Consider the following 461,373-nt stretch of genomic DNA (forward strand, 5'->3'; position numbering starts at 1 on the left):
CCCGAGCGGGCGGCCTGTTTTTTGGCGGGCAGCTCGTGAGCTACGAGAACAACTTCGGCAGCGGCGTGGACAACCGCGGCCTGTCGCTGGATTATCGTCTGAGGTTCGAATGAGCGCGCAAGCGTCGATGAGGCTCCGTCTCGCGATCGTCGCCGCCGCGGCGTGGGCGCCGGCATGCTCCACGGTCGACCCCCCGACCGACTGTGGCGACCCCTCGATGTCGATCGTCACCTTCCAGGGGCGCACGTCGACGGAAGAGGACCAGATCCGGTCGTGCGTCGACATCCACGCGGCGTCACGCCGCGACGCGACGACCACCTCGGCGGGCCGCGACGAGTCGTTCGCCGCGAGCCGCCCGGAGGCCATCCCCTGGACGAACCTGACCTTCGAGGAGGCCATCGGGGCGTGCGGTCGCGCCGGGAAGTTCCTCTGCGACTCGGACGAGCTGCGCGCCCTGGCGCCCTTGAGCAGCACCTCCGCGACCGGGGTGGAGTTCGACGAGACGGCCATCACCGCGCTGTCGCCCACGAGTGACGTGACGTCGCTGCCGCACCGCTTCGATCCGCTGAACCCGTACGACATGGTCATCCGGGGCGACACGGGGAAGCCGCCGTACCCGGAGAGCACGGGGTCGGTGGCGTTCTGGACCGCGTCGCCGGTGCGCGAAGACAACGAGAAGGATCCCTCGATCCCCTTGATCCTGGGGCGCTTGAGCAAGGACACGGCGATCGGCGGGGTGCTCCGGATGTCGCCCGTCCTCGACCCAGCGTTCCGCCATCCGCTGCTCGGGTTCCGGTGCTGCATCAACGCGAAGATGCGCTCGGCCTTCGAGCCCTTGCCCGCCGATCCCAGCCGCATCCGACAGGAGGAAGACGATGTTCCGATCGCCGAGCCGTGATCGGGTCTTCCGCGGGGTGGCGCTCGGCGCACTCGCGCTCGTGGCAGGTGCCATCGCCTGCTCGTCGGTCGCCGAGTGGGAAGAGGTCCCTGGGACGCTGGAGCTGTACGCGGACCCGCTGCCGCCCACACCAGGGCAGCCGCTCACGATCGGCGTGCTCGCGAAGAACGTGGGCCCGGTCGACATCCTGCAAGGCAGCGAGCGGGTGGCGACGTTCGCGAACGTCGAGCTGGAGGAGCGGCGGAGCTTTCAGATCGTGGCGGTGTCCGCCGAGCTGCCGGTGGCCACGGCGGTCGCGTACGACTACCAGAAGCTCGTCGTGCAAGCGGCGCCGTTCACGGGCGACCTGCCCGACGCGGGGCCGCCGCCGGACTCGGGGCCGTCCTTCGAGGGCGAGAACTGCCCGGGCGTGGTCGATCTGATGGCGCACCAGTGCTCGGCCGACGGCGGAGCGCCCCTCACCGTGCGGCTGTACAACGCGCGGTCGACGCCGGTCTCGGTCTACAAGCGCCCGGTCGACATCGGGAACCCGAGCCAGTGCACGCTCGACCTCGCGGCGCTGACGTCCCCGGGCGCCATCTCGCAGTTCGAGGTCATGGCAGGCACGGTGCTCCGCGTCATCGATGACGTCTCGGTCCAGGTCGTGCGCGAGGTCGCCCTCCCGGACACGGTGCTCTGCTCGCTGGAGATCGCGCCGTGAGGTGATGGCGGAGAGGGTCGGCGCGACAGCCCGGCGCCAGGATCGGTGTTACCCTCTCCCATGACCTGGCGCTTCCTGCCCGCCGTCGATCTGGAGTCCGCTTCGCTGTCGTTCACCCTCCCGGCGCGCACGCGGTTGCAGCGCGGTGGACCCGGGGGCGTGGCGAGCGTGGTCACGTCGGACAAGAGCCAGGCGACGACGATCCGGCTCACGCTGGGGCCAACGCTGTTCCGGATGGTGTTCGAGCCGCACCTGGTCATCGACCTGCCGGCACCGCTCGGCGACATGGGCCTGCAGGGCATGGACCTCGACTTCCGCACGGGGGTGATCACGCCGAACGTGTGGCAGCTCCCGGGCTTCGGCATCCCGGTGGGGAAGGAGCAAGCGCTGGAGCAGGCGCGCGCGTGGATGCGCGACCTGCTCACGGCGACGCCGCTGCGCATCGCGCCGTACGATCCCAGCGCGGATCGGGACCTGGTGCTGTCGTTCCAGCAGGTGCTGGCGAACCTGGAGTCGGGCGGCGGGGAGAGCACGGCGCTCGCGCGGGACGTGTGCCTGTCGGCGAAGCTGACGGTGCGCGAGGAACTCGCCGCGGACGTGGGGCCTGGAGGGTTCCGCGTGCCCGCAGGGGCCGTGGTCCAGCTGAAGGTGGACTTCGCTGGCAAGCCGACCGAGGTGCAGCTCGCGCCGAAGGTGCTGCAGGCCGTGGTGGAGTGCTCGTCGGTGGTGCTGCGCAAGGACGGCGCCGATCAGGCCGAGGTGGGGCGCTTCCGGCTGCGGCCGGGGGGCGCGATCACGGTGGAGCAAGTGCGCCCGCTCGGGGAAGCGGGGCAGCTCGCCGGGCTGGAGAGCCTGGTCCGCTTGATCGGCGCGCTGTCGACGCGCGGGTCGCTGGGCCTCGATCCGGCGACGATCGGGCCGGAAGCGGTGGAGCGCCTGGTGAAGGAGGAGATCGAGGCTGCGCTCGGGCCAGCGCTGCACCTGTGGGTCGAGGAGAACGCGGCGAGCGTGGCCGGCCTCGACCTCAAGTCCGTGCTGGGGATGGCGTGACGGGGTGAGCCGCGCCATGTCCTCCGTGGAGCCCTGATCCACGGCTCGGGAGCGACGCGCCCCCCTGCGCCAGGGGCGGCGGGTTCTATGTGTTGCCACGATGGGGGAGCTCGCGCTGCGCTGGTGCAGGCGGGGCATCGTCCATCGGGTCGCTTGCCCGAGGGCTCGAAGATGAGAGCGCGATGGATCGTGATGGGAACGGTGCTGGCAGGCGCGGCGCTCGTCGGGTCTGCGTGTGATGGCGACGGGAACGATGGCTCGACCAGCGGTGGGCCGAGCCGGTCGACGACCGCAGGGCCCGCCGGAGCCGGAGGGATGACGGGTGCGGGCGGGGCGGGTGGGATGGAGCCAGGCAGCGGCGGCATGGGCGGCAGCGTGGGTCACGCCGAGACGCCGTGCGGCGGCTACTGCGCGCGCCTCTCGGCGCTCCACGTGTGCCCGAATGGCGTGCATGCGTGCCGTGACACGTGCGAAGCGGCGACCCGGCTCGCTCCCTGGTGCCAGTCCGCCGCCGACGCGCTCTACCGCTGTCTCGGCAGCGCCGCCGCGGGGAGCTTTCAGTGCAGCGAGGGGACGGTGTCCACCAACGAGGGGGTGTGCGCGGCAGAGCGGGCAGCACTCGTCGCTTGCCATTACGAGGGGCCGGCGACGGGGTTGCCGGACATGACCGAGGATTGCCAGCTCCACTGTGACGCCGCCGCGTCGCTGCCGTGCGCTGACGCTGATTGCATGCAGCATTGCCTGGAGAGCACGAGCCCGCCGGCGACCTGCAATGGCGCCAGGGCCATGCTCGTCCGCTGCTTCGCGAAGGAGCCCGCCTCGACCTATGAATGCATGGGAGGGCAGCCTCCGCAGCCGAACGGAATCGCCTGCCTGGTCCCCTCGGCGATCGCGACGGCATGCAGGGGCACGGCGCACCCGAGGGTAGAGAGCCGTTGAGCGCTCTCGGCGAGAGAGGCGTGACCGGAGCGGGTCTCCGGCGCGCGCTAGACTGGGACTGTCCATCGGGGCCGCGGCCTTCGTGCACAGGAGAGCACCATGAGCATCTATGACAGCTCGATTCCCCAGATGGCCCGCACGCTCCGGCAGGCGGGCGTGTGGCTGGACAAGGCGCAGGCCTACGCCGAGCAGAAGAGGTTCGATCCGGAGGTGCTCCTCTCGTCGCGCCTCGCGCCCGATCAGTGGTCTCTGCGGCAGCAGATCCAGGCCATCTGCCTGGGCTCGCAGCGGCTCGGCTCGCTCCTCGCGGACGCGGAGACGTCGAACCCCGACATCCTGGACGAGTCGCTGCCGGAGCTGCGCGTCCGCGTCGACCGGGCCGTCGAGCAGCTCCAGCAGCTCAGGCCGGAGCAGTTCCAGGGTGCCGAGGAGCGGGTCATTCCCCTGCCCTTCTTGCCGGGCAAGGGGCTCAAAGCGACGGACTTCGTGTTCGAATTCGCGCTGCCCAACTTCTATTTCCACGCGACGACGGCGTACGCGATCCTGCGCCACAATGGCGTCGATGTGGGCAAGACCGATTTCATCGGGGATCTGAGCCTCCGCGATCTGTGAGCCCAGGCCGCTGTGAGTCCATGGAGGCGTGGGTGCGCGAGGCGAGCGCATGACGCCACGTGCCCATTCTCGTCAGAAAGCCTCACCGGAGGACGGGCGAATTCGGTTATCCTGCAGGATGGCGCCCGAAGGCGCACGCGCGGCTCTGGGGCCGCGCTGGCATGGAGGCCTTGGAGCACATGAAGAACCTGTGGGTCGTGGGGAGTCTGGCCGTTGCGGCGCTGGCCATGGTGGGCGTCGGGTGCGGTGGTGACGAGGAGACCACCTTCGATCCCACCGGCGGCCCGGGGACGAGCACGAGTCAAGGAGGCGCAGGGGGATCCGGGGGGGATGGGACGGGGGGTGACGCGGGCGCTGGCGGCGGCACGGGAGGGGCAGGCGGAGAGGGTGGGGGGACGTCTGCCTGCGTGGGCTACTGCGAGTACCTCGATTCGCTCGAGATCTGCGACTCGGAGCCAGGCTCCTGCGTGGCGTCCTGCGAAGAGCAGGAGGGGGTCGCGCCGTGGTGCGATCCGCTCGCGGATGCGTACTACGCGTGCATGATCCAGGAGCCGGCGTCGAACTTCTCGTGCGTCGAGGGCTTCGTCGAGCATGTCGGCGACGCCTGCAATGCGGAGCGTTCGGCGTCCCAGAGCTGTATGTTCCAGGGCCCGCCGGAGGGGCTGCCCGACATGACCGCCGATTGCCAGGCGCTCTGCAACGGTGCGGCGGGGCTGCCCTGCGCGCCCGACGACTGCGTGCAGTCGTGCCTCGACGGGATCACGGCGTCCGCTGGATGTCGTGGGGCGATGGCCATCCACGTGCATTGCCTGGCCAGGGAGCCGGCAGAAGCCTTCGAATGCTCTGGTGGAGCGACCCCGCAGGTGACGTCGGCGGAGTGCGCCGCGGGCCTGTCGACCTATCAGTTCTGCATCAGCAACCTGCCCTGAAGCCTCACCGATGCCGCGTCAGCACCCTGCGCTGATGCGGCGCGATCTCGGTGAGACGCGCTGACTCGACCCACCAACGCGCGACCCCCGGCGTCACTCATCCCAGACAAGGCGAGAAGTCGGCCTGCATCGCCTCAGGTGCGCCGTCGTGTGCTGCGTGCGCTGCGTGCGCGACTCTCCCGGCGGCCGCCGTCTCCTGCTACATCGCTGTCGGTCAGGGCGTCGTCGGGCGCGCCTGACGAGGGTGCGCCGACCGCTCCACCGCAGCGGTGGATGGCCAGGAGACGCCCGGAAAGCAGCGATGAACGTCTACGAGTGTTCCGTTCCGCAGATGATCACCCTCAACCGTCAGGCGCGGGTCTGGCTGGACAAGGCGCAGGCGTACGCCGAGCAGAAGAAGTTCGACCCCGAGGTGCTGCTGAGCTCCCGGCTGGCGCCCGATCAGTGGCCGCTCCGGAAGCAGATCCAGTCCATCGCGCTCTCGCCGGCGTGGTTCTTCAGCATGGTGCTCGGGACGCCGGCGCCGTCGACGGACCTCGCCGACGAGAACCTGGAGCAGCTCCGCGCGCGCCTCGACGGCGCCTTCGAGGAGCTGAAGGCGGTGAAGCCGGAGCAGCTCGCAAACATCGAGGAGCGGCTGTGTCCGATGCCGTTCCTGCCCGGCAAGGGGATGATCGGGAGCCAGCTGGTGGCCAGCTTCGCCCTGCCCAACCTGTACTTCCACGCCACGCTTGCGTACGCGATCCTCCGGCACAACGGCGTGGAGCTGGGGAAGATGGACTTCCTCGGCGCGCTGGACCTGCGCGATGTCTGAGCGTCGCCTGGGGGTGCGAGAGCCGGAGACGGCGAGGCAGCACGCTGCTGGAAGTCTGCACTCCCGCACGATGCCGGCGTCGTGATCGTGCCAGATGCTCACGGGGGCGCACCGAAACCTCGGAGCATGGCATCCAACAGGGTCCCCACCGCTTCGCATCGCCGATGCGATCGCAGCGGTGGGACCGGACGCTTCGGCCCAGCGGGCCATGTCTTTCAGGAGGCTTGATCGATGACGATGCGATGGGTGGTGAGTGGGCTTCTGGTCGGACTGGTGACGGTCGTCGGCGTCGGCTGCGGAGACGACGATGGCGACGAGAACCCGACGGGGGGCGGCGGCGGCACGACGACGACGACCAGCACCAGCGACGGAGGATCCGGGGGCACCGGAGGCTCCGGAGGCGACGGCGGGTCGAGCAGCGGGATCGACTACCCCGACACGGTCTGTGGGCGCTTCTGTGCGCACGCGGCAGAGCTCGAGGTGTGTCCCACCGCGTCGGCGACCTGCGCGGACGAGTGCGAGGCGGGGAAGACCCTCGTCCCGTGGTGCGACGAGGTGATCGACGGGTTCTTCCAGTGTGGCACCGCGGAGCCGGCGGCGAGCTTCCAGTGTCAAGGCGGCAACCCGAGCCTCGTGGACGGGGCCTGTGAAGCCGAGCAGGAGGCGAACGCCGAGTGTCTGTTCGAGGGCCCTCCTGGAGGCTTGCCCGACATGACGGCCGACTGTGAGGCCCACTGTGCGGCGGCCGCGAATCTGCCGTGCGCCTCCGCAAGCTGCGTCCAGGAGTGTCTCGACAGCACCGCCGACGCAGAGGTCTGCAACGGAGCCCGTGCGGCCCTGATCCACTGCTTCGCGCAGCAGCCGGCGGACTCCTACCAGTGCAACGCGCAGCAGCAGCCGCAACCTTCCGGGCAGGGCTGCTTCATCAACGCGCTCCTGGTCCAGGCCTGCCTCGATCAGGCCATGAACATCGCGCCGCGCTGAGCGACGCGCCCGCGCCTCCCTCCGCGCACCCTCATCTCGGAAAGCTGAACTCGAGTCTGGCTGCCTCGTCGGACGATCGAAACCACGATCGGGGCGTGGTAGCCAGCGCGTCGGCCCCAGCGGGCCACGGCTTTCAGGGAGATGAATCGATGTCGATGCGGTGGATGGTGAGCGGGTCTCTGGTCGCGGTGGTGGCGGTCGTGAGCGTCGGGTGTGGTGACGAGGGCGGCCCGAAGAACCCGGCAATGACCGGTGGCGGAACGACGACGAGCACCGGCAGCGGCGGGATGGGTGGGGGTGGTGGCGAGGGCGGCGGTGGCGTCGTCGGCCCGGGTGCGGCCTGCGAGGACTTCTGCGATCACGCGGCAGAGCTCGGCGTTTGCCCGACGGAGTCCACGACCTGCCAGGCTCAGTGCGAGGCGTTCAGGGAGGTCGCTCCCTGGTGCAGCGCCGCAACGGACGCGGTCTACGCATGCGGCGCGTCCGCGCCCGCTTCGAGCTTCGAGTGCGAGAACGGCACGCCCTCGCTGCTCGACGAAGCATGCACGACCGAGCGAGACGCCAACCTGGAGTGCCTGTTCGAGGGTCCTTCCGAGGGGCTGCCCGACATGACGGCCGACTGTGAGACGCACTGCGCGGCTGCCGCAGACCTTCCCTGTGCTGCCCCCGACTGTGTCCAGAGCTGTCTCGCCAGCATGGCGGACGCGGCGCCGTGCAACGGGATCCAGGCGGCTCTCATTCGCTGCTACGCGCAGCAGCCAGCCGACAGCTACGAGTGCACCCAGCAGACGCCTCATCCCGGTGACGCCTGCGCGGCAGCAGCGGTCCTGGCCTTCGCCTGCCAGACGCAGAACATGAACGTCGCGCCGCGCTGAGCGACGCGCCTCGCTCACCACCACGTCTGCATGACACGGGAGTCGCTCCTTGCAGGGCGTCTCTCTCGTACGCCTTCGATCCAGCGCCTGACCACGCGACAAAACGTTGCTGCTCAAGCCAGATGGGTTCACGCCATCCGGTGATGAGGGTAACGAATCGGCAAAAGCTCGCGGCCAATACCGCGATCACCCCGTGAAAGGGCAGGAATGACGATGCGATGGACACTCGGTAGCGTGCTGACCCTCGGTGGAACTCTCGGAGCACTGACGGTGATGGGGGGGCTCGGATGCGAAGGTGACGATGGCTCCACGAACCCCACAGGGTCGGGAGCCGGCACCACGACGAGCACCACGAGCGAGGGAGGACATGGAGGGTCGGGGGGGACAGGTGGCGCGGGAGAGACTGGCGGCTCCGGTGGCGAGGGCGGCTCAGAACCTCAGTTCGTTTATCCCGACACGCTGTGTGGAGAGTTCTGCGCTTACGCCTCGACCCCCGACGCTTGCGATGAGCCCGTATCGACGCACATGTGCAACGCCATGTGCGGCTGGTACGAGCGGATCGTCCCCTGGTGTGTGCCGTTCATCGACGACTACTATCAGTGTGCCCTCAGCCAGCCAGCATCCAGTATCGAATGCGATAGCAGCCCCCGGCTGGTGTCGGGGACCGCATGCGAAGAGAAGAACCACGAGCGCTCCGCCTGTCTGGATGCCGGCCCGCCGGAAGGGCTGCCCGACATGACGGCCGATTGCCAGGCCTACTGTGCGATTGGCGACGCCCTGTCGTGCTCGCCACCCGACTGCGTTCAGGCGTGCCTCGACCGGATCGAGTTCGCCTCGCGCTGTAGAGGCGCCTGGGCAGCTCTCACCCATTGCCTCGCGCAGGAGCCGGCTTCCGACTTCTCGTGTGACGAGACGTGGCCCAGGCTCACCAACATGCGCTGCAGGGTGGCCGAGGTGCTGATCCAGTTCTGTCACTCTTCCCCCTGAGGACGCTGTCTCGAGCAGCATCCTGAACGCTCGGCACCGTGCGGGACACGCCGTACGGATACGCCGTCCTCACACGAGTCGTCACGCCGCGATCCTGCTCTGCGCCCGACGCGGCGCACCACCGAGCTGAAGCACTGCATCAGATCAAGCCCATGCCTCTGCTGCTCGGTCGAGTGGCAGAGAACAACCCGCGGTCGTTGCTGACCGCATGCTTCAGGGGGGCTTGATCTATGACGACGCGATCGTTGGTGAACGGACTTTGCGTGGTGACGGTGCTGGCGTTCGGCGTGGGGTGCGGTGAGCTCAGTGGCTCCGACAACCCGAAGGGCGGCCCAGATGGCGCGTCGAGAAACACTGGCGACGACGGCGCCATCGAAGGCGTCGGAGGGAGCGATGGGACTGGCGGCGCTGGCGTGGGCGGCTTCGAGCCGGGCAGCGGCGGCGCTGGCGTCGGAGGTTCGGCCGGCACGGGGGGCGGCATCGTCTACCCCGACACGGCGTGTGGCGCGTTCTGCGCGCAGGCGGCAGCGCTCGAGGTCTGTCCGTCGGAGTCCGAGGCGTGCGTGGACCAGTGTGAAGCCAGCAAGCTCGTCGCGCCCTGGTGCGGGGAGATGTTCGACATGCACGTCCAGTGCAGCGCTCAGCAAGCGGCGGACGGCTTCACGTGTCCGCAAGGCCATCCGCTGCCATCGACCACGGTCTGCGCCGACGAGCGCGCAGCGACCGTGAGCTGTCTGTTCGAGGGACCGGCCGGCGGGATGCCCGACCTTACAGCCGACTGCCAGGCGCAATGTGACGTCACGTCGACGCTGCCTTGCGCGTCGCCGACCTGTCTTCAGGACTGCATCGACAGCGTGGCCGAGGTGGAAGCCTGCAACGGGGCCCAGGCGACCATCGTCCACTGCTTCGCCCAGCAGCCCGCAGAGAGCTGGGCGTGCGACGAGGAGAACCAACCCGCGTTCCTTGGACAGGACTGCGCGTTCCCTGTGCTCCTGCATGGGCTCTGCGTCGAGCAGAACGCGCCGTCGCCCTTGCGCTGAACGCGCTCACCGCGGGCTCACCGCGGGCTCACCGCGGGCTCATGCGGTCGAGGCGACGACGCGCACCTCGCAGACCGGATCGCCCCGCAGCGGAGAGCGCGTCTCTTCGACGGTCAGGCGAGGGCCGCTCCGGAACAGGCCGGGATAGGTGTCGGGACGGAGCGGCTCGGCGGCCATGAAGTCGACGCGCGTGAGGAGCTGCATCAAGCCGAGCGCGGTGCCCTGGAGGAAGAGCAGGCGGCGGCGCAAGGTCGCGCCGTGGCGGATGCTGTAATAGGCGCCCTCGGCGGTGATGGGGCACTGGAGCACGAGGGAGCGCCCAGGGACGATCTCCGTCGCCGAGAGGGCCCCCCAGCCGAGGGCGCGACAGAGGCCGAGGAGCTGGTCGAGGCGCTCGTGCACGTCGGCCTTCGCCGGGCCCGCGCCGTGGGTGGGTGAGGCGAGGAGGCCGCCGAGCAGGTGGAACGCGCCGACCTGGGCGGCCTCTCTCACCAGCGCCTCCAGCACGGGGCCCAGCTCGGGGGAGCGTCGCTCCACGAGGTGGAGGGCGTCGTAGGTGATCTGCGCGGCGTAGCTGACGGGAACGAGCGCGATGTAGACGCCGCAGGTGTGGATGAGACCGCGCGCGTCGGGGGTGAGCTTGTCGAGCAAGGGGGCGGCGGGAGGGGCGCTGGGGGCGCTGGGCGGGACGCTCCAGCCGTCGGCGCCCGGGGGGGAGGTCTCGGCGGCTTCGACGAGGGCGCGGGTGATGATGGCGCCGAAGCGCGGTCGCTCGGCGCGGCGGGTGAGGGTGAAGGAGCAGATCTTGTCGCCGCGGGCGGCACAGCGGAGTTCCTCGGCCTCGAAGCGCCCCCAGTCCGAAGGGTACGCGAGGCTCGCCGCGGCCGAGCAGTAGCCGGCAGCGAAGGCGTCGACCGACACGCGCGTGGGAGCGCGACCGCCGTGGCGCTGGAGGGAGCCGGTCGCGTGGTGCAGCGCGTCCGCGTGGACGGCGCCGCCCTCGGGGCCCAGCTCGAAGCGCAGGTGGCCATGGCCCAGGGAGGCGAAGAGCGCCTCGGCGGTGGCGAGCTTGTCCTTGGGGGCGGTGACGCGGCGCTCGGTGAAGTGCGGCCCGAGCAAGGCGTGGGCAGCTTCGAAGGCGGCCTGTCGTCGCAGGGCGAGGCTCTCGCCGCCGAGGGCGTCGAGGAGGGTCTGTTCGAGGAACAGGGTGTGGTGGTGGCTCAGCGCGACGACGAGCTGGTCACCGAGGCAGAGCAGCCCGCGGGGTCGCAGCTCGAGCGCGAGATCGCCGAGCGTGTTCACAGAAGTCTCCGCAACGCGGCGCGGTCGAGGCCGAGGATTTCCTCGACGGCCGTCTCCAGGCGGGGTACTGCGTCAGGACCGAGCGACTCGGGGTGCTCCAGCGCAGCAGGCGGGACGCCGGCACGCAGGGACACGCGGAGCCGCACGACATGGGGCTCCGGGGCGAGGGCGGCCGCGAGTTCGAGCAAGCGCCGGGCGCGATCCCCTTCCCCCGGGGTGGAGCCAGGGGCGCTGCGGTCCACGAGCATGGCGGGTGCATCCACCTCGCCACGAGGGAGCTCGGGCGAGAGGGTGGTGGCCAGCCGGGCGGCGAGCAGGCGCGCCATCCCGAGGGGAAGCGCCGCGTCGAAGAGAGCGGCGACGAGGTAAGCTCGGACACGCCGAAGGAGGACGATGCAGCCCTCCGCTTCGAGGGTGACCATGGGCTCGGAGGGCTCTCGGGGGGGTCGCGACGAGAGGCCACCGAGGTGGGCCCGGGCATTGGGGAGGGGGGTTGGCTGAGTCCCGGACGACCCGGCGGTAGGGGGCGATTTCCTCGGGTAATCAGCTTCTGCTGGACTCGTGATCCGCGCCCAGGGATCAGCGGCGGCGGAAGCATGAGTCCCGGACGACCCGGCCACGGACCAGGGTTTGGAGGCGCCGGTACCCGCCTTTTCGAGCGCGGGCGCGGAGCTGCTGCGGCGCAGGCGGGCGGGCAGGGTCCGGGTCGTGTTCCGGCAGGCGTGGTAGGCGTCACGCAAGCTGACGGCGAGCTCTGCCATGGGGAGCACGGTGCCCTCCCGCACGAAGGCGGCGTGGACGTGGGCGTCACCGAGATGGATGGCGAGCAAGGCTTCGAGGCCCTGGGTGCCGTAGGCGATGCCGTCGAGGGGGATGGGCGCAGGCAGGGACAGCTCGGGCGCGGCGCTGGAGGTCATACGGACCCTCCGAGGACGTCGCCGAGTGCCTGGATGCAGGCGAGCCGGATCGCCCCCGCCTGCCGTGGGCTGAGCGGCGTGGGACAGATCATGCCGATCACGTAGCCGCTGCCACGCACCTGGAAGCCGATGAGCTGGAAGAAGGGGCCTTCGCCGAGGTGCAGCTCGAAGGCGCCCGAGGGGGCCCCCGGGAGTGACTTCGCGAGCGCCGTGGCGGCCGCAGCGATCCAGCCCGAGGCGGCCAGGCGTGTCTCGTCGTGCGCGGAGCCCGTCACGGGCAAGCCCGCGGCGTCGGCGAGGAATACGTCGGTCGCATGGGCCACCCTGGCGATCCACGCGATGACCTGCTCGCAGCGCAGGAGGGGACTCTGGATGGCAGAGAGGTCCGGCAGCGGCGCCATCTGGACGGCGGCCGTCGCGACGGGAGGGACCACGGCAGCGCGGGGATCGGGTTCTTCGCGGATCGCTCCAGGCGCAGGCGGGGGCATGGCCGCGCGCGAGGCGAGGCCGCGCGTGGAGGGGAGGCCGCGGGAAGAGGGGAGATCGGGGTCGTCCCCGCGCACCGAGGGCGGCAGGGCGCTCCTCAGGCTCGGGCCGCTGCTCATCGCGGCGGTGGAGGAGGGAGGGAGATCGCTCGGGGTGCCGAGGCGGCTCACGCCCTGGAGGGACGAGGGCGGGGTGGAGGGGGCGCGCGCGTTCGCCTCGTCGATCGAGAAGGAGACGAGCGGCACGGCGCCGAAGCGGTGAGGCTCGGGCTTCGCGGCCACGTCGGCGACCAGGGCCGTCGCGGCGATGACGGCCTGGTCGAGATCAAACGAGGAGCGGGATCGGGCCATCGTCCTCCTCCGCGGTCTTCGGCTCGATGCGGTCGAGCAAGTCGGTGGCGAGCTGATCGAACAACCGGGAGAGGGGCGGTGGGCGCTTCTGCATGAGCAGGAGCGGCGCGCCCCGCAGCGAGGCTTCGAGGAAGGTCTCGTCGCGGGGGATGATGGTGTCGAGGATGATCCCGCCCGGGAACTTGGTCCACAGCGTTTCGGCCACCTCGAGGGAGGCCGGCGTCTGCCGATCGAACATCGAGAGGATGACGCCGAGCAGGGTGAGGGAGGTGTTCTTCTCGGCGCGCACGCGGTCGACGAGGGCGAGGATCTGGCCGAGGGATCGCAGCGCCAGCGGCTCCGCCTGGAGGGGGGTGAGCACGTGCGTTCCTGCTTCGAGGGCCCTCGTCGTGACGCGGCCGAGGCCCGCGGGGCAGTCGAGCACGACGACGTCGAACTCGCCACGGAGCTGGCCGAGGATGCCGCTGAGCACCGGGCCGCGGGTGAGCGCCTCCTCGAAGCCGCCGACGGTGGCGGGATCGACGCGGCCGACGAGCAGCACCTGGAGCTGGGGATCTCGGGTCCGCTGGAGGACGTCGGGGAGCGCCTCGGCGCCCGTCATCACCTCGGCGAGGCCAGGTCGTGCGCGATCGGCGAGGCCCAGAGAGAGGCCCACGCTCCCCTGGGCGTCGAGCTCCATGATGAGCGTGCGCTGGCCGGCGCGCGCAAACGCGAGCCCCAGGTTGAGAGAGATCGTCGTCTTGCCCACCCCGCCCTTCTGGCTCGCGACCACCAGGATGTGCATGGAATCAGCGCTCAGAGCAGGGAGATCCGCTTCATGAACTCACCGCAGAGATCGCTGCTGGGATTGCGCTCGCGCTCGATCTTGAGCCCATCCCGGAAGATGCGATCCGCGCTCTCCAGGTTGCCCAGCACGACGTGGCAGATCCCGAGCATCTCGTAATCGGCCGGCTCGCTCTGGACGCTCACCAGCTCGGTGAGCGGTTGAACCGCGCTGCGGTACGCCTCCAGCATCACCTCGGAGTGCTTGGGAGGGAGGCCCTTGGCGAAGACCATGAGCCGGAGCGCCTGGCGCTGGTCCTCCAGTCGGCACTCGCTGAACCACGCGCTGGTGAACACGTCTCGATAACCGGCGAAGGCATCATCGAAGTTACCAGCACGTGCCTGCCCAACGATTGTCTTGATCGCGCTGACCAGCGTCTCTTTCGCCATGGTTGCGGCACCATACACGGGCGGGGAGCGGACGGGGAGAGGCGCCCGGATCGGTGGGGGCTCCCCTGGGCCGTGAGCGATGCCGGAAACCACGCCGCGCCCGGCTGGACGTACGCCAGCGTGGCTGCATGCAGGGCCCTCCAGGATCGGGTGGCGCAGGCCTCTTCAGGGGTCGAGGCGGGCGCACCTCGGGATCGAGGAATGGTGATCCGATCGGGGGGCAGGTCGGGTACGCTCCTTCCATGCGCTGGCGGTCTCATCTGGGCCTTCTCCCCTTCGCTCTGCTCACGGCGACACCCGGCTGCTCGGGTGACGACGACGAGAAGAAGACACCGCCTCCCTCCAATCCTTGCGAGGTCCCGGCCGTCTTCGAGGCGGGCAGCGCCGAGGGGCACGCCGATCCGCTCGGCGCAAAGGCCGCGGGGCAGGCGCGGGCGGGGCGCATCCGCGATGGCGCGAGCTTCCCGCAGCCCGCTCACGGCAGGCAGCAGATCCAGACGGGGGACATCGTCCTCATCAACGACAAGATCTCGGTGGTGATCGAGGACGCCGGGATCAGCGATGGCTACGGTCGCTACGGTGGCGAGATCATCGCCATCGACAAGGTGGGTGACGACGGCCGGCCGATGGGCGTGTCGCGCTACCTGGAGACGCTCGCGGGTCTCGGCACGGAGTCGATCCTGCCGGAAGAGGTGAGCGTGCTCAACGACGGCTCGAATGGCGAGGCCGCCGTGGTGCGCGTGAGCGGGGTGCTGTCCCCCATCCCGTTCATCAAGGACTCCCTCGGCGCGATCCTCGCGAGCTACGGGCTGCGCGCGGCGCACGATTTCATCCTCGAGCCCGGCGCCGAGCGTGTGCGCGTCGTGCTGCACGTCGTCAACGATCGCGAGCAAGAGCTGAATTTCGGCGTCGACCGCGAGGGCAGCGACGAGCTGGTGGGGTTCTTCCACGCGAGCCAGTCGCAGATGATGACCCCCGAGTTCGGCTTCCAGGATCCGGACGGGGTGGTCTCCTGGGTCGGATTCGACGGCGGCCCCTTCGGGTTCGCCTGGCGCTCGCCGCGCGGGCCGATGGACTTCGCGCTCTTCATCTCGGGCTTCGCCCTCTTCCTGGGCCCTGCGTTCGTCGCGGATGCGTGCTCGGTGACGACCGTCGAGCATGGCGAGTTCATCGCCGGGGGTCCGCACTACGACGGCCTGCGAGAAGCCATCCGTCGGGTCGACGAGGAAGCGCCCTGGCGCGAGGTGCGGGGTAAGGTGACCGATGCGGACGGCCTGCCCGTGGCTGGCGCGTGGGTCCACGCCGAGAGCGCGGGGGGCGAGTACCTGTCCCGGGTCGTCGCCGATGACGAGGGCAACTACCTGCTCCACGCGCCGCCCACGGACGATGTGGTCCTCATCCCTCAGCTCCGCGGCTACCCGCCGCACGACGGGACGGTGGTGCCGCCCGGCGAGAGCGAGGCCGTGCTCAGCTTCGAGCCGCACGGGATCATCCACGTGGTCGCCACCGACGCACCGAACGGCGAGCCGCTCCCGGTCCGGGTCCAGGTGATCCCCGCGTCGTCCCTCCCCGCGACCCCCCGCACCTACGGGGTGAAAGACGAGGTCGGGGGTCGCCTGCACCAGGACTTCGCCGTCACCGGCGAGGCGCACCTGATCGTCCCGCCCGGCCAGCACCAGGTGCTCGTCACGCGAGGCTACGAGTGGGAGCTGTTCGACATGCAGGTGACGGTCGATGCCGGTCAGACGGTCGACGTGCCCGTCGCGCTGGAGCACAGCGTCGACACGAGCGGCGTGTTCTGCGCGGACTTCCACATGCACGCCTGGTTCTCGGCCGACTCGAGCGATCCGGTCGACTACAAGGTGAAGGGGGCCATCGCCGACGGGCTCGACATCCCCGTGTCGAGCGAGCACGACTGGGTCGCCGACTTCCAGCCCGTCATCGAGCGCCTCGGGCTCACCTCATGGGCGTTCGGCGTCGCTTCCCAGGAGCTGACGACGTTCAAGTTCGGCCACTTCGGCATCCTGCCGCTGGAGCCGAAGCCGGGGCAGCTCAACAACGGCGCCGTCGACTGGATCGACCTGACGCCGCAGGAGGTGTTCGACTCGGCGCACAAGCAAGCGGAGGACCCGCTGGTGATCGTCAACCACCCGAGCGGGAGCTCCTTCAGCGGGTACTTCCGCGCGTCCTCGTACGATCGCAAGAAGGGCTCCGGGTCGCCCGACCTGTGGAGCGACCACTTCGAGGCCGTCGAGGTCTTCAACGAGTCCGACTTCGAGGACAACCGGAACGAGTCGGTCGCCGACTGGTTCTCGCTCCTCAACCACGGGCACAAGTTCTGGGCGACGGGCGCCTCGGACTCGCACGAGCAGCGCACCAACCCGAGCGGCTACCCGCGCACGTGCCTGCTCTTCGGGCACGACGACATCACCGCGCTCACGCCGAAGGCAGTCCGCGACGTGATGGCCGCGGGAGCCGCGACGGTGAGCGGTGGGCTGTTCATGACCGTCGCGGGGCCTGGCGGCGAGACGCCAGGCGAGATGGTGACCACGACGAACGGGAAGGCGACGTTCACGGTCACCGTGCAGGCCCCGAGCTGGGTCGGCGCAGACACGCTGGAGACCATCGTGAACGGCGAGACGATCTCCGTCGAGCCGCTGATGCCCATCGGCAACGGGCAGCCCGGGAAGCGGTTCATGACGCAGGTCGAGGTCAGCCGAGACGCGTCGCGCGACGTGAACTGGGTGGTGTTCCACGCGAAGGGTGACGCCGACCTCGCGCCGCTGCGCCCGGGGCGCCGGCCGTTCGCGGTCTCCAACCCCGTGTTCCTCCGGTGAGCGCGGTCCCGCAGTGACGAAGAAGAGCTGCCCCGCAGGGACGAACCATCCTGCGGGGGAGCGCTGCGCTGCAGGGATGCGTCACCCGGCAGCAGGAACGGTCAGGGCACTTTCCCGGGGAGGGGCTGCATCGCCAGGCGCGTGGTGCCCTGACAGGTGACGTTGACCGTCTGGCCCTTCGTCAACCACTCGGGGTACTTGTTCTTCCCAGGTTGCGCGAGGCGCACGAACCAGGTCCCACAGCGCACCTGGAGAGGGCCGTTCGCTTCGCCGAGGTAGCGGCCGCTGATGTAGACGCTCGCCTCCACGGGGAACGAGATGGTGAGGTAACCCGCGCCTGCGGGGAGCGTGGCGGCGTCGGGCTCCGGCGCCGCGGTGGGACGGGTCGAGACCTCCGGCACAGGCGGCGGAGGAAGGGGAACGGCCGTGGGCAAGGCCGACGTGGTGGCAGCGGCGCTGGTGCCCGGGGTGGCGCTGCCGTCCTGGGGTTGCGGTGCGCGGTAAGCGACGACGATCCACACCACGGCCACGAGGGTGGCGGTCGCGGCCGAGACGATGACCGTGCCGAAGAGCGACCGCGAGGAAGGAACGAGCGAGCGAGACTCCGTCACCTCGGTGGCCACGTTGGAAGGTGTGCCCGACGTGGGCACGCCAGAGGGGGCAGCCCCGAAGACGGGGGTTCCGCTCGGCAGCGTCGGTGGCGGACCGAAGTGGATCTGGCCTCCTGGCGCCGGGGTCATGCCGGACAGACCCGCGCTCACCTGGGATGGCGCGGGCGTCATCCCCGAGACCTGGGTGGCGATCACGACAGGAGGTGCGGGCAGCGGCGGCGGTGCGCCGAACTGGATGTGGGAGGGCGACTCGGCGGCGCCACCAGGCTTCGCCTGCGCTGGAGGTGACACCGCGGCCGACGCGGCGTCGCCGGCGGGCTCCTCGACGGCCTCGAGATCGTCGGGCGAGATCTCCGTCGCCCCGTCCTCGGTGCTCTCCGCTGGCAGCCGCGCAGCGCCCGGCACCTTGACGAAGAAGTTTTCCTTGGCCTTCACCGGGATGGTCGGCCGCCGCGCGTCCTCGCCCCCCGCGTCTTCGAGCTCGATCGTCGCATGCACCGACTGGATGCAGCGCACCAGCTCGCCCTTGCCCAGCTCGGGGCGGAGGACCCGGATCAGCGTCTTCTCGATGATCGAGCAGTCCGTCTTCCGGTCCTCCGGCTTGGGCGAGAGCGCAGCCTCGATCATCGCCATCACGGGCTGCGGCACGTCCGGTCGGAGCGTGGAGATCTGCGCTGGTCGCGAGCCGTCCACGGGCGGCCGACGCCCGGCGAGCATCGCCCAGAGCAAGAGGCCCACGGCGTAGATGTCGGCCTTGGTGGTGGCCCGCTCGCCGCGCGACTGCTCGGGCGCCATGTACCCAGGAGTCCCCTTCACCGTGCCGACCACGGTGTCGGGCGTGCGGCCGAGGATCTTGCCGAGCCCGAAGCCCGTCACCCTCACCTGCCCATCCCACCCGATGACGATGTTGCCCGGGTGGATGTTGCGGTGGATGACCGGCGCGGGCTCCCCCTCCTGATCGGTCTGCGTGTGCGCGTGCGCCAGCGCGCCCGAGACCTGCTGCATGATGTAGTAGATCGACGCGTCGCCGAGCTTCAGCCGGCGGCTCACGAGGTGCCTCAGGAACCTGTCGAGGTGCACCCCCTCCACGTGCTCGAGCACGAGGACCAGCTTCTCCTCGTGCTCGAAGAAGTCGTACATCCGCACGATGGCCGGATGGTTGAGCCGCGAGCAGATCCACGCCTCTCGGGCCAGCTCCTCGGCGAAGCGGGAGTCCCCTTCCGCCGTGTTCGGCACCAGCTTCAGCTCACAGTTGCGCTGAAAGCCCATGGGCCCGTCGAGGCGGGCGAGGTACACACTGGTCGATCCCGTTCCGCTCAAGCGCTTGAGGACCTTGTAGGTCCCAAGGGTCTCGGGAACGGGCTCCGCGGGGAACATCAGGCGTGATCCTACCGCACCGACGTTCCCTCACCCAAACTCGCGGCCTCTCTCCCTGGATCGCCCGTCATGAGATTGCCCCCCTCGCCGGGACTCGCGTAGGCTGAGGGGGCATGCGGCAGCGGGATTTCCGGCTTTCCCTGGCGGCGATCCTGGCAGGGACGACCGCCTGCTCGGCGTCGGCGCCACCCTCGGGACAACCGGCTCACACCGTCACGGTCGCGCTGCCAGAACCCGGAACCGACGAAGGAGCGGCCCCAGGGGAGGCTACGCCAACAGCGCACCAGACCATCCAGAGCCTCGGCCCCCTCTACATCGGGCAGGCCGTGGAGGAGGTCAGAAGCCTGCTCGGCCGCGAGGCCTCCCTCGTCCAGCACGACGAAGAGCGCGATCGGTGGCGTAGCAGTGGATACGACCCGGAGCGCGAGCTGGTCTTCGCCCTGGGGTTCGATGAGGTGCTCGTCTACGAGAACCCCGCCCCCGGGCTACCCCCCATCTGGAAGGTGTATGTGCACGAGGGGCAGGTCCGGATGCTCAAGGCCTCCGTCCTGCTGCACGCGATGACGGGCCTGGAGACGATCGGGTTTCCCCCGTCATGCTTTCTGACCCGCCCCGGTCACGGCGTCATCCAGACCTTCGGGCAACCCGATGTCCTCGTGCGCGACCACGGCGAACGACAGCAGACGTTCCATTATCTGGGACGTGGACTCAGCGTGATCGTGGACAAGGGGAGCATCCAGGTCTTCGACATCTTCGGCGCGCTGCCCGTCGCGAAGCGAGAGCAGGTGCGCCGGCAGATCACGCCGGCGCAGCCGTAGAAGAACCTGAGGGCGTGGGCCCGAGAGGGCCCTGCGTGGGGGTACGCAGGACTAGAGCTGGGGGGGCGGCTTGACCGCGCTCTGGACCGTCCCGCTGGAGAGCTGGTTCGTCCAGTAGATGTGGGTCTGGTCGATGGCGAGCCCCCACGGGGACTGGAGCCCTGCGGCGAAGGTGGAGACGATGCCGCTCGGTGACGCCCTCATCACGGAGCCGCTGGCCGCATTGGCCCAGTACACCCCCGTCGGGTCCGCCGCGATCATGCGAGGATTGCCCTGGCCCTGTGCCACCATCTCGACGGTCCCTCCCGTCTTGAGCACGCGCATGACGGTCCCTGTCGCGCTGGTGGTCCAGTAGGCGTAGAGCGCATCCACGGCGATCTCCCGGATCTCGCCCTGGCCGGTGGCGAGCGTCGTGGGCTGGCCTCCGGTGCCGTCTTTCAGGACGCGCTGCACCGTGCCTGAATTACGCAGCACCCAGTACGCATGGGTGTCGTCGACCGCGACCGCATTGGGCACGCCCCCGGTCGCGAGGGTCGTGAAGGGACCCGCACCCATGGAACCACGGGGCGCGCGCACCACGCCGCCGTTGCCCTCGTGGTAAGTCCAGTACACGTAGGCATCGTCGATCGTGAGCCCGAACGGGTAGCGGAGATTCTCGGCGATCGGCTCCGGGGGCGTGCTGCCGTCCACCGCGGCTTCCATGATGCTCCCGTTCTGAGCGCCCGAGATGCCGCGGTTGGCCCAGTAGACATGGGTCGCATCGGCGGCGATGCCCGACGGGTTCGACTGGCTCGTGGCCATGACCGTGATCGTGGTCCCGTCGAGCGACGATTTCACCACCGTGTTGTTGCCGAAGTTGGACCAGAAGAGCGCGTCACCCCCGACGGCGAGGTAGCTCGGCTGCGACTGACCCGTCGCGCCAGTCGCCACACCGACGCAGAGCCCGGCCTGACAGGTCCCTCCGCTGCAGTTGTTTCCGCACAGACCGCAGTGGCGCGCGTCGACCTCGGGCTGGATCTCACACCCGTTCGAGTCGTCGTTGTCGCAGTTCGCGAAGCCGGGCTCGCACGTGAGCGGCCCGCCCGCGCCAGCGCCTCCTTCGCCGCCGAGTCCCCCTTGACCGCCAGCGCCGCCGAGGCCGCCTTCTCCACCGGCGCCCCCAGCGCCACCAGCGCCTCCTCCGCCAGTCCCTGCGCCTCCCGTACCACCAGCGCCGCCCTGCGGTCCGCTCGTCGTGCCGGGGCCCGTCGAGCCATCACCGGAGCACGCAGGAACGGCCATCACCAACAGGACAGCGGCAAACAAGCAAGAGCTACGCGGGGTACCAAGCACGGAGACCTCCTATGGTGTGCAGCATACACGAACCCAGCAGCGCCTGGGTTCATCGCGCTTCGCTCACGCCCTCTCGTTTCTGGGCGTCACGTCCTCCTGCGCGACCGCCAGCGCCCCGGACGCCCGCAGCGCGGACAGAAGCATCTCCAGCAGGAAGTCGCAGATGGCGGCCAGCGGCAGCTCTCGGCGCTCGACCCAGTCGAGGCTGGTGACCTCCACGAGGCCGATCCACCCTCGCAGTGCCAGGCGCAGCGCAGGTGGATTCCCCTGCACGAAGGGAACGCCGTCCACCCCTTCGAGCAGCCGCTCCAGGTACGTCGCGCGGGTCTGCTCGATGATGGCCACCACGCCGGGATCAGAGCCGATGCCTCCCCGGAACAGCGTCGTGTAGGCCCGCGCGTGGCGGACCACGTAGTCCAGATACGCCTCGACCCCATGACGGACCCGCTCGAGCGGTGGCGCCTCCGCGCCTTCCAGGACAGTGGTCGCGAGGAGCTGCCGGGCCGCCTCGCTCAGGCAGGCGATGTAGAAGTCCCGTTTCGTCGGGAAGTAATGGTAGAGGAGCCCCTTCGACACCCCGGCCGAACGCGCGACGTCGTCGATCGACACCTCGTCGTAAGAGCGTTCGTAGAAGGCAGCCAGCCCGAGCTCGACGAGCTGCGCGCGGCGCTCGTCGAGATCCAGACGCAGCCGTGGGCCACGCGTCGAGGTGAGCTTCCCCTCGGAGGAACCGCTGCGTCGGACGGCACACATGGGAGCGCCACCCTAGTACAGCGACGGGCCGACCCGCGCCCGGACCGCTCCGAAGGCTCGAATCGTCGCCGGATCCAGAGGTCGCGCCAGCTTGTTGACCTTTGTTCAACAGCGCGCTACCCATGGGTCACGGTTATTGAACGGAGGTCAACAGTATGGCGAGCCCCCATCCCATCCGGCCACGCAAGCTCGATCTCGACTTCGGCGCGGTCCCGCGCGCCTGGTTTGCTGGCAATGCCGCGGCGACCGGCATCGCCAATGGCGTGAACCTGCTGTTCCCCATCGGCGAGCGCTTCTTCGTTCGCAGCGTGCTTCGCCACATGGACCGGCTGGATCCCGCCCTTCAGGAGCAAGTCCGCGGCTTCTTCGGGCAGGAAGGCCGTCACGCCGGCGCTCACGAACGGTTCTTCGCCGCCATGCGCAGCCATGACTACCGCTTCGATCGCTTCCTGGAGATCTTCGAGACCGTCATCCGGTACCAGGAGGAGCACCTGCCCGCCGTGCTCTCGCTGTCCGCGACGGCTGCCGCCGAGCACTACACGGCGCTGCTGGCCGAGGCCGTCCTCCGGCGCCGGGCGCTGGAGCACGCGCACCCCGCGCTGCGTGACCTCCTCCTCTGGCACGCCGCCGAGGAGATCGAGCACAAAGCCGTGGCGTTCGACGCGCTCCAGCAGGTGAACCCGAGCTACGCCGTGCGCATGGCCGGCCTCGCCCTGGCCTCCAGCATCCTCTTCAGCTTCTGGTTCGCTGCGACGGTGATGCTCTGGCACCAGGACGGCATGTCCCCCCTCGGCGCGCTCCGTGAACTCCGGAAGCTCCGGGAGCGGGCCCGCGCCGCGGGCGTGGAAGCCCACACGTCGCTGGTCCGCACGACGATGCTGCGCGGCCTGCTCCAGTACCTCAGCCCAGGCTTCCATCCCTCCGACAACGACAACGACGCGCTCGCGCAGGCGTACCTGGTGGAGGCCGGGCTCGAACCGGCGGCGTGAGCACGTCCGGGCGGCGATCTTGCGCGCCGCCCGGCGTGTTGACTTCACCAGGACCCTTCACTAGTCCGGTCGAGGTGAACCGCTCGACTGCTCCTGCTGTTGTGATGTCTGCGGGCCGTGGCCTCGTCTTCGCGGCCCTGATCGCGCTCTCGGCATGCGGCGCACCAGCCGCGGAGCCGAGCGTCCCCGAGGCGCCCACGGCGTCGACCGCGGAGGCCCCTGCGGCCGCCACGGATCCAGCCCCTGCGCCCACGCCTGCGCCCGCCGTGACCGACGACGCCCTCGGAGGCCGCCTCTACGATCGCTGGTACACGGGCAAGGACTTCGCCCCCGACAACGCGAAGACCGCCGACGCGATCGATGGGCGCGGTGGCCCCTTCGGCAACGGCTCGCTGGCGCGCGGTGATGGCGCGCCGTGGTCCAACGCCAGCGGGCACGACTACCGCCTCAAGAACCTGTTCGGCTGGGATCTCCGCGGCAGCGAAGGCATCGCCGGGCCGAAGTACCAGAACAAGAAGCAGGTGCTCGCGAAGAACCTGCTCTCCGGCAAGGAGTCGTTCGACGAGCTGCTCGCATGGCTCGACAAGGGGAGCCCCGAGACGCCGGCCTTCGGCCCGGTGCTCTCGCAGGACGAGCTGCGCTCGCTCACGGCGTTCATCGTCGGCGTCCGCGACGGCAAGCTCCCGCACCCGGACCAGATCTGGACCCTGTCGGCTTCGACGCCAGGAAACTACACGCTGAAGAGCGGCGGAGACGCCACGCGCGGCGCACAGATCATCAAGGAGCGCTGCGTGCGCTGCCACGGCGCCGACGGCACGGCGATGCTGTTCGACGACGACGAGTACTCGCTCGGGACCCACTCGCGCCAGAAGGCCTACGAGGACTGGGCCAAGATCCTGAACGGCCAGCCCGGCACCAAGATGGGCCGGCAGGTCAAGGGCGCCACGGCGCAGGAGATGGCGCAGGAGATCCTCGACATCTTCGCGGCCCTCTGCGACCGCAAGGCCTTCCCGAAGGGGAGCGCCAAGGGTGCCGACGTGGCCGACAAGGACCCGCGCTGCGGCGCCTACCTGCGCTGACCCCGAGGCGGTGAGGGGTGCTTCCTCACCGCCACGACCACATCACCGCAACAGCAGCTCCGGCCCTGGGGGACCGAGCGCCTCCACCTTCACATCCACCCACCCTGCGGCCACCCGCAGGCGCTCGGCCACCTTGGTCAACACCGACCAGGAGTTCATGCAGCGGAGCACGCACGCGGGCCCTGGCTTCGCGGCCGGCATCCCCGCATCGCCACGCTGGCAGGCGTCGATGGCGTCCCGGTAACGGACCGCAGCGCGGCTCACCGCTTCGGCTTCCTCGAACGTCTTTCCTTGCTCGTCGGGCGGCATCGTCACGCCGGCCAGCGCGCCGACCTCGACCGCCGCCTCACGGCACGCATCCCACCGCGCGTCGACCCACACGGCATCGGCGTCGCTCTCCGGCGCGATCCGCTCGTGGAACGGCCGCAGCTTCTCGAACGGCCCGTTGACGATCGCCGCCACGCTCGCATAAGCGCGCTTTCGCCGATCGATCCAGCCCTCCTTCTGGGCACAGGCCGCCACGAGACAGGCCAGGAGCCCCACGGCGAGCACTCGACCTGCACACCGTCGAAGGCGATCCCCACGGCTGCTTCCCTGCACCTTCATGGCCTCACGCTCACCCGACGGCATCTGCGCGCTCCTGTGCATCATCGTCCAGCGCGAGAAGCGCCCCGAGCGCTGCAGCGCAGACCGTCTCGGTCCTCAGCGTGAACCTCCCCAGCCTCACCCGAACGAACCCCGCGGACGAGCAGGCGTCCATCTCCTCCTCCGAAAGGCCCCCCTCTGGACCCACCAGCAAGGCGATCCCTCGACGGCCTCCCGCATCGCCCAGCATTCCGCCGAGCCATGTCCCCAGCGAGCGCTCCGCGCGAGGATCGAGACACACCGCAGCCTCCCCGTCGAGGGCCTCGAGCACCTCCGTGAGCGGCAGCGGCCCCTCGATGCGCGGCGCATCCCCCCGACCGCACTGTCTCGCCGCCTCGACCGCGACGCGACGCCACCGCCCTCCTCGGTCCCCCTGCGGTCGCGCCACGCAGCGCGCGCTCAGCGCGGCGACCACGCGCGTCGCCCCCAGCTCGGTCGCATCCCGGATCACCGCGTCCAGCTTGTCCCCCTTGCCCACGCACTGGATCAAGGTCACGGCACGCCGGGGCACGAGCGACGCGGCGCGCACGACGTCGATCCGCGCGGCGGAGGGCCCTTTTCCGGAACCGACCAGCAGCGCCTCCGCCTCCAGCGCGCGCTCCGGGTCGAAGGCCAGGAACCGCTCCCCCTCCCGCAGCCTGTGCACACGGCTCACGTACCGCGCCACCTCGGGCGACAGCGGCACGAGCCCCGGCGCAAGCGAGGTGAGCGGCACACGCAGCAAGCCCTGACGCATCCGTCGCGCCTGCTCAGCCTGCGAACGCGATGGCGACCCACGCCGTGTCGGCCGCGGCAGCGTCTCCCCGACGCCGTGTCTCCACGTGCCGGAGCCCGCGGGGCAGACCGAGGTAGCGCGCAACGATCTCGTCGTGCTCGCTCTCCAGGATCCCGGAGAGGATCAACCAGCCACCTTTCGCGACGAGCCGCACCAGATCCTCGGCCATCGGCCGCAGCACCCGCGCCTCGATGTTCGCGACGACCCACGGAAACTCACGGGTGATGTCCTCGGTCGTCGCCTCGCGCGCCTCCACCCGATCACGGAGCCCGTTCCGCTCGGCGTTCTCCTCGACCACCTCGATCACGTCGGCATCGTTGTCCACGGCGACCGCGCGGCTCGCCCCGAGCTTCAGCGCGACGAACGCGAGGATCCCGCTCCCGGTGCCGACATCGAGCAGCTCCTTGCCCGAAAGTTCGTCCGCGTGGGCGTCGAGCAGCTCGGCCACCAGCGACGTCGTCGCGTGCAGCCCCGTCCCGAAGGCGCGCCCAGGCTCCAGCCACAGGACGTGCCCATCCGCGGGAGGGGTCGGCGCCTCGACCCACGGCGGGGCCACGGTGATCCGCGGCGTCAACGCGAACGGCGCGAAGTGCTCCTTCCACGCATCACGCCACGCATCCCCCACCACCTCCTCGATCCGCGGGGTCAGCGTCGCGTCGATCTCGCGCAGCGCCTCGATCGCCGACTCCGCCTCCGCGCGCTCGGCGAAGCTCGCCACGAGCGTCACCCGTCCCGCCCCGACCCCACGGAGCAGCGTCTGATCGTCACGCTCCTCCACGCCCGACGCCCCCAGCTCGAACAAGGTCGCGGCCAGCTCGTCCGACACCTCGGCGGACACGTCCACCACCACGAACGGATAACGCGGCTCCGATTCTGCACTCATCCAGACTTCCTCATATTTTTCCGCAATACCGCCGGCGGGAGGGCACCGACACGAGCACGTCGAGCCGGGAAGCTGCAGGCGGCACCATCTCGCCTTCGCGCAGCACCATCGCCGTCAGCCTTCCCCCGTACACAGCCCCCGTATCGATGCCCGTCGCCCAGGAATGAAGCTGCGGCTCGGGCTTGGCGTTGTGCCCGAACACGAGATGCGGCGGGCCGACGTACGTCTCCCCCCACAACCGCTTCCCACCGCGTCGCTCCACCGGCTCCCCATAGCGGCCCAGGCAGCGCACGTACATCAGGGTGTGCGGATCCTGGCGCTCGATCGGGAGTCCGGGCACGACCCCCGCATGCACCACCCGGATCCCCTGCTCTGGCAGGTCGATCCAGTACGGCAGGGTCTCGAGCCAGGCCCAGTCCCGCTTGCGGAGCAGCCGCGCCGTCGCCTTCGACATCTCGCCGAGCGGCTCCCCGCTGCTGTCCCCCTTCCCTGCGTGCCACCGGAGCAGCCGATCCTCGTGGTTGCCACGCACGGAGATGGCCCCGACCTCCCGCAACAGATCGAGGGTGCCGCACGGATCCGGTCCGCGCACGATCAGATCCCCCACCATCACCAGCCGGTCCGTCGCAGCCAGACCGATGCGCTCCAGCAGCGCAGCCAGCTCGTCCCGGCAGCCGTGAACATCCCCGACGATGATGGTGCGCGGCATCTTGTGCGAAGTTGAGAGCTTACGCTCCCGGCTCTCCCGTGGATCGCTACCCCTTCCTCCGAGCGTCAGCCCGGAAAAGGGACGTCCCATCGTAGAACCATTTCGAGCAAGGCTCTACGGGGACTCGATCTTTGCCCGCTTCGGGATGACGACGATCCCGCCCTCGCTCACGTACCACTTCTTCTTGTCCTCCTCGAGGTTGAAGCCGATCTCCGTGCCCGGCGGGATTTCCACGTCCTTGTCGACGATGCAGCGCCTCAGCTTCACGTGTCGACCGATCTTCACGTCCTCGAAGAGCACGCACTCCTCGATGTGAGCGAACGAGTTCACACGAACCCTGTTCGACAGCACGCTCCGATGAATGCGCCCGCCTGAAATGATGCAACCGAGAGAGACGAGGCTCTCGGTGGCGATGCCCACGCGCGCGTTCGCCTCGTCACGGAAGACGAACTTGGCGGGTGGGTCGTGGCTGATGCCCGTCCGGATGGGCCAGTCCTTGTTGTAGAAATTGAACGCCGGCTGGATGCTCACCAGATCCATCTGGGCGGCCCAGTAGGCGTCGATGGTCCCGATGTCGCGCCAGTAACCGAGCCCCTCCTCACCAGGCACGCGGTTCTGGTGGAAGTCGTAGACGAAGACGCGGCTGCCCTTCACCAGCCGCGGGATGACATCCTTGCCGAAGTCGTGCGAGCTGGTCTCGCTGGCGGCGTCGGCTTCGAGCACGTCCAGCAGCGCGCGGGTCCGGAAGATGTAGTTGCCCATCGAGGCCAGGCACATCCCCGGGCGCCCTGGCATCTCGGGCGGGTCCTGCACCTTCTCGTGGAACGCGATGATGCGCCCCCCCTCGTCGACCTCGATCACGCCGAAGGAGCGCGCCTCCTCCTTCGAGACCGGGATGGCCGCGACCGTCACCTCTGCGTCGCGGACGAGGTGCGCCTGGAGCATCTGGCGCACATCCATCTTGTAGACATGGTCCCCGCCGAAGATGCACACGTTCTCGGGCGACTCGTCGGTGAGCACGTTCTGGGTCTGGTACACCGCGTCCGCCGAGCCCTTGAACCAGCTCTTCCCCGTGCGTTGCTGTGCCGGCACCGTCTCGATGAACGCGTCGAGGATGGATGAGAGACGCCACGAGCGCGCGATGTGCTCGTCGAGCGAGCCGCTCTTGTATTGCGTCAGCACCTTGATCCGGTGCAGCCCGGAGTTGACGAAATTCGAGAGGACGATGTCGATGATCCGGTAGCGCCCTCCGAAAGGAACGGCCGGTTTGGCGCGCTCATAGGTGAGAGGACCGAGTCGACGCCCTTCGCCACCGGCGAGGATCATCACCAGGATCTTCGTTTGGTCGTAATCCGCTCGCAGGAGGTTCTCCGGCATGGCGCCGAGAGGGTAACGCATCGAACGGCATCTCGGCGACCTGTCTGGTCGCGCTCACGCGCGATGCGTTCTGCGCTGGGGAGGCAACGGAGCTTCATGTCCGGCAATGCCCGAGTGACGCTGGTCACGGGCCAAGGCCCTCGCGTTTCGGTGCCCCAGCGCGCTCGCGATCCATGCGCATGCGCCCTCGCGTGCCCACGCACCTTCGGCGCCTTCTCCTGCCGCCGACCGCGCCTTCTCCTGCCGCCGACGCGCGGCGCTGGGACCTCGTACGCGGATGCCGCAGCGCTTCCCTCGTGGATGCCGCAGCGCTTCCGGAAGGCTGCCAGGCTCCGCCCACGATCCATCCCTCTTTACGCCCTGCACGACCCCGTGTTAGCCGTGGGCCGGGTCTCCAGCCCGTTCCTCTGCTGCTCAGGAGATGTGATGAAGCTCCGAATCGGTCGACTCCTCGCCGCCAGCGTTATCGTCGCAGGTCTGATTGGGTGCGGAGGGGATGACGAGCCGTACACCCCGAAGCCGGCCCACAGCGGCGCCAAGCCCACCCTCCCGGCGGTCCCCACGCTGCCGACCAAGAAGAAGAAGGAGGGCGACGCCTACACCGTCTGGGGTGCGACCCACGACCTTCGCAGCCGCGTCCATTTCGAGGACATCAACGGCAAGAAGATCTCCCTCGTGGGGTACATCGTGAAGACCAACTTCGACGAGGCGCCCGCCTGCTCCGTCCACAAGACGGGCAAAGCAGACCCCCCCGAGTGCAAGGCCCCCGTCCCCATGTTCGCCATCGCCGACGAGAAGGGCGAGACCAAGGACATGATCCAGGTCATGGGCTTCGCGTCGAATTTCGCCCAGCTCTACACCATCATCGAGGCGATCGATCGCTCCCCCCGTGGCAAGGAGAGCGAGGTCGCCCTCGACGACGAGTTCTGGGGCACCAAGGTCCCGAACCCCGTGCCGAACGTGGGCGCCAAGGTCAAGGTCACCGGCATCTACGGCACGACCTTCACCAAGTCGTCCAGCGGCGCCGCCGTGGACCCCAAGTACGGCATCATGACGGCCGAGTCGATCGAGTACCTCGAGCCGCCGCCCGAGAAGACCTACCTCCCCGGCATGAAGCGGAAGCCCTGATCCCGACCAGCGCGCGCGTCCCAGCGAGCGCGCGCTCCCGCACTCCCTCGCGAAAACGACCTCACGCATCCCGGGGAGTCACCCCGGAAAGCTGGCAGCGTTGCTCTCCGTGAGCTCCTGGGCGGCCTCCAGGACGGCCTCCGCGAGCAAGCGCTGCGCGCTCTCCTGAGCATCGGGAGCGCTTTCCGCGGGAGCGCTCTCCAGCCGCACGAGGGACGTCGGTCCATCCCCGGTCAGCGTGTCGAAGATGCCTGGCTCGGCGCGGTACTGGTCCTCCATCACCACGATGGCGAACGGAGGCCGCCGGAAGCCGCGCCGCAGCACGCTGGGCTCGCAGGCCTGCACGGTCACCGACAGCCGTTCGGCCACATCACGCCAGGTCGCGACGAGACCTTCCGGACAGCCCACCAGGAGCACGAGCGAATCCGCCCGGTCACTCACACCCGGGCCTGCGCTCCCCGCACCCATGGCCGACGAGGGTAGACCAGAAGGACGGAGCGCATCCAAGAGAATCGAAAGCTCGCCCATGCTCACGCGCCCGACCCCGCGCGTGTGATGCTCCAGCCGAAGCCTTCCTCCGACGAGATGAACCGGACATGACCGGCGACTTCCAGGGAGTCCACCAGCTCCTCTGCCTCGATCTCGGACAGCTCGAAGCGGTCGCAGAGGACGTCGCGAAAGCACGTCTTCCCCGGCACGTAGTCCGCATCCACGATCGGACCGAGCGCGCCGAGAAGGACCTCGGAGGCAAGCTCAGGCGTGACGACCTCCTGGACCACTTCGTCCGTGGACACGACGAACTCGTCCACGGTGTCCACCGTCTCGCTCGTCGTCTCGATCGTCTCGTCACCGAGCACGATGTTCTGGCCGCTGCTTTCGCGCATGCCTCCGCCCCTTCCTGATCCAGCGCTCCGTACCGCTCGAAACACGGAGGTGCTGAACACCTCGGTGCCCTCTGGAGCCGTCCCCGCACGAACGCAAGGGGGGGTCCTGAAGAGGAAACCTTTTTGAGGCCGTACTTCCGTCTGCCCCGGGTCCCTTTTCCGCGCTAGGACACGGAGGACCGCGTCAGCACGGCGCGGTCTCAGAAGCCTTCTCACGATGACGACGCCTCGCGAGGGCCCGCCGCCGCGCCGCGCGGCGCGGACGCCCGTCAGTGCCACACCGCTTCCTGGTCCTCGTGGGCTCCTGGAGTTCCAGCACCTCGGCCGCGTACTTCTGCACGCCGGCCTCGTCGGCGCAGCGGCCGGCCTCGCTGGTTCCTTGTTCTTCGCCGCCCTCGAACTCGGGGAGCGCTACATTCTCGAAGGCCTCACCGGCTACCGCCCCCTCCGCGCCCACGGGGAAGCCGTCCTCCCCGTCTTGCACCGGGCAGAGCTTCGCCCCTGGCTCATCTGCCTCGTCCCTGCCCTCGGCGCGCTCATCGGTGGCCTGCTCACTGCGAGGTTCGCTCCCGAGGCCCGCGGTGGAGGCGCCGACGCGCTCATCGACGCCTTCCATCAGCGCGGTGGCGTCGTCCGACGCCGGGTCCCCCTGGTCAAGGCGCTCGCCTCGTTCTTCACGCTCGCCTCGGGTGGCTCGGGCGGCCGCGAAGGCCCCACCATGCAGATCGGCGGCGGCATCGGCTCCTTGCTCGCGCGCGCCCTCCGCGTCGGCCCACGCGAGCGCCGCATCCTCCTCATCGCTGGCGCCGCCGCGGGCATGTCCGCCATGTTCCGCACGCCGCTCGGCGCCGCGCTCCTCGTCGTCGAGGTGCTCCACCGCGATGATTTCGAGTCCGACGCCCTCGTCCCGTCCATCCTCGCGAGCGTCGTCTCCTACTCCGTCTTCATCTACTTCTTCGGCGAGTCGACGCTCTTCACCCACGCCCCTCGCTACCCCTTCATTCCCTCGCACCTGCCGCTTTACGCCCTCTTCGCGGTGCTCCTCTCGGTGGTGGCGGTCGGTTATCTCACGGTGATCCACGGCACCGAGCGCGTCTTTCAGCGCATCAAGCTTCCCGTCTGGGCCAAGCCTGCGCTCGGTGGACTCGCGCTGGGGCTCCTGGTCGCCCCGATCCTCATCCTGCTCGGCGGGCGCGCGGGCCAGCCTGGTCAGGGCTTCGGCCTGCTCGGCGCTGGCTACGGCGCAGCCCAGGTCGCGATCACGGGCGCGGGCTGGCTGCCCTCCGGCTGGGATGGCGTCGAGCTGCTGCTCCTCTTGCTCGGCATGAAGATCATCGCCACCTCGCTCACCGTCGGCTCGGGTGGCAGCGCTGGAGATTTCGGCCCCTCGCTGGTGATCGGCGCCCTCGCCGGCGGCGCCTTCGGCCGCGCCGCGGAGATCCTGATCCAGGATCCCCGCATCGACCCCGGGGCCTTCGCGCTCGTGGGGATGGGCACGCTCTACGGCGGCGTCGCGCACGTCCCCATCGCGGCGCTGGTCATGGTCTGCGAGCTCGCTGGCAGCTACGACCTCCTCGTCCCCCTCATGCTCTGCGAGGGCATCGCCTTCGTCGCCCTCAGGCACCGCTCCCTCTACCGCGCTCAGGTCCCGACGCGACGCGACTCGCCAGCCCACCGCGACGACTTCATCTACGACGTGCTCCGGGGCATCCTGGTCCGGGACGTCGTCGTGACGAGCCGCCCCTTCGTCGCCTTCGACGCCCGCACCAAGGCTGCCAGCGTGATCACCCGGATCGCAGGTTGCGAGTGGCAGGACACATTTCCGGTCCTCGACGAGACAGGCAAGGTGATCGGTACCATCGACGCCGACATCCTGCGCACCGCCGCCATGAGTCCGGAGATCACCGAGGTCGCCATCGCGCACGACATGATGGAAACCCCAGCAGCGGTGGCGGACACGGAAGACCTGCATCGCGCCCTGCAAACGCTCCTCCAGCACGAGGTGCGCGAACTCGTCGTGCTCGATGCCGACGGGAAGATCGTCGGATTCCTCGACGAAGCCGACGTCGCTCGCGCCTACCACGACGCCACCGCCGGCATCCGCCGCGAGCCCTAGCTAGGCTATGGACCTGGAGCCGTTTTCGGCGCTAGCGTGACGTGCAGTGTCAACGGGGACATCGGAACCCGGCCTCTTCGCCGGATACACCGCGCTACCCGGCGCATACGACGAACTCTTCGGCCTCGACGGCGCGCCTCGCCCCGAGTTTCGCCGCGCCGTCGGCCTCCTCGCCGGGATGAGCCTCCGCGATTTCGCGCGAGCCCAGCAGCTCGCCGAGATCGCCCTCCTCAACCAGGGCGTGACGTTCTCGGTCTACGCGGACGGGCGTGGCAAGAGCCTCGGCCAGCTCGCCGACGGCAAGAGCCGCCAGCTCGAGAAGATCTTCCCCTTCTGCCTCGTCCCTCGCCTGATCTCGGCGGCGGACTGGCACCACCTCGAGCGCGGCCTCATCCAGCGCGTCCACGCGCTCAGCCTCTTCGTCGACGACGTCTACGGCGAGCAGCGCATCCTCGCAGAGGGCGTCATCCCCCGCGAGCTGGTCCTCGGTGCTGCCCACTACATCCCCTTCCTCAAGGGACTGAAGCCCCCGGGTGGCGTGCGCATCCACATCGCAGGGGTCGACCTCATCCGCGATCCCCAGGGCCGCTTCCGCGTGCTGGAGGACAACCTCCGCACCCCCTCGGGCGTCTCCTACGTCCTGGAGAACCGCCTCATCACCAAGCGCGTCGTCCCGCAGCTCCTCGACCAGTCCCGCGTCCGCCGGGTCGACGACTACCCCAACCGCCTCGCGGACACGCTGCGCTCCGTCTCTCCCTCGTTCCCGGGCACCACCTCGGCCGTGCTGCTCACCCCGGGCCCTTACAACTCCGCCTATTTCGAGCACAGCTTCCTCGCACGCTCGATGGGCGTCGAGCTCGTCCAGGCCGCGGATCTCTTCGTCGACCAGGACCAGGTCTTCGTCCAGACCACGCGCGGCCCTCGCCGCGTCCACGTCATCTACCGCCGCACCGACGAGGCCTTCCTCGATCCGGAGGTCTTCCGGCCCGACAGCATGCTCGGCGTCCCCGGCCTCATGCGCGCGTACGCCGCTGGCAACGTCGCGCTCGCCAACGCCCCGGGGAACGGCGTCGCCGACGACAAGGCCATCTACCCCTTCGTCCCGGAGATGATCCGCTACTACCTCGCCGAGGAGCCCATCCTGGAGCAGGTCCCCACCTACGTGTGCGCCCGCGACGAGGACCGACGCTACGTGCTCGACCACCTCCCCGAGCTGGTGGTGAAGGCCGTCGACGAGGCCGGAGGCTACGGCATGCTCATGGGCCCCGAGAGCACCGCCGCCGAGCGCGACGAGTTCCGCGCCCGCATCGAGCAGAGCCCGCGCCGGTACATCGCGCAGCCCCGCATCGAGCTGAGCGCCGCGCCCACCTGGGACCCGACGGGCACGGAGATCATGGCGCGGCGGGTCGACCTCCGCCCCTACGTGCTCACCGGCCGCGACGGCCCCTGGGTGCTCCCTGGCGGCCTCACCCGGGTGGCGCTCCGCCCGGGCTCATACGTCGTCAACTCCAGCCAAGGTGGCGGCTCGAAGGACACCTGGGTGCTGAAGGACGCCCCGGAACCACGCCCATGATCTCTCGCGTCGCCGATCACTGCTTCTGGTTCGGTCGCTACCTCGAACGCGCGGAGAGCACGGCCCGTGTCCTCGCCGTCACCCAGCACCACGTGCTCGACGCGGAGCTCACCCCGCCCGAGCACTGGCGCCCCTTGCTCACGGCCTCCGGCCAGGAGCCCCACTTCGTCGAGCAGTTCGGCGCGGAGGCGGTGGGGGACGGGGACGCCGTGCAGCGCTACCTGTGCTTCGACGAAGACAACACCGCCAGCATGCAGCGCGCCATCGCGGCCGCGCGCGACAATGCACGCTCCATCCGCGAGGTCATCAGCCTGGAGGTGTGGGAGACGGTCAACGAGCTGCACCTCTGGCTGGACAGGGGACAGGGCGCCACCGACTGGACGCTGAACCGGCATGGCTTCTACCGCCGCATCCGGCAAGCCGTGCAGCTCGCCCTGGGCCTCACCCAGAGCACCATGCTCCACGACACCCCCCTCGACTTCATCTGGCTCGGCGTCCTCCTCGAGCGCATGGGCCAGACGGCGCGCATCCTCGACGTGCACCACGTCGCCTTCACCCGGGCCGCCCAGGCCGCGAAGGCCGACCCGACCACGCTCGGCGCGACCCACCAGGTCATCGAGACCGCGCGCTGGCTCGCGCTCCTGCGCGCCTGCTCCGGTGGCGAGCCGTTCATGAAGGTGAACCAAGGCCGCGTCACCGGAGAGTCCGTCGCCCGCTTCCTCGCCTTCGAGCCGCGCTTCCCCCGCTCCATCCGGCACTGCGCCCACGCCGCGTACACCCGCCTCGCCGACATCCGCCCCCCCGAGAGCCAGGCCTTGCCGGGTGGCGACACCCTCGCGCAGCTCCACGGCCTCACGCTCTGGATCGCCGACAAGTCGCAGGAGCACCTCGACCTGTCTTCCCTCCACGGCATGCTGGTACGCGTCGTCGACGAGACCGCGGCCATCTGCGATGGCATCGGACGCGATCTCCTGGGCAACGTCACCCGCCCCACCCCGAGCGTCCCTCCGCCAGCCGCTGCACCACCACAGATCAGCGCCCCGGCGCGATCGACCCAGTCTCAGTCCTGACGTGACGGCGCGGGCCGGCTCCGCAGCACATCCAGGATCGCGTCGAGCCGGCTCAGCATCGCCCGGTTGATGTCCCGCTCCTCCTGCTCACGTCCCTCCGCGTTCGGCGGGGAGAGGGCCGCGGCCGAGAGCGCGGGTCCGAACGTCTGCACGAACGCGCCCACCGCTTTTCCCGCGTCCGTCACGGGGAGCCAGCCATTGAACCCCACCGCCTGGTTCGCCGTGACGAACAGCAAGGCATCCAGGAACGTCCTGCAGCGCGGGTTGTGATCCTTCTCTGCCGCGTGGAGCAGCAGCGCACCGACCAGCGACATCGCCAGCAGCGAGTCCATCGGATCATGCGTCAGGGCGCGCCGCGCGCGCAGCTTGAGATCCGCCAGCGTCGCGAGCGAGAGCTTGTCGCCGTACTCTGCGTAGAGGCCGAGCGCGAGCGGCAGGAGCGCCCGCACATCCAGCCGGCGGGATTGATCCGAGTTCATCGCCCCTCCAGATGTCTCACAAACCGTCCCGGGCCGGAACCGCGATCCCGTGGGTCACCAGGCGAGCCTCCCGCCCCGACCACACCGCAGGACGGGCTGGCCCGCTGGTCTCACGCCGCCATGCTGTGGTGCCGCGTCGAGACCAGGCCTGACGAGGAACGTCGGGCGAGGTCGCCGCCATGCTTCGCCCTGCTGGGCAAAAGCGCCCTCGTGGTAGGGTCCCCTGGTTTCAACGGAGGTTCCATGCGCCGCGTCCCGCTCCTCGCTTCCCTTGGTCTGATTGCCCTCGGCCTCCTCAGCGCACCAGGCTGCTCCGGGGACGACGATCCTGGCCCTGGGAACACGACCACCACGACCACCACGACCACCACCGAGACCCATGGAGAAGGCACGCTCCCTGGCCTCGAAGGGCAGGTCGACGTCATCGTCGACGACCGCGGCATGCCGCACATCTATGCCTCCTCGCTCCACGACGTGGCCCTCGTCGAGGGCTACCTCATGGCCCGGGATCGCTTCCCGATGATGGAGTTCATCCGCCGTAACGTCACCGGCCGGCTCGCCGAGATCGTCGGAACGCTCGCTCCCGAAGCGATCCAGGCCGACATCGCCGCGCGCGTCATGGGCTACCAGCGGGTCGCGAACCGCATCTACGACGGCCTGGAGCCCACGAGCCCCACGCGCGTCACCCTCGACGCCTTCGCCGCCGGCGTGAACATCTACATCCGGGAACTCCGCGAAGGGACCACCAAGCTCCCGGAGGGTGCAGGCCTCCTCGACCTCTTGCTCCTCCCGAACACCGAAGCGTTCACCGACTGGACCCCGCAGGACTCCGTGGCCATCGGGCGCTACCTCTCCTCGGCGCTCTCCTACGACGGCGACTACGAGATCGCGTACACCTCGGCCGCTGCCGCCGCCGCGAGCACCTTCCCCGCGGGCGATCCCCGCGCGGGCATCTTCCGCGACCTCTGGTCCATGGCCCCCGCGCGTGACGTCTTCAGCCGCGACGGCTTCCCGAACGGGAGCGGCGGCGGGAACATCCTCCCCCAGCCTGCGCCCGCGCCGCCGGCCGCGTCCCTTGGCGCCCTCCAGCGCGCCCAGGGCTTCTTCGACCTCGCCAAGCGCCACCTCGAACAGCTCGGCGACGAGAGCCGCGGCTCCAACAACTGGGTCGTCTCGGGCAGCAAGACGGCATCCGGCTACCCCCTCCTCGCCAGCGACCCGCACCTCACCCTGCCGAGCCCCCCGCTCTTCTGGTACGCGCACCTCAACACCGCGCGCGCCGGTGGCGACCTCAACGTGCAAGGCCTCTCCCTGGTCGGCGTCCCCGGCGTCATCCTCGGCTACAACGATCACATCGCCTGGGGCTCCACCACCGCGAGCCACGACGTCACCGACATCTACGAAGAGACGATCACCCCGGGCCAGAACGGCGCCCCCGACACCGTGCTGTTCAAGGGCAACCAGGTCCCCATCGAGATCGTCACCGAGACCATCAAGGTCAACGGCGCCGACGACATCGTCCTCCGCCTGGAGCACGTCCCCCACCACGGGATCATCGCCCCCCAGATCGTCAACGGCCAGGTCGTCCCCCGCACCGAGAACACCGCGCTCAGCGTCCGCTGGACCGGCGACGAGCCCTCTTACGAGATCACCGCCTTCCTCGACCTGAACTTCGCCAGGAACCTCGACGACGCCAAGGCCGCGCTCGAGCACTTCGAGGTCGGCGGCCAGAGCTTCGTCATCACCACCTCCGAGGGCGACATCTTCTGGTCCTCCCAGGCCCGTGTCCCCGTGCGCGACCCGGCGGCGATGACCTACGACCCCGTGACCCAGACCGGCCTGTCCCCGGCCATGGTCCTCCCGGGCGACGGCAGCGCCGAGTGGATTGGCACCCTCGACGGCCGCTACCTCCCGCAGGACCACAACCCGGCGCGCGGCTTCATCGCCACCGCCAACAACGACCTCGTGGGTGCCACCGCCGACGGCAACCCCTTCGACGAGCCCCACTACGTCGGCTGGGACTTCGACCTCGGCCACCGCATCGCGCGCATCACCGAGCGCCTCGAAGAGCTCACCACCGCGGGCGGCGTCACCCCCGAGGACATGATCACCCTGCAGGGTGACCACCAGTCACCCCTCGGCCGTCTCCTCGCGCCGAGCTTCGTCGACGCCATCGCGCGCGTCGCGGCCGAGCGCTCCTCGCCGGGCACCCACCCCGAGCTCTCCGCCCTCGTCGCCGAGCTCTCCAGCGCCGACCTCGACCGCCTCGACAACGCCGCAGCGCGCCTCGCCGCCTGGAGCTTCGCCGCCTCGGCGGGCGTCGACATCGGCGACGGCGCACCGCCTGCCGTCGAGGTGAACGACGCCATCGCCACCTCCCTCTTCAATGCCTCGGTCGCGCACCTCGCCCAGCTCGCCTTCGGCGACGAGGTCACCGCCATGAACGCGCGCCCTGGCAGCAACCTCATCGCCAAGACCCTCCAGTGGGCCATCCTCGACCCGCAGCGCCTCGCCACCTACGACGACGTCCTCGGCGACACCGTCCTCTGGGACGACCTCGCCACCCCCGCCGTCCAGGAGACCCGTGACGAGCGCATCGCCCGCGCCATGCTCCAGGGCATGGCCACCCTGCGCGACCTGCTCGGCGACGACATGACGGCGTGGACCTGGGGCCGACTGCACACCGTCCGCTTCACCTCGATGGTCCCCTCGATCGCCGGCTCGAGCCCCGTCGACCTCCCCCGCGCGAACGACCCCGCCTTCCCCAACGGCTACCCTCGCCACGGAGACAACTTCAACGTCGACGCCTCGAACCAGGGCATCTGGTCGACGACGAACTTCAGCTACGCCAACGGCCCCGTGCAGCGGCTCGTCGTGGAGATGACCCCGGAAGGCCCCCGCGCCTGGAACGCCATCCCAGGCGGCCAGGCCTTCGATCCGGCGAGCCCCCACCACGCCGACGAAGCCGAGCACTGGCGCCGCAACGACGCCCCCCCGCTCTACTTCAGCGACGCCGACATCGACGCGCACGTCGAGTCGCGCCTCACCTTCACCCCCTGACCCTCACGCCGCGCTCGATCCGGCGCGCGCCTTCCCGGGTGGCGCGGCGGAGGCCAACCCAGGCTTCCCGCCCGCGCCGCTCCCCTCTTGCCCCGACAGCCACCCCGCAGCCCCGCGCCCCAGACCGAGCGACGCGGGCCCGCCCAGAAGCCGCGCATGCGTCACCACCGCGCCATCGCCCACGCCAGGCGGCAAGAGCGCTGGCGTATCCGGCCCGATCGCCACCTCTCGCCACCCGGCTGCGCTCGCGGGCGACACCGCCTCCGTCACCAGCCACGGCACATCCTCCAGCCCCTCCACCCCCAGGAGCGCCGCACGCGACGCCAGGAGCGTCCCCACCCCACTCAGCACGATCGCCGGCTTGCAGGCCGCGATCATCGACACCAGCCACCGCGATGGCCCCGCCAGCGCCGAACGCCCCTCCACCTCGGACAGCGGCGCCGGCATGGCGACGACCCCTGCGTACAGACAGCCGTAGAGCGCCGGCACCAGCGCCACCCCCGTCGGGTACAGCAGCACCGCCCGTTCACCGGGCTTCACGCCCGCGCGCTGCAGCGCCGCCGCGATCGCGCGCGCCGCGCGATCCAGCTCCCCGAACGTCATCACGCCCGCTGGCATCGCCCCGGAAGGGAGCAACGCCACGTCACCCCCGAGCGCGCTGAACACCTTCTCCTCCGGCTGCTCCGTCGCCATCTTGCGAAGCAGCTCCACCAGCGTCACGGCCTCCGCGCTGTCGTGCTCGAGCGATGTCATCGTGTCCCTCCTGTCCTGCGCACACATGACGGCCCTCCCGCACGCGCTGCGCACAGGTGACCTCGATGGACGTCCGGATCGCCACCGAACATGGCCGGCTCCGAACCCGGACGAAGCGCCACGCTACCGCCGCGCATCGCGCCGGCACGCCGCCTCCTTGAAATGACCCTATGGCAAAGAGCTGGAGACGCGTCCAGCGCGCACGCTGCCCGCACGGACACCCAATGTCCCAGCCAACGAACCGCGCGGATCCGCGCGATGTCTCACCCCGTCATGCGTGCATCGACGCACGCCCCGCACCTACTCGGTCCAGAGCATCGACAGGTCCAGCTCCACGGCGTCGAACGGCGTTGCCCGCACCTGCGCCGCACCGCAGGACACCACCCGCAACCGCCACTCCCCGTCAGCGCCCATCACGAACACCTCGAGCAGGCACGCGCTCGGATCGACGAGCCAGAGGGTCTTCACGCGCTCTCGCGCATAGATCGGCATCTTCTCTGCGCGGTCACGCGCGGCAGTCCCGGGCGAGAGCACCTCGCACACCCAGTCGGGCGCCACCTGGATGAACGCCGCGCCTCCGAGCTGCGGCAACCGTTCCAGCGTCCATCCCGCCAGATCCGGCACCAGCACATCCATGTCCACCCCGTGCCCGAGCTGGAGCTGCGGCGCTTGCAGGATGCGCCACCCGCCAGGCCCCCCACGACCCCGACAGTACGCTTGCCCCAGCTCCGTCTGCAGCTCGCTCGACGCGTGGACGTGCCGCAGCCCGGGCTGCGCTCGCACATACGACGTACCGCGGATGATCTCGGCGACCTGGTGCGGCTGCATCGCCTCCAGCTCATCGCCATGTGCGTGACGCGAGAGTGTCCTGGAAGGCTCCTGCATGCGAGGGAGCGTGACACCCGCCCCCCTCGCGCTGCAAGCGCGGCCGCGCTCACCCGAACGCCAGACGAAGTCGCAGCACGGTCTCGTCTTCGCACCCTTCCGCTGCATCACCCCTTCTTCGCGACACGCGTCTTCTTCGCTCCGCGCGCCGCCGTGTCGGGCGCCGTCGACGCAGAGCGCTTCGCAGCAGACTTCTTCGTGCCGGCGGTACGCGTCGCGGCTGCCGTGCTCTTCGCAGCAGACTTCTTCACGATGGCAGGACGACCTGCTCCAGCGCGCTTCGCCCCACCTGCACTCGTCGCATCCGACGCCGCCGAACGCTTTGCAGCAGACTTCTTCACAGAGACGCCGCTCCTCGTACCCGCCCCTCTGGTCGTCGTCGCACGCTGTGCCGTCGCCGTCTTCGTCTCGGCGGAGCGCGGCGTGCTCGACGTCGTCGACTTCGCCTTCGTGGAGCGCTGCGGGCTCGCCGACTTCGCCTCGCCACGACGCCCCGTCGCCGCCTTCGCCGGTTCACGGTTCCGAGCCGTCGTGGCGCTCGGCGCCTCGTCGGTGCCGAGCTTGGCCAGCGACTTCTTCGGGGCGATCAACCGGTAGCTCTCGTGGATCAGCTCCCGCACCTCGTCCCATGACGTAATGCCGGCCGCGTCCATCGACACCCACCCCTTGTGCCCCACGTACGGCGCCTTCGTGAAGCGCGGGTCCTGGATGATGTCGAGCGCGTGCTCCATCTCCAGCTTGAACCCGATCGACACCACGCCTTTCCCTTCTCCGCAACCTGCGAAGATCTTCTCTCCGACACGAAAGTGAGGCTCTCCCCAGGTCAATGTCTCCTTCGTGTCCGGAAGCGACAGGCAGATCTCCCGCATCCTCGTCAGCACCACAGACGCTCGACCCATGATCGAAACCCTCCTCGAACGGCCGCGCAGAGCACCACGCCCCCCTCGACCCCTGCGCAGCCTGCCCGTAGCGCAGCGCAAAGACCAGCGCGCCTCCGCCGCGCTCTCTCCATGCAACCGGGAAAGCGTGGGCCGTCACCCCGAAGATGGCTCCCTCAGATCCAGAGCTGCACCTGGATCATGGCCCGATGGGTGGTCCCGGCAGGAACGCCGTCGACCGAGGCCGCGTCGAGATCCAGGAGCTGGTAGCGCCCGCCCACCTTCAGGTGGTTGCCCACCGCGTACGCGTTCACCTGCCCCTCGACGCTCTTCTCCTGCCCGTCGCTCCGCGACGCATCCGGTTCCATCCACCCGGCCCGCGCGGCCACCTCCAGCCGCTCGGGCACCACGAAGTACCCCGCCTGCCCGTACACCCCCACGCCGCGCACTGCGGCCCCCGCATCGGGCCTCGTCGTGCGCAGGTACCCTTCCCCGAAGAGCGTGAATCCTCCCCACGCCACCACCACATCCACCCCGCCCGTCAGCCGGGTCTCTGGGGACAGCGCCACCGTCGTCGTCTCTCCGGTCACCGGATCCACCTGCTGGCCCGTCGGATGCGCCCGGTCCACGATCCCGTTCAGTCCCACCGAGAACCCGAACGGCACCGGCCCCCGCAGGGACGGCGTCTCGTCGTAAGGCATCGCGCGCACCGGGCTCACCGCCACCCGCCCGATCCCCATCACCGAGGTGTCGTCGTTCCCGCCCTTGCCGATCCCGTTTCCGTTGAAGGCCCCCGCGTAATATTCGACCGCCCCCTTCCCGATCGAGCCGAGCACCATCACCCCCGTGTCACGACCCGCCCGGAAGCGCTCCTCGACGCGCGAGAAGTCCTGGAACTGGAGCAACGGCACCGGCGTGAGGAACGCGCGGCTGAAGGGCGTCAAGAACTGCCCCACCTTGATGCCGACCTCCGGCACCGGCTGCCACGTCGCCTCCAGGTCGAGCAAGCGCGCCGACGGACCCGCGAACTCGGGCTGCACCAGGAACTTCACCCGATCCTGAAAGGCGCGCGCCCGCAGGTACGGTCGGACGACCATCACGTTGAAGCCTCCCTGAGAGAGCGCTCCCCCGTTGAACGTCAGCTCTCCTCGAAACTGGGACAGCACGCCCACGTCGACGGCGAACAGGTCCTCGGCCGTCCTGAAGCCCAGCCCTTCGCTGAGCGACGCATGAAAGTTGAACTTCTCCGGCGGATGCTCGGACGCGGCTGGCGCAGGCGTGGCTGGCGCAGGCGTGGCTGGCGCAGGCGTGGCTGGCGCAGGCGTGGCTGACGCAGGCGTGGCTGACGCAGGCGTAACCGGCGCAGGCGAAGCTGGCGCAGAGACAACGTCGGGCGGGGCAGAGGCTGCTGCGGGGTCGTCCGACGAGGCCACGGCCGAGCTGGGTGACACCTCTCGAGCCTGTGCCGACGAGACGAGGGACAGCGAGAGCGCGAGCGAGATCAGGTCGCCCGCGAGCGCACGCAGAAAACGATGCATCGTGTTCTTCCGGGGGGTCGGTGGGGAGTTGACGGCCCGCACACGACGGCCGGCGAAGACCCCCGAGGGCCACCGCTCGCGCGCACGGATCGCTCCGGAACGGGGCACACCGGGCGCCCCTCACCGTTCAGTGCCCCGGAGATGGCACGACCTCCGCGCCGGTTCCCCGCTCAGGGAAAAGATCCCCGGCGACGCTCACCCAGCACTTGTGGCGCTGCCGACCCCCCAGCGCTCGCGGCGCTGCCGACTACTGCCCGTGCCGACGACGCCTTCGCCACATCAACCAGGCGGCGGCGAGCGGTGCCATCGCCCACGTCGTCGACGCCGCGCCGGCACCAGCTCGGCAGCCACATCCGCCCTCGTCGCCTGCTCCTTTCACGCCGGCCCCCTCCCCCTCTTCTTCCTCTTCCTCGCCCGGGCCTTCGCCCGGGAGGGGCGGCGGCGCGCTCCGCAGCCAGCCCACGGTGCGCTCCACCAGGGTCTCGTTGCCGGCGAGATCACGGACGCTCGCTCGGACGATCTGGGCGTCGTCGGTCAGCGGCGCGGCGAGGTCGAGATGCACCACGCCGTGCCGCTGCGCCTCCGTCGCGAGGTTGCGCTCGCATGCCCCCCCTTGGACGAGACAGACCTCGAGCGACGAGGGATCGATCCCGCTGCCGAGGTCCACCGTCCCGACGTGCAGCGCGGTCACCGTCTCCCCCGACACCGTGGCGGACAGGTGCAGCGTCGGGAACTGCGTGTCACGGGCCTCTTGCGGACCACCGGGGGAGCCGATGTCGATCCAGCGTGCGAGGAGGCCGAGCTCCTCGGGCGTGGTGTCCGTCGGGTGCGCCGCACCGAAGTCGATGTCGCGCAGATCCGCCGCATCGGAGGCGCCGTACGTGTCATCGGCTCGCTTGTCGGTGCGCCGGTTGGCCGCCTTCCAGTACAGGAGGCTCCCGAGCGCGTTGAACGCGCGCACGTAGCGGGTGAGCTGCGGGCGCCGGAACGTGATCCCGCCGCTGCCGGCGCCCGTCTCGTGCCGCAAGGCGTCCGGCACGCAGACCTGGCTCCTGTCGCCCACGAGGCAGTACCACGTCGCGCGGCTGTCCCGATCGACGCCCGGGCGATCGAGGGCGAGCCCGGCCGCCGGCGATCCACCGCCGTGACAGCTCACGCAGCGCCGCTCGAAGAGGGGCATGACGTCGCTCACGAAGTCGATGGCGAGCCCGTAGCCCTCCTCCGTGCGCGTCTGCACCTTGCCGTCGCCGTCGCGTCCAGCGAGCAGCGGCACCGTCCCCTCACCCAGCCGGTGGATCTCGTACTCGGGCGTGGCTGCGAAGCTGTTCGCGAACTCGACGCGCGCGGGCTTCGAGTGGACGTGACAGCCGCCGCAGGTCTTCTGCTCACCAGGGCGCAAGCTCTGCCACGTCTGGTCGGTGTTGAGCGTGCGCCCATCGCAGTCGATGCCTTGCATCAGGTACGGCACGTCGGCGGGGAACCGCACGAGGAAGCTCGTGTCGGGATGACCGCTCGGGTCCATGCGCGCCGTCCCGTCGGCGTTCGTGTTCCGGACCGGGAACTCCCCGAGGATTCGCACCCGCTCGCCAGCGACGTTCGAGAGTTCCCGGTAGGTGTCCTTGCTGCGGTTCGGCATCACCCCGAGGATCCGCACGCCGCACAGGTCGTCGTCGTCGTAGTCGATGGTGTCGGTCCCGTGGTTGTGGAACTGGTGCTCCCCCTGGAACCGGATCCCGCCCCGCGGATGCGTCTCGCGATCGAGGATCGACGCGGCGCCGAGCAACCCGAAGGGTGTGCCCACCTCCAGGGCGGCGTGCTGCGCTCGGACATCGGCGCGCGCGATCACCGTCGGGCGCTCGACGCCGTGGATCGCGGCGTACGGGACGAGCGCGCGCGGCTGGATCTCGTGCCACGCGCGCTCGTCGACCATCAATTCGAGATCGTTCGGGTGGGACGAGGGGATCGCCGTCGCGCGGTACAGCCCGGCGTCGCAGCCGGGCGTGTCGAGCGCGAGCGAGGTGAGCACGTTCATCGCCGTCCCGCTCCCCGAGCCGCTCGTGAGCGGCGGCCGCGGGCGACCCAGGCTGTCGAACACCGACGGGCTGGCCACCGTGCTGCACGCCCCTTTGCCCCACACGACCATCAGCCCGCCGTCGGGGAGCGCGCTCGGGTGACCGACCTTCCCCGCGAACGGCATCGGGTCCGCGTACGTCGGGACGCTGATCGCGGGCGCCGGCATCGGCTTCGCCATGCTGTCCCCGCTGGTCGTCCAGGGCGCGAAGCGCACCATGTCGCGTGGCGCGTAGACGTCACCGAAGGCCGGCGCCTCTTCTGCCGAGATCCCCTCCTGGTCCAGCGGCTCGGGCATCATGCCGAGCACCTCGCCCAGGCCGTTGTTGTTGCCGCGGTAGTAGTCCGCGAACCAGACCCGTGCGTCGCTCGTCTGCGTGACGAAGTGCGCCGCCTTATGGTCCACCCCGACGCTCGAGATGGGCTGGTGGTCACCCGCGTGCTGACCGAAGAAAGCGAACTGGTGCGACCCGTCGGGGTTCTGGGCGAACAGGTGGAAGAGGTTCCCGATCGTCGTGAACCCGCCCGGCGAACCGTTCGTGTGCCGGAAAGGCAGCCCGCCGAAGAGTTGCCAGCTCGAATGGAGCACGCGCCCGTCACGGAGCACGAACGGATGCTGCTCCTGCGCCAGCGAGTGGTGGCTCGCGATGTCGAGGTTGTTGCCGTCGAGGTCCATCGACCAGATGCGCGTCCCCGGGCTCGAGTTGGTCGTACCGAACACGAGCGTCGACGTGTGACCGTCGCGCGTCGACGTGAAGGCCAGGCGACCGTTCGGCAAGAAGGCAGGCCCGGTGTCGAAGGTGCCCGCCACGTGCGGCAGCTCCCTGACCGTACCGGACGCGACGTCGACCACGTAGAGCTGCGCCTCGGTGGTCGCGAGCAGCCGGTTGGGCAGCGAGAAGCGCGTGTTCGTGGTGTTCTCCGCGAGCGGATCCACCACCCGCGGGTGGACCAGCTCCGACCCTGGCCGCAGCTCGCCTCGGAACACCGTGAACGCCACGGTGCCCGCATCGAACGACACCGCCGGGTCCATCGCGGCACACGCCGCGGCATCCGTGGACGTCGACGAGCAGTCGTACAGGACGCGCTCGCTTCCGGCCGCGTCGTGCAGCATGAGATCACACGGCCCCGAGAACCCGCTGAGGAAGTTCGTGACGTCCGGTAGCACATCGTAGACGTCGAGCCCGGTCATCGTCCGCGTCGCCGTCCGCGTCTGCCCGTCGACCACCACGTCCATCTCGACCGTGAAGGTCTCCGTGGTGCGCGCACACCGCACGTACACGAAGGGCGTCTCGTCCGCCTGCGCGGCGGAGGTCCACAGCAAGGAGGTCCCGACGAAGGACGCGACCAGCGCGCGAGGATGGAGCGTTCGCATGGTCGGCCCATGCTACGTGTCGAGGTCACGCTTTCAAGGCTCGCTCCCGACACCGACACGCCAGAACACGACATCGAGGTCACCATTCACGACACGCCCGATGTCGCTTCGTGGAGGTACCTCGACGTCGCGACCGGGCGAGACGCCCCGCACGACCCTGGAGGCACCACGCGCACGAAAGGCGCCTGCGGTTGACAGCCCTTCACCTCGCTGCTGAGCTGCCGATGCGGACCCTGGCTCGCCCTGATTTCAGCGATGCAGAAAGAGTATCTGATCCCCACGGCCATCCTCGTGGGCTGCACCATCATCGGCGCTGGCGTCTTCTTCGGGCTGCGCAGCCAGCCTCCCTCGCCGGTCCCATCGGCCCTCCCGCAAGCTTCCGCGTCGGCACCGAGTCCGCAGACGGGGCCCGCAGCCCAGCCCCCTTCCGTGCCCGGCCTCGGCCTCGCCCCCGCGCCCGTCCCCCCCGCCGTGCGTCAGCAGGTCGTGGACGAGATGCGGAAGCAGCTCGAACGACAGCGGCCCGACCTCGTGAAGACCTGCTGGACGCCGTTCGCCCAGAAGCAGCCAGAGCCTCCGAAGGCGAAGTACCTCTTCAACAGCACCTTCGATTCGAGCGGCAAGGAGATCGCGCGGGGCATCAGCGAGGTGGAAGGCATGGAGCGACCCGAAGCCGGCCACTGCCTCCGCAGCCGACCCATGGACCTGCAGGTATCCCCCACCGGCCACTACGTCGGCGTCGAGGTGGAGTTCTTCCTGCCCTGAGCGGCGAGCGTCTCTCCGCGCGTCACCCCTCGATGACGTAGTCGAGCGTGAGCGGGACGCGGCTCCCGCTGGCCGCGAACCCTCCTTCACCCATCAGGCCTCGCAGCTCGCCCGTCGCCGAGCCCTGGACCACCAGCAGGGTGGCCTTCGCCACGCCGTCCTCGAACGTCCCGAGGTGGCGCAGCACGAAGCTGCCCGACTTGCCTCCCACGCGACCGACCACCCGCTCCAGACCGACGAACGTGGCCACGCCATCGTCGCGGTAGGTCATCAGGTACTCCAGCGTCCCCTCGCCCTCGATCTCTCCGCTGAACCTCGTCGTCGCGTTCACCCGGGCGATCTTCGGCAGGCCCTCCACGGGATGCAGCGGGGTCTCGTCCCACGACCGGATCTCGTACGTCGCGCTCGCGTGATCGCTCATCGCCATCGCCTCCTTCCACCAAGGTCAGGGTCCCCACCAGGTATGCCCCACCACGGGCTCGAAGGCGCGAGAGGGCGAGCTTCCCGACCTGCTCTTCGGGCGCAGCAGCCATGGCTCGGATGCAGCGGTCGCTGGGCTGGAATTTCACTGTGACTGGATGAGCAAGCTCGCCTTCTGGAACAGGCGTCAGCGCGCGCAGCCATCGGCAGGGTGACTTCGTCACCTGGCCGGCACGGCGAGCGCCGGGACCCGGGGCGGCCGCGGCCCGGGGCGCGGAGGCGAACGACGGGGGCAAGGCACGGGATTCCTGGGCGCGGGAGCGCGCGGACGAGGCGGGTGTCACCGATCACAGGCCTCGGTCGTCACCGACGCCCTCCGGTCGAGACACGGACCAGGTGGCGGCGGACGACGCTCCTCTACTGGGCCGGAGCGTGACCAGGTCGTGTCGACGAACGCCGGGGGGTCGTCCCGCGGGACATGGTCGCGTCGGTCACTCACGGGGCCCATGCAACGGCGAGACATGGTCGCGTCGGCCACTCACGGGGCCTGTGCAACGGCGAGACATGGTCGCGTCGGCCACTCACGGGGCCTGTGCAACGCGTCCCCGGCGGGGGATTCGGGCGAACGAGCCTCGCCAGCGTGTCCGAGAGGATGTTTGGACGGATCTGGACGACACGGAGGTGAGCAGCAAGCACTCTGGCAAACACAACGACGCCATACCGCAGGGACGAATCAGCCAGACGGGATGGCGCCAGGGGCGTTGATTACGAAGGGGACATCCAGGCGCAGGCGCTGCGCTTGCGTCAGCCTACTCGTCGAGTCCACCGCGCCCGCGTCGCTCACCGCGCTGGAGACATGGCGGGAGACGCTTCCTGCGCGTCACCGTGCGGAGCTGAAGTGGATCGTCCCCTCGGTGCGAAAGCTCGTGTTCCGACACAGGACACAGGGCGTTTTGGTGAGGAAAGCGCCGACGACCCACAACAACAGAGACTCGTCGAGCGCGTCGCCTGGCTTGCGATGGAGGACCAGCTCCGCCTCGTCGGGCTGAGCATCGACACCACGACGGACGATGCCGAGCAGCTCGTCCTCGACGTCATCGCCGGCAAGGTCGACGCCATGGGCGCGTTCGACTGGCTCGTCCCTCGGCTCGTCGCGACGCCCTGAAGGATCGCATCGCGACGCTCACTCCAGGTTGTAGTCGACGGGCAGCATCGGCGCGGGGAGCACTTCCTCGCCCAGGGCTTCGAGCAGGTTGATCTCGATGGTCCGCGCCATGGCGCTCAGCGGCAGATCGTTCGGGGCCAGGCCGAAGGGCTCCTCGATCTCGTCGCCCACGGCGTCGAGGCCGAAGAAGGTGTACGAGACCAGGCCCACGACGAGGGGGGTCATCCGGCCGATGGACTCCACCAGGCCGAACGGCAGCAGGAAGCAGTACAGGTACGCGGTCCGGTGCAGGAGGAGTGAGTAGACGAAGGGGATGGGGGTCGTCTTGATCCGCTCGCACGCCGCCTGCACGTGGGTGAAGCCGTTCAGGCGCGCGTCGAGGTGCAAAAGCAGGATCTCCGAGACCAGGCCCTCGCGCCGGCACGCGAGGAGATCGGCGCCCAGGGATGTGACCATCGCGTTGGGCACGTTCGAGGACCTCAGGAAGGCGTCGATCTCCTCGGAGGTGTGGGTCGAGGCGAGCGAGGGCTCCATGCCCTCGCGATCCTTGATTCCCCGGAGGTGGTCCTTCAAGGCGTGAACGAAGGCGATCGCCTTTCGCACGAGGCGCACCTGGCGGGCTCGCAGCACGTCGGCATCGGCGTCGAGGCTCATCAAGGTGAGCACCTCGCGCGCGAACGAGCGGCTGACGATGACCAGCTCGCCCCAGAGTTTCCGCGCCTCCCAGTAGCGGTCGTAGGCGGCGTTGTTGCGGAAACCGAGGAAGATGGCGAGGGCGAGGCCGATCAGGGTGAAGGGCGCCGGGGTGATGGAGATCGGCGTCCTCGCCGGGTCCATGGTCCAGTAGACCACGAGGCAGGAAAGCACCATCGTGGCGCCGATCTGCGGCAGGATCCTCGGGACGACCGAGCCGCGCAGGATCAAGAACAGGCGCCAGAACGAGGGCCGCTCGCGGACGATCATCGCGGCGCATGATAGTGCCACGCCGCCCTCACGAGGGGCGCCCTCACCGAACGAGAAAAATCGGGGAAGCTCACCGGCAGGTGGAAGAGCTCAGCCCTCGGCGAGGGGTGCCGAGTGGTGCTCGTGCGCGATGAGCCAGCGCCCGCGGGCTTTGACGAGGCCGAGCGTCAGCCGAACGGCGAAGTCGTTCTCGTCGCCCACCCGGACGAGCGCATGACAGAACGCCGCAGCGCCTCCGGCGGTGATGCTCAGCTCCCCGAGGGTGAAGCCACGATGAGGACCCCCGGACAGGAACGGCTCCCAGGCCGCACGGTACGCGGCGAGCCCCGTCCGCTGCAGCGGGAGTGGGACGTCGAACATCACGACGTCCATCGTGTGGTGCGCGAGCACCCCGTCCATGTCGCCGTCGCGAACGGCCTGCGCCCAGGCTTCGACGAGGTCTCGGATCGCCTTCTCGTCGGTCGATGGGGTCGTCGTGTCCTCGGCTCCGGCCTGGCTTGCAGAGGAGGCCACGGATAGCTCGCGGCCCGCCTCTCCGGAGGCGCGGGGGCCTTCCTCGGCGTGAGCGGGGTGCGGCGAGGTGGCGAGCAGCGCGTCCAGCGCGAGGTAGCTCGTCTCCAGCCCCTCCGTCATGCCCGACGAGAGCATGCCGTCGCGCTCCTCGGAGGTGTGGAACAGCGAGGTGGTCACGAGCCTCGTGCGGCCGTCACCGAGGTCCTCCAGGCGCGTGGTCTCGATGACCACATGGCCAGGCATCCCGTCCCACGAGAAGGTCTGCACGAGGGTCTCGGGAGGCGACACCTCACGGAAGCGTCCCTCGAAGCCGTGGACGCCATCGGGCGCGTGCTCGACGAAACGCCAGTGGCCTCCGCGCTCGACCTCGAAGCGCTCGACGACGAGCCGGTTCCCGCGCCCCCACCACTGCGCGACGAGCTTCGCATCGGTCAGCGCTCGCCAGACATGCTCTCTCGGCGCGTCGAAGACACGCTCGGTCCGGACCTCGCGATCGCTCGGGGTGGCGACGAGCAGGGAGGCGCCTCGATTCCTCACTCCGCTCATGACGAGGCCCCCTTGTTGCGCTCCAGGAACGCGCCGAGACGATCGAGCCGGGCTTCCAGCATCCCGCGGTAAGAGGCGATCCAGGCGGCCGCCTCGTCCAGACGGCGTGGACCGAGCTTGCATCTGCGGACGCGACCGACCTTCTCCGTCATGACCAGCTGGGCGTCCTCGAGGATGTGGACGTGTTTCTGCATGCCGGTCAGGGTCATGTCGAACGAACTGGCAAGCTCGCTGATGCTCGCCTCACCGTGGCAGAGGCGCTCGAGGATGCCTCGGCGGGTTGCGTCGGACAGGGCACCGAACGCGGTGTCGAGCGGTGAAAAACACTGAACCATATGGTTCAGCATAGGGTGATGGAGGCGGGAGCGCCATGTCGTCGCCCTCTCGTCGATGCGACGCTGAAGCGCCTTCTCACCGTTGCGCTTCCCGGTGATCTCCGCTGTTCTCGCGCCCCCATGACTGGCCCGAGCGACGACGATGCTGCACCTGTGAGCCCGGATCCTTCCGGCGCCTCGGATCACCCCCAGGAGCACGAGGGTCGGGTCGCTCGGGTCCACGTGCTCTCGCAGGAGCGCTTCGATGGCGCGTGGCTCATGGCGCCGGCCGCTGCGGCGAACTTCATGAGCATCGGCGCGGAAGAGGAGGTGAGGATGGACCAGGAGCTGTTCCTCCGCGCCTACCTGCACCGCGCGCGGCCAGAGCTGCTCTCTCGCCTGTCCTTGCCGGAGGCGACGCGGCTCGTCTCGGTGGAGGTGAGCCTCCCCATCGAGGCGCTGTCGCGCCGAGCGAAGCGTGATCCGCTGGTCGCGTTCGTGTGCGTGGTGATCCCGGCCAAGGACGGGGATGCGTGGGTGATGGTCCCCGCGGTGGGGCACACGTTCTACGTGCAGCGCGGCGAGGAGTTCGAGGAGGTGGTGCGCCACGAGGTGCGGCGACTTCTGGCGTCGCAAGAGCTGTCGGCCTGGGTGCTCCGGGGCCTCCTGCCGACCAGCGATGCAGCGCTGGACGTGATCCAGGTCCCGCTGGAGCACAAGGCGCAGACCGGCAGGGGGGCGTCACGGATGGAGGCCATCGCCCGCGAGGCGCGGCGCCGGAAGGCCATCGAGGTGCTCGAAGGGGCGTCGACGCGGTTCCAGGTGGAGGGGCGCTTCGGGCCGCCGCCGCTGGTGGGGCGGGACGCGGAGCAGTCGCGGCTCACGGCGCTGCTCTCGGGCAAGGAGCGTCTGGGGGTGCTGCTCGTGGGGCCGGAGGGGTCGGGCAAAGGGGCGCTCATGCGCGCGTACGCGCACGGCTCGGACCGGCCCGTGTTCGCGACGAGCGGCGCGCAGCTCGTGGCGGGAATGAGTGGGTTCGGAGAGTGGCAAGAGCGGGTGTTCGCGGTGATGGCGGCCGCGCAGGAGCTGGACGCGGTGCTCTACATCGATCAGCTCGAAGACCTGCTCTCGGCACACGACGAGGAGGGCGCCGTGGATCTCGGGGGAGCGCTCCGGCCGTTCGTCGACGGGAGCAAGGTGCGCCTCGTGTGCGAGGTCCGCGAGGATCGGGTCGACGCGCTGGAGTCGCGGCACTGGGCGTTCTTCGCGGCGCTCAGCCGGATCCCGGTTCCGGCGCTCTCGCCAGCGCTCACGCGAGAGGTGCTCTCGCGGCGCGTCCAGCACGACACGCGGGCCGAGCCGCTCCGGCCTCACCTCGCGACGGAGGCGATCCCGGCGCTCGTCGATCTGTGCGAGCGCTATCTCCCGTACGCCGCCTTCCCGGGCAAGGCCGTGCGGCTCTACGAGGACATGCGCGCGCTGCGCGAGAAGGAGCAAGGTCACGGAGGGACGGCGATCACGCTCGGGAAGGAGCAGCTCTACGAGACCTTCTCCATGCGCACGGGGGTGCCGGAGTTCCTGCTGCGCGAGGATCTGCCCCTGCGGGTCGAGGAGCTGGTCTCGCGCCTCGGCCGCACGGTGATCGGTCAGGAGCAGGCGGTGCGCGCGCTCGCGGAGACGATCGCGGTGGTGAAGGCGGGGCTACAGCCCGCCGGCAAGCCGCTGGCGACCTTTCTCTTCGTGGGGCCGACGGGCGTCGGGAAAACGGAGCTGGCTCGGGCGCTGGCCGAGCTGCTCTTCGGGTCGGCGGAGCGGATGGCGCGCTTCGACATGAGCGAGTTCATGACACCCGATGCCGCCGATCGGTTGATCCGGGGGACGGATCGCGACGCCGGGCTGCTCACGCGGCGGGTGCGGGAGCAGCCGTTCTGCGTGATCCTGCTCGACGAGATCGAGAAGGCCCACCCGGCGGTCTTCGATCTGTTGCTCCAGGTCTGCGGGGAGGGGCGCCTGTCGGACGCGCGCGGGCAGACGGCGTACTTCCACAACGCGATCCTGATCATGACGTCGAACCTGGGATCCGCGGAGCGGCGGACGCGGTCGGGGTTCCTCGGAGGCGAGGCGAGCTTCGGGGATCACTACACGCGGGCCGTGGAGGCGGCGTTCCGGCCGGAGATGGTGAACCGGATCGATCGGATCGTCGCGTTCCGGCCGCTGAGCCAGGCGGAGGTCGTGGAGGTGGCGCGGGTGCTCATCGAGCGCATCGCGTCGCGGCGGGGGCTGGTCGAGGCAGGGGTGGGGCTCACGTTGAGTGCACGCGCGCTGCGTCGGCTGGCGAGTGACGGGTTCTCCGAGACGTACGGCGCGCGCGCGCTGCGGCGGCACCTGGAGGAGCAGCTCGTGGCGCCCGTGGCGCGGGTGCTGTCGGGCCTCGGCGCCGGGGCGCGGGATCTGCTGGTGCAGGTGACGGAGGCCGGGGAAGAGGCGGAGAGCGAAGGAGCACTCCAGACGGAGGAAGTGGGCGTCCAGCACGGGTCGGCTGGAAGCGACGGGGAGACGGGGCATGTGGTGGCGCGCGCTGGCGCCGGGGGGCTGCTGGTGGTGGCGCGCAAGCGGAGCCGCGTGAGGCGCGCGCAGCAGGCGTTCGGCTACGACGCCGTGAGTCAGGCACGCCGCGAGGTGGAGGCGTGGATGGAGCTGGATCCCATCGTCGAGCTGAAGGATCAGATGGATTTCCTCCTGACCCAGCTCAACACGATGGGGCGCGACCAGGAGCGCGGACGCAAGCGTCGGAGTGCCGATCAAAGCAAGGCACGCGCCCGCAGCCGTCAGGAGGAGGTGGCCGAGCTGCAGGCGGAGCACCACCGGCTGCAGACGTTGTGGGAGGAACTCACGCTGCGACAGGAAGAGGTCTTTCGCGCGGAAGAGGCGGCGATGATCGCGCTCTTCGAGGGCACGCCCCTCGGCCCGATGGTCCACACCTCGCGGGAGGGACAGGCGGCCTTCCGGAAGGTGCTGCCGCACGCGCTGACCGCGCTGCTGCCCCAGCGGAACGCGATCACCCTGATCGTGGAGGAGCTGGACCCGGGGATGTTCGGGCTCTGGCTGGATCCGCTGCTGCGGGCGATGACCGCACGGGGCTGGGTCGCCGAGATTCACCTCGACGGCGACAAGGCAGGCCCTCGGGACGGTCCCTGGCCGGAAGGTCGCCGCTGGGGTCCGCCGCGTTCCATCCCCGACGCGCTGCGCGCGCTCGAGGCGCCGAAGCGGTCGTTCCGCAATGTTCTGCTCCGCTGCCGAGGAGCCTACGTGGGCGCGATGCTCGCGCTGGAGGCCGGGCTGCACCGGATCGTGCTCACCGGAGAAGCGAAGGACCGCGGCGTCGTGGGGGACGAGGAGGACCGGGCACACGTGTACGTGCACGTCGTGGCGTTCGAGACCGCCATCACCGAGGCGCAGTGGTCCCACCCGACCCTCGCGCCGCCCCCCGCGGGCACGGCGTCGGGGCGCCGGAAGGGCGGCGCCGTGCGCGAGCACGATCACGGCACCGTGGCGCTGCACATCGCGGGGCGACGAGCGCGCATCCCCGTCGAGCCCGGGCTGCGCTGGGATCAGCTCGAAGAGGTGGCGCTGGAGCACCTGCTCTTGCTGGAGCAGCCCGGGAGTGGGCTCGATCGCGACGACGTTTACTTGCTGCCAGAGCTCTCCGAGGCGTCCGACGCCGCAGAGGACGGCTAGCCATGCATTTCACGATCCCTTTGTTCGAGCGCCGCACGCCACGGACCTACCAGACGGTGACGCTGGGCCTCGGGCCGCTCACCCTCACGCGCGAGGGCGGCACCGCGCATCGCGTGCTTCGCAAGCTCGTCGAGTCGCTCCAGGAGACGTTCGAGAAGACGCCCGCCGTGGCGCTCGCCCGGATCGAGATGGCGCGTGGTCTCCGGATCGAGCGGGTGCGGCTGGAGATGGTGATCGGCGCCGAGCGGCACAAGGTGAGCGGGGTGTTCCCGGTGATCCTGGAACCCCGGTGGGCCACCGAGGAGGAGAAGATCACCCTGGCGTACCACCCGGAGCGCCAGAACGAGGCGATCCCCATCGACGAGGACGCGCCGCTCGCCGGGCAGGTGCGGGCGCTGTTCCAGCAGGCGTGGGCGGACCTCGACGCGGTCGCGCTGGAGCAGCTCCAGAGCCGCGGGACCGAGCGGATCAAGGTGATCGGCTTCTCGTGCTCGCCACGGTCCGTGCTCTCGGACCTTCCGCGCAAGCAAGGCGACGCCGTCGAGGAGCTGAGCAGGTCGAAACGCAAGCGGCGCGCGCTGAAGGTGCTCCCGAAGCTCGGCGTGAACCTGATGACCCGGGCGGCATCGGGTGATCTCGACGGGGGGGTGCCGCGCAACCCGCACCGGGATCAGCTCGCTCACCTCCTCGGCCCGGCGCGCTCGCAGTCCGTGCTCGTGGTCGGACCGCCCGGCTGTGGCAAGTCGACCTCGATCCACCGCGCCGTGCTCGATGTCCTGGAGGCAGATGGATTTTTCACCCACCGCAACCTCGATCGCGTGCGCAGCGTGTGGCAGCTCAGCGGGCGTCGGCTCATCTCCGGGATGAGTCGGCTGGGGGAGTGGGAGGAGCAGTGCATCGAGCTGCTCGAAGATGCAGAGGGGCGGGACCTCGTGCTGGTGGTCGACGACGTGCACCATTTCCCGCGGCTCGGTCAGTCGCGGCAAAGTGCGCGCTCGCTGGCCGAGTTCTTCCGCGGTCCGCTCGGGCGACGGCAGCTCACGCTGGTCGGGGAGTGCACACCGGAGGAGCTGCGCATGCTGGAGCAAGAGGCGCCTTCGTTCGCGGCGCTCTTCACCCAGATCCATCTCCCCGAGGCCACGCGCGCCGAGTCGCTCCGGCTCATGCTGCGGGAGGCACGGGCGCTGGAGCGGCGGCTTCCGGTCTCGTTCGGGCCCCACGCGCTGCGGACGATCCTCGACGTCGGTGGGTCTCTGCTCACGTCGCGGGCTCTTCCGGGCAAGGCGCTGGATCTGCTCCGCGATCTGGGCAAGGCGCCCGGGCGCGTCGACGAGAAGACCGACCTGCGACTGCTGGGAGCGCCGGAGGTGCTGAAGATGCTCTCCGCGAAGACGGGCGTCCCCGAGGTGCTCCTGCAAGAGGAGACGAGCCTCGATCCCGGCGCGGTGGAGGCACAGCTCACGGCGCAGGTGATCGGTCAGCCCGAGGCCGTGCGCGTCGCCGCCGATCTGGTGGCGCGGGTGAAGGCGGGGATGACCGACCCGCGTCGTCCGTACGGGGTGTTCCTCTTCACCGGACCGACGGGGACCGGGAAGACCGAGCTGGCGAAGTGTCTGGCCGAGCTGCTCTACGGGAGCCCGTCGCGCTTGCTCCGCTTCGACATGAGCGAGCTGAGCGGCCCGGACGCAGCAGCGCGCTTGATCGGGGATCGCTGGCAGCCGGACGGGCTTCTGACACGTCGGGTGCAAGAGCAGCCGTTCTCGTTGATCCTGCTCGACGAGATCGAAAAGGCACACCGGTCGGTGCATGCGCTGCTCCTCCAGCTCTTCGAGGACGGGCGGCTGACCGACGCCGCAGGGCGGACGGCGCGCTTCAACCACGCGGTCGTGGTGATGACGTCGAACCTGGGTGCGCGCAGCCGAGGCGCGCTCGGCTTCGGGGAGGTGGGCGCCGGGGTGCGCAGTCAGGTAGCCGGGGAGGAGCGCATGAAGGACATCGCCGCGGCCGTGCGGGCGTTCTTCGCGCCGGAGCTGTTCAACCGGATCGATCGGGTGGTGCCCTTCCATCCCCTCACCCCGGAGGTGGCGACGGCCGTGACGCGGAAGGAGCTGGGGAAGCTGCTCCGGCGGCGCGGGCTCGCCGAGCGCAACCTCTTCGTGAGCGTGGCGGCGGGCGTGGCGGAGAAGCTGTCCGAGGTGGCGTTCTCCGCGGAGGATGGGGCGCGCTCGGTGAAGCGGGCCATCGAGGACCAGATCGGGAGCTTGCTGTCCGATGCGATCAGCGGGGCGTCGCAAGCGGCGATGCAGCTCCTGCGGGTCCGGGTGCAAGGCGAGGAGTTCGCGCTGGATCGGGAGGTGCTGGAGGAGGCGCCTCCGGCGCGCGCCCGCTGGGCGATCGAGCCGCTGCTCCACGCGCCCCCGGCGACGCTCGCGCGCGAGCTGGGTGCGCTGTCGGTCCGGATGATGGAGCTTTCGGAGAGCGAGGCGCTGGCGCAGCTCTCGGCGCGCATCCAGCACCACCTGGAGGCACACCGGCAGGGGCTCGGGGCAGGTGACGTCGAGGACGAGCGCACGAGCGAGGTGGTGACGCACGCCGAGGCGGTGTTCAACTTCGACGCGATGCGCGCCGAGGTGGCGGCGTTCGGTGCCGAGGTGGAGCACTACCGCAAGCGCATCGAAGGGGATGCCGAGGCGGAGCACATGCTGCTGGAGGCACGACGCTTCGGTCAGCAGGTGCACTTCGACGACCATACGGGAACACGCATGCGCCAGATGCGTATCGTGCGTCGAAGTCTGCTCGGCCGGCTGGAGCGCGCGCCCACCCGCACGGAGATCCTGGAGCAGCTCGCCGAGGGGTTCGCGCTCCAGCAGGTGCTGCGCAAGGTGGACGCGCCAGGGCAGCACGCGGTGGTGATCGAGCTGCTGCGCGCAGGGACGATGGACGATCGACCGCGCTTCTCGGAGGGGCGGCGTGGGGGTCTGCTCGAAGCGCTGGCCCGGGCGTATGCCGATGCCCGAGGGGAGGTGGAGGGGTGGGCTGCGCTCCAGGAGGGGCAGCGGGTGAGCCGTGGCGGCGGGGTCGCGGGGCTCGCCGAGGTGCTGGGCGGGGACGCCGAGGTGCTGGTGCTGGGTGTGGTGGGTCTGTGCGTGCTCGACTTTTTCGAGCTGGAGAGCGGGACGCACGTGTGGACGTCGCTGGGGCGAGGGCCGGAGCTGGTGCGGGTGCGCGTCTTGCCCGCGTCCCCTGGCGTGACGCCGCGCTCGGTGCTGGCGGATCACCTCGCCCGGAAGGCGGCGTTCGACGAGGCGACGCGGCGCGGAGGGGAGCTGGTGGAGAGCCCCAGCGCCCTCGGGCCAGTGGTGCGCACCTTCCGCTTCGATCCGCCAGAGCGGCCCGGGAGGAACGCGACGTTCGAGGTGGAGGACTACGTCATGGGGCACGCGGACAGGATGGAGGTGCGCTCCATCGAGCAAGGGCTGGAGCCGCTGTGGCTCCTGCGTCGGACACGGGAGGAGGTGTCGTCGTGAACGCCAAGCGCTCGCTCCGGGTCTACTTCACGACGCACGCCGATGGCCGCTTCACGGGCATCCTGCTGCGCACCTGGGACTGGCTCTTCGATCGTCCTGCGCCCGCGGCCTACGGGATCTCCGAGGAGGATGTGCTCGCGCAGATCGAGGCGGAGCTGCTCACGCTGACGGTGACGGAGGAGGACGACCTGGAGCGCTACCTCTGGGACGATGCGTTCGAGACCCGGACGATCACCGTCGAGGTGCATCCGGAGACGACGGTCGACAAGCGCACGGTCATCGGCAAGCGCCGGATTCCGCTGCGGCTCACTTACCTGTGGAGCAAGCTGCGCGAGGGCGGCTTCCGGGTGATGCTGCCCCGGTTCAACTGGTGGTTCATCGTCGAGGATCTCGCGAGCGCGCCCGAGGTGCTGCGGCACCGCGTCACCAGCGCGCTGATCGGTGAGTCGCAGCAGTCGCTGTACGACTTCCGGATGGAAGGGGAGGAGTATGTCCGCGCCTGGTCGCCCCGGCTGGCCCAGGCGCAGAACCGGAGACGCGCGGCCGCGAAAGACGCTCCCGAGCACGGGCGGACGCTCCAGGCCATCAGCGAGGAGCTGGTGGAGCGCGCCACGCTGCGCAAGCTTCCCCCCGTGGTCGGGGAGTCGCCGGAGCTGGAGGCAGCGCTGCCGCTCATCGACCGCACGACGCCGACGTCCATCTTGCTCGTCGGCGGCGCCGGCGTGGGGAAGACGACGTGGGTGTACCGGCTGGCCCAGCGGCTCGCCGCGTGGCGTCGCGAGCCGGACCGCCCGCGGCCTCCGCGCATCTACAGCACGTCCGCCGATCGCATCCTCGCCGGGATGAAGTACATCGGGATGTGGCAGGAGCGGTGCCTCGCGCTGGTCGACGAGCTGTCGCACGAGGGCGACTACCTGCACGTGGGCAACCTCTTGCCCCTGCTCCGCCCGCAACCGGACGGCGCGTCCCTCGCCGACCTGTTCCTCCCCGCCCTGCGCTCCGAGGAGATCAGCCTCCTGGCGGAGTGCACCGAGGAGGAGCTGGAACTGTGCCAGCGACGCGCGGCGACGCTGGTGTCTTGCTTCCAGGTCGTGCGGCTGCGCGAACTCGCGCACGCGGCCGTGCCCGCGCTGCTCGAGGAGTACGAGGAGAAGCGTGACCTCCACGTGCGCCTGCACCCGGCCGGCAAGAAGCGGCTCGTGCAGCACCTCTCCATGTTCCGGCGCGATGTGCTCTTCCCGGGCAAGGCGCTCCGCTTTCTCGACTGGCTCTCGCAGGAGGGGGCGTCGGTGGCCGGCGGAGCGCCGCGCAAGCTCTACCCGCGGGAAGTGTCGACCGCATACGCCCGTTATTCCGGCTTGCCGCTGGAGCTGATCGCCGACGACATCCCCGCCAGCGCCACAGCGCTCTCGCAGCAGCTCCAGGAGCGGGTGATCGGACAAGACGCGGCCTGCGCGGTCGCGGCCCGGGTGCTGTCCCGCTTCAAGGCCGGGATGAACGACCCGGAACGCCCCGCCGGCACGCTGCTCTTCGTCGGTCCGACCGGGGTGGGCAAGACCGAGCTGGCCAAGCAGCTCGCCCGCACCCTCTTCGGCGACGAAGAGAGGATGATCCGGCTCGACATGAGCGAGTTCATGCTACCCGGCGCGTCGATGCGGCTCCTCGCGACCGGGCCGGGCGTGGTCAGCCTGGCGCAGCGGGTGCGACAGGAGCCCCTCAGCTTGGTCCTGTTCGACGAGCTGGAGAAGGCACACGCCGAGGTCTTCGACCTGCTGCTCGGCATCCTCGGCGAGGGGCGGCTGACCGACGACGAGGGCCGCCTCGTCGACTTCCGGATGACCGTGATCGTCATGACCTCGAACCTCGGGATCTCCGATCGCGCCGCGGTGGGCTTCGGCGAGGGGAACCCACGCGCTCCGGGAGGAGGCCGCCACGCCATCCCCGCCGCCGTACGGGAGCACTTCCGGCCCGAGTTCTTCAACCGGATCGATCACGTCGTCCCGTTCTCGGGGCTGACGCGGGAGAGCTTGTTGCGCATCGTCGACCTCGAACTCACCCGGGTGCGCGGTCGGACCGGTCTCCTGCGGCGAGGTCTCCGGCTGCAAGCGACCGCCGAGGCCCGCGCGCTCCTCGCCGACCTGGGGTTCGACGCCCGCCGAGGAGCACGGCCTCTCAAGCGGGTCCTCGAAGAGCAGGTGATCACCCCCATCGCCGCCACGATGGCCGCCGACCCCACGTACCGAGAGCGCGACGTCGTGATCCGGGTCGAGGAGGGTCGGCTCCGGGTCGGGTAGGATTGCTCACGCAGACCGCGGCCGGGAGCGCTCACGCCACATACCGCCCCGAAACCCCGTCTCGAAAGGCCATCTCGAAAGCCCTTGCCGCGCCGCGGCATTGTGTTGTCCTTCGTTCTCGAAGGGTTGAGAGCAAACTCAACCCGTGCGACCCTCGCCCCCAGCAGCCCGTCGCCAGTTCCGGCAAACCGGGCGCACTTCGTACGTTGATCAGGTCGATCGGCATGGCCAAAGAGCGTGTTTTTTCCCTCGATGCCGTCCGCACCGATGGTTGGTTCGAGCGTATCGGTGAGGGCATCGGAAGCTTCCATGCTCTCTGTGACATCGTGGGCGAGGCCTTCTTCGCGTTCTCGATGATCACCGGGGCTCGCATCACCGCGCTCACGGTGGATCGCAGAAACCCAGACAACACCCTCGTCGACTTCGTCATCGCGCCACCGGGCGAGGAGGAAGACGTGGGCGACGTCCAGCGGCTCACGCTGGTGGACTTCCGTCACCGCCTCGTCGCGGCGCTCCTCACCGAGGAAGCGATGCCCCCGGCGCCGGAGCGCGACACCGATCTGGAGGGACTCCAGCTCCACATCGGCGTCCGCTACCTGCTGCTCGCGCCGCTCTACGGCTACAGCCTGCGCAAGCTGATGGTCGAGGGTCGCACCTCGCGTCTCCTGCTCCTGCGTGACGGCATGGAGGAGACCTACGAGCTGAACGACTATCGGGCCCGCATCCGCGCGCACGTCCGCGAGGAGCTGGACCGAGCCTCCGACCGGCAGAAGTCCGCCATCGACCTCACCAAGGTGGCCGACGCCGAGGTCGCCGCCCAGCGCGGCGAGTGGGGAAAGGTCATCCAGATCCTCGGCTCCTGGCCTGCGCCGCTCGCCATCTTCCTGCGCACGCCCGAGGGGCAGATGCTCACGCCAGAGGCGCGAGGTCTCATCGCCAAGGGCCTGGGCATGCTCGGGACGTCCTGCGTCAAGCTGGGCGAGGAGCAGCAAGGGGAAGAGGTGATGCGCCTGGCCGTCCAGTACGCGCAGGATGGGGTGGCCGCCGCCGACATCTTCCGCCGGCTGGGGGAAGCGATGCTGGAGGATGGTCGACCGGGCGAGGCGCTGGGACCGCTCCGGCGCGCCGCCAACCTCGGCTCACCCCCCAAGACGATCTGGCCCCTCCTCGCCAAGGCCTTCGTCGCGCGCAAAAAATACCTGGCGGCGCTCGCGTGCATCCGGGAAGCCCGGACGGCCGGGGTCGGAGACGCGGAGCTGCGCACCGAGATCCAGGAGATCGAGGCCACCCTCGGGCCGGCACTCACAGCCTGGCGGGGGCTCATCCTGGCCTCCAGCCGTCCCTGAACGGTCGCGGCATCATTGACACCCCCCGGGGTGCCAGCTAGATCCCGGCCCCATTCACCGGAATACGCTGGATTTTTTGCCGCCCGAAGCCCAGCCGAACATCCGACCGAGATGAAGCCTTTGTCCGGGGGCGAAGCGACCTAGGTACCCGATGGCCACCTACATCCCGCTCCTGCTGCTCTTCCTCGTCGCCGCAATCATCGCCCTCGCGATGTTCGGGCTTTCTTCGTTCATCGGGCCGAAGAACCCGACGCCGGAGAAGATGATCCCCTACGAGTGCGGCAGCGAGTCGACCGGCGGGCGATTCGTCAAGCCGAGCGTCAAGTTCTACCTGACCGCGATCCTGTTCGTGGTGTTCGACCTGGAGGCCGTGCTCATCTATCCGTGGACGCTTCAGTTCCGGTCGCTCGGCTGGGTCGGGCTGGCGACCATGGGCTCGTTCATCGCGTTGCTCGTCGTCGGCCTGCTGTACGTGTGGAAGAAGGGAGCCCTCGAATGGGAGAAGTGAAAAACACCACGACCAGCGTCCGGGTCCTCGAAGGCTCCGAGACGGGGTTCGCCACGACCAGGCTCGACGCGCTGCTCGGCTGGGCGAAGAAGTACTCGCTGTTCCAGTACCCGTTCGTCACGGCCTGCTGCGGGATGGAGTTCATGGCCATGGCGAGCCCGCGCTTCGACATGGCGCGGTTCGGCGCCGAGGCGCCCCGCTTCTCGCCGCGACAGGCGGACCTGCTCTGGGTGGTGGGCACGATCAGCCAGCGCCAGGCGCCCGCGCTGCGCCGCATCTACGAGCAGATGACGGACCCGAAGTACGTGCTCGCCTTCGGCACGTGCGCGTCCTGCGGCGGCTTCTACGACAACTACACGACCGTCCCGGGGATCGACAAAGTCATCCCTTGCGATGTGTACGTGCCGGGCTGCCCGCCGCGTCCCGAGGCGGTCCTCGACGGGCTGATGCTCCTCCAGGACAAGATCGCGCGCGGTGACCGCACGCCCGCCGTGGTCAAGCCGCGCTTCGATCCCGCGAAGCATGGCGAGGAGCTGCTCCAGCTCCAGCGGAAGGGAGGAGGCTGAGCGCATGAGCAAGCAGATCCTCGACCTGCTCCAGGCCCGGTTCCCCGGCGCCATCCTGGAGACCCACTCGCAGTTCGGCGACGACACGGCGGTGGTCGATCCGGCCGCATGGCTCGATGTCGCGAAGTTCCTCCGGGAGGACCCGCGCATCGACATGGACATGTTCACCGACCTCACGGCGGTCGACTACCTGTGGCAGGGCATGGTCCCGCGCTTCGAGGTGGTCTGTCACCTCCGGTCGCTCCAGCACGGTCACCGCATCCGCATCAAGGCGCGCGTCGGTGAAGAAGACGGGTCCGGTGCCGACATCGCCTCGCTGGTGCCGGTGTGGAAGGGCGCGAACTGGTTCGAGCGCGAGACGTTCGACATGTTCGGCGTCAACTTCGTCAACCACCCGGATCTGCGCCGCATCCTGATGTACCCGGAGTTCGAGGGATACCCGCTCCGGAAGGACTACCCCGCCCAGAAGTACCAACCGCTCGTCCCGTTCCGCGACGTGCCTGGCAAGATGGCTCCCTTCGGTCCTGACGAAGGCATGAGCTTCGGTCGCCAGACGCACGATCAGCACGCCGGATACGCGAACGAAGAAGCGCCCCTGCCCCCGGAGGCCTAGCCCATGGAACCGCTGGATCTCGATATCAGTGAGGGCGAGCTCGAACTTCCGAGCGAGCCGATGCTGCTGAACATGGGGCCGTCGCATCCCGCGATGCACGGCACCGTCCGGATCGTCGTCGAGCTGTCGGGTGAGGTGATCAACAAGGCCGACGTGCAGATCGGCTACCTGCACCGTGGCTTCGAGAAGATGTGCGAGCGCGGCACCTGGACGCAGGTGTTCCCGTACGTCGACCGCTGCAACTACGTCTCGCCGATGCTGAACAACGTCGGCTTCGCGCTCGCCGTCGAGAAGATGATGGGCGTGACGGTGCCGGAGCGATGCCAGTACTACCGCGTCGCGCTCGGCGAGCTGGCGCGCATCTGCGATCACATGATCTGCAACGGCGCCATGTGCATGGAGCTCGGCGCGTTCACGCCGTTCCTCTACCTGGCCCGCGCACGCGAGGTCATCTGGGACATCTTCGAGGAAGAGACCGGGGCGCGCGTGACGCACAGCTTCGGCCGCGTCGGCGGGATGGCAGCGCCCCCCACGCCCGACTTCAAGGGGATGGTGCGCGCCGGCCTCGCCCGGGTGATGCAGTACATCAACGACTCCGAGAAGCTCGTGCTGAAGAACCGCATCTTCCTCGACCGGCTCGAGGGGGTCGGCATCATCAGCAAGGAAGACGCGCTCGCGCTCGGGTGGACGGGCCCCACGCTCCGCTCCACCGGCGCTGCTTACGACGTCCGCCGCTCGCACCCTTACCTGGTCTACGACCGCCTGGACTTCGACATCCCGGTGGGCACCACGGGCGACAACTACGATCGGTTCATGTGCCGCCTCGAGGAGATCCGGCAGTCGTACCGCATCATCGATCAGGTGCTGCAGCAGATGCCGGACGAGGGGCCGATCAACGTGGAGGATCCGCGGATCATCCTTCCACCGAAGGGTGAGGTCTACACGACCATCGAGGCGACCATCCAGCACTTCAAGATCGTGATGGAGGGCATCAAGGTGCCCGCGGGCGAGTGCTACTCGTACACCGAGGGTGGCAACGGCGAGCTCGGCTTCTACATGGTCTCCGACGGCAGCGGCACGCCGTACCGGATGCGCATCCGGCCGCCCTGCTTCGCGGTGACCCAGGGGCTGGAGCAACTGGTGACTGGGCTGATGATCCCCGACATCGTTCCGACGTTCGGCTCGTTGAACATGATCGGCGGGGAGTGCGACCACTAGGTCACGGAGTCGAAGGTTCCGATGGCGACCATCAAGATCGACGGTAGAGAGATTCCTTTCGAGCCCGGGGACACCGTGATCCGGGCAGCCCACCGGGCTGGCATCGACATTCCACACTACTGCTGGCACCCGGGACTTTCCGTCGCGGCGAACTGCCGCATGTGCCTCGTGGAGGTCCCGCCGCCGCCAGGGCGTCCGGCGATGCAGCTCGACATCCTGCGCTGGGACGCCGAGAAGCAGGACTACGTCCCCGACCGCAAGCCCAAGCTCCAGCCGGCGTGCCAGATGGCGTGCGCCCCCGGGATGGAGGTGCTCAGCGAGTCGAGCAACCACGTGACCGAGGCGCGGTCGGCGGTGCAGGAGCTGCTGCTCCTGAACCACCCCGTCGACTGTCCGATCTGCGATCAGGCAGGTGAGTGCCGGCTCCAGGATTACTGGCTGGAGCATCAGCGCACCGGCAAGCGGATGCGCCAGGAGGTGGTGCACAAGCCCAAGGCCGTCGTCTTCGGACCGACCATCGTCTACGACGCGGAGCGCTGCATCATCTGCACGCGCTGCGTGCGGTTCTCCGACGAGGTGGCGAAGGATCCGGTGCTCGACGTGCGCGAGCGCGGCAACCTGAACGAGATCATCGTCTCGCCAGGGCGGCAGCTCGACCACGACTACACGCTGATGACGGAGCACGTGTGCCCCGTCGGCGCGCTGACGTCGATCGACTTCCGGTTCAAGGCGCGCGTGTGGTTCCTCCGGAGCGCGCGCACGGTGTGCCAGGGGTGCTCGACGGGCTGCAACGCCTTCCTCGACTACGATCCGCGCAACAACACGCCGTACCGTCACCGGCCGCGCGAGAACATGGCCGTCAACACCTACTGGATGTGTGACAACGGCATGCTCTCGTACAAGCGGGCCCTCGAGGGGAGGATGCTCACCTCGCTGGTCGGCGGCGACGACGCTTCGCTGCCGGATGCCCTCGCTGCGGCGCAGGAGCAGCTCGCCGGCGTGAAGGAGAGCCCCGCCCGGGTGGCCATCGTGCTCTCGGCGCAGCACTCGACGGAAGACAACTACGCGCTCTTCCTGCTGGGTCGCACCTACATCGGCGCGGTCGACTTCTTCGTCTCGGGGCGTCCTCTCGGCAAGGAGGACCACCTCCTGATGAGCGCGGACAAGAACCCGAACACGCGCGGGGTGATGAAGATCTTCGAGGCCGCCGCCGAGACGAGCACGGGCCCGTCGAACCCGCCTCGGCCGATCGCGCAGCTCCTCGAGGGCATCGCGGCCGGCAAGTACTCGTACGTCATCGCGCTGGGCACCGATCTCGAGGTGGATGCCGCCAACGCGCAGAAGACCCTCTCTCGCCTCAAGGGGATGGTCACCATCGCCTCCCACGACGGGCCGCTCGCGAAAGCGGCACACGTCGCGCTGCCGGCGACGGTGTGGGCCGAGGCGGAAGGGTCGTACATCAACAAGAAGGGCCTCGTGCAGCGCAGCGAGCGCGCCCTCATGCCGCGCGGAGACGCTCGGCCGGCGTGGGCGCTCATCGCCGAGCTGGGTCGCAAGCTGGGCTATGCGACGGGATGGAAGACGCTCACCGAGGTGCGTCGCGCCATGCCCGCAGGGACCTGGGCCGGCTCGACGGCGCCGTCGCATGACGTCCCGGCGCCCGCCACCACCACCGAAGAGTCTGGGGCAGCGGTATGACCGGCGTAGAGATCGTCCTGGCGCTCATCAAGATCATCGTCATGATCGCGTTCTTGCTCGGGTTGGCACCCATCGCCATCTGGGCGGACCGCCGGCAGAGCGCGATGGTGCAGGGCCGCCCCGGCCCGAACCGCGCGGTATTCTTCATCCCCTCGATGGCCGCCCGCGGCATCGTCGTCGGGCCGCCGCTCCTCTTCGCCGCCATCGCTGGCTTCACGGCGACGATGACCCTCACGCCGCGCGCGGCGTACGAGGGGACGATCATCGCCATCCAGCTCGCCGTGCTGGCGGGCTGGTTCAGCCTGCTCATTCTGTGGAAGACCGTCCACGGGAGCGGCGCCATCAACCGCTTCGAGGAGCTGGTCGCGAGCGCGGAGCCGCGGAACATCTTCTACGGGGGCGTGGCCGCGCACCTCGCCGGCCTCTTCCTCGCCCGGCTCATTCCGCGTGAGTCGGCACCGCTCTCGGCGCGCGTCACGCTCGGCGTGCTGGCCGCGCTGCTCCTCGTCATCGGGTTCTACGGCGCGTCGCGCGTACCGGATGGGAAGGTGGGGGTTCGCCTCGCCGGCACCCTTCACCCGGCAGCCGACGCCCTGAAGCTGATCTTCAAGGAAGACTTCGTTCCCACCAACGCGGACAAGCTGCTGCACGCGCTGGCGCCGATCCTGGCGATCTTCCCCGCGTTCATCACGTTCGCCATCATCCCCTTCGGCGACAAGCTCTGCTTCGGGGACAACGGCGACGGCGAGTTCGGCTTCGCCGACCTGGGCCTTCTCCAGCGCAGCGTCGACCAGGGCTTCCAGTGCGCGGGCCACGTGGTGAACCTGCAGGTGGCCGACCTGAACGTCGGCATCCTCTACCTGTTCGCCATGGCGGGCACGAGCGTGGTCGGCGCGGCGATCGCAGGATGGGCGAGCGACAACAAGTTCTCGCTGCTCGGTGGCCTCCGCGCTTCGAGCCAGATGGTGAGCTACGAGGTCGCGATGGGGCTCAGCCTCGTCGGGCTGTTCATGATCTACGGCAGCCTCCAGCTCGGCCCGATGGTCGAGTGGCAGCGCGAGAACGCCTGGGGGATCTTCATCCAGCCGCTCGCATTCTTCCTGTTCCTCGCCGCGCTCAACGCGGAGCTGAAGCGCGTCCCGTTCGACGCGCCCGAGGGTGAGAGCGAGATCGTGGCCGGCTACTTCCTCGAGTACTCGGGGATGAAGTGGGGCATGTTCATGGCCGGCGAGTACGTCGAGCTGCTCGTGTCGAGCGCGCTGCTGACGACGCTGTTCCTCGGTGGCTACTCGCTCCCCTTCCTGTACCGCGACGGCATCACGGTGGCCTTCGGGGACACCACGCTGTTCCAGTACAAGATGACGCACCTGTCGGTCACGATCATCCAGGTGCTCACCTTCTTCGGGAAGACCATCGTCGTGAGCTGGGTGCAGATCTTCTTCCGGTGGACGCTGCCGCGCTTCCGGTACGACCAGATCATGCGCCTCGGCTGGACGAAGCTCCTGCCGCTCGCGATCGCCAACATGATGGTCACCGGCATCGTGGTGATCGCCATCGACTCGGCGCCGGTGGGCTTCCAGGGTGGGCTGAAGGTCGTGGGTCAGGTGACCCAGGCCCTCCTCGCCGTCGGCGGGCTCGCCGCAGTCGTCGCCCTCGTCGCAGGTCTCCTCGAGCCCGTGAAGAGAGAGCAGTTCCTCGCGTCTTCCGCAGCGCGCTTCGCGGCCGCAGCGGGAGGCTCCAAACCGTCGCCTCAGCAGACGTAAGAGAAGACCATGGCCAAGGCACCCGCCCCCAATCCCTGGACGAAGCCCCGCGGCGAGCCCATCAAGGGCAAGGCGATTCCGCGCCCGTCGCGCACTGCTGACGTGCAGTCGTACATCCCCGCGTTCCTGAAGGGGATGTCGCTCACGATGAAGCACTTCTTCAAGAACACGAAGGAGACGATGCTCGGACAGACGCCCGACCCGGTGCTGGAGAGCCTCTCCGAGGGCGTCACGACCATCAATTACCCCGAGGTGAAGCGCCCCTATCCGGATCGCTTCCGCGGGCTGCACCGGCTCACCTTGCGGCAGGACGACTCGCCCCGTTGCGTGGCGTGCCTGTGCTGCTCGACGGCGTGCCCGGCGCAGTGCATCCACATCGTGGCTGGCGAGTACCCCGAGGGAGATGCGCGCCGTGGCTACGAGCGTTACCCCACGTCGTTCGTCATCGACGAGCTCCGCTGCATCTTCTGCGGGTTCTGTGTGGAGGCGTGCCCCTGCGACGCCATCCGCATGGACACCGGGATGCACGCGACGGCGTACGACTCGCGGGAGCAGTTCATCTACAAGCGCGAGCTGTTGATGAGCTTCACCGGTCGTGATGGCTCGCGGGAGTCCGCGAACCCCCGTCACGAGCCCGGTGACCTGACCCACCCGGGCGTGACGCGCGAGCACATGTCTCACTGAGCGCAGATCACGTCCGAGCTACACGCCGGGGCATCACGGAAGCCCCGGGGGCGTCACCGAAAGTCGGTCGAGCCCCTGGATCCTCCGCGAGGTCCCGGCGCTCTTTTGTGCTCCTTCTGCTATGAAGGCCAGACCATGGCCACGAACTTCGGCGCGTATGAGGCCGTGATCGGCCTCGAGGTCCATGCCCAGCTCCTCACCCGCACGAAGGCGTTCTGCGGCTGCACGGCGAGCTTCGGCGATCCGCCGAACACGCACACGTGTCCTGTCTGCCTGGGCCTCCCCGGGGCGCTGCCCGTGCTCAATGGCGAGGCCGTGCGCATGGCAGTGGCGGCGTCGCTGGCCCTGGGCTGCACCATCCAGCAGCACAGCGTCTTCGCCCGGAAGAACTACTTCTATCCGGACCTGCCGAAGGGCTACCAGCTCAGCCAGTACGAGCTGCCGCTCGCGCTCTCCGGGTTCCTCGAGTTCGACGTGGAGGGGGAGCCCAAGCGCGGACGCATCCTCCGCGTCCACATGGAGGAGGACGCTGGCAAGAACATGCACGGACAGGGGAACGCGTCCATCGTCGACCTGAACCGCGCGGGCACGCCGCTCATCGAGATCGTGGGTGAGCCGGATCTCCGGTCGCCGGCAGAGGCGGCGGAGTACATGCGGCGGCTCCGTGACATCTTGATGTTCATCGGGGTCAACGACGGCAACCTGGAGCAAGGCAGCTTTCGCTGCGATGCAAACGTCTCGGTGCGCAAGATCGGCGAAGAGCGGCTGGGTACGCGGGTGGAGCTGAAGAACATCAACTCCTTCAAGTTCGTCGCCGATGCGATCGAGGTGGAGATCCGGAGGCAGATCACGCTGGTCGAAGGTGGAGGGCGGGTCCACCAGCAAACGCGCGGCTACAACCCGGAGCGACGCGAGACGTTCCTCTTGCGCGACAAGGAAGACGTCGCCGACTACCGCTACTTCCCCGACCCGGACTTGCCGCCTCTCGATCTCGATGAGGTGTTCATCGACGCCGTGCGCGCGGCTTTGCCCGAGCTGCCGAGCCCGAAGCGCCGCCGCTTCGTCGAGGGCATGGGTCTGTCGGCCTACGCGGCAGGCGTGATGACGGCACACCCACGCATCGCCGGCTTCTTCGAGGAGGCAGCCCTCCTTCACGGCGATCCGGTGAAGGTCGCCAATTTCGTGCAGAGCGAGGTCCTCCGCGATGCGCGCACCACCGGGCTCTCGGCGACCTTTCCGGTGACGCCGGCTCAAGTGGCGAGCCTCCTCCGGCTGGTGGACGAGGGGACCATCAGCGGCAAGCAAGCCAAGGAGGTGTTCACGGCGATGGCCGGGTCCGGGCAAGATCCCGCGGACATCGTGCGCGAGCGAGGCATGGCGGTGCTCGACGACGCGGTGGCCCTCGAAGGCATGGCGCGGGAACTCCTCGCTGCGAACCCCAAGCAGGTCGAGGCGTACAGGAGCGGGAAGACCGCGCTGCTCGGGTACTTCGTGGGCCAGATGATGAAGCGAACGGGCGGTAGTGCGAGTCCTGCCGTGGTCAACGAGGTGCTCCTGCGGCTCCTCGGGAGTCCGACGTGACACGCTGCATCGAGGGCTTTGCACCCCGCCTGCCCTGAAATACCTTACGGGAGCGCGCACCCCTGGTTCCGCACGCATGGGAACCAGGGCCGTGAAGCACGGATGACTCTTCAACTGAGGGAGCGAACATGAGCCAGGGTGGCTTCGGCGGTGGCGGAGGCTGGGGTCAGCCGCCGGGGGGTGGCTATGGGCAGCCGCCGGGGGGCACGCCTGGAGGAGGAGGCCAGCCACCGGATCAGGCAGGAGGTGGCGCCTACGGTTCGCCCCCGGGTCAACCGGCTCCGGGTGGTGCCTACGGCCCGCCCCAAGGCGGGAGCTACGGGCCGCCGCCTGGTGCTGGATACGGTCAGCCTCCCGGCGGCGCGCCCGGAGCAGGTTACGGACCTGGCGCCGAGCAGCCACCGCCAGGCGCCTGGGCTCCCGTACCAGGCCACGCGCCAGCCGGACACGGGCAGGCGCACGGTCAACCACCGGGCGGAGCGTGGGCCCCCGTCCCGGGACAACCTCCTCCTGGAGGTGGTTACGGACAGCCGCCACCCGGCGGCGCCTTCGGTCCTCCGGGCGGGGGTTTCAGTCCTCCGGGTGGAGGTTACGGTCCTCCGGGTGGAGGTTACGGGGCACCGCCGCCTCCTCCTTACGGCGGTACGCCGTCGGGATCGGGCGAGGGCGCTGGCCGTTTCATGAAGCCTGCGCTGATGGGTGGTGTGGCAGGTGGCGTGCTCTCGGCCACGCCATTCGTCGGCGGGTTTCTCGTCTGCTGCTTCTGTCTCCCCACGCTCGCGGCCGCAGCACTCGCTCTTTATCTGTACTTCAAGGAGCGCCCTCACGAGCGCATCACGCCAGCCGACGCCGCCCTCTGTGGTGGCATGACCGGCGCGGTCTCTGGAGCGGTGTCGTCGCTGCTGGGCTACCTGGTCTCGCTGGTCTTCGGCGCCACCAGCCTCGCCATGCTCGGCGGGCTGAGCAGGGACATACCGGACCTCGCCGGCGCCATGGCGAGTGGCGGCCTCATGATCTTCATCTCGCTCCCGATTTCCGCCATCGTCTACGGGCTCATGGGTGCCCTCGGTGGCTTCCTGTCCCTCCAGCTCTTCTACAAGGATCGGCTGGCCCAGTAGCCTGTCGCCCCTAGCGCGCCGCGATGCCCCTCTCTCGCCTCGTCGACGAACTCCGCTTTCCGCTCCGAACCGTGGGTTTCGCGGGCCTCACCTTCACCCATTATGGCCTGCTCGAGCTGGATTGCGCGCGCTCTCCCTCAGGCGAGCGCGAGCAGCTCCTCCACAAGTGGATGCACAGGTACGGGCAAGCCCTGGTCCAGCTCTTCGGCGTCGATGTACGGGCGGGCGGCGAGCACGTCGGCGCTGGCGCTCAATATCCCGGGACCGACGCGCGGGGACGCGGGCGGTTGTTCGTGATGAACCATCGCTCCGGGCTCGACGTTCTGGTCACCCTCGCCCACTTCGAGTGCACCATCCTCAGCCGGGCCGATCTGGCACGCTGGCCGGTGATCGGCGTCGCAGCCCGTCGGGCCGGGGTGCTCTTCGTCGATCGCGGCAGCAGGAGCAGCGGTGCCGCTTCGGTCAACGCGATGACCACCGCGCTGGAGGGTGGGCGCGCGGTGATGGTGTACCCTGAAGGGACGACGTTCGCCGGCGACGAGGTGCGGGCCTTCCGTCAGGGCGCCTTCAACGCTGCGCGGCGCGCGGAAGCCGAGGTGGTTCCGGTAGGGATCGCCTACGGCGGATCGGATGCCGCCTACATGGACGAAAGCTTCGTCGATCACATGAAGCGGGTCAGCCGGGCGCAAAAGACGCCCGTGGCCATCGAGGTCGGGGAGCCCATTCCCCCGAGCACCGACGCGGACGGGCTCCGCCTTGCGGCACACGAGCGCGTGCAGGCCCTGGTACACCGAGCTCGCGCCGCTTTGGAGGGCGTTTGACGCCTCCCGCGCTAGCATCCCTTCGGGTCCACCGTTAGCATCCGGAGTCTCGTCGAATTGCCATGGCCACCGAAGGGACGCCCTCAACACCCCCTGGGCCGCGGCAGGCTCAAGATCCCGCGCAAGCCGCGGAGATGCACAAGGACCTGATGTTCCTCGCCGACGCGAGCGAGCAGCTCACGGGTTCACTCAATCCGCAGACCCTCCTCGAGCGGCTTGCCCGCCTCTCGATCCCATACCTCGCCGACTGGTGCACCGTCGATCTCGCGAGGTCCGTCGAAGGGGGCAAAGGCGATCTCGATCGCCGTCCGGCCACGGCCGACGGTGACGACGAGAAGGGTCCTGCGGGCGCGTTCCGCCGTGTCACGGCGTCTCATGTCGATCCAGAGCAGGAGAGCCAGCTGCGCACGGCAGCGCCTCAGATCGACGGGCCTCTCGGCATCGCCAGGGTGCTTCAGCGTGGTCAGCCACAGATTCTGCACGCAGCGTCGGACACATCGACCGCAAACGTGGCCCCCTCCGAGGGCGGCTCCAGCGCCGCTTCCCAGGACGCCAGCCAGGCGGTGATGGCGGTGCCGATGGTGGCCCGAGGCAGGCGCCTCGGTGTTCTCACCTTCGGTCTCCTCGCATCGAGCCGAGCCTACACGGCCGACGATCTCGTGCTCGCTTCCGAGCTGGCGCATCGCGCGGCGCTCGCCCTCGACAACGCCTACCTCTACCGCAAGGCCGAGGAGGCCAGGAAAGCTGCCGAACGCAGCGCCGACCGGGCCGCGTGGCTCTTCGCCGTGACGGCCGCGCTCTCCGACGCGATCACACCCGCCGCGGTGCTGCGGGTGCTCGCCACCGAGATCGTCGCGGCCGCAGGGGGAGTGGCCGGGGCCGTCGCCATCCGTACGGGTTCGGGTGAGCTGGAGATCGTGCGCAACACCGGCTTCATCGAGACGGAATCCCCCTCGCTGCGCCAGTTCGAGATCGACACCCCGCTGCCGCTCGCCCGCGCCGTGCGCGACAAGCAGCCGCTGTTCCTCGAGTCGGAGTCGCAGCTCGCGGAGTTCAAGCCGCAGTTCGTGGAGGCCTGCCGCGCGGCGGGTGAACGCGCCTATGCGGCCATCCCTCTTTTCCTCGAAGGGCGCGTTCTGGGCGCCGTAGGGTTCGGCTTCACCGAGCCCCGCTCCTTCAGCGACGACGAGCGCGCGTTCATGCTCTCGCTCGTCCAGCAGGGCGCGCAGGCCCTCGAGCGGGCGCGCCTCTCTGCCTTGCAGACCGAGGAGGCGATGCACCTCTCCCACGAGGTGCTGCGCCAGATGCCCGAGGCCATCTTGATCACCGATCTCGATGGCAACATCCGTCAGTGGCTCGGTGAGGCCGAGTCGATCTTCGGCTACCTGGCGGAAGAGATCGTCGGCAAGAACATGGCCATCCTCCACCGGGAGGATGTTCGTGAGGAGGCCATTCCGCGCATCCTCCAGGCCATCGAGTCCCTGCGCACCTTCGTGGGAGAGGCCGTCTGCACGCGGCGGGATGGCTCCGAGATCCCCATCGAGATCACGGCCTACCCCGTCCACGACCAGGAGGGGCGTCCTCTCTTCCTGGTGGGCATCCACCGCGACATCACCGACCGGAAGCGCGCCGAAGAGGAGCGCGCACGGCTCATCCGGGCGCAAGCGGCGCGTGCTGAAGCGGAAGAGGCAGCGAGGCGGTTCTCGTTCCTCGCGGAGGTCTCCACGTCGCTCACGGCCTCCCTGGACTTCGCCACCACCCTGAAGACCCTGGCCCAGCTCTGCGTCCCGACCCTCGCCGACTTCTGCGTCGTCGAGGTCCCCGAAGGCGACGGAGCGCGGGTCATGGCGTCGGCGCACGTCGATCCCACGAAGGAGCCGCTGCTCGCGCATTTCTTTCCAGGTGGTCTCGATGGCGCCATCGACTCGGAGGTGCCTGGCGCGCTCGCTCCATCAGGGGGCCGCTCTTCTGGAGCGACATCCCACGGGACGGCGGGAGGGCATGGGAGCCCTGCGCTGGAGGTCAGCCCCCCTGTGCTGCGGGTCCTGAAGACCGGCCGCTCCGAGCTCTACACGAGCTTGACCGAGGCCGCGGTGATCACCTCGACGATGCGGCCCGAGCAGATCGCCGCCACCCGGCAGCTCGCTCCGTCGGCATACCTGGTCGTGGCCTTGCGGGCGCGTGGCCGCATCGTGGGCGCACTGGCCCTGGGCATGGGGGAGTCGGGGAGAGCGCTCGACGCGCCCGATGTGGCCCTCGCCGAGGAGGTCGCCTACCGCGCCGCCATCGCGCTCGACAACGCGCGGCTCTACCGTGAGCTGCAGGACGCCAACCGCCTGAAGGACGAGTTCCTCGCAACGGTCTCCTACGAGCTCCGGACACCGCTGAACGCCATCCTGGGCTGGGCGAGGATGATCCACTCCGGCTCGCTGGACGCCGCATCCGAGCAGCGCGCCGTGGCCTCCATCGAGCGCAACGCCGAGCTCCAGACGACCCTCATCGACGAGCTGCTGGACGCCTCGCGCATCGTCACCGGGACGATGAAGATCGACCGACTGGCCGTCGAGATGTCGCTTCCCATCCAGGCCGCAATCGACGCCGTGCTCCCCTCGGCTGCCGGCCGCGGCGTGGCCATCCAGATGTCGATCGATCCCACGGGCGTCTATGTGGAAGGCGATCCGGCGCGTCTTCAGCAGGTGGTGTGGCAGCTGCTGTCGAACGCGGTGAAGTTCACCCGAGCCGGCGGTGTGGTCTCGGTGCGCTTGTCCCAGGACGAGCGGCATGCCGAGATCACGGTGATCGACACCGGAGAAGGCATCGTCCCCGAGCTGTTGCCCTACGTGTTCGACCGTTTCCGACAAGGTGACAGTGCGACCGGGCGCCGCCACGGCGGGCTGGGCCTGGGGCTCTCGATCGTGAAGCACATCGTCGAGCTCCATGGCGGGACGGTGGAAGCGGCGAGCGCCGGTCATGAGCGCGGCTCCACCTTCGTGGTGAAGCTACCCCTGTCCCGCGGCGCTGCGGCCACGGCGCTGACGAGCGTGGGCGTGCCTCCCGAACCCCGGAACCTGTTCCCACGGCTGAGCGGGGTCCGGGTGCTGATCGTGGACGACGATGAGGACACCCAGGAGATGCTGGCCGCAGTTCTGCGTCGGTGTGGCGCGGATGTTCGAACGGCAGGCTCGGCCCAGGGGGCGCTCGACGTCATGCAAGTCTGGGAGCCTTCGTTGCTCGTCTCGGATATCGGGATGCCGGGCGAGGACGGCTACACGCTGATCCGACGCGTGAGAGAGATGTTGCCGCGCAAGGTGGGGCGCATCCCTGCGCTGGCACTGACGGCCTACGGCCGGGTGGAAGACCGGGTGAAGTCCCTGTCGCACGGCTTCCAGATGCACGTTCAGAAGCCGATCGAACCGATGGAGCTGGCCGCGGCGGTGAAATCGTTGACGACAGGCCCCTGGCCCTGGCCCGACGGAACCTGACGTCTCCCCGGTGGCCAGCGCCGATCCGCCTCGCCCACGCGACGGCGTGTGCCGCGCCGTCGCGCGAGTGAGATTGCGGCCGAGCGAGTGAGATTGCCGCCGAACGAGCGAGGTTTCCAGGGGACCCTATCAGGAGCGAGCAGGCGAGCGCGCAGCCGTGGTTCGGCGCCGCGGCTCGCCGCCGTCCGGCGCTGACGAACCACCTCGTCAGCGCCCGATGACCAGAACGGGCTGGCCGGTGAACAGCGCCTGCTCCGGGCCGTCGCGACGCATGGATGGAAGCTGGCGCGTGAACCCGTCGATCGCTTAGTCTTCTATGCGGAGTAGCCTGTGCCCGACGTTCCTCCCAGCCCTCCGCGCCGCCCCCCTCCGCCTCCTCGGCCCGATGGAGGGCCGCCCCCGCCGCCACGACCGGCCACCATCCCACCGCCGGCCCCGAGAACGGCTTCCACGCTTGGAATGCAGGCGGTGAAGCCGGGAGGTTCGCCTTCCACGGCCAGCATGCAGGCGCCCCAGATCACTCATCCTTCCACGACGGGGATGAGGGCGGTCCAGACGGCACCGATGCCGCCCGCGCCAGCTTTCGCCCCCTCGGCGACCGGAGCGCCGCCGCAGGTACCGACGGTGCCGCTCCCGGGCGGCGCTGCGCAGGGCGTGCGGCGACCGACGATGAGCGGATCCATCCCGCCTCCCCTGCCAACGGGGAACGGCGCCGCGCAGGGCGTGCGACGACCGACGATGAGCGGATCCATCCCGCCTCCCCTGCCAACGGGGAACGGCGCCGCGCAGGGCGTGCGACGACCGACGATGAGCGGATCCATCCCGCCTCCCCTGCCGACGAACCGCCCCGCTGCGGGCCAGCCAGCACAGATGGCGGCGCCAAAGCACATCGGCGGAATCCAGGAACTCACCACGGGGGTGCTGATCGCCGGCCGCTATCAGGTGCAGCGCCTGCTCGGGCAAGGCGGCATGGGCGCCGTGTACGGGGTCCGGCACATCAACACCAGCGAGATGCTGGCGCTCAAGCTCCTTCACCCGTCGATGTCGCAGAATGCGCAAGCGGTGGAGCGGTTCCGCACCGAGGCGCGCGCGCCGGTGCGCATCGGGAGTGAGCACGTCGTCCGGGTGGTGGACGCAGACATCAGCCAGGAGCTCGGCGTGCCGTTCCTGGTCATGGAGCATCTGAAGGGGCGAGATCTCGGGACGGAGCTGAAGCGCCGCGGCGCGCTGCCCGCAGGCGAGGTGGTTGTCTATCTTCAGCAGATCGCGCGCGCGCTCGACAAGGCCCACAATCTGGGCATCGTTCACCGCGATCTGAAGCCGGCGAACCTGTTCCTCACCTTCCGCGAGGATGGCTCCCCCTGCGTGAAGATACTGGACTTCGGCATCGCCAAGCTCGCCGATGGAGCATCCGCCGAGCTGACGCAGGACGGGACCATCTTCGGGACGCCCTGGTTCATGTCGCCAGAGCAGGCGCGCGGGCACGCGACGAAGGTAGGACCGCCCGCGGATCGCTGGGCACTGGGGCTCATCGCCTTCCGCCTGCTCACCGGCCGCAACTACTGGAAGAGCGACAGCATGGCGGCGCTGATCGGCGAGATTCTCTACGAGCCGATGCAGCCACCGAGCCAGCTCGCGCCCCACCTGGGTCCTCGGTTCGATGCATGGTTCGCGCGGGCCTGCCATCGAGAGCCGGAGCAGCGATACCAGAACGCCTCGGTGATGATGGCGGAGCTGGCCGACGCGCTCGGGGTGTCGGCCACTGGACACGCGACCCACTCCTCGTTCGGTGCCTCCTACCCCTCGATGGGAGCCTCTGCGCCCTCGCATCCAGGGCTCGTGTCGCAGCCATCTCACCCCGGGATGATGATGACGGGGCACCCGAGCCAGACGGGGATGCAGCAGGTCCTCGGGACATCACAGCCAGCTCACGGGATGGGCGGGCCGGCGCCGATGCAGCCAGGGGCCATGTCGGTCTCGCAGCCCCTGATGGGCGCCTCGCAGGCCATATCGATGGCGGGATCGCACCCGGGCATCACGGTGCAACCGGCCAGTGCTCCAGGCGCCGCCACCGCTGGACCAGGCGCGACCAACGCGCCTTTCTCCGCCACCCAGCCACCACACTCGGCGAAGTCCAAGCAGGGCGGGGTGGTGGGCCCGGTGCTCGCTGGCCTCGGCATCGCTCTGGCGCTCGCCGGCGGTGCAGCAGGGGCCTGGATGCTGTTCCGCGCCAAAACGGAAGCCCTGACCAGCACTGCAGCGGAGGCGCCCCCGGAGGGACAGTCCACCGCGGCGTCAGCATCACCCGAGAGCGCAGCCCCCGCAGGCACGGCCGCGCCAGCGCCCGAACAGGCCGCCACGGCCGAGGCAGCAGCCCCTGCCGACACCGCGACGCCGGACACGGCCCCCAGCGCCGAGCCCGAAGCGGGCCAGGTGGCAGAGGCCGAGCCTGCAGCCGAGGCGACCCACACCGCCGCGATCGCTGCCTCCCCGCCCAGCGGCGCCGCGACGAAGCCTGCATCGACCGCCGCGACGAAGAGCGGCGGCTGGCTCCCACCCGTGCCTGGAGTCCCCACGGCGCCCAAGGTAAAAGACATCGATTTCTGATGCGTACGTCCAGGATCACCTCTGCCCTCTGCGCAGCAGCGCTCACGCTCGGCGCCCTCGCCACAGCTCACGCGCAAGACGAGCTGCAAGCTCCTCAGGCATCACCCGAGGGGGGCGATTTTCCGAAGCGGGAGGCGACCCCCGAAGAGATCGACACCGCCAGGCAGACGGCTCGGGACGGCCTCGCTGCCTACAAGCTCGGCGACTACACGCGCGCCTTGAGCCTGTTCCAGAAGGCTCGTGACCTGTACCCGAGCGCTCAGATCCTCCGCATGACGGGCTACTCCCACCTCGCAGTCCAGCACTGGCCGGAAGCCGTGGAGGCGCTCGAGGGGTCACTCGCTTCGGAAGTCGGACCCTTGCCAGCGGAGGATCGGTCCGAGGTCGAAGATCAGCTCGCGAAGGCGCTCGCTCACTTCGGGGCGGTGACCATCCGCACGTCCGTCAGTGGAGCCCAGGTGATCGTGGACGACGACCCGCCGCGAACGTTGCCCCTGACCAAGCCGCTGCGGCTGCTCGAGGGCGGTCACACGGTGGTGGTGAGAGCCCCCGGCCACCTGGACGCGACCGACGACATCGTGGTGGAGGGAGGCAAAGAGCTGGAGGTGACGCTCCAGCCGAAGCGTGCAGCAGGCACGCTGGAGGCAGCCAAGCCGCCCCCTCCCGTGGAGCCACCTCCCCCCACCGGCTTTCAGGGCGTGCGCATCCTCCCCGCCCAGCGGGAGATCGGGATCGCAGCAGCCGGAACGGGGCTGGCACTCGGAGCCGCTGCGCTGGTGACGGCGCTCGCCGGCGCCGATCTGCGCCGTACCGTGGCGGCCGACGTGACGACCCACGAGCAGAATTTCGGTTCGAACTGCGCCCTGGGGGACTACCGGTTGTGCGTGTACGATCGGGCGGTGATCAACAGTGACGCCGATCGGGCCGACACGCTTCGAGACACGAGCGTCTGGCTCGGGATCTCCGGCGGTGCGCTCTTCGCCGTGGGAACGACGCTGTTCCTGCTCGCACCCGACGGACCGCTCGCGAAGAAGCCGGCGACCGTGGGCATGCGGTGCGGACCGCTGGTGGGTGGCGTGTCGTGCGCTGGCACCTTCTGAGTACGCCACGGCTCGTCCTGAGTAAGCCGCGGCTCGTCCGCGCGGCCGGGTTGCTGGTCCCTCTGGCGCTCGGATGTCTCGACATGCCGACACGCCGGCCGCAGGACGCACTGGACGTCCGCGACGTGACGGTATCCGAAGGCGTCGGCATGGAGACCGCCTGCACGCCGACCGGCGTCGAGATCTGCTTCGACGCACGGGACAACAACTGCAACGGGATCATTGACGAAGGCTGCGGCCTCCACACGGGGATCCTTCAGTTCACCATCGCCTGGGAGGCGCCGGAGGCCGACGTGGACCTGAATGTCTACGACCCCTCCGGGGAGCTCTCCCGGATCGGCGAGCCGACCTCCTCCGGTCTGGTGAAGGACCGAGACTGCCCCCGCGTGAGCGGCGAGTGTCAGGGGCAAAACGTGGAGAACGTGTTTCTGGCAGAAGGCGAGCCAGCGCGGGGTCGGTACCGGGTGGTGGTGCGGCTCGACAAGCTGAATGGCGCCACGGCCCCTGTGGCAGTTCGCCTCAGCGCGCGGGTCGGTCAGCGCGCGTTCGCCATGCTGGTCGAGCTGTCGCCAGGGGCCTCCACCGAAGAGAAAACCTTCGAATTCACGCTGTGAACCCGGGCTGCCTGCACAGCCCCCCCGGGTGAACACGGAAGGTTCAGTCGGGGGAGGCAGCGCGTTGTCCGGCACGTCGTGCGCGATCCGAGTCTCCTCCGCGCTTCCCCTGTAGGTTGACGGGCGAAGCGTTCCCGCCCTACTACACTCTGCCAGAGCCCATGAATCCCATCTGGATGGCCATTACCATCGTCGGTCTCCTCGCGTTTTTCGCGTGGAGCGCCAATCGCCGCATGAAGCTTCTCATGGTGGGCCGCCCCGAGTGGCGGTTCGACCAGATCGGAGAGCGGCTGAAGGGCGTGTGGGTCTACGCCTTCGCGCAGAAGAAGATGAGCTACTACCGGCTGGCCGGGCTCGCTCACAAGCTCATCTTCATCGGCTTCATCGTGCTGCTCCTCCGCTCCATCATCCTGTGGGGCCGCGGCTTCAGCCCATCGTTCAACATGTTCATTCTGGGGCCCGAGCCGTTGCACCTCGGCGGGCTCGAGCTGCCCCTCGGACACATCTACGAGTTCATCAAGGATGTCGTCGCCCTCCTGGTCATCACCGGAGCGCTGACCTTCATCTATCTCCGTGCCGTCAAGAAGCTGCCCCGCATGACGCTCTCGGGCGAGGGGCTGCTGATCCTCGGCATCATCATCACCATGATGCTGTCGGACATCCTCTACGACGGCGCCATGAACGTCCTGCACCACCGCTACTCCACGATGGCGTGTGCTCCAGGCGACACGGGCCTCTGCGAGAGCATCGCCACCATCGTCGCGCCTTTCTCCGGTATCCCCGCGACCCCGGAAGCGCTGCACTGGTCGCCGTTCCCGAGCCCGGCCGGGTCACTGGCCGCCGCCCTCCTCCAGGGGCTCGGGCCGCTGCCGCTGGTGATCCTGGCGCACGCGGGCTTCTGGACCCACGCGACGCTGGTGCTGGTGTTCCTGAACATCCTCCCGTACTCGAAGCACTTTCACATCATCACCTCCTTCCCGAACGTCTTCACCCGCGACCTCGCGCCGCGCGGCCGCCTGCCGAAGATGGCCGACAACGCCGACGCGCTGGGCGAGCTGGTGATGAAGGCCGCCGAGGAGCCGGAAAAGGCGGAGCCGGTGGGCATCGCGAAGATCGAGGACTTCTCCTGGAAGGCGATCCTCGACTTCTACACGTGTACCGAGTGCGGGCGTTGCTCGGACAACTGCCCGGCGCACAAGACGGGCAAGATCCTCAGCCCCAAGCAGCTCACGCTGAACCTGCGCGATCACCTCTACGGGAACGAGACCGACCTGGTCGCCGAGGCAGCGAAGAAGAGAGCCGCGAAGCAGAGCGCCACGGCCGAGGGAGAAAAGAAAGAGGGCGAGGCTTCCGAGGAGCAAAGCGAAGAGACGCAAGCCGAGGCCACCGAGACCGAGAGCAACGGGGCCGAGGGCAAGCGCTCCCTGGATCTGGTGAGCGACATCGTGCACCCCGACGTGCTCTGGGCCTGCACCACCTGCCGCGCTTGCGAGGAGCAATGCCCGGTGATGATCAGCTACGTCGACAAGATCGTGTCGATGCGGCGAAACCTGGTGCTGGTGAAGGGCGAGATCCCAAACGAACTCAACGGCCCGTTCCAGGCCATGGAAGTGAACGGCAACCCCTGGAACATGGCCAGGCTCGATCGTGCCAACTGGGCCGAGGGTCTCGACATCCCGATGATGGCCGACAAGCCCGACACCAAGGTGCTGTTCTGGGTCGGCTGTGCCGCCAGCTACGACGATCGCGCCAAGAAGATCGCGCGCGCCACGGCGCGGCTGCTCCAGATGGCAGGCATCGAGTTCGCCATCCTCGGCCAGGAAGAGACCTGCACGGGTGACCCGGCGAGACGCGCTGGCAACGAGTACCTCTTCGCCATGCTGGCCGAGCAAAACGCCACCACCTTGAACGGTTACAAGGAGCAGGGCGGCGTGAAGCAGATCATCACCACCTGCCCGCACTGCTTCAACGCGCTGGCGAGCGAGTACCCCGACTTCGGCGCGAAGTTCGAGGTCGTCCACCACACGGACTACCTGCTCAAGCTGGTGGCCGAGAAGAAGATCGCCCCGAAGAAGCGGATCGACCAGAAGGTCGTGTTCCACGACTCCTGCTACCTCGGCCGCTACAACGACATCTACGAGCAGCCGCGCGACGTGCTCCAGGCCATCCCAGGGATCGACCTGGTGGAGGTCGAGGGGTGGAGCCGCCAGAAGGGGCTGTGCTGCGGCGCAGGCGGTGCACAGTTCTGGATGGAGGAGCAGAACAAGGATCGCGTGAATGTGAAGCGCACCCTTCAGCTCCTGCAGACCGAGGCGAAGACGATCGCCACCGCCTGCCCGTTCTGCCAGACGATGATCTCCGATGGTCTCAAGGCGCACGGAAAAGAGGAGGAAGTGCGCCAGCTCGATGTCGCGGAGCTGCTCGAAGAGAGCGCCCTGGACCGACCGGTCCGCCCGACGGAGAGCGCCACGAGCGACGGCGACGCAGCAAGCGCCGCCTGACCGCTCACCTCGGTGGACCGCCCGAGGAGGTGGTCCACCGTACGGCCTGGTCGTCACGCCTCCACGAACCCTGGCAAATCGATTCCGTCGACGGAAATGTCGAGCCTGCCTCGACGCTGGGTTCTCTCGTCATACTCCAGGAAGGCCAGACCTGACGCGGTGGTACGCGCCATCCCATGCGTGCGTCCCGGCATCGCCTGAGGTAGATTCAGGAGTGTCGGTGGAGGTGAGCAGAGTGATCGAAAGCGCTGTCGGTACGACCGTGAGGAACACAGCAAAACCCGCTGTGACGAACACTCCGCGTCCCATTGCCATCGCGATCGACGCGGTGGCCGAAGCCGCTCTCCGGGCGCGCGAGACGGAGAAGGCGGCCGAGGAGCTTCGGTGTGACGCCTGCAACGAAGTGATCGAAGGCGAACCGTCGGGTCGTGGGCTCTATGTATGGGCCCGAGGCGACGAAGTGCGGCGGGAGGAACCTCCCCTCTGCGGATGCTGCGCCACCGCCATCGGCATCACCGCTCTCCAGGCGTGGAGCATCGAAGAAGAAGAAGGCTGAGCGTTCCGGCCAAATCGCGAAGTTCAGGTCTCAAGAACGTGGCCTCGCGCCCGAGCTGGTCTAACGTTCCAGCAGCGGATGCCGGGCAGCTCCTCTCCGAGTGAAGCGTCTGAAACTGGTGCGGTGCGTCAACCGGCGTACTGGCTCGTCTTCTTCGCGCTCCCCGCCGTGTTCGCGTTCGCCGGGATTCGCAGCATGGCTGCGGACGCGAGCGACGCAGGAGAGGATGGCTCCTCGCCCCTTCCATCTCCCGAGCTGCTGCCGCCCCTGGAGTCCCCTCGGTCCGAAGCGCTTCCGCATCGCAGCGCCGCGCGAGCGCCGTCGGAGCTGGTGCCTCACGCCGGCGCGAAGGAGGCGGCGCCGGCGCAGGACGAAGAGCTCCTGTGCGCATGGCCCGCTCGTGATGCAGCGGGCGAGGCGACGCCTGCTCCCTCGCTGGTGCCCTCCCCCATCGCCCCATTCCCTGCTGCTTCGGCCGCGCCTTCGAGTGCGCGCGTTGCTCCTCGCTCCAGCGGCACGATGGTCGCTCCACGGGCGCCCCTGCCAGAGCCTCTGCTGGCGCTCCAGTCCGACCCCGATCCTCCGGATTGCGAGCCGACGCCGCTCACCCCCTTCGAGCTGGCCGAGGTGTTGCGCGAGGGTCACATCCGGCACTTCGGGAAAGCCCCTCAAGCCGACCGATGGGCATGCGCCTGGGCGCACTGCGCCTTCGAGCAGAACCGCGGCGGCGCAATCTACGGCAACAACCTCGGACACCTCACGCTCCCCAGCCCGCCCCCTGGAGCACCAGCTCGCTCCCCGGGCAGGGTCTGCGTGCGACGCATGAGCGAGCGTCTGGTCAAGCGACCCGATCGATGGGCCCGCGTCGACATGCAATTCAGGGTCTTCGAGTCCCCGGCCGAAGGCGCCGAGGCGTACTGGCGCCTGCTGGCGAACAGTTACTACTCGGTGCTCGCTCGCTGTGACGTCGCCGATCCTCGCGGTGCGGCGCAGCGGCTGGCCGAGATTGGCTATTTCACCGGCCCGGAGCAGCCTTACATCGAGGGCATGGCCCGCCTGTTCTTGCGTGCCCGCGCGACGCTGATCCCGCAGGTCATGGCGAAGAGCCCGCTGCCAGCGACAGAGCCGACCAGCGGGCGTTGACGCTCACCGAATCGTCGACGCTCACCGATCAGCCGATACGCGCTGCGAACCCCGTCCTCAGAAAGCCTCTCCGATGCCGAGGTTGAACGCGAGGGGGAGGCCGACGAGCGTACCGGGGCGACCTTCGCCGGGTGGCAGATCAGAACCGCAGTACCCGATCACCTGCGCGCACGGCACGCGGAAACCGAGATCCACGCGCAAGGGGCCGATGGGAGTCGCGTACCGCAGGCCGATCCCCGTGCTCAGGTGCGGGTGGGTGAGCCGGTAGGACAGGACGGTGCTCGTGATGTCGCTCGCGTCGACGAACAAAGCCATCCCGAGATCCCCCACGATCGGCGTGCGCAGTTCCACGCTCGCTTCCCACATCGAGAGACCGCCGGTCGGCACGAGCCCGTCACTCAGCCCCGTGAGGCTCGGAACGAGCCCATGAGGCCCGACCTCGTTGTAGGTGTAGCCACGGTTGCTGTTGGGCCCGCCGCTGAAGAACGCGCGGAACTGGAGGAGCTGCAGGTCGCGCGCCTTCAGGTCTTCCGATACGTTCGGGTTGCTGATGTTCTGGCCGTAGTTGCTGGGGAACAGCATGCCGACCAGCAAGCGCAGGGCGATCGTCGTCTTCTTCGACAGCGGGATGTACGTGCGGATCTCCGGTTGGAGCCGCACGTCGTCCGCGTCCCCGTACAGGTAGCCGGCCACCTCGGCATCGAGCGTCGCCCAGAACCCCCGGTGAGGCGCGATGCGCGTCGGTTTGTTCGCCGAGTCGCGCCGTAGATCGAGGGTGACGGTCGTCTGGATCGAAGGAAGGAGCAGGCTCCTGAAGCCGGCAGGGGGAGCATCCTTGTTGTACGAGAACGGATCGTTGAACTGCAGGTTGTAGAACAGGCCGACGTTGAGGATGTCTCCGTGCAGGAAGGGACGCTCCAGACCGACCGCTCCAGCAAACTCGCGGTAGCCGACGATGTTCTCGTCCCCCTCGGTGATCACGTCCTCCTTGTTGAACTGCCCCGTGAGCAACCGATACCAGCGCGCAGAGCCACGCAGCACGGCCGTGGTCCGTGGATCGAACACGTCGGGCTGGCGGAACTCGGAGCGCAGCTGAATTTCGGGCAGCAGCCTCGTCGGCAGGCGATCGAAGAAGATCGTCGGATAGAAGACGACGCCCGGGCGCACCTCCACGTTGAGGCGCCGCAGTCCGCCAAGGAAGTTCCTGTCCTCCCACCCGGCCACGAGGTGGGCCTCCGTCCGACCACCCAGCTCTCCACCACCGCCGAGCTTCACGTTGCGCATCGTCGTGGGCTGTAGCTTGAAGGTCACCGGCACCACGGGATTCGGCGGCTCGCCCTCCGGTGATTTCTGCACCTGGATGTCGATGGCGCCGAAGACCCCGAACTCCGACAGGGACCGCTGCGCCGCGCTCAGCTTGTCACTGGAGAAGGTCTCCCCTTCCTCCATCTTCAGCGCCGCCCGGATGGGGCGCTCGGGAAGATCGCCGAGCCCTTCGATCTTGATCGGGCCGAACGTCGACCTGGGACCGAGACCGATGCGGTAGGTCACCTGCGCCTTGCGCGCGACGAGGTCCACGCAGACGAACCCATCGACCTTCCCGTACGGGAAGCCGCGCTCCGTGAGCACGTCGATGAGCATCTGCTTCGTCTCCTGGTAGTTGTCCTCCTCGAAGGGCTTGCCAGACTTGGTGTTGGCGCTGGCCTCCAGCACCTTCCCGAGCACCACGAACCCCTTCTGGATCGTCCAGTCTTCCCACTCCAGCCGCACCGGCTTGTCGCCGAGCTCCCGGTGGCATTCGGGCTTGTCCTTGTAGAGCCGAGGGCGCTGATCGAGCGGGGTCGCGATGGGACCGACGACGACGGGCTGCCCCTCCTCGACGACGATCTCCACGACGACCCGCCCGCCCTCACCGTCTTCGAGCCGGTGCACCCGGCCGGCGCGAGCACGGGCGTCGTAGTAGCCTCGGGCCTGGTAGTACCGCTCCACCCGGGCGAGGTCCCGCTCCAGCACGAAGCGGTCGAAGCGCTCGTACTTCACGCTCACCGCGTCGAGGATCCGGAGAAGAGGGACGTTCTCCAGCGCTCCGCCGAGGAGGCGCGAGGTCTCGGCCGTGGCGACAGCACCCTTGATGTCCCCTCCGCCGACCCTCCCGTTCCCTTCGACGTACACCGACTCGATGGGGCAGCCGCTGAGGTCCGGACGCGAGCACGGCGGCCGCTCCAGCGCCCGCGTACAGCCCACGCCGAAGAGAAGCAGCGCGAGCGCGCCGTACAGCGCCCCCATCAGGGGGTGGAGAGCGAGAGCAGGTCGTGTCGGCAGCGAGCGAGGATTCAACGGACCGTTTGGCTGTGGTTATCTGGCGTCGCCCCTATTTGGATGCCGGAGCATGGAAAAGAGAGCGTACGGAATGGTAGAGCCGACGCAAAAGGAAGCTGGTGACGGCATAACGTCAGCTGGCTCTCTCTACGAGAGAACCGTCCTCGCGTCTCCCAGCCTCGCTGCGACGGGCGCGTATGGGCTCGACGCCGCCGTGATCGTGCTCTCGCCGCACCTGGGATCCGTCTGGACCATCCTGGAGCCTCCCGCTGAGACCTCGTGAGATGTCCCCTTCCCGCCCCACGACGACCTGCTCACAGCGACAGAGACGCGGGGGCGCAGGCGCCGGCCGGCGTGCGCCCGATGTGCCTCACGAGGTCCACGCACAGAGGCCGACATTGCCCTGCGTGACCTTGAAGGCCCGGTGTCCTCGTAGAATCCTCGCCGCGTGGGCAGGCGGAGACCGTCAGACGCCATGAGGACGAGCGTGCTCTCGACCACCTGGCGACCCCTTCACGCGGCCCTCGCGTTGTCGCTCCTGGTCGTCCCGACCCCGGCCCGTGGGCAGACGGCGATGGAGCAGGCGGCCGCAGAGACCTTGTTTCGCGAGGCACGCGACCTCCTCCAGCAAGGAAACATCACCGAAGCCTGCCCAAAGTTCGCCGAGAGCAACCGCCTCGAACCGAAGCTCGGCACCTTGCTCAACCTCGCGAGCTGCCACGAGCAACAGGGGAAGGTCGCCTCCGCCTGGACCGAGTTCAACCAGGCGGCTGCGATCGCCGCCGCTGCGAATCAGGAAGGGCGCGCCGAGTTTGCCCGGACGCGCGCCTCCGATCTGGAAGGGAAGCTGACCCGCGTCGTGTTCCAGGCCGCGACAGGTCCCGCAGAGGGGTTGAGCATCCAGCTCGGCACGCAGCGGCTCGGCGCCGCGGCCCTCGGCTCCAAGATCCCGATCGATCCAGGCGTCTACCCCATCGAGGTCATGGCCACGGGCAAGCAGCGCTGGTCGACCCAGATCGACGTCCCCACCGAGCCCACGCTCATCGAGGTGTCCATTCCTCCGCTGGCAGACGAAGCGATGTCCGAGAAGGGCACCGAGACGAGCGGTGGCCTGTCCTCCCTCTTCACACCGGCGGGCCGCCGCACGCTCAGCCTCGTGGTGGCCGGCGTCGGGCTCGTCGGAGTGGGCGCCGGGGCTTACCTCGGCATCCGCACCTTCGTGCAGAAAGGCGTCATCGAGGATCACTGCCAGGGCCTCTTCTGCGACCAGGAAGGGCTCGAAGCCAGCCGCGATGCACGCACCTCCGCGACCCTGTCGACGATCACCTTCCTCGCGGGCGGAGCTCTCCTGGCCGGCGGCGCCGTGCTGTACCTGACCGCCCCACCCCCGAGCACGTCATCGCCACCGAAGGCCCGCACGTCGACCGCTCGCAAGCCCACGCTGTGGCTCTCCCCTGACGCCACCCCCTGGGGTGCGGCACTGAGACTGGGAGGTGCCTGGTGAGCCGCGCTCGCACGAGCAGGTGGTTCGCCCTCGCCGCCCTCGCCGTCGCGCCGCTCGGCTGTGCGCTCATCGCGGGGCTGGAGGACCACCAGCTCCGCCCAGCGGGCCCTGTGGTGATCGCCGATCAGCCAGGCGCGCTGCCGCACGCGCTCCTCGTCGACGACACGACCGCCTACTGGGTCACCGAAGCGAGTGGCCGTCGCGGCATCTGGAAGGTCGACAAGAGGGGAGGCACCACCGTGCAGCTGGCGGTGCTCCAGGATCCCGACGCCCCGACACCGGCCAGCGTCGAGATCGGCCTCGCCATGGATCTCGAGCACGTCTACTGGACCCAGTCCCAGGTGCAAGGAAACTGCGACCCGTCGTCACCCGACTACGCCCCCGACCGGATCATGGGCGTCCTCAAGGCTGGCGGCGCGCTGGGCCCCCTGGTGGAAACCTGCCCTCACTGGCAGCCCCATGGCGTCGCCGCCGACGGGCAACACGTCTTCGCCTCGTGGCGTGGCAACCATCGGATCGACCGGATCCGGAAAGGGACCCTCTCCACCAGCCCCCTCGCCGAGAATCAGTACGATCCCACCGAGATCGTCGTCGATCAGACCCACGTCTACTGGATCGTGCGCCGGGACGACAGCAGCGAGGCGTACATCCGCTCTGTGTCGAAGAACGCACCATCTACCCAGCCAGAGACCCTGTTCAGCGCCGACAGTGTCGCGGAACGCCGCCCCAACGCGATTGCCGTCGACGACACCACCCTCTTCTGGGTCGACGATGGCCGGGTCAGAGCGCTGCACAAGCCAGGGACAGCAGGTCAGGGAGGCGGGGATGGCGGGCAAGACGCCGTCGACGGCATCCGGGACATCGCCAGCGCCCGCGGCGTGTTCCCTGCCATCGCCATCGACCGCGACCACGTCTACTGGACCGAGGCGACCGAGGGGAGAATCCTTCGCGCCCCCAAGCGAGGGGTCCTGGTCGAGCCCGAGGTCCTCGCCGAAGGTCAGAGCGATCCAGAGGCCATCGCCGTGGACGACGAAGCCATCTACTGGACGAACTTCGTGGGTGGTCAGCTCGTCCGGATGAACAAACCACGCCCTTGAACCCAGCGCCCTCAGGGAGCGAGCCGACCCAGGCGTCTCTTGACGCGCTCACGGCGGTCACCCACCGTGCGCCCATGTCGCTTCAGCTTCCCCTCTTCCGCATCACGGCCATCGCCGCGATCACGTCGGGTCTCACGGGCTGCATCTTCCTCATGCCGCCGCCCTCCAGCGGCCCGATCGAGCAGGATCCCTCCGCCACTGAGCCCCATGGCAGCGACCCGGGCAGCGCACCGAGCCACGCCGCGTCGCCCTCCTTCGGCGACACGACCGCTGGAGCAGCAAAGCCGAGCGCACCTCCGCCCGAGCCCCCCAAGCGGATCCCCACCACCGTCCAGATCCGGAGTGAATGCTCCAAGACGGTCCCCGTCTTCTACGGTGAGAAGCCCAAATACGGCAGCGGAACCCGCTCCACTGTCAGCGGCAACTCGATCAGCTCCTGGTCGCGCAAGGCCGACGGCACCCTGGTGGTGTGGATCATCGACGACAAGGAGAATGGCCTCGCCAGCGCCCGCGTCACCCCCGACACGCAGCGCGTCGTCGTCGACCGGAGCTGCACCAGCCTCCGAGCCGAGTGATCCTCGCCGCGACGTTCGGACAGATCTCCTGGACGAGCTGACATGGAGCGCCACGAGCGCCGGATGCATCCTCCTCACCGAACGGAGAAAGGAGCGATGCACACCATGACGACCAGCCGATCGACGCGCGAGCGTGAGCCCCACGAGCGCCCCAGGGGGGCGACGACGCGATGACGTCCTCCTCTGGATCCCTCCCCCAACGTGACAGGGGCCGCGAGGACATCCGCGTCCTCGTGACCGGCGCCTCGGGAAATACTGGCCGGCAGATCGCGAGACGCCTGGTGGACCTCGGCCTGCGCGTACGCACGGCGACGCGTTCGCACGAGGCCCCAGGCGCCGCTCCGGAGCACGTACGCTTCGAGTGGACCGACCCTTCCAGCCACGACGAGGCGCTCCGCGGCGCCGACCGGATCTACCTCGTCGCCCCCGCCTACGTCGACGATCCCTCGACGATCATGCTCCCCTTCCTGGCGCGTGCGCTCGATCTCGGCGTCCAGCGCTTCGTCCTGCTCAGCGCTTCTGTGATCCCCGAAGGGGCTCCTGGCCTCGGCCTCGTCCATCGCTTCATGCGCGAACGCGCGCCGGAGTGGACCGTGCTCCAACCTTCCTGGTTCATGCAGAACTTCCTCACCGAGAAGCATCACCACGGCGCCGGCCTCCTGCGCGAGGGAAGGATCGCGACGGCCACAGGGGACGGTCGGGTCGGGTTCGTCGATACGGTGGACATCGCAGAGGTCGCAGTCCGGGCGCTCTGCGACGCGCAATCCCACGACACGGTCCACGTCATCACCGGACCCGAGGCGCTGAGCTACGGCGAGATCGCCAGCATCCTGTCTCGCGTGACGGGTCGTCCCATGCGTCACGAAGCGATCGACATCGCCGACTCCTGCCGCCGCATGGTCGCAAGTGGAATGCCGGAGCGCTACGCGCAGTTCCTCGCCCACCTGGAAGATCTCATCCGGCAAGGCGCCGAGGACCGCGTGACCTCCACGGTCCTGAACGTCACGGGTCGCCCGCCAAAGACCTTCGAGGAGGTTGCTCGAACGCACCTTCGAGCGGAAACGGCGAACTCTACGACCCCACCATGAGCCGACCAGCGCAACGGCTGGTGCGCGCCGGACCGGAGCCCGCAGAGGAGCCCTCCGGTCCGCGCGTTCACGCCGCAATCCCGCTCAGCGGAGACACAGGCACGTCGTGCAGCCACTCCACCTGCAATAGCCGGAACCGGGGCCGTCACACCGGGCATCGCAGTCGCTGTCCTTCACGCACTGCCAGCACGACTCCGGCTCCGCTTCGGGCGTCGTCAGCGGTCCCTCGGCCGCCACGGCGGGAGTGCCCGTCGTGCTCGCCCACAGGCCCATCCCGGCCATCAACAGCATCGAAGCCAGCACCCGGTGCGTCGTCTTCTTCTTCATTCCATGCTCCTTTCGTTCCGCATCCACGGAGAGGCTCCGAAGCCCCGTCCCCGAAGCGCGTGCGAGGACTATAGACGCTCATCACGATTCAACCACCCGCCTCTCGGTGCTCCGATGCGATCGAGAGACGATGAGTTTCAATGCTATTTTCCGCTCTGAATCCTGCACGGGAAGCCTCTTGGAATTCTCCCGTGCTGGTGACATGCATTCGTGACGCTCACACCGCATCCATTGCCATCACGATGCGGGGACGGTGCCTTTTTCGAGCCATGGCACCGGCGACACCTTGCACGGATTGCCGGAAATCGAGGCATCGGTGGAACTGCATGGAGAGCGCTTGCAGCGCCGGGCCAAAGCAGGTGATGACCCGATGACACGCGGGCCACGGTCGCCGCGCACAGAGGACACCATGTCGGCAAACGGGCTCTGGTCGAAGCGCAAGGCGCACAAAGCACGACGCATGGAGCGCGCTGCGACCTGGATCAGGGACCGTCGGATCGCCACCGGCGACATCGTCGCAGCACTCGAAGCCCTCCTGGAGCCAGGAGATCGGGTAGCGCTCGAAGGCAACAACCAGAAGCAGGCCGACTTCCTCTCGCGCGCCCTCGCGCGTGTCGATCCTGCACGCGTGCACGCTCTCCACCTGCTCATCTCCAGCATCAGCCGGCCGGAGCACCTCACGCTCTTCGAGGAGGGCATCGCCCGCAAGGTCGACTTCGCCTTCGCCGGACCGCAAAGCCTGCGCGTGGCGCAGCTCCTGGAAGACGGCAAGCTGGAGATTGGCGCGATCTACACCTACATCGAGCTCTATGCCCGGATGTTCGTGGACCTCACCCCGCACATCGCGCTGGTCTGCGCGGCACAGGCCGACGCCAGTGGCAATCTGTACACGGGCCCGAACACCGAGGATACGCCGACCATCGTCGAGGCGACGGCATTCCGCCAGGGCATCGTCATCGCCCAGGTGAACGAGATCGTGGACGCGCTGCCCCGCGTCGACATCCCCAGCTCCTGGGTCGATCTCGTCGTCGTCGCCGATCGCCCCTTCGCGGTCGAGCCCCTCTTCACCCGCGACCCACGGCACATCCACGAGCTGCAGGTGCTCACGGCCATGATGGTCATCCGGGGCATCTACGAGCGACACGGCGTGACCTCGCTCAACCACGGCATTGGCTTCGACACCGCGGCGATCGAGCTGCTCCTGCCCACCTACGGGGAACGTCTCGGCCTGCGCGGCAAGATCTGCCGCAACTGGGCGCTCAATCCCCATCCCACCCTCATCCCCGCCATCGAGAGCGGCTGGGTCGAGAGCGTTCACTGCTTCGGCTCCGAGGTCGGCATGGAGGACTATGTTCGCGCTCGCCCCGATGTCTTCTTCACCGGCGCGGACGGCAGCCTCCGCTCGAACCGCGTCCTCTGTCAGCTCGCCGGCCAGTACGGTGTCGACCTCTTCGTCGGTTCCACCCTCCAGCTCGACGCCGACGCCAACTCGTCCACCGTCACCCTCGGCCGACTCGCCGGCTTCGGCGGCGCCCCCAACATGGGCCACGACCCGCGCGGACGCCGACACAGCACACCAGCCTGGCTCGAACTCGCCACCGCCAGCGGCCCGCTCGTCCGCGGCCACAAGCTCGTCGTCCAGCTCGTCGAGACCTTCCACAAGGGCGGCGAGCCCGCGATCGTCGAGTCCCTCGATGCCATCGAGGTGGGCAAGAAGAGCGGCATGCCCATCGCCCCGGTCATGATCTACGGCGATGACGTCAGCCACGTGGTGACGGAAGAGGGCATCGCTTACCTCTTCAAGGCCGAGGGCGCCGAGGAACGACGCGCGGCCCTCGCCGCGATCGCCGGCGCCACCCCCATCGGCCTGCGCGCCGATCCCGCCAGGACGGCCACGCTCCGCGCCCGCGGGGTCGTCGCGTTTCCGGAAGATCTCGGCGTCGCCCGCCTGGAAGCCAGCCGCTCGCTGCTCGCGGCCCGGAACATCGAAGACCTGGTCGCCTGGTCGGGCGGGCTCTACAAACCACCTCCCCGCTTCAAGAGCTGGTAGCCGTCTCATGCTCGACACCTGCTCCTCCCCTTCCGTCGGACCAGCCGCCAGGCTCGACGCCCACCACCTCGGCGCCCTCGCCACGGCCACCCTGATCGCCGAAGCCGAGCTCACGCCCAAGCCGGCGCTGGTCGACCAGCGCGGCCGCGGAGCGCACACCGATCTCGATCTCGCGCTCATGGTGCGCTCGGCCTGCGCCCTCCAGCCCAGCTTCGTCGCCATGGCCAGGGCAGCCACGGGCGCGCGTCCCTCGCAGCACCTCCGCGAGCGCCTCGCGCTCCTCGGCCGGGAAGCCGAGACCACCATGCTCACCGTGACCGCTGGCGCCAACGCCCATCGCGGCGCCATCTGGGCCCTCGGCCTGCTCGTCGCCGCCGCCGCCATCACCGGCCCCGGAGCGCCCACCCACCTCGCTGGCACGGCAGGCGCCATTGCCCGCTTCCCGGATCGCGCCGCGCCCCCCTCCCCTTCACCCAGCCACGGCAGCGCCGCCCGCGCCCGCTACGGGGTCACCGGCGCCCGCGGGGAAGCCTGCGCCGGCTTCCCCCACGTCCTCGAGCACGGCCTGCCTGCACTTCGCGCCGCTCGCGCTCGTGGCCTCGACAGCACCCACGCCCGCCTCGACGCGCTGCTCACCCTCATGGCGCACCTCGACGACACCTGCCTCCTGCACCGCGGCGGCCTCCTCGCCCTCCATGCAGCCCAGCGTGGCGCGCGCGCCGTCCTCGACGCGGGCGGTACCTCCACCGACGCGGGCCTCGCCGCCCTGCACCAGCTGGATACTCACCTCCTCTCCCTCAACGCCTCCCCTGGCGGCGCTGCCGACGTCCTCGCCGCGACCCTCTTCCTCGACGCCCTCGACCCCCACGCGCACGACGAGCTCCCCCTCGACCCTCCCGCCGACGCGCGCCGACCCGCCCCTCAGGAGAGCCACCATGGAACAGCTCGCCTTTGACTACCCCGACCGCGAGCCCATCCAGCGACGTGCCCACGTCGGCGTGGTGGGCTCTGGCGACCTGGAGGTGCTCCTGGAGCCCTCGACCGACCGCGCCCTCCACGTCCGCATCCGCACCAGCGTCGACGGCTACGAAAAGGTCTGGAAGAACGTCGTCGATCGCTTCGCCAGCCGCTTCACGGGCGCTGCTCGCATCGAGATCAACGACTTCGGCGCCACCCCTGGCACGGTGATGCTCCGCCTCGAACAGGCTGCAGAGAAGATCCGCGCATGACCCCTCCCACGCCCTCGGATACTCGCCTCCCTGACGACGACGGCCCCGACATGTCCCGTCCCGACGAAGCTCGCCACGAGCCCCTCACCCCGCCACGCCCCCTCTTCCTCGCGCGCCAGAGCGTCGTCGAGATGACCGCGCGCCAGCGCGCCCACGCGCTCCTCGATCCGGGCAGCTTCCGCGAGCTACTCGACCCCTTCGAGCGCCTCGAATCCCCCTGGCTCGCCCGCCAGGGCATCGTCCCCCAGTCCGACGATGGCGTGGTCATCGCGCGCGGCACCTTCGGCGGAGAGCAGGCCGTGGTCGCCGCCATCGAGAGCGCCTTTCAAGGCGGCAGCATGGGGGAGGTCTCGGCCATGAAGATCGCTTGCGCCCTCGACCTCGCGCGTGCCGACCACGAAGCTGGCCGCCCCGTGCGCCCCATCCTCTTCCTGGAGACCGGCGGCGTCCGCCTCCAGGAGGCCAACCTCGGCCTCGGCATCATCGCCGAGATCCACGCCGCTCTCGTCGCTCTCCGCCGCCTCACCCCCGTCGTCGGCATCCTCGCCGGCCCCGTCGGCTGCTTCGGCGGCATGTCGCTCGCTGCCGCCCTGTGCAGCCACCTCATCGTCACCCGCGAGGCACGCCTCGGCATGAACGGCCCCGAGGTCATCGAGCAAGAGGCCGGCATCGACGAACTCGACGCCTCCGATCGCCGCCTCGTCTGGAGCCTTCTCGGCGGCGAGCAACGCTACGCGACCGGCCTCGCCGACGCACTCGTCGACGATGACCTCGATGCCGTGAAGCGCGCCGTTCACAAAGCCTTCGCCCATCCTCGCGGCCCCGGCCACCATCGCACCGAGCAGATCGACCTCTACCTGGAGCGCCTCGCCCCCCTCGATCCGTCCGCCGATCTCACCGGCCCTACCCTGCGCACCCTCTGGCCTCGCGAGGACGACCATGGCTGACGCACCGAGCCTCCGGGGGCGCACCTGGTTCGACGCCCTCACCCGCGAAGGCACCCCGGTCTCCACCGGCATCGCCTCGGTCCTCGTCGCCGACGCACCCCTCGGAGGAGCCACCGCGCGCGTCCTCTCCGTCGTCCCGGATCCCCAGGGCCGCTTCCCCCGCGCGCGCCACGGCGAGGTCGGCCTCGAAGAGGCCTGGACGCTCGCGCGCCACGTCCGCGCCCTCCTCGACCCCGATCGCGAAGCGGGCGCCGACCCGCGCCCCATCCTGGCCATCGTCGACGTCAGCAGCCAGGCCTACGGCCGCCGAGAAGAGCTGCTCGGCATCCACCTCGCCTGCGCCGCCGCAGCCGATGCCTACGCCTCTGCGCGCCTCGCGGGCCACCCCGTCATCGCCCTCCTCGTCGGCAAGGCCATGTCCGGGGCCTTCCTCGCCCACGGCTACCAGGCCAACCGCATCCTCGCCCTCGACGCTCCTGGCGTCCTCGTCCACGCCATGGGTCCGGAAGCTGCTGCGCGCGTCACCCGACGGTCGGTCGACGACCTGCGCCGCCTCGCAGAAGACAACCTCCCCATGGCCTACGACATCCGGAGCTACGCCCGCCTCGGCTTCCTGCACGCCCTCCTCGACGGCATCGATGCCGACGCCCCCACGCCCGACGACCTCACCCGCGTGCGCCAGGCCCTCCTCGCCGCCATCGACGACGCCCGGCAGGCCCCCCGGGATCTCTCCAGCCGCCTCGCCAGCCCCGAGGCTGCACAAGCCCGCGCCGCCTCGCTGGAGGTCCGCCGCCGCCTCACCGAGCAGTGGCATGCCCGCTGACGCGCCTCCGCGCCCGCACGACCTTCTCCACCTCACCGATCCGAGCCACCTCGTCGCACTCGGCGACATCCCCACCTGGGTCTCTCCTGCGCTCACCCGGGCCCCCTGGGTCGTCGTCCGCCGCGCGCAGCCCCTCGACGGCCTCCTCGCCGTGGGCGTACGCGGCGCCACCCGCAGCGAGCGCTTCGCTGCCTTCATCGCCCCCGATCACATCGATCGCGTCGTCTCCCCCGAAGATCTCGCCCACGCTCACCGCGCCGACTCCCCCCACGGCTCCCGCGATCTCCCCGCCTTTCGCGCCCTCGCCTGTGTCGCCCTCCTGCTCGCGCCCACTGGCATTCCCTGGGGCCCTGCGGGCAGCGTCGGCTTCGAGCTGGCGAGCGGATGGCCAGCCGTCACGCCCGGCAGCGACCTCGACCTCCTCTTGCGCCCGACGTCCATCCTCTCCCGCCACGACGCCTCCGCCCTCCTCGCTCACCTCACCGCGCACCTCACCCACATCCCGCAGCTCCCCTGCATCCAGGCGCGCCACGCCGACGCTCCAGCGCGGCCTCCCTCGCCTCCTTTGCTGCACGCCCCCCGCGCAGACGTCCCCGTCCGCATCGACGTGCAGCTGGAGACACCTCGCGGAGCCATCGCCCTCGCCGAGTACGCTTCTGCCACCGCCGAGGTCCTCGCGCGCACCCCGCTCGGCCCGCAGCTCGTCACCGACCCCTGGGCCTCGCCGCCCCTTCCCTCCTTCGGGGCCTCCCTGGGGCTCAGCGAGCCCCGGTGAACGTCGCCTTCCTCTGCCCTGGCCAGGGCGTCCAGACACCCGACATGCTCGACCGGCTCCCCGACCACCCAGCCGTCGACGACACCCTCGATCAGGCCAGCGCTCTCCTCGGACAGGACGTCCGCGCTCTCCCGCGGATCGACGCCCTCCACGCCACCACCATCCAGCTCACCACCCTCATCGCCGGCGTCGCCGCCGCACGCGCCCTCGCCGCCGAAGAGACTCATCCCGACGCCGCGGCCGGCCTCTCCATCGGCGCCTTCACCGCCGCCGTCCTCTGCGGCGCCCTCGACTTCGCCCATGCCCTCGCCGCCGTGAAGTACCGGGCCGAGCGCATGCACGCCGCCTACCCCCAAGGCTACGGCCTCGCTTCCCTCCTCGGCCTCAACGAGCCTCAGGTCGCCGCGCTCGTGCAGACCGTCTCCACCCCCGAAGTTCCCGTCTACCTGGCCATCATCAACGCCCCTCGCCAGATCGTCCTCGCCGGCGCCGTGCAAGCGCTCGACCGCGCCATCGAGCACGCCCTCGCCGCGGGGGCTCACCGCGCCGTGCGCCTCGCCGTCCCCGTCCCCTCGCACTGCCCGCTCCTCGACGACGTCGCCACCGACCTCGCGCGCTTCCTGGAGCCCCTCCCCATCACCCGCCCTCGCATCCCTTACCTCACCAACCGAGGCGGACGCGCCACACGCGACCCCGCGCTCATCCGCCACGACCTCGCCACCAACCTCGCCTTTCCCGTGCGCTGGCACGACGCCACCACCGTCCTCACCGAGCTGGGCACACGCCTCTTCGTCGAGATGCCCCCGGGCCACGTCCTGACCGACCTCGCCGCGAACGCCTTCCCCGAAGCGCGCGCCGTCGCCCTTGCCGACACCCGCCTCGCCACGGTCGTCAGACTCATCCAGCAGCGACACGCCCCTCACTGACACACCCGACCGTTGCGGTGCCCGCACCCCCGTCCCCGAACGCTGACTCTTCGCGCTCCGCTCCCTCGAAAGCAGACCGCGCGCACCGCGCCGCCCTCTGGTCAGCGACCGTAGCAGTTGCTGGCTGCGTTCACCTCTGCTCGGCAGGCCTCCCCGCAGTTCAGCTCTTGCGCCGCGTTACACGTACACTGCGCAAGCTGTTCGCGACCGCAAGCGGCCATGGCGGCGAACTCGTCTCCACATCCAGGAGCACAGGCGCAGAAACCGTCGTAAGGGCACGAAGCTGCAGCGAAGAGCTCTTCGAGCTGCTTGCACGCCTCCTCGCACGACACTTCCCCGCTGCCTCCAGCGCCGGCGTCCCCCCCTGCACCACCACCTCCGGTGACAGCCCCACCGTGTCCCCCCGCTCCCGGCGACGGCTCATTCGATTCACCGCCACACGCGACAGCAGCGACCAGCAACCCACACGACAGCATCCCTGCAAGGCGCTCAACGCTCATACCGCGCCTGCTATCAGAGTTTCCCGTACCCCGCAAAACGCCTCGCCGCACATCACGACATCACGTCCAGCACGGCCTCAGTGCATCACCACGCGCAGGTTCGACCGAGATTCGTCAGTCTCGGCGCGACACCATTGGACTCCGGACAATCTATTGGCAAAGACCACCTGACGACGGTCCTCATGGACTAGGTTGGGCACGCTGGCAGCAGCATCCGCTGAGCGCACTGCTCGCCTAGTTGATTATCACTTTCAAGGAGTCAGCCATGCCGTTCACCCTTCCCGAGCTCCCCTACGCAAAGGACGCGCTCGCGCCCCACATCTCGGCCGAGACCCTCGAGTACCACCACGGCAAGCACCATCAGGCGTACGTCACCAACCTGAACAAGTTGCTGGAAGGGAAACCCGACCACGGCTCGCTCGTGGACATCATCCTCAAGGCCGAGGGCGGCCTGTTCAACAACTCGGCCCAGGTCTGGAACCACACCTTCTACTGGCATTGCATGAAGCCCGGTGGCGGCGGTGAGCCCACGGGCGAGCTGGCCGACGCCATCAAGCGCGACTTCGGCAGCTTCGAGAAGTTCCGCGAGGAGTTCGCGAACGCGGCCACCACGCAGTTCGGCTCGGGCTGGGCCTGGCTCGTCCTCGACAAGGACAAGCTCGCCATCACCAAGACCGGCAACGCCGACCTGCCGCTGAAGCACGGCCAGAAGGCCCTGCTCACCATCGACGTGTGGGAGCACGCCTATTACATCGACTACCGGAACGCCCGCCCCAAGTACATCGACACCTTCCTCAATCACCTCGTGAACTGGGACTTCGTCACCGCGAACTTCAAGGGCGCCGACTTCAAGGGCACCTGAATCGCCGCGAGGGCGCGGGGAGCCTGACGCCCCGTCCTCCGCGCCCCCGCTTCGCCGAGAGCCACTCGCACCTTCTTCATCGCCACGCTCGCAGCCACGTTCACACACCGCCGCTGCACGCCTCCGCGCTCGCGGGAGCAGTTCAGGTGAGCTGCGTCTTCAGCAGCCACGCGGAGAGCTTCTCGTACATCGGCCGCTTCGCGTCGTCGTTGCGGAAGATCAGCCGGAACCAGTCGTCCAGCGGCTTCACGGAAGGGAAGATGCGGCGCACCGACCGCGCCGCCAGATCCTCCCGGACGAGATAGGCCGGCAAGACGGCGACCCCCGCGCCATCGAGCACCCGCTGCCGGATCGCCTCGATCCCCCCGAGGCGCACGATCTGCTTGAACCGCAGCCGATCCCCGCCTCCAGGTGCGTCACGCCAGTACCGGAAGAGCGGCAGCTCTCGACCCCCGTCGAGCAGCGTGTGCGCCTCCGCATGCGCCTCCCGGGACAGCGGCCGCTCCGCGAGCAGACGCACCGCACCGACGAACACGTACTCTTCCCGGTGCAGGCGCACCGCATCGAGCTTGGGGTCCGTGAAGCGTGACGACGTGATGGCGCAGTCGATCTCCATCGAGTGAACCCGCCGTAGAAGATCCCCTCCCGCGCCGAAGTACAGGTGCAAGTCCAGCGTCGGAAAGGCCTGCGCGATCGCGTCGAGCTGCGGGACCAGCCAGCTCATCCCCAGCTCGTGCCGCGTCCCCAGCGTGATCTCCATCGGTGGTGCCCCGATTTCACCGCGCGCCGCCCGCACACAGTCCCGGGCGGCGTCGAGGCAGCGCTCCGCAGCTGGCAGGAACGAGAGCCCCGCCTCCGTCAGCGAGACCGAGCGCGTGGAGCGCCGGAACAGGGGCGTACCGAGCCCCTCTTCCAGCTCACGGATGCGCTGACCGAGGGCCGCGGGGCTCAGCGCCACGACGCGCGCCGCGGCCCGGAAGTTGAGCAACCGGGCCGCGGCCACGAAGCAGCGCAGGCTATCGATCGAGGGCAGCATCCCACGACATTAGCCGACGCTCACGTGAGCCCGCGGCGGCGCCACGCGGTCTCGGCCGGAATCCCCAGCGCCTCCAGCCGCGGCACGATCACCTCGTTCACGGTGTCGTAGAACAGTTCCCGCGCCGCGCCGCCGTCGCACAGCCCCAGGGCAGCGGCGCCTGGAGGGAAGGGGCGCCCCTCGGGGACCAGCGACAGCTGGTGCCGCTCCTGGGCGGCGAAGGCCACCCGCAAGTACTCCCCGAGGCGCACGCGCGCCGCAGCATCCAGCCCCGGGCTCATCTCCGCGAGCCATCGCCAACCGAAGCGAGCGTGCCCCACCTCGTCGGCCAGGATCGTCGAGAGCAGACGCCGCAGATCCCCCTCGGGCATCTCCAGCCGCTCCGCGCTGATCAGCGCCACCGCCACCGTCTCCGAGAGGCAGCAGATGCTCAGCACGTTCCGCACGGCTCCCTCCAGCGGCGCGACGTCGTCGTGCTCCGGCAAAGGCGGCTCATCGACCACCTCGGCCCGCGCGTCTCCCCCGAACGCTTCCACCACGGCCCCGCAGAGGGCGCCGTGCCGTCGCTCCTCTGCCGCCATCTCCTGGCACGCCGCCCACGCCGCCTCGGCGGACTCCTGGCTCCCCAGGCGACGGAGCTGCTCCCCCAGCGCCTCGAACACGGGTGCCGACCCGTGCTCACGGATCATGCGGCCCCGCCACGTGCGCTGCACCGCGCTCCGCAGCGCCGGATCGACCTCCGCGACGGCTGGCCGGAGCGCTCGCGCTTCCTCGACCAGGTCGAGCACCCGGGTGGCCATCAGCTCACCCTCATCGCCGGCGGGACAGGCGGACCCCACGCCATGCACCCAGCGTCGAGATTCCAGTCGTGCTGCTCACAGCAGGCCCAGTAATCAGGCGACTCGGCATCGCACGTCGGAGAAGCATCCGGGGTGGACCCATCCGCCACCGAGGCGTCTTCCGGTGTGGCAGCGTCCTCGGGCGGCGTACCCGCATCGGCCACCGCCTCCTCATCCCCTTCTGCACCTTCCTCGGGCGCTTCATCCTCCAGGACCGTGACGGTCCCGCATCCCGTCACCCCGACGACGAGCGAGACCGCAGCTGCTGCTCGCAACGCACGACGACGAATTTCCAAGCGCATCGATGTACCTCCTCATGTAGCAGCGTACGTCCCGGCAGTGCGAAGAGAAGCGCGATGATCCGAACGGTATCGTAAAGCTCAGCCTTACAGTCAGCCCTGGCTCACGGCGCCATCGACATCTCGAGCACCGTGACGCGAACACGGTCGAAGGCCATCGTCCCGCGCAGAGTGAACGCCCCTCCCCAGCCTCGCATCGGTGCGCTACCACTGCACGGCCCCCCGAGATCCCCTCCCCGTGGAACGACGAATCGCCTTCCTCACCTCCGACCAGGATCCCGAGCTGACGCCAGACGATCAGCTCGCGGTCCACGCGCTCGAGCAGTTCGGCATCCGCGTCACGCCCCTGATCTGGGACACCCCCGAGGCCGCTCCCGAGCACGCTCGTCGCTTCGACGCCCTCATCCTCCGCTCTTGCTGGGACTACCACCGCAAGACACGCGCCTTCTGCGCCTGGCTCGACGAGGTCGAGCGCCATCACCTGCCGCTCCTCAACCTGCCCTCCGTCGCCCGCTGGAGCCTCGACAAGGTGTACCTCGACGCGCTCGCAACCCGAGGCGTCGCCATCCCCGCGACCCTCTGGCTCGACCCAGGGACCCCGACGCCCCTCGCCGACGTCTTGCAGCACGGCGCCTTCACCTCCGGCGAGGTGGTGATCAAGCCCTCCATCTCCATGCTCGGTGAGGACACCTTTCGCGCCTCCCGAGCCGACGCCGCACAGCACGAGCCCGCGTTCCAGGCGCTGCTCCGCGAGCGCAAGCTCATGGTCCAGGCCTTCGTCCCGGAGATCCTCGAAGGGGGCGAGCTGTCCTTCATCTTCATCGACAACCGCTTCAGCCACGCCGTGCGCAAGCGCCCCCGCACCGGAGAGTTCAGGATCCACGCCGAGTACGGTGGCAAGCGTGAGCTCACGTTCCCCTCCGACGCCCTCGTGGCGCAGGCCCAGGCCGTGATCGACGCCGCTCGCGCGCTCAGCGGAAGCGACCCCGAAGGACTGCTCTACGGCCGCGTGGACGGCATCGACGTCGCTGGCCGCCTCACCCTCGTCGAACTCGAGCTGATCGATCCCTTCCTGTTCCTCAACTACGCTCCCGGCGCTCCCGAACGCTTCGCCGCAGCGATCGCACGGCGCGTCCCTGCCCGCTCGAACGAACACGGACACGACAGGAGCGCCTGAAGCTCCGCGGCGCGACACGCCCCGGACCGCCGGTCCCCCGGCACCGCACCATCCGCCCCCCCGAAGTCGAGCCCCCCGTCGCTCAGGGGCCCCCGGGCACCGCGACCACCCGCACGTAGGCCCCGTCGGCGGGCGCATCCACGGCAGGCGCCTCCGTGCGCCCCAGCCAGACCACCGCGACCCGATCGCCGATCAGATCCACCTCGTACCGATCCTCCTCGACGAACACCCCGTCCACGGGCATCGCCGGCGCGACCACGGCCCCGGACTCCCCGTCCAGCCGCGCCATGAACAGCGGGTTCACCTCGCTGCTGCCGCTCGTGAAGAACACGAGCGGCGCGCCCTCCGCGGTGGTGATCGTCCGCGCGTGACCGGAGCGCAGACCATCGTCTCGCGACACCTGGGTCGGCTCACCGATCGCGTTCCCGTACACGTCGTACCGCGCGTGAAAGATCCTCGCCCCGCTCGCCTCGTACGCATAGCTCCAGCGCCCCTCGGACCGGAGCGAGGCCAGGTGCCCCCGCACGCAGCCCGGGACCCCGGAGACGGGTGATCGGACATCGACGCGCACCTCGCCATCACCCGGCAACAGGACCCACCAGCAGCTCGGCGTGTTGAACTCCACGCTGAACGCCGCACCAAAGGCCTGACCACTCCAGGCGACCGACATGAAGTTGCAGTCGTCCTGGCAGAACTGCCGGCTCTCCGGCGCCACACCCTCCACCGCGTCCCAGTCCTTCTCCACCACCTGCGGCGCAGGCACCCCTGGCTCGGCTTGCAGCAGCGTCCCGTAGACCCGCCCGCTCCAGGGCATCCCCCGCCCCACGAGCACGCGCATCCCCTCGACCTCCTGCGCGCTCCACGCAAACGGCGGCCCCTCTCCGGCGAGCGTCATGTACCGGAGCTCCTCCGTCATCACGAAGAGCCCCAGCCGTTCCCCTGTCGAGCCCAGCCGATGCGCCTTCAGGGCGCCCCCCTCTGCCGCGAGCGTCTCCTCCGGTCCCCGCAACCCGAACTGCGGATCGAGCCCTCGCAGCACGATCGCCTCGCCATTCTCCCCACGCGCAGCCCAGGCCACCACGAACCGCTCCCCGTGGGCCACCACCTGGGGCGTCGACAGCACATCGCTCGTCAACCGTACGGGCGGCTCCCCGCCCACGAGCACCCCCTCATCGCACGTCGTCGCGCACTGCTCCGGCGACACCTCCGCGCTCACGCAGTACCCCTTCACGCACGTCTGCTCCGCCGGGCAGTCCACACCCAAGCATGCGTCCCGCAGATCCACGCGCATCCGGAGCGCCTCTCCCGGCGAGAACCGGAGCTTTCGCCGCGCCAGGATGCAATCCGCGGGGATCGGCGTCTCCAGGCACCCCTCCACCGGCGCCGCCTCACGCCGCGTCGCCACCGCGTAGGCGAGCTGCTTGTCGTTCTGGTCCACCGGCGCGATCACCACATCGCCGACCCGACCGGCGGACAGGCATCCCCGGCTCGTCGCCGAAGGCGCTTGCTCCGCCAGGGTCGCGAGCTCGGGCGACACCGTGAGCGACACCTCCGCCTCCACCTCGCAGGCCACCTCCGTGTAGATGTCGACCGTGATCGCCGTCGGCGCCGCGCAGGCCCCCGCACCGATCAGTCCACCGAGCCCCAGCAACCCCCCCGTCGCACCCACCATCCGCACACGCCGCGCCCTCCCGACCCCCCTCCTCGGCCCCTCTTCAGCGCATCGCGCGCGCTCGTTTCTGAGCCTCCGCCTGGCCATCCGGTCAGGCTAGGGGATGCAGCATCGCCTCGACAACCCGCACGACCTAGGGCGCGCGACGGACCTGGAGCGACTCGAAGAACCGCGTCGCCCGCACGTCGCTCTGCACATCCGGCCGCTGCGACGCCACCCCGAGGGCGATCATCCGGTCCCCCTGCACCCGCACCCGGATGCAGAAATGATCGCCTTCATACCGATAGCGCCCGAGGATCTCCCAGCCGGGGATCCCCGCCACCTGCGTCGGCACGACCTGCTCGATGCCCATCGGCGTCTTGCTTCGAAACTCGCGCCCCAGAAGCTCCAGCAGCTCGCGCGGAGCCTCAGCGCCGGGCTTCGCCCAGCCCGAAGAGGGCAACTTCCCGTGGACCAGCGTGAACACCACCCCCTCCTCGCCACCGAGGATCAAGGTGTTCCCGCGGATCCACCGATCTTCGTCCTCCTCCTCGCCATGGGGCAGCAGCACCGCCGCATCGGGCACGGCCACGGTGAATCCCCCCTCCTCAAACGCTTGCACACGCCAGGGCAGCGTGAGCTGGAACGAGTCGAAGAAGCGCTCGGCCGTGTGCCGCTCGATGCGCCCGGGCGCCGCGTCGACGGTGAGCAAGTAAGCGTCACCCCCCACGGCGAACGCGCGCGCGAACACATGCTCGATCAGCCCTGACGCCCCTTGCACCCGCCCCTCGACGCCGCGCCCCGGGAAGCCCTGATGGGAGAGGTGGTCCTGCGTGGCCGTCACCTCGATGTCCGACAGCGCCATGCCCAGCAACGTGTCCGGATCGACGATCACCGCTGGCCACTCGCCCGTGAGCTTCAAGCGCCACACCGCGTAGTCGGCCGTGGTCTCGTCTCCGTCCATGAGCAGCAGCCCGTCCAGATCGATCTCGCCCCCGTGCCCAGCCACCCAGCGCTGATGCGCGACCATCGGCTCCCCTGGCATGGAGACACGGATCCCGGCACTCCCCAGCGACGCCCCTTGCCAGGCACGCGGCGCCGGCGCGCTCTGCGGCGAAGGCGCCTCGACCTGGGACGCTGCCGCAGAACACCCACCGAGGAGCACCAGCGCGACGAGCGCCCCCACCTTCCTCATCCCGTCCCTCCGATCGAGGATCCTCACGGCCGCACCGCCCCGGCGACCTTCTCCACGGTGCGCTTGCTCGTCGTGAGCGGCTTGATTCCGAGCGCCGCGAGCCCCTGCCGTCCTCCTCCGACGGCCCCCACCGCCACCACCCGGACCTCCTTCAGGCCCACCTGCGAGAGCAGCCGCTGCCGCAGCACCGGCAACGTCAAGAGCTGCGCTCCATCGTGCGTGGCGACCACCTGCTCCAGCGTCATCCCCGTGTCCCCCAGCAGCGTCAGCAAGCGCGCGAGGTCCTCGCTGGACCACAGAAAGACGGCAGCCAGCTTCATGACGTCGACACGGAGGCCCCGCAGCACATCTCCCTTCAGGATCTCGGGCTCCATCGCCTCCATCGCGGTCTGCACTGCCAGCACGAACTTCGCCGCGTTCTCGGGCTGCACACGTGCACCGATCTCGAAAAGCGGCTGCTCCGCGCGCCAGCGCACCGCCGCGAAGCGATCCGCGTACGCTCCAGGGAGCAGCCTCTCGACGAAGACCCAGGCCACCTGGGTGATCACCTCCCGCAACACCTCATCCACCGGCAGCGAGGACATGGCCGGCGTCTGGATCGGCCAGGTCAGCACCACGTCCACATCCGTGCGCCCGGGCTCTTCGATCAGGAACGTCCCCCGCGCGAGCCGCGTCGCCGCGGGCGTGGACGGCGCGGCGTGCGCCGCTCTCGACGGCGCGGCCCCTCCCGCCCCGGCGATCCTCCCCAGCAACGCCTGCACCACCGGCACCGACACGTCCCCCACGATGCCCACGCTCACCGCCTCCGGCCGGAGCTGCCCCTCGCGATGGCGCTGCACGTCCTCGAGCTTCAGCCCCCGCAGGAACGCCTCTTCCTTCTCCGCGTTCTCCCGGTAGGGATGACCCGGCGCGAACAGGCTCTCGTCGATCCGGCGCTCCATCCGACTCCGCAGGTCCGGCGCCCCCAGCGCCACGAGCCGCACGGCGCGCTTCAGCTCGAACCCCCTCGCGTCGACCTGCGCCTCCCTCGCGAGGACACCGAACAGCGCCCGCAGCACGGACTCCAGCGCGTCCGGGGCCAGCACGCACCCCAGAAACGCCCCCTCCGGGCTCGTCTCCAGCGTGGACTCGACCCCCAGGGAGCGGAGCACCGCGGCGAGCGGCAGCGTGCTCCCCGGCGCCCTCGTATCCAGGAGCAGATCCCCCGTGATCCACTCCGCGCGGTAGCTCGACGAAGGCCAGTTCACCCGGAGCGAGAGGTGCACCACCGGCACCTCGGGTCGCTCCACGACGAGCACCTCCTGCCCGCCTCCCAGGCGAAACGCGCCCACGCGAGGCGCGACGATCGGCGCGGATGCCGCGGGGAGCGGTGGCACATAGCGAAAATCCGCGTCCCCCTCGTCCCCCAGTCCTGTGGCGCTCCGGACGAGTGCAGGCGCCGCCGCAACGACCGGCGGCGCCGACACGGCACGCTCTGCACCCGCCTTCGCGCACGCACTCAGGAGCAACGCCGCGACCACCCCCCACCCAGCTCGCCTCATCGCTCAGTTCCTCCCCACGCGCGCCACGAACCCCTCGTCGAGATCCGGCCCCGACTCCAGGTCGGACGCGGACACCAGCAGCGCCACGAGGCAACGCTCGGCCGTCAGATAGCGCGCTGCGATCCGCCGCAGCGACGCCGCCGTCACCCCACGGTAGCTGTCCAGATACCCCCCCAGATGATCCGCCGGACGGCCCTGCGTCACGAACGAGACGATCTGCCAGGCGCGATGGGGCAGGACGTCTCCCTGCACCGCCGTGTAACGGAGCAGCTCGAGCCGCGTCGACTGGAGTTCCGCCTCGGCCACGTCGGTGTCCCTCAGCCGCGCCACCTCTTCTTCGAGCGCGCGCTGCACCGCCTCGACACCCAGCCCCTGCCGGGTCGTCGCGCTCACCGTGAACATGCTCCCGAGCTGCAACGACCGCTGCTGCACACCGGCCCGCCTCGACTCCAGCCCCTCGCCGAACCGCTGTCGAAGCCGCGTCTCCAGCACCCGTGCGACGGCGTCGAACACCACATCGTCCTCCGACAGAAAGGCCGCAGTCGGCCACGCCAGCACCACCGTCGGCGACTCGCCGCCTCCGAGGAGCCGTACCGGCGCCCGCGACTCTCGCGGCGCGGGTGGCACCGGCGCCCGCTGGGGTGGCCGAGGCGCCGAAGCCAGCGTGCCGAAATAGCGCTGCACCATCGCGCGGGCCTCGACCGTGGCGAAGTCCCCCGCGAGCACGAGGAAGGCATTCGCTGGGCTGAAGTAGCGCTGCAGGTGCGCGCGCACGCGCGGCTCCGGGGGTGGCACCTCCGGACGCGGCCGTGGCCCGTAGGGGTGTCCCGCGCCGAAGACCAGCGCCCGGAGTTCTCGCGAGACATCGCGATTCGCCGGATCCAGTGCCTCCTCCACGACGGCCGCGTACTCACTCTCCACGACCTTGGGCCTCACCCCGTCGAGGAAGAACCCCATGCGATCGCTCTCCAGCCAGAGCATCAGCTCGAGCTGCTCCCTGGGCACGACCTGGTGCGCATAGGAGTAGTCCGACGCGTGAACGAAGTTCACCTCCCACGGCGCCACGCCGAGCGCCTTGAGCACCGACTCGCGCTGCCCGAGCCCCACGTGCCGTGTCGACGCGTTCTCCAGCAGCCGCATCGCGAGCGCCCCCATCCCAGGCACGTCCGCCGGATCGTGCTGCTCTCCCGCCAGGTACACGACCGAGAGCACCACCACGGGCGCACGGTGGTCCTCGGCCAGGACCACGCGCAACCCGTTGGCCAGCTCGATCGTCTCCATCGGCCCCCGCCGCTGCGAGGCCCCTGCGACCTGCACGGGCGCCGCGCCCGCCTCGGCAAGCACGGTGCGATGAGCGACGAAGAGCGAGAGAAACCCCGCGAGCGCCGCAGCCTGACGAAGGTGGAAAGCCCCCATGGACCGCGATCATACGCGCCAACGCGAGATCCTGCGCCAGCAGAAGCCAGCTCCGGATCGCCCGTCGGTCGCGCGGCACCGGGATCGACCCCACCACGTCCGGAGACCTGCCCTTCCAGGCCCCTGAATGCCGCGAATTTCCGAGGGCAGCGACCACGTCCCGACCATCGATGGTGCCCCTCACCCGACCCCCCTCGCCTTCGGGCAGGGAAGCGCGGCCGGATTCCGCTATTCTGCAGACCCTGGAAGCGAGCGGCCGCCCAGCCCACCATCGAGCAGAAACATCCCCATGAGCCTCAGAGAAGCGCCTCGAACCACCCCAGCGCCCTGGAACTTCCAGCTCTCATGGCTCCACGCGGGTGTGCTCGAACTCTCCTTCCACGGGCGCCTCGGTGCCGAGGAGATCGAAGCCGCCGCGGACCAGATCGCCACCATGACCAGGAACACGCGCCTGGACAGCCTGCTCATCGACCTCGATCAGCTCGACGGGTACACCTCCCATGCAGGGTCTTCCGGCGGCCGTCTGGTCCTTCTGGCGCGGGAGCGCGGAGCCCGCGAGGTGGTGTTCGTCGCTCCCTCCGACAAGAGCCGCATGATCACGGCGAGCGTCGCCTTCGGCGTGCAGCAGTCCGTCAAGATCTTCGCGACACGCGCCGAAGCACGCCAGCACCTTCGCACCTAGACCGCTGCGCCGCGACGCCCCCCCTCACCTCGCCCGGCGCAGCCTCAAAAGCTTCCCGATCTCCAGCGCCACCCACACACCGCCATCCGGCGCGACCGTGAGGCCATGCGGCTCCGATCCCGGCGTCGGCAGCGCCACGCGCGTGATCTCGCCCTCCAGCGAGACATGCCCCACCCCGTTGGCTCCCCACTCCGTGAACCACAGCCCTCCCGCAGGATCGGCCGCGATCGCATGCGGCCTGGCCGCACGGTCCGGAAGCGGGAACTCGGTCGACTGACCGTCCACCGTGAGTCGCCCGATCTGCCCATCGCCGATCTGCACGAACCAGAGCGCCCCGTCCGACCCCACCGCCATGCCCACGGGTGCCGCCCCCTGAGCGAGCGGATGGAGCGTGGTCACCCCCTGCGCATCCATCCTCCCCACCGCATGCGCCTGGTTCAGCGTGAACCACATCGCCCCGTCGGGCCCCGCCACGATCGCGGAGGGGAAGCCCCCTTCGAGCGGCAGCGGGAACGCCGCGATCTCCCCGGCGACCGTGATGCGCCCGATCCTGTGCGTGCCCATCTCCGTGAACCACAGCGCGCCGTCGTGCCCCAGCGCGATCCCGAACGGCTGCGCCCCCGGCGTCGGCAAGGCGAACTCCGTCACCTCCCCCGCGACGCTGATCCGCCCGATGCTGTTCGCCGCCGTCTGCGTGAACCACAGCGCGCCATCTGGCCCGTTCACGAGGATCGACGGCCGCCCATCGGACCGCGGCAGCGCGAAGAGGCGGGGCTCCTCCTTTGCCGTGAAGCGCCCGATCTTGCCGTGATGGACCAGCGTGAACCACAGCGCGCCATCCGGCCCGGTGGTGATCGCGTACGGCCCTGCTTCCGGCCCGCAGACCGTGAACTCGTCCAGCTCGACCTGCACCCGCTCACCTTATCGAATCCGGAGGATCTCCCGAGCCCAAACTCACGTCCTCACCCCCGCCTCCGTCACGGGGAAGCGACAGGAGACCACCGGGCCATTTGCCATCAGCACGGGTGCGCAGATACGACTGCGCTACGACCCCGAGCACCTTGCTCCCATCGAGGAAAACGAACCCATGGTGAGATCTCCTCGCAGCCAGGGAAAAGGCAGCCGCCGGTTTCCCGGACGCCCAGGCGGCGCCCGACCCAATCCCCCTGAACAGGACTGGCGCCGGCACATGAGCCACGCCTCTGCCCATCTAGACGACCTGGGAGCCAATCGCTTCCGTCTATGGCTACGTTCCCCCTGGGGGGCCCCGGATGTCGAGTTCGCTTACAAGGTGGACCAGGCGTTCGCACAGGCGCACGTCCCGTACTTCCCCATCGCGGCTCACGCCTGGCACACCGGCCTGGAGGTCGCAGTCCCGGAGCCGTTTGCAGCTCAGGCCAGCGCCATCCAGCATCGCTTCGAAGAAGATCTGCCTCGCCCCCACACTTCCTCGCCCGGTCGAGGCTTTCGCCGTGACCTCCTCCCGCAGCGGTTGTCGAAGTCCCACGCCGACCATCCGTGGGTGTTCTGCCATTACCAGGAGAAACTCCCCGACGGTCGCCAGTACCAGGCCCTGCTCTTCCGAGACCAGAAGCGCACGACCTTCGGAAGACGAGAATGGGTCCTGCCAGCGACCGGAGGTCGCATCGGCGAGCCCGCGATGCGAAAGCTCGCATGGCGCATCGTCATGGACCCGGAGCTCCGGAACGAGCTGCTCTCCGACGACCCCTCCCTGCACGACTTCTGGCCCTGACGCCGTTCGACCTCAGTCCGAGCTCGCGTGCTCCCACCAGTGCAAGGCCACCGTCAGGAGGGTGAGCTTTCGCCGCAGCCCCTGGTCGACACGCGGCCCGCCCCGAGGATCGAACAGCTCGATCCATAGCGTCACGACGATGTCTGCCACGAGCAGCGGATCGCCCTTGGCCGAGACCCACGAGACGCGGCCGATGGGCGATCCCATCGACGGCATGATCCCATGCCGGAGCTGGAGGGTCCGATCAGGAAGGGTCAGCACGCCATGCCAGCATTCTGGCGTGGTCAACGTCTTCGTGACGGCCGCGTGCCGAGCTGGGCAGTCGACGCCCGGCGCCATCCAGAACGTCAGCGGCTCGGCCGCCCCTTCAGCCGACCAGCACCCGAAGCGGGTCCGCGGCACATCGGGCCCCGCAGGCTCGGTCGCACACGTGATGCTCGCCGAAGGCTCGCTCGCATACGCCACCTTGAAGCGGAGGTCGGCGTGGTACATGCCCATCCCGGAAATCACCGTGCCCTTCTGGACGTCGACCAGGATCTTGTCGCCACCACGAAGATCCCAGCTCACGGGCGCACTGCCGTACGGGACCCAGGGCGTCGCCTCGATCCGCTCCGGCGGCTCGGAGCGCATCTCCCAGCCGGGAGGATTGGTGATCGCACACCCGGTCAGGAATGCGAAGGCGAGGGTCCACGGACGCATGAACCCCAGCATACCCCTCGCGGCGGTGGACGTGCGAATGACGCGTGAATGACGCCGCCAGCGTCTCTGGCGTGTCCTGCCCGGAGCGTGGTGCGGTGTCTGGGAGGGACGCAGCGCGTCCGAGCGGGACGCGCCCCCCCTCTCGACGGCCTCGTTGGAGCAGCAGCAGATGACCTTCTCCTGTCGTTCTCGGCCGTGGCGATGGTCAGAAACGAACGATTCTTGCCGGCGCCCCGGTCGAGCAGCGCTCTGACCCGGACCCCGGGCATGGCTGCAACCCATTCATCAACCCTGGTCCGTGGTTTGCTCCGAGGTCGGGCATCCGGGCGACACGAGCGTCGCTTCCGCACCCTGGTGTTCGATACCCAGAGAGGAGAAGGATCATGAGCCGAGTCTCTTACAATGGGCGGTGGCAGGTGGATGCCCTGCTGTTCACCACCGTCAATCTGAACAATGGCCCTCTCAGCCAGCGTTACGGCGTATCCATGGGCGGCACCTGGGGCTATGCCCTCCTCGGGCCGGATCTGGCAATGCCGGGCGGCAGCTCCCCGGGCAATGGTCCGACGGCCGTCGGCCCTGGCTGGAACCAGCCCTGGCCACCGGACCCGAGGGGTCGGCCCAATGAAACCTTCGTCCAGGATCTCAACCAGAAGTGGATCCGAGGGCATCTGGTCAATGGTGAATGGAATGGCTCCGGCGCGAACTGGTCGAACCTGACGCCGCTCACCTCGACCGCGAACTCGAACCACAAGACCGTCGAGCAGTTCGTGAAGAACTACCTCACGGCGAGCCACCAGTACGAGAACGGCGGCTACCGAGACGACTGGTACGGTCTGGAGTACCTCGCGGAGTGCGCAGTGGCCCCCTGGTCCCATCCGACGTCGACCAACCAGACCAACCTCTACAGCTATGCCACCGAGTTCGTCCGGGTGACCGTCCGCGCCGTCTCCATCAAGAAGCCGACGAACCTCCAGAACCCCATGGTCCCTCCGTTCCTCGCGAGTCTCCCGAGAACGAGCCTGAACTCGGTCACGAGGCTGCCCTTCACCGTCGCCGTGCCACCCGTGATGGTGGGCGCGACGTGTCTACCGTCTGCCGGCAACACCCCGGGGGGCACCGTGAGCAACGCGGGGATCCCCTTGACCCTGACGCCAGCGAACGGGTTCGATCGACGGATCGAGATCCACCAGAGCTGACACAGCGCTTTCGCAGCCCTCGTGGTCTCCACGACGTGATGCACGTCGGGATGGCGTGTCCGGCGGGGCAGCGCGTGCTCTCGTGCCCTGCCTGGGCCCAGGTCATTTGAATCAACGACGCGCAGGCACGTCACGCAGGGTCATCGAGATGCGGATCCCTCGGCACCTTCCCCTCGCCCTGTCGACCCTGGCCTTCCTTGGAGCGGGGTGCGCCCAGCGGGGGGTGAAGACGGCGAACGTGATGGTCGTCCCGGTCGGCGAAACGGTGCGGATCGACCTCGGCGTCGACGACGAGCGTGACCCCCCCAGCTGCGAGATCTTCGGGCCGCAGGTGCTGGCCACCGTCGATGGCATACCGATGAAGGTGGTGGTACGCGGGGCACCAGCGAAGCCCAGGGTCATCTCTGGCATCCAGCTCGAAGCGACGGGCCAGCGTTGCAGCATCGCTTCCTTCAGGATCGAGGGACTGAAGCCGCTCGCCGACGCGGCGACCACCCAGATCGACGTGACGGACGGCGAGCGCGTCCTCGTGGTGAAGGCCATCAACGTGCGCGCCGCTCGCTGGCTGAAGGTGGAGCCCTCCTCGGTCGCGCCGGGTGAGTGGGTCACGCTCCACCTCGGTCCGGAGGGCGATCCACCGCTGACCTGGCACCCCGCGCTGGAGGTCTCCATCTACGGTCCTGAGCGACGGGTGGCGGTGGTCACGGGAAAGGACCTCCACCTTCGAGGGCGAGCGGTTTCCTTCCAGATGCCGAGCCTTCCCTCCGGCGCGTACCGGGTGGGGCCACAGTTCGGGGGTGGCAAGCGACCCGTCATCACCTGCGAGGGCGCGGCGAACTGCACGGTGGAGGTGGTCTCTGCCCCCGATCCCGTAGGCATCACCGTGCACACCAGCACGGAGATCGCCCCGAGCGCCGCCGGCCCGTGACGTGGCAGGACCCGGGCGGCAATGGGATGCGCGTGGAAGGGCTCGACGCGGCAGGCATCGCCGAGCTTTGCGAGGACCTGCCCCCCTCACTCCGACGCCGCGAAGCTCTCGCCAGCCGCCTTGCGCCTGGGGGTGAGGGTGCGCGTGCGCAGGGTCACCGGCTCGAACCCGAGATCGACGAGCGCCTTCTCGCTCCCGGCGACATTCCCCGCCGCCACCACCCGGACCTGATCCCAGCGCAACCACGCCAGCGCCCGCTCACGCAGCACCTCCGGCGTGAGTCCCTGCGCCGGATCGTGGTCGGCCAGCGTGCGTTCCAGGTTCGACGCGGGATCCTCCAGCAGGGCCAGCGTCGTTGCGAGCGCCGGGCCGTGCTTGAGAACTTCGGATGCATACTCCCCGACGTCGCGCTGCATCCGCTGCAGCACCTCCTCGGTCTGCACGGCCTTCGCCACCGACGCCATCACGCCCCGCACCGCTTTCACGAAGTCCACCACGGCGTCAGGCAGCACCCTGGCGCCCACGATGAGGAACGAATGCTCCTCACGATGAGCGTTCCCCACCATCAGCTGCGCCTTCTTCCCCTCGGACCACGGGAACACGGCATTCGAGAGAAGCTCCACGATCGCGTGTTGCCCCCCCCGCACGAGAGGCGCGGGGATCGCGGCGTACCCCTGGAGGGGCAAGACCACCGCCACGTCGGCATACGTCGCCCCGGGCTCCTCGATGAGCGCTGCACCCCGGACGAGCGGCGTGCGCGGAGCCGAGGCCTTCGGGGCCGCCGCTTTCGTTGCCGCCGTGGCGGACGCCGGCCTCCCCGCCTCGCCGAGCGACGCCAGCGTCGCTTGCACCTCCGCCGCCGAGACATCGCCCACGAGCACCAAGCGCAGCGCTTCCGGCTGGAGCTGGGCCTCGCGCACCCGCTGCACGTCGGCGAGCTTCAAGCTCCGCAGCACCGTCTCCTCCCGCGCGAGCTGCTGGTACGGATGCGTCGGCCCGAACAGGCCTTCGTCGATCAAGCGCATCATGTCGGTCGATAGCCTCTCCTGCGCCAGGTGGCCGAGCCGCTCCTTGCGCTTCTGCTCGAAGGCCTCGGGCGAGACCCGCGCCGCTGCCGAGAACGCGCCGAGGAGCGCTCGCAGCCCCTGCGCCAGCGAGTCCCTGCTCAACGTCGCGCTCACGAGCGCGACCTCGGCCTCCGCATTCACCGACGGCCTGGCTTCCAGCTCCAGCAGCTCGCTGAAGACCGTGCGCGCGCTGCCCGGACGGGTCGCCTCGAGCAGCAGGCCCCCGGTGATCAGCTCGGCCTTGTACGCGCTGGCAGGCCACTGCAGCCGGGCCATGACGTGCACGTGGGGCCCCTCGTCGCGCTCCACGACGAACACCCGATGCCCGCTGGCCGACCTGAACGCCTCCACACGCGGCGCCACCAGCGACTTCAGCGGCGGGACCGACGGCCGCGCGTCACGGGACGCACCGCCCCCCGCGACGGCCGCCTCTCCACGCACCACCCCCTGGGGCGCACTCGCGGGTGGGGAAGCCGGCAGCGCTTGCTCCGAACTCACCGAGCCGCACCCACTCAGCCCCAGTGCGACCACCATGCACAACCCCATGCGCGCCATCGCTCGATTCTCTCACGTCATCCCGCATCCCGCACCCGGCAGGGGCTTTCTCCGCGGTATCGGCGTTCCGCCGCATCCGCGCCGACACGAGGCGGGATTGGCCACGCCACCGCGAGCATGACCCTGCGAGGAGCGCATGAGGTCACCAACGCCCCGAGCCGACAGCCCCCAGGACTACTCGACGCGCAGCAGCGCCGCCCGCACCTCGGGGTGCTCGCGCAGCGCCAGCGAGCGCTTGAAGTACTCCGCGCTGCGCGCCTTCGCCCCTTCGCGCTCCTCGATCAGGCCGAGGTTGTAGAGCAGCGACGACATGGGCGCTGGCGAGTCTGCGGGCAGGTTCATCCCCATCATGCACTCATTACGTGCCCAGCGAAGGTTGCCCGCCTGGAGATTGCGCCAGCACCGGTCCGACCATTCCCAGCCACGGCGCGTATCCACGAGTCCGACGTCCTCGGGCGGCAGATCCGTGGTCTCTGCGGCGCGCCCTTGAGGAGCCGCGACGCTCGCGGGCTTGTTCGCTGGCTCCTGCTGGAACTGGAGTACGTCGCCATGCATCCACCCGGTCACCGACGCATCCGCCGCGAGCGCGACCTCGTACCAGCGGTCTGGCGTGTTCTTCCCGGGCGTCTCCTGAAAGCGCCGCGCCACGACCCGTGTCCCCGAGGGGAATTGTTTCAACACCTGGCTCCCGAACCCGGGACCATTGCGCAAGGGCGCCGACGTGTTGCCGGGGACGGGCACCACGAGCCCGGCCGACGAGACGGGTGTGGAGCCCGATGCTGCGATTCCCTTCCCGGACGCGACCTGCGGGCCGGATGTCGATGAATTCGACGCCGACCCGGAGTTCATGGATGTCGCAAACCCCCAGACGACCAGCCCCACCAGCCCCACCATCAGCGCCCCGACACCGACGACCATCCTCACTTCATAACGTGTCACCGGAGCCCCTCCTGTTCATGCCCGTCTCCGGGCGCCCCCGAGCCTGCTCTCGGACACGAAAGGCCAGCGGCAGGACACGCCCTGCCGACCCACCGTGCCTCGACGCTCGGAGCGGTGTCTGCGGGAGCTGCGTGCAACGCCTGGTCTGGACGCACGCGGCCAGCTCGCGAGCTGTCAGCGAGGCGCTCCCCTCCCACGCATCTGCCATCCCCCCCGGCATGGCTGGATGGTACGGGAGGACGGTGGCGCGCTGTCAAGCACGAGCTGGGCGGCGCTTTTCGTTCCACCGTCGGCCCCCGATGGCGCCACCCGTGATGGCCCCCCCTCGGGTCGCCACCGTGGTGTGCCGGCCGCTCAGAAGCGGGGCAGCGACAGGAGGTTGTTGGTCAATTTGCCATCGGCCTTCGTGCGAAGGTACGAGTCGTCCACGACCACGACAGGAACAATCTTCTCGCCATCCTTCACGTTGACGACGACCTTGTTCTTTTTGATCAAGTCGACCATTTCTTTCACGGTATTGCTGCCAATTTTTCCGTTCTCATCGCGCCATTTGACGTCACTGATGTGCTCGTGTTCGGTTCCCTTGGCCATGCGAACGTGGGTGATGAAAATCATGATGAGCCCATTTCCTCTGGAAAGTGAGGCCGCTGAATGCGACTTCGATACTCCGGATGGCTCCTACAACAGACATGCCAACCAGGCATGACCCTGAACACCGTAGAATCTCGACCTCTATGGTCACCCACTCGCGCCAACCATGACCGAACGACGGCCAATCGTGGCCCATGCCATGAGAGACCGAGCGCGAGGCCAGGCGTGCTGTTCAATGCGCGCTTCGGCTCCCCGGCCAAGCTGACGTGAGCACGATTCGCTGGACCCGGCACGCCGTCGCCGATCTCCTGGCCATTGGCGATGACATCGCCCGCGGCAACTCCGCAGCAGCTCGCGCCGGGGTCGAGCGTCTCGGAGCATGCGCCCAGGCCGCCGCAGAAGCACCGCGCGCAGGTCGGGTCGTGCCTGAGGTCGCGCAATGACGTCCGATCCCGAACGTCACCTCGGGCGTGACCTGGCTCTGGCTCCTCGAAAGGACCGCTGAGGGGTCCCGCCCTGCCGTCAGGTGCCCTTGCAACCCTTCCTGGCGACCAGCGCCACCGAAGCGAGTTCACCAGGGAATGCAACGACGATGGCGCGTGACGGCTGACGCCTACTCTTCCTCCTGCTCCGAGAGATCGTCGCCCTCCACGGCCTCCGTGCGTCTTTGCTCGATCCGATCGTAGACCGCGATGACGTGCTTTGCGCCGTAGTTTCCCTTCCCGAACAGGTCATCGCAGATGAAGGAAGCCAATCTCAGGACGTCGTTCACGTAGAGCGCGCCGTCCATCAGTTCCGGCTCGATGACGGTCTCGGAGGACTCCTCCATCTGTGCGACACGGGCGTGGAATCTCGAACTCTTCATACGAGGGGCGGAACTGCAGGAACCATGCTCATCGCGGCACGGCCTCTGTCGCGCTTCGCTCTTGCTCTGTGGCCATGCTTGGCCGAGCAGAGGACAGAAGTGGCCCGTATCGTGGCCACGACGTGCCGTATCGAGTGAGCGCGAGCCGGATGACGTCAATCCGTCAGTGGTCGACCTGCTCGCGCTCCCTGGCCGCGGCATTCAGGGCTCGCTGGCCGTTTGGTCCTATCCCAGGGGGATGAGACAACGAGAGCCAGAGCCCTGCTCTACGTCTCACTCCCTTCCTGCGAGGCGACACGTGATCTCTCCCAGGTTCAGCGCGACGTCCTCCAGGACGACACCGCTGTCCTCCAGGACGACATCCCACCTCCCCGAGGTCCACCTCGACGTCCTCCAGGACGACATCCTTCTCCTCCAGGTCGGCATCGCTGTCCTCCAGGACGACCCCCCATCTCTCCGAGGACTACCTCGACGTCCTGGAGGACAGCGCTTTTCTCCTCCAGGACGACATCGTTGTCCTCCAGGATGACGTGCCATCTCTCCGAGGTTCAGCACGACATCCTCCAGGACGACATCCTTCTCCTACAGGTCGGCATCGTCATCCTCCAGGAGAAGGGGTGACCTCCTCCAGGAGATGGGGGGCATCTCCTCCAGGAGATGGGGGGTATCTCCTGGAGGAGATGGGTTAACTCCTCGAAATCTCTTGGGCAGGGCACTTCAATGGCGTGGCATGACCATTGCGCTGTCATTCGGCAACCAGAGGCCGTGCCATCGCCCACGCTCCAGCACCTACCCGCTCGGTGGTGTGACTTCAGATTCTTTTGTGAGCCCAGCTCTCACCAAAATGACGGCACTACGCTGGAAAGTTGCGGCGTCTATTGACGGTTCTCACCGTCGTGGTCATCCTTTCCCGCGTACACTTCAACACTGTCGTTGAGTGTGCGCTTGAACCCACACGCGCCCTTCGGGGTGCACCTGGTCGCGTTCGATGGCGATCGCGACCGATCACAATGAGGAAACCGTCATGGCGAAGTTATCTCAGCCGTACGCCGGGCCGTTGTCGCACGACATCACTGCGCTCGCGCCCATTCTCGTCGATCTCGCTCCCGGTTCATTGCGCGGGCTGCGCGCAGAGCAGCCGGGTCTCCACGAGGTGCTCGCGGAGCTGACCAAGAGCCTCCCGATCTTCGGGGACGCAGCAGGGGTCGGTCCACAGCTTCACCAGGAGCTGACGACCTGCAACGACAATCTCGCCAGGATTCGCGCGGCGCAATCGGTGGTGGCCAAGTGGCGCGAGGTGCTCGACGAGAGCTACGCCTACTATGCCCACGAGCGTGAGGTCGTCATCGGTCAGGTCGCGGATGCCGTGAAGTCATCCGCGCGCCGGAAGGATACATCGCTGCTGGCGCCCTTCGAGAAGACGGTCGCCTACAACTCGCAGGTGGGCCTCCGGGCGGCGAAGACGCGCAAGAAGAACGCAGACGCCGCAATCGCGGACGGCGCGTCCGAGGAGTAGCGCGCACCGCGGCATTCGCGTGACGGCATGGCCGCCTGGTTGTGGCCATTCCTCACAATGAATCCGCTGTGATGGGGGCGTCGCTGGCAGCGCTGCGGCATTGAGGTGTCGTTGCCGGCGATGATTCTTCACTGCATTGGCGTCAGCCGGCGACGTTCCCCGTCCTGCCCACTTCCTGTTCCCTCCTCACCATCCCATCCCATCTCGACCGTCGCAGCACGGTTCGGTGATTCCTGTGGCCAATGGCGGCACCTCTCCCAGGGCCTGCCCTCATGGCTCCCCGGCGAATCACTCCCGCCTTCCGCGATGAGAACGCTGCCCTGAGGACGCGGCTCTCACCGCCTCCGGCGAATCACCTTCCCCGCCGGATCACCCGCCACAATTTCCGCCCCAGCACATCCGGCGTCACGGGCGCGCGCGCCACATCCGCGGCGCCAGCCGCCACCAGCGACGCCATCCGGTCCGCCCCCAGGCCCGACGCGCACACCACCGCGCGAATCCTCGGTGCGACGTTCGCCAGGTTCCGCAAGAAGGTGCAGGCCGCCTCGACGTCGGCGCCCGCATCGAGGAGCACCACGGTGCACAGGCTCTCGGCCAGCGCGATCAGGTTCGGCAGGGGGTGGGTCCGCAGGCCCTGGGCATCGAGGCCGGTGGTGCACCCCTCGTCGATCACGTGCGCGCTCGCCGGGCCCAGGCGCACCAGGGCGACGGCGCTGGTCTCGCCGGGCGCGAGCGAGCCGTCATCCGCGGCATGCACGGGTGCCGTGGAGACCCGCGGGCGCTGCCCTTCGGAGAGCGCTGCTGCACCCGACGACCCGGTGACCGGCGTCCCAGCACCTCCAGCAGGCGCGCCAGCAACCGGTGTCATCGGGCCGCCTTCCCACTTCGGCGCGCGGGCTTCGCGTGAGCCGGGGACGAGGGCCTCCTTGCGGTCGGGCAAGCGCGCGGTGGTCGCGGTGGTGGACATGGCCTCGGCGAGGCGGGCGCTGGCCTCGGCGGCGGTCTGCGGGCGGCGGTCGGGGTGCTTGGCGAGCAGGTCGAGGCGCAGTCGCTCGAGGAGCGCTGGCACCCGCTCGGCGCCGGCGGGGCGCTCCAGGGGCGGCGGGACGGTGAACAAGTGCTTGGTGAAGATCTCGACGGGGGCGCCGCTGCTGAACGGGGGCCGGCGCTGGAGGAGCACGGTCAGGATGCAGCCGATGGCGTAGAGATCCGTGCTCGGGCCGACCTGCAAGGAGCGGCACTGCTCGGGGCTCATGTACTCCGGGGTGCCGGCGATCATGTCGCGCTTGGTGAGGGTCGGGCCGTCGTCGTGCGGGTCGTCGAGGTGGGCGAGGCCGAAGTCGGTGACCTTGGCGATGCGCTGGTCGCCGATGCGGGTGAGCAGGATGTTGTCGGGCTTGAGGTCGCGGTGGACGATGCCGTGGTCGTGGGCGGCCTGGAGGGCGTCGAGGATCATCGCGAGGAGGGTCACGGCCTCGTCGAGGGGCGGTGGCTCGGGGAGCGCGCGGATCCAGGCGCCGAGGGTGCTGCCTTCGACGTACTCCATGACGAGGTAGGCGATGCCTTCGTCTTCGTCGGCGTCGAGGACCTGGACGACGTTGGGGTGGCGGAGCAAGGAGGCGGCGCGGGCTTCGCGGAGGAAGCGGCGGCGGTCCTCGGTGCTGGCCGCGAGGTGGGCGTGCATCATCTTGATGGCCACCGGGGTGCCCATGCGGAGGTGCTCGGCGCGGTAGACGCGGCCCATGCCGCCGACGCCGAGGATGTCGAGGAGGCGGTAGCGGCCGGAGAGGACACGGCCAGGGGCGGGGGGGATGGAGTCGCGCTGGTTGGAGCGGAGGGTGGCGCCGGTCGCAGGGAGTGCTTCGGGGGTGGTGGGCACCGCGGCCGGAAGCGGGAGGCGGCGCAGGACGGTCATGCCGCCGCCCGGTGCTGGGGTGGGGCCCGCAGGCGGTGGGGTCGAGGCGATGGTGGGGCCGAAGGCGTCGGTGGGGATGGCGGGGAGCGAGGGGTAGACGTCGTCGGCCTCTTGCTGCCACGCGCTGGGGAGGGCCGGGGGAGGGCCGGAGCGGCGTTGCTGGACGGGCGGTGGCAGGGGGGAGCGGAGCTGGGTGGCCTCGGGTTCGAGGGCGAGGTCGGCGTCGTGAGCGTGCTGGATCGTGGGCTCGCGCGGCGCGGGCGGCGCGGGCGGCGCGGGCGGCGCGGGCGGCGCGGGCGGCGCGGGCGGCGCGGGCGGCGGGTGGGGGCCGCGAAGGAAGGTGGCAGGCGCGGGCGGCGTGGGGCGCGGGTGAGGCGCCGGGCCGGGAGGCACCGCGAGAGGGCGCGCGGGGGCGCGCTGGAGGGTCGCAGGCGCGGGGCGGTCACCGCTGTCGGGGGGCGCGTCGTCGTCCGGCGGAGGGGTCATGGGGCGCGCTGGCGGAGGCCGAGGGTGAGCTGGCCGGTGAAGAGGCCCTGGCCTTCGTCGATTCCCTGGCCGAGGCGGACGGTGGCGCCGACGAAGGCGGGGCCGCCTGCTTCGAGGCCGAGGCCAAAGCCGACGCGCACGGCGTCGCCCTGGAGGAGGTGGGCGTCGACGGCGCTGTGGAGGCGGAGCCAGGAGATGGGCTCGTAGGTGGCGCCAGCGAGGAGGAAGCCGTGGATGGAGGGGATGGTGGCGGTGTCGTCGGTCTGGAGGCGGAGGCGGAGGCCAGCATTGGCGAGCCAGGAGAACTGGCCGAGGGCACCTGCGGCGGCGAGGGAGGGTTCGAGGCGGGTGGCCGGGCCGGCGTCGGTCAAGGGGAAGCCGACGCGCACGGCAGGGGCGAGCTCGAACGATGAGCCTTCGAGGCGGACGACGCGCATGCGGACGCCAGCCCAGCCGTTGCTGCCGAGGGTGCTGTCGCCGATGGCGGTGGAGCGGAGGGCAGCGTCGAAGCCGACGGGGCCGAAGGAGCCGGTGACGCGGGCCTGGCCCTGGCCGACCCATCCCGCGTCCGTGCGGCCGATGGCGGCGCCAGCCGCGGCGGCATTCGGAAGGGTCGGGGGGAGCCAGAGGGTGTCGAGCACGGGGGAGACGCCGAGCATGGGCATCCAGGCGCCGAGCACGGGCGGCGGGGGCTCGCGCTTCGGGACCGGGGGGGGCGGGGGCTCGGGTCGGGCCAGGGGTTCGACGTGGGTGGTGCCGAGGAGGGCACCGCGGTCGTCGATGACGTCGATGCGGACGGGCGCGGCGAGCGACGCCGGCAAGGGAAGGGTCGCCGTGAACGTGGCGACGTCGGCCGCGCGCGAGGTCGGGTCCAGCGGGAGGGTGCGCACGCCATCCGGCATGTGGACGCGAAGCTGCGGGGCGACGCGGGTGGGGACGTCGAGGCCGCTGGCGCCCGTGAGACGCACCAGGATCTGGAGGGGGACGCCTGGGGTCGCCTGGGGCGCGTCGATGGTGGCGGTGACCGGGCGATAGACGAGGCGAATGGTGGTGGGCTCGGCCGGGGAGGCGTCCGAGGCGCCGCCACGCGCGCGGAGGTGAATGACCTCAGGCTGTCGCTGTTTGAGATCGAGGCGCTCGACGAGGGGGCCATAGGGGCCATCGTCGAGCGCCATTTCGAGGGCATTCGAGGGGCCGAGGCGGAGCACGCCATACGGGCTGGCCTCGATCTGGCGGGGGCCGATCTGGCCGCCTTGCTGGGTGGCCTGGAGGAGGTGGCCGACGCGGGTGGCGGCAATGCCGAGGTATTCTTCCTGGTCAATGGCGCGGACGCGGAGGTGATAAGCGCCGAGCGGGAGGCGCTCGCCGCGGAAGGCGAGGACGTCGGCGGCGACCTCTTCGCGGGCCACGAGGTCATTGAAATCGGGGTCGCGGGCAATCTCGACGCGGTATGCGGTGGCGCGCGGGACGGGCTTCCAGGAGGCGGTGAAGACGCCGGCGTCGCCCTCGGTGAGGAAGATGTCCGGGCCCTGGCCGGTGGCCCAGGCGGGCGCAGGCGGGAGGGGGCGCGGAGGCGCGGGCGGGGTGGCGGGGGTGAAGCGGGTGCCGTGGTTGCGCGGGACCTCCACCGTGCGGCCGGAGGCGCTGACGCCGGCCTTGCCGTCGAAGACGGCGACGGTGGTGCGCTCGCCCTTGCGCTGCACGACGGTGTCGCGCGAGCTGGCGCTGATGCGTCCGCCGCCCTTGATGTCGACCTCGACCGTGGCGAGAGGGGTCCGGTCGGACGCGCGGCCCGAGGCGCCGGCGCCACCGCGGAGCGCGGAGAGGGCGGCCTTCACTTCGCCGTCTTCGAGCTCGACGGCGGCGGGCGGGGCGCGGGAGACGCGCGAGCGGCTGGCGGTGCCGTAGATGACCACCAGGGTGCGCGGGGAAAGGACGAGGCGGGTGCGATCGATGAACTCGATGTCGGCGCGGCCCGCGTCGAGGGTGTTCACGCTGGCGTTGGAGCCGAGGGGCATGCCGGGCGCCGCGGTGACCCAGGCGCCGCCTGGCGGCTTGGCCTTGACCTCGGGGTAGGCGCCCTTGATGCGGGCGTCCGGGATGCTGGTGACCGTGGCCGGCAGGACGAGCGTCAGGCCCTCGGGGAGCGGGGTCGCAGGTCCGCAGCCGATACGGTTATAACGGTGCAAGAGGGCGACGTGCTTGGCAGAGCCATAGACGACCTTGGCGATATCGTCACAGGTCTCGCCCTTCTGGACGCCCCATTGGATGACGGGTTCGGGATAACCGGCCGTGGGCTCCGCCGCAGACGCAGCGGTGGCGTGGCCCAGCAAGGCGGCAGCGGCGAGCGCAGTCGATACGCCTCTCGGTGAAGCCACGGAAGCGTGGAAACTATCGGATCGAGATGAGCATTGCAAGGCAGGGGCGGATGACCTACGAAAGAGCCATGGCGCATTGGCCGGCCCGCGTAAAATGCGTGGCAGCGTGCGCGGCAGCGATGCTCGGCGGCGCGACGGCGCACGGGCAAGAGTCCACGGCGCTCGATCGCTTCGACCCCGCTCCCGCAGGCGATGCATTCTTCACGGTGCCCTCCGCTGGGGTGCCAGGGCACCTCCAGGCCGCGGGCGCTGCAGCGATAAGCTATGCGCACCAACCGCTTTCGCTTCGACGTGAAAGCGATGAGGAAGCGCTTTCGTGGGTGAGCCGGCAGCTCGTGCTGCACGCGCTGGCGAGCGTGGAGCTGTTCGAGCGGGTGAAGGTGGATCTGGATCTGCCGTTGCTGCTCGAGCAGGGTGGGACGTCGGGTGAACTCGGCGGGCGCTCGGTGGTGGCGCCTTCAGGGGCGAGCGTGGGGGATCTGCGGGTGGGGGCGCGGGTCGCGCTGCTCGCTCAGGAGGGTGGCTATCCGGCGGCGGCGCTGCGTTTGTCGGTATGGCTCCCGACGGCCGGTGGTCGGGCATTCGCCGGCGCCGATTCTGCGCGCTTTGCTCCAGCGCTGGTGGTGGGGGGCGACCACACGCGCTGGCTGTGGTCGGTGACGGTCGGTGGGCGGCTCTCGCCGCGCTCCGAGAACAGTTTGACGGGGAGCGAGACGTTCGGGGGGGCAGCGGCCGCGCTCCGGTTCGGTGGGCTGCAGGTGGGGCCAGAGATCCTGGTGGCGGCCAGCACGGGGAGCCTGGCCGATGGGCAGGTGCGGCAAGGGTTCAGCGCAGAGGCGTTGCTGGGGGCACGCTACACGGTGGGTCCGGTGACGTTCGGCGCGGGGGGTGGACCAGGCCTGGGGCGCACACCAGGGACGCCCGCGTTCCGGGTGTTCGGCGCGATCAGCGTGGCGGGGGAGCTGCTGGGTGGCGGGAAGGCGGACGGCGCGCTGGCGCACGGGTCGGCGGGTCGACCGGAGGAGGGGAAGGGGCGCGCGGACGAGCAGCGGAAGGGGTCGACAGGCGGCGAGGGGGCCGCGAGCGCAGGGCAGGATCAGGACGGCGACGGGGTGATGGACGCGGACGACGTGTGCCCGACGCAGGTGGGCGTGGATCAGCCGCCGCGGCGGGGTTGTCCGCCCGATCAGGACGGCGATGGGATCGCGGATGCCGACGATCGCTGTCCGACGGAGGCCGGCGTGGCGAGCACGGAGGAGGCGCGCCACGGTTGTCCACCCGACAGCGATGGCGACGGGATCGTGGACGCGCTCGATGCCTGCCCCGCCGAGCGCGGCGAGGCGACGCAAGATCCGCAGACGAACGGGTGCCCGCGCGCGGTGCGGGTGGAGTCGTCGCAGATCGTGATCTTGCAGCAGGTGAACTTCGCGACGGGGAAGGCCGACATCCTGCAAGAGAGCTTCGATGTGCTGGAGCAGGTGGCGCGGGCGCTGGGGGAGCACCCGGAGATCGCGCGGGTGGCGGTGGACGGGCACACGGACGCGCAGGGGGCCGAGAAGCCGAACCTGGATCTGTCACGGCGTCGGGCGCTCTCGGTGGTGACGTGGTTGATCGAGCACGGGGTGGACGCGCGGCGGCTGGAGGCACGCGGGTTCGGGCCGAGGCGGCCCATCGCCGACAACGCGACGGCGGGAGGGCGGGCGAAGAACCGGCGGGTGGAGTTCCAGATCCGGCGGAGGACGACCGAAGGCGCCGCCGGGTGGCGTGACGGGCCCGTGGAGGACTGAAGGGCCGAGCGTGGGGCGGTGGGTGGATGCCCTGCGCCGTGCGTCGGGTCAGGAGGGGTCGGGGGCTCGCTCTCGTCGGGTCCCGCCGTCGCGGTCGTCGTCGTTGCAGGGGGCGACGTCGTCAGGGGCGAGGTTGGAGACGATGGCGACGAGCTCGGCAGGTTCGATGGGCTTCGCCATGTGGGCGTGGAAGCCGGCATCGAGGGCGCGGCGCTGGTCCTCGGCGCGGACGAAGGCGGTCATGGCGAGGGCCGGGATGTCGCGCACGGCGGCGCGCTCGTCGGCGCGGACCTCGCGGATGAGGGTGTAGCCGTCCATGCCGGGCATGCCGATGTCGCTGACGAGGACGTGCGGGGGGTCGGCGCGCAAGGCCTTGAGGGCCTCGGCGCCGGAGAGCGCCGTGGTGACGGTGGCGTTCTGCTCTTCGAGGACGCGGCGGGTCAGCTCCAGGGCGTCGGGCTCGTCGTCGACGATGAGCACCTTGACGCCTTCGAGGCTGGTGCGCTCACCGCGCGGGCGCGGGGGGCGGACGCTGTGGGGGGACGACAGGGGCGCGATGACCTCGCAGGGAAGCTCGACCTTGAAGGTGGCTCCCTGGCCGTCGCCGTTGCTCTCGGCGCGGACACGGCCGCCGTGGCGCTCGACGAGGTGCTTGACGATGGAGAGGCCGAGGCCGAGGCCGCCGTGGCGACGCGCGGTCGAGGAGTCGGCCTGGCGGAAGCGGTCGAAGATGTGAGGGAGGATCTCGGGCGCGATGCCCTGGCCGGTGTCGCGGACGAGCAGCTCGACCCAGGCGCCGGTGCGTTCGAGGACGAGGTCGACGAGTCCGCCGCGGGGCGTGAACTTGATGGCGTTGGAGACGAGGTTGACGACGACCTGCTGGAGGCGGTTGGCGTCTCCCTGGACGGGGACGTCCATGGGCTCGATGCGCGCGCGCAGGGTGATGCCCTTGGCCGCGGCGGGGGCGCGGAGGTCGTCGAGCGCGGCGTGGACGACGGCTTCGAGGTCGATGGAGAGGACTTCGACGTGGAGCTTGCCGGTGACGATGCGGCTGACGTCGAGGAGGTCGGAGACGAGCTGCGCCTGCATGCGGGCGTTGCGCTCGATGACCTCGAGGCCCTTGTCGATCTGCTCGGGGAGGCGGGTGGGGCGCCGGAGGAGTTGGGCCCAGCCGAGGATGGCGTTGAGGGGGGTGCGCAGCTCGTGGGAGACGACGGCGACGAGCTCGTCCTTGGTGCGGCTGGCGCGCTCGGCTTCGGCGCGCGCGGCGCGCTCGCTCTCGAGGAGGACCTCGCGCTCCAGCTCGCTCTGCTTCTGCTCGGTGATGTCGATGACGGTGCCGGTGGCGGTGACGGGGCGCCCGCCGTCGCCAGTGAGGACCTGGCCACGGTTGCGGATCCAGCGGACGGCGCCGTCGGGGCGGATGATGCGGTGGACGATCTCGTAGACGCCGCACTCGCGCAGGGCGCGGTCCCAGGTGGCCTGCGCGGCGGCAAGGTCGTCGGGGTGGGTGCTGGAGAAGACCTCGAAGACGGTGGAGGCGGTGTCCTCGGCGGGAAGGCCGAGGATGCGGTTGAAGCCGGCGTCGCGGTTGTCGATGCCGCGCACGAGGTCGATGCGCCAGGTGCCGAACTCGGCGGCGTCGACGGCCTCCCGGAGGCGCTCCTTGGCGTCGCGCAGCTCGGCCTCGGCTTCCTTCCAGGAGTTGATGTCGATGATGGAGCCGATGAAGCCGAGGAACTCGCCACTGGAGCCGAAGCGGGGTCGCCCGGCGTCGATGGCCCAGCGGTAGCGGCCGTCCTTGCAGCGCAGGCGGTAGTCGATGGTGAAGGGGACCCGGCGCTCGGCGGCGAGGAGGAAGGCCTCCGAGGCCTTCGCGCGCTCGTCGGGGTGGATGGCGTCCAGCCAGCCGAAGCCGAGGCCGGCGTCCTCGGTCTGGCCCGTGAACTCGTACCAGCCGCGGCTCATGTAGACGCACTTGCTGTCGGGCCGGGTGATCCAGAGCATGGCCGGCGCGTCGTCGGCGACGGCGCGGAAGTGGATCTCTCCTTGCTGATCCTCGCGCTGCTGCTGTGCGATCCGGTCTCTCTCGACGGTGACGGCGGCGTGAGCGCGGGCGGTGTCGAGGAGGACATCCACCCGGGCGTGCAGCTCGGCGGCGGACAGGGGCGCCACCACGGCGTCGTTGGCGCCAGCGCGGAGGGCCTCCAGGCGCAGCGCGTCCGCGCCCGGCGAGAGGAGGACGAGGAGGGGCAAGGTGGCGCGGTCGCGCGAGGCGCGGACGCGCTGGCAAAGGGTGACGATGGAGGGGTCGGGCGCGTCGGCGTGGACGATGAGGCGGGCGGGTGCCTCGTCCCGCTCGAGCAGCTGGAGCGCACGCCGAGCGTCGTGGAGCACCTCGAAGCCGTGCTCCGCGGTCAACAGATCACGGACGAGAAGCGCATGCTCTGGGCTGTCTACGATGAGCCACACGAAGCCCTCGTCAGTGCCTGGGTCTCGTGGTCCGACCAGGTTCAGAAGTGGCCTTGCATGACGAGCCCGGCTGTCCCGGGCCCGACGGAGGGCGCCACCCAGATCGCGCGGTCGTCTTCTCGCTTGCGGTCACGCTCGACCTGGCTGTCACGGGGCCAGATGGCGTACGCGACGGTGAGCGCCCCTGCGACCCAGGCGCCCGCAAAGCTGACGAGGCCCAGCGTCCTGAAGGTGCTCTGTTCGCTGGTGGCCACGGGCGGTGCGCCGCCCGCCGCAGCGGTGCCGGGCTTGCCGAGGGTGAGGAAGATCATCGAGCCACCGAGGAAGGCGGCCGTGATTCCGGAGCCAACGGCGATCGTCTTCCAGCTCGGTCCAGGCTCGGCGCTGTCTCCCGAAGAGGACGACGACGCGGAAGGCGAGCCGGAGACCGCGATGTCGGCGTCCACGGTCGCCGCCGTCTGCTGGGCCGACGCTTCGGCAGCGACGGCTGCGCCAGCTGCCGTGCCCTCTTCGCGGGTCGTAGCAGCGGCCGGCTCCTGCGCTGACGTGGGCGGCGGCGTCTGCGCTGGCGTCGCCACCTGCGCAGGTGGGGCCGGTTGCGCGGGCGCTGTCGGGGGCTTCTGCGCCAGCGCTCCCCCGCTCACCGTGAGTCCTGCGACCAGCGCCGCGGCGAGAAGGCCTTTCCCCGTTCGCTGCATCCGGACTCTGTAGCGAAATCGCTTGTCGATGTCGAGAATCGCCCCCTTCACGCGTGCCTCGGACAGGGGGAGATCAGCGGAGAAGGAAGAGGGGTCACCACCTGACGTCCGGGTCGTTTCCCGAGGCGGCAGTCGCTCGATCCGTTAGGTTCGGCGCATGGCGTGGCGCACCTCCCTCAGGACCAAGGCGGCCGTTCTGTTCACGGTGATGACGCTCTTGCCGGTGATCGCTGCGGTGGTGTTGCTCATCGAGATCAGCCGGCGGCCAGTGCAGACGGCAGAGGAGATGCTGCAGTCGGCGATGGTGGCCGAGGTGGAAGGCGCGGCCGCTCGCCTGGTGCGCGACGTGGAGAGCGACGCGCGGGTGGCGGCAGCCCTCTTCGCGAGCGCCGCCGACGGTGTGACGCGCGACGAGGACGCAATCACGCAGGTGCGCGCGCTGCTCGGGACGCGGGCGCTCACCGCCGCGGTGAGGCTCGAGGTCCCGGCGGCCGGGATCCACACCGTCATCCGGAAAGCGGGCGCGACGGTGGAGCCCCCGGGGAGCACACCAGCGCTCCGCGCCGAAGCCGACGAGCAGGAGGCCACGTTCGGGCTGACAGGACCCGGGCAAGGGGTGGTGGTGGTGCGGGTGCCGGCACGTGGGGCAGATCGCCCCGCCGGCTACGTGGTCGCGGCGGTGCCGCTCGACATGCTGGTGGAAGATCTGCGCGGGATCGTGGCGCGCCGGTTCGGGGAGCAGGGCGGGAGCCTGGTGGTCGCGGCCGAGGATCGGACGGCCGTGGTCGCGGTGGGGGCGGCCGGCATCACGCAGGGGAGTGACGTGGCGCGCCTGCCCATGTTCGGGACGCTCGGCACCGACGTGGCGTGGAACAAGAGCGTCGCAGCGGTCAGTCAGTACGAGATCGATGGTCGCGCCGTGGTGGGCGCAATCCAGATCATCCCGGACTTTCGCTGGGCCGTGCTGATCTGGAGGCCGCGCGCAGAAGCGTTCGCGGCGATCCTCGACATGCAGCGAGGCGGGCTCGCGGTCGCGCTGGTGGGCGCGGTCCTGGCGATCATCGTGGGCGTCTCCGTGGGTCGGCGGTTGACGCGACCCATCCTCGACCTGGTGACGCAAGCCCGGCTCATCGGCGAGCGGCGCTGGCGCGAGCTGGGCCTGGGAGCCAGTGCCGAAGCGAGCGCGCCGGAAGGATCGGGCGCGGAGAGCAACGCGAAGGACGCCGCCGAACAGGTGATGTCTGCACCGTCAGGCACCGAGACGCCAGCACGCGCGCTCGCGGACATGGGCACGTCGCGGAGGAACGACGAGCTGGGCGAGCTGGCCACGGCGATCGGTCGGATGGCGCACGACCTGGAGGCTGGCGAGGCGGAGATCAGCCGGCAGGCGCGGCTGCGAGGGGATCTGGGGCGCTTCATGGACCGAGCGATCGTGGAGGCGATCGTGCGCGGAGAGCATCCGCTGTCGCTGGGAGGACAGCGTGCGACGGTGACGGTGCTGTTCGCCGACGTGGTGGGCTTCACGCCGCTGGCGGAGGCGGGCAACGCCGAGCGGATCGTGGGGTTGCTGAACGAGCTGTTCTCCATGCTGACGGAGATCGTGTTTCGACACGGTGGCACCGTGGACAAATTCATCGGCGACTGCATCATGGCCGTCTGGGGTGCGCCGGTGCCGCAAGAGGATCACGCGGCGCGCGCGCTCGCCGCCGCGGAGGACATGATGCGCTTCCTCGAGGCCGCGAACGATGACTGGCGGCAGCGCTACGATGTGGAGATCCGCCTCGGGATCGGGATCAACTCCGGAGAGGCCATCGCCGGGAACATCGGCTCCGACAAACGGATGGAATATACCGTCATCGGCGACGTCGTGAACGTCGCGGCGCGCCTCGAGTCGATCGCCACGCCGAACCAGGTGCTCGTGGCCGAGGCGACACGGGATTACGCGAAGGACGCCTTCCCGCTGAGCTACCTGGGAGAAGAAAGCCTGACGGGGCGCAAAGGGAAAACCCGCGTGTACGCGCTCGACGCGGGCTGACGTGCGGCGGTGAGGACGCGCGCGCGGAGGTTGTACTACGATGCGCCCCATGCCGTTTTCCCGGTCCCTGGGCTCTACCGACACCGTCGCTGTCACGGAGCCCCGGATGCAACCAGAGATCCTCCGCGTGCCCCGGCTGGAGCTGTGCGTGGAGCGCGAGGGGGGTAAGCCGACCCGCCGGGCGATGGTGCTCGACAGCGATTTCGTGCGCGTGGGGGCCCACCCGAGCAACGACCTGGTGCTGTCCGATCGCCTGGTGTCCCGCTTCCACTGCATCCTGGAGCGGTCGGCGCAGGGTTTCCGGGTCACGGACGTGGGGTCACTGAACGGGATCTGGATCGGCGGCGCCCGGGTGAGGGACGCAGACATCCGGCCGGAGTGCGTGATCGAGCTGGGGGAGTCGACGATCCGGGTGCGCGATGCGAGCGCGGTGTCGGAGACGGAGCTGCCCGCGACGCTGAGCTTCGGCTCGCTCTGGGGGGCATCGCTGGCGATGCGGCGGATGTTCCACGTGCTGCAGCGGGTGGGTCAGAGTTCGTCCGATGTGCTCATCGAGGGCGAGAACGGTACGGGGAAGGAGCTGATCGCCACCGAGCTGGTGCAGCGGAGCAACCGCGCGCAGAAGCCGCTGGTGATCGTCGACTGCGGCGCGATCTCGCCGACGCTGATCGAGAGCGAGCTGTTCGGGCACGTGCGCGGCTCGTTCACGGGGGCGTCGCGCGACAGGGCGGGCGCGTTCGAGGAAGCCGACGGGGGGACGGTGTTCCTCGACGAGATCGGTGAGCTGCCGCTGGACATGCAGCCCAAGCTGCTGCGGGCCCTGGCCTCGCGCGAGGTGCGACGGGTGGGCGAGAGCCGGGCGCGCAAGGTGGACATCCGGGTGATCGCCGCGACGAACCGGCGGCTGGAGCGCGAGGTGAACAGCGGGCGGTTCCGGGAGGATCTCTACTACCGTCTGTCGGTGGTGACGGTGCGCGTGCCGCCGCTGCGCGAGCGCAAGGAAGACCTCCCCCTGCTCCTCCAGCACTTCCTGAGCGATCTCGGCGCCCCCGAGCAGATCTCGCTGTTCCCGCCGGACGTGATGGACAAGATGATGCGCTACGACTGGCCCGGGAACGTGCGCGAGCTGCGGAACCAGGTGGAACGCACCGTGGTGCTGGGCGGCGATGCGTTGCTCGCAGGGGCTGAAGCCTCGCCGACGTCGCCCGAAGGCCACCCGGGGGACGCACGGGCGGCGGAGGCCCTCGGAGCCGACATCGAGCGGCCCTTCAAGGAGGCCAAGGAGGCCATGGTCGACCGCTTCGAGCGCGAGTACCTCGTCGCGCTGCTGGCCTGGGCGAGCGGGAACGTGAGCCGCGCGGCGCGCAAGGCGGGGCTGGATCGGATGTACCTGCACCGCTTGCTCCAGCGACACGGGCTGCGGCGAGGGGCGGCGCTGGACTGAAGGCACAGCGCTTCCGTTGGCCAGCCGCGGGGGGGTTGGGCTAGCGTGCCCGCATGAGGGTGAGGCTCCCGTTCTCCGTCGCGTTGCTGGCCGCCACGCTCGTGGTGTCAGGCTGTTCCCAAGAGAAACCGTCGAGCCAGGCGGCTCCTGCGACGAGCGCGTCGGCAGCCTCGACGGCCGCATCGGCCGCATCGGCGGCATCCCCCACCTCCTCGGCGCTCACGGGGGACGCGCCCATCTTCCATCCGGAGCGGGCGAAGGAGCAGGCTCCGGAGACGTACAAGGTCAAGCTCACCACGACGAAAGGGGACGTCGTCATTCAGGTGACGCGCGCGTGGTCCCCTGGCGGCGCCGACAGGTTCTACAACCTGGTGAAGCTCGGGTTCTACGACGGGGTGCGGCTCCACCGGGCGGTGGAGGGGTTCATGGTGCAGTTCGGCGTTCACCCGAACCCGTCGGTGAACGGGGCGTGGTTCAACGCTTTCTTTCCGGACGACAAGCCGGTGAAGAGCAACAAGCGGGGGATGGTGACGTTCGCGATGGCGGGCCCCAACACGCGTACGACGCAGGTGTTCATCAACTACGCGGACAAGAACGCCCGGCTCGACAGCATGGGCTTCGCGCCGTTCGGCGAGGTGGTGGAAGGAATGAGCGTCGTCGACTCCTTCTACAAGGGGTACGGCGAGCTGGCGCCCCAGGGCAAAGGGCCGAACCCGTTCCTGATGCAGCGGGAGGGCGATGCGTACATCGAGAAGAACTTCCCGGAGCTCGACACGATCAAGTCGACCACCCTCCTCTGAGACGTGAATGAGCCGTGAAGCCATCCTGGCGACGGTGAGGTGCAACGTTCTTTCCTCGGCGTGCGTTCCAGGAGTGGAACGCAGCGTCCTGGTCGCACAGCTCACATCATGACGGGGTACTTCAGGGTCGGGCGAGCGACCCCGCTGCGGCTCCGAACAGCCCAAGGTGCTCGTCTCGCGGCGCTCCCGCGCGTCGAGAAACAGCGCATGCCGGGGACACATTGCCGGAGAATGCCCCGCCGCGAGGGTGACCCAAAAATCAAGCTCCCCGGCGCTGGTCCGCCGGAGTAGGGACGCAGGCCGCAGTATGGAGCTCAATTCCTCCCAGCGCGCGGCGGTCGAGCACGATCTGGGTCCGATGCTGGTGCTCGCCGGCGCAGGCTCCGGCAAGACCCGAGTCGTCACCGAGCGCATCGCCAGGCTCCTCCAGCGTGGCGTGTCCGCCCGCTCGATCCTGGCGATGACCTTCACCAACAAGGCATCCGCCGAGATGCACGAGCGCGTCGGAAAGCTCGTCGGCGCGAAACTCGCCCGCGAGCTGACGGTGTGCACGTTCCACCGCTTCGGGCTCGACGTCCTCGGCGCCGAGACGAAAGCGCTGGGGCTGCGGGGGAAGTCGTTCGCAATCTTCGATCAGTCGGACTGCACCGGCGTGATCCGCGAGGTGCTCCGTGAGCTGCGCTCGGGCCGCAACTACGACGTGAACGCGATCCTCGCCCGCATCTCCAACGCCAAGAACGCCTTCGTCGAGGCCGAGGCGTGGGCAGAGTCTCAGCGGAAGGGCAAGGGGCTCGACGAGTACGACGAGATCGCGATGCTCGTGTACCCGCGCTACATCGCCGCGCTGCGGGCCTTCCAGGCGTTCGATTTCGACGACCTCATCTGCGAGGTGGTGCGGCTGTGGCAGCGCCGCCCCGATGTGCTGGAGCGGTGGCGGACGCGCTACCGGTACGTGATCGTCGACGAGTACCAGGACACGAACCACGCGCAGCTCGAACTCTTGCGGCTGCTCGGGGCTCACAAGAACGTGGTGGTCGTCGGCGACGACGACCAGTCGATCTACGCCTGGCGCGGCGCGGACGTGCGCAACATCCTCGATTTCGAGGAGCACTTCACCGGCGCCAAGGTGGTGAAGCTGGAGCACAACTACAGGTCGCGCGCGCCGGTCCTCGACGTGGCGAACGCGGTGCTCGCGCGCTCGGGCGGACGGCGGCACAAGAAGTCGCTGATCGCCACCCGGATGGGCGGTGACAAGGTGCAGCTCGTGGTCTGCACCGACCCCGATGTGGAGTCGAGCTTCGTGGCGACGGAGGCCATGCGCCTCCTGGAGCGCGAGGGGGCGCGCCCCAAGGACATCGCCGTGCTCTACCGCTCGAATCTCCTCTCGGGGCCGATCGAGGCCGCGCTCAAGGAGCGGCAGATCCCGGTGCGGATGATCGGAGGGACCCAGTTCTTCGAGCGCAAGGAGGTGAAGGACCTCATTGCCTACCTGCGGGTCGCGCTGGATCCCGAAGATGAGATGTCGCTACGCCGGATCATCAACTACCCGTCGCGTGCGATCGGGGATGTGGCGGTCTCGAAGCTGGGCGCGTACGCGACGGCGCGCGAGACGAGCCTGTGGGTGGCCGTCACCAGACCCCACGCGGTGCACGAGCTGTCGACGGCGGCGATCGAGGGGTGCCGTCAGCTCGTGCGCATCATCGAGGCGACGCGTCAGCGCTTCGACCGGAAGGAGCCCAGCGCGGAGATCGCGCGGGCGCTGCTCGTCGACGCGGGCTTCAAGGAAGACATCACGGCCGGCTCCACCTCGAACAGTGTTGCCGCCCGACGGTGGGGCAACCTGGAGGGGCTGCTCAACGTGTTTGCGCGGCGCGACGATCAGGGCAAGGGAGACCGTGACCAGTTCGCGAGCTTCCTGCGGCTGCTCGCGCTGCGGCAGGACAGCGAGGAGGAAGAGGCCACCGACCGGGTGACGCTCAGCTCGATGCATGGCTCGAAGGGACTGGAGTTCCCCTACGTGTTCGTGATCGGGCTGGAGGAGGGGATCATGCCGCACCAGCGGACGCTCACCGAGCGCGCGACCGACGTGGCTCCCCCCGGTGCCGACGGCGATGTGGTCGGTCACAGCATCGAGGAAGAGCGGCGCCTGTTCTATGTGGCGGTGACGCGCGCGAAGGACCGGCTCTACATGACCTACGCGAAACACCGCGGAAGCCGTGGGAAGATGGTCGCCCGGACGCCGAGCCGGTTCCTTCTCGACGTCCCCGACGAGCTGATCGAAGAGCGCGAGGAGGAGGGTCCGCAGGCGCCGGAGCTGGACAAGACGAAGGCCGGGGCGGCAAGCGTCCTCGCGGCGCTCTCGTTCAATCCGTTCTCCGGCGGGGAAATGCCCCTGGTCCCGCGTCGGCGCCCCTGACGGCGCAACGCGCGCAGCCCCTTCAGACCCCACGCAAGCCCGGACGCCGCCCCACGCAGCGCCCGCACGCGCCCCCTCACCTCAGGCGCCTCGCCCGAGCCCCCTCACCTCACGCGCGAATGCGGGCTCGGCTCACTCGGCCGCAACAGCCCCCGCATCCACGCCGTGGACGACGTTGCCCGTGACCGCCAGCCCGGCCTTGTAGATCTCCTGGGTGCCTTTCCGGAGGACGAACTCCTGGAAGGTCTCCCCCGCGGAGCGCTGGTCCACATAGAAGCGGGCGATGGCGGCGATGAGTCCGGGCGCGTCCTCCTCGAGGATGCGGCCATCCATGCGATCACCGATCCGCGCACCGGGCCCACAGCCGCCGCCGAGCCGGAAGGAATACGCCGCACGTTCCACCCCGTCGGCTCCCTTGCTCAGCATTCCCGTCATGCCGATGTCGGCCACGTGGTGCTGACCGCAGGAGTTGGGGCAGCCGGAGATCTTGATCGAGAAGGCGCCTAGCTGCCGGATGATGTCATCCGCTTCATGCCGGCTGCTCTGCGCAACGAGGTGCTCGCGCACCTGAGCGCCCACGGACATGCTCTTCGTCACGGCCAGGGTGCAGTAATCCGCCCCGGGGCAGGCCACCACGTCCGTGATGTGATCGGCGTCCGCCTCGGCGAGGCCGATCAGACCAAGCGCGCGGTGCAGCGGGACCAGGCGCTCTTCGGGGACCCAGCGGAGCACGAAGTTCTGGGTGTTCGTGGCACGTACTTCCCCGTTGCCGTACGCACGGCAGAGCGCTGCGAGCTGACGGAGCTGCGCGCCCGTGATGTCACCGAGGGGCAGCTTGACGGTCACCACGCGGTAGCCACGCTGCTGCTGCGGGATCGTGTTGGTGCGCATCCAGCGCGCAAAGGCGGCATCGCCGAGAAGCGCCTTGTCGGGATCGAGCGGAGGGGGTGCCGCCTCGGCGTACTCCCCGAGGTACTGGCCGAGCTGTTCAGACAGCACTGCACCGCGCTCGGCCTGGATCCCGGCCAGCACCTCGTCGAGGCGACGGAAGAACTCGGCCTCGCCGACCTTGCGGATCACGAACTTGAGGCGCGCCTTCTTGCGGTTCTTTCGCTCCCCGTCCCGGAAGAACACCGCCATCACGGCCTCGCACACGGCGAGGATGTCCCGCGCTGGCACGAACTCGCGCCAGAGATGCGCGATCTCGGGTGTCGATCCCAGCCCGCCGGCCACGTACACCGCAAATCCGGGCTCCAGCTCTCCCGGCGCTTTGCTCGTCGCATCTCCTTCGGCCGAGCCCATCGTGGCGAGCAGGCCGATGTCGTTGATCATGATCTGCGCGTGGTCTCGATCGCTTCCCGAGAGACCGATCTTGAACTTTCGCGGCAGACGGAGGTTCTGCTCGTGAAAGTAGAAGTGCTGGGTGATGGCGTGCGCGTAGGGCGAGACGTCGAAGACCTCTTCTTCCACGACACCGGCCAGATGAGAGGCCGTCACGTTGCGCACCGCGTCGGCGCACGCTCCCACGCAGCTGATGCCGGCAGGGACCAGCACCCGCTGCACATCGACCGCGTCCTCCAGCTCCAGGTGATGGAGCTGGATGCACTGGCGGGTGGTCACGTGAGCGAGGCCCCGTCCCCAGCGATCCGTCACGTCGGCGAGCACGTCGAGCTGCTCGGCGGTGATGCGGCCGCCCGGGATCTTGATGCGCTGCATGTGCTTCACGTGCGCGAGCTGGGCGTACAACCCCATGCCGAGGCGCAGTGGACGGAACTGATCCGGGCTGATCTCCCCGCGCTTGAACTTGCCGATGTTCTCTTCGAGGCGGTCGATCGCGGCGTGGAAGCTCTCGGTCCGGGTCGGCATGGTGCGAAGCATATTCTTGCCTATTCCGACCGTTCAAGTGGGAGAATCGATCTACTCGCGCCAACGCCGCATTCGAGCGCCTGATTCAGCGGAGGCTCGAGCCTGAAACGGGTGGTTTTCGACGGCTGAAACGGCAGGCGCCGCCCGCCGCCCGCGTGAACGGTGCGACCGGCGCCACACGAATCAGCGCTTCACTGGATCTGGGGGATGGGTGGGGCCTGGTCGTCCGGCGTCACGCACGCCGAGAGATCGAACAGCATGAACATGAGCACTTTCTCCTGCGGAGACAGCTCCTGGGTGATGCAGCCGCTCGGGAAGGGATGGCCGATGTAGTCCCCCGAGGAGACGTGGATGTCCGTGTACACCACGCGACCGCACTGGTTCTCGGGGGCCATGGGAGAGCCATCCGGCTGCGTGAGGGGCGTGTTGAAGGTGAAGTACTGCACGCCAGCCGGCTCAGGGGCCTCGCTGAACGTCCAGCGGGTCGTCAGCTCCTCGTTCACTGCGCTGATGGTGTGCTGCGGATCTCGGATCTGCAGCTCGCCTGGCGTGTCCGACGCATCGACGCTCATCAGCCACTCCGAGAGAGCCTGCCCCTTGGGGAACGACATGTCGACGTGGCTGGTGAACGGCTCCCCTGGGTCGAGCTGGAAATCCCAGGTCGCCGTGCGCGGCCACGGATCGGGCCCCAGCTGGAGCCAGATGTTGTGCCAGTGCGAGGCAAACACGCGGCCTCCGGCAGCGGTGTAGTCCATCAACGCGCGCCGCGCGCTCTCGGGCTTGGTCTGCGCATACTGCGCTCCCTCGCAGGAGAGGATGGCCACGTCGTAGCGCATGAGGCCATCCAGCGTGTTCCAGAGGTTGGTTGCGGGCGTGAGCTCTTCACCTCCATGCAGGCCGTCGGCGAAGCGCTCCGTCCCGAGGACGCCCGTGAAGAGGTGCACCCGCCCCGCGCCGCCCTCGCTGGTGAACTCTTCGTCATCGATGCCCATCTTGCGGACGAGGCACTCCAGAGCGTCGGCGCCGCCCGTGGTCAGCGCGATGAGCGGGATGTTCCCTTCGCTCTGGTTGCGCGGGAGGTGAAGGTCGCCGTCCACCATCGGAGTGTCCACGCACGCGGCGACGGCCGGCAGAACGAACTCGCGCCGCCACTTGCCCACCTGGATGACCAGCGGGATGTTCTCGCCGACCGGAACGTCCTCCAGCACGAAGCGCCCATCCGTGCCCGTCAACGCTGCGGCCACGGGCTTGCCCGAGAGGTTCGCCGCGCACGTGTCGCAGCTCGCGCCGTCCTCGATGGGAGCGAGCGGCGCGTTCGGCACGTAGACGGTGACGTTGTAGAGCGGCACGCGCCCCGCTGGCTCGTAGACGACGCCGCTCACCGTGGTCTTCGCGCCACCCGAACACTGCACCACCTGGCACTCCAGGTTGTGGCAAGGACCAGCCCCCCCGTTGCCGCCCACCCCCATGGGGAAGAGCTGGCCACCATCACCAGCACCCCCCTGCCCAGAATTTCCGCCCACGCCCTCCGTGGTTCCAGTCTGGGACATCTCCGAGCATCCCCAGCCTGGCACCACGGCCGGCACTGCGGCAGCGGCCACGATCAAGCCCGCCCGCAAGGACCACGTCTTCATGGATGACCTCCGTACTCCTGGGACGGCGCAATGCAGCACCGCCCGAAGGCGTCACCCACCTCAGGGTACGTCAGGCCAGCCAACTCGCAAACGAGTGGCTTGCTGGACGGAATCGCTACGGGTCGGTGTCGGATGCAGCCTGAGAGGGGGGCGGCGCAACGACCGGCCGCTCTTCCAGCTCCACCTGGAACACACACGCCTTGCGGAGGAAGATCTTGTGCGTCAGCTGGTTCTTCACCACGCACGTGGGGACCGTACCGCCGACCGGATCACCCTCCTTTGACGCGAGCTGGATCTGTCCCCCGGGCAGCATGGTCGCCGTGAAGTGCGCGGCGCCGCCAGGGATCTGAGTGCAGGGCTCGACGAGCTTTCGAATCGCGTTCTCGGCCGCGCGCGCGTTGTACTGCGTGACCTGAGGGCAGGACGTCGCCACCACCGATGCGCTGACCAGCGCGAGCGGAGGCGCCGTGGGCTCAGGAGGCTTCGGTGGCTCGGCCGGCTTGGCCTTCTTGCACGATGCCAGCATCAGCAAGAGCGCCGCGAAGGCCATCGATCTGCGCGTCATGGTCTCCTTGTACCATAGCCACTGACGCCGATGGCTCGGCTCACACGCCGATCTTCTTCAACTTCCGCTGGAGAGTCCTGCGATCGATCCCCAGCAGACGCGCCGCACTCGCGACAACACCCCCAGATTGTTTCAACGCTGCCCTGATCGTTTCGCGCTCCATCTCATCCAGATTCAAGCTCGCAGACTGCTGAGAAGTCGGCCCCGACGCGCTCGATCGAGGCCGCTCTCGCAGCGCAGTCGCCTCACGCAGCAGTCGGTCTGCATCGACGGGCTTGGTGAGCAGCGTGTCCGCACCCTCTCGCACCGCAGCCACCGCAAGTGGGATGTCACCGTACCCGGTGAGCATCACGATCACTGCGTCCGGCTGGATCTGTCGAAGCCGCGCCAGCGCGCTCAGCCCGTCACCACGAGGCATGCGGTAATCGATGACGACGAGGTCTGCCGGCTCGTACTCCAGCGCAAGGATCCCCTCGTCGACGGTCGCCGCCGTCCGCGCCAGCACGCCACGCCGTCGAAGCGCGCCTTGCAGCGTCATCCGGAATGCATCGTCGTCGTCCACCACCAGCGCTGTCGCGATCCGCTGCGCCATGACTATCCCTCGTCCTCCTCCTCGTCCCGCCCGCTCACGTGAACCTCGCCCAGGCTCGGCCCTCGCCGCAAGGAAAGCGTCACCTTCGCGCCGCCTTGCTCGGTGCTCTCGGCACGCAGCACCGCGTGCATGCGGGCCGCCATGAGCGTGCTGATGTACAGGCCGAGCCCCATGCCGCCGCGCGACTCCTTCGTCGTCTGGAAGGGCTCCCCGAGCCGGTGCTCGATGGCGGCGCTGAAGCCCGGCCCGCTGTCGGCGATCGCAATCTCCACTTCGTCTCCTCGGTCCTGCACCTGCACCGAGATGCGGCGCGGCGCGTCGGACCCACTGTCGCGTGCGTCGCTATCGGACCTGCCGTCGAGCTCGGACTCCGCGGTCATCGCCTCGACCGCGTTGGTGAGCACGTTGACGAGGATCTGACGCAGCGCGGAGCGCAGAACGCGCGCATGCACCGGGCGCGGCCCTTCGAACGAGAGCGACCCACGCCACCCCAGGCGCGATAGCTCCGTGCGCGACACCTCCTCGACGAAAGACGTCAGCTCCACCGGCTCGAGGTGCTGATCGGCCCGGATCTGTCCGCGCACCAGGCTGATGATCTCGCTGGCGCGCTGCGCCTCTCCGGCCACGGTCTCGGCAAGCCGGGACGCTTCCTCGGAGCCAGCCTCGCGCGCCACGTCCACGAGATCACGGCTGGCGAGGAGGATCGTGGCCAGCGGCGTGCTCAGCTCGTGGGAGATGCCGCCCACCATCCGGCCCACCATCGCCTGACGCTCGTTCCGTACGCTCTGCTCGCGCAGCTCTTCGAGGCGACTGCCGTAGACCACGACGAAGAAGCCGAGGAACAGGACGAGGGCGGAGAGCGCGAAGAGATCGGCCAGCGACTGGAGCAGCGCTTCGCCGAGAGGCGCCGAGGCCAAGGGCAAGGGAGGTGCGGGCAGCAAGGCCGCGATCGCACACAGGGTCGCTACGCCGACCACGATGGTCGTCCTGCGGCTGCACAGCAGCCCGGAGAGCGCCATCTGGAAGGTCAGGAAGCTGGCGAAAGGATTATGGATGCCCCCGGAGAACCAGAGCATCCAGGTCAAGGCCACCACGTCGCCCATGATCTGGAGGTGCGTCAGGTCCCGCGGATCATCGCCGGCCGCCCGGGTGTCGACCGCTCTCCGCCCCAGCCAGGTCCACACCAGGTTCATCACGGCGATCCCGGTGATGCCGCCGAGCAAGGGGACGGTATCGAGGGCGGGGACGAGCGCGTTGGCCGCCGCCGTCGTGATCAGCATGCCCGCAATGGCGGCCCACCGGAGCTGGACGAGCCAGCGGTCGGCCGTCTCGTCCGAGGACGGCAGCGGCCCGGTGAGCAGCACGGCCAGGCGTCGCCGGCGAGGCGAGACCATGGCGGTACCGACCGCGGGGGAATCCATCGTCCAGCTTGGTGGGTGGGTCTGCATCCGGTGGGCTCCGGGAGGAAGGCGACAGGGGAGGTGCCGAGGCCTGGCAGGGACAAGTACCGCCGGCACGTCGCCTGCGCACGGGGAAAACCGTGGGCTTGCCCCCAGATGCGAAAAGGCGCCACCCCGGAGGATGGCGCCTTGCGCAACCGCTGAGCTGCGGTGACCTGGTTACTCGGCCGGCGGTGCCTGCAAGCCGAACGGGTCCTTCACGTCGGCCGGTCGGTCATGTTCGACCGGCTCGGCCCGACCCCGGTTCCCCGTGTCGGCCATCGTGAAGCCGATGAAGATCCCCAGGAAGATGATGGAGGACACCAGGATGATCGAGTTGAAGCGCTCGTCCCAGAGGAGGTGCATGAACAGCAGCGCCACCATGCTGGCCTTGCAGGTCGCGATGAGCATCGCGATCCACAAGTTGAAGTCACCGAAATCGATGTAGCTCGCGCCAACCGTGATCACGGTGAACACCAGGAGGGCGAGCCACGTCCCGATGTACATCTTCAGCGGGATCACGTGGGGCACGTGGTCGGGCCCACCGTGAGCGTGGTCGTGGGCGTGAGAATCTGCGTTCGTCGACATCGTACGTCTCCGTCAGCCCACCAAGTAGAGAAGCGGGAACAGGTAGATCCAGATCAGATCGACCAAGTGCCAGTAGAGCCCCACGCCCTCGACGGGCGCGTAGTACCGGCTCGAGAACTCACCCTTGAGGTTGCGCAGGAGGACCCAGGTGATGAGCCCCATCCCGATCACGACGTGAAGACCGTGGATGCCGGTCATCATGAAGTAGATCGCAAAGAAGATTCCCGCCTCCCGAGGCTCCTGGAACCCGGTGGCCGCGAAGTGCTTCCCGGGGAGCAGGCCGTCGTGGAACTTGTGCGCGTACTCGAAGTACTTGATCACGAGGAAGGTCGCGGCGAACGCCAGCGTCAGACCCAGCAGAATGGTCACCCACTTCTTGCTGGTCATCTGAGCCGCACGCACCGCGAGGGCCATCGTCAAGCTGGAGCAAATCAGGACGATGGTGTTGATGCCACCCATCACCCGATCGAGGTGATGATGCGCCTCGACGAACCCACCGAGATACCAGTTACGGAAGATGGCGAACGCGCAGAACATCCCTCCGAAGAGGAGGATCTCCGTCACCAGGAACAACCAGATGCCCATCTTGTTGGAGCTGAACTGGTGGTCCGCGCTGGCGAAGTGATGCGCGACGTGGAAGTTCGGGGACTTCTCCACGGCCTCACCGTGCGTCGGGGCTGTGGTGCTCATGTGTGATCCTTCTGGCCCTGCGCCAGCGCATAGTCGTACGCGCCATGCGTCACGGTCGGGGTGTCCTTGAAGTTCTCGGTGATCGGCGGCGAAGCCGTCTGCCACTCCAGGCTCAGGCCGCCCCAGGGGTTCGCGGGCGCCTTCTTGCCGTTCTTCAGCGAGGCGAGCAGCGCGCCGATGCCGATGGCGAAGCCGAGACCCAGCACCCAGGAGCCGACCGTCGAGAAGGCGTGCAGCGGCTGGAACTGGTCGAGGTAGTTGTAATAACGGCGCGGCATGCCCCGGCTACCCAGGAAGAACTGGGTGAAGAAGGTCATGTTGAAGCCGATGAACACCAGGACGGCGCTCAGCGCTCCCACCTTCTCCGAGTACATCTTGCCCGTCATCTTGGGCCACCAGTGGAAGAGCCCACCGAAGAACGCGACCGCCGTGCCGCCCACCATCACGTAGTGGAAGTGAGCCACGACGAAGTACGTGTCGTGCAGGTGGAGGTCGACGCCCAGCATGCCGAGGAACACGCCGGTCAGGCCGCCGATCGTGAACAGGATCAGGAAGGCCAGCGCGTAGAGCATCGGCGTGTCGAGCTTGATCGACCCGCGCCAGAGCGTGGAGGTCCAGTTGAAGACCTTGATGCCGCTGGGGATGGCCACGAGGAAGGTGAGGAACGAGAAGATCGTCCCCGCCAGCTCGCTCTGGCCCGACACGAACATGTGGTGACCCCACACGAGGAAGCCGACCAGCGCGATGGCGACGCTGGAGAACGCGATCGCCTTGTAGCCGAAGACCTTGCGCCGGGAGTGGACCGCGATGAGCTCGCTGATCACGCCGAAGCCCGGGAGGATCATGATGTAGACGGCCGGGTGGCTGTAGAACCAGAAGAAGTGCTGGTACAGGACCGGATCACCGCCGAGGGCGGGATCGAAGATGCCGATCGAGAAGGCGCGCTCGAAGATGAGAAGCACCAGCGTGATCCCGAGGACCGGCGTCGCGACGACCTGCACCAGGCTGGTCGCGTAGAGCGCCCAGCAGAGGAGCGGCATCCGGTACCAGCTCATGCCTGGTGCCCGGAGCTTGTGCATCGTGACGATGAAGTTCAGCCCCGTCAGGATGCTCGAGAAGCCCATGATGAAGGCTCCGAGCGTCACGTTGATGACCGCCGTGGTCGACACCCGGCTCGAGTAGGGCACGTAGAACGTCCACCCCGTGTCGATGCCGCCGATGACCAGAGACGAGAGCGTGATCAGCGCTCCGATCCAGAAGACGTAGAGACTGAGCAGGTTCAGCTTCGGGAAGGCGACGTCCTTCGCTCCGATCATGATCGGGAGCAAGAAGTTGCCGAGCGAAGCCGGGATCGACGGGATGATGAACAAGAACACCATCACCGCTCCGTGGAGCGTGTACGCCTGGTTGTACCCAGCCGCACTCATGATGGTTCGATCCGGCGTGAGCAGCTCCAGCCGCACCGCCAGCGCGAAGAGCCCGCCCACAAGGAACGCGAGCACGACGCTGGCCAGATACATCAGACCGATCCGCTTGTGATCGATCGTGATGAGCCAGGACATGATCCCGCTCTTCGCACGGATGTAGTCAACGCCATCGCCTGAGTCGGGCGCTGAAACGACGTGATCAACAGTAGCTGTCTGCGACATACCGCACCCTCACCAGGTTACTTCACGGTCTTGAGGTAGGCGATCAGCGCGTCGATCTCGCGATCTTTGAGGAGACCGCGATAGGTGGGCATGACGGCCGGGAAGCCCTTCACCACCTTCGCCTGGGGATTCAAGATGCTCTCGCGAATGTAGTTCTCGTCGACGGTGACCTTCGTCCCGTCGGACATTTCTTCGTTGCGGCCGAAAAGGCCCTTGAACGTCGGCCCCTGCATCGGCGTGCCATCCACCGAGTGGCAGGTGGCGCAGCTCTTCTTGGCGAACAGGAGCTTGCCCAGTTCCTCCGGGGGAAGGTCGCTCGGGCCCGACTGCTGCTCGATCCACTTCTCGAAGTCCGACTCCTCCAGCACCTTCACGGTCGCGAGCATATCGGAGTGCCCGCTACCGCAGAACTCGGTGCAGAGCAGCGCCGTATCGCCCGTCTCCGTCGCCGTGAACCAGACCGTGGTGTACAGCCCGGGGACCGCGTCCTGCTTCACGCGGAACTCGGGGATGAACAGGCTGTGAACCACGTCCTTCGAGCTCATGATGAGCTTCACGGGGCGGCCCTTGGGAACGGCCATCTCGTTCACGACGGCGGTCCCGTCGGGATAGATGAACGTCCACAGGTACATCTCCCCCGTGACCTTGATCTCGTAGGACTCCGCGGGCGCGACCGAGGCGTAGACGTAGGTACGCAGTCCCACGAAGAAGAGCCAGATGAGGATGATCAGCGGGATCACTGACCAGGCCACCTCCAGCGTCGTGTTGTGCGCAATGGGGCTCGTCTTGTCGTTCTCCGTGCGCCGGCGGTACCTCGCGACGAGGTAGATCGTCGCGCCGGTGACCAGGATGAAGAAGAAGACGCCGGTCCAGAGGGCCGCGTTGAAGCCGAAGTCGACCTTCTCGGCCAGAGTCGAGCTCTGCCGGGGGAGCCAGAAAGAGTCGATGTTGATGTGGGGTTTGTTCATGATGCCTCGCGAATCCCCGAGCGCTCCCTACGCCAGAAGCGGAGGAGCAGCCCCCCAAGCAGGAGCACTGTCACGGCCCCCCCGGCTCTCATCAGGCGCCAGGTCGCCACGACGTAGCCCCCTTCCTTGGGGTCATAGTGAAAGCAAAACAGAATCACACGATCCAGGGTCGTCCCGATCGTGCCTTGCCCGGCCTCGACGAGCGCCAAGCGGAGCGTGCTCTCCGGGAACGCGACGCCGTACAGCGTCCTGGAGAGCTTTCCTTCGGGTGTGACGACGAAGGCGCCGGCGGCGTGAGCGTACTGCTCCGTCGCCTCGTCCCACCGGTAACCAAAGCCCACGGCGTCGGCCAGCCGCCGCACGTTGGCTTCGTCTCCAACTACGAAATCGAATGCGCGATCACCCACGTCACGGCCATAGGCAGACACGTAGGTCTCGCGCTTCTGCCGCGCCAGCTCCACCGTGTCCCGAGGATCGAAGCTCACCACGAGCATCCGGTACTCTTTGCCCGCAGTCCACGCCGTCTCCTTCATCGCGTTGAGAACGCCGTTCAGGACCATCGAGCACAGCATCGGACACTGGTAGTAGGCCAGCACCACGACCACCGGCTTGCCGGGTGTCAGGTAGTCGCCGAGCCTGACCTCGCGGCCGTCTTGATCACGCATCAGGACGTCCCGGGGCAGCTCGGCTCCGGGACGATCCTCGATACCGATCCCCTCCAGCTCCTTCGGGAGCGTGTTGTCCACCGGCTTTGCGGTGATCCCACGCGCCAGGGGAGAGGTCGGCTGGGCCCCTGCCCTGGCCGCAAATGCGGCGACCGCGACGACGAGCGCCAGCGCGGTGATCAGGGGAAGGAGCCGGGGGAAATGCATCAGTAGACCTCGGGCTGCTCGGCGCGGGGCGCGACAGGAGCCGACTTCTTGACGGGAGCCTTCTTCTTCGTCGTCGCAGGCTCCGGCTTCTCGGCCTCAGCGTCCTTCTTGGCCGCCTCGCCCTTGGCGTCGGCGTCCTTCTTGGCCGCTTCGTCCTTGGCCGCCTCGTCCTTGGCCGCTCCGTCCTTCTCTGCCGCGAGCTTGGCGGCGTCGTCTTTCGCTTCGCCCTCCTTGCCCTCGCCGTCCTTGGCCGCCTCGTCCTCTTTCGCCGCGTCGCCCTGGGCGAGCGCCGTGTCGGTCTCGGGCGGCGGCACGGGGCGAGCAGCCGCCTCCCGGTAGCTCTGGAGCGTCAGCTCCATCGCGCGCGGCAGGGGGATGCGCACCACGCCATCCTTCTGGTTCACCCACTGGTAGCGCGTGAGCTTGGCCTCTTCGCTGGCCCGGAGCTCGCGCAGCGCGCTGTTCGTGGGATCGAGCACCTTCGCCTGGATCTCGTTCGTGAACTCGACCACGAACAGCTCGTAGACGGCAGCGACGATCAGCACGAGGGCGACCATCAGCCCCGCGATGTAGATCGCGATGAGCCCGTTCTTGGGACGATCCGCCTCGACCGAGACCAGATCGTGTTGCTCTGCGTGTGCCGCTTCGCTCATGGTCCGATCCTCACAGGTTCTCGACCGCTGCCGCCTCGGCGAGGCGCGGGTCTTTCAGCGGGTAGAGGTGGCCGCGCGTCGCCCGCAGAGCGATGAGCAGTGCACCGACACCGACGGGCGCCAGAAGGCCCGCCAGATCGATCCAGCTGAAGTGCGCCCCGTGGTGGTCCAGGGTCGGCATCACCAGCCAGTAGAGATCCACGTAGTGCATCACCAGCATCCAGACTGACGCCCCGGCCAGCACCGTAAAGTGCCTCTTGGCGTGGCGCGACAGCAGAACGAGGAACGGCAACACGAAGTGGCCGATGAGCAGCGTCATGCTCACCACCTTCCAGGATCCCTCCCAGCGGTGTTTGTAGAACAGCGTCTCCTCGGGGATGTTGGCGTACCAGATCAGGATGAACTGGGAGAACCCGATATAGGCCCAGAACACGATGAATCCGAAGAGCAGCTTGCCGATGTCATGGCGGTGCTCGACGTTGCTCACCTTCTGGAGAAGGCCCTCTTGCTGGAGCTTGATGTTCACCAGCGCCAGCACCGACAGCGAGCTGACCGCTGCGCCCGCGAACACGTACACGCCGAAGATCGTCGAGTACCAGTGCGGATCGAGGCTCATCAGCCAGTCGAAGCCCGCGAAGGTGATGCTCAGACCGAACAGGAGCACCGCGGGGGGCGCCATGTTCTGCATCTTCACCGTGAGCTTCTGGTTGCCGGTCTCGTCCTGCTCCGCGGAGCGCGCCGCGAACCACAGCGCGAGGCCGATCCAGATGGCGAAGTAGATCGCGGCCCGGATGTAGAAGAACGACGGGTTCAGATACCCCGCCTTCTTCTGCAGGATCTCGTCGTGCGCCGCCTCCGGCCCCATCCAGTGGTGCCAGATGTCGTGCGCAAACAGCACGATGGGGAGAAAGAGCGCCGCGCACGCGGGAAGCGCGCCGGAGATCCACTCCATGTGCCGCCGTGGTGCGACCGACCAGCCTGCCTTCGTCAGGTGCTGGATGATCACGAAGAACAGCCCGCCGAGGGCGATCGTCGTGAGCCAGAGGAAGCCGGTCAGGTACGAGAACGCGAAGCGGTGCGCGTCGGTGAAGTAGCCCGCAGCCCCGAGGACCACGCCGACCACGGCGAGGCCGATGGCCGCGTTCATCACCTTTTTCGCCCCCTCTTCGGAGAGCTTGATCGCGTCCACCTTGGCGGGGACGCCGTGTGCCTTGGCCATTACTTGGCCTCCTTCGGAGCCGCCTCGGCGGCGGGTTGCTCTTCGGGCAGGATGTTGCCCCGCTCTGCGGCGGGCACGTCCTCCAGCTTCCCGAACTGGCTGCGCTGAAGCACCCGCACCCAGGAGACGATCGCCCAGCGGTCCTCGACGGAGACCTGCTTGCGGTAGTGCGGCATGTTGCGAACGCCGTTGGTGATCACGTCGAAGATCTCGCCATCGGGCATCTCGCGAACGCGATCCGAGGCGAGGTCCACCGGCGGGGGGAAGCCCCGCTGGATCACCAGACCACGCCCACCGCCCGTCTTGTCGTGGCAGGGGGTGCAGTAGATGTTGAACCGCTCCTCGCCGCGCTTCATGAAGGCTTGATCCACGGCCACCGGCACGTTGGGAACGTGCTTGCCGTTGAGCTTGCCCCGGTAGTAGGCGTCGTCCTCGTCCAGGTGCCCCTGGGCGACGGTGCCGGCGACCAGAGGCCGCGACCCGCGCCCATCGGCAAAGACGGTCGAAGCCTCCTGCGGCTGCACCTTGGGCTGCCAGTCCATGTCACCGAAGACGTGGATCGGCGGCTTGTCGCTGGGCTGGCCACGACAGCCGGCGAGAAGAACGAGGGTCAGAGGAATCAGGAAGCGCGTCACTGGGCCACCTCCTGCACGTCGAGCGCGCCGAGCTTCTCGAGGAGACGTCGGGTGGAACCGGCGTCGTACTTCGGATCGCGTGCTTCCACGCTGATGAAGAACGCGTCGTCGGTGGCCCGAGGGAACGCGGGATGGGTCATGGTCGGATGGGAGAAGGTCGGTAGCTTCCCGAAAGCCCACACCGCGACGAAGCAGGTGAGCGCCGAGAAGAGGATGGTCAGCTCGAAGAAGATCGGGACGAAGACCTGGTACGAGAAGGGTAGCTTGCCGCTGATGCTGAGCGGGTAGTCGTACGCCTGGGTGTACCAGGCGAGGGCGATCGCGCTCGATAGACCGGTGAAGCCGCCCAGGAGCACGAACCAAGGCAGACGAGAGGCCTTGAGCCCCATCGCCTTCTCCAGGCCGTGCACCGGGAACGGCGTGTGCGCGTCGAAGTGCACGTAACCCGCGTCCCGCAGCGACTCACAGGCGTGGAACAGGTCTGCTGGGGTGGTGAAGTACCCCATCAACCCGTAGGGCGCGCCGATGATCGCGGGGGCCGCCGGGCGCGCCTCCTCATCGTCGACGTGCTTCTCCACGCTCCGCGCAGCCGGCAGCGGAGTCGCCGCGGCTGCCACCTCCTCGACGGGAGGAGCGCTCTTCTTCTTCTTCTTACCGGCCTTGTCGTCCCCGGCGCTCTTGCCTGGGCCTGCGTTGGCCTTCTTGCCCTTGGCCACAGCGTCCTCCTCGGCGGCCTCGGCCTCCTTTCGGGCGGCTTCGGCTTTCTCTTTTGCGGCGAGCTCCTCCTCGATCGCCTCGTCCGCCTTGCGCTCGGCGTCCTCCGCGCGAGCCTCGGCAGCAGCCGCCTCTTCGGGCGACGCTTCGGCCTTCTGCTCGGCCTCCGCGCGCGCCGCTGCGGCCTCTTCCTCGGCAGCGTCGGCCTTCTGCTCGGCGGCCTCGGCCTCCTTCGCAGCGACCTCGGCCTCCTTCTCGGCGACCTCCGCCTTCTGCTCGGCGGCGTCGGCGCCCTTCTCGGCCTTCACGGCCTCGTCAGCGCCCACGTCGCCCTGCTCCGGCTTGTCGGTCTCCCGCTCACTCATGGTGCCCCTCCGCAGCCTTCTCCCCGTGGCCGTGTGCGCCGTGGGGATCGGCAGCCTTGAGCACGCCCTTCACCTCACCGATCGCGATGACCGGCAGGAAGCGGCAGAACAGCAGGAACAGCGTCAGGAACAGACCGAAGGTGCCCACGAAGGTCGACATGTCGACCAGCGTCGGCCGGTAGTAGCTCCAGCTCGACGGAATGTAGTCGCGGTGGAGGCTGGTCACGATGATGACGAAGCGCTCGAACCACATACCCACGTTCACGATGATCGAGATGACGAACATCGCCGGGATGCTGGTGCGGATCTTCTTGAACCAAAAGAGCTGCGGGAAGAGCACGTTGCAGCTGACCATGGTCCAGTAGGCCCAGGCATACGGCCCGAACACACGGTTCATGAGCGCGAAGCTCTCGAACGTGTTGCCGCTGTACCAGGCCATGAAGAACTCGATCCCGTACGCGTAACCGACCATCGTGCCGGTCGCGAGGATGATCTTGTTCATGTTCTCGAGGTGCCGCATCGTGATGAGGTGCTTCAGCCCGAGCGCGCTACGGGCCACCACCATCAGCGTGACGACCATCGCGAACCCGCTGAAGATGGCGCCTGCGACGAAGTACGGCGGGAAGATCGTCGTGTGCCAGCCCGGGATGATCGAGACGGCGAAGTCGAACGACACGATCGTGTGCACGCTGAGCACCAGCGGCGTGCTCAGACCGGCGAAGATCTGGTACGCGCGCTCGTAGTGCACCCACGCGCGGTGCGAACCGCGCCAGCCCAGCGCCAGGATCCCGTAGACGATCTGCTTCGTCTTCGTCTCGGCGCGGTCGCGCAGCGTGGCGAAGTCGGGAACGAGACCGACGTACCAGAAGAGCAGCGACACCGTCGCGTACGTGGACACCGCGAAGACGTCCCACAGAAGTGGGCTCTTCATCTGTGGCCACATGCCCATCTGGTTCGGGATGGGCAACATCCAGTACGCGAACCACACGCGGCCGACGTGGAAGGCCGGGTAGATCAGCGCCGCGAGCACGGCGAAGATCGTCATGGCCTCCGCGGCGCGGTTGATGCTCGTCCTCCACTTCTGCCGGAACAGGTAGAGGATGGCGCTGATCAGCGTGCCGGCGTGACCGATACCGATCCAGAACACGAACCCGGTGATGTCCCAGGCCCAGCCGATCGTGTTGTTCATGCCCCAGACGCCGACGCCCTGGCTGACGAGCCAGCCGAGGGAGCCGCCGAGGACCATGAGAAGGCTGAGCGCGAGCGCCAGTCCGAACGGCCAGAGGCGCGGGGTCTTCCCGAGGGAGATGCCCGCAACCCGATCGGTGATCGCCTTGAACCCGAGCCCGCCGAGGACGAGAGGGTGGCGCGCGACCGGATCGTCGGTCTTGTCGTTCACGACGTGGGTGTCGCTGGCGGGTGCTGAAGTGCTCATGCGCCCTCGAGCTCCGGGTTCTTGTTACGGATCCTGGCGAGGTAGGTGATCCGGGGTTTCACGTTGATGTCTTCGAGCATCCTGTAGCCGCGGGGGCTCGCCGCCTTTTCCGACACCGCGCTCGACGCATTGTTGAGATCACCGAAGGTGATCGCCTGCGTCGGGCACGCCGCCTCGCAGGCCGTCTTGATCTTGCCGTCTTCCACGCGCGTCTTGCCGTCGCGCTTGGCCTCGATCTTCGCGCGGTTGATGCGCTGCACGCAGAACGTGCACTTCTCCATCACGCCGCGGGACCGGACGGTCACCTCGGGGTTGAACTGGAGCTGCCGATGCTCGTCGTGGTGCTTGTTGTAGTGGAAGTAGTTGAAGCGCCGGACCTTGAACGGGCAGTTGTTGGCGCAGTACCGCGTGCCGATGCAGCGGTTGTACGCCATGTCGTTCAGGCCCTCCGGGCTGTGGGTCGTCGCCGCGACGGGGCACACCTGCTCGCAGGGCGCGTTCTCGCAGTGCTGGCACAGCATCGGCTGCGTGATGGTGTTCGGCTCCTCGGGCGAGCCGTCGTAGTAGCGGTCGATCCGCAGCCAGTGCATCTCGCGGCTGCGGGTCACGCCGTCGGCGCCCACCACCGGGATGTTGTTCTCCGACTGGCAAGCCGTCACGCAGGCGCTGCAGCCGAGGCAGGCGTTGAGGTCGATGGCCATGCCCCAGGCGTGGCCTTGATCCTCGGTCGGCGTCGTCCACAGGTTGAACAGCGGCGGCTGAATCGACTGCTTCCGCGCGAACTGCGGGTCCTTCTTGTACTCGTCGTAGTTCCCCTCGCGGGCAACCGGACGACCCTCCATCGCGAAGTGTTCCTGCGTCCGCGCGAGCTGCACGAAGTTCCCCGTGCGCTGCGCCGAGATGCCACCTGCGATGTCGAACGCCGCGCTCTGACGGAGCGGAGCGGTGTCCACGCCCGTCCCTCGCGCCACGCGGAGCGCCGCCCGGCGCCCCTGCCCGAAGGTCAGCGAGATCGAGTCGTCGGCGTGCCCTGGTCCGATCGCCACCGGGATGGTGATCGAGCCACCGGCACCGTTCAGGGAGACCACGTCGCCGTCCTTGACCCCCAGCTTGTTCGCCGTGGCGATCGACAGCACCGCTGCATTCCCCCAGGTCTGCTTGAGCATCGGGTCAGGCAGCTCCTGGAGCCAGGCGTTGTTGGCGAAGCGCCCGTCGTAAGCGTGGTCGTCGTGCCGGAAGGTGATCTCCAGGCCCTCCGCCGCGGGGGGCGTGAAGCCGTTGAGCGCCGCGAGCACGCCCTCGGTGGAGGCGATTACGTTCTCAAGGGCAGCGCTGCTCTCGGCCCACAGACCGTCGTGCAGTGCTCGCCGCCAGGACTTCTCGAACTCGGCTTCGGAGGCCGTGCCTCGCGCGTTCGCGCGCACGATGTCGTACCCGCTCCGGTTGCCGCCGAGCAAAATCTCCAGAACCTCGATCTCGCTCTTGCCATCGAAGAGAGGCGCGATCAGCGGCTGCACGACGGAGGTGATTCCGTCGAGCGTCCGCGCGTCGCCCCAGGCTTCCAGGTAATGCGCGCGGTTCAGGTGCCAGGTGGTCTTCTCGCTGGTCTCGTCGAAGACCGGGGAGAGGTGCACGCTGGTCGGCACGCTGGCAATCGCGTCGGCGAACTTCGCATCCGACGGCGCATCGAAGGCGGGGTTGCCGCCGAGGATGATCAGCGTCTCCACCTCTTTCTTCGCGATCGACTGCGCGAGCTCGGTGAGCACCGACGGCCCCTCGCGCCCGTCGTCGAACGCCGCGTAGAAGCGGACGGGCTTGCCCTCGCCCACGCTCTCGAGCGCGTTGTTGATCAGGTGAGCCACCGCGTGAACGACAGGCGGCTGCCCGCGCCCGGCCACCACTGCGACCTTGCCGCGGTTCGCGACCAGCTCCTTGGCGATGGCGGTGACGTAGCGCTTCGCCTTCTCGCTCAGGCCCTGCGCCTTCGGCTCGGCCGCCGCCGCAACGCCCGTGTCCACGCCGTTCTTCGACAGCTCCGCGGCAAGCGCGAAGGTGAACGCCGGGATCTGACGGCTCTGCAGGCGCAGCCGGTGGTCTGCCGACCCGCCCGTCGTCGAAAGGCGGCTCTCGATCGCGTAGAGCCGGTTCGGCTCGACGTTCTTGTCCACGTCGCGACCCGCGACGAAGCCACGCGCCTGACGGATCGGGCTCCCCCCATCGGAGGAGAGCAGGTCGGCGTCGAGGGCGACGATCGTCTTCGCCTTGGCGAGATCGAGCGACAGCGCCAGCGACTTGCCGAAGGCGAGCCGCTCGCCCTCGCGCACGTTGTCACTGGAGAAGGGGTCGTACCGGAGCACGCGCGCCTCGGGCAGCGCCTCCAAGAGCGCCTTGAGCTGCGCCGCGACGCTGGGCGAGCGGTGCGACTCGGTGAGCACCACCAGGCCCTTGCCCTTCTTCGCCTTGTAGCGATCGCCCTCCGCGCGGAGGAAGTCGCTCGCGTCTCCCCAGTTCTTGGTCTGACCCTTCTGGCGGGGCGCGTTCGTACGATCGGGATCGTACAGGTCGAGGATCGACGCCTGCGCCCAGACGTTCGTGCCGCCGGCGCTCTCCGCGTGCTTGGGGTTGCCCTCGATCTTCGTGGGCCGGCCCTCGTGGCTCTCGACGATCAGACCGTAGGCGTTGTCCCGGAACGGCATCGTCGTCGCGAAGAAGAGCGGGTTGCCCTCGACGACCTCCTCGGGCCGTCGGGTGTAGGGGAGGATCTTTTCCTCGGGCCTGCGGCAACCAGCGAGCGTCGCCAGGGCGACGGAGGCGCCCATGATCGTGAGGAACTGACGACGGCCTTCGCCCTCGGGCGGGAGCGCAGCGCCGGGAGGGAACTCGGCCGGCAGGCTGTGCTCGAACTCGGGGGATCCAGCTTGCTCGCCGAGGCTGCGCCACCAGCGCTTGCCGGAAGGATCAGGAGCGATCGGGAGGGGGACTCGTTTCATCGGTGGCACCCGGAGCAGTGCAGCGGAGGGTTGACGGGCCTGCCGTCGGTGGTGTGCGCAACGGGGTTGCCGTGGGGCGCCGGCCCCTGGGCCGAGGCCGAACCGTGCTGCACGCCGCCGCCAGCGAGCCCTGCGGGCGCCGCTGTGACGTGCGCGAGGGCCGGCAGGTCCATGCGCGTGATGTCCTTGGGATCGCGGAGGCTGGGCCCCGGATTGCGATGGCAGTCGAGGCACCAGCTCATCGACAGCGGCTCGACCTGCCTGACTTCAGCCATCTGGTCGACGCGGCCATGACAGCTCACGCAACCGACGCCCGCCGAGAGGTGGGCGCTGTGGTCGAAGTAGACGTAGTCAGCGAGGTTGTGGACGCGCACCCAGGGGATCGGGGTGTCGTTCGCCCAGCTCTCGCGTACGGGGAGGAGCTTCGGGCTCGTCGTCCGCACCTTCGAGTGGCAGTTCATGCACGTCTCGGTGGGTGGGATGGCAGCCTCCTCCGATCGCTCGACGGTGTTGTGGCAGTACCGGCAGTCCATCCCGAGATCACCCGCATGTAGCTTGTGCGAGTAATCGACGGGCTGGTGGGGCTGGTAGCCAACCTCGACGTGCTTGTTCGTGCCGTAATACGTGAGACCAGCGGTGACGGCCGCGCCAAGCGGCAGCACCCCGAAGGCCAGGGATAGCGGGAGGACCTTGTTGGCCCAGCGTGGGAATAGGAACCGCGCCATGGGTGGAGTGGAGCGTAGTCGGGGCTAACGCTCAGGGGCGAGTTATGGCGAGAAGTAGCCCGCGACAAGGCGTCAAAATGCCGCGGAGGTGCGGCAGGTTGCCGCGGGGTGGGGTGGGGTGCCGCTACGAGAGCAGCGGAATCCCCGCAGAACTGGCGGAAGTGAGGCCCCGAGGTGATGGAGCCCGCATCCGATGAAAGTGATCGGTGAGGAGACTTATTCCCGACTCTGGGAGGCGCTCGGGGTGAGGTGGTACCGAGGCAGGCGCGCTGAGGTGAGAGAGGTCACTGAATGCGGAGGGCTGCCCAGGAGGCGTCTCCGCTGCACGTCTCGCATCCTGTCAGGCGTCGAGAACCGTTCGGGAGCGAGGTGCTCGGAAGGCCGGCGCGATCAGCGGGTCCAGGCAGGACTGTCGTTCGGTTGTCTTCCAGCGCTCGTGGTGTGCTGCGCCCAGTCGGTAACGCCGTGGGGAGCGCGTCGCGCGAGGAGCCATGCGGAGAAACGCTTGCATTTGTCGAGGTCGAGAACGCCATGGAACCTGCGGAGGCTCATGTTCTGCGCGATCAGGGCGTAACCGCTCTCTGGATCCCGGGAGAGGAAGACGTTCGCCCGGAGGTAGGCGATGTGCAGCTCGCCTCGATGGATGCTCAGCACGCCCTGCAGGGTCTGGCTCAACTTCTGCGCCGCGCCCTCGTTGTCCCGTGTGGCGGACGCGATCCTCCTGATGGAGGCGACGACGGCGTCGAAGGTCTCCGGGGTCGTGATGCCGTCGAGCAGCTCGCCAGCGGCGTCGAGAATGCCCTTCAGGTGCGTCTGCGAGATCTCGACCATCCGCGCGGACTCGCTCATCCGCAGGTAAAACGGGGCCACCTTGAGATCGACCAGGTAGTCGTTCTGAGCGAGGCCCACGGAGCGTGTGGAGGCCGGATCGTAGTCGCCGCGTTGTTGCGCGGTGCGGAGGAGGGTGGTCGCCACGGAGAACCAGTCCCCGAAGGCGCTCAGGTCACCCAGGTCGGGCAGAGGGCTCTGGTCCTGTCCGAAGACGTTGCCCGTCGCTTGCTCCACGCTGAAGGCGACGTGGTCGAGACGCGCTCCCGCTTCGTGGGAGGTGACGCGTTTCGGGCGTTTCATCGCCCAGGATGCGATCTCTGCGGCCTGCCTGGACTCACCCGTGCCCGAGGTGATGAGAACGCCACCGTCGGGGGCTTGTGCAGCAGCTCGTTCGAGGACGACGGGGGTGGAAGCTCGCGGGCTGGTCGGCAGCACGGCGCCGCGAATGTCGAACCTCATGATCCAGGGGGTTGCATGGAGCATGCCGCGATGAGCTCCGCCTCGCGTCTCGCCGCACGCGAGAACGCCGGTCGTGAACGTGTCGACAGGAGAGGCAGCGCCACGGGAAGGGCGCCCTTGAGGCTGACGGGCTTGCGTCTTTCAAGGAAACGCTGCTTCCGCGAAAGACGCAGGGTCCAGACACCCATGGATGCTGGCCCACGGTCCCACCGCCTGACGCCTCTGGAGATGCTTCATGCAGCTGGGTCACGCTGCAGGGGGCCCAGGAGCCGCGCCGCCGCCCGCGACCTGAAAGCGCGCGGGCGATGAAACCACCCGGGGATGGAAGCACTCCCCTGATGGAAGCGCCCGGGGAGCGTACGGTCTTTGCTACCGTCCAGCGCACCATGCAGCCGGTTCCGCGACCCACCCGCCACCTCGCTTCCTGCCACGCGCGCTGACCCGATGAACCGCTCCCGCCGCTTCAAGCCCCACCTGCGTGTCGAGCTCGTGGGGGATACTCAGGTCTTCCTCGTGGGCGAGCAACAGCGCTTCCTCCTGGAGGGCCGCGCTCACGCACTCATCGCGCCCCTGCTCGATGGCCGGCGCACGGGGCGACAGCTCCTCGAAGTCCTCGAAGGTCAGGCCTCGCCTCTCGACCTGTTCTATGCGCTCCTGACCATGGAGCAGAAGGGCTACCTCACCGCGGTTCCCTGCCCTCTGTCCCCCGAGGTTGCTGCCTTCTGGCAGGGCTGCGGCGTCGACGCAGCCCTCGCGGTCGATCGGCTCCAGACCACCCCTGTGACCGTGGTCTCGGCCGGCGACGAAGATCCGACACCGTTCATCCGCGCGCTCGAAGATGCCGGGGTCCGCTGCCTCGAAGACACAGGCCTCTCCCCCCTCGAAGGGGAAACGCTCCGCCACCTCGAAGGCAACGGCGTCCGCCAGCTCGGGACCCCCGAGTGCCCTCCCTGCGCCGACCCGTCACCAGGCTCTGCGCTGCGCGTGGTGGTGGCCCGCGACTACCTCGATCCCGCCCTCGCCGCTCTGAACCGACGTGCCCTCGCCGAGCGCTTCTCATGGACCGTCTTGAAGCCCTCCGGGACCAACGCCTGGCTGGGTCCCATCTTCCGCCCGGGGGAAGGCCCTTGCTGGGCCTGCCTCGCCCACCGCCTCCGCGAGAACCGCCCCGTGGAGACCTTCCTCGCGCGCCGCCTCGACCCCGGCCCTGACACGATGCCTCTTCCCCCGCCGCGCGCAGCCCTCCCCGCGAGCCTCCGCGCCGCGGCCGACTGGGCGGGACTCACCCTCGCCCGCTGGATCGTCGAGGGAGGCCACGGTCCTCTCGACACCAAGCTCCTCGCGCTGGACCTCGCCCGCCACACCGTGGAAGAGCACACCGTCGTCCGCCGGCCCCAGTGCCCTGCCTGCGGCGCCCCTGATCTCCTCGCGCGCCGCGCCGAGCAGCCCCTCACGCTGGCCTCCAGGCCCAAGCGCTTCTCCGACGACGGCGGCTACCGCATCCTGACCCCGGACGAGACCTTCGCCCGGTACGAGCACCTCATCAGCCCCCTCACGGGCGTCGTCACCAGCGTCGCTCCCCTCCCGGGCCGCGATCATCCCCTCCGCCCCGTCTTCGCCTCGACCTACTTCACCTGCCCGCCTCCCGATGCCGCCCCGAGCTTCGACGACTTCAGCCGCCCCGCGCTCGGCAAGGGCCGCACCGTCGCCCAGTCACGCGCCGGCGCCCTCTGCGAGGCCATCGAGCGCCACAGCTGCATCGCCCAGGGTGACGAACCCAGGCGCCGCGCCTGCCTCTCGGACCTCGGTGATGCGGCCCTCCCGCCCCCTGCCCTCCTCAACTTCAGCGAGACCCAGGTCCGCCACCGCGACGATCTCAACCGCGCGGCCCCCGACGCGCGCCGCCGCATCCCTCCTCCCTTTGACGCGCGCGCCACGCTCGACTGGGTCCCTGCCTGGTCCCTCACCCACGCCGCCCCCCGTTACCTCCCCGCCACCTCGTGCTACCTCCACTGGCCCGCCCCGCCCGAGGAGCGCTTCTCCACCCTCGACCCCAACGGCCATGCCGCCGGCAACTGCCTCGAAGAAGCCATCTTGCAGGCCTTCTTCGAGCTGGCCGAGCGCGATGCCGTGTCCATCTGGTGGTACAACCGCGTCCGTCGCCCTGCCGTCGATCTGGCGAGCTTCGATCAGCCCTACTTCCTCGAGCTCGTCGACCACTACCGGGCGCTCGGCTACCAGCTCTGGGTGCTCGACGTGACCAACGACCTCGGCCTCCCCGCCTTCGTCGCCCTGGCCCACGACAGCGCCTCCGATCGCACCTGCATCGGCCTCGGCTGCCACACCGAAGCGCGCCTCGGCGTACAGCGTGCCCTCACCGAACTCAACCAGATCTTCGAGCCCGACGGCACCGCGCGCGCCCCCTGGGGCGACGCTCCCCTCGACGACGATGCCTTCCTCTTCCCGGACGACCGGAAGCCACCGACCCGCCGCGAAGACCACCCGCACCGGCCCACCGACGACCTGCGCGACGACGTCCAGCACTGCCTCGCACGCGCCTCGCAGCTCGGCCTCGACGTGATCGTCCACGACCAGTCCCGGCCCGAACTCGGCCTCTGTGCCGTCAAGGTCGTCGTCCCCGGCCTCCGCCACATCTGGCCTCGCTTCGGACCCGGGCGCCTCTACGACGTCCCCGTCCGCCTGGGCTGGCTGGAGCGCCCCCGCGCCGAGGCCGAACTCAACCCCATCCCCCTCTACCTCTAGCCGCTGACCGCAACCCCACCAGCAGCAGCCTCACGAAGGAGACGCGCATGCGCGACGGCTTCTGGATCATCGACGCCGACCGGCACGTCAGCGAACCCATGGCCCTCTGGGAGGCCTACCTCCCCCCGGCCTTCAAGCACCGCGCCCCCACCCTGGAATTCCCCGCGCCCGCCGAACCGCTCGCCGAACGCCTCGCGCGCCTCGGCCCGCGCGGCCTCGTCCCCCCGCAGCCCCACCTCATGCTCGAAGGCCAGCCCGCGATGCACAAGCTCTCCGAGCGCGCGCAGATCGAGCTGGCCCTCTCCCGACAGCGCCGCGCAGGCCAGATGGAAGCGGGCGCGGCCCCCGAGGCCCAGCTCGCCTCCATGGACGCCACCGGCGTCGACGTCGCCCTGCTCTTTCCGACCTTCACCACCTACCTGCTCGGCGTCGACACCCTCGACCCCCAGCTCGCCTCCGCCCTCGCCGGCGCCTACAACGCCTGGCTCCGCGACTTCTGCCGCGCCGATCCCGCGCGCCTCCGCGGCGTCGGCCTCGTGAACCTCCACGACCCGGTGCAGATGGTCCCCGACCTCATGCGCTTCCTCGACCTCGGTTGGCGCGCCGTCGTGCTGCGCCCCAACCCCGTGAAGGGCCGCCTCCTCGGCGACCCGGCCTACGAGCCCTTCTGGGCCGCGTGCGCAGCGCACGGCGTTGGCGTCGCCCTCCACGAAGGCACCCACACCCACTTGCCCACCGCGGGCGCCGATCGCTTCGAGACGCGCTTCGCACTCCACGCCTGCTCCCACCCCATGGAGCAGATGATGGGCCTGCTCGCACTCATCGAAGGCGGCGTCCTCGAACGCCACCCCACCCTGCGCGTCGGCTTGCTCGAAGCGGGCTGCGGCTGGCTTCCCTACTGGCTCTACCGCCTCGACGAGGTCGAATACCGACACCTCGCCGGCGAGGTCGAAGCGCACGTCAAGCAACCCCCATCGGCGTACTTCCAGCGCCAGTGCTTCGCCTCCATCGATCCTGGCGAGCCCCTCCTCACCGAGACCATCCGTCACCTCGGCGCGGATCGATTCCTCTTCGGCACCGACTTCCCTCACCTCGATCACGACATCGACTGCGTGGGAAACGCCCTCTCGCTGCGAGCGACGATCGGGGATGAGGCGCTCGCGAAGATCCTATCTGGCAATGCCGCCCGACTCTTCGGGCTCAGCGTTCCGCCGCGGGAATGAGCCACGTACGCCGGAAGTGACGAGGAACGCACCTCCCGGCCCCCCCATGCGCCTCAGCGCAGCAGCCTCGTCGTCAGCAGCAGCACAGCGTGAAGGGGTGCGACCTGCCCGAGCCCGCATACGCGGCCAGGGCGATGGCCTGTTCCGCACCGGGGTCCGGCTTTGGCGGCAGGATCATCGTCAGCCTGATGGGCGGGATGTCCCAGGTCTGGGTCCGCTCGTTCCATTTGCCGACCCCCTTCGGCGCCTCCTCGACCCTCAGCAAGACGCCACCAGGGAACTGGAAGTTGAAGGCATTCCACAGCGCCAGTGTCGCGTCCTTCAGGAACTGCCCCTTGAACACGTCGTCCTTCCAGGAGCGCGCCACAGCCTTCGGCCAGACGTGGATCCACCGCACCATCTGATCCAGCGCGACGATGATGTTCTCACCCGTCGAATCGAACTGGGTCCCGTGATGGGGCTTGCCCGGCGGCGAGCCCGGCAGAAGGTGAGGTCCGATGCCCGCGATCTGCGTCTCGTAGACCGCCATCGCGAACCCCCACTGCGCCGTCTTTCCAGGTGCCTGGGGAATCGTGAGCGTCAGCTCGGTGTACGGCAGGATCCAGAAGCTCCCGCGCCAGGCATCCTTGGGCGTGCCCTCCTTCAGCGTCAGGATCACCTGGCCCCCAAGGGTGTTCTCCGGATCGAGGTACTTGCCTGGGTTGGCCATCAGATCCTTCTTGAAGGCTGGATCCGCCCAGGTCCGGGCGACCGCCTCGATCCACAGGTAGTGCCACTCCTTCAGCTCGGTCAGATCGTCGCGGTCATCACCCTTCTTGCTTCGATCGCTCATCGCTCCCTCTTTCTCGGTTGGCTCTCTCATCGCTCCACGTGGCAGCAGTGAGGCAACACCCACTCACAGGGAATCACTCACGGCATCTGCGCGATCCAGCGTCGCGCCTCCAGCATCTCGGGCGCATCGAGCCCTTCGGTGAACCCTTCCGCTGCAGGGCGAACCACATCCTCTGCCTCATCGAGCGCGCCGCGCCGTTGCAAGATCCGGGCAAGGTCGAGGCTCGCCCGAAGCGCCGGCATCCTGGCACCTTGCCGACGCGCGATCGCCAGCGCCCTCCACAGAAGACCCTCTGCCACCGCCTCGAACTCGGATCCTTTCGCCCTCAGGTAGGTCGCCTTCAGTCGGTAGATCTCCGACAGGTAGAAGACCTCGCCGCTCTGCTCCGCGCGCTTGCGGCACTCCTCGATGCACTCCAGCGCCCCGTCGAGGTTGTCCCGCGCGGCCTCTGCTTCCGCGACCAGAGCCCCCCAGTAGGTCATGCTGAGCTGCTCACCGGACGCCCGAAGCGACGAGAGGCACTGCCTCCCTTGCTCCACGTCCCCCGTCGCCCAGCAGAGCAAGAGCCCGCAGAATACCCCCACGGAGTGCAGCCCGTAGCGCTCGGAAAGGGCCTTGCCCTCCAGCGCCGCCTCGCACGCCGCCTCGCGCTCTCCCCGGTACTGGTGGATGCCCCCGAGAAACAGCAGCGCATTGCCGATGCAGATGGGGTGGTCCAGCTCCTTTGCCCAGGCCACCGCGGTCCGTGCGTGCTCGAGCGCGCCATCCGGCTGGCCCATGAACCACGACAGCAGCGCGAAGATCACGTGCGCGCACACCTTCGAGTCGATGCCGTAGGTGTCCGCGCTCTTCCGGTGGGCCACGGGATCGTAGATCGAGAGCGCCCGCTCCAGGTGGATGCGCGCTTCCTCGAAACACCCTTCGAGCCAGTGACACTGGGCGAGCAGCGGCAGGAGCGCGACCTCTTCGCCGACATTCCCGCTCCGCTCGACCCGCGTGAGCAGCCGCTCGGCGACGGTCCGTGCCGTCTCGGGCCGGTTATGCAGGTAATAGAGCAACAAGCGCCACAGGGTGGGCGCGGCATCCGCGGCGTCCCCGAGGCGGTCGACCAGCTCCAGCGTGCGCTGGGCGACACGCGCCAGACCAGAGGCACCGACCCCGCCGTGGGCGAGCAATGCGAAGGTCATGACCCCGGACAGCGACAGCTCCGTCTCGGATCGCTCCGGCTCTTCCTCGATGGCGCTCAGCCACCCCAGGGCTTCCTCGCCCACCCGGATCGCCTCCACGTAGGCCGAGCGCTGAAGCGCCGCCTGCGTCGCGCGCTGCGCATACGCGATTGCCTCGCGTTTCTGCTCGGCCGCAGCGTGGTGGTGCGACAGGAGGTCCGGACGCGCCTCGACGATCTCCGCGAACTGCGCCTCCAGCGTCCGCGCGATGTGCGCGTGGACCTTCTTGCGTGCCTCCCTCGGCAGCGACTCGTGCGCCGCGTCCCGGACGAGGGCGTGCCTGAACGCGCAGACGGGCTCCTTCAAGCGGCGCTTGCGCGCGATGATCCCCGCCCGCATGAGCGCGTCCAGATCCTCTTGCACCGTCGCCGCCCCCGCATGGCTCACCGCGCCGAGCAGCTCGATGCCGAACTCGCGCCCCAGCGCTGCCGCGAGTTGTGCCGTCTCCTTCGCGCGGCCCAGCAGATCCAGACGCGCGGTCAAGAGTGCGCGCAGCGTGCCCGGCACCTCCACCTGGGAGAGCGGGCGCGACAGCTCGTACCGCTCCGCCTGCTCCACGAGCGCGCCGGAATCCACCATCATCCGGGTCAGCTCCTCCACGAAGAGCGGCACCCCGTCGGTGCGGCCAAGCACCTGCTTCAAGACCACCTCCGGCAGGGGCTTGTCACCCAGGAGGCCTTGCACCATCGACTCGATCTGCGGCTGATCGAGGCGGTTCAGGTGAAGCTGGAGCATCCCCGTCGTGGGGAACGAGGGAGAGAACTCGGGGCGCGCGGTCAAGAGCACGCAGTAGCGCCCGGAAGGCGCCTCGTGGATGAGCTGGGTCAGGAGCTCCAGGGTCGTCGGATCGGCCCAGTGCAGATCCTCGATGGACAGGACCACCGGCCGCTCCTCGGCCATCGCAGCCAGCAGCGAAAGGATGGCGTTGTGCGTCATCTCCTTGTGCCGCTGGGGCGCGACGTTGAGCGGCCCGTGCGGCTCGACGAGCGGAACGCCGAGCAGCGGCGCGAAGAGCGGCATCGCCTCGTTCGGCGTGAGCCCATGGCGCACGAGCTGGGCTTCGAGCCGCGCCGCGCGGGCCGGGGGGGATGTTTCGAGGTCGATCTGCAGCGCTCTCCCCAGCAGCTCGACGAAGGGGAAGAGGGCGCTGTTCTGCGCATCCGGCGAGCAGCGCGCGTCGAGAAACGTGAGCGACTCGCCGAGCAACCGCTCGCGCAGCTCCCGCACGAGGCGGCTCTTGCCGATGCCCGGCTCCCCCGTGATCAAGCTGCACTGGCCACTGCCGGTACGCACCCGGCGCCAGCGCTCCAGGAGCAGATCCAGCTCCGTCCCGCGACCGATCAGCGGGGCCTTCGCTCCCTCGGGGGTCAGCGCCGAGATGACATCGGAGCGCTCCTGCGCCAGCCGGAAGACCTCGATGTGCTCGGCCAGCCCCTCGAACGAGAGCGCACCGCCGGCCTCCAGAGAGAAGCCCGTACGCAGGAGCCGCCGCGCGTCCGCCGAGACCAGTGGCCCATCGAGGCTCGCCCGCTCGGCGAGCCGCTCGGCGAGAGCGGCCGTCGCGCCCATCCCGAGACCCCCGCCGGCCGCCTCGCGCAGCCCACCGGCTACCAGGATGCCCGCGTGAACGCCGATCTTCACCTCCACGCCGACCCCGCCCACCGGTTCCGCCCGCGCGATCTCTTCCTGGATCGCCAGCGCAGCACGCGCCGCGCGGAGCGCGTCGTCCTCCGCGGCACGCGGATAGCCGAAGTAGAGGAGCAGCTTCTCGCCGAGCGCGGTGACCACGAGCCCCCGGTGGCGGCGCGCGATCTCCGCCACGGCCAGGATCGAGGCCCGGATTCGTTCGTCGAGCACCTCGCGATCGACCGGGGCTCCCCTCTCCGCCCGCGCCGCGAGCGTACAGCAGACCGCCGTCACCTGTCGCAGCTCCCCCTCGGCGCGGGACGAGCCCCACGCGGTCTCCATCATCGTGCTCTGGCCCGTCGTCGCACGGGCCGCCCCGTCGCCACGGAGCAGCGCATCGCACGAGACACCGCGCAGATCGCAGTCTTCCAGCGCTCGGAGCAGCTCCACTGCCGTCACCTCGCGCTCCGCCTCGCCCTTGCGCGTCGCGTCGCGCAAGATCTTCCCGAGCGGGTGGCCCTGGAGCGCGTAGGGGAGCGGCACGGGCTCCGGACTGAGCTGCTGGTACAAGATCTCCGCCGCCGATCGGCCCCGGTACACGGGCACCCCGGTGAGGCATTCCAGGAAGACCAGGCCCCACGAGAACAGGTCCGCGCGCGGCGAGGGGTCGTACCCACGGAGCTGCTCGGGCGCCGCGTAGCCCGGCGTGCCGACCGTCTCGTCGCTCGCCGTCAGGCGTGTGCGCACCTCGCTCTGGTCCGGATCGGCGATCACGCTGATGCCGAAGTCGAGCACCAGCGCATTCCTGCGCGCCCCCGACGGCATCACCATGATGTTGCTCGGCTTGAGATCGCGGTGGACCACGCCCGCGGCGTGCGCGCACGCGAGCGCGTCCAGCACCTGGAGCATCAGGTGCTGCGCCTCCCGGGGCGAGAGCGTCCCCTCGCGGGCGAGCAGCTCGGCGAGCGTCTCGCCCGGCGCGAAGGCGAAGACCGTGTAGAGCCCCCCTTCGCTGGTCTGCCCCGCGTCGATGAGCTGCACGGTGTTCGGGTGATGGATCTGCGCGCAGAGCTGCGCCTCGCGCAGGAAGCGCGCCACCCGCTTCTCGGGCCGGACGCTGCCGTTCTGCTCGACCAGCCGCATGATCTTCACGGCCACGGGTTGCCCCGTCGTGGCCTGCCGCGCCTTGTAGACGACCCCGAAGCCCCCCTCACCGAGCGGCGCGACGATCTCGTACCGCCCTTCGAACCGATCTCCAGGCACCAGTCTGGGGTTGCTCCGCTGCATCGCTCCTCTCAACTCAACGTCCCGGCGGCTGCTCCGCAAGTGCCTCGAGCTGCTCGGCCAGCACCATGTCAGGCTCGCCCCCCACGAGCCGCAAGAGTTCACGCACCCGCTCCAGCTCACGCCGCAGCGCCCGGTGGTGGTTGCGGTTCTTGAGGAGCTGCTGCTGCCCGAGCAGCACGAACGCCTCGTCCCGGTCCCCCCGGAGCTGCACGGCCGCGCCCATCACCATCCCCCGGAACGCCTCGCACAGCTCCAGGGGGATCGGCGTGTCACTCTGAGCGCGTCGCTCCACTTCTTGCACGAACGAGTTGGCCGCCCGCCAGAGCTGCGCGATCAGCGAGCTGCCCTCGGCCCCCCCCTCGTAGGCCAGCGCGCGCTCCACGTCACGCGCGTCGAGTACCAGCTCCCCTCCGGCGCCCACACCCCCGCTGCGGGACGACGAGAGCGCGAGCGCGTACGCGCGGCGCACGATGTTGTCGAGCTGTCGGAGGTTCCCTGGCCACGACCACGCCTGGAGGTGTCTCACCGCCTCGGGTGTCAGGCGCACCGGCGTCGTGCTGCCCGATTCCTGATGCCGTCGCTCCAGCATGTAGTCGGCCCACAGGGGCAGCTCGTCGAGCCGCTCGGCGAGCGGCGGCAGCCGCACGGGCAAAACATTGATCCGGTAGTACAGGTCCTCGCGGAAGCGCCCGGCGCGCACCGCTTCACGCAGGTCGGCGTTGGTGCCAACGATGAAGCGTACATCCGCCGCGCGCTCGCCGTGCTCGTCCCCGAGCGGGCGGAAGCGCCGCTCCTCCAGGACGCGGAGCAAGCCGGCCTGCGCCTTGAGCGACAGCTTGTCGATCTCGTCGATGAACAGCGTCCCCTGCCCTGCGCGCACGATGGCGCCGGCCGAGTCCTTCACGGCGCCCGTGAAGGCGCCGCGCTTCCACCCGAACAGCTCCGCCATCTGGAGTTCCTCGGGGACGCTGAGCAGATCGAGCGTCTCGAAGCGCTGCTCTCGCCGGCGCGACTGCTGGTGACACCACCGGGCGAGCCTCGACTTGCCGGCCCCCGTGGGCCCCCCGATGAGCACCGTCTCTTCCTGATCCGCAAAGACACGCAGCATCTCGATCAAGCCTGCCGTGGACGGGCCCACCACCGGCAGGAACTCGTCCGGCCGCACCACCTGCACCGGCCGCTGCGGCAAGGCCCCGAGGTACGGCGCCGCGACGGCGGCCAGCAAGCCGAGCGCCTCGTGGCACGCGCTCCACACGAACTCTTGCCCGATCGCCGCCTTGCAGCTCGCCTCGAGTGCGATCATGCCGTCGACCCCGCCCGCGGGCGATCGGAGCGGCACCACGTGAACGTGCGATGTCGCGCGCCCGAGCATGCGCTCCCGCGTCTCGTTGCCGAGGGGACTCTCCGCAGCGGGCAGATCCCGGCGCTCGATCGGTCCCCCGGGCAGCCAGAGACGCAAGGTGGCGAGCTGCACGTCGATGGAGACCGAGCAGCGGTGCTCCACGACCCAGCGCCACACGTTGGCTGAGGTCAGGTAGCCGAGTTCCTCGACGCGCTCGCCCCCGGGCAACTGGACACCGAACAACCGTTGGTAGCCGTCACCAGGTCGGAAGTGAACCACCCCCGACAGCAACCGTCCTCGCCCTGCATGAGGACCGGCCGCGAGCGCTGCCTCGACGCACGAGAACATGGCGCGAAGCACGCTCGTCGCGGCCTCTTCGAAGTTCATCGCGGAGATCAGGCGAGGAACCAGCGAGGTGAGAAGATCATCCGGGGACATGGCAATGACTCGGGCCCGAGACTACCCCATCCATGGCACGCTCTGTGACTCGGTGTCCTCGCGACCGCGGATGGCTCGGTGTGAGCGATGCACCGGTATGCGGTGAATGCATCCATATCGCGGCAAAGGAATCCTGAAACGCACCGCAGTCCACGTGGTCGCCACGGCCCCACGGCCTCGCCGAGTCGTGGTTCTCATCGACGGCATGAGACGCGCGCGTGGCTGCAGGGGGTAATTCGAGCCCGCGGCGGTGAACCAGGTGTCGTCGGTTTGTTTTTCGACAGGGTGACATCGTGAGCAGGACGGCATCGACGGCGCCGGGCACGGGTCGCGCCGTGAACCGGATGCCGTATGCAGGGCTTCGGGCCGTCGTTTCACGAAACACCATCTCGGAGCACACCACGGGGCGCAGGTTGCTCCGTGACCTCGATGCCGGCTGTCGACAGCAGGCGGGAAGGTGATGCGTCGACCTGGTCCGTCGGACGGCTGACGCCTCCGTGTTTCGCGAACCGATGTGGTGAACCACCGACGGGAGGGAGGATCGGAGCGCGCACAGGCCTCCGTCGACCCCTGACGACATCAAGTCACGAGCGTGCACAGGGCCCGTAGGCCGCCGACGACACCAGGTCACGCCGGGCGTCTCGCTTCGCTCCCCCGATTCACGGTCGTCGCCACGGAAGCGTGGCGAATTTCGATGTAAAAATCAGAGGTTCTAGCTCACGACGGGTTCATCGGGGCGAGCTCGACAGCGGAGGAAAAAGAGCGCGTACGTGACTCAGGATACTTTCTATTCCCGTGCCAGCCTGCTCATCCGGAAAGAGCTCGCGGATCAGGTACGTCCACGGGAGACGGAGTAGCGTCAACAAGTAATTTGAATCACATTTCACGGACGACGCATGGTCGCGGACGCCTGTGCTATTGCGATGAACCCGTCCGCGGCGGTCGACGGTCAGGGGAGCCTCCTCGCGCGCGGACATGGACATGGGCGTGGGGTCGATGTGACGCGAGCACCATGACGGGGAGCCCGGAAGAACAGCCGTCAGCGCCGCCGTCCGAGTCGCCGTCCCGACGATTCGCAGAGATCACGATGAGCCATGGACGGTTCCAGATCACCTGGGCCGCTGCGCTCTTCGGTCTGACCGTCGGCGTCCTGATGACGTACGTCCCGTACGAGTTCCAGGCGCCGGTCTTCCGACGCATCTACCCCCACATCCGGCTGATGGGGGGCACGTTCCTGATCGGCAGCGTGCTGCTCGGCGTGAACGCGCTCTACCCGAGCTGGCCACGCCCCGTCGACTGGCTGGGCAGGCTGAGCTTTCTGGCCGCCCTGTCCACGTACTGGTGGTCCGCCAGCATCATGCAGGGCGTGACCAGCGGGGCGGTGATCTACCCGGTGATGATGCTGGGGGTGCTGCTCGAAGGGAGCCGGAGTCTGCGAAAGCGAGGGTTGTTTGCGGCCTTCGTTACCGTGGTCGGGCTGGCGTTCGGCGCCCTGATGCTGTTCTCGTCGCGAAGCTTCGGCGGGGCGCTGTACGCGGCGGTGCGGCCCATCCTCGCGCCGCTCGGCGGGATGTTCCTGGTTGCCGGCGTGGGGCTCACCATGAGCCGGACCCTGGCGATCCGGCGGGCGCTCTTTGCGGTGCTGGCTGGTGGGTTCGCTATCATCGCGCTCACGCTGGCGTACGCGAACTCGTGGTCCGGGGTGGCGCTGTACGCGGTGCTCGCGCCCTCCTGCGTGGCCGCCGGGTGGCTGCCCGAGCTGCCGCGACTGACGAGCGTGCGCTGGCGTTTGCTGCGCGGGATGGTGGTCGCCGGGGTGCTGCCGCTGCTGGCGCTCGGGGCGTTCGCGTCGACGGCGGCGCACGACGCGCTGGAGCGCGAGGTATGGGCCCACGTGCGGATGGCAGCCGACGACGAGGCGGAGTGGCTCCGAGAGCAACTCGAGGACGAGCAGCGCACGATCCACGAGGGGAACTCACCACGGGAGCGGCTGATGCGCTCGCGCGCGCCGTCGTCGTCGTACCGGGTGCTGGTCATCGACGCGGGCGCAGGAAAACTGATGCAAGACACGCGCGCCGTCGGCGTGGGCGGGCCGGTACTCCTGTCGCCCGAGCTGTCGGCCGCCGTCGAGCAGGTGGGCCGCGCGGAGCGGGTGGTGCTGGAGAGCGTCATGATCGAGGCGTTCGACGCGGAGGACAAGCGCGTGCTCGCCGCCGTGGCGCGGGTGCCCGGGGTGCGCTGGGTGGTCGTGGTGACCGCCGACGTCGGCGAGACCTACGCGCCCATCACCCGGCTCAGCGCCGCGGTGGTGCTCTTCCTCGTGCTCGTGGTCACGCTGGTGCTGATCCTGTCGGGCTTCGTGGCACGCTCGGTGACGCGGCCGCTCTACAGGCTCCGCACCGCGGCGCTGGAACTCGCCGGGGGGGATCTGGACCGGCGGGTGAGCGTGAGCGGCCCGGACGAGATCGCCGACCTGAACCGCGCGTTCAACGACATGGCGGAACGCATCGCGCAGGCGCAGCGGGACCTGTCGGAGCTGAAGGACGCGATCGCCACGCGGCTCGCCGACGCGCAGGAGGCGAACCGGCTGAAGGACGAGTTCCTGAGCGTGGTGTCGCACGAGCTGCGCACGCCGCTGAACGCCATCCTCGGGTGGGCGAGGATCCTGCGCACGGGGGCGATGCCCGACGCTTCGCGGGCGAAGGCGCTGGAGACCATCGAGCGGAATGCGTCACTCCAGGCGAAGCTGGTCGAGGATCTGCTCGACGCGTCGCGGATCGTGAGCGGCAAGCTCCAGCTCGAGCTGGGCCAGGTGGATCTGGCGCGGGTGATCCAGGCGGCCGTGGACTCGGTGGCGCTCGCGGCGCAGGCGAAGGGGATCGCGCTGGAGGTCGATGCGCCGGGTCCGGCCCTGGTGCGGGGCGACGCCGGACGTCTCCAGCAGGTGGTGTGGAATCTGCTGGCCAACGCGATCAAGTTCACGCCGCGCGAGGGGCAGGTGACGGTGCGCCTGGAGAGCGGAGAGGCCGACACCTTCCGGGTGATCGTGAGCGACTCGGGGCAAGGGATCGAGGAGGACTTCCTGCCGCACGTGTTCGAGCGGTTCCGTCAGGCCGACGCGACGGTGACGCGAAAGCACGGGGGGCTGGGGCTGGGGCTCGCCATCGTGCGCCAGCTCGTGGAGGCGCACGGAGGCACGGTGCAGGCGGAGAGTGCGGGGGGCGGCCAAGGGGCGACGTTCACTGTGGAGTTGCCGCGCGCAGGTGGGCGGGTGGAGCGGCCTTCGCTGGTGGACCCGGTGGAGGAGATGCCCTCGCTCGCGGGGATGCGGGTGCTGGTGGTCGACGACGAGGTGGACGCGGCGGAGCTCGTGCAGTCGGTGCTGGCGACGGCGGGCGCTCAGGTCCGCGTCGCCCACAGCGCCGAGGGGGCGCTGGAGGTGCTCTCGGCGTGGAAGCCCGACCTTTTGATCTCGGACATCGGGATGCCGGACGTGGATGGCTACACGCTGATGCGTCAGGTGCGGGCGATGTCCCGAGAAGCGGGCGGGGCCGTTCCGGCGATCGCGCTGACGGCGTTCGCCCAGGAGGAGGATCGGGTGCGGGCGCTGTCCGCCGGCTACCAGCTTCACGTGACGAAGCCGGTCGACCCCAGGGCGCTGGCCGTGGCCGTGTCGAACCTGTCGCGCTCGTCGGGCGCGCTCCCGCAGGCCGCGGCCGGGGCACGCTGAAGAGACGCTGGGGCCGGGGAGGCCAGGGAGGCCGGGGAGTGATGGCGCGCGGGAGTCGCGTCAGGTGTCAGGGGGTCGCGTCAGGTGTCAGGGCCGCAGCTCGGGCGTGGACATGCGCAGCTCAGAAGATGTAACTGGCGCTGAGGGCGAGGGTGTAGACGAGCACGGCGGTGAGCCAGAGCGCGCTCGTGCGGCGAAACCCCTCCCGGAAGCCGTAGATGGGAGCGAGGGGGGGGACGAGGAACGCAAGGAGTCCCTGCCAGCGAGGGCGCACCCGCGCGATGAGCAGCCCGGCCAGCGCCACGTGCACGGTGAGCAGGGTAGCGAAGGAGACGATCAGGATCGCAAGGATGAGGATGTCCCTCACGTGCTGCACCGTAGCGGCCGATGTGGACCAGCGGAATGGGGAGCGGCCTTATCCCACATCCGGGGAGACCGCGTCTCATCCTGGCTTCGCTGGATGCGCTGGAGGTGGAAGGGGCGCCGTGGGGTCGGGAGGCAAGAGGCCAGGATGTCGTCGAGGAGACGACACGGCGGCTCTGTCCCGGGATGAAAACCACGCTACTCTTCCGCCCGTGCCCGTGATCCTCACGTCTTCTCGTCTGCGGTCCACACTCCGTGCCGTCGGCCAACGCCTCGCCGATGCAGTCCCTGGTGCGCGCGTGGTGCCTCTGAGCTTGCTCGCAGGTGCCGTGTGCAGCGTGGCGGTGGGGGTCGGCCTCGCCGAGGCGGTGACGGACCCGTCGGACGTGATGCCGCTGTCCGAGGTCAAGCCCGGGATGAAGGGCTACGGGCTGACGGTGTTCTCGGGGACGACGCCGGAGAAGTTCGACGTGGAGGTGATCTCGACGCTGCGGAATTTCAGACCGCGTCAAGACCTGGTGCTGATCAAGACGCCGAACCACCCGCGGCTGACGGCGGCGCGCACGGTCGCCGGGATGAGCGGGAGCCCGATCTACCTGAACGGGAAGATGATCGGGGCCTACGCTTACGGCTGGCTGTTCGGGGTGGAAGCGATCGCCGGGGTGACGCCGATCCGCTCGATGCTCGACGAACTGGCGAGGCCGGTGCCGAAGGCGTTGATCCCCGGGGCCGGCGCGCCGTTGCCCGTGGCCCGCCGTGTGGAGGCGGCGCCAGCCGAGGGGCGCTCGGAGCAGATGGCGCAGCGGTTCCAGGGGCCGGCCGAAGCGTACGATCTGAACCGCCACGCGAAGGCCGTGGCGGCGCGCGTGGCGCCCGCGCTCACACCGCCGGAGAGCACGGGGCTGAGCCGGGCGTCGACGCCGATCATGCTGGGCGGCTTCGGGGGGACGTCGCTGAAGATGGCCCATGATCTGCTGGGACCGCTGGGGCTGGATCCGCTGCAGGCGGGGGGCGGTTCGTCGATGAAGCCAGAGGCGGATGCGCCGACGAAGTACGTGGACGGTGGCGCCATCGGCGTGGAGATGGTGCGCGGGGACGTGTCGGCCATGGGGATCGGCACGGTGACGCGCGTGTCGGGGGACCGGCTGCTCGCGTTCGGGCACCCCATGCTGAACGGGGGGCTCACCAACCTGCCGACCGCGGTGGCGAAGGTTCACTGGATCCTGGCGAGCCACAACCGGAGCTTCAAGATCGGGGAGGCCGCGCGCTCGCTGGGGACCCTGGTGAACGATCGGCAGGCGGCCATCGTGGTGGACACGTCGCGCAAGGCGCCGGTGTTCCCGGTGGCGCTGAAGATCGACGGGATGCCAGGGGCGCCGCACCCGGTGTGGAACATGGAGGTGGCGCACGATCAGTTCCTCGCGCCGGCGTTCGTGTCGATGGCGCTCGGCAACGCCCTGGAAGCGACCGCGGCGGAGCGAGTCGACCTGACCTGGCGCGCAGTGAGCCGGGTGAAGATCGGGCGCTACGGGACGATCAGCCTGGTGGACTTCGGCGCCGGGAACGGCTCGCCGCTCAGCTCCGACGATTTCTCGCGCAGCCGGCTGGTGCGAGCGATGGGATCGCTGCTCAACAACCCGTGGGAGCAGGTCGTCGTGGAGCGGGTCGACACGCAGGTGAAGGTGTCGTTCGGCCGCGAGGTGGCGCAGCTGCGGGGAGCGAAGGTGCTCTCGCCGGAACTCGAGGTCGGCGAGAAGGCACGCATCCGGCTCGATCTGCAGCCGTACCAGGGGGCCCTGGAGTCGCGGGTGATCGAGGTGCCCATCCCGCCGGAGCTCGCCGGCCGCGACGTGGAGGTGGAGATCCAGCCCGGCTACGATGTGGAGCGGCCGCTGGCGACGCCCTCGAACGTGGCGGAGCTGGTGGCGATGCTGCCGAACCAGTATTTCGATGCCGAGAGCATGGTGGCCACGGTGAAGCTGCGCGAGAACGGCGCGGCGTTCCAGGGGAAGGTGGCGTCACGGCTGCCACCCGGCGCGATGGACACGCTGCGGCCGACCTCTGACTCGAGCGCGCCGGAGACCTTCGGGGCCATGGCGTACACCACGATCCCGATGCAGCGGTTCGTCGTCGGCAAGGATACCGTGACCGTGAAGGTCCGCCCCGTGCTTCGCTGAGGGACAGGGCGCGCCCGCTGCTCCATGCTGCCCGTCATCCGAGTGCCTTGATCCGAGATCGCTGTCCTACCCCGAGACTCATCACACCCAGATCCATGACCAAGATGCGTTCTTCTCTCCGGCCTCTCGTCCGCCGCGTGTCCTCTGTCGTGCTGGTCGCCGCCGCCTTGCTCGCCGCGCCGCATGCGGTGGCGGTCGGAACGCGAAACTTCACGCTGAACACGCTCGATGATCTGAAGGGTGGCGACCTGACGGGGGTCGCGCTCGACTCGAACGGGAACGTGTACGCGGGGCTGAACCTGGGCTCGACGCCGATCCCCGACGCGACGAGCGTGTGGAGCGCGGTGGTGCTGCCCGACGGGGCGGCGCTGCTCGGTACGGGCTCCGAGGGGAAGATCTACCGGGCGGTCGGCGGTCAGGTGTCGGTGGCCGCGACGACCGGGCAGATGGCGGTGAGTTCGATGGCCGTCGCCTGGAACGGGGACGTGATCGCGGGGACGTTCCCCGAGGGGAAGCTGTACCGGCTGACCGGGGGGAAGGGGTCGGGGGAGCAGGCGAAGGTGTTCGCCGAGCTGCCGGGGGCCGAGGACGTGTGGGGGCTCGCGTACGACGAGAAGGCGAAGGTGCTCTACGCGGCGACGGGCCCCGAAGGGAAGCTGTTCCGCATCGACGCGGCAGGGAAGCCGCAGGTGTACTTCGACAGCGACGAGCCGCACCTGATGAGCGTCGCGGTCGGTGACGACGGGTCGGTGTACACCGGGTCGAACGGCAAGGGGCTGCTCTACAAGCTGAACGGGCCCGGGCGGGCGTCGGTGCTCTACGACTTCGACGCCGACGACGTGAAGGCGATCGTGGTGGCGCCGACGGCACAAGGGGGCGCGGTCTACGCGATCGCGAACAAGTACAGCGAGCCGTTCGCGGCGCCGAAGCGGACGAAGACGGGGCCGCCTTCGCCGCAGCCGACGCGGTCGTCGAAGCCCGGGAAAGGGCAGCTCGTTCGCTTCACCCGGGAGGGTGTGATCGAGAAGCTGCTGAGCGACGACGACACGCACTACGTCTCGCTCGGGCTGGGAGACGACGGCGCGCCGTACGTGGGGACGGGCGCGGAGGGGCGGCTGCACACGGTGAGCGAGAACCGGGTGGAGCGGGTGGTTGCCGACACCGAGGAGCGTCAGATCGGGGCCTTCGTGCTGGCCGGGAAGCGGCGCTTCGTGGCCACGACCGATCCAGCGGTGTTCCACGAGGTGCGCGGCGTCGGCGGCGCGGATGCGGTGTGGACCAGCAAGGTGCTGGACGCAGGCCTGCGGGCGACGTTCGGGCGCTTGACGTGGCGCTCGGACGGCGCGCTTCAGCTCGAGACGCGGAGCGGCAACACCGACGCTCCCGACACGACGTGGAGCCCGTGGTCGGCGGCATTGGCAGCGCCTGGTGACGTGAAGAGCCCCCCCGCGCGGTTCGTACAGATCAGGGCGCGTTGGAACCAGGAACCGAAGGCGGTGCTGCGGGAGGTGTCGCTGTCGTTCGTCACGGACAACGCGCGCGCGGTGATCCGTTCGATCAGCGTGAAGAACCAGTCGAAGGGGACGAAGCCCGGGGTGCAGGCCTCCGGCGGGGAGGCGCCCAAGCCGTCGAGCTCCGTGCAGATCTCGTGGCAGGTGGACAACCCCGACCAGGACGAGCTGCGCTACCGGCTCTGGTACCGGATGGAGGGCCAGAAGCCGTGGCGCGCTCTGCTCAAGGCAGGCGAGAAGGTGACCCGCACGGAGCACACGTGGGACACGACCGCCATGCCCGAGGGGGAGTACCGGGTGCTGGTCGAGGCGACGGACGAGCTGTCGAATCCGCCGGATCGGGTGCAGAAGCACAGCCTGGAGTCCGGGGTCGTGCTGGTCGACAACACGCCGCCCGTGTTCAAGTCGCTGGCGCTTCAGGGCCGACGGCTGCGGGGTGAGGTGGTCGACGGGCTGGGTCCGGTCTCGCGGATCGAGGTGTCGATCGCGGGCTCGGACGAGTGGCGGCCGCTCTTCCCCAGCGACGGGGTCTTCGACGAGCCGGCAGAGGCGTTCGACGCCGATATCTCGGCCATCGTCCCGGCGGGCTCGCACCTCGTGGCGGTCCGGGCGTACGACAGTGCAGGAAACGTGGTCACCCGTGATGTGGACGCTCGGTAGCACGCGCACGCGCTGACGCACCTCGAGGCCGAGGTGAGGGTCGGGGGCGGCCGCCATGACGCCGATGTCGTGGTCGAGATGCCCCCGGACCCGCGATCCAGCGCGCCACGGCCTGCGCGTGGCCTGTTCGAGCTGGCACGGGAAGTGGATGATCCTGTGGCGGGATGCTAGCTTCTGAGAGCTTCTCTTGGGGTCGTCTGGCCATGAATACTCTTCGCGCCATCCTTGTCGGGGTCGTCGCTAGCGCGACCGCGATCGTTCCTGCCTGTTCGATGGTGGACATGAGCGGGTCCGAGAACCTGTCCGGGGGGTGGGGCGGGGCCGGGGGCTACTCGCAAGGAAGCGCTGGTGGCGATGACGCCAGCGTCAACCTGGGCAACGACGGGGAGGCTGCGCCAGACCCGTACCGTCGCTACGAGGCGCTGTGCGGTGAGGGTGAATGCGTTCCTGGTCCGCAAGAGGCGTGTAGCGTTGGTGGGGACGACGATGGGGAGGACGACGGCGGGGCCGAGGGTCTCCCGGCGGCGGCGTGTCAGCTCGTGCCAGGCGATGACGGGCATGCCACGCCAGCGTGCGGGGCGACGGGGCCATTCGCGGCCGGTGAGCCGTGTGGTTCGGCAGCGGACTGTGCGCCTGGGCTGGGCTGCGTCGCCACGGGAGAGATGGCGGGAACGTGCCGGCAGTATTGCTGCGGCCACGTCGAGGACTGCTCGGTCGGTACGCACTGCGCGCCCCAGCCCATGCAGGAGAACCGGCAGATCCAGATTCCGGTCTGCATCCCGGCGACTGGTTGCAACCTGCTGAGCAACGACTGCGGCGCGGAGCAGACCTGCGCCATCGTGCGCGCCGACGGCTCGACGAGCTGCATCCCTCGCGGTGCGGGTCAGGTTGGCGATGAGTGCCCCTGCGATGATGGGTTCGTGTGCTCCATGCTGACGAACTCGTGCAAGAAGCTGTGCCGCCTCGGCGAGAGCGCGACGGACTGCGGTCAGATGGCGCAGTGCCAGGGGGGCAGCATGGGCTTCCCGGCGGGCTTCGGGATCTGCGTCGGCGGCAATTACTGAGCGCAAGGGCCGCGCTGGCTGGCACGCTGAGGAGATGGGGTCGGCGCTCCTGGACGAGGGCCAACGCTCCTTTGTGAAGAAGTGTTGCAAGCCGCGGTGAGCGCCGGGGTCTCGGCGACGGCTGACGCGCGACGTGGCATGGTGAGGACGTGCAGCGTTCGGTCCTCTCACTCGTGATCTTCGTGCTGCTGTTCTCCGCGGTGCTCGGAGGCATGCACTACTACCTGTGGTTCCGGCTGGTGCGCACGCCGGAACTCGCGCAGCCCTTGCGCCGGGTACTGACGTGGGTCTTCGTGGCGCTCGCCACGAGCGTGCCGGTGGGGCTGATGCTGATGCAGCGGGCGCCACGGCCGATCGGGGGCGTGATCGCCGCCGTCGTCTACGGGTGGGTGGGGCTCACCATCGTGCTGTTCTTCCTGCTGGTGACGATGGAGTTCATCCGCCTCGGCGCGCACGCGGTGTCCGCACTCGGGGGGGCGCCGTTCAATCAGGAGCGCAGGACGTTCCTGGGGCGGATGCTGGCCGGTGCTGCCGGTGTGCTGGGGGTCGGGCTGGGGGCGGCCGGGCTGGCGAGCGCGCTGGGAGAGGTCGCGGTGAGGCCCGTGCAGGTGCGGCTGCGGAAGCTGCCAGGGTCGCTGTCGGGGTTCCGGATCGTTCAGCTCACCGACATTCATGTGGGGCCGACGATCGGTCGGGCATGGCTCGAGGGGATCGTGGAGCGCGTGAACGCCCTGAAGCCCGATCTGGTGGCCATCACCGGGGACCTGGTCGACGGGAAGGTGGAGGATCTGCGCGACGAGGTGGCGCCGCTCGCCAAGCTCCAGGCGAAGTACGGGGTGTTCTTCGTGACGGGGAACCACGAGTACTACTCGGGCGCAGACGAGTGGATCGCGGAGCTGGGGAGGCTCGGGGTGCGGGTGCTGCGCAACGAGCGGGTGTCCATCGGGGAAGGCGACGAGAGCTTCGATCTGGTGGGCGTGGACGACTGGACGGCGAAGCGGTTCGGCAACGGGCATGGGCCCGATCTGGAGAGGGCGCTCGCCGGGCGGGATCCGTCGCGCGAGGTGGTGCTTCTGGCGCATCAGCCGAAGCAGGTGGTGCAGGCGGCCGCGATGGGGGTGGGGCTGCAGCTGAGCGGGCACACACACGGGGGTCAGATCTTCCCGTGGGGGTACTTCGTGAGGCTGGACCAGCCGCACCTGGAGGGGCTGGAGCGGCGCGGAGAGACGCAGATCTACGTCAGCCGAGGGACGGGGTACTGGGGGCCGCCGATGCGCGTGGGCGCGCCACCGGAGATCTCGCTGGTGGAGCTGGCGCGGGAAGACACAGGGACGGCTTGAGGCGACACGGTGAAGCGCCGTGTTCCCCGAGGGGCAGTGCCACTCGGAGGGGTGAGGGCCGTGCGACGAGAGCCCGGTGCGAACTCGCGCGCTCACCCTCCAGGGAGGGCAGCGCGCGGTGCGTCGAGCGCGGTGCGAAGGGCAATGGCTCGGCGCGTCACTCGAGCGGAGCGACGTCACCGGCGCAGTTGATCACCGCGTCGGGGTAGCTGGACGGGTCCTCGATCTTCTGGAGGGTAAATGCTGAACCATCGATGTTCAGCACGGCGGTGCCGTCCAGCGCACCGCACACGAGTTCTCCCACGCAAAGTGAGCCGGTGAGGGTGACGTCCGCCGTGATCGCGCTCCCCGTGATGGCGTTGGCCTCCGCCGGGACGGGGAGCGGGGGAAAGTCGGCGACGAAGGAGCCGTCGGCGTTCACCTCGTAGGGGCCGACGTCCGTCGCGTCGCCCACGGGCGTTTTCCGGTCGGCCTTGTCGAGGGCTTGGAGCTTGAAGGAGAGGCCGAGGCCATCGCCCATGGCGGTGGTGGTCACGCCCGCGAGGAACATGACGGGCTTCTGGGGGTTCAGCTTCACGGCGAGCGTCAACAGGTGGTCGCCATCGATCTCGCCTGCCTCCGGCAACGTGCAGGCCCCGGTCGGCGTGGTGGTGGTCGTGGTCGACGAGCCATGAATCTCGACGTAGCGCTGACCGAACGCGTCAAATTCCCCTTCCGGATCGGCACACCCCGCTGCAGCACCGCAAACGATGAGGCCAGACAAGAGAAGCAGGGCGGAGCGACGGAAAACCATTTGACACCATCCGGGATGTGACAGTTCACTCGGCTTGGCCGGGGGCGCCCCGCGGCCGGGGAATCCCCCGACCTTATCACAGGCCCCCATGCTGCCGACCAGACGAGAAGGAATTCCTCCGCGCCCCTCGAAGAGGATCGACCCCCCCATGGCCCTGCTCCGCAACTGCCCCACGCTCCGCCGCGGCTCCGTACGCGCGATCCCCTTTGCCCTCGCCCTGCTCGGCACCGCGCTCTGGGCGGACTCCGCTCACGCGACGGGGTTCAGCACCGCCCGTTTCGGAGCCGAGCACGGCAATCCGGTCACGCCGAACGCAACGGCCATCTATTACAACCCGGCGAGCCTCGCGGAGACCACCGGGTACAACATCTTCGTCGATGGCAGCCTGGCGCTGCGCAGCGCCTCCTGGCTCCACGACGCGGACCCGGGCGACAGCTCCGTTGCCGGCGCGAACACGGGCTCGGCGTCGCTGTTCAACGCGGTCGCAGCACCGATGATCGGCGCCTCGGCGAAGTTCGGCGACTTCGCCATCGGCGCAGGCTTCTACGTGCCGTTCGGAGGTCAGGCGAGCTGGAACAAGAACGATGCCTTCGAGAACAACCCCGACTACGCCGGTCCCGTGGACGGAGTGCAGCGGTGGCACACCATCTCTGGTGCGATCCAGTCGATGTATTTCTCGCTCGGCGCGGCGTACAAGCTCCCCTTCGGGCTGAGCATCGGCCTCTCCGGAAACCTGATCCGTTCGAGCGCGAGCACGCTCCGAGCTCGTAATCTCGACGGCTCGAACACGCTGGCGATGGAGGGTCGCTCGCTGCTCGATGTGAGCGGCCTGCAGGCGAGCTTCGGCGCCGGCCTGATGTACGAGGCCATGAAGGACAAGCTGTGGTTCGGGGCGTCGTACCAGGCACGTCCGAACATCAACGGTCAGGTGAAACTGGATGGCACGCTGCGGAACAATTTTTCCGGCACCATGACGGAGGATGCCGTCACGCTGCACCAGGGCCTGCCGGACGTCATCCGGCTCGGCGCGCGCTTCAAGCCGACGGATTACCTGGAGCTGCGGCTCTTCGGCGATCTGACCCGCTGGAGCGCGATGAAGAGCCAGTGCATCGCCCTCGAAGGAGAGACCTGCGAGGTGAACGAGGACGGCAGCCCGGCCGAGGGCTCGACGCCGCTCGCGAATCTGCCTCGGAACTGGAGCGATGGCTTCGGGATCCGGGCTGGCCTGAGCTACTGGCCCACGGAGACCGCTGAGCTGTTCTCCGGCATCGGCTACGACTCCAACGTGGTTCCGGACGAGACACTGGAGCCCACGCTCACCGACTTCCACGACGTCTCGGTGGCCATCGGCGGCCGGTTCGCTCTCGGCAAACACCTGGCGCTCGCCGCCTCGTACACCCATTTTTTCTACGTGCAGCGAGATACCACGGGCCTGAGCACGCTGGCGGAGCAAGCCAGCCCCTCACGAGCTCCGGACTCGGGCGGTGTCTACAGCCAGACGCTCGGCGTGTTCAACGTGAACCTGAACGTGGCGTTCTGAGCCTCGGCGAGGATCCTCCTCGGCGTCGTCACTACGCCGCCCTGTCGCACCGGCGCTGGCCGTCACTCCCGGGACGGCCCCCGGAGCGATGTCTCCCCTTCCATTGACTCTTTCGCAGCCCCAGAGGCCGTACCTCGCGGCAGCATGGCTCCACGCCCCCACCCGCTGACGAGCGCGGTTCGCTCCGTCAGCGCGTGATCCCAGCGTCGTCGCTCAGGGGCGACGGACGCGTCGAAGCAGGCTGAAGATGCGCGCTCCCAGCTCGGGCGCGCGGAAAGGCTTCACGACATAGTCGTCGGCGCCGCTGGCGAAGGCCTCGACCATGTCCTGCGAGGCGGCGTTGGCCGTGAGGAAGAGGACCGGGATCTCGGAGAGGTTAGGCTCGCGGCGAAGGAGGCGGCAGAGTTCGAGGCCGCTCATCCGAGGGAGGTTCCAGTCGAGCACGACGAGATCGAAGGCCTCGTCACGCACGCGTGCCAGGGCATCCTCGGCGCTGGAAACGCTGGAGACACGAAGGGCGACCGCTTCGAGCATGACGGCGACCAGCTCCCGGATGTCGGGATCGTCGTCCACGATGAGGACGCGAGCATTCGGGGGCGGAGGGCGACTGGGACGCAATCCGGCGCCCTGAGGCCGGGGGGGAGCGCTGGAGCGGCGCGCGCTGGTGGAGCTGCCTGGAGCCGGGGTAGCTGGCTCACGAAACAGCTCTTCCGAGTCCACCTGAGAGCTCGGTCGGGGGGCCTCGGTGCGGGCGAAGTGGGCGAGGCGAAGCCAGTCCCGAGGCTCGAAATTGAGGCGCGCCCCCTCCGGTGAGATCGCCACGCGCGCAGCCGCCGAGGTGGCCCGCCCCGAGCTGCCGAGCTCGAAGATGGCGAGCACCCACTCCCCGTCGTCGACCGTGACCCCAGCAGGAACCCCTAGATCCAGCTCCGCGTCGAGCTCGGCGCCCTGGAGGACCTGCTCGAATTGCTCCAGATCGGGGAAGCGGTAAAGGACGCTTCTCACGCCGCCACGCTACACCGCCGCTAGCGCCCCGCAAGGGGTCCGACTAAGCTCCGCCCGCGATGTGTCCCCAGCGATTGTTGCCCCTGGTCGGCGCTCTGGCGCTCTTCGGGGTGGCTTGTACTCCCAAATCAGAGCCCAGCGACCACAAGCCGGCAGCGAGCCCCGAAGTCTCCTTGTCGGGCGTGGACACCTCCGCGCTCACGCCTCGTGAGCGACGAGAGTGGGCGGCCCAGGTCTCCGAGCTGCTCGCGCCGTGTCCCGACACGCCGGTGAGCATCGCCCAGTGCGTGAAGGAGCAGCGCGCTTGCAAGTCGTGCCTGCCGGCTGCGCAGTTCCTGCTGAAGCACGTGAAGGCCGGGCGCACGAAGGCGGAGCGGGAGGAAGCCTTCCACTCGCGCTTCGACGCAACCAAAACGAAGACCATCGTGACCGATGGCTCCCCGACGATCGGGCCGCCCGACGCGCCCATCACCATCGTGGAGTGGGCCGATTTCGAGTGCCCTTCTTGCCGGGTCATGATGCCGGTGCTCGATCAGGTCGAGAAGCGCTTCCGCGGCCAGGTGAAGGTCGTCTTCAAGTTCTATCCCCTCGCATCCCATCCGCACGGGGAGATCGCAGCACGCGCTGCGGTGGCCGCCATGAACCAGGACAAGTTCTGGGAAATGCACCACGTGATGTTCGAGCGTCAGGATCGGCTCGAGCAGACGGATCTGGAGCGCTATGCGCGCGATCTCGGCCTCGACCTGCCCCGGTTCAAGAAGGACCTGACGGTAGAGGAGACCACGCAGCGCATCGAGAAGGACCGGAAGCAAGCGGATGAACTGGGTCTCACGGGGACCCCGATGGTGTTCATCAACGGGCGCGAGGTGGAGCTCCAGTTCCTGAACAGCACGTACGAGGATCTCGAGGACTGGGTGAAGCTCGACCTCGAGCTGGCTGGCCAGACGGTCGCGCCGGCGCCGAAGAAGGTCGAGGCGGCGAAGGGTGAAACGCCGCCAGCCGGAAGCGCGGCCCCCGACACGGCGCCCACCACGACCCCGAGCGGCAAGCCTGCCGCAGCCGGGACCGCGTCGCCGTGAAGGTCTCCGATCCCTGTGGTTGCTTCCCGACCGGGCGTCACTACCCGGGGATTGCTCACCTCGTAAAGATCCGCGCGGTGGGCGTTGCCGCCGAGATGGATGCGTCGGCGCCCTGGATCGATCACCCGATCGCATTCATCGACGTGGAGACGACGGGTCGCGATCCGCAGAACGATCGGATCATCGAGCTGGGTATCGTGATCGGGCGCGGCGGCGTGCTCCAGGATCCGCCGTTCAACTGGCTGATCCACCCGGGTCGGCCCATCCCGCCGGAGAGCTCTGCGATTCACGGGATCACCGACGCCGACGTCGAAGGCAAGCCGTCGTTCGCCGAGGTGGCCGGCGAGATCGTCGGCGCGCTGCGGAGCGCGATCCCTGCCGCATACAACGCGAGCTTCGACCGGGCATTCGTGCTCGCCGAGCTGGAGCGCGCAGGCGTCCGTCCCTCCGATCCGCCGCCGGCGATGCGCCGAGAGGTGGACTGGATCGACCCGTTGACGTTCGCGCGTGAGGTGTACAAGTCGGAGGAGAGCCGAGCGCTGGGCGACATGGCGGCCCGGCTGGGGATCTCGCTGGAGAACGCGCACCGTGCGAAGGACGACGCGGCAGCCGCGCTGCAGGTCCTCTATGCGCTGGCCAGGGATCCTCGGGTGCCTCGGCCCTACGGCAGCTTGATCCAGGAGCAGCGTCGGCTCTCGCGTCAGCAGAACGAGGCACGCAAGCTCTGGCGACGGCCGAGCTGAGGCCGTGACCGAGGGGCCGAAGCGGAGGCTCCCGATCGTGGGCAGCGACGCGCCCAGGCGCACAGCGTCGCTCGGCGCCGGAGGAAGCCGTGGTCCCCAAACGACCGAGGGCGAAGAGGCCGAGGGGGAGGAGAGACCCCCCTGGCACTGGGCGGTGTTCGGGATGGTGGCGACGTTCGCGGTGTGGCTGCCCCTGGCCGCAGGGACGCACGCGCTGCTGCAGCGGGTGCTGCTCCTGGGGGTGGTTGGCGGAGAACTCCCCGCGCGAGCACAAGCGGTGATGGTGGGGGCGAATGCGCTGGCGTTCGCGCTGGCCGCGGCGGCGGGTGGGCTCCTGGTGGGGCGGTATGGAGGACGCGCAGGGCGTCGTGAAGCGACGGCAGGTGGCGCGCTCGCGGCGGGGATGGCGTGGACGCTGGCGGTCCTGCAAGGAGCCAGCGCGGGTGTGGTGGTCTGGGGGCTGCTGCTGGTGGTGATGGCGAGCCTGGGCGGGGGCGCGGCGCGGCTGGGTGGGTGGCTCGGGCTGCGCTGCCGGCCGCGGGGATGACACGCGGGTGGTGGGCTACTGGCTGCGCCATGAGCTGGCGAGGGGCTCAAGGCACGCGGCGGATCGGCGCGTGCGCCGCCGGGAGGGAGACGTAGAATTCACCGCTTCGGGGGTCGCGGGCGTCCGGCGCGACGTCCAGCAAGGGCCGGAGCGCGAAGGGGCGCTGTTCGAGCCGTGGATGCGGAACGACGAGTTCTGGCAGGGCGTGGATCTCTCCTTCGATCCAGAGCACGTCGAGATCCAGCGTGCGCGGTCCCCAGCGCACGGGATCGGGCCGGATGCGGCCGTGGGCGCGCTCGATGGCGAGCACGCGATCGAGGATGTCGAGGGCCGGCAGCTCGCTCGCGAGCAGCGCTGCAGCGTTGAGGTAGTCAGGCTGGGGAGGACCACCTGCAGGTGGGGTCTCGTAACGCGGCGACTCGGCGAGGACCGAGAAGGCAGGGTCCGAGCGCAAAGCGGCCATCGCCGAAGCAAGGGTGGCTGGTCGATCGCCGAGGTTCGAGCCCATGCCGAGAACGATGCGGCGTGCGCGGTTCATCGCGGCGGGACTCTATCGCGGTAGGCTCCGGCCATGGGTCCTTCTCTGGAGGCGCTGGCGGAGATCTCGCGGCGCATGCGTGCTCATGCTCGTCAGGCGACGCAGTCGGTCGCATTGCTCATTCTCGCCGCTGGCTGTGCAGGAGGGCCGTCGAGCCTCGTTCATACCGCCGCGTCCGACACGGAATCGGTCACTGCCCCCACCGGGCTTACTACGGCGGCCACGCCCGCAAAAACCGTGGATGGAGCGCTCGACCCGGAGCTCACGAGCTATCCCTACCCGTTCCCCGTTCAGTTCTTCTCGTTCACCTCGCAACGCCAAGCGTTGCGCATGGCGTACATGGATGTCGCGCCAGCGCGCCCCAATGGACGGGTGGTCTTGCTCCTGCATGGCAAGAATTTCTCGGGTGCCTACTGGGAGCCCACGATCCGCGCGCTCGGCGAGCGAGGGTTCCGGGTGGTCGTCCCCGATCAGGTTGGTTTCGGCAAGTCGTCCAAGCCCGAGGCGTACCAGTTCACCTTCCAGGCGCTCGCCGAGAACACGCGCGCCTTGCTGGACTCGCTGGGCGTCGAGCGCGTCTCCGTGATCGGCCACTCGATGGGCGGCATGCTTGCGGCGCGATGGACGCTGATGATGCCGAAGCGCACCGAGAAGCTGGTGCTGGTGAACCCGATCGGGCTGGAGGACTGGAAGCTCGTGGTGCCTTACAGGTCCGTCGACGCCTGGTACCAGCAGGAACTCGCGGCGACGCCAGAGAGCATCCGGGAGTACCAGCGGACGAGTTACTACGACGGGACGTGGAAGCCCGAGTACGAGCGGCTCATCGAGATCCAGGCGGGCTGGTCCCGCCACCCCGAGTTCAAGCGCGTGGCCTGGAATGCGGCGCTGACGTACGACATGATCTTCACTCAGCCCGTCGTGTACGAGCTGCAGCACATCGCGGTGTCGACGCTGCTGCTCATCGGTCAGCGAGACCGAACGGCGCTGGGCAAGGCCTGGGCCTCCAAGGAGGCGGCGGGCACGCTCGGGGACTATCCGGCGCTCGGCAGGAAGGCAGCGCAGGCCATCCTGGGCTCACGGCTCGTGGAGCTTGGCGGCGTGGGACACCTGCCCCAGGTGGAAGCCTTCGAAGCGTACCGGGATGCGCTCGTACCGTTTCTGGAGGCTGGAGGAACCGCCGGGAAGCGCGGACGATGAGCGGCTCAGTCCGCCATGTCGGTGGCACGGCGCCCGCTGGCCCGCCGACGCCCCTCGGGACGAGGGGGGAACGCGCGCCGATCCTCGGGGGCCCGTCTCGAGATGGGGGATCGCCGCTCGAGGCCGCTGTAGATCGAGTCCATCGTCGGGACCGCGCCAACGAAGAGCGCTCTCAGCTCCTCGAAGGTCTCCGGCATGGCGGCCATCACCGTGGCCGCGTGGGATCGGCAGAGCAGCAGCGTGCGCAGCTCGACGATCACCCGCAGTAGTCCCGACCCCGGCCGCTCCTCACCCCCGCAGACCGCGCAGCGCGTGCTCGACTCACCCATGTCGACCACCACTCACTCAACCAGGGACGACGGGCCAAGTTCTCGACGACCTGAGGGTGGCACGATCGCTCAACCGCGCACTTTTCGCACACGCTCCTCCGCCCAGGCAATTACCCGGGCAGCGTGATCCACATTCGTGAACCGGCTCAGCTCCTGAATCCCCGTCGGGCTGGTCACATTGACCTCGGTGAGGCGCTCGCCAATGACATCCAGCCCCACGAAGTGGAGCGCATCGGCACGGAGCCGTGGGGCGAGCGCACGGACCATGGCCTGCTCACGCTCCGTCAGCTCCGTGGGCACGACGCTGCCTCCGACGTGGATGTTGGAGCGAAGATCATCGCTCCGCGGCACGCGCAGGATGCTCCCGAGCGGCTCCCCGTCCAGCAGGAGGATCCGTTTGTCGCCCGCGACCACGGAAGGAAGGTATTCCTGCACCATCGCCAGACGCCGCCCTTCGCCGGTGAGCATGTCGACGATGGCCCGCCCGTTCTTGTCCCCCGGCGTCAGCCGCAGCACGCCCACCCCGCCCGCTCCGTCGAGCGGCTTCACCACCGCGCTGCCATACTGGCGCGCAAAGGCGTGGATCTCTTCCCCATCGGCCGTGACCAGCGTCCGCGGCGTCCACTCGGGAAAGTTCAGCGCGTAGAGCTTCTCGTTCGCATCCCGCAGGCTGCGCGGGTCATTCACGATGAGCGGGCATTTGCGTGCGTGGTCCAGCACCAGGGTGGCATAGAGGTAGCTGCGATCGAACGGCGGATCCTTGCGGATGAAGATGGCGTCGACGTCACCGAGGCGCACGCGCTCACGCCCCGCTCCGGCGTCGAAGGCGATGTACGGAGGCGCGCTGGAGATCGAGATCTTCTGCACGAACGCATGCGCCTCTCCGTCGCTGATGGACAGATCACGGTGAAGGCAGTGATGGCTCTCGTGCCCCCGCTCCTGAGCAGCTCGGATGAACGCGAAGGTCGTGTCTTTCTCATGGTGGACGGTGCTCAGGGGATCCATCACGAACACGAAGCGCATGGGCGTTCCTCTCAGTAATCAGGCCGTCGACGGTTCGGGGGTTGCGTCCCCCGAAGCGGAGGACGCATCCTAGCCCACGTGAACGTTCACCGCGCCCTATCTCCTCTCGCTGCCACAGCAGCGCTCGGCCTGCTCCTGGCTGCCTTCCCGGTGGGTTGTGGCGCGACGCCATCTGCACCGCCGCAGGTCGGCCCACCTGCTGAAGCGACGCCCTCCACACCCGAGGTCACCACCACGGCGACCGAGACGCCGCCTGCGGCTCCCGCGGCCCCACGTCATCGGTTCGGTGTCGCGACCGAAAGCGCATCCGCGACGCGCGTGGTCATGGACGTGCTCGGCAAGGGTGGTAACGCCGTCGATGGCGCCATCGCCGGACTGCTCGCCATCGGCGTCTCCCAGCCTGTCTCCAGCGGAATTGGAGGCGGCGGCTTCGCCCTCGTGTGGAACGCCAAGGAACGCAAAGCGACCGTGCTGGACTTCCGTGAGACAGCACCATCCGGCTTGAATCCTGCCGACTACGTCACCAGGCCACCGCCCGAAAACAAACGCGGCGTCATGGTGGGCGTCCCCGGTGAGGTCGCAGGCATCGCCGAGATGCACGCACGCTGGGGCAAGCTGGCCTTCACCGACCTCGTACGAGGCGCCGCGGACCTCGCCGACAAGGGCTTCCCGCTCAGCGCCCACCTCGCGCGCGGCCTCAAGTGGACCGAGAAGTGGGTGCTGTCCACGCCGCGCTACAGCTTCTTTCATCCCGCGGGCAAACTGGCGAGCCCCGGCGATCAGATCAGGAACCCGGCACTCGCCGCCACGCTGCGCAGGATCGGCGCCGAAGGCAAAGATGCCTTCTACCAGGGCAAGATCGCCGCCGACGTCCTCGCGACCGCGCGTGCCGGAGGCAGCCGGATGAGCGCTGCGGACATCGAGAGCTACAAAGTCATCGAGCGCGAGCCACTCACGACGACCTGGGAAGGGAACCGGATCTACACGATGCCCCCGCCCTCCTCGGGCGGCCTCATGTTGCTCGAAGCCCTCCACATGCACAGCAAGGCGGAGCTGAGCGCGCTCGGGTACGGCACCGGCGCGTACGTCCACCTCCTGGCAGAGACGCTCCGCGGCGCCATCGCCGACCGCGTCCACTACATCGGCGATCCCAGCTCCATGACCATGGATCCGATGAAGCTCGCAGCTCCGGCCCGGATGAAGGCCCGACGAGCGCGCATCAGCATGGACTCCACCATGCCACCCGCGGGTTTCCCGATCACCGAAGCCGGCACCAGCCACCTCGTCGTGATCGACGCGGAAGGCAACGTCGTCTCCGCGACGAGCACCGTGAACAACCCCTTCGGAGCGCAGCTCGTCACCGAAGGTGGCTTCGTGCTCAACGACGAGCTCAACGACTTCACCTCCGAGAAGATCGCCAAGCTCTTCAACCTGAAGACCCCCGCGAGCACGCCTCGTGCAGGAGCACGTCCCGTCTCCAGCATGACGCCGACCCTCGTGCTCCGAGACGATCAGCCCGTACTCGCGCTCGGCGGGTCCGGCGGCATGCGCATCGCCACGGGCACCACCCAGATCACCCTGGCGAACCTGGTGTTCGGTCGAGCGATCGACGAAGCCATCGCCGACTGGCGCGTCGAGACGCCGGCCATGGGCGGCCTGTGGATCGACCCCAGCGTGCCCCCCGACGTCGTGCAGGACCTCGAGAAGCGCGGCGAGAAGGTCGACACGTCGAAGCTCAACGTCAGCGCCATCCAGGGTCTCACGGTCGACTACACGAACGGCGGTCGCGTCATCCGCGCGGCAGCGGACCCGCGCAAGGGCGGGACTGGCGCTGTCGAGTAGACAGGCTCCTGAGGCACGAGACCTCCTCGTGGCCGCGCCTTCGCTGGCTCGGCTCCTGTGGGTCTCGTGCTGGAGGGGAAGAAACTCGACCGAGAGCGGCAGGACGCATGCAGCGCCTGCGCCGCGCTCTCACTGCATGGCGGCGAGAACGAGCTGCGTGCTCTCCTCGTCACTGAGATCGGTCGCCAGCGCATAGCCGACGCCGCTTCGCTCTGCGGCCACCACCGAGTACCCGCTGATGCGACCCACGTAGACGGGCCGCTCGTGGACGATGCGCGGGCGAAGAACGGGCGCCTTCTGCACCGGGACGACCTGGGAGTTGAACAGGTAGACGGTCACGCGATGGCCGCCCTGAACCGTGTACTGCAACAACGCGGCACGACGATCACGCATCGTGTGCACACGCGCTCCCTTGAAATCGACAGGGAACGGCTGGAACTGAGGTCGCCGCACGGGCACGCCAACGAACGGATCGAACCGAGGCAGATCCTCCGGGTTGGTCGTCTCCGGAGGAAGCGGCTGCGCGTGCTGCGTGACCAGATCGTTCAGGAGCGACTCCACACTCGCCGCTGCCATCACGTCGTTCTGCATGGGCGCGACGGGCAGTTCCGCCACCCCGGCTTCGGCCCTCACGCGGTGCTGCTGATAGCCAGCCAGCGCGAACGCCACGCTCGCGGCGGCAGCGAAGCCTGCCACGTAGCGCTTCTGGATCAGCTGCGGCTGCATCCCCGATACCGACGCTGCACCGGCCACGGCGGCAGCCGCTTCGCGTGCTCGCTCGCCCGCGATCGTCGTCGTCAGCCGCGCGCGAAGCGCATTCGGACAGCAGCGCGACGTCGTGCGTCGCAGGCTCACCCGCGACGCACGCGCCAGCATCACTCGTTCGAAACAGCCCGAGCACTGGCGCAGATGCCCTTCGAGATCGACGACGTGTGCCGGGTCGAGCTCCCCATCAACGTATGCTGTCAGTGCCAGGTCGAGGCGTGCGCAGTCATCCATCTGTCGTGCGGCGCTCATGCTACTCCCCGCTTGCGCTTCCTGTACGCACCCAGATCAGCAGGCGCCTCGCTCGACTTCTTCCCGTCATCCTCACCCACGATACCCAGTAGCACGGCTTGCTCGCGCAGGGTCTTCTGCAGGAGCTTGCGACCACGGTGCAATCGCGACATCACCGTCCCGATCGGGCAACCCATCGCATCCGCGATCTCTTTGTAGCTCAGCTCCTCGATGTCCGAGAGGATCACCGCCAGCCGGAACTCATCGGGCAGCTCGTCCAGGGCACGCTGCACCTCCGCCTCGATGAGCGGCGACAGCGCCTGGGTCTCCGGATCCCGCATCCCGCGCATCGTCGTTGCCCCGACCCAGCCATCGGTCAGCGGCTCCGCGTCGGGTCCTTCGAACAGGTCTCGCTCCAGACCGCCTCGACGGTACCGGTTGATGAACGTGTTCGTCAGGATCCGGAGGAGCCATGCCTTGAGGTTGGTCCCCGGCTCGAACTGCTTCCGGGCCCTCATCGCTTTCACGATGGTGTCCTGGACGAGGTCTTCGGCTTCCGTGGAGCTCTTCGTCATCCGGCAGCTCACGCTGTAAAGCGTGTCCAGATGGCCGAGCAGTTCGATTTCGAAGGCGTCTGGGCGGCTCGCCTCGCCTGTCGCCAAGGAAATATCCTGGGCGATCGAGGCGGGCTTCTTACTGAAGAAGAACGGCATGGGTCTAACCGTGGGAACAGAGACGGGCGCCGGCTTATTCCTGCGACCTTCGCTCCTGCTCGCCGGCGGTCCCTCCGTTGCTCGGCAGGCCGGCCGCGGGCTTGTCCTCCGCGTTTTCCAGCTCCTGGATGCGGCGCTCGAGGGTGTCGACCCGCTCGACCAGCTGCCGGACGCCGATTTCCAGGTCGCGGAACAGGCCGACGACGGGGAGGATCGTCCGGATCCGCTCGTCCACGGCGTGCTGCCACTGGTCGAGGGTCTGCTTGGAACTCTCCACGATGCCGCTCAAGCGGCTCTTTCCGGCCGCTTTGTCCCCTTCCGCGGTTGCGGCAGCGACGGCCGGAGCGGGGGGAACCGGGGGGAGCGGCTCGGCCGCATCCTCGGGCGATCCGGGGATTGCACCGCCAGCTTCCACGCCTCCAGGAATCAGGCGGCCGATCGGCCCTTCCCGCAGGGTGGAGAGGAACCGTTCTCCACGTTCCTGGATCAGATCACGCAGGGTCCCCAGCGGAACCGAGCGGGGCTGGGCCTTGAGATCTTCGGAAATGATCAGCGCCAGTGTGACCTCGGTTTTGTCCTCCTTGGTCGCGTTGTCGATGATCTGGACCTCTTCGCCAGCACGCACCATCTCCCCAATCTGCTGGAGGGTGACGTAGCGACTGTCCTTCGTGTCGTATAGCTTACGGTTGGAATAGCGCTTGATGATGCGTCGCGGCATCTCGCCGGCGGGTGTCTCCTTCACCGATTCCATCTCCTCTTGCGCCTCTACCGTTCAGCGCGATTGGACCATTGCGGGCATGGTCGCGCAAGTGCTCAGGTTCCTTGGTGACTCAGAACGGACGTCTTCAGGAGGGACCTGCCCCTTGCAATCACGCTGTGGACGGCCGTGGAGCCGAAATAGAGCCAGCCATTGAGTTGAGAGACGTTTCCGCTCGGTATCCCAGTGGTCGGCTCGCTCTGAACAAAGTGTCACTCGCAGTGCACCCCGGGGAACTCTGGGCCGTACTCGGTCCCAACGGGGCGGGCAAATCTACGCTGGTACGCGTCATTTCTGGCGCGCTGCGACCTACCGCCGGACAACTACTACTTCGGGGACGCCCCTTGGAGACGATGAATCGACGCCAGCTCGCCCGACGGCTGGCGATCGTCCCCCAGGCGGCCCCCCCACCTGCCCGGTTCTCGGTCCGGGAGGTGGTCATGATGGGGCGCTCCCCGCATCAGGGCGCCTGGATGCGGGCGTCCGACGAAGACCAGGACGCGACGCACCGCGCCCTCGACGCCTGCGGCCTCGTCGACCTCGCGGAGCGCCCCGTCGATCAGCTTTCGGGTGGCGAGCAGCGGCGGGTCGCCATCGCGCGGGCGCTCGCTCAGGGAGGCGAGATCCTGGTGCTGGACGAGCCGGGGGCGCACCTCGACATCCGCCACTCCATCGAGCTTTACGAAGTCATCCGGCGCGAGGTGGCCGAGCGGCGCCTGGCTTGTGTGGCCGTCCTCCACGATCTGAACGCCGCGGCCCAGTATGCCGACCGGATCGCGCTGCTCAAGGGAGGCAGCTTGCTCGCTCGCGGGACCATCGAAGAGGTGATGACGTACCAGCGCCTCAAAGACGCCTTCGAGGCCGAGCTGTACGTCGGCGTGAACGAGCTCGACCGGACGCGGTACTTCCTCCCCGTCCGCCCTCCTCCTCCTTGAGGGCGCTTTCTGGGCCCCTCGCGCCTGCCAAGAATTCGCCCGGCCGAGTGACCAGCCCTTATAAGCGCGGCATGCGCCAAGCTCCCCCCCGGAGAGCTGCCCTGTCCCTCCTGACGCTCTGCCTGATCACGCTCCTCGGTGCCCTGGGGTGCGCTGGAGATCTCGCGCCCGATCTCCTCAACGTCGTCGATGTCGTCCCGCGCATCGTGGACGCAGGCGACCGCCTCGAAATCCTCGGAAACAACCTGCCGACCGGCGAGAAGCGGGAGGCGGTGGTCGTCTTCGAGGGGGAGCTGCGTCGCGCTGGACAGCCGCCCCTGACGAGGCAGCGCATCGAGATCGATCGCGCCCAGATGACCGGGGATCGGGTCTCTCTCCGGTTCAACGAGTCGCTCCAGGGGCAGTTCTGCGGCCAGGGAGACGAAGCGATCCACACGACGTTCCGAGGCAAGGTCACCGTACGGGTCGCCTCGGTCGGGCGCGGCGCGCTGGAGGTCAAAGGGACGGTCGAAGGCGTCGAGATCGACTTCGTCCCGCCCACGCCGCGACGAGCAATCATCGACGCCCGCAACCGGGAAGGCAGCCGCGCCCTCGAGTACCTCGGGATCGCCGCCTCGAACGACACCCCTCCGGCGGGAGGCCTCCTCATCAACGCCGTCCGCCCGGGCAGCCCCGCGAACGACACGGGCCTGGTCGCCGGTGATGTGATCGTCGCCTTCGAAGGGGTGCGCGTCCTCTCCCTCGCCGACGTGATCCCGAGCGGACATGAGCGGACCCCCGAGATCGTGACGCAGCAGGGCAATGGCCCCCTCCTCAAGCGGACCATCTCCGTCGAGGCCTTCAAGCCGAGCGGTTCGAGCGACCTGCTCGGCGCCGGTATTCTTCTCGGCACCGCCGCTGGCATCATCCTCTTCTTTCTTCTCCCCACGGCGCGGATCCTCGCGTGGTTCGAGCGCCGTGTCGCCTCGCGCTTGCGCTCTGGCGGGCGGACCTTGAGCCCCTCCGACGTCATCGCGGACGCCGTGCGCGCCCTTCTCAAAGAGGACCGCACGCCGCGCGAGCGCGATCGGACGAAGCTCCGCCTCACGCCCTACCTCGTGTTCATCGGCGTGTCGGCGACGTTCGTGGTGATGCCGTTCGGGCAGTACCTCGTCGCCACCGACCTCGACATCGGCGTGCTCTTCGTCATCGCCTTGACCGCGCTGCTGATGATCGGACTGCTCACCGGCGGCGGGGCGTCGCACGCGCGCTGGTCGCCGCTGGCTGGTCTCCGCTCCGTGGGCCAGATCCTGAGCTACCAGCTCCCCGCGATCGTGGCCGTCTGCTGCGTGATCATGATGACCGGCTCGCTCCGTGTCGCCGACATCATCGGCGTCCAGGGGGGCACCGCGGGTACGCCCTTCGAGGTCGGCGGATGGCCCTGGTTCTGGTTCGTCTTCCGGAGCCCCGTCACCTTCCTCCTGTTCACGCTCTACATCGTCGCCACCCTGGCCGAGGGCAGTCGACCCCATGCATCCGTCCCCGAGGCGGAAGGGCCGACGCCTGGCGCCACCTCCCCCGCGCACAGCGGGCTCCGACAGACGCTCTTCTTCTTCGCTGAATGGGCGAACGTCCTCGTCATGTGCGGCGTCGCCAGCGCGCTCTTCCTGGGCGGCTGGCAGATCCCGGGGGTCTCGGCGGCCATCGTGGAGACGAGGCCGGGCCTCCAGGCGCTGGGGGCGCTGCTCTTCCTCGTCAAGAGCTGGACCCTCATCCTGGGCGTCGTCTGGCTCCGCTGGGTCCTGCCCCGGGTTCGCCTGGACCAGATGACGAGCCTCTGCTGGAGGTGGCTCGTCCCGCTCGCGCTCACCGCGGCGTTGCTCACCGGGCTGTGGACGGTCGCCCAGGTGCCTCAGGCAACACAGCTCGTGATCAGCGTGGTCACCTTCGCGCTCTCTTTCCTCCTCCTGGCGCACTTCACCCACCGGGTCCGGGAGACCCTGCGTTCCACACGAACGCAGCTGCATCTGAACCCCTTCCTCTGAGCCGAAACCGCGTGTCACCCCTCGCGCTCGCTGGGGTATGCTGACCGCCGTGCCGATCCCTTCGAACCCCGTTCCCGAGTTCTGCGCCGCCTGCGGCTTCCCGCTGCGCGGCCCGCGGTGCGAGGCGTGCGGGGTCCACCGCGTGGCAGCCGGCCGACGTGCAGGGATGGCGCCTGACGTCGAGTCCCCCTCCGACACGGACATCGAGACCTGGCGCACGAGAGATCCCGTCCGCTTCGTCGGCCACTGCATCGCCGCGGAGGCAGGGAACACCATCCCCACGACCTCCGCACAAGACGGCATCGGCTGGATCTTCACGCTCCGCACGATGCCGCTCTTCGTGAGCTGCGAGCCCGGTGCGGACCGCGCGAGCATCGACGTCCCGGTGACCCGCGTCCCTGAACGGCAGCGCGTCCCCCTCCTTCGCGCCGCGCTCGAACTCTCGGCGCACCACCTCCCCGCCCGGCTGTGCGTACGCGACGACCTGCTCGTGCTCCGCCGCGTGATCTATCTCTCGACGCTCACCGTCGCCAGCTTGCGCCTCGCCCTCCGGACGAGCGCCGAGCGCGCCGAGCAGCTCTCGTCCTTGCTCACCGCCTGGTTCGACGCCCGCCCCGCATTCACCGACGATCAACGCACCAGCTTGAGCTGGGCCCTCATCGGGCGCTCACGCCCCCTCAAGAGCTTCTCGATCCCACCGCCAGTCCGCTCCCTCCCACCCCTCCCCTCCCAGGGCGCACCTCCCCTCGCCCCGCTCCCGCCGCCGCCGCGCTCCGCGCGCGTGCCCCCGCCCGAGCCGAGCTGGGGAGCGCCGAAGCTCGTCGAGACGGGGGTGCGCCCATCGAGCCGCGACACCGAGAGCTTGCCGGACATCCTCTCGCCGCTCTTCGCGAGCGCTCCGGCGCCATCGAGCCCCAGAGTCTCCTCCACCATCACGCCCCCGCCGTTCCCCTCGCCCCCTGGCGCACGCCGAGCGACCCCCCTCCCCGTACCGCCGAGCGGCCCTGCAGAGCTCCGCGCGGTGTACGGCGCAGGCCTCGGCGCGCTCCCGGGCGAAGCGATCCCGGGCGCCTCCGAGCGCGCTGGCGGTGCGCGCCGCGGCGGCCTCGCCGAGGTGGCCTCCCCGCCGGTCTCGGTCCCCTTCTCCATGCGCCCCCCCGCCCCCAGCGAAAGCGAGCCCGACGCCCGCCGGGAGCGCCCCCCCGCAGAGCGCTTCTGCCAGATCCTGCGCGACGCCCAGGCGCATGCCACCGCCGTGAGCTTCCTGGAGAAGCCCGGCGTGATGCTGATCCTCATCCGCTCCACCGTGTTCCGGGCCATCCTCGAGCACGGCGAGGCACTCCCGCACGCCGTCGCGCACCTCTACCGCGCCACCGCGGCCGTGACGCGCGACCTCGCCCAGGCCGAGACTTCTGGCCGCCGCGTCAGCCCGACCTCGATGGCCGAACCCGCCTTGCACGCGATGGAACGGCTCGTCAGCAGCCGAGGCCACACCCCCGACGAAAAGCCGCTCCAGATCGAGCCCCTCACCAGCGCCACCCACGCCCGCGAGCACCTCTCGCGCTACCTGCGCGAGATCGATCGCGCCCCGGCCGACCTCCCGCTCCGCCACTTCCTCGCCCTGGGCGCCCTCTCCGAGCTGCTCGTCCGCGCCAAGCTCCCCTCGAAGACCGACCAGCGGCTCCGAGAGATCGTGGCCTACGCACACCGTGACGGACCCAAGAGCGCCTCCATCGACCTGATGATGACCGCGCTGAACAGGATCGTCTCCCAGTGACGAACGCGCTCGTCACCTCCTCCCACAGCGAACTCGCCATCATGCAAGAGCACCTTGCGCGGACCCAGCGTGCCGTCGTCACGCTCCGCGCCGACTCCCGCAGAGCCGTCGGATGGATCGCGCTCCTCAATGGTGCCGTGCTCACCAGCCGCAGCGCCATCGGCTACCCCGCCGAGATCGCCATCGAACGCGAGGACGGTCTCCCCGTCGCAGGCCGGGTCGTCTCCGTCGACGTCACCCGTGACGTCACCATCGTCGTGCCGCTCGAGGTGACCAACCTCGGTGCCCCCCTCCCGCTCCGCGGCGCCCCCGACGCACGCCTCGGCGAGCCCCTCACCGCCGTCAGCACGTCACCTGGCCACGGCCTCCAGCTCACCTCGACCCGCATCGCTCGGCTCCACCACGGCAGAGGCCCTGGCTTCGACATCGACCCGCCCGCCCCGCTCGGCGCGGCGCTGCTCGACGCCGACGGCCGTGTCGTCGGCATGGTCACCGCTGCGCCTGGCAAAAGCGCGGAAGCAAACGCCACCGGCACCTCGGCCCTCCCTGCATCGACGCTCGGCACCTTGCTCGACGCCCTGGACCGCCCCCTCACCGAGCTCCGCGATCGCGCCCCCATCTACCGCTGTCCAGCCTGCGACGACCCGTACGACATCGGCGCCGACCGCTGTGGCACCTGCGGGCGCGCCCTCCCGCACGCCTTCACCCCGAGCCTCGGCCGCGCCAGCGCCGAGCGGCTCGTACGCGATGGCCTCGCCAGCATCGGCGTCACCGCGAACCGGGTCCGCACTGGCCCGACCTCGTGGCGCTTCCCCTTGCGCCCCTTCTCGACCGCGGAGGCCTGCCACCTCGAACTCACGCTCGACGAAGAGGGCCAGCAGTTCGTGATCCGCTCCCCCCTCGTGGCCCTGCCGACGGCCAACCACGAGCCGTTCTACCGGTTCCTCTTGACCATGAACGACCAGACCACGGGCGATCTCGCCGTCTCGATCACCGGCGACCACGTCGCGATCGGCAGCGCCGAGCGCGTCGAAGGGTGCGTTCCCGACACGCTCGCTTCCCGCATCCAGGACGTCGCGCGCGCGGCGGACGAGTACCGACGCACCCTCGCCGAGACCTTCGAGGCGGCGCCTCGCTACGAGCCTGGCCTCTGACGTCTCGCCGCTTCGGACCTGACGCTCCTCGCATCGGGAGGCGGGCCAGGTCCCAGACCGCGTAGAAGCGCTTACTCGGCGTCGATCCGGTACAGCGCGCCCGCCAGATCGACCACGTAGACGTTGCCCTGGTTGTCTTCGCCGAACGACGACATCGCGACGAGCGTGTTCGCGGTGTCCAGGTTCTGCCGCAGGTCCTCGACCTGCTCCACGCTCGTCCCGCCCGTCCACACGAGCGTCGTGATCCGGTTCGTGCACCAGTCACCGAACAGATACCGCCCGTTCATGTTCGGGATGGCCGACCCACGGTAGACGTAGCCACCGACCATCGAGCAGTCGCTGAAGTTGTGGTCCACCGCGAACACCGGGCAGGTCCCGGTCGAGCAGTTCGTCCCCGTGTCTGCGACCGGCCACCCGTAGTTCCGGTGGCCCGTGTTGTGGGGCTCGATGTTGACCTCTTCGTAAGCCCCGCCCACGTCGCCCATGTACAGGTCACCCGTGCAGCGGTCGAAGCTGAACCGCCAGACGTTCCGCAGCCCGTAGCTCCACACCAGCGAGTCGGCGCCCGGCATGTTGCCCGGAGGCGCCGACGCCGGGTTGTCCACGTCGAGGCGCAGCATCTTCCCGTTCCTGCTGCTCAGGTTCTGCGCCCTCGCCTCGTCTCCCCGATCGCCCGACGAGACGTACAGATACCCGTCACGCCCGAACGCCATCATCCCACCGAAGTGATGCGCGACCGGCCCCTCGATCGAGAGCACCGTCTGCGTCGGCGCCGCCTCTGCCAGGTTGGGGTTGTTCGCGGACGTCGCGTACTCGGCGACGATGCTCCGTCCCCCGGTCTGCATGTAGAACACGAAGAAGCGTCGGTTCGTCGCATGCTCGGGATGGAAGACGAGCCCGAGGAGCCCCCACTCGTCCGCCTGGCTCATCGAAGGGATCAACGACGAGATGTCGAGGAAAGGCGTGTCCAGGAGCGTACCGTTCTCGATCACCCGGATCCGGCCCCGCTGCTCGACCACGAACAGCCGCGTGTCGTCCCCCGGTGCTGCCGTCATGTAGACGGGCCTGCTCAAGCCGCTCGTCACGATCGGCGTGAGCTGGAGCGCTGGTGCCGGTCCCGTCGGCGGCTCATGATCCTCGCAGTCCAGCGCGCCCGCACCTGCGCCGCCCGTTCCTGGCGTCGTCCCACCCTCGCCGCCGGTACCGCCGGTACCACCGGCGCCACCCGTGCTGGGCTCAGAGCCGCCACCGCTCGACGTCGTCGTCGTGCTGCTGGTGTTCGTCGTCCCCCCGTCATCACCACCGCACGCCCCCTGCAGGGCAGCGACTGAACCGATAAGAGCGACCACGCACAGGGAAGAAGTGTTTCGTTTCGACAAAAGCGCCATCCGATCAAAGTAACTCAGCGTCGCCAAGGCGCAAAGCGCCTCCCGTCACGGACGACCGCGCCCCCATCGCGTCACTTCTGCCACAGCGCCACGCAGCGTGCGCCTCACGACCCACCGCACATTCCCATCCGCCACGACGCCTTCGCCTCCCGCCACGACGCCTTCGCCTCCCGCCACGACGCCTTCGCCTCTCACCACGACGTCGTCCGCCCCCTGCGTGCGACATCGCCCCAGGAAGACCGGCGAGCCAGCGCGCCCCCACCGTCACACGCTGTCCCGAAGCGCTACACCGTCCCAAAGTGCCGCACCCCCGAGACGCCGCACCACCCGACGAGCCGCACCGCCACCCCGTCGCTGCGCCGGCTCGCAGCCCCGCACCGCTCGGAGCGTTCGTGCGCATCCCTCGCCGCACCGTGCGCACGTCCTGCCGCACCTGCTCCGCCCCTGGTCCTCCTCCCTTCGTTGCCCAGCCCGCCTCACGTTGCCGCAGTGCGCCGAGACGCTTGCCAGCAGCGCGTCGATCGTGCCAAGGGTGCCCACACCCTCAATTCCCGGAGGAACTGCATGACCAAGCCAATCCGCCGCGCGGGCGTCATCGGCGCGGGCGTCATGGGCAGCGGCATCGCCGCCCACCTCGCGAACGCTGGCGTCGAGGTGGTGCTCCTCGACATCGTCCCCCCCAACCTCAACGACTCCGAGAAGAGCGATCCTGCGGCCCGCAGCCGCTTCGCCATCGGCGGGCTCGAGAAGGCCGTCAAGGCCAGGCCTGCCGCGTTCTTCCACCCTTCCTTCGCCAAGCTGGTGCGCACGGGCAACACCGAGGATCACCTCGGCGAGCTCGCGGGCTGTGATCTCATCATCGAGGCCATCATCGAGCAGATCGAGCCGAAGCGCGCGCTCTTCGCCAAGCTCGAAGAGGTCGCGCGACCGGACGCGATCATCGCCTCGAACACCTCGGGCCTGCGCATCGAGAGCATGATGGAGGGCCGCTCCGAGGCCTTCCGCAAGCGCTTCCTCGTGATGCACTTCTTCAACCCCGTCCGGTACATGAAGCTCCTCGAGCTGGTCACCGGACCGGACACCGATCCCGCGACCGTCGAGCGCGTCCAGCGCTTCGGCGAGGACGCGCTCGGCAAGGGCATCGTCTTCGGCAAGGACACGCCGAACTTCATCGCCAACCGCATCGGCGCCCACGCGATGATGACGACCATCCACCTCATGCTCGAAGAGGGCCTCGCTCCGGAGGACGTCGACGCCATCACCGGCGTCGCCATGGCCCACCCGAAGAGCGCGAGCTTCCGCACCGCGGACATGGTCGGCCTCGACACCTTCGCCCACGTGGCCGACAACTGCCACAGCTCGCTCAAGGACGACGAGGACCGCGGCGTCTTCGAGGTGCCCGCCTACATCCGCACGATGGTCGAGCGGAAGCTGCTGGGCAACAAGACCCGCGCCGGCTTCTACCGCAAGGGCAAGGGCGGCGAGGTCGACACCTTCGACCCGAAGACCCTCGAGTACCGCGGCCGCGGCGGTGACCCCGAGGTCCGCAAGGCCGTGAAGGCCATCGAGCAGATCGAGGATCCCGCAGCGCGCGTTCGCGCCCTCGTCGCCGACCAGGGCAAGGCCGGCCGCTTCGCGTGGAAGGTCCTCTCCCGCTCCCTCGCGTACTCGGCGCGCCGCCTCGGCGAGATCGCCGACGACGTCGTCGCCATCGATGACGGCCTGCGCTGGGGCTACAACTGGGACCTCGGCCCCTTCCAGACCTGGGACGCGCTCGGCTTCGAGCAGACCGTCGATCGCATGGAGAAGGACGGCATCGCCCTCCCCGCCTCCATCAAGCGCATGCGCGAGCAAGGCGCCAAGGGCTTCTACGCCGCCGACGCCGACAAGAAGCCCGCCGACTTCGACGCCTTCCTCGCGAAGAACGCTGGCACCCGCACGAACTACAGCGCCGAAGGCGCCATCTACGACGTGCTCGCTGGCAAGCCCCGGGCCCGCGCCATCGACCCGCGCACCGCCCCCCTCGCGTGGGTCCGCCGTGGCGATGCCCCCGTGCTCAAGAACGACGGCGCCGAGGCCTGGGACCTCGGTGACGGCGTCCTCGGCGTCACGTTCAAGTCCAAGGCGAACAGCATCGACGCCGACGTCATCAACCTCCTCGGCCAGGCCGCGGACAAGGCCGAGACGTCGTTCCGCGCCATGCTCGTCACCAACCAGGGCGACCACTTCTGCGTCGGCGCCAACCTGTTCATGATCGCCATGGCGGCCACGAACAAGGACTGGGAGAACATCCGCGCCACCGTGAAGGCCTACCAGGACGCGACCCAGCGCCTGAAGTACGCCAGCGTCCCCGTCGTCGTCGCCCCCTACGGCATGACCCTCGGCGGCGGCCTCGAACTGAGCTTCGCGGGCGCCTCCATCCAGGCCGCGGCCGAGACCTACGCGGGACTCGTCGAGGTCGGCGTCGGCCTCATCCCGGGCGGCGCCGGCACGCTCAACATGCTCTGGCGCGCGTTCGAGGGCATCCCCGAGGGCGCCCAGGTGAACACGCTGGAGCTCACCGCCCAGGTGTTCAAGAACATCGCCCTCGCCAAGGTCGCCACCAGCGCCGACGAAGCCAAGGCCCTCGGTTACTTCCGCAAGACCGACGGCGTCTCCTTCGACCGCGCCCGCCACCTCGCCGAGGCCAAGGGCCGCGCCATCGGCCTCGCTGCCTCCGGCTACCACGCCCCCGCCCCGCGCGCGTACAAGCTCGCTGGCGAGAGCGGCATCGCCACCCTGGCCATGATGGTCGACACCCTCGTCGCCGGCGGTTACGCCACCGAGCACGACGCGACCATCGCCCGCAAGCTCGCCGTCGTCCTCTGCGGCGGCAAGGGCGGCGCGGCCCGCGAGGTCACCGAGACCGAGCTGCTCGAACTCGAGCGCGATGCCTTCGTCAGCCTCTGCGGCGAAGAGAAGAGCCTCGAGCGCATCAAGCACATGCTGATGACCAACAAACCCCTGCGGAACTAGGAGATGGCCATGATCGATGTCGTGATTGCTGATGCCGTCCGCTCCGCGGTCGGCCGCGCCCACAAGGGCTCTCTTGCCCAGAAGCGCCCCGACGAGCTCGCAGGCGAAGTCATCGCCGGCCTGCTCGCCCGGGTCCCCCAGGTGAAGCCCGCCGACGTCGAAGACGTCATCCTCGGCTGTGCCATGCCCGAGGGTGAGCAGGGCCTCAACGTCGCCCGCGTCGCCGGCATGCTCGGAGGCCTCCCCGAGGAGGTCCCCGCCATGACCATCAACCGCTTCTGCTCCAGCGGCATCCAGGCCCTCGCCCTCGCGGCGGGCAGCATCGCCACCGGCGCCATCGACATCTCCGTCGCTGGCGGCCTGGAGTCGATGTCCATGGTCCCCATGACCGGCAACAAGCTCAGCGCCTCCCCCGAGGCCATGGAGCGCTGCGCCGCCGTCTACACCCCCATGGGCATCACCGCCGAGAACGTCGCCAACAAGTTCCAGATCGCCCGCCAGGATCAGGACGCCTTCGCCCTTCGCAGCCACACCCGCGCTGCCGAGGCGCGCAAGGCCGGCCGCTTCGACCAGGAGATCGTCACCGTGAAGGGCATCCGCTTCGACGCGAGCGGCGAGCGGAGCACCTTCGACTTCCGCAGCGACGAGCTGATCCGCGCCGAGACCACGGCCGAGGGCCTCTCCGGCCTCAAGCCCGCCTTCTCCGCCAAGGGCAGCGTCACCGCGGGCAACAGCTCCCCCCTCTCCGACGGCGCTGCGGCCTCCCTCCTCCTCAGCCGCGCCAAGGCCGAGTCCCTGGGCATCAAGCCCCTCGGCTACTTCCGCGCCTTCGCCGTCACCGGCGTCGACCCGGCCATCATGGGCATCGGCCCCATCCCGGCCGTGCGCAAGCTCCTCGCCAAGACCGGCCTCAGCATCGCCGACATCGATCTCTTCGAGATCAACGAAGCGTTCGCCTCCCAGGCCGTCTACGTCCAGCGCACGCTGGAGATCCCCGACGAGAAGCTGAACGTCAACGGCGGCGCCATCGCCCTCGGCCACCCCCTCGGCTGCACCGGCGCCAAGCTCGTCGCGACCGCGCTCCACGAGCTCCGCCGCCGCGGCGGCCGCTACGCCATCGTCTCAATGTGCATCGGCGGCGGCATGGGCGCAGCCGGCCTCCTCGAATCCTCCCCCGCCTGACCCACCCGGGGCCCCGCCACACCGCAGGGCCCCTCCCCCTCACCCCCCTCCCGCATCCCGACGAGCCCAGCACGTCGGCGTTCTGCCTCGTGCTCGGGTCATGCCCCGCCACGCGCTCGCGCCAGAGAGCGGGCCAAACGGCCGAAAACCCGCAAATCGCACGCAAAGCCCCCCTCACCTCTTCGGGGCGACGTTTCCCTCGGAGCAACGCGCCTCCCCAACCTTCGGCGCGACGTTTCCCTCGGGGCAACGCACCTCCCCAACCTTCGGCGCGACGTTTCCCTCGGGGCAACGCACCTCCCCAGAACTTCGGCGCGATGTTTCCCTCGAGGCAACGCACCTCCCCAGAACTTCGGCGCGATGTTTCCCTCGAGGCAACGCACCTCCCCAAAACTTCGGCGCGACGTTTCCCTCGAGGCAACGCACCTCCCGAAACTTCGGGGCGGCCGCTCCCTCAGTTCAACACACGTCCCGCCACGCCGAGGCCCCCATTGGCGACCTGACGGAACCAATCGCTCACTTCATCGGGGGCATTGGCGACCTGACGGAACCAATCCCCATGCCGCCCCCACGACGACGCCTCAACCGAGCGCCCCACCCTCACGAAGACCTCGCACCCATCGGGTGGGATCACCCCTTCACGAGGGACCTCACATCGATCTCCAGGTTCTCTTCCTCTGCCACCGCGTCCATCGCCTTCCGCACCTTCCCCACCGACACCCCGGCCGGCACATCGATCCGCGCCTCCATCCGGAACAGCGGCGACCCGGTCACCGGCGCCTCGTACGCCATCGCCTCCAGCGACACGATGTTCACCCCCGTCGCCGACAGCGCCCGCGCCACCGCCCGCACGATCCCCTCGTGGTCCAGCGCCTCGGCCGTCACCAGACACGGGATCGTCGGCGCCCGCCGGTGCTCCTCGGGACTCTTCGTCCGCCGCGCGATCACCTGCAGCCCCGTCTGCTTCTCGATGTCCGCCGTGCTCGTCTCCAGCGCCGACACCTCCTCGGGCGACCCGGACACCAGCAGCAGCACGCCGAACTCACCCCCGAGCACCACCATCCGGCTGTCTTCGACGTTGCCCCCGTGCTCCGACACATAGTGGGTCAACTCGGCCACGAGCCCTGGCCGATCCGGACCAAGACACGAGAGCACCAGGAACGCTTCGGTCGCTGTCATATGGCCGAGCATCCTACGCGATCTCCACCACCTGCGCGCGACCCCCGGCAGGCCACCGTCGCGCGCCCCCTGGCTGGTCCCCGGCGCCGCGATGGCTTATAAACGCCCCATGTCCGTCCATCTCACGTCGTTCCAGGGCTCGATCCTCGATGCCGTCAAGAAGGCCATCGAGAGCAAGGTCGAAAGCTCGACTGCCGAGGTCACTGGCGGCGGCGGCCACTACAACATCGTCGTCACCTCCCCCGTCTTCGCCGGCAAGAGCATGCTCGAGAGCCAGCGCCTCGTGTACAGCGCCATCGCGCACCTCATGGCGGGCAACGACGCCCCGGTGCACGCCGTCGACAGCCTCAAGACCCGCGTTCCCTGAACCGCAGCGCCGAGAGCGCCACCTCAAGGCTCGCGTTCCCTGAGCCGCAGCGCCGAGAGCGCCACCCCCACCATCCACCCGAAGAGCCCCAGCGCGGCCACCTTCTGCAGCGCCGGCAGCAGCACGATCGTCGGCCCGCGCAGCAGCATCCCGCGCGCGTAGAGCCCCGCGTCCACCACCGCGGAGAGCAACGTCACCGCGCCCAGGCCGCGCAGCCAGGGCCACCTTCGCAGCCCGACCACCGCGCATCCAGCGGCCACGAATGCCGGCACGCACGCCGTGAACACCGCCGCCGTGTGGAGCAGACCGAAGCGCAGCGAAGGCAACAGCGGCACGGCCACGAGCCCCACCACCGACACGAGCCCCGCCCACCGCACGCCCCTGCCGAGCGACGCCGCCTCCGGGAACAGACGAGGCAGGAGCCACCAGAAGGGCACGAACGCGAAGACCAGCCCGAGCATCCCCACCTGCCCCAGCACCGCGCCGCGGTTGGACATGCCGTTCAGACCCACGGGCTGCGTGAGGTCGCAGAAGAAGTTGCGCCAGAAGTCATGCCCGGGTGCTTGCGGATCGAGCCACGTTCCCCCCGGGTACAGCGCCATCGCCGAACCGAGCAGCGCCCCCGTCCCGAGCACACCGGAAAGGAGCACCCAGGCGAGCCCTCGGGTCTGCATCACACAGCGCAGCACGCCTCACTCCGCGCATCGGCAGTTGCCTGGACGCACGCCATCGCATCTTTCCGACGTCCTCGCCCGCACAGACGCATGACAGAACGCTTCGGACAGCACACGACCTCAGGGACGTGACCCCTGTCGACGCCGAGCATGCACCGACAGCGTAGCTGAGCCCGCCCTGGCTCCGCTATCTTGCCCTTGCATGGCTGCTGATCTCCCGCTCAAGCCGTTCGGCTACACCGCACCCCAAATCCACTTCGGCGCCGGCGCTCTCTCGCGCCTCGGCAGTGCACTCCGCGGCCTCGGCGCATCGCGCGCGCTCCTGGTCTGCGACGCGCACCTCACCCAGGCCGACCTCGCCACCCTCGTCGCGGAAGCGTCGCAGGGCCGCGTCGCAGGCGTCTGGTCTCGGGTCGAGACCGATGCTCCACGCGCCAGTGTCGAAGCAGCCGCCGACGAAGCGCGACGCCTCGACGTCGACGCCGTCGTCGCCCTGGGCAGCGGCAGCGCGCTCCACACCGGCAAGGCGGCCGCCTTGCTCGCTCGACGCGGCGACACCCTCGGCCGCACCAGCGGCACGGTGCACGTCGAGGAGCGCGGCCTGCCGGTGATCGCCATCCCCACCACGGCCGGAAACGGCAGCGAGGTCTCCGGGGTCGCCGTCGTCAAGCACGCCGACCTTCGCCGCAAGCAGATCCTCGTCGGTCGCGCCTTGCAGCCCGAGGTCGTGCTGCTCGACCCCACGCTGCTCACCACCGTCGCGTCGGACCTCACCGCCGCGACGGGCGTCGACGCGCTCACCCACGCCTTCGAGGGCCTCACCAGCACGGACCGGCACCCCATCAGCACCGCCCTCGGCCTCGAGAGCGTGCACCTGCTCCGCAGCTGGCTCCCGCGCGCCGTCGCCGCCCCTCTGGACCTCGACGCGCGAGGCCACACCCTGCTCGCCTCGGCCATGGCGGGGCAGCTCGCCACCACCGCGTACGGCGGCGTCGCGCGCGCCGTCATCCACGCGCTCTCCCTCGGGTGGGACACGCGCCAGGGTCTCGCCAGCGCGGCGGTGCTCCCCTGGTCGATCCGCTTCAACGCGAGCGACGCCACCGCCGCGGCCATCTACGCGCGCACGGCGCCCACGTTCGGTGTCGCCGCCGCGTCCGACGACCGGGAAGCGGCGCGCGCGCTCGCCGACAAGCTCGAACGCTTCGCCGCAGACCTCGGCCTGCCCACGCGGCTCGGCGCGCTCGGCCTTGGCGCATCCGACCTGGAGCGTCTGAGCGAGCTCGCCTTCGCCGACGCCTCTCACGCCACGAACCCCGTCCGCCTCGAGAGCGCCCGCGGCCTCGCCGACGCGCTGAAGACCCTCGTCTGAGACGCCGCGCGCTCGAGACGGCGCGTGGTGGGGCCTCATCCGAGACGCGGCCACGCCTGACGTGCCATGACCTCTGAAGCGTTGTCACGCCGGCTCCCTCGGCACTGACGCGCCGTCACGTCCGAAGCGTTGTCACGCCGGCTCCCTCGGCACTGACGCGCCGTCACGCCCGACGGTCTGGTCACGTTTCACGCGCTGGAGCGCCGACACGCCGGGGTCCTCCTCAGCTCGCCTCCCCGCGAGATCGCCCGAAGCGCGGCCCGTTGTGCGCGCTCGCCGCGACGCACTCATCGCGGCGCGTCACAACTTCAGGTCAATCCTGAGTCATGGCTCCTGAGTCCCCCGATCAGGGAGCCCGTTCGACCTCAATAGATTTACTGCACTCCAACCCGAAGGATCTGGCGCAACCGGAGTATCCGCCCACCCCACCCGAGGAGGTCACATCACGACAACCAGCGCAGCGGACCACGAACCAGAGGACTCCTCCTCGCAGAGGGGCGTCCTCGGGGCATCCCATCCCATTGCTTATGACGGGGAGACCATGCTCGACAAGTCGCGCGTCCTCATCCTCACCATCGATGATACCGACGCCAGTCGCTACCTCATCTCCCGCATCCTGGAGACCCATGGTTACAAGAGCATCGAAGCCTGCGATGGCGCCGAAGGGCTGAAGCTCGCCGAAGAGCGCGTGCCTCACCTCGTCATCATCGACGTCAAGCTCCCCGACCAGAGCGGCTACGACGTCTGCCGGGCGCTCCGCGCGAACCCGAAGACGGCGAGCATCCCGGTCCTCATGACCTCGGCCATGTTCGTCACCAGCGGCAAGAAGGCCGAGGGGATCGAGAGCGGCGCCAACGCTTACTTCACGCAACCCTTCGAGCCGGTCGAGATGATCGCGCTCATCGAGTCGCTCCTGCGCATCCGGCACCACGAGCAGGAGGCCCGCGATCGTACCGAGCAGCTCCTCGCCGCCGACCGCAGGAAAGACGAGTTCCTGGCGATGCTCGGGCACGAGCTGCGCAACCCCCTGTCGGCGATCCTGACGGGCACACAGCTCCTCGCGCTGTGCCTCTCGCCCGGAGAGCGCGCGAGCAAGATCGCGAGCACCATCGATCGGCAAGCGCGCCACCTGACCCGGCTCGTGGACGACTTGCTCGACGTCTCGCGCATCACGCAGGGCAAGATCGAGCTTCTGAAAGAGCGCATCGATCTGGTGACGGCCATCGAGAACGCGGCGACGGCCATGCACTCGACCATCAGCAGGAACCGTCAGGAGCTGACGGTCACCGTGAAGGCACAGCCGCTCTGGATGAACGGAGACGCCACGCGGATCGAGCAGGTCCTCTGCAACCTGCTCACGAATGCCTCCAAGTACACGCCAGCGGGCGGGAGGATCTTCGTCACCGCCGATCAGCAGGGCGAGGGTGAGCAGCCGAGGGCGGTCGTCACGATCCGCGACACGGGCATCGGGATCGCCCCCGAGCACCTCCAGGCCATCTTCGATCTCTTCTTCCAGGTGGATGGTGCGAGCCTCGCGCGCTCGGCGGGCGGGCTCGGAATCGGGCTCACCATGGTCAACCGCCTGGTCGCGCTGCACGATGGCTCGGTGCTGGCGCGGAGCGAGGGGCTCGGAGCGGGCTCGGAGCTGGTGGTGGAGCTGCCCTTGCTCTCCGCGGACGCTTCGAGGCAGAGCGCTGGCGAGGGCGGCCTGGGTCGCCAGCTCCGCGAGCCGGTCCGGCCGCGCCGGGTCCTGCTCGTCGACGACAACGTCGATGCGTGCACCTTGATGCAGGCGGCGCTCCAGCTCGCCGGCTACGAGGTCGACGTGGCGCACGATGGCGAGGCGGGTCTGCAGTCGATCCGCTCGGGGAACCACGATGCGGCCATCATCGACATCGGTCTGCCCTTGCTCGATGGCTTCGAACTGGCCAGGCAGGTGCGCGCGGCGTCGAACACGGCCGCGGTGCCTGCGTCCGGGGTGAGGGCGATCTACCTCATCGCGCTCACCGGCTACGGTCGGCCCGAGGACCGCGAGCGCGCGCTCAGGGCGGGCTTCGACGAGCACCTCTCCAAGCCGGCGGATCTGGAGCGGCTGCAAGCGCTCCTGCGTGCGGTGCCACGGCGCCAGCCGTCGTCGCCCTCGCTGGGCGTTCAGCCCGCGTCGCCGCAGCAGCGGAAGCCCACCTCGTAGCCGTAGTCGCCTTCGTCGTGGAAGGTGACGGTGGGGCGGCAGCGGGCGCGGACCGGCCCCCACCAGCCGCCCTTGATGCCCGAGCGGTGGGGCGTGCGCTCGTCGGGGCGCATGACCCACTCGTTCACGTTGCCGATGAGGTCGTAGACGCCGTGGTCGGAGCGGCAGGTGGCGAGCGCGCCGGCGGGCAGGCGCTGATCGATGGCGTCGAAGGCGGCGCGGCAGGCTTCGTCCTCCATGCAGCGCTCCCACGGGGTGAACACGAAGGTGCGGGGTCGGTAGGGGCGGTCGAAGTTGCACTGCGTGGCGTCACGGGCATGGCCGTAGACGTAGGGGCGCATCGACTCGCCCTCGCAGGCGAAGTTGAACTCGGCTTCGGTGCAGAGGCGCTTGCCCGCGGAGGCGCAGAGCGAGCGCGCTTCTTCCCAGGAGGTGAGGACGCGGGGTTTGTCGCCGCGGCGGTTGGGCCACTCGTAGCGATCCATGCAGAAGCGCATGGGGCGGCGGCGGTCTTCGAAGCAGGTCACGCGCTCGGCGTAGCGGAGGCAGTGGCCGGTCTGCTTGCCGGGCGGCGCGCCGGGGATGGTCTGGTATTCCACGCAGCGCTGCTCGGGCGCGAGGCAGGCGCTGCCCGCGACGAGGGCCATGCCGGTTGCGCAGGCGGGGTCGTCGGCGTCGTCGGCGAGAGCGCTGTCGTCGGTGGGTAGCAGGGCGGGCGTCGGTTCGACGGGGGCCTCGGCCGAGGGCGCTGCGGGGTCGCGTAGAGCGGGCCGGGCTTCGGGAGACGCGGGCGCTTCTGGTGGCGCGGGCGCTTCTGGAGGTTCGACGGGCGGGGTCGCCGCCTCGGGCTCGCTCGCGATGGCTGCGGGCGGCGTGCCGCCACCGGCCGGCGCGCAGGCGCGCGCCGAGAGGGCGACGAGCAAGGGAAGGATGCACTTGTAAGGGCGAAGCGCTGGCCTGGACATGCTGGCTCGGGGACGCCGCCAGGGACTACGGGAGCAGAGGCCATGAACAGGCGGCGAAAGAACTGTTCAGCGCGGAGGAGCGTAGTGCGCGCGGTCCGAGCGAGGCAAAGAAGCCGCGCCGAACGCGCTGACGCGAGGAGACGTCGGAGCGCTCACGATGGCCTGGAGCGAGGTGGCGTCGGGCGGGTCAGGCGGGGCGGATGCGAGGTGGCGTCGGGCGGGTCACTGCTCGACGAAGATCTGCGGGGAGGCGTCGAGGGTCAGGGCGATCTTGCCGTCGACGGGGGTGTGCGTGTCGACGTCCAGTGTGCGGCTGTAGTCCCAGCGGTGTCCTGCGAAGGAGAGGGAGGTGGTCAGCGTGTAGCTCGCGCTGGCGGTTTCGCCGGCGTTGCCGGTGCGTGCCCACAGGACCAAGGCCTGACGGCCGTCGAGGATCTGGAAGGCGGCGCCGCCGACGTCGTCGGGCAAGGCGAGCGCGGCGGTCGTGGCCGGGTCGTGGCGGGCGCCGTCGAGCAAACCGCCGAGGGTGCGGTAGGCCTGGCCGCTGTCGGTGAGCTGGGCCTGGCCAGGGGTGCTCAGCGTGCCGAGGTGTCGGTAGAGGCCCATCAGACCATAGGGGTCGTTCGTGTTGTCGTCGGCGGCGCCGTCGCCGAGGACGAACCAGTCCACGCCCTCGATGCCCGCGGCCTGCGCGAAGACCATGGCCTTGAGCAGGTAGTTGCGGGCGTACTCGGCGCCGCCCGGGTTGCTACCGACGACGAGGCGAGGGGCGCCGGTCTCGGTGACGATCCAGCGCTTGCCGGTGACGTTGGCCTTGGACAGCTCGGTGGCCATCTCGTCGCGCAGGCGGAGGAAGCCCTCGGCGCCGCGGTCGGAGCTGCCCGGCGTGTAGATGGGGTAGTAGTGGAAGCTCACGACGTCGAAGTACGCGGCGCCGGTCTCGGGGTGCTCGGGGGAGACGGCGCCGCCCGCGGGGTTGTCGGTGTAGCGGAGCACGGCGGAGAGGAAGCTCGGGTAGCCGATGCCGCCGAGCGCGATCTTCGCTGCGGGGTCGGCCTTGCGCGCGGCTTCGTGGGTGACGCGGAGCATGCGCACGTAGTCGAAGATGGAGCCGTTGAAGCGCACGAGCTGCTCCTTCGTCGGCGGCTGATCCCACCAGGTCTGCGTGAACTGCCAGTCGGCGACCCAGTCGGGTTCGTTCCAGACCTCCCAGGTGTCGACCCAGGGCTTGTAGACGCTGACGGTCTCGTAGACGTACGTGGCCCAGGGGTTCGCAGGGTTGATGGTGCCGTCGGGCAAGGTGATGGGCTCGTAGAGGCCCTTCGGGATGTACTGGTCGAGCTGCCAGTCCGGGGTGCCAGCCGGGGCGGTGGAGTGCTCGGCGGTGGGGCCGATGAGGAAGGCGGCGTGGCGGCTCATGCCGATGGAGGCATAGGCCTGCATGTCGCCGACCTCGATCTCGTAACCCCAGGTGTCGAGGTGGGTCTCGGAGAGCTTGAGGCGCGCGCCGTTGGCGCCGGCGTCGCGGGCGAGTTCGGCGAAGATGGCGTCGTTCCAGCCGCTGTTGGGGTAACCGAAGTTGATGCCGTAGCGGAAGGGTCCGCCGAGGCCACTGGGGTCGCCGCCACCGTTGCCACCTTGGCCGCCTGCGCCTCCAGGGCCGCCTGCGCCGCTGGCACCCGTGCCTCCAGCGCCGCCGCTGCCGCCGCTGCCACCGTCGTCTCCGCCGCACGCTCCCGCGAGAGAAAGCAGGCCAGCCGCAAGGATCAGAGAGAGGGCGCGTCGGTGCATGTCGGGGACCTCCGATGAAGCGATGGCGGGAGTGTATCCGAGCCCCGGCTTCGAACGCCGTCGGAACCGCAGCCGTAGACGTCGTGTTCCTCGGCATGCGCCATCGGATGGGACGCCAATCTTTCGGCAGAGATGAAGAGGCTCGGGGCTGTTGCTTCGACGGTTCGCGATCGAGATGCAGGAGGAGAGGGCATGGTTCATCCTCGTCGATGGCAGACGACAAAGCACACGACCCCACGCAGGGAGGTGCCCTGGTGGGGTCGTTCGCGGCGTCGGGCGCGCCCGTGCGGTGCCCGGGGGAAGCGGCTACTTGCCGGCTTCGATCGGGGGCTTCAGGTGACCCCAGGGGCTGGGGTTGAAGACGAGCTTCGGGGTGAAGGGCGAGATCGAGAAGAGGATCGTGAACACGACGACCAGGGTCACCGCGCCGAGACCCACGAGCTTGACCGCACTCCAGCTTTTGTCCTCAAGCTCATTCGTCGCGCTCATCACATCCTCCGTGGTTCCGACCCGTCGGCGGGGCGGATGCCGTCCAGGCGGCAGACGTCACCTCTGACAAGAATCCGCGCAGGCGTCAACGTTGTGGCGGGGTTCTCGGGGATTCCAGAGCGCACGTGGCAGCGCCGACGCCCCCACCGCGTGGTCCGGGACGCGAAGTGGGGCCGTGTTGCCGAGGACAAAGCTGGAGAGTTCGGGTGCCCTGGGCCTGAGCCGTCCCCGCCCGAGTCGCGCAACCCTCGCCCGACCTGCTCTCCCGACCCTCGCGGCGTCATCGCCCCGGCGCGGCTCGTCCCGGGCCGTGAGGCTTTCCTTTTCGACGGCAACACCGTGGTCTATGCGCCCGACCGCACGGTCCTGTGGGACTCGGGCCGCATGCCGTCTGCTTCCTCAAGTCGAGCGTGCCCGCCGCCGTCTACTGGGGCGGCGACATCGCCACGGGCAGGATCCTGCACGACAGACAGGGGCCCACGCGACCGAGGCGACGCGCACGTTTCGAAGTCCGTGCGCGAGACGGCCTGACCGCACGCGCCGAGCGCAGGCGCAGTGGTCTGCGACGGTGTCCCACACGGCGTGTCGTCTTCGACGTCGACGCAGCAGCCGACGGGAAAGCGCTGGAAGGAAGAGGGGTCCGGCGCGTCGTCTGACGTTCGGTACGCACCCGATGCACGGCTCCGCCCCCTCATGCGCTGCACGAGCCCCACGCAGCCTCGCGAGCTAGGGTTGCACGGCGTCCGAGCGCCGTGGAGCCATCGCGCGCGGATGCGGACGACACACGTCACGGGGTGGCGAGATTGGCTTCGAGGAATGAGGGGGACGAGATGAGCATGCAGCTTCGCGCACGCATGGGTCGTGGTTCATGGCTGTCGATGATGCTGGGATCGGCCGTCGGGGTGTCGTGCCTGGCGGTGGATGCCGAAGAGAGCGACGTTCTTCTGGAACGTGGCGCAAACGAGGCGTCCGAGGACAGGACGCACGACCCTGGCGCAACCCGCGATGAAGCAGCGACCGCGGGTCTTCGGCTGCATTTCCGGCAGCAGGCCGTCCGCGTCCTCGGAGCGCGCGACAGCCGTGCTTTCGAGATCACGGCGGGGGGCTTCGTCTCCCGAACGCCTCGACCGGATGGCCTCCTTCGCGCCGAGGCCCACCTCCCACGCTCCGGGACGGAGGCCATCCTCGTCAGCGATCCCGAGGGCTTCGCGGTGCGGGTGCGGGCGCTCCACATGGACGGCGACGGGCGGCCCACCGATCGCGCGATCGCCTATGCACGCGCCGGCGGGACGTCGTACTGGACCGCCACGCCCGAGGGGGTGGAGGAGTGGCTGCACCTCGCTCCTGGTGTGGTGCGCTCGGGAGAGATCGTCGCGGCATGGCAGGTCGAGGGAGCTGCGGCCATGACCCTCCAGGGGAATGCCGTTCGGCTCGACGATGCCGATGGTGTGGCGCGGCTGTGGGTGTCCGCGCCGGCCGCATACGCTGCGGGTGGGAGGGAGATTCCCGCGCAGCTCGGCGTCGATGGCACGCACATCACCTTGCGTGTCGACGACGTGCGCGGTGACGAGGTGCTCATCGATCCCTCCTGGACGGCTTCAGCGCCCATGCACAAGGCGCGCGCCGAGCACACTGCAACCCTGCTGAACGACGGGCGCGTCCTCGTCGCTGGCGGAGAATCCGGAATGCGGAGCGTCGAGCTGTACAATCCGCTTTTCAACAGCTGGTCGGTCGGGGCCGACATGAACTTCGCCCACGGAGCCCAGACGGCGACATTGCTGTCCAACGGGAGGGTGCTCGTCGCTGGGGGCGGTAGCGCCGAGGTCTACGATCCTGCGACCAATACGTGGGCGATGACGGGTGCCATGGTCAAATCGCGCTCGTGCCATGGCGCAACGCTCCTGACGAACGGCAGGGTCTTCGTGGCTGGCGGCGGCGACAGTGTTCCCGAGATCTACGACCCCGCGACCAACGCCTGGACGGCAGGGGCTTCGATGGCGTTCAGCGATGCCACCATCGCGCTGCGCGTCAGTTCGGGGAAGGTGTTCGTGCTGCGGCGTAACGTGGCCCAGCTCTATGATCCGCTCACGAATAGCTGGTCTGCTCCGACGACCAGCTTGCGTGAGCACTCCGACGTCCGTGCTGCCTTGCTCTCCGACGGCCGCATTCTTGTCCTCGGGGGCGAATGGGACCTGCCCTATCCGGACGAGAAGCAGCAGGGAGAGATCTATAACCCTGCCACAAACACCTGGTCTCTCGCGTCCGGTGTCACGTTCGCGGGTGGGTTGCTCGGGGCCACGGTGATTTCCATGCCAAATGGAGCTGCTTTTGTCGCAGGTGGTTGGCGTGTGTCGCTTGCCTACGGAGGGCTCGACGTCAACAGGAAGAACATGTTCTTCCATGGGTTGACGGAACAGGTTTCCTCTCCCGTGAATCCAGGTCCGGAACGCGGGCACCATACCGCCACGTCGCTCGGTCCTTCGTCGTCGAAAGTGCTGTTCACAGGCGGCCGGTGGCTCTCTTACCTCGAGCCGCTCAGCTCGACGGTGATCTACAACAATCTCTGACGCTCAAGCATCCAGCCCACGTCCCGCCGCACGCTCGTTCAGGTGACGCGGCTCATCCCGACGCCTCGGGCAAGCGGCCCATCGCCACGAAGACCCGGTGCAGGATGGTCAGCGGATCTTCGGGGAAGCGCTCGCGGAGGAGGGCGGCCAGCTCGGCATCGAAGCGCGTGACCTCCTCGTCGGGCAAGGAGGCGCCGACGCCCTGGCTGGCGCGGATGCGGCCACGCCAGCCTTCGTGGGAGTAGGCGACGGGGTGGTCGTAGGAGAAGGTCTCGACGCCGACGAAGCCGCCTTCGTCGAGGTCGCGGGTCCAGCGGGGGTAGATGCCGGTGGTGTGGCCGAACTGGATGTGCGGCTTCGGCTGCGTCGGGTTGTGGCGCTCGATGAGGGCTTCGGTGGCCTCGACGGGGTTGCCGGGCAAGGAGAGCCAGTCGAAGGTGGCGAGGACGAGGGCGCCGCCAGGGCGCAGGACGCGCCGGGCTTCGGCGAGGGCAGCAGCGCGATCGAACCAGTGCCAGCACTGGCCGGCGGTCACGGCGTCGAAGCTCTGGTCGGGGAAGGGGAGTTCTTCGACGCGGGAGGCGACGTAGGCGACGGCGACGCCGGCTTCTTCGTCGAGGCGAGCGGCAGCGGCGAGGAGGGAGGGGGCGATGTCGACGCCGGTGACGCTGCAACCGCGGGTCGCAAAGCCGCGCGCGAGGGCCCCGGTCCCGGTGCCGAGGTCGAGGATCTTCTGGCCCAGGAGGCCGACGCGGCGGTCGGCGAGGCGGGGAAAGAGGGACGCGGGGAAGCCGACGCGGTGACGGGCGTAGTCCCTGGCGGTCCGGCCGAAATCGATGCGCATGGGGGCGTCCTAGGCGCGGCCGTAGACGGGGATGGCGGCGCCGGAGATGTCGCGGGCTTCGTCGGAGAGGAGGAAGGCGACGACGCCGGCGAGCGAGGGGATGCTGACCCAGGTGGTGACGTCGGCGCCGGGCATGGCCTGCCGGTTCGAGGGGGTGTCGATGGTGGTGGGGAGGATGGCGTTGATGCGGACGTGGTGCGGGAGCACCTCGGCGGCGGCGGCCTGGGCGAGGGCGACGACGGCGGCCTTGGTGGCGGTGTAGTCGGCCATGCCGGCGCCCAGCTCGGGGCGGAGGGAGGGGCGCGCGCCGACGACGACGATGCTGCCGCGGCGCTCGGCGACCATGCCCGGGAGCAAGGCGTGAAGGGAGGTGCGCACCGTGTCGAGGTTCTGGGCGAGGAGGGTGCGGTAGGAGGCGTCGCCCTGGGCTTCGTGGAGGGGGAAGCCGCCCGTCCAGCCGCCGGCGACGAGGGCAGCGCCCGTGGGGGTGCCGAGGCGCGAGGTGAGGTCGCGCAGGAGGGCCGTCCAGTCATCGATGGATGCGACGTCCGCCGAGAAGCCTACGCAGGCGTCGCCGAGTTCCGCTTCCAGCGCGCGGAGGCGCGCTTCGGACGAGGCCCTGGCCACGGCGGCGACGCGGTGTCCCCGCGCGACGAGCGAGCGCACCACCCCTTCGCCCAGCGCTCCAGCGGCGCCGGTGACCACGATCGTCGAGCCCTTCGTCGTCTGTGCCATGCGCTGCACGTTACCCGGAGGTGCACTCGGAGCGACGGGCTGTTTGACAGGAGAATTCAGCGGATGGTACGCCCGGCGGAGGGGATCTCGGCGTGGCCTATCGGCAGGCTCGCGACCGCCCCCAACCGAGGATGCCATGACGGTTCTCTCCCGCTCGCACTGGAGCGACTCTGGCTCGCCCGCGCTGCACTCGTCCGGGCGCATCGGGCGGGCCTTCCGTGGTCTTTCGCTCTCTCTCGCTGCAGCGCTGGTCGGTCTCGGCGCGCTGCTGGTCCCCGCCAGCGAGGCGGCGGCGCAGACCTCGCCGACCCGGGCCGGCGGGACGACGGGGAACGGGGACGGGATGGACCTCCATCTGTTCCGGCCGTCGGTCGACTCGAAGGGGTTCTTCGGGGTGAACGGCGCGGACATCCTGGGCGCCAACGACATCAGCCTGGGGCTGATCATCGACTACGGGCACGGCCTCGTGCCGCTCGCGCCGAACCCGAACGACACGGATGCGCTGATCAAGCATGCGTTCCAGGGCACGTTCCAGTTCAACTACGGGATCGCGAACTGGTTGACGGTCGGTCTGTCGGCGCCGGTGGTGCTGAGCGGCGGCGACGCGATCCAGGGGATCGGGCCGACGGGGCGGACGTACAACGACGACGACGCGGAGGCGCAGGCGCTCGGCAACCTGGCGCTGCACGTGAAGCTGCGGCTGCTCCGGCCGGCGTCGGACCCGATCGGGCTGTCGATCATCGCGCAGGCCGGCTACGGGGTGGGCGGGAGCGCGGATCTGAGCGCGGAGCCGGGGTTCTGGTACTGGCCGCAGGTGGTGATCGAGCGGCACTTCGGCTCGACGAGCATGTTCCGGATCGGGGCGAACGTGGGCTTCCGCGGGCACACGGGGGCGAACGCGGCGTTCGGACTGCGGCCCGACGGGACGCCGCAGCTCGAGAACGGGGAGCTGGAGTACGGGAACCTGGTGACGGGCGGGCTCGGAGTGAGCTTGCGGGTGCTGGGGCCGCTGGACCTCGTGGCGGAGAGCTACGGGACGTACCTGGTGGGGGGCCGGAGCGCGGCGAAGCAGCGGCTGAGCGCGGAGGCGCTGGGCGGGATCAAGCTGTTCATCGAGCGGAACAGCTTCCTGATGCTGGGCGCGGGCCTCGGGTATCTGCCGGGGTTCCAGTCGGCGGGGCTGCGCGGGACGATCGGGTTCGTGTTCGAGCCGTCGATCGGGGACCGGGACGGCGACGGGATCAAGGACGACGAGGACGACTGCCCGGACGAGCCGGAGGATTTCGACGGCTTCCAGGACACGAAGAGCGACTCGCCGCCCGGCAAATACGGGTGCCCGGATCCGGACAACGACAACGACGGCATCCCGGACATCGACGATCGCTGCCCCAACAACCCCGAGGACCGGGACGGGGACGAGGACGAGGACGGCTGCCCCGAGGGGAACGATGGCGATCGGGACGGGGACGGGATCCTCGACTCGCGCGACAAGTGCCCGGACGAGCCGGAGGATCGCGACGGGTTCGAGGACAAGGACGGCTGCCCCGATCCGGACAACGACAAGGATGGGATCCCGGACAAGGTCGATCAGTGCCCGAACGATCCGGAGGACAAGGACGGGTTCGAGGACGAGGACGGGTGCCCCGATCCGGACAACGACAACGACGGCATCCCCGACGTGAAGGATCAGTGCCCGAACGAGCCCGAGACCTTCAACGGGAAGGATGACGAAGACGGCTGCCCGGATCGGGGTGGCGTCATCGTGGAGGAGAACAACATCCTCATCCTGGAGAAGATCAACTTCGAGACGGGCAGCGCGAAGATCCTGCCGGAGTCGAACGGGATCCTCGATGCGGTGGCGACGACGCTGAAGGCGCATCCGGAGTTCACGCTGGTGGAGGTGCAGGGGCACGCCGACGAGCGCGGCAACGACCTGACGAACCTGCGGCTGACCGAGGCGCGGTCGAAGTCGGTCGTGGAGGCGCTGGTGCAGCGCGGGGTGAACCGGAACTCGCTGCGCTCGATGGGCTACGGCGAGTACTGCCCGCTCGAGGCAGCCCACAACGCGGAAGCGTGGGAGAAGAACCGGCGCGTGGAGTTCAAGGTGGTGAAGTCCGACAAGGGCGACACCGGGGTGGAGCTGGGCTGCCAGCTCGCGCGCGACAAGGGCGTCAAGCCGCCGGCTCCCTGAGCTATCCTGCGCGCATGGCGCGCTCCTGCCTCCTTCCCCTGCTCGCCGCGGCGTCCCTGTGCGCCGCGGCGGGGTGTGTCGACACCGACCCCACCGTGTTCGTGGACGCCTCGATCGTGGCGCCCGAGCTGGCCCTCGAGCGGGTGGCCCTCGGGGTCTCGTTGCAAGGGACCTTCGCGCTCGATCTTCACCTGGGGCCACGGGCCAGCGGGACGAGCGAGGTCTCGTTGAACAGCTTCTCGATCACGAACGCCGATCAGTCGACGACGCTGGTGGCGTCGCTGCCGGCGTCGCCAGCGAACCCGGTGGAGGTAGACCCTGGCGAGGACGTGCGGGTGGAGCTGAGGTTCGCAACCGATCCGGGGACGCTGTCTGCCGAGGATGCGCTCTGCACCCCGAACGGGATCCGGATCACCGGGACGATCCAGGACTCGCTGCAGGACGGTCAGACGCCGGTCGCGTCGCCCACGTTCTCGGCACGCTGCACGCCCTGAGCAGGCCAGCCGCTCTGCAAAACGTGAGCGGACTTGCGGGCGGGCTCGATGAGACGAGCGCAGCCGGAGAGAGGGACTTTTTTACAAGACGCTCGCGGAGGCGGTTCCTAGAGTCCGGCGCGTGCCGCCTTCTCCGGAAGGGGTGAGGCGAGGTCACCGGAAAGGAGCCTGTCCATGACGAGCCATGTGAGTCCCATTCCCGAGGGCTACGAGTCCGCGATCCCTTACCTGATCATGCGAGGGGCCAGCGACGCGCTCGCCTTCTATGCGAAGGCGTTCGGGGCCGTGGAGGTCATGAAGCTGGTGGGGCCAGACGGGAAGCTCGGGCACGCCGAGATGATGATCGGGCGGGCGCGGTTCAGCCTCGCCGACGAGTACCCCGAGATGAACATCGTGGGCCCGCAGTCGCTCGGGGGAACGTCGGTGAGCATCCAGGTTTACGTGGAAGACGTGGATGCGATCTGTCGTCGGGCCAAGGAGGCCGGTGCGAAGATCCTTCAGGAGCCGAAGGACGAGTTCTACGGCGACCGGACCTGCAAGGTCGAGGACCCGTTCGGGCATGTGTGGCTGTTCCAGGCGCGCAACGAGGTGATCTCCATCGAGGAGATGGACCGGCGCTTCCAGGCGCTGTTCACGTAGCCGAGGCCCTCCCCAGGGCCCTCGGAGGGACGACGCCCCCGGGCGACGGCGACTGCGTGCCATCGGGTGGCGCGACGTCCGGCGGGTGATGTCCAAGGCGTGATGTCCAGCGACGAGGGGTGAGGCCGCGAGGTGCGGCGATCGGGGGCGTTCCTGCTCTGAAGGAGCCGAGAACGCCGCGCGCGCCCTCTGGGCGGGGTGGTGATGGCTCTGGTAAAACCAGGCATGCCCTCCGCGATCCCGGAAGAAGCGCTGGAGTCACGCAAGCAGGCCGTGCAGTCGCACTGGCAGCAGGAGGCTTGCGGGACGCGCGGCGTCGCGGAGGAGGATCGCAAGGCCTTCTTCGAGCAGATCGAGCAGGAGCGCTACATGTGGGAGCCATACATCCCGCTGTTCGCGCAGTTCGAGAGCGGTCGAGGGAAGTCGGTGCTCGAAGTGGGGGTCGGAGCGGGGACCGATTTCGTCAACTGGGTGCGTCATGGCGCAGAGGCGACGGGGGTCGATCTGACCGAGCGCGGGGTGATGCTGACCCGCGAGCGGCTCTCGCTGGAGGGACTCTCGGCCACGGTGATCCAGGCCGACGCGGAGGCGCTGCCGTTCGCGGATGCGTCGTTCGACCTCGTGTACTCGTACGGCGTGTTGCACCACAGCCCGCACACGGTGCGGGCCGTCTCGGAGGTGCACCGGGTGCTGAAGCCAGGGGGGACGGCGCGGGTGATGGTCTATCACCTGCACTCCTGGGCGGTGTGGATGGTGTGGGCGATGAACTGCGCGGCGCAGGGTCGTCCGTGGAAGAGTCCGCGCTGGGCGGCGTACCATCACCTGGAGAGCCCGGGGACGAAGACGTACACGCGCGAGGAGGCGCTGACGCTGTTCTCGTCGTTCTCGAAGGTGGAGGCCAGGTCGCAGCTCTGCTCGGGGGACCTGCTGTCGTTCAGGCGAAGCGCGAAGTACTCCTCAGGGCTGCACGCGCTGGCCTGGGAGTACTACCCGCGACGGCTGGTGCAGCTCGCTGGCAATCGGTTCGGGCTGGCGTTGATGATCGAGGCGCAGAAGTAGAGTCGCCGGGTCGGAAGGAGGCGTCGCTCGGGTCACGCCAGGGAGCTGGCGGCGCCGAGGGCCTGGAGCTGGCGTGCGGAGGCGGTGCGACGCCAGGACTGTTCGAGGAGGTCGTGGAGGGTCTCGGTGGAGACGACCGCGAGGCGCACCAGCAGGCAGGGGTAGTTCCGGTAGTGGTCGGTGATGAAGAAGGTCGCCGGGTCGGCGTCGAGAAGGCCGTCGCGGGCTTCGATGTCGATCATGACCACGAGCGATTCACCATCTTCGCGCAGGCGGGCAAAGAGCTTCTTGCGGTTGCGGAAGGCGGGGGTGCCGTAGGAGACGCCTTCCTCTGCGCCAGGAAAGGCGAGGGCGATCGTGCGCACGGCCGTGAGGTCGAGGGGCTTCCTGGCGCGGCGCGGGGTCGAAGCGGCCGGGGAGCGGGTGGAGGTCGCCGCCGACTTGCTGGTGGCCTTCCTGGCCGCTCTCGGCGTGCTGACGGCTTTCGGCTTGCTGGCCGCGGCTGACTTGCTGACCGCCTTCGACGCGCTGCCGACCTGCGTCTTCCGGGTCGCCATCAGCGGGTCGTCTTGCCGAGGACCGGGGTGACGTCCATCGCGTGCAGGGCAAACGCCATGGCGTCCGCCCACATGTCGACCCGTCCCTTCACGCGGTCACCGCCGGCGTGCCCTGTTTTCGGCTCGATGCGAAGAAGCGCCGGACGGCCGCTCGTGGTGGCGGCTTGAAGGGCTGCGATGGTCTTCCAGGCGTGCAAGGGCGGGACACGGTCGTCGGCCTCGGCCGAGAGCATCATGACGGCTGGATAGGCGGTGCCTGCCTTGACGCGGTGGTACGGGGAGTAGCCGATGAGCGCCTTGAAGTGCGCCTCGTTCTCCAGCGAGCCGTACTCGGCGATCCAGGTCTTGCCGTCGCCGGACAGCGGGAAGCGGATCATGTCGAGCACGGGAACGGCGCAGAGCACGGCGCGGAACAGCTCGGGGCGCTGGGTCATGGCAGCGCCGACGAGGAGGCCGCCGTTGGAGCCACCGTCGATGACGAGGCGCTCGGGGCGGGTGTAGCCGTTCTGGATCAGGTATTCGGCGGCGGCGATGAAGTCGTCGAAGACGTTCTGCTTCTTCGTGAGCATGCCGCCCTGGTGCCAGGCTTCACCGTACTCGCCGCCGCCACGGAGGTTGGGGATGGCGATGCCGCCCCCTGCTTCGAGCCAGGCGACTTTGTCGGGCTGGAAGGAGGGGGTGAGGCTGATGTTGAAGCCGCCATACCCGTTGAGGCGGAAGGGGGTGGAGGGGTCACGCGGGGCGCCTCGGCGGCGGACGAGGAACATCGAGACCTGGGTGCCGTCGCGGGAGGGGTAGAAGACCTGCTCGACGTCGTGAGCGGCCGGGTCGAGGGGCGCTTTCACCGCGTAGAAGGGGGTGGTCTCGCCGCTGGCGACGGAGAGCTGGAGGATGATGCCGGGGGTGGTGAACGAGGTGAAGTAGACGTACGCGGTGTCGTCGTCCGGCTCGCCGGCCACGCCCCAGACCGAGCCGATGCCCGGGAGCGCGACCTTGCCCCGGCCCGTGGGCTTGCCGTCGAGGGTGCGGAGCTGGACCTCGCTCTGCGCGCGGTGGAGGTACTGGAGCGCGAGGTGGCCGCCGATCACGCGGACGCTCTCCAGGACGGCCTCCTTGTCCTCGGGGACGATCTCTTCCCAGCGAGCGCGCTCGGGGCGGGCGGGATCGATGCGGAAAACGCGGCCCTTCGGCGCGCCCTCGGTGGTCTGGAGGTAGAGGCGGTTCTTCCAGGCGACGGCGGCCATGGTGCCGTCATGGCCTTTGACGAGCGGGATCCAGGAGGCGCCGGGCTTGCTCAGATCGCTCACGTGCAGCTCGATGACGCTGGCACCGCGGATGACGGACACGATGAGCCACCTGCCGTCGCGGGAGATCTGCGTCGCGAGTTCGGTCTCGGGGTTGCCCGTGGCCTTGAAGACGACCTTGTCCTCGGAAGGCGGGGTGCCCACCTTGTGCAGCTTGACCTCGGAATGGCCGGGGAGATCGGCCGCGGGGATCTTGGGGTCGGTGGGGAGGGCGACGTAGTAGAAGGCGTCGCCTTTCGCGTTCCACTGGGGGTCGGCGTACTTGGCGCCAGGGATGACGTCGATGTCGCTGACCTTGCCGGTCGCGACGTCTTTCACGTGGAGGGTACCTGCGTCGGCGCCGTTGGGGTGGACGACGTAGGCCAGGGTCTTGCCGTCCCACGAGGGCTCCCAGATGCCGAGGGCCACGCTCCCATCGGCGCTCAGGGAGGTGCCGTCGAGCAGCGTCCGCTCCGGGTGGGGTGTACCGTCGCTGTCGGCCTTGGCTCGGGGTCGAGCGGGGCTGAGGTCAGCGTCGCGCCAGTAGATGGTCCGGTGCTCTGCGGTCGCCCCCTGGCGCGTGTGGAAGACGCGGTTGCCGCGCTTGCGCGGGGGAGAGACGCGCTCGAGGTACGAGAGGGCGCTGAGGCGCTCGCGGAGGACGCCACGGCCCGGCAGGGTGTCCAGGTGCTTGCGGGTGAGCTCGTCCTGCGCGGCGAGCCAGCCCTGGACCTCGTTCGAGGCGCCGTCCTCCAGCCAGCGGTACGGGTCACGCACCGGAACGCCGAAGAAGGTGTCGACGGTGTCGACGGTGCGGGTCGGGGGATAGGCGAGGCCGCGCGAAGCGGAGGCCTCGGTCTGCGCGGTCGCAGCAGGAGACGCGGCAACCGGGGGCTGCGGTGCGACCGCCGGGGAGGAGCAGGCGGTGAGGCAGGCGATCGAGACGGGCAGGGCGCGGGCGATCCAGGGACGGGGCGTTCGGTGCATGCGGGAGGGCTCCTGAGGTGCCCACCCTCGGGCAGGAGGAGGGGTGGCGCAAGCGCTTCGGCACCTGGGCTCCGGACGGGGGCGGGCGCGACGCCTACCGGGGAAGGGCGTCCAGCGCGGCGCGCAGCGGGGCCGCCTTCTCGGGGTCGACCATCGCGACGTAGGCGATCTTGCCGCGGATGTGCGCTTCGAAGTCGGGGCGCTGCTCGCGGTTCTGCGCTTCGAGGCCCGTGGTCTTCGCGGCGTGGAGGATGGCGCGCAGGCGCCGGAGTTCGTCGCGAGGGACGGAGAGCTTGTCGTTCACGACGATGCCGGTCACCTCTTGCCGACGCGCGGCGCGCTGGATGCGGCCCTTGCTGGGATGAAGGGTGAAGCCTTCCTCGGTGACGATGTGCCGGACGCGGGCGAGCAGCATGGGGATCCCGCTGCGCTTTCCAGGGGGTGCCGAGAAGGTGAGGTCGTCGGCGTAGCGGGTGTAGGTCCAGCCGTGCTTCGCGGCCATGCCAGCGAGGCGGCGGTCGAGCTTCCTCGCGACCTGGTTGGAGAGGGCGGGGCTGGTGCAGGCGCCCTGAGGCAGGCCGCGATCCCCGATGGCCACCCAGTAGCGCTGGCCGTCGTAGTCGACCTCGCGACGAGGGCACTCGGTGCAGAGCAGGGCGAGGATCGTGGCGACGGCCGGGGAGTAGCCGACGCGCTGGAAGACGCCGCGCGCGCGAGGGAAGGTGATGGTGGGGAAGAAGTCGCGCAGGTCGAGGTTCACGACGATGTCGCGGCCGAGGTGCTCGCGCGCGTTGGTGACGGTGGAGCGGCCCGCCACGAAGCCGTGCGCCGGGTTCTCGGTGGGGAGCTTGTCCAGGATGGAGCGGAGGATCCACGTCTGGGCCTGGGCGAGGGAAGCGTGGGGAGCGGAGAGGAGCCGCTTGCCACCGGACCGCTTGGGGACCTCGAAGTAGACGTAGTGGGGCCGCTCGACGGCGTCGCCGTGGTAGCAGAGCCAGCGCAGGCGGGGCACGGAGATGCCGAGGGCCCGTGCCACGTCGGCCGGGGTGGAGAGGAGCGGCAGGCCACGCTCGGTGAGCGCTTCGATGTGGGAGCGGCGGTCGACGAGCCGGGAGGAGACGCCGCTGCCGAGGAAGATGATGTCCTCGGCCCGACGCCGGGCCACGTCCTCGACGCGCCGTCGTCTGCGTTCGGCGGCCTCGCGCTGCTTCTGCACCTTGCGCTCGGCGCGCTCGCGCTTCATCTGCTCGAACGCGAGTTCCACGGTCTTCGCGGCCTTCGACGTGGCGAGCCGGAGCGCGTCGTGGTGCCTGAGCCACAGGTCGCCGACGCGGTGAATCTCCTGGATCTGCTCCTCGCTGAGGAGGCCACGGAGGATCAGGCCCCGGTCGATGAGGGCGGTGCGCTCGTCGCTCTGCGGGGGGATGGTGTCGACGCGGCCGATCCACGCGGTCCGATACGGGTCGATCTTGAGCGCGCGCTGGCGGAGCTCGTCCTTGCTCAATCCCAACAGGACGCCGGTCGTCGGGGGTGAGTTCGGTGGGGCTGCCTTCGCAGGCTGCTTCGTGGCGGTCGTCTTCGGCCTCGTTGGCGTCGTCGCAGGCTTCCGCGCAGGCGGGGAAGGCGTCGAGGCGCCGGAGAACTTCGCGGCCACGCTGGAGGACGCCGTGACGACGGGCTTCGTCCTGGCGCGCTGGCCATCGCCGCCGTCAGCCGGTTCGTCGCGCTGCTTCTCGCCCGCAGGTTCGTCGTTCGCTCCCACGCCCAGGAGCGATTTGATCTTGTTCCAGAAGCTCATCGCCGCCTTCGCCGATCTCGATCCCGTTCAGCACTTCCAGCCCTTCAAGGAGGCCCACCCGCCCGACGACTCGCTCGCGACCACACTCGATCACCCAGGGCGCCGTGACCCCTGCGGCAAGGGACCGCCATCGGCGGTTGACTGAGTCTTGCTGCAGGGGTCGCAAGGCGCCCAAAGCAAATCGGGGGTGGGAATGCATGGGAGAACGAACGCCACCACGGCGGAACGCCGCAGTATGTTGGGCTCGAGCGGGCGGACCTCCTTGCAGGGCTGGAAGCTAGCGACGACCGGCAGCCTAGCCGATCACCGCGAAAACCTCATCCTTTGCGACCTCCCTCCCGTCGGGCGACGACCCAGGCGAGACCCACCACGGCGGCAGGGCTGACCTGGAAACGATCGGCCACACGGCGGATCTCGGTCGCCACATCGGCGGCGATCGGCAAGGGCCGCTCCACCACGTCGTGCACGACCCGCGCGGGCATGAGACGGGCATCTCCTCCACCGCCGAGCTTCACGGCGTCGGCCCACGTGCGAGCGCCCAAGATGCGCTGGAACGAGGCCTCCCAGGTCTCGTCGAACACGTCGGCCAGCGTCTTGCGCGCAGCCCGGGCCGCGGCGCCCATGTCCTCCAGGGTCGCGCGTGGGAAGGCGACGGGCAGCAGCGGCTGTTCGCGCTTCACGGGAAGCTCGGGCGGGAGGGGCGTCCCCGAGACGTGGAGCCGCACGGCGAGCAGGTGGCGGCAGGGACCGGCGCGCAGGGCGTGCTTGTGGAAGTAGGAGCAGGAGCACTTCCCCTTCTTCAAGGCGCCGTCGCCGTCGAGCACGGCCTCGCACTGCGTCGCTTTGACGGTGGCGACCACGGCCCGCCGCGCGCCGTCGACGCGCTCGTCCCGCTGGATGCGCACGGCGTCGCGGGCGAGGACCATGCCTTCGGTGAGCTCGGGGTGTTCGGGGCCGAGCAACGCCTCCGAGAGGATGACCGGCATGACCTGGCGGTAGCGGTAACAGTGCGCGGCGTGGTCGTAGATGATCTGACCTTGCTTGGCCAGACGGTGCAGCGAGGCGAGGAGCTGGTCGCTCGGCGCATCGAGCGCCGCCGCGAGCTCTCCGAAGGACGCGCGCTGCACGGCTTCGAGCTGCACACTGGCCCGCTCGGTGAGGCGGGCGTCGGTGCGCAGGGCGCCCCCCATCAGTTCCAGGTTCGCGCCGCTGCTCCAGTCGTTGGCCGTCCAGCCGGAGAGGGCGAGCGTGAACCGCATCCCGCGCATGTGGACGATCCACAAGCTGGGCAACCCCGAGCCGAGCAGGCGCACCTCGACGCGCTCTGCCAGCGGCAGAAGACGCGCGAGGGCGAACAGGCGGCGCCTCCCCCAGACCTTGATCGAGACGGTCTGGCCGCGGCTCCTGTCCTCGGGGAGCGCGTTCGAGGGTCGCACCGGAGCAGAGCGGTACGGTCCGAGCGAGCTGCTCGGGTGAGGCGCAGGCGCGGGCGCGGTGTCCACTTCGTCCGGACAGACCACGCCACGGCACACGACGGGGATCTCCCAGGGTTCGAGGAAGATCACCGGCGCGCGCCCCGGGACCAGCTCGAAGCGCAAGCTGCGCGGGCCCGTCTTCTCCCGGTGCCGCTTCAGGTGGGACAGGATCGCGTAGACGGCCTCGACCGGCACGTCGATGCGGCGCGAGGGCAGGCACATGGCGGCCTGGATCTGGCCGAAGCCACGAAGCCAGGTGGGAGGGAGATCGATCTTCTCCTCACGGAAGCCGGCCGTGCCCTCGGTGCTCACCTCGAAGCCCGTCGGATCCACGAGCAGCCGGGTCTCGCGGTAGGTCCGCAGCGTCTGGAAGTGCTCGTACAGGCCGATCGAGTAGTCGACGTTCGTGGTACCGAGGCCTGCCTCCTGGGACCCCTCGAAGGCGTCTCGGTCCACCGAGAGGCAGCCGTAGCTCGACTCGTCCTTGGAGAAACACTCGAAGAACACCACGTCGGGCGCGACCGTGACCACGGGATCGCAAGGCACGAGGTGACGGAAGAGCCTCGGGTCGTTCAGCGCCAGCTCGCTCGCCCATTTCCTCCGGGCGCGCCAGTAGATGCCGTGCATCTTGTGGAACTCGGCCTCGAGGCCCGGTGGGATCGGTTCGCTCGCGATTTTCGAGAGTTCCTCGCGCCGGCTCGACTTGAAGAGGTCCTTCCGGAGCTGCGCCTCGTCGAGTTCTTGCTGCTGCTTCCAGGCGAGCCAGGCGCTGCGGTCCTTGGGCTGGGACTTGAGGTCGCCGATGACCACGTCGTGGAGCGCGCTCATCGCCTCGCGGAAGCTCAGCGGGTGCTTCAGGGCGCTGTCGAAGAAGACCTTGGGGCGCGCGAGGTTCGGCGCGAAGCTCAGCGCGGCTCCGCCAGCGATCTCCCGGAGCCCGCTGTGGCCGAGGTAGCGAAGTTCGACGTTCACGAGCTCAGCTCCTCGCTGAACAGTCGCAGCTCGGGGAGCTGCCGATGGATGGCCGCCCGCAGCGCGGGTGCGCGGAACGCCGTCCGCGCCACCGCGGCGAGGGCGGCGCGGCGCTCGGAAGGTCGCACGCTCCGCAGCGTCACGCCGAGCAAGGGAAGGAGTGACTCGGCCTCCTCGGGCCGCGCCACGATGCGGTCGGACAGGAGCTTCAGGGCGGCACGCTTCTCCCGTGCCCCTCGGTGCACGTTGAGCAACGTCGTCGCCCACACGTGGCGCAGGGTCTCCGGCGAGAAGGCGGCGCGGCGCACGGTCAGGTGCCCGAGCAGGAAGGTGCGGACATCGTCGTAAGGGGTCTCGGCGAGCGCCGTCCACAGGCTGGTGTCGTCGCGGAAGCGAGGGTCCGCGCCGAGCAAGGCGAGCCCCTGCTCACGGACATCGGCGTAGCCCGCGTCGATCAGGTCCCGGACGTGCGTCGAGCGCGCATGGGGGGACGACGTCAGCACCTCGAACAGCCAGCGCGCCGCCTCCTGGCGCACCCGGGGAGCACCAGCGCGGACGAGGCGCAAGACGGTCTCCAGCTCCGTCTCCGTCTTCACCTGCTTCTGCCGCGCCCAGCGAAGGCCCAGCTCCGCCACGGGTGCCGCCGGCGCGCACGCCAGCTCGACGCACTCGGTGAGGGTCAGACGCGCAGGCGACACGTAACGCTGCACCGCCTCGCTGATCGCAGCGAGGACGTCGATGTTCTCGAGCTGGAGCAGCGAGAGCCAGGCCTCGATGGACAAGGACTCGATGCCGGCCGCGCTGAGGAGGCACTCGGCCCCGAGGAGCTGCAGGTCTTCGTGAGGGCTCGCGAGGAGAGCGCGCACCTGGTCGATGGTGAGCCTCCGGAGCGCCGCGTCGTAGTCGCGCCGGAGGAGCTGAAGCGCGAAGCCTCGCACCGTGCGGCTCGGCGCCTTCGAGGCGAGGGCGAGCACGTCGTCGAACACGTCTTCCCACGCCTCCGGGATCATCGGCGCGGGCGCGAGCTGATCGATGGTGGCCTTCGGCTCGAGCTCCACCCCTCTGGGCCGTCGCGCGAGGAGCGTGGAGCCGTGGTACAGGACATGGATCAGTCCCCAGGCGTCGAGGAGCTGCTCCGCGGTCGAGAGATGCGGGTCCTCGTACAGGGACAGCGCCGCCCGGATGGCGCGGCCGTAGCGCTCCGGGTCCGTGCGGCCGATCAGGCGAAAGTAACGGGTCGCCCGCCGCCGCAGGTAGCCCCGCGTCACGATCGAGAAATGCGGCGCCTTCTTCTCGCTCGGCCACAGTCGCCCCGGCGGCTTGATCTGAGGCGTCGCTCCCGTGGACGATGCCTTGCCCCCCCTCCTGCTGCGACGACGCAGCAGCAGCGGCGGGGGACGCGCGATGAGCCGATCGAAGGCCACGAGGAAATGGCCCATCACCTCGTCGTCGCCCTGCTTCTCGGCGAGCTTGAAGAGCTGCTTCACCACGGGCCGGTGGTGCGGGCGATCGCACCCGTCGTCGATGTACCGGAGGAGCGCGCGGCGCGCGAAGGGGCGCTCGTTCGCGTACCACAGGGGCACCAGCGCCTTCAGTTGCTGCACCGCCGTGGAGGTGAGCACCTCGTCGAGGAATCGCTCGTCACCCGCCTGGTACAGGTCATCGAGCAAGAGCGACGAAGAGACCCGCGGTGCGCCCATGGGAGCGCAGATGCTACGGAGCCATCGCCAGGCGGGTCAAGGGAAGTGGCCTGCCCGCGGCGGGCTCACCTGCGCAGGGGGGTGCCAGCAGCGCAACGATGACGAGGAGGCGGTGCTGACGACTCCACGACGCGCGCCACCCCGCGGGAGAAGAGACGAGGGGAGCCTGTCTCGGTGGGAGAGGAGGGAGGGCTGGGAGAGAGAGAGTCCCGAGGGAGGCCCCGGGCGGGGCCGTTCCCTCGGGCTGAGGGACCGCAGGTCACACCCTCACGGGCGAGACCCCTTCCGACGCAGCCGCAGCGCGAGGCCGAGGAGCCCCACCAGCGTCAGCGCCGTCGCGCCACCCTGGCCATCGGCCTGGCCAGGCCGCGCCGAGCAGAGCAGGCCGTTCCCTTCCGCGTACAGGTCGTCCGAGCCGGGCTCGGCAGGGCCGCCCGGATCGGGGCTGCAGGTGCCCGCGGTGTCGTCGGTCGAGGAGCACACCTGACCCGAGGGGCAGGAGTTCCCGTTCGTGCCGCGGCAACCGTTGACGCAGGTCCCCGTGTCCTCGTCACAGATCGACCCGCTGTTCGGCCCACCGCACGCGCTGTCTTCGGTGCAGGGGGTGGGCGGGACGTTGTTGTCGTCCGAGGGATCGTTCGGATCCCGCTCGCCCGGGTCCACCTGGCCGTTCTTGTTCGTGTCTTCCTCACCGTCGATCACGCCACCGTCGTCGGTGTCCGCGTCGAGCGGGTTGGTCGTCGTCGCCCCACCATCTGCATCGGGGATGCAGGTGTTCTTGGTGGTGTCCGTCGCCGGGTTCGAGCAGTCGAGACCCATCTCCGTGCCGTCGAACAGCCCGTCGTCGTCGCTGTCCGGATCGAGCGCGTTGATCAGCCCGTCGCCGTCGTGGTCGTCGCTGAAGTTCGGCTCGTCACCATCGAGCACACCGTCGTCGTCGCTGTCGGCGTCGTTCGGGTCGGTGCCGATGAAGATCTCCAGCTGATCGCTCAGCCCATCGCCATCCGAGTCCACGACCTCATTGTCGTCGGACGGGTCGTTCGGATCGGTCTCGCCCTCGTCGATGCGGCCGTTGAGGTTCGTGTCCTCGTTGCCGTCGCTCACGCCACCGTCGTCGGTGTCGGGGTCGAGCGGGTCGGTCGTGGTCGCGCCCTGGTCCGCGTCGGGGCGGCAGTGACCGCGGCTCACGTCCGTGCCCGGACCCGAGCAGTCGAAGCCCATCTCGGTGCCGTCGAACAGCCCGTCGTTGTCGCTGTCCGGATCGAGCGCGTTGATCAGCCCGTCGCCGTCGGCGTCACCACCAGGATTGATCTCCTGGCCGTCGGGCACGCCGTCGTCGTCGCTGTCGGCGTCGAACGGATCGGTCCCGAGCTGGAGCTCCACGTCGTCGGGCAGCCCGTCGCCGTCCGAGTCCATGATGACCACGTCGTCGGCGGGGTTGTTCGGATCGGTCTCACCCGCGTCGATGCGGCCGTTCTTGTTCGCGTCCTCGACGCCATCGCGCACACCGCCGTGATCCGTGTCGGGATCGAGCGGGTTGGTCGTGGTCGCGCCCTGGTCCGCGTCGGGCACGCAGGTCCCTGCGCTGACGTCGGTGGCCGGGTTCGAACAGTCGAAGCCCATCTCCGTGCCGTCGAAGATCCCGTCGTTGTCGCTGTCGGGATCGAGCGCATTGATGATGCCGTCACCGTCGGCATCCCCACCTGGGTCGATCTCCTGGCCGTCGGGCACGCCGTCGTCGTCGCTGTCGGCGTCGTTCGGATCGGTCCCGATGGTGATCTCGATGATGTCGCTCAGGCCGTCGCCGTCGGTGTCCTGGTTGAGCACGTCGTCGGCGCCGTTACCGGCCGTCGGATCGGTCTCCCCGGCGTCGACCACGCCGTTTCGGTTCCGGTCCTCGTCGCCATCGCTGACGCTACCGCCGTCCGTGTCCGGGTTGAGCGGATCGGTCGTCGTCGCGCCCATGTCACCGTCGGGGATGCAGTGCCCCGCGCTGATGTCGGTGTCCGGGTGCGAGCAGTCGAAGCCCATCTCGGTGCCGTCGAACAGCCCGTCGTTGTCGCTGTCCGGATCGAGCGGTCCGATGAGGCCATCGCCATCGATGTCCTCGTCGAAGCTGGCCTCCATGCCGTCGGGCACACCATCGTCGTCGGTGTCGGCGTCGTTCGGATCGGTCCCGATCTGGAGCTCCAGGTCATCGGGCAACCCGTCGCCGTCGGTGTCGACGCAGAACTCCTCTGCCACGCCGTCACAGTTGTTGTCGATCCCGTCACCACAGACCTCCGGGCCCGTGGGCACGCAGGAACAGGTGTTCGTCTCGGAATCGCAGGTCGGCTCGAGCGGCGAGCACTGCATGTCGGTGATGCACTCGACGCAGATCTTGGGCGAGCCGGTCGTGTCGCAGTACGGGGTCGGCGCCGAGCAGCCGGCGTTGCTCTCGCACTGGTCGACGACGACCTCGGTGGGCGGCGAGCCGCCAGCCGGGCCGTTGCCGTCGGTGGGCGTGTCCGTGGCGGGCGCGCCTTGCTCACCCGCCGCGTTGATGATCGCCTGGTTGGCGATGGTCCCCGACGCGTTGGCGTTCACCGTGACCCGGAAGGTCACCGTGGCCGTGGCGTTGACGATCATCGTGCCACCCTGGGTGGCGTTCGCGCCCGTACCGAGACGCACGGTGAGGGTCCGCGTCCCGGCGTTGTACTCCGCCTGGTCGTCCCCGGCGGCGTCGGTCTTGGGCCCCGAGTTCGCACCCGAAGTGATCGAGAGCGAACCCGGTACGTAGGTCACACCGGCCGGAAGCGGATCGGTGAGCACGGTGTGCGTCGACGTGTCGTTGCCGGTGTTGATGACGTTGATCGTGTACTGGATCACGTCGCCCGGAAGCAGCGACCCACCGTTGACGTCCACCGCCGTCTTCACCGAGGTGGAGAAGTCCGGCTTGAAGGTGGAGATCGAGGTGACGAAGCCACCGAGGAAGTACACGTCGCCCGTGCTGGTCGCCTGGATGGGCGCCGACGACAGACCAGGGGACACCTGGGCCGTGATGTCGAGCACGTCGATGTCGAGGCCCGACAAGCTCCTCGGTCCGCCGGTGAGCTGGGGCAGATCACCGACCACCGACACCAGGTTGCCGAGGTGCGTGCGCGAGTTGTTGAAGAAGTTGTTCGCGGGGTTCTGACCGTTCGTCATCGCGACGGAGTTGAAGAAGAACTGGTCGCCCTGGATGCTGTCGTCGCCTTCGTACGCGACCACGCCGAGCTTCGCGTCGTAGCCTGCCGGAGGCACGAAGAAGCCCGAAAGCGTCGCCGACTGAGGAGCGCCGCTGCCCACCCGGTCGAGCCCGTCGAAGAGTGCGAGGTTGCGGGGCGGCTCCGAGTCGCGCTCGTAGAACACCACCATCCACCAGCCCGAGTAGTTCGTGTCGCTCGTGGCGTTGATGAAGTTGTTCGACGTCACCCCGCTCACGCGGTACGCGCCCGAGCCGTGCTCCTGGACGAGCTGCGTGACGTCGGCGACCGACTGATAGAAGAAGTCGGCGCCCTGGATGACCTGCGACGAGTGGATCGCCGTCAGGTCGACGTTGAACCCGCTCCCACCGGGCCGTGACAGCGTCGCCGTGGTGTCCGGATCGGGCCCCGGCGCCTTCGCACCCCAGTAGAGGTAAGCGTGGGACACCGTCGCGTTCGGCGGGATCGTCAGCATCGCGGTGCTGCGAGCGTTCGCCATGGCGATGGTGTTGTTCGCGACGGCGTTTCCGGGGTTCGGATCATCGACGCGCCAGAACACGTCGGGCGCCGAGTCGGAGACGCCCGTGCTCCCGCAGTTGCCGACGGTGCCGACGACGGGTGCCGGGATGCCTGCGGCACAGTCCTGCCCGAGCGTGTTCCCGATGAGGAGGAAGTCTCCTCGCTGGTCCACCTGGACGCGCAGGGACGGCGCCGCGTTGGCGACCCCTCCTGCAGCGCTCAGGAGAGCGAGCCCTAGTAGCCCGCTGGTTCCAAGATTGCGTTTCACCTATTCACCTCCTCTAAGGATCACTTCTGCGGGAGCAGGGGTTGGGGTTGGCCAGGGGGCGCCTGCGGGGCCGGCGCCTGGGCGGGAGCGGCTCCAGCCGGCTGGGTCTGAGGCGCCTGCACGTCGCCCTTCGCCTTCTTCTCGACGATCTTGAACTGCACGCGGCGGTTCTGCTGGCGGCCATCCTCGGTCGCGTTGTCGCCGATCGGCTCGTCGGGGCCGTAGCCCTTCGCCCTCAGGCGCGTTTCCTCGACACCGCGCTTCACGAGCGCCTTCTTCACCGAGTCGGAGCGGTCCTGGCTGAGCTTCACGTTGTAGGCGCGGTTTCCGCGGCTGTCCGTGTGCCCTTGGACCTCGATCACGGTGATCTCCGGATGCTCCTTCAGCACGCCGGCCACCTCGTCGAGCAGCTCGTCGCTGACCTTCTTGATCGTCGCCCGCGCGGTGTCGAACTGCACCTGCTGCAGGATCACGATCTCCTTCTCGGTCACGCGCACCGCCACCGGGCAGCCGTTCTTCGACGGATCCGGGTTCGGCTTGCCCTTCTCCTCGGGGCAGGCGTCCTTGTCGTCGCGGATGCCGTCGCCGTCGGTGTCGCCGGGGCAGCCGTTCGTTGCCGGATCGCTGGTCTTCAGGCCAGGGATGTCGACGCAGGCGTCGTCCGCGTCGGGCACGCCGTCGCCGTCCCTGTCGGGCGGCGGGCAGCCGTGCAGCTTCGGATCGTTGCTCGGCACGCCTGGCGTGTCGATGCAGGCATCGACGTCATCGAGGATGCCGTCGCCGTCCTTGTCCCCTGGCGGCGGGCAGCCGTGCTTCTTCGGATCGACGTTGTCCACGCCCGGCTCGTCGGGGCATGCGTCCTGCGCGTCGAGGATGCCATCCTTGTCGCGATCGGGCGGTGCCGGCGGGCAGCCGTTCTTCTTCGGATCCGGGTCGGCCACGCCGTAGGTGTCGGGACAGGCATCGTCCACGTCCTTGATCCCATCCTTGTCCCGGTCGTCGGTCGGGCGCTTGATCTCGGGCGCGAACGCCACCGACGCCACCGCGCGGAAATCAGGCGTACCCACGCCCGACGTGAGGCCGGGACCGGCGCCGATGCCGGCCTCGATCATCCCGGCGAAGCGGTAGCGCGCGCCGAGCAAGAGCTCGAGGTTCGTGTTCCGCTTCGTCGGACCCTCGCCTTGCAGCACGGTCGAGATCGTCGCCTCCGGCCCGATCTGGAACCGCTTCTCGTCGTCGAGCAGGAAGCCGATGCCGGCGCCGCCGTTCAGCGAGATGCCCTGCTGCACGCCCGCGTAGATCTGGCCCGGCCTGAAGTCCGCGCCGACCTGCGCCGACCACACCACCGAGCTGAAACGCCCGCCGGCGATGATCATCGGCATCCCGCGCACCGACCCCTCACCGACGAACGAGCCGGCGTCGCCGTTGCCCGTCGGCACCCACATGTAGCCGCCGATGGCGAGCTGGAATGGATCGAAGTGCTCTCCGAGGAGCCGGAGCCGCAGACCGAGCCGCAGGTCACCGATCTCGGCGCCCCCGGGCGAGTTGAACGCGAGGCCATCGGCAGCGGGGCTGTTGCCCCCCTGGTAGAGCGCGAACGGCACGTCCACGTTCAGGTTCAGCCGCTCCCAGATCACGAAGGACGCATTCAGGTGCAGGAAGAGCTGGTGGCTCACGATCCCGCCGAGGTTCTCCCCCGTGCTCTCACGTCGGAGGACCAGCGGGTTGTGCGCGTAGTCCCCCAGGATCATCAGGTTCACCCCGGGCCCACCGTCCAGGTTCGGTGAGCTCGCGTCGGGCGAGGCCACGCCGAACATCCGGTCACCGGCAGGCGCAGGATTGAAACGATTGAGCGCGACGCCGTTCCCGGCCGCCGGCGCGTCCTGAGCCGCTGCTGTCCCGCTCACCGCTGCGAGCGCGACGAGAGCAGCACCTCCACGCAGCCATCGTGCGGTCATGGATCTCATAAGCAGAATCACCTCTGTGCTTTGATGATGAGTGCCCCGATCGACGGGACAGGATTGCCCCACACTACACAGCCCGTGCCAGCGGGGCAGACGGATGGTTCCTTACGGCATACAGCCGATTTCTGACGCCACCCTCGCACAGGCCGTAAGCCACGGTCCAAAAACGAGCCGCCGCGCTGCGGCCTCGGAAGCTCACCGCGGAGCGATCCTGAGGCCTCCAGCCATCACCTCGGCGTCATCACCCGAGGCCACCACGGGACCCCAGCGCACCACGCCCTCGGGCCAGCATCTGCCCGCTGCGTCAGGCCGGGATCACGGCATTCCGTGCCCGGGGCCGAGGATCAGCCGCATCTTGGCCACCGCGTCGAAGCCCTCGACGTGCGGCGGATGATGGCACTGACTCACGCAGCTCTCCGGCTTCGGCGCGAGCACGATGAGGTCCCTCTTGTTCGGGCTCTTCGCATGCAGCGATCCCGGCCCGTGGCACTCCTCGCACTGCACGTTCTGCAGCTTCGCGTTGTGCGTCACGGTCGAGCCCCCGGGCTTGCCGTAGCCCGTCACGTGGCAGCTCACGCAGTCGAGGTTGAATTCCTTGAAGTCCTTCTCCAGCGTCGCGTACGCGTGGGCGTGGGCCGTCTTGTCCCACACCTTCCGCTCCTCGTCGTGGCACGCCGTGCAGGCCTCGATCCCGATGTACTCCGCCTGCCCCTCCGTCACCGGCTCGGGAACCCGGTCCTTGAACGCCTCCTTGTTGTGGGCGTTCACGCGCTTGTAATAGGCGAGCATCAGCTCTGCGACCGACTTCTCGCTCCCGTAGCGCTCTCGCACCTCGACCGACGAGTACCGGAAGAAGCTGCCCTTCACCGGCTTGCTCTCCGCCTCGAGCTTCTCCTTCTCGCTGCGCATCCGCGCGAGATCGGCCTTCCGCGCCGCGAGGTCCTTCGCCGATGCGCTCTTGTCGGCCTCCCACGCGTTGATGCGGTTCTCCAGCTGACGGATCCGGTTCGACAGCAGCAGCAGCTCCTCGGCCTTCGCCACACCGCCCGCATCGCCGAAGGTGATCTGCTTGTCGTCACCGCGCACGAACAGATCCACCACCGCCATGCTCTGGAGGTGGTTCGCCGACTCGGCCACCAGCGTCGTCCCGATCAGCGCTGGCGGCTTCGGTGCGTCGTTCGCGTCGCCCGCCTCCGTCGGCTTTCCGAGCACCAGCACGTGCAGCTCCGGGAGCTCGTCCACGAGCCGCAGCGCCTCACCCCGGGGCAGCGCCGCGAGCCCCACCAGGATGGTCGCCCCTTGCTGCTTCACCGCCTCCACCCCGGCCTTCATCGCGGCCAGCGCGGGGCTCGACGTCACGCCTTCCGGGTAGCTCCCGGCGCGGTCCTTGGGATCGCTCACGCCCACGATCCCCACCTTGATCCCCCCCACCTCGCGCACCATCGTGCCGGCCGCACCCGCGCTCCCTGGCACCCCCTCCAGGTTCGCCGCCAGCAGCGCCGCGCCCGACATCTCCCGGTACTTCGCCAGCGCTTTCGACCCGGCAGCCCAGTCGTTCGCGCCGGGCGCCCACGCCGCGAGCCCGATGCGCTGCGCCGCCTGGGCCAGCGCTTCCGCCTTCCACTCGTCCTGCGTCGCCGCGTCCGGCTCCAGGCGCGGCTCCATGAACAGCATCGGCCCCGCCCCCAGCACCAGGCTCTCCGGCGCGTCGGCCTTGTGCGCGTCGATGTACGCCGCGAGGTGATCCACCCCTCCGAGCTGGTCCTTCGTGCACCCGCAGGGCTCCATCGCCCCCGCGATCGTGCTCACCAGGTACAGCCGCAACGTCGGCTTCGCGTTCGCGGCGTCCGCGCTCGACGGCGGAGACGTCGTGGTCGACTGGCACCCCTGACAGGCAGCGACGCCCCCGGCCACGGCCATGGCGAGCACCAGAACGGCGGACGTCTTCGAGCCCCTCATACCGGGGCCTATAGCACACGGTCCGGGTGTCAGAAGCTCGTGGGCGCGAACGGCAGGATCGTCTTCAGATCCTGGTCGTTGAAGCGGAGCTGCAGCCCCACGAAGTAGTCGCGACGGTCGGCGTTCAGGATGTCGTCGACACCGCCGAGCAACCACAGCTTCCGGAGAAACTCGTACGACACCGCGATGCGCCAGCGCGGCGACAGCTCCTCGCCGAAGCCGAACAGGTCCTGCCGCAGCTCGAAGCGATCGTCGAGCAGGTGCAGATCCAGACCGATGCCGCCCGTCGACTCGCGGATGCCGAAGCGCCCCGTGAACGGCCCCATCCGCTTCGCGAACTGGAAGGAGAACCGGAAGGAGTTCGTCGTGATCGTCCGGATCTCCCGGTAATGCGACGGCTGGTTGGGGTTCGTCGTGTCGACGTCGATCTGCTCGAACTGCGTGAGACCACGCGGATCGTTCACCAGCTCGATGACGTAGTATTTGTCCTCGCTCGGCTGGAGCCGCAGCTCCACGTAGCTCTTGATGGTGTTCGCCAGGAAGTTGTAGTCCGTCCTGAGCCCCACGATCGTCTGCAGGCGCCCGATGCCGCCGACGAAATCACCGATCGTGTCGACGGTGTTCTCCACCTCGTTGATCAGCGCCTCGTCCTTGCTCAGACGACCGAGCGTCCCCTCACCACGATCGATGCGGGCTGCCACGTTGTCCGCGTGGCGAAGCGTCGACTCCAGGCTCGCGCTGGCGCGCTCGATGCGCTCCACCGTCTTCCGGATCTCGCCCGCCTGACGGCCCTGACCGGCTTGCAACGCCTGCCCGGCCTGCCCTGGCTGCACCGCCTGTCCAGCGACCCCCGCCTGCGCCCCTTGCCCAGCTTGCCCGGGCTGCGCCCCTTGTCCCGGCTGTGCGCCGACGCCGGTCTGCCCAGGTGCCCCGGTCTGCCCAGGTGCCCCGGGTTCTCCCGGCTGCCCGAGCTGCCCGAACTGCCCCGTCTGGGCCAGCGGGATCGGCTCCGCCGACGCCGTCATCGCGCGGACGTCGCGGGTCACCTGGTTCACGTTGTCGAGGATCTCCCGGATTCGCGGCCCCGCATCTCCGGTGATGGCGTTGATGTTGTGGATCGTCTGGGTGACGCCGGCCCGGTTGTCCCGGACCGTCTTGTTCAGCTCATCGGTGACCTCGGCCAGGTTCTTGAGGATCTCCGCGATCTGCGTCTGCCCCTGGTCCGAGCCCACCGTGTTGCGCAGCGACTCGGTCACCGACTTCACGTCCTTCAGGATGTCGGCGACCTGGTTCTGCAACGACTGGATGTTGGGCTCCTCGACGTAGAGCAGGATCCGGCCCTGGTCGGGGATCCGGTCCTTGCCCTCGGTCCCCGGCGTGAGCACGATGAACGACTCGCCGATGAGGCTCGTGGCCTTCTTGCCGATCGCGGCGTCCACGAACAGCGGCACGTCCGGGTTCATCTTGATGTCGACCCGGGCCTCGCCGTTCTGGAGCGAGATCCGATCGACCACGCCGACCTGGATGCCCGAGATCATCACCCGTGACTTCGGCGCCACGCCCGTGATGTCCGGGAACGTCGCCCAGACGCGGTAACCGCCTTCGGTACCGGCTTCCCTCGAGATGAACCGAAAGCCCCCGTAGGCCGCGCCCGCGAGGGCGATGGTCATCAACCCAACCTTCGCGGCCCTGCTGATCTCCGCCATCTTTGCGCGGCGCCACGGTAGCACAGCGGGCCCGTCGCCCATTTGTTTCTTGGTCGTCCGGCCGTCCGACCCTCGGCCCTGTGTCCGGCATGACCGGAAAGCAGCGTGCGCGTGCGAAACCTGCTACCCCGTGGACATGCGGGCGATCACCAACACGGCGCTCGTGGCGCTGAGTCTTCTGGGGATGAGCCTCATGGGGAGCGGCTGCTCCGGTCGCCAGGCCATGCGCCCCACCCCGCCGGGCGCGTCGGCCCTCGGCGTCGCCCCTTCCTGGGTCCCGTCCTTCACCCCGGCGCAGCGGGCTCTCCTCCAGCCCCCGGACACCCCCGTCCAGACCCCGGCCCGGCGCGTGTTCCCGGATCTGACCCGCTTCGGCTACGCCGGCGAGCACCGCATGGAGGAGCCCGAAGAGAGCCTGCACTTCACGCGCATGGTGGTCACCATCATCAAGGACTCGCCCCGGCTCTACGTGCTCATGGAGACCCCGCCCGAGGTCGCGAACCTCGTCGCCCAGTACGGCCCCACCGGCCCCGCCGAGGCCGACGAGTGGCAGACCCTCCAGCGCGACCCGCGCGGCATCGGCCTCCTCGCCCCCACGCCCACCGCCGCTGCGCTGCGCGCCGCCCACACCCGCGGCGAAACCCACCTCGCCCAGGGCGACATCCCCGCCGCGCGCACCGCCTTCGACGAGGCCGTCACCCACGGCCCGCAACACCCTGCCGCCCTCATCGGGCTCGGGCGCGCCCACCTCGCGGGCAATGCCCTCGACGCTGCCGAGCAAGCCTTCCAGCGCGCCGTGACCGCCGACCCCACCCTCTCGACGGCCCACACCGGCCTCGCCGAGGTCGCCGAGCGCCGCGGCGATCTCCCCCTCGCCCGCAAGCACATCGCCACCGCGCTCGCCTACCACCCCCGCTCCGCCCGCGCCTGGAGCGTCGCCTCCCGGATCACCCCGGGCGGCGCCGGACAAGGCCGCATCGACCCCTTTCCCATCTTCCTCGACGTCGACAGCGTCGGCGCCATCCACGTCGGCGCCGCCCCCAGCGGCCCTGCCCAGATCTACGCGGGCTGCCGCGCCGTCCTCCGCTACGAGCCCGACGTCCGCGCCGAGATCTTCAAGCAGCCAGCGAGCACACCGTATTACCTGAGCGTCGTCGAAGAAGTCGTCTGCCTCGAAGCTGCCATCGGCGCCTATTTCGTCGAGCAAGCCGAGGCCGACAAAGCCAACGACCCCACCACGCCCCGCTCTCCCGACCCGCTCCCCGAGCCCGACCCCCGCATCGAGACGCTGGCGCGCATGGCGCACCAGGAAGGCCTGGCCGGCTACGCGATGTTCGAGATCCTCGGCAGCCACCGCCCCGAGCGCGCGCGCGGCGCCCCCCAGGATCTACACGAGGCCGTGGTGCGCTACATCGAGCGGCACATCCTCTCCCAGGACCAGCCGCTCCCCGACGGCCTCTATCAAACGAAGCGCGCGCCGACGCCCGGGCCGACGACGCTCGCGCTCTCTTCGCCCCGCCCATGAGCCAGCGCGCCCCTCGACCGGACGAGGCGGGCGGAGCGCAGCCCCTCGGCGAGCCCTGGTCCTCGCGCGCTGCGCTGAACATCGCGCTGAACGCCACGCTGAACGCCACGCTGAACGCTGCGCTGAGTGCCGTGCTGCTCGCGGGCTGCACCGCCTCTCCCCTCCCCGCCCCCTCCGACACACCACGCCCAGCCTTTCCCACCACGCAGACGGCGCCGCGCCCGAGCGCCAGCGCGACCGCTTCGCCCACCCCTTCGCCAGGACTCACTGGCCCTCAGCCGCCCCCCTTGCCGTGGGCGCAAGCCACCGAGTCCCCGCAACCGCTCGCCGCCACCCCGGAGACCGCGACCCTCCTTTCCCTGTGCGGCACCGCGGACGCGGCGCTCACCGACGTCGCCCGCCGCAACGTCGAGCGCCAGGTCCGCGGCCTCGACATCTTCCCTTCCGACGAACTGCTCTTCACCTTCCGCGCCGCCGGCGGCCCGCATCCCTGGCCACGCGCCTGGTCCATCGACGGCGACTCGTTGACGGACGGCGAGCTGAGCGCCCGCTTCGGGGCCTGGGTCGACGGCTGGCGGACCTTCGGCCAGCGGCGCTGCGGCGTCGCCCGCGGCACCCGCGCGAACGGCTCGGAGGTCGTCTCCGTCGTCGGCGTCGACGCACTCGCCGACCTCGCCGCGCTCCCCACCACCGCCCGCCTCGGCCAGTGGCTCACCGTCGAGGGCTTCTTCCTCGTCCCCGTGCACGAGGCCCGCCTGGTGCTGCTCGGCCCGCGCGGCGCCCCCCGCTCCGTGCCTGCCACGCTCTACCAGAACCGCGTGCGCTCGAGCTTCTCCGTCGACCAGGTGGGCACCTGGCTCGTGCAGGTGCTCGCCACCGTCTCGACGGGACCGCGCCCCGTCCTGGAGGCCATGGTCCACGTCGACGCCTCGCCGCCGGTGCAGTTCCAGCGCGTCGCCGCTCCGGGTGAAGACGCCGCGCGTGGCGCCAGCGACGACGCCGACGCGATGATGCGCATGATCAACGCCGCGCGCGCCGCCGAAGGCCAGCCCCCGCTCGCGCGCGACGCCGCCCTCGATGCGCTCGCCCTCCAGCACGCCCAGGCCATGAGCGCCGCGCGCCTCGTCGGCCATGACGTCGGCCACGGCGACCCCGCGGCCCGGCTCGCCGCCGCGAACTACGCCGCCCGGATCGCGGGCGAGAACGTCGCCACCTCCGACACCCCCGAGCACGCCCACCGCGCCATCTGGGCCAGCCCCTCGCACCGGGGCAACCTGCTCATGGGCGATTACACCCGCGCCGGCGTGGGCGTCGTCCGCGATGCGCACGGTCGGGTCTGGGTGGCCGAGCTGTTCGCCGGCGGGTGATCCGGCGAAGCACCGCCCTCTCCCGGATCAGCCGCAGGAGGCGGAGCCGGCAAACGCTTGCAGGTGCCCTCGCATCCGCTTCATCGCGCGCTCCTCCACCTGCCGGATCCGCTCCTTCGACACCCCGAAGGCGGCGCCGAGCTGCGACAGCGTCTCCACCTCCTCGGACATCAGGTGCCGCTCGACGATCTGCTGCTCCCGCGGTGACAGCTCGGAGAGCGCCGTCTTCACCGCGGACTCCAGGTGCGCGCGCTCGTCGGCCTGGCAGATCTCCTCTTCGGGCGACGCCGCGCTGTCCGTCAGCACGTCCGAGAGCGGCCTGCCGTCGGCGTGCAGCGGCGAGTCGAACGGCATCTCCGGCCCCGAGAGCAGCGGGAGCAGCGCGTGGGCGCGCCGCGCGGACACCCCCGTCTTCTCGGCCAGCATCTCCGGGTCGTTCACGAACGACTGCCGGAAGTAGCGCACCGCCCGCCGCTCCTCCTTCGACGAGCCGAGCCCCACCACCCGGTGGTTCCGGAACACGTAGTCGCGGATCTCGGCGCGGACCCAGAACTTCGCGAAGGTCACCAGCCGGTGCCCGCGCTCCGGCTCGAAGCGCTCGCACGCCTTGAGCAACCCGATGTTTCCCTGTTGCACGAGGTCTTCCATCGGCGTCCCCCACCGCGCGTACTGGCGGGCGATCAACATCACATGCGGCAGGCATCCCTCGATGATGCGCCGCCCTGCCTCGCGCTCCCCAGCCTTCCAGCGCACCGAGAGCGCCCGTTCCTCTTCGGCCGTGAGGGGCTGCCGCTTGGCGAGTTCCCCCCGGTAGACCGAGAGCGTGTCGTACGATCGTGCAGCGCCCATCACTCGGCTCCTTCCATCGCCATCGACCCCGCCGGCGCCATCGACGCGCCGTCGAGCATTTCATCCAGCTCTCGCTCGCCCTTGTCCTCGGTGGCCTCGCGGCGGAAGAGCCGCCCCAGCCACTCCCCCGCGTCGTCGAACAGCGAATAGGCCACCGGCACCGCCAGGAGCGTCAGCAAGAGCGACAGGCTCTGCCCCCCCAGCACGATGGCCCCCATCGTCCGGTTCTGGCCCGACCCCACCCCGTTCGAGGCCACGAGCGGGATCATCCCGGCGACGAACGCGAGCGTGGTCATCAGGATGGGCCGCAGCCGGTCCTTGTTCGCCTCGATGATCGCCTGCAGGCGCGGCTTGCCCTCACGGCGCAGGTGGTTCGTGTGGTCGATCTGCAGGATCGCGTTCTTCTTCACCACGCCGAACAGCACCAGCAGCCCGAGCGCCGAGAACATGTTCAGCGTCTGCCCGAAGAGCAGCAGCGACAGCAGCGCGAACGGCACCGTCAGCGGCAAGCTCAGGAGGATCGTGACCGGGTGCAGCCACGACTCGAACTGCGCCGCCAGGATCAGGTACATGAAGACGAACGCCAGGCCGATGACCATCACGAACCCGGCCGCCGTGCTCGCCGTGTTCTTCGAGCGCCCCACCGCCTGTGCCGTGTAGCCGTCGGGCATCTGCTGGTCGGCGACGATCTTGTCGAGTGCCGCCTGCACTGCGCTGTCGCCCGCCCCCGGCGCCGAGTTCGCCATCACCGTGATCTGCCGCCGGCGGCCGAGACGCCCGATCTCCGCAGGGCCCGCGTCCGGCTCCATGCTCACCACGTTGGCGAGCGGCACCGAGCCGTGTTTCGACGACGGCACGTTCACGAGCGACAGCGCGTCGGCGTCCATGCGGAACGGCGCGTCGGCGCGGATCCGCACGTCGTACTCCTCGCCCCCTTCGGCGTAGGACGAGACCTTGAGCCCGCCGACGAGGAGCTGGAGCGTGCTCGCCACGTCCGCCACCTGCACGCCCAGGTCCGCCGCGCGGTCCCGGTCGATGGCCACCCGCACCTCGGGCTTGCCGTCGACGAGCGTGTTGTCCACGTCGACCGCGGCCGGCACCTCGCGCAGTGCCTCGGTGATGCGCGTCGCGTACTCCCCGAGCTTGTCGAGGTCGGGCCCCATGAGCGCCACCTGGATGCTCGCTTGCGACGTCCCGCCCACCGAGATCGCCTGCACTTCGCCCGCCGACAGGCGCAGCTCCGGCGGCTGCTTGGCGAGGATCTCCTGGCGCACCCGCTGCATCAGCGCGCTCTGGCTGTCGGGCCGCGCGCCCGGGTCGGTCAGCATCACGTAGACCTTGGCCACGTTGGTCGCGCGCTCCCCCTCGCCGACGGTGACCAGCGTCTTCGTGACCCCGGGCAGTCGGTGGATGTCCTCGGCGATGCGCTCGACGATGAGCCGCGTCGCCGTCAGGCTCGTTCCTTCCGGGGCGCGCAAGCTCACCTCGAACTGCGCCTGGTCGTCCTCCGGGAGGAAGCCCGAGGGCAGCGCCCGCGCGATCGGCACGCACGAGCCCAGGGTCACCGCGCAGGCGACCACCATCACCCAGCGGTGCCGCATCACCCAGGAGAGCAGGGTGACGTACCCCCGCTCGATGGGCTTGTAGAAGAAGTTCACCACCCGCTCCATCGCCGACGGGCCCGAAGCACCCGTGCGGTGCCCGGAGATCCAGCGCGCCGCCAGCATCGGCGTCAGCGTGAAGCTCACGAACAGCGAGACCGCGATGGAGAACGCCATGGTCAGCCCGAAGCTGCGCAGGAAGCGCCCCGCGATCCCCGGCATGAACGACACCGGGATGAACACCGCCATCAGCGAGAGCGTCGTCGCCATGACGGCGGGCCCGATCTCCTTCGTCGCCATCACCGCGGCCGGGAACGGCTTCATGCCCTTCTCGTCGATGAACCGGACGATGTTCTCCAGCACCACGATCGCGTCGTCGATGACGATGCCGACTGCCAGCGCCAGCGCCAGCAGCGTCAGGAAGTTCAGCGTGAAGCCCGCGATCCACATCACCGCGAACGTCCCCACGATGGAGATCGGGATCGCCAGCGCCGCGATGACCGTGCTCCGGAAGCTCCCCAGGAACACCAGCACCACCAGCGCCGCGAGCAGCGCCCCGAGGACCAGGTGCTCCAGCACCGCCTCGATGCCCGTCCGGATCACCTGCGAGTTGTCGCGCACCACCTCGATCGTCGTCCCGCCCGGCAGCGAGCCCTGGACCGCATCGAGGCGCGCCTTCACCGCGTCGACCACGGTGACCGTGTTCTGACCGGACTGCTTCACCACCGACAGGAGCACGGTGCGCTCCCCTTCGAGCGCCGCGTACGTCTTCTCCTCGACCCGGCCGTCCTCGACCCGCGCCACGTCCTTCACCCGGATGGCGTGCCCGTCCTGCTCCCGGAGCACGATGCGCCCCAGGTCCTCGAGCGACGTCACCCGCCCCGCCACGCGCAAGGTCAAGCTCTCCGGCCCGGTCTCGATGCTGCCGCCCGGCGTCGTCAGGTTCTGCGCCATGAGCGCCCGCTGCACGTCGGCCGCCGTCATCCCGTGCGAGCGCAGCGCCAGCGCGTCCAGCCAGAGGTTCACCTGCCGGTCCTGACCGCCAATCAACGTCACCTGACCGACGCCCTGGATGCTCTCGATCTGCCGCCGCACCTGCTTGTCGGCGATCTCCGTCGTCTCGCGGATCGGCTTGTCCGAGCGGACCGCGATGAGCAGCACCGGCGCCGCGCCGATGTCGAGCTTGCTCACCACCGGCGGATCCACCCCCTTCGGCAGCTCCGGCAGGATGGTGCTCATCTTGTCGCGCACGTCCTGGACCGCGCCGTCCGTCTCGCGCTCCAGCGTGAACACCACGACCACCTGGGAGATGCCCTGGCTCGACGTCGAGCGCAGCTCGTCGATCCCGCTGATCGTGTTGACCGCGCTCTCGATCTTGTCGGTGATGTCGGCTTCCACCTCCTCGGGGGCCGCGCCATCGAGCCGCGTCGTCACCACCACGACCGGCGCGTCGACGTTCGGGAACTGATCGAGCCCGAGACCGGCGTACCCCGCCGCCCCCAGCACCACGATCACCAGCATCAGCACCGTCGCCAGCACCGGGCGCCGGACGGAGATCTTCGTGAGCCAGCTCATGGGAGATCTCCTCAGTTCACGGCCTGACCGTTGCGAAGCCCTTCCGCTGGCTTCATCACGATCACGTCACCGCGCGACAGCCCCCGCACGATCGCCACTTCCTCGCCCTTCTCGGCCCCCGCCTGGACGATCCGCTCCTCCAGGCGCTTGTTGACCACGGCGAAGACGTGCGTCGTGTTGTCCTCTTTCTTCACGAGCGCCGACTTCGGCAGCACCGGCGAAGGCGCCTCGCCGGTCACCAGCGCGATCGTGGCGAACATGCCCGGGCGCAGCACGCCGCCCTTGTTCTCCACGATGGCTTCGGCCACGAGATCGCGCGTCGCCTCGCGCACCGCCGCGCCGACGAAGCGCACCATCCCGTCGAAGGTGCGGCCCGGGTAGGCCGGTACGGTGAACGAGAGCGTGCGGCCTTCCTCCACGGCGGCGAGGTTCGCCTCGGGCACGGTGAACTCCAGCCGGAGATCGGTGAGGCTCACCAGGGTCACCACCTTGCTGTCGGGTCGCACGTACTCGCCCGGGTTCACGTGCCGCTCGGTCACCACCCCGTCGAAGGGCGCCACGATGGTGCCGTCCACCAGCGCGATCCCCGCGCTCCGGACGCGGGCCTCGGCGACCTGGAGGGAGATCTCGGCGTTCCGGCAGGTGTCCGCCACCCGGTCCCGCTCCGCCGCGGAGATCACGTTCTGCTCGAACAGCTTCGTGTTCAGATCGCAGTCCCGCTTCGCTGCGTCGGACTGGGCGCGCGCCAGCTCCACGCTCCGGCGCACCTCGTTCATGCTGGCCGCGGCGCCGCGCACGTCGAGCGTCGCGAGCTTGTCGCCCTTCTTCACCGCCGAGCCGCGCTCGACGAACGTCGAGACGACTCGCCCCACGGTGTTCGCCGCCAGCTCCGTCTGCTGGCCCCCGCGCAGCGAGCCCGTGAGCTTCATCGAGCGGGGCATCGGCTGCTCCCGCACCTTCATCGTCTCCACGGAGATGGTCTCGGCAGGGCTTTCCGCGGGAGCCGCGGCGGTCGACTTGCAGCTCGCGGACGCGGCGAGCACCGCCAGAAACAGCGGGACACGAACGAGATGACCGTTCACGGGAGGATCCTTGTCTACGGCCAGTCCTGCGGCCGTTGCAGACCCGAGCCATCGCACCAGATTGTTGCGATACCGGAGTAGCAAGGGGCCTGGGGCATCGCAACTAAAATTTGCGATACACAACTTAACAATCTATTTACCCTGGATAAGGCTGAAACGTGCCTCCCTGAGGGGGTGCGCTTTGAATCGCATCTGAAAGTTGCGCTAGGGTACGAGGCCTGGCGTTCGGATAGGGTGAGCGGGCCGCTGGCCGGTGGGCCACGGTCGGCCGAGTCCAGGTGGTCGCGTGAGGAGCATGCCGAGCACGAAGTCGACGAGCACGAAGAAGCCGAGCACGAAGAAGCCGAGCACGCAGTCGACGGGAGCGGCGGAGAAGCCCGCGCCTCGTCGGCCCAAGGCCCCGGCGAAGCCTCCGCTCGTGCGTGGCGAGGCCATCGTGCAGCGCGTGCTCGAGGCCACGCTCCACGAGCTCGCGCAGGTGGGCTACCGCGGCTTCCGGATCGAGGAAGTGGCGGCGCGCGCCGAGGTCAACAAGACGACCGTGTACCGCCGCTGGCCGAGCCAGCGTGAGCTCATCCGCGATGCGCTCCGCGCCGCGGCGCGGGACAAGCGCGTGGCGCCGAACACGGGCTCGCTGCGCTCCGATCTCTTCGCCCTGGCGCGGACGTTCGTCGAGCAGACGAGGCACCCGCTCGGCCAGAGCTTCATTCGGATGCTGATGGCGGAGAGCGCCGACTCGGAGCTGTTCGAGATCCTGCTCTCACTCCGCGAGGAGCACGAGGCCATGCAGCAGCCCCTCATCGAGAACGCGCAAGCGCGCGGAGAACTCGCGCCGGGCGTGAATCACCTCATCATTTTCCAGGCCCTCGCCGGCGCCCTCCACCAGCGGATCTTCTTCATGCGCGAGGACGTGGACGACACCTTCCTCACCAACTTGATCGACCTCCTGCTGCTCGGCGCGCTGCACCCGTCCGCGCGACGCGCGCTCTGAGCGAGAGCGCTCTCCTGCAGCTCGACGCGCCGTCCCTGCAAGCCACGCTGAATCCACAGGCACCGCGCGCCCTGTACGGGCGACGGATGGACGCCACCCAAGGCCACGCCGGAAGCTCCGTGGGCACGCCGGAACCCGCCCGGAGCTGCACATCGAGACGCCCAGGACCGCCGTGGGAACTGCCCAGGACCGCCGTGGGAACTGCCCAGGAGCACTTTGGGAACTGCCCAGGACCGCCGTGGGAACTGCCCAGGAGCACTTTGGGAACTGCCCAGGACCGCCGTGGGAACTGCCCAGGAGCACTTTGGGAACTGCCCAGGAGCACTTTGGGAACTACCCAGGAGCACTTTGGGAACTACCCAGGAGCACTTTGGGAACTGCCCAGGAGCACTTTGGGAACTGCCCAGGAGCACTTTGGGAACTACCCAGGAGCACTTTGGGAACTACCCAGGAGCACTTTGGGAACTACCCAGGACTGTCGCAGAAGTGTGCGGGTGTAGTCGCAGCCACATCGGGAAGGCCTGAAGTACACCCTGGCTGCAAACGGCAGGGTCCCCTGTGAACCACACCACGTGGGTGGGGCGCCCCGGGTCTCCGCCGCCCACCGCTCCCCTCCCCCCGTGGGCGCCGGCCGTTTTCCGACCCCACGGAAGCGCCCGCAGGCCGTCCCCTCCCCTGGTCCCCGTCACGCCCTCCCTGGGACCGTCACGTGCCGTCATGGGCCTCCGGTCCCCCTTCATCCCCCCGGCGCATCGGACCCTCCGGCGCATCGGACCCTCCGGCGCATCGACCCCTCGGTGCATCGGACGAACGCCATGACGGCCTGCCGCGGAGGGTCAGCCGCCGACGCGCTCGCGCAGGTACTTCGCCACGATCTCGCCGAGGCCTTCGCCGTCCTTGCGGAGACGGCCGCCGCTGGAGGGGTTCATGCTGATGCCGCCGACCGAGAACCCGCTCCGTGAGTCGGTCGAGTGCGCGAGCGTGATCTCGTCGATGACCTGCCCGTTCGGAAGCGTGATGCGCAAGGTCATGTGCACCTCGCTCGGCATCGAGGCCACCACCGCATAGAAGCCCGGCTCGATGAACGTCACCACCGGCCTGATCTCGAAGGGTGCGGCGGAAGGGCCCGTGGCGAGCGCGACGTTGATCGCATCGCCCGCGGCGCCTTCGATGAGGGCACGCGCGAAGTTCTGGTTCAGGGCGTCCTTGTCGGCCTGGAAGCTCTCTTGCTGCTTGGCGTCTTTCTCGGACAGGTACTGGGCCTCGGTCTTCTCTCCGACGCGGAGGCCGCTGTACTCGATGGGCAGCACGGCGAATGAACGTTGATTGACCAGGGGGCTCGGCGTCGTCTGATGAACGACTTGCCATCGCGGCCCGCAACCCATGAGCAGGCTGGCAAAGCCGAGGGCCATCACGAAGAACACGACACGACGGACCATGGTGCATCTCCTCGGGACTCTGGAGCGCAGCGCAGCGCGCGCAGCACGCTCGTGGAACCCGCCATCGTACGGGCGCGTCGCAGGCCACCGAAGCAAAGCGCACGAAATGGACATGTCGGGACGGATCGAGATGCGACCGATCGGGAAAAATCCTGCGTCTCGCCATTCACGACGCGGTGATGACCACGTCGGCGTCCACCGGTGCAATTGACCCCTTCGGGACGAGCTGGTAGCGCGCGCCCATGTCCATGCGCTTCTCGATGCTTGCATTGCTCGCCGTCACGACCATGGCCAGCCTGGGCTGTGGCGGCGCCCAGAACGCCGAGGTGACGACCGTCGAGCCGCCGGCCCAGGCGTCGCCAGCCCTCGCGACTCCGCCGCCGGCAGCGAGCGCGCCGGTCTCGGGCGAGGCGGCGATCCAGAAGCTCGCGGAGGGGGCGCTCTCCTGTGGGCTCGTCGACGAGGAGATCGATCCCGACTGCGCCGGCCTCAAGGCGTGGCTCGACGAAGAGGCCCTCTTCGAGGACGACGAGGCGAGCGCGACGCTGCTCACGATGCTCGAGAGCAGCGAGGTGAAGCGCCGCATCCTCGCGATCGAGAAGCTGCGCACGTCCGCGATCGCGAACGACAAGGCCGCGGTCGCGCGCCTCGCTGCCGTCGCCAAGAAAGAGACCAACGTCCTCGTCGCCCGAGCCCTCGGCGGTGCCATCGCGCGGGCGGACATGAAGCAGCTCGGACTCGGTGACGACCTGCGCGCGCTCGCCAGGCACCCCGTGTCGGAGTTCCGCCAGTCGCTGGCGTTCTACCTGCTCCGGCCGAACCAGAACGACGTGACGTTGCAGGTGCTGGTGACGCTGCTTCGCGACGCGGATCCGCGGGTGCAGCGGGAAGCCATCTCGGCGCTGACGCCGACGACGGAGTCGACCGACGCGGTCTGCAAGCTGGCGCAGGACCAGCTCGACCGGTCCGACGACCTCGCAGGGGAAGCCCACAAGGCGGCCGCGACGACGCGGTGCAAGGGCATCCACGCGACGGTCGTCGACTCGCTGGTGGGAAAGACCGCCGATCCGACCAAGATCACCAATGCCGTCGGCGTCGATTACGCCCTGGCGCTGGAGCGTGCGTGCAATGCGGATGTGGGGACCGACCTGAAAAAGAAGGCCTTCGGTGTCGCCAAGAAGCTGAGCGACGCCAAGGTCCCCGACCCGAACACGCGACGGGCGTCGTTCCATGCGCTCATGCGGTGCGACCCGGCCGCAGCGACCAACGTCCTCGGCGCACTGTCGAAGGACAAGGACCCGTTCGTCGCCGATGCAGCGAAAAAGCAGCTCGACGAGCTGAAGGCGCAGAGCAACAAGTAACGTCTTCGCCGCGTGGAGGGGGGCGCCCGTGCCTTGACGCCTGCGCGGTGCCCGCGTGAGATTCCTGCATGAGCCCCGTCCCTCCCGCGCGCACGCCCGTCGCGTGGCCAGCCGGCATCGAGGTGCGCTACCTCGATGCGGCCGGGAGGCCACGCGAGGAGGGCGACGGCGCCGCGGCCAGAGACGGAGGCGTGGTGCTGCGGCTGCGCTGGTTCGGGCTCCACCACGTGCTCTTGCTCATTCTGTGCATCTGGTGGGATTCGATCCTCGTTCGCGTGCAGGTGCCCGCGCTCATCGGTGAGTATTACGGCAGGGCCGTCGAGCTGATGGGTCGTCCCGGCGGGCTGCGGTCGCTGTTCGTGCTGCTGGCGCTGCTGGCCTACGGCGCCATGTGCGTGGGCGTCAGCTATTACACCGTCGCGGGCCTGCTCAATCACACGGAGATCACCGCCACGGCGGAGAGGCTCACCATTCGCCACGGCCCCATCCCGTGGCGCGGGCGCCGCACGATCGAGGTGCGCAGGATCCGTCAGTTCCGGATCGAGCGGGTGCCGGGTCCGCGTGGAGGAAACTCGTACGACCTCCACGCCCTCCTCGTCGACGGTCCCTCGGTCGGCGTGGTCCACCGCGTCAGCAAGGCCCACGCGCGCTTTCTGGAGCACGTGCTCGGGTCGCACCTCGACCTCGCGCCCGGCATCTCCCCGGCAGACACCGATGGCATGGGCTGAGGCGCCGGAGCGACGGCCATGAGTCCCCATCGACCTGCGCCTCCGAGCCGCCCTCGCCCCGCCCGCATCGCGCTGCGCTACGTCGACGAGAACGCCTCGGCGCACACGCCGGACTACCGCACCGCGGCAGGGACGGCACCGCGTCTCGAACTGCGATGGCGCTGGGTCAACGTCTACACCTCGCTGCGGGTGGTGCTCATGAGCGGCACCCTCGGCATGGTCTTCCTGCTCCTCGGAGCGCGTCATGGCTGGTTCGAGGTGTCGTTTCACGCGCTCCTGAAGATCCTCTTCGTGGGGAGCGGGGCCTTCTACATCACCTACATCACGGTCGCCGAGATCCTGAACCACACGCAGATCACCGTCAGCCGCGACAGCCTCACCGTTCGTCATGGGCCCGTGCCCTGGAGCGGCAACTGCACGCTCGACGTGCGTCGCATCCGAGGGTTCCAGGCCGAGCACTACAAACCGCTACGAGGAAGCGCTCACTTCCGGCTCAGGGTCCTGTTCACCGACGGGCAGGACACCTTGCTCCTCGATACCTGGCTCACCGAGGAGCACGCGCTGTTTCTGCAAGAGGTCCTCAGCAAGCAGCTCGGCCTGGAGAACGCGGGGACGGTGATCACGTCGGCGTCCCCTGCCTGAGAGGGCGCCCTCGTGCGCTCCCCGCCACGGTCGATGCCGCAGCGCAGCCGCGGCCCTTCAGTAGCGCCAGCTCTTCGTGTCGGCGCCGGCGGGCGCGCGCGCGAGCCACCCTTCCACGAGCTGGGGGATGAAGCGCTCGTGGTAGCGCAGGCGGGAGTGAGCGTTGATCGTGGTGGGGTCGCCGCTCCAGCAGTGGCCGTCGGTCTCGCCGTAGGTGACCACGGCGTCGGAGGTCGGTCGCTTCGTGCTGCGCAGGAAGCGCTCGACGCGCACGACGGCGCCGTCGAGGAAGTAGTTGTCGACGCGGCCGACGTGGATGCGGAGCTTGCCCTGGAGCTTCGGTCCCAGGGTCGCCCAGTCGCGTTCGAGGAGGTGGCCGAGGTCGTAGCGGCGCCAGGCCTGGGCCACGTCGGGGTCGATGACGCCGGTGCGGCGGTCCCAGATCCTGCGGGGGTAGCCGTCGGGGCCGACGGGGGAGAAGACGGCTTCCCAGATGTCGAACTGGCCTCCGGAGCGGGCGTGGGTGCCGAGGACGAGTTCGAGGAGGTTGTCCTGCTCCATGGTGGAGACGGTGTAGCCGAGGGGGCTGCGGTTCGCGGGGCGCGGGGTCCGTCGCAAGGGGCCTTCGTTCCAGTAGGCATTGCGGTCCTCGTAGATGTTCACCGACATGTAATGGTGGAAGTCGATGGGATCGGGGCAGTTCGCGACGGCGCCGTTGTAGTCGTCGGGGTAGAAGATCTGGGCGGCGAGCGACTCCCAGCCGCCGGTGGAGCCGCCGTACAGGCCGCGTGCCCAGGGGCCGAGGCCGCGGAAGGTGCGCTCCAGGTGCGGGATCAGCTCGTGGGTGATGGCGTCGCCGTACGGGCCGACGTTCTCGGAGTTCACGGCGTAGGAGTCGTCGTAATAGGGGTTCGCGTGCTGGATCTGGACGAGGAGGACGCGGGGGAAACCAGGGCCGGTCCAGCGCTCGTAGAATGCGTGGCCTGCTTCCTGGACGGCGCGCGGGTAGCCGTTCGGTGCGCAGCGGGGGCCGTGGCCGTTGGGGCATTCGCGGGCGATTCCGTCGAGATTCACCGGGGGGAGTCCGGGCTCGGGCGGCTGTTCGCGCCAGCCGAAGAAATGCCGGTCGAAATGTGAATGAAAGACGACGAGGGGGTAGCGGGCGTTCGGGTGGGTGTCCCATCCCTCGGGCAAGAGGACCTGCGCGCCGAGGTAGGTGTCTCGTCCCCAGAAGCGAGAGAGGCGCTCGCTGCGGAGGCGGACGTGCTTGAGGTAGCGGGTGTCGTCGACGGGAGGGAGCGGGGGCAAGGCGCGGTCGAGGTCGATGGCGATGGTGCCGGGCTGGGCGGGATCGATGCGCACCTTGCGGGGGGTGCTCACGAGGTTGCCCGGGGCGAGGCTCCACTGCTGGCCTTCGCCGCGATCGGGAGGGAGCTTGACGGTGTGGCCGTCGCCGCGGTGGAAGGTGTCGTAGCGGTGGAGGAGGGCCTGCACCCAGTAGTCGCCCGGGGGCAGGTCGGTGGTCGCGGCGATGGGGTAGCCCAGGGTGCGGTGGTCGATGACGGCGGTGGCGCCCGGGGCGAGGGCGTCGACGTCGACGCCGAAGACCTGCGCGGTGCGGTCGTCGCCGGAGAGCTGGAAGCGAGGCTCTTCGCCGTCGCGGGTGCCCAGGAAGAGAAGGAGCCGTCCGTCGAGGGGGGTCTGGCTCAGCGCGGGACCGAAGCGCACGGTGAAGCGCAAGGCGGTGTCGGCTGGAGGGGGCGTGGGCGCCGCCGCGGGAGCGGGAACGGGAGCTGCCTCGGGTGTGGCCGCTCCGCACGCGATCACGAGGGAGAGCGACGCCAGGGCGAGGAAAGCGCGGAGCATGCTGGCTGTCTAGCACACGCGGCGCGCAGGGCTGCGGGCGGGGGCCGCAGCGGGGTGTTCAGCGCTGCGAGCGAGGGCCGAGGTAGATCGTCTCGTCCAGCGCTTCGGAGGGGCGTGGCTGGGCTTCTCGGCTGTCTTCGTGGGGGTCGAGGTCGCCGAGAAAGAGGCCGCTGAGCTGCTCGATGAAGAGGTCGAGGGTTTCGCGGTCGTAGAGCACGAAGGTCACCTCGCGCAGGCGGCTGCCGCCGAGGGCGAGGTGCTCCTGGAGGGCGGCGCCCATGGCGTAGGCGCTGGCCTCGGAGGTGACGCGGGCGCGGCCGGTGCCGAGCGCGGGAAGGGCGAGGGTGCGGAGGCCGAGTTCCTCGGCGAGGAGGAGGGCGCGCTGGGAGGCGCGTCCGATGCACGAGGCTTCTTTCCAGGCGCTGACGGCGTGGATGACGTAGCGGCACGCGAGCGCGCCGCCGTTCGTGGCGACGCATTCGCCGAGGGCGCGGTTGCCGCCGCGCAAGGCTTCGTCTTCGATCTCCTGGCCGCCTTTGGCGCGGAGGGCGCCGGCCACACCGTCGCGCATGCGCATCTCGTCGGTGGCGGAGTTGATGATGCCCTCGGCGCTGGCGTCGGCGATGTCGCCCTGGATGCAGCGGATGTGCACGGGGCCGAGCTGGAAGTCGCCCTGGCCGAGGTAGACGGCGGGCGGGGGCTGGGGGCGAAGGTCGCGCGAGAGGGCGGAGAGCTGGCGCAAGGGGCCGCTCACGGACTCGAAGCGCTGCGAAGGGGAGCGCTCCAGCATGCGCGCGAGGACGTGCTGGAAGTACGCTTCGTTCGGGGAGCGAGCAGCCGGGAAACGCACGGGGCTGTCGCCGACGATGTCCACGGGGTCGTTGAAGGGGGGGCTGCCGTAGTGGAGATCGTAGGCGGTGGCGCCGAGCGAGTAGACGTCGCACTGGCGGGTGGGCGGGGCGCCGCGAAGGACCTCGGGGGCGAGGTAGCGGAGGGTGCCGCCGATCTTGCGGCTGCCGCCGCGGCGGGCCTGGGCGATGCCGAAGTCGCCGAGGCGGATGCCGGTCTGGGGGGAGCCGAAGAGGTTGGAGGGCTTGATGTCGCGGTGCAGGACGCCGGTCTGGTGGGCACTGTGCAAGGCGCTGGCGACCTCGGTGATGGCGCGGCAGACGTACCAGAGGGGCAAGCTGCGGCGGAGGGCGGCGCGGCGGCGGCGCTCCAGCTCGGCGAGGTCGAGACCGTCGACGTACTCCTGCGCGAGGTAGGGGACGCGGCCGCACGAGTCCGCCTCGACGACGCCGACGTCGACCGGGCGGACGACGCGCGGGCTGGGGATGCGCGCCATGAGGCGGGCTTCGCGGCGGAGCAGGGTGAAGGCCTCCTCGGGGTCGGCGACGTCGAGCAAGGTCTTGAGCACCACGGGCGAGCTCAGCTCGCGATGCCGCGCCAGCCACACCCGGCTCATGCCCCCTTCACTGAAGGGGCCCCACACCTCGAATGCACCCCAGGAGGTGCCCGTCAGATCCATGAAGCTGCTCTGGCGCGGGAGGTTAGTCGCAGCAGCGCGGCTCCGAAAGGGTCAGCGGCGCACGGGCGGCGCGCGCACGCTTCCGGATGCGCGCGTCCGCACGTCACGATGCGCGGGTTCGCTCGTCACGCTGCGACGGTCCGCACGTCACGACGCGAGGGTTCGCTCGTCACGGGGTGAGGACGACCTTCACGCAGTTGTCCTTCTTCTTGTTGAAGAGGTCGTAGCCGATGGCCGCGTCGGAGAGGGGCATGCGGTGGGTGATGATGTCGTCGGTCCTGATCTTGCCCGCGACGATCAGCGCCATCAGCTCGTCGACGTAGTTCTGCGCGAGCGCCTGGCCCGCCCAGAGGCGCAGGCCCTTGTCGAAGATCTGTCCCACGGGGAAGTTGTCGTACGGCATGCCGTAGACGCCGACGATCGAGACCATGCCGCCACGCCGTACCGCGGAGAAGCAGGTCTCCAGGGCCTCGGTGGAGCCGAGCTGTCCGTGCACCACGTTGGCGAGCTTCTTCCACAAGCTGCGGCGCGCCTCCATGCCGACGGCGTCGATGCAGACGTCGGCGCCGCGGCCGTCGGTCATGGCGCGGATGGCCTTCACCGGGTCGTCCCGGCGGGCGTGGATCACTTCGGCGCCCGTGGCGCTGCGGGCCATCTCGACGCGGTAGTCCTCGACATCGATGCCGATGACCCGTCCCGCGCCCTTGATCCAGGCGGCCTTCATGGCCATCAGCCCCACGGGGCCGCAGCCGAAGACGGCGACGGTCTCGCCCCCCTGGAGGTGGGCCTGATCGACGGCGGTCCAGCCCGTGGGGAGGATGTCGGTGAGGAAGAGGGCCTGTTCGTCGGTCAGTTCGTCCGGGACCTTGCGGGGGCCGACGTCGGCATACGGGATGCGGACCAGCTCGGCCTGGCCGCCGTCGTAGCCACCGTAGAGGTCGGTGTACCCGAAGAGGGCGCCGCCCTTCTCGCGGAGGAGGCCACCTTCCGGTCCGTAATGCTCGCGGTTCGAACGCTCGCAGTGGGGCGGCAGGTGGGCCTTGCAGAAGAAGCAGTCGCCGCAGGCGATGGGAAACGGCACGATCACGCGGTCACCGCGCTTCAGGTTGGTGATCTGCGGTCCGACCTCCTCGACGATGCCCATGAACTCGTGCCCGAGGACCATGGGGCGGACCTGCGGGATCAAGCCGTTGTAGATGTGCAGATCGGACCCGCAGATGGCCGTCAGGGTGACGCGCACGATGGCGTCGCGCGGGTGCTCGATGCGGGGGTCGTTCACCTGGTCCACGCTGACGTGCTTCGGTCGGTGGAATACGAGCGCCTTCATGTTCCCTCCGTCTCCTTGCGTTCCGTGGTTGCCCGTCGGCAGACGGACACGCGGCCCGTGAGGCCGGTGTGGTGTGTCTCGAGAGCGATCCTGGGGCCCTTCGCGCGTTTCCGAAAGTGTCCGGAAATGTGCCAGTCCGCTTCGGACTCGTCGTCGGAGCGTGACGCGCGGTGGAGGGTATGCACGGCTCCTGCCTGATCGAGGGGGCGAGCGACATCGAGTTCAACGTCGTGGCGGAGCTGCGGTCGCTGCTGGCGCAGTGCATCCGCGCCGGGCAGCGGCAAGGCACGCAGCAGTCGTGAGGGTGGGCGCCGCGCCCGGTCGACGTCGGTGGGCCGCGGCGATGCCGGCTCCAGGGCGTGATCGCCGAGGGAAAGGCGTCTCGGGGGCACGCGGCCTGACCTGATTTCGGAGCGGCGCAACCAGTGCACGCCAGCGCGGTGGCGTGCAGCAGCGCGAGGCGCAGCGGGTCGCAGCGCGCAAGCCGGGAAAAGCGAGCGCCTCTCCGGCCGCGGATGGGGCATGTCGCTTGCTCCAGGAGGGCGCATCCCCATGCGATCCCTTCGCCCGCTCCTCGTCGTGGCGTGTGGCGTCGTCGTGCCTTTCCAGGGCGTGACGCCGGCGTACGCGCAGCTCGATCTCCACGCGCCAGCGCCCAACGTGCTGCTCCTCGTCGATACGTCGGGCTCGATGGAGCGGACGGTGGCGGGGGGCCTGCCCGTCTGCGCGCCCCTCGGTCCTTCACCGCCCGAGCAGGCGCGAAGCCGCTTCACGAACGTGGTCGAGGCGCTGACGGGCGCGGTGGCCGACTTCACCTGTCTCGCACAGGACCGCATGGAGGCGCGGTTCGTGGACGAGTACCGGTTCGGTGGGGTGGCGCCGTACGACCGGGGATACCACCTGCCGTTTCACCGCATCCTGTCGGGTGGCTGTGCGAAGGGCGCGGGCGCGTCGGGGATCGTGGAGCACGATCATGCCGGGGTGTCGACGCCCTGCGCGGCGCCGTTCGCTGCGCTGTCCAAGGGGTTCCTGGACACGGCGAGGGACGAGGTGCGCTTCGCGCTGATGACGTTCGATGCGCTGCCGGACACGGGCACGGGGTGGCTCGGTGGGCCACACGCGGCGAGCGGTGTGGCGGGGATGTGGAGCTACTTCCCGGGGTTTCAAGGCGGTGGGCAGGCGGCGCAAGGGACGCTGCCCGGCTGTCCGCCGCGCGACTTCGAGGTGGGCGCGAAGAACCCGGCCGCGCCGCCGTGGGAGGGGCCGCTGGTGCCGTTTCCTGTGTCCGACGCGCCCGTGGCGACGCTGCGCGCGCGCAATGATCGCATCCAGGAGATCTTGCTCGCGGTGCGGCCGTACGGGGCGACGCCGATGGCCGGGCTGCTCGCCGATGCGCGCGACTACCTGCTGCACGACGATTCGCTGTGGGAGGGAGAGCCGCTGGGGCCGCGAAGCGATCCGTGTGTGCAGAACGGGTCCCGGGCGATGTACGTGGTGCTGCTCTCGGACGGGGAGCCGAACCTCGATTTGCGGCCGGAGTGCGCGGCGACGTCCGGGTCGGGGCCCGGGGGCGATGGGTGCCCGTACGAGGCGCCGCACGTGATCGCCGCAGCGCTCCACGAGGCGGGGATCGAGACGTTCGCGATTGGCTACAGCCTGTCGACGCAGGCGGGCATCGACTGCAGCGCCCTCACCCCGGCGTCGTTCGCGCCAGGGGGGATCTGCCACGCGCCCGCGGGGCCCGTCGCGGCCTGCTGCGCGCTGGCGCGCATCGGCATCGCTGGGGGGACCGGGAAGGGGTACTTCCCCGACAGCGGGGCGGAGCTGTCGGCGGCGCTCGGCGAGATCCTGGGGGCGATCGCGCAGCCGACGAGCCGTACGCTGCCGGTGATGGGGGCGGCGAGCCCACTCGTTCCGGGCGCGGCGGCGGCGGCGTTCCAGATCGCGTCGTCGTTGAACCCAGGTCCCGGTCCGCGGTGGAGCGGGAACCTCGAGCGGAAGCGCCAGGTGTGCGCGCTGGAGAACGGTGCGCTCACGCCGGTGCCGCAGCCGCTCGATGCCGAGGCGGGGGATGATTTCGCGCTCAACCTGGCGAGCGCAGCGGCCGGTACGCGGCGCGTGTTCACCGCGCTCTCCGCGACGCCGGGTGGAACGTCGTCGTCGAGCCTCCGGCCGCACCTGTCGAGCGACGAGGGGCTCGGGCTCGTGGGGGCCACGGTGACGGGGGGTGGGCCCGCGCCTTCGGCGGAGTTCGTGGCCACGCTCGCGGCGTCACCTCAGGCGCTGGGTCTCGCGCCGGCGGGGGTGCTCCCGTCGCGGTGCGCGGTGCTCGGTGCGTCGACGGCCGGGGAGTGCGTGGCCCAGGTGCTGCGCTGGGAACTCGGGGAGCCGGTGCCAGGGATGAGCGCTGTCGAGACGCGGGAGGGGCGGCCGCTCGGCGCGGTCTACCATGCGACGCCGGCACTCGTGGGGCCACCCCGCGAGCTGCTCCTCGACGAGGCGTACGCGCGCTTCGCGGTGCAGCAGGAGAAGCGCCCGACGGTGCTCTATGCGGCCACCACCGACGGTCAGCTCCACGCGTTCCAGGTCGCGCCCGGGGACGCGAGCGATCCGCTCCGGGTCGATGTGCGGGAGAACAACGAGCTGTGGGCGTTCTTTCCGCCTGCCGTGCTGCCGCAGCTCCCGGCGGCGCACGGGGTGCAAGTGAACTTGCTCGACGGAGCGCCCGTGGTGAAGAACCTCCCGTTCGAGCGGACGCGCGCGCAAGCGCTGGCGGCGGCGACGACGGCCGGGGCGGCGTACCGCACGGTGCTCGTCGCCGGAGGCGGTGCAGCGGGTGGCTTTTACTACGCGCTCGATGTGACCGATCCGCGCGCGCCCGTGTTCCTGTGGCAGCTCTCGACGGACGCGGCGGGGCGGGCTCTCTTCGGCGAGGCGGTGCCACCTCCGGCCGTGGCGCTGCTGGAGATCGAGGAGGCGGGCGAGGTGCGGGAGGTGGGGGTGGCGATCCTCGCGGGCGGGTCGGCACCGCTCGGTGCTGGGGTGTGCGCGCGGCAGGCGCCGGGGGGAGCGTTGATGGATGCTGCCGGGCCGTACCAGGCGCGGGGGAGCACGCGCTGCTGGGGGGGCGCGGGCGCGGGCGAGGCGGTGGGGCCGTCGCGCTCGCTGACGGTGGTGCGGCTCGATACGGGCGCGGTGATCCGCACGTTCCGCGGTGCGCTCGTGGAGGCGCCGCCGGGGCTCGCTGGGCGGGTGACCATGGCGCCGTTCGATGCGCCGCTCACGGGCGTCCCCGTCGCGTACCCGGCGCAGCCAGGTCAGGTGGCCTCGCGCATCTACGTCGGCGATGCGGAGGGGGGGCTGTGGCGGGTCGATGTCTCGCGTCCGGATCCAGCGGCCTGGTCGGCCGCGCTCGCCTGGGACGGGTACTCGTTGCAGGGCGATGGCGCGACGATGGGGCAGCCGATCGACACGCCGCCCGTGGTCAGCACCGACCCGCGAGGAGACGTCGTGCTCCTGTTCTCGACGGGGGATCAGCAGGCGTTCACGGCGAGCGACGCGGTGGACACGCGGCTGTGGTCTCTCTCCGAGTCGTTCGAGGGCGGTCAGCCCGCGGTGCGCGCGCGCTGGGTCCGTCGGTTTCTCGCAGGTCAGCGGGTGACGGGCCCGCTCTCGCTGTTCGATGGCACCGTCTACTTCGCCACGTTCGCCCCCGAGGCGGCTGGCGCTGCGCAATGCCGTGGCGGCGCAGGCGCGCTCTGGGCGCTCGATTATCTCAGTGGCGACGCCAGGCTGCCCTCGGAAGCGGACCCGTCCGTGTTCATCGAATACGAGGAGCAGCCGCCCAACACGGTCGTCTTCGGTGTGGCCGTTACCCAGTCACTCGCTTGCCACGACACGCTCACCGTGGACACGCCGCTGGGTCCGAGTGCGGTACTCACCTCGATGTCGTCGCCGCAGTTCGAGCTGCGGTACCACACGGGATCCGCAGGCCCCGAGGACCCGCACGGAGGAAGAACGCGGAGCGCGGCGCGCCCACTGCCTCCGCTCCTGCGGGGTGCGCGGCTGCTCTCCTGGGCGAGCGTGACGGAGTGATGGAGCGACACCGTTTTCAGGGCTGTCCCCAAGGGCGGAAGGCAGCCCGTGGGCTATAGTCGACCGACGGACCCATGCCCTACAAGCCCATCGAATCCTACGGCGTCATCGGAGACATGCATTCGGTCGCGCTGGTCGGCATGGATGGCTCCATCGATTGGTGCTGTCTGCCCCACTTCGATTCACCCAGCATCTTCGCGGCCATCCTGGACGATGAAAAGGGCGGCCATTTCCAGATCGTCGCCACCCACGAGGCGTCGTTCAAGCAGATGTACCTGCCGGACACGAACGTCCTGCTCACCCGGTTCCTCGGGGCCGAGGGCGTCGGCGAGGTCTGCGATTTCATGCCCATCCACCGGGACAAGCACGGCAACCGGAACGGCATTCACCAGATCGTGCGCATCGTCCGCGCCGTCCGAGGATCGATCCATTTCCGCCTGAGTTGCCGCCCGGCGATGGACTTCGCGCGGCGCGAGCACGAGGTCGTCCTCCTCCCCGAGGGGGCCGTGTTCGACTCCGAGGGCCAGGATGTCATTCTGCTCAGCCCCGTCCCGCTCAAAGAGGATGGCAAGGGTGGCGTCACGGCCGAGTTCGTCGTCGAGGCAGGCTCGTGCGTCACCTTCGCGCTGCGGCACGCGGACGACTGGACCGCACGAAATGACCTGCTCTCGATGGCCATCGACGGCGAGGAGGCGCGGTCGCGCACCGTCCAGTTCTGGCGCGACTGGCTCAGCAAGAGCAAGTACGAGGGGCGCTGGCGCGAGATGGTCAACCGCTCCGCGCTGGTGCTCAAGCTGCTGACCTTCGAGCCGACGGGCGCGATCGTGGCGGCGCCGACCACCAGCTTGCCCGAGGAGATCGGCGGAGTCCGGAACTGGGATTACCGCTACGTCTGGATCCGCGACGCGGCGTTCACGCTCTATGCGTTCCTTCGCCTCGGCTTCACCGAGGAGGCGACGCAGTTCATGGAGTGGCTGCGGGCGCGCGTCTCCGAGCACGATGGGCCGAGCGGGCCGCTGCAGCTGATGTACGGAATCGATGGGCGGCACGAGCTGCCCGAGATCGATCTCAGCCACCTCGACGGCTACCGCGGCTCACATCCGGTGCGGGTCGGCAACCTGGCGCGCACCCAGCTCCAGCTCGACATCTACGGGGAGCTGATCGACGCCGTGTACATCTACGACCGCCACGCAAAGCGGATCTCCTATGACTTCTGGTGCGATCTGCGCCGGATGGTCTACTGGGTGATCGACAACTGGGAGCGCGAGGACGAGGGCGTGTGGGAGGTGCGCAACGGGAGGCGGCAGTTCGTCTACTCGAAGGTGCAGTGCTGGGTGGCCCTCGATCGCGCGCTGCGCATCGCGGACAGCCGCTCGTTCCCGATCGACAGGCCCCGGGTCATCGCGGCGCGCGACAAGATCTACGAGACCATCATGGCGCTGGGCTACGACAAGGAGCGGCAGACCTTCGTCCAGGTCTTCGGGGAGAACGCGCTCGACGCGAGCAACCTGATCATGCCGCTGATGCGGTTCATCGCGGCCGATGATCCGCGCATGCTCGGCACGCTCGATGAGACGCTGAAGCAGCTCGTGAGCGACAGCCTGGTGTACCGCTACGAGCTGGAGAAGGGGTCGGGGCTCGGTGACGGGCTGACCGGTAAGGAAGGCACGTTCAGCATCTGCACGTTCTGGCTCGTGGAGGCCCTCGCCCGCGCCGGTAGGCACCGGCAGGCGCGCTTCATCTTCGAGAAGATGCTCACGTACGCGAACCATCTGGGCCTGTACTCCGAGCAGATCGGGCACAGCGGCGAGGCCCTCGGCAACTTCCCCCAGGCGTTCACCCACCTCGGCCTGGTGAGCGCGGCGTTCTACCTGAACCGCGTGGTCGGCAAGGAGTAGTAATCCCTGCACCTACCTGGTGCGCCGCCAGCCCGTCCGGGGTAGATTCGGTCGGTGCGCCGTTGCGCCTTCGTTCTCGTTCTCGTCACCGCGCTCGCGTCCTGTCAGGAGAGTGTTCCCGACCGTGGCCTGCCCACCGCCACGTCCACGCCGACGTCGGCCAGCGTCGCGCTCACGGGCTCGGGAGCCGCCGTGGCTCCAGGCGCGACCACGGAGCCCGCCGTGCCGGCCGCCTCGGCCAGCGTCGGCTCGGCCTCCAGTGCAGCCGCGTCGGCCAGCGTCGGCTCGGTCTCCAGCGCGGCGGCGTCGAGCAGCGCGGCGGCGTCGAGCAGCGCGGCGGCGTCGAGCAACGCGGCGGCGTCGAGCAGCGCATCCCCCAGCGCGTCTTCGTCTGCCGGCCCCGCCGCGGAGCTCCTGGCGGAGGCGTGCGTGCTGCGCCGCGGGCCTGTGTTGCTCCCGACGACGGGCCCAGCGCTGCTTCGGCGAGGGGGCGGTGGGGCCACCGACGAGCTACGGGTGATCTTCAACCGTGACGGGTCGGGGCACGAGACCAGCCCGATGTTCCCGCAGCTCTCCCCGGCGCCGCCGAGGAGTGCCACCACGCCGGTCGCCCTGCCTCCGCTGACGGGCCCAGCGCCGCCCGCCACGCCACCGCCTGCCCTCGACCGTGCGAACTGGCCTGCTTGCACTGCGGCCGGTGGCTCCCTGTATTGCATGGATCTCCAGGGCGCCATCCGACGCGGGCCGCTCGCTGGAGGTGAGCGCAAGCCGATCGCGACCGGCCGCCGCGGGACCACGCTCGCCGCCGCGCCGCTGCCCGAGGACCACACGGTCGTCGCCTTCCTCGCGGATCGGAAGACCACGGAGGGCGTGGTCACGCAGGCGTTCATCGCGCTGGACGACAGCCCGGCCGTGCCGCTCTCGGAGGACGGCGCCGGGGCGACGTTCGTCACGCTGATGCCCTGGAAGGATGGGGCGCTCGCCATGTACATCGATGCGCGCGCGGCGCTGACGCCGGTCCACGCGCGCATGCTGCGCCGCACGGCGCAAGGGCAGCTCGCGCTCGGTCCGGACGCCGTGATCTTCGTGGGTGGCGGCTTCGAGGCGCGCATGGCGGGGGCGCTCACGCAGACCGAGGCTGGCTCGGTGTTCGCCCTGATTCCGACATCGCACAGCGACTCTGGGTTCGGGATGGCGGCGATTCGCTTGAGCGATCCCCCCCGCATCGACGAGCCGGTGGTCTGGTCGATGTACCCGAACGGCCTCAGTCCGGCGCCGATCACGGCCACGCGCGGGCGTGGGCCGCCGCGGGTGGTGCGGGCTCGGCCGAGCGCTCCGGAGCCGGGGGCGAAGGCGGTGCTCGAGCTGGGCCATCTCCTCGAAGACGGGAGCTTCGCCGCGCATTGCATCGCGGCGAAGGCGGGGTCGTTCACGCATGTCGCGATGGAGCCCGAGCACGACGGCAGCGTGTGGCTGACCTACACGACGAGCGATGGGACCTGGCTCGAACAGCGCGGTGGTTCGATGCCCAGATCCGGGGGTCCAGCGCGGCGTGTCGAGTGAGTCGAGGCGCGCGGAGAGGCTCCGCGTTCACTTACTTGTGGTAGGCGTGGAACGATTGCCCAGCTCGGCCCGTCTACCACGATCAACAGACCATCCACATCATCCGACCGATATCCACTACCAGGAGGTTTCATGCCGAGAGTCAACGTGCGCGGCTGCGAGCTTTATTACGAGGACTCCGCGGCCAGGGGGCAAGCCGTCGTCTTCGTTCACGGGGTCTGGATGAGCGGCCGCTTCTTTCAACCACAATTTCTCGCGCTCGGAGAACAGTTCCGGATCGTCGTTCCCGATCTCCGCGGTCACGGGCGCTCTGCACAGGTCCCCGTGGGCCACACGGTCCCGACCTATGCGCGCGATCTGCGCGGTCTCCTCGAAACGCTGAAGCTCGACGACGTCGTGCTCGTGGGCTGGTCGATGGGCTGCATGGTCATCTGGGACTACATTCAGCAGTTCGGGACGCAGGGGATTCGCGGCACGGTGCTCGTCGATCAATCTCCCTGCGACTTCAAGAGCGACGACTGGCCTTTCGGGGCCTTCGATCTGCCGCAACTGACAGCCATCATGGACCTGGTGCAGACCAACCGGGATGCCTTCGTCCACGACTTCATCTCGCTCATGGGGGCGGAGGAGCCGAACGACGAGCAGCGGCAATGGTTCTTCGACGAGATCACCCGCCCCTCCGAGGCGATCGCGAGCGCCATCCTGTTCGATCAGACGATGCGCGACTACCGCCCGATGCTGGAGCACATCAATGTGCCCACGCTGGTGGGGTGCGGCCGCAAGGACAAGCTGGTCCCGACGGCCGCGAGCGAGCACGTCGCCCGGCAGATCCCAGGCGCGAGGCACGTGATCTTCGATAACAGCGGGCATTGCCCCTTCCTCGACGAGCCCGAGCGCGTCAACGAGGAGCTCGCGCGTTTCATTCAATCGTTGCAATAGGCTCGGGCGGCACTCTCTTCGACCTGCCCACGGACGCCCGCACGGGGCGAGACGCAGCGCGACGATGCGAGACCAGGGTGGCGCACCGACGTCACCGGGCGGGTCGTCGTGACAGGGTCCGAGCGCGCCGGTATGCTGGGGCCATGGCCTGGATTCCGACGACGGACATCGCCGATGCGCAAGGGGAGCTGCTCGAGACGTACCGGGCGCTGATGTCGCGTCCTCTTCCAGCGGTGTACCAGCCGATGCATGGCGGGGCTCCGGGCATCATCCGCGCGCACAGCCTCGACCCCGCGCTGATGCGGGCGGTGTTCGGGGCCTCGGGGGCGCTGCACAAGGGGCCGCTGCCGTCGGCGGAGTACGAGCTCGTCGCCGCGGTGACCTCGCGCGCGGGGCAGTGCCTCTACTGAACGACCGCTCACGCAGAGTTTCTGCGTGCAATCTCCGGTGACGACGCTGTGGCCACGCAGGTGCTGCGTGATCCGAGGCGGCTCGTCCTCTCCGCGCGGTGGCAAGCGCTGGCCGAGCTGGCGACGCAGCTCGCCGAGGCGCCGTGGTCGGTGGACGACGCGCGGTTCGCTGGGGTCATGGCTGCAGGGCTGTCGGTCGGCGAGATTGCGCATGCGGTGGCCATCGTGGGGATGTTCAGCCATTTCACGCGGGCCGCGGACGCGACGGGCATTGCGCCGGACTATGCGTCACCGCTCCCGCGTCTCGAGGTGGACGAGAACCGGGTGCCCGCGCCGAGGCCGGCGCTCGATGGACGTCCAGCGCGCGCGGCCCGGGCGCCGCTCGCTCGGGTGTTGCCAGACATCGCCGCCGCCTTCAGCCGGTGGCGCGAGCAGGTGTTCGTGGCCGCGGGGGCCTTGACGGAGGGCGACCGGGCCGTCCTCGCGCAGGCGGTCGCGCGGGCCCTCGGCGATGCCGTTCCCGGTGATGCCGTTCCCGGTGATGCTGCGAGCGTGGGCGCGCTGGGTGGCTCACCCTCTCACCGCGAGGTCGCGCTCGCCGCCTTTGCGGAGAAACTCACCGTGGCGCCGTGGCGGATGCGGGAGGCTGACCTCGAGGTGCTGCGCGGGCTCGGGCTCGACGATCGGGCGATCCTGCACGCCATCGCGGTCGTGGGCTTTCAGAACCAGGACTCGCGGGTCCGGCTCGCGCTCGGGTGACGCGAGCTCGGGGATGGGCCTGGCGCGCGCTCCGGTGTGCACCAGGCCCATCATCGCCTGTCGGATCGGGCTACTTCGCCGAGCAGGTGGCGATCTCGGTCCCGCAGGCCGTCATCGGGTTCTTGCCGCTCATCAGGCTGAGCAGAATGCAGCGCGACACGTCCGAGACCTCCTTCGAGACGTCGGGGGAGGCGTCGACGATGCAGCCTTGAAATGCGAGGTCGCCCTCCGTCGCGTTGGAGAACGCGCCCTCGATGCAGTCGAGCGTCTGCGCGCAGGTTGCCGTCCCATCGCCGATCCACTCGGCGCCGATGCCGACCGTCTCACCAGGACGCTCGGGATCGGCGGAGCAGTTCGAGGTCGCGATGTCGGCCGGGTAGTACGAGCCGATGAGCATGCACATCTCGTCCGTCGAGCGAGGTCCCTGGTAGACGGTGTGCTGGCCCGGGTTCTGGTAGTCGCAGGCGTAATCGAGCGTGTCTCCCGCCTTCAGCTCGAAGCCTCCTTCGAACGATTTCACCGGGACGTCCTCCCAGCGCTCGCTCTCGTAGAAGGGCTGCCCGGTGGAGGTCTGGGCGAAGTAGCCGACGCCGCGGGCGTGCATGTGCGACTGGACGTTGGCGATGGTGATGTCCCGGCGCACGGGGCAGCGCATGCGCGCGCGGCGCTGCGACTGCGCGTCCACCTTGATGAAGGCGTTGTAGAGGAACAGGATGTCGCCCTCTTCCTCCACCTGCTCTTCGGGGATCGTGTACAGGTTGACGGCCAGTTCGGGCTCCAGCACGTCACCCGAGGCGTTGATGTAGTGCGCGTTCATCAGGAGCACCGCGCCTGGCCGGATGCGCATGGCCACGTGCGAGGGGAAGGCCACGATCGAGCTGCCTTCACCGTTCTGAGATCCTCCGACCAGCTTGGTGACGGACCAGCCGTTCGTCGCGCCGTCGGAGCAGTCGAAGACGCCACTCGTATCGATCGGGGTGCCGTCATCCTTGGCCGTCGGGATCTCGTCGTAGGACGTTTCGTAGAGGAGCACGTGGTGGCTTCCGGCAGAGAAGCGCACTTCGTCGCGGTTGACGTAGAGGCCCTCGGGGGGGGCCTTCATGAACTGACAGTGCTCGGCTTCGACGCCAGGATCGAGGCGGGTGACCATCGAGAACTGGGCGCCTGCGGTGGGCTTCGGCAAGAGCCCTTCGTCGGGGTTCGAAGGTTCGCCTTCGTCGGCGCTGGCACAGCCGAAGAGCCCCATGACGAGCGCCAGGCCGGCAAGATGGAGGTTGGTTCGCATGGGCGCAACGATGGGCCCGCTGGGAGAGGAGTCAAGGCTGCGGCACGGCTCCACCGCCGTGCGCGACGACGTTTGAAGGTGCGCTGACATGTCGCATTCCAGCGCGCTTCGGTCACGTCGGGCTCATCCCGTCGACCGTTGCCGGGGGTCCGAGAAGCAAGGGCGGACTCCCGAGGATCGGTGGAGATGTCAGGATCACGAGGTTCAGCGCCGAGGGACGGACGGTGCCTGGCAGGCGCTCACGTCAGATCGGCTTGACCGTCTTTCCAGCGACGGCGAGCTCCACATTGGCGAGGAACCTGCCGCCGTAGCCGTGTTCACTGGCGCGCTGCCAGAGGATCTGCCCCGTCGAGATCGAGCAGGCCATGACGCCACCGCCGTGGAACAGGATCACCTGGCCGCCATCGACGAGCGTCGTGGCCGAGAAGCTGCCATGAGGCTGGTCCATGTCCAGCGTCTGCATCCAGAGAGGGTGGCCCGATCGGTAGTCGAGCGCCGTGATCTGCGCATACATGGCTTTGTTGCGAAGCATGCCGCGGTCGCGCAGCTGAGCGGTCACCACGAACACCCGCTCTACGGGCGTCAGCTCCACCGCGATCCGGGCGTAGGCTGGGCACGGCGAAGCGCTGTGGGGGGGCTCCGCGTTCGTCTGGAAGCGCCAGGCCGTCTGGCCCGTGGTGCGATCGTAAGCGACGATGAGGCCGTCGAACGCCGTCACGATCAAGGGCCCCGAGGAGTACGCCGCGTGCTGCATGGAGCCGGACCCTAGTACAGCGTGAGGGACCAGCAAACGATGCGCGCCGGGGCGTCATCCTCGCGGTGCGGCCGTTCTCGGAGGCGTGGCGCCGTGCGCTGTCGGGCTGCATGCAGCCGTCGACCGGCAGCGGCGAAGCTCAGGGCTTGGTGTAGAGGGCGCTGCGCAAGCCGAGGTAGAACCCCGGTTGCCGCACCGAGCCGCTCCACGTGTAGTCGATGTACGCCCAGGGCCCCATCGACAGCTTCCACAGGCGGATGCCCTCGTAGAACGCGCCGACGCCGATGCGTGACGAGCCGCCGCCGTCGATGAGCTTGCTCTCGCTGTCGGCGGTGGTGGTGGAGGAGATGGCGAAGCCGGTGTCGAGGTTCAGGCCGATGTCGCGCCAGATGCCGCCCAGCCAGTACATGGGGAACACGTCGGTGTGGAACATGAAGCCCTGGGTGGAGGTGTGGTGGTCGCCCGCGATCATGGCCGACAGGGAGCCGCCGAGGCCGAAGACCAACCAGTCGGTCAGGGCAGCGCCGATCCAGAGCGAGCCACCTCCGCCGATGCCGACGCCGGTCTCGGTGTAGTAGCGCTCGTAGCCGATCTTGAGGGCGTCGTTGGGGAACCCGGCCGAGTGGCCGAGCATGACGCCGCCTGCGATGCCTGCGGTGAAGCCGTAGCGTCGCTCTCGGGGCTCGTTCTCCCAGGGCTTCGGGGCGTCGGGAGCGGGAGGGGGTGTCACAGGCTCCTCGGCCACGGCGCTGGAGGCGGCAGGCATGGTGCTGGAGGAGCTGGACGCGGCAGTCGGCGGTCTGGAGGCGGCAGGCGTGGATGCAAGGGGCGCCACTGCCGCGGGGGACGATGCGGCCGAGGTGGGTGATGCAGGGGGCGCCGCCACCGCGTCGGGCGCAGCATCCGCCGGGGGCGTGGAAGGGGGCGCGGCCGGCGCGGCTGGCGCCGTTGGCGCAGACGCTGGTGACGAGGGGCGCTCGTCGACAGGCGCGGCCGAGGAAGCTGGCCGGGGCGCCGTGGGCTGGGCTGCAGGGGAGACCGGCTGTGCCCAAGCCCCGGCAGGGTCGAAGAGCATGGCGAGCAGCGGGACGGCCACGAGGGGCCTCGGGCCGTGGTTCATCGGCCGGGCCGACCGGGGCTGACCCTTCCGGGAGAAGCGAAGAGACGTCGCCATGGCGGGAGCTTCCTTATACGATCGGGCGCGTGTCGGGCACGGCGATCGTCTTTCCTCCGATCCGCGCCTCGCGGGATTTCATCGATTACCCCTACTTCGCCGACCTGGGCGCGGTGCAGGCGGCAGCGGTGATCCGCGCCATCGAGGGGGGAGTCACGCTGGTGGACGCGCTCGCCCTGCCTGGCGCGACGCTGGCGCCGCTCACGGACGATCAGGTGCGTCTCGGTGTGACCCCCGAGGCGGTGGTCGCTGCGCTGCCAGCGTCGGTCTCGGCCTTCGTCGTGGCGCTGACGCCGTTTCATCGCCCCCCGACCCGGGATCCGATGCTGGCCGGTGTGCTCGCGCCGCTGCGCGCAGCACACCCCGAGGCGCCCATCGTGCTCGCGGATCTGTACCAGAGCGGGCAGCACGTGGTCGATGCGGCTTCCGAGGCGATCCTCGAAGCGTACCCCGAAGTGGACGTACTGCTGCGGTACGAGGCGGAGCAGAGCTTGCCGGTGCTGCTGGCCGAGCTGCGCGAGCAGGGTCGACCGGCCCGGCCCTGTGCACGGATCGGGGTGGAGCCGACGCCCCTCGACGCGCTGCCTCTGCCGGCCTGGGATCTCGTGGACGTCGAGGCGTACTTCCGGTTTCACGAGGCGGTCGTGGAGGGGCTGGGGCGGCCGCGGTGGGCCTTCCCCATCGATGGGGCGAGCATGCCGCTGCTCACCACCCGGGGCTGCCCGTACCGCTGCGTGCACTGCTCGTCGAACCCGACGTCGCGGCGCAACGGGGAGCAGATCGCACCGAAGACGCAGCGGCGTTACTCGCCAGCGTACCTGGATCGGTTGCTCGGTGAGCTCAAGCTCCGGGGGGCGCGGCGCGTTCATCTGCTCGACGAGCTGGTCAATGTGAACGAGGCGCACTTCGACGCGGTCCTCGCGCTGCTCGGCAAGCATGATCTCCGGTTCGAGGTGCCGAATGGGATGCGGGCGGACTACGTGCTGCCACGCCACCTCGAGGCGATGCGGGGTCGCCTGACCACGCTGAGCATCAGCGCCGAGAGCGGGGTGCAGCAGGTGCTGGACCGGGTCGTGGACAAGCAGCTCGACCTGGCGGAGATCACGCGGGTGGGCCACCAGGCCTCGCAGGCGGGCGTGGACACGCTGGTGCACTTCATGATCGGGCTCCCCGGCGAGACACGGCGCGACATCAACGGGACGCTCGATTTCGCCTTGCGCTTGCATGAAGAGACGGGGGCCTGGCCCAGCGTACAGTTCGCGACGCCGCTGCCAGGGACGCGCCTCGCGCGGATGACGGAGCCCAGCGGGAGCGCGGAGGCGCAGCGCGCGGCAGGTGCGCCGGAGAGGCCGAAGCCTCGGACGCTGCCGGTCATCGAGGACTACGGGCCCTATTTCCAGAAGGCGCCGTCGATCGAGACGTCGGACTTCTCGCTGGAGGATTTGCGGCGGTTCAAGTGGACCTTCGATCAGCGGCTGGCCGCAGGTCAGGGGCCGAAGAAGGTGATCATGAACGTCACCTACCGCTGCAACAACCGCTGTACGTTCTGTGCGACCGGGACGCGGACGCAGTTCGACGGCAACGTGGAACGGCAGCGAGAGCTGCTGGTGAAGTACCGGAAGCTCGGTGTGCGCCTGCTCGATTTCGATGGGGGTGAGCCGACGTTGAACCCGAACCTGCTCGGGCTGATCCGGTTCGCTCGCCGCCTCGGCTACGAGAAGGTGAACGTCACCACGAACGCGCGCATGACGAGCTACGACGAGTTCGCGCGCAAGCTGACGCACTCCGGGGTGACGTCGGTGCTGGTGTCGATTCATGGGCCGGACGCACAGACCCACGCGCAGAACGTCGGGGTGGCAGAGGCGTTCGAGCAGACCTGCGAAGGGGCGAGGGCCCTGGTGCGGCACGCGCCGGCAGGGGTGGAGCTGGGCGCGAACATCACCCTGACGAAGTCGAACCACAGGAAGCTGTGGGGGGTGGCAGAGCTGGTGCTGTCGTTGGGGCTGCCGTGGCTGAACGTGCAGTTCTTGACCCCCTTCGGGCGCGCCACGAGCTCCGTCGCGCCGGACACGGCGGAGGCGGCGCGCGAGACGATGCGGGTGATCGATGCCTTCAAGGACCGGATGAAGATCCAGGTGATCAACCTGCCGTTCTGCTTCATGCCCGGGTACGAGGATCACCTGACGGGAGATCTGCTGAAGCTCGAGCGGCACATGCTCTTCGTGAACAACGACGAGGTGAACCTGTTCGAGTACCTGCGCGAGCGGCGGGTGAAGAAGGAGGTGTGCGGGGGTTGTCCCCACGCCATCTTCTGCGGGGGGTTCTACGAGCTGGAAGACGCCCCCGAGCCGAAGTGGTTGATCCGACCCGAGGATCTGCTGCGGCCCGTCGCCGGGGAGGTGCCACGGCCGACGGTGGAAGGGCTGGTCCGGTAGTCACGAGCCGTCCGGGCTGGGGATCGAACGTCGCCCCGACCCACCCGGTCTCTGCTTCGTGTCGTTCTTGACGGGCGACGAGGTCCGATCGACGGAGAATGGACCGACGTCCCATGCAGATCCGCGACATACTCAGCCAGCTCGAAGCCATCGCCCCCCTTCGCTACGCGGAGACCTGGGACAACGTGGGTCTCCTGGTCGGTGATCCGCACCAGAAGGTCGCCGGCGCGCTGCTCTGCATCGACTACACGCCGGCGGTCGCGCGGGAAGCACGGGAGTTCGGGTGCGATCTGGTCATCGCGTACCACCCGCCGATCTTCGAGGCGCTCAAGCGGGTGACCGCGCCCAGTCCGATCTTCGAGGCCATCCGGGATGGCATCTCGATCTACGCGCCACACACCGCGCTCGACGTCGCGCCAGGGGGCACGAACGACGTACTCGCCGATGTGCTCGGACTCGTGCAGCGAGAGCCACTCCAGCGGGCGGAGAGGCGCCCGTCGCAGCACAAGCTGGTGACGTTCGTGCCGGAGGAGCACACGGAGGCGGTGGCAGCCGCGCTGTTCGCGGCCGGGGCGGGGCGCATCGGGGAGTACACGGAGGCGAGCTTCCGGTCGCAAGGGACGGGTACGTTCCTCGGGGGGCCCGGAACGAACCCGGCCGTCGGGGAGGCAGGCAGGCGGGAGGCGGTCCCGGAGGTGCGCCTGGAGGTGGTGGTTCCCGTCGCGCGCGCGCTCGCGGTGGTGACGGCGCTCCGGGCAGCTCACCCCTACGAGGAGCCCGCGTTCGATCTGGTGACCCTGGCGCCCGAACCGGCGACGGTCGGACTCGGTCGCATCGGGAAGCTGGCCGCGCCCACCCCGCTCGGGACGCTGCTCGCGCGCATCAAGGAGGGCCTCGGCATCACCTCGCTGCTGGTGTCGACCCCCGAGGGAGCCGGGGACGAGGTGCTCATCACGCGGGCCGCGGCGTGCGCAGGCGCTTGCGGAAAGCTGTTCGAGCAAGCCATCGCGCAGGGGGCCGGTCTGTACCTGACCGGCGAGATGCGACACCACGATGCCCTCAAGGCAGCGCAGGCGGGGATGACGGTGGTCTGTGCGCTGCATTCGAACAGCGAACGCGCCACGTTGCAGCGGGTCAAAGCCCGTCTCGGCGAGGCGCTGCCAGGGCTCCCGGTCCGCCTGAGCGCGCGTGACCGGGACCCGTTCACGGTCCGGTAGCGCCGGGGTCAGCACGGCCATCGGGGGCGCTGCGGCGAACTTACGTGCGGCGATGAGGCCTGAGCGCCTCATGCTCAGCTGGCTGGCGTCGATCCTGCTTGGTGCAGGGCATGCGCTGTTTTCTCGCGGTGGGAGTGCTGGCCGCATCGGCGTTGCTCGCTGCCTGCGAGCAAGAAGACGATGCATCCGGTGGGGTCGACGGGAGCACCGTGGCGGAGGGCTCGGGGGACGGCTCGACGCCGGATGAGTCCGTCGTGTTCCAGCCGAGAGGGGGCATCACGACCAGACGCCCGGTCGATCGATCGCCTCCCGTCGATCCTGATCTCCAGGGTTTCATCGCAGCGCCGCCCATCCATGCCCTGGACCTGTCGGGACTCCAGCCCCGAGAGCCGTTCACTTACGTCGAGATGCGTCAGGTGATCGGGCGCAGCACGCCACAGGTGCAAAGCTCGGCCGGTACGAAGTGTGGCGAATCGCGCTACAGGGCACGCTGTATCGCTCAGTTCGATGCGCTGCTGCCCCGCGCTGACCTCGGTGGCTTCAACAGGAGCTGCATGCCCATCGGTTGCTCCTCGTACCTCGCCGTCAACCGGGGCGAGTCGAACTTCGTCCTCGCCGCCGACTGGCAGCTGATCCGCGAGTTCGGGGAGGTGGACTCGACCGAGGAGGCGTTGCTGCTGGTGAGTTCGGCAGGCTACCGCTGGGACGGCCAGGGCGATGTGATGCGCGGAGGAATTCGAGAGGTCGTGGATGGGTACGAAGTGATCGCACTCCGGTACACAAGCACCTGTGCGCCGATCGTCGAGGAGCGCTCGAAGCTCTTCGTGTCGCGCGATGGGAGCATCTCGACGCTGGATGTCGAAGAGATCAGTCGTATCCCGAACCTCTGCATCTGATCCGCTCGCTCGCAGGCGAAAGCGGGTACCGTGAGGCGAAGGCCACACGCGATGCACTGGACCATCCGCTCCGCTCGATACGGTGATCTCGACAGACTGCCCGAGGTGGAACGAGACGCAGGGGCCAGGTTTCGTGACGTCGGGTTGCCACGCATTGCCGAGGCTGCACCGACGCCGATCGCACAGCTCGAACGGGCCAGAGGAACGGGGTTGCTCTGGATTGCAGCGGACGAGAGCGACATGCCCGTCGGCTTCGTCATGAGCAGCCGTGTCCCTTCATGGATCTACCTGGCAGAGATCGCGGTGATCACGAGGGCGAGCGGGCACGGCATCGGCCGCTCCCTCATCGATGAGGTGAAGGCCACCGCCACCAGGGAAGGGTTGCTCGGGGTCGTGCTGCGCACCTATGCGCAGGTTCCCTGGAACGCGCCCTACTATGTGCGGCTCGGCTTCGAGGAACTCGCCGAGGCGTTGGTCCCCGAAGCGCTCATCGACATCCCGCAGCGGGAGCCGGAGCTGGGCCTGGATCCGAAGGCGCGGCTGTTCATGGCCTGGCGTGCTTCGAAGTGACGCGGGCGCCTTGCTGACGGGAGGCCGCTCTCGCGGTTCAGGTCGATCTTCTGCACGCGGGTAGTCCCCCGAAAGCGAACGGGCGTGATCCCGAGGATCACGCCCGCGCAGTTCAGGAACGGCTCAGGGGAAGAGGATCAGTTCGACTCTTCGAACTCGGCGTCGATGACGCCCTCTTTGCCGCCCTTGCCACCCTGCGGTGCCTGACCGCCGTCGCCCCCTTCAGGGGCTCCAGGCGCGCCGCCCGCGCCGCCCGCAGGGCCCGCCTTCTCGTACATCACGGAGGCGATGCGGTGCGCTTCCTTCTCCAGCTTCTCGAGCGCAGTCTGCACCGCAGCGTCATCCTGCTTCTCGATCGCGGAGCGGCTCTCGGCGATCGCGCTCGTCAGGGCCGAGGCATCACTCTCGGAGATCTTCTCCTTGTTCTCGGCGATGGTCTTCTCGAGCGTGTAGCAGAGGTTGTCGAGCTTGTTGCGCCGCTCGATCTCTTCACGCCGCCGCTTGTCCTCCGCCTCGTGCTCGGTGGCCTCGCGCACCATCCTGTCGATCTCGTCCTCCTTCAGGCCGCCGGAGGCGGTGATGGTGATGCGCTGGTCCTTGCCGGTCGCCGTGTCCTTGGCGTGAACGGAGAGGATGCCGTTCGCGTCGATGTCGAAGGTCACCTCGATCTTGGGCACGCCACGGGGCGCCGGCATGATGCCCTCCAGGTGGAAGCGGCCGAGGGTGCGGTTGTAGCGGGCCTCGGTGCGCTCGCCCTGGAGCACGTGGATCTCGACGCTCGGCTGGCTGTCCGTCGCCGTGGAGAAGATTTCCTTCTTCTGCGTCGGGATGGTGGTGTTCCGGGAGATCATCGTCGTCATCACGCCGCCGAGCGTCTCGACACCGAGCGAGAGGGGCGTGACGTCGAGCAGGACGAGGTCCCGCACGTCGCCCGCGAGCACGCCGGCCTGGACCGCGGCACCGACAGCGACGACCTCATCGGGGTTCACGCCCTTGTGGGGCTCTTTGCCGAAGAACTTCTTGACCGTCTCCTGCACCAGCGGGATGCGGGTCGAGCCTCCCACGAGCACGACCTCGTCGATCTGCTGCGGGGTCTTCTTGGCGTCGGAGAGCGCCTTGCGCACGGGCTCCAGCGAGCGGTCCACGAGGCCACGGATCATCTGCTCCAGGCGAGAGCGGCTGAGCTGCTTCTGGAGATGCTTCGGCCCCGAGGCATCCGCGGTGAGGAAGGGCAGGCTGATGGCTGCTTCCTGCACGTTGGAAAGCTCGATCTTCGCTTGCTCGGCCGCGTCCTTGAGACGCTGAAGGACCATCTTGTCCCCGAGCACGTCGATGCCGGTGTCCTTCTTGAACTCACCCGCGAGCCACTCCATGATCTCGTGATCGACGTCGTCGCCGCCGAGGTGGGTGTCGCCGTTGGTCGAGATGACCTGCACCACGTTGTCCCCGACCTCGAGGATCGAGATGTCGAAGGTGCCGCCGCCGAAGTCGTAGACGGCGATGATCTCTTCCGTCTTCTTGTCGAGGCCGTAGGCGAGCGCGGCTGCCGTCGGCTCGTTGACGATGCGCTTCACCTCGAGGCCGGCGATGCGTCCGGCATCCTTGGTGGCCTGGCGCTGCGCGTCGTTGAAGTACGCAGGGACCGTGATCACGGCCTCGGAGATGCTCCCGCCCAGGTAGTCCTCTGCCGCTTTCTTGAGCTTCTGGAGGACCTTCGCCGAGACCTCGGGGGGCGTGACCTGCTTGCCGCGAACCTCGAAGGCCGCGTCGCCATTCTTCCCCTTCACGACCTTGTAGGGGACGCGCTTCGACTCTTCCTGGACCTCTTCGAAGCGGCGGCCCATGAAGCGCTTGGCCGAGTAGACCGTGTTCGTGGGGTTGGTCACCGCCTGCCGCTTCGCGATCTGGCCGACGAGCGTCTCTCCCTTGTCATCCCATGCCACGACGGACGGCGTGAGGCGGGAGCCCTCCGAGTTCACGATGACCTTGGGCTCCTTTCCCTCCATCACCGCGACGACGCTGTTGGTCGTGCCCAGATCGATGCCGATGATCTTTCCCATGACTGCGAAACCTCCAAGAGTTGGTCAAAGCGGTCACCGTCGGGGCCAGAGACCCCACCAGCGGGCCTCGACCGACTGCTCTTTGCGAGCTCGTGCTCGGGAATCGGGACGCGAAACCGCTGGATAGCCGGCTACTTATGTCTGAATTCTCCGAGCCCGTCAGGCTCGCGTGACCGAAACTAATCACGGGGTATCCACCGTCAACAGCGTCCCTTGCAACTGTCATGCACAAAGGCATCACCGTCTTGCGGTAGGCCAGGGCGTGCGCTATAGGGGCCGTTCCCTCGCGGCCCAGGGGCCGGAGGTATTCGGAAGGAGCAATCACGATGAAACCCGGCATTCACCCCGACTACAGGCCTTCATCCATCTCTTGCGCCTGCGGCTCGGTGGTCCTCACCCGCTCCACCCGCGGTGACTTCACCACCGACGTCTGCTCCCAGTGCCATCCGTTCTACACGGGCAAGGCCAAGGTTCTCGACGTCGCTGGTCGCGTCGACCGCTTCCGCAGGAAGTACGCGAACACGCCGAAGGCGACCTGAGCAGGTCGTCGGAAGCCGCAGCGGTCTCGACTGCGCGGCACCTCTCGAGCAAGGCCATCCTATCGGGTGGCCTTTCTTGCATCTCCAGACTCACATCTCCTGCACGTCCTCACGGGCATGTCCGATGCGTTGTGCGCCACGACGCGCTACACTGGAGCTACCCATGAGTGAGCAGCCTGCACGTCCGTATATCGGTGGCCAAGCCGTGATCGAAGGCGTCATGATGCGGTCGCCGAGCTCGTTCGCCATCGTGTGTCGCCGGCAGTCCGGTGAGCTGATGGTCCGAGAGCAACCGATGGTGGCGACAGCCCCCACGGGCGTCCGGACCTGGCCCCTCATCCGTGGTCTCGTCACGGTCGTCGAGTCCTTGAAGCTCGGGTCGCAGGCCCTCCGCTGGTCGGCAGAGATCTACGAGCAGGACCTCGCGGAAGCCGAGCGGAAGGAGCAAGCAGGCGCGGTATCCGCGCGCAAGTCGGTGGGCAGCGCCGCCGGCACAGCACTCGCTCTGGGGGTCGCGGCGCTCGCGACGCAGGAGCCTGACCACCAGGCCCCCCCTCTCCCCCGCGAAGAGGGGAAGAAGGGTGGCGGCATGGTGGGCGCGATGTCGATCCTCTTCGCCATCGGGCTCTTCGTGGCGCTACCTCAAGCGAGCGCCGAGGGCATCAACCGGCTCTTCAGCCTCGGGCTGGAGGTGACCTCGCCCGGGTATCAGGCAATCACGGGCATCGCCAAGCTGGCGATCGTGGTCCTCTACATGGTCGGGATTCGCCAGATCCCCGAGGTTCGCCGCGTGTTCCAGTATCACGGGGCAGAACACAAGGCGATCTCGACCTACGAGGCCCGGGAGCCGCTGGAGGTCCCCTACGCGCGGGCAAAGACCACGCTACATCCACGCTGCGGGACGACGTTCCTCGTCATGGTGGCGCTCGTGTCCATCGTGGTCTTCTCCCTCCTCGGCGCATCGCTGCCGAAATTGCCGGGCGGCCGGCTGGTGGAGAGCGTCGGCTTCTTCTTCATGAAGCTCCCCTTCCTGCCTATCATCGCGGCGGTCACTTACGAGATCCAGCGGGTGTTCGCTCGCTATTGCACGACGGGCCCCCTCCGCGCACTGCTCTGGCCTGGGTTCCTCGTCCAGAAGATCACCACCGCCGAGCCGGATGACGCTCAGCTCGAGATCGCCTTGGGCTCTCTCCGCGCCACCCTCTGGCGCGAGGAGGCCGTCGGAGCTCCCCTCCAGGAAGACCAGGTCTTCCCCAGCTACGGCGACATGCTGGCGCATCCGGGCTACGCCGCAGCACGCGCCTAGCATCGCGGCAAGCTGACGCCTCGCCCAGGTTGGGGGTCGCCAACGGCGACTTCCGCACACAATCTCAGTACAACGCCAGTCCTCCTATGCTGCCTATCGCCAAGCTCGAAGCGGTCGAGCGCCGCTTCAAGGAACTCGAGCACCTCCTCTGCAGTCCTGCGGTCCTCTCCGATCCGACCCAGATGACGCGGATGAACCGCGAGCGGACCGAGCTGGAACCGGTGGTGGCCGCCTTCAACCGGCTGCGAGAACTCGAGCGGCGCATCGCCGAGGATCGAGAGGCGCTGTCCGATCCCGAGCTGGCGGAACTCGTTGAAGCCGAGCTGCCCGAACTCGAGGTGGAACGAGATCGCCTCGCGAACGAGGTTCAGATCCTGCTCTTGCCAAAGGATCCCAACGACGCGAGAAACACCATCGTCGAGATCAGGAGCGGCGAAGGGGGAGAAGAGGCCGCACTGTTCGCCGCCGACCTGTTCCGGATGGTCTGTCGCTACGCTGAAGGCAAGCGTTGGAAGGTGGAAATCCTCAACCTCAGCGAGGCCTCTGCGGGTGGCTACAAAGAGGTGATCGCTCTCGTGACCGGGCAGGATGTGTACTCGCACCTCCGCTACGAGGCGGGTGTCCACCGGGTGCAGCGTGTCCCCGCCACGGAGGCTCAGGGCCGGATCCACACGTCGACGGCGACGCTGGCGGTGATGCCGGAGGCCGATGACGTCGACGTTCAGATCGACGACAAGGACCTGGAGATCTCCATCGCTGCGTCGGGAGGCCCTGGTGGTCAGGGCGTGAACACCACGAACAGCGCCGTCCAGATCAAGCACATCCCGACGGGGATGATCGTCAAGTGCCAGGACGAACGCTCCCAGCTCAAGAACAAGTCGAAGGCGATGAAGGTCCTGCGCAGCCGGCTGCTCGAGCTGGAACAGCGGCGCCAGGAGGAAGCGCTGAGCGCTGAGCGACGGACGATGGTCGGCACCGCAGAGCGCGCGCAGAAGGTGCGGACCTACAACTTCCCGCAAAACCGGGTGACCGATCACCGCATCGGACTGACGCTCCACAAGCTGGATCGGATCATGGAAGGGGATCTGGAGGAGCTGATCGCTGCCCTCCGGGCGCACCGACAAGCAGAGCTGCTGCAGCGGGGCGGGCAGGCGATCGTCGCCTGACGCGAAGGGCGAGGGGGTGCTGTGGAGAGAGAGATCGATCTGGAAGGGCTGCTCGTCGCGCTGACGCTGGCCCCGACGACATTCTCGCGGAATCGGTTCTTCGATCTGTACACCCACCCCGGCGCCCGCCACGTGCATCGCCGCGCCAAGCTCCTCCGTAGCGTGCTGAAACAGCTGGGCGCGGCGGAGTGCATCGAGAACGTGGCCGTGCGCATGCTGGAAGAGGGGGGCAAGGCGCTCGAATACTCCATCCCGTCGCTCGGCTTGCGGCGCATGGTCTCCCTGGACCCGCTGGAACTCGTCGTACTCCGCTATGCGCTCGCGCGGGTGAGGCGCCCTGGCGTCTGCCCTGAAGATCTCGCGGACAGTGGACTGCGCGAGAGCGATGATGCCGGGGCCATGGGCGGGATACCTCGGGACATCCTGGCCGCACTCGGAGCCGAGGCGTCGGACGGCCCTCGGCTGGAGGCTGCGCTCTCGCGGCTGCTACCAGGTGCGTGGTACGACGAAGTCGCTCAACCGCAACCTCAGGAGGGAAGTCATGTGCATCTTCTGCAAGATCGCGAACAAGGAGATCCCAACGAAGGTGGTGCTGGAGGACGAGGACTGGCTGGCCTTCCATGACACCAACCCGCAAGCGCCCACGCATGTGCTGGTGATCCCCAAGCGGCATGTGGCAGGACTGCGGGAGGCGGCGCCCGAGGATCAGGCCCTGCTCGGCAAGCTGTTGCTCGGCGCGCAGCAGGTGGCAGCGGCAACGGGCATTCAGGAGACCGGTTTCAGGACTGTGATCAACAGCGGCGCCAACGCGGGGCAGACGGTCTTCCATCTGCACGTGCACGTCATCGGTGGCCGCGCGATGGGCTGGCCCCCCGGCTGAATCAGTCGACGGCCGCAGCGACCCGCGCGACCTCATCGATCCAGGCCGCTTCCGGTCCCTGGATTTCCGGCTGACGAACGAGTGAGGTCGGAAGCGGGCGTGATTGACCAGAGCCCCGCACGCGCAACCAGACCGACGAGAGCGTCCCGACTCGCTCCTCCATGCCGAGGAAGAGAGAGAAGAGATCGGGGCCAACGGCGCGGCGAGGAGCTGGTCGAACTTCGAGTTCGGCACCGGACGCGAGTCGCGCGGTGAACCCAGCAACGAGGTGATCGACCGGGTCCAGCCAGGGGTCAGGGGCGCCGCGCCCACCTGAAGCGATCCAGGACGCAACGCTCGTGTCGAACGGCGGCGCTTCGGGTCCCAGCCCAAGGCTCAGCCCCTCCTGGGCGAGCATCTGCTCGATGTCTGCGAGCGTGCTCGAACCGGCGGCTCGCACGAGGAGCGACGCCCGGTCCACGAGAGGTGACGCAGGTGAGGGCGACACACGAGGGGTGGAGCGAGGATCTCCAGCGCGAGGAAGCAAGTTCCCGGGGTTCATCACGCCTGCGGGATCGAGGGAGTCACGCAGTGCACGGATCACGTCGACGCCGAGGCCAAGCTCCGCGCCGAGGCGAGGCGCCTTGCTGCGGCCAACGCCGTGATGGTGGGAAATGGTGCCTCCTGCGCTGATCGCCGCGTCGAGTCCGTCACGCCAGGCAGCGTCGTAACGCGCCTCGGCCTCGGCCTGCGTGGGGGCGCTCCCCGCGAAGGTGAAGTAGATGCTGCAGCCGTCCGGGTAGGCATGAGACAGGTGCGCCATCACGAAGACATGTCGACCCAGTGCGGAACGGACCGCCTGATGCAGCGCGCCGAGCCTCGACCACGGCGCAGCCACCTCGAAGGTGTCACTGAAGGCGCCCGCCATGAACACTGGCGCCTGTCGGTAGCTGACGCTGTAGCGGTGCGCGAGCCAGTGCCGTGCGGGCTCCTCCCCGAGGGGTTTGCCCCCGTGGCGCTCCGCGATGTGAGCACCTCGCGCGAGATCGTCGTGGGCGTCACGGGCGCGGCCTTCGAAGATGAGGACCAAGGTAGAGCCCCGCAGCACGCGATCGCCGAGCGCATCGACGACCTGATTGACCGCCCCAGGAGCGCGGAGCAGGAGGCGGAGAACGCGAGCACCTGCACCGGGGCTCGAGGAGCTGCTCTTGCTGACGCCCGCAGGCTTGCGGTCGGAGAAGAGGGTCGAAGGAGGGCGCTCGGCATCCTCGGGCTCAGCGCTGTGCTCGGCGCCGCGGCGACGACGCGCGCCCATGCGGGCGATGAACGAGTCGAAGGGATCGTACAGACGCGAGACCGCTGGACGGAGGCCGTCCTGAAACATGGCTTGCATCGCAGTCCAGCCAGCTTCCAGGGTGGGGAACGAGAAGGTACCGAACGCACGCGCCGGAGGGGCTGGGTGAAGTCGCAGCGTCGCTGCAGTGATCACGCCGAGGACCCCCTCGCTGCCGATGAAGAGGGGGGTGATGTCGGGGCCGTGGGTGCGTCTCGACAGACGAGCGATCTCGCCGCGGCCATTGATGACCTCGAGCGATGCGACCATGTCTTCGATCTTGCCGTACAGGCCGGAGCATTGCCCTGCCCCGCGCGCCGCGACCCAGCCGCCGACCGTGGAGCACAGGATGGACGAGGGGAAGTGTCCCAGTGTGAATCCCTCCCCGTTGAGGCTCTCCTCGAAGCGAATGCCCGTCGCGCCCGCTTCGATCTCCACAGAGGGCTCATCCCGGTGGAGCTTGCGCTGGCGGCAGAGGCGCTTGAGGTCGAGGACGACGGTCCGCGCGTCGGGCAAGATCCCGCCACACACGCCGGAGCCTGCGCCGAAGGGAACGAGGGGCAACCCTTCGCTCGCGCAGAGGCGGACGACATCCGCAACCTCCTCGGTCGATGACGGCCAGACGATGACGCCAGGGCGGCTCTTCGGGAGCTGCCCTTCTCTCACCGCCAGGTGGTGACGAGGCCATAGATCACGCGCGTAGGCGATGCGATCGACCGGCGAGGCACTGCGAGGGACATGTGGCAGTGCGCGGGCAAGGATCGCTTCGACGTCCACGGGAGCGCCGCTCAGGAGCGCTCCGCCAGGATGATCAGTCGGGGAGACTCGGAGCCGAAGAACACGCCGGGATGGGCCGGGTGACCTGTCACCTCGGTGACCTTGAACCCTGCTTCATGCAGGATCTTGCCCAGCTCGTGGAGGTTGTAGATGCGGATCGAGTAGTCGAGCTCGCGAGAGCGACCGTCCTCGAACATCACCGTGCGCTTCACCTTGAGGCGGCTGGTGAAGAAGTCGACCTGCATCTCATCCATGCACACGCAGCCTTCACCCTCGAACCACACCAGGCTGGGTTGACGGCATGCCACGTAGTCACGGTTGATCACGTCGAGCAGAAGCATGCCTCCCGAGCGCAATGCCCGGTGAATGCGCATGAGAATGTCGGCGTTCTTCTCTTCGTCGAAGTAGCCGAAGCTGGTCGCCCAGCAATACACGGCGTCGAAGGTCTCTTCGAACGCCATCTCGCGCATGTCCCCCTGCAGGAAGTTCAGCTTCTGTCCGCGCTCCTGAGCTTCGTCCGACGCGAGCGCCAGCATCGCGAGCGACAGATCGTAGCCGACGACGCTGTAGCCACGGCTGGCCAGCTCCACGGCGTGCTGCCCCGGGCCACAGGCGAGATCGAGGATGACGGCGCCGCGCTCCATCCCCAGTCGCTCCTCGATGAAGTCGGCCTCGCGGCGAACGACCCGCGGCTCTGCGCGGTCGAGGGTCCGGATGAAATCTTCACTGAAGAGATCCTCCCACCACGACTTCTTGCGGCGGGGAGAGTCGACGTCGGCGACTGGCGTGTGCTCGGCAGGTGGCTTGCTCGCCGATTTGAGGGGAGGCGGAGGTGGCGCGGCGGGGATGGCAGCGCCACTCGCATCCTGCTGCGTGTAGGGCGGCAGATCCAGGGCAGCCATCGCCTGAGGACGACGTGGCGGTGGCGGCGGAGGGCGCGGGGTCGAGACGGCATCCTCCGTCAGGTCGACGGAGATCTCTTCGGTGCTGTCGCCCTCGCGATACGGGTCGACTTCCGGCGCGGAGTCGGAATGGGCAGCAGGTGGCACCGAGATCACTTCCGGTTCGCTGTGAGGGGCGTCGGGTTCCCCGTGTCGCGTCTCGGCGAGCATCTCTTCTTCATCGAGTGACTCGGGCTCCACCTCCTCGATGGCGCTCCGCTCCTCGCTGATCGCACCGTCATCCGCCGGCGGAGGCGCCGTCTCGATCGAACCGAGGTACTCGCGTGCATCGATGGGGGTCGGACCATCCGCGAGCACGCGCAGCGGGAACCCTGCCTCTTCCTCCTCCGAGAGGTCCTCGTCGATGGCCTCCATCGGCGCGCTCTCGACCGGAGGCAGATCCGACATCACGTCGATGATCTTGACGGGTTGAATCGAGATCTCCGCGGCCTCGTCGGCTCTGGCCTGCGACGGCTGCAAAGGAGCCTCCTGCAGCGTGGGCTCGGACGCGATGGACGTCGGAGGGATGCTGACAGGTTTTCTCGCCGGTCGAGGGATGGTGCGCAGCGCGAGGGGGTTCGGCACGCTGGTGGGGACGTCGAGCGCTGGAGCTGCACCGACGTCGAAGGTGGCAGCTTGTGCAGCAGGCAGCTCTGGATCGCTGGGCGTCACGCTTTGCGGTGAGCTTGGTCGCGAATCTTGCGGCGACGGAGCCACCACATCGGGCGCTCCCCAGTCGTCGTCGCTGACCTCCGGTGGGGGTGCGGAGAGAGAGACAGGACCGGAAGCACCGACAGGTGCCCCCTCGCCCGAAGGCGGGGCGGAGGGCCTCGAGGGCGTGTCCGAAGCCCGCAAGGAGCGGCGTGACCGATGCCTGCCCGTGGTGGGACCACGCGCCCCAGCCCCATCGTCTCCGGTGAGCCGCTCTGCTCCTGGAACCCGCGGCAAGGGTGCAGGCCCCGGAATGGCGCTGTAGGCGACGGCGCGATCGCCAGTCCCTGACATCGGTGGCGCGGAGGCAGCGCCGGCAAGCGTGCCGCGCCGCCGGCTGGACGCAGGGACGGAGCCGTGCTCCTGCCGGTAAGGCAGCATCGCGTCAGGATGAGGTGTCGTCGGACGGCTCTCCTCGTCGTCGCCCGCCGCTTGGCCATCGAGCAGGTCGCGGGGAGGCTGGCCGTTCATCGCTCGCTGTCTCCACCGTGTGGAGCGCCCTGCGTGGAAGCGGGGTCGTGAAGAGGTTCACCGAAAAGGATGGGTCCAGATGGCCGATTCCAGACGGGAGCCGCGTCACGCTCCACGAACATCACGGCCGTCGATCCCAGATGGAACCTGCCGATCTCGTCGCCTCGATTCAGCTCGACGGGCGGCGAGATGGTGTGATCGCCCAGCGGGACGTCGTGCGCGTCGATCGCACTCACCGTGATTCGACCCACGATCATCGCGCCCACCATCACCACGGTGACACGCCCCCGATCCGGCGTGTCGATCACGATGGCCACGCGTCGGTTGCGGGAGAAGAGCTTCGGCACGTGCCGCTCACCGATGGAGTTCACCGGGTACAGGTCCCCGGGCAGCGAGCGAATCTGCGTGATTCGACCGGCCACCGGACTGTGCACGCGGTGATAGTCCCGCGGTGACAGGTAGATCACCGCGAACTGACCGCCCACGTAGCGCTCGGCCTCGGCCTCGTCGCCGACCAGCTCGGCGACGCGGTAAGGCTGGCCTTTGACGAGCAGCTCTCCCCCCTCGACCACGGGCCCAGCGTCGTGCAGCCGCCCGTCGGCCGGGCTGATGACGGACGCTGGGTCGGCGCACGGGGGCCGGATCCCGTCCCGCAGTGCCCGTGTGAAAAAGGCGTCGAAGCTCTCGTACGGTTCCTCGATGGGCACGGCCGCATCGAGATCCACGCTGTAGGCGCGGGAGTAGAGGTTCACGACGACTCGTGAAAGGACCGGGTGCAGCCTGGCGTCGCACAGGCGTCCAACAGCCCGGGTAATGCGTTCGCGTGGGAGCACCCGGAGCAACTGTGCGGCGGCGTAGGTAGCGACTGTCATCGTACGAACGAACGGAGACGTCAGTGCGGGATGCTAGGCGTCAGCGCGGAGCGCGGTCAACGTTCCGCTCGTTGCCAGGGCACCCCGGCGAGAAAGGCCGGGCCGCCAGACGGGTGGCCCAGAGTCGCCCCCCGATATGGGAAAGCGGGTCGCGTCAACATGACGCAGGCGCGGCGATCCAGTCAATGTGGACCTGTCGGAGTCGTGCGCTCCATTCCGGAGCACCGATCCGCCCTGGTGCTCCACCCTGGAGCGCAGCGCCCGATCATCCACACCATTCCGCCCCGAGATGGCTTGAAAAGCAAGCATTTGGACTCTGGATGGGGCTGGCATGCCGCTCGCTCAAGGCTCCTGACGCGGAGGCAAGCAGGGAATGATGCAGATCAAGTTCTGGGGAGTTCGCGGGAGCATCGCTTCGCCCGGGCCGGAGACGGCCGGCGTGGGCGGCAATACCAGCTGTGTCGAGGTCCGCTGTGGATCCACGCGGTTCATTCTCGATGCCGGAACCGGAATCCGGAAGCTCGGCGATGAGCTCCTCACCGAAGGGACGGTGCGAGCAACGCTGCTCTTGTCGCACCTCCACTGGGATCACATCCAGGGATTGCCCTTCTTCGTGCCGGCCTACCTGCCGAGCGCGCGCATCGAGGTCGTTGGCACGACCCATGGCGTCGGGACGCTGCGCGACACGCTCGCCAACCAGATGGCAGCCCCGAATTTCCCCGTCCGACTGGAAGACCTGGGCGCGGAGATCGCCTACCGAGAGGTCCGGCCCGGCCAGGTGTTCGACATCGACGACGTGAAGGTGCGCGTGGCCAAGCTCAACCATCCGGGCGGCGTGCTCGCCTACCGCCTGGATCACGCCGGCAAGAGCGTGGTCTACGCGACGGACACGGAGCATTACGCTTGCGTCGATCCGGCCCTGCGATCCCTCGCCGAGGGCGCCGACGTCCTGATCTACGACGCCCAGTACACGCCGGAAGAGTACCGTGGAGAGCGGGGTCGCTCGAGGGTGGGGTGGGGACACTCGACCTATGTGGCCGGCGCCGAGCTCGCGCGCGCCGCTGGCGTGGGGACCTTCGTGCTGTTCCACCACGACCCTTCCCGCAACGACGCCGCCGTCGACGACATCGAGCGGATGACACGCCAGCTCTTCCCTTCCTCGCTCGCGGCGAAGGAAGGTCTTGTGCTCGGGCTGGACGCCGTCTCCGAGGCGGCATGAGCCATGTCGATGCAGGTGACGGCGCTTGCGGCGGCCTCTATCCTGGAGTCGACTCCCTTGTCCACGTCGCGCCTCTCGCTGCTCGTCGATCTGTCCTCCCTCCTCGCGCGCGAGGTCGATTTCGACGCGCTGCTGACCACCGCGTGTGAACGCCTGGCGAAAGCGCTGCGCTCGGATCGCGCCTCCATCTGGCTCGTCGACGCCGAGAGCGGCGAGCTGGTGACACGGGTCGCGGTGCTCCCCGAGGTGCCCGCCTTGCGTCAACCCATCGACCGGGGGATCGCGGGCTACGTCGCGCGAACCGGCGAGGTCGTGCGCGTCGACGACGCCCACCGCGATCCGCGCTTCGACCCGAGCGCGGACAAGGCCACGGGCTACACCACCCGCTCCATGCTGGTCGCGCCCATCCGTGAGGATGGCTCCGCGCCCACCCGAGGCGTCGTTCAGCTCCTCAATCGCGCGAGCGGCCCCTTCGACGACGAGGACGAGCGCTACCTCGTCGCCCTCGCCACGCAGCTCGCCCGCGCCTTCAGCATGACCACCCTGCGCGCGGCGGACGGGGGAAACCCTGGCCTCGTGCTGCAAGGACCGTTCAACCGGATCGTCGGACGCAGCGAGCGCCTCGCGGCCGTCTACGAGAAGGTGCAGCTCGCCGCTCAGACCGACGCCACGGTGCTCCTCCGCGGCGAGACGGGCACCGGCAAGGGCCTGTTCGCTCGCGCCATCCATGTCAATTCGAGGCGCCAGGCCAGGCCGTTCATCACCGTCGACTGCACCACCTTGCCGACCCAGCTCGTCGAGAGCGAGCTGTTCGGGCATGAGCGCGGCGCGTTCACGGGCGCCGATCGCCGCGTCCCAGGGAAGGTCGAGCTGGCCGAAGGGGGCACCTTGTTCCTCGACGAACTCGGGGATCTGCCCCTCGACATCCAGGGGAAGCTGCTCCGCTTTCTCCAGGAGCGCACCTTCGAACGCGTCGGAGGGCGACAGACCATGCGCGCCGACGTCCGGCTGGTATGCGCCACGCACTGCGACCTGGAACGCTTCGTTGCCGAGGGACGCTTCCGCAAGGATCTGTACTACCGCGTCCGCGTCGTGGAGATCGAACTCCCCCCGCTGCGCGAGCGCGGCCCTGAAGAGGTCGAAGCCCTCGCCAGGCATTTCGCCGACCACTACAGCACCGTGTTCCACCGCCCCTCACCGCGCTTCGACGCCGACGCCATCGCCCACCTGCGCGGCCATGACTGGCCAGGGAACGTCCGCGAGCTGGAGCACTGGGTCGAGAGCGCCATCGCCCTGGCCCCCGACGGTAGGATCACCACTCGTCACCTCCCCGCGCGCCACAGCGCCGCGGCGCGCTCGGCGCCTCTCGACGAGCCACCGCCGAGCGGCCGCGTGTCCCTCCTCGACAGCCCGCCTCCCAGCACCACCACACGGGGAGGAGAAGCCCCCCTCCAAGGCGAGGTCCTCCTGCCACTCACGCTGACGCTGGACGACGCCGCACGACGTTACTGCGAAGCGATGGTGCGCGCCTGCGACGGTAACAAGACCGAGGCTGCGAAGCGCCTGAACGTCGGTCGAAACACCCTCGCCCGAGCGCTCAAGGGCAAAGAGCAAGCGTGAGGGCCGAGCGCAACCCAGCCGCCCTCCCCCCCTGCTCTCACAGACTCACTTCCGCCCCTTCGGAGCCCGCCTCCAGGCAGCGAGGGCCTTGACCTCCTGCTCCGGCGTGAGCCCCGCCCGCAGCTTCTCCTGACGCTCCGCCGGCAGCGTCTTCCACCACGCCAGCGTCTCTTCCACCGTCTCTGCCAGTGGCCGGAACGCGAGCCCCGCCTCTCGCGCGCGCGCGTTGCTCCACGTGTGGAACCCGCGCGTGTCTCCCTCCGGTGGCGCCCAGATGGGTAGGTCGATCGGATTGCGCTCGTCCGTCAAAAACTTCGCGCTGGCCCAGGTGAAGCGCGCCTTGCTCTTGCTCGCGGCCTTGCACGCCTCCAGCAGACTCCCCATCGTCACCGCCTCACCGGGACCGACCGCATTGAACACGCCCGTGCGACCGCGCTCCGAGAGCGTGACCAGCCATGCGACGAGATCACGCGCGTCGATCACCTGGATCGGATCCTCCGGCGTCCCCGGGGCGAGCACCTCTCCTCCTCGAGCGACACGCACCGGCCAGTAGGTGAACCGATCGGTGGGATCTCCCGGACCGACGATGAAGCCTGGCCTCACGTTCGCGACCCGCCCTGGCATCGCCTTCTCCGCCGCTTGCTCGCAGAGCGCCTTGAGCCCCCCGTAGTTCTCGTGCTCCTTCCCCATCGTCTCCACCTTCGGATCGGACAGGACCGCGAGCGGCGCGGTCTCATCCGCGCTCACCTGATCGTTCTTCGCGTAAGCCGAGATGCTCGAGATGAAGATGTACTGCTTGATCCTCGGAGCGAGCAGCTCGGCCGAGGCGCGGACCATGCGCGGGTAGTACCCCGAGGTGTCGACGACGACTTCCCACGACCGCCCTGCCAGCGCCTTGAGCCCCTCTCCCTTGTCCGGATCGCGATCCCCCTGCAGCTTCTCCAGGTCAGGGAACAGCTCTGGCCGCGTCTTCCCGCGATTGAACAGGGTGACCGTATAGCCACGCGCCTTTGCGACCTCGACCAGGTGAGGACCAAGGAATCCTGTCCCTCCCAGTATGAGCATGGTCTTCGGAGGCGGCGCCGCTGGCCTGGAGGGCTCGGAGGACCCCTCCGGGTCGGGGGTCGGCACGGGTGGGGTCGCCGGCGGACCGGAGGGAGACGTTGACGGGGCGCATCCAAGCGTCAGCGCAGCACCAGTGGCGGCGGACGAGAGCAGGAAGGAGCGACGGTCCATAGGGGGGGTAGCTACCACAGTGCGGCGTTGTGAAGATGAAACCTGGTGACCCTCCCGCCCTCGCGCTGACCATCCAAGGGCACGCTGCGCGCAAACCCATCGAGTTTCCCGTCCCGGGCGGGCTACCCTCGGACGTCGATGTGCCGCCTCCCGTTCGCCGTATGTCTGCTTTTTGCCTTCGTGCTGCTCCCCGGTCGGCGCGCGGACGCCTGCGCCCCCGCCTACCGGGAAGGGAATCGGGTCCGCATCGACGACGAGTCCGCCATCATCGTCTGGGATGAGGCCAGCAAGACGGAGCATTTCATCCGGCGCGCCTCCTTCTCCAGCGACGCCACCGACTTCGGGTTCCTCGTACCGACCCCTTCCGTCCCTGAACTCGCCGAGGCCAGGAACGAGCCCTTCGATGCGCTCGAACAACGTGTCTCTCCCGGCGTCGTGTACCGCGCCAAGATCGACGGCGTGAAGGCAGGCTTTCTGTGCGCGCTGCCGTTCTACATGTTCCTGGGCAGATCAGAGAAATCCGCGGTGGCTCCAGCCGCCGCGCCGGTGCGCGTGCTCCACGCCCAGACCCTCGCCGGATACGACGCCGTCGTCCTGGAGGCCGATCGATCCGACGCCCTCGCGGCGTGGCTGCGCGAGCACGGCTACGCCACACGGCCAGCGCTGGAGGCGTGGCTCCAGCCTTACGTGACGGCACGCTGGAAGATCACCGCCTTCAAGATCGCTCCCCGAAAGCCCGGCGACCGGGTCGCCACCTCTGCAGTCCGCATGTCCTTCACCACCGAGCGCCCCTTCTTCCCGTATCGAGAGCCGGCCGATGAGCAGCAAGCCGCTCCCTCCGACGATCCCGCGAATGCGACGCCCCCCGAGCGCCGTCTCCGCGTGTTTCTGATCGCGCGCTCACGCATGGAGGGTGCGCTCGGTGACGGACGACGCGCCTGGCCTGGCCAGGTGACCTGGGCGACCCTCCTTGCCCCGAGAGGCGCAGCGCCCCCCACGAACATCGAGTCCATCCCCATCCCCTTCGAGGATGCATGGCTCACCGCTTTCGAGGACAACGCGAGCCCGAGGCCTGGCGTCGACGAGGTCTACTTTTCCCCGGCGACCGACCCCAGCCCCTTTCTGCCGGAGCCCGTCGTGATCGTCGAACCCATCAAGCTGCCTCTCCCGCTGGATGTGCTGGCGGTGATCGGGGGTGGGATTTACCTCGCCTGGCGCAGCGCACGGTCACGACAGAGGCCCCCTCCCTCCACGCTGGCGAGCTGAGCGCGACCAGTGCCGCGGTGCGCTCGGAGCGCCCGCCCGCGCCTTCGAAGGACGCTCTCTCGACACAAGAAACCGGAGGTATGCTCCTCCCATGCTCGATGCCGGCGCCGAACTCTCCCCAGAGGTCCCAGAACCCGTCGGAGCGACACGCCTCGGAGTCCTCGTTGGAGGCTCGAGCTACATCCACGCGCGCGACCAGCGCGTGTCCTTCGCCGTCGATCTGCTCGACCTGGATCGCAACGAGCTGCGCACCATCCCGGTCGACTTCCTCGCGCACGGCTTCACGACGCACCCCACTCGCCCACGCCTGGCAGCCCTCTTCGAGAAGCGCGGCCCCAGCGCTTGCCTCGTCGACCTCGCCGAAGCGCGGCTGCTCCAGCCGCTCCTCGCGACCACCGGGCGGGCCTTCTACGGTCATGGCGCCTTCTCACCCGATGGCACGCAGCTCTACGCCGTCGAGATCCGGACGGACACCCACGCCGGGCTCATCACCATCCGCGATACCACCACCCTCCGTGTGCTGGAAGAACTCCCGACCTACGGGGACAACCCGCACGACTGCGTGCTTCTCGACGACGAGAAGACCCTCGTCGTCACCAATGGCGGTGGCGACCTGCAGAGCAAGCGCGACCCTTCCGTCACCTTCATCGACCTGACCTCCCGCAAGCTGCTCGAGCGCATCATCTTGCCCGATCCCAAGATCAACGCCGGGCACATCGCCGTGACGAGCCGAGGCGATTTCGCGCTGGTATCCGCGCCCCGCGATGGACTGGACGAGAAGACCGCGCTCGGTGGCCTCTCTCTCCGAAGCCAGAAGCGCAGACCCGAGCGCATGAAGGCCCCTTCCGCCATCGTCTCCCGGATGGTGGGCGAGTCCCTCAGCGTTGCAATCCACGAGCCTTCCCGGGTCGTCGCAGCCACGAGCCCTCACGGCGGTCTGCTCACGTTCTGGCACCTCGACCGAAAGAAGCTGCTCAAGAGCTTCGATCTGGAGTCCGTCCGTGGAGTCACCCTGTCGCTGGACCAGAGCACCTTCATCGTGACGCACGGCCGAGGATCCCGGCTCTTCATCACGACGGACACCCTGGAGCTCGTCGCGGGTAGCGAGACCACCACCGGCCGCTTCACCGGCTCTCACGTGTACACCTGGCGCCCCTCCTGAACCGACAGCCAGCCGTCGACCTCCCGCAGCGACGGCACCTGGCAACGGGTCGCGCCCCGAGCACCTCACCGCGACCCCGGTCGGGACGCCACCTTCGCCTCCCTTCCGCTCCGCGACGCAACCCTCCCGGGGCCCCGAGCATCAACCCATCGACGTTCAGGAGCTGGCAGCAACGGAGGCAAGCGCATGGGCTACGCAAGCGACCCGAAGTGGTGGAACGACGAGACCACGTCCGGCTGGACACGCGTGAAGGAGGCGCTCCATCGCGACTGGGAGCAGACCAAGGCCGATTTCTCGAAGCATGGGGGCCAGGAGCTCGACCAGAATGTGAAGGACACGGTGAAGCAGGCGACGGGCCAGCAGCCCATTCCCCCGCCCGGAGTCCCCAATACCGACTGGGAGCACGAAGAGCAGGGACTACGCTATGGCTGGGGTGCCGCCGGGCACTACCGAGACCATGCCGAGTGGAATGAAGGCGTCGAGAGCAAGCTCAAGACCGAGTGGGAAGACCTCAAGAATGGACGGACCTGGGAAGAGATCAAGGCGTCCGCTCGCCGAGGGTGGGACGCGGCGCGACGCAAGCTCTCTTGAGGGGCGCTCCCTCGTGGGCTCCCTCAATGCCCGGAGACGACGCGCAGTGACGCCGTGAGCGTGTGAACCAGCGCGCTCACTGGCAACGCCCCTCTTCCACGTCACAGAGCCTCGACGCGCAGTCCAGGTCGTCGTAGCAGGCCTGCCCCGGTCCGCATTGCAAGGGGCAGAACTCTCCGCAATCGATGTCCGCTTCCGACCCGTTGAGGATGCCGTCGCTGCAGCCATCGTCGCACACATCGTTCGTGCAGATCAGGCTGTCGCAGTCATCGTCGACGAGACATCGCCGGCCGTTCGCGCAGTAGTTACACCCCTCGTCGAGCCCACCGCAATCGACGTCCGTCTCTGAACCATTCTGGACACCATCCGAGCAAGATGGCCGCTCGCATACCCCGACGAGGCATACCCCCGTGGCACAGTCCTCGTGCTCCTTGCACGTCCGGTTCGTCCCGCAGGGCGCGCAAGGGCCTCCGCAGTCGACGTCGGTCTCACCGCCATTTTTTCGATCATCCTCGCAAGACCCCACCAGCTCCTCGTCCGACGGCGCGGTGAGCAGGCAAGACAGCGCGAGGACGGGCCAGGCGAGGACGAAAGGGGTGAGCAGCGGCCGGTGGTGCATGGGGTTCGAGGAGTGAGAGGGCGATCGTTCACCTGTCAGAAGGAACCGATGGCCACGAGTCCTCCGGGCTGGAGTGTGACCGTCAGCCGCGGAGGGGGCTTCTCTTTGCCGCTGTTGTGAAGCAACGCGACCACGGTCGCTGCCCCCAGCGCCGCGACCCCGATTCCCAGCGACAGGTCGGCGAGCAGATAGCTTCTGCGCATGGCATCGACATCCTCCTGGCGACAACGCGGCGCGCAGGAGTCTTCCAGCTCTCCTTGCTCGGACTTCCCCAGCAGCCCCCAGAAGACGAAATTGCCCAGCCCTCCAGCGGCCACGCCTCCCAGCACATAGGACAGGACAGGGATCTGGAACGGCTCCGGTGGCGGAGGGGGTGGGTAGCCGAAGACGGCCGTGAGCTTTCGGTTTCGCTGCCCCTCCAGGATCAGCACGCTGCGTTCGAGGACTTTTCCCTTGCTGGACACGTAGCGGAACGCACGCTGCCCGGGATCGACCTCGATGGCCCGCCCGTCGAGGCTTCCAGCCACCTCCGCCCCATCGATGAAAACTTTCACCTCGGCCGTGGGCTGACCGATCTCGTCACGCGCTTCGATCACCACGCTGGGCTGTTTCTCGTTCAGTTCCCCCATGAACTGGACGCACTCCTTGCGCACGGCACCTGGACAGGTCTCCCGCCCGCACGTGATGAAGGCCTCCCGCGCCTCGGTGAACTTGCCCTCGCGCACCAGCCCCTGGCCGTTCGCGTGAGCTTCGACGCAGACCTTTTTCTCAGCCTTGAGATCGCGCTTCGGTGCGGGCCCGGGTTTGCTGGCCTCCACCGCACCGCTCAGCGACATCCCGGCAGCCACCACGATGACGCGGAGCGCAGCGCTCCGGAGGCTGCGGGAGAACGGAGCCATCGGCAGGCCGAGCATAACGGCATTTCAGAGGCACTCCAACTTGTACTGCTTGGTGCCGTCCTTCGCGATGAAGAAGGGAGGATCGCACGATACCTTCGTGGCACGCGGCCGCGCAGTCGCTGGTGGTGCCCCACGCACGACCGGTCTCGAAGGTGCTGCGGTCGCCGAGATCGCCGGCATGGCCTCTATGTCTGGCGACGCTCCAGCGTGTCCGTGAGATGCGTCCCTTGAACCTGTCGCGTCCGCGTCCGGCCCCCCACGCGCTCCCGGTGCGGCCTCCGTCCCAGAGGCGCTCGCAGGCGCAACCACCGACCCAGAGGTCTCGGCGTTTGTCGCTGTGCCAGCCACATCCGGCCCGCGAAGCGCAGGCGTCTCCTGCTCCGACGAGACCTCCCTCAGGATGGCCAGCGCGCCGACCACCAGGAGCAGGACGCCGACCACGGCCGCACCGACGAGGAGCCCTGCACCCCTTCGCGCGGGGGTCACGCTCGGCGTGCTCGTGGCCGCACCCGCCTGCCAAGCGATGCCTCCCACGAGCGGCCCCCTTGCCACCGGGTCTGGCGCCACCGGCTGCTCCAGAGGACCCATCGGAACCGTCAGCACCGATGTTTGCACCTCGCGCAACCCGCCCGTGAGCGCTGGCTCAGGAGGTGCGATCGGCGCCTGAGGCGATCGGGGTGACCCGGGACTGGTCAACATCGTCGGCTCTTCACTCGACGGTGTGGGGAGCAGCGCCGCCGTCTCGGGCCGCGACGTGGATCCCCCACGGCCGAGCATCACATCCTCCGCGCGACCGCCGACCAGCCCACCCCCATCCTGTGCCTCGATCTTCGCGATGAGCGCCGCCCGCGCCGCCAGTGACTCGCGTGCCACCGCCTGCACCCACTCGCCGACCTCGCGCGCCGTGGCCGGCGGCATCACCTCTTCCAGGGCCAGCGCCATCTCTTTGCCCGTCGCGAAGCGCTCGTCCGGGTCACGCGACAGTCCGCGCAGCACCACCTCGTCGAGCGCTGTGGGGAGCCAGGGTGTCGTCGCGCTCGGTGGGGTCGCCGGCTCCTGGAGCACCTTCTGCATCACCACGCCGAAGTCGTGGGAGTCCACGTAGCGAACGCCCGTCAACATCTCCCACAGGACGACCGACAGGGAGTAGAGATCCGAGCGCCGATCCAGGCGCGGACCGCCGAGCTGCTCGGGCGACATGTAGCTCAGTTTCCCCTTGAGCTGCCCCTCCTGGGTCGTCTGCATCCGCCACGCCGCCTTGGCGATCCCGAAATCGAGGACCCGTGCCACCCCGTCCACGTCGACCAGGATGTTCTGGGGTGACACGTCACGATGCACCAACCCGAGCGGCTCCCCCGCCTCGCTCCTCGCCTCGTGCGCCGCGTGCAGCCCGTAGAGGGCCCCGGAGATGATGGCCACCGCGATCCGTGGCGGCACCAGCGCTCCACCTCGCAGCGCCTCGCGCCACAGCCGGCTGAGCGACTCTCCGTGGACGTAGTCCATCACCAGGAACAGCTCACCGTCCTCGGCGAGCACGTCCAGGGTCGGCACCACGTTGGGATGCCGGATCCGCGCCGCGAGCCTGGCCTCGTCGGTCAGCATCGCGACGAACTCCGGATTGCGTGCGTAGTGAGGGTGGAGTCGCTTGATCGCGACCATCCGGGTGAAGCCCACCTCCCCCATGAGCCGCCCGAGGTGCACGCTCGCCATGCCGCCCGCAGCGATGTGCTCGAACACCAGGTAACGCCCGATCTGCAAGACCTCCGAAGGCGCGCCCATCCCCGTTCTCGACCTCCCCTCGCTCAGGCGTCGGCCGCGCCGCGCCCCTTGCGCGGTCGGGGGAGATCATAGGCATCCAGCCGATCGATCAAGGTCCGTCGCGAGATGCCCAGCACCTTCGCTGCCTGCGTCTGGTTGCCTCCGCAGCGCTCCAGCGCCTCCAGGATGCGCTGCCGCTCGAACACCTCCACCTCGCTGCGGAGCCCGGCGGTCTCCGCGCTGCTCTGTCCCGGGAGGGATGGACTCCGAGTCGACATCGGATGACCCGTCGTCGGAGACGCTGGGTACCCCGACGCAGGCGAGAGTTCGGGCTCCTGGAGATGCTCCTGTCCGATGTCCCGCTCTCCACAGAGCAGCACCGCCCGGTCGATCACGTTCCGCAGCTCGCGCACGTTCCCTGGCCACGGGTGGCGCAAGAGCCAGCCGAGCGCGTCGTCCGAGAACCCTGGCGTGCGCTTTCCCAGCTCCGCACTCGCCCGCTGCACGAACAACCGCGCGAGCGGCGCGATGTCGAGCGGCCGCTCACGCAGCGGCGGCAACACCACCCGCACCCCGCCCAGGCGGAACAACAGATCCTGCCGGAACCGCCCCTGCCGCACGTGCTCCTCCAGGTCCAGGTTCGTCGCCGAGATCAGCCGGATGTCCACGAGCCGCGGAGAGAGCCCGCCGAGGCGGGTCAGCTGGCGTGTCTCCACCACCCGCAAGAGCTTCGCCTGGGTCGCGAGCGGCATTTCTCCCACCTCGTCGAGGAACACCGTCCCGCCACTCGCCGCTTCGAGCAGCCCGGGCTTCGCGGTCACCGCTCCGGTGAAGGCCCCTCGCTCGTGGCCGAACAGCTCGCTCTCCAGCAAGGTCTCCGGCAACGCCGCGCAGTTCACGGCCAGGAGGGGACGACCGTGGCGTGGGGAGAACCGATGGATGGTTTCCGCCGCGATCTCCTTCCCGGCCCCCGTCTCCCCGAGGACGAGCACGCTGATGGTCCCCTTCGCCACCAGCTCGAGCATGCGGTAGACCCGCTCCATCGCCGGATCCGCCACCACGATCCCGGGCGGGATCGGCGGGTCGGCGCGCGTCGCTCCGGTCGCGCCCACCGGAGAGGTGACGCTCGCCGGAGAGGCACTCGTCGGAGGCACTGTGTTCACGGCCTCCGCAGCCCCCTCGGCCTCCGGCCCCGACTGGAGTACCAGGACGGCCCGCCCGATCTCCATGACCTCTCCGGGCGACAACGACGCCGTCGCCCCCGATTCCAGCCGCTTGCCGGCGACGCGCGTGCCGTTGGAGCTGCCGAGATCCTGCACGCGCACCGGGCGCCCGAGGTGCAGGATCGCGTGCTTCCGGGATACCGAGGCGTGCTCGATGCGCACCTCGCACTCCACCGAACGACCCACCGTCAGGCTTCCGCATGCGGGGAGCGGGACGACCGCGTGACCTCCGTCCCAGTGGATCAACAGCCGGTCCAGGCCTCGCGCCTGATCGCGCACGTCGGGCGTCGTTTTCTGGTCCTCGATGGAGTCGAACGGCAGTCGCACCCGGCCAACCGCGAGAGTAGGCGTCGATGCACCGAGGAGCAAGGGGCGGTGCCGGCTGCGCGGCCTCCCCTGTCGCCCGAACGTCCCTCCCGCCCGCGCGTTTAGCGTGTAACTTCCCGACCGTGACCGATACCCGGACCGCCTCCGTCCTCGACTCGCCCACCGTGGTCGACTGGCTGTGGCCGCTCGAAACCCTCACGCAACGCCGACGCATCGGGCCCAAGCGCGTCGGCGGCAAGGCCTGGTCGCTCGCGCAGCTCATGCGGGACGGCTACCCCGTGCCGCGTGGATGGGCGCTCGATGCCCGATGCTTCACCCGACACATCGTGGAGCATCTTCCACCCGGTCATGACCTCGCCACCGTGGTCAAGCTCGCCGGCACGCGGGCGGGCGTGGATCGGGCTGCACGCGCACGCGACTGGATCCTCGCAGCACCGCTCCCCACGGGACTCACCGAGGCGATCGAGGCCCTCTGGGGTGCCATCGCCCCGCAGGCTCCCTGGGGCCTCGCTGCTCGCTCCAGCGCGACCTGCGAGGACACCGAAGAGACCTCGCTCGCGGGCCTCGCCGAGACCGTGCTCGGTGCCCGTGGTCCCGATGCCATCGCCTCCGCGATCCGCAAGGTGTGGGCGAGCGCCTATCTTCTTCGATCGCTCGCCTACCTCGCGCATGCAGGCCTCCGTGACATGGCCATGGGCGTGGTGCTCCAGCTCATGGTGCCGGCAGAAGCCGCCGGTGTGCTGTTCACGGCCCCTCCGCCCGGTCTCGAGGGCGAAGGCTGGCCCGCCGACGAGCGCTTGATCAACGCCACCTTCGGGCTCGGCGCCCCCGTGGTGGAGGGCTCCGCGGCCGTCGACGCCTTCCGCCTCGCCCGCCGCGGAGGGGCCGTCCTCGCCACCACGGTCGCCCACAAACGCAGGGCCCTCCGCCTCATCGACGATCAGCTCGCCGACGTCGAGGTCCCCGAAGCGCTGGCGAAGACGCCGTCACTGCATCCCGACGCCCTGCGGACGCTGGCGATCATCGCCGACCGCCTGGAGCAAGGCGACGGGGGCCCGTTCGACGTCGAGTTTGCCGTCGAGATGCCCGCCTCTTCCGCTCACCGAGACGACACGCGCCACCAGGCCACCAACACCCCCGACGACACGTCAGCGACGGCCCCCATCCGGCAAGCCACCGAGCGCTGGGCGCCCCGCGTCTGGCTGCTCCAGGTCCGCCCCCTGCGCGGCGGCGGCTTTCCCGAAGGCGGCGACGCCGACACCGTGTGGTCTCGCGCCAACGTCGGCGAAGCGCTCCCTGGTGCTGCGACGCCCCTCACCTGGTCCGTCGCCCGCACCTTCTCGGATCGCGGCTTCCGCGAGGCCTTCGCCGCCCTCGGCTGCCGCGTCCCCCGTGGCGTTCACCTCGTCACCAACATCCACGGGCGCTTCTACCTGAACCTCTCCACCTTCATGCAGATCGCCGCCCAGGTCCCCGGGCTCTCCCCTGCCGCGATCCTCGGCGTCAGCGGCGGCGCCGGCCCTGCCGTGATCACGCGCCTCAGCCGCCAGGTCGCGCACGTCTCCTGGCGCTCGTTCCTGCTCCGCCTTCCCCTCACCGCGCCCCGCCTCCTCGTCCAGCAAGCGGCGCTCGAGCACGACGTCAGCGTCTACGAAGCCGAAGCCGGCCGCGCGCGGCGCTCCCTCGCCGAGCTCGACCTCCGCCTGCTCCCGGACGACGCCATCGCCACCACCCTGAAGAGCGCGTTTGGCCTCCTCGAGCGCACCGGATCGCTCATGCTCCGCTGCGCGTCGGCCTCGCTCGCGAGCTACCTCGCGCTGTCCGAGGCCCTCCGCAGACTCGCCCCTCGCCGCACCTCCGCCCGCTCCCCGGACACCGACACCGACCCGCTCGATCCCCTCGACGAGCGACCTGCAGGCGAGATCGAGCGCCTCGCCCAGACGCTCGTCGGCGGCGCCCAGGAAGTGGAGAGCGCGGCTCCTGGCGTCGAGCTGGCGCGCGTCGGCACCATCGCCTTGCGCGAAGCGGCTGCGCGCGATCGCCTCTTCTCGGGTGACGCCCGCAGCCCCGACGATCTCCCGGACGGCCCCACGCGCGAGGCCCTCCGCGCCTTCCTCGAGCGTTACGGGGACCGTGCCGTCCGCGAAGCCGAGCTCAGCACCCCCCGCTGGAGCGAAGACCCGCAGCCCGTCATGGCCATGCTCACCGCGTCCATGCGCAGCCCCGAAGGCGAGACCGACCGCGCCCTCGCCCGCGCCCGCGCCCTTTCCGACCGGGAGATGGCCCTTCTCGAAGCCCGGCTCGGCCGCGCCGAGATCGCCCTCGTCCGCGCCCTCGTCTGGCGCGCGCAGCACACCACCCGCCTGCGTGAGCGCATGCGCGGCTGGGTGACCCGCGCCCTCGGCATGCTCCGGACCATCGCCCTCGACATCGACCGGAGGCTCCGCCGCCTCGACCCCTCGCTCGAAGAGGGCAGCGTCTTCTTCTGCACCTACGACGAACTCTGCGTCTCCCTCGGCAGCGGCCGCGCCGACGTCGGCAGCGTGGTGCGCCTGCGGCGCGCCGAGCATGCCCGCGACGCCGCCCGCCCCGATCCCCCGCCCACCTTCGTCGGCCGCCCCCCGCCCGTCAGCTTGCCGCCTGCCGTCGGTCCCCGCCTCTACGGCCTGCCGGCCAGCGGGGGCGTCGTCGAGGGCCTCGCCCGCGTCCTCGAGCCCGGCGCCTCCTCCCTCGACGCCCTCAAGCCCGGGGAAGTGCTGGTCTCCCGCACGACCGACGTTGGCCTCTCCCCTTTGTTCCTCGTGGCAGCCGCGGTCATCACCGAGCTGGGAGGCCCTCTGTCCCATGCCTCCATCGTCGCCCGCGAGTACGGCGTCCCCGCCGTGGTCAACGTGCCCGGGGCCACGATCGCCATCCGCACGGGCGATCGCCTGCGCGTGGACGGGGACCGCGGCATCATCGAGCGCCTGGAAGGGCGCCCCTCCATCGCGTCGCCCCCTCTCCCCAGCGACTCGCTCTGAGCCGACTCCCGAGCCTCCGCTCGGCACCGACGAACGCTCTCACCCAGGTCGAACCTGGAGGCGCTCGACGACGCCGGCCACGTATGGGAAGAGCCCCTCCTGGCCATGCACCGCTCCTCCCTGCTCCATCGCACCGCGCTCGCAGCGGCCCTCGGCCTCGCCCTGGCAGCGGGAGGAGCGGCAGCCATCGCCGACCCGCCGAAGGGCGGCTACAGCCCGGACCCTGCTGGCATTCCGAGTCGCACCCAGTGGGTCTTCGACGTCTACCATCACAAGGGACAGACCTCGCTCCTCGGCGCCAGGTCGGTCACCCTGGCGCGGCCAGCCGCGTCAGCGCGCATCCTTGGCCGCTTCGCCGTCGAGTTCTACGTCGGCAAGGAGCTGGTCGACCGCGTGCGCTTCAACGTTCCCCTCACCGGCGACGCCCCGCAGAAGGACCCTCGTCGTCCCTTCCGGCACCCCACCTTCGACGAGAGCGTCACCACCCGCATGAAGGTCCAGATGGCCGACAGCCCCCGCGCCACGTGGGGCCGGCTCGTCGACCGCATGACGGGCGCCGAGCAGCGCTTCTGGTGGCCACCCGAGAAAAACGGGCGCCTCACGCCGATGAGCGAGCCGCCCGGCGGCGTGGCCGCACGGGATGCAGGTGCAGACGGTGGCGCTGCAGATGCATCCGCCCCGGCGATCGCCGTCGACCCTTCTGAGTTCGTGGACGGAGGCCCGACCGACGGCGGCCCGATCGATGGTGGCCCGACCGATGGCGGCCCGACCGATGGCGGCCCGACCGATGGCGGCCCGACCGATGGCGGCCCGACCCCCCGCGCAGCGCCTGGAGCTGGACCCATCCGAGCACCGGACGCCGGCGCCGCCCAGCCCAGCCCCCCGGCGCGGCCACCGAAGTAGTCCGCCGGGCGGCCGTCGAATGCGCCGCCCCACCGGCGCAAACACACCCGATGGGCCGTACGGGAAGGATGAAACGGTCGAGGGCGTGGCGGACGCGCGCCACACGGCCGGACCCACACCCGTCCCGCGAGGAAACGTGCAGGAGGCTGGCGGGAAACGCTGGAGGGGAGATGCACCCCGACGAAACGTGCTCGTCAGGTGCGGCAGGGGCGCGGGCCCCTGCCTCCTGGGCTGGATCTCAGTGCGGGGACATCGCGACACCGCGGTACGCGGTGTTCGCGCCGGTGGTCGCCACGCTGGTGACCGTCGCCGTCGCGGCGCCCGTATCCACGAACCGGACCACCTCGTTCGCGCTGGCCGCCGCCGAGGAGGCGAACAGCACCACGTTGGCGCCTGAGACCGCGCCCCCCAGCCCGCGGAAGCCCGTGGTGCTCGCCGGGTTGGTGAAGGTGGCGACGAGGGTCCACGTCGTCCCGTTGGACGTCCACTTCTGCACGCCACCGCCGTTGGCCACCGAGCGATCATCGGCCACGTACATCGTGTCCATGCCGGGCACGCCCGGGTCGCGATCCAGCAGCACGAACGACAGGGGGCTCGCGCCGGTCGTCGGCATCCCCGGCAAGACCGTGGCGGTCTGGCCCGCCGTGGTGGGCAAGCCGGTGCCCACCGCGAACACGTTGGTGAAGTTGCCGCTGCCCGCGCTGCCGTAGAGCTGCCCGCCGAACACGTGCGAGAAGCGCGAGTTGCTCGGCGTCGAGAGGATCTGCGTGCCGCCGGTCGTCCCGTGCCCGATGTGCCAGGTGCCGCCGTTCGCCGCGGTGCCGTTGCCGGACACCCAGAACGACATCCCGTCCTGCGAGGTCGCCCCACGCACGCTGTTGGCGCTGAACGCCACGTTGAGCCGCGTCGTCGTGTCGACGTTGCCCGCCGCGTTCACCCGGGCGACCACACGGTTCGTCGTCGCCGACGCCGTGCCGCCGACGTTGCCCGTGCCGGGCGCCGCCGCGTAGCCGGCGAGGATTAGGTACGCCCCGTTCCCCGAGAGCGACAGCCCGCCCTCGGCCGTCGACGAGCCAGCGAGCGTGAGGGGCTGATTCGCCCCGCTCACGGCCGTGGGCATCGCCACGGTCCCGAGCAGCGCGCCGTCCATGTCACGGTGCTCCAGGAACACCGCGCGCGCGATCTGGTTCAAGGTGTCGGCCCCGGTGCCCACGCGCACCACGTAGAACGACGCCGGCTCCGGGCACGCCGGGCAGTCCGGCCCACCGCAATCGACGCCGGTCTCGTTCCCGTTCTGGATGCCGTCGTTGCAGGTCGGCGGGGCCGACTCGCACTGGTTGCTCTCGCACGTCCCACCGGGCCCGCAGTCGGCGTCGACCACGCACTCCACGCACACGCCGGCGCCATCGCAGACCGCGCCACCCGCCTGATCGCAGACCGCGCCCGCGCTGCTGGGCGGGTTCGAGGGCGTGCCGCTCGTGCAGACGTTCTGCGTGCACTGGTTGTTGTCGTTGGGCACGTCGGCGTCGTACACCGCGCTCACGACCGCGCCGGCGCCATCGCACTCATTGCGCATGCAGTCGCCGACCACCTGCGAGCTCGTCGGCGTCCCCACCGCCGCGAACACGGTCTCGCACGACCCTGCGGCGCAGCTCGGCGCCTGACAATCCGTGCTCTGACCGGGGCAATCCAGCGCCTCGAGGCACTCCACGCACGCCCCGGCGCCGTCGCAGACCACCCCGCCGTCGCTGCAGTCCGTACCCGGGCTGGTGGGCTCGCTCCCGGGCACCCCGTTCGAGCACGATCCGGTAGTGCAGGCGTTGCCGTCGTCGGGCACGTCGCCGTCGTCCACCACCATCACCACGTGCCCGTTGCCGTCGCACTGGTTCACGTGACAGTCGCCGGGGATCTGCGTCGCCACCGCCGTCCCGGCGGCCGCGTTGTTCACCCCGCACATTCCCGCCGTGCACGTGCGCACCTGGCAGGCCGTGTCCTGCCCTGGGCAGTCGTCGGCCGTCGCGCACCCGGAGCATTCGCCGTTCCCGTCACAGGTGAGCGCGCCGCCGCAGCTCGTCCCCGCCGGCAGCGGCGTGTGCGTCGGCGTCCCGGAGACGCAGCCATCGGTGGTGCAGGCGCTCCCGTCGTCGGGGAGATCGGCGTCGTCGGCCACCGTCGTGGTGTTGCCGTTGCCGTCGCACTGGCTCACCTGACAGTCGCCGGGCACCTGCGTCGGCAGCGGCGTTCCAGCGGCCGCATTGTTCACCCCGCACATCCCTGCCGCGCAGGTGCGCACCTGACAGGCCGTGTCCTGGCCAGGACACTGCACTGCCGTCACGCACTCCACGCACGCCCCGGCCCCGTCGCAGAGCACCCCGCCGCCCTCGTTGCAGCTGGTCCCCGACGCGGCGGGCGGGTTCGATGGGGTGCCCAGCGTGCAGACATCCTGCGTGCATGCGTTGTTGTCGACCGGCAGATCGGCGTCGTTCGGCACGCTGGTCACGGCCCCGTTGCCGTCGCACTGATTCTCTCGGCAATCACCGGGCGTCTGTGTCGACACCGCGGTGCCCACCGGCCGGTTCAGCGTGCCGCACATCCCCAGCACGCACGTCCTCTCCACGCACTCGTTCGCGGGCGGCGGGCAGTCTGCCGGCACAGCGCACTGTGCTGGGACGCTCCCTCCTTCGCCTCCCGAGCCACCAGCACCACCCAGGCCGCCAGCGCCGCCATCACCGCCGGTTCCCCCCTCACCGCCCATGCCACCTGTGCCGCCCGTGCCACCCTCACCGCCGGCGCCACCGACGCCCCCCTCACCGCCCGTACCACCGGTGCCCCCCTCGCCCCCAGTGCCACCGACGCCGCCCGTGCCACCGACGCCACCGACGCCACCCGTGCCGCCCTCACCCCCTGAGCCGCCAGCGCCTCCTGCCCCCTCCGGGATCTTGCTCCGGTCGACGCTCGCGACGAGCTCGCAGCCCGTCTGCGTCATCAAGGTCGCTCCCAGCGCCAGCGCTCCGCTGAGGCCCCTCGTCCACGATCTCCGTGCCATCGATCCCCATCCTTTCGGCAGCCAGTGCTCCGTGCGCAGCGTCGCGGCCAGCGTCGGCCCCTCTCCACGCAGCGCAGACCATCCTAGGCAGACACATGCAGCGCTGAGAAGCCCTGCCGGCGCCGTCCCCCCACAGTCATGCGCCTGCCGTCACGCCGACACGTCCCTGCGACCCCTCCGAGCCGAGACGACCTGTGGAAAGACGCTCGCGCTTCCCGTAAGCCGGAACCCGAGTCCCCCGCTTCTCCGCCACGTCCGCGCGGTCTCCGAGGCGCTCCACCGCGCGCCCGCAGCGCCAGGCTGCTCACGAGAGCAGCGCTTCACCCGCCCCCCCTGCCGCTCGCTCGTCCAGGATCAGGGCCGACTTCCCACCCGGCCGCGTGCTGGGGTAGGCTCGCCCGCATGCGCGCCCGCGTCTTCCCCGTGTTCCTTGCGCTGGCCTCCATGGTGGCCCCGGCCCTCGCTCAGCAGCCTCCGACGCCTCCCCCGTCAGCGCCGAGCAAGCCAGCCGCCGCGCGAAAGCCGGGCGAGCCACGCCGCGACCCCGCAGGCCAGACCGGGATCAGCCCTTACATGGAGCTGATCGTCAAAGGCCAGGCGGCCTTCGTCGCGCGCGACATCCCTGGTGCGGTCACCGCCTTCCAGGACGCCATCAAGCTCGACCCCAACAACATGCTCGGCTTCTACCGCCTCGGCGAAGCCATGCTCGAGTCGGGCAAGCCCGAAGAGTCCGACAGCGCCTGGACGACCGCGCTCGGCAAGAAGGGCGGCGCGGACCTGCACGCCAAGGTTCTCTTCTGCCTCGCCGACCTGCGCGAGCGGCAGCGAAACTGGCCTGCCGCCAAGGAAGCCTGGACGGCTTACACCACCTTCCTCACCAACAACCCCAAAGCGCACGGCTACCCCGCCACCGCGGAAGAGCGACAGAAGCGCATCGATCAGCGCATCAAGGACGAGAAGGACTACGCCGCCGTGCGCGAGCGCATCAAGCAGCGCGAGGAAGAACGGACGAAGGAAGCCGAAGAGAACGCCAAGAAGGACACCAAGAACCGCTGACGTTCTTCGTCCTCTGCGCGCCACGCGACGCTTGCAACAGCAGGAAAGACGGGCGACACCTGACGGGTGATCACCCTCGTCGAGGCCAGAGGCTTCCGCTCCCTGGAGCACCTACGACAGCCCCTTGGTCCCTTCCACGTCCTGGCCGGGCCCAGTGGGAGCGGCAAGTCCACCTTCCTCGACGTCATCACCTTCCTCGGCGCCGTCACCGCCCGCGGCCTCTCGACCGCCACGACCGAGTGCGCCCCCCGCCTCCAGGATCTGAGCTTCCAGCACCGCGCTCAGCCCATCGAGCTCGCCATCGAGGTCACCGTCCCCGACGCGATCCGCCGCCGCCTGGGCAACCCCGCCTTCGAGACCCTCCGCTACGAGATCGGTGTCGAGACCGACACCGAGAGCGGCGAACCTGCCCTCGTCGAAGAGCGCGTCTCCCTCAAGGCCAGCGAGCAAGGCGCTGCCAAGCAGCTCGAGATGTTCCCCCGCCTCGGCAGCGCTGCCAGCACCATCCTGACCTCCAAGCTGGTCAGCGGCTCGGGCCGCACCATCGTCCACAAGGTCCAGGGCGGGAACGACAACTTCTACTCCGAGACCTACCAGGAGTCCGGCAAGGGCTGGCTCGTCGCCTACCGCCTCGGCCGCCGCCGCTCGGCCCTCTCCCACCTGCCGGAGGACGAGACCAAGTTCCCCGCCTCGCTCTGGTTCAAGCGCCTCCTCGCCGAGCACGTGCATGCCCTCGCGCCCGATCCGCGCCGCCTCCGTCGCCCCAGCCCTCCGGGACAGCCCGCGGCGTTCCGGCCCGATGGCGAGAACCTCCCCTGGGTCCTCGCCGCCCTCCAGGAGCAGCACCCCGAGCGCGCCCGACGCTGGGTCGAGCACGTACAGGCGGCGCTCCCCGATCTCACCGACGTCCAGTCGGTGCAGCGCGACGAGGACCGCCACCGCTACCTCGTCCTCCGCGGTCAGAACGGCGTCGACATCCCCTCGTGGAGCGCTTCGGACGGCGTGCTCCGCTTCCTCGCCCTCACCCTGCCGGCCTTCCTCCCCGACACCACCGGCCTCTGGCTCGTCGAGGAGCCCGAGACGGGCCTGCATCCCCGCGCCGCTCAGGCCGCGCTCAACGCCCTCGCCTCCATCTCGAGCGCGCAGGTGCTGATCACGACCCACTCCCCGGCCGTCATCCGCGCCGCCGATCCGGGCAACATCCTCTGCTTCTCCCGCCGAGAAGACGGCGCCACCACCGTCTCCCCCGGTCGGGAAAAGCTCGACCCTGCTGCCTGGCAGGAAGCCGCGCTCCGCTGAACTGGAAGCGCTCCGCTGAACCGGGAGCGCTCGACGCGCCGGCGCGCGGCCTCTCGCCTCAGCGACCTCGCCGGATCTCCGAAGGCTCCGGCCCCGCCTCGGTCCAGCGGTAGAAGCCCTCGCCGCTCTTCTTGCCCAGCCGCCCTGCGCGCACCATCTGCCGCAGGATTGATGGGGGTCGGAACTGCTCCCCCACCTCCCTGTGCAGGTGCTCCAGGATCGCCAGCCGCACGTCGAGCCCCACGAGATCGGTCAGCTTCAGCGGCCCCATCGGGTGCCGGTAGCCCAGCTCCATCGCCCGATCGATGTCCACCGCCGACGCCACGCCGGCCTCCAGCATCCGCATCGCCTCGGCTCCGATCGCCACCCCGAGTCGGCTCGTCGCGAACCCTGGCGAGTCGTTCACCACGATCGGCGTCTTCCCCAGCCGCTTCGCCACGGCGAGCGCCATCTCCAGCACCGCGTCGTCGGTCTCCAGACCGCGCACCACCTCCAGCAGCTCCATCACCGGAGGCGGGTTGAAGAAGTGGAGCCCCACCGTGCGCGACCCGGCCCCGAGCCGCCGTCCCAGCTCGGTGATGCTCAGGCTCGACGTGTTCGAGCCGATGATCGCGTGCTCCGGCGCCAGCGCCTTCACCCGCGACAGCACCTCCACCTTGAGGTCCATCTGCTCGGGGATCGCCTCGATCACCAGATCGACCTCCCCCGCAACACGCGCGAGATCGGGTGCTGCCACCAGCATCCCGATCATCTCGCTGCGCGCCTCGTTGAGCATCTTGCCCTTCTGCACCAGCCGGTCGGTCGCGCGCTTGATCGCGTCCACCGCTGCGCTCACCCGGGCCATCTCCGCGTCGTGCAAGTACGTGACGTAGCCTGCGACGGCCGTCACCTGCGCGATCCCCTGGCCCATCGTGCCCGTGCCGAGCACCAGCACCTTGCGGATGGCGGAAGCCTGCACCTCCATCGTCATCCTCCCCTACCGCCCCTGCGGGGGCGGCTGGGCGGGCGCCGGGCTCGGCGCGCCTTGCTCCTGCTGCTGCCTCGCCTTCTCGATCTGCTGCTGGATCATCTTCATCTGCTCGGGCGTGAGCCGCCGCGCAGGACGGGCCGCCGCCCCACCCGGCTGACCATCCGCGCCCTCTGCGCCTGGGTTCTGGAGCTGGATGGGCGGAGGCACCGGCCGCACGGGCAGCGGCGTCCCCCCGGGCGGCGCCCCTGCTCCGGGCAGCGGCAGCGCGCGCTGCGGCGTGCCCGCGGGCACCACGGCCGCGGCGGGCGACTTCCCCTCCGGCTTGCCACCGGCCTCGGCCTCGTCGTCGTTCAGCACCACCAGCAGGCCGATCGCCGCGCTGACGAAGAACGCGAGCCCCAGGGCCGGGACCCAGCCAGGGGTCCGAGGCTCCCCGGGCGAGAGTTCCTGAACCGGCTCCGGATCGAAGTCGTCGTGGTGAGCGTCGTCGTGGTGGGCGTCAGCGCCGTGCGCCTCCGCGTGGTCATCGTGGGCGTGGCTCATGCCCGGCAAGGGTTGCCGCACTTCCGCGGCCGTGTCGAGGGGTACGCGCGCAGGATCGACGCCTGCCCGCGCGAGAGCCTTCCCGTCGCGCGGGCAGACCCCACGAGCGGCCCTCGACGGCGGGATGAAGGCACCTCGCGGCCGCCTCCACCAGCCCCCGGGAGCCGCCCCACGTCCGACCCGACGACGAGCGCTCCCTCCGGACGAAGAGCGCCCTCAGAACGGCGTTGCCCGAACGAAGAGCGCTCTCAGGACGGCTTTGCTGGGAAGAACTCCCGTTTACGACGACTTCTTGCCGCGACCGGCAGGCTTGCCGCTCGGGGCAGGGACCGGCTTCGAGGCCGCAGGCTTCGCCGAGCGCCCAGCGGGCGCCGGAGTGGCCACTCCCCCACGCTTCGCCGCGGAGGTCACCCGAGCCGCCTGCCCTTGCGCCTTCCCGCTGGGCTGTGCACCGGGGGACGCCGCTACGCCCTTGGCTGCTGCACCCTTGGTTGCTGCGCCCTTGGCTGCTGCGCCCTTGGCCGCTGCACCCTTCGCCGCTGCGCCCTTCGCCGCTGCGCCCTTGGCTGCTGCACCCTTGGCTGCTGCACCCTTGGCCGCTGCGCCCTTGGCCGCTGCGCCCTTCGCCGCGGCAGGCGCCCCGCCGCCGCTCGTCGCCCGTGCGGAGCGCGCGGCCGACTTGCTCGCCGACGGCACCACGGAGGCAGCACTGGCTCCCTTGACGGGCGCGGCCTTGCGCCCCCCTCGACCACCGCTGCGAGGCGCAGCAGACGACGCGGCCGCCTGAGGAGCCACCGCCCGACGCCCACGCTGCGGCGCTTGCGCGGCCAGAGAGGCCTGCGCGGCCTGCACCAGCGCCGCCAGGACCAGTTCCGCCTGGTTTGCTTGCCCCGAGAGCGCGTCTGTCCCGAGGGGAGCAACAGCGCGTCCAGCACGCCGCTCGGCCCTCGTCGAGGGCGCCGCAGCGCGCGTCGTGGACCTGGCTTGCGGCGTCTGCTTCGCCCCCGCCTTCGACGGCTTCGATGCCTTGCCCTGGGGGGCGGCTTGCTTGCTCTGGCCGGCCTGCTTGCCCCGACCGGCCTGCTTGCCCCGACCGACCTGCTCGACCTGCGCCGTCGCCGGCTCGGCCTTCCCGGTTCGCTTGCTCTGCGCCGGGACCTGATTGCGCTTCCCGGCTTGCTTACCCTGCACTGCCACGTCTCGATCAGCCTTTCCGTGTGGCTCGCCCTGCGGAACCACCTGCGTGTCGTCAGCGCGCTGCGCTGTCTTGCCTGCATGCGAAGGCGGCTGCGCCGCTCCCCCCGGCGTCGCGCTCTTGCTCGACGCCAGCTTCCCTTCTTCGCGCCGCCCTGCACCCGTCTGCGCCACCAGCACCTTGCCACGTCCGGCGTCTGCCGGCTCCGCGGTGCTCGTGGTCTCTCCTCCCTTCGGGGCCTTCGCCCCAGCCGTCCTTGCGGCCATCCTCCTGGACACCTGGGTCGACTCCTGCCCCCGCTCCGCGCGCGGCGCTGCCGCCGCAGACGTCACCGCCGCCGGCTCCACCCCCGCAGCCCCCGCCTCCAGCGCGTGCGCCGCGACGGCCGGCTTCGGAGCGGACGGCTCGAAGCCGCCCCTCACCTCGGCACGCGGCGCCGGACCATTCCCCACGGGAGCTCCCGCGGTCGATCGGGCGTCCACCGTCACCGGCTCCGCGGCCACCGCCGGCGCCGCACCGACACCGTGCGCCCCGTGCGCCCCCTGCGCCACGTGCGCCACCCACGTCGGCTCGGGCTCCGAAGGACCAGGAGCCCCTCGCTCCAGCCCGCGCTTTCGCGCCTTCGCGTCGCCGTCGATGACCTGCCGCCGCCTCAGACGTGACGCCTCGGCAGCCGCCTGCGCCGAGCCCTGCGTCGCCGCGTGCACCTGCACCTGCGTCTCCGACGTCGTCTCCTCCCAGAGCGGCGGCGCATCACGCCCGACCCGTTGCTCGTGAGGACGCTGCTGCGCGCTACCCCGCTCGAACTTCCCGCCTTGCGCTCCGAACCGCGCGCCACCGCGGTCGAACGCCGGCGCCTGCTTGCCATGCCGCGCCGCGCTCCCATCGAACGCCGGCGCCTGCTTGCCGTGCCGCGCCGCGCCTCGATCGAACGCCGGCACCTGCTTGCCGTGCCGCGCTGCGCCCCGCTCGAACTTCCCGGCCTGCGCACCGCCTCGCGCAGCACCCCGATCGAACGCCGGCGCTTGCTTGCCGTGCCGCGCCGCGCCCCGATCGAACGCCGGCGCCTGCTTCCCATGCCGCGCGCCACCGCGATCGAACGCCGCCTTCCCCCGGTCCCGCGCCCCACCGCGCTCGAACCCTTGGCCAGGCCGGCTCGTCCGCGCCTCCAGCGCCTCCTCCCCCGCGAACCGCACCCGGCTCCCCAGCACCTGCCGCCGCAGGATCGAGACGTCCTCGATCTTCACCTGCAGGGTGTCCCCGAGGCTCACCCGATCCCCCGAGCGCGCCCCGATCACCCGCAGCCCTTGCTCGTCCATGTCGTAGCGATCGGGCCCCAGCGCCTCCATGCGCACCATCACGTCCACGAACGGATCGTCCAGATTCACGAACACCCCGGTCCCCACGATCGCGGTCACCGTCCCCGTGAACGTCTCCCCCACCCGCTCGCGCATCACCAGCGCGCGGTGCAGGTCCATCACCTCGCGCTCCACCTCCATCCCCTTCCGCTCCCGGTCGGACGACTGCGCCGCCGCCGCGATGAGCAGCTCCTTCCCCTCGTCGCTCCGGTCCACCTTTTCGCCACGGACCAGCGCCCGGATCGCCCGGTGCGCCGTCACGTCCGGGTAGCGCCGGATCGGCGACGTGAAGTGCAGGTACGCCGTCGACGCCAGGCCGAAGTGACCCACGTTCGCCACGTCGTACACCGCCTGCTTCATCGCCCGCAGCAGCAGCATGTGCAGCACCTGCTTCTGCGGGTGCGACGCGAGCTTCTTCAGGAACGCGCTGAGCCGCTTCGGGTCCTCCGCGTCCTCCGGCTCGAAGGTGATCCCCAGCTCCCCGCACATCGCCGAGAACCGCTCGAGCTTCGCCAGGTCCGGCGGCCCGTGGTAGCGGAACACCGACGGCGCCCCCTTCTCCACCACGTACGCCGCGCACACCTCGTTCGCGAGCAGCATCATCTCCTCGATGAGCTGATACGCCTTCATCACCCCAGGGTCCTGCGACCGCTTCTGCACGTCCTTCGGCGCCTTCGTGTCGGCGTCGAAGACCACCTTCGCCTCCGGCAGCTCGAAGTCGAGCGCCCCACGCCGCATCCGCTTCGCCCGCAGAAGCCGCGACAGGTCCCACATCACCGCGAGGTCCGCGCGCAGCGCCTCGGCTGCCGGACTCCGCGGCGGCTCCTGCGTGAAGCCCAGCGTCCGCGCCACCCCCGGGTAGGTCAGCTTCGCGATCGAGCGCATGTACCCCTCGATCACCCGCGCGCTGCGCACGTCCCCCGTGGGTGACAGCTCCACCTCCACGCAGAGACAGAGCCGGATGCGCCCGGGCAGGAGCGAGCACAGGTTCGACGACAGCGCCCGCGGCAGCATCGGGATGGCCCGGTCCGGCAGGTAGATCGAGTTCCCTCGCGCCACCGCCTCCTGATCGAGCGCCGTCCCTGGCCGCACGTAATGCGACACGTCCGCAATCGCGATCCACGCCCGGAACGACCCATCGTCTTCCCGGATGACCCACACCGCATCGTCGTGATCGCGCGCGTCCTCCGGATCGATCGTCGGCAAGGGCAGGTAGGTCAGGTCCTCCCTCCCCACCAGCGCCTCCGGGGCCACCTCGCCCCCGAACGCCTCCGCCTCCCGGATCGCGTCCGCCGGGTGCTCCTCGACGATCCCCTCGCGGATGAGGATCTTCTGCACCTCGACCTCCGGGTCCCCTGGCTCGCCGAGCAGCGCCTCCAGCACCCCTTCCGGATTCTCGTTCGGCGACTCCGGGAACTGGGTGATCCGACACACCACGGCCGACCCATCGCGCCCGTCCACCCGGCCGTGACCTTCCTCGGACCGGAGCACGATCGGCCCCCGCATCCGCTGATCGTCCGGCTCCAGCCACGCGCTCTTCCCGCGCCGCCGCAAGGTCCCCGCCACGCGCGCGTGCCGGCGCTTCAGCACCCGCAGCACCGCGCCCTCGACCCCGCGCCGCGACCGCGAGGTGATCCGCACCGCGACCTGATCGCCGTGCATCCCGCCGCCGAGCGACTCCGGTGCCACGTAAATGCCCTCGGGCATCCCCCCGACCGTCACGAACGCGAACCCCCGGGGGTTCACATTCAGAAAGCCCTCGTGCTCCACACCACGACGCTCGACCTGCTCGGCAGCCGCCTTGAAGCGTTGCCCGGGGAGCGCCACCACCACGTTGTTGTAGGAAAGATCATCGAGCAGCCGCTGGAGCCCGGCATACCTTCGGGGCTCGACCCCGAGGCGCTCCGCAATCTCGTTCACATGCAATGCCCGGCCGAAGGAGGCCAGCAGGTCCAGGACGGCATCCCGTCGGACCGGAGGAGAGTTCTTCATCGAGCCCAGGACGTAGCACGAGAACCGTGCCTCTGGCTGCCCAACCCAGGGTCTTGTACGAAGGTCGCGATGCGTCCGCGGCACCTCGTCCTCCTCCTGCGGCTCTCCCTCTTCGTCGCCCTGGCGGCCAGCGCGGCCCTCGTCGCCGACTACCAGAGCATGGGCGATCCCGCATTTTGCGGCGTCAACAGCGGCTGCAGCGCCGTCCGTGTGTCGGGCTATGCCTACCCCTTCGGGGTGCCGCTACCCAACCTCGGCCTCGCCGCCTTCGCCTCCCTGCTCGGCGGCTCGCTGCTCGCCCGCACCCGCGGCCAGCACCTGCTCCTCGCCCTCGCCACCAGCCTGGGCGGCCTCGTCGCGGTCTACCTCCTCGCCATCCAGGCGTTCGAGGTGAAGGCCTTCTGCGCTTACTGCGTCGCTGTCGATCTCGGCACCCTCGTCGCCGCCGCTGCCGCAATCACCCTCGCCCTGCGCGCCCGCCGCGCGAAGACCTCCGAGGCCTTCGACGCCTTCGCCCGCGACGCGCACCCCGGCGGCGCCGAGCTCACCACCTGGGCCGCCGCCGGCCTCGCCGCCATCGGCCTGCCGCTCCTCTGGGGCAAGTACCCGACGCTCCCTGCCCTCCCCCCCGAGATCGCCACCCTCCAGACGCCCGGCAAGGTCACCCTCGTCGGCTTCACCGATTTCGAGTGCCCCTTCTGCCGCCGCCTGAACCCCGAGATTCACCACATCGAAGAGAAGTACGGCGACCGCATCCAGTACCTCCGCAAGATGGCCCCCCTGCCGCGGCACGCCGGCGCTCTCCCCGCCGCCAAGGCGTACATCTGCACGCCCCCCGCGCAGCGCGAGGCCGCCGCTGCACTGCTCTACTCGACCGGCCCGAACCTCCTGACCGACGACGGCGCCGTCGACGTGCTCAAGCCCCTCGGCCTCGACCCGGAGGAGTTCAAGCATTGCCTCGACGCGCCGAAGACCATGGCCCTCGTCGAGACCGACCTGGAGCTGTACCGCCGCGTCGCCGGGCTGGGCCTGCCGTTCACGTACGTGGGGCGGCGGGTGGTCCTCGGGATGCGCCCCGACCATATCGTCGAGTCCATCGAGCTGGAGCTGGCCGGTGGGAACCCCGGGCTGCCGCTCTGGGGGCTGGTCGTCGCGCTGGTGGGCGCCGCAGGGGCGGCGTCGTTCATGACGGTGCGGCGCCGCGAGGAGGAGGGGGGGCCAGGGGCTGCGCCAGGAGCGGCCGCGGGCGAGGCGGGGGACAAGGCGGGCTGAGAGGCCGCCGATGGGTGCGCCTCCTGGGAGGCCGAGCCAGGGCGTACCCGCGGCATTGAGAGCGCCGTCTTCACTTTCTGGTCGATGCGCTTGCTGCTCAGCGCCCTCTCTGATCAGCGCGTCTTCGTGGTCGCCCAGAGCGAGGCGAGGTCCAGGTCGAGCGCGTCGAACGGGACGGGACGGACGCTCGCGTCACCTCGGAAGACCTGCTCGACGATCCATCGACCCCTGGGGTCCAACCGGAAGACTTCCAGCGAGCTCACGATGGGATCGATCAACCACGCCCACGCCACGCCGGCCGCAGCATAGACGGGCATTTTTTCGAGGCGGTCATGGGCCGCCGTCGACGACGAGAGGACCTCGCACACCCAGTCGGGCGGCAGCTCGAAGAAGGACTCCTCGGGAAGGCGCGGGAGACGCTCGACCCGCCAGCCTGCGAGATCAGGGACGAGGACGTCGGCGCAGAGGTGAAGCTCGGGCTCATCGAGGATCCACCAGCCTCCAGGTCCTCCAGGCTCATCGTCGAAAGGTCCCAGACGGCGACCGAGCTGCGACGCAACCCGTATGTGTGCCGGCCCCGGTCGCGGAAAGGTTTGAAGTACGCCGCCAATCAGCTCGGCGACCAGGTGAGAGGGGACCGCTTCGAGGTCGGCATAGGTCGCCGTCTCTGGTTGGTTCTCCGCCGGTTGGCCCATTGGCCGCAGGATAGCGGAAAGAACTGCCCCTTGCTTCTGGCGAGACACGCAGGACACGCACGCCCCGCTTGCACGCCTTCACCAGGCTGCCCCTTGCGACGCCCGCGCGCCTGCGTGGATGGAACAGGGGGCGCGAGGAATCAGTCACTGTTCGGCCAGGTCAGTACGCCTCGTGCCGCACCGAACCCACGAATCGGACCGCAGGATGTACCGACCGTCTCTGCCGCTCCCTCCCCGGGAGCGTCGATCAGCACGTACACCCACGCCTCCCAGGACTGGCCCAGACGCGCACGGTCGACTTTCAAAGAGCTGGCTCCTGGTTCGACAGCAAGGAGCGCATCGATCGTGTCAGCGATTTCGTTCGAAATACCTTCCCGACCTGACGGGTATGGACACGTCTGAATACGCTGCACAGCATCAGCGCTCAGGTCGAGCGGAGAGAGCACCCCCTCCAGCTCTGCCTGCCAGCACACCACGCCTCCGACCTGGTTCTGATAAAGCACGCCGCTCGGATGCTCGACGACGAGCATGATCTCATCAGAGAGGTCCCACAGGAGGACTCGCCTCGTTGTCACGTTCCCGTCCATACGCCTCCATCACGTTCATGCACATGGCCTCAGCGCACGAACGCTGCGATTTCGGCGGCGTGATACGGTCTCGCTACCATGAGCGATGCGCCCCGCGCTGCCTCGGTCGCCTTATTCGAGTCCGCCTCTTCTCCTGAAGGCGACGCTACCCAGCCAGCCCCCCAAGCAGATGCGGCGTCGCTCCCCGACACACTGGAACGTCCTCCCACGCTCGAAGCCCCGCCTCCACCGGCCCTGCCCGCCACAGCGCCGTCACCAGGCACGAAGCTCAAGCACTACGAGCTGATCCGCAAGCTCGGCGAGGGGGGCATGGGCGTCGTTCATCTCGCTCGCGACACCAAACTCGGACGTCTCGTGGCCATCAAGATGCTGCTTCAGCATACCCGTCACAGCGCCCATCGCTTCCTCGTGGAGGCCCGTGCCACTGCGCGATGCAAGCACGAGAACATTGTCGTCATTCATGAGGTCGACGAGCACGAAGCACATCCGTACATGGTCCTCGAACACCTCGAAGGCGTCACCCTGCGCACCTGGATGGAACAGCGAGGCACGTCGACCCGCAGCGCCACGCGTGATGCCGACGAGACCCTGCCCGCTCGACTATCCGCCACAATCGCCATCGACCTCATCATACCCGTCGTACGCGCCCTCGGTTGCGCCCACGAACAGGGCATCGTGCACCGCGATTTGAAGCCCGAGAACATCATCCTGTCCGACGCAGGCCCGGTGAAGGTACTCGACTTCGGCATTGCCACGCGGCTCGCTACCGACACCACGCCCGCGAGCGCTCGGGCTCTCCTAGATGATGACCAAGGCCCAGTCGGCACATGGCTGTACATGGCCCCCGAACAGTGGCTGAACCACGACGTCGACCACCGCGCCGATTTCTGGGCCGTCGGCATGATGCTGCACGAGCTACTCGCGGGAGCGCACCCGCTCTGGCCCTTGCGCCCTGACCGCCTCGCGCAGGTCGTCGACGCCTCCATTCCCATGCCCTCCATTCGCGAGGTACGCCCCGACCTCGGACCGCTCTGTGCGGTCATCGAGCGCTGCCTGGAGAAAGACAGAACCGCTCGCTACACCTCGGCGCGAGAGCTGCTCGCAGACCTGGAGACGCTGCGCCTCGCTCCCAGCCCCCAGCGCTCCACCCACGTTTCCTCTCCATTCACCGGCCTCGCCGCGTTCCAGGAGGCCGACGCGGCCTGGTTCTTCGGGCGAGATACCGAACTTGGCGCATGCCTCGCACGCTTGCGACGCCAACCTCTGGTGACCATCGCCGGCCCATCCGGCGCGGGCAAATCTTCCTTCGTGCGCGCTGGCATCATCCCCGCACTCAAGCGTTCCGGCGAAACCTGGGATGCGCTGGTCCTGCGCCCCGGTGCGCGCCCTCTGACGGCACTCGCCGAGACGTCATGGCAGCTTCTGGAGGCACCCGGGGGCACCGAGCGGGACCCCACGCAGACCGCGGCGCAGCTCGAAGAGCACGCCGCCATCTTGCAGCGAGAGCCCGGCTACCTCGGAGCCATGTTACGCGCCCATTGTCGGAAGCACCGCAGCCGGGTGCTCCTGTTCATCGATCAATTCGAGGAACTCTATACCCTCGGCGCAGACGCCACGACGCGCCGAGCGTTCCTCGCCTGCACCGCCGGCGTTGCAGACGAGGCCTCCTCCCCGCTCCGTGTCGTCCTCGCCATGCGCTCCGACTTCCTCGACTGCGTGACCGAGGACCGCCAGTTCCTCGACGAGATGAGCCGTGGCCTGGCCTTCCTTCCCCTCATCGATCACCGCGGCCTCCGCGAGGCACTCACCCGCCCGCTCGCGGCGCTCGGCGCTCGGTTCGAGAGCGAAGCGCTGGTGGAGAGCATGCTCGACGCCCTCGGCGGGACCCGCAGCCCCCTGCCCCTCCTGCAGTTCACCGCTGCGAAGCTCTGGGACACGTGCGATCCCGAGCAACGGGTCATCACTCAGGCCAGCTACGACCAGATCGGCGGCGTTGCAGGTGCACTCTCCGCGCATGCCGACGCGGTGCTGGATGGCCTGCCCGCGCAAGAGCGGCGCCTCGTTCGCGGGGTGCTGCTTCGCCTGGTCACCCCCGAGCGTACGCGCGCTGTGGTGCGCCTCGACGAGCTGCGCGACCTCGCCACCGACGCCGAGAAGGAACATGCTCCCGACACGATCGACCGCATCGTGCAGCACCTCGCGGACGCACGCCTGCTCTCGATCGAAGGTTCAGCGGACGCGCACAGCGCCACCGTGGAGCTGGTGCACGAGTCGCTCGTGGAACGCTGGCCTCGGCTCGACCGATGGCTCGACGAGAGCGCACAGGATGCCCGATTCCTCGCGCGCTTGCGCATCACCGCACAGCAATGGGAGGCAAGCGGCGAAGCCGAAGGGCTGCTCTGGCGCGAGCAGTCCGCCCTGGAGGCGCGTACTTTCAGCACGCGCAAACGGGCCGAGGGCGACCACAGACCCCTCGGCATCGGATCGCTCGAGCAGCGCTACCTGGAAGCGGTGGAGCAGCTCGACGCCCGCGCACAACGGAGACGTCTAGGTGTCATGCTCGGCGCCGTCACCACGATCGCCTTGGTGGCCGCGGTAGTCTCCTGGCTGGCCGTCCGCGCCAGCAACGAAGCCTCACGCGCCACCCAGGAAGCAGCGCGCGCCCAGGTAACGGCACGACGAGCCCGCAACGCCGCACGCATCGCTGGAGCGACCCGTTTCCTGAGCCAGGAGGATCACACTCAGGCCCTCGCTCTCCTGCGAGAGGTCGAGCCACCCGAGATTCCTCACGACTGGAGTCGGCTCGCTCAGCTCGCTCTCCAGCGTGGGGTGAGCCGTGTGCTCGTCTCCACCCGGTCCTACGTCAGCGAGGTCGCCTGGAGTCCTGATGGTCATCGCGTGGCCGCTGGGCTGAGTGACGGGACTCTCGGTCTCTGGTCCACCGACGCCACCGGCACACCGACGATCCTGGCGAAGCAAGCAGGTCCCATCCACGCCCTGGCTTGGAGTCCGGATGGACAGCGCCTCGCGACCGCTTCGGCGGATGCGACGGTGCGCGTCTGGTCTGCCGCAGCAGGGGTCGACGGGCGAGGCCCGATGGTCCTCCGAGGTCACACCGATTGGGTCACCGCCGTCGCCTGGAGCCCCGACGGTACGCGCCTCGTCAGCGCCTCTCGGGACGGCGTACGCATGTGGCACGCCGACGACACAAGCCTTCCCGTCGTCTTTTTTCCTGACGTCCCTGCGACCTCGGTCGCCTGGAGCCCCTCAGGTGACCAGATCGCCTGCGGCTTTCCGGACCGCTCGGTGCGCGTGTGGCGCGCCGATGGCAGCGGCACGGCGCTCCTGCTCCAAGGCCATGACGGCGGTGTGACGCGCGTGGCCTGGAGTCCCGACGGGCTTCGCCTCCTCGGTGGGTCCATGGATGGGACGCTCCGCATCTGGAGCTCGGCAGACGGAAGCGCTCAGCGGATTCTCCGCGCCCATGAGCCCTCGACCAGCCCCATGATGCATGCCCACGGCATCCTCTCGGCCGCATGGAGCCCTGACGGTCGGCGTGTCGCTGCAGGAGCCATCGACGGGACGGTGCGGATCTGGCCAGAGGATGGCCGTGGAGAACCACAGATCTTCTGGATGGGCTCCGAGCCGGTCGTCTCGCTGCAATTCAGTCCGGATGGCCAACAGTTGCTCGCCGCAGCCTACAAGTCATTCCAGATCTGGACGTTGAGCGCGCACAAGCAGCCCGTGACGCTGCGGGGCCACCCGAGGGGCCGTTTGCCGGTCGCCTGGAGCGCTCGGACGAATCGCATCGTCATCGGGTCGAGCGACGGGATCGCGCGCATCTGGAACGCCGACGGCTCTGGCGAACCGCTCGTCCTCCGAGGCCACGAGGGCGCCATCCAGGGGGTGGCCTTCAGCCCCGACGGCCAGCGCGTCGCCACCGGCTCGGATGATCGCACTCTCCGCCTCTGGAATGCCGATGGATCCGGCGAGCCGCTCGTCCTCCGAGGCCATGAGCGCGCCGTCTATACCGTGGCCTTCAGTCCCGATGGGCAGCGTGTCGCCACCGGCTCGGACGATCGCACGCTCCGCCTCTGGAATGCCGATGGCTCCGGCGAGCCGCTCGTCCTCCGAGGCCACGAAGGGGTCATCCAAGGGGTGGCCTTCGGCCCCGACGGGCAGCGCGTCGCCACTGGCTCGGACGACCACACGGTGCGCCTGTGGAACGCCGATGGCGCTGGAGAGCCGCGCGTGCTCCGTGCCCACCGCGAGGGGGTGTACGCCGTCGCCTTCAGCCCGGATGGTCGGCGCCTGCTGACGGGCGCAGCCGATCACACCGCCCGCATCTGGAACGCCGACGGGACCGGCGCGCCGCTCGTCCTTTCCGGCCAGTGGGTCAGCAGCGCAGCATGGAGCCCGGATGGCCAGCACATCGTCACGGGCTCGGGCGCCATGACCGTCCGCGTACGGAGAGCCGATGGCACAGGAGAGCCTTTCTTTCTGCAGCTCGACAACCCCGTCACCGGCGTCGCCTTCAGCCCCGACGGCCAGCGCATCGTGACGGCGACCACCGACGGTCTCGCACGGATCTGGGAGGATCTCATCCCGCTCCGGGGGCTCGACGATCCGATCCTGTGGACGGCGACCGATTACTGCATGCCCGCCACTCAGCGGATGGAGGACCTCGATGTCCCTGAAGACGTCGCGCACGCGGATGAGCAGGCCTGCATCCAGCGGGTCGCGGCGACACGCGGCAACGCGCGAAATGCTGACCAATGAAGCTGGGAGTCAGCAACCGCTTCATGCATGGATCCCACCATGAAGCGCCACGCGGCCTGAATGGGACGCCTATGCGCGACAGTTCTGTAAAGGATTACACGGTGGAAGCACCCTGTCGTCGGAAGGAAACTCGCAGTTGAGACGGGCAACGAGATCCATGCGATCGACGCTGCTCCACGCAGCGCAAGCCGCTTCAGTATGGTCACGGCGGGCAACTGGCTCATCTGCAAGCCACGCCAATAGCCGCTTGGCATGGCCGATGGCGTAAGGATCCGGGACTCATTGGCAACCATTCACCGCGAGATCATCTTCGGCAGTGCGTCTGACACATTGCCAACCCCACGCGCTATGTCTCCCAGGCCCCGATTGCAGCTGGCCTCTCCAAGAATGTCCGCCACACGCTGGTACATCGACCGTGCCTGCTCATACTGTGCTCTCGCCTCCTCGTAGTCCAAGCGTCTCAACGCAAGATCGCCAAGGTTCCGTTTGCAGTGAGCCTCCCCCCAAGTATCTCCCGCACGCTGGTACATCGACCGTGCCTGCTCGTACTTCGCTCTCGCCTCGTCATACTCCGAGCAGCTCAACGCGAGCTCCCCCAGGCTCCGATTGCAGTTGGCCTCCCCCCAATTATCTTCTGCACGCTGAAATACCAAACGCGCCTGCTCGTACATCGCTCTCGCCTCGTCGTACTCCAAGCGCTTCGACGCGAGGTCTCCCAGGCTGTGAACGCAGTAGGCCTCGTTAAGAACATCCCCCACGCGCTGAAATATCAAACGCGCCTGCTCGCACTTCGCTCTCGCCTCGCCGTACTCCGAGCGCCTCGACGCGAGGTTCCCAAGACTGTCGAGGCATCTGGCCTCGCCATGAAGATCGCCCGCACGCTCGAACATCAAACGCGCTTGCGCGAACTTCGCTTCCGCCTCGTCGTACGCCGAGCGCCTCGAAGCGAGGTTCCCAAGGCTATGAAGACAGTTGGCCTCGCCGAGAGTGTCGCCCGCATGCTCGAACATCAAACGCGCTTGCTCGAACTTCGCTCCTGCCTCGTCGTACGCCAAGCGACTCGAGGCGAGGTTTCCAAGATGGTGAAGGCATCTGGCCACACCAGGGAGATCGTCCACACGCTGATACATCAGACGCGCCTGCTCGTATCTCGCTTTCGCCTCTTCGTGAGCTGAACGTACTTCCGCGAACTCCCCCAAATGCCAAGCACAGCGTGCGGCTCGCCTCTCGTCCCCAGTCGATTCTGCCAAAGCAAGCGTTTGCTCGAGCAGTGCCAGCTTACTCAGTCCTGTGAATCGACCGAAGTTCGACAAAGCAATCGCAGCATCCAACCACGCCGCAGGGTTCTCTCCATTCAGCCCCTTACCAATCAAAATCTGCAAATTCGTCAGATCGGCACCGAGGCGTGCGCTCGCCCGTGCCCCCTGCACCCTCCCCACGAGAGGTCCTTGCTCCCGGACCAGCTCTCCGTAGAAGGCCATGGCAAGCCCCAGATCCTGCTCCGCTGGCGGGCACACCAGTTCCACATACTCCCGCACCGGCGCAAGCATGCGCAGACGCCCTTTCTCGAAATAGGCCAGCGCATGCTGGGCCAGCACACGTGCAGCAGTCGGCCCCGCGTCCTGCATCAAGGAGCGCAAATCCTGCTGCGCGACGCCGTCAGGGAGCACGCCGAGAAGCGCGGCCAAGCGTCGTGCTTCATCCGTCATGCCAGGCGCTTGCAGCGACAGTTCCAGCGACACGGACCAGCTCGTCGCCGATCGGTGCGGGCCTGGACCACGCTCCAGCATCCGGGTCCGACGCGCTTCCCACTCCTCCACCAGATTGGTCAGCTCATTCCCTTGCGCGGCATGTGCCAGCAGCGTGATGGCCAAGGGCACACCGTCCATCTTCCCCAGCAACTCCTGGAGTTGAGCCTCACCCCGATGCTGGTCTCCTGCAATTGCGCAATAGACGTCTTCGGACTCTCCATCGCGGAGAGGTTCGACTTGAATCGATGGGGACCAGGCCACGCCCCCGGGCTGCACACCTCGGCGGATCGAAACCACCAGTGCGAGCTCAGGCAATGCGGCAAGCTCTGCCAGAACGGTCTCCACGCCGGTAGGGTCGTGGTCCCAGGGTGTCTCCAGATTGTCGAGGAGCAGCAAGGCAGGTGTACTGTCCAGCGCGCGCCAGCCACTTTGCCGGAGGTCCACGCCTGACGACGAGCGCAGCGCGAGCGCGATGGCCGAGACCAGACCGTCCGCATCCTTGGCCGCATCGAGGCGCACGAAATAGCGACGCGCACCATAGCGGGCAGCGATGTCCGGCGCGTGGCTCGCAACGAGGCTGACGGTGCTCTTGCCAATGCCAGCCACACCTCGAATCAGAATACGGGGCGGCTCGTCGGCGAGAAGCGCCGCATTCAGCGCGGAGAGAATCGACTCCCGCCCGACGCAAGGCCCGGGAGCTGGCAAAGCCGCGACGGGAGGGCATGCGGAGGCTGGCGCCGCCGCCGTCTGGCTTGGGACACGACGTTCAATCTCAACACGAAGCGCCCTCGCGATCTGAGTCCACACTTCATCTTGGTCCGACCATGCTTTGATCGGCAGACCATCGGTGGGCAACGCTTGGAGCGTGGCAAAAGGCGCCCAGTCCCACGTGCAATGACGGAGGATCACCGGAACGACCTGCGCCTCGCCTTGCCGATGGCGTTCCAGAGCGCGATCTACCTCGACGTCGGTGCAATAATCCGAGGCGAGAAAGTCCTGGCTGACGAGCAGCAGGATCAGATGGGCCTGATCGAGGTGGGCGCTGATCTCATTCGCCCGCTCCCCTCCTGGCGCGATCTTGCGGTCGTGCCACAGGTCGACGAGGCCCTGCCGCTGGAGCTGCTTCAGGCACGTCTCCAGCGCTTGGCGGTAGGTTTCATCCTTGTGCGCGTACGAGATGAAAACGCGAACGGCCATACCCCTCGACCCCGAGGATCACGTCAACAGCCGTCCACGGCAATCCCGTCGCCGCTGCCCGGGGACGATTCCCGCCCCCCACAGCTTCCCTTCCCTGGTGCTTTTCCCCCGCCCCGCCCGCCGTGCGCTCCTCCTCGTGACCCCCGACCTGCATCAGCTCCTCGCAGCCCTCGACCCCGAGGTCCGCGCAGCCGTGCGCGAGGTCGATGGCACCTTGATCTACCTCGCCCTCGCGCAGTCTCCCCGCGACCGCTTGCGCTCGGCCTCGAACATGGCGCGCACGCTCATGCGCTTACGCCGTGGCCTCACCCCCTCGGGCGACTGACCACGGCGCGCACGAGCACCGCCCCCTTCCGGCCTCTTCCCCCTCTACTCTCCCTAGCTCGCCCGGTGCGCCGCCTGGTCTTCCTCCCACAGCGACGCCATCCACGCTTCCACCTCGTCGGGCCCCGTCGGGATCCCCTCGGACAGGTTCACGTGGCCGTCCTCAGTCACCAGCAGATCGTCCTCGATGCGCACCCCGATCCCGCGCAGCTCCTCGGGCACGGTCAGGTCATCGGCCTGGAAGTACAACCCTGGCTCCACCGTAAGCACCATCCCGGGGCGCAATTTCCCGAAGCGGTAGGTCTGCTGCCGCGCTTGCGCGCAGTCGTGCACGTCGAGGCCCAGCATGTGGCTCACGTTGTGGAGCGTGTAGCGGCGGAAGAGCTGCTGGTCTTCGCGCAGCGCCTCCTTTGCGGACTTCAGCACCCCGAGCTTCTCCAGCCCGTGCGCGAGCACCCGCATCGCGGCCTTGTTCGGCTCCAGGAAGTCGCGGCCAGGGCGCACCTCGGCGAATGCCGCCTTCTGCGCCTCCAGCACCAGGGAGTACACCTCGCGCTGCGCCGCCGAGAACTTCCCGCTCACGGGCAACGTCCGCGTGATGTCGGCGGTGTAGAGCGACTCCAGCTCCACACCGGCGTCGAGCAGCAAGAGCTCCCCGGGCTTCACCACCCCGTCGTTGCGCGTCCAGTGCAGCGTGCAGGCGTGGGCGCCCGCGGCGGCGATGGTCCCGTAGCCGACGTCGAAGCCCTCCACGCGCGCCCGCACGTAGAAGATGCTCTCCACGGCGCGCTCGGAGCTCGCGCGGCGCCGCAGCACCGGGCCTTCTTCACGGCGCCAGGGGCCCAGCGACCGGATCACGTCTTCGAAGCCGCGCTGCGTCGCGGCCACGGCCTTCTTCAGCTCCTCGACCTCGATCGCGTCCTTCAGGAGACGCATCTCGGACAGCGTCTGGGCGAGGGCCTTGTCGCCTTCGCCGCGGTGGGGCGGGTCGTCGAGGGTCTGGTCGATCAGCGGCGAGATGCCTCGAAGCGCACGGCGCGGGATCGAGGGGACGTCGTTGACGTGGCTCACCAGACCTTGGAGGTAGGCCTCCAGGTCGGGCAGGCCGCGGCACTCGTCGACGCCGAAGCGCACCCGGCTCTCCTCCACGCCGAGGCGCGGGCCGACCCACAGCTCGCCCTTCACCCGGTCGGTGTAGAAGGTCTTGTCGCTGCGCCCGGGGTTCGGCTCGACGTAGAGCACGTCGCGGTGACCGCCGCCCGGCTTCGGCTCCAGGACCAGGACGCAGTCGGCTTCGACGTTCCCGGTCAGGTAGTAGAAGTCGGAGCCCGGACGGAAGCGGTAGGTGGTGTCGTTGGCCCGCACCTGCTCGTGGCCGGTGGGGATGACCAGGATCTCGCCGGGGAATTTCTCGGAGAGCGCGCGGCGCCGGGCAGCGAACACCTCGGCGTGCTCGAGGACGGACGGCGTCCCTGGCCCCGGGGCCCACTGCTGGACCATGAAGTCGAGCAAGGCCTGCGGCGGCTCGGCGGGAGGCGCCTGGGTCGGAGGGGTCCCTTCCGGGAGCGTGGGGGCGTTCGGCTCGACCGGGGGCGTGCTGAAGGAGGCGCTCGTCTCGGGGTCGTAGGTCATGACGACACTATGCAGGCCGACCGGGCGTCCGCTCAAGCGAGCGATCGACGGGCAAGGCCAGCAAGATGCTCTCTGAAACGCTGCGATGTGCGCGGGAAACGTCTGGCGCATCGCGGCACGCTCCACCGAGCGATCGGGACGGGGGCTTCGCCCTCGGGCGCGGCACGGCACCTCGCCCACGGGCACAGCACGACATGACAGCACGGCCCGGAAGCGGCTCGGTGGCTCTACCTGGAGGCAGCCCGATGTCCGTCCACACCACCTGCCCACAGCGTCCCTTCGTGCACGAGCGTGATTTGAATCACTTCTGGGAGCGTGACCTGGTCCCGTCGTCCGCTCACGGGGGCTGTGTTCGCGCGTGACCTGGTCCCGTCGAGCACTCACGGGGGCTGTGTTCGCGCGTGACCTGGTCCCGTCGTCCACTCACGGGGGCTGTGTTCGCGGGACGCGGTGCCGTCGTCCACTCACGGGACCTGGTCCCGGGGCGGCCCCACCCGGGTCCACCTCGTTCGAGGGCAGGTCGGGCGCTCGACCCGGCACGAGGAGCGGCGTGACCTCGCCGGATCCACCCCTGAACCTGGACTCCTCCGCGCTTGCTGAGGGGATGGTTTTCGGGACGGGGTGCCGTCGACGGCCTCAAGGGGGGTCGTCAGCCCCTCGTCCTGTCGCCGTCGTTCGTCGAGGCCTCCAGGTCACGATGCGGACCTGACGGGGTCGCGCAGCGCCGAGGCCTGTTCCGCTCTGGCGACCCATTTTGCCCTTCCAGAGCGCCGATGGGCACCCGGTCAGGGCGCCTCATCCAGGACGTACGGTGGGACACCCAAAAATCTTCAGGTCGCCCCCTTGATCTATGTCCGGGAGAACCAATCTTGGAGAGGTGAGCCGCGACCTCTCCACCCACCTCGCTCGCGCCAACAAAGCAGCCCACCTGCTGATGGAAGCTTCCTCACAGGAAGAAGCTGGGCTATTGCTGGAAGCTGGGTTCGCGGAGCTTCAAGCGGCGGTGGCCGCGGCCCCCACGGCGCTCGCGGAGCGCGTCCAGCAGGTCGTGAACGACATCGCGGGGCGCCTGTTGCAAGCGGTCAACCCGAGCGTCCTCGTCGAGGCCGTCGAATCCGCGAGGGCCTGAGTCCTCGACATCACCCGATCATCACCACCCGTCGCCTCAGGAGACCCCCCGCTCCGCACCAACGTTCGAGCCCCTCTCTTCGTGATCCGCACGCACCTGGCGAAGGCGGATGCTGGAGAGGCCCCACCGCAGGAGAGCTAGGCACCAGCGCGACGTCTCCACGCGACCCAGCGTGGCGGCGCACACGATCCCGGGGCGCTTCACGGCGTCCGCACCCACCCGGGGACCGACGTCTCGCTGGTGCCTTGCTCTCCGTTCGACGGGCGCCTCCAGCATCCGCCTTTGCCAGGCCCTCTCCACCGCACGGAGCTTCGCGGCCCCTTCGTGGTCTCACAGGGCGTCGCGGCCCTGCGTCACCTCACCGGCCTCGCAGTTCCTCCGTAGCCTCGCTGGGCGTCGCGGCCCTCCACAGCGCGGATCGGTCGGCCTCCACGGTGATAGCGTAAGCCCGAGCACGGCGGCACTCGCGCTTTCCCTGGGCAGGATCGGGTGGCAGAATGGCCCATGGCTGACCTCCCCGAGCACTCTGGGCACAAACTGCCGCTGGAGTTCTTCCAGCAGCTCCCCAAGACCGACCTTCACGTTCATCTCGACGGCTCCATCCGCCTGGAGACCCTCATCGACCTGGCGCGCCGTGGCGGCATCGAGCTGCCGAGCTTCGATCCCGCGGAGCTGCGCAAGGCGATGAACCTCGGCGAGAACTGTGGCTCGCTGGTGGAATACCTGAAGGCGTTCGACATCACCTTGCTGGTGCTGCAGACGGAGGAGGCGCTGTTCCGCTGCGCCTACGAGCTGGCCGAGGACGCGGCGCGCGAGAACGTGCGGTACATGGAGGTGCGCTACGCGCCGATGCTCCACACACGCGAGGGGCTGCACCTGACGAACGTGGTGGAGGCGGTGCTCGCAGGGCTGCGGGCGGCGCACGACAAGCTGGGGATCGAGAGCGCTGTGATCCTGTGCGGGATCCGGAACATCTCGCCGGAGTCGTCGCTGGAGATGGCGGAGCTGGCGGTGGCGTACAAGGGGCGCGGGGTGGTCGGGTTCGATCTCGCCGGCGCGGAGTACGATCACCCGGCGAAGCACCACCGGGCGGCGTTCCAGCTCGTGCGGCAGAACAACATCAACTGCACGATCCATGCAGGCGAGGCGTACGGTCCGGAGTCGATCGCGCAGGCGCTGCACGTGTGCGGGGCGCACCGGATCGGGCACGGGTGCCGGCTGCGCGAGTCCGGGGACCTGCTGCACTACATCAACGATCAGCGCATCCCGCTGGAGGTGTGTCCGTCGTCGAACGTGCAGACCGGCGCGGTGCGCGACTTCGCGTCGCACCCGCTGAAGCTGTACCACAACCTCGGGTTGCGGGTGACGGTGAACACCGACAACCGGCTGGTCACCGACACGACGGTGTCGAAGGAGCTGTGGCGCTGCCACGTGGAGATGGGCTTCTCGCTCGACGAGATCAAGGCGCTCATCGTGGCCGGGTTCAAGAGCGCGTTCCTGCCCTTCCACGTGAAGCAGGGCTACCTGCGGCGGGTGTCGAAGGAGCTGGAGCGCTTCCACGCCGACGGGACGGTCTCGCCAGAGTCGCCGGAGGTGATCGCGCTGCGGTCGCAGCCGAGCTTCCAGTACTCCGATACGCGGAGCCACCGCGCACAAGGTCCGGTGCCCACGCCGCCCGCCGACGCGCCGCGGTCGTCGAGCGCAGCGAGCAGCGCGAGCGCTTCAGGTGGCGCCAGCAGCACGAGCAGTGCGAGCGCTTCGAGCACGCCGAGCCAGAGCGACGCAGCAAACTGACGCGCTGACACGAGCGAGGTGACGATGCCGAACGACTCGGGACGCAGCGTCCCGAGCACGACGGCGCGATCGAGGGGAGCGCTCGCTCCCTGTCCCGAGCTGCTCTTCTCTCCACCACCTTCCCCCTGGACCATCGTTCTTCCACGCACGGTAGACAGGTCGGCTTGCTCGTCACATCGCTCTGTCGGGATCGAGCAGGGCCGAGGAACGGGTTTGCCGGACAGCTAACGGTATCCGACAGAACATGGTAAGGAATCGTTACAACAGCCTGTTTTCGTGGTTGTTCGAGACGGCATGAGCAGCCCCCATCCGCATCTCCGTCACGCTCCCATCAGGGAGGCGCTCCTCGACATCCGTGTCGAGCTGCCCCCTGAAGTGACGGTAGAAACGCTGGAAGAACTCTCGAACGGCATCCTTCACGACTTTCCCGCGATCCGGCCCATCCAGCACATTCAGTATCACCTGCCGACGGATGGCGAGGAGCTGGAGGCGAGGATGCCTGGCACATCGCAGACCCTCGGACGAATCCACTGGAACGCGGATCAATCGAGGGCTGTCCAGATCAGGGTGGATGGCGTGACGGTCAACCACGTCCAGTCCTACGAGGACTGGGAGGCGCTGCGACAGCAAGCCGAAGGACTGTGGCTGGAGTATTCAAAGATCGCTCGACCGCTGAAGGTGGTGCGATGCTCGCTGCGCTACATCAACAAGCTCGCACTCGTCGCAGGCCGCGATCTGGCAAAACAATTGCGGACACGTCCGGAGGTGAGCCCAGAGCTTCCGCAGACGCTCGAAGCGTATTTCATGAGGCTCGTCGTCCCTTTCGAGGACGGTCGCAGAGCCGTGATCACGGAGCTGACGGAGAGCCCTCCAGAGGAAGGGGCGCCTCCTCACCTCATTCTGGACATCGATGTCTCCACGTCGCGAACCTTTGACCCGACCTCGGATGCCGACGCCATCTGGACCGAGTTCGACAGGCTGCGCGAAATAAAAAATGATTGCTTCTTCTCGTCGCTGGAGAAGGAGACGTGGAAAGCCTACCTATGACGATGCTGCTCTTGCTCAGTCCGTCAGCGCTGGTGACCGACTACCTCCCTTCTCCTGGTCAGGGCAGTGTAGCGCGCGCCATCATGCAGGCAGAGCAGCAGGTCTTCCTGGACCAGCATGCCCTTCGTCCGGTGCCTCCGTCCCTGGACGCGCTCTCACCGCCCATCGCTCAGATCGTGGCCAGCCGCTGGAGAGAACCCTGCGAGGGGTTGTTCGAGTTTCTGGCGCTTCAGCACCCTGCCGAGCTGCTCCGGTTGATCCGGAATGGCAAGCTCGAGGCGGCAGACCTGACATTCGCAGCCGAGATTGCTGGGCAACTGAAGAACAGCCACGCGGTCCAAACTACCCTGCTGCCGCTGCTTTCTCATACCGAAGCTGTGGTACGGGAGGGCGCGATCTACGGCATTACCCGGCACCAGGATGCGGCCGTGCGCGAGAAGCTCGCACAGCTAGCCGCAAGCGATCGAAGCAACGCCGTGCGAACAGCAGCCGCCGACGCCCTCGAAGAGATGTGAACATGCCTCTGTTCCGCTTCGCTCGACGTGGCGCGAACTGGGAGGAAGACCTACCCATCGAGGAGCTCCAGAAGCGGGAGTTCAAATCGAAGCATGGCGGACCGGATCTGAGGCCTTCCGTCTATGAACTGGATGGCCAGACAGGCCCTCTCCTGCGTGCCTACGCGGAACATGCCCATCACATCGATCCGCCAACCCGAGCGCTGGCCATCGAGTCCTCGGTGAAGGATCGAGCCGTGCAAACAACGCCGGGAAAATTGGCGTTCGCGTTCGTCCGTGATCAGCACAGGGAAATACTCCTGAACGATGAGGCTGACCTCCTCGCGCTCATCTCGGAGCTTGTCGCCAAAGGGGGCGAAGGGCGTATTCCCATTCCGAAGCAAGACGTCATTGCCTACGCACGCCAGCGCATCGAGGAGCACGATCCTGAATGGACCGCCGCAGCGGCGGCGCCCGACGCCAGATCCTGGCTAATCAAACTGCGAAAGCCCTGAAGGAGCAGTCCGCTCAGAAGTGCAGGAGGGCGGCGTCGACCGGGCCGCTGCCGAGGGTGAACCTGGTGCCGCTCATGGCCAGGAGGAGGATGCCAGGGATGAGGTGCGCGAGGCCGATGCCGAGCGAGATGCTGCCGCCGACGGCGATGGTCTCGTTCGACTTGAGCACGCCATAACCGAGCGCGAAGCCGCCGCCGAGAGCCGCGGTGGCGCCGCCGAAGGTGAAGCCGAGGCCGAGGTTGCGGAGGATGGTCTTCGCAGGGCGGACGTGGGCGGTGATGCTGCCGGTCTGCTTGTCGAGGCGGAAGGTGCTGGAGTTGCTGAAGCCCTCGCCGCCGAAGAAGAAGTGCTGTCCTGCGCGTCCATCGATGGTCTGGTCGCACGGCGCGGCGCAGACCAGGAACGTCGTCCAGGTCCCTTCGGGCTCGACGGCCGCCACCCCGACGCCTGGTGCGAGGCGCTGGTAAAGCTCGACGCCCGGCTCGTCGGCGTCGATGCGGAACCGGACGACGCCCGGGGTGCCGGGGGGAGGAGAAACGGCAGCTTCACCCACGGGCGCAGGCTGTGCCTCCCTGGGAGCTGCCTCTGCTGGCGCAGGCTGCACCGCAGCAGGAGCGGCAGGAGCAGCATCCGTCGGCTCGGGCTGCGCTGCCGCAGGGGCCGCAAGGAGAAGAGAAGCAGCGGAGAGCGCGAGCGCTGTTTTTCTTCGATGCATCCAGCAGGGTACGGCCCGGTGGGTGAGCGTGCCACGGAGGATCAGAAACGGAAGAGGGCGGTGTCCCCGAGGCTGCGCCCGAGGGTGAACTCGGTCCCGCTCGTCGCAATCAGGAGGATGCCCGGGATCAAGAGCGCCACGCCCACGCCGAGGGTGGCGCCGCCCATGATCGAGAGGGTCGGAGCAACGTCGTCGGACGACTGCGCCATGGCCGCTGCGCCCACGCCGAGGACGACGCCTCCAGCGAGGACGGCGCCACCGCCCGTGTACGTGAGCACGGCGCCAGCGGAGCGGGCGGCGAGGCTTCCTGCGTCGACCCGTGCCAGCATGCGGCCCGTCTGGTCGTTCAGACGGAAGGTCTCGGAGCCGGTGATCCCATCGCCCGAGAAGAAGAAGTCCTGGCCCGCTCGGCCGTCGATGACACGGTCGCAAGGCGCAGCGCACACCTTGCGGGCCACGTCGACGACGTAGAGTTTCGAGATCCTGCCACCGACGAGGAACCCCGAGATGAGTCCCGAGCCGGCAATCTCGTAGAGATCGACCCCGGGCTTGCTGGCTTCGATGCGGAGTCGAACGACGCCGGGTGCAGGGGGTCGCTGCGCGGTGGCGACGGTCGCATGAAGGGCCAAGGCCATGCCCAAGGTGAGGGTCAGCCGAACCTTCATTACCTCATGTATAGCGGTTCGGGTCCTTCCCCGGACGCGGTCATGTGGTGATGCTTCGGTGTCGGAGCAGGACGTTCGTCGCTCGCAGTCGAGGTCGAGGAGGGTGGGGTGGGAGCGCGAGGTTCAGAAGCGGAACAGGGCCGTATCCATGGGGCTGCGCTCGAGGGTGAAGCTGGTCCCGGTCGTCGCGATCAGGATGATGCCGGGGATCAAGAGCGCGGCGCCGACGCCGAGGGCCACGCCGCCGATGGGGACCATGGCCGCGCCCGGATTGCCGGGCGTCCCATCATCGGTGGCTGCGCCGATGCCGAGGGTGAGGCCTCCTGCCAGAATGCCGGTAGCACCGGCGGACGTGAGCCAGACGCCGCCGGTGCGGGCACCAGCGCTCCCCGCATCGACCCGCGCCACGAAGCGGCCCGTCTGACCTTCCAGGCGGAAGCCGCCCGACGTGTTGATGTCATTGCCGTCGAAGTAGAAGGTCTGACCCGCTCTACCGTCGATGAGCTTGTCGCAGGGTGCGACGCAGGCCAGACGCGCCATGACGACGCTCGCGCTCCCTCTCATCCCGACGATGACCCCCGAGGCCGTGACCTCGTAGAGGCCGATGTTGGGCTTGTTGGCTTCGATGTGCAGCTTGACGATGCCAGGTGTCCCCGGCGGGGGCGACGCTGGTTCGCCTCGAGGAGCGACGGGAGGGGGGGGCGGCGGCGCAGCGTGCGCGGGAGGCGCTGGCGGCGGTGGAAGCGCTTCCGGCGTCGGGCGTTGGGTGTGCTTGCCACGGTCGACCTTGTCGACGTCGGCCCAGGGGATGCGGCGCTGTTCGCCGGTGCCGTAGACGACGATGACGACCTCGCGGTCCGGCTCCACCGAGACGATGGTGCCGCGGATCATGCCGCCGTTTTTCAGGAGCAGCTCGTCCTCGCCCGTCGACGCGACGGCCGGGACCGCGGTCTGCGACGGCGGGGTCTGCGCGAGGGCGATGGCGGTATGGAGGCTGAGCGCCGCAGCGACGGCGAGCGTTAACCGAGCGTACATCCTCGGATGTATAGCGGACGGCCCGCCAGCAGCGCGGGACGATGTGGGAAACTTCGCCGTGAGGGCTCGCCGGGGCTGTGCTGGGAGGGCTCGCCGAGGCTGCCGAAAGGAGCGGGTCAGGGCTTGGGGTCGATGCCGGCGCTGCGCGGGGGCGGGGTGATCGCGGGCGGCGTCGGGAGGTGGGCTTCCCACTCGGTGCGCTGCACGACGGGGAGCTGGAGGGCGCGCTCGCGGTCGAGGTCGAGGGTGCCGAGGTGTACGGCGAGGGGGGCCTGCACCCACTTGAAGATGGCGCGGGAGAAGAGCAGCACGAACTTCTCGGCGTAGCCGCGGAGCTGCTCGGGATCGTGGTCGGGGAAGAGGCTGGGCAAGGCGAGGGAGATCTCGTCCCGGGTGAGCTTCTCGGCGCCGTAGAGGTAGAGGCAGGCGTCGAGAATCTCGTAGGGCATGAGTTCGGCTTCGCCGGACTGGTTCTCGGCCAGCTCGGGGCCAGGCATGGTGCCGAGGGTCTGGGCGAGGCCCTTGAAGCCGAAGCGGCGAGAGAGGCGCTCGAGCAGGGCGTTCACCACGGTCTTCGGAAGGTTGGCGATGACGCTGAAGGCGCCTTCGAGGTCGCCACCGACGGTGGTGTAGCCGAGGGCCTTCTCGCTCATGTTGCCGGTCTGGAGGAAGAGGGCGCCGCTCGAGTTGGACCAGTTCCACATGCGGGTGCCGCGGATGCGGGCCTGGACGTTCTGGCGGGTGAGTTCGGTGATCGTCGCCTCGCCGCCGAGCATGGAGGTGGTGGCGTCGACCTCGCGGTCGAAGGCTTCCTCGATGGGCTCGACGGAGAACCTGGCGCCGAGGTCGTGGGCGAGCTGGGCGGCGGCGCCCTGGGTGGCGTCGCTGGAGTAGCGGGTGGGCATGTAGAAGGTGGTGAGCTTGCGGCCGATCTCGGCGCGGAGGTCGTCACCTTCGAGGTCGGGGGCGAGAACGCCGAGGGCGCGCCAGGCGACCATGAGGCTCAAGGCGGAGTCGCGGCCGCCGGAGAGGGCGATGCCGATGCCGCGGAAGGCGCCGATCTTGCGGTAGTAGTCGGCGACGCCGAGGGCCGCGCCTTCGAAGAAGTCGTCGAGGAGTTCGTCGCGGGGGGAGGCGCTGGGAGGGGCGGCGCTGGGGAGGAAGAAGGTCGTGCCACGGGGCGGGGCGGGGTACTTGAGCGAGGCGCGGTCGGCGGTGGACCCGGCCTCGCGGACGACGGGTACGGCGCGCTGCCCGGTGCGTCTGAATTCTTCGAGGTCGCTGCGCCAGGTGCTGGCTTCGCGGCGGCCACGGGTGGTGCGGTCGAGGTCGACGACGGTGGCGGCGTAGCCCTGGCGCCAGCGGGGAGCGTCGAGCATGGGGCGGCCGTTCTGGTTGACGAGGCCGCCGCCGTCGAAAACGAGGCCGTCGTTGCCGCCGACGAGGTTGGCGTAGACGACGGTGGCCTGGTTGTCGGCGGCGCGGGTGGCGATCATCTCGCGGCGGGTGGAGGGGACGCCGGCGCGGAAGGGGGAGGCGGAGAGGTTGCAGATGATCTCGGCGCCGGAGTAGCAGCGGCGGCGCATGGGGCCGTCGGGGGACCAGATGTCTTCGCAGATCTCGAGGCCGATGGTGCCGAAGTCGAAGGTGTAGAGGCGGTCGCCGCAGAAGACGCCGCCAGCGTCGAGCTCGAGGTAAGGGGTGCCGCGGGAGAAGGTGCGCGCTTCGTAGAAGATGTTGTAGGTGGGGAGCTTCTCCTTGGGGGTGAAGCCTACGATGCGGCCGCGGTGGACGAGGGCGGCGCAGTTGAAGAGGTCACCACCGACGCCGACGGTGAGGCCGAGGGCGAGCACGGTGGGCAGGCCCGCGGTCTCGGCAGCGAAGCGTTCGAGTTCACGGCGCTGGCTGTCGACGAAGCCGTGCCACTGGATGAGGTCCTCGGTGGGGTAGCCGCCGATGACCTGCTCGGGAAACACGGCGAGGGTGACGTCCTCCGCAGCCATGGCGCGGGCGAGCGCGATGCAGCGGTCGGTGTTGGCGCGCACGGCGCCGACGGTGGAGTTGACGCTGGCGATGCCAATCTTGACGAGCCGCACGGGGCGCAGCCTAGCGCGGCATCACGGCGGAGAGCAGTCCGAAGAGGCGGTCGATCTCCTGAGGGGTGAGGCGTCGTTGCGCCTTCACACGGTCGCCCTCGGCCGTGAAACGCACGGGATCGAAGACGCGCACCTTGATGATGGAGACGCGAAAGGAGGTGGCCTGGTCGACTTCGGCGGTCAGGTGACGCGCGTCTTCCTGCGCTTGCTCGGGGCTCTGGCTCACGCCGTCGAGCACGAGCTGGGCGCCGCCGTCGGGTTCGAGGACGAGGCCAGCAGAGAGCGCGCCGATGGTCTCGGGAACGCGGGGGGCGCGCTGCACGCGCAAGGTGGTCGAGGGTTCGAGGGCGGTGGCGAGGGCGGCCTCGGGGCCTTCGGGATCAGGGAAGCCGCCCGTGCCGAGGAAGCGCTTCGCTTGCGAGGCCTTGTCCTGGGGGAGGACCACCAGGAACGAGGGCTCGACGACGGCGACGACGCGGGTGTGGCCCTGGATGGTCACCTGGGTCGCGGGGAGGCCCAGCCCGTCGAGCGGGACGGCCGGGGGGTCGCTGCGCCCGCGGAGGGTGTCGAGGCCCGTCTGGAGCTGCTCGGGGGTGAGGTCGTGTTCGAGGACGATGACCGCCTCGCGCTCGGCCCGCACGCTCGGCGCGGTGACGAAGGCGCGCAGGAGGTTCTTCTGGGGGTCGATGCCCGTGCCGTCGAGGACCGGGCCCCAGAGGTTCAGCTTGGCGAGCTGCGCGGAGAGGGCATGGCCTCGGGCGCGCTCGGCGTACACGAGGACCGACACCTTCCCACCCGCGATCTCCTGGGCGATCGTCGCGGCGTTGCGGGGTTTCGGGGCCTCGGCGATGGGCGCTTCGGGCGGCGGTGTCGGGGCGCCGCCGCAGGACAGCGCGAAGAGCGCGTGTCCGATGGCCAGAAGCCAGGGAGCCCACAGGCGCGTCATCCCTTCCCCACAGTGCACACCATGACGCTTCACCATCGTGCCGAGGACACTACCGGCACCCGAGGAACCTCGCTAGCATGCCCGGCCCGAACCGAAGCACTCGGGCGCCGTGCCCGGCGCTCGCCCCGCCCTTGGAGGTAGCATGGCGCTCCGTCCTTCAGACCTGCACGCGATTCCCGTCTTCGAGAAGATCACCGAGGCCCATCTGGAGACCCTGATGGCCGCCTTCGAGCGCCGCACCTTGGCGGCCGACGAGGTGCTCTTCGAGGCGGGTACGGCTCCCGAACATCTGCACCTGCTCGTCAGCGGCGAGGTCGCGCTGAAGGAAGGCGCCACCACCCGCTTCCTGTTGAACCCGATCGCGCCCATCGGTGAGCTCGGCGCAGTGACCGGCTTCCGCCGCGCCACCACCGCCGTGACGAGCAAGCCGTCGGAGGTCTGGAGCATCGGCATCGGCGCGCTGCGTCAGTTCTTCGAGCAGTACGGCGACGTGGCGTTCCCGTTCTACCACAACCTGCTGAACATCGTGGCCGACAAGCTCCGGCGCGATCAGAACCGGCTGGAAGAGGTGCGGACGAACCTGATCCGCACGCAGAAGGGGATGAAGACCCTTCTCGATTTCGTGCTGGAGAACGAGGAGACGGCGCTGAGCCGGCAGATCTGCGCGACGCTGGAGGATCTCATCGAGAAGAACCGGCGCTGGCACTACCTGGTGGAGCCGAGCCGCACGCTGAAGAGTTCGGTGCGGCTCGACAGCGGTCAGCTCGTGCCGGTGCAGGAGCTGTCCGATGGGTGGCTGCGCCTCGGGCCGCTGCCGGAGAACGCTTCGGTGCCGCACGAGGACTGGAGCGGGGTGCTGGTGCTGCCGAGCGGAGAGATCCCGGTGAGCGGGCGTGTGGAGGCACGAGACGATGGGTTCATCCTGATCCGGCTCGACCTGCTCATCGACGAGTACCGGAAGACGCTGCAGGACTACCTGACCCGCCTGGAGCTGCTCGACTTCGTGGTTTGAGCGATACGGCAGAAGCACGCTCTGCCGCAGCCCCGCCGAGCCATGCTCGTCGGGGCCCCACCCCCCGAAATCCACTCGGAAAATCTGACCCGTCTCGCCGCTTCGGTCGTCCAGGCCTGTCACGCATCACCCGCTGCACGCTCGGCGCACCTCACAGGACGGCGTCCCCCGGTCTGACACCACCGCGTGCCCAGGTCTGAACGTGTTCCGGTCTGAATCGAGGTCCTCCTGCGTTCGCCGGGAACCCGCAAGGGAGGCGCGTGTCCCAGGGAGGCGCGTTCACCCGAGGAGAGGGCATGGCGACATCGACGTGGAAGCTGTCCGTTGCAGGTGCACTGGCTCTGGTCACCCTGGCGAGCACCGCAGGCGCGCAGGAGCGCGCACCGTCCACGTTGCCGCTGAAAGCGGTGCGGCTCTACGAGGTGGGGCTGGGGTACTTCGAGCGCACCGGGAAGCTGGGGAATCGGTCGGAGGTGGCGCTGCCCGTGCCAGCGACGCACCTGGACGATGCGCTGAAGACGCTGGTGGTGCTGGGTGAGGGGGGGAAGGCCACGGTGACGGGGGTGGAGTTCGCCAGCAGCGTGTCGCCATCGATGGGGCGCGCGCTGGCAGGGTTGCCCGAGGGGGAGGAACTCGTCACCTACCCGAAGCTCTTGCAGAGCCTGAAGGGCGCGTCGGTGGAGCTGCGGACCGGGCAAGAAACGCTGCGGGGGCGGTTGATCGATGTCGTCGAGCCGGCCCAGGCCGAGGTGGCGGAGTGCCAGCCGGCGCGGGCAGGGAGCGGGGAGCGGGCTTCCGGAAGGCCGGAGGCGGGAGGTGAGGCGGGGGCCGTCTCGGCGTGCGCGGCGGCGCGCCACCTGACCTTGCTGCTGCTGACCGATCGGGGGGAGGTGCGGCGGCTCCGGTCGGCGGAGGTCGTCGGGGTGAGGCCGACGGATCCAGCGTTCGCGGCGCGGCTGGGATCAGGGCTCGACGCGACGTCGCCGCAAGGAGGTGCCGCGCGACGGCCGCTGCGGGTGATGGCGTCGAGCACGGCGCCCGTGACGCTGGGGTACGTGGCGGAGACGCCGGTGTGGCGGTCGAGCTACCGGCTGCTGCTCGACGACGCGGGCGGCGGGGTGCTGCAAGGCTGGGCGCTGGTCCACAACGACACCGACGAGGCCTGGAAGCAGGTGCGGGTCGAGCTGGTCAACGGGCAGCCAGCGTCGTTCCTGTTCCCGCTCGCGGCGCCGCGCTACGGGCGGCGGGAGCTGGTGACGCCCGACGAAGCGCTCTCCACGGTGCCGCAGCTCCACGGGCGCACGGTGGACTCGATGTGGGGCGACGAGGAGTCCCACGGTGCGTCAGGGTTCGGCCTGACCGGCGTCGGGCATGGGGGCGGCGGGCGGGGGTACGGGATCGGGCTGGGCGGCGTGGGAACGATCGGGAAGGCGGTGGTCCACGGCGCGGGTGCCAGCACGGCGCTTTCCGTCGGGAACCTGGCGGCGATCGTGCAGGCCGACGGCGTGGAGTCGGGGGTGCTGTTTCGTTATGTGCTCCCCGAGCCGATCGATCTGCGGGCGCACGGGTCGGCGCTGGTGCCCTTCGTGCAGCGGGCGGTGAGCGCGCGCCGCATCGCGCATTTCGAGTCCCCGGGGGCCGCGGCGCGGAGCGCGGCGCGGCTGCGGAACGACACCGGCCAGACCTTGCCCGCAGGACCGATTGCGTTCTTCGCGGACGGGGGCTTCGCCGGGGAGGCGACGGTGGACCGGCTGATCCCGAACGATCGGCGTACGGTGGTCTTCGGCACGGACCTCGACGTCGAGCTGGAGAGGCACAAGGCCTCGTTCCGGGACGAGCCGCGCCTCGTCGTGTTCGAGCACGGGGCACTCGTGGAGCATTACGTGCGCTTTCACCGCGTGACGTACGCGATCATCAACAAGAGCCAGAGTCCGCGCACGGTGTTCGTGAACCTCGATTACGTCATGAATTCACGGGTGGAGGGCGCCGACGAGCTGGACTACGACAGCGAGTCGAGGAAGGCGATGGCCATCTTCCAGGTGGAAGCGAAGGCGCAGCCAGTCCGGGAGCTGAAGGTCGAGGAGGGGCTGCGGCGGTCGTATTCTGCACAGGAGTGGTCGTCGAAGCGCCTCGCCAGTCTGGCCGCCGTGACCACCCTGCCTGCAGGGCAACGGGCAGCCCTGCGCGCCGCAGCCGCGGAGATGCAGGTGGCCGAGCAGCGCCGTGACGCGCTGCCGAAGGTGCAGGAGAGCATCACCAGCGTGGTGACCGAGCTTCAGCGCCTCCGTGGCTATCTCTCGGCGGCGAAGGGTGACTCGGAAGGCGTCGAGCGGTTCACGAAGCGGATCCTCGCCACCGAGGATCGGCTCGCCTCGCTGCGTGCGCAGGCGGAGCAGCTGGTGAAAGAGCGGAAGCAGCGCGCGGCGCTGGCGGTCGCGTCGCTCAAGCAACTGACGGGAGCGGCCGCCGCACGATGATGGGCTCGCATGACGGCGCGAGGGTGGGAGAGGGGGGCGAGCCCAGCGACCCGATGAGCAACCCCTCGCGCCAAGGGATGCCGTGATGGGGTGAACGCGCGGGAGTCCAGTGTCGAGCTGCCTGCGGCGCACACAGAACGGGTCCAGGGGCTACTTCCCGGAGACGCCCGCGGGCGCGCCGGAGGCGCCTGGGAAGGCGCTCCGGATGTCGTCGACGCCGCGCTGGGGTCGGGCGAGCGGGGCGAGGTCGGCGCGGCTGCGGCGGCGCTCTTCGGTGGAGATCCCGGTGCGCTCATCCCGCCCGGCGACCAGATCGGCCGGAGCCTCTCCATCACGGTTGTACGACCAGGCGAGGAGCGGCAGGCCGACGGGCAAGGCGTTCGCCCTGGGATGACCGACGTGACCCGTGTCCCAGACATGCCAGGTCTTGCCGTAGCTGTTGAGCTTCTTCTCGAGCGCTTTCTTCTCTGCCACTTCCGGGATTCCCGGTAGCGTGAGCTGACCCGAAAGGATCTCGTAATTGTGCGGGTGCCAGCGGGGCTTCTCGTCCTCCGGGAGCCCTTCGAAGAGGCGCTCGGAGATGATGTATTCGATCCCGATCAGGTTCGCGCTGGCGACGGTGCCATCGAAGATCACGCATTGCGTGAACTCTTCATTGAGGTCCCGGCAGTAATGATGGGCCTCCATGTGCAGCGAGGTGTCGTCCTTCATGACGTGGAAGCCGTCGAGGTAATAATCCAGTGCGCGGACGGGGCTCAGGTCCTGGAGTGCCTCGGCCCCCTTCGCAAGGACCTTGGTGTCGGCCTTCTTCTCGGCGCCCTCTGGCGTCACCTGCGCTGGCGCTGGCTTGTTCTCGGTACACCCTGTGACACATGCGAGCGCTGTGACCAGGGCGGCGAGGTCCAAGCGAATGTCGGTTCGGGGGTGTGCCATCATCACTCTCTCCTGGGTTGGGCTGGGGGGATCGGGAAGGCGCCAGGCGTCCTTCCCGCGCATGGATCGAGGCTTCGGAAGTCAGGGGCGAACGCGCCACAGCCATCCGACATCGGACTCTGATCCCGACGGGCGCCCCGGTCGGGGGCTCCGCTCGCTGCGCGTGCCCCGGGTGAACAGCATGAGCAGCACGTACAGGACGGCCAGAAGCGCAATCCAGAGCCAGTGGATGACCATGCCGAGATGAGCGACTGCGAACGATTCGACCTCTCGATAGACGGGGAGCACGACGCGCGCGAACCGTGCCGACGTATGGCTCCAGGTGCTGAAGAGGCCTCGAGGGTGGCTCGCTATCGTGAATGCGACCCAGCTCAGGAAGAACAGCAGCGCACCAGCCGCCCACACGAACCATCCCTTCTTCAGCAGCGCACTCATCCCCCCTGCCCCCTTCCGCGGCCCCACCGCGCTTCAGCGGAGACGCCTGCGAAGCCCGATCAGACCCTGATGGAGCAAGCGACATGCCCCCGATAGGCCATCAGGCCCGGGCACGCGCAGCTCACATGAAGGGATGAGGACGTCGAGCTGCCGCCATGTAGTTGGTCCCCCAGGGAAACTCTGACAGAATCGCTGGTTGCGCACCGACGAAAGCCGTCCGAAGCGCATCGTAGTTTCAGGAGGAATCGAGATGGGCAGTACCAGGAGAGGAACCGGCGCACACCTCGCGTCGGCGCGGAGCCGACGATGCGCCGCCTTGTTCAGCAGCCTCGCAGGGCTCGCAGCCCTGGCGGGTGTGCCGCTCGAAGCGGAGGCCGCGCAGCTCGTCTCCTGCCCCCCAGGAGCGCAGAACATCCAGCTCCGGCCACTGATCTCGCTGCTCGACGATGGGAGCTACCTCGTCCCGACGGCGACGGTCGCGCAGGTGTTCCCTTCGGGGATCCCCTTCTTGAGCACGTTCAACACCTTCTACGTCAACGTGAATGGCAACCTGTCGTTCGGCAGCCCGGTCAGCACGTACACGCCGACGGCGATCCCGGGCCTCACCATCCCGACGATCGCGCCGTTCTTCGCCGATGTGGATCTGCGGCCGAACGTGGGGAGCCTGAGCTTGTGCGTCGACACCGCGGGCAAGCGCTTGATGGTGACCTGGGATTACGTCGGCTATTACAACCAGAAGGTCGACAAGCTGAATGCGTTTCAGGTCATCCTGACGAACAACGACGAGGAAGTGTGCCCGACGGCGGCGAATTTCGAGGTCGAGTTCCGGTACGAGCAGCTCCTCTGGACCACGGGAGATGCCAGCAATGGTTCGAACGGCCTCGGGGGAACGCCGGCCACCGCCGGCATCGACGCGGGTGACACCATCAATGCGGTGGCGCTCCCTGGGTCGGGGACGGGCTCGGTGCTCAACCTGGTCAACCTGACCAACGCCAACGACCCTGGCATCTTCCGCTTCCTGGTCGCCCAGGGGACCTTGCCCACGTGCGGCAACGGGACCCTCCAGCTCTGCGAGGAGTGCGATGACGGCAACTCGTCGAACAATGATGCCTGCACCAACCAGTGCCGGCACAATGTGTGCGGCGACGGCTACCTGAACCCGGGCGTGGAGGTCTGCGACGAGCTCGAGTTCGCGAACGGCGCCGACGTCTGTCCCAGCGGCTACACCGGGACGCCGCTGTGCAACAACGATCCCGACAACCCCGCCGGCGATGGTTCCTGCACGGTGGGCCAGCCGCCCGCTGGCTGCACCGACATCAACGAGTGCACCGACCCGGGTGCCAACGATTGCAGCCCTCTGGCCACCTGCACCAACACCCCGGGCAGCTACACCTGCACCTGTAACCCCGGCTATGCGGGGAACGGCGTCACCTGCAACGACATCGACGAATGCGCCGACCCGGGTGCCAACGATTGCAGCCCGCAGGCCACCTGCACCAACACCCCGGGCAGCTACACCTGCACCTGTAACCCTGGCTATGCCGGCAATGGCGTCACCTGCAACGACATCGACGAGTGCGCCGACCCGGGTGCCAACAATTGCAGCCCGCAGGCCACCTGCACCAACACCCCGGGCAGCTACACCTGCACCTGCCTTCCGGGCTACGTCGGCGATGGCGTCACGTGCACGGACATCGACGAATGCGCAGATCCGAGCACGAACGACTGCGATGGCAATGCGGTCTGCACCAACCTGCCAGGCAGCTATACCTGCACGTGCTTGCCCGGGTACACGGGCAATGGCTTCGTCTGCACCGACACGGACGAGTGCGCCGACCCGTCGACGAACACCTGCGACGAGAACGCCACCTGCGAGAACACGGTGGGTGGGTTCGAGTGCACGTGCAACGAGGGCTTCGAAGGCGACGGCACGGTCTGCGCCGACATCGACGAATGCCTCGATCCCACGGCGAACACCTGCGATGACGACGCGACCTGCGAGAACACGGTGGGTGGGTTCGAGTGCACGTGCAACGAGGGCTTCGAGGGCGACGGCACGGTCTGCACCGACATCGACGAGTGCGCCGATCCGACGACGAACACCTGCGACGAGAATGCCACATGCGAGAACGACGAGGGTGGCTTCACCTGCACCTGCAACGGGGGCTTCGAGGGCGATGGCACGGTCTGCACCGACATCGACGAGTGCGCCGATCCGTCGACGAACGACTGCGACGACAACGCCACCTGCGAGAACCATGAGGGTGGCTTCACCTGCACCTGCAACGAGGGCTTCGAGGGCGATGGCGTCACCTGCACGCCGGTGAACCCCGGGACCGGTGGCGGCGGTGGTGCCGGTGGCGGCGGTGGTGCCGGTGGTACCGGTGGCGCTGGCGGCGACGGAGCTGGCGGAGACGACAGCGCAGGCGGTGGAACGGCAGGTCCAGGCGGGGACGATGTGTACGCGGAAGGTGGGTGCTCTTGCTCCACGCCGGGCACGCCGTCGAGCGCACCGCCTGCCTCGCTGCTGCTCGTGGCAGGGGCAGCCGTCATCGGTGCCCGACTGCGAAGGCCACGCCGGGCACGGCGAGCCTGAACCAGGCGCCCGCGGCGCTCCCTTCGACACGAGCACGTCTCGGTGGGGTCGAAGGGAGCGTCCGGCGCGGATTTTCTTCCTCCGCGACGGCGCCTCGCTGGAGACACCAGCGGCCGTCTCGACTGCACGAGATTCCCTCTCGAGCGAGCAATTCGAGCGATGAGCGGCGATGTCGCGCTTCGACGCTCGTCTGGACGGAGCCATCGCGGCGTGGAGGGCACGCTCGGGTGGCGTCCCTCCACCGTTGACGGGACGCTCTTCACGGCCAGATTTGTCGCTGTCGCATCGACGTGCCGCGGTGAGCCGCACCGCAGCGGCCGGAGGAAGCATGTCCAGATCAGGAGATCAGCGTAAGGTTCGCTATGCCGTGGTGGGCGCCGGCAATCTCGCTCAGGTGGCCATCCTCCCGGCCTTCGAGAACGCGACGGAGAACTCCGAGCTCGTCGCGTTGATCACGGGCGACGAGGACAAGCGGGAGGCGCTCGGGGCGCGGCACGGTATCGAACTCATCGGGGACTACGAGGACTACGAGACCATCCTCGAGAGCGGGGAGGTCGACGCGGTGTACATCGCGCTGCCCAACAACCTGCACCGGGAGTACACCGAGCGTGCTGCCAGGTCGGGCGTGCACGTGCTCTGCGAGAAGCCGATGGCGATCGGGGTCGAGGACTGCGAGGCGATGATCAAGGCCACGGAGGCGGCCAAGGTCAGGTTGATGATCGCGTATCGCCTTCATTTCGAGGAGGCAAATCTCCGCGCCGTGGCGATCGCGCAGTCGGGGGAGATCGGTGAGGTGCGCGTCTTCAGCTCGGTGTTCACCCAGCAAGTGCGGGCCGACGACATCCGCACCCACAGCGAGCTGGGAGGAGGGGTGCTCTACGACATGGGCCCCTACTGCGTGAATGCCGCGCGCACCCTGTTCCGCGCCGAGCCGGAGGAGGTCTATGCCTACGCCCTGAAGGGGCGGGACGAGCGGTCACGCGATGTGGACGAGACGACCATGGCGGTGATGCGGTTCCCCGGGGATCGGATCGCGCAGTTCGTGGTGAGCCAAGGGCTCGCCGGAACCAGCGCCTACCGCATCGTCGGCACCAAGGGAGACCTGCGCGTGGAGCCGGCTTACGGGTACACGGAGGCGCTGGTTCATCACCTGACGGTCGGCGACGAGTCCACGGAGACGTCGTTCGAGAGGCGCGATCAGTTCGGGCCGCAGATCGTTTACTTCTCGCAATGCATCCTGGAGGGGAAAGAGCCCGAGCCCTCCGGCCACGAGGGGCTGGCCGACGTGCGCGTCTTCGAGGCCATCCTGCGCTCGGCCGAGACGGGTCGTCCCGTGAAGCTGCCGCCCTTCGAGCGGAGCCAGCGCCCGAGCATGGTGCAGGAGATCCACAAGCCCGCCATCGAACCGCCGGAGCCCGTCAAGGCCCCCTCCCCCTCGATGTGATCGTTCGTCGCGTCCTCGATGAGGAGCGCTCGGCCGCGAGCGCACGGCCCGCAGCGTCATCTCGCGCTCGGACGATCACGCCCCCTGGAACCTGGGAAAACCTCGACATGCGCGCGCCGTACAGGAGGCGCGCTGGTTGACATGTTCACGCGATCGTGCGATTCGCGCAGGCGCGAGTCGTGGTGAAATCAGGGAGCACGTGAGCGCAGAGGACGATAGCTTGCGCCGACGCGTCGAGGCGCGCATCGGCAAGCAGCTCAAGGAGAAGTGGCGGCTCGATACGGTGCTCGGTATCGGGGGCGTGGCCTGCGTGTACGCGGCGACCCACCGGAACGGTAGCCGGGCCGCCATCAAGGTCCTCGACCCGGAGCTGGCCGCGCTGAGCGAGGTGCGCGAGCGCTTCCTCCAGGAGGGATACGCGTCGAACGCGGTCGGCCACCCCGGGGCCGTGCTGGTGCTCGACGACGACACCACCGACGAGAACGAGGTCTACCTCGTGATGGAGCTCCTGGAGGGTCAGACCCTCGGGGAGCGGGCCGGGTCCCAGGGTGGCAAGCTCACCCCTGGTGAGGTGCTCGCCGCGGCCTCTGCCGTGCTCGACGTCCTGGCAGCGGCGCACCAGAAGGGGATCCTTCACCGCGACATCAAGCCGGACAACATCTTCCTGACCAACGATGGGGCGGTGAAGGTGCTGGATTTCGGGCTCGCCCGGGTCAAGGAGATGCCGCAGCGCCAGAAGCACAGGGGGACCCGCTTCGGCTACACCATGGGCACTCCTGGCTACATGGCCCCCGAGCAGGCGCGCGGGCAGTGGTTCCAGGTCGATGCGCGCAGCGATCTGTGGGCGCTCGGAGCGACGATGTTCTCGCTGCTGTCGGGCAAGCAGCTCCACGAGGACGAGGATGGTCACCCGAGCTTCCACCTCGCGGCCACACGGCCAGCGCCTTCGCTCGACGAGGTGGCCCCAGGGCTGCCACGACCCGTGGTGGACATCGTGGCCCGCGCGCTGGCGCCTTCGCCGGCCAACCGCTGGCAGAGCGCGCTGGAGATGCGGACAGCGATCGAGGAGGTGCTGAAGGACTCTCCCGACCATCCGCTGTGGCGTGCCGGCGCGCCGGCGTCGGTGCGGGTGCACCGGACCGCGACGCATGTGTCGCAGGTCGCGCGGACCACGGCAGCGCCCGTGCGCGTCTCGACGCCGCCCCGCTCGACCCTGTCGACGGTGAACAACACCCACGCGGTCGAGATCGCGAAGGATACGTACTGGGTCGGCAAGCGCGATCCGGGGGCGATCTTCCATGCGAACCCGTACCTGCGTGTCTACCGCGGGGCCGAAGGGACGCCGCCCCATCACCTGCTCATCGATCCCGGTTCGAGCTCCGACTACGCGGTGGTCTCCGCGAAGATCAACGCGCTGATCGGTGGGATGGGCCGGCTGTCGGCGATGTTCATCAACCACCAGGATCCCGATGTCGGGTCGTCGGCAGCGGCCATCAGCGCGCGGCATGCTCCCAAGGCCGCGATCATGTGCTCGGAGTCGACGTGGCGGCTCATCGTGCACCAGAACCTCCCGCGCGAGCGCTTCGTGGACACGGATCGCCATCCGGCCGGGATCACGCTGCACACCGGCCACAAGATCCTGCCCGTCCCCACGCCCTTCTGTCACTTCCGCGGAGCCGTGGCGCTCTACGATCCGGAGACCCGCGTGCTGTTCACGGGTGACCTGCTCGGTGGTCTGACGCCAGCGGGCGCCGAGGGGCTGTGGGCCGACGAGAGCGACTGGGGCGGGGTGCGGGCCTTCCATCAGATGTACATGCCCGCGAGCCGCGCGCTGGCCATGGCCGTGCGCAGCATTCGCCGGCTCGATCCGCCGGTGGAGATCATCGCCCCACAGCACGGCCGTCTCCTGCGTGGCGCGATGATGGTGAAGTTCCTGGAGCGCCTGGAGCGGCTCCCGGTCGGCCTCGACACGATCGACGAGGTGGGCGACGGGCCCGACGCGATGGCGGCGTGGACGAGCGTGCTGCGCCGGGTGCTCTACACGGCACGGCTGGTGATGGGAGACGAGGTCGATGCGCGGCTCGCAGAGGTGGAGGACCTGCGCGATACGGCGACGGTGACGGGGGACGAGGTGGAGGTCCGCGCCATGGGCCGCTGGACACTGGGAACCGTCGTGGAGGCGCTGACCCGGGGGGAGCCGCCCGAGGTAGTGAACCCCATCCAGCTCGAGGTGATCTACGCCTGCGAGCAGCTGGAGCTGCCGAGCCCCGCGCTCCGCATCGAGGGCGCCGAGGACGCTGGCGAGGCGATGCTGACGGGCGGCTGACGTCGCAGGGCGACGGGGGCAGCGCGCGGACGGGTCCCTCTCGGGCGACTACTCACAGACGACGTTCTGTACCTTCAAGGTCGAGGTACATTCCGCCGTCGTGTTGCACCCTGTCTCCACGCAGCGCCCCTGGTCGCAAGCGTAGTTGTCGGCGTCGAACAGCGACGGAGCGTTGGGCGCGACGCAATCCGCCGCTGCCTTGCAGGTCTGGTAACAGGCGCGGTACGTCTCGCCAGAGACCTGTTCACAGACGAAGTTCTGGCTGCCGAACGTGGCCGTACACTCCGCCGTCGTCTTGCAGCCCAGGTTCTCGCAGCGGCCCTGGTTGCAGGCGAAGTTGTCGGCGTCGAACAGGGGCGGCGCATTGGCCTCGACGCAATCGGCTGCCGTCGTACAGGTCTCGTAACAAGCGCGGTAGGACGACCCGGGCACCTGCGCACAGACGAAGTTCTGGCTGCCGAACGTGGCCGTACACTCTGCCGTCGTCTTGCAGCCGAGGTTCTCGCAGCGGCCCTGGTTGCAGGCGAAGTTGTCGGCGTCGAACAGAGGCGGCGCATTGGCCTCGACGCAATCGGTAGCGGTCGTGCAGGTCGAATAGCACATGGCCGTGACGCTGCCGTCATTGGAAGAGATGGGATCCGACGGGTCGCTGCTGGCCGAGCAGGCAGCAGCGAGGAGCAGGGCCGCCGATGTGCCCACGGACGACCATTGAATGGAGGATTGATGATTCACGCGCGTGAGTCTAATGCACGCGCGTGAGAAGGCACCCGGCGAGCGTGGTCGTTGCCCCTTTGATTCAAGGCGAGATGCGTTCAGAAAGGACGAGAGAGGTGACGGAACGAGTTCGACATCGCGCCGACCACCGGGGACGGGCGTCAGGGCGTGAAGGCGTTCGCGATGGCCATGGCCATATCGGATGAATTCGCCATCGCGTACGGGGAGGTCGGTTGGGAGCCACGTTCGCTCGCGACCTGCACATAATAGTATTCGCCCATTTCGAGGACACCAGGCGGAAGCCGGACCTGCGTCGAGGCGGTGAGGAGGGTCGCAACGATACGGCTCGTCCCCTCTCTGAGGAGCAAGCGCACCGTGAGCCGATACGTGGTCGGCTCACCCAGCTCCGGCGCGCTCCAGGAGATGGTCGGCGTCAGGCCGACGCCCGTGAGAGACGCGGTGGAGTCCTGGTCATTGATCCGAACATGGGTGGGCGGACCGAGCCGAGGCGCGAGGTCGAGCGATGACCAGTCATCTCTGTAATCGAAGCTCGAAGCGTAGCCGAAAAGCAGCTTCGGGCTGGCGAAGCCGGGCAGGCTCACGGAGAGATCATAGGACACGCTCGCCCCGACGAGGTGTCCCCAGCCATAGGGATCGCCGAACGCGAGATCGACGGTCCCGTCGCTCGGGTCCGTGGTGTACGCAGTCGCGAGGCTCGGGGTCAACGATCTGAGTCCAGGCGCCACCTCGGCGGTGACATCGGCGACGTGGGCGCTGACGGTGGCTTCCGGGTGAGCGGCTTCCGCGAGGGATGCAAATTGCGCTCGTTTCCAGTCCACCTGGTGAGGTTGCTGGGGCAGCTCTTCGAAGGTTCCCTCGATCGTCATCGCCTCTCCGTTCACCTGCGTGATGGATGCGGCTTTGAAGGCTCTGCGGGTGGAGATCACCTCGACGCCATCGCTGATGCTCAGGGCATTCTGGGTGAGGTGAGCTTCGTCCCCTTTGGTGCCCTCGACCAGATTCGGCACGAGGAAATAGGTGACGTCGGTCATGAGGTCGGCCACGGCGGTGGCGCCGATGTCCTCTTCGTAGAATCCCCAGTGTCCTAGCGTGCCAGACCCAGGCGAGTAGATCTGCACGTTGTCGCCTCCTTGTACGGGGTTCAGACCGGTCGCCGTGAGGAGCAGAGGCGTCTCACTCGTTGCGGAAACGGCGTCAGGCCTGCGCAGAAAGCGCGTTCCCAGGTCGAAGGAGCGGGCCGAGCCGACGAGGTACGTCGAGGAGCCGCCCGCGGGGGTGACCTCCAGATAGAGATCTCCCTCGGGGATGTCTTCTGCAACGAAGTTTCCTTCGCCGTCGATGGTGACAGGAATCGAGTCGAACCTCTCGCCGTCCCCCGGAACGAGCACGGCGAGGGTGAGGTCTGTTCTCGGCTGATGAATCTCTTGTCCATCATGCAGGTAGGTGTCGACTGCGGTCCCGGTGAGGGGCCCGGCTTCTTCAGGGGCAGGCCCTTCACTCTCCCCTCCGCACGCCGCAACGCCGAGTACGGCAGAGCCAAGGCAGAGGAGGCGAAGCGTCAACGCAGATCCAGAAAGCAATCGAGGGTAGGCCATGTGAAGCAACCTACCGCCGTCTCCTGGGCAGGAAACGGTGGAGCACGGCGCAGATCGTGCTTTCTCTGGTATGAGGCAGCGATCGCATGGCTCACGCGCACGAAGAACCGCCCGACTCTCCACGGGTGCGTGCGGCATCCCTGCTGCGACGTCACGGCTGGAACGCGACGTCTCCCCAGGTCCTCGAGGGCGGATTTTCGTACTGGTTCGATGGCGACGATGCCTGCGTGGCGTATGTCGACACCGGGGGAGCATGGGTCGCGGCTGGGGCACCGCTCGCCTCGACCGAGCGGCGCCTCGCCGTGACAGAGCACTTCATCGCAGCAGCTCGGGCCCAGGGCCGTCGGGCGTGCTTCTTCGCGACCGAGACGCGATTCGCTGGCGAGGTACCGCTGGTCTCGCTGCAGATGGGGGAGCAGCCCGTGTGGGACCCTGCGGCCTGGGAGGCGAAGAGTCTGCGCTCCAGCCGCAGCCTGCGTGAGCAGCTCCGACGCGCCCGTGCCAAAGGTGTGCGCGTCCGGCAAGTTTCCTCCACCGAGGTCGCCGATCCCGCGACGCCGCTGGGCCAGGGGGTCGCAGCGCTCGCCAGTCAGTGGCTGGAGGGGCGAGACATGGCGCCGATGGGCTTCCTGGTGCAGCTCGACCTGTCCACACTGCCCGAGGAGCGCCTCTGTCTCGTCGCCGAGCTCGACGGCGCGCTCGTCGGTCTGCTCGCAGCGGTGCCCGTGTACGCGCGCAATGGCTGGCTCATCGAGGATCTGCTCCGCAATTCCGGCGCTCCCAATGGAGCCATCGAGCTTCTGGTCGACGACGCCATGCGCAGGTTCTGCCGTGCAGGGAGCGAGTTCGCCACGCTCGGCCTCGCGCCGCTCTCGGGCGACGTGTCGCCGTGGCTCCGCGCCGCCCGCAAGCTCGGCTCGGGGCTATACGACTTTCACGGTCTGCACGCCTTCAAGGCGAAGCTGAGGCCCCACGCCTGGGTCCCCATCTTTCTTTCCTTCCCCCAGCAACAGAACAGCCTCCTGACCACGCTGGATGTGTTGCGCGCCTTCGCTCAGGGCGGCCTGGTGCGCTTCGGTTTGCTGACGCTGATCCGGGCGCCCGGCATCGTCATCCGCTTGATGGCGCTGCTGCTGGTTCCATGGACGGTGCTGCTCGCTCTGCCTCTGGCGAGGCCCTACTTCCCGACCCCTGGCGTGCGCTGGGCCTGGGTCGCCTTCGATGTGATGGTGGCCATCGGCCTCTTCTCGCTGATGCGACGTTTCCGCAGGTCGCTCGCCCTGCTGATCGCGTCGGCGGTGACCGGCGATGCGGTGCTCACCCTCGCGCAGGCGCTTCTCTGGAACATGGGTCGTGCGAGCGGGATGGTGGACGCCCTCGTCATCACGGTTGCGGTGGCGGCACCCTGGCTTGCTGCGCTGCTCCTGTGGCAAGCCATCCGCCGCGCGCGGCTCTGATGGAGTTGGAGCGCAGAGGAGCGCCGTCGTCACCCCCGCAGCTCAGCTCCGGTACGCCTCCATCATCGCCAGCGCCCCTCCACGACCGCATCGCTGAAGTTCAGCCAGACGCGCTGCCCTCCAGCCACCTGCTTCAGCCTCGCGTTCTCGACGCGGCTCCGGGGCACACCAAATGTGTGACCAGCAGGGCAAGCCAAAGTGCCGCTCGGCCCCGAGCCCCCCAGCCTCCATGCGTCGCTCGGGCAGCCTGCCGATGTGCAGACGCTCCCCACCTTCCAGCAGGCGTGAGGCAATGACTCGCTGCAGGAGCGATCATTCCAGGTCCCCTCGCCCGTCATCTCCGCGCAATGCTCAGCGCCCGCGTGGTTGTTGGGCTCTCCGGCATTCCAGGCACTGAAGGAGCCGCTCCACACGGCCTCCCAGAGTCCCTCTTCGTGAGCGTCGCTGAGATTCACCCAGACGGTCGGACCGCCATCGAGGGTCTGCTGCAGCTTGTCGTTTTCCCAGCCATTCCGGGGGGCGCGGAACACGTACCCAGCAGGACAGTCCGAGGCTCCCCAGGTCCCGGTGGTCGAGGAGATGACCCAGAAATCGTCGGGGCAGCCCAGCGGACCGCAGTCGACGCCCGACCTCTGACATGCGGTGTGGCGCGTCGCATTGCACGGGAGATCGTTCCACGTCCCGTTCGCGAGCACCGAAGCACAGTGCTCCCCGCCACCCGCATTGCTGGGCTCCCCGGCGCCCCAGCTCTGATACGGGGCAATCTGCCAGCGGCCTTCGACCTGGCGATCGGTGAAGTTGAGCCATACCGGGACGCCTCCGGCGCGCTCACGTAGCTTCTTGTTTTCGTAGCCGTTCACGGGCGGGACGAACTCGTACCCCTGCGGACACGCATCGAAGCCGCCGGACCATGCACCGGCGCCCGAGGTCACCATCCAGAAGTCGGAGGAGCAGGAGGCGGGGCTGCACATTGCACCGGAGCGCTTGCAAGCGAACCGGCGCGAACCGGTGCACGGGACGTCATTCCAGCGGCCATCAGCGCGCATTTCCGCGCAATCCTCGTTGCCTCCAGCGTCATTGGGTTCGCCCTCGCCGAAGCTCCAGATGGCCTGCTTCATCGTGTACGAGTAGTAGTCGTAGCCCTTTCCGGTGCGCCCAGGATCCGCCTCGACATGATCCACGGCGACGCTGAAGCCGCACTCCACGACACCTCGGACGTCGATGCGCTGGGTGAAGATCGAGGCGTCGTACGGGAAGGAGCAGAGCTCGAAGTGGTCGCAGATCTTCAGCTCTTCGAACTGCGTGAACCAGAAGGGCAAGGGCGTCGGGCTGCCGCTACCATTCGTGAGACGGGCGGAACCGCACGCATTTCCCCTGAACTGCGGAGCGAAATTCGCATCGTAGCCCGGAAGCTGGACGGCGTCGGCGCCCGCCTGATTGCCCGGCCTGAAGAACCAGTCGGACATGAGGCCTCCCATTCCATCGCCCAGGTTGAACCGGCTTCGGTCCTTGACGGCGATCATGATTCGCTTGCCCAGCATCGCGAGTTCTGCCGTCGTCGGCCAGCGTTCGGGGAAGAGGCTCTGCTTGTCGACGGGCCGGAAGATGAGATCCCCCGTGGTGAGGTGACCGGGAACGTTCACGCCGGGCCAGTAGTCTCGATCGAAGCGACGCAATAGCTCCGCGAAGAACTGCTGCTTGTTGTCGTCACCGTTGTCGAAGTAGTCCTCGAGCAGGATCAGGAGCACTTCGTTCTGATTCTCCGGTGCATTGATCCAGGTGGCGATCTCGTCCTCGATCGCGATGCTCCACTGGCTGAACGCTTCTCCCGCGTGACTGAAGCAAACCTTCCAGCCGAACGTGCAGTCGCCGAAGAGGGTCGGCGAGTCGTTGTCGTAGACGTCCAGCATCAGCGTGCGGACGCCCATGTCGAGCTGCTCTCTGATGCTCGCGTGCTGGTTTGCGCGTGCGTAGTACGACTGCCGGTCCCCGTCCTTTCGGTAGTTCGTACTGACATGCGAGTTGTGCGTGCCGATCCGCTGCCACTCATTCAGCGGAACATTCCGCTGGAGGTCGCGCTGCTGAATCCGAGCCACCCTGGCCGCCCAGGAGTCGCGCGGCGCGAGGGCCTGGCCGTCCGCGTCGAGGATGTCCTCGTCTCTCTCGGCACCGACCTCCTCGCTGTCCACCTCCACAGGCGCGCCGAGACACCCTCCAGCCAGAACCGCGAAGAGCGCGCCGAGAAAGCCTCCGCGCAGAGACGCCGCGCTTCCGCCCATGCCCTCGCAGGAGCGGCCAATCAACGCATCGAGCACCATGGGAGACCTCCAGCAGCTGCATGCAGATGCAGCGTCAGTCCGAGCCGCTGACGAGGGTCGAGTCGAGACGGCAGCTACCCCCTCTCCAACCGCGTCGAGGCGCAGCACAGTTCTCGGTTTCGTCGTCAGCTGTCAAGGGAAGGCTGGCCTGTCCAGGCGTCGCAGCGAGGGCTGGATGGACGTCCTCATCACGAAGGCGCGCACCTTCACCGAGGAGCGTAAGACGAGGTCACCGAGGGGTGTGGAGACGAGGCGTCGCGTCGAGCTGCCATCGAGGACGCCGAGCCGTCCTTCGCTCTAGCGCCGCCGGATCCGGACGAAGTCTTGGGAACACGTGAGCCGGCACCTGTCCGAGGGATCGGCGAAGTGGCGCTGCACGTAGTCTCTCACTTCCTGATAAGGAGGCGGCTCGTCCAGGGGGATCAGGTTGACGATGAACTCGGCGATCGTTATGGCGGTCCCGACATCGGGCGTCTCGATCAAGGACGGGAGCGTCTCCAGCCGGACCGAGTAGTCCGCACCATCCGGCTCACCGTGAACGAGTTGGACGAGTTCGCCAATATCGATCCGCTGTCCGCTGAAATGGTGCACCATCTCCATGCAATCACTTCGTGGGTTCTGCAGGATGAGAACCATCTCCCCACCGTCCGACAGCCAGCCGAGCATCCGACGCAAGTGCGTCGCCCAGCGATCCGCAGGAACATAGTAGAAGCTATGAGAGCAAAGGACGAAGTCTGCGCGCACGCCCGGCTCTGCATTCATGATGGTATCCGGGATGATTCTGGCCGTGGGGCACGCCTGCGCGAGCTGCTCTCGCATGTGTGGACTGGGTTCAATCGCGATGGTCTGCTCGAAGCTCTCCGTGAACCACCGCGTGATGCGGCCACTCCCAGCACCGACGTCCAGAAAGACGTGGTGCTCGGGGAGCTGGGCGACCACGTCGGTCAGGTGGACGCGAGCCACGTCCTTCTGATCGGTATGCGCGAGGAACAAGGAGAATGCGCGCCGGTATTCCTCTCCAATGGGGTCCAGCAGCGCAATGGTCGTTTCTTCTCTCCGGCCGTCCTGAATCGACGCGCCCGCCACAAGCCGATCCCGTTCCGCACGCCGCGAGCTGTCGATCGTTGCCATGTCCCCCCTTTGCGTCGAGCGTGCCGGCTCGATGCTCATTGCGCGGTAGCCTGAGCAGCGAGGGAGGATCGCGCAAATGCGATTCCAGGATCTCCTGCGAGGTGCCCTGTCCGCGTCACAACCCCTTGTCGAGGAGGGCATCCACGAGGAGCACCGGCGCCCGTCGACGCCGTTTCATGCCCGTCGAGGCGGCGCGATGACGAGGACCTGAGCCGCCCTCGGGAGCTGCGTTCGAGTTCCGCTGCCGCTCGCCCTTTACCCAGGGCAAACTCGGTTCAGCCTCGCCTCGAAATCAACCAGGGGGCCTGGTCATGAATCGCTGGGGCGGCCAGCGATCTCGACGTGGTACCGAAGGTGGGACTCGAACCCACAAACCCTTTCGGATAGCGGATTTTGAATCCGCCGCGTTTGCCATTCCGCCACTTCGGCTTGCACTGCTGCGCAGGTCCTGGCTGGAGCCGGGGCCTTTGCACGCTGCACCCTAGTCCAAGCGATGGCCTGCTTGCAACCATCGGTCGAGTGGAGGCGGAATCCGGCGGGCCGAGGTCATCCGCCCGAGAGCTCTCGTCGGGTCGCCAGGGCTTCTTCATAAGCCCAGCGCGCTCGCATGAAGGCTGCAGAATCACCGCCTTGATCAGGGTGAGTGACCAGGGCGAGGCGGCGGAAGGCTCGCTTGATCTCGGCCAGGGGAGCCGTCGGCGCGAGGCCGAGCAGGGTGAACGGGCTCGTCCGGGAAGGGATGCCGGGTGGTCGATCGGGACGGCGCCGCTGCTGGGACTGGCCAGGCGGAGGCTGTTCGGGGCGGGGGCGCTTGGGCTTCTTGCTGGGAAAAGGCGGGAGGCCAGCCTGAAGGCGGACCCATGCGCCGGCCCAGAGGGGTTCGATGTCGTCGAGGGGGCGGCCAGCAGCACGCTCGGCGGCCCGTCGGGCCTCTTCCAGGGTTCGGGCGCCGCCAGCAAAGGCATCGGGCTTCCGGAATGGCTCGCGTGTAGGTGCCCCCGTCCACCACGCACACCAGAGATAGCGGCGGCGCTTGGTGGTGGTGATCGAGAGGTGTCCGGGCGGGAGGCTCGTCATGCTGTCAGCGAGGCGTACGGAGAGGGCTCGGCAGCGCGAGCATAGCGCCCGTCAGGCCCCGAACGCGCCCATGAACAGAGATCAGCGCTGCCGTCGCGGCGGATCGGCGAGCGTCAGACTGCTGACGACGAGGACGCTGGCTCAAGCGCCTGCGGTGACGGGTGCCGGAGGAGGAGCCGGGTGTCCTTCCAGCACCAGATAAACTCCGCCACTGAAAGGAATGCCCAGCTTGATGCGCCAGCCCTCGTGGAGCAACGCGGGCAGGGCGTGGCCGTCGTAGCGGGGATCCTGCTGCTGAGGATCACCGTCGAGGAGGTGGGACGAGCTGCCCGTGACCTTGACGACCCGCTCCCCCGCCACCGCGTTTGCCATCCCGACGGTCGACATCTGCATCATCTGCTCTCTCATGGGCTCCTCCCAGCGAACCTAATCGCCAGAGGGGCAAGCGGTAGCGGGGCCTCCCCCGGATGGCGTTCAGCCACGGCCGTTCGAGCGCCCGCTCTTCAGCGACCCGATGCGGTTGCTGGGACCCGACGCCGGTTCTGGCCGTCACTCCGTGCCTGCGAGCCGAACAGGAACATTGCGCTCACAACAGAAACAATCAACTAGTGTTGAGTGACACTTGACGCTTTTCAGCGCGCTCTCTAGCGCTGGAGACATGTCCCCATGGCCCTTCATGGCCCCCTGGCCTTCGGTGAGTGCCCGCCTCGACACCTTCCGGCGGGACCTGTCGACCGTGGCGAACGATGTCCTCGGTCGACCAAGAACCTCCTTTGAATGGCGCGTCCCGCTGGCTCGACATCTGGCGATGGGGCTGCCACGACGAGCGCTCCTGACGCCCCGCACGGTCCGGATCGAGCGCGTGATCCGTGAAACGGAAGAGGCCGTGACGCTGCACCTGGTGGATCCAGAGGGGTCCCCGTTCGTTTTCCTTCCAGGACAGTTCCTGACGCTCCTCGTCGAGCTCGAGGGGGAGACGCTGCGGCGGGCTTACTCCATCTGCTCAGGACTCGACGAACCGACGGGAGGGGTCGCCGTCACTGTGAAGCGGGTCCCGAACGGGCGTGTGTCGAGCCTCCTCGTTACCCAGGCGCGTCCAGGAGATCTGCTGGGTGTCCTGGGCCCTTCGGGGAACTTCACCGTATCTCCGGACGCGGCGCGGCGTCGGGACCTGGTCTTGATCGGCGGAGGGAGCGGTATCACGCCGCTGTTCTCCATGGCGCAGAGCGTTCTCGCGCGAGAGCCAGCGAGCACGGTGCGGCTGCTCTTCGCCAATCGCTCCTGGGATGAGATCATTTTCCGCGCTGCGCTCGAGTCGCTCGAGGAGACGTACTCCGGCCGGTTCACGGTGCGTCACGTGCTGGAGTCTGCTCCCGAGGGGTGGCAGGGCGGGCTCGGGCGGCTGGACGTCGAAGGATGCACAGCGGAGCTGGAGGGGCTCGCAGGAGCGATCGACGAGACGCTGGAGCCGCCAGAGTTCTTCGTCTGCGGGCCGGAAGGACTGATGGCGGTGGTCCGAGACGCGCTGCGCGCCCTCCGTGTACCAGCCTCCCGGATCCACGAGGAGCGCTTCGCCTCTCCCGGTCAGCTCACGTCACCCGCCTCATCCAGCTCACCAGGCCAGAGCGCAGGCTCCACCACGGCGAGCGCCCCTCAGCCACTCACCCTGGGCGGGCGTGGGCAAGGGCGGACGGTGGTCGCAAGCGCAGGACAGACCCTCCTCGAAGCAGGACTCGGCGCAGGCGTCGCGATGCCTTTCTCGTGCGCCGTGGGAGGTTGCGGCGCGTGCAAGGTGAGGCTCGTGCTCGGAAGCGTGGAGATGGAGGAGCCGAATTGCTTGAGCTCGGAAGAGCGAGCGCGTGGGTTCGTTCTCGCCTGTGCGTCGAGGGCGACGAGCGCCGTCACGGTCGAGGTGCCGTGATGGACACGACGGTCGAGGACACGCTGGACCGGCAGCGCTTCCCCTACAAGATGAAGGACCTCTGCGAGAAGACGGGGCTGCCCCGACAGGTGGTCCACTTCTACATCCAGCAAGGGCTGGTGCCCGAGGGGCACAAGACAGGCCGCAACATGGCCTACTACGGAGACGAGCACGTCGAACGGATCCTCTTCGTGCGGAAGCTCCAGCACGAACGCTTCCTGCCCTTGAAGGCGATACGGGCGATCCTCGAGCAGCGAGACGAGGAGTTCAGCGAGGCGCAGCTCTCGCTCCTGCGCGACGTGCAAGCCCACCTGGGACCGGCGCTGCAGCCACGGAAAGAGACGCTGGCCACGGAGGACGCGGGCGAACTGCTCGATAGGCTCGGGCTGGAGTCCGAGGATCTGGAGGGGATGGTGGAGGTCGGGCTCCTGGCCACGGTCACAGCGGCTGACGGGCGGACGTTGATCGCGCACGACGACGCCTGGCTCCTGGAAATGTGGGCTGACCTCCGACGGGCAGGGTTCACGCGAGCGCTGGGGTTCCAGACGCGCGATCTCGCCTTCTACGAGGCTGCAGTCACCGCGATGGTTCGGGAAGAGATGCAGCTCCTCGTCTCCAGGCTGGCGCATCTCCCGGCTGCGCGCGTGGCCTCACTGGTCGAGCTGGCCCTGCCCCGGATCAACGCTTTCATCGCGCGATACCACATCGCACGCGCTCGGAACGCCCTCCCCACGCTCTGAGGACCGCCATGATCGACACCGCACGCCTGACGAATCTCCTCCCTCCCAGAATGCGCAGTCAGCTCGACGCTTACCTGGAAGCGCTCGATCTTCTCCTCCACATCCGAGACCCGCGCGTCCTCGCAGCGCTCGGGCCTTCGGGGGTGAGAGGGATCTTCCTGCATCGGGGGAAGCAAGGAGTCCCCACGCAGATGGCCGCCTCGCACAGCGCTCACTTCGACTGGCGCTACCCGAGCGATCAACCAGAGATGGCGGATCTGTACCGACGCGCCAAGGAGGGACAGTGGAACGGTGACACGCTGCCCTGGAACATCGATGTGGATCCGATGAACCCCGAGGTGCCTTTGCTGCCCGAAGAGTTCCTCGATCTGCACCTGCTCGAGGAGTACGGCGTCAAGGTCTCCGAGAAAGAAAAGCGGGAGGTCCAGTATTCGATGACCGTCTGGCTGCTCAGCCAGTTCCTTCACGGTGAACAGGGCGCGCTGTTCGCCGCAGCTCAGGTGACCGAAGCCGTGCAGTTCTTCGACGGGAAACTCTACGGCGCGACCCAGGTGATGGATGAGGGTCGTCACGTCGAGGTCTTCAACCGCTACCTCGATACCAAGATGAACAAGCTCTACCAGATCAACGACAACCTGTTCGTGATCATCGATTCCCTCATGACCGACAGCCGCTGGGACATGAAGTTTCTCGGTATGCAGATCATGGTGGAGGGGCTCGCGCTCGGGGCCTTCGGCACCCTGTACCGTCAGACGAAAGAGCCTCTCCTGAAGGAACTCTTGAAGATGGTGATCCAGGATGAAGCACGCCACGTTCACTACGGTGTGTGTGCGCTGCGCGAGCATTTCACGAAGCACCTGACGGAGCGTGAGCGACACGAGCGTGAGGACTGGGCGTTCGAGGTCGCACTGCTCATGCGCAACCGGTTCGCCGCCTACGAGCTCTTCGAGGAGCACTTCGAGGGACGCCTGTCCCGCGCGAACTGGCGCGCGTTCGTGAGCAAGACCCCTGGGATGACGCACTTCCGTACGATCATGTTCTCGCGCCTCGTGCCCAACCTGCGAGAGATCGGGCTGCTCACACCGCGCGTGATGCCACGTTACGAAGAGGCTGGGCTGATGCGGTACTTCGAAGGGGCTGCGGCTGACAAACTCACCGCCGCGCAACTCCTGTCGTGAAGGGCTCGCACGCTCGCACCCACCGGGGTCCAGGGTAGGAGCAAAGTCACGACCAGGCCGCGGCAGGATCTCGATCCTGACGCGAAGACGAGCGATGCTGCCACCAGGTGGCGTCCCGCGTCCTGTGGCACGCCCAGGAGCGCGAGGATGCAAGCGGAGTTCTGGTTCGACTCTTGGGAACGCGGCGGGTTTCACACCTCCTTCCATCGCAGGGACATCCACCCTTTCGTCGAGACACACACACCCGGTGAGCGCTTCGTAGGGTCTCGCGTGCTCGTGCCGCTCTGCGGCAAGACCAACGACATGCTCTATTACCGGCAGTTCGCCCGGCACGTGATCGGGGTCGAGCTCGTCGAGAAGGCCATCCTGCAGTTCTTCGAGGACAACGGGCTGGACTACGTACAAAACGGTAGCCGGTTCGAGAGCGATCGCCTCACCATCCTGTGCGCCGACTTCATGGACCTCACCCCCGAGGATGTGGGTCCCATCGACCTCGTGTACGATCGCGCCGCACTCGTCGCGATGCCGCTCGAGATGCGTCTGAACTACATTCGCGCGGTCGACCGGCTGACCCCCGTGGGCGCCCAGCAGCTCCTGAACACGATCGAATACGATCCCGTTCTCCCGTCAGCCCCCTTTTCGATCGCTCCCGAAGAGGTCGCTGCCTACTACGCGGACGCCTACGACGTCGACCACCTCGAAGCCGTCGTCATCCCCCAGCACGGGATGGTGCGTCGCTGGGGACTTCGGTTCCTCATCGAGCACGGCTTCATGCTGAAGAAGCGCCAGAACATCCGCCCGGAGCTGCTCGACCCGCACCTGCACATGGCGGTCGGTGACATGGTCCGCGCTCGCAACCGGCGGCTCCTCGAGCTGGTGGAGGGCGCAGGCCTCTGGCCCAAGGGGTGCGAGGGAGCACACCCAGGCGTCGCCTGATCGCTGCGCCACCGAACGGGCCGACGGCTGTGCTGCACGCGCTGGACGGCTGCACGTTGCCGCGCGGCGCAGCACCTCCGAGAAGGTGCGCACAACACACAGCTGCTGCTAGCCTGCCATCGTGGCCCGTCGCCGCGGAGTAGTGGAGCGTCTGGGATCGCTGATCCAGCGGGAAAAGCACATGCGGCCGCCGGAGCACGTCGACGCGGCGCCCATGTCGTACCGGGACTGGGAGGCGGCCGTCGGGAGCCGCATCGCTGCGCGAGCACGCCCGCTGAAGCTCGAGCGCGGCGTGCTGCTGGTGAAGGCCGCCAGCGCGACATGGTCCCAGGAGCTGGCATTGCTCGGGGATACCATCGCCGCACAGCTACGTTCTCGCGGTTTCAGGGTTCACTCCCTGCGCTTCCGGGTGGGTCGGGTGGACCCACCTGATCGGCCACCCTGGCGGGACGAGGTGCGCACCGAGCCCCCCGAAGTCCCCTTGCCACTCGAGCTGAAGCAGCAGCTCAACCAGGTCGACGATCAAGACCTGCGCGCAGCGATCGCTCGGGCGGCCTCGCGGAACCTCGGCTGGCAGATGCTCAACGCCGCGGAGGCACGCCGCGCAGAGGCCCGAAGAAAGGTCCGAGAACTCCCAGGCATGGCTCCACGGGAGGCCTGGCCAGGACGACCCGACGCCCAGGAGATCGCTCCGGCAGGCCCCCCCAGGAGACCGCCGACGGAGCCGCTCGAAGTCCCTACTTCAGCGCCACCAGCCGCTCGAGTCCCTCGATCCGTTGCACCAGAAAGCGCTCGGCCGGCCCGAAAGAAGGCGCCAGACGCCGCAATTCGTCGAGATAAGCCCTGAGTGGGCCGAGGTCCGGCGCCTTCACCTTGCGCACCACCGTGTACAGCTCGTCGATCACCGGCGCAGGCAAGGGACGCCGGGCGATCGAGTACAGCTCGAAGCTGTAGTTCACCCAGCTCGACTTTCCGGTGGCCCCTGCCAGACGCGCTGCGTACCGGGTGGCGAGTTCCGCTGCTGGCATCTCCAGAGGGACGTTCGCTCGTGCGCGGTTGAGGATGTCGAGCAGGATGGTCTGGAGGATGCGCTCCGCCTCGTCGGCGCGTCCCAGCCCGAGCGCTTTGTCAGCCAGGTTCGAGAGCAGCTTGAGCGACTGGAACCCCTTCGAGCCGCCGTCGCCGCTGCCACCGAACTCCGTGGGCTCGTCGGCGATCTTCCGCATGTCGTTGAGCGCCATCGCGCCGAGCGTCTGCGTAGCACGCCGGAAGTCGATGCCCATCCCGTCCGGATGCAGCTCCTCACCACCGTAGAGCAGCATCTCCTGGCTCCCGATGGTGATCTTGTCCCCGTCGGCGACCTCTTTCTGGACCGTGATCCGCAAGCCGTTCACGTACACGCCGTTGCGGCTCTCCAGATCCTCGACGACGACCCCCTGCGCCCGCACCTGGAGCGCCGCGTGCTTGCGCGACACCAGCGGGTCGTCGAGCGAAAGCTGACACTCGCCGCTACGCCCGATCAGGAACGTACCCTCGGGGAGCTCGAAATCATGGGCTTGATAGCGAAGGCGAAACGTCATGCGGTCACTTCAGCGCGCCAAGGCGCTCCAGCCCCTCGATCCGCTGCAGGATGAAGCGCTCTGCGGGTGAGCGCTCGTCAGCCCTTTCCCGGATGCGCTTCAGATACCCACGCAGGATCGTCATATCGACAGATTTCACCTTCCGCAGGACCGTGTACAGATCGTCGACGAGAGGACCAGGCAGCAGCAATCCTAGCCGAGTGTTCAGCTCGAAGATGTAGTCGACCCACGCACCGCGGCTGGTCGCGCTCGCCAGGCGAGCCGCGTAGGTGCATGCCTTGGCGGCCAGTTCGGGCTGCACCTCGGCGCCCATGCGTGCACGGACCAGGATGTCGGTGAGGGAGCGATGAAGAATGCGCTCCGCTTCGTCCACGCGCCCGAGCGCCAGGGCCTTGTCCGCCACCCCTCCGATGAGACTGAGCGCATTCACGCGCTTGTCGGGGTGGGAGGGGGTCTCGTGGAGCAGGCGCCGCGAGGCGATGGCGGTGGTGCCGTCGTCTTCTTCGTCATCGTCGCCGTCGCCGTCCAGCGGCTCGACGATGTCGACCGTCCGAGCGTTCTGGGTCTGCCGCGCCCAGGCATTGCCCGTCTTGTTCGGGCTGACCGCGAGTTCCACGGTCCCGAGCAGGTTCATCTCCTGGCTGCCGATGGTGATCCGATCCTGGTCGGCGAGGGACTTCTTGCCCGTGATCCGGACCCCATTGACGAAGACGCCGTTCCTGCTCCCGAGATCCTCGATGGTCACCCCTTTGTCGGAGACCGTGAGCAGGCCGTGCCGACGCGACACGAGCGGATCATCGAGCGAGAGCTGGCAGTCCGCGCTCCGTCCTATGACGAACTCGCCGTACGGCACCTCGAGATCGTGGGCGAGGTAGCGCAGCCGGATGCCCATGTTGCAGCCATACCAAACCGGCCGAGAGGCCGTCAAAAGACACTGCTCAGACCGCTTTGGCTGGGTGGTGCAACCCACACCACTCGGCCCTTGGAATCACGCGATGGCGATTATCCGTCGACGCTGGGTCGCGACACAAGATGGAGGAGTGCAAGGACCAGCCGCGGATGGGCCAGGAGGCCATAGATTTTGAGATCGCCGCGGACGAGCTGCGCCAGCATCTGTCGCAACGGTGCGGCCCCGTGTGGGTGTCGCACGCCGAGCACGGGGACCGCGACCCGGCGATGGAAGGCGACCTGGGGCAGCCTCAGCAGCACTTCTTCGTCACCGCAGAAGGTGATCGTCGGGACGCCGATGGCGCCATCGTGGATCGTGAGGCGCCCGTGGTCGAAGCGCATGGTCAGGGAGACCCCGCTGTCCTGGGCGACGACCAGGACCGACGCCCTGAATGCCCGGAGCTGGGCGCGTCGCGATGGATGGCGGGCGAGATTGTCGCGGATGAGCTCCCCGAGCCGGACGGCCAGGAGGTTGTCCTCGGCTCCAGGGGCGAGGTCAACGATGGGCTGCATGCCTCGTCGTCACCCGCAGGTGGGGGTCGGGTCAAGTGACTTGGTCTACGCCGATGTCGTGTCGAAGCTGTCGACCATCGAACGCGATCAGCCCTGCCGCGTGGTAGGCGCGCTCGCGCGCTTCGTCCAGAGAGCTTCCCGACGCCGTGACGGCGAGCACCCTGCCGCCAGCGGTCACGATCACGCCGTCCTGCTCGGCCGTGCTCGCGTGGTGCACCACCACCCCTTCCAGGGCGGCGGCCGCCTCCAGGCCCTCGATGGCGTCACCCGTCTTCACTGCACCTGGGTACCCTCGCGCCGCCAGGACCACCGTGAGCGCATGACGTCCCTCCACCAGCCGCGCCACTTCCTTCCGGAGCGCGCCGGAAGCAGCGGAAGCGAGCAGCTCGGCCACGTCGCCGTCCAGCAGCTCCATGAGCACCTCGCACTCTGGATCCCCGAACCGGACGTTGTGCTCGAGGAGCATCGGATCCCCCGCCGGTGAGATCATCACCCCCGCGAACAGCACCCCACGAAAGGGCCTCCCTTCTGCACGCATCCCGTCCAGGGTCGGCCTGAGGATCTCGGCCTCGATGCGCGCCACGAGGTCCGGCGCGATCCGATGGCTCGGCGCGAAGGCGCCCATCCCCCCCGTGTTCGGCCCCCGATCACCATCGAAGATTCGTTTGTGGTCGCGCGCCACAGGAAGCACACAGAACGCTTCGCCGTCGGTGATGACGTGCAAGCTCGCCTCCTCCCCTGGCAGAACGTCCTCGATGATCACGGCATCCCCAGCGGCGCCGAAGCGGCGCTCCACCAGCGCTGCCCGCGCGGCGGCGAGTGCCTCGTCCAGCGTGGCCGCCACGACCACGCCCTTGCCAGCGCAGAGCCCATCCGCCTTGATCACGACCGGAGCGCCTCGCGCCCGGAGGATGGCTTCCGCTTCGTCATAGCTGCGCGCCACACGGTAAGCGGCCGTGGGAATCCCGTGACGAGAGGCGAACTCTTTCAAGAAGACCTTGGACGCCTCCAGACGAGCCGCCTCGCGACTGGGCCCGAACGTGAGCACACCTGCGGTGGCGAGCGCATCCGCGGCCCCCTCGCACAGCGGCGCCTCGGGCCCGACGACGACCAAGTCCACGCCCTCCGCCCGAGCCAACCGCACCATCTCGGCGGGTTCGAGGGAGGTGATGGCCACACGACGGAGCGGCGCGAATCCCGTCGCTCGCTCCGTGGCGACCCCTGCATTTCCCGGCGCCACGAGCACCTCATGCACCGACGGCGAGCGCGCGAGGGCGCGCGCCAGCGCATGCTCGCGTGCCCCGGAGCCGAACACGAGGACACGACGACCGGACCTGTGGCCATGACTGGAACTCACCCGAGGGCCGCTACCACGTGACCCGACCGGGCGGGAGAGCTTGCGGAGCGCACGACCTCCCGAGGGTCGTGGGGCGCTTGCGCCGCGGACGCTGTGGTAGAACCGCCGCCCGTCGGTCGGAGGGAACCATGAAGCGACATCGCGTGTCGTGGGACGAGTATTTCATGAAGATCGCCGAGGACGTCGCCTCGCGCGCAACCTGCGATCGCAAGCACGTGGGCGCCGTGATCGTGCGCGACAAGATCATCCTGGCCACCGGGTACAACGGCTCGCTGCGCGGGCTACCCCACTGCGACGAAGAAGGCCACCTCATGGAGGACGGCCACTGCGTGCGCACCATCCACGCCGAGGCCAACGCCATCATCCAGGCCGCGCGAAATGGTGTCCGCCTGGAGGGCGCCACGATCTACGTGACCGCTTCCCCTTGCTGGGGGTGCTTCAAGATGATCGCCAACGCCGGTCTCACCAGGATCGTCTTCGGCGAATTCTACCGGGAAGAGCGCATTTTCCGCTTCGCCACCCAGCTCGGCATCGAACTCGTCCCCCTCCCTCAGCCTGAAGCCAGTCCCCCTCCCGAAGCGGGCCCCTCTGCCTGAAGCCGGCTCGGTCCGCGGATCCGCGTGAGCCCAGACAAAAGGCAAAGGGCCCGCCACACTCGCTTTCCGTTACCGTTGCTCCCTTCCGGGCCTGGCGGGGTTCGCGGCGCGCTGTCGGCGGACCCATGAGGTCCTGGCGTCATGAACTGACGCTTCACCCTTCTAGCCCATGGTCGGTGTCCTGTCGAGGCCTTCCACCTCCCGTCGACCCCACCCGAGCGCTCCAGATGACCCCTCCCCAGACGACCCGGCGTGGGCAACCCCCCCAAGGCAGACACCTGAGCCCAGAAACGCGCAATGGGACGAGCGCGCACGAGGCTTGCTTCATTGCCGTCAACCCTTACGTTAGGAACGTCTTGGATCCGTTCAACAATGACGCGGGCGCAAACCAGGGGGAGCGCCTGTTCCGCCTCCTCCTCTTCATCGCCTCTGCTGCGCTCGCCGCCGCCCTCCTGCGTTTCACCTGGCGAGAACCGCTGGTCGTGGGCACGGCGCTGGGGCTGGTCCTCGCCCTGGCCAGCGTGCGGTGGCTCGCCCGCAAACGGCTCATACGCGTGCTCCGCTCCGGCGACGTGCGGGCGTTGCTCGACCGCTGGTCTCCAGCGCTTCGACGCGCCCCTCACCCTGCCACGATGGCGCCGCTGATGACTGCGACCGCCTTCACAGTGTGCGGCTGGGTCGCCAAGGCGCGCGGGGCCTTGGCGCTGGCCGAGCGAGGCCCTGCCTGGGAAGCGGCTCTCGAGCACCGCCTCTTCCTGGAGACCCTGCTCGATGCATTCGAAGGCGACCTGGACAGCGCGCTCGTTCATGCGCGCCGCCTGGAGCGCCTGCCGCTGCCCGAGGTGGGTGGGACGCTCCGCCACCGGATCCTCAGCCTCCGCGCTGCGGCCGCCGCCCTGGCGCGCGCCTTCGCCCATCAGAGTGTGCCGGGAGACCGAGAGCTGCTGAGTCGAGCCGGAGAAGTCAGCCCTCTCGTGTACTGGGCCATGCGGTATGCCGCTGCCGTCATCGCCATCGATGAAGGCGACCTCGGAGGCGCGAAAGGTCTCCTGAGCAACGCCCCCCCCTGGCCAGACGAGTCCACGTTCAAGGCCTTCCACGAGGAGATCACCGAGCAGATCGGCCTCCATCGCTCTCTGCAGGCCTGATCGTCACCACCTTCCCCCAGCCCACGCACAACTTATCCACAGCCTGTGGACAACTCGGACACGCACGCTCGACCACCGATCGGCACGACTCCCCGGCAGACACGGAGGTGAAGCCTGAGGTTGAGGAGCGGAAGATTGCGCAACGGCTTGCGCAGCGGCGCCCACTCAGAAATACGGCCGCAAAATCAGTGACGCAAACGGCGCGACGACCGACCCTCCCTTGAAGGTCTGCGCCTGGAGCCCTCCCTCCAGTCCCAAGGTGACAGCGGGGACTGGCCGCAGACGGAACCCAGCCCGGACGGCCCCACCGAGCCCTGCGGACCCATCGAGGCCTTGCACCATGGCCGCGCCCCCCATCGCCCCCACATAGAGCCCATCCTCTCCGAAGGGCGTGAACTCCACCCGGGGACCCACAGTCACGAAGGACGCCGAGATGGCCATCAGCTTGCCGCCAGGCTTCGCTGGCTCACAGGTCTGGCACCCGGCCTGTGGTTCCAGCGAACTCGCTGGCGCGAACAGATCACCTCCCCCATCGGTCCGCCGCATGTACTTTTCGAACGCCATGAACTCGAGCCCGACCGACATGTAACGAACCGGTCGGTACCCTGCGTGCAGACCGAGAGAGAAGGCGGAGAAGCTCGATCGCAGGACCTGCGGATGCTCTGCGGTTGCCCAGACAAAACCACCGGCCACGCCAACATAGAAGCGACGACTCTTCCAGGCCTCTGCCTCGCCAGCCACGCCCGCCACGCCCGCCACGTCCGCCTCGGCACGGGCTTCGTCTGCGGAGTCTCGCTGAAGAGAGGACGAAGGAGGTGGCGGCTCAGCCCAGGCCTCGCGGCCCAGGGACCAACTCGTCAAAGCAACCACGGAGAAGAGGAGGGGGAAGCAGCGCATGGGGCGAACCTCGCCTGTTCGGACGGTCATCGACGACGCAGCGGGACATCCGGGTCCGATCGAACCGCGTCACCGACGGCGGATTGCAAGAGGCAGACCGTCCGACCAACGCAAGGCTCGAGGGTGCGGCAGGCGCGCCACGGGAAGGAGCATCGTGCTCGACCGCGGCGCTACCCGAGGCGTGAACCGCCACGTAGGCGCCGACGCCAGCAAGCATGAGGACTGAAAGAAGAGTCCGACCAGGGTCCGGTTGGCAACCAGGATGCGCAGTTTGCGCAACCGATTGCTCGAACCGGAAGCCCTGGCCACACAGGGCTGCTCAGCGCCGCCGGTACGGAGCGCGGCCCGCGAAGAGTGCGCCGTCGCCAAGGGTGTGCGCAATCCGGAGCAGCTGGTTGTACTTTGCCGTGCGGTCGGAGCGCGACGCCGAGCCCGTCTTGATCTGGCCGGCGTTGGTCCCCACCGCGAGATCGGCGATGAAGGTATCCTCCGTCTCGCCCGAACGATGGGAGATGACCGAACGATATCCCCCCTCCGAAGCTTGCCGGATGCACTCCAGCGTCTCGGAGACGGAACCGATCTGGTTCAGCTTGATGAGGATCGCGTTCGCCAGCCCATCAGCCATCCCCTGTGCGAGGCGCTCCGGGTTGGTCACGAACAGATCATCGCCCACGAGCTGCACCTTCTTGCCGAGCCGCTCGGTGAGCAGCTTCCAGCCGGCGTGGTCGCCCTCGGCGCAGCCATCCTCGATGGACACGATCGGGAACTTGGCGCAGAGGTCCGCGTAGATGTCCACGATCTCCTCGCGGGTCCGGGGCGCCTTGTCGAAGGTGTAGCGCTCGGTCTTCTGGTCGTAGAACTCGCTGAGCGCCGCATCGAGCGCGATGCCCACCTCCTCGCCGGGCTTGTAGCCTGCCGCCTCGATCGCGCGCACCACGTACTCCAGCGCCGACTGGTTCGACGGGAGACGCGGTGCGAAGCCACCCTCATCACCGACGGCGACGACCTGCCCGTCCTTCTTGAGCAGCCCCTTCAGGGTATGAAAAATCTCGACGCCCGTGCGCAGCGACTCCGCGAAGGAGGAAGCCGCGTAGGGGATGACCATGAACTCCTGCACCTCGAGGCCACTGTCCGCGTGGACGCCGCCATTGAGGATGTTGAGCATCGGCGTGGGCAGTACACGTGCCTGTGCGCCGCCCAGGTAGCGCCAGAGCGGCAGCTCCACCGTGTCCGCAGCGGCCCGCGCCACCGCCATGGAAACGGCGAGGATGGCGTTCGCCCCCATCTTCGACTTGTTCGGCGTCCCATCGACCCCGAGCAGCACCTGATCGACCGAGGCCTGGTCCAGCGCATCCATCCCGACGATCGCGGGCCCCAGGCTCGTCTCGATGTTGCGGACGGCGGTGAGCACCCCCTTGCCCAGGTAACGCCCCTTGTCGCCATCACGGAGCTCGATGGCTTCGTGCGCGCCCGTCGAGGCCCCGCTCGGGACGGCGGCGCGGCCGAACCCGCTCAGCGTGGCGACCTCGGCCTCGACCGTGGGGTTACCACGCGAGTCGATGACCTCTCGGGCAATGACGCTCTGGATCTCCGACATGATGTCTCTCCTGGGGCCGCGAAGGCCCGCTGACGCGATGCCCTCGCCCGCCCTGGAGGAGGGACGCTCGCGCGATCCCCCCTCGCCCGAAGGTGACGAGGACCCGCTCACGCGATGGTGAGACCCGCCTCGGGCGGGTCGCGGGGTGCGGGAGCATAGGCGGCCCCGGCTTCTCTGTCGACGGTGGACGGCGCGCTGACGTAAGCTCCGCTCAGCGTGGACACAGGGCGGATCGAAACATCCATCGGCGTCTTCGGAGAGGAGCTGCTCCTCTGGATCTGCATGTTGCGGCAATCGCCGCGACGGCCACCTCCGGAGCACGTCCTGCGTCAGGCGAACTTCCTGCTCGACGAGCTCAAAGGGAGCAAGGTCGCCCAGGAGGTCGACGTGCAGGCCGCGGACGACGGCATGTTCGTCATCGCCGCACTGCTGGACGAGCTGGCCATGGGGCTGCCGGACCTGCGCCCGCTCTGGGCGCAGCACCCGCTCCAGGCCACACGCTGGCTCACCCACAACGCAGGCGTCGAGGTCTACGACCGGCTGACGCGGGTCTACGAAGGCCCCCAGAACGTGATCGCCAGCTACGCCGTCGTGCTCGGCCTCGGCTTCCTGGGCCGTTTCGGCCTCCCCGGTCAGAACCCGTACGCCGTCGCCCAGCTCCGCCGCGATCTCACCGTCAAGCTGCGTGTTGATCCCGATCGCGACCGCATGGGCGGCACGATCCACAAGGTGCGTGCCGACGAGGCGGCCATGCACGCCACCAAGGAGGCCTGGTACCGATCCATCTGGGTGGGGCGAGGCCTCGCCTTCCTGCTGGTCCTGGTCGGCGCCACCGCCCTCATCATCTCGATCTACAGGAAAGTCGCCGGATGAGCGGCCCCTTCGTCTACGAGATCGCCAGCGTCTACGCCGCCCTGGAGCGGACGCACGGCAAGGACCCGTACGCCGTCCCCTGGTATCTGGTCATCGGCGACCCGGCCTCGGGCCGCTCCACGGCCGTCCAGCGGATGGACCTCACCTGGGAGAACCAGGGACCGCTCGCCATCGGCTTCCCGCAAGCGCAGTGCACGTACTGGCTCGCGCGCGAGGCGCTCTTCATCGAGCCCGGCGCGTCGGTGCTCGGCCCTCAGCGGAACCCCCAGGCGCTCGACGCCCTCTGCCAGGACCTCAAGCAAGCCCGCACGAGGGAGCCCCTCGACGGCATCCTGCTCGTGCTCAACATCGCCGAGTTCGTCGATCTCGACGACGCCCGGCTCGAGGAATACGCCGGCCGCATCCGCGGCTACCTCGTCGAGGTGGGCAAGTCGCTCCAGGAAGACGTGCCCACCTACGTCGTGCTCACGCGCTACGACACGCTGTGGGGCTTCGCCGAGGTGTTCCAGTGGGGCCCCGAACGCGTCCGCGAGGAGCCCTGGGGGTTCGTGCTCCCGTTCGACACCGACAGCCAGGACGCCGTCCCCCGGATCCGCGAGCAGCTCGAAGGCCTGAACGCGCGCTTCGAGGCCTTCTGCATGCACCGCCTCCTCTCCGAAGATCCTCCCGAGCAGCGCACCCGCGCCTTCCAGCACCTCGCCGAGGTCCGCGCCCTCAAGGAGCGTCTCGCCCAGCTCTTCGAGATCCTCTTCCGGGCGAACTCTTATGAACGCGCGCCGTGGATCCGCGCCATGGTCATCGGCAGCGCCGTTCCAGGCACGGGCGATCGCCTCCGTGCCGGCGTGACCCGCTTCATCAACATGGGCCTCGCGCAGCCGGCGCCCGCCCCGGCGACGCAGCGCCCGGGCGGCTTGCCCATCCATGCCTTCATGAAGCTCGTCGTCCTCCCCGAGAAGGACCTCGTGCGGACGAAGACCCGCTGGCGAGAGGATCAGATCTTCGTGCTCGCCCTCGTCATCGGCGCCTTGCTCCTCGTCGCCACCGGCATCACGGAGCTGATCCTGGCGCTGCTGGAGAAGCCGACGTAGCCGCCCGCTGCTCGCCAGCGAGCTTCACCTCGAGGTCGACCCACCTTCCGAAGTCCGCCTCGATGTTGAACAGCCCGTAATCGAAGTAACGACCATTGATGAGGATGTGCGGCGTCCCTCGCAGCCCCGCCTTGTTCGCCGCCTCCTTGTCGTGAGCGATCGCCTGCATCGCTGCCTCGCTCTCCATGTCCGCTTGAAAGCGCTTCATGTCGAGCCCCAGCTTGCGGGCGTACCCGAGCAAGTCGGCATCCGTCAGCGCCTGCTGGTTCTCGAAGAGCAGCCGCTCCATCTCCCAGTACTTCCCCTGCGCATGCGCCGCGAAGGCGGCACGCGCCGCCGGCATCGCGTGGAGGTGCGCAGGGAGCGGATAGAACTTGTGAATCAGCCGCACCTCGCCGTTGTGGCGCTCGAAGGCCCTGTCGATGATCGGCATCGCCCGCCGGCACGAAGGGCATTCGAAATCCGACCAGACCACGACCTTCACGGGCGCCCCCTCGGGGCCGCGCGACGGCGAGCTGCCGGCATCGACCTGACGCACATCGGGTCCGAAGCGCGCCGCGTAGGCCGCCTGCACCTCGCTGCTCGAAGCTCCCCGCTTGAACCTGTCCGCGATGAGCTGCGCCGCCGGCACACACGCACCACACGCACGCGACTCACGCACGCACTGCGCGATGGACACCGCATGCTCGGAGCACGGCGCGTAGAGTTCGGAGACGAGCTTCCACCACATGACGCGCTCACGACGAACGAGATGCGCCGTGTCCACGCCCGGCAGATCTTCAGGCTCGCTCGCGGATACAGGAAGCGGCTCGGCGCCGGACGGCCCAGGCAATGCCGCGGGCTCATCCACGAAAGAAGCTTCGCCTTGAGATGACGAAGCACCACACGCAGCGAGCGCGCTCGTGAAGATCACGGCACCGGCGAGGGCGACGATCGGATGGTGGCGGTTCAGCACGCGGTGAACTCTACACCTCACCCCTCGAAACAGGAGTGGATTGGGGTCTCGACACCGGCACCTCACCGGGTTACGCCCTTTTCGCCTCGCGAGCCGCGGAGAGCGCCCGGAGCCAACGCTTTGACCACCTCCACCCGCCTCTCCTCGTTCTTCGCACGTGAGCACGCGCGTTGCCCGACGTGCCTCGAGCCCATCCCGCACGGCGCCGATCCGTGCCCCGAGTGCGGAGAGCCACGAGGCCTACCGAACTCGTCCGCGGGCAGGCCCTCCATCGCCGACGACCCGCCGGACGCCAGCTGGCTCACGATGCACTGGCGCCCGCTCGTCACCCTGGGCGCCGTCGCCACCCTCATCTTCGCCGGCGTGCTCTTGCGCTACCTCGCGCCGCACCGCTTCGCCCCCAACAGGGCAACCACGGCCCACGCCCCTGTCCCCACCACCTGCCCCTCCCCCTGCTGGGGCGGCGAAGCCTGCCAGCTCGGGCGGTGCGTGTGGCAGCGCCCCAACGACATCGGTCATCTCACGGCCGTCCCCTCCATCTCCGGACCGTTCTCGCTCCCCAAGGACGCCTCCGACACCCTCTTGCTCGACGACGAGCGTTTCGCCGTCGCATTGCTCACGGGCACCCAGATCCGCAGCGCCCGCACCGGCGAGGTGCTCAGCCTCATCAGCGAAGCGTTCCACTCGCGCCGCCTCTACCAGGTCGGCGACATGGTCTACGCCACCTCGCCGCAGCGCATCTACGTGCTGCATGCCGCCTCGCCCAGGGTCCTGAAGACCATCGAGATGGGATCGCTCGTCGGCGACCTCCTGGTCGGCTCCACGGGTCGCCGCGTTCTCGCCTCGTTGCCCCACCTCCACGCGGTGGCCATCCTCGCCACCGAGTACCACGCCGAGATCGACCGCATTCAGTTCGGCGACGACACCGTGGGACCGCTCGCCGTCGACGACAGCGGCTCCCGCGCCATCACCATCACCATCCAGAACACGCCCCCCGGAGGGCGCGAAGCCGTCGGCGGCGCGGCATACGCCTTCGATCCCGGCCGCCTCGGGTGGGATCAAGATCGCGTGCGCGCCTCGCTCCTCGGCAACCCGGTGAGCGTGCTGATGACCCCTGACGGAGACCTCAGCCTCGTCGCCTTGCGCGCCGCGAACGCCCTCGCCCCCTTGCGCTGGCAGCCCTCGGGCGCCGTCCGCCAGGAAGCCGACCGCATCGCCACCTGCCGAGAGCCCGAGCACCTCGAGCTCATCCGGAGCGAGCGGCGCGCCATCATCCGCTGCAACGAAGGCCGAGCGATCCAGATCCTCGACCTCACCCAGCTCTCCATCCTCCAGAACATCGACCTGCACGGCCGCGCCACCGACGTCGCGGTCTCTCCCGACAACGCGCAGGCCGTCATCGCGGTGAACAGCGAAGGGGCGGGCTCCCTCGCCCTCATCGATCTCAGGACGTACGCGGTCTCCACCGTCCCGCTGAGTGCCGAACCGACCCGCGTCCGCTTCTCTCCCGACGGCCGCGCGGTGATCGCACTCTCCGAACGGTCCAAGGTCGCATGGGTGATCCGGTGAGCGACAACCAGAGCATGTCCGGAAGCGCCACCGCGCAGCCCGGCCCGGTCTCCGACCCTCGTATCCCTTGCCCCAGCTGCAAGGCGCCCATCATCGAGGGCGCTCGCAAGTGCCGCGCTTGCAAGGCATGGCTCGGAGGACAGCAACCCAGCACGAGCCCCACCCCCCGACGCACGGGTCGCGTCACCGTCACCGTGCTCGCCACCGTGGTCGCGGCGACCCTCGCGCTGCTCGGCAAGAACGAGTCCAGCGTCGGCGAAGCACCGCCCCTGACCGTGCTGCAGCCCGAGGGTTCGGCGCCTCCAACCGCACCGCGGCCAGGCTCCATCGGCCCTGACGAAGCCGATCAGGCCGAGCCCTCCCTCCCCCTCGCCGTGAAGGTCGACGAGCGCTGGAAGGTCGTCCGCGAGTTCCGGGTCGGCGACTTCCACCCCCTCGACGTCGCCTTCAACCCCTCGGGCGCGTCCGTCTACGTGAGCGGCGACGACGCCTCCTTGCGCGAGTACAAGCTCAAGAACGGCGACCTGCTTCACAAGGCCTCGGTCCCTGCGCAGGGCGATCACATCCGCGTCCTCTTCGATCGCTACGTCGCCGTCCTCCGACACGAGGACGCCGCCCGCATCCCCGTGATGGACACCACCGCCTGGGATCGCGACCCCGTCCTCCTCGAGGTGGGCCGGAACCCCGACGACATCGTCGCCCTGCCCGACGGCAAGAGCGTCGTCGCCACCTCGGGCAAGTCGAAGCGCGTCACCCGCTTCGAACTCCCGACCGGCGCGCGCGTCGCCAACATCACCCTGCCGCACGGCAGCGGCCAGCTCTACGTCGTCCAGGCCAACGGTCGCACCCACATCGGCGCGCTCGGTGGCCTCATGCACGGCAACCGCCCCGCAGGCGCCTGGCTCGACCTCTTCGACCCCGAAGAGACCCCGTTCGGCGCCACGCGGCGCAGCATCCCGGCGGGTCGCGACCCTCGCGCTGGCGCGGTCAGCATGGACGGCGGCTCCCTGCTCTTCCCCGACCGCATGTCGAACACCGCGTTCTACATGTCCGTCACCGGCGTCACCCAGTCGCACCAGCTCACCGTGAGCGGCGGCCCCACCCGTGCCTTCCTGCTCGATGACGACCGCTACGGCATCACCCTGAACGCCGACGCGCGCACCGCGAGCGTCCTCGATCTGGCGACCAGCAAGTCCGTCATCGGCACCTTGCCCCTGCGCGGTGTCCCCTGCGGCGGCGTCACCTCACCCGACCGCAAGACCCTCTTCGTCGCGCTCGGCGGCGAGGAGCGACCGCCCACCGGCAGCGGCGTGGACATCATCTCCGGCGACCCGCCCAAGGTCGTGGCCTCCATCCCCACCGGCCGCGGCGCTTGCGCCGTCGCCGTCTCCAAGGATGGCCGCAAGGCCGCCGTCGCCTCCTACCACGACCGCTCGATCATCATCATCGAGCTGTGATGCACAGGGCGAGGGCACGTCCCCTCGCCGCCCCGCCGAGCAAAGCGCGTCGAGATCCCACCACCTTGTGATCCGCTCGGGAGGACGCGGCACTCGTCGTCTGTCGGGGCCATCGGCCGTCGAGCACGCTCTCCCCGTTCGTTGCCGTCGAGCACACACTCTCTGGCTCGCCGCGGTCGACCATCCGCTCTCCCGTTCGTCCAGACTCCCCGTCGATTCATCGCGCCTTCTGCTCGGAAAGGCGCTGACGAAGACCACAGCCCAGGCCGCCACCCGGGGCTTGTTAGCGTCTGTTAGCGCCCGTCACGCATCGGGGCGCTGCGCTAGGATCGCCCGCATGTCCTCGCCTCAGGAGAGCGAGCCGATCACCATCGTCTACATCGAGGACGACGAACGACTCGCGAGCCTCACCGCGCGCTACCTGGAGTCGCACGGCGTGCGCGTCACCCTCGCCCAGGACGCGCGCGACGGCATCGCCAAGATCAGCCGGGAGCGACCCGACCTCATCCTCCTCGACCTCATGCTGCCAGGCACCGACGGCATCGAGGCCTGCCGGCAGCTCCGCGCCCGCCTCGACACCCCCATCATCATGGTGACCGCCCGCGGCGAAGAGGCCGACCGCGTCCTCGGCCTCGAAGGCGGCGCCGACGACTACCTCGCCAAACCGTTCTCCTCGCGCGAGCTCCTCGCCCGCATCCGCGCGCAGGTCCGACGCGCTCGTGGCAAGGCCGGACCCGCCACCACCCAGATCCGCGTCGGTCGACTGACCATCGACGCCGCAGCGCGACACGCCGCGCTCGACGACAAGGACCTGAACCTGACCACGTACGAGTTCAGCCTCCTCCACGTCTTTGCCGAGCGCCCTGGTCGCGTACTCACCCGCGAGCAGCTCATGGAGCTGGTCCGTGGCAACGCCGAGGAAGCCTTCGACCGCTCCATCGACGTCCACATCTCTCACCTCCGCCAGAAGCTCGGTGACGACTCGCGCAACCCGCGCCTCCTGAAGACGATCCGCGGCATCGGCTACATGCTCGCCGAAGAACGGATCTGACCATGGGCAACACGGCCCCACGCCGCGTCCGCTCCCGCCTCGCCCTCCGGATCTACCTCGCCGGCCTCGCTCAGTTCGGCGCGGTGATCCTGGGCTTCATCCTCCTCGTCCGGCAGCTCGCCCCCCAGCCTCGCCCCCCCGAACGCCGCAGGGAGGCGCATTTCGCTGCCGAGAGCCTCGCCGCCAGAGCCAGCGACGAAGCCACACTCGAAAGCGAAGTCGCTCGCATCCGCGACACCCTCCACGCCGACATCGCGCTCTACGACGAGACCGGCACGCCCCTCACCAGGCTCATCCCGGGACGCAGCGCTGTCTCCCCGGGCCCACTCCTCGACCTCACCGAGACGCCCGCCCCCCCGTTCGACGCGCCCCCCGCGGGCGCCACCTCCGCCCTCCCCCACTCCGGTCCTCATCGCGCCCTGCCCCCCGGCACCCTCCCACCAGGCGCCCTCCCGCCCGGCGCCCCCCTGCATGACGCTCTCCCTCCCGGCGGACCACCGCCTGGCGCCCCCCCGCATGGCGTCGGCTTCCCACCACCGCCCCTGGGTGGTCGCGCATGGCCTCTCGGCCCCCGACCGCCTGGCGCCTCTCCCGACGTCCCACGCGGCCCTGAGTTTCGCTTCCTCGTCCGCCTCCCGGACGGCCGCCGCGGCCAGGTCGTCTACACCCCCCTCTTCCCTGGCGCGCCCCCTCCCCCCGCGCACCACATCGCACTGATCATCGCCCTCGTCCTCGTCGTCGTCGGCGTCGCCTCCCTGCTCACCGCCCGCTCCCTCGCGCGCCCCCTCGCTCGTCTCTCCCAGGCCGTGCGCGCCCTCGGCGCCGGCCAGCTCGAAGCCCGCGTCGGCCTCGCCCGCACCGACGAGATCGGTGAGGTCGCCGCCGCCTTCGACGAGATGGCCGACCGCCTCACCGCCTTGCTCCGTGCCGAGCGCGAGCTGCTCGCCAACGTCTCCCACGAGCTGCGCACCCCCCTCGCCCGCATCCGCGTCGCCCTCGACCTCGCCTCCGAAGGCGACGCCAAGGTCGCGCGCCAGTCCCTCGGCGAGATCACCGAAGACCTCGCCGAGCTCGAGCGCCTCATCAGCGACGTCCTCACCGCGGCCCGCCTCGACCTGGCTCACGACAGCGGCGCCAGTGGCATCCCTCCTCTCCGCCACGAACGCCTCGAGGTCGGCGACCTCCTGGAGCGCGCGGCCACCCGCTTCCGCTCCGCCCACCGCGACCGACCCCTCCTCGTCGAACTCGCCCCCGAACTCGGCTTCGTCGACGGCGATCCCGTCCTCTTGCGCCGGGTCATCGACAACCTCCTCGAGAACGCCCACAAGTACACGACCCGACCCGACGCCCCCATCACCCTCCGCGCCACCCGCGCTGCCGCCGAGATCCTCATCGAGGTCTGCGATCAGGGCATCGGCATTGCCGCCGAGGACATGCCCAAGATCTTCCGCCCCTTCTTCCGCACCGACCGCAGCCGCACCCGCGCCACCGGCGGCCTCGGCCTCGGCCTCGCCCTCGCCCGCCGCATCGTCGAGGCCCACCACGGCACCATCGCCCTCGACAGCGAGCTCGGAAAAGGCACCCGCGCCAGCGTGCGCCTCCCCGCCCCTCCTCCCAGCTCCCGCAAAACCCCGCAGGAGAGCAACGCTTCCCCCGCCGCCTCGTAGAGCGCGGCGCTCTCCTCACCGCGAGCTGGCTCGGCATCGGTCGCCCCGTCGTGGGACGCGGCGCTCACCCCACCGCGAGCCGGCGTGGCATCTTCCTGCGCGTCAGCCGGAACGCGAGCGACACCACCCCGTCCTCTTCCCCCACCGCCACGCCTCCGGCCCCTCTGCACGCTTCCGCGTCGCCCACCACCTCGACCTCACGCACCTTCTCTGCCGGCCACGTCGGCGACGTCGCCAGCACGCTCGGAGACACGAGCCCAGCCACCACTGGACCGTCCAGTGTCGTCATGAGCCCACCCCGACCCGACGCGACCACCGTCTCTTCACCGCCCGCCGCCTCCTCGCGGGGAGCCACCGCTCGGCGCGCCTCCCCCCGCGCGGCCAGCTCACGCCACCACTGCCGCGCCTCCGTCTCGGACCAGCGCGCGATCTCCGCGCACCCCTCCAGCGCCTCCAGCGCCTCCAGCAGCGCTTGCCCATCCGCGGGTCGCTCCCCCGGCAGCTTCGCCAGGCAGCGCATCAGCACATCCTCCAGCGCGCGCGGCACCTCGTTCGCCGTGCGCAGCGACGGCGGCAATGGCGGCGAGAGCAGGTGCGCGCTGGCGATCTTCGCCCAGCTGTCTCCATCGAACGGAAACGAGCCCGTCAGCAGAAAGTAACCCAACGCCCCCACCCCGTAGATGTCCGTCGCTGGCCCCAGCGCGCCGCTGTCGTACACCGCCTCGGGCGCCATGAGCTGCGGCGTCCCCGCGATCAAGCTCGTCCGCTCCCCGCGCACCCCCTCCGTTCCGAACCGCCGCGCCAGACCGAAGTCGAGCACCTTCACGAAATCCGGCGCGCCCTCGCGGCAGCACACCATCACGTTCGAGGGCTTGATGTCGCGGTGGAGGATTCCTTTGCGGTGCGCCTCGGCCAGCGACGCCGCGATCTGCCGCAGGAGGTACAGCACGCGCCCCGCAGGCAGCGTCCCCTCCCGGCGCATCAGCGCCTCGAGATCCATCCCTTCCACCCGCTCCATCGCGTAGTACCAGGTGCCATCCTCGGCGCGACCCTGGTCGTAGAGCGTCACCGTGTTCGGGTGCGACAGCTCGCTCAGGATCTCCGCCTCTCGCTGGAACCGCGACAGCCCAGCCGCGTCCAGGTGCGCCTCCTTGATCACCTTGAGCGCGGCCGTGCGCGGCAGCGTGCAGTGACGCGCCTCGTACACCTCCCCCATCCCCCCCTCGCCGAGCCGCTCACCCACTTCCCACGCACCCACCCGCCGCACCCCCTTCGGCGCGCGCCGCGCGCGCCGACCACGGAGTCGCTCCGAGGTGAGCAAGAGCCCCGTCGCCAGCGCGACCACGAAGATCGACCGTTGCACGGCTGCAGAAGAGAGCAGCACCGCCCTCACCGCCTGACCGTCGAAGAGCACCCCTACCCCCAGATCTGCCGCGTGCAGCACCGCGAGCGCCGCAGCGAGCACGACCAGGTAGAACCTCAGGTCGTCCTTGCAGCGCGGCGCTCTGCCACCGCGGGGCTTTCGCGCGGGGCGGCTCACGTCGAGGCTCCGGCCAGAGGGTGCAGCATCGCTCGTCAGCCATTCTGGTAGCGCGCCGTGAACGACGTGCTGCTGCCGTATTAGCGAATGTGTACCGATCTGCCCGTCAGGAGCACGAAACCGTGCACAACCACGCAAGCCACGTCACGCAAGCCCCTCGACCTTCCATCACGACAGAAACGCCCGCGTCGCTCTGTCGAGCTCGTCGTGCGTGTCGATATCCTGCGCTCCCTCCTCGAACACCACCGCCCGCACCCGCGCAGGATCTCGACGCACCACCTCGCGCGCCCCCTGATCGCCGGTCAGCGCCTCCAGCTCACCGAACACCGCCCGCGTGAACACCGCCGGCACGCCGAGCACCCCTGCGTACGACGACGCCGCGATCGACGCCGGCCCGCTCACCACCGCGTCGAGCAAGCGCTCGAGCAACGCGCCATCCATCCCCGGCTGATCGCAGAGCGTGAACAGCACCGCCCACAGCCGAGGGTCGACTGCCCGCGCCGCGTCGAGCCCACACCGCAGCGACGTGCTCAACCCCTCCGCCGCACGCTCGTTCCAGACGACCTCGGCCCCGCCCCCAGCCGCCTCCACCTCACGCGCCATCGCCTCCCGTGTGCTTGCCTCCCCGCCCCCCAGCACCACGAACACCCGCGGCTCCCCGAGCCGCATCACCTGCGAAAGCGTCCGCCCGAGCAGCGTCACCCCACCGATCTGCGCGAGCTGCTTCGGCGTCCCCAAGCGCTTCGACCCACCCGCCGCGAGCACCACCACCGCCGTGTGCAGAAGCGGTCCCTCCCGCAGGCGCTCCTCGGCCTCGCTCATGAGCCCCCCTTGCGCACTCACGCGCTCGCGCACGGCCCCACCGCGCTCTTTCCCATCCCCACCGCGCTCGCTCACATCCCCACCGCGCGCCGCAGCGGGAGCACTGCCCCCATCTCCCCCGACCCCACTGGCGCCACAGCCCCCTCCTCGCAGAGCGGCCGCGCCGACCGCCCCGTGGCTACCGCGTGGACTTCCGCCAGGATGGCCAGCGCGATCTCTTCCGGCGCGCTCGCCCCCAGGTCGAGCCCCACGGGACCGTGCAACCGCGCCCGCAGCCCCTCGTCGACCGGTGTCCCCCCCGCGGCCAGCTCGGTCAGGATGCGCGCCGTCCGCCGCCGCGGCCCGAGCATGCCCACGTACCCCACCGCGCTCCCCCGCAGCCCTTGCAGGATGGCGCGGTCCTCCTCGACGTTGTGGGTCATCACCACCACCGACGTCCGCGCGCACAGCCCGAGCTGCGCGACCACCTCCGGCGCGCGCCCCACCACCACCCGCGCCACCTGCGAGAGCGCGCGGCTCACCGACGACAGCGTGGACCGCCGCTCCACCACCGCCACCTCCCAGCCGAGATCGTGCGCCATCCGCGCCACCGGCAACGCATCGTGGTTGCTCCCGAAGACGACCAGCCGCCGCGGCGGCAGCAGCACCTCGTGCACCACCTCCACCATCCCGCCTTCGACCAGATGCACCCCCGGCACCGACCGCGCCGTGTCCGCACTCGCCAGCAACGCCTCGGCCTCCGCCGTCAGCACCGCCGCGAGCGCTCCGCCCACGTCCGTCACCGCACACGCCCCCTCCACGAGCACCACCCGCTGCCCCACGCGCACCCGCTCACCAGCCCCCTCCGAAGCGGCTGATCTCTCCAGTCCCTCCGGCCTTCCCGGTCCCTCCGGCTCTCCCGGTCCCTCCGGCGCGCGTACCACCGTCGACAGCACCGCGCGCCGTCGCGCCCGGATCACCTGCCCCAGCGCCGTGATCGGGTGACACCGATCCCCGACCCGCACCCGCTCCAGCAGCACATCGATGCTCCCATCGCACCCCAGCCCGAACCCCCAGCGCACCGGCCTCTCCAGCGAGTTCTCCCCATCCTCTGCCTCGTCCTCGTCTCCCTCCGCCTCGCGCGCCCCGTCGTACGTCACCACCGCCGCCCGCTCCTGCGTCGTGTGGAACCACGCCTTCCGCAGCAGATCCCCCTCGACGCAGCCCCCGCTGATCGCGCCCGCCAGCCACCCCTCGCTGCTCATCAGCATCCGGGCGCCCGCCTTCCGGTACGTCGACCCCCGCGTCTGCACCACCGTCGCCAGCACGACCTCCTCGCCAGCCTGCGCGAGCGCCTCGTAGGCCGCCACGATGTCCCGGAGCTCCCTCATCCCCACCTCGCCGTCGCTCCCCGCGTCGCCGTCACCCCCCACCTCGCCATCGCCGCTCGTCCAGACCTCCTCACAGGAGCTTGTCCAGCGTGATGGGCAGATCCCGGATGCGCTTCCCCGTCGCATGGAACACCGCGTTCGCGATCGCGGCGGCGACACCCACGATCCCGATCTCGCCGAGCCCCTTCACCCCGAGCGGGTTCACGATCGTGTCCTCCTCCTCCACGAAGATCACGTCGATTTCCCGCACGTCCGCGTTCACCGGCACGTGGTACTCGGCGAAGCTGTGGTTCATGAACCGACCGAGCTTCGGGTCCATGAGCGTCTCTTCCTCGAGCGCCATCCCGATGCCCCACACCACCGCGCCGAGGATCTGGCTGCGCCCCGTCTTCGCGTTCACGATCCGCCCGCCAGCGATGGCGCTCACCACCCGGCTCACCTCCACGGTGCCCAGGTCCTCGTCCACCTTCACCTCCACGAACACCGCCGAGTGCGTCGCGCGCGTGAACTTGTTCTGCTCCTGAGACCGAGGCACCCCCACTCCCTCTTCCTCGATGCTGAGCACCTCCCCTGCCCGCATCGCCTCCACGAACGAAACGGAGCATGACGGATCACGGCGCAGGTGGATCCTCCCGCCCGCGAACGTCACGTCCTCCAGCTTCGCCTTGCCGAGCGGCGCGCCCTCGACCTTCCGCGCGAGCTCCAGGAGCCGTGCCCGCACCTGCTCGCACACGACGCGCACCGCCGTCCCCACGGACGAGACCGTCCACGAGCCCCCTTGCAGGGGCGCTGGCGGCAGCGACGAGTCCCCCAGCTTGAACGTCACCTCGTCGACAGCGAGCCCCAGCGTCGCCGCTGCGATCTGCGTCATCGCCGTGTACGTCCCCGTCCCGATGTCGGACGTCGCGCTGCTCACGGTGAGCTTGCCGTCGATGCTCAGCACCGCCTTCGCGCTCGCCTTCATCTGCATGGCCTCCCAGAGCCCGGTGGCCATGCCCCACCCCACGAGGCGCTTGCCGTCGCGCATCGAGCGCGGCTTCGGAGCCCGCCGCGACCACCCGAACCGCTCGGCGCCTTGCGTGTAGCAGGCCCGCAGCTCCTTGCTCGAAAACGGCTTGTCCTTGTTCTGGTCCCGCTCCGCGTAGTTCTTCAGGCGCAGCGCGAGTGGATCCATGCCGAGGGCGTGCGCCAGCTCGTCCATCGCGCACTCCAGCGCGAACACCCCCAGCACCGCCCCAGGTGCCCGCATGTCGAGTGGCGTGTACACGTCGAGCGGCACGAGCTTGTAGTCGAACCGCACGTTGTCGCACTGGTACAGCATGCCCGACCAGTTCACGACGGCCTCGGCATACCGCTCGAACCGCGACGTCTCGCCGATCGCCTCGTGGATCACTGCCTGGAGCCGACCGTCCTTCGATGCCCCCAGCGAGACCCGCTGCAGCGTCTGCGGCCGGTGGCCGAAGGTGAACATCTGCTGCCGCGTCAGCACCACCCGTACCGAGCGCTTCAGCGCGCGCGCTGCCATCACCGCCAGAAAGAGCTGGTACTGCGGCCGCAGCCCCGAGCCGAAGGCGCCACCGACGAAGGGCGACAGCACCCGCACCTGCTCCTTCGCCATGCCGAAGACCTTGGTCACGTACGCCTGGCAGTTCAGCACCCCTTGCGTCTTGTCGTAGATGGTCAGCGACCCGTCCGGCGCGTAGACCACCGTCGAGGCGTGCGGCTCCATCGGGTTGTGGTGCTCGAACGGCGACGAGTACGCGGCGTCCACCGACACCTCCGCCGCGGCGAGCGCCTCATCGGCGTGCCCTCGAGGCCTGGGCGGCGGCTCGTACCCTTCCCGCTCCGCCTTTGGCGTGAACGCCTCCGGCAGCGCCGCACGCAGGTCGACCTCGTGTACTTCCCGCTGGTACGTCACCCGCAAGAGCGACGCAGCGTACCGCGCGATCTCCGGCGTGCTCGCCACCACCAGCGCGATCGGTTGCCCGCTGTAGACGATCCGGTCGTCGTAGAGCGGCCGGAACGGCGAGCCCCCTGGCGCATCGTCGTCCCGGTAGCTGTTGTCGAACCAGGCGAGGCGCGGGCGGTTCTCGTGGGTCAGGACGTGCAGCACCCCCTCGACCGAGAGCGCGTCGCGCGTGTCGATGTGCTCGATCCTGCCTCGCGCGATCGCGCTCGACACCACGTGCCCATGGACCAGCCCCTCGGCATCGAACTCCGCGGCGTACTGCGCCGCCCCCGTCACCTTCGCCCGCCCATCGACCCGGCGGACGCCTGCTCCCAGGAGAGACGCCCCCTCTCGCGCCTCGCCTCCCGTCCCCTCTCCACCCCGTGGCCCTCCCTCCGAGGTGTGGCCCTCCAGCGGCGCCTTCCGCGGCGCGTTCACGGCCTTCATGACGCCTCCTCCCCGGACGGGAACGGCTCCTGAAAAGCCCCGCCCTCGTCCTCGCCGACCCCGACCTGCTCCAGCCCGGCCACGGCCATCTCCAGCGCCCGCACCATGGCCCGCTTCGTCAGCTCGATCTTGAACGCGTTGCAGCGGTAGCCACGCGCGTCCCGCAGCATCTCCTCGGCCGCCGCCCGGAAGCTCGCCGTGCTCGGCGTCGTGCCGCGCAGCATCGCCTCGACCGTCCTGTCCCGCCACGGCTTGTGCGCCACGCCTCCCAGCGTGATCCGCGCGTCCACGATCGTGTCGCCCTTCATCTCCAGCGCGACCGCGACCGACACCAGCGCGAACGCATACGATGCCCGGTCCCGCACCTTCAGGTACGCCCAGTGCCGCCCGAACCGCCACGGAGGCAGCTCCACCGCGGTGATGATCTCGTCGGGCGCGAGGGTGGTGTCGAGGTGCGGCGTGTCCCCCGGCAGCCGGTGCAGCTCCGCGAAGGGAATCACCCGATCCCCACCCCGGCCCGTCACCATCACCACCGCTTCGAGCGCGGCGAGCGCCACGCACATGTCCGACGGGTGCGTCGCGATGCAGTGCGCGCTCGTCCCCAGGATGCCGTGCATCCGGTTCTGCCCCTCGATCGCCGAGCAGCCCGTCCCCGGCTCCCGTTTGTTGCACGGCGTCGCCGTGTCGTAGAAGTAGTGGCAGCGCGTCCGCTGCAGCAGATTCCCGCCCGTCGTCGCCATGTTCCGGAGCTGCGCCGACGCCCCCGACAGGATGGCCTTCGACAGGAGCGGATAGCGCGTCTCGACCAGCGGATCGTGGGCGACGTCGGCATTCGTGACGAGCGCGCCGAGGCTCAGCCCCCCGTCCTCCAGCTCCTCGATCCGGCCCAGCGGGAGCCGGTTGATGTCGACCAGGTGGACGGGCCGCGCGACGTCCTCCTTCATCAGATCGACCAGGTTCGTCCCTCCCGCGATGAACTTCGCCGCCCTGCTCGTGGCGACGTCGTTCACCGCGTCCACCACGCGCTCCGGCCTCGCATAGGTGAAGCGATTCATGCCTTCCCCTCCCCCTCACCACGCTCACCACGCTCACCGTGCTCGCCCGCCTCGCCGCACGCGCTGCCCGGATCACGCTCGGCGGCCATCACCTGCTGGATGGCCGCGACGATGTTCGTGTACGCCCCGCATCGACAGAGGTTGCCGCTCATCAGCTCGCGCACGTCGTCCGCCGATTTCGCGCGCCGCTCTCTGATGAGCCCCGCCGCGGAACAGATCTGCCCCGGCGTGCAATAACCGCACTGGAAGGCGTCGTGCTCGATGAACGCCTCCTGCAGCGGATGAAGTGCCTCGCCCGCCGACAGCCCCTCGATCGTCGTGATCTCCGCGCCGTCCTTCATCACCGCCAGCGACAGACAGGCGTTGATGCGCTTGCCGTCGACCAGCACCGTGCAGGCCCCGCACTGGCCGTGGTCGCACCCCTTCTTGGCCCCGGTCAGCCCGAGCGACTCGCGCAGGAGATCGAGCAGGGTCGTCCATGGCGCCACCTCGACCTGCGTCAAGGTGCCGTTCACCCGCAAGGTGATCGGGTGCATCGCCACCACGGCGGGGAGCTGCCCTGACGTGGCACCAAGTTTCCGGGCAGCACTCATCGCTCCTCCCGCATCGGTCGCGTTCGCGATCCGACGGATCCGACGTCCCGTCGAGCTGTCGAGGTGTCGCGCAGGCGCTCACCCGTGGGGACTCTCTGCCCACGGCCTCTCCGCCACGCACGAAGATCGATGCTCCCCTCACCCGCGCCGTTCTGGACCCAACACGCGGCCGTGCAGCCAATCTCCACGTTTTGCACGCAAGCGATGATTTTGCGCGCAAGCGATGATTGGCGAGCAAACGAGGAGCGCTCGGAGTGGCAAACGCCAGACGGGACGTATCCCTCGCGCTCGCTCCTTTCGCCGTGCTGCCACATCGACGCCCGCACGCGCCTCGAACCCGTGAGGATCCAGCGCCCTTCCGCGCGGCACGATGTGTGAAAGCGGCTGGATTCCGTGCATCACCAACCTCGACCCCACCACCGCCTCGGCGCTCTCCGGCGCGCTGCAGGCATCCTGCTCGTCGGCGCTGCGCTGCTGCCCACGGGCTGCATCCGTCAGACGGCCAAGAGTGCGACCGAGGGCGCACTCGAAGCCATGGCGGGCGGCGCCGTGACCGACGACCAGACCGGGGATCGAAAGGGTGCGGCGGGCGGCGCGGGCACGAGCGGCGAGAAGCAGCAGCTCACCGGGCAGGGTCCGGGCGCTCGCGGTGGGCCTTCCGGCGCGGGAAGCGGTGGGCCTTCCGGCGCGGGAAAGGGAGACGGAGCGTCCGCGAACGGCGGCGGCAAGGGGCTCATCCAGCCCGTCGCCCGTGACGCCGTGTCGGGCACCCTCACCGCGCTCGATGGCGAGATGGCACCTCTCCGCCGCGTCTCTCGCGCCACCGCCACCGAGGTGACCAGCGGCGTCGTGCAGGGCGCGTACGGGCAACGCGAGGAGGTCGCCGCGCTCGTTGCCGATGCCTCCAGCGCGGCGGGACAGGCCATCGTGCGGGCCGTCGCCGAGGAGCTACGACGTCAGGCGGCGGAGGGCATGGGCCTCGACGCGAACGAGGTGGGAGACGGCGCCGCCATGCTTGCGCGCCGCACCGCGTCTGCGGCCGTGGCAGGCGCCACCGAGCAGCTCGCCCTCGATCTGTCCACGTGCCCGCCCGAGGGTCCTTGCCTCGCCGTCGGCATCCAGCGCGCCAGCCGCGCCGTCGCGATGGGCCTGGCCGAAGGGGTGAGCCGCAAGACCAGCCCCTGGGAGTTGCTGATCCCCTTCGCCCTCGGCGCCGCTCTCGCCACCGGAATCGCCGTCATCGTGGCGGTGGTCCGCAAGCGACGGCAAGCGGTGCTCGTCGCAGCGGGCCCCGGCGCCGTGGCCGTGCCCGTGAACAACGCGCCCATCCGGACGGTGCGCCACGTCCCGCGCTTCCGGCCCCACGCGCCCGAAGCGACCTCGTGATAGAGCGTCTCGACCTCTCGACCCACCGCACGAGACGCGAACTCTCCGCCGGACTTGGGAGCCTCAAAGGATGCCGAGTACGCATTATTGCGTATCGCTCGAGTTCCTCTCTGCCATGTATGCACGATCCAACGGCCCCGCGCTCCTGCGAGGGTCACTCGGACACCGTTGCATCCAAACGAATGCCTCGGCTGATCCGTAGCTTCAGCTTCGCTGTCATGAAGAAGAGAGAACGATGCTCACAACATCGAAGCAGATTCCTATCAGCCCCTGCTGGCTCAGGCATGCTCTCCGACACATCGGAGCTGGCCTCGCCTTCACCCTCGCGTGCGCGACATGCATCGGAAATACGGAGGAGGAACCACCGCCGGACGCAACCCCAACGTTGATCGAGGAGGCATCGCCAGCGGAGACTTTTTTCATCGTCGAACGAGCAGGCACACTCACGCTGGATCCAGCATGGCTCGCAGAGGCGCCTGCTGAGGAGCGACAGCAATTCGAGCAGTCGTTGCTTCAGCTGAATGAGGACATCCTACGCGGAAAGATTGCTCCCTTCGTAGCAGGTGACGAACGCCTAAAGGCCACGGCGGGGACGCAGTCGGCATGGTGGTGTTACTGCAATGACAACTGCTGTAACGCCACGCGCATGTGCTGCCAGTCTGGGATTGGACCCTTCTGCTGGTCCTTTGGTACCTGCTGATCCGCGAGGAGGCTCGATGGCGGGGAGCGTGTGTTCGTCTCGCTCAGACGACGATCCATACGGACGGTTCGGGAGGGCTCAAGGAAGCCTATCGCACTCGAGGCGTGCTCAACCGAGCGCGACGGAGTGCGGCATCCTCGCGGTGTAGAGGTCCCAGAACGTCGCGGCGATGGCGCTCGGCTCCAGCGTCGCGGTGCCGTTGTCGGCGGCCGTGCCCTTGACCATCGCGTTGACGACGACCTCGCCGAGGTACACCCCCTCGGGGCGAAGCCGCTCTGCGAGCAGGCCGGAGAGCTTCCGCTGCGCCGCCTTGCCGAGCGCGGGGCCCGAGAACCCGAACCGGACGGCCATGGCGTCCATCGAGGCGCTGTAGTTCGACAGTCCGCCGCCGGTCACGAGGACGGCGCCAGACTGCGCTTTGAGGTCGGGCAGCGCCTCCTGCACGGCAGCCACGAGGCCGGTCACGCCGACATCGAAGGCCAGGCGCAGGTCCGCGGCCTTCGCCTGGAGCAGGTCGGCGCCCGACAGGCTGGCCGCGTTCCAGTGGAGGACCGCGATCGGGCCGAGCTGGGAGCGCGCGGAAGCGACCACCGCCTTCACCGCATCCCAGTCGGACAGGTCGGCCGGGAACGCCTTCGCGGCGATGCCTTCGCTCGCCAGCGTCGCGGTCGCAGCGGCGAGCTTGTCGGCGTTCCGGGCGACGAGGGCGACCGAGAACCCCTCCGAGGCGAACTTCGTCGCGACCGCGTGAGAGATTCCAGGCCCGTACCCGCACACGAGGATCGTCTTCATCGTCCAGGCTTCCTTTTGCTTCGGGTGCCGGTCGTGGAGGCAAGCGCTCACGCGCGTTGAGGGCGAGCGCGTTCGACGAACGGACCCATTCCGGACGGGGAGGCTCGCACGGGCACCCGATGACGGCACCATTCTCACCGCGCGGAGCCCGGCGGGGCATCGTTGCCGGGGGGATTCGCGCGCGAGCGGGGGCGTCGACGGATGACGGTGGCATTCGGAGGGCGAGAGTCCCTGTGACATCGGCCTGGTGACGGGGGGATTCCGCGCGTTCGAAGCCTTGTCGCCACCCGTGCCAGGGGGATTCCGGCGGTGTCGACCTCCATCGGGGGCCGCTGCCAGGGGGATTCCGCGCGGCGGGAGACCGTCGGACGGGAGGAGGACACGCTCTCGACGCCGGGAGTGCGGCGGTCGATGGCTGCTCGGAGGGCTTTCACCCGGGGAGAATGGGGGGCGTCATCGTGCACGCAGGGATTCCGAGCGGTCGGAATCCCTGCGTCGACGATGGACGGGGGGATTCGGAGGGTCGACGAGGGGAGGCCCCATCGATGTCGGCGCGATTCACCTTACAATCACGTGGCCTCTCTCCCTGGGAGACGGCCCTCGGAGGACAGGCGGGACGGCCGGGAGGGCGTCGCGGTCCAGCCGTCGGACGAAGGAGAAGGTGCCTTCGTGCTCGTGGAGCGCCACGTCGCCATGACGAACGATGGGGGCAGCAGCGATCAGCGAACCAGGAAGGGCGCGATCGCCGCCTGGACAGCAACGTGGTCAACGCACTGGAGATCTCGCAGCCCCACCGGGCGGAGTGAGAGCTTTTTACAGGCATCGAGAAGCGCCATATGGACGGACCAGGTGACCCGCGGGGGGTCCTCGAGAAGCGGAAGAAGTCCCTCGATCTCGGCCGCGGCGCCGAACTCTGCGAGTCCCTGGACAGCATGACGCCGGACCGATTCGCGCGGATCGGCGCGGACGAGATGCGAAAGCCTCGAGACCGACTCCGCCCGAGGCGCGTGGACGATGTACGCGCCCAACGTCTCGGAGGCGTGGGTGCTGGTCGTCCCCGCAGCCAAGAGGTGCTCCCAGATAAAGGCGGAGAGGTCGGGGTTCGGCGAGGTTTGACCGACCTCGTACATGGCGCACTTCCTGACCAAAAACGCCGGATCGCGGCAGAGTTCGAGCAGCGCGGGGACATCGTTCCAGCGGGAGAAGATCGCTGCTGCGTGTTCTCGGATCGCGGGGTCGGCATGGCCGAGAAAGAAGGAGACGAGGCGCGATCGATCCGCCGCGCAGGGGACTGCCGCGCCGCGCTTGCGGAGGCGATCGAGCTTCTCCGCCCAGGGACCGTCGGGATCAGCGTAAAGGGCGATGATCTCGTCGGCGGTATACGGCACAGGCACACTCGTGGGCTCGATCGCCATGAACGGCTCCGGCGTCTCAGGATCCTCGTCCGGGAGATCGACGAGTTCCCGGACCGGCTCCATCCACGACGTGAGGAAGGTCCGCTCGTCCGGGCTCGCGTCCTGGAGCGCAAGGCGGAAGGCGCGCGCTATCTCCATCACGCACTGCCCGGCGTCGTCACGGATTCGATCGTCCTGGTGATCGCGGAGGGGGGCGACGGCGCGCAGGCACCGCCGGCTCGGGTAGTAGTAGAGCGTCCTCAGCGCTTCGACGGCGACATCAACGACGGGATCGGTGATGGCGCGGAGCAGCGCCTCCTCGGCCGACACGGGTTCGTCCCAGTGCAGCACGCTGGCGGCCGACGCGCGGACAAGGGGATCGGGGTGGCCGAGGGCCGCGATCTTCAGGGCCTGAAAGCGCGGCTCCTCGAACCCCCACTCCATCACCAGGATTGCCTCCCTGTGGAGCGGGTGCGCCGGATCACGGGCCACCCGCTCCACCACGTCGGCGTCGGCGTGATCCATGGAGAGCAGCGCATGACGCTGGAGGATGATGTCTCCCTCCGTCCACCACGCGTGGAGCTTCGCGCTCGGAGGAGGATTGCCGGTGTCCCGCAGGAGCCGACCGGCGTCCTCCCGGAGTGCTGCGGGGAGCTCGCGGCTCTCGACGATCGCGGTGAGCGGCGCGGTGGCGCGGGGGTCCTGGAGTTGCGCGAGGGTCTCGGAGATGGCTCCGCGCTCGTCCCCGTCGAGGTCGGGCAACCGCAGGCGTTCGAGGAGGCGGAGCGTCCACGACCGGTCCTGGGTCTCGCGGATGGCGTGGTGAGGGACGGACATACGGGAGCTGGACTCTACGTTGTTCGATCGGTCATCGAGATCGTTCCGACTCGTCCATTGCACGCCTCGTGTCGTCAAGCTGGACCACGCGGAGCTGCCCGTCGACCGCGAGGCCACAGCCAGAGCAGACCCGCGCCGAGGAGCGCGCACCAGGACGCCTCGTCGGTGACGCGATCCCCCGCGGTGTCGGCCGCTTCTGGAGCTCAGCCACCACCGTGTCTCCTTCGCGGTGACATGTCGCCGAGGATGTCGCCAGGCTCCCCGGTGGGAGGACAGCGCGCGGGCCTGATCCAGCCCGCGGAGACGAGGGTCGCCCTCAGAGTCGCCACCTCGTGCCACAATCCGGCCACGTGGCTTCCCCATCCTTCGCCCCGGAGCTCTTTGGCGATTTCCTGCTCGTCCAGCGGCTCGCGCGCAGCCCGATGGCCGAGGTGCTGCTCGCGGTGCGGCTCGGTGACCGCAGCGGGCGGACGTTCGTGGTCAAACGACCGGTGCTGGGAGAGCGGGCGTCGGGGCGGGCGGCGCAGGCGATCTCGCGGGAGGCAGAGGTGCTGGAGGCGGTCCGGGTCCCCGGGCTGCCCGCGCTCGAAGCAGCGGGCGCGATGGCGGGGCTGCCGTACATCGCGCAGGAGCACGTGCGCGGGGTGCCGCTCGACGAGCTGCTCGCGCGCGTGGGGCGGCTGCCCTCGGTGGCAGCGGCAGCGGTGGGGCGGGATCTCGCGCGGGCGCTCTCGGCGCTGCACGCGGCGGGGTGGGTGCACGGGGACGTGACCCCCTCGAACGTGATCGTGGACGACGCGGGGGAGGCGCGGCTGCTCGACCTGGGGATCGCGCGGCACATCGGGGAGCGGCGGGCGGAGGTGGCCGGCAAGCCGGGGTATGTGGCGCCCGAGGCGGCGCTGCCGGGCGCGGCGAGCACGGCGGAGGATGCGTTCGGGCTGGGGGTGGTGCTGGCGGAGTGCGTGCTCGGGCGGCGGCTCTTCCCGGAGCGGGATCTGGTGGAGGCAGCTGCGCGCGCGGACACGCCGCGGGAGGTGGCGACACTGGAGCAAGCACTGCCCGGGCTGTCGCCTGCGCTGGCGCGGCGTCCGGAGCAGAGGCCGTCGCTGACGGTGCTGTGCGAGCGGCTGGAGCAGCTCCCGGTCGACCGAGGCGTGCTTGCCGACCTGGTGGCCCGCGCGAGCGAGCCGGTGTCGCCGGACCTCACGCCGACGGCGCCGATGGTGGTCGCAGGGCGGGTCGAGCGGACGCTGGTCGATGCGGACCTCGATGCTTCCGGGGAAGGTCGGCCAACGAGCGATCCGCTGATCGGGGGTGCGCTCGCTGGGGCGGCGCTCGCAGGATCTGCAGACGCGCGGGTGACGCAGGCGCAGTCCGCGCTCACCCCAGCCGAATACGCCGACGCCGCCCGCGCAGGAGCTTCCTTCGCCGAGGGGGTCACCTCCGAGCGGAGCGCACGCGAGCCCTTTTCCGCCGAGCAACCGGTGGACGCGCACCCCCTCGCGCGAGCGAACGGGACGCACAGGAGCGACGCAGCGCACGGCTTCGACGAGGACGCCGTGCCAGCACCACCACGCGGACCCGCACCGTCCGATCCAGCGCGCGCGGGGCGCGTTCCCCTCGATGTTGACGGGGGCGCACGCGCGGGCGCGACGGCGGCTTCTCCGGCTCCCGCGGCGCCACGGCTGCCCTGGGTGGCGCTCACCCTGGCGTTCACGCTGGTGCTGATCGTGGGCGTGCTGCTGGGGCGTTCGATGAGCCGACAGGGGCCGGGCAAGCTGTCCATCGGTGGGCCACTGCCGCGGCGCGCGCAGATCGAACTCGACGGCAAACCGTTCAGCATGCCGATCGGCGATGCGGCCCCGCTGTCGCCGGGATCGCACACGCTGGCGATCGTGCTACCCCGCGGGGTCCGCCGCGAGTACACCTTCCAGGTGCGTCCCAACGAGCACATCGTGATCCTCCAGTCGAACCGCCGCGAAGATCTGGAAGGCGAGGGGTCGCCTTGATCCCGGCACCGCCTGCAGGGAGCCGACGCGGCCCGGTCACCGAGGTCATCGACGCCCAGACGGGCGCCTCCATCCGTCGGATCCGCAAGCTCCGGGTGGTGGTGGTCGACGCACCCGACGCGCGGGATCAGGGTCTCGCGTTCGTGTTCGCGCAGGACGAGGTGCGCTTCGGGACGAGCCCTGACGCGGACGTGCCGCTGCGCGATCCGGCGGTGTCACGAGAGCACCTGGCGGTGCGGCTCGGTCCACACGGGTTCTCGCTGGCGGACCTCGGATCGACGAACGGGACGTTCGTGGGGGACCTGCGCGTCGAGCGGGTGGCGATCGGCGACGACACGCTGGTGCGGCTCGGCAACACGGTGCTGCGGCTGGAGCCGCTCTCGGAGACGGTGGATCAGGAGCTGTCGCCACGGGCGCGCTTCGGTCGAATGATGGGCGCGAGCGCGGCGATGCGCGAGATGTTCGCGCTGCTGGAGCGGGTGGCCGCGAGCGACCTGACGGTGCTCATCGAGGGGGAGACGGGGACGGGGAAGGAGCTGGCCGCCGAGGGGCTGCACGAGGCGAGCGGTCGCGCAGGCGCGCTGGTGCCGGTGAACTGCGGGGCGATCCCGCGGGAGCTGCTGGAGAGCGAGCTGTTCGGGCACGAGAAGGGGGCGTTCACCGGCGCGGTGCGCGAGCGACCCGGGGCGTTCCTGGCGGCGGACCGGGGGACGCTGTTTCTCGACGAGGTGGGGGAGCTGCCGCTTGACATGCAGGCGAAGATCCTGCGGGCGCTGGAGCGGCGCGAGGTGAAGGCGGTGGGGTCGGACCGGACGCGGACGGTGGACGTGCGCATCGTGGCCGCGACGAACCGCTCGCTCGCGCGCGAGGTGCAAGCCGGGAAGTTCCGGCAGGATCTGTACTACCGGCTGGCGGTGGTGGTGGTGCGGGTGCCGCCGCTCAGGACGCGGCTGGAGGACATCCGGCTGCTCGTGGATCACATCCAGGACGAGGTGTCGCGCCGGCGGGCCGCGGTGGGTCAGCCGCCGATCGCGCCGCTCGACGAGACGGCCATCGCGATGCTGACGCGGTACGACTTCCCGGGGAACGTGCGCGAGCTGCGGAACATCGTCGAGCGCTGGGCCGTGCTGGGCGCGATGGCAGCGCCAGGCGACCCGATGGTGGGCGAGCGGCGCGAGGTGGAGGTGCGGCCGAGGGAGGCAGGCGGGAGCAGCGGCGGCGTCGCGACGGGACGCAGCGGGCTGGAAGAGGAGCTGCTGCGGCTGCCCTACCACGAGGCGAAGGACGTGTGGGTGGAGCGCTTCGAGCGCGCCTACGTGGAAGCCATCCTTGCGCAGAGCGGGGGCAACGTGTCGAAGGCAGCGCGAGACGCGGGCGTCGACCGGCGGCACTTGCAGCGGCTCATGGGGCGGTTCGGGTTGAAGGCGAGCGAGTGAGGGCGCGGCCGCACGGGCCGGCCGGGTCGGACGCAGCAGCGCGGTGAGGCAGAGCGGCGGCGCAGCGGCGGCGCGGCGGCGAGGGGCCAGGCGGCGCGATGCTCAGTGCGGCTGGAAGGGGACCGGCGTCTCCATGGGCTGCGTGAGGAGCTGCATCACGGCGGGGAACTGCGCGTTCGGCACGGTGATCGCCAGGTTGTACTGGGCGATGTGCCAGGCGCCGCTCTTGCGGTCGAGGGTGAGCACGCCGCTGCCGCGGGCTGGGCCGAGGGTGTCGGTCGCGAGGTCCTCGTCGAACCAGGCGACGGTGCCGGAGGTGTCGACCGAGATGGCCCGTCGGGTGGAGCGGAAACGCCAGGCCTTGCCGCGCTCGAAGTGGGGATGGGCGTACGCGCGGAAGGCTTCCTTGTTCCAGCGCTCCTTGGCGTCGGTGCCGAGGAAGACGGCGTCGGGCGTGAGCAGGGAGAAGTACCTCTCCTCGTTGGCCATCGCGGCCGCGGCGTGCCAGTCGTCGAGGATCTTGCCGACCGCTTCGCGCGTGGTCTCCACGGACGCGGCAGAGGGGTTACATCCGAGCAGAGCCAGGCCGACCAGTGCGGGGCCGAGCAGCGCGCCTCTCCAGTGCATGCGGCCCTTCTACCATGGCGGCGCACGCTGGTAGGGGAGACCGCGCGGCGTGGGTCGCGTGATGCCTGCGCGCAACGGAGGGAAGAGACGTGTGTCGCATCACGGAGAGATCGGGTGCGGCAACGGCTCCGCACCGGCAGCTCCGCAGGAGCTGGGCTGCGACCATGTCTCCGCAGCCTGTTTTCCGGGGATTCCGCGAGGTTCGGGCGGCCAGCAGCTGGCACGACGGGTGCAATCACGGGGAGACGAACCAACACGCAGCGCCGCTGCAAGGGAGCCCCATCATGTCGAGCCTCCGCACCTTCGTTCAGTCCGCAGCCCTCGCCGTCTCCGTCGCGCTCGGCGTCGCCCCCGCCACCGCGCTCGCCGAGGGGCCGCGCCCCGCCCCGGCACAGGCCAAGGGAGAGGCTCAAGGCAAGCAGGCCAAGGCCGGCAAGCCCGAAGGGGAGCGCCGCGGGAAGGGTCCGGGAGAGTGCGAGGGGAAGGCGAGCGGCGAGCGCAAATGGAAGCGCGTGGGCGTGGGCAAGGCCAAGGGCCCGGGCGACATGCCCAAGCCGATGACGGCGAAGGCGTTCCAGGAGCGGGTGGAGGCGCGGCTCCAGGAGACACGCGCGCACCTGGAAGAGGCGATGAGCAAGCACGACGTGCCGGCGCCGGTCCGCGCCGACGTGCGGAAGGAGCTCGACGCGGGCGCCGTCCTCCTGCGCGAGGCCGTCAAGCGGGTGACGGCGGATGGTCAGGTGACGCGAGAAGAGGCCCAGCAGGTCCGTGAGCTGAGCCGGGAGCTCCGGCACGAGAGCCGCGAGAAGCTGCGGCCGGTGATGAAGGGGCCGCGCTCGGGCCAGGGGGTCTGACGAGGCTCCCACGCTCCCCGGGACGAGGCTTCCACGCTCCCCGGGGAGCGCGCGGATCCAGCTCAGGATGCGCGCGACGAGGCGAGGAGATCCAGGGCGCCATCGGCGACGAACTGCACGGCGATGGCGGCCAGAATGAGGCCCATGGTGCGCTCCAGGATGGCCATGCCGCTGCGGCCGAGCACCCGCTGCACGAGAGCAGCGCCGCGGAGGATGAAGTAGGAGGCGGCGAAGGTGATGGTGATCGCCAGCAGCACGGCCCCCGCAGGGAGCACGCCCGGGCCGCCCTGGGACATGAGCACCACGACCGTGGCGAGCGCACCAGGGCCCGAGAGCAGCGGGATCGCCAGGGGGACGATGGCGACGTCCTCCTTGTGGACGCCCTCTTCGGTCTCCTCGGGGGTGGTCCTGGTGCCGGAGGGCTTGGCGCGGAGCATGTCGAGCGCGGTCATGAGCAAGAGCAGGCCGCCGGCGATGCGAAAGGCGCTGAGGCTGATGCCGAAGACCTTGAACACGGCGCCGCCGAAGAGCGCGAAGAAGGTCATCATCCCGAACGCGGTGAGACACGCACGCGCGGCGGTGCTGCGCATCTTCTCGGGCGAGGAGCCGGCCGTGATGGCGAGGAAGATGGGGACGATGCCGAGCGGGTCGACGATGAAGAACACCGCCGAGAGGGAGACCAGGAAGTGAGAGAGAAGGTCGGGCACGTCGTGAACCGTCCGGCGCGGTGACCGCGCTCCTACGGCGCAGACGGAGAGGGGGTGGGTGGGTTGCCCTGGCAGCGCGAGAGGCACTCCGTGTAGGCGTGCTGGTCGAGGCCGTGGCAGCTCTGCGAGCAGGAAGCCGCGGCCTGCGACCGGAAAAAGGAGCACCCGACACACAAGGCCGAAACGACGATCAGGGCACAGGCTCGGACGATCACGTCGCTGGCTATAGCAGCGTCCGCAGGATGTGCGCCAGCGTGGTCCGCGTGGACAGCGCGGTCGTCGGCCTTCGGCCGGAGCCGTCAGGTGAGAACACGGAGGGTGAGCACCGGGCTGTCGTCGCTCGAGCAGGATGACCCCGCGGCGAACCAGTCCTCGCCGTCGTCGACCTGATCGATCACGCACGCCACGCCGCCATCGTCGAACGTCACGAGGTGAGCGAGGGCGCTCCCCTGCTCCTTGAAGCGGAACTTCGCCGAAGCGAAGCCTCCCGGAATGGCGCAGAACACGTGGCTGCTCCAGTAACACGCCGCATCCGGCACGCTCGCGAAGAAGTCGAAGTTCGTGAGGGACCAGCTGTAGAGCTGCTGTCCGCCGAAGGTGGTCGGAGAAGAGGTCGACGTGGCCGTCGTCACCACGTTCCAGACGCCCGTCCGCTGGTTGTACGCCTGGATCTCGATGGTCGCCGCGGGGTTCTCGGCGAAGCCTCGGAAGGTCAGGCGGGACCAGTCGACCCAGTCGTTGTTTTCGGGGCCGTACACGCAGCCCGACAGCACGAGGAGCGAGAGGAGCGACACGAGCCGGACGAAGGAGAGAGAGCGCCGCACCATCGTCGCTCGGGCAGCGGTCCTGGTGCGACGAAACGATGCGTTACGGGCAGCGGGACCGGGCTCGCGCGGCAGATCGGCCATGGGCATGAAATCCTCCTTGGGTGACGTGGCGATGGGTCATGCGCTGTGTGGCGCCTCTGCGAGTGCGCGCACACGCAGCAGCCCGATGCTAGGCACGCAAGCTGTCAGCGGAAGAACAAATCTCGCAGCACGATGCAGCCATGAGGACGTCGGGATGCACGGCCTCACGAGGAGATCGGCCACGCCCTTTTGGCGGGAAGGCTCAGCGCTTCACGTCGTGCATGGAGCTTCAGCGCCTCACGCTGCGCGTGGAGACGCCGGGCATCACGTCACGCTTGGCGCCTCAGCGCCTCACGGCGCGCATGATGAAGTAGCAGGGATAGTGATCGTTCCCCGCTCTGTCGGAGGCGGGGAAATCCGAGCGTTCCTCGAAGTGTCGAATGTCGAAGCGCATGAGGACCTCGGGGCTCAGGTACTCCTGGAGCGTGTGGCTCGGCTCCGAGAGCGGGACCGCGCCGCCGAAGATGTGCCACTGCACGATGTCCTGCTGGAAGTAGTTGACCCCGCCCATCGCGCCCGAGCGCTTCTCCATGAACTGACGGAGCGGGTGCTTGGAGCTGTAGATGAGCTGTCCTCCAGGCCGGAGCACGCGCGCGGCCTCGGAGAGGATCTTGGGGACGTCGTCGCTCGTCTGCAGGGCGTAGGTGCTCGTGATGACGTCCATGCTCCTGTCCGCGTACGGCAGCATCTCGCCGACGCCGACGTCGAGCCTGGCGCCAGGGGCCTTCCTTCGGGCCTTCTCGATCAGTTCGCTGCTCGGGTCGATGCCGTACGCGATGGCGCCTTGAGACAGGTAATAGGCGACGTCCGTCCCATCACCGCAGCCGATGTCGAGCACACGCGCTCCGGTGAGCGGCGGCAGCAGGGCGTAGCTCCGCGCCCGGCTCTCGGCGTCGTACTTCTCGAAGCCGCGCAGGTATTCGTCACCGATGCTGTCGTACTGAGTCCGAACGTCGAGACTGCCTGGCATTGAGTTTCCCCCTGCTTCCCATGGTACCGACGGGGTGAACCCGCGCATCCCTGGATTCGCTCGGCGCGTCGGGAGAGCGGGCGCGTGAACGTGCGAGGCGCGTGTGTGCACTCTCGTGCCCGTTCGTGGCGCAAGGCGTCGACGTCGAAGGCGTGGCCGCCCCCAGGAGGGCAGCATGCTCCGTGCTCTGCATGACGCGCGCGGGCGAGCCGGGACACGTGGCAGGCCGGGCCGGGCCAGGGTATAGGGCGTTCGGTACGTACCCATCATGAAGAAGCGCGTCTTGACCTGGATCCTGACCCTCGCAGTCGTCGGCGGCGTCGTGGCGGGAATCGTCTGGAAGCTGCGTAGTCCCTCGGAGCCCGAGTACCGTTTCGAGACGGCGCAGGTGGAGCGCGGACGCCTGACCTCCTCGGTCACCGCGAGCGGGACGCTGTCGGCCCTGGTCACCGTCGAGGTCGGGAGCCAGGTATCGGGGCGCATCGAGAAGCTGTTCGTCGACTTCAACAGCGAGGTGAAGAAGGACCAGGTCGTCGCGACGATCGAGCCGATGCTCTTCCAGGCGGACGTGCGCAAGGCGCGCGCGAACCTGATGGCGGCGACGGGGAACCTGGCGCGCGCGAAGGCGGAAGCGGACCTCGCCGAGAAGCAGCACGCGCGGACGCAGGGGCTACGGGCCGAGGGGCTGGTCTCGCAGGCGGACGCCGACACGGCGGCAGCGAACACGATCGCGGCGAAGGCGAACGTGGAGGCGCTGAAGGGCGCGGTGGAGCAGAACCGGGCGGCCCTGTACCAGGCCGAGGTGAACCTGGCCTACACGACGATCAAGTCGCCCATCGACGGGATGGTGATCTCGCGGGACGTGAACGTGGGCCAGACGGTGGCGGCGTCGCTCGCAGCGCCGAAGCTGTTCACCATCGCCGAGGACCTGCGCAAGATGCAGGTGGACACGTTCGTGGCCGAGGCCGACGTGGGCAAGCTGGCGGCAGGCATGGCGGTGCGTTTCACGGTCGACGCGTTCCCGAACCGCAGGTTCCAAGGGGTGGTGCGCGAGATCCGGAACGCGGCGCAGACGGTGCAGAACGTGGTGACGTACGACGCCGTGATCGACGTGGGGAACGAGGACATGGCGCTGAAGCCGGGGATGACGGCGAACGTGAGCGTGGTGGTGGCCGAGAAGGACGACGCGCTGAAGGTGCCGAACGCGGCGCTTCGCTTCCGGCCTCCGGCAGAGCTGATGCCGGCCGGGAGCGGCAGCGGGGCAGTCGCCGAGGGGGGGCCACCAGGCGCCGGGAGCGGGCGCAGGCGGGGGGGCGCGAACGGGGCCGGTGGACCGGGTGGACCGGGTGGACCGGGTGGACCGGAGGGTGGGATGCGGCGGCGGGGGCCTCCAGGCGAAGGCGAGGGACCGCAGGCGTTCCGGGGTGGCGGCGAGGGGGCGGAAGGGGGCGCGCCCGTGACGCGCAGGACGGTGTGGATCCTGCGCGATGGGAAGCCGCAGCCGGTGCGCATCACGGTGGGGATCACCGACGGGACCAGCACCGAGGTGCTCGAGGGTGAGCTGAAGGAAAGCGACGAGCTGGTGATCTCGTCGAGCGGGGGCCCTTCCGCGAGCGGCACGTCGGCGCCGCGCGGCGGCGGCAATCCCGGGATGCGCCGGATGTTCTGACATGAGCGAAGCGCCGATCGTCGTCGAGGAGCTGACCAAGGTCTACCGGATGGGGGACGTGGAGGTCAGGGCCCTGCGCGGGGTCAGCTTGAGCATCGAGGCGGGGTCGTTCACGGCGATCATGGGCGCGTCCGGCTCGGGGAAGTCGACGCTCATGAACATCCTGGGCTGCCTCGATCGGCCCACGAGCGGTCGTTACTTGCTCGACGGTCGCGATGTGTCGGGCTTCGACGTGAACCAGCTCGCGGAGGTGCGGAACCACTCGCTCGGGTTCGTGTTCCAGAACTTCAGCTTGCTGCCGCGGACGACGGCGCTCGAGAACGTGGAGCTGCCGCTGATCTACGGCGGGGTGTCGTCGCGGGAGCGGCACCGGAAGGCGATGGCGGCGCTGGAGCGGGTGGGGCTCGGGACGCGGGCCGATCACAAGCCGAACCAGCTCTCGGGCGGCCAGCAGCAGCGCGTGGCCATCGCGCGGGCGCTGGTGAACAGCCCGCGGATCCTGCTCGCCGACGAGCCGACCGGGGCGCTCGACTCGCGCACCAGCGTCGAGATCATGGCGCTCATCCAGGCGCTGGGGCGAGAGGGGATCACGGTGATTCTGGTGACGCACGAGTCGGACATCGCGGCGTATGCTTCGCGTCTGGTGGTGGTGAAGGACGGGCTGATCCAGTCCGACACCCGCCAGGTGCCCGAGAAGGCCGTCGTGCCAGAGGCCGGGGAGCCAGGAGCCACGCCATGAACCCGCTGCAGACGCTGTTCATCTCCGCGCGGGCGCTGCTCCGCAACAAGATGCGCTCGTTCCTGACGACGCTGGGGGTGATCATCGGCGTGGGGGCGGTGATCGCGATGGTGGCGCTCGGTGAGGGCGCGAAGGCCAGCGTGGCAGCGCAGTTCGCGGCGATGGGCACGGACCTCTTGATCGTCACGTCGGGCTCGTCGATGTCGGGCGGCGCGCGCGGGGGGTCGGGCTCGGCGCCGACGATCACCTGGGATGACGTGAACGCGCTGCGGACGCAGGTGCGGTCGGTGCGGTACGTGGCGCCGAACCTGCGCTCGACGGCGCAGATCGTGAGCGAGGAGCAGAACTGGTCGACGATGGTCACCGGCACGACGCCGGAGTACTTCGCGATCAGGAACTGGCCCGCCGGCAAGGGTGCGATGTTCACGCAGGGCGACGTCGACACCGGGACGAAGGTGGTGGTGCTGGGTCAGACGGTGGCGACCAACCTGTTCGGGCCGGAGACGAACCCGGTGGGGCAGCTCGTCCGGGTGAACAACACGCCGTTCGAGGTGGTGGGCGTCGCGGCGACGAAGGGGCAATCGGCGCAAGGGCAGGATTACGACGACGTGGTCTTCGTGCCGTCGAGCACCTTCCAGGCGAAGATCCAGGGGGGCCTGCAGAAGTACCTCGCCGGGAGCCTGTTCATCGGCGCGGACCCGGCGCTCGGGACGGCGGCGGCGCAGCGCGACATGACCGAGCTCTTGCGGGAGCGGCATCTGCTCCGACCGGGGGCGCCGGACGATTTCATGATCCGCAACCTCTCCGAGATGGCGAACGCGCAGCAGGAGGGGACGGAGACGATGACCACGCTGCTCGCCAGCATCGCGGCGGTGTCGCTCCTGGTGGGCGGGATCGGGATCATGAACATCATGCTGGTCAGCGTGACGGAGCGGACGCGGGAGATCGGGGTGCGGATGGCGGTCGGGGCGAAGCCGCGTCACATCCTGGCGCAGTTCCTGGTGGAGTCGCTGTCGCTGTCGCTGCTCGGTGGGCTCCTGGGGATCATCCTGGGGACGGTGAGCGCGCAGCAGCTCTCGGAGCGGTTCGGGTGGTCGATGGTGATCCGCGCCGACGTGACGGTGATCGCGGTGGGGTTCAGCGCGCTGGTGGGGGTGATCTTCGGGCTGTACCCGGCGTACAAGGCGTCGAAGCTGGACCCGATCCAGGCGCTGCGCTTCGAGTGAGCGGCGGGGGTCGAGGGCGCCACGAAGGCGGTGCCCTCGGGGTGGGCGTTGCTGCGAGGCGCAAGGGTGGGGTGGGACGCTCGGCGGCTACTCCCAGGCGCGGGCTTCGTCGGCGAGCTCGATGACGAGCTTTCCACCGGCGGCGATCTGGCTCTGGTCGAAGCGGGGACGCCCGAGGGACTGGCCGTCGAGGGTGGCGCGCACCGGGACGCCATGGGCAGGGCCGGTCGTGGTGATGGTGAAGTCGCCGCCGGGCAGCTTGAGCGTGATCTCGGGGAGGATGGGGGCGCCGATCAGGTACTCGGACGTGGCGATGCGCGGGAAGAAGCCGCTCGCCGTGAAGAGCCACCAGGCGCTCATCGTGCCGCCGTCGTCGTTGCCCGGGAGGCCGTCGGGGCCGTCGCCGTACTCGGTCGCGAGCGCCCAGCGTGACCAGGTCGCCGCGCGCGCCGCTTCGTCGAGCTCTCCGTAGAGCCAGGGGATGAAGAGCACGGGCTCGTTGGAGTGCCAGTAATAGGGCTTGGGGAGGAGCTTGCCTGCGAGCTGGCAGGTCGACATGGCGAAGTAGTCGTCGAGCCGACGGAGGAACGTCTCGCGCCCGCCCATGGTCTCGGCGAGGCCATGAGGGTCGTGGGGGACGAACCAGGTGTAGTGCCACGTCGTGCCCTCGGCCCAGTAGTCCTGCCAGGCCTTGTGGTCGTCGTCGCTGGGGAAGCGGCCGTCGGCGTGGCGCCCGAGGAGGAAGCCGCTCTCGGCGTCCCAGAGGTTCTTCCAGTTGCCGGAGCGCTCCTTGAACAGCGTGGCGTCGTCACCTCGGCCGTGGGCGTCGGCGAGCGTGGCGAGGGCGAAGTCGTCGAGCGCGTATTCGAGGGTGCTGGAGCCGCTGGAGCCGCCCGACTCGATGCCGATGAAGCCCTTCTCCGCATACTCGAGCACGTGGTTGCGGCCGCCCTTCGGTAGCTCGGTCGTGGCACTCGCCCGGAGGACGTCGTACGCGGCGCCGAGGTCGAAGTCGCGGAGGCCGCGAGCCCACGAGTCGGCGAACACCACGGTCGCGCTGTCGCCGACCATACCGCCGGTCTCGCCGATCCCGAGCGGCCACTTCGGAGGCGCGCCGCCTTCGACCCCCATGGCGACCATGGACTGGAGCATGTCGCGCTGGCGCTCCGGGTACAGCAAGGTGAGCCAGGGGTGGAGGGTGCGGTACGTGTCCCAGAGGCTGAAGTCGGTGTAGTAGGTGAACCCGGCCGCGGTGTGGACGTCGCCGTCGAGGCCACGGTAGGTGCCGTCGACCTCGGTGGCGAGGGTGGGCATGAGCAGCGTGTGGTAGAGCGCGGTGTAGGCGATGCGGAGGTCGCTCTCCTTGCGGGCGACGATCTCCATGCGGCTGAGCGCGCTCTCCCAGGCGGCTTCGGCGTCGCTGCGGACGGCATCGAAGTCGAACGTGGACGCCTCTTCGGCGAGGTTCATGCGGGCGTGGGCGACGTCGACGAAGGAGATGGCGATGGCCACGCCGACCTGGCCATCGGCCTGGGGGTCGAAGCTGGCCCAGGCGCCGACGTCGCCGCCCGTGCGCGAGAACTCGCCCTGGGCGAGGGCGCCGCCCTGGAAGACGCCATAGGTCACGAAGGGTTGGTTGAACCGCGCGGCGAAGTAGACGGGCATGCCGCCGTAGCGGCCGGAGTAGCCGCCCGCGACCTTGGCGAAGCCAGTGATCTGCTGGCTCGCGGGGTCGAGATCCACCTGACCGTCGACGATGTCGACCCCCGGGAGTGCGTGGCCGATGTCGAGCAGGAGGGTGGCATCACTGCCTTGCGGGAAGGTGGTGCGGTAGAGGGCGACACGCTCGGTCGCGGTGATCTCGACGTGCACGCCGTCGGCGAGGGTGACGTCGTAGCTGCCTGGTGAAGCGCGCTCGGTGGCCTTGTCGTACGCGATGCGGCGGCCCGCAGCCGTGGTCTTCTCGGCGGTCATGCCCAGGGTGGGCATGAGGCCGATGTGGCCGTAGTCGACGATGCCCGTGCCGTGCATGCGGGTCTGGCTGAAGCCGTAGATGAATGGGTCGTCGTAGGCGTAGCCAGAGCAGTGGGCGAAGGCGATGGCGCCCGAAGGCGAGGTGGTGTCGGGCCCAGGGCGGACCATGCCGAAGGGGCGCTGGGGGCCCGGGAAGGCGCTGCCGACACCGAAGCCGACGCCGCCGGTGCCGATGAAGGGATCGACGTAGCGACGGAAGGGGGCGATGGCCTCGACGCGAGCGGGATCGTCGCCTTCGGGAGGCGCGTAGCAGGTCTCCGGACCAGGGGGGTCCGGGGTGCCAGGCGCGGGGCGCTCGGGATCGCTGCTCGAACAGGCTGCCGTGAGAAGGGCGATCGCGAGGGCCGTGGAGGAGCGCACGGGCTCAGGCTATCACCGCACGCGCGGCTTCACTTGCCGTACATCGCGGCGAACTCGCGGGTGAGCGTGGGGCCCATGGTGTAGCCGACCGAGTTCTGTTCGCCGTACTGACCGTTTTCTTTGTAGGCGAAGGGCGCCGCCTCGTCGAACTGGGCTTGCGGCAGGATGTAGCCCAGCGCGTCGTTGGCGTTGTTCACCATGACCGGGACGACGCCGGCGGGGAGGACGGCCTGGATCGGGGTCTCGGGGACGGCGTCGGGGAAGTCGGCGTTCTCGGGCTGCTCGATGTACGAGGAGCCGTCGGGCTTCACCAGCCACAGCTCCGGGTAGATCTCGCCAGGAATCATGGCGAGGGCCATCGAGCCGAGGTGGATGCCGTTCAGCTCGGTCCCGATGAGGACGTCGCCGTCGCGCACGCTGCTGAGCGGGAGGCTGGACTGCTGCTCTCGCGGGATGAGCTTTCCTGCTCTGGAGTACACGTCGCGGTGCAGGACGCCGGAGAGCACGAGCAAGGCGAGGCCGGTGTTCGTCGGGTTGACGAAGAAGCTGCGCCTGCGGAAGGCGAGGGAGGGGTTGTCGTCGATCGTGGCGCCCGGGCCCTCCAGCGCACGGATGGCCGCCTGGGCGGCGCCCGAGCCCACGTACTGAGCCCGCTCGAAGGTGCCCTGGGGGCAGGTGTCCGCACCGCTCGCGTCAGGGCAGCCGACGATGCCGATCGTGGTCATGAGGCCACCGAGGGGGCCGCTCAGAAAGACGGTGGTCGAGCCGGGGTAGTGCGTCTCCAGGTCCTCGCGCAGGTAGTGCACGTAGTCGGAGGTGAGCTCGGTGTTGTCGGAGCCGAGGGCTTCGGGATGGTTGCCCCACACGGCGAGGGTCGCGAAGGGGGCGCCCGCCTCGTCGAGGAACTGGGCGGTGTGGATGGACTGGTCGATGACCTTGGGGAGGCGCGTGTCGTTCACCAGTTCGGGGGCCTCGGCGCGGGCGAGCTTCATGCGGGCGACGCGCTGGCCGCGCTTGGCCTCGGCCAGGGCGTCGACCGTCTTCTCGACGATGGAGCGAATGTACGCCTCCTCGTAGCCGGACTCGCCGAAGGCGGCGCCCCACATGCCCATGGTGTCGGGCCCTTCGTGGGTGTGGGTCGAGGTCACGACGATGTGGTCGAAGTCGAGCCCTTGCGCCGCCGCCTCCAGGCGCACCTGGATGACGTCCTGCTGGAAGTAGCCGACGAGGTCGAGACCGACGATGCCGATGGAAACGTCGCCTTGCTCGACGGTGAGGACGCGGCTCCAGACGTCGTCGTGCACGGCAGTCGCTGCGCGCCCAGCGCTGAAGCCGGCGAGCCACACGCCATCCCACTCCCCGTTGCCGTTCACGTCGTCGAAGGGCTCACCGGGATCCCACACGCCGTTGCCGTCGAGATCGTCCCAGGTCTCGAGGTCGGGCGTGATGGGGCGCGCGGCCACCCCGACGAGGAAATCCCCTTCGGCGCGCTCGCACCCCGGCGAACCGGGGCACGTGTAGTTGGGGACGACGCCGTTCTCGTCGACGATGGGCGGCGGGCCGGCGGGAGGCGTGGGGGCCACGTCGCCGTCCCCTGCGCAGCCAGCGAAGAGCAAGAGCGAGCCCAGCATCGTGAGGGGGGAACGGGCCATGTCGAGCATCCTCCGGGCCGCGCTCCAGCGCCGATACCGAACAGCGCGCCGACTGGCAGGCATACCCGATCCGGCCCCCCGAGGGCAACGCGGCGTCAGGACGGCCGAGGAGCGCGTGGTACGGTGGGCGCATGACGCGTGACGCCACGAAGGGCGCTCCAGGCGAGGATGCGGTCGGGTTGCCCGTCATCGATGTCGGTCCTCTGGTCTCGGGGATCGGCGATCGGGTGCTGGTCGCAGCAGCGATCGGACGCGCGTGCCGTGAACATGGGTTCTTTTATGTGGTGGGCCACGGGGTGGATGCGGGACTCCTCAGGCGCCTGGAGCAGCTCGGACGCCGCTTCTTCGCGCTCCCCGCCGAGCAGAAGGAGGCGATCCGCATGGAGCGCGGAGGCCGCGCGTGGCGTGGGTACTTCGGCGTGGGCGGGGAGCTGACGTCTGGACGACCGGATCTGAAAGAGGGGCTCTACTTCGGCGCCGAGCTGCCCGAGGATCATCCGCGCGTGCGGGCCGGCGTGCCGCTGCACGGCAAGAACCTCTTCCCCTCGGCGGTGCCCGATCTTCGAGGTGCGGTGCTCGAGACGATCGCGGCAATGACCAGGGTGGGGCACGCGATCATGGAAGGGATCGCGCTGAGCCTCGGGCTCGACGCGCGCTACTTCGCGGAGCGGTACACGGGCGAGCCGCTCGTGCTGTTCCGGCTGTTCAACTACCCACCTGCCCCCCCGAGCGCTGCACAGGAGCCGAGCTGGGGCGTCGGAGAACACACGGACTACGGGCTGCTCACCCTGCTCTGGCAGGACGACGCGGGTGGCTTGCAGGTGAAGTCCGGGACGCGCTGGCTCGAGGCGCCTCCGATCCCCGGCTCGTTCGTGTGCAACATCGGCGACATGCTCGATCGCATGACGCGCGGTCGGTACCGCTCGACGCCCCACCGGGTGGTGAACGCGGCCGGGCGCGACAGGCTCTCGTTCCCGTTCTTCTTCGACCCCGACTGGGACGCCGAGGTGCGGCCCATCGAGGCTTTCGTGGAGGTGCTCGACGACCACGAGGAGCGCTGGGATCAGGCCAGCGTTCACGAGTTCCGCGGGACCTACGGGGACTACCTGCTGGGCAAGGTCTCCAAGGTCTTCCCGGAGCTGCGACGCGACGTCCTGCCGTGAAGGCGACGCAAGCCCGGCAGGGTCCCGGGCCCGCGCGCGCGCAGGCTCAGCCGGCCCACGCGCGGCGCCTGCCATCACATCGGGCGAGGGCATGGGCGATGCCATCACGCAGGGTGCCGCGGGTGGTCATCCCACCGAGGTCCACGTTCAGCTCGACGAACATGCGCGCGATGACGGGCTGGATGCCGGTCAGGATCACCTCGGCGCCCAGCAGTCGGATGGTCTGCGCTGCGCGGGCGAGCGCCGCGGCGACGCTCTCGTCGGCTTCGGGGACACCGGTGACGTCGAGGATCACCACCGAGGCTTGCTGCTCCACCACGCCCGAGGCCAGCTCCTCCACGATGCGCTTCGCGCGGTCGCCCGTGATCCGGCCGACGAGAGGGAGCACCAGGAGCCCCTTCTCCAGTGGGATGAGCGGCGTCGAGAGCGCGCGGAGCGTCTCCTCCTGCGCCTCGATCAGCTTCGCCTGAGCGTCCTCCCGGCGCTGGGCGGCCTCGGCGAGGAGGCGCGCCGTCACGTCCACGAGCGCGAGCTGGGTCGCTGGTTCACCGCCGAAGAGGATGGCCTGGGCGATCACCTGGACATGGAGCAGCTCGCCATGGAGGGTGACCACCCGCCAGTCGACGGGCGCGAGCCGCTGTCCGGTCCTCACGCTCTTCATCACCTGGCGCCTGCTCTCCTCGCGGTCTTCCGGATGGATGAAGTCGATGATGTTCATCCCGAGAAGCTCGCTGGCGGAGGCGGCGCCCACGAGCCGGACACCGGCGTCGTTCACCCACAGGACGACGCCTTCACGCTGGACGCACATCGACAGCGGCGCCAGCTCCACCAGCGCCCGCCATCGCTCCTCGCTCTCCCGCAGCGCCTTCTCCATGCGCAGCTGCTCGGTGACGTCCACGAAGACCGCGATGTACCGGTCCAGCTCGCCCCAGGCATTGTGCACGGCGAGGATGGAGTGGAACACGTCGACGATCTCTCCCTCCTTCGTCACGAGCTGGGCGGGCAGGTCGAGCACCAGGCCGTACTTCTGGAGGCGGGGGGCGCACTCCTCCACGAGGCGCTGCCGCGTCTCCTCCACGTAAAACTCCAGGGCGGGTCGGCCGATCACCTCTTCGCGCGTGTAACCGAGCACATCGAGCCAGCGGTAGCTCGTCGCCTTGATGTGACCTTCCCGGTCGACGGTGTACATCATCGTCGGGGCGCGCATGTAGAGGTTCTGGAAGCGCTCCTCGACCTCGGTCAGCGCCTGCATCGCCTCATCCATCCTCCGCTGGAACGCGGCCGGAGCGGCGCCGATCAGGTCGTCCAGGATCTCGTTCACCCGCTCGAGCGCGGAGAGCGCCGCAGGCTGTGCGCCGTCCGCGAGGATGCGCCGGGAGAAGAGCCGTCGCGTGATGCGGACCACGCCGAACATGTCTTCCAGCGCGGCGCCCTGCGTGGTGCGTCGCGCCAGAACCAGCTTCACCCAGTCCTGGATCCACCCGCGGTCGTCATCGAGCAGACCGCCGATGATGTACTCGAAGAACTGCACCGCACCGGCCCGCTCCTGGGCCTCCGACAGCTTCGCGTAGAACGGGATCGAGGATTTGACCTGCTTCAGCAGCTCGTCCACCAGCACGTCGCGTTCAGCGCTCAGTGCATCGTGGATCTCGCGCATCGACCGCATGAGGGCTCTCTACCACACGGCCGCCTCACCTCAGGTCACGGCGCGCTGCACGGTGGGTCATGGGCAGGACACGAGCGATGGAAGTGAGGCGATGACCTCATGGAGACACGACACGGCTCAGGCCGTCGCCTCGCGATGGCGACGGTGCCGCAGATGACGCCCGAGCCATGCCTGGAACTCGTCGAGGTACACGTAGATCACCGGCGTCAGGTACAGCGTGATGAGCTGCGAGACCAGGAGCCCGCCCACCACGGCGATGCCGAGGGGTCTGCGCGCATCGGCTCCCGCACCGAAGCCGAGGGCGATGGGCATCATGCCCATGAGCGCCGCCATGGTGGTCATCATGATCGGTCGGAAGCGGACGATGCAGCCCTCGAAGATCGCGTCTTCCGGGCTCTTCCCGCCCTTGCGCTCCGCCTCGAGCGCGAAATCGATCATCATGATGGCGTTCTTCTTCACGATGCCGATGAGCATCAGGACGCCGACGAACGCATAGAGGTCCAGCTCGTGCCCGGTGATCCACAGGGCGAGGAACGCGCCGAACCCGGCCGAGGGGAGGCCGGAGAGGATGGTGATCGGGTGGACGAAGCTCTCGTAGAGCACCCCGAGCACCACGTAGATGATCCCCACCGCCAGGACGACCAGCCAGCCCAGGCTCCCCAGGGACTCCTGGAACACCTGCGCGCTGCCCTGGAAGGACGTGCTCACGGTCGGCGGCAGGTTCTCGCGCGCGGCGGCCTCCACCCGGGCGGTGGCGTCGCTCAGCGAGGTGCCCGGGGCCAGGTTGAACGAGAGGGTCACCGCCGGAAGCTGGCCGAGGTGGTTGACGCTGATCGCGCCGGTGCTCTCCGAGATGTGCGTCACGGTCGAGAGCGGCACCAGCTCACCGGAGCTCGCTCGGATGTAGAGCTTCGAGAAGGCGCTCGTGTCCCGCTGGGCTTCGGGCAGCACCTCCATGATCACCCGGTACTGGTTGGTGGGCGCGAAGATGGTGGAGATCTGCCGCTGGGAGAACGAGGTGAACAGCGCCTCCTCGATCTGCCGCGCCGTCACGCCGAGCGCGCCGGCCTTGTCGCGGTCGATGACCACGTCCACCTCGGGGTTCTTGTTCTCGAGGTCGCTGCTCACGTCCGCGAGCCCGGGCATGCCGCGCATCTTCTTCTCCAGCTCGCCGGCCGCCTTGTAGAGGCTCTCGGTGTCCGTGGAGGTCAAGGTGAACTGGTACTGGGCTCGGCTGAGGGCGCCGCCGACCCGGATGGTGGGCGGGTTCTGGAGGAAGACCTGAAGGCCAGGGATACGGGCGAACTTCGGGCGCAGTTCGTCGATCACCTCGTCAGGGCCCCGATCGCGCTCCTTGCTCGGCTTCAGGCGCACGATCAGGCGGCCGGCGTTGCTCCCCGCGTTGGGTCCACCGGAGCCGACCGCAGACATGACCGACGCGACCGCTGGATGTTCCTTGGCGATGTTGGCGGCCTCCGCCTGGTGCGCCTTCATCGCTTCGAACGAGGTGCCCTGCGCGGCGAGGGTCTGGCCGAAGAGCTGGCCCGTGTCCTCGCTGGGGAAGAGTCCCTTCGGCAGCACCATCACCAGGGCCACGGTGCCGATCAGCATCAGCACCGAAACCATCACGGTGACGAGCTTGTGGTGGAGCACCACCTTGAGGCTGCGCTCGTAGAGCTGCTCGACCTTCCCGAACAGGCCTTTCGGGGGGACGCGGTGCTCGACGGCGTGCGCCTTGTTCTCGCCCGCTGCGCCGCCCGTCTCGGTCTCCGACGTGGCAGCGCGAGCAGCGGTGGCCTCTGCCGTCGCTCGGACCTCGTCGACCACGCGACCCCTGCTGGCCTCGAGGGCGTCGTCCCCGTCACGGACCTCGCCCGCCTCACGCGCCATGCCGACGTGCGGAGTCCTGTCGGCCTCCTCGGCGTCGCCGGCACCGCCAACCTCCTGATCCCGCTCGTTCTCCTTCCCCGCATGCTTCGACTGCCTGAGGACGCGTGCCGCGAGCATCGGCGTCAGCGTCAGCGAGACGACGCCCGAGATGAGGAGCGCCACGCTGATGGTGACCGCGAACTCACGCAGGATGCGCCCCAGGATGCCCGCCATGAAGAGCACCGGGATGAAGACCGCGACGAGCGAGATGGTCATCGACACGACCGTGAAACCGATCTCCTTCGCGCCATCGAGCGCGGCGTCGATGGGCTTTTTGCCCATCTCCATGTGGCGGAAGATGTTCTCCAGCACGACGATGGCGTCGTCGACGACGAAGCCGACCGACAGGGTGAGCGCCATCAACGACAGGTTGTCGAGGCTGTAGCCGAGCAACCACATGGCCACGAAGGTGCCCACGATCGAGATGGGGAGCGCCACGCCCGAGACGAAGGTCGCCGAGAGGTTGCGCAGGAACAGGGCGATGACCAGCACGACGAGGCCGATGGTCAGGGCGAGCGTGATCTGGACGTCGAAGACCGACTCGCGGATGGTGAGCGATCGGTCGTAGAGGGTCTGGATGTCGACGGAGGCCGGGATCTCGTTGCGTAGCTTCGGCAAGAGGTCCTTGATGGCGTCGACGACGGCGACGGTGTTGCTGCCGGGCTGCTTCTGGATGGCGATGACGATGGCCCGCTCGCCGTCGATGAAGCTGGCGATCTTGTCGTTCTCGACGCTGTCGATCACCCGGCCGAGCTGCTCGAGGCGGACGGGCGCGCCGTCGCGGTAAGCGACGATGAGCGGCCGGTAGGCCGGGGCCCGCGTGAGCTGTCCCGTCGCCTGGATGACCAGGGCCCGGCTCTCCCCCTGGAGCACGCCCGTCGGAAGGTTGACGTTCTGCGCCTGGATGGCCGCGGTCACCTCGTCGACGCCGATCTGACGTGACGCGAGCTCCTGAGGGTCGAGCTGGACGCGGACGGCGTACTTCTGCGCGCCGTAGACCTGCACCTGGGCGACACCAGGCACCGTGGAAATGCGCTGGCCGATGTTGGTCTCGGCGTACTCGTCGACGTCGGAGAGCGGCAGCGTGCGCGAGCCCAGGGCGAGGTAGAGGATGGGCGCTTCGGCCGGATTCACCTTCTGGAAGCTCGGGGGAGCTGGCAAGTCGGGCGGGAGGTCACCTCCCGCCTTGGAGATCATCGACTGGACGTCCAGCGCGGCGGCGTCGATGCTCCGCTCCAGCGCGAACTGGAGCGTGATCTGGGTGGTCCCCAGTGCGCTGGTCGAGGTCATCGACGTCACGCCCTGGATGGTCGAGAACTGGCGCTCCAGGGGCGTCGCCACCGCAGCGGCCATGGTCTCCGGGCTCGCGCCCGGGAGCGCGGCGGAGACCATGATCGTGGGAAACTCGACGTTCGGCAGGTTGCTGACGGGGAGCGCCTTGTAGCCGGCGATGCCGAACAGCACGACCGCCAGCGTCAGCAGCGTCGTCATCACCGGCCGCTGGATGAACAACCGCGAGAAGTTCACAGGCCGCCCCGGGTCAGTTCCCCTGTGCCGGCGCCAGCGTCGACCGCTGGATCCTTCGGGGGTGGCCCGTCCACGATCCCGATCTTCGCGCCTGGCGTGAGCCGGAGCTGGCCGTCGGTGATCACCTGGTCACCGGCCGAAACCCCCTCGCTGATCACCACTCGATCCCCCTCGACCCGCCCGCCCTTCTTGACGTTCCGGAGCTCTGCCGTCTGGTCGGCACCGACCACGAAGACGTGGTCGCCTTCCTGCCCGGCCTGGATGGCGGAGCCTGGCACCACGATGGCGTCTTTCTGAGTGGTCAGGGTCATCGAGACCTCCACGAACAGACCTGGCCAGAGGCGCGCTTCCGTGTTGTCGAACGTCCCCTTCACCTTCACCGTCCCCGTGGCGCGATCGACGGTGTTGTCGACGAAGCTGAGCGTCCCTCGCTCGATGGCGTCCGGCTTCTCCGGTGGCGAAGCGGTGATGCCGAGCTGGCTCTCCTCCATGAAGTGGCGGACCTCGGCAAGCTCGTGCTCGGGGAGCGTGAAGGTGACGTAGATCGGCTTGAGGCGGTTGATGACCACCAGGTTGGTGGTGTTTGCCGTCACGAGGTTGCCTTCGTGCGCGAGGATCGCCCCGGTCCGACCGTCGATGGGGGACTTGATGGTCGTGAAGGTGAGATCGAGCTGGCGCGCTGCCGCCGTCGCCTGGTTGGCCTGGACGGTGGCGGCCAGCGCGTCTGCGGCCGCACGCTTCTGTTCGGCCTGCTCCTTCGAGCCGACCCCCTCCTGTTGAAGCCGCAGGTAGCGCTCGGCCTCCGTCCGCGCGTTCTGGAGCTGGACCTGGTTCTGCTTGAGCTGCGCCAGCGCCTCTGCGAGGGCGACCTGAAAGGGGCGTTGATCGAGCTGAAAGAGCGGGTCGCCCGCCTTGACGTCCTGCCCTTCCTTGAAGAGCACCTTCGTGATCTGCGCCGAGACCCTGGGCTGCAAGGTGACGGTGGACGAGGGCTCGACGGCACCGATGGCCTTGAGGCGCACGGGGACGGTGGCCTTCTCGGCGGTGGCGACACGCACCGGCGCAGGGGGTGGTGGGGGCGGTGGGGCCTTGGACGAGCACCCGGCCCCTGCGACAGCGACACAAAGCGCAGCCCCCAGGAGCAGGCGCGCACCTCGGTCACGCCTGCGCAGCAAACGGACACGGCCCGTGAGCAATCCGGGACCAGCGACCTGAGCACCATGACGATGCATCGTCTCTCCTGCGTTGCGAACGGCGCGGAAACGGCCTTCACCCGCCGAGGGGCGTTCCCGAAGCACACGGCCCTCGAAGGGCGGCTCGTCAGGATGCAGCGGATGTGCCGAGCACGGCCGTTCCGTCGTGGGACACCTGGCGAGACCACGGGGCACGCGCTTGTGCTTCAGACGGCCTGATGGGCGCGTTGCCAGCGGGACGTAGCTCGATCTTCGGGAGCCTGGCTCTGGTCAATCCTGCCGAAGGGGGCAGAAATCACCGCTCATCCAGTGAGGCTCCCGAATTCTCTCACGCCGTCGACAGCTTGTAAAGGTAGGCCGCTGCTGGCCAGATGCGCCGCGCTGGGGGCCCTTCCCCGGCGCACGAACTTCGCTCACGACCCATCGACCTCATCACGCCCACAGGAGGCGAACCTTCATGGCACCGAGCTTTCGTCCGTCGATCTATGCGATCGACTTCGGCACCTCCAACTCGCTCCTCGCGGCCGCCAGCGCCGACGCGACCTGTCCACCGATCCCGCTCGACGACGCGGCAGCCGATCCGACCATCCTGCGGAGCGTCCTGTTCTTCGATCACGAGAACCGCTTCTCCTGCGGCGCGAGGGCCATCCGAGACTTCGTCGACCACGGGATGCAGGGCCGCCTCATCCGCTCCACGAAGAAGTACTTGCCCGATCGGAGCTTCTCGGGGACGCAGATCGGCTCCCGCACCTTGAGCATCGAGGAGCTGATCGGCCGGTTCCTGAGGACCATGCGCGAGCGGGCCGATGCGCATTTCGGCGTCACGGTCGAGCGGGTGCTCCTCGGCCGCCCTGCTCGCTTCGCCGGCGGTCCGAACGAGGATCGGCTCGCCGAGGAGCGCCTCGAACGCGCCGCCAAGCTGGCCGGCTTCCAGGAGGTGTCGTTCTGCCCGGAGCCCGTCGCCGCCGCACACGACGTTCGTCTCGACGAGGACCGCGCCTCGCTCGTGCTCATCGCCGACTTCGGTGGCGGCACCTCGGATTTCACCGTCGTCCGCATGCAAGGACACACCCTCGACCCGGCCGGCGTGCTCGCCCTGGGTGGCGTCTCCGTCGCGGGTGACGCGCTCGATGGAAGCCTGATGCGCCACAAGATCTCCCGGCATTTCGGCGCAGAGGTCACCTACAAGGTCCCTCTGGGCTCCAACGTGCTCACCATGCCGCGCGCCATCGTCGAGAAGCTCTGCTCGCCGGCCGACATGACCACCCTCCAGCACCGCGACGTGCTCGCGTTCCTGCGCGACGTGAAGGCCTGGTCACTCGGCGGCGAGGACCGCGAGCGCATGGATCAGCTGCTGTGCCTCGTGGAGGACGCGCTCGCGTTCCGCGTCTTCGAGGCCATCGAGCGGACCAAGTGTGCGCTGTCCGAGAGCCCGACCGCCACGTTCCACTTCAGCTATCCGTCGGTCGAGATCCACGAAGACGTCCGTCGCCACGAGTTCGAGACGGGCAGCAGCCGCGCGATCGACACCATCGTCCAGTCGCTGGACACCACCGTCGACGCGGCAGGGGTCTCGTTCGACGACATCGACGTGGTCTGTTGCACGGGGGGTACGGCGCGTGTTCCACGCATCGCGCAGGCGCTCGAAGAGCGGTTCGGCGCGAGCAAGATGCGGCGCCTCCGCAGCTTCCATTCCGTGGTGCAAGGTCTCGCGGAGCGAGCACGCCAGCTCGCCGCCTGAAGCGGGCGCGACGACATCGGTGGCGCCAGGCAGACACGTCGCCTCTCGCGCTCACCGCAGAGCAGCCTGCGCGCTTGCCGGAGCGCGCTCTGGCCCTGTTCCTGCACCTGGTCGGCAAACGGGGCGAAGGCCCATTTCGCCCTGAAAGAACCGCACAGGGGTCGGGAGGGAATCACGATGCTCAGAGCGCTTGCCATTGCCGTCGGATTCGTGAGCTTGCTGGGAATCCGGGGAGACGCGAAAGCAGCCCGGGAGCGGCAAGATCCAGCTTATTACGTGGTGACTGCCGTCGACGTGCGTCGGTGTGCCCAGCCCCATTGCGGCGGTTACTTCATCGCGAAGGCGAACAAGAGGCTCACCGAGTGCGCCGACGGCGCGGTCGCCGCCTCGTGCTATGTGGCCACGATCGATCTCTCGCGGCTCGGCCTCCGGATGGACGAAGAGCGCGCGCTGCGCGAGGGGAACGTCGTCTTTCACGGGGTCATGCGGCCGCGCAAGGATGTGCCTCGCCTCCGCAACCTGGTGGTGAGCGACGCCTTTCGCGCGCCGCGAGAGGGCTCGCTCTCGTCGACCCTGTTCCACGTGGGGAGCAACGGGGTGCAGTGTGTCACCTACCCCTGCCCCGACACCGAAGCCCGGATCGTCAACACGACCCGGACCCGGACGCTCGACGGGGTCGATCTCAGCGGGGCGTCGGGGACCGAGAGGGACAAGGAGGCCGCCCGACGGGCCCTGCTCGACGAGCGCGGGCTGCTCGTGGAGGGCGTCGAGAAGGTCATCCCCAAAGCGGGACCCGCAGGTGACGCGACCGTCATCGCCGCTCGTCAGTTCTTCTTGCCCGTCGCGAGCCACGACGAGGAGGACTGCCAGGAGGCCCATCAGCGCGTCGATGCAGGAGACGCTGGCAGCGTCACGGAGGCGCCCCTCTCACGATGCTTCGGGGGTGTAGGGGACCCATGCGGGAGCCGCGGGCTCTTGCCTTGCCGACCCGACCTCACCTGCGTCGGAGGTCGCCCCGAGACCGACATCCCGGGGGTTTGCCAGCCCTGAGCGGAGCTGAGCCGAGGAGCCAGCACCTCGAACGGAAGGGGGGCGGGTCGTCACCTCGCGGAGGAAGGGGCCTCGTGCCCCGGGAGCCGCTCCAGGGCCCCCGAAGGGACAGTCACGGACCAGTTCGGTCGCGAGGGGCATGGCGGCTTCGAGGCCCGCGGGCTGATATGCTCTGCTACGTGCCAGCGGCCCCGCTCCTTCTGTCGACCCTCCTCGCCTTGCCCTGGGCTGGAAACAGTGGCCCCAGCTTGAACGCGGCCGCCGCGGCGGCTGCACGACCGCCCGAATGCAAAGCCCGGGTCGGGCGCGCCATCGCGCGAGGTCCTTCGGTCTGGGAGCGCGCTCGGGTCCCTACCCTCCAGCGCTACTGCGACCTGATCGCGCGCGCGCATGCGCAGCTCGCCAGCCGGCCCGAGGCGGCGCGCGAGGCCGCCAAGCTCGCCGAGGAGGCACTGCCCGGCCGAGCCGCGCCCCTGGTGGTGCTCGCCAGGGTGGCGCTGGCGCTCGGCGCGCCCGCCGAGGCAGCGCGGGACTTCTCGCGCGCGCGCGCCATCGATCCCCGGAGCGTGGAGGACCCGTCCACCATGCACGATCTCGCGCGCACGCTGCGGCTCGACGGCAAACGCGACGAGTCCCTCGCCATCTACAGAGCGCTCGTTCCGCGCATCGATCTCCTGGGCAGCCTGGATCGTCGCGTGGCGGCGCTGCTGGAAGCTGCCCACGTGGCCATGGCCGTCGCCGCCGCACCGGCCACACCGACGGAGAGCCCGGCCTCCGCAAACCCATCCGCCGCAAAGACCCCCGCCGCAGGCGCCCCCTCCCCCAGCCCCCCTGCAGCGGCCACAGCCCCCGCCACGTCAGCGTCGGGCGCAGCACGCCCGGAGAGCCAGGGGAGGGCCCCGCTCGACGAAGCCGCGGCCTATCTCCGTGAGGCCCGGCTCCGCCCTCCCACGCAGCTCACGGGCGATGTCCTGCTCTCGCTCGCGCTGGTGCTGGATCGTTCGGGCGACGCGACGCAAGCCGAGGCCGCACTGGACAGCGCAGCCGAGGCCAGCGCCCGCCCTCGCGCGTCGGGATACCTGGTCGTCGACGATGACCGACTGGCGCTGGAGGCGCTGTCGCTCGAACGCACCGATCCCGGAGGCGCCGCGGAGAAGTGGCATGCCTTCCTGGCCACTCCGAGCGGGAAGGGGCCCTGGGCGGCAGCGGCACAAGCGAGGCTCGCGGCGCTCCCCCGTGGGGCCGCAGCGGCGCGGCGGCAGGGTGCCTCTGCGCCGCCTCGCCAGGGAGCAAAGCAGCCATGAGCCGGCACAGGCAACGCTGGCTCGGGGGCTTGCTGCTCGGGGTCCTCTGGCTCTTGCCGACGGCGGTGCAGGCACGTCCCTCCGTCTGGGCGCGGGCGCGCGACCCGCAGGGCGAGAAGCAACGGGAGACCATCCGCACGGCGGAGCGACTGCTGCTCAAGAGCGAGCAAGAAGAAGGGGGCCTGTCGCCACAGATGGCGCAGCTCTACCTCACGCAGGCGCGCTTGCTCTACGAGATGGCGGGGGTGAAGACCTCGACCGATCCCTTCCTGCGGACCCGCTACGCGGGCATCCTGCAAGAACTCGGCGACTACGAGGCGACCACACACGAGCTGGAGGCCATCCTGCGCCTTTCCCCGCCCGCGCCGGTGCGCTCGGAGGTCTACCGAGATCTCGCGGTGTGCTACGCGCGCCTCGACCGGCACGACGAAGAGATCCGAGCGTACGGCGAGGCCCTGGCCCTGGAGCCGCACGCCGGGCCGCGCTCTCTCCTGCTGTCCAACCGCGCCGAGGCCTTCATGGCGATCGGCGACATCACCCAGGCCGTGGCAGGGTATCGCGCTTCTCTGGCGCTGCTGGGGACGCGCGAGATGTTCAGCCACGGGGTGACCACGCTCTGGGGTCTGAGCGTGGGGCTCGATCGCTCTGGCGACCTGGAGTCTGCCCTCGAGAACATCCGGCTCGCGCGCACCTATGATCCACGGGACATGCGCATCAACGGGCCTGGCTGGTTCTACGTGCCCTCGTACGATGTGCACTGGTACAAAGCCCTCGGCCACTGGCAGAGCGCGCGGGCAGCCGAGACCGGCGCGGCCCGGGTGCAGTTCTTCGGCGACGCGGTGGCTTCGTGGCAAGCTTACCTGGACAGTGCGCCGACCGAGGACTCGTGGGCTCCCCTCGCCCGCGTGCGGCTCGCCCAGTGCGAGCGCGAGCGCGAAGACGCCATCCGCCGTAGCCTGAAGGTGCGCACCAGCGCAAAGCCTCCACCTGCGCGACCACGAGGCAAGACACCGTAGACGTCGACGTCGTCGCAGAAGGAGGCCTCGGTGATTCGCGATTCGCTGTTCAACGAGCCCGTGCTCTGGAAGGGGAGGCCGAAGGTCATCGACGTGCCGGCCACCTACCGCTCCGCCTCCATCGTGTGCGCCGTGACCTCGGCGATTGGCACCGCCTCGGCCATCGTCGTCGCGACGGCCCTCCACGCCCGCCCGACCCAGCTCCTCCTGTTCTCGGCCTGGATGGCGACGCTCGCCGTGGCCGCGCGGGCGCTGCCCCGGTGGTGGCGGTCGGAGCTGGAGTACACGTTGACCGCGCACCACATCGTCACGCAGCGCGGGAGGATGCGGCGCTCGATCGAGCGGCGATCCATCAGCTACGCCCGCATCCACTGGAGCCCAAAGCACCCTGGCGTGGGTGACCTGGAGCTGGTGCGCGCCGTGCCCACGGGCGCGCTGAGGCGGCGGCTCTCGATCACCCTGCCCGGCATCATCGCGCCCGATCGCGTCTGGGCCATCCTGCGGGGCGTCACGCCGTCGGCACCGGCAGGGGACGGTCATCGGCTGCTGGCGCAGCGCCTCGACGACGGCGAGCGGGTGCTCTGGTCGGGTCACCCCGACGGCGGCTGGCGGCGCTGGCTCCCCAGGGGCATCCGCGGCGTGATCTCCGTCGCCATGGGGTTGATGTTCTTCGTGACCGGCGCGGGCACGGCGGCGCAGTCCGTGCGCATCCTGCGGCTCGTGGTGCGCGCGGGCGTGCACCCGGAGAGCCTGACCTTCATGTCGCTCGTGGCCGCCCTCGCCTTGACCATCGTGCTCCTCACGGCCGCCGGGGTCGCGACGCTCTACGCCACGGTGGTGCGCCCTGCGCGTCTCGACCGGGAGACGCGCTACCTGATCACCGATCTGCGGGTGCTCATCCAGCGAGGAGACGAGGAGCTGCATCTCGACCGAACCCGGATCATCGACGTGATCGACGCACCAGGCCCTGGAGGCGTCCGTGACGTGTTCCTGGTCCTCGATGGTCCACGCGCCCGGGCCGTCGCCGCCAGCGGTGCCTTCGGGGAGCCTCCCGGCCTGGGCCTTCAACCCGTGCTGCACGCGGTGACGGACGTGGAGTCGGTGCGACAGGCCTTGCTGCTGGCGTGACCCGAGGACCCGTGACCCCCGAGCGCCGTCGTGCCCTCAGCGCGCACCCGACGCCTCGGCATCCAGCCGCGCACGCCGCACGCGCTCGGTGATGGCCAGCATCCGAGGGTGCCCTGGGGAAATCGATCGCGCCGCGTCGAGGTGGACCTCGGCGTCATCGAGCTTGCCCACCCGGACGAGCGCCTCGACGAGGTTGGCATGGGCTCGCAGCGAGCCGGGGTGATGGCGGAGGGCGCGGCGATAGGCGCTCACGGCCGCAGCAGGCGCGTCCAGCTCGAGGTGGGCGTTGCCGATCGCCACGTCGGTCCCCACGTTGGCGAGCAGCGCGCGCGAGCACTCCAGCACCCCGAGCGCGCCGGCAGCATCGCCTTCCTCCAGCCGCGCGAGTCCGAGCGCCAGCCTCGCCTCGCCGTTCCACGGATCCAGCCGCACGGCGCGCTCGATCATGGCACTCCGGGCCGCAGGCATCACGTCCCGTGCGTCACTGAGTTGACGCGCGGAGAGCCAGCTCCGCGTCGCAACGGCGAGCAGGAGCGCCACGGCCACCAGCCCCAGCGCGGCCGGAGCCCCTGCCGTCCACAGGAATGGATCTCCTTCGCCCGACCGCGGCACGACAGGAGTCTTCGAAGAAGCTGCCCCTCGGTCCCTTCGTCCCGACGCAGCCAGCGTGAGCGCCATCAGCAACGCAACGGCGGGCTGCTGAAGCGGGCTGTCCCCCCAGGCGCAGAGGGCGAAGGTACCGAGCGACGCCGCACCAGCGAACCAGCCCGCACGCCACGCCACGCGGATGCCCCACGCGATGGCCGCCGCGAGGAGGGCGACGCCTGGCAGCCCTCCTTCCGCCGCCGCTTGCAGCCAGTCATTGTGCGCCGTGGTCGCGTTCAGAAACTGCCGAGACGACTGCGGCGGAGAGAGCCGCGCGAGCCGCTTCCCCTGCGCCTCGAGGTAAGCGGGCGCGAACGCTCCCAGGCCGACGCCGAAGGGCAGCGCGGCGCGCGCCGCATCCGCGCTCGCCCGCCAGATCCGGACACGCCCGTCCCAGGCGCTGGCCAGCGGCACGTCCACTCCGCCGATCACCGTCGGGACCTCGGCACCCACGGCCTCGGATGCGAAAGGCGCCTCCTGCACCTCGACCCCTGCAGACGTCGCCAACGGCAACCCCCCGCGGCTCACCACCACGAGACCGACGGCCAGCATCCCCATCGCCCCCGAAGCCACGAGCCGGACGGCGCGCCGGTAGCGACCGTGCGCGCCGACCACCAGCCCCACGGCGAGCGTCACGCCGAGCGCAATCCAGGCGACCCGTGAACGTGCCAGCAGCAGCGCTGGCAACGACACCACCGCCGCACCTGCCGCCGCGAGCCACCAGCGAGACCCGGCTCGCCACGAGACCCACGCGAGTTCGATGGTGAGCGGGAGTGACACGGCGAGCACCAGGCCCAGCCAGTTGGGGTTGCCGTGGCCCCCATGGATCGCGAAGCCCCGCCCACCGCAGGCCACCTGCGCGAGCGCGAACAGCGAGGAGCCGCCCCCGAGGCAGCCGCCCGCGACCAGCGCGGCCCAGCGCGCACCACCAGCAGGCAAGCGCATCGCGGCGAGCATCAGCGCCGACACCGCGACCCAGGCGCAGAGCATCCCCATGCCCGCCACATGTCCCCACGCGAGCGACACCACCGACCACCCCACGAACCCGAGCCACAACGCCGCCGGCGACGAGATCCCTTCCGCGCCAGTCCGCCCAGCCACCTCACGATGCCTCGCGCCCTGCCCCAGCACGACCGCGAGGGCCACGGCAGCGGCGAGGAGCAGCACCGTATGCTTCGCCGTGGCCGCAGGCGCCGCAGGGTCCCAGATCAGCGCAGCGAGCGCTGCGGACGCCCCGAGGAGACCCGCGCGAGCCCGCGCGCCGAGCGTGGTCTCGCCGGAAGGCCCCCCCTCCCGGTCAGTCACGCCCCACGAGCAGCTCGCGCAGCCGATCGCGCACGTGCTCTCGTTGCTCACGCGACAGCGCGCGCCGAAGCACCCAGGTCAGCTTCTGCTCGCGGTCTTCGCGCAGATAGCGCGCCGCGAGTTCCCGTTCGCGCGACGAGGGCGCGCCGAGTGCATCCAGGAAACGGAAGATCCCTGCTTCCGGATCCCACGCGAGCTGCACCGCCGCAGCGGCCAGCGCCATGTCGACGTCTGGCCCTCCGGCGTCCACGGGTCCCCTCGCTGCATCTCCCGACGCCCCCACCCCGGCCCCCACAGGGCGGCTCACCGCCGCGGGCCGCCGAGAACGACGCGCGAGCTCCGGCGCGAGGCGCGCTTGCACCTCGGGCTCCTTGATGCGGCGGGCCACGTCCACGAACCCGGGCAGCCAGGTGGCCGGGAAATTGTCGAATTCGGCGAAGATCCGCGCGTCCGCATCACGGTCACCCAGCCGGGAGAGCGCCACCGCCGCATGCAGGCGCAGCCAGACGTCGACATCGGCGAGCCGGGGTGCGAGGCGCGCCTTCACCGACGTGTCCCCCAGATCTCCCAGGAGGTCCACCGCGGAGCGGGCGCTCCACCGATCCTCACGCGCCAGCGCCGCGTCCATGCTGCTCGCCGCGAGGGGCAGCGTCCCCGGCGGCCGCAGCTCTGCCAGCAGATCCGTGAGCTCGTCCTGGCCACGCGCCCACGCGAGCAGCACCCTCCCCGAGACGGCCGGCGCCCGGTCGACCCGGAGATACGACGCCACGTCGTCGACCCCGCAGTCCTGCTGCTCCATGCACGACAGAAGATAGTCCCGCACCCTCGGGTCCCCGGCTCGGCCCAGCGCGAGCGCGGCGCGATGCTTCACCGCCGTCTTCCGGGTCATGAACAGCTTGTCGTGGATGAGGTTGGCGCGCTTGTCCCCGCTCAGGGCGTGCAGCGCATAGATCGCCTCCTGCCGGATCGACAGGTTGGGATCATCCACGAAGCGCTCCAGCGGCTTCGCCGCCTTGTCCGTGCCCAGCTTGCCCAGCGCGACGATCGCGCTCGTGCGCACGAAGTCGCTGGGATCGGAGAGCGCCTTCTCCAGCAGGGGCAGCCCCTCGGGCCGCTTCACGTCGCCCAGCACGAAGGCGGCGTTGAGCCGGATGATCGCCTGCTTGTGCTCGATGACCTGGCGCACCGACGTGTAGAAGGCCCCCGGGTCCAGCCGCTCCAGGGCGAAGGCGATGTTGTTGAGCATGCGCGACTCGCGCACCTTCGGCAGCCGCGCGAGCAGCACCTGCGCCGCCGACTTGTCGCCCACGAGCCCCAGCGCGTGGACCGCCTTGTTGCGGATGTCGGCGCTGGGATGCTCCAGCAAGGGCGTGAGTGGCGCGACGAGCCGCCCGGCGCGCAGCGAGGCCGCCGCCTCGGTCGCGGCGAGCTGGAGGGGCGCGTGGTGGCTCGCGAGCGCGGCGGCCACCTCGCCTTCCAGCGTGGCTCGCGCCATCAGGTGGCGGCTCATCCACAGGGCACGGAACGCCGTCGCGCGCAGGTCCGGCGCATCGGCGTCCGGCTTGCGACGCAGCTCCTGGCGGAGCACCGTCACCGCCTTCGGCTGGCTGAGCGCCCCCAGCGCCTGCAGGATCAGCACGCGGTTCCCCACCTCCTCGTCCGTGCGCCGGAACAACCGAAGCAACGGGTCGAGGGAGCTCGGGTCCGGCATCCGGGCCACGCCCTGGATCACCACGGCGCGCACCTCGGGCTCCCAGTCGTCGAGCGCGGCCTGAAGTGCGGGCAGCCCGCGCCGGTCACCCAGCTGGCCGAGCATGATCGCGCACGTGCTGCGGATGTCCGCGTTCACGTTGTCGGCGAGGCACCTGGAGAGCGCCAGCGTCCCCCGCTTTCCCAGGCCGAGGATGTCAGGGCTCGCGGGCATCTCCCGCCCCGTGACGTTGATCAGCACCGCGGGGTCGCTCGACATCGCGGCGAGCACACGCCGCCGCGCCGCTGCACGGCTCTCCGGCGCTGGCCCCCCGTTGCCCTGCTCCTCCGAAACCACCGCGTCGTCCGCCGCCGCCTTCAAGGTCACGCCGAGCGCCGGCAGGAGCGCGAGCGTCAACGCGCCGATCCCCACCCAACGCTGTCGTGACGAGGTCCGCTTCGAGGACTTCATCGCTCCGTCTCCCTTGCTGCGCCGACCTTCTCGACGCGCGTCGTCAATTTGCGGACGGCTTCCAGCAGCGCGCCTTCGGAGAGCTGCCGCGGCAGGTACCGGATGGTGACCGACCGCCCCTTGCAGACCCCTGCATGCCGATCCCACTGGACGAGGTCCACGCCCCGATCCTCGTACAGCGCGAGGTCGAACACCTCCTCGCATCCAGGCCCCGGCCGGAGATCCACCCGCAGCGCGACCTCTGCCCGGGCCACCCCCCGCGGGACGGGCATGTCGTGCCGAGGCCCGGTCGCGGTCACACCGGCCCCGCAGCCCACGAGGAGCACCGTGGCGAGCAGCAGCACGCGCATCGAACGCTCCCCGAGCGAAGACAACCTCACGTCACCCCGACGGGCACGCATGAGAGTTCCGATCGACCTCTCAGCCAGCGGGCTTGCGCGCGATCGCAGCGCTGTAGATCTCGCCCGCGCTGGTCCCGATCCACAAGGACGCGCCCCCCTTGGCCGTGGCGACGATCACGCGCGGCTCACCCCGCCCTCCGAGCTGAACCTTCGCGCTCGGCGCGAGCGTCCCTGCGCCAGCGCCCTCGATCGTCGCCTCGCTGTAGAGGGCGAGCCGCCCGTCGGGGAACGCCACGAACAGCGCTCCCTCCAGCACCGCAACATCCGCCACCGGCCCCTCGAGGGTGAGGGTCTTCGCCGTGAGCTTGCCGCCTGCCTTCACCACCACGCACACCGTCCCGCCACCGCGCTTGTACAGCGCCGAGAGCTGCTGCCCACCGCGCACGCGATCGAGTCCCGCCGCCTCACGAGGCAACGTCGCCCGGTGGCTCGCCCCCGGCTCCGGGGTGGCGCCCGGGTGCACCCGCAGCTCACCGCCCTCGGCCCCGGTGTCCACCACGGCGTAGGTCTCGCCCTCGGTCACGTCGAACGCCCGCACCGATCCCCGCAGGACGAAGGGTCGCTCCTCGACGTCGTTCTTCAGCAGCTTGAGCTCTGCGGCCGCGCCGTCCCACTTCAAGGTCAGCGCCGTCTCGCCGCCGGGACGTGCCGCGAGCTGCCGCGCGTCGCGGGACACCTGATCCATCTTCGGGGAGTGCTGGATGCCGAGCAGCGCCCACACGTCCCCTTCGCTGCGCACGACGGCCACGTCCTTGGACAGGAGGGCGACGTCGTCCGCCGACGACAGCGACACGTTGGTCGTCTTGCCGGACGATCCCCCGAGCGCGCAGACACCGACGCGCACCGGATCGGTGGAGACCATCGCCACGAGGCCAGGGTTCGCCAGCACGGCGGCACCACGGATCTCGGCGTCGAGCGAGTGAACCTTGCGAGGCGCGTTCAGGCTATGGAACGACATGGGTGCAGGAGAATACTCGTTTCTCCTTCCCGGGGGATCCCTTTCGCCGTCACCGATCTCCCCCGCACGTCTCCCTTCGCTGGCGTCGCACCGCCCCCCCGCACCTGCACACCACCACCTCCGGGCATCACGCGCCGAAGGCAACGTCGAGCGCCGTCTGCCGGAGCGTCGGCAGGACCCGGCGACGTGCTCGCCGAGGGTGACGTGCTCACCGAGACCGAGGGAGAAGGCTCACGACGGTCCCCAAAGACTCGCTGCCTTGCCAGGACCGCGGTAGACGCCCCGAGCATGGAACGCGTCTTCTTCCTCCTGTCGGGCGTCTATGGCTTCCTCGGGGTGGCGCTGGGCGCCTTCGGTGCCCATGGGCTGAAGACACGGCTGGAGTCGCTCCCGGATGCCGCATTGCGCACCGGATGGTGGCAGACCGGCGCGCAGTATCACCTGATCCATGCCCTCGCCCTCGCCCTCGCCGCCTACCTCGCAGGGCGCACCAGCGCGACCACGGCGACGGTGGCGGGCTTCTGTTTCGCAGGGGGTGTGCTGCTCTTCTCCGGGAGCCTGTACGTGATGACGTTGACCGGCATCCGCTGGCTCGGGGCGGTGACGCCGCTCGGGGGGCTCCTGATGCTGGCCGGGTGGGCCTCCGTGGCCCTCACCGCCATGAAGCTGGGACAGTGAGCTGATCCAGACCGGCGCCCCACCCCGCTCCGGCGGACCGACGAGGAGCTGGACGCTCCGGACATCGACCTCGGCTCACCCCCGCCGTGGACATGACGGGTGCACGACGAGATCGCGTGTGCCAGCGTTGACGGCCCCCTGTCCTTGCCGAGGAGCTGATGTCCGACGCGAAGCCGCTCTCGTTCTCCCGCCGTGATTTCTTCGTCGCTGCTGGCGCTGCGAGCGTCGGCGGGATCGCGTCTCACCTCGTCTCGAAGCAGATCGACTACAGCGGCGCGGCGCAACCGACGGCGCCGGCGACCCAGGCCCTGCCCGCGATCACGGCACCTCCCCCGAGCGCGGCTACGTCGGCGCCCCAGGAAGACGTCGGCCCTGTGGAGCCGCCGAATGCGCAGTCCCCTGACGCCGAGGTCCCCCGGGCCACGAAGAAGCTCGGCTGGGCCATCGTGGGACTCGGCAAGCTCGCGCTGGAGGAGGTGCTGCCCGCGTTCGGGGTGGCCAAGCACGCTCGGCTCGCAGCGCTGGTCAGCGGGCACCAGGACAAGGCGCTCCAGGTCGCCGAAGCCTACGGGCTCGATCCGAAGAACGTCTACGGCTACGAGATGTTCGACACGATCGAGGACAACCCGGCGGTCGACATCGTCTACGTGATCCTGCCGAACTCGATGCACGCGGAGTACACCATCCGCGGCTTCAGGGCAGGCAAGCACGTGCTCTGCGAGAAGCCGATGGCGCCGACCACCGACGAATGCACCCGGATGATCGCGGCGGCGAAGCGGGCCGGCAAGAAGCTGATGGTCGCCTACCGGTTGCGGTACGAGCCCATCAACCAGAAGGTCATCGAGATGTGCCGCAGCAAAGAGCTGGGGCCGCTCCGCACCTTCGAGGCGAGCCACGTGCAGGTGACCCGAGCGCCCAACATCCGGCTGAGCAGCAAGCTCGCCGGAGGCCCGCTGGGAGACATCGGGATCTACTGCATCAACGCCGCGCGCTACGTCGCGGGGGAGGAGCCGGTGGAGGTCACCGCGATGATGCACCAGCCCCACGACGACGGGAACTTCAGGGAGGTCCCCGCCGGCTATGCGTTCACCATGCGCTTCCCATCCGGCATGCTCGCGCATTGCGATTGCCATTTTGCCGCCGCGAAGTCGGCACGATATCGGGTGCATTGCGCGGACGGGTACATCGACGTCGACCCGGCCTTCACCTACGAGGGGCTGGAGCTGCGCGTGAACCGCGAGGCGGGGACGACGCGGCTGCAGGTCGAGCCGGTGAACCAGTTCGCGGCGGAGATGGACCATTTCTCGCTGGCCGTGATGAACGACACCGCGCCGCTCACCCCCGGGGAAGAGGGACTGGCCGACGTGCGGGTGATCAAGGCCATCGAGGAGGCGGCGCGGAGTGGGCGTACGGTGAAGATCGGCGCGTGAGCGCGCCTCAGCGCTTCCAGGCGATCGTCATCCACCGGACGCGGCCGGAGCCGCTCAGCGCGTCGTCGGAGAAGAAGAGCCCCCCCGAGCCAGCGAACGAGGGAGACACGTCCTGGGCCGCGTTCCCGGTGAGGACACCGAGGAGCTGCGTCGCCCCGGGCCGGCCCTGCGCGTTGAACTCGAGGGCGCGCAGCGACAGCGCTTCCCCTTCGGCCACGGTGAGCACCGCGCGGCAGCCGCCGTCGCAGGCGAGCGCGATCGATGCCGCCGAGGCCCCTTCCACGCCGAGGGGGATGGCGCCGGGCGCGCCTTGCATGAGGCCTCGCTCGTCGACGTGCACGAACCGGGCGGTGCCGCCCCCCGTCGCCCCGTCCCCGGTCGGCTCCTCGATCCAGGCCGCGAGCATGCCGCTGCCGAAGGGCGCGAGGGCCGGGCTGCGCGAGTGCTCGGGGGAGGTGAAGAGGCGGGTCTCCGGCCCGGCTTTCTGGAGCGTCTTGGCGTCGAGGCGGGCCATCCAGATGTCGGCCGTCTCCTCGTTCTGTCGCGCGTCGGACCAGACGAGCCAGGCCTCCTTGCCGCGCATCAGGATCTGCACCTCGGCGGCGTCACCGGCGGCGTCGGTGACGCGGCGGTCGGGCCCCGACTTCTGGAGGTTCTTGTCGAGCCGCGCCGCGTAGACCTCGGCGTTGCCGTCGCGGGTGTCGACCCAGGCGAGGATCCAGCCGTCCGCCCCATCGTGGACGATGGCGACGTCTGCGGCTTCGCTGGGCGCGCCCGAGGCGGTCTTGCGTCGCGGCGCGGTGGTCACCTTCTTCTGGGTGACCTTCTCGCCGTTCGCGTCGAGACGGGTGACGTAGACCTGCGGCTCCCCCTTCTCGCGCGCGACCCAGGCCACCACGCTGTCGGGCCGCTCGCCCGGGGCCGTGGCGATGGACACCCCGCCGATCGACGAGGCCTTCTGCGACAGGACGTTGAGCTTCCCGAGCGCCTCGGGGCCGACCGCGCGCACCGCCAGCGTGGCCCCCTGATCCTTGTCCTTGTCCTTCGCGCGCCCGTTCGCTGCGGCGTTGCTCTCCAGCGTGTACGTCACCCACGCGGCGAGACCACGACCCCCGCCGAGATCGGTGCCAGCGACCCGGGACACGTGCTCGCCATCGTAGAGAGCACGCACCGAGCTGGCGCGGGGCACGGCGTCGGCCGTCTCTCGATGGGCTGGCACCTGCCAGGGCCCCTCACGCACCGGCAGGGCGACCACGGCGAGCGGAGCGCCCTGGGGCGGAGGGGGAGGAGCCGCCTTGTCGGACTTGTTCGCCCCGCCCGGGTTCCGCGCGGAGGAGGCGGCGCGGGGTTCTGGCGCGGGTGGCGGCGCGGCGCTGCGCGGGGCAGCCGCGCTCGCGAGGGCAGTGCACTGACCCTTGGCGCACGACAGCCCGCGCACGAGGTACGGAATCCCGCCCGTGGCAGCGAACGGCGCGGCCCGGACCGGCTCTCCCGCGCGCACCGAGAGGTCCGCACCGAAGCGCACGTACGTCGGCCAGATGGGCGTCTCGTCATCCCCCTCGGCCATCAGGTTCGGAGGCCCCGCCGCTGGGGCGAGGGTGAGCGCCGCGAAGCCGTCTCCATCGAGCGCCAGGTCCGGAGGGCCGCTCGCGCTCATCATCAGGCCCGCTTGCTCCTTGCCGAGAACGCCATCGGCCCCGATCGCCGCGAGGTGGATGAGCCGCGCCTCCCGCGGCGCGCGGATGAGGTCTTCCCAGGCGAGGAGCGCTCGCTTCGCCGGAGGAGCGCCGGGAACGTACGGGGGTGAGACGAGCGACACGAGCGCTTGCTCCCCCGCCGGCGCAGTGGCCCGGAGCGGCGCGACGGCGATGCGCCCGCCTGGCTCGACCACGGAGACGTACACCGTGGCGTCCAGATCGCGCTCGTCGGTCCAGGCGAGCAGGTATTTGCCGTCGATCGAAGCGATCTCCAGGTCGATCTGCGCCGTCACCTCCTGGCTCACCACCACGGGCGCGCCGGGCTTGCCGTTCGCGCCGAGCTCGACGAGCGCGATCTGACCGAGCTTGGGCTCCGCGGCAGAGCGCGTCGACTTCCCGGAAGCGCGACGGACGATGGCGACGGCCGCGCCCTTCTCACTCGACGTGGCCTGCCAGGCGAGGACGTCGCGCGCGACCGCGACCGGCGTCGCCGCCTTGCCTCCGCTGACGCCCGACGCCATCACGTCGGCGCCATCCTCCCGCGGCAGCTCCCACACCACCGTGGACCCCTGCGCGCTGACGAGCACGTCGACCCAGGCGATCTCCTCGGCCGACTGCAAGACCAGCGTGGGCTTGCCCGCGGCATTCCCTGCGCCGTCGAGCGCGAGCAGCCGGATGGCCCGGCTTCCCCCCTGCTCCTCGATCCATGCCACGACGTAGCCCGAGCTGGAGGCACGCAGCGAGGCCACCGAGACCTCCTCCGGCGCGACGCCGACCTCGACACGGGCCGCGAGCGGCGCGCCGTCTGCCCCGAGCCGACGAGACCACCACTTGCCGCCCGCTGCCCAGAAGAGCAACGCCTCGTCCCCCCGGCGCGTGAAGTACGGCGACGACTCCTCGTCTTCGAGGTGAGCCACCACGTTCGCGGGGAGGAGCGGCGGGCCCGAAGGCCCCTTCGCCGCGGAGGGCGGCGTCTCCAGCGCCCGCGGCGGCCGCTTCGTGGGCGTCCCCAGCGAGGCCCCGCCACCACATCCCACGAGCGAGAGGATCAGGGCCGCAGGGGGAAGCGCGTGATGGATCGAGCGGAGGGCGAGCCGGAGGAGCATAGGGGGCGGACGATGCCAGAGGAACTTGGGTCCGGCCACCATGATGCGTGGCCGTTCTTCGCAGGCGATGGATTCCCGCATCGCCCCCTCTGCGAAGGGCGAGGGCGGCGGGGGTGACGCGTGAGGCGCAGGACGCCCGCGCCGTGCGTGAGGCGCAGGACGCCCGCGCCGTGCATGAGGCGCAGGATGCCCGCGCCGTGAACGTGACGACGCTCGCTCCACGTCAGTACGGCGGCAGCATGCGCCGGAAGCCATGGAGCAGGGCGATGGCGAGGAAGAGGGCATTCCGCGGGAGGATGGCGGGCCAGAACAGCGGCAGCGGACCTCGATCGCCCTCCGCACCACCCCGCGCGACAAGCGTCGTGCCCCGCTCGAGGCGGACGGCCGTGCCACCGAAGCGCTCCGCCAGACGCACCCCGAGCTTGCGCATCCAGCCCACCGAGCGGGGATAGTCGCAGATGCCGTCGAGCCACGCGGACGGGATGGCGCTGGCCCCGGCCGTCGCGCCTGCCAGCGCCCCCGCGACGGCCCCGGTGCTGTCGGCGTCACCGCCGAGGAGGATCACCTCCTCCACGCACTGCGCGACGTCTCCAGGGCTCTTCAGCCAGCAAAAGAGCGCGACGGGCACGGTGTGGAGCATGTATCCCGTCACGCCATCCGACAGGCCCAGCGACGCAGCGAGCTGCCTCCCCGAAGCGCCACGAGCGAGATGCGCTTCCACCTCGTCGAGCGCCGCAAGCAGCGCCTCTCCCTCGATCCGGCGCCGCAGCTCGCCGAAGAGCGCGGTCGGGTGAACGCCGTGAGGCCCGTGCTGGACCCCGTGGGCCGCCGCGAGGGCGATGACCAGCGCGCCCTCCTCGGCGCGGGGATCGGTGTGCGTGAGCCGCGTGGAGGCCCGCACGAACGGCGCGATGCGCTCGGGCGTGTCGGCGAGACAAGCGCCGAGGATCGGCGCGCGCATCGCCGGGCCGTTCCCGGCCGAGAACACCCCGCTGCGCGTGACGGGAAAGCCGAGGCAAAGCTTCACGATGGCCCGCAACGTCGCCCACCCGACGGCTGCCGGCAGCGCGAGAAACCAGCCTCGCAGGCGCCAGGCGAGCGCACGTGCGAAGCGCCCCTCGTCCTCCGCCTCTGCGAGCAGGGCCTGCGCCGTCATGCAGGCATGCTCGGCGTCGTCACTCAGCATCCCGCGCCCGAGCACGAAGTGATGCCGCAGAGGCCCCACCCCGTACAGACGCACAGCGCGCTCGGGCGTCAGGCCCTCACGGGGCAAACCGAGGGCATCCCCCACCGCCGCCCCGAGCAGCGCCCCCGTCAGCTGGTCGATGCGATCTGGCTTCAGGCCGTCCATGTGCGGCGCAGATTCGCAACGCGCGTGCCACCCGACCCGCGCCGCATTCTCTCGGCGAAGACGACGTTTCACGGCCTCGCCACCCGCTCACGCACGCCCTCCCGTTGACAAGCTGTCAAGGACACCACGACGCGCATGACAGCGCGGCATCGAATGGATGTCGGCGCCTCGAATCGGTCGTCTATACTACGTCCGGCTCGACGGTCGCCTGCTCCCACCACCAGCTTCGCGACGCACAGCCTCACCCCATGTCCAAGCCAGCCGCCCCGCAGACCGACATCCGCGCGGTGCTCAACCGCACCGTCTTGATCCCGACCCTCCTGATGGGCGCTGTCGGAGCGCTGATGTTCTGGCAGATCAACCGCCTGGTCGAGCTGGCACGGTGGGTCGACCACACCGACAAGGTCATCGCGCGAGCCGCGCTGGTCGAACGCTTGCTCGCGGACAAGGAGACGGGCGTGCGTGGTTACGTCGCCACCCGAGACGCCCTGTTCCTCGAGCCCTATGACGCGGCCTCGATCAGCTTCGATTCGGTCGTCAGCGAGCTGGAGGACACCGTGGCCGACAATCCGGCCCAGGCCCGTCGGGTGATCAGCCTGCGTGACGCCCACGCAGCATGGCAGCAGGAGTCGGCGCGTCCGATCATCGAGCGACAGAAGCGCGGCGAGCCCATCGACATCGAGCTTCACCGGACCGGCAAAGAGCAGATGGACCGCATGCGCGCGCTGATCGGCGACTTCACCCGGGTCGAGACCGAGCTCCGCGACTCACGCACGGAGGCCGCCGGGGGCGCGTCGAGCACCCTGCTCTGGATCGGGGGCGGCATGCTCCTCGGCATCGCCGCGTTCATTGGACTCTTCACGCGGCGCCAGCTCTTTGCGGTGTCGCGCACCTACGGCCAGGCGCTCGCGGACTCCGAGCAGCGGGCGAGAGCGCTGGAGGACTCGGAGAAAGCGCTGGCCATCCGCGCAGAGAAGGAAGCCAGCGCGCGCCAGGAGCTCGCGGCCACCGTCGGCCACTACGGCGCCTTCATCGGCCGGCTCGCGCGCGGCGAGTTCTCGGCGACCGTGGAGCCCACGGGGAGTACCGAGATGCGTCAGCTCGGTGATGATCTCGGCGCGATGGGCCACGCCCTGCGCACGATGACCCTCCGGATCAACGAGGCCGTCGTGGCGCTGAGCAGCGCGACGAGCGAGATCCTCGCGGTCACCCAGGAGCAGACGGCGGTGACGATGCAGACCGCGTCGGCGGTGACCAAGACGGTGGTCACCGTCGAAGAGGTCACCCAGACCGCGCAGCAGGTGGCCGACCGCGCCAAGGCCGTCGCGCTCGCGTCGCAGCGCAGCCTGGAGGTCTCCACCTCCGGGCAGCGAGCCGTGGAGCGGAGCGTCAGCTCCATGGATCAAGTGAACACCCAGGTCACCTCGATCTCGGAGCGCATCCTCGTGCTGTCCGACCAGGCACAGGCCGTCGGGCAGATCATCACCACCGTCAACGAACTGGCCGAGCAATCGAACCTGCTCGCCCTCAACGCCTCCATCGAAGCCGCGCGCGCCGGCGAGCACGGACGCAGCTTCGCGGTCGTCGCGCAGGAGGTGCGCCGCCTGGCCGAGCAGTCCAAGGACGCCACGAGCAAGGTGCGCAGCATCCTCGGCGAGATCCAGCGCTCCACGAACGCCGCGGTCCTCGCCACCGAGGAGGGGACGAAGACCGTGGCCTCGGCGGTGCAAGCCGCACGCACCGCGGGTGACCGCATCAAACAGCTCGCCGAGACCATCGCCCTGGCCTCCCATGCCGCGGCGCAGATCGTGGCCGCCGCCGAGGATCAGACGGTGGTCATCGGCCAGACCTCCCAGGCCATCCGCGCCATCGAGCAGGCCAGCACGCAGACCGTCGAGGGGACGCGCCAGTCCGAGCGCGCGGCGCGCGACATCGGCGCCCTGGCCACCCGGCTGGGCGATGCCGCCGCGCAGTACCGCACCTGATCTCTTCTCCGTGGGGCTCAGAGGATCAGGATGAGATCCATCTCGCTGCTCTCGGGGCGCCCTCCCCCGGTGACCACATGGGGCTCGTTGGCTGGCGCCAGCAGCAGCGCGCGCGTTCGAGAAGGGAGCAGCTCGACGTCCTGCTCGATCCCGTGCAGCGGATCGTGCCGCTGCAGCTCGACGCAGTGAGCGATCCCCTCGCGGATCGCGGCGAAGATCCCGCCCGCGCCGAGACCATCGGCCGCGCACGCGCTCAGCAGATGGTCCTCGATGCACGCCGAGCAGGGCGCGACCTCGGACGCGACGCGCACGATGAGCCGCGCCCCGGCGTTCGGGAGCAGATGAATCTTGAGCGGGATGGCCAGCGCAGAGTCACGCCCCACGGGGACGCTGATCAGGACCTTGTCGCCGTTGCGCACGACCAGCGTGCGCCGCGCACCTTCACTCGAAGGGATGGCCTCCGGGCTCGCAGGCTGCCCTTCGAAGTTCACCGCCTCCGGCGCCGCTCTGTCCATGAGGATCCAGAGGCGGTCGTCTTCCCTAGATGGATCGTCGGATGCTCTGTGCTGCGAGCCTCTGCCCATTGGACCTCCGAGGGATGATCAAAGAATAACCCTCCGGAGGCTCGCGCGCTGGCCAGGAAGGCCAGACAATGTCAGCGAGGTAGGATACCCGGCGCGACGGCTCAGTGCGCGTGATCGCCGCAGCTCTCGCCCTCGTACTCCCGCTCGAGCTGCTCGACCAGGGCAGCATCGAAGGGTACCGCCTGCGCCGCGCCGTCCGCAGACCCCAGGGACTGGGCGAACTCCGCGGATTCCTCCGAATCCGAGAGCGCGTCGATCGCGGCGCCTTCTGCCGTGTCCGGTCCGAGCAGACCCGGATTGCAGGTTGCGCCCTTGGCGAACCCGTTGGCCGGCGACTTCTTCATGCGCGCCTCCGTCTGCGGCCCCCACACGCCGTCGGCGTCGATCTTGTCGCTCGCGTTGTTGCGGTTCCACAGCCGCTGGAAGGCCTTCACGCCCAGGCTCTTGTAGCTGACGGCGCCTGGACCGGCGTAGTCGTAGTGGACGGGATCACTCGACCCGAGCCACTTGAACCCCCGGTTCTGGAGCGCCGTCTTCCACGACGAGTACTGGTTGATGTCGATCGCCAGACCCGACTCGTGGTTGCTCGCGCCCGGCTTGGCTGCGAGCGAGATGTTGCAACGACCCGTCTGGTACCAGCGGTACAGCATGTACTGGGCGGCCGACGTCCGGAGCATCGAGTTGACCGTCATCGTCTTGCTCGGGTTGGCGTCGAGCGCCGCGACCAGCTTGTCGCGCGCCGGCTTCTCCATGTAACGGAACACGGCCGAGCCGAAGGTCACGTTGTTCCGCTTGGGAACGAGCACGTAGGCGTCGGGGTTCATGCAGCGGACCTCGTTGATGATCTGCTGCGAGAGCTTGTTGATCGCCGAGGTCGAGCAGCCCGAGGCCGTGGCCTGAAGGACGGTGGGCCCCGAGACGGCATCCTCGCGCGTCTCCACCACCTCGGTCTCGTCGGCCCCCGGCTCGCCCGTCTCGCCGTCGACCTCTTCGCTCATCTCATCGCCGTCTTCGTCGATGGAAGCGATGCAACCGATGCCGCTGACGGGGGCCGCGAAGAGGAGCGAAAGGACGGCGAGGCGCCGAGCGAGGGGCGAGGAGAACGTGTGCATGGTCGAGCATATTTGCACACGCCATGCCGACGCCGCATCCCTCGACGAGGGCGCGGGGACAGCCCTCGTCCCGTCGCGCTGTGCAGCCTTCCGCACGACGGTTGTGCAGACCTCACCAGCGTTGTGCGAGGTTCTGCACAACCGCGCGTGGCGCCCGACCAGCGCCCCTCAGCTCCTCCCGTGGCGCACGCGGAACGCCTCCTTCGCGACGCGCCCCCGTGTCTCCATGAGGGGCACGAGCGCCCGACGGAGCGGTGGTAGCGCCGCGCCGAGACGCGCCAGGATCCCGGTCTGCACTGGAATCGTGCGCTCCCGGCGGCCATCCACGGCGCTCGCGACCACGAGTTCCGCCACCTGGTCCGCGGAGGACATCGGCTGCGCGAAGATGAGATCCGGCACGTGGTCCAGCTCCTGGAGAAGGAAACCCGTCTCCACCGGGCCGGGCGAGACCACCGCGAGGCGCACCCCCGTCCCCTCCAGCTCCTCGCGGAGCGCGAAGGTGAACGCGCGCAGCCCGAACTTCGACGCGGAGTAGGTCGCCTCGCCCGCGAGCGGGAACTGCCCCGCGATCGACGCCACCTGCACGATCGCCCCCCCGCGCGCGCGCAGCGCAGGCAGCGCGAGCCGGGTCAGCACCACCGGCGCCACCAGGTTGATCTGGAGCACGTTCGCGAGCGCCCGGTGGTCCTGATCCGCCAGCGGCCCCCGCGTGTTCGCCCCCGCGTTGTTCACCAGCACATCGATGCCCCCGAAGGCGGAGATCACGTCCTGGATCAGGCGCTCGCAGGCGTCGATGTCCGTCAGGTCCGCCGGGAAGGCGCGCGCATCCCCACCGCGGGCGCGGAGCTCCTCGACCAGCGCGTCGAGCCCCGCTGCACCGCGCGCGACCACGGCCACACGGGCCCCCTCTTCCACGAAGCGACGCGCCGACGCGGCCCCGATCCCTGCCGAGCTGGAGGCGCCGGTGACGATGACGACCTTGTTCGCGAACCTTCCCTGCATGACTCCTCGGAGGTCACGGAGCGAGTTCCGTGACCTGGCGGAGGTGTCTACCATTGCCGGACAGGAGGCGCTGGGGTGGCGAAGCGCGTCGACGGTCATTTCGAGGCACCAGCACGCGCGGGTTCAGCGCGCACCTCCCGGGCTGCCTGCAAGGTCCCGAGCGCGCATCAAGGGCCCCCTCCCCGTGCGCACGGGTCCACGCTCGCAGCGGCCCTCGGAGCTGTGCTCGCGCTCCCCGGCACCGGCTGCGGCGGACGAACGACACCTGCCAGCGCGAGCCCCTACGCCATCGACGTACGCTCTGCCCCCTGCCCGTCCGCGCTCTCGACCTCCTCGATCGCGGACGAGAAGCTCATCGTGCGCGCGCGGTGCCTGTTCTACGAGGTCCGCGGCCACAGCGCCGATGCGCTGCGCCGCTCCCTGAACAGCGAGGGCCCCACCGACGAGACCGGCACCTACGACGCCTACACCAGCTTCGCCCTGCGCTACGGGTTCGACGAGAAGCGCGACGCTGCCGGCTGCAGGACCACCTCCGTCGTGGTGGAACTCCACCTCGCCCACATCCTGCCCGAGTGGCTCCAGGCGAAGACCGCCCCCCGCGCGCTCACCACCCGGTGGCTGCACTTCACCGAGCGGCTCGCGGCCCACGAACGCGGGCACGCCGACATCTCGATCGCCGCCGCCCGCGAGCTCACTCGTGACCTCGAAGGCCTCCCACCCCAGCCGACGTGCGGCACGCTGCGCTCCCTGGCGCACCGCCTGTTCGAGGAGGCCATCGGCCGGCTCGGGCACAGCCACCGGAGCTACGACTGGCGCACCCACCATGGCCGGCGCCAGGGCGTCCGGTTTCCCTGAGTGGGCGCCCCGCGCACGAAGCGAGCCCCTCATGCACACGGCCGGTGACTTCGCCCGTTTCTCGATGCAACGACGTCAGGCCCGAAGCGGCGAGACATGCCAGATTTCCCGAGTGGATCGCGGGGTGGTGGGGCCCCGACGCGCTTGGCTCGGCGGGGCGGCGGGGGCGCGTGCCCCTGCCGTGTGAATCAGCGCGCCAGCTTGGCCATGAAGAGCGTCGCGCTCTGCTCGGACGACGACAGCGAACCCGTGCCCAGATCGAACCCGGAGCCCAGGGTGATGCCGACGATGGCCAGGTTGCCCCTCGGGTCCAGGGACATGTCGAACAACCCATCGGACTGGGGCGTCCCCACGGCACGGCTCGCGAGGTGGTTCCCCTCCGCATCGAACTTGACGATGAAGAAATCGACGTCGCTGTTTCCGACGCCGCCCGTGACCTCGAACGTCTGTTCCCCGAAGACGAGCCGCTGGTTGAAGTAGCCACCCACGTAGGACTCACCTTGCTCGTTGACCCGGACGACCGCGAGGTTGGCGTTCGAGCGCTCCTCGCCGAACGCCGTGCTGAACCGGTGCGCCCCTTCCTTCGTGTACGACGCCAGGACGAACTGGTTGCCATCCGTCACGCCGATGGGCCCGCCTCCGAAATCGGTGACCCCCTGGACTCGACTGATCATCGTCATCTCGTCCTCGGGACCGATGGAGACGTCGAAGCCTCGATCGCTGTCCACCCCGCCGAACCGCTTCGCGTCGAGGGTGCTCCCGTCCGCCCCGATCCGCGCCGTGACGATGTCGGTGCTGCCGGCGGCGTTGAGCAGCCCGGCGCCCACGTTGACCGACTCGGAGAAGTCACCGACGATCGCGGCGCCCCCGCTGCTGTCCACCGCCAACCCCGACATGAAGTGGTAGCTGTTCGTGGTGGAAAAGTAGTTCCTCAGGTAGGTCACGGACAGCGCGCCCGGGCTGAGCTTCGCGAAGAAGGTGTCCGTGTTCCCCGTCGAGGTCCGCGTGATGTTGCCCATGCTGAGCTGCCCCCCGAAGGTGCCCAGGAGCAGCACGTTCTCGTTGGCATCCAGGCCGATCTTGGAGATCTGCTCGCTGCCGGTCCCGCCAAAGAACCTGCACCACTCGGCGCTCCCGTCGTCACCCGAGAGACTGGCCACGAACATGTCGTTGCTCCCCTGGATGCTGTCGCTCTGGAAGCTCTCGAGCTCGAAGTGACCGTAGTAGGGGCCGGCCACGAGGATCGAACCGCCGGGCGCGATGGTGACGTCGGCGACGGTGTACGAGTTGAAAGTCCCGAGGGAGCGAGCCCAGATCGTCGTGCCGTCGGGATCGAACTTCGCAATGAACCAGCTCGAGGGGTTCGCCACCGGGGGCGGCTCGACGACGTGGCCGTCCCCCAGATCGAACGTCCCGCTGAACCGACCCACCACCAGGATGTTGCCGTCCGCGTCCGTGGCCACCTGCGGCACCGAGAGCACCGGCATCTCGAACGAGCGCGCCCAGAGGGTGGTCAGCGGGCAAGCCGCCGCCGTCCCATCGCAGTCCTCGTCCGCCGGCGTGGCGCAGTCGTCGGTGGGCAAGGGCAACGTCTCGCCCTCGCAAGGCCCGTAGTCGAGGCCGTCGTCGTTGCACACCCGCGTCCCCGCGGCGCAGATGCCCACCCCCTCCGTGCCGTCCGGCCCGGAGTAACACGCCGCCACGGTGCCCGGCTCGCAGGCCGTCGACGAAGAGCTGGAGCTGATGCCCCCCGCCTGGCCGCCGAAATCGCGGTCCACCTGCGCGCAGGACGCGAACGAAACGGCGAGGGGGAACAGCAGCGCGCCGGCGGCGAGGACGCGGGTGAAGGGGTGCAGGAAGAAAGCTTGTTTCATGGTCGGCCCACCGAAGGATCGCACACTTTGACGCCTCGCGTACCCTGCTCGCATGTCTTCGCCCAGCCGAGCCAAGCGTCCCGTCGTCCTCGTGCTCCTCGTCGGTCTCGTGGCGTTGTTGCTCGTGCAGTTCCAGAGGTCGGCTTCGACCCCTGAAGGCACCCCTCCCCAGGCGTCCTCCCACCCCTCCTCTCGCCCCCGCGCCCCGCGCCTCGTCGCGCCCGAGCGTCGCGGCCCACTGCGCCTGCCTCCTGGCGAGATCACCACCGACGCGGCGAAGACCGCTGGCAGCTTCTCGGGACGCGTCGTTTCTTCGCAAGGCGTGATCCCCATCGCGGGGGCGACCCTCACCTTCGAGCACCAAGGTGACGCGCTCACCCTCCGATCCGGTGCCGACGGGACCTTCTCCCTCGAACCCCCGGAACCCGGCGTCTACGCCCTGGCGCTGGTCAGCGCCGAAGGATTCCACCCCTTCGCCCCTGCATGGGGCGAGAGCCCCATCACGCTGGTGGCACGCCCTGGCGAGGCCGTTCGCGGGCTGACGATCACCCTCGACCCCGCCATCACGTACGCCGGCGTGGTGCTCACCCCTGCTGGAGAGCCCGCAAAAGGCGCCGACGTGCGCATCCTCGACGCGCCAGGCGAGGCACGCGAACAGCGGTTCGTGACCGACGACCAGGGCGCCTTCTCGTTCACCGCCCCCGAGGACGCGCTGCTGGAAGCGAGCCATCCGGATCACGCCCCGGGCCGCGCCCGTCTGGAGCTGCGCGCCCAGACGAGCCGCCGCCTGGTGCTGCGCCTGCGCCCCAGGACGGAGGCACAGGCTCCCGAGACGATCGGTGGGCGCGTCGTCGACGCCGCCGGCACCCCGGTGGTCGGCGCCACGGTGAGCGCCAGGTGGCACCAGGCCACCGTGACCCCGGACGGCGCGCTCCATCCCGGAGACACCGCCATCACCGACGAGCAAGGCACCTTCCTCCTCGACGGCCTGGACCCTGGCCAGTACCAGCTCACCGCCCGCGAAGGCGATCGCATGGCGCAGCCGACGCAGGTCGCGTCAGGGACCCGGGACGCGACGCTCCGCCTCGGAGGGACCGGGCGTATCCGCGGGGTGGTGCGCGCCCGGGACACCGGGAAACCCGTGACCGCGTTCTCGGTGGTCGCAGCACGCCACCTCGGACCCCTCGCGCGCTCGACGGCCGCAGCCGACTCGTTCTTCGATGCCTCGGGCGCGTACGAGATCCTCGACCTGCTGCCCGGAACCTACGCCGTGACCGCGACCGCAGCCGGACACGCTGCATCGGCGACGGCGACCGTCGACGTCACCGCGGGCAACGAGGTCTCGGTCGATCTCACCCTCGGCCGCGGCGGGAGCCTGCACGGCGTCGTCGTCGAGGAGGGAAACGACAAGCCCATCGAAGGGGTACGGGTGAGCGCCGAGGAAAACCTGGGACCCGGTGCCGGTCCCGTTCCGATCATCTCGGACGCGATCACCGACGCCTCGGGACGGTTCTCGCTGCAAGGCCTCTCGGAGGGCCCCAGGTCCATCGTGGTCGTGGCGAGCAAGCATCACGGCCGCATCGTCTCGGGCCTCCAGATCGCCGAAGGGCGAAACCTCGGCCCCATCACCATCGCCCTCACCGCGCTCCAAGAAGGGGAGGAGCCGCGCGTGGAGCTGACCGGCATCGGCGCCGTGCTGGCGGTGAAGGACGACGCGCTCGTCATCGTCGGCGAGGCGCTGCCCGGGGGTGGGGCCGCGGCGGCAGGCCTCGGCCCGGGAGACGCCATCGTCACCATCGACGGGGTCGGGGTCGTCGACCTGGGCTTCACCGGCTCCATCGAGCGCATCCGCGGGCCCGAGGGAAGCGTGACCGTGCTGACGGTACGCCGCGGCGGCGCAGGGACCCCCGTGGAGATGGCCGTGCGGCGCCTGCGCATCCGAAGCTGAAGGTGGGTGCTCCCGCCCGCCGGGGTGCAGACGAACGACGGCCAGCGCGGGTAATCTCCCGCGCGATGCGTACGGCCCTTCTTTTCTTTGCATGCTTGCTCGGCCTGACGGGTTGCGCCCCCGCGCTCTCCACCTTCCAGCCGGCGCACGTGGCCAGAAAGGGACACGTGCAGATCCAGGCCGGCACGGACGTCTCCCTCCCCACGGGCGGGGTGGCGAGCCTGGTGAATGCCGCAGAGACCCTCGCGACCATCGCCGAACGCCGTGAACTCGGGGACGCGGAGAAGCAGACACTGTTCGACGCCGGCGCGACGCTCGCGGTGAACGCGCCCTCCCCGGTCCCGCACATCGGCATCGCCTACACGGTGCTCGACGGGTTCGAGATCTCGGCGCGGTACTCGGGCGCGCTGCGGCTCGGCCTGCGCTACCAGTTCCTCGAGAAGGCCAGGCACGGCCTCGACATGAGCGTCGGCCTGGGCGGCGCGCGCTACACCCTCGCGTTCCCCGTCGGCAACGTGCTCGACATCCTGGAGCTGGAGGACTTCCAGCGCTGGCAGTTCGACATCCCCCTGCTGCTCGGCACCTCCGGGAGCTGGTACCGCCTCTGGGGCGGCCCCAAGGCGATGTTCACCACCTTCGGCACGAAGCTCGTGCTCACCGTCCCCGAGACCTCGGGCTCGTCCACCGCGCAGCGCTCCGAGCTGGCCTCGTTCGACGGGACCGCCTTCTACGTGGGAGGCCAGGCGGGCGCCGCGATCGGGTACAAGTACGTCTTCGTGGGCTTCGAACTCTCGATGGCCTACCTCGCGGCCTCCACGCAGATGCAGCTCCTCGGTCAGCGGGCCTATGGCGTGAATCTCGACAGCCTCGTCGTCGCGCCGGGCATCGCCCTGATGACCGAGTTCTGAGCACGCCGGCCCTTCATGTCGCCAACGTCGCTCGCACGCGCCCTCGGGGTGCTGATTCCCACCCTCGACATCGTCGTGGGCCGCGTCGAGAGCGACGTGCCCCCCGCCTGGTGCGAAGCGCGCGGGTTCACCGAGTTCCTCCTGTCCCTCGGCGACGCCGACCTCGCCCGGTGCGAGGTCGAAGGACTCGCGGCCTGCATCCCCACGCTCCCGGATGCGCCACCTCGGCTCGTCGACCTCGCCCGCGAGACCGCCGCCGCGATCCAGGTCCCGCCCCTCGACGTCACCACGTCGCACGCGCCCCTCCAGCACCAGCGCTCGGTGCAGGAGCGCAAGCTCCGCCAGGTCGAGGCGCTGCTCGGCGCGGTGGCCCCCCTCGCCGCACGCGCCCAGCGCATCGTCGACGTGGGCGCAGGCCGGGGCCACTTCACCCGCCTCGCATCCGAACGCTTCGACGTCGACGCCGTCGGCCTGGAGCGCGACGCCGAGCGCGTGACCACCGCCGCCTGGCTCGGGCGCGGCACCCGCGCGACCTTCGTCGCCTTCGACGCCTTCCAGGAGACGCTCGCCTTCGCGCGCGACGACCTCGCCGTCGGCCTGCACGCTTGCGGCGAACTCGGCGATCGCTTGGTCTCGGCAGCGGGCGCCGCCCCCTGCGACATGGTCCTCGTCTCCTGCTGCCTCCAGAAGATCGGCCATCCGGCGCGCGCGCCCCTCTCGCAGCAGGCCCGCGAAGCCGGCCTCTGGCTCCCGCGCGAAGCGCTGGGCCTGGCCAACCTCACCCCGAGGGCCATGGGCGTGGAGGCGAGCCTCGACGCCATGCTCGCCATGCGCGAGCGCCGCCACGCGCTGCTCCGCCTGCTCCGCGCCCGCGGCCTCTCGGTGCAGGTGGGCGAGGAGATGCGCGGCATCAACCGCCGCCGCGCGCGCGACGAGCTTTCCGACCTCGCCACGCGCGCCCTCGCCCTGCGCGGTCTCCCGCCGCCCACCGCCGCCGAGGTCGAGGAACACGAGGCCGCCGCACGCATCGAACACGCCCGCATGCGCCGGCTGTCGCTACCCCGCACGATGCTGTCCCGGCTCGTCGAGGTCACCGTCGTCCTCGACCGGGCCGCCGCGCTCACGGAAGGCGGCCACGACGTCCAGGTGGCGACGGCGTTCGACGACGACGTCACCCCGCGGAACCTGGTCCTCCTCGCCCGCGCCCCACGCCCCGCGCCCTGATCACATCCCGATCGCCTGCGCGTAGTCGATGGCCGGCAACGTCACCGACGCCCCGACCGCTGGCGGAACGAAGCCCACGAACTGCGTCCCCTCCCAGATCAACCAGACCAGCGAGGGATCCTCGAGCGACCGGTCGAAGGTGAAGTCGACGCGGCGCGGGCGAACCTGATCCTCCATGAGGGACGTCACCTCGGCCACCATGCCGGGCACCTGCACCCGCTCGCCCACGTGAAACGGCCGCTTCGGACTCCGGAAGAGGAGGCTCGTCCAGTCGTGGAGCAGCCCCTCGGAGAGGGTGAGGGTGAGCGTGCGCTCGTCGGGTCGCGCCACCTCCAGGCGCCCCGCGACGGCCACGGCGAGCAGCCTGGAGGCGCCGGGCATCCGGAGCTGCTCCTTCTGCGCCCCGCGCGCTGCCATCGCATAGTGGCCCACCAGCGTGTCGGGCGCGTTCACCACGACCACCGTCCTGTCGGGCCGGAAGACGTCTTCGGGCAAGCTCGCCGCAGCGCGCTCGATCTCGCCGCGCATGACCTTCGCCGTCGCCACGATGCGCAGCGGCAAGAACGGCACGGCGATCACCAGGTGCAGCAGCACGAAGACCGCGACCGCGCCGCGCACGATCCCCCGCCCCGCACGGCCCAGGTGCGCGCGCGAGGCCGTCAGGAACGAGGCGATGAGACCGAACGCGCCCAGCCCAGGAAACAGAAGGAGCCGGTCGGCAGGCCACGTCGCGCACGCCGGCACGAGCGAGAGGAGCATGCCCACCGCCCAGAACGCCGCCATCCTGTCGTGTCGCAGCCCGAGCACCAGCGCCAGGCCCACCACCGCCACGATGGGCAGCGTGACGAGCGGCATCCAGGCTTGCGCGCTCGGCAGCGTCCCTCCCCAGACCTCCGCGGGCGGCACGGCGAGCTGCGCCGCGAGCAACGCAGGTCCGCGCGTCGCCAGCGCATGAAGAAACGCGAGGGGCTCGCCCGTCGGATCGACGTAGAACCCGGCCCCCGCGACCCCGTACCCCAGGGCGCGGTACGTGACGGCCCACGCGAGGGCGACGACCCCACAAGGCGCGAGCCCCACGAGACGAGCGCGGAGCGGCGCGCGATCGACGAAGGCGGCATGGGCGACGAGGTAGGCCAGCGTGGAGGTCCCCCCTTCGCCCGCCAGCAAGGACACGGCGAAGCCGGCTGGCGCGAGCCACACCCCCGGCTTCCAGTCGTCGCGTCGAGCACGATCGTGCAGCGCGAGCGCGAGGAAGCCGAAGAGCGCCGAGAGCAGGGCATGCCGGTTGGCGATCCAGGCGACGACCATCGCGTGCGCGTCGTCCACCGCGAACAGGAGCGTCGCGAGCCCCGCAGCAGCCACCGCGCCGAAGAAGCGGCGGTAGACGAGCCCCGCGACGAGCGCGACGAGCCCGTACAAGAGGACGCTCTCGGCGTGCATCCAGACATAGGCCCCGGGAGCGCTCCGGTAGTCGAGCGCGTGCCACAGCGCAGCGAGGGGCCGCAAGAACGCCAGCCGGAAGGTGGGACTCGTCCACCACGGCCACATCCCTCGGTCCATGCGGTCGCGAAGGGCGGCGGCGTCGGCGTCCTGGAACCGGAAGAGATCCCAGTCGGGCCGCGTGGCCTCTTCCCCGGCGGGTGGATGAAAGAAGTGATGGTTGGCGTGGTCGTCCATCATCGGCCCCGCCGTCAGCGCCGGGAGCGTGAGAACGAGAGCGACGAGGGCAGCGAGGAGGGGGAAACGAGGCGACGAGAGGAGGCGGCCGGCGCGATCGAGCACGGGGCGTTCCTTAGGGGAGGGAGGACGAGGTGACCATGGAAGGGACGCCATCCTCCCTCGGGGGGTCCAGGAGAGAACACGCTTTCCTCCTCACGATGGTCAGGACGCCGGTCCTGGGGCGTTCATCGCTCACGGCGGGTGGGTCCAGGTCACCGGCGGCACGCGTCCGAACCTCCCGGAGGTTCCCCGGCACGCGTCCGAACCTCCCGGAGGTTCCCCGGCACGCGTCTGAACCTCCCAGAGGTTCCCCGACACGCGTCTGAACCTCCCAGAGGTTCCCCGACACGCGTCTGAACCTCCCAGAGGTTCCCCGGCACGCGTCTGAACCTCCCAGAGGTTCCCCGACACGCGTCTGAACCTCCCAGAGGTTCCCCGACACGCGTCTGAACCTCCCAGAGGTTCCCCGACAACGCGTTCGGTGGGTCCAGAGGTTCCCCGACAACGCGTTCGGTGGGTCCAGGTCACCATCCTCACATTTTCTTTCCACCTTCGACGGATTCTCTCTCCTCGGGTCGCCCCCCGCTTCCTGTCCACCCGACGCCGCCGGTCGAGCGACATGCCCCAGCGGCGCCCCGGGACGGACGAAGCGCGGCTCACCTGCGGCCCAACGAGACGCCCCGACGTGCGACCCCGAACGACGCGCCAGCGAGGGCGAGGGCGTGACCCCCAGATCCCCTCGTCCTTCCCCGGCTATCCTTCGAGCAGCACACGCTCCACCGCGCGCAGATCGTCTGGCGTATCGATCTCCGTGCAGAAAGCGTCACCCACGTCCACGGGCCAGAAGGCCTGCCCCCGGTCGATGAGCGCTTGAAAGGACGACTCGTACCACTCGTGCACGAGCCCTTGCCCGATCACGCGCTCGTGCAGCACCCGGAACAGCGCCGCCGAGGTGGGCGCCGACAGGCGCGCGATGCCGATCGCTTCCCCGGCGGCCTCGCGCGGATCGAGCGGCTTGCCCAGCGCCTGCACGCGACCGCACGGCGCCAGCACCACCTTCATCTCCTCCGCCCCCAGATCCGCCGCCCGCCGCAGCGCCAGCACATCGTCGTGAGGGCTCTCGAGGACCCGGGTCATCACCGCCGCGTCGAACACCAGGTCGCCGTCCAGCAGCACGAACGCTCGCCCCTCCACCTCGGCGCGGGCGCGCAGCAACGACGCGGCGTTGTTCGTGCGCTCGTACGCCTCGTTCACCACGCAGGTCACACCGAGCTGCGGGAACCAGGCGTCCATCGCCTCGCGGATCCTGTCGTGCAGGAAGCCGGTGATGAGCACCACGTCGACCACCCCGGCGTCGATCAACCGCGCGACGCTCCGCCGCAGGATGGGAACGCCAGCGACCGGAAGCAGGCACTTGGGGAGCGCATCCGTCAGCGGACGAAGTCGCGTCGAGGTGCCCGCGGCGAGGATCACGGCTTTCACGCGGGCGTTATAGAACATGCCGGGCGCCGGTCGACGAGCGGCTTGCCGCCGCGGCGCTGGTGCTCTAACCCGCAGCGTCCATGGACCTTTCGTTCAGCCCCGAGCACCTCGCGTTTCGCGAGGAGGTCCGCACCTTCATCGCCTCGGCGATGCCGCCGCACCTCAAGGAGAAGGCGGCCGCGGACAGCCACTTCGAGCACGACGAGGTGATGGAGTGGCACAAGATCCTGCACCAGAAGGGGTGGGTCGCGCCCCACTGGCCCACCGAGGTCGGCGGCGCCCCCCTCGACGTGACCAGCCGCTTCATCCTGACCGAGGAGCTGGAGCTGGCCGGCGCGCCCGGGCTCTCGCCCTTCGGCCTGGTGATGGTCGGGCCGCTGCTCATCCAGTTCGGCACGCCGGAGCAGAAGAAGCGGTTCCTGCCGAAGATCCTCTCCGGTGAAGAGGTGTGGTGCCAGGGCTACTCCGAGCCGAACGCCGGCAGCGATCTCGCGTCGCTGAAGACGCGCGCGGAGGACGACGGCAAGGGCAACTTCATCGTCACCGGCCAGAAGACGTGGACGACGTACGCGCAGTACGCGGACTGGATCTTCTGCCTGGTGCGCACCGACGGGAGCGCCAAGAAGCAGGCGGGGATCAGCTTCCTGCTCATCGACCTCAAGACCCCGGGCGTGACGGTGAAGCCGTTCTTGACCTCGGGCGGGACGCCGGCGTTCAGCGAGACCTTCTTCGAGGGCGCCGTGGTGCCGAAGGAGAACCTGGTCGGCCCCCTGAACGGCGGCTGGACGCTGGCCAAGGCGCTGCTCGGGCACGAGCGTACGCTGATCGCGGCCGTGGGCGCCTCGACGCGCGCCATCCGCAAGGTGAAGCGCATCGCGGCGCGCACCCAGAAGGATGGCCAGCCGCTGCTCGACGACCCGCTGTTCCGCGCGAAGATCGCGCGCCTCGAGATCAAGCTGCGCGGCCTCCAGATGGCGAACTACCGCGCCATCGCCGGGGCGCAGCTCGGCCGCGCGCCGGGGCCGGAGGCGTCGATCCTCAAGATCCGCGGCTCCGAGATCCAGCAGCAGGCCTATGAGCTCGCGATGGAGGCGATGGGCCTCGCGTCGCTGACCTGGTTCAACGAGCCGGGCGTGGTGCATCCGGAGGAGCAGTGGGTCCCGTCGCTCTTCAACTACCTGCGAGCGACGACGATCTACGGCGGCACCAACGAGATCCAGAAGAACATCATCGCCAAGCTCATCCTCGGTCTGCCCGAGCGATGAACGACGGTTCGACCAGCATCGGTTCGACCAGTAGAGGAGCGTAGGGCATGGACTTCGACCTCAGCGACGAGCAGCGGCAGCTCGTCGAGACCGTCCAGTCGTTCGTGAAGAAGCAGTCGCCTCTGTCGCGGCTGCGCGCCATGCGGGAGGATCCGATCGGCTGGTCCCGGGACACCTGGCGGCAGATGGGAGAGCTCGGGTGGCTGTCGATCTCGCTGCCCGAGGCCGTGGGTGGTCTCGGCGGGAGCTTCGTCGACGCGGCGTTGATCCTGGAGCAGCTCGGGGCGACGCTGGTTCCCGAGCCGATGATCCCGACGCTCGCGGCAGCGGCCGCCGTGGTGCGGGGCGGCTCGGAAGAGCAAGCGGCGCGGGTGCTCGGTCCGGCGCTCGCAGGGGAGGCGTCACTCGCGCTGGCGATCGCCGAAGCGCAGAGCCGGTTCGACGTGACGGACGTGGGGACGCGCGCCGTCCGTTCGGGAAGCAGTTACAAGCTCACCGGCGAGAAGGTGTGGGTGCTGAACGGTCACGCGGCCGATCATCTCGTGGTGTCCGCCCGGACCGCCGGGGACCCGCGCGACGCGGCCGGGGTCTCGCTGTTCGTGGTGCCGCGGGATGCGGCAGGGCTCGCTGTGCGCTCGGTGAAGACCATGGACGGGCACCACGCGGCCTTCCTGCGGTTCGACGGCGTCGAGGTCGGCGAGGAGGACCGGCTGGGGCCGGAAGGTGGCGCGCGCGACGCGCTGTCCTACGCGGTCGATCTGGGCGCGGCGGCCGCCTGCGCCGAGGGGCTCGGCGTGATCACCACGGCGCTGCACATGACCGCGGACTACCTGAAGACGCGCGAGCAGTTCGGGGTGAAGATCGGGTCGTTCCAGGCGCTGCAGCACCGGGCGGTGGACATGTTCGTCGAGGCGGAGCTGTGCCGCTCGATGATGATCCTGGCCGCGCTCAAGGTGGACGACGCGGACGAGACGGAGCGGAAGAGCGCCATCTCGGCGGCGAAGGTGCAGCTCGCGTGGGGCGGCAAGCAGGTCACGCAGCAGGCCATCCAGCTCCACGGCGGGATCGGGGTGACCGACGAGCACGACATCGCGCTCTACTTCAAGCGGATGCACGTGCTGAACACGGTGTTCGGTGACGAGGACACGCACCTCGCCCGCTTCGCACAGCTTCCCTCCTTCACGGCTGGCGTCCTCTCGTAGCGTCTGCCCCGCGCGGGGATCGTCGCCGACACGCAGCGCGCACTCTCCGCGCGAACGTCGTCGCGTCCTCTCCGCGCGAACCTCGTCGCGTCCTCTCCGCGCGAACGTCGTCGCGTCCTCTCCGCGCGAACGTCGTCGCGCAACGAACGCACGCCACCTCTCGGCACGTGATCACGGCGCAGTGCGGCACCCGCGGCCTGGGCGCATGTCTCGCCTTTTGTGCGACTTCATCTGACCGAGGTGACGAGACGAGTTGCGATGGGGAACGCATCGAAGCGACCCCAGCCAGGCTGCATGCCCTCCCGTGGGCGATGGATCGCTAGCCGAGGCCGGGGGGTGTCGGCTACCTTGGAGCGTTGGTGAAGCATGAAGTGAAGAGGCCTCTGCGGGCGGGAGAGGATGATGCCACCCTGTGTCGCGGGGCCGCGATGGAACCGGCCGCCTCGTCGCGCGTGGAGCTGCGCGTGGTGGGCGCTGGCATGGTCGAGACGCACTACCTCGCCCCGGGTCGCGACCTGGTGATCGGGCGCGCGCGCACCGCCGATGTGCCGGTCGACGATCGCCTGGCGTCACGGCAACACGCCGTCCTGCGCACCGGGCCGCCCGTGACCATCGAGGACCTCGGGAGCGCCAACGGGACCCGGGTGGGCGATCGCTTGCTGCGGGCTGGTGAGCCGGTGAGCCTCACGCCCGGCGAGGTGGTGCAGATCGGGGGGCTGCTGCTGATCCTCCAGGGGGGCCTCCCGGAGCGGCCGTCGTCTCCAGGGAGAGCGGATGCCTCGGTCGGTCGTGCCGCCTCGTCGCGCCCTCCGCCTCCGCGCGATCCGCTGCCGACGCTGCTCGACGACGAGGCCCCGGCGACCCGGGTGGGCGCGCTGGTGGAGCCTCCCAGCCGCGCAGGCGGCGCAGGCGGCGCAGGCGGCGCAGGCTGCGCAGGCGGCACGGGCCCGGTGGTCCGCGCGCCCGCGATGATGGCGCTCTACGCGCTCGTGGATCGGGTGGCCGCGAGCCCGCTCAGCGTGCTGCTCCTCGGAGAGACGGGCGTCGGCAAGGAGGTCACCGCCGAGGCCATCCACAACCGCTCGCAGCGGGCGCAGCGGCCGTTCTTGCGGCTGAACTGCGCGGCGCTGTCGGAGAGCCTGCTGGAGAGCGAGCTGTTCGGGCACGAGAAGGGCGCATTCACCGGGGCGGCGCAGACCAAGCCGGGGCTCCTGGAGACGGCGGAAGGGGGCACGGTGTTCCTCGACGAGGTCGGGGAGCTGCCACTGTCGACGCAGGTGAAGCTGCTGCGCGTCCTGGAGGAGCGCCAGGTGCTGCGCGTCGGTGGGCTGAAGCCGCGGCCCATCGAGGTGCGCTTCGTCGCCGCGACCAACCGCGATCTCACGCTGGAGGTGGAGCGCGGGACGTTCCGGCGCGACCTGTACTTCCGGCTCAACGGGATCTCGCTGATGATCCCGCCGCTGCGGGAGCGGGTCGGAGAGATCCCGGAGCTTTCGCGGCTGTTCCTCTCGATGACGGCAGACCGGCTGGGTCGACCGGCGCCGCGCTTGCGCCACGACGCGCTCGCGCTGCTGGAGCGCCACACCTGGCCGGGCAACGTGCGGGAGCTGCGGAACGTGGTCGAGCGCGCGGCGGTGCTCTGCGCTGGCTCGGAGATCACGCCCGAGCACTTGCTGCTCGACGTCGCCTCGGCCTCGCCGCCACCTCCCAGTGTCTCGCCGGGTCGGCCAGCCGCCACCGCCGCGCCTGCTGCCGGCGTCCCGGGGCGGCCCTCGTCGTCCCCCAGCACGGCTGACGATGCTCCGCCAGCAACGCTGCGCGGCTCGCTGGAGCCGCTGGAGCGCCAACGAATCCTCGACGTGCTGGAGCGGTGTGGCGGCAACCAGACCCAGGCCGCGAGGCAGCTGGGCATCTCGCGGGGCACGCTGCTTTCGCGGCTCGACGCCTACGGCGTGCCCCGGCCTCGCAAGCCCTCGTCGTGAGCGTTCACCTCGCGCGAGCAGGGGTCGCGCAGGGGGCCACGCGCTCGATGCGCTCGATGCGCTCGATGCGCTCGATGCGCTCGATGCGCTCGATGCGCTCGATGCCGTGAGCCGAGGTTCGGTCGGCCACGCGCTGCGCGCTGCGGTTTCGCGGCCCCGAGGAAAGATCCTGTCGCCTCACGAGGCAGAGGGCATTTCCGTCGCCCCAGAACTTGGCCGGCCTTCGGGGTTCGTGCGAGGCGAGATGGGAGAGGACCTGTCAGGATGAACAGCCCCCGCTCCCACTCCGAGCTCGTCACGCTCCGGAAACTCGCTCAGGACCTCGCGACCCGCAGGAAAGAGCGACTTTCGAGCGTCCACTTGCTCGCCGCCATCGCCGCCCGCGGGGGGCCTGGAGGCGAGCTCTTGCATGACCGGCGTCTCGACGAGGAGGCGATCCTCAAGGCATGCCGCTCCGTGGACGACGAGGGCGCAGACCCCATCGGTCGGGCCATGAGTTCCGCACGCGACGTGGCCAAGCGGGCCGCGGCGAAGGAGCCGACGGCGCTGCACCTGCTGCTCGCGCTGCTGTCGGACCGAGGCGCAGGCGCGCACCGGGCCCTCTTGCAGTCGGGCATCGATCTGGCGCGTCTGCGGACGGCCGCGCTCCAGATCGCGCACGGGGTGGTGGCGCCTCGGCGAACGTCGACCCGCGCGCTCCCGGAGGGGGACACCGAGGCGTTGCGTCCCTCGTGGCGCACGGAGAGCCCATCGCTGGGAGGACCTGGCGCGACGGGGATGTCGGGGAATCCGAGCGTGACCGGGCTGTCCAGCGGGCCAGGCATGGCCAGCGGGCCAGGGGTCGCCGGGGTGTCCGGCGTGACGGGGGTGACGCGGGATGGGCTGGGGCGCGGGCACGCCTCGGTGCGTCGAGGGACGGGCCCGGGCGCGCGGCCTCCGAACACCGTGGGTCCTGCGAACCGGCCTCCGAACACCGTGGGCCCTGCAAACCGGCCGGGTGGTGGCCTGAGCACGCGGCCTCCGGGCGCTGTGGGTCCCGCGGATCGGCCCGTCGCCGTGCCCCTCTTCCCACCGCCAGGCTGGCGGAGCGACGCGGGAGGGCAAGGGCGCGGCTCGACGCCCCCTGCGCCTCCAGCCACGACCATCGCGTCTCCGTTCGGTGTGCCGGCGGCTCCCGCGATTCCCGCGGCGCCAGCAGCGTTCGCGGGTGACGAGGTCCGTCCTGCGGTGGCAGCTCCGGGTCAGGGCGCCACGCAGCCTGCGACGGGGCGCCCGGCGCTCTTGCCGCCTGCGATGGCGGCGCGGTTCGCGCTGGATCGCGCGAGCTTTCCCGTCCTGTCCGCGCTCGGCCGCAACCTGACGCTCGCCGCAGCGATGGGCGAGCTGGATCCGGTGGTGGGGCGCGAGCACGAGATCGAGCAGGTGCTCGACGTCATCGCCAAGCGGCACGCGAACAACCCGTGCCTGGTGGGGCCGGCGGGCGTGGGCAAGACGTCGGTGGCGCGCGGGGTGGCGCAGCGTCTCCTGGAGGTGGCCGAGCCCGGCGCGCCTCCGCAGGTGCTGGTGGAGATCGTCACGTCGGAGCTGCTGGCCGGCACGGGCGCGCGGGGAGCGCTGGCCGAGCGGATGGCGTCGCTGCGGTCGGAGCTGCGCGAGACGCCAGGGAGCGTGATCCTGTTCATCGACGAGATCCACGAGCTGATCGGCGGCGGTGGCATCGACGAGGCGATGGCGGAGCTGAAGCTCGCACTGTCGCGCGGGGAGATCTGCCTGCTCGGGGCGACGTCGCCCGAGGAGTACCGCAAGACCATCGAGACGGACCCGGCGCTCGCTCGGCGCTTCAGCGTGGTCGAGGTCGAGGAGCCCTCGGAAGAAGACGCCTTCCTGTTGCTGCGCAACGTGGCCGATGGGCTCGGGACGCACCACAAGCTCGACTTCACCGACGAGGCGATCGCCACCGCCGTGTCGTGGTCGGTGCGTTACCTGCCTGGCCGCGCGTTGCCGGACAAGGCGCTGTCGATCCTGGACCTCGCGGGCGCGCGCACGCGGCGTCGGGCGACGCCGGTGCCGGGCAAGAGTGTCGAGGTGGGGCCGCCGGAGGTCGCCGAGGTGGTGGCGGCGATCGCGGACATGCCCGTGGAGCGGCTGCTGGAGACCGATCGCGAGCGCATGCTGGGGCTGGAGCAGCTCCTCGCCGATCGGGTGGTGGGACACGACGAGGCGCTCGGTCGCATCGCGCGGGTGCTGCGCCGCAACGCCGCAGGGATCCGGGGGCGCCGGCCGATCGGCTCGTTCCTGCTGCTCGGGCCGACGGGCGTGGGCAAGACGGAGACGGCGAAGGCGATCGCCGAGGCGCTGTTCCACTCGCCGGACGCGATGACGCGGCTCGATCTGTCGGAGTACGCCGAGGCGCACGCGGTGGCGCGGCTCGTGGGCGCGCCGCCGGGCTACATCGGGCACGAGGCGGGCGGTCAGCTCACCGAGGCGGTGCGGCGGCGGCCGTACCAGGTGGTCCTGCTCGACGAGATCGAGAAGGCGCACCGGGACGTGCTGGAGGCCTTCCTGCAGGTGCTCGACGAGGGTCGGATGACCGACGGTCGCGGGCGCCGGGTGGACTTCACGAACACGGTCATCGTGCTGACCTCGAACCTGGGCGCGGCCGAGGCCAGCGCGCTCCGGTCGGAGCGGACGGTGGGCTTCGGGCGCAAGGAGGGAGGGCCTCCGCCCGAGCGCCTCGGCGAGGCCATGCTCGGCGCCGCCAAGGCGGCATTGCCCCCCGAGCTGTACAACCGGATCGACGAGGTGCTCTGCTTCGGTTCGCTGTCGCGGGACGAGGTCGCGGAGATCGCGAAGCGCCTGCTGGCAGGGCTGGAGGAGCAGCTCGAAGAGCGCGGGGTGCGCCTCGCGGTCGAGCCGGCGGCCATCGAGGCGTTGCTCGAAGCCGGTGGCTTCGACGCGGCGTACGGCGCGCGTCCGATGCGTCGCACGATCGCTCGCCTCATCGAGGCGCCCCTCGCCGATCTCATCCTGCGCGGAGAGCTGGAGGAGGAGTCGACGGCGCTGGTGGATGTGGACGAAGAGGGTCAGGTGGTGGTGGACGCGCTGTCACGCGCCACGGCCGAAGCAGGCTGATCGCGAGGGCCGCCACCCGCCGGGGGCTTCAGGTCGAGGCACCGCCCTCGCCGCCCTCGCCGCCCGCGCCACCGGCGCCGCCCTCTCCGGCGCCGCCTTCGCCACCGGAGCCGCCTTCTCCAGCGCCGCCTTCACCGCCAGCGCCGCCCTCTCCAGCGCCACCTTCACCGCCAGCGCCTTCGCCGCCAGCGCCACCCCCACCGAGCGTCGGGTTGCGCACTTCACCCGGGCTCACGATCAAACTGCAGGCAGCCGGAAGCGACAGGAGCAGCGACATCACGACGATGGCAGAGCGGTTCACGAGATACCTCCAGGGGTCCGATGGCGGCCCTCCTTGTCGAGCCAAGCAGGGTCGCGTGTCCAGCAATTACGAATTGCGCGCGTCGGGGTGAGGTGCGCGGCACGATTGCGCACCTGGCTTTTTCTGGCCTTCCCTCCGAGCGCGGGTAGAGTGGCCCGGCCGTGCAGTTCTTCCGACTTCGCCCCTCCGCGGCCGCCCTGACCGCGACGCTGGCGCTGGCCACGTCGATGCTGCGCCCGACGCCGGCGTCGGCGGCCTCGCCTTTCCTGGTCGTCCCCGATCCCGCGGTGGTCGAGGCCTCTCCAGCCTACCGCTATGCCAACATGAGCAATGAGGAGGCATTCGCCGAGCTCGATCGACGGCAGATTGGTTATCAGCTGGTCGAGCATGCGCCGGGCGTGCGGGCGCCCATCCGGCTCACCGACAGGCTCCACGGCGTCTACATTCATTCATCGCTCCCTGCCGAGCAGCGCGCCACGACGATGTTCGAGATCCTCGATGCGCGCCTCGCGCTGGCCCTCGACGATTTTGCCGAGGTGCTCGAGCGCCACGATATCGACGAGGTCGTGCATTACACGATGTACCGGCCCAATGTGGCGCCGCCAGGACAGGCATCGCACGCTTCGGTGAAGGCGTCGTCGCCCGCACCGCTCGCCACCCAGGCGGCTCCGTCCGGTGCGGGGAGCACGGCGGGCGCGTCGACGCCGAACCAGGGCAACGTGGTGGTGGCAGGTGCTGCGAAGGCGGGCGCCCCTTCGGCTCCGAAGAGTGGCGCATCTGCACCTTTGAAGGCCAACCCGGCCGCGAAAGGCCCCGCTGGATCCGCGCCGTCGGGTTCGGTGCTTCCGACGAAGCCTCGGGGCAGTCGCAAGGCAGCGCCCGGCGCCGTGAAGCGCCCGGCGACGCCAGGGAAGAAGTCGGAAGTCCCCTCGAACACGTCGCCGTCCGGAGGAGCGACGTCCTCTCGCAGCCCGAGCGCGGCCGAACACGAGCACCACGTCTGCGGGCCGCTCGCGGAGGAGGGCGTGCTCGATGCGCCTTCGGGCTCCGCTCGCGCCGCGAAAAGCGCCTCCAAGCCCTCGAAGAAGGCGAAGGTCGGAAGCACGCAGCGTTCACGCAGCGCGCAGAGCGCGAAAGCTCCCGCGTCCGCAGCGCCGACCGAGGCGACCCGCGAGCCGGAGACGAAGGAGGCACCTTCCAGCGAGAAAGCGGCTCCCAGGAAGGCCGAGACGCCGACGCTCGCCAGCGAGAAGGAGCCTGCCAAGAAGGCTGAAGCGCCGAAAGCGCCCGGCGAGAAGGAGCACGCCAAGAAGGCAGAGGCCTCGACCCCTTCGAGCGAGAAGGAGCACGCCAAGAAGGCTGAAGCGCCGAAGGCTCCCAGCGAGAAGGAGCACGCCAAGAAGGCTGAAGCCTCGGCACCTTCCAGCGAGAAGCTGGCTGCCAAGAAGGCTGAGGCCACGACCCCTTCGAGCGAGAAGCAGGTCGCCAAGAAGGCCGAAACCTCGACCCCTTCGAGCGAGAAGCAGGCCGCCAAGAAGGCCGAAGCGGCGTCGCCTTCGCCCTCTCCGGAAGCCGAGAAGGGAAGCGCGACACCGAAGGCACCTGCGGCGCAATCCACCGCGTCCGCCGCGCCGAAGGCCGACGACCCGACGCCTGCTCCCCAGGACGCGCCCGTCACGAATGAGGCCGCTGCGCCGGAGAAAGCCACGATGGTGGCGAACAAGGTGCCAGCCCAGCCGGCCCCCGCGGCGCGGCCTCGACCGAAGTGGGCACCGCCTGGGACGCGGCATCCCGCCGGGCTGGCCATCGACGTCGGCGCGTTGAGGAAGCGCGACGGCACCTGGCTGCGCGTGGCGAATCACTTCCACGGCCGGCGTGGCGAGCGCACCTGCGGCGCAACGGCGCGCGTCCCCGAGCGCTCCGAGGCGCAGGAGCTGCGCGCGATCGCATGCGAGGCCATGGACCTCGGCATCTTCACCTACACGCTCACGCCCAATTACGACGTCGCGCATGAGGACCATTTCCACATGGAAATCAAACCCGGCGTCCGCTGGTTCCTGGTGCACTGATTCCCGCGGCAGGGGCACGCGCCCCCGCCGCTGACAGCCTGCACAGGCGGGAATGCCACCGGCGCCAGCGCAGCGAACAAAGAGCGAACACCACCGCAACTGACGACAGACCCTCGCCGATTCCATGGACAGAAGCGCGCCGAACGGCCGGCGCTTCGTCAGGAAGGAATGGAATCATGGCGCAGAAGAAGGAAGGGCGACCCCTCCAGGGCACGCGCTACGTGCTGGTGCGGAAGATCGGCGAAGGCACCACGTCAGAGGTCCACGAGGCCATCGGTCCCGACGGTGAGATGTGCGCGCTGAAGATTCTCCGGCGCCTCCACGCCGACTCGCCCCAGGCGACCGCCCGTCATCTCCAGGAGACCCACGCGCTGGCCGCGCTGGCGCATCCTCACGTGGTCCCGATCGACGATGCAGGCGTGACGGCGGATGGGCGCCCCTTCCTGGCCATGCCGCTGCTCGCGGGAGAGACGCTGCGCGCGCGCCTCGACGGCCGCGGCCCCCTCCCGCCGAGCACCGCCGTGCGCGTCGTCCGCGAGCTCCTGTCGGCGCTGGGCGCCGTGCATCGGCTGGGCATCGTCCACCGCGACGTCAAACCAGCGAACGTGTTCCTCGCCAGAAACGGTGGTCGCCGCGTCACGCCGGGTCGACCTCGCCGCGAGCGCTGGGCTTCGGTCGGCAGCGCAGACGTGGGGAGCGCCATCCTGCTCGACTTTGGCATCGCCAAGCTGCGCTGGGGGGCGGTGGCGGCGACGACCGGCGCGCACGTCCTCGGCACGCCGCGCTACCTGGCCCCCGAGCAGATCCTCGGCGGCGCCGTGGACGCGAGGACGGACATCTACGCGGTGGGGACGCTGCTCTTCGAGGCCATCGCGGGACGCGGGCCCTTCACGGAGCCCGACACCATCGCGCTGATGCGGGCCCACCTCCGGCAGGCGCCGGCGTCGCTCCGCGCGGTCGCCGGGGTGCCAGCGGCGCTCGATCAGGTCGTCGCCCGGGCGCTCGCCAAGGCGCCCGCGCGGCGATGGGAGAGCGCGGACGCCATGATCGCTGCGCTCGATGTGGCACGTGAGGGGCTGGCCATCACCCGACGACCGACGTCCCTCGTGACCCTGGGAGGGGCGCCGTGAGCGCCGCCGCATGCCGGATGTCTCCCACGGGAACTCTCCGGCCGGGCCAGCGCCTCCCGGGAACCCGACTGGTGGTGGTGAAGCCCCTCGGCCAGGGGGGAATGGGCGAGGTCTACGAGGTGGAGCACGTGCGCCTGGGCCGCCGCTTCGCGGTCAAGGTGCTGCACCAGGAACTCAGGGATCGCGAGGACCTCGCCGCGCGCATCGCCGACGAAGCGCGCCTCCTCGGGCGCATCCGGCACCCTGGCGTGGTGCAGGCCTTCGATGTGGGGACGACGAGCGACGGTCGGCCCTACTTCGTGATGGAGCTGATCGCGGGCCAGAACTTGCGGGCGCTTCTCGGGAGCCGGGGTGCGCTGGCGCCCGCAGAGGCGCTCGGGTTGCTGGAGCAGGCGCTCGGCGCGCTCGGCGCGGTGCACGGGCAGGGGTTCGTGCACCGCGACGTGAAGCTCGAGAACCTGATCGTCGATGCGCGGGGCAGGCTCACGCTGATCGATTTCGGCGTCGCGCGGCGGGCAGCGGGCGGCGGGCCCTCGCACACGCTCGCAGGCGCCATCGTGGGCACGCCGCGCACGATGGCGCCCGAGCAATGCTCGCCTGGCGCCGTCGATGCCCGCGCCGATCTCTACGCCGCGGGGCTCGCTCTCTACGAACTCGTGACCGGCAGGGGTCCGTTCGACGATCTTCGAGGAAACTCGCAGGCGCTTCGCTTCGCGCACTGCGACCGACCCGTGCCGTCCCCTTCCTGCTTCACGAGGGCGGGACTGCCGGACACGGTGGAGGCGATCATCCTGCGCGCCCTGGAGAAAGAGCCTGGGCGGCGTTTCCAGACGGTGGAAGAGATGGCCGCCGCCGTCGCGGTGGCCCAGGCGGCCCTCGAGTTCAGCCCAGGCTCACGCCGGCGGCTGGGCGAGGTGGGCGCGGGGGTCCTGGGTGCCGCCGCGCTGCACACGGGTGGCCTGGGTGCATCCGAAGGAAGCGCGGACGACGTGGATGCCGCCGAGGTGTACGAGACGGCCCAGGCAACGGCCCAGACAGAGGACACCGACGCGACGCTCCCCGACCTTCCAGCTCACCCCTCCGGGCGGGCGCTCAGCCGGACCCACGCCCCGGACCCGGCGTCCCGTGTCGCGCGCCGCCTCGCCCCGAGCGCCATGTCAGGGCGAAGGCTCATGACCCCCGAGCGACGGCGCCGTGGCCGGTCGTCCCCGGCGCGCGCTCTCCCACGGCGTCACCGGGCGGCTCGCCCCATCGCGCAAAAATCACCATGGCTCGCCTCGCCGTCCCCTGCCCTGACCCTGGGCGTGTGTGCGATCTTCCTCGCCTCGATGGCCCTCGCGCTCACCCTCTCCGCGCCGCGGGAGGTCGATCGTCAGAGGGAAACGGACGGGTGTAAGGTCGCCGGTCGGGGGCCGTTCTTCAGCCCGATACCGCGAGGCGATCCGGAGGAATCATGAAGGCGACGCGTTGGATCGGGAGTTGGGCGCTGGCGATGGCATTGCTCGGGGGCGCGGCTGGCTGCGGGGGCAGCGCTCAGAAGTCCGGCGCTGCCTTCTCGGGAAGCGCGGACATGGGCAGCGCGCCCGTCGCCGCCGAGGTCCCGATGAACGGCGCCCCTGCGCCCGTCCCCGCAGGCGTGCCCCCGCTCGAGCCTTCGTCCGAGGACGTCCCGGGGCGGTCCCTGGGCAGCGTCGAAGGCGGCGTGGCACGGCAGAGGCCTCGGCCCGAGTCCGTGGACCGGCCCGGCCTGGCGACCCAGTGGGGCGAGACCCGGCACTCGCGCATCACCACCGTGTCCTTCACCCGCGCGGAGCCCACGAACCCGTTCGCGATGACCAGCCTCTTCTACAATGACGAGGAGGGGGCCCAGGCCATGGCGAGCGCCGCCGGTTTCCGGCGCCTCGCGCCCCAGGCGTTCACCCTGGGAGGTGGCGCGGTGGCCATCGGGCTCCGTGGCGAGGGCGGCCAGTTCCTGAGCGGCTTCGTGGCCGGCGAGAAGACGTTCGCGATGGGTCAGCAGGGGCAGCGCTACTCGATCGTCCTGCGCAACCTGACCCCGAACCGGATCGAGTGCGTGGTCAGCGTCGACGGCCTCGACGTGCTCGACGGTCAGCCCGCCGCCTTCTCCAAGCGGGGCTATCTCCTCGATCCGCACAGCGAGGTGGAGATCGACGGATTCCGGCAGAGCATGGACACGGTGGCCGCCTTCCGCTTCGGCTCGGTGCGCGGCTCGTACGCGAACCAGAAGCACGGTGACACCCGCAACGTCGGTGTCATCGGGGTGGCCTTGTTCCACGAGCGCGGGACGACCCCCTGGAACGCTGGCGAGCTGCAACGCCGGCAAGACGCGAACCCCTTCCCCGGTCAATTCGCCACCCCCCCTGGTCGCTGAGCCTCTCACGCCAGCCTCTCGCGCCAGCCTCTCGCGCCTGCCTCTCGCGCCTGCCTCTCGCGCCAGCCTTGCCGCGGGCGCTCCCTTTCTGCACCCTCCGCGCGTGCGCCTCCTCCCCTCCATCGCTCTCGGCGCGCTGCTGCTCTCCTGTGGCCCTGCAGCGCCTCCGTCTCTCACCACCGTCCAGCTCCCGGACGCCTCCCGCGCCACAGCCCCCCCCTCGGACGCGGAGAGGAAGCTCGCGGGCGCCGACACGGAGAAGCTTCTCCACGCGGCCCTCTGCGGTCAGCGCACGCCATGTCATGTCCTCCGCAATCGCCCGGCTGGACTGAACGAGCAGGGAATGCCTCTCTCGGTGGTCAGCCTCTGGACGGGCGAGCAACGCTGGAGCGACGAGGATGCCAGCGAGAACGAAGGCGAGGAAGGCTCCGCGCAGAAGGGCGCTTCCCGAGATGCGACGGCCTTGCCTGCCGACCTTCGGCTCGAACAGACGGAGCGCGAGGATGTGACGTCCCCTGGCCTGGGGGGTTGTCACCGCTTCGACTACTGGCTCGTCACCTGGCGCGATGGTGCCATCGCAGCGAAGAGCCCGCTGCTGCGCATCTGCAACGACGGCCACGGGGCCTCCGGCGTCGGGGAAGACACGGTCACCATCGGAGACAACCGCTTCACGCACACCGTGATGGGGGGCTCGGCGTGGCGGTGGATCGAGGTCTCCGAGCGCAGGCTGTCCCCCCTCAGCGAGCGACGGACGGCGTCGAGCATGTGGTGGAACATCGCCTCCAATGTCTCCGAGTCGCGCTGGAGCTGGGACGACTTCGCCGGGGGCACGACCTGGTACAGCCCCCTCTGCAAGGCGGACGGGTCCTTCGATCGCGACGGGGACGCGGGGGACGTCGGGCCGGGAGATCGGGGCGGGCGCGAGTACGCTTTCGCGACGCTGCCGCTGGTCGAGGTGGATCCGGCCTACACCGCGTCGGGCTGGAAGAGCGCGGGCCTCGGCCGCTGCGCGCTCGCCGTCGACGCGACCGGCAAGGGGGGGTTCGTCACCCACGGGATGCCGGGCCAGGCGTCCGATGCCTCGCTGCGGGTGGTCGCGACGGCGCCGGACACGCTGCTCATCGAGGTGGAAGACGATCACCTGGTCGGTCCCGGCAAGAACTGGGTCACGGACGATCACCTGGAGATCTGGCTGAGCGCGGCGATCCCGAGCGCCTCCAGCCACTGTGTCACGCCGCCGGAGGAGCTGCTTCAGTGGGGCATCCGCGTCACCGATGGCAAGGTCTTCGCGGGCGCCGGGAAGCCGCACCCGACGGCGCTCCGGGTCGAGCGAGCAGCCCCGCAAGCCGGGGAGAGCACCCTGCGCTTCAAGGTCGTGCTCCCCTCGGGCCAGAGCGCGGTCACGGTGGTCTACAGCGACAGCGACGATGGCCGGAAGCAGGAGCGTTTGATCGCCACCAGCAAGCTGGTGCACGGCAAGGGGCTCACGCTGGGCACGATCACGAAGCTGCCGGTAACGCGCGTGACCTGCGGGGTGAAGGAAGGGCGGCTCACGCCCATGGAGAAGCCCGAGCCGCCGATCTCCTTCACGGAGGAGTGACGACGCGAGGAGGGAGGGGGGAGCGGTCGGCGGAAAGGGGAGCGGTCAGTCGAGGGGCTTGCCCGGCCAGAGGGGAAGCAGCCGTGACGTCGTGCGCTGGTAGTCGCGGTAGGCGGGGTACTTGCGGGCGGAGAGCAGCTCGGTGAGCCACGTCGAGCCCTGGAACAGCAGGGTGAGCAGGAAGGGGCCGATCCAGGCCCAGTGCAGCCACGGCGCCCCGGCGATGACCGGGAAGAGGCCGACGACCCACCAGAGCCCCATCTCGCAGAAGAAGTTCAGGTGCCGCGCGTAACGGAAGACGCCCGCCGTGAGAAAGCCCCGCGCGAGGTCGCCGCCAGCGCGGGCGCGCTCGTCGGGGGACAGGCGCGCCTTCTGCTGGTGGAAGCGCCACTGCTGCTGGTCGGCGATGGTCTCGCCGAGGAGAAACGCGAGGAACGCCACGGCCGCGAGGATGTCGCTCGCGCCGAGGGGCACGGCGTGCTGCTGCGCGAGCGTATGCACGAGGAACATCGGGGGGATGGTGAACAGCCCGATGAGCAGGTGCTGGTAGGCGGTGATGAAGAGGAGGCTGAACAGCTCGCGCCCGAGGGGGTGGGTCGGGTCGTGCTCGGCGAGCCAGGCGCGGACGATGGGCCAGCGGTAATCCTCTTCGGTCGGTCGGTAGCCCCCTTTGCGGGCGAAGTTGAAGGTCAGGCGCGCGCCCCAGGCCGTGACGAGCCCCGCGACGAGGACCAGGCGAGGGACGGGGGCCTGCCCGGGCTCCACCCAGAGCGCGAAGATCCAGGCGTAGACGGGGGGCATGATCGACCAGAGCCGGTCGACCCACGAGTAATTGCGGGTGAGCGTCTGGAGGATCCAGCACAGCGTCGCCGCGGCCAGGAGGGCCGTGACGGACGCCTGGAGGGGCGTGCGCGTCAGGCCTTCC

358 protein-coding genes, 1 tRNA gene, 1 other RNA gene and 1 pseudogene (2 of these 361 only partly in view) are annotated in these 461,373 nt (G+C 69.3%); 185 read left to right on the forward strand and 176 right to left on the reverse strand.

Going from position 1 to position 461,373, the window contains the following annotated elements:
• The 12 genes from CMC5_RS39370 to CMC5_RS39425 all read left to right on the forward strand — a co-directional run.
• On the forward strand, positions 1–113 hold the end of the coding sequence (locus tag CMC5_RS39370) for a hypothetical protein (RefSeq protein WP_156339209.1). The gene continues 1,474 nt to the left of window position 1, outside the view; 113 of the gene's 1,587 nt are visible here — the last part of the coding sequence; the start codon falls outside the window, past its left edge; its stop codon occupies positions 111–113.
• A gap of 14 nt (positions 114–127) precedes the next feature.
• Positions 128–898: a hypothetical protein gene (locus CMC5_RS39375; protein ID WP_156339210.1), complete on the forward strand. Its 771-nt coding sequence runs from the start codon at positions 128–130 to the stop codon at positions 896–898.
• Positions 876–1,598: a hypothetical protein gene (locus CMC5_RS39380; RefSeq protein WP_050435226.1), complete on the forward strand. Its 723-nt coding sequence runs from the start codon at positions 876–878 to the stop codon at positions 1,596–1,598. The genes CMC5_RS39375 and CMC5_RS39380 overlap by 23 nt, the downstream gene beginning before the upstream one ends.
• 60 nt (positions 1,599–1,658) lie before the next feature.
• Complete coding sequence (locus CMC5_RS39385; RefSeq protein WP_050435227.1) at positions 1,659–2,648, forward strand: hypothetical protein; 990 nt, start codon at positions 1,659–1,661, stop codon at positions 2,646–2,648.
• 171 nt (positions 2,649–2,819) lie between these two features.
• The gene (locus tag CMC5_RS39390) at positions 2,820–3,587 is read left to right on the forward strand and encodes a hypothetical protein (protein WP_156339211.1); all 768 of its coding nucleotides are present in this window, start codon (positions 2,820–2,822) and stop codon (positions 3,585–3,587) included.
• Positions 3,588–3,686: 99 nt separating this feature from the next.
• Positions 3,687–4,199, forward strand: coding sequence for a DUF1993 domain-containing protein (locus CMC5_RS39395; RefSeq protein WP_050435229.1), 513 nt, complete (start codon positions 3,687–3,689; stop codon positions 4,197–4,199).
• Between the two features lie 179 nt (positions 4,200–4,378).
• Positions 4,379–5,128, forward strand: a complete 750-nt coding sequence (locus CMC5_RS39400; protein ID WP_156339212.1) for a hypothetical protein — start codon at positions 4,379–4,381, stop codon at positions 5,126–5,128.
• Positions 5,129–5,429: 301 nt separating this feature from the next.
• A complete protein-coding gene (locus CMC5_RS39405) occupies positions 5,430–5,942 on the forward strand; it encodes a DUF1993 domain-containing protein (protein ID WP_050435231.1) in 513 nt (170 codons plus the stop codon).
• Positions 5,943–6,173: 231 nt separating this feature from the next.
• Positions 6,174–6,926 carry a hypothetical protein gene (locus tag CMC5_RS39410; protein WP_050435232.1) on the forward strand — a complete coding sequence of 251 codons (753 nt, stop codon included), beginning with the start codon at positions 6,174–6,176 and terminating at the stop codon, positions 6,924–6,926.
• Between the two features lie 164 nt (positions 6,927–7,090).
• Entirely contained in the window at positions 7,091–7,801 is a 711-nt protein-coding gene (locus CMC5_RS39415) for a hypothetical protein (RefSeq protein WP_050435233.1), read from the forward strand.
• Positions 7,802–8,338: 537 nt separating this feature from the next.
• The gene (locus tag CMC5_RS46325; RefSeq protein ID WP_218920199.1) at positions 8,339–8,788 is read left to right on the forward strand and encodes a hypothetical protein; all 450 of its coding nucleotides are present in this window, start codon (positions 8,339–8,341) and stop codon (positions 8,786–8,788) included.
• A 245-nt stretch (positions 8,789–9,033) separates the two neighbouring features.
• Positions 9,034–9,828: a hypothetical protein gene (locus CMC5_RS39425; RefSeq protein ID WP_156339214.1), complete on the forward strand. Its 795-nt coding sequence runs from the start codon at positions 9,034–9,036 to the stop codon at positions 9,826–9,828.
• A gap of 39 nt (positions 9,829–9,867) precedes the next feature.
• Here the strand turns inward: CMC5_RS39425 and CMC5_RS39430 are convergent, their stop codons facing one another.
• From CMC5_RS39430 to CMC5_RS39450, 5 genes are read right to left on the reverse strand one after another with little or no spacing between them, the layout of a single operon-like run.
• A complete protein-coding gene (locus tag CMC5_RS39430; protein WP_050435236.1) occupies positions 9,868–11,130 on the reverse strand; it encodes a hypothetical protein in 1,263 nt (420 codons plus the stop codon).
• Positions 11,127–12,047 carry a hypothetical protein gene (locus CMC5_RS39435; RefSeq protein ID WP_050435237.1) on the reverse strand — a complete coding sequence of 307 codons (921 nt, stop codon included), beginning with the start codon at positions 12,045–12,047 and terminating at the stop codon, positions 11,127–11,129. The genes CMC5_RS39430 and CMC5_RS39435 overlap by 4 nt, the downstream gene beginning before the upstream one ends.
• A complete protein-coding gene (locus CMC5_RS39440; protein WP_050435238.1) occupies positions 12,044–12,883 on the reverse strand; it encodes a hypothetical protein in 840 nt (279 codons plus the stop codon). Before CMC5_RS39440 ends, CMC5_RS39435 begins: the two co-directional genes overlap by 4 nt.
• The gene (locus CMC5_RS39445) at positions 12,858–13,667 is read right to left on the reverse strand and encodes a ParA family protein (protein WP_050435239.1); all 810 of its coding nucleotides are present in this window, start codon (positions 13,665–13,667) and stop codon (positions 12,858–12,860) included. Before CMC5_RS39445 ends, CMC5_RS39440 begins: the two co-directional genes overlap by 26 nt.
• Before the next feature lie 11 nt (positions 13,668–13,678).
• Positions 13,679–14,095, reverse strand: coding sequence for a hypothetical protein (locus CMC5_RS39450; protein WP_050436393.1), 417 nt, complete (start codon positions 14,093–14,095; stop codon positions 13,679–13,681).
• Between the two features lie 242 nt (positions 14,096–14,337).
• On the opposite strand from CMC5_RS39450, the gene CMC5_RS39455 reads away from it, so the two are divergent.
• A complete protein-coding gene (locus CMC5_RS39455; protein WP_050435240.1) occupies positions 14,338–16,932 on the forward strand; it encodes a CehA/McbA family metallohydrolase in 2,595 nt (864 codons plus the stop codon).
• Between the two features lie 101 nt (positions 16,933–17,033).
• Here the strand turns inward: CMC5_RS39455 and CMC5_RS39460 are convergent, their stop codons facing one another.
• A complete protein-coding gene (locus CMC5_RS39460; RefSeq protein WP_050435241.1) occupies positions 17,034–18,920 on the reverse strand; it encodes a serine/threonine-protein kinase in 1,887 nt (628 codons plus the stop codon).
• Between the two features lie 113 nt (positions 18,921–19,033).
• Between CMC5_RS39460 and CMC5_RS39465 the strand changes: the two genes are divergently transcribed.
• On the forward strand, positions 19,034–19,738 hold the full coding sequence (locus CMC5_RS39465; RefSeq protein ID WP_050435242.1) for a hypothetical protein: 705 nt from the start codon (positions 19,034–19,036) through the stop codon (positions 19,736–19,738).
• Between the two features lie 51 nt (positions 19,739–19,789).
• Here the strand turns inward: CMC5_RS39465 and CMC5_RS39470 are convergent, their stop codons facing one another.
• On the reverse strand, positions 19,790–20,668 hold the full coding sequence (locus CMC5_RS39470; protein WP_156339216.1) for an NHL repeat-containing protein: 879 nt from the start codon (positions 20,666–20,668) through the stop codon (positions 19,790–19,792).
• A gap of 465 nt (positions 20,669–21,133) precedes the next feature.
• Positions 21,134–21,823: a TetR/AcrR family transcriptional regulator gene (locus CMC5_RS39475; protein ID WP_050435244.1), complete on the reverse strand. Its 690-nt coding sequence runs from the start codon at positions 21,821–21,823 to the stop codon at positions 21,134–21,136.
• 155 nt (positions 21,824–21,978) lie between these two features.
• Here CMC5_RS39475 and CMC5_RS39480 point away from each other — a divergent pair, with 155 nt between their 5' ends.
• Positions 21,979–22,812, forward strand: a complete 834-nt coding sequence (locus CMC5_RS39480; protein WP_050435245.1) for a metal-dependent hydrolase — start codon at positions 21,979–21,981, stop codon at positions 22,810–22,812.
• Between the two features lie 104 nt (positions 22,813–22,916).
• Positions 22,917–23,891: a hypothetical protein gene (locus CMC5_RS39485; protein WP_050435246.1), complete on the forward strand. Its 975-nt coding sequence runs from the start codon at positions 22,917–22,919 to the stop codon at positions 23,889–23,891.
• A gap of 42 nt (positions 23,892–23,933) precedes the next feature.
• On the opposite strand, the gene CMC5_RS39490 is transcribed toward CMC5_RS39485, so the two are convergent.
• The 5 genes from CMC5_RS39490 to glgC form a co-directional block, all read right to left on the reverse strand.
• Positions 23,934–24,497, reverse strand: coding sequence for a hypothetical protein (locus tag CMC5_RS39490; RefSeq protein WP_218920202.1), 564 nt, complete (start codon positions 24,495–24,497; stop codon positions 23,934–23,936).
• A gap of 10 nt (positions 24,498–24,507) precedes the next feature.
• Positions 24,508–25,272, reverse strand: a complete 765-nt coding sequence (locus tag CMC5_RS39495) for an RsmE family RNA methyltransferase (protein ID WP_050435248.1) — start codon at positions 25,270–25,272, stop codon at positions 24,508–24,510.
• Positions 25,273–25,285: 13 nt separating this feature from the next.
• The gene (locus tag CMC5_RS39500) at positions 25,286–26,194 is read right to left on the reverse strand and encodes a 50S ribosomal protein L11 methyltransferase (protein WP_050435249.1); all 909 of its coding nucleotides are present in this window, start codon (positions 26,192–26,194) and stop codon (positions 25,286–25,288) included.
• Positions 26,195–26,204: 10 nt separating this feature from the next.
• Complete coding sequence (locus CMC5_RS39505) at positions 26,205–26,903, reverse strand: metallophosphoesterase (protein WP_050435250.1); 699 nt, start codon at positions 26,901–26,903, stop codon at positions 26,205–26,207.
• Positions 26,904–27,017: 114 nt separating this feature from the next.
• Entirely contained in the window at positions 27,018–28,280 is a 1,263-nt protein-coding gene (gene glgC / locus CMC5_RS39510) for a glucose-1-phosphate adenylyltransferase (RefSeq protein WP_050435251.1), read from the reverse strand.
• Positions 28,281–28,706: 426 nt separating this feature from the next.
• Between glgC and CMC5_RS39515 the strand changes: the two genes are divergently transcribed.
• Positions 28,707–29,408: a hypothetical protein gene (locus CMC5_RS39515; protein ID WP_050435252.1), complete on the forward strand. Its 702-nt coding sequence runs from the start codon at positions 28,707–28,709 to the stop codon at positions 29,406–29,408.
• 78 nt (positions 29,409–29,486) lie between these two features.
• On the opposite strand, the gene CMC5_RS39520 is transcribed toward CMC5_RS39515, so the two are convergent.
• Together CMC5_RS39520 and CMC5_RS39525 are read right to left on the reverse strand one after the other, a co-directional pair.
• Entirely contained in the window at positions 29,487–29,849 is a 363-nt protein-coding gene (locus tag CMC5_RS39520) for a hypothetical protein (protein ID WP_156339217.1), read from the reverse strand.
• 89 nt (positions 29,850–29,938) lie between these two features.
• Positions 29,939–30,292: a hypothetical protein gene (locus CMC5_RS39525; protein WP_050435254.1), complete on the reverse strand. Its 354-nt coding sequence runs from the start codon at positions 30,290–30,292 to the stop codon at positions 29,939–29,941.
• Between the two features lie 217 nt (positions 30,293–30,509).
• Here CMC5_RS39525 and CMC5_RS39530 point away from each other — a divergent pair, with 217 nt between their 5' ends.
• From CMC5_RS39530 to CMC5_RS39540, 3 genes are all read left to right on the forward strand, one after another.
• Entirely contained in the window at positions 30,510–32,408 is a 1,899-nt protein-coding gene (locus CMC5_RS39530) for a chloride channel protein (protein WP_050435255.1), read from the forward strand.
• 178 nt (positions 32,409–32,586) lie between these two features.
• Positions 32,587–33,981, forward strand: coding sequence for a circularly permuted type 2 ATP-grasp protein (locus tag CMC5_RS39535; RefSeq protein WP_245678616.1), 1,395 nt, complete (start codon positions 32,587–32,589; stop codon positions 33,979–33,981).
• Positions 33,978–35,051, forward strand: coding sequence for an alpha-E domain-containing protein (locus tag CMC5_RS39540; RefSeq protein WP_063796435.1), 1,074 nt, complete (start codon positions 33,978–33,980; stop codon positions 35,049–35,051). The genes CMC5_RS39535 and CMC5_RS39540 overlap by 4 nt, the downstream gene beginning before the upstream one ends.
• Here CMC5_RS39540 and CMC5_RS39545 read toward each other — a convergent pair.
• A complete protein-coding gene (locus tag CMC5_RS39545) occupies positions 35,042–35,530 on the reverse strand; it encodes a hypothetical protein (protein WP_050435257.1) in 489 nt (162 codons plus the stop codon). The two genes, CMC5_RS39540 and CMC5_RS39545, sit on opposite strands and share 10 nt — an antisense overlap.
• 243 nt (positions 35,531–35,773) lie before the next feature.
• On the opposite strand from CMC5_RS39545, the gene CMC5_RS39550 reads away from it, so the two are divergent.
• Positions 35,774–38,590, forward strand: a complete 2,817-nt coding sequence (locus tag CMC5_RS39550; RefSeq protein WP_050435258.1) for a penicillin acylase family protein — start codon at positions 35,774–35,776, stop codon at positions 38,588–38,590.
• Between the two features lie 3 nt (positions 38,591–38,593).
• On the opposite strand, the gene CMC5_RS39555 is transcribed toward CMC5_RS39550, so the two are convergent.
• The 5 genes from CMC5_RS39555 to CMC5_RS39575 form a co-directional block, all read right to left on the reverse strand.
• Positions 38,594–39,343, reverse strand: coding sequence for an AMP-binding protein (locus CMC5_RS39555; protein ID WP_050435259.1), 750 nt, complete (start codon positions 39,341–39,343; stop codon positions 38,594–38,596).
• A gap of 300 nt (positions 39,344–39,643) precedes the next feature.
• On the reverse strand, positions 39,644–40,171 hold the full coding sequence (locus tag CMC5_RS39560) for a Uma2 family endonuclease (RefSeq protein WP_245678130.1): 528 nt from the start codon (positions 40,169–40,171) through the stop codon (positions 39,644–39,646).
• A 164-nt stretch (positions 40,172–40,335) separates the two neighbouring features.
• Entirely contained in the window at positions 40,336–41,127 is a 792-nt protein-coding gene (locus tag CMC5_RS39565) for an MmcQ/YjbR family DNA-binding protein (RefSeq protein ID WP_050435260.1), read from the reverse strand.
• 155 nt (positions 41,128–41,282) lie between these two features.
• Positions 41,283–42,644, reverse strand: a complete 1,362-nt coding sequence (locus CMC5_RS46775; RefSeq protein ID WP_050435261.1) for a porin family protein — start codon at positions 42,642–42,644, stop codon at positions 41,283–41,285.
• A 247-nt stretch (positions 42,645–42,891) separates the two neighbouring features.
• Complete coding sequence (locus CMC5_RS39575) at positions 42,892–46,089, reverse strand: HzsA-related protein (RefSeq protein WP_050435262.1); 3,198 nt, start codon at positions 46,087–46,089, stop codon at positions 42,892–42,894.
• A gap of 255 nt (positions 46,090–46,344) precedes the next feature.
• Between CMC5_RS39575 and CMC5_RS39585 the strand changes: the two genes are divergently transcribed.
• Positions 46,345–46,854, forward strand: coding sequence for a hypothetical protein (locus tag CMC5_RS39585; protein ID WP_050435264.1), 510 nt, complete (start codon positions 46,345–46,347; stop codon positions 46,852–46,854).
• 22 nt (positions 46,855–46,876) lie between these two features.
• On the opposite strand, the gene CMC5_RS39590 is transcribed toward CMC5_RS39585, so the two are convergent.
• The gene (locus CMC5_RS39590; RefSeq protein WP_063796748.1) at positions 46,877–47,275 is read right to left on the reverse strand and encodes a DUF3224 domain-containing protein; all 399 of its coding nucleotides are present in this window, start codon (positions 47,273–47,275) and stop codon (positions 46,877–46,879) included.
• 1,017 nt (positions 47,276–48,292) lie between these two features.
• Here CMC5_RS39590 and CMC5_RS45510 point away from each other — a divergent pair.
• On the forward strand, positions 48,293–48,439 hold the full coding sequence (locus tag CMC5_RS45510; protein WP_156339219.1) for a hypothetical protein: 147 nt from the start codon (positions 48,293–48,295) through the stop codon (positions 48,437–48,439).
• A gap of 18 nt (positions 48,440–48,457) precedes the next feature.
• Here the strand turns inward: CMC5_RS45510 and CMC5_RS39595 are convergent, their stop codons facing one another.
• From CMC5_RS39595 to CMC5_RS39605, 4 genes and pseudogenes are all read right to left on the reverse strand, one after another.
• Positions 48,458–49,402: a bestrophin family protein gene (locus CMC5_RS39595; RefSeq protein ID WP_050435266.1), complete on the reverse strand. Its 945-nt coding sequence runs from the start codon at positions 49,400–49,402 to the stop codon at positions 48,458–48,460.
• Between the two features lie 90 nt (positions 49,403–49,492).
• Positions 49,493–49,915, reverse strand: coding sequence for a YybH family protein (locus tag CMC5_RS49040; RefSeq protein ID WP_342673975.1), 423 nt, complete (start codon positions 49,913–49,915; stop codon positions 49,493–49,495).
• Positions 49,916–49,984: 69 nt separating this feature from the next.
• Positions 49,985–50,461: pseudogene (locus CMC5_RS49045) on the reverse strand (SRPBCC family protein); the annotation flags it as partial.
• A complete protein-coding gene (locus CMC5_RS39605; RefSeq protein WP_050436395.1) occupies positions 50,458–50,796 on the reverse strand; it encodes an ArsR/SmtB family transcription factor in 339 nt (112 codons plus the stop codon). The pseudogene CMC5_RS49045 and the gene CMC5_RS39605, both read right to left, overlap by 4 nt.
• 153 nt (positions 50,797–50,949) lie before the next feature.
• On the opposite strand from CMC5_RS39605, the gene CMC5_RS39610 reads away from it, so the two are divergent.
• From CMC5_RS39610 to CMC5_RS48270, 15 genes are all read left to right on the forward strand, one after another.
• On the forward strand, positions 50,950–54,513 hold the full coding sequence (locus CMC5_RS39610) for an AAA family ATPase (RefSeq protein WP_169796799.1): 3,564 nt from the start codon (positions 50,950–50,952) through the stop codon (positions 54,511–54,513).
• A gap of 2 nt (positions 54,514–54,515) precedes the next feature.
• On the forward strand, positions 54,516–58,040 hold the full coding sequence (locus CMC5_RS39615; protein WP_050435268.1) for an AAA family ATPase: 3,525 nt from the start codon (positions 54,516–54,518) through the stop codon (positions 58,038–58,040).
• Positions 58,037–60,334, forward strand: a complete 2,298-nt coding sequence (locus CMC5_RS39620; protein ID WP_245678131.1) for an AAA family ATPase — start codon at positions 58,037–58,039, stop codon at positions 60,332–60,334. The genes CMC5_RS39615 and CMC5_RS39620 overlap by 4 nt, the downstream gene beginning before the upstream one ends.
• A 224-nt stretch (positions 60,335–60,558) precedes the next feature.
• A complete protein-coding gene (locus CMC5_RS39625; RefSeq protein WP_050435270.1) occupies positions 60,559–61,680 on the forward strand; it encodes a tetratricopeptide repeat protein in 1,122 nt (373 codons plus the stop codon).
• A gap of 151 nt (positions 61,681–61,831) precedes the next feature.
• Entirely contained in the window at positions 61,832–62,188 is a 357-nt protein-coding gene (locus CMC5_RS39630; protein ID WP_050435271.1) for an NADH-quinone oxidoreductase subunit A, read from the forward strand.
• Entirely contained in the window at positions 62,176–62,754 is a 579-nt protein-coding gene (locus CMC5_RS39635; RefSeq protein ID WP_050435272.1) for an NADH-quinone oxidoreductase subunit B, read from the forward strand. Before CMC5_RS39630 ends, CMC5_RS39635 begins: the two co-directional genes overlap by 13 nt.
• A 4-nt stretch (positions 62,755–62,758) precedes the next feature.
• A complete protein-coding gene (locus CMC5_RS39640; RefSeq protein WP_050435273.1) occupies positions 62,759–63,367 on the forward strand; it encodes an NADH-quinone oxidoreductase subunit C in 609 nt (202 codons plus the stop codon).
• A gap of 3 nt (positions 63,368–63,370) precedes the next feature.
• Positions 63,371–64,585: an NADH-quinone oxidoreductase subunit D gene (locus tag CMC5_RS39645; protein WP_050435274.1), complete on the forward strand. Its 1,215-nt coding sequence runs from the start codon at positions 63,371–63,373 to the stop codon at positions 64,583–64,585.
• Positions 64,586–64,606: 21 nt separating this feature from the next.
• Complete coding sequence (locus tag CMC5_RS39650; protein ID WP_050435275.1) at positions 64,607–66,283, forward strand: NADH-quinone oxidoreductase subunit G; 1,677 nt, start codon at positions 64,607–64,609, stop codon at positions 66,281–66,283.
• Positions 66,280–68,046, forward strand: coding sequence for a complex I subunit 1/NuoH family protein (locus tag CMC5_RS39655; protein ID WP_050435276.1), 1,767 nt, complete (start codon positions 66,280–66,282; stop codon positions 68,044–68,046). The genes CMC5_RS39650 and CMC5_RS39655 overlap by 4 nt, the downstream gene beginning before the upstream one ends.
• 9 nt (positions 68,047–68,055) lie before the next feature.
• Entirely contained in the window at positions 68,056–68,730 is a 675-nt protein-coding gene (locus CMC5_RS39660) for a NuoI/complex I 23 kDa subunit family protein (RefSeq protein ID WP_050435277.1), read from the forward strand.
• 135 nt (positions 68,731–68,865) lie between these two features.
• Positions 68,866–70,311, forward strand: a complete 1,446-nt coding sequence (gene gatB, locus CMC5_RS39665) for an Asp-tRNA(Asn)/Glu-tRNA(Gln) amidotransferase subunit GatB (protein WP_050436396.1) — start codon at positions 68,866–68,868, stop codon at positions 70,309–70,311.
• A 128-nt stretch (positions 70,312–70,439) separates the two neighbouring features.
• Complete coding sequence (locus CMC5_RS45515; RefSeq protein WP_156339221.1) at positions 70,440–71,429, forward strand: hypothetical protein; 990 nt, start codon at positions 70,440–70,442, stop codon at positions 71,427–71,429.
• A gap of 23 nt (positions 71,430–71,452) precedes the next feature.
• Positions 71,453–72,250 (forward strand): lysophospholipid acyltransferase family protein, encoded by a 798-nt coding sequence (locus CMC5_RS39680; protein ID WP_050435280.1) that lies wholly within the window; start codon positions 71,453–71,455, stop codon positions 72,248–72,250.
• Between the two features lie 134 nt (positions 72,251–72,384).
• On the forward strand, positions 72,385–75,732 hold the full coding sequence (locus CMC5_RS48270; protein WP_050435281.1) for a GAF domain-containing protein: 3,348 nt from the start codon (positions 72,385–72,387) through the stop codon (positions 75,730–75,732).
• A gap of 521 nt (positions 75,733–76,253) precedes the next feature.
• On the opposite strand, the gene CMC5_RS46330 is transcribed toward CMC5_RS48270, so the two are convergent.
• Positions 76,254–76,484 (reverse strand): hypothetical protein, encoded by a 231-nt coding sequence (locus CMC5_RS46330; protein ID WP_169796800.1) that lies wholly within the window; start codon positions 76,482–76,484, stop codon positions 76,254–76,256.
• Positions 76,485–76,539: 55 nt separating this feature from the next.
• On the opposite strand from CMC5_RS46330, the gene CMC5_RS39695 reads away from it, so the two are divergent.
• From CMC5_RS39695 to CMC5_RS39720, 6 genes are all read left to right on the forward strand, one after another.
• On the forward strand, positions 76,540–78,339 hold the full coding sequence (locus tag CMC5_RS39695; protein WP_169796801.1) for a serine/threonine protein kinase: 1,800 nt from the start codon (positions 76,540–76,542) through the stop codon (positions 78,337–78,339).
• Positions 78,339–79,439, forward strand: a complete 1,101-nt coding sequence (locus CMC5_RS46335; RefSeq protein WP_050435284.1) for a PEGA domain-containing protein — start codon at positions 78,339–78,341, stop codon at positions 79,437–79,439. Before CMC5_RS39695 ends, CMC5_RS46335 begins: the two co-directional genes overlap by 1 nt.
• An 83-nt stretch (positions 79,440–79,522) precedes the next feature.
• Positions 79,523–80,053 (forward strand): MopE-related protein, encoded by a 531-nt coding sequence (locus CMC5_RS39705; protein ID WP_050435285.1) that lies wholly within the window; start codon positions 79,523–79,525, stop codon positions 80,051–80,053.
• A gap of 161 nt (positions 80,054–80,214) precedes the next feature.
• Positions 80,215–82,554: a (Fe-S)-binding protein gene (locus CMC5_RS39710; protein ID WP_050435286.1), complete on the forward strand. Its 2,340-nt coding sequence runs from the start codon at positions 80,215–80,217 to the stop codon at positions 82,552–82,554.
• Positions 82,555–82,840: 286 nt separating this feature from the next.
• Positions 82,841–83,110 (forward strand): hypothetical protein, encoded by a 270-nt coding sequence (locus CMC5_RS39715; protein WP_050435287.1) that lies wholly within the window; start codon positions 82,841–82,843, stop codon positions 83,108–83,110.
• Positions 83,111–83,233: 123 nt separating this feature from the next.
• Positions 83,234–84,253 carry a hypothetical protein gene (locus CMC5_RS39720; RefSeq protein WP_050435288.1) on the forward strand — a complete coding sequence of 340 codons (1,020 nt, stop codon included), beginning with the start codon at positions 83,234–83,236 and terminating at the stop codon, positions 84,251–84,253.
• Between the two features lie 57 nt (positions 84,254–84,310).
• Here CMC5_RS39720 and CMC5_RS39725 read toward each other — a convergent pair whose 3' ends face one another.
• Positions 84,311–86,590, reverse strand: coding sequence for an autotransporter assembly complex protein TamA (locus tag CMC5_RS39725; protein WP_245678133.1), 2,280 nt, complete (start codon positions 86,588–86,590; stop codon positions 84,311–84,313).
• A 52-nt stretch (positions 86,591–86,642) separates the two neighbouring features.
• Between CMC5_RS39725 and CMC5_RS39730 the strand changes: the two genes are divergently transcribed.
• The 5 genes from CMC5_RS39730 (at position 86,643) to CMC5_RS39750 (ending at position 90,836) form a co-directional block, all read left to right on the forward strand.
• Complete coding sequence (locus CMC5_RS39730) at positions 86,643–86,855, forward strand: hypothetical protein (protein ID WP_156339222.1); 213 nt, start codon at positions 86,643–86,645, stop codon at positions 86,853–86,855.
• Positions 86,856–87,047: 192 nt separating this feature from the next.
• Positions 87,048–88,076, forward strand: a complete 1,029-nt coding sequence (locus CMC5_RS39735; protein WP_050435291.1) for a hypothetical protein — start codon at positions 87,048–87,050, stop codon at positions 88,074–88,076.
• Positions 88,073–89,173 carry a hypothetical protein gene (locus tag CMC5_RS39740; protein ID WP_050435292.1) on the forward strand — a complete coding sequence of 367 codons (1,101 nt, stop codon included), beginning with the start codon at positions 88,073–88,075 and terminating at the stop codon, positions 89,171–89,173. The genes CMC5_RS39735 and CMC5_RS39740 overlap by 4 nt, the downstream gene beginning before the upstream one ends.
• Before the next feature lie 74 nt (positions 89,174–89,247).
• Complete coding sequence (locus CMC5_RS39745) at positions 89,248–89,748, forward strand: hypothetical protein (RefSeq protein WP_050435293.1); 501 nt, start codon at positions 89,248–89,250, stop codon at positions 89,746–89,748.
• 233 nt (positions 89,749–89,981) lie between these two features.
• Positions 89,982–90,836, forward strand: coding sequence for an NmrA family NAD(P)-binding protein (locus tag CMC5_RS39750; RefSeq protein ID WP_245678135.1), 855 nt, complete (start codon positions 89,982–89,984; stop codon positions 90,834–90,836).
• A gap of 84 nt (positions 90,837–90,920) precedes the next feature.
• Here the strand turns inward: CMC5_RS39750 and CMC5_RS39755 are convergent, their stop codons facing one another.
• Positions 90,921–91,163 carry a hypothetical protein gene (locus CMC5_RS39755; protein WP_050435295.1) on the reverse strand — a complete coding sequence of 81 codons (243 nt, stop codon included), beginning with the start codon at positions 91,161–91,163 and terminating at the stop codon, positions 90,921–90,923.
• A gap of 460 nt (positions 91,164–91,623) precedes the next feature.
• Here CMC5_RS39755 and mdcA point away from each other — a divergent pair, with 460 nt between their 5' ends.
• From mdcA to mdcH, 7 genes are read left to right on the forward strand one after another with little or no spacing between them, the layout of a single operon-like run.
• A complete protein-coding gene (mdcA, locus tag CMC5_RS39760; RefSeq protein ID WP_425394847.1) occupies positions 91,624–93,213 on the forward strand; it encodes a malonate decarboxylase subunit alpha in 1,590 nt (529 codons plus the stop codon).
• Between the two features lie 7 nt (positions 93,214–93,220).
• Entirely contained in the window at positions 93,221–94,168 is a 948-nt protein-coding gene (locus CMC5_RS39765) for a triphosphoribosyl-dephospho-CoA synthase (protein WP_063796436.1), read from the forward strand.
• Positions 94,149–94,442: a malonate decarboxylase subunit delta gene (locus CMC5_RS39770; RefSeq protein ID WP_050435296.1), complete on the forward strand. Its 294-nt coding sequence runs from the start codon at positions 94,149–94,151 to the stop codon at positions 94,440–94,442. Before CMC5_RS39765 ends, CMC5_RS39770 begins: the two co-directional genes overlap by 20 nt.
• 50 nt (positions 94,443–94,492) lie before the next feature.
• A complete protein-coding gene (locus CMC5_RS39775; protein ID WP_050436398.1) occupies positions 94,493–95,389 on the forward strand; it encodes a biotin-independent malonate decarboxylase subunit beta in 897 nt (298 codons plus the stop codon).
• On the forward strand, positions 95,382–96,212 hold the full coding sequence (mdcE, locus tag CMC5_RS39780) for a biotin-independent malonate decarboxylase subunit gamma (RefSeq protein WP_050435297.1): 831 nt from the start codon (positions 95,382–95,384) through the stop codon (positions 96,210–96,212). The genes CMC5_RS39775 and mdcE overlap by 8 nt, the downstream gene beginning before the upstream one ends.
• Positions 96,202–96,987: a malonate decarboxylase holo-ACP synthase gene (locus CMC5_RS39785; RefSeq protein WP_050435298.1), complete on the forward strand. Its 786-nt coding sequence runs from the start codon at positions 96,202–96,204 to the stop codon at positions 96,985–96,987. Before mdcE ends, CMC5_RS39785 begins: the two co-directional genes overlap by 11 nt.
• A complete protein-coding gene (mdcH, locus tag CMC5_RS39790) occupies positions 96,984–97,913 on the forward strand; it encodes a malonate decarboxylase subunit epsilon (protein WP_082363263.1) in 930 nt (309 codons plus the stop codon). Before CMC5_RS39785 ends, mdcH begins: the two co-directional genes overlap by 4 nt.
• Positions 97,914–98,014: 101 nt before the next feature.
• Here mdcH and CMC5_RS45525 read toward each other — a convergent pair whose 3' ends face one another.
• The gene (locus tag CMC5_RS45525; protein WP_156339223.1) at positions 98,015–98,413 is read right to left on the reverse strand and encodes a hypothetical protein; all 399 of its coding nucleotides are present in this window, start codon (positions 98,411–98,413) and stop codon (positions 98,015–98,017) included.
• Positions 98,414–98,678: 265 nt separating this feature from the next.
• Between CMC5_RS45525 and CMC5_RS39800 the strand changes: the two genes are divergently transcribed.
• On the forward strand, positions 98,679–99,275 hold the full coding sequence (locus CMC5_RS39800; RefSeq protein WP_050435300.1) for a superoxide dismutase: 597 nt from the start codon (positions 98,679–98,681) through the stop codon (positions 99,273–99,275).
• Between the two features lie 142 nt (positions 99,276–99,417).
• Here CMC5_RS39800 and CMC5_RS39805 read toward each other — a convergent pair whose 3' ends face one another.
• The 3 genes from CMC5_RS39805 to CMC5_RS39815 are packed head-to-tail and all read right to left on the reverse strand — an operon-like array spanning position 99,418 to position 101,452.
• A complete protein-coding gene (locus CMC5_RS39805) occupies positions 99,418–100,311 on the reverse strand; it encodes a LysR family transcriptional regulator (RefSeq protein ID WP_050435301.1) in 894 nt (297 codons plus the stop codon).
• Positions 100,312–100,331: 20 nt separating this feature from the next.
• Positions 100,332–101,111, reverse strand: coding sequence for a ferritin-like domain-containing protein (locus CMC5_RS39810; RefSeq protein ID WP_050435302.1), 780 nt, complete (start codon positions 101,109–101,111; stop codon positions 100,332–100,334).
• Entirely contained in the window at positions 101,111–101,452 is a 342-nt protein-coding gene (locus CMC5_RS39815) for a hypothetical protein (protein ID WP_156339224.1), read from the reverse strand. Before CMC5_RS39815 ends, CMC5_RS39810 begins: the two co-directional genes overlap by 1 nt.
• 235 nt (positions 101,453–101,687) lie before the next feature.
• On the opposite strand from CMC5_RS39815, the gene CMC5_RS39820 reads away from it, so the two are divergent.
• Positions 101,688–102,626: an ATP-grasp domain-containing protein gene (locus tag CMC5_RS39820; protein ID WP_156339225.1), complete on the forward strand. Its 939-nt coding sequence runs from the start codon at positions 101,688–101,690 to the stop codon at positions 102,624–102,626.
• Positions 102,627–102,708: 82 nt separating this feature from the next.
• Here CMC5_RS39820 and CMC5_RS39825 read toward each other — a convergent pair whose 3' ends face one another.
• The 4 genes from CMC5_RS39825 to CMC5_RS39840 form a co-directional block, all read right to left on the reverse strand.
• Positions 102,709–104,298: a hypothetical protein gene (locus CMC5_RS39825; protein WP_050435305.1), complete on the reverse strand. Its 1,590-nt coding sequence runs from the start codon at positions 104,296–104,298 to the stop codon at positions 102,709–102,711.
• Between the two features lie 133 nt (positions 104,299–104,431).
• Entirely contained in the window at positions 104,432–105,472 is a 1,041-nt protein-coding gene (locus CMC5_RS39830; protein ID WP_156339226.1) for a hypothetical protein, read from the reverse strand.
• Positions 105,473–105,495: 23 nt separating this feature from the next.
• A complete protein-coding gene (locus CMC5_RS39835) occupies positions 105,496–107,013 on the reverse strand; it encodes a peptidase M16 family protein (RefSeq protein ID WP_156339227.1) in 1,518 nt (505 codons plus the stop codon).
• A 3-nt stretch (positions 107,014–107,016) separates the two neighbouring features.
• A complete protein-coding gene (locus CMC5_RS39840; RefSeq protein WP_050435308.1) occupies positions 107,017–108,429 on the reverse strand; it encodes a M16 family metallopeptidase in 1,413 nt (470 codons plus the stop codon).
• Between the two features lie 289 nt (positions 108,430–108,718).
• Between CMC5_RS39840 and CMC5_RS39845 the strand changes: the two genes are divergently transcribed.
• A complete protein-coding gene (locus tag CMC5_RS39845; protein ID WP_050435309.1) occupies positions 108,719–109,111 on the forward strand; it encodes an STAS/SEC14 domain-containing protein in 393 nt (130 codons plus the stop codon).
• Positions 109,112–109,135: 24 nt separating this feature from the next.
• On the opposite strand, the gene CMC5_RS39850 is transcribed toward CMC5_RS39845, so the two are convergent.
• Entirely contained in the window at positions 109,136–110,023 is an 888-nt protein-coding gene (locus CMC5_RS39850; protein WP_050435310.1) for a Vgb family protein, read from the reverse strand.
• Positions 110,024–110,300: 277 nt separating this feature from the next.
• Here CMC5_RS39850 and CMC5_RS39855 point away from each other — a divergent pair, with 277 nt between their 5' ends.
• Entirely contained in the window at positions 110,301–110,864 is a 564-nt protein-coding gene (locus tag CMC5_RS39855; protein ID WP_156339228.1) for a hypothetical protein, read from the forward strand.
• Positions 110,865–110,876: 12 nt separating this feature from the next.
• Here CMC5_RS39855 and CMC5_RS39860 read toward each other — a convergent pair whose 3' ends face one another.
• On the reverse strand, positions 110,877–111,563 hold the full coding sequence (locus CMC5_RS39860) for a hypothetical protein (RefSeq protein ID WP_156339229.1): 687 nt from the start codon (positions 111,561–111,563) through the stop codon (positions 110,877–110,879).
• A 383-nt stretch (positions 111,564–111,946) separates the two neighbouring features.
• On the opposite strand from CMC5_RS39860, the gene CMC5_RS39865 reads away from it, so the two are divergent.
• Positions 111,947–112,759: a hypothetical protein gene (locus CMC5_RS39865; protein ID WP_156339230.1), complete on the forward strand. Its 813-nt coding sequence runs from the start codon at positions 111,947–111,949 to the stop codon at positions 112,757–112,759.
• Positions 112,760–112,907: 148 nt separating this feature from the next.
• Positions 112,908–113,687 carry a hypothetical protein gene (locus CMC5_RS39870; protein WP_050435315.1) on the forward strand — a complete coding sequence of 260 codons (780 nt, stop codon included), beginning with the start codon at positions 112,908–112,910 and terminating at the stop codon, positions 113,685–113,687.
• A gap of 86 nt (positions 113,688–113,773) precedes the next feature.
• Here CMC5_RS39870 and CMC5_RS39875 read toward each other — a convergent pair whose 3' ends face one another.
• The 3 genes from CMC5_RS39875 to CMC5_RS39890 all read right to left on the reverse strand — a co-directional run bounded on the left by CMC5_RS39875 (position 113,774) and on the right by CMC5_RS39890 (position 116,863).
• Positions 113,774–115,309, reverse strand: a complete 1,536-nt coding sequence (locus CMC5_RS39875) for a peptidase M16 family protein (protein ID WP_050435316.1) — start codon at positions 115,307–115,309, stop codon at positions 113,774–113,776.
• Between the two features lie 174 nt (positions 115,310–115,483).
• Positions 115,484–116,227, reverse strand: coding sequence for an SH3 domain-containing protein (locus CMC5_RS45530; RefSeq protein ID WP_156339231.1), 744 nt, complete (start codon positions 116,225–116,227; stop codon positions 115,484–115,486).
• Positions 116,228–116,602: 375 nt separating this feature from the next.
• Positions 116,603–116,863: a DUF3892 domain-containing protein gene (locus CMC5_RS39890; protein ID WP_050435319.1), complete on the reverse strand. Its 261-nt coding sequence runs from the start codon at positions 116,861–116,863 to the stop codon at positions 116,603–116,605.
• Between the two features lie 242 nt (positions 116,864–117,105).
• On the opposite strand from CMC5_RS39890, the gene CMC5_RS49340 reads away from it, so the two are divergent.
• Positions 117,106–117,282 carry a type II toxin-antitoxin system RelE/ParE family toxin gene (locus CMC5_RS49340; protein ID WP_082363267.1) on the forward strand — a complete coding sequence of 59 codons (177 nt, stop codon included), beginning with the start codon at positions 117,106–117,108 and terminating at the stop codon, positions 117,280–117,282.
• A gap of 170 nt (positions 117,283–117,452) precedes the next feature.
• Here the strand turns inward: CMC5_RS49340 and CMC5_RS39895 are convergent, their stop codons facing one another.
• A complete protein-coding gene (locus tag CMC5_RS39895; protein WP_156339232.1) occupies positions 117,453–117,704 on the reverse strand; it encodes a hypothetical protein in 252 nt (83 codons plus the stop codon).
• A 1,024-nt stretch (positions 117,705–118,728) separates the two neighbouring features.
• Between CMC5_RS39895 and CMC5_RS39900 the strand changes: the two genes are divergently transcribed.
• A complete protein-coding gene (locus CMC5_RS39900) occupies positions 118,729–119,220 on the forward strand; it encodes a hypothetical protein (protein WP_156339233.1) in 492 nt (163 codons plus the stop codon).
• A gap of 352 nt (positions 119,221–119,572) precedes the next feature.
• Here CMC5_RS39900 and CMC5_RS39905 read toward each other — a convergent pair whose 3' ends face one another.
• Both CMC5_RS39905 and CMC5_RS39910 read right to left on the reverse strand, forming a co-directional pair.
• Positions 119,573–121,621, reverse strand: a complete 2,049-nt coding sequence (locus tag CMC5_RS39905; protein WP_050435322.1) for a serine/threonine-protein kinase — start codon at positions 121,619–121,621, stop codon at positions 119,573–119,575.
• Positions 121,618–123,999 (reverse strand): FecR family protein, encoded by a 2,382-nt coding sequence (locus tag CMC5_RS39910; protein ID WP_156339234.1) that lies wholly within the window; start codon positions 123,997–123,999, stop codon positions 121,618–121,620. The genes CMC5_RS39905 and CMC5_RS39910 overlap by 4 nt, the downstream gene beginning before the upstream one ends.
• A 98-nt stretch (positions 124,000–124,097) precedes the next feature.
• Between CMC5_RS39910 and CMC5_RS39915 the strand changes: the two genes are divergently transcribed.
• Complete coding sequence (locus CMC5_RS39915) at positions 124,098–125,786, forward strand: OmpA family protein (protein WP_245678136.1); 1,689 nt, start codon at positions 124,098–124,100, stop codon at positions 125,784–125,786.
• Positions 125,787–125,834: 48 nt separating this feature from the next.
• On the opposite strand, the gene CMC5_RS39920 is transcribed toward CMC5_RS39915, so the two are convergent.
• Both CMC5_RS39920 and CMC5_RS46785 read right to left on the reverse strand, forming a co-directional pair.
• Positions 125,835–128,258 (reverse strand): PAS domain-containing protein, encoded by a 2,424-nt coding sequence (locus CMC5_RS39920; RefSeq protein ID WP_050435324.1) that lies wholly within the window; start codon positions 128,256–128,258, stop codon positions 125,835–125,837.
• A gap of 41 nt (positions 128,259–128,299) precedes the next feature.
• Positions 128,300–129,007 carry a hypothetical protein gene (locus tag CMC5_RS46785; RefSeq protein ID WP_050435325.1) on the reverse strand — a complete coding sequence of 236 codons (708 nt, stop codon included), beginning with the start codon at positions 129,005–129,007 and terminating at the stop codon, positions 128,300–128,302.
• A gap of 106 nt (positions 129,008–129,113) precedes the next feature.
• Here CMC5_RS46785 and CMC5_RS43755 point away from each other — a divergent pair, with 106 nt between their 5' ends.
• The 4 genes from CMC5_RS43755 (at position 129,114) to CMC5_RS39945 (ending at position 135,651) form a co-directional block, all read left to right on the forward strand.
• Positions 129,114–130,991: an adenylate/guanylate cyclase domain-containing protein gene (locus tag CMC5_RS43755; RefSeq protein WP_245678138.1), complete on the forward strand. Its 1,878-nt coding sequence runs from the start codon at positions 129,114–129,116 to the stop codon at positions 130,989–130,991.
• Between the two features lie 106 nt (positions 130,992–131,097).
• Complete coding sequence (locus CMC5_RS39935) at positions 131,098–132,435, forward strand: sigma 54-interacting transcriptional regulator (RefSeq protein WP_245678140.1); 1,338 nt, start codon at positions 131,098–131,100, stop codon at positions 132,433–132,435.
• Between the two features lie 53 nt (positions 132,436–132,488).
• Positions 132,489–133,235, forward strand: a complete 747-nt coding sequence (locus CMC5_RS39940; RefSeq protein WP_082363268.1) for a peptidylprolyl isomerase — start codon at positions 132,489–132,491, stop codon at positions 133,233–133,235.
• Between the two features lie 247 nt (positions 133,236–133,482).
• On the forward strand, positions 133,483–135,651 hold the full coding sequence (locus tag CMC5_RS39945; RefSeq protein WP_245678141.1) for an ATP-dependent helicase: 2,169 nt from the start codon (positions 133,483–133,485) through the stop codon (positions 135,649–135,651).
• A gap of 132 nt (positions 135,652–135,783) precedes the next feature.
• On the opposite strand, the gene CMC5_RS39950 is transcribed toward CMC5_RS39945, so the two are convergent.
• The 18 genes from CMC5_RS39950 to CMC5_RS40035 all read right to left on the reverse strand — a co-directional run bounded on the left by CMC5_RS39950 (position 135,784) and on the right by CMC5_RS40035 (position 156,540).
• Complete coding sequence (locus CMC5_RS39950) at positions 135,784–137,517, reverse strand: nitrite/sulfite reductase (protein WP_082363609.1); 1,734 nt, start codon at positions 137,515–137,517, stop codon at positions 135,784–135,786.
• A 191-nt stretch (positions 137,518–137,708) separates the two neighbouring features.
• Positions 137,709–139,151, reverse strand: coding sequence for a carboxypeptidase-like regulatory domain-containing protein (locus CMC5_RS39955; RefSeq protein ID WP_050435329.1), 1,443 nt, complete (start codon positions 139,149–139,151; stop codon positions 137,709–137,711).
• Positions 139,152–139,266: 115 nt separating this feature from the next.
• Complete coding sequence (locus CMC5_RS39960) at positions 139,267–139,716, reverse strand: hypothetical protein (protein ID WP_156339235.1); 450 nt, start codon at positions 139,714–139,716, stop codon at positions 139,267–139,269.
• A gap of 40 nt (positions 139,717–139,756) precedes the next feature.
• Positions 139,757–140,308 (reverse strand): response regulator transcription factor, encoded by a 552-nt coding sequence (locus tag CMC5_RS39965; RefSeq protein WP_050435331.1) that lies wholly within the window; start codon positions 140,306–140,308, stop codon positions 139,757–139,759.
• A 2-nt stretch (positions 140,309–140,310) separates the two neighbouring features.
• Entirely contained in the window at positions 140,311–141,702 is a 1,392-nt protein-coding gene (locus CMC5_RS39970) for a sensor histidine kinase (protein ID WP_050435332.1), read from the reverse strand.
• A 225-nt stretch (positions 141,703–141,927) separates the two neighbouring features.
• Complete coding sequence (locus CMC5_RS39975) at positions 141,928–142,269, reverse strand: cytochrome C oxidase subunit IV family protein (protein WP_245678142.1); 342 nt, start codon at positions 142,267–142,269, stop codon at positions 141,928–141,930.
• A 78-nt stretch (positions 142,270–142,347) separates the two neighbouring features.
• Positions 142,348–142,992, reverse strand: a complete 645-nt coding sequence (locus CMC5_RS39980; protein ID WP_179955548.1) for a cytochrome c oxidase subunit 3 — start codon at positions 142,990–142,992, stop codon at positions 142,348–142,350.
• Positions 142,993–143,021: 29 nt separating this feature from the next.
• Complete coding sequence (ctaD, locus tag CMC5_RS39985) at positions 143,022–144,674, reverse strand: cytochrome c oxidase subunit I (RefSeq protein ID WP_050435335.1); 1,653 nt, start codon at positions 144,672–144,674, stop codon at positions 143,022–143,024.
• A 17-nt stretch (positions 144,675–144,691) separates the two neighbouring features.
• A complete protein-coding gene (gene coxB / locus CMC5_RS39990) occupies positions 144,692–145,642 on the reverse strand; it encodes a cytochrome c oxidase subunit II (protein WP_063796437.1) in 951 nt (316 codons plus the stop codon).
• The gene (locus CMC5_RS39995; protein ID WP_050435337.1) at positions 145,639–146,514 is read right to left on the reverse strand and encodes an SCO family protein; all 876 of its coding nucleotides are present in this window, start codon (positions 146,512–146,514) and stop codon (positions 145,639–145,641) included. Before CMC5_RS39995 ends, coxB begins: the two co-directional genes overlap by 4 nt.
• Positions 146,514–147,167: a hypothetical protein gene (locus CMC5_RS40000; protein ID WP_050435338.1), complete on the reverse strand. Its 654-nt coding sequence runs from the start codon at positions 147,165–147,167 to the stop codon at positions 146,514–146,516. The genes CMC5_RS39995 and CMC5_RS40000 overlap by 1 nt, the downstream gene beginning before the upstream one ends.
• 10 nt (positions 147,168–147,177) lie before the next feature.
• Positions 147,178–148,386: a hypothetical protein gene (locus CMC5_RS40005; RefSeq protein WP_050435339.1), complete on the reverse strand. Its 1,209-nt coding sequence runs from the start codon at positions 148,384–148,386 to the stop codon at positions 147,178–147,180.
• Positions 148,386–149,021 carry a c-type cytochrome gene (locus CMC5_RS40010; protein ID WP_063796438.1) on the reverse strand — a complete coding sequence of 212 codons (636 nt, stop codon included), beginning with the start codon at positions 149,019–149,021 and terminating at the stop codon, positions 148,386–148,388. Before CMC5_RS40010 ends, CMC5_RS40005 begins: the two co-directional genes overlap by 1 nt.
• The gene (locus CMC5_RS48275) at positions 149,018–150,100 is read right to left on the reverse strand and encodes a DUF3341 domain-containing protein (RefSeq protein ID WP_245678144.1); all 1,083 of its coding nucleotides are present in this window, start codon (positions 150,098–150,100) and stop codon (positions 149,018–149,020) included. Before CMC5_RS48275 ends, CMC5_RS40010 begins: the two co-directional genes overlap by 4 nt.
• Positions 150,093–151,535 carry an NrfD/PsrC family molybdoenzyme membrane anchor subunit gene (gene nrfD, locus CMC5_RS40020; protein WP_050435340.1) on the reverse strand — a complete coding sequence of 481 codons (1,443 nt, stop codon included), beginning with the start codon at positions 151,533–151,535 and terminating at the stop codon, positions 150,093–150,095. Before nrfD ends, CMC5_RS48275 begins: the two co-directional genes overlap by 8 nt.
• Positions 151,532–154,525, reverse strand: a complete 2,994-nt coding sequence (locus tag CMC5_RS40025; RefSeq protein WP_050436402.1) for a TAT-variant-translocated molybdopterin oxidoreductase — start codon at positions 154,523–154,525, stop codon at positions 151,532–151,534. Before CMC5_RS40025 ends, nrfD begins: the two co-directional genes overlap by 4 nt.
• Entirely contained in the window at positions 154,522–155,250 is a 729-nt protein-coding gene (locus CMC5_RS40030) for a cytochrome c3 family protein (RefSeq protein WP_050435341.1), read from the reverse strand. Before CMC5_RS40030 ends, CMC5_RS40025 begins: the two co-directional genes overlap by 4 nt.
• A gap of 390 nt (positions 155,251–155,640) precedes the next feature.
• Positions 155,641–156,540, reverse strand: coding sequence for a hypothetical protein (locus CMC5_RS40035; RefSeq protein WP_169796805.1), 900 nt, complete (start codon positions 156,538–156,540; stop codon positions 155,641–155,643).
• A gap of 444 nt (positions 156,541–156,984) precedes the next feature.
• Here CMC5_RS40035 and CMC5_RS40040 point away from each other — a divergent pair, with 444 nt between their 5' ends.
• Both CMC5_RS40040 and CMC5_RS40045 read left to right on the forward strand, forming a co-directional pair.
• Entirely contained in the window at positions 156,985–159,303 is a 2,319-nt protein-coding gene (locus CMC5_RS40040) for a TOMM precursor leader peptide-binding protein (RefSeq protein WP_050435343.1), read from the forward strand.
• A gap of 47 nt (positions 159,304–159,350) precedes the next feature.
• Positions 159,351–160,526 carry an amidohydrolase family protein gene (locus CMC5_RS40045; RefSeq protein WP_050435344.1) on the forward strand — a complete coding sequence of 392 codons (1,176 nt, stop codon included), beginning with the start codon at positions 159,351–159,353 and terminating at the stop codon, positions 160,524–160,526.
• Positions 160,527–160,599: 73 nt separating this feature from the next.
• Here the strand turns inward: CMC5_RS40045 and CMC5_RS40050 are convergent, their stop codons facing one another.
• From CMC5_RS40050 to CMC5_RS40060, 3 genes are all read right to left on the reverse strand, one after another.
• Positions 160,600–161,358: a BMA_0021/BMA_0022 family TOMM bacteriocin gene (locus tag CMC5_RS40050; RefSeq protein ID WP_050435345.1), complete on the reverse strand. Its 759-nt coding sequence runs from the start codon at positions 161,356–161,358 to the stop codon at positions 160,600–160,602.
• A 77-nt stretch (positions 161,359–161,435) separates the two neighbouring features.
• Positions 161,436–165,497 carry a TOMM system kinase/cyclase fusion protein gene (locus tag CMC5_RS40055; protein ID WP_050435346.1) on the reverse strand — a complete coding sequence of 1,354 codons (4,062 nt, stop codon included), beginning with the start codon at positions 165,495–165,497 and terminating at the stop codon, positions 161,436–161,438.
• A gap of 13 nt (positions 165,498–165,510) precedes the next feature.
• Positions 165,511–167,277, reverse strand: a complete 1,767-nt coding sequence (locus CMC5_RS40060) for a sigma-54-dependent transcriptional regulator (RefSeq protein ID WP_050435347.1) — start codon at positions 167,275–167,277, stop codon at positions 165,511–165,513.
• 1,087 nt (positions 167,278–168,364) lie between these two features.
• On the opposite strand from CMC5_RS40060, the gene CMC5_RS40065 reads away from it, so the two are divergent.
• Positions 168,365–171,007, forward strand: coding sequence for a hybrid sensor histidine kinase/response regulator (locus tag CMC5_RS40065; RefSeq protein WP_169796806.1), 2,643 nt, complete (start codon positions 168,365–168,367; stop codon positions 171,005–171,007).
• Between the two features lie 121 nt (positions 171,008–171,128).
• Here the strand turns inward: CMC5_RS40065 and CMC5_RS40070 are convergent, their stop codons facing one another.
• The gene (locus tag CMC5_RS40070; protein ID WP_050436403.1) at positions 171,129–171,374 is read right to left on the reverse strand and encodes a hypothetical protein; all 246 of its coding nucleotides are present in this window, start codon (positions 171,372–171,374) and stop codon (positions 171,129–171,131) included.
• Between the two features lie 295 nt (positions 171,375–171,669).
• On the opposite strand from CMC5_RS40070, the gene CMC5_RS40075 reads away from it, so the two are divergent.
• The 4 genes from CMC5_RS40075 (at position 171,670) to CMC5_RS40090 (ending at position 178,122) form a co-directional block, all read left to right on the forward strand.
• Positions 171,670–173,547 (forward strand): SpoIVB peptidase S55 domain-containing protein, encoded by a 1,878-nt coding sequence (locus CMC5_RS40075; RefSeq protein WP_245678145.1) that lies wholly within the window; start codon positions 171,670–171,672, stop codon positions 173,545–173,547.
• Positions 173,548–173,651: 104 nt separating this feature from the next.
• Positions 173,652–175,718: an Ig-like domain-containing protein gene (locus CMC5_RS40080; protein WP_245678146.1), complete on the forward strand. Its 2,067-nt coding sequence runs from the start codon at positions 173,652–173,654 to the stop codon at positions 175,716–175,718.
• A 281-nt stretch (positions 175,719–175,999) separates the two neighbouring features.
• Positions 176,000–176,782 (forward strand): hypothetical protein, encoded by a 783-nt coding sequence (locus CMC5_RS40085; protein WP_050435350.1) that lies wholly within the window; start codon positions 176,000–176,002, stop codon positions 176,780–176,782.
• A gap of 149 nt (positions 176,783–176,931) precedes the next feature.
• Positions 176,932–178,122: a metallophosphoesterase gene (locus CMC5_RS40090; RefSeq protein ID WP_050435351.1), complete on the forward strand. Its 1,191-nt coding sequence runs from the start codon at positions 176,932–176,934 to the stop codon at positions 178,120–178,122.
• A gap of 157 nt (positions 178,123–178,279) precedes the next feature.
• Here CMC5_RS40090 and CMC5_RS40095 read toward each other — a convergent pair whose 3' ends face one another.
• The gene (locus CMC5_RS40095; RefSeq protein ID WP_245678147.1) at positions 178,280–178,915 is read right to left on the reverse strand and encodes a hypothetical protein; all 636 of its coding nucleotides are present in this window, start codon (positions 178,913–178,915) and stop codon (positions 178,280–178,282) included.
• A gap of 148 nt (positions 178,916–179,063) precedes the next feature.
• Between CMC5_RS40095 and CMC5_RS40100 the strand changes: the two genes are divergently transcribed.
• Entirely contained in the window at positions 179,064–180,455 is a 1,392-nt protein-coding gene (locus CMC5_RS40100) for an OmpP1/FadL family transporter (protein ID WP_050435352.1), read from the forward strand.
• A gap of 213 nt (positions 180,456–180,668) precedes the next feature.
• Here CMC5_RS40100 and CMC5_RS40105 read toward each other — a convergent pair whose 3' ends face one another.
• Positions 180,669–181,460, reverse strand: coding sequence for a response regulator transcription factor (locus CMC5_RS40105; protein WP_050435353.1), 792 nt, complete (start codon positions 181,458–181,460; stop codon positions 180,669–180,671).
• Positions 181,461–181,519: 59 nt separating this feature from the next.
• On the opposite strand from CMC5_RS40105, the gene CMC5_RS40110 reads away from it, so the two are divergent.
• The 3 genes from CMC5_RS40110 to CMC5_RS40120 all read left to right on the forward strand — a co-directional run bounded on the left by CMC5_RS40110 (position 181,520) and on the right by CMC5_RS40120 (position 183,829).
• The gene (locus CMC5_RS40110) at positions 181,520–182,539 is read left to right on the forward strand and encodes a DsbA family protein (protein WP_082363276.1); all 1,020 of its coding nucleotides are present in this window, start codon (positions 181,520–181,522) and stop codon (positions 182,537–182,539) included.
• A 77-nt stretch (positions 182,540–182,616) separates the two neighbouring features.
• Positions 182,617–183,282, forward strand: coding sequence for a 3'-5' exonuclease (locus tag CMC5_RS40115; protein ID WP_245678149.1), 666 nt, complete (start codon positions 182,617–182,619; stop codon positions 183,280–183,282).
• Positions 183,283–183,319: 37 nt separating this feature from the next.
• On the forward strand, positions 183,320–183,829 hold the full coding sequence (locus CMC5_RS40120) for a hypothetical protein (RefSeq protein WP_179955504.1): 510 nt from the start codon (positions 183,320–183,322) through the stop codon (positions 183,827–183,829).
• A gap of 46 nt (positions 183,830–183,875) precedes the next feature.
• Here CMC5_RS40120 and folK read toward each other — a convergent pair whose 3' ends face one another.
• Positions 183,876–184,367, reverse strand: a complete 492-nt coding sequence (gene folK, locus CMC5_RS40125) for a 2-amino-4-hydroxy-6-hydroxymethyldihydropteridine diphosphokinase (RefSeq protein ID WP_050435357.1) — start codon at positions 184,365–184,367, stop codon at positions 183,876–183,878.
• A gap of 237 nt (positions 184,368–184,604) precedes the next feature.
• Here folK and CMC5_RS40130 point away from each other — a divergent pair, with 237 nt between their 5' ends.
• Positions 184,605–185,564: an alpha/beta fold hydrolase gene (locus CMC5_RS40130; protein WP_245678151.1), complete on the forward strand. Its 960-nt coding sequence runs from the start codon at positions 184,605–184,607 to the stop codon at positions 185,562–185,564.
• A gap of 5 nt (positions 185,565–185,569) precedes the next feature.
• Here the strand turns inward: CMC5_RS40130 and CMC5_RS40135 are convergent, their stop codons facing one another.
• Positions 185,570–185,893 carry a hypothetical protein gene (locus tag CMC5_RS40135; protein ID WP_050436406.1) on the reverse strand — a complete coding sequence of 108 codons (324 nt, stop codon included), beginning with the start codon at positions 185,891–185,893 and terminating at the stop codon, positions 185,570–185,572.
• Between the two features lie 69 nt (positions 185,894–185,962).
• Positions 185,963–186,916, reverse strand: coding sequence for a glutathione synthase (gene gshB, locus CMC5_RS40140; protein ID WP_050435358.1), 954 nt, complete (start codon positions 186,914–186,916; stop codon positions 185,963–185,965).
• A gap of 78 nt (positions 186,917–186,994) precedes the next feature.
• Between gshB and ggt the strand changes: the two genes are divergently transcribed.
• The gene (ggt, locus tag CMC5_RS40145) at positions 186,995–188,758 is read left to right on the forward strand and encodes a gamma-glutamyltransferase (RefSeq protein WP_156339237.1); all 1,764 of its coding nucleotides are present in this window, start codon (positions 186,995–186,997) and stop codon (positions 188,756–188,758) included.
• Between the two features lie 129 nt (positions 188,759–188,887).
• Here ggt and CMC5_RS40150 read toward each other — a convergent pair whose 3' ends face one another.
• The 3 genes from CMC5_RS40150 to CMC5_RS40160 are packed head-to-tail and all read right to left on the reverse strand — an operon-like array spanning position 188,888 to position 191,218.
• Positions 188,888–189,775: an anti-sigma factor family protein gene (locus CMC5_RS40150; RefSeq protein ID WP_050435360.1), complete on the reverse strand. Its 888-nt coding sequence runs from the start codon at positions 189,773–189,775 to the stop codon at positions 188,888–188,890.
• Positions 189,772–190,467 carry a sigma-70 family RNA polymerase sigma factor gene (locus CMC5_RS40155; protein ID WP_082363277.1) on the reverse strand — a complete coding sequence of 232 codons (696 nt, stop codon included), beginning with the start codon at positions 190,465–190,467 and terminating at the stop codon, positions 189,772–189,774. Before CMC5_RS40155 ends, CMC5_RS40150 begins: the two co-directional genes overlap by 4 nt.
• Positions 190,468–190,501: 34 nt before the next feature.
• Positions 190,502–191,218, reverse strand: a complete 717-nt coding sequence (locus tag CMC5_RS40160; RefSeq protein ID WP_050435361.1) for a polyhydroxyalkanoate synthesis regulator DNA-binding domain-containing protein — start codon at positions 191,216–191,218, stop codon at positions 190,502–190,504.
• A gap of 215 nt (positions 191,219–191,433) precedes the next feature.
• Here CMC5_RS40160 and CMC5_RS40165 point away from each other — a divergent pair, with 215 nt between their 5' ends.
• The 4 genes from CMC5_RS40165 to CMC5_RS40180 all read left to right on the forward strand — a co-directional run bounded on the left by CMC5_RS40165 (position 191,434) and on the right by CMC5_RS40180 (position 197,114).
• Positions 191,434–192,159 carry an ABC transporter ATP-binding protein gene (locus tag CMC5_RS40165; protein ID WP_281180794.1) on the forward strand — a complete coding sequence of 242 codons (726 nt, stop codon included), beginning with the start codon at positions 191,434–191,436 and terminating at the stop codon, positions 192,157–192,159.
• 71 nt (positions 192,160–192,230) lie between these two features.
• Positions 192,231–194,183 carry a complex I subunit 1/NuoH family protein gene (locus CMC5_RS40170; RefSeq protein WP_050435363.1) on the forward strand — a complete coding sequence of 651 codons (1,953 nt, stop codon included), beginning with the start codon at positions 192,231–192,233 and terminating at the stop codon, positions 194,181–194,183.
• Between the two features lie 49 nt (positions 194,184–194,232).
• Positions 194,233–195,960 (forward strand): hypothetical protein, encoded by a 1,728-nt coding sequence (locus tag CMC5_RS40175; protein WP_156339238.1) that lies wholly within the window; start codon positions 194,233–194,235, stop codon positions 195,958–195,960.
• Positions 195,957–197,114, forward strand: coding sequence for a trypsin-like peptidase domain-containing protein (locus CMC5_RS40180; RefSeq protein ID WP_050435365.1), 1,158 nt, complete (start codon positions 195,957–195,959; stop codon positions 197,112–197,114). The genes CMC5_RS40175 and CMC5_RS40180 overlap by 4 nt, the downstream gene beginning before the upstream one ends.
• Before the next feature lie 71 nt (positions 197,115–197,185).
• Here the strand turns inward: CMC5_RS40180 and CMC5_RS40185 are convergent, their stop codons facing one another.
• On the reverse strand, positions 197,186–198,463 hold the full coding sequence (locus CMC5_RS40185; protein WP_050435366.1) for a PQQ-dependent sugar dehydrogenase: 1,278 nt from the start codon (positions 198,461–198,463) through the stop codon (positions 197,186–197,188).
• A 603-nt stretch (positions 198,464–199,066) separates the two neighbouring features.
• On the opposite strand from CMC5_RS40185, the gene CMC5_RS40190 reads away from it, so the two are divergent.
• Positions 199,067–201,517, forward strand: a complete 2,451-nt coding sequence (locus CMC5_RS40190; protein WP_050435367.1) for a 3-hydroxyacyl-CoA dehydrogenase/enoyl-CoA hydratase family protein — start codon at positions 199,067–199,069, stop codon at positions 201,515–201,517.
• A gap of 9 nt (positions 201,518–201,526) precedes the next feature.
• The gene (locus CMC5_RS40195) at positions 201,527–202,699 is read left to right on the forward strand and encodes a thiolase family protein (protein WP_179955505.1); all 1,173 of its coding nucleotides are present in this window, start codon (positions 201,527–201,529) and stop codon (positions 202,697–202,699) included.
• 630 nt (positions 202,700–203,329) lie between these two features.
• Here CMC5_RS40195 and CMC5_RS48845 read toward each other — a convergent pair.
• Complete coding sequence (locus CMC5_RS48845; RefSeq protein ID WP_050435369.1) at positions 203,330–203,878, reverse strand: glycine cleavage system transcriptional repressor; 549 nt, start codon at positions 203,876–203,878, stop codon at positions 203,330–203,332.
• A 109-nt stretch (positions 203,879–203,987) separates the two neighbouring features.
• Between CMC5_RS48845 and CMC5_RS40205 the strand changes: the two genes are divergently transcribed.
• Complete coding sequence (locus CMC5_RS40205; protein WP_050435370.1) at positions 203,988–204,245, forward strand: BolA/IbaG family iron-sulfur metabolism protein; 258 nt, start codon at positions 203,988–203,990, stop codon at positions 204,243–204,245.
• A 23-nt stretch (positions 204,246–204,268) separates the two neighbouring features.
• Here the strand turns inward: CMC5_RS40205 and CMC5_RS40210 are convergent, their stop codons facing one another.
• Positions 204,269–204,934 (reverse strand): hypothetical protein, encoded by a 666-nt coding sequence (locus CMC5_RS40210; protein ID WP_156339240.1) that lies wholly within the window; start codon positions 204,932–204,934, stop codon positions 204,269–204,271.
• 187 nt (positions 204,935–205,121) lie between these two features.
• Here CMC5_RS40210 and CMC5_RS40215 point away from each other — a divergent pair, with 187 nt between their 5' ends.
• Entirely contained in the window at positions 205,122–206,288 is a 1,167-nt protein-coding gene (locus CMC5_RS40215) for an iron-containing alcohol dehydrogenase family protein (RefSeq protein ID WP_050435372.1), read from the forward strand.
• 541 nt (positions 206,289–206,829) lie between these two features.
• Complete coding sequence (locus tag CMC5_RS40220; RefSeq protein WP_050435373.1) at positions 206,830–208,479, forward strand: response regulator; 1,650 nt, start codon at positions 206,830–206,832, stop codon at positions 208,477–208,479.
• Here the strand turns inward: CMC5_RS40220 and CMC5_RS40225 are convergent.
• The 3 genes from CMC5_RS40225 to CMC5_RS40235 form a co-directional block, all read right to left on the reverse strand.
• A complete protein-coding gene (locus CMC5_RS40225; protein WP_050435374.1) occupies positions 208,440–209,444 on the reverse strand; it encodes a formylglycine-generating enzyme family protein in 1,005 nt (334 codons plus the stop codon). The genes CMC5_RS40220 and CMC5_RS40225 overlap by 40 nt on opposite strands.
• A 222-nt stretch (positions 209,445–209,666) precedes the next feature.
• Positions 209,667–211,235, reverse strand: a complete 1,569-nt coding sequence (locus CMC5_RS40230) for a glycoside hydrolase 5 family protein (RefSeq protein ID WP_050435376.1) — start codon at positions 211,233–211,235, stop codon at positions 209,667–209,669.
• 306 nt (positions 211,236–211,541) lie between these two features.
• A complete protein-coding gene (locus CMC5_RS40235; RefSeq protein WP_050435377.1) occupies positions 211,542–211,724 on the reverse strand; it encodes a hypothetical protein in 183 nt (60 codons plus the stop codon).
• An 836-nt stretch (positions 211,725–212,560) separates the two neighbouring features.
• On the opposite strand from CMC5_RS40235, the gene CMC5_RS40240 reads away from it, so the two are divergent.
• Positions 212,561–214,291, forward strand: a complete 1,731-nt coding sequence (locus CMC5_RS40240) for a Kelch repeat-containing protein (protein WP_169796807.1) — start codon at positions 212,561–212,563, stop codon at positions 214,289–214,291.
• 52 nt (positions 214,292–214,343) lie between these two features.
• Here the strand turns inward: CMC5_RS40240 and CMC5_RS40245 are convergent, their stop codons facing one another.
• A complete protein-coding gene (locus CMC5_RS40245; RefSeq protein ID WP_050435379.1) occupies positions 214,344–215,135 on the reverse strand; it encodes a class I SAM-dependent methyltransferase in 792 nt (263 codons plus the stop codon).
• Between the two features lie 9 nt (positions 215,136–215,144).
• Positions 215,145–215,870: an SDR family NAD(P)-dependent oxidoreductase gene (locus CMC5_RS40250; RefSeq protein WP_050435380.1), complete on the reverse strand. Its 726-nt coding sequence runs from the start codon at positions 215,868–215,870 to the stop codon at positions 215,145–215,147.
• Between the two features lie 136 nt (positions 215,871–216,006).
• Between CMC5_RS40250 and CMC5_RS40255 the strand changes: the two genes are divergently transcribed.
• The 4 genes from CMC5_RS40255 (at position 216,007) to CMC5_RS40270 (ending at position 220,253) form a co-directional block, all read left to right on the forward strand.
• Entirely contained in the window at positions 216,007–218,061 is a 2,055-nt protein-coding gene (locus CMC5_RS40255; protein ID WP_050435381.1) for an OmpA family protein, read from the forward strand.
• A 14-nt stretch (positions 218,062–218,075) separates the two neighbouring features.
• A complete protein-coding gene (locus CMC5_RS40260) occupies positions 218,076–218,555 on the forward strand; it encodes a hypothetical protein (protein WP_050435382.1) in 480 nt (159 codons plus the stop codon).
• 174 nt (positions 218,556–218,729) lie between these two features.
• Positions 218,730–219,194 (forward strand): VOC family protein, encoded by a 465-nt coding sequence (locus CMC5_RS40265; protein WP_050435383.1) that lies wholly within the window; start codon positions 218,730–218,732, stop codon positions 219,192–219,194.
• Between the two features lie 225 nt (positions 219,195–219,419).
• Positions 219,420–220,253, forward strand: coding sequence for a class I SAM-dependent methyltransferase (locus tag CMC5_RS40270; RefSeq protein ID WP_050435384.1), 834 nt, complete (start codon positions 219,420–219,422; stop codon positions 220,251–220,253).
• 32 nt (positions 220,254–220,285) lie between these two features.
• Here the strand turns inward: CMC5_RS40270 and CMC5_RS43760 are convergent, their stop codons facing one another.
• The 3 genes from CMC5_RS43760 to CMC5_RS40290 all read right to left on the reverse strand — a co-directional run bounded on the left by CMC5_RS43760 (position 220,286) and on the right by CMC5_RS40290 (position 224,584).
• Positions 220,286–220,810: an MmcQ/YjbR family DNA-binding protein gene (locus CMC5_RS43760; protein WP_082363280.1), complete on the reverse strand. Its 525-nt coding sequence runs from the start codon at positions 220,808–220,810 to the stop codon at positions 220,286–220,288.
• Positions 220,810–223,080, reverse strand: a complete 2,271-nt coding sequence (locus CMC5_RS40285) for a prolyl oligopeptidase family serine peptidase (RefSeq protein WP_082363282.1) — start codon at positions 223,078–223,080, stop codon at positions 220,810–220,812. Before CMC5_RS40285 ends, CMC5_RS43760 begins: the two co-directional genes overlap by 1 nt.
• 94 nt (positions 223,081–223,174) lie before the next feature.
• A complete protein-coding gene (locus tag CMC5_RS40290) occupies positions 223,175–224,584 on the reverse strand; it encodes a reverse transcriptase family protein (protein ID WP_245678155.1) in 1,410 nt (469 codons plus the stop codon).
• Between CMC5_RS40290 and CMC5_RS48285 the strand changes: the two genes are divergently transcribed.
• Positions 224,577–225,023 (forward strand): hypothetical protein, encoded by a 447-nt coding sequence (locus CMC5_RS48285; RefSeq protein WP_245678156.1) that lies wholly within the window; start codon positions 224,577–224,579, stop codon positions 225,021–225,023. The two genes, CMC5_RS40290 and CMC5_RS48285, sit on opposite strands and share 8 nt — an antisense overlap.
• A gap of 172 nt (positions 225,024–225,195) precedes the next feature.
• On the opposite strand, the gene CMC5_RS40295 is transcribed toward CMC5_RS48285, so the two are convergent.
• The 6 genes from CMC5_RS40295 to CMC5_RS48290 form a co-directional block, all read right to left on the reverse strand.
• On the reverse strand, positions 225,196–227,325 hold the full coding sequence (locus CMC5_RS40295; RefSeq protein ID WP_050435388.1) for an SWIM zinc finger family protein: 2,130 nt from the start codon (positions 227,323–227,325) through the stop codon (positions 225,196–225,198).
• A complete protein-coding gene (locus CMC5_RS40300; protein ID WP_050435389.1) occupies positions 227,322–229,025 on the reverse strand; it encodes a hypothetical protein in 1,704 nt (567 codons plus the stop codon). Before CMC5_RS40300 ends, CMC5_RS40295 begins: the two co-directional genes overlap by 4 nt.
• Positions 229,026–229,292: 267 nt before the next feature.
• On the reverse strand, positions 229,293–232,940 hold the full coding sequence (locus CMC5_RS40305) for a DUF11 domain-containing protein (protein ID WP_050435390.1): 3,648 nt from the start codon (positions 232,938–232,940) through the stop codon (positions 229,293–229,295).
• Between the two features lie 116 nt (positions 232,941–233,056).
• The gene (locus CMC5_RS40310) at positions 233,057–234,994 is read right to left on the reverse strand and encodes an OmpA family protein (RefSeq protein ID WP_063796440.1); all 1,938 of its coding nucleotides are present in this window, start codon (positions 234,992–234,994) and stop codon (positions 233,057–233,059) included.
• A gap of 321 nt (positions 234,995–235,315) precedes the next feature.
• Positions 235,316–236,959 carry a multiheme c-type cytochrome gene (locus CMC5_RS40315; RefSeq protein WP_050435391.1) on the reverse strand — a complete coding sequence of 548 codons (1,644 nt, stop codon included), beginning with the start codon at positions 236,957–236,959 and terminating at the stop codon, positions 235,316–235,318.
• Positions 236,960–236,988: 29 nt separating this feature from the next.
• Entirely contained in the window at positions 236,989–238,629 is a 1,641-nt protein-coding gene (locus tag CMC5_RS48290; protein WP_245678157.1) for an MlaD family protein, read from the reverse strand.
• A 172-nt stretch (positions 238,630–238,801) separates the two neighbouring features.
• Between CMC5_RS48290 and CMC5_RS40325 the strand changes: the two genes are divergently transcribed.
• Positions 238,802–240,190: a tetratricopeptide repeat protein gene (locus tag CMC5_RS40325; RefSeq protein ID WP_050435393.1), complete on the forward strand. Its 1,389-nt coding sequence runs from the start codon at positions 238,802–238,804 to the stop codon at positions 240,188–240,190.
• Positions 240,187–241,557: a CAP domain-containing protein gene (locus CMC5_RS40330; RefSeq protein ID WP_082363286.1), complete on the forward strand. Its 1,371-nt coding sequence runs from the start codon at positions 240,187–240,189 to the stop codon at positions 241,555–241,557. The genes CMC5_RS40325 and CMC5_RS40330 overlap by 4 nt, the downstream gene beginning before the upstream one ends.
• A gap of 27 nt (positions 241,558–241,584) precedes the next feature.
• Here CMC5_RS40330 and CMC5_RS40335 read toward each other — a convergent pair whose 3' ends face one another.
• The 3 genes from CMC5_RS40335 to CMC5_RS40345 are packed head-to-tail and all read right to left on the reverse strand — an operon-like array spanning position 241,585 to position 246,664.
• Complete coding sequence (locus CMC5_RS40335) at positions 241,585–242,406, reverse strand: sigma-70 family RNA polymerase sigma factor (RefSeq protein WP_050435394.1); 822 nt, start codon at positions 242,404–242,406, stop codon at positions 241,585–241,587.
• Entirely contained in the window at positions 242,406–245,582 is a 3,177-nt protein-coding gene (locus CMC5_RS40340; RefSeq protein WP_050435395.1) for an efflux RND transporter permease subunit, read from the reverse strand. Before CMC5_RS40340 ends, CMC5_RS40335 begins: the two co-directional genes overlap by 1 nt.
• Positions 245,583–245,593: 11 nt before the next feature.
• Positions 245,594–246,664 carry an efflux RND transporter periplasmic adaptor subunit gene (locus CMC5_RS40345; protein WP_082363288.1) on the reverse strand — a complete coding sequence of 357 codons (1,071 nt, stop codon included), beginning with the start codon at positions 246,662–246,664 and terminating at the stop codon, positions 245,594–245,596.
• 295 nt (positions 246,665–246,959) lie between these two features.
• On the opposite strand from CMC5_RS40345, the gene CMC5_RS40350 reads away from it, so the two are divergent.
• Positions 246,960–247,655, forward strand: a complete 696-nt coding sequence (locus CMC5_RS40350) for a TetR/AcrR family transcriptional regulator (protein WP_063796441.1) — start codon at positions 246,960–246,962, stop codon at positions 247,653–247,655.
• 836 nt (positions 247,656–248,491) lie between these two features.
• On the opposite strand, the gene CMC5_RS40355 is transcribed toward CMC5_RS40350, so the two are convergent.
• The gene (locus CMC5_RS40355) at positions 248,492–249,094 is read right to left on the reverse strand and encodes a hypothetical protein (protein WP_050435396.1); all 603 of its coding nucleotides are present in this window, start codon (positions 249,092–249,094) and stop codon (positions 248,492–248,494) included.
• Between the two features lie 242 nt (positions 249,095–249,336).
• On the opposite strand from CMC5_RS40355, the gene CMC5_RS40360 reads away from it, so the two are divergent.
• The 3 genes from CMC5_RS40360 to CMC5_RS40370 all read left to right on the forward strand — a co-directional run bounded on the left by CMC5_RS40360 (position 249,337) and on the right by CMC5_RS40370 (position 251,825).
• The gene (locus CMC5_RS40360) at positions 249,337–250,455 is read left to right on the forward strand and encodes a hypothetical protein (RefSeq protein ID WP_156339245.1); all 1,119 of its coding nucleotides are present in this window, start codon (positions 249,337–249,339) and stop codon (positions 250,453–250,455) included.
• A gap of 68 nt (positions 250,456–250,523) precedes the next feature.
• Positions 250,524–251,183 carry a PH domain-containing protein gene (locus CMC5_RS40365; RefSeq protein WP_050435398.1) on the forward strand — a complete coding sequence of 220 codons (660 nt, stop codon included), beginning with the start codon at positions 250,524–250,526 and terminating at the stop codon, positions 251,181–251,183.
• Between the two features lie 18 nt (positions 251,184–251,201).
• Positions 251,202–251,825: a hypothetical protein gene (locus CMC5_RS40370; protein WP_050435399.1), complete on the forward strand. Its 624-nt coding sequence runs from the start codon at positions 251,202–251,204 to the stop codon at positions 251,823–251,825.
• A gap of 57 nt (positions 251,826–251,882) precedes the next feature.
• On the opposite strand, the gene CMC5_RS40375 is transcribed toward CMC5_RS40370, so the two are convergent.
• The 3 genes from CMC5_RS40375 to CMC5_RS40385 all read right to left on the reverse strand — a co-directional run bounded on the left by CMC5_RS40375 (position 251,883) and on the right by CMC5_RS40385 (position 256,546).
• Complete coding sequence (locus CMC5_RS40375) at positions 251,883–253,691, reverse strand: alpha/beta hydrolase family protein (RefSeq protein ID WP_050435400.1); 1,809 nt, start codon at positions 253,689–253,691, stop codon at positions 251,883–251,885.
• Positions 253,692–253,749: 58 nt separating this feature from the next.
• Entirely contained in the window at positions 253,750–255,219 is a 1,470-nt protein-coding gene (locus CMC5_RS40380) for a serine/threonine-protein kinase (protein WP_050435401.1), read from the reverse strand.
• A gap of 169 nt (positions 255,220–255,388) precedes the next feature.
• Positions 255,389–256,546: a zinc-dependent alcohol dehydrogenase gene (locus CMC5_RS40385; RefSeq protein ID WP_050435402.1), complete on the reverse strand. Its 1,158-nt coding sequence runs from the start codon at positions 256,544–256,546 to the stop codon at positions 255,389–255,391.
• 179 nt (positions 256,547–256,725) lie between these two features.
• Here CMC5_RS40385 and CMC5_RS48850 point away from each other — a divergent pair, with 179 nt between their 5' ends.
• From CMC5_RS48850 to CMC5_RS40395, 3 genes are all read left to right on the forward strand, one after another.
• Positions 256,726–256,848 carry a hypothetical protein gene (locus CMC5_RS48850; protein WP_281180795.1) on the forward strand — a complete coding sequence of 41 codons (123 nt, stop codon included), beginning with the start codon at positions 256,726–256,728 and terminating at the stop codon, positions 256,846–256,848.
• Between the two features lie 250 nt (positions 256,849–257,098).
• On the forward strand, positions 257,099–260,641 hold the full coding sequence (locus CMC5_RS40390; protein ID WP_050435403.1) for a pilus assembly protein: 3,543 nt from the start codon (positions 257,099–257,101) through the stop codon (positions 260,639–260,641).
• Between the two features lie 74 nt (positions 260,642–260,715).
• Positions 260,716–262,539 carry a glycoside hydrolase family 15 protein gene (locus CMC5_RS40395; protein WP_050435404.1) on the forward strand — a complete coding sequence of 608 codons (1,824 nt, stop codon included), beginning with the start codon at positions 260,716–260,718 and terminating at the stop codon, positions 262,537–262,539.
• A gap of 104 nt (positions 262,540–262,643) precedes the next feature.
• On the opposite strand, the gene CMC5_RS45545 is transcribed toward CMC5_RS40395, so the two are convergent.
• Complete coding sequence (locus CMC5_RS45545) at positions 262,644–263,066, reverse strand: hypothetical protein (RefSeq protein ID WP_156339246.1); 423 nt, start codon at positions 263,064–263,066, stop codon at positions 262,644–262,646.
• On the opposite strand from CMC5_RS45545, the gene CMC5_RS40405 reads away from it, so the two are divergent.
• The 4 genes from CMC5_RS40405 (at position 263,056) to CMC5_RS40420 (ending at position 266,210) form a co-directional block, all read left to right on the forward strand.
• Positions 263,056–264,102 carry a hypothetical protein gene (locus CMC5_RS40405; RefSeq protein ID WP_082363290.1) on the forward strand — a complete coding sequence of 349 codons (1,047 nt, stop codon included), beginning with the start codon at positions 263,056–263,058 and terminating at the stop codon, positions 264,100–264,102. The genes CMC5_RS45545 and CMC5_RS40405 overlap by 11 nt on opposite strands.
• Positions 264,103–264,234: 132 nt before the next feature.
• Positions 264,235–265,041, forward strand: coding sequence for an alpha/beta fold hydrolase (locus CMC5_RS40410; protein ID WP_050435407.1), 807 nt, complete (start codon positions 264,235–264,237; stop codon positions 265,039–265,041).
• A gap of 143 nt (positions 265,042–265,184) precedes the next feature.
• The gene (locus tag CMC5_RS40415; protein ID WP_050435408.1) at positions 265,185–265,451 is read left to right on the forward strand and encodes a carboxymuconolactone decarboxylase family protein; all 267 of its coding nucleotides are present in this window, start codon (positions 265,185–265,187) and stop codon (positions 265,449–265,451) included.
• Between the two features lie 48 nt (positions 265,452–265,499).
• On the forward strand, positions 265,500–266,210 hold the full coding sequence (locus CMC5_RS40420) for a carboxymuconolactone decarboxylase family protein (RefSeq protein WP_050435410.1): 711 nt from the start codon (positions 265,500–265,502) through the stop codon (positions 266,208–266,210).
• Positions 266,211–266,280: 70 nt separating this feature from the next.
• Here CMC5_RS40420 and CMC5_RS40425 read toward each other — a convergent pair whose 3' ends face one another.
• The 3 genes from CMC5_RS40425 to CMC5_RS40435 all read right to left on the reverse strand — a co-directional run bounded on the left by CMC5_RS40425 (position 266,281) and on the right by CMC5_RS40435 (position 268,979).
• Positions 266,281–267,495 carry a monooxygenase gene (locus CMC5_RS40425; protein WP_050435411.1) on the reverse strand — a complete coding sequence of 405 codons (1,215 nt, stop codon included), beginning with the start codon at positions 267,493–267,495 and terminating at the stop codon, positions 266,281–266,283.
• 244 nt (positions 267,496–267,739) lie between these two features.
• Positions 267,740–268,249 carry an outer membrane protein assembly factor BamB family protein gene (locus tag CMC5_RS40430; protein ID WP_050435412.1) on the reverse strand — a complete coding sequence of 170 codons (510 nt, stop codon included), beginning with the start codon at positions 268,247–268,249 and terminating at the stop codon, positions 267,740–267,742.
• A 139-nt stretch (positions 268,250–268,388) separates the two neighbouring features.
• The gene (locus CMC5_RS40435; RefSeq protein ID WP_156339247.1) at positions 268,389–268,979 is read right to left on the reverse strand and encodes a hypothetical protein; all 591 of its coding nucleotides are present in this window, start codon (positions 268,977–268,979) and stop codon (positions 268,389–268,391) included.
• Positions 268,980–269,013: 34 nt separating this feature from the next.
• Between CMC5_RS40435 and CMC5_RS40440 the strand changes: the two genes are divergently transcribed.
• From CMC5_RS40440 to CMC5_RS40460, 5 genes are all read left to right on the forward strand, one after another.
• Positions 269,014–269,391, forward strand: coding sequence for a hypothetical protein (locus CMC5_RS40440; protein ID WP_050435414.1), 378 nt, complete (start codon positions 269,014–269,016; stop codon positions 269,389–269,391).
• A gap of 61 nt (positions 269,392–269,452) precedes the next feature.
• Positions 269,453–271,858: a radical SAM protein gene (locus CMC5_RS40445; RefSeq protein ID WP_050435415.1), complete on the forward strand. Its 2,406-nt coding sequence runs from the start codon at positions 269,453–269,455 to the stop codon at positions 271,856–271,858.
• A gap of 113 nt (positions 271,859–271,971) precedes the next feature.
• Positions 271,972–273,075 carry a Nif3-like dinuclear metal center hexameric protein gene (locus CMC5_RS40450; RefSeq protein ID WP_050435416.1) on the forward strand — a complete coding sequence of 368 codons (1,104 nt, stop codon included), beginning with the start codon at positions 271,972–271,974 and terminating at the stop codon, positions 273,073–273,075.
• Positions 273,076–273,185: 110 nt separating this feature from the next.
• Positions 273,186–273,971, forward strand: coding sequence for a hypothetical protein (locus CMC5_RS40455; RefSeq protein WP_050435417.1), 786 nt, complete (start codon positions 273,186–273,188; stop codon positions 273,969–273,971).
• Positions 273,972–274,022: 51 nt separating this feature from the next.
• Positions 274,023–274,541: a GNAT family N-acetyltransferase gene (locus CMC5_RS40460; protein ID WP_050435418.1), complete on the forward strand. Its 519-nt coding sequence runs from the start codon at positions 274,023–274,025 to the stop codon at positions 274,539–274,541.
• A 137-nt stretch (positions 274,542–274,678) separates the two neighbouring features.
• Here CMC5_RS40460 and dnaK read toward each other — a convergent pair whose 3' ends face one another.
• Positions 274,679–276,601, reverse strand: coding sequence for a molecular chaperone DnaK (gene dnaK, locus CMC5_RS40465; protein ID WP_050435419.1), 1,923 nt, complete (start codon positions 276,599–276,601; stop codon positions 274,679–274,681).
• 326 nt (positions 276,602–276,927) lie between these two features.
• Here dnaK and rpmE point away from each other — a divergent pair, with 326 nt between their 5' ends.
• The 5 genes from rpmE to CMC5_RS40490 all read left to right on the forward strand — a co-directional run bounded on the left by rpmE (position 276,928) and on the right by CMC5_RS40490 (position 280,492).
• The gene (gene rpmE, locus CMC5_RS40470; RefSeq protein ID WP_050435420.1) at positions 276,928–277,140 is read left to right on the forward strand and encodes a 50S ribosomal protein L31; all 213 of its coding nucleotides are present in this window, start codon (positions 276,928–276,930) and stop codon (positions 277,138–277,140) included.
• A 163-nt stretch (positions 277,141–277,303) separates the two neighbouring features.
• Positions 277,304–278,446: a DUF1385 domain-containing protein gene (locus tag CMC5_RS40475; RefSeq protein WP_050435422.1), complete on the forward strand. Its 1,143-nt coding sequence runs from the start codon at positions 277,304–277,306 to the stop codon at positions 278,444–278,446.
• Between the two features lie 86 nt (positions 278,447–278,532).
• Positions 278,533–279,612, forward strand: a complete 1,080-nt coding sequence (gene prfA / locus CMC5_RS40480; protein WP_050435423.1) for a peptide chain release factor 1 — start codon at positions 278,533–278,535, stop codon at positions 279,610–279,612.
• Positions 279,613–279,633: 21 nt separating this feature from the next.
• Entirely contained in the window at positions 279,634–280,236 is a 603-nt protein-coding gene (locus tag CMC5_RS40485) for a hypothetical protein (RefSeq protein WP_050435424.1), read from the forward strand.
• Complete coding sequence (locus CMC5_RS40490; RefSeq protein ID WP_050435425.1) at positions 280,154–280,492, forward strand: HIT domain-containing protein; 339 nt, start codon at positions 280,154–280,156, stop codon at positions 280,490–280,492. Before CMC5_RS40485 ends, CMC5_RS40490 begins: the two co-directional genes overlap by 83 nt.
• 1 nt (position 280,493) lies before the next feature.
• On the opposite strand, the gene CMC5_RS40495 is transcribed toward CMC5_RS40490, so the two are convergent.
• From CMC5_RS40495 to asd, 3 genes are read right to left on the reverse strand one after another with little or no spacing between them, the layout of a single operon-like run.
• Positions 280,494–282,581 (reverse strand): FAD-binding protein, encoded by a 2,088-nt coding sequence (locus tag CMC5_RS40495; RefSeq protein ID WP_050435426.1) that lies wholly within the window; start codon positions 282,579–282,581, stop codon positions 280,494–280,496.
• 11 nt (positions 282,582–282,592) lie between these two features.
• Positions 282,593–284,704, reverse strand: a complete 2,112-nt coding sequence (locus CMC5_RS40500) for a methyltransferase domain-containing protein (protein ID WP_082363294.1) — start codon at positions 284,702–284,704, stop codon at positions 282,593–282,595.
• Positions 284,701–285,456, reverse strand: a complete 756-nt coding sequence (gene asd, locus CMC5_RS40505) for an archaetidylserine decarboxylase (protein WP_245678160.1) — start codon at positions 285,454–285,456, stop codon at positions 284,701–284,703. Before asd ends, CMC5_RS40500 begins: the two co-directional genes overlap by 4 nt.
• Before the next feature lie 493 nt (positions 285,457–285,949).
• On the opposite strand from asd, the gene CMC5_RS40510 reads away from it, so the two are divergent.
• Together CMC5_RS40510 and CMC5_RS40515 are read left to right on the forward strand one after the other, a co-directional pair.
• Positions 285,950–286,795: an MBL fold metallo-hydrolase gene (locus CMC5_RS40510; protein ID WP_245678161.1), complete on the forward strand. Its 846-nt coding sequence runs from the start codon at positions 285,950–285,952 to the stop codon at positions 286,793–286,795.
• A 3-nt stretch (positions 286,796–286,798) separates the two neighbouring features.
• The gene (locus tag CMC5_RS40515) at positions 286,799–288,415 is read left to right on the forward strand and encodes a sigma-54-dependent Fis family transcriptional regulator (RefSeq protein WP_063796442.1); all 1,617 of its coding nucleotides are present in this window, start codon (positions 286,799–286,801) and stop codon (positions 288,413–288,415) included.
• 45 nt (positions 288,416–288,460) lie between these two features.
• Here the strand turns inward: CMC5_RS40515 and CMC5_RS40520 are convergent, their stop codons facing one another.
• Positions 288,461–289,651, reverse strand: coding sequence for an NAD-dependent epimerase/dehydratase family protein (locus CMC5_RS40520; protein WP_050435429.1), 1,191 nt, complete (start codon positions 289,649–289,651; stop codon positions 288,461–288,463).
• Between the two features lie 138 nt (positions 289,652–289,789).
• Here CMC5_RS40520 and CMC5_RS40525 point away from each other — a divergent pair, with 138 nt between their 5' ends.
• The 3 genes from CMC5_RS40525 to CMC5_RS40535 all read left to right on the forward strand — a co-directional run bounded on the left by CMC5_RS40525 (position 289,790) and on the right by CMC5_RS40535 (position 292,670).
• Positions 289,790–290,917: a DUF2330 domain-containing protein gene (locus CMC5_RS40525; RefSeq protein WP_050435431.1), complete on the forward strand. Its 1,128-nt coding sequence runs from the start codon at positions 289,790–289,792 to the stop codon at positions 290,915–290,917.
• A 91-nt stretch (positions 290,918–291,008) separates the two neighbouring features.
• Positions 291,009–292,079 carry a DUF1513 domain-containing protein gene (locus tag CMC5_RS40530; RefSeq protein ID WP_050435432.1) on the forward strand — a complete coding sequence of 357 codons (1,071 nt, stop codon included), beginning with the start codon at positions 291,009–291,011 and terminating at the stop codon, positions 292,077–292,079.
• 186 nt (positions 292,080–292,265) lie between these two features.
• Positions 292,266–292,670 (forward strand): hypothetical protein, encoded by a 405-nt coding sequence (locus tag CMC5_RS40535; protein ID WP_050435433.1) that lies wholly within the window; start codon positions 292,266–292,268, stop codon positions 292,668–292,670.
• Positions 292,671–292,746: 76 nt separating this feature from the next.
• On the opposite strand, the gene CMC5_RS40540 is transcribed toward CMC5_RS40535, so the two are convergent.
• The 4 genes from CMC5_RS40540 to CMC5_RS40555 are packed head-to-tail and all read right to left on the reverse strand — an operon-like array spanning position 292,747 to position 297,496.
• Positions 292,747–293,289: a hypothetical protein gene (locus CMC5_RS40540; RefSeq protein ID WP_050435434.1), complete on the reverse strand. Its 543-nt coding sequence runs from the start codon at positions 293,287–293,289 to the stop codon at positions 292,747–292,749.
• Between the two features lie 35 nt (positions 293,290–293,324).
• Positions 293,325–294,188, reverse strand: a complete 864-nt coding sequence (locus tag CMC5_RS40545; RefSeq protein ID WP_156339248.1) for a hypothetical protein — start codon at positions 294,186–294,188, stop codon at positions 293,325–293,327.
• 24 nt (positions 294,189–294,212) lie between these two features.
• Positions 294,213–295,967, reverse strand: a complete 1,755-nt coding sequence (locus CMC5_RS40550) for a serine/threonine protein kinase (protein WP_050435436.1) — start codon at positions 295,965–295,967, stop codon at positions 294,213–294,215.
• A gap of 23 nt (positions 295,968–295,990) precedes the next feature.
• Positions 295,991–297,496, reverse strand: a complete 1,506-nt coding sequence (locus CMC5_RS40555) for a sigma 54-interacting transcriptional regulator (protein ID WP_245678163.1) — start codon at positions 297,494–297,496, stop codon at positions 295,991–295,993.
• A 122-nt stretch (positions 297,497–297,618) separates the two neighbouring features.
• Between CMC5_RS40555 and CMC5_RS40560 the strand changes: the two genes are divergently transcribed.
• Together CMC5_RS40560 and CMC5_RS40565 are read left to right on the forward strand one after the other, a co-directional pair.
• Positions 297,619–300,516, forward strand: coding sequence for a PEP/pyruvate-binding domain-containing protein (locus tag CMC5_RS40560; protein WP_050435437.1), 2,898 nt, complete (start codon positions 297,619–297,621; stop codon positions 300,514–300,516).
• Positions 300,517–300,621: 105 nt separating this feature from the next.
• The gene (locus CMC5_RS40565) at positions 300,622–301,419 is read left to right on the forward strand and encodes a hypothetical protein (RefSeq protein WP_050435438.1); all 798 of its coding nucleotides are present in this window, start codon (positions 300,622–300,624) and stop codon (positions 301,417–301,419) included.
• A gap of 238 nt (positions 301,420–301,657) precedes the next feature.
• On the opposite strand, the gene CMC5_RS45550 is transcribed toward CMC5_RS40565, so the two are convergent.
• Entirely contained in the window at positions 301,658–304,465 is a 2,808-nt protein-coding gene (locus CMC5_RS45550; RefSeq protein ID WP_050435439.1) for a hypothetical protein, read from the reverse strand.
• A gap of 402 nt (positions 304,466–304,867) precedes the next feature.
• On the opposite strand from CMC5_RS45550, the gene CMC5_RS40575 reads away from it, so the two are divergent.
• Entirely contained in the window at positions 304,868–305,521 is a 654-nt protein-coding gene (locus CMC5_RS40575; RefSeq protein WP_050435440.1) for a tetratricopeptide repeat protein, read from the forward strand.
• Between the two features lie 66 nt (positions 305,522–305,587).
• Entirely contained in the window at positions 305,588–306,820 is a 1,233-nt protein-coding gene (locus tag CMC5_RS40580; RefSeq protein WP_050435441.1) for an AAA family ATPase, read from the forward strand.
• Between the two features lie 58 nt (positions 306,821–306,878).
• Here the strand turns inward: CMC5_RS40580 and CMC5_RS40585 are convergent, their stop codons facing one another.
• From CMC5_RS40585 to rnr, 3 genes are all read right to left on the reverse strand, one after another.
• Positions 306,879–307,790 (reverse strand): 3-hydroxyacyl-CoA dehydrogenase NAD-binding domain-containing protein, encoded by a 912-nt coding sequence (locus CMC5_RS40585; RefSeq protein WP_050435442.1) that lies wholly within the window; start codon positions 307,788–307,790, stop codon positions 306,879–306,881.
• Positions 307,791–307,796: 6 nt separating this feature from the next.
• The gene (locus tag CMC5_RS40590; RefSeq protein ID WP_050435443.1) at positions 307,797–308,333 is read right to left on the reverse strand and encodes a hypothetical protein; all 537 of its coding nucleotides are present in this window, start codon (positions 308,331–308,333) and stop codon (positions 307,797–307,799) included.
• 279 nt (positions 308,334–308,612) lie between these two features.
• On the reverse strand, positions 308,613–312,878 hold the full coding sequence (gene rnr, locus CMC5_RS48855; RefSeq protein WP_281180799.1) for a ribonuclease R: 4,266 nt from the start codon (positions 312,876–312,878) through the stop codon (positions 308,613–308,615).
• Between the two features lie 69 nt (positions 312,879–312,947).
• Between rnr and CMC5_RS40600 the strand changes: the two genes are divergently transcribed.
• On the forward strand, positions 312,948–314,150 hold the full coding sequence (locus CMC5_RS40600) for a vitamin K epoxide reductase family protein (protein WP_050435445.1): 1,203 nt from the start codon (positions 312,948–312,950) through the stop codon (positions 314,148–314,150).
• 113 nt (positions 314,151–314,263) lie between these two features.
• Here the strand turns inward: CMC5_RS40600 and CMC5_RS40605 are convergent, their stop codons facing one another.
• Together CMC5_RS40605 and CMC5_RS40610 are read right to left on the reverse strand one after the other, a co-directional pair.
• Positions 314,264–314,845, reverse strand: coding sequence for a Uma2 family endonuclease (locus CMC5_RS40605; protein WP_050435446.1), 582 nt, complete (start codon positions 314,843–314,845; stop codon positions 314,264–314,266).
• Between the two features lie 140 nt (positions 314,846–314,985).
• Positions 314,986–315,375, reverse strand: a complete 390-nt coding sequence (locus tag CMC5_RS40610) for a DUF6210 family protein (RefSeq protein ID WP_169796410.1) — start codon at positions 315,373–315,375, stop codon at positions 314,986–314,988.
• 135 nt (positions 315,376–315,510) lie between these two features.
• Here CMC5_RS40610 and CMC5_RS40615 point away from each other — a divergent pair, with 135 nt between their 5' ends.
• On the forward strand, positions 315,511–320,211 hold the full coding sequence (locus tag CMC5_RS40615; RefSeq protein WP_050435448.1) for an nSTAND1 domain-containing NTPase: 4,701 nt from the start codon (positions 315,511–315,513) through the stop codon (positions 320,209–320,211).
• A 293-nt stretch (positions 320,212–320,504) separates the two neighbouring features.
• On the opposite strand, the gene CMC5_RS40620 is transcribed toward CMC5_RS40615, so the two are convergent.
• Positions 320,505–323,159: a tetratricopeptide repeat protein gene (locus CMC5_RS40620; RefSeq protein WP_050435449.1), complete on the reverse strand. Its 2,655-nt coding sequence runs from the start codon at positions 323,157–323,159 to the stop codon at positions 320,505–320,507.
• 97 nt (positions 323,160–323,256) lie between these two features.
• On the opposite strand from CMC5_RS40620, the gene CMC5_RS40625 reads away from it, so the two are divergent.
• The gene (locus CMC5_RS40625; RefSeq protein WP_050435450.1) at positions 323,257–323,484 is read left to right on the forward strand and encodes a hypothetical protein; all 228 of its coding nucleotides are present in this window, start codon (positions 323,257–323,259) and stop codon (positions 323,482–323,484) included.
• Positions 323,485–323,537: 53 nt separating this feature from the next.
• Here the strand turns inward: CMC5_RS40625 and CMC5_RS40630 are convergent, their stop codons facing one another.
• Positions 323,538–325,115 (reverse strand): aminopeptidase P family protein, encoded by a 1,578-nt coding sequence (locus CMC5_RS40630; protein WP_050435451.1) that lies wholly within the window; start codon positions 325,113–325,115, stop codon positions 323,538–323,540.
• An 877-nt stretch (positions 325,116–325,992) separates the two neighbouring features.
• Between CMC5_RS40630 and CMC5_RS40635 the strand changes: the two genes are divergently transcribed.
• The 5 genes from CMC5_RS40635 (at position 325,993) to CMC5_RS40660 (ending at position 330,094) form a co-directional block, all read left to right on the forward strand.
• Positions 325,993–326,244, forward strand: a complete 252-nt coding sequence (locus CMC5_RS40635; RefSeq protein ID WP_050435452.1) for a hypothetical protein — start codon at positions 325,993–325,995, stop codon at positions 326,242–326,244.
• Between the two features lie 504 nt (positions 326,245–326,748).
• Positions 326,749–328,038, forward strand: a complete 1,290-nt coding sequence (add, locus tag CMC5_RS40645) for an adenosine deaminase (RefSeq protein ID WP_245678167.1) — start codon at positions 326,749–326,751, stop codon at positions 328,036–328,038.
• 294 nt (positions 328,039–328,332) lie between these two features.
• Complete coding sequence (locus CMC5_RS40650) at positions 328,333–329,085, forward strand: TIGR04255 family protein (RefSeq protein WP_050435454.1); 753 nt, start codon at positions 328,333–328,335, stop codon at positions 329,083–329,085.
• Positions 329,082–329,600, forward strand: a complete 519-nt coding sequence (locus CMC5_RS40655; RefSeq protein ID WP_050435456.1) for a HEAT repeat domain-containing protein — start codon at positions 329,082–329,084, stop codon at positions 329,598–329,600. The genes CMC5_RS40650 and CMC5_RS40655 overlap by 4 nt, the downstream gene beginning before the upstream one ends.
• A 2-nt stretch (positions 329,601–329,602) precedes the next feature.
• On the forward strand, positions 329,603–330,094 hold the full coding sequence (locus tag CMC5_RS40660; RefSeq protein WP_050435458.1) for a hypothetical protein: 492 nt from the start codon (positions 329,603–329,605) through the stop codon (positions 330,092–330,094).
• A 13-nt stretch (positions 330,095–330,107) separates the two neighbouring features.
• Here the strand turns inward: CMC5_RS40660 and CMC5_RS40665 are convergent, their stop codons facing one another.
• The 5 genes from CMC5_RS40665 to CMC5_RS40685 form a co-directional block, all read right to left on the reverse strand.
• Positions 330,108–330,809, reverse strand: a complete 702-nt coding sequence (locus CMC5_RS40665) for a hypothetical protein (protein WP_156339251.1) — start codon at positions 330,807–330,809, stop codon at positions 330,108–330,110.
• A 41-nt stretch (positions 330,810–330,850) separates the two neighbouring features.
• A complete protein-coding gene (locus CMC5_RS40670; protein ID WP_050435460.1) occupies positions 330,851–331,474 on the reverse strand; it encodes a hypothetical protein in 624 nt (207 codons plus the stop codon).
• Positions 331,475–331,597: 123 nt separating this feature from the next.
• A complete protein-coding gene (locus CMC5_RS40675) occupies positions 331,598–332,509 on the reverse strand; it encodes a hypothetical protein (RefSeq protein WP_050435461.1) in 912 nt (303 codons plus the stop codon).
• Between the two features lie 116 nt (positions 332,510–332,625).
• Complete coding sequence (gene nadE / locus CMC5_RS40680; protein WP_082363307.1) at positions 332,626–334,605, reverse strand: NAD(+) synthase; 1,980 nt, start codon at positions 334,603–334,605, stop codon at positions 332,626–332,628.
• A gap of 10 nt (positions 334,606–334,615) precedes the next feature.
• Positions 334,616–335,551: a hypothetical protein gene (locus CMC5_RS40685; protein ID WP_050435462.1), complete on the reverse strand. Its 936-nt coding sequence runs from the start codon at positions 335,549–335,551 to the stop codon at positions 334,616–334,618.
• Positions 335,552–335,693: 142 nt separating this feature from the next.
• On the opposite strand from CMC5_RS40685, the gene CMC5_RS40690 reads away from it, so the two are divergent.
• Positions 335,694–336,563, forward strand: a complete 870-nt coding sequence (locus tag CMC5_RS40690) for a Crp/Fnr family transcriptional regulator (RefSeq protein WP_050435463.1) — start codon at positions 335,694–335,696, stop codon at positions 336,561–336,563.
• Between the two features lie 296 nt (positions 336,564–336,859).
• Entirely contained in the window at positions 336,860–339,040 is a 2,181-nt protein-coding gene (locus CMC5_RS40695) for a hypothetical protein (protein ID WP_050435464.1), read from the forward strand.
• A gap of 150 nt (positions 339,041–339,190) precedes the next feature.
• On the opposite strand, the gene CMC5_RS40700 is transcribed toward CMC5_RS40695, so the two are convergent.
• Positions 339,191–339,976 carry an OBAP family protein gene (locus CMC5_RS40700; RefSeq protein ID WP_245678168.1) on the reverse strand — a complete coding sequence of 262 codons (786 nt, stop codon included), beginning with the start codon at positions 339,974–339,976 and terminating at the stop codon, positions 339,191–339,193.
• A gap of 78 nt (positions 339,977–340,054) precedes the next feature.
• A complete protein-coding gene (locus tag CMC5_RS40705) occupies positions 340,055–340,408 on the reverse strand; it encodes a hypothetical protein (protein WP_050435465.1) in 354 nt (117 codons plus the stop codon).
• A 316-nt stretch (positions 340,409–340,724) separates the two neighbouring features.
• On the opposite strand from CMC5_RS40705, the gene CMC5_RS40710 reads away from it, so the two are divergent.
• The 3 genes from CMC5_RS40710 (at position 340,725) to CMC5_RS43775 (ending at position 346,774) form a co-directional block, all read left to right on the forward strand.
• The gene (locus CMC5_RS40710; RefSeq protein WP_050435466.1) at positions 340,725–343,004 is read left to right on the forward strand and encodes an EGF domain-containing protein; all 2,280 of its coding nucleotides are present in this window, start codon (positions 340,725–340,727) and stop codon (positions 343,002–343,004) included.
• A 328-nt stretch (positions 343,005–343,332) separates the two neighbouring features.
• Positions 343,333–344,448, forward strand: a complete 1,116-nt coding sequence (locus CMC5_RS40715) for a Gfo/Idh/MocA family protein (protein ID WP_050435467.1) — start codon at positions 343,333–343,335, stop codon at positions 344,446–344,448.
• Between the two features lie 220 nt (positions 344,449–344,668).
• The gene (locus CMC5_RS43775; RefSeq protein ID WP_156339252.1) at positions 344,669–346,774 is read left to right on the forward strand and encodes an oxygen-binding di-iron domain-containing protein; all 2,106 of its coding nucleotides are present in this window, start codon (positions 344,669–344,671) and stop codon (positions 346,772–346,774) included.
• A 48-nt stretch (positions 346,775–346,822) separates the two neighbouring features.
• Here the strand turns inward: CMC5_RS43775 and CMC5_RS40725 are convergent, their stop codons facing one another.
• Both CMC5_RS40725 and CMC5_RS40730 read right to left on the reverse strand, forming a co-directional pair.
• Complete coding sequence (locus CMC5_RS40725) at positions 346,823–347,506, reverse strand: DUF7478 domain-containing protein (RefSeq protein WP_156339253.1); 684 nt, start codon at positions 347,504–347,506, stop codon at positions 346,823–346,825.
• A 143-nt stretch (positions 347,507–347,649) separates the two neighbouring features.
• Positions 347,650–349,104, reverse strand: coding sequence for a hypothetical protein (locus tag CMC5_RS40730; RefSeq protein ID WP_156339254.1), 1,455 nt, complete (start codon positions 349,102–349,104; stop codon positions 347,650–347,652).
• A gap of 86 nt (positions 349,105–349,190) precedes the next feature.
• Here CMC5_RS40730 and CMC5_RS40735 point away from each other — a divergent pair, with 86 nt between their 5' ends.
• Positions 349,191–350,561 (forward strand): DUF2156 domain-containing protein, encoded by a 1,371-nt coding sequence (locus CMC5_RS40735; RefSeq protein ID WP_050435471.1) that lies wholly within the window; start codon positions 349,191–349,193, stop codon positions 350,559–350,561.
• A gap of 62 nt (positions 350,562–350,623) precedes the next feature.
• On the opposite strand, the gene CMC5_RS40740 is transcribed toward CMC5_RS40735, so the two are convergent.
• The 5 genes from CMC5_RS40740 to CMC5_RS40760 all read right to left on the reverse strand — a co-directional run bounded on the left by CMC5_RS40740 (position 350,624) and on the right by CMC5_RS40760 (position 355,495).
• Positions 350,624–352,879 (reverse strand): lectin-like protein, encoded by a 2,256-nt coding sequence (locus CMC5_RS40740; protein WP_063796443.1) that lies wholly within the window; start codon positions 352,877–352,879, stop codon positions 350,624–350,626.
• Positions 352,880–353,176: 297 nt separating this feature from the next.
• Complete coding sequence (locus CMC5_RS40745; protein WP_218920211.1) at positions 353,177–354,010, reverse strand: class I SAM-dependent methyltransferase; 834 nt, start codon at positions 354,008–354,010, stop codon at positions 353,177–353,179.
• A 343-nt stretch (positions 354,011–354,353) separates the two neighbouring features.
• Positions 354,354–354,439: transfer RNA gene (locus CMC5_RS40750), tRNA-Leu, on the reverse strand.
• Between the two features lie 117 nt (positions 354,440–354,556).
• Entirely contained in the window at positions 354,557–355,087 is a 531-nt protein-coding gene (locus tag CMC5_RS40755; RefSeq protein WP_050435474.1) for a J domain-containing protein, read from the reverse strand.
• A gap of 141 nt (positions 355,088–355,228) precedes the next feature.
• Positions 355,229–355,495, reverse strand: a complete 267-nt coding sequence (locus tag CMC5_RS40760) for a hypothetical protein (RefSeq protein ID WP_156339255.1) — start codon at positions 355,493–355,495, stop codon at positions 355,229–355,231.
• 454 nt (positions 355,496–355,949) lie between these two features.
• Here CMC5_RS40760 and CMC5_RS40765 point away from each other — a divergent pair, with 454 nt between their 5' ends.
• The 5 genes from CMC5_RS40765 (at position 355,950) to CMC5_RS49345 (ending at position 360,709) form a co-directional block, all read left to right on the forward strand.
• Entirely contained in the window at positions 355,950–357,008 is a 1,059-nt protein-coding gene (locus CMC5_RS40765) for a ferredoxin--NADP reductase (protein WP_169796813.1), read from the forward strand.
• Positions 357,008–357,748, forward strand: coding sequence for a MerR family transcriptional regulator (locus tag CMC5_RS40770; RefSeq protein WP_050435477.1), 741 nt, complete (start codon positions 357,008–357,010; stop codon positions 357,746–357,748). The genes CMC5_RS40765 and CMC5_RS40770 overlap by 1 nt, the downstream gene beginning before the upstream one ends.
• A gap of 8 nt (positions 357,749–357,756) precedes the next feature.
• Complete coding sequence (locus CMC5_RS40775; protein ID WP_245678169.1) at positions 357,757–358,926, forward strand: ferritin-like domain-containing protein; 1,170 nt, start codon at positions 357,757–357,759, stop codon at positions 358,924–358,926.
• A gap of 147 nt (positions 358,927–359,073) precedes the next feature.
• Positions 359,074–359,862 carry a class I SAM-dependent methyltransferase gene (locus CMC5_RS40780; protein WP_063796444.1) on the forward strand — a complete coding sequence of 263 codons (789 nt, stop codon included), beginning with the start codon at positions 359,074–359,076 and terminating at the stop codon, positions 359,860–359,862.
• A gap of 214 nt (positions 359,863–360,076) precedes the next feature.
• Positions 360,077–360,709 (forward strand): DciA family protein, encoded by a 633-nt coding sequence (locus CMC5_RS49345; protein ID WP_425394848.1) that lies wholly within the window; start codon positions 360,077–360,079, stop codon positions 360,707–360,709.
• Here the strand turns inward: CMC5_RS49345 and CMC5_RS40785 are convergent.
• The 4 genes from CMC5_RS40785 to purD form a co-directional block, all read right to left on the reverse strand.
• Positions 360,600–361,442 carry an FHA domain-containing protein gene (locus CMC5_RS40785; RefSeq protein ID WP_050435478.1) on the reverse strand — a complete coding sequence of 281 codons (843 nt, stop codon included), beginning with the start codon at positions 361,440–361,442 and terminating at the stop codon, positions 360,600–360,602. The genes CMC5_RS49345 and CMC5_RS40785 overlap by 110 nt on opposite strands.
• Positions 361,443–361,446: 4 nt before the next feature.
• Entirely contained in the window at positions 361,447–362,334 is an 888-nt protein-coding gene (locus CMC5_RS40790; RefSeq protein WP_050435479.1) for an FHA domain-containing protein, read from the reverse strand.
• Positions 362,335–362,444: 110 nt separating this feature from the next.
• Entirely contained in the window at positions 362,445–362,903 is a 459-nt protein-coding gene (locus tag CMC5_RS40795; RefSeq protein ID WP_050435480.1) for a hypothetical protein, read from the reverse strand.
• A gap of 31 nt (positions 362,904–362,934) precedes the next feature.
• Complete coding sequence (gene purD / locus CMC5_RS40800; protein WP_050435481.1) at positions 362,935–364,260, reverse strand: phosphoribosylamine--glycine ligase; 1,326 nt, start codon at positions 364,258–364,260, stop codon at positions 362,935–362,937.
• A 128-nt stretch (positions 364,261–364,388) separates the two neighbouring features.
• On the opposite strand from purD, the gene CMC5_RS40805 reads away from it, so the two are divergent.
• Positions 364,389–364,856: a deoxycytidylate deaminase gene (locus tag CMC5_RS40805; protein ID WP_082363318.1), complete on the forward strand. Its 468-nt coding sequence runs from the start codon at positions 364,389–364,391 to the stop codon at positions 364,854–364,856.
• Positions 364,857–364,896: 40 nt separating this feature from the next.
• Here the strand turns inward: CMC5_RS40805 and ffs are convergent.
• Positions 364,897–364,984: signal recognition particle sRNA small type (gene ffs / locus CMC5_RS41815), an RNA gene on the reverse strand.
• A 228-nt stretch (positions 364,985–365,212) separates the two neighbouring features.
• Here ffs and CMC5_RS40810 point away from each other — a divergent pair.
• Positions 365,213–366,004 (forward strand): hypothetical protein, encoded by a 792-nt coding sequence (locus tag CMC5_RS40810; RefSeq protein ID WP_050435483.1) that lies wholly within the window; start codon positions 365,213–365,215, stop codon positions 366,002–366,004.
• A 165-nt stretch (positions 366,005–366,169) separates the two neighbouring features.
• Here the strand turns inward: CMC5_RS40810 and CMC5_RS45555 are convergent, their stop codons facing one another.
• Positions 366,170–366,589 carry a hypothetical protein gene (locus CMC5_RS45555; protein ID WP_156339257.1) on the reverse strand — a complete coding sequence of 140 codons (420 nt, stop codon included), beginning with the start codon at positions 366,587–366,589 and terminating at the stop codon, positions 366,170–366,172.
• Between the two features lie 631 nt (positions 366,590–367,220).
• Positions 367,221–368,498, reverse strand: a complete 1,278-nt coding sequence (gene eno / locus CMC5_RS40820; RefSeq protein ID WP_050435486.1) for a phosphopyruvate hydratase — start codon at positions 368,496–368,498, stop codon at positions 367,221–367,223.
• Positions 368,499–368,714: 216 nt separating this feature from the next.
• Between eno and CMC5_RS40825 the strand changes: the two genes are divergently transcribed.
• Positions 368,715–369,371: a DotU family type IV/VI secretion system protein gene (locus CMC5_RS40825; protein WP_245678170.1), complete on the forward strand. Its 657-nt coding sequence runs from the start codon at positions 368,715–368,717 to the stop codon at positions 369,369–369,371.
• A complete protein-coding gene (locus tag CMC5_RS40830) occupies positions 369,368–370,459 on the forward strand; it encodes a type VI secretion system protein (protein WP_050435487.1) in 1,092 nt (363 codons plus the stop codon). Before CMC5_RS40825 ends, CMC5_RS40830 begins: the two co-directional genes overlap by 4 nt.
• Here CMC5_RS40830 and CMC5_RS40835 read toward each other — a convergent pair.
• Positions 370,419–371,414, reverse strand: coding sequence for a DsbA family protein (locus tag CMC5_RS40835; protein WP_050435488.1), 996 nt, complete (start codon positions 371,412–371,414; stop codon positions 370,419–370,421). The genes CMC5_RS40830 and CMC5_RS40835 overlap by 41 nt on opposite strands.
• A 120-nt stretch (positions 371,415–371,534) precedes the next feature.
• Here CMC5_RS40835 and CMC5_RS40840 point away from each other — a divergent pair, with 120 nt between their 5' ends.
• The 4 genes from CMC5_RS40840 (at position 371,535) to CMC5_RS40855 (ending at position 377,158) form a co-directional block, all read left to right on the forward strand.
• The gene (locus CMC5_RS40840; RefSeq protein WP_050435489.1) at positions 371,535–372,983 is read left to right on the forward strand and encodes a zinc ribbon domain-containing protein; all 1,449 of its coding nucleotides are present in this window, start codon (positions 371,535–371,537) and stop codon (positions 372,981–372,983) included.
• Entirely contained in the window at positions 372,968–374,440 is a 1,473-nt protein-coding gene (locus tag CMC5_RS40845; protein ID WP_156339258.1) for a YncE family protein, read from the forward strand. Before CMC5_RS40840 ends, CMC5_RS40845 begins: the two co-directional genes overlap by 16 nt.
• A gap of 337 nt (positions 374,441–374,777) precedes the next feature.
• Entirely contained in the window at positions 374,778–375,491 is a 714-nt protein-coding gene (locus CMC5_RS40850) for a response regulator transcription factor (RefSeq protein ID WP_050435490.1), read from the forward strand.
• 2 nt (positions 375,492–375,493) lie between these two features.
• Complete coding sequence (locus tag CMC5_RS40855; RefSeq protein WP_050435491.1) at positions 375,494–377,158, forward strand: HAMP domain-containing sensor histidine kinase; 1,665 nt, start codon at positions 375,494–375,496, stop codon at positions 377,156–377,158.
• A gap of 64 nt (positions 377,159–377,222) precedes the next feature.
• Here the strand turns inward: CMC5_RS40855 and CMC5_RS40860 are convergent, their stop codons facing one another.
• From CMC5_RS40860 to CMC5_RS40885, 6 genes are all read right to left on the reverse strand, one after another.
• Positions 377,223–378,698 (reverse strand): serine/threonine-protein kinase, encoded by a 1,476-nt coding sequence (locus tag CMC5_RS40860; protein WP_050435492.1) that lies wholly within the window; start codon positions 378,696–378,698, stop codon positions 377,223–377,225.
• 168 nt (positions 378,699–378,866) lie between these two features.
• A complete protein-coding gene (locus CMC5_RS40865) occupies positions 378,867–379,520 on the reverse strand; it encodes a nucleotidyltransferase family protein (protein ID WP_063796754.1) in 654 nt (217 codons plus the stop codon).
• A gap of 71 nt (positions 379,521–379,591) precedes the next feature.
• Positions 379,592–380,890 carry an XdhC family protein gene (locus CMC5_RS40870; protein WP_169796816.1) on the reverse strand — a complete coding sequence of 433 codons (1,299 nt, stop codon included), beginning with the start codon at positions 380,888–380,890 and terminating at the stop codon, positions 379,592–379,594.
• Between the two features lie 70 nt (positions 380,891–380,960).
• Positions 380,961–383,285: a xanthine dehydrogenase family protein molybdopterin-binding subunit gene (locus tag CMC5_RS40875; protein ID WP_082363322.1), complete on the reverse strand. Its 2,325-nt coding sequence runs from the start codon at positions 383,283–383,285 to the stop codon at positions 380,961–380,963.
• A complete protein-coding gene (locus CMC5_RS40880; protein WP_063796445.1) occupies positions 383,282–384,340 on the reverse strand; it encodes an FAD binding domain-containing protein in 1,059 nt (352 codons plus the stop codon). Before CMC5_RS40880 ends, CMC5_RS40875 begins: the two co-directional genes overlap by 4 nt.
• On the reverse strand, positions 384,337–384,933 hold the full coding sequence (locus tag CMC5_RS40885; protein WP_082363324.1) for a (2Fe-2S)-binding protein: 597 nt from the start codon (positions 384,931–384,933) through the stop codon (positions 384,337–384,339). The genes CMC5_RS40880 and CMC5_RS40885 overlap by 4 nt, the downstream gene beginning before the upstream one ends.
• Positions 384,934–385,326: 393 nt before the next feature.
• On the opposite strand from CMC5_RS40885, the gene CMC5_RS40890 reads away from it, so the two are divergent.
• Entirely contained in the window at positions 385,327–386,319 is a 993-nt protein-coding gene (locus CMC5_RS40890) for a hypothetical protein (RefSeq protein ID WP_050435495.1), read from the forward strand.
• 808 nt (positions 386,320–387,127) lie between these two features.
• Here the strand turns inward: CMC5_RS40890 and CMC5_RS40895 are convergent.
• Positions 387,128–387,811: an SDR family NAD(P)-dependent oxidoreductase gene (locus CMC5_RS40895; RefSeq protein ID WP_050435496.1), complete on the reverse strand. Its 684-nt coding sequence runs from the start codon at positions 387,809–387,811 to the stop codon at positions 387,128–387,130.
• A 719-nt stretch (positions 387,812–388,530) separates the two neighbouring features.
• The gene (locus tag CMC5_RS40900) at positions 388,531–390,042 is read right to left on the reverse strand and encodes a hypothetical protein (RefSeq protein WP_050435497.1); all 1,512 of its coding nucleotides are present in this window, start codon (positions 390,040–390,042) and stop codon (positions 388,531–388,533) included.
• Positions 390,043–390,392: 350 nt separating this feature from the next.
• Between CMC5_RS40900 and CMC5_RS40905 the strand changes: the two genes are divergently transcribed.
• Positions 390,393–392,051, forward strand: coding sequence for a serine/threonine protein kinase (locus CMC5_RS40905; RefSeq protein ID WP_156339259.1), 1,659 nt, complete (start codon positions 390,393–390,395; stop codon positions 392,049–392,051).
• Positions 392,048–393,487, forward strand: coding sequence for an FHA and sigma-54 interaction domain-containing protein (locus tag CMC5_RS40910; protein WP_050435499.1), 1,440 nt, complete (start codon positions 392,048–392,050; stop codon positions 393,485–393,487). Before CMC5_RS40905 ends, CMC5_RS40910 begins: the two co-directional genes overlap by 4 nt.
• 102 nt (positions 393,488–393,589) lie before the next feature.
• Here CMC5_RS40910 and CMC5_RS40915 read toward each other — a convergent pair whose 3' ends face one another.
• Entirely contained in the window at positions 393,590–394,114 is a 525-nt protein-coding gene (locus tag CMC5_RS40915) for a nuclear transport factor 2 family protein (RefSeq protein WP_050435500.1), read from the reverse strand.
• 284 nt (positions 394,115–394,398) lie between these two features.
• Between CMC5_RS40915 and CMC5_RS40920 the strand changes: the two genes are divergently transcribed.
• A complete protein-coding gene (locus tag CMC5_RS40920; RefSeq protein ID WP_050435501.1) occupies positions 394,399–394,968 on the forward strand; it encodes a hypothetical protein in 570 nt (189 codons plus the stop codon).
• Between the two features lie 62 nt (positions 394,969–395,030).
• On the opposite strand, the gene CMC5_RS40925 is transcribed toward CMC5_RS40920, so the two are convergent.
• The 3 genes from CMC5_RS40925 to CMC5_RS40935 form a co-directional block, all read right to left on the reverse strand.
• Entirely contained in the window at positions 395,031–395,675 is a 645-nt protein-coding gene (locus CMC5_RS40925) for a MarC family protein (protein ID WP_050435502.1), read from the reverse strand.
• A gap of 299 nt (positions 395,676–395,974) precedes the next feature.
• Positions 395,975–396,583 carry a hypothetical protein gene (locus CMC5_RS40930; RefSeq protein WP_156339260.1) on the reverse strand — a complete coding sequence of 203 codons (609 nt, stop codon included), beginning with the start codon at positions 396,581–396,583 and terminating at the stop codon, positions 395,975–395,977.
• Between the two features lie 283 nt (positions 396,584–396,866).
• Complete coding sequence (locus tag CMC5_RS40935) at positions 396,867–397,553, reverse strand: class I SAM-dependent methyltransferase (protein WP_050435504.1); 687 nt, start codon at positions 397,551–397,553, stop codon at positions 396,867–396,869.
• Between the two features lie 268 nt (positions 397,554–397,821).
• On the opposite strand from CMC5_RS40935, the gene CMC5_RS40940 reads away from it, so the two are divergent.
• From CMC5_RS40940 to CMC5_RS40950, 3 genes are read left to right on the forward strand one after another with little or no spacing between them, the layout of a single operon-like run.
• Positions 397,822–399,222 (forward strand): efflux RND transporter periplasmic adaptor subunit, encoded by a 1,401-nt coding sequence (locus CMC5_RS40940; protein ID WP_050435505.1) that lies wholly within the window; start codon positions 397,822–397,824, stop codon positions 399,220–399,222.
• Between the two features lies 1 nt (position 399,223).
• Entirely contained in the window at positions 399,224–399,961 is a 738-nt protein-coding gene (locus CMC5_RS40945) for an ABC transporter ATP-binding protein (RefSeq protein WP_050435506.1), read from the forward strand.
• Positions 399,958–401,187, forward strand: a complete 1,230-nt coding sequence (locus CMC5_RS40950; protein ID WP_050435507.1) for an ABC transporter permease — start codon at positions 399,958–399,960, stop codon at positions 401,185–401,187. Before CMC5_RS40945 ends, CMC5_RS40950 begins: the two co-directional genes overlap by 4 nt.
• 87 nt (positions 401,188–401,274) lie before the next feature.
• Here the strand turns inward: CMC5_RS40950 and CMC5_RS40955 are convergent, their stop codons facing one another.
• Positions 401,275–403,581: a GH92 family glycosyl hydrolase gene (locus CMC5_RS40955; RefSeq protein WP_050435508.1), complete on the reverse strand. Its 2,307-nt coding sequence runs from the start codon at positions 403,579–403,581 to the stop codon at positions 401,275–401,277.
• Between the two features lie 29 nt (positions 403,582–403,610).
• A complete protein-coding gene (locus CMC5_RS40960) occupies positions 403,611–405,233 on the reverse strand; it encodes a hypothetical protein (RefSeq protein WP_156339261.1) in 1,623 nt (540 codons plus the stop codon).
• 131 nt (positions 405,234–405,364) lie between these two features.
• On the opposite strand from CMC5_RS40960, the gene CMC5_RS40965 reads away from it, so the two are divergent.
• Positions 405,365–406,396: an isopenicillin N synthase family dioxygenase gene (locus CMC5_RS40965; RefSeq protein WP_050435510.1), complete on the forward strand. Its 1,032-nt coding sequence runs from the start codon at positions 405,365–405,367 to the stop codon at positions 406,394–406,396.
• A gap of 46 nt (positions 406,397–406,442) precedes the next feature.
• Here CMC5_RS40965 and CMC5_RS40970 read toward each other — a convergent pair whose 3' ends face one another.
• The 3 genes from CMC5_RS40970 to CMC5_RS40980 all read right to left on the reverse strand — a co-directional run bounded on the left by CMC5_RS40970 (position 406,443) and on the right by CMC5_RS40980 (position 412,750).
• Positions 406,443–408,062 (reverse strand): PAS domain S-box protein, encoded by a 1,620-nt coding sequence (locus CMC5_RS40970; protein ID WP_050435511.1) that lies wholly within the window; start codon positions 408,060–408,062, stop codon positions 406,443–406,445.
• A 117-nt stretch (positions 408,063–408,179) separates the two neighbouring features.
• Complete coding sequence (locus CMC5_RS40975; RefSeq protein ID WP_050435512.1) at positions 408,180–411,518, reverse strand: efflux RND transporter permease subunit; 3,339 nt, start codon at positions 411,516–411,518, stop codon at positions 408,180–408,182.
• A complete protein-coding gene (locus CMC5_RS40980) occupies positions 411,515–412,750 on the reverse strand; it encodes an efflux RND transporter periplasmic adaptor subunit (RefSeq protein ID WP_063796446.1) in 1,236 nt (411 codons plus the stop codon). Before CMC5_RS40980 ends, CMC5_RS40975 begins: the two co-directional genes overlap by 4 nt.
• Positions 412,751–413,168: 418 nt before the next feature.
• Between CMC5_RS40980 and CMC5_RS40985 the strand changes: the two genes are divergently transcribed.
• The 5 genes from CMC5_RS40985 to CMC5_RS41005 all read left to right on the forward strand — a co-directional run bounded on the left by CMC5_RS40985 (position 413,169) and on the right by CMC5_RS41005 (position 418,950).
• Positions 413,169–414,452: an Hsp70 family protein gene (locus CMC5_RS40985; protein WP_050435514.1), complete on the forward strand. Its 1,284-nt coding sequence runs from the start codon at positions 413,169–413,171 to the stop codon at positions 414,450–414,452.
• Positions 414,453–414,629: 177 nt separating this feature from the next.
• Positions 414,630–415,502: a DUF6748 domain-containing protein gene (locus CMC5_RS40990; protein ID WP_156339262.1), complete on the forward strand. Its 873-nt coding sequence runs from the start codon at positions 414,630–414,632 to the stop codon at positions 415,500–415,502.
• Between the two features lie 179 nt (positions 415,503–415,681).
• Positions 415,682–416,806, forward strand: coding sequence for a hypothetical protein (locus CMC5_RS45560; protein WP_156339263.1), 1,125 nt, complete (start codon positions 415,682–415,684; stop codon positions 416,804–416,806).
• Positions 416,803–417,822: a tetratricopeptide repeat protein gene (locus CMC5_RS41000; protein ID WP_156339264.1), complete on the forward strand. Its 1,020-nt coding sequence runs from the start codon at positions 416,803–416,805 to the stop codon at positions 417,820–417,822. The genes CMC5_RS45560 and CMC5_RS41000 overlap by 4 nt, the downstream gene beginning before the upstream one ends.
• Before the next feature lie 30 nt (positions 417,823–417,852).
• Positions 417,853–418,950 carry a hypothetical protein gene (locus CMC5_RS41005; RefSeq protein ID WP_169796411.1) on the forward strand — a complete coding sequence of 366 codons (1,098 nt, stop codon included), beginning with the start codon at positions 417,853–417,855 and terminating at the stop codon, positions 418,948–418,950.
• Positions 418,951–418,986: 36 nt separating this feature from the next.
• Here CMC5_RS41005 and CMC5_RS41010 read toward each other — a convergent pair whose 3' ends face one another.
• The 4 genes from CMC5_RS41010 to CMC5_RS41025 all read right to left on the reverse strand — a co-directional run bounded on the left by CMC5_RS41010 (position 418,987) and on the right by CMC5_RS41025 (position 424,420).
• Entirely contained in the window at positions 418,987–420,900 is a 1,914-nt protein-coding gene (locus tag CMC5_RS41010) for an O-antigen ligase family protein (protein ID WP_156339265.1), read from the reverse strand.
• On the reverse strand, positions 420,893–423,061 hold the full coding sequence (locus tag CMC5_RS41015; RefSeq protein ID WP_050435519.1) for a HEAT repeat domain-containing protein: 2,169 nt from the start codon (positions 423,059–423,061) through the stop codon (positions 420,893–420,895). The genes CMC5_RS41010 and CMC5_RS41015 overlap by 8 nt, the downstream gene beginning before the upstream one ends.
• Complete coding sequence (locus tag CMC5_RS46340) at positions 423,058–423,411, reverse strand: hypothetical protein (protein ID WP_169796817.1); 354 nt, start codon at positions 423,409–423,411, stop codon at positions 423,058–423,060. The genes CMC5_RS41015 and CMC5_RS46340 overlap by 4 nt, the downstream gene beginning before the upstream one ends.
• 70 nt (positions 423,412–423,481) lie before the next feature.
• Positions 423,482–424,420 carry a hypothetical protein gene (locus tag CMC5_RS41025; protein ID WP_050435521.1) on the reverse strand — a complete coding sequence of 313 codons (939 nt, stop codon included), beginning with the start codon at positions 424,418–424,420 and terminating at the stop codon, positions 423,482–423,484.
• A gap of 288 nt (positions 424,421–424,708) precedes the next feature.
• On the opposite strand from CMC5_RS41025, the gene CMC5_RS41030 reads away from it, so the two are divergent.
• Both CMC5_RS41030 and CMC5_RS41035 read left to right on the forward strand, forming a co-directional pair.
• Positions 424,709–425,098, forward strand: coding sequence for a DUF423 domain-containing protein (locus CMC5_RS41030; RefSeq protein ID WP_050435522.1), 390 nt, complete (start codon positions 424,709–424,711; stop codon positions 425,096–425,098).
• 158 nt (positions 425,099–425,256) lie between these two features.
• Positions 425,257–426,528: a Gfo/Idh/MocA family protein gene (locus CMC5_RS41035; protein WP_082363330.1), complete on the forward strand. Its 1,272-nt coding sequence runs from the start codon at positions 425,257–425,259 to the stop codon at positions 426,526–426,528.
• Between the two features lie 7 nt (positions 426,529–426,535).
• Here CMC5_RS41035 and CMC5_RS41040 read toward each other — a convergent pair whose 3' ends face one another.
• Together CMC5_RS41040 and CMC5_RS41045 are read right to left on the reverse strand one after the other, a co-directional pair.
• A complete protein-coding gene (locus tag CMC5_RS41040) occupies positions 426,536–429,331 on the reverse strand; it encodes a TolB family protein (protein ID WP_156339266.1) in 2,796 nt (931 codons plus the stop codon).
• Positions 429,332–429,554: 223 nt separating this feature from the next.
• Positions 429,555–430,682 (reverse strand): ADP-ribosylglycohydrolase family protein, encoded by a 1,128-nt coding sequence (locus CMC5_RS41045; RefSeq protein ID WP_050435524.1) that lies wholly within the window; start codon positions 430,680–430,682, stop codon positions 429,555–429,557.
• 104 nt (positions 430,683–430,786) lie between these two features.
• Between CMC5_RS41045 and CMC5_RS41050 the strand changes: the two genes are divergently transcribed.
• Positions 430,787–432,667: a methyl-accepting chemotaxis protein gene (locus tag CMC5_RS41050; RefSeq protein ID WP_156339267.1), complete on the forward strand. Its 1,881-nt coding sequence runs from the start codon at positions 430,787–430,789 to the stop codon at positions 432,665–432,667.
• Between the two features lie 17 nt (positions 432,668–432,684).
• Here the strand turns inward: CMC5_RS41050 and CMC5_RS41055 are convergent, their stop codons facing one another.
• The 3 genes from CMC5_RS41055 to CMC5_RS41065 form a co-directional block, all read right to left on the reverse strand.
• The gene (locus tag CMC5_RS41055) at positions 432,685–433,182 is read right to left on the reverse strand and encodes a hypothetical protein (RefSeq protein WP_050435526.1); all 498 of its coding nucleotides are present in this window, start codon (positions 433,180–433,182) and stop codon (positions 432,685–432,687) included.
• A 170-nt stretch (positions 433,183–433,352) separates the two neighbouring features.
• Positions 433,353–434,363 (reverse strand): M15 family metallopeptidase, encoded by a 1,011-nt coding sequence (locus CMC5_RS41060; RefSeq protein WP_050435527.1) that lies wholly within the window; start codon positions 434,361–434,363, stop codon positions 433,353–433,355.
• 168 nt (positions 434,364–434,531) lie between these two features.
• A complete protein-coding gene (locus CMC5_RS41065; RefSeq protein WP_050435528.1) occupies positions 434,532–435,365 on the reverse strand; it encodes an SDR family NAD(P)-dependent oxidoreductase in 834 nt (277 codons plus the stop codon).
• 75 nt (positions 435,366–435,440) lie between these two features.
• On the opposite strand from CMC5_RS41065, the gene CMC5_RS41070 reads away from it, so the two are divergent.
• A complete protein-coding gene (locus tag CMC5_RS41070; RefSeq protein WP_050435529.1) occupies positions 435,441–436,220 on the forward strand; it encodes a DUF922 domain-containing Zn-dependent protease in 780 nt (259 codons plus the stop codon).
• 188 nt (positions 436,221–436,408) lie between these two features.
• Here the strand turns inward: CMC5_RS41070 and CMC5_RS41075 are convergent, their stop codons facing one another.
• Positions 436,409–438,094, reverse strand: a complete 1,686-nt coding sequence (locus tag CMC5_RS41075; RefSeq protein ID WP_050435530.1) for a hypothetical protein — start codon at positions 438,092–438,094, stop codon at positions 436,409–436,411.
• Between the two features lie 52 nt (positions 438,095–438,146).
• On the opposite strand from CMC5_RS41075, the gene CMC5_RS41080 reads away from it, so the two are divergent.
• The 3 genes from CMC5_RS41080 to CMC5_RS41090 all read left to right on the forward strand — a co-directional run bounded on the left by CMC5_RS41080 (position 438,147) and on the right by CMC5_RS41090 (position 442,174).
• A complete protein-coding gene (locus CMC5_RS41080; protein WP_050435531.1) occupies positions 438,147–440,042 on the forward strand; it encodes a carboxypeptidase regulatory-like domain-containing protein in 1,896 nt (631 codons plus the stop codon).
• Positions 440,043–440,107: 65 nt separating this feature from the next.
• Positions 440,108–440,950, forward strand: coding sequence for a hypothetical protein (locus tag CMC5_RS41085; protein ID WP_050435532.1), 843 nt, complete (start codon positions 440,108–440,110; stop codon positions 440,948–440,950).
• 15 nt (positions 440,951–440,965) lie between these two features.
• A complete protein-coding gene (locus tag CMC5_RS41090) occupies positions 440,966–442,174 on the forward strand; it encodes a methyltransferase (protein WP_050435533.1) in 1,209 nt (402 codons plus the stop codon).
• On the opposite strand, the gene CMC5_RS41095 is transcribed toward CMC5_RS41090, so the two are convergent.
• Both CMC5_RS41095 and CMC5_RS41100 read right to left on the reverse strand, forming a co-directional pair.
• Positions 442,175–443,956 carry a hypothetical protein gene (locus tag CMC5_RS41095; RefSeq protein WP_050435534.1) on the reverse strand — a complete coding sequence of 594 codons (1,782 nt, stop codon included), beginning with the start codon at positions 443,954–443,956 and terminating at the stop codon, positions 442,175–442,177.
• Positions 443,957–444,646: 690 nt separating this feature from the next.
• Entirely contained in the window at positions 444,647–445,375 is a 729-nt protein-coding gene (locus CMC5_RS41100) for a phosphocholine cytidylyltransferase family protein (RefSeq protein ID WP_063796756.1), read from the reverse strand.
• Between the two features lie 80 nt (positions 445,376–445,455).
• Here CMC5_RS41100 and CMC5_RS41105 point away from each other — a divergent pair, with 80 nt between their 5' ends.
• The 3 genes from CMC5_RS41105 to CMC5_RS41115 all read left to right on the forward strand — a co-directional run bounded on the left by CMC5_RS41105 (position 445,456) and on the right by CMC5_RS41115 (position 449,824).
• Positions 445,456–446,640 (forward strand): acyl-CoA dehydrogenase family protein, encoded by a 1,185-nt coding sequence (locus tag CMC5_RS41105; protein WP_050435536.1) that lies wholly within the window; start codon positions 445,456–445,458, stop codon positions 446,638–446,640.
• A gap of 47 nt (positions 446,641–446,687) precedes the next feature.
• A complete protein-coding gene (locus tag CMC5_RS41110; RefSeq protein WP_050435537.1) occupies positions 446,688–447,842 on the forward strand; it encodes an acyl-CoA dehydrogenase family protein in 1,155 nt (384 codons plus the stop codon).
• A gap of 371 nt (positions 447,843–448,213) precedes the next feature.
• Positions 448,214–449,824, forward strand: coding sequence for a sigma 54-interacting transcriptional regulator (locus CMC5_RS41115; protein WP_425394824.1), 1,611 nt, complete (start codon positions 448,214–448,216; stop codon positions 449,822–449,824).
• A 4-nt stretch (positions 449,825–449,828) separates the two neighbouring features.
• On the opposite strand, the gene CMC5_RS48860 is transcribed toward CMC5_RS41115, so the two are convergent.
• Complete coding sequence (locus CMC5_RS48860; protein ID WP_281180800.1) at positions 449,829–449,954, reverse strand: hypothetical protein; 126 nt, start codon at positions 449,952–449,954, stop codon at positions 449,829–449,831.
• Between the two features lie 134 nt (positions 449,955–450,088).
• Here CMC5_RS48860 and CMC5_RS41120 point away from each other — a divergent pair, with 134 nt between their 5' ends.
• A complete protein-coding gene (locus tag CMC5_RS41120; protein WP_050435539.1) occupies positions 450,089–452,956 on the forward strand; it encodes an AAA family ATPase in 2,868 nt (955 codons plus the stop codon).
• Between the two features lie 28 nt (positions 452,957–452,984).
• On the opposite strand, the gene CMC5_RS43790 is transcribed toward CMC5_RS41120, so the two are convergent.
• Positions 452,985–453,257: a hypothetical protein gene (locus CMC5_RS43790; protein WP_050435540.1), complete on the reverse strand. Its 273-nt coding sequence runs from the start codon at positions 453,255–453,257 to the stop codon at positions 452,985–452,987.
• A gap of 161 nt (positions 453,258–453,418) precedes the next feature.
• Between CMC5_RS43790 and CMC5_RS45570 the strand changes: the two genes are divergently transcribed.
• From CMC5_RS45570 to CMC5_RS41150, 5 genes are all read left to right on the forward strand, one after another.
• Complete coding sequence (locus CMC5_RS45570) at positions 453,419–455,326, forward strand: extensin family protein (RefSeq protein WP_050435541.1); 1,908 nt, start codon at positions 453,419–453,421, stop codon at positions 455,324–455,326.
• 176 nt (positions 455,327–455,502) lie between these two features.
• The gene (locus CMC5_RS41135; protein ID WP_050435542.1) at positions 455,503–456,456 is read left to right on the forward strand and encodes a serine/threonine-protein kinase; all 954 of its coding nucleotides are present in this window, start codon (positions 455,503–455,505) and stop codon (positions 456,454–456,456) included.
• The gene (locus tag CMC5_RS41140) at positions 456,453–457,913 is read left to right on the forward strand and encodes a serine/threonine-protein kinase (RefSeq protein WP_156339268.1); all 1,461 of its coding nucleotides are present in this window, start codon (positions 456,453–456,455) and stop codon (positions 457,911–457,913) included. Before CMC5_RS41135 ends, CMC5_RS41140 begins: the two co-directional genes overlap by 4 nt.
• On the forward strand, positions 457,910–458,848 hold the full coding sequence (locus CMC5_RS41145) for a hypothetical protein (RefSeq protein WP_245678173.1): 939 nt from the start codon (positions 457,910–457,912) through the stop codon (positions 458,846–458,848). The genes CMC5_RS41140 and CMC5_RS41145 overlap by 4 nt, the downstream gene beginning before the upstream one ends.
• A 103-nt stretch (positions 458,849–458,951) precedes the next feature.
• A complete protein-coding gene (locus tag CMC5_RS41150; protein ID WP_050435544.1) occupies positions 458,952–460,448 on the forward strand; it encodes a hypothetical protein in 1,497 nt (498 codons plus the stop codon).
• A gap of 45 nt (positions 460,449–460,493) precedes the next feature.
• Here CMC5_RS41150 and CMC5_RS41155 read toward each other — a convergent pair whose 3' ends face one another.
• On the reverse strand, positions 460,494–461,373 hold the 3' portion of the coding sequence (locus CMC5_RS41155; RefSeq protein WP_050435545.1) for a DUF1295 domain-containing protein. 59 nt of this gene lie beyond the right edge of the window; 880 of the gene's 939 nt are visible here — the last part of the coding sequence; its start codon lies beyond the right edge, outside the window — the gene reads right to left on this strand; the stop codon is at positions 460,494–460,496.

It is taken from the genome of Chondromyces crocatus (assembly GCF_001189295.1).
Classification (GTDB): Bacteria; Myxococcota_A; Polyangia; order Polyangiales; family Polyangiaceae; genus Chondromyces; species Chondromyces crocatus.

Excerpts from the sequence above, each read along its gene's own strand:
- CMC5_RS39375 (WP_156339210.1), top strand. The coding sequence starts at position 128 with ATGAGGCTCCGTCTCGCGATCGTCGCCGCCGCGGCGTGGGCGCCGGCA.
- CMC5_RS39380 (WP_050435226.1), top strand. The coding sequence starts at position 876 with ATGTTCCGATCGCCGAGCCGTGATCGGGTCTTCCGCGGGGTGGCGCTC.
- CMC5_RS39385 (WP_050435227.1), top strand. The coding sequence starts at position 1,659 with ATGACCTGGCGCTTCCTGCCCGCCGTCGATCTGGAGTCCGCTTCGCTG.
- CMC5_RS39390 (WP_156339211.1), top strand. The coding sequence starts at position 2,820 with ATGAGAGCGCGATGGATCGTGATGGGAACGGTGCTGGCAGGCGCGGCG.
- CMC5_RS39395 (WP_050435229.1), top strand. The coding sequence starts at position 3,687 with ATGAGCATCTATGACAGCTCGATTCCCCAGATGGCCCGCACGCTCCGG.
- CMC5_RS39400 (WP_156339212.1), top strand. The coding sequence starts at position 4,379 with ATGAAGAACCTGTGGGTCGTGGGGAGTCTGGCCGTTGCGGCGCTGGCC.
- CMC5_RS39405 (WP_050435231.1), top strand. The coding sequence starts at position 5,430 with ATGAACGTCTACGAGTGTTCCGTTCCGCAGATGATCACCCTCAACCGT.
- CMC5_RS39410 (WP_050435232.1), top strand. The coding sequence starts at position 6,174 with ATGACGATGCGATGGGTGGTGAGTGGGCTTCTGGTCGGACTGGTGACG.
- CMC5_RS39415 (WP_050435233.1), top strand. The coding sequence starts at position 7,091 with ATGGTGAGCGGGTCTCTGGTCGCGGTGGTGGCGGTCGTGAGCGTCGGG.
- CMC5_RS46325 (WP_218920199.1), top strand. The coding sequence starts at position 8,339 with ATGTGCGGCTGGTACGAGCGGATCGTCCCCTGGTGTGTGCCGTTCATC.
- CMC5_RS39435 (WP_050435237.1), bottom strand. The coding sequence starts at position 12,047 with ATGACCTCCAGCGCCGCGCCCGAGCTGTCCCTGCCTGCGCCCATCCCC.
- CMC5_RS39440 (WP_050435238.1), bottom strand. The coding sequence starts at position 12,883 with ATGGCCCGATCCCGCTCCTCGTTTGATCTCGACCAGGCCGTCATCGCC.
- CMC5_RS39445 (WP_050435239.1), bottom strand. The coding sequence starts at position 13,667 with ATGCACATCCTGGTGGTCGCGAGCCAGAAGGGCGGGGTGGGCAAGACG.
- CMC5_RS39450 (WP_050436393.1), bottom strand. The coding sequence starts at position 14,095 with ATGGCGAAAGAGACGCTGGTCAGCGCGATCAAGACAATCGTTGGGCAG.
- CMC5_RS39455 (WP_050435240.1), top strand. The coding sequence starts at position 14,338 with ATGCGCTGGCGGTCTCATCTGGGCCTTCTCCCCTTCGCTCTGCTCACG.
- CMC5_RS39460 (WP_050435241.1), bottom strand. The coding sequence starts at position 18,920 with ATGTTCCCCGCGGAGCCCGTTCCCGAGACCCTTGGGACCTACAAGGTC.
- CMC5_RS39465 (WP_050435242.1), top strand. The coding sequence starts at position 19,034 with ATGCGGCAGCGGGATTTCCGGCTTTCCCTGGCGGCGATCCTGGCAGGG.
- CMC5_RS39475 (WP_050435244.1), bottom strand. The coding sequence starts at position 21,823 with ATGTGTGCCGTCCGACGCAGCGGTTCCTCCGAGGGGAAGCTCACCTCG.
- CMC5_RS39480 (WP_050435245.1), top strand. The coding sequence starts at position 21,979 with ATGGCGAGCCCCCATCCCATCCGGCCACGCAAGCTCGATCTCGACTTC.
- CMC5_RS39485 (WP_050435246.1), top strand. The coding sequence starts at position 22,917 with ATGTCTGCGGGCCGTGGCCTCGTCTTCGCGGCCCTGATCGCGCTCTCG.
- CMC5_RS39490 (WP_218920202.1), bottom strand. The coding sequence starts at position 24,497 with ATGAAGGTGCAGGGAAGCAGCCGTGGGGATCGCCTTCGACGGTGTGCA.
- CMC5_RS39495 (WP_050435248.1), bottom strand. The coding sequence starts at position 25,272 with ATGCGTCAGGGCTTGCTGCGTGTGCCGCTCACCTCGCTTGCGCCGGGG.
- CMC5_RS39500 (WP_050435249.1), bottom strand. The coding sequence starts at position 26,194 with ATGAGTGCAGAATCGGAGCCGCGTTATCCGTTCGTGGTGGTGGACGTG.
- CMC5_RS39505 (WP_050435250.1), bottom strand. The coding sequence starts at position 26,903 with ATGCCGCGCACCATCATCGTCGGGGATGTTCACGGCTGCCGGGACGAG.
- glgC (WP_050435251.1), bottom strand. The coding sequence starts at position 28,280 with ATGCCGGAGAACCTCCTGCGAGCGGATTACGACCAAACGAAGATCCTG.
- CMC5_RS39515 (WP_050435252.1), top strand. The coding sequence starts at position 28,707 with ATGAAGCTCCGAATCGGTCGACTCCTCGCCGCCAGCGTTATCGTCGCA.
- CMC5_RS39525 (WP_050435254.1), bottom strand. The coding sequence starts at position 30,292 with ATGCGCGAAAGCAGCGGCCAGAACATCGTGCTCGGTGACGAGACGATC.
- CMC5_RS39530 (WP_050435255.1), top strand. The coding sequence starts at position 30,510 with ATGACGACGCCTCGCGAGGGCCCGCCGCCGCGCCGCGCGGCGCGGACG.
- CMC5_RS39535 (WP_245678616.1), top strand. The coding sequence starts at position 32,587 with ATGAGCCTCCGCGATTTCGCGCGAGCCCAGCAGCTCGCCGAGATCGCC.
- CMC5_RS39540 (WP_063796435.1), top strand. The coding sequence starts at position 33,978 with ATGATCTCTCGCGTCGCCGATCACTGCTTCTGGTTCGGTCGCTACCTC.
- CMC5_RS39545 (WP_050435257.1), bottom strand. The coding sequence starts at position 35,530 with ATGAACTCGGATCAATCCCGCCGGCTGGATGTGCGGGCGCTCCTGCCG.
- CMC5_RS39550 (WP_050435258.1), top strand. The coding sequence starts at position 35,774 with ATGCGCCGCGTCCCGCTCCTCGCTTCCCTTGGTCTGATTGCCCTCGGC.
- CMC5_RS39555 (WP_050435259.1), bottom strand. The coding sequence starts at position 39,343 with ATGACATCGCTCGAGCACGACAGCGCGGAGGCCGTGACGCTGGTGGAG.
- CMC5_RS39560 (WP_245678130.1), bottom strand. The coding sequence starts at position 40,171 with ATGCAGCCGCACCAGGTCGCCGAGATCATCCGCGGTACGTCGTATGTG.
- CMC5_RS39565 (WP_050435260.1), bottom strand. The coding sequence starts at position 41,127 with ATGGGTCGAGCGTCTGTGGTGCTGACGAGGATGCGGGAGATCTGCCTG.
- CMC5_RS46775 (WP_050435261.1), bottom strand. The coding sequence starts at position 42,644 with ATGCATCGTTTTCTGCGTGCGCTCGCGGGCGACCTGATCTCGCTCGCG.
- CMC5_RS39575 (WP_050435262.1), bottom strand. The coding sequence starts at position 46,089 with ATGCGAACGCTCCATCCTCGCGCGCTGGTCGCGTCCTTCGTCGGGACC.
- CMC5_RS39585 (WP_050435264.1), top strand. The coding sequence starts at position 46,345 with ATGCAGAAAGAGTATCTGATCCCCACGGCCATCCTCGTGGGCTGCACC.
- CMC5_RS39590 (WP_063796748.1), bottom strand. The coding sequence starts at position 47,275 with ATGAGCGATCACGCGAGCGCGACGTACGAGATCCGGTCGTGGGACGAG.
- CMC5_RS45510 (WP_156339219.1), top strand. The coding sequence starts at position 48,293 with ATGGAGGACCAGCTCCGCCTCGTCGGGCTGAGCATCGACACCACGACG.
- CMC5_RS39595 (WP_050435266.1), bottom strand. The coding sequence starts at position 49,402 with ATGATCGTCCGCGAGCGGCCCTCGTTCTGGCGCCTGTTCTTGATCCTG.
- CMC5_RS39605 (WP_050436395.1), bottom strand. The coding sequence starts at position 50,796 with ATGGTTCAGTGTTTTTCACCGCTCGACACCGCGTTCGGTGCCCTGTCC.
- CMC5_RS39615 (WP_050435268.1), top strand. The coding sequence starts at position 54,516 with ATGCATTTCACGATCCCTTTGTTCGAGCGCCGCACGCCACGGACCTAC.
- CMC5_RS39625 (WP_050435270.1), top strand. The coding sequence starts at position 60,559 with ATGGCCAAAGAGCGTGTTTTTTCCCTCGATGCCGTCCGCACCGATGGT.
- CMC5_RS39630 (WP_050435271.1), top strand. The coding sequence starts at position 61,832 with ATGGCCACCTACATCCCGCTCCTGCTGCTCTTCCTCGTCGCCGCAATC.
- CMC5_RS39635 (WP_050435272.1), top strand. The coding sequence starts at position 62,176 with ATGGGAGAAGTGAAAAACACCACGACCAGCGTCCGGGTCCTCGAAGGC.
- CMC5_RS39640 (WP_050435273.1), top strand. The coding sequence starts at position 62,759 with ATGAGCAAGCAGATCCTCGACCTGCTCCAGGCCCGGTTCCCCGGCGCC.
- CMC5_RS39645 (WP_050435274.1), top strand. The coding sequence starts at position 63,371 with ATGGAACCGCTGGATCTCGATATCAGTGAGGGCGAGCTCGAACTTCCG.
- CMC5_RS39650 (WP_050435275.1), top strand. The coding sequence starts at position 64,607 with ATGGCGACCATCAAGATCGACGGTAGAGAGATTCCTTTCGAGCCCGGG.
- CMC5_RS39655 (WP_050435276.1), top strand. The coding sequence starts at position 66,280 with ATGACCGGCGTAGAGATCGTCCTGGCGCTCATCAAGATCATCGTCATG.
- CMC5_RS39660 (WP_050435277.1), top strand. The coding sequence starts at position 68,056 with ATGGCCAAGGCACCCGCCCCCAATCCCTGGACGAAGCCCCGCGGCGAG.
- gatB (WP_050436396.1), top strand. The coding sequence starts at position 68,866 with ATGGCCACGAACTTCGGCGCGTATGAGGCCGTGATCGGCCTCGAGGTC.
- CMC5_RS45515 (WP_156339221.1), top strand. The coding sequence starts at position 70,440 with ATGAGCCAGGGTGGCTTCGGCGGTGGCGGAGGCTGGGGTCAGCCGCCG.
- CMC5_RS39680 (WP_050435280.1), top strand. The coding sequence starts at position 71,453 with ATGCCCCTCTCTCGCCTCGTCGACGAACTCCGCTTTCCGCTCCGAACC.
- CMC5_RS48270 (WP_050435281.1), top strand. The coding sequence starts at position 72,385 with ATGCACAAGGACCTGATGTTCCTCGCCGACGCGAGCGAGCAGCTCACG.
- CMC5_RS46330 (WP_169796800.1), bottom strand. The coding sequence starts at position 76,484 with ATGGATCCGCTCATCGTCGGTCGTCGCACGCCCTGCGCGGCGCCGTTC.
- CMC5_RS39695 (WP_169796801.1), top strand. The coding sequence starts at position 76,540 with ATGAGCGGATCCATCCCGCCTCCCCTGCCGACGAACCGCCCCGCTGCG.
- CMC5_RS46335 (WP_050435284.1), top strand. The coding sequence starts at position 78,339 with ATGCGTACGTCCAGGATCACCTCTGCCCTCTGCGCAGCAGCGCTCACG.
- CMC5_RS39705 (WP_050435285.1), top strand. The coding sequence starts at position 79,523 with ATGCCGACACGCCGGCCGCAGGACGCACTGGACGTCCGCGACGTGACG.
- CMC5_RS39710 (WP_050435286.1), top strand. The coding sequence starts at position 80,215 with ATGAATCCCATCTGGATGGCCATTACCATCGTCGGTCTCCTCGCGTTT.
- CMC5_RS39730 (WP_156339222.1), top strand. The coding sequence starts at position 86,643 with ATGGAAAAGAGAGCGTACGGAATGGTAGAGCCGACGCAAAAGGAAGCT.
- CMC5_RS39735 (WP_050435291.1), top strand. The coding sequence starts at position 87,048 with ATGAGGACGAGCGTGCTCTCGACCACCTGGCGACCCCTTCACGCGGCC.
- CMC5_RS39745 (WP_050435293.1), top strand. The coding sequence starts at position 89,248 with ATGTCGCTTCAGCTTCCCCTCTTCCGCATCACGGCCATCGCCGCGATC.
- CMC5_RS39755 (WP_050435295.1), bottom strand. The coding sequence starts at position 91,163 with ATGAAGAAGAAGACGACGCACCGGGTGCTGGCTTCGATGCTGTTGATG.
- mdcA (WP_425394847.1), top strand. The coding sequence starts at position 91,624 with ATGGAGCGCGCTGCGACCTGGATCAGGGACCGTCGGATCGCCACCGGC.
- CMC5_RS39765 (WP_063796436.1), top strand. The coding sequence starts at position 93,221 with ATGCTCGACACCTGCTCCTCCCCTTCCGTCGGACCAGCCGCCAGGCTC.
- CMC5_RS39770 (WP_050435296.1), top strand. The coding sequence starts at position 94,149 with ATGGAACAGCTCGCCTTTGACTACCCCGACCGCGAGCCCATCCAGCGA.
- CMC5_RS39775 (WP_050436398.1), top strand. The coding sequence starts at position 94,493 with ATGTCCCGTCCCGACGAAGCTCGCCACGAGCCCCTCACCCCGCCACGC.
- mdcE (WP_050435297.1), top strand. The coding sequence starts at position 95,382 with ATGGCTGACGCACCGAGCCTCCGGGGGCGCACCTGGTTCGACGCCCTC.
- CMC5_RS39785 (WP_050435298.1), top strand. The coding sequence starts at position 96,202 with ATGCCCGCTGACGCGCCTCCGCGCCCGCACGACCTTCTCCACCTCACC.
- CMC5_RS45525 (WP_156339223.1), bottom strand. The coding sequence starts at position 98,413 with ATGAGCGTTGAGCGCCTTGCAGGGATGCTGTCGTGTGGGTTGCTGGTC.
- CMC5_RS39800 (WP_050435300.1), top strand. The coding sequence starts at position 98,679 with ATGCCGTTCACCCTTCCCGAGCTCCCCTACGCAAAGGACGCGCTCGCG.
- CMC5_RS39805 (WP_050435301.1), bottom strand. The coding sequence starts at position 100,311 with ATGCTGCCCTCGATCGATAGCCTGCGCTGCTTCGTGGCCGCGGCCCGG.
- CMC5_RS39810 (WP_050435302.1), bottom strand. The coding sequence starts at position 101,111 with ATGGCCACCCGGGTGCTCGACCTGGTCGAGGAAGCGCGAGCGCTCCGG.
- CMC5_RS39815 (WP_156339224.1), bottom strand. The coding sequence starts at position 101,452 with ATGCGCTTGGAAATTCGTCGTCGTGCGTTGCGAGCAGCAGCTGCGGTC.
- CMC5_RS39825 (WP_050435305.1), bottom strand. The coding sequence starts at position 104,298 with ATGGTGGGTGCGACGGGGGGGTTGCTGGGGCTCGGTGGACTGATCGGT.
- CMC5_RS39830 (WP_156339226.1), bottom strand. The coding sequence starts at position 105,472 with ATGAGGAAGGTGGGGGCGCTCGTCGCGCTGGTGCTCCTCGGTGGGTGT.
- CMC5_RS39835 (WP_156339227.1), bottom strand. The coding sequence starts at position 107,013 with ATGAGGCGAGCTGGGTGGGGGGTGGTCGCGGCGTTGCTCCTGAGTGCG.
- CMC5_RS39840 (WP_050435308.1), bottom strand. The coding sequence starts at position 108,429 with ATGGGGGCTTTCCACCTTCGTCAGGCTGCGGCGCTCGCGGGGTTTCTC.
- CMC5_RS39845 (WP_050435309.1), top strand. The coding sequence starts at position 108,719 with ATGAGCCTCAGAGAAGCGCCTCGAACCACCCCAGCGCCCTGGAACTTC.
- CMC5_RS39855 (WP_156339228.1), top strand. The coding sequence starts at position 110,301 with ATGAGCCACGCCTCTGCCCATCTAGACGACCTGGGAGCCAATCGCTTC.
- CMC5_RS39860 (WP_156339229.1), bottom strand. The coding sequence starts at position 111,563 with ATGCGTCCGTGGACCCTCGCCTTCGCATTCCTGACCGGGTGTGCGATC.
- CMC5_RS39865 (WP_156339230.1), top strand. The coding sequence starts at position 111,947 with ATGAGCCGAGTCTCTTACAATGGGCGGTGGCAGGTGGATGCCCTGCTG.
- CMC5_RS39870 (WP_050435315.1), top strand. The coding sequence starts at position 112,908 with ATGCGGATCCCTCGGCACCTTCCCCTCGCCCTGTCGACCCTGGCCTTC.
- CMC5_RS39875 (WP_050435316.1), bottom strand. The coding sequence starts at position 115,309 with ATGGCGCGCATGGGGTTGTGCATGGTGGTCGCACTGGGGCTGAGTGGG.
- CMC5_RS45530 (WP_156339231.1), bottom strand. The coding sequence starts at position 116,227 with ATGGTCGTCGGTGTCGGGGCGCTGATGGTGGGGCTGGTGGGGCTGGTC.
- CMC5_RS39890 (WP_050435319.1), bottom strand. The coding sequence starts at position 116,863 with ATGATTTTCATCACCCACGTTCGCATGGCCAAGGGAACCGAACACGAG.
- CMC5_RS39895 (WP_156339232.1), bottom strand. The coding sequence starts at position 117,704 with ATGAAGAGTTCGAGATTCCACGCCCGTGTCGCACAGATGGAGGAGTCC.
- CMC5_RS39900 (WP_156339233.1), top strand. The coding sequence starts at position 118,729 with ATGGCGAAGTTATCTCAGCCGTACGCCGGGCCGTTGTCGCACGACATC.
- CMC5_RS39905 (WP_050435322.1), bottom strand. The coding sequence starts at position 121,621 with ATGACCCCTCCGCCGGACGACGACGCGCCCCCCGACAGCGGTGACCGC.
- CMC5_RS43755 (WP_245678138.1), top strand. The coding sequence starts at position 129,114 with ATGGCGTGGCGCACCTCCCTCAGGACCAAGGCGGCCGTTCTGTTCACG.
- CMC5_RS39935 (WP_245678140.1), top strand. The coding sequence starts at position 131,098 with ATGCAACCAGAGATCCTCCGCGTGCCCCGGCTGGAGCTGTGCGTGGAG.
- CMC5_RS39940 (WP_082363268.1), top strand. The coding sequence starts at position 132,489 with ATGAGGGTGAGGCTCCCGTTCTCCGTCGCGTTGCTGGCCGCCACGCTC.
- CMC5_RS39950 (WP_082363609.1), bottom strand. The coding sequence starts at position 137,517 with ATGCCGACCCGGACCGAGAGCTTCCACGCCGCGATCGACCGCCTCGAA.
- CMC5_RS39955 (WP_050435329.1), bottom strand. The coding sequence starts at position 139,151 with ATGAAGACGTGGTCCTTGCGGGCGGGCTTGATCGTGGCCGCTGCCGCA.
- CMC5_RS39960 (WP_156339235.1), bottom strand. The coding sequence starts at position 139,716 with ATGACGCGCAGATCGATGGCCTTCGCGGCGCTCTTGCTGATGCTGGCA.
- CMC5_RS39965 (WP_050435331.1), bottom strand. The coding sequence starts at position 140,308 with ATGGCGCAGCGGATCGCGACAGCGCTGGTGGTGGACGACGACGATGCA.
- CMC5_RS39970 (WP_050435332.1), bottom strand. The coding sequence starts at position 141,702 with ATGGTCTCGCCTCGCCGGCGACGCCTGGCCGTGCTGCTCACCGGGCCG.
- ctaD (WP_050435335.1), bottom strand. The coding sequence starts at position 144,674 with ATGTCGCAGACAGCTACTGTTGATCACGTCGTTTCAGCGCCCGACTCA.
- coxB (WP_063796437.1), bottom strand. The coding sequence starts at position 145,642 with ATGAACAAACCCCACATCAACATCGACTCTTTCTGGCTCCCCCGGCAG.
- CMC5_RS39995 (WP_050435337.1), bottom strand. The coding sequence starts at position 146,514 with ATGCATTTCCCCCGGCTCCTTCCCCTGATCACCGCGCTGGCGCTCGTC.
- CMC5_RS40000 (WP_050435338.1), bottom strand. The coding sequence starts at position 147,167 with ATGAGCGAAGCGGCACACGCAGAGCAACACGATCTGGTCTCGGTCGAG.
- CMC5_RS40005 (WP_050435339.1), bottom strand. The coding sequence starts at position 148,386 with ATGGCCAAGGCACACGGCGTCCCCGCCAAGGTGGACGCGATCAAGCTC.
- CMC5_RS48275 (WP_245678144.1), bottom strand. The coding sequence starts at position 150,100 with ATGAGTGAGCGGGAGACCGACAAGCCGGAGCAGGGCGACGTGGGCGCT.
- nrfD (WP_050435340.1), bottom strand. The coding sequence starts at position 151,535 with ATGAGCACTTCAGCACCCGCCAGCGACACCCACGTCGTGAACGACAAG.
- CMC5_RS40025 (WP_050436402.1), bottom strand. The coding sequence starts at position 154,525 with ATGAAACGAGTCCCCCTCCCGATCGCTCCTGATCCTTCCGGCAAGCGC.
- CMC5_RS40030 (WP_050435341.1), bottom strand. The coding sequence starts at position 155,250 with ATGGCGCGGTTCCTATTCCCACGCTGGGCCAACAAGGTCCTCCCGCTA.
- CMC5_RS40035 (WP_169796805.1), bottom strand. The coding sequence starts at position 156,540 with ATGAGGTTCGACATTCGCGGCGCCGTGCTGCCGACCAGCCCGCGAGCT.
- CMC5_RS40040 (WP_050435343.1), top strand. The coding sequence starts at position 156,985 with ATGAACCGCTCCCGCCGCTTCAAGCCCCACCTGCGTGTCGAGCTCGTG.
- CMC5_RS40045 (WP_050435344.1), top strand. The coding sequence starts at position 159,351 with ATGCGCGACGGCTTCTGGATCATCGACGCCGACCGGCACGTCAGCGAA.
- CMC5_RS40050 (WP_050435345.1), bottom strand. The coding sequence starts at position 161,358 with ATGAGCGATCGAAGCAAGAAGGGTGATGACCGCGACGATCTGACCGAG.
- CMC5_RS40055 (WP_050435346.1), bottom strand. The coding sequence starts at position 165,497 with ATGCAGCGGAGCAACCCCAGACTGGTGCCTGGAGATCGGTTCGAAGGG.
- CMC5_RS40060 (WP_050435347.1), bottom strand. The coding sequence starts at position 167,277 with ATGTCCCCGGATGATCTTCTCACCTCGCTGGTTCCTCGCCTGATCTCC.
- CMC5_RS40065 (WP_169796806.1), top strand. The coding sequence starts at position 168,365 with ATGAGCCATGGACGGTTCCAGATCACCTGGGCCGCTGCGCTCTTCGGT.
- CMC5_RS40080 (WP_245678146.1), top strand. The coding sequence starts at position 173,652 with ATGCGTTCTTCTCTCCGGCCTCTCGTCCGCCGCGTGTCCTCTGTCGTG.
- CMC5_RS40085 (WP_050435350.1), top strand. The coding sequence starts at position 176,000 with ATGAGCGGGTCCGAGAACCTGTCCGGGGGGTGGGGCGGGGCCGGGGGC.
- CMC5_RS40095 (WP_245678147.1), bottom strand. The coding sequence starts at position 178,915 with ATGGTTTTCCGTCGCTCCGCCCTGCTTCTCTTGTCTGGCCTCATCGTT.
- CMC5_RS40100 (WP_050435352.1), top strand. The coding sequence starts at position 179,064 with ATGGCCCTGCTCCGCAACTGCCCCACGCTCCGCCGCGGCTCCGTACGC.
- CMC5_RS40110 (WP_082363276.1), top strand. The coding sequence starts at position 181,520 with ATGTGTCCCCAGCGATTGTTGCCCCTGGTCGGCGCTCTGGCGCTCTTC.
- folK (WP_050435357.1), bottom strand. The coding sequence starts at position 184,367 with ATGAACCGCGCACGCCGCATCGTTCTCGGCATGGGCTCGAACCTCGGC.
- CMC5_RS40135 (WP_050436406.1), bottom strand. The coding sequence starts at position 185,893 with ATGGGTGAGTCGAGCACGCGCTGCGCGGTCTGCGGGGGTGAGGAGCGG.
- gshB (WP_050435358.1), bottom strand. The coding sequence starts at position 186,916 with ATGCGCTTCGTGTTCGTGATGGATCCCCTGAGCACCGTCCACCATGAG.
- CMC5_RS40150 (WP_050435360.1), bottom strand. The coding sequence starts at position 189,775 with ATGAGCGCCGCACGACAGATGGATGACTGCGCACGCCTCGACCTGGCA.
- CMC5_RS40155 (WP_082363277.1), bottom strand. The coding sequence starts at position 190,467 with ATGCCGTTCTTCTTCAGTAAGAAGCCCGCCTCGATCGCCCAGGATATT.
- CMC5_RS40160 (WP_050435361.1), bottom strand. The coding sequence starts at position 191,218 with ATGGAATCGGTGAAGGAGACACCCGCCGGCGAGATGCCGCGACGCATC.
- CMC5_RS40170 (WP_050435363.1), top strand. The coding sequence starts at position 192,231 with ATGCGCCAAGCTCCCCCCCGGAGAGCTGCCCTGTCCCTCCTGACGCTC.
- CMC5_RS40190 (WP_050435367.1), top strand. The coding sequence starts at position 199,067 with ATGACCAAGCCAATCCGCCGCGCGGGCGTCATCGGCGCGGGCGTCATG.
- CMC5_RS40195 (WP_179955505.1), top strand. The coding sequence starts at position 201,527 with ATGATCGATGTCGTGATTGCTGATGCCGTCCGCTCCGCGGTCGGCCGC.
- CMC5_RS48845 (WP_050435369.1), bottom strand. The coding sequence starts at position 203,878 with ATGACAGCGACCGAAGCGTTCCTGGTGCTCTCGTGTCTTGGTCCGGAT.
- CMC5_RS40205 (WP_050435370.1), top strand. The coding sequence starts at position 203,988 with ATGTCCGTCCATCTCACGTCGTTCCAGGGCTCGATCCTCGATGCCGTC.
- CMC5_RS40215 (WP_050435372.1), top strand. The coding sequence starts at position 205,122 with ATGGCTGCTGATCTCCCGCTCAAGCCGTTCGGCTACACCGCACCCCAA.
- CMC5_RS40220 (WP_050435373.1), top strand. The coding sequence starts at position 206,830 with ATGCTCGACAAGTCGCGCGTCCTCATCCTCACCATCGATGATACCGAC.
- CMC5_RS40225 (WP_050435374.1), bottom strand. The coding sequence starts at position 209,444 with ATGTCCAGGCCAGCGCTTCGCCCTTACAAGTGCATCCTTCCCTTGCTC.
- CMC5_RS40230 (WP_050435376.1), bottom strand. The coding sequence starts at position 211,235 with ATGCACCGACGCGCCCTCTCTCTGATCCTTGCGGCTGGCCTGCTTTCT.
- CMC5_RS40235 (WP_050435377.1), bottom strand. The coding sequence starts at position 211,724 with ATGAGCGCGACGAATGAGCTTGAGGACAAAAGCTGGAGTGCGGTCAAG.
- CMC5_RS40240 (WP_169796807.1), top strand. The coding sequence starts at position 212,561 with ATGCAGCTTCGCGCACGCATGGGTCGTGGTTCATGGCTGTCGATGATG.
- CMC5_RS40245 (WP_050435379.1), bottom strand. The coding sequence starts at position 215,135 with ATGCGCATCGATTTCGGCCGGACCGCCAGGGACTACGCCCGTCACCGC.
- CMC5_RS40250 (WP_050435380.1), bottom strand. The coding sequence starts at position 215,870 with ATGGCACAGACGACGAAGGGCTCGACGATCGTGGTCACCGGCGCCGCT.
- CMC5_RS40255 (WP_050435381.1), top strand. The coding sequence starts at position 216,007 with ATGACGGTTCTCTCCCGCTCGCACTGGAGCGACTCTGGCTCGCCCGCG.
- CMC5_RS40260 (WP_050435382.1), top strand. The coding sequence starts at position 218,076 with ATGGCGCGCTCCTGCCTCCTTCCCCTGCTCGCCGCGGCGTCCCTGTGC.
- CMC5_RS40265 (WP_050435383.1), top strand. The coding sequence starts at position 218,730 with ATGACGAGCCATGTGAGTCCCATTCCCGAGGGCTACGAGTCCGCGATC.
- CMC5_RS40270 (WP_050435384.1), top strand. The coding sequence starts at position 219,420 with ATGCCCTCCGCGATCCCGGAAGAAGCGCTGGAGTCACGCAAGCAGGCC.
- CMC5_RS43760 (WP_082363280.1), bottom strand. The coding sequence starts at position 220,810 with ATGGCGACCCGGAAGACGCAGGTCGGCAGCGCGTCGAAGGCGGTCAGC.
- CMC5_RS40285 (WP_082363282.1), bottom strand. The coding sequence starts at position 223,080 with ATGCACCGAACGCCCCGTCCCTGGATCGCCCGCGCCCTGCCCGTCTCG.
- CMC5_RS40300 (WP_050435389.1), bottom strand. The coding sequence starts at position 229,025 with ATGGGCGCACCGCGGGTCTCTTCGTCGCTCTTGCTCGATGACCTGTAC.
- CMC5_RS40310 (WP_063796440.1), bottom strand. The coding sequence starts at position 234,994 with ATGACCGCACGATGGCTGCGTGGAGGTGCTGCTCTCGTCGCGCTCGCA.
- CMC5_RS40315 (WP_050435391.1), bottom strand. The coding sequence starts at position 236,959 with ATGAGGGGCTCGAAGACGTCCGCCGTTCTGGTGCTCGCCATGGCCGTG.
- CMC5_RS48290 (WP_245678157.1), bottom strand. The coding sequence starts at position 238,629 with ATGACCATCGCCCTCGCGGGCGCGGCCTACGGGGGCTTTCGGTTCATC.
- CMC5_RS40325 (WP_050435393.1), top strand. The coding sequence starts at position 238,802 with ATGCGGGCGATCACCAACACGGCGCTCGTGGCGCTGAGTCTTCTGGGG.
- CMC5_RS40330 (WP_082363286.1), top strand. The coding sequence starts at position 240,187 with ATGAGCCAGCGCGCCCCTCGACCGGACGAGGCGGGCGGAGCGCAGCCC.
- CMC5_RS40335 (WP_050435394.1), bottom strand. The coding sequence starts at position 242,406 with ATGGGCGCTGCACGATCGTACGACACGCTCTCGGTCTACCGGGGGGAA.
- CMC5_RS40340 (WP_050435395.1), bottom strand. The coding sequence starts at position 245,582 with ATGAGCTGGCTCACGAAGATCTCCGTCCGGCGCCCGGTGCTGGCGACG.
- CMC5_RS40350 (WP_063796441.1), top strand. The coding sequence starts at position 246,960 with ATGCCGAGCACGAAGTCGACGAGCACGAAGAAGCCGAGCACGAAGAAG.
- CMC5_RS40355 (WP_050435396.1), bottom strand. The coding sequence starts at position 249,094 with ATGGTCCGTCGTGTCGTGTTCTTCGTGATGGCCCTCGGCTTTGCCAGC.
- CMC5_RS40360 (WP_156339245.1), top strand. The coding sequence starts at position 249,337 with ATGTCCATGCGCTTCTCGATGCTTGCATTGCTCGCCGTCACGACCATG.
- CMC5_RS40365 (WP_050435398.1), top strand. The coding sequence starts at position 250,524 with ATGAGCCCCGTCCCTCCCGCGCGCACGCCCGTCGCGTGGCCAGCCGGC.
- CMC5_RS40370 (WP_050435399.1), top strand. The coding sequence starts at position 251,202 with ATGAGTCCCCATCGACCTGCGCCTCCGAGCCGCCCTCGCCCCGCCCGC.
- CMC5_RS40375 (WP_050435400.1), bottom strand. The coding sequence starts at position 253,691 with ATGCTCCGCGCTTTCCTCGCCCTGGCGTCGCTCTCCCTCGTGATCGCG.
- CMC5_RS40380 (WP_050435401.1), bottom strand. The coding sequence starts at position 255,219 with ATGGATCTGACGGGCACCTCCTGGGGTGCATTCGAGGTGTGGGGCCCC.
- CMC5_RS40385 (WP_050435402.1), bottom strand. The coding sequence starts at position 256,546 with ATGAAGGCGCTCGTATTCCACCGACCGAAGCACGTCAGCGTGGACCAG.
- CMC5_RS48850 (WP_281180795.1), top strand. The coding sequence starts at position 256,726 with ATGCACGGCTCCTGCCTGATCGAGGGGGCGAGCGACATCGAGTTCAAC.
- CMC5_RS40390 (WP_050435403.1), top strand. The coding sequence starts at position 257,099 with ATGCGATCCCTTCGCCCGCTCCTCGTCGTGGCGTGTGGCGTCGTCGTG.
- CMC5_RS40395 (WP_050435404.1), top strand. The coding sequence starts at position 260,716 with ATGCCCTACAAGCCCATCGAATCCTACGGCGTCATCGGAGACATGCAT.
- CMC5_RS40410 (WP_050435407.1), top strand. The coding sequence starts at position 264,235 with ATGCCGAGAGTCAACGTGCGCGGCTGCGAGCTTTATTACGAGGACTCC.
- CMC5_RS40415 (WP_050435408.1), top strand. The coding sequence starts at position 265,185 with ATGGCCTGGATTCCGACGACGGACATCGCCGATGCGCAAGGGGAGCTG.
- CMC5_RS40425 (WP_050435411.1), bottom strand. The coding sequence starts at position 267,495 with ATGCGAACCAACCTCCATCTTGCCGGCCTGGCGCTCGTCATGGGGCTC.
- CMC5_RS40430 (WP_050435412.1), bottom strand. The coding sequence starts at position 268,249 with ATGCAGCACGCGGCGTACTCCTCGGGGCCCTTGATCGTGACGGCGTTC.
- CMC5_RS40440 (WP_050435414.1), top strand. The coding sequence starts at position 269,014 with ATGGTGCTGGAGGAGCTGGACGCGGCAGTCGGCGGTCTGGAGGCGGCA.
- CMC5_RS40450 (WP_050435416.1), top strand. The coding sequence starts at position 271,972 with ATGCAGATCCGCGACATACTCAGCCAGCTCGAAGCCATCGCCCCCCTT.
- CMC5_RS40455 (WP_050435417.1), top strand. The coding sequence starts at position 273,186 with ATGCGCTGTTTTCTCGCGGTGGGAGTGCTGGCCGCATCGGCGTTGCTC.
- CMC5_RS40460 (WP_050435418.1), top strand. The coding sequence starts at position 274,023 with ATGCACTGGACCATCCGCTCCGCTCGATACGGTGATCTCGACAGACTG.
- dnaK (WP_050435419.1), bottom strand. The coding sequence starts at position 276,601 with ATGGGAAAGATCATCGGCATCGATCTGGGCACGACCAACAGCGTCGTC.
- rpmE (WP_050435420.1), top strand. The coding sequence starts at position 276,928 with ATGAAACCCGGCATTCACCCCGACTACAGGCCTTCATCCATCTCTTGC.
- CMC5_RS40475 (WP_050435422.1), top strand. The coding sequence starts at position 277,304 with ATGAGTGAGCAGCCTGCACGTCCGTATATCGGTGGCCAAGCCGTGATC.
- prfA (WP_050435423.1), top strand. The coding sequence starts at position 278,533 with ATGCTGCCTATCGCCAAGCTCGAAGCGGTCGAGCGCCGCTTCAAGGAA.
- CMC5_RS40490 (WP_050435425.1), top strand. The coding sequence starts at position 280,154 with ATGTGCATCTTCTGCAAGATCGCGAACAAGGAGATCCCAACGAAGGTG.
- CMC5_RS40500 (WP_082363294.1), bottom strand. The coding sequence starts at position 284,704 with ATGAACGGCCAGCCTCCCCGCGACCTGCTCGATGGCCAAGCGGCGGGC.
- CMC5_RS40510 (WP_245678161.1), top strand. The coding sequence starts at position 285,950 with ATGATGCAGATCAAGTTCTGGGGAGTTCGCGGGAGCATCGCTTCGCCC.
- CMC5_RS40515 (WP_063796442.1), top strand. The coding sequence starts at position 286,799 with ATGTCGATGCAGGTGACGGCGCTTGCGGCGGCCTCTATCCTGGAGTCG.
- CMC5_RS40520 (WP_050435429.1), bottom strand. The coding sequence starts at position 289,651 with ATGGACCGTCGCTCCTTCCTGCTCTCGTCCGCCGCCACTGGTGCTGCG.
- CMC5_RS40525 (WP_050435431.1), top strand. The coding sequence starts at position 289,790 with ATGTGCCGCCTCCCGTTCGCCGTATGTCTGCTTTTTGCCTTCGTGCTG.
- CMC5_RS40530 (WP_050435432.1), top strand. The coding sequence starts at position 291,009 with ATGCTCGATGCCGGCGCCGAACTCTCCCCAGAGGTCCCAGAACCCGTC.
- CMC5_RS40535 (WP_050435433.1), top strand. The coding sequence starts at position 292,266 with ATGGGCTACGCAAGCGACCCGAAGTGGTGGAACGACGAGACCACGTCC.
- CMC5_RS40540 (WP_050435434.1), bottom strand. The coding sequence starts at position 293,289 with ATGCACCACCGGCCGCTGCTCACCCCTTTCGTCCTCGCCTGGCCCGTC.
- CMC5_RS40545 (WP_156339248.1), bottom strand. The coding sequence starts at position 294,188 with ATGGCTCCGTTCTCCCGCAGCCTCCGGAGCGCTGCGCTCCGCGTCATC.
- CMC5_RS40550 (WP_050435436.1), bottom strand. The coding sequence starts at position 295,967 with ATGGGCGCGCCTTCGGAGGTCTTGCAGATCGGGCGTTACCTGGTGTTC.
- CMC5_RS40565 (WP_050435438.1), top strand. The coding sequence starts at position 300,622 with ATGCACCGCTCCTCCCTGCTCCATCGCACCGCGCTCGCAGCGGCCCTC.
- CMC5_RS45550 (WP_050435439.1), bottom strand. The coding sequence starts at position 304,465 with ATGGCACGGAGATCGTGGACGAGGGGCCTCAGCGGAGCGCTGGCGCTG.
- CMC5_RS40575 (WP_050435440.1), top strand. The coding sequence starts at position 304,868 with ATGCGCGCCCGCGTCTTCCCCGTGTTCCTTGCGCTGGCCTCCATGGTG.
- CMC5_RS40585 (WP_050435442.1), bottom strand. The coding sequence starts at position 307,790 with ATGACGATGGAGGTGCAGGCTTCCGCCATCCGCAAGGTGCTGGTGCTC.
- CMC5_RS40590 (WP_050435443.1), bottom strand. The coding sequence starts at position 308,333 with ATGAGCCACGCCCACGATGACCACGCGGAGGCGCACGGCGCTGACGCC.
- rnr (WP_281180799.1), bottom strand. The coding sequence starts at position 312,878 with ATGAAGAACTCTCCTCCGGTCCGACGGGATGCCGTCCTGGACCTGCTG.
- CMC5_RS40600 (WP_050435445.1), top strand. The coding sequence starts at position 312,948 with ATGCGTCCGCGGCACCTCGTCCTCCTCCTGCGGCTCTCCCTCTTCGTC.
- CMC5_RS40605 (WP_050435446.1), bottom strand. The coding sequence starts at position 314,845 with ATGGGCCAACCGGCGGAGAACCAACCAGAGACGGCGACCTATGCCGAC.
- CMC5_RS40610 (WP_169796410.1), bottom strand. The coding sequence starts at position 315,375 with ATGCTCGTCGTCGAGCATCCGAGCGGCGTGCTTTATCAGAACCAGGTC.
- CMC5_RS40615 (WP_050435448.1), top strand. The coding sequence starts at position 315,511 with ATGAGCGATGCGCCCCGCGCTGCCTCGGTCGCCTTATTCGAGTCCGCC.
- CMC5_RS40620 (WP_050435449.1), bottom strand. The coding sequence starts at position 323,159 with ATGGCCGTTCGCGTTTTCATCTCGTACGCGCACAAGGATGAAACCTAC.
- CMC5_RS40630 (WP_050435451.1), bottom strand. The coding sequence starts at position 325,115 with ATGACCTACGACCCCGAGACGAGCGCCTCCTTCAGCACGCCCCCGGTC.
- add (WP_245678167.1), top strand. The coding sequence starts at position 326,749 with ATGGCTGACCTCCCCGAGCACTCTGGGCACAAACTGCCGCTGGAGTTC.
- CMC5_RS40650 (WP_050435454.1), top strand. The coding sequence starts at position 328,333 with ATGAGCAGCCCCCATCCGCATCTCCGTCACGCTCCCATCAGGGAGGCG.
- CMC5_RS40655 (WP_050435456.1), top strand. The coding sequence starts at position 329,082 with ATGACGATGCTGCTCTTGCTCAGTCCGTCAGCGCTGGTGACCGACTAC.
- CMC5_RS40660 (WP_050435458.1), top strand. The coding sequence starts at position 329,603 with ATGCCTCTGTTCCGCTTCGCTCGACGTGGCGCGAACTGGGAGGAAGAC.
- CMC5_RS40665 (WP_156339251.1), bottom strand. The coding sequence starts at position 330,809 with ATGCATCGAAGAAAAACAGCGCTCGCGCTCTCCGCTGCTTCTCTTCTC.
- CMC5_RS40670 (WP_050435460.1), bottom strand. The coding sequence starts at position 331,474 with ATGAAGGTTCGGCTGACCCTCACCTTGGGCATGGCCTTGGCCCTTCAT.
- CMC5_RS40675 (WP_050435461.1), bottom strand. The coding sequence starts at position 332,509 with ATGTACGCTCGGTTAACGCTCGCCGTCGCTGCGGCGCTCAGCCTCCAT.
- CMC5_RS40685 (WP_050435462.1), bottom strand. The coding sequence starts at position 335,551 with ATGACGCGCCTGTGGGCTCCCTGGCTTCTGGCCATCGGACACGCGCTC.
- CMC5_RS40690 (WP_050435463.1), top strand. The coding sequence starts at position 335,694 with ATGGCGCTCCGTCCTTCAGACCTGCACGCGATTCCCGTCTTCGAGAAG.
- CMC5_RS40695 (WP_050435464.1), top strand. The coding sequence starts at position 336,860 with ATGGCGACATCGACGTGGAAGCTGTCCGTTGCAGGTGCACTGGCTCTG.
- CMC5_RS40700 (WP_245678168.1), bottom strand. The coding sequence starts at position 339,976 with ATGATGGCACACCCCCGAACCGACATTCGCTTGGACCTCGCCGCCCTG.
- CMC5_RS40705 (WP_050435465.1), bottom strand. The coding sequence starts at position 340,408 with ATGAGTGCGCTGCTGAAGAAGGGATGGTTCGTGTGGGCGGCTGGTGCG.
- CMC5_RS40715 (WP_050435467.1), top strand. The coding sequence starts at position 343,333 with ATGTCCAGATCAGGAGATCAGCGTAAGGTTCGCTATGCCGTGGTGGGC.
- CMC5_RS40730 (WP_156339254.1), bottom strand. The coding sequence starts at position 349,104 with ATGGCCTACCCTCGATTGCTTTCTGGATCTGCGTTGACGCTTCGCCTC.
- CMC5_RS40735 (WP_050435471.1), top strand. The coding sequence starts at position 349,191 with ATGGCTCACGCGCACGAAGAACCGCCCGACTCTCCACGGGTGCGTGCG.
- CMC5_RS40740 (WP_063796443.1), bottom strand. The coding sequence starts at position 352,879 with ATGGTGCTCGATGCGTTGATTGGCCGCTCCTGCGAGGGCATGGGCGGA.
- CMC5_RS40745 (WP_218920211.1), bottom strand. The coding sequence starts at position 354,010 with ATGGCAACGATCGACAGCTCGCGGCGTGCGGAACGGGATCGGCTTGTG.
- CMC5_RS40755 (WP_050435474.1), bottom strand. The coding sequence starts at position 355,087 with ATGACGAGCCTCCCGCCCGGACACCTCTCGATCACCACCACCAAGCGC.
- CMC5_RS40760 (WP_156339255.1), bottom strand. The coding sequence starts at position 355,495 with ATGAGAGAGCAGATGATGCAGATGTCGACCGTCGGGATGGCAAACGCG.
- CMC5_RS40770 (WP_050435477.1), top strand. The coding sequence starts at position 357,008 with ATGGACACGACGGTCGAGGACACGCTGGACCGGCAGCGCTTCCCCTAC.
- CMC5_RS40775 (WP_245678169.1), top strand. The coding sequence starts at position 357,757 with ATGATCGACACCGCACGCCTGACGAATCTCCTCCCTCCCAGAATGCGC.
- CMC5_RS40780 (WP_063796444.1), top strand. The coding sequence starts at position 359,074 with ATGCAAGCGGAGTTCTGGTTCGACTCTTGGGAACGCGGCGGGTTTCAC.
- CMC5_RS49345 (WP_425394848.1), top strand. The coding sequence starts at position 360,077 with ATGTCGTACCGGGACTGGGAGGCGGCCGTCGGGAGCCGCATCGCTGCG.
- CMC5_RS40785 (WP_050435478.1), bottom strand. The coding sequence starts at position 361,442 with ATGACGTTTCGCCTTCGCTATCAAGCCCATGATTTCGAGCTCCCCGAG.
- CMC5_RS40790 (WP_050435479.1), bottom strand. The coding sequence starts at position 362,334 with ATGGGCATCCGGCTGCGCTACCTCGCCCACGATCTCGAGGTGCCGTAC.
- CMC5_RS40795 (WP_050435480.1), bottom strand. The coding sequence starts at position 362,903 with ATGCAGCCCATCGTTGACCTCGCCCCTGGAGCCGAGGACAACCTCCTG.
- CMC5_RS40805 (WP_082363318.1), top strand. The coding sequence starts at position 364,389 with ATGAAGCGACATCGCGTGTCGTGGGACGAGTATTTCATGAAGATCGCC.
- CMC5_RS45555 (WP_156339257.1), bottom strand. The coding sequence starts at position 366,589 with ATGTCGGTCGGGCTCGAGTTCATGGCGTTCGAAAAGTACATGCGGCGG.
- eno (WP_050435486.1), bottom strand. The coding sequence starts at position 368,498 with ATGTCGGAGATCCAGAGCGTCATTGCCCGAGAGGTCATCGACTCGCGT.
- CMC5_RS40830 (WP_050435487.1), top strand. The coding sequence starts at position 369,368 with ATGAGCGGCCCCTTCGTCTACGAGATCGCCAGCGTCTACGCCGCCCTG.
- CMC5_RS40845 (WP_156339258.1), top strand. The coding sequence starts at position 372,968 with ATGGGTGATCCGGTGAGCGACAACCAGAGCATGTCCGGAAGCGCCACC.
- CMC5_RS40850 (WP_050435490.1), top strand. The coding sequence starts at position 374,778 with ATGTCCTCGCCTCAGGAGAGCGAGCCGATCACCATCGTCTACATCGAG.
- CMC5_RS40855 (WP_050435491.1), top strand. The coding sequence starts at position 375,494 with ATGGGCAACACGGCCCCACGCCGCGTCCGCTCCCGCCTCGCCCTCCGG.
- CMC5_RS40865 (WP_063796754.1), bottom strand. The coding sequence starts at position 379,520 with ATGAGCGAGGCCGAGGAGCGCCTGCGGGAGGGACCGCTTCTGCACACG.
- CMC5_RS40870 (WP_169796816.1), bottom strand. The coding sequence starts at position 380,890 with ATGAGGGAGCTCCGGGACATCGTGGCGGCCTACGAGGCGCTCGCGCAG.
- CMC5_RS40875 (WP_082363322.1), bottom strand. The coding sequence starts at position 383,285 with ATGAAGGCCGTGAACGCGCCGCGGAAGGCGCCGCTGGAGGGCCACACC.
- CMC5_RS40880 (WP_063796445.1), bottom strand. The coding sequence starts at position 384,340 with ATGAATCGCTTCACCTATGCGAGGCCGGAGCGCGTGGTGGACGCGGTG.
- CMC5_RS40885 (WP_082363324.1), bottom strand. The coding sequence starts at position 384,933 with ATGAGTGCTGCCCGGAAACTTGGTGCCACGTCAGGGCAGCTCCCCGCC.
- CMC5_RS40895 (WP_050435496.1), bottom strand. The coding sequence starts at position 387,811 with ATGAAGACGATCCTCGTGTGCGGGTACGGGCCTGGAATCTCTCACGCG.
- CMC5_RS40900 (WP_050435497.1), bottom strand. The coding sequence starts at position 390,042 with ATGTCCGTCCCTCACCACGCCATCCGCGAGACCCAGGACCGGTCGTGG.
- CMC5_RS40915 (WP_050435500.1), bottom strand. The coding sequence starts at position 394,114 with ATGCACTGGAGAGGCGCGCTGCTCGGCCCCGCACTGGTCGGCCTGGCT.
- CMC5_RS40920 (WP_050435501.1), top strand. The coding sequence starts at position 394,399 with ATGTCGAGCCTCCGCACCTTCGTTCAGTCCGCAGCCCTCGCCGTCTCC.
- CMC5_RS40930 (WP_156339260.1), bottom strand. The coding sequence starts at position 396,583 with ATGGCCGATCTGCCGCGCGAGCCCGGTCCCGCTGCCCGTAACGCATCG.
- CMC5_RS40935 (WP_050435504.1), bottom strand. The coding sequence starts at position 397,553 with ATGCCAGGCAGTCTCGACGTTCGGACTCAGTACGACAGCATCGGTGAC.
- CMC5_RS40940 (WP_050435505.1), top strand. The coding sequence starts at position 397,822 with ATGAAGAAGCGCGTCTTGACCTGGATCCTGACCCTCGCAGTCGTCGGC.
- CMC5_RS40945 (WP_050435506.1), top strand. The coding sequence starts at position 399,224 with ATGAGCGAAGCGCCGATCGTCGTCGAGGAGCTGACCAAGGTCTACCGG.
- CMC5_RS40950 (WP_050435507.1), top strand. The coding sequence starts at position 399,958 with ATGAACCCGCTGCAGACGCTGTTCATCTCCGCGCGGGCGCTGCTCCGC.
- CMC5_RS40960 (WP_156339261.1), bottom strand. The coding sequence starts at position 405,233 with ATGGCCCGTTCCCCCCTCACGATGCTGGGCTCGCTCTTGCTCTTCGCT.
- CMC5_RS40965 (WP_050435510.1), top strand. The coding sequence starts at position 405,365 with ATGACGCGTGACGCCACGAAGGGCGCTCCAGGCGAGGATGCGGTCGGG.
- CMC5_RS40970 (WP_050435511.1), bottom strand. The coding sequence starts at position 408,062 with ATGCGGTCGATGCGCGAGATCCACGATGCACTGAGCGCTGAACGCGAC.
- CMC5_RS40980 (WP_063796446.1), bottom strand. The coding sequence starts at position 412,750 with ATGCATCGTCATGGTGCTCAGGTCGCTGGTCCCGGATTGCTCACGGGC.
- CMC5_RS40985 (WP_050435514.1), top strand. The coding sequence starts at position 413,169 with ATGGCACCGAGCTTTCGTCCGTCGATCTATGCGATCGACTTCGGCACC.
- CMC5_RS40990 (WP_156339262.1), top strand. The coding sequence starts at position 414,630 with ATGCTCAGAGCGCTTGCCATTGCCGTCGGATTCGTGAGCTTGCTGGGA.
- CMC5_RS41000 (WP_156339264.1), top strand. The coding sequence starts at position 416,803 with ATGAGCCGGCACAGGCAACGCTGGCTCGGGGGCTTGCTGCTCGGGGTC.
- CMC5_RS41015 (WP_050435519.1), bottom strand. The coding sequence starts at position 423,061 with ATGAAGTCCTCGAAGCGGACCTCGTCACGACAGCGTTGGGTGGGGATC.
- CMC5_RS46340 (WP_169796817.1), bottom strand. The coding sequence starts at position 423,411 with ATGCGCGTGCTGCTGCTCGCCACGGTGCTCCTCGTGGGCTGCGGGGCC.
- CMC5_RS41025 (WP_050435521.1), bottom strand. The coding sequence starts at position 424,420 with ATGTCGTTCCATAGCCTGAACGCGCCTCGCAAGGTTCACTCGCTCGAC.
- CMC5_RS41030 (WP_050435522.1), top strand. The coding sequence starts at position 424,709 with ATGGAACGCGTCTTCTTCCTCCTGTCGGGCGTCTATGGCTTCCTCGGG.
- CMC5_RS41035 (WP_082363330.1), top strand. The coding sequence starts at position 425,257 with ATGTCCGACGCGAAGCCGCTCTCGTTCTCCCGCCGTGATTTCTTCGTC.
- CMC5_RS41040 (WP_156339266.1), bottom strand. The coding sequence starts at position 429,331 with ATGCTCCTCCGGCTCGCCCTCCGCTCGATCCATCACGCGCTTCCCCCT.
- CMC5_RS41045 (WP_050435524.1), bottom strand. The coding sequence starts at position 430,682 with ATGGACGGCCTGAAGCCAGATCGCATCGACCAGCTGACGGGGGCGCTG.
- CMC5_RS41055 (WP_050435526.1), bottom strand. The coding sequence starts at position 433,182 with ATGGACAGAGCGGCGCCGGAGGCGGTGAACTTCGAAGGGCAGCCTGCG.
- CMC5_RS41060 (WP_050435527.1), bottom strand. The coding sequence starts at position 434,363 with ATGCACACGTTCTCCTCGCCCCTCGCTCGGCGCCTCGCCGTCCTTTCG.
- CMC5_RS41065 (WP_050435528.1), bottom strand. The coding sequence starts at position 435,365 with ATGCAGGGAAGGTTCGCGAACAAGGTCGTCATCGTCACCGGCGCCTCC.
- CMC5_RS41075 (WP_050435530.1), bottom strand. The coding sequence starts at position 438,094 with ATGAAACAAGCTTTCTTCCTGCACCCCTTCACCCGCGTCCTCGCCGCC.
- CMC5_RS41080 (WP_050435531.1), top strand. The coding sequence starts at position 438,147 with ATGTCTTCGCCCAGCCGAGCCAAGCGTCCCGTCGTCCTCGTGCTCCTC.
- CMC5_RS41085 (WP_050435532.1), top strand. The coding sequence starts at position 440,108 with ATGCGTACGGCCCTTCTTTTCTTTGCATGCTTGCTCGGCCTGACGGGT.
- CMC5_RS41090 (WP_050435533.1), top strand. The coding sequence starts at position 440,966 with ATGTCGCCAACGTCGCTCGCACGCGCCCTCGGGGTGCTGATTCCCACC.
- CMC5_RS41105 (WP_050435536.1), top strand. The coding sequence starts at position 445,456 with ATGGACCTTTCGTTCAGCCCCGAGCACCTCGCGTTTCGCGAGGAGGTC.
- CMC5_RS41110 (WP_050435537.1), top strand. The coding sequence starts at position 446,688 with ATGGACTTCGACCTCAGCGACGAGCAGCGGCAGCTCGTCGAGACCGTC.
- CMC5_RS41120 (WP_050435539.1), top strand. The coding sequence starts at position 450,089 with ATGAACAGCCCCCGCTCCCACTCCGAGCTCGTCACGCTCCGGAAACTC.
- CMC5_RS41135 (WP_050435542.1), top strand. The coding sequence starts at position 455,503 with ATGGCGCAGAAGAAGGAAGGGCGACCCCTCCAGGGCACGCGCTACGTG.
- CMC5_RS41145 (WP_245678173.1), top strand. The coding sequence starts at position 457,910 with ATGAAGGCGACGCGTTGGATCGGGAGTTGGGCGCTGGCGATGGCATTG.